Raw genomic sequence first — 461,373 nt, 5'->3', positions numbered from 1 at the left:
TAAAATACAATAGATTTAAATTTATTTTTTACTATATCAAAATTATATTTAAAAAAAGACGAGGTTTTATATCTGTATTTTTTTATTTAATTAATCAAAATTTTATTTTTCATTTTCAAAATTAATCAATTTATAAAACTGTTCTTTAGTTTTAACACTCTCTTCAAAATAAGGTTTTAAATATTTGAAAGGTATAAAATTAATACTATTTGTAGTTATAGAATTTTCTCCTAAATAGTAAAAATCATTTTCTAATTCTGGAAATTTTTCCCTGAAGTATTTTATATACTCATTTTTTTCCATATCTTTTTTTATATTTTTTAGCTCTTCCAATTCATTTTTAAGTTCTTCTATCTCTTTTTTATTCTTTTCCAATTTATACTCAAGCCCATTTAATTCGCTATACTGACGAGCCGTATCGCCACTATTCTTCCAAACTTTTTCAGCCATAGCTTCCGCTTCTTCTTTGCTTCTATAATGCAATGCGCCATATAAAACGCCGTTTTTTCTCTAATAAAATAATCTTTATACTTCCTTAAACTTTCAAGACTATCCATATTTTTAGATATTTCGGCTTCAAGTTCCGCTACTTTTTCTTCTCTTTCTTTTAATTTATTTTCATATTCTTTCAATCTTTTCTCGTATTCTTCTTTGTTGATAACATTTTTATAATTTATTTTTGATTTAGTTTCTAAATCTATAATATAATAATTAGTATATCTATTATAATCATATATGTTTGTTCCAAATATATAATCTTTACCTGAATAATCATAACCATTATATTCTCTGGAATCATCATCATCAATTTGATATTCAGAACCTAATGCCAATAACCGCCCCATATATCATATAACCCAATATTTTTAGGGTTTATAACATTTGGCAGTTTTAAGCTATTTTCATATGATTGAATGCTCCAAGAACTAAATATTTTTAAATAATCATTATTAATGTCCTTACTAGTGTAATCATAATAATTATCTTCGATTATTTCATCTCCATATCTATTAGTGCCTTTAACCGTTCTTATAGTAAATTCATAATCATTGGTTCTCTGTTTTCCATTTAAATCATAATATTTTAATACTAAATCTCTTTTCGGATTATATAAAGAACCATAATAATAACTATAATAATCTTTAAGCAAATACATTTTTTTATTCGTATAATTATAAATATATTCTTTTTCAATTAAATAATTATTTATATTTAATATATAATTAAAAATATAATAAACAGAAGGCAAATATTGATTATATCCTTTTAAATAATTAGCTTTTCCCTTATATATATATAAACTAAAATTTGCCTGTGCGAATAGATTTATACCCGAAACAAAAATAAATATTAAGATTAATCTTTTCATTTCTACTCCTTTATTTACTTCCCTTAAATTATGCGAAAACTTAAAATAATTAGTGTTAATATATTCGGGTGTAAATTTTACATCGTCTGCGGACTTCCAATGACCTTCATATGTATATAATCTATCTCCTTTTAGTTCAATGCCTAATGTACCTCCCATACCAAACACCGTGACATGGTAAATTGATTTATTTTTACCCACATTTTTTAATAATGTATAATCTACCAATAAACCAGCAAAAGCTACCAACCCATCGCCAGATATCTTTAATTTATTGGAAGAAAAAGTAATCGAAACTAATACATCATCAATATAATTTGTATAAACTTTTCCATCCAATTTTGAAGAAAGTTCTCCTCCATCGCAAGCGTAAATTCCTATCATAGAGATAGTAGTTAAAGTTAGTAAAATTTTAATTGTTGTTTTCATTTTATTTTCTCCTATGTATAAAAATTTAATTAAAATTATTTGTCTTTTTTTATTATGAATAAATATACTCTTACCATAAATATTCCTACCAATAAAAAACCGTTTAATATAAAAGTTTTAAGTATGGTAAAAACGAGAGTGTTTCCTTCCCAAAGCTTCGACACAATCGTCTCGGGATTAGAATTAAAGAATAAGTATATTCCTTGTAATATAAGCAAAATTAAAAGAGCGAAAAATATTACATCAATTTTCTTATTCTCTTTAATCCAAGTTTTTAATGTTTCCAAATCAAATTTCATTTTATTTTCTCCTTGTTTTAAATTAATTAAATATTATTTTTTGATTTTAATTTAGAGCAATTTTCCTCTATGCATTTTACTAATTCAAATAATTTTTCTTTATTCAAATTTGCCATCAATTCATCGTATTCGCCTTTACTTAATTCAAAATTTTTATAAAAATTAGCCGTTATATCTTTCATGAATTTATCTAATTTTTCATCAAATTTTAAAACTTTGCTATTTTTCCTAAAATATATAAATACTTCATAACTATCATTAACCCCAATATAAATTTCTATAACAAATTCACATTCATTATAAAAATATTTAGATAATTCAATACATATATTTATAGTCCAATTAGGCTTAATTATTCTTGAAGATTTAAAAATTTTAGGATTTGCATTTAATTCGTTTTTCAATTCTCTTGCATTCCTTTCTAATTCTTTTCTGACTTCATATACATTAAAATATATGTCTTTTATTTTTTCCGCTTTTTCCTCGTCTTTTAAAAGCTCTATAAATTCTTTGTTCATTGTCGAACCTCCGTAAAAATTATTCATATTCTCTAAAAAATCTTTTAACAAATAAGCGTATTTATTATTATCATTAAGATTTATATTCTTTTCCAATATAGATTTTAATTCTTTATGAGTAATATTAAAAATATTTTTTCTATTTTCATCAATAGATTTTTTGCTTAAAATTACAAAAATAGGTTTCTGTCCGTTTTCTTTTATTTTTTCTATATGATTATAATAATCGTCTATATCGTTAGTGAGCGAAGCGTTTATTTTAGTTTCAATTCCTATAATGTAATTTTCACTTTTTATTAAAATATCTATAAGTTTTCCATTGTCCGTGCTTTCTTCTCTGTTTACTTCCCAAGTTTCTTCATCGTATAAATCTATTTTATCGGATTTAGATTTAAGCAATTCCAATAAACTTTTATAAACTATATTTTTAAAATTATGACTTTCCGAACTATCTAAAAAGAAAGCTAAAACATTATTAAAAACCGTTTCGTAATGTGGAAAACCCGATATTTCAAAAATATTTTTATTTACTTTAGAAAATTCAATATTTGAATATTCCGAAAGAAATTTATCTAATTTTTTATCCATAATTATATCCTTTATTATTTAGTCACAAATTTTCCTTCGGCGTCTTTGAATTTTCCTACGAGTATAACAAATAAATCTATAATTATTATGAGACAATATGCACTTATTCCTACAATTCCCAAACCCGTAACTAAAAATCCAAGCAAAGCGGAAGATAATACCGCCGTTCCCATGCCAACGAAAGCCAAGATAATAGAGACTATAAGAACCGCCCACATAATCAAAGCCTCTTTTACTCTGCCGACATAAAATTTATGCCCGTAAATCTCTCCTAAAAATATGCATAACAACAAGCATGCAATCCAGCTTTTTTCCGAACTGTCGTTATTCTTAATAATTTGTTCTTGAACATTGTTTTGTTCCATTTTTTCTCCTTCGTCTTTCGGCTAAATATTTATTTTTAATTATATTATAACATATAACTAGTATTATACAGTGATACTTGTTTTTATTTTTCCCAAAAATATTTTGTATATAAAAATGTGAATAAAAACATTTAATTGAATAAACGATTTTATTAAATATGAACTCAAAATAAATATAATAGTTTTTATAATTAATAAGTAAACATAAACTTGAAAAAAGTTTAAAGTGATACTGAGCTGAGCTGAGCTGAGCTGCTGCAGAATTTATTGTTTATATTATCACCATTTACTTTCATGATTGAAATTATAACATTTTTAAAAATAAATGTCAAGCATTAAATTAAAATTTTTTTAAGCGAAAAATTATAAAAAATCCGTAAGAGATTAAAAACTCCTACGGATTAGTTAGCGTTTATAAGTTTGTTTTATCTTTCTTTTAAGAACCTAAAACTCCGCTGATTAAGAACGCCGTAGCGAAAGAAACGATGGCGTAAAGTTCTGGGAATACGGCTACTATTATAGTATTACCGAATACATCATAACCATTGCCTATAGCTTCAACTCCGTTAGCGCAAACTTTACCTTGATATATTGCGGAAACTAAACAAGCCAAACCTACCGCAATGCCCGCTCCCAATATGGCGGCGCCTTGAAATATTGTAATATCGGCGGTTAAGTAAGGCTGCATAATGAAGAATGCCGCAAAACCGTAAAGCCCTTGCGTTCCTGGAAGAGCGCTCAATACTAGACAACTACCAAAAGCGTCTTTATTTTTCTTTAACGCTCCTACAGTTGTCATAGCTGAAATAGAAGTTCCTACCGCGCTTCCTACTCCAGACAAACCTACCATTAATCCCGCTCCTATATATCCCAATAAAAGCGCTGTGTTCATTGTAAAACCCATAATAAAATCTCCTTTTTTAGATTAATTATAATTTTCTATATTAAATATTTTTTCAAACTATTTTAAGCAACCTTTTTTAAAGGTTTATATTCTTTTCCGCCTCCTTCAAAACCTACATTATTGTAAAACTCAACAAATGTAAGCCTCAAAGGATGCACCATAGCTCCGAGTATATTCAAAGCAAATATGGCGACATGTCCTAAGACTAAAAATGCAACCATAATAACTATGCCAACTCCAGGTATCGCCTTAAAGCTTGTCCCAATTTGATTTATAACCAAAGCGAGTATTGAACCCGAAGCTCCCAAAGCGAATAAACGAATATACGATAAAGTATCGCCCATTATGCCCGTAGCCGCAAAGTAAATGCCGAGTATAGAATTCAATATATCGGGCTTTTTGCCTATATTCGACAATATTGAAAGAAGAATTACGCCGACAAGCATGAGAACATAATATATTTTATCGAACTGTTTTATAACTTCCATATTTTGCATATCGCCTAAAAACCATAAAACAAGTCCAGGAATTAATAAAAGTTTTCCTATAGCCGCTAATATATCTCCAATATCGCTTGTTTTAATTCTATCTATAACTCCGACAATCAAAGCGAAGAATATATGCAAAACTCCAACTAAAAGAGCGGTATTAAACGGAGTTAAAAACCAATTCTCTTTTGTGTCTGTAATTAGCAAATATTTATTTAAAGTGGCAAATAAAGGTATATCCGTTTTTGAAGCGATTGTCACTCCAAATACGCTTCCGCCGTTAATAATGCCCATTATAATTGTGCAAATTCCCAAAGTTAAAGCAAGTATTCCAACTCCTCTCATTTTTCCTTTCAAAACGCTAAATAAACCTATAATAGACATTATAGTTAAAACCAATCCGTATCCCGAATCTCCGAAACAGAAAGAAAAGAATAAAGGATAAAAAACCGCTATCATAGGAGTCAAATCTATCTCAAAATAATTTGGCAATTGGAATAATTTTGTGATAAGTTCGTAAGCGCTCGAATATTTATTATTCTTAAGCTCAACGGGAACATTATCAGATTTTGAAGGCTCTTCAAGTATATAAGCGATTTTTTTCTCGTCTAAAAATAATTTTGTTTCAACTTCTTTATCTTTAGGAATATAAGCTTCAACATAAAGTATTTTTCCTTCGGTAGATTCGCTTGCTATAAAACTTTCTTTAGCTTCTTCAAAATGATTATATATATTCAAATTATCAATTTCTTTGTCTATAGCGTTTATGTAAACTTGACTCTTTATTATCTCATTATCGTTATTTTCAATTTCGCTTTCTATTTTTGAAATCTCTTTAATTATATCGTCATAAGATTTTGAAGGCATATTAACAATATCAAAAGTTAAATTTTCTTCCGTATTCTTTTTCTTAAATACGATAAAATAAACTTTTCCGCTTTCTTCTTTAATAGGATAAGCGAATATATCTTTTAATGAAGAAAAATCATAATCGTTAAATTCTCTAATCGTAGAAGAATAAAATAATATATTGTATTCCGTTTTCTCTTGCAATTCTTTAATTTTATTAAAACTAAAATTGCCGAAAGGAGCTATTATTGAAAGTTCTTTTTTCAAAATTTCTCTTTCGGTTTTTAATTTATCGGTAGCTTGAGATATTGATAAAATATTTTCTATAACTTCTAAAGCTTTTTTTGAAGTATTTTCCGCTTTCAAATTTGAAGTGTCTTTTTTTAGTTTTTTAGCTTCCGATAAAGCCAAATTAATTATAGATTTAGCTCTAATCGCTTCGTTCTTTTTAGATACAATATTTTCTATATTATCGCTTGAAACTCCATTTGCAATTTCTATATGAACCAATCCTAATGAAGCCAAATCTTTTAAAGTTTTTTCTTTATCTTCGTGAAAAACAAAGAGAGAGAGTTTTTTCATCTTTCTAATCATAAAGACGCCTCCTTTGCTCTGTTTCTTTCTTTTACTATCTTTTGCGAAGATTTGCTTAAATTATCCTCGTCTTCCATATATCTTTTAATCTTTATTATAGCCATTCTGTATTCGGGAATTTGAACTTTCTCATAAAGATTAACTTTTTGAGTGGTTTTCTTTCTTGCATAAGCCAAAGCGTTTAATCTTGCTTCTGTCATTTCAATTCTTATCTGAATAGTCATTAATCTTTCAAACATGCTAATCGCTAATCTTATCCAAGAAGGCATATTAAAAAGACTAATCTGTTCTAATGCAAAATCAATTTTATTTAAGATAGCCACTCTAACTCCCGCAATATTTTTCTGCTCGGATATGATATTTCTAATCTTTACAATTTTAGGAAATTCCGTCCAAAAACCGTTATAATTTTGATTTTCTTTAACTATCATCTCATATTCTTCTTTAAGCAAATCAATTTCAGCCGTTATTTTTCTAACCTCAAGACGAAGAGCGGCTTCTTTACTTTTTAAAGTAGGCAAAGCTTTTTCTCTTATTGAAAGTTGTCTTCTAAGATTTTGCAAAGCCGTTTTATTATATTGAAATTTTAATGCCATTTTATTTACCTTTTACAATATACAAAATTAACTTGCCCATTTTCCGTATTTTTCAACCAAAGAGTCTTTAACTCCAACTTCCGCTTTACTGAAATATTTAGACATAAGCTCCCAACCTGTTTCAAGCATCTCGTCTATTTTAATATTAATATCTATGGCAAGCAATCTTTCAGAATATTCGTTTGAGAATTTTAAACATCTTTCGTCATATTCCGTTAAATCAAAACCGTTTTCTTTTTTCATTTTTGCATTAGCCGCATCCGAGTAAAGACGAACTAAAGTATTCATAACGGTTGGATGGTCTTCTCTCGTTTTCTTTCCTATAACCAACTGTTTTAAACGCGAAAGACTTCTAAATGGGTCGATAATTGTTTTACCAATATCGGAATCTCTTCTTAAATATAATTGCCCTTCCGTAATATATCCCGTATTATCGGGAACTGCATGAGTAATATCTCCCTCATTCAAAGTAGTAACGGCAATAATCGTTATTGAACCGCCATCAGGAAATTGCGCCGCTTTTTCGTATATTTTAGCAAGGTCGGAATATAAAGAGCCAGGCATAGAGTCTTTTGAAGGAATTTGGTCCATCTTATTTGAAACTATAGCCAAAGCATCCGCATAAAGAGTCATGTCGGTAAGCAAAACTAAAACTTTTTCTTTATGTTCTACAGCGAAATATTCTGCAGCCGTGCAAGCCATATCGGGTATTAAAAGTCTCTCAACCGCAGGGTCGTCCGTTGTATTTACAAAACATATAATTTTATCTAAAGCGCCCGCTTCGGTAAATGTATTTTTAAATGATAAATAATCGTCATTTGAAAGTCCCATACCGCCCAAAATAATTTTATCCGCTTCCGCTCTAATTGCAACTTGAGCCAAAACGGCGTTATAAGGTTGGTCTGGGTCTGCAAAAAACGGAATTTTTTGTCCTGTAACCAAAGTATTATTTAAGTCTATTCCTGCAATACCTGTGGCTATAAGTTCCGAAGGCTGTTTTCTTCTAACAGGATTAACCGAAGGTCCGCCTATATCGACTTCTTTACCTTCAATTTCCGCTCCTCCGTCTATTGGCTCTCCGTAAGCGTTGAAGAATCTTCCTGCAAGAAGTTCGCTAACTTTAAGTCTTGGAGGTCTTCCTAAAAAGACAACTTCCGCATTTGTAGGAATTCCTTCAGTTCCTTGAAAGACTTGAAGAGTCACTATATCTCCTATCATTTTTACAACCTGAGCTGGGCGTCCGTCTACTAAAGCCATTTCATCGTTTCCAACATTTTCGGCTCTTAAAGCTACGGTTGCTTTTGTAATTTGAACTAATTTTGTATAAACTTTTTGAAACGCTTTAGGCATGAGCTATACTCCTTTCGGCAAATATTGATTCCATTTCAGCCGTATATTTTTTATGTTCGTCTGATTGATAAACCGAATAATTCATTTGTTTAAAAGCGTTAATAAGTCTTCTAAAATAAGTTCCTACTTCGCTATAATCGTCAAATCTATAATCGGCTTCAACCACTTTCATTACTTGATTTAATAATTCTTTTTGTCTATCTATAGGGCAGTTTTTATCGACTTTATCAAAAGCGTCCTGCTGTAAGATAACGAAGTCTATTAGCTCCGCTTTCCATAATCTTTGATGATATTCCAAAGGAACTGCATCGTCTCCAAGAATGCTTATTTGGTCGCTTGCTTCCTGTCCTTTTCTTGCTATATCTTTTGCTTTAATAACTTTATCAGACCAACCTTTTTCTATATTGCTGTCTGCAAATTCCACGAATTCTGGATATTCTATATATTTAGAATAAGAATCCAAAGGGTCAACGGCTGGATATCTCTTACTATCCGCTCTTTTTTGAGATAAGGCATAGAAACATCTTGCAGCTTTTCTGGTAGATTCTGTTACAGGCTCTTTTAAGTTTCCGCCCGCAGGAGATACCGTTCCTATAAATGTAATAGAACCCGTCTCACCATTATTCAAATAAACGAATCCCGCTCTTGCATAGAAACTTGAAATAATAGCTGGCAAGTCAATAGGAAATGCATCCTGTCCTGGCAATTCTTCAAGTCTGTTTGACATTTCTCTTAAAGCCTGCGCCCAACGAGAAGTTGAATCGGCAAGAAGAAGAACTTTAAGCCCCATTGAGCGATAATATTCTGCAACCGTCATTCCCACATAAACCGAAGCCTCACGAGCCGCAACGGGCATATTTGAAGTATTACAAATAATTGTCGTTCTTTCCATCAAACTTCTTCCCGTTCTTGGGTCTATAAGCTCAGGAAATTCAGTAAATATTTCAACAACTTCATTAGCTCTCTCTCCGCAAGCCGTCATTATAATCAAATCGGCGTTTGCATTTGTTGCCAAAGCATGTTGTAAAACTGTTTTTCCCGCTCCAAAAGGTCCTGGAATAAAGCCCGTTCCTCCTTCGGTAATAGGGTTAAATGTGTCTATCGTTCTAACTCCCGTTTCTAACAATTTGAAAGGTCTTGGTTTTTCTCTAAAAGATTTAATTGCAAGTTTTACGGGCCAAGTTTGAACCATAGTCACTTCCGTTTTATCTCCATTATGAGATTTAACAACGGCAAGAACATCGGATAAACCGTAAGAACCAGCGGAAACCACACTTTCTACAGTTCCCTTTCCTTCAAATTTAAAAGGAACCATTATTTTATGGTCAATCCATCCTTCCTTAATAGCTCCTATCCAATCTCCAGCTTGAACTTCGTCTCCAACTTTAGCTATAGGAGTAAAATCGTATCTTGCTTCTTTGTTTTCGGCGAGATTATTATACTTTCCTCTTTCTAAAAATACGCCTTGCAATTTATCAAGGTCGTTTTGTAATCCGTCAAAGTTTTTACCTAAAAGTCCAGGTCCTAATTCAATTTCAAGCATTGAACCCGTAAACTCTACGGAATTGCCTAATTTTACGCCTCTTGTCGACTCGAAAACCTGAGCGCTTGCGCTTGTCCCAGCGATTTTAATAACTTCCGCCATAAGTCTTGCTTCGCCGCATGACACATAGCATATTTCATTTTGAGAAACAGGTCCGTCAACCTCTATCGAAATTAGGTTTGATATTATAGCAGTTACTTTACCTTTAGTCATTTCAATCTCCTAATTAAATATACAAACTACATAGCAGACGCTTCGCTTTTTAAAGAATTTACAAGCGTCTGTAAATGTTTCTTACCTTCTTCTTCATTCCTTCCGTTAATACTAACGGCATAGGTTAAATTTATATAATAAGCAAAAAGATTATCCGTAGTAAATGATTTTATAGAAGTCAATCTATCTAAAAATCCATTAACTAAAGAACATTCTACATTTTCTAAATTATAAGGGTCGGCTTTATCGGAAGAATTAAAAGTATCTATTATATTATTTATATACGGAATTTCTCTACCCAATCCAAAATCCGCAGCGCTTGATTTAGTCAACGCGGATATTAAAGGATAATCTCCTATTAATTCTTTTGAAATTTCATCTCCGCTAAATCCTAAAGCCTTTCCATTTAATGCCGCCAATATATTTTTCAAATTTCGCATGAATAAAGCATATTCTCTTATAAAAGCGTTTCCTGTTTGTATCATTTCTTCATAATATAAACTTAAAAGACTATTTTCTATATGCCTTATATTTTCCCATTCGGTATTTTTATTATCTTCTAAAAATTTAACCATATAATTAGGCAAATTTGAAAGATTAGCATACTTTTGAATTTCTTCTTTAGAAAATATCGAAGGCTCTAAATGAACAGAATAAGGACTAAATAATCCTTTAGACAAAGCTATAGCGTTTACCAAATTTTTATTGTCATTTTGATAGATAAAATAATTAAATAATTTTATATCTTTATCGCTCAAATTAGACAATATATTTTGAGTAATTTCATTAATATCATATTTAGCCTTTGAATCTGAAAGTTTAACTTCAGGCAAGCCAGATATAAGATAATAATATGAACCCATGCTTTTTAATCCTCTTACTTACTAAAAACTACTTCTTCCGTTTTTGCTTTTATGAAATCGCTGAAAAATTCAACGAAATCTTCATCTGTAAATTGCATTTGATAATTTCCGCCATCTGGCACGATTCTAAATCCGTTAGAAAGTTTTTTATCAAAATTAATCGTTGCATTTTTAATAGCGCTTTTTATGGATTTTTCAAATGCGGAATCTATATCGCCTTTTTTAGATTCTGGAAAGTAAACGGCAACATCTCCCGAAGAAACATCCCATTTTTTTACAACTTCAAGAATTAAATCTTTCAAAAAATTAGTGTCGGCAAAAGCGCCTTTTAAACCGTCTTCCAATACGGAAGCGCTAACCAATTCTTTAATTTTTTGCTTTAATACGCTTATTGATTGCTCGCCCGCCATACGAACATCTGTTATAGTGTTTTTTTTCAATTCTTCAGCTTTTCTTTCGGCTTCTTTAATAATTTCTTCCGATTTAGCTTCAGCGTCTTTTAATATTTTGTCGGCTTCGCTTTTAGCGTTTGAAATAATTTCTTCCGCTTTCTTATTAGACTTCTCAACGCCATCTTGATATACGCGTTCAAGAAGAGAATCAAGTTTTTTATCTTCAGCCATAATAACCCCTTAACTTATAATTAATTTTATGAAATAAAGATTTATTATTTAATAACAATAACAACAATTTTAACAATGATAAAAAAAAATGTCAAGCGTTATTTTTAAATTTTTTTAATAAAACTTTAAAATAACTCTATTTTAAGTTATAATTTAAAAGATTTTTTAAATATTTATATTTTGGGGCTTATAAATGAATAAAGAAAAAGGAATATCTAAAATTTTAATTGATGAAAAGCAAATAAACGAAAAAGTTAAAGAATTGGCAAAAAGAATATCGGACGATTATAGAAAAAAAGAAAATGCTCCTTGTTTGGTAGGTTTGCTTAAAGGCTCTTTTATTTTTATAGCCGATTTATCAAGATATATAGACATTCCAATAGAAATAGATTTTATGATAGTTTCAAGCTACGGAAATAATAAAATAGGTTCTGAAATAAAAATTTTGAAAGATATTGATGTTCAATTATCGGGTAGAGATGTTATCATTGTTGAAGATATTATTGACACAGGTTATACATTAGAAAAAATTTGCGAAGTTTTACAAATTAGAAATATCGCTTCTTTAAAAATATGCGCGTTATTAAATAAACCTTCAAGAAGAAAAGTAAATATAAATATAGATTATAACGGATTTAATATAGAAGATGAATTTGTCGTAGGATACGGAATAGATTACGCTCAAAAATATAGAAACCTCAATTATATTGGAGTAGTTGAATAATAAACGGAATAAATAAAATCTATGATTAAAAATATTATTATTATAGGAGCGGGCGATGCGGGAAAAATGCTTGCTAAAGAAATATTGTATTCTAAAAAAAATAAAGATTATAATATTCTATGCTTTTTGGACGATGACGAAAATAAAAAAGAAATTTGTTCTATAAAAGTAAAAGGAAAAATAAACGATATCGAAAAAATTGCAAAAGAATATAAATCTAAAAATATAAATATAGACGAAATAATAATTGCCATTCCCACATTGAAACAAAAAGAACTTGAAAAAATATTAAATTCAATATCAAGCGTGGGAATAAAACATAAAATAGTTCCTGGAATTTTTGAAATTATAAGAGGAAATTTTTCATTAAAAGATATTAGACGACTCGAACCTTCTGATTTGCTCGGAAGAGAAGAAATCGGTTTTGACGAAAAAGAAATATACGATTATTATAAAAACAAAGTCGTATTAGTTACAGGCGGAGGCGGTTCTATAGGAAGCGAACTTGTCAGACAATTAATAACTTTGCCCGTTAAAAAAGCAATCGCTCTTGAAATTTCCGAAAACGCGATTCATTCTTTGATAATGTCGATAAACTTGTCAGAAAATAAAGATAAATTTAAATATATAATTTCAAATGTTAGAGATTATATTAAAATCGACAAAACATTGAAAGAATACAACCCCGATATAATATTTCATGCGGCGGCTTATAAACATTTGCCATTTATGGAAGAATATCCCGAAGAAGCGATAAAGAATAATATACTCGCTACGGAAAATATAGCGACTTTATCTATAAAAAATAATATAAAAAATTTTGTATTCATATCAACCGATAAGGCAATTCGTCCAACTTCTTTAATGGGAGCGAGCAAAAGAATTTGCGAAAGGATGATAATATCTTTTTCGCATGAACAAAATAATACAATATTCAAAATAACGAGATTCGGAAATGTATTGGGAAGTAGCGGAAGCGTTATTCCTGTTTTTGAAAGTCAAATAAAAGAAGGAAAAGCGATAACCGTAACTCATCCCGAAATGGTTAGATTTTTTATGTCAATTAGAGAAGCGGCAAGATTGGTTATAAAAGCATGCGCTTTAAATAATGGAACAATATTTACTTTAGATATGGGAAAGCCTGTTAAAATACTTGACTTGGCTAAAAATATGCTGAAAGTTTACGGATTAAACGAAAATGATATTCCTATAGTTTTTACGGGAATAAGAGAAGGCGAAAAATTGTTTGAAGAGATTTTAACTGACGATGAAACTTTGATTCCGTCTCAATATAAAAAATTATTTATAGCAAAAGATACTGTTAAATGCTTGACTCCCGAAGAAAGAAAAATTATGATAGAAGAATTTGATTTTGCTTCTTTGTATGCTGATAAAGAAAAGATAAAAAATCTTATGCGAAAGTATATTGAAGAATACAGCGGATAAATTTTTTATAAAATTCAATTATAAAGAAAATAAAAAAGAGACTTACAAAATTGCAAATCTCTTCTATAAATAATTTAATTAATCAAATCTTTTTTTATTTTTTCGGATTTTCAAATAAATGTTTAATATCCGTTTTCTCCCAAGTAAAGTCGGCGTCCTCTCTGCCGAAATGTCCATAAGCCGTAGTTTTTTCGTATATTGGTCTTCTCAAATCAAGATGCTTTATTATTCCCGCTGGAGTTAAATCAATCTGTTTTGAGATTATAGCCGCTAAAACCTCGTCATGCACTTTGCAAGTTCCAAAAGTGTTTACATAAACCGAAAGCGGTTCTGGAACTCCGATAGCGTAAGCAAATTGCACTAAAGCTCTGTCCGCTATACCGCTTGCAACAATATTTTTTGCAACATATCTCGCCATATAGCAAGCGCTTCTGTCCACTTTTGTCGGGTCTTTTCCGCTGAAAGCTCCTCCTCCATGCGCTCCATGTCCGCCGTAGCTATCGACTATTATTTTTCTGCCTGTAAGTCCGCAGTCGCCCATTGGTCCGCCTACTACAAATAAACCCGTAGGATTGATATAATATTTTGTATTTTCATCGAGCATATTTTTAGGGCATATTTCGTTTATAACATGCTTTTTTATATCTTCCTCTATTTGTTTATGCTCTATTCCTTTGGCATGTTGAGTGGATATTACAACCGCTTCTATTCTTGCGGCTTTTCCGTCTTTATATTCGATTGTAACCTGACTCTTTCCGTCTGGTCTTAAATAATCTAATATATTTTCTTTTCTCACTTTTGCCAATCTTTCGGCGAGTCTATGAGCCAAATGAATCGTTAAAGGCATAAAAGTTTCCGTTTCGTTTATAGCGTATCCAAACATTATACCTTGGTCGCCCGCTCCTTCGCTTTTATTGCCTTCGTCTTTGTTAAATAAGCCTTTTCCTACGCTTACTCCCATATCGATATCGGGAGATTGTTCATGTATAGATTCCATAACGGCGCAAGTATCGGCATCAAATCCCATATCGCTGCTTGTGTAACCTATTCGTCTAACCACTCCTCTTGCGATTTTTTGATAATCCAATTTCGCTTTTGTAGTGATTTCGCCCGCCAAAATAAGCATGCCCGTTTTAGCCAAAGTTTCGCATGCGACTCTCGAATGCGGGTCTTGTTTTAAACATTCGTCTAAGACTGCATCGCTTACGGCATCGCAAATCTTATCAGGATGGCCTTCCGTTACAGACTCGGAAGAGAAATAATAATTTTTAATTTCTGCCATAGTTTTACCTCTTTTTTTAAAAATATAATTCCGATTATTATATAATACGATATATAATTAGTCAAATTATTTATAATAACGATAAAAATATAAAAAATCTGTTTAAAACTATTATTAGGTTTTAAAACTTTAATATATGTTATTATTTAAGTATTTTATAATTAAATAAATTTTAGTTTAAATAATAATTTTTATACTTGACAAAATATTAAATATAATGTAAATTAACTTATAGTAAATTTTGATTATAATAAAAATGATTTAATAATTATATTTTGATTTTTAATTTAGTTTTTTAAGAAAGGAGAGAAAATGAAACGAACTTATCAGCCAAGTAAGTTACGCCGAGCTAGAAAATTTGGTTTTTTTAAGAGAATGGCAACAAAACATGGAAGAGATATTCTAAAGCGTAGAAGAAGAAAAGGCAGATATAGATTAACTGCCGCTGACGAATAATATTAAACGAATAGGTAAGTGAATAGGAATAATAAATTATTAACAAATGATTTTGGAAATTTTGTTAATAAAGTTTCATCTAAAATATACTATAAAGAAAGATTGAAAAAGAGAAACGATATAGTTGTTTTCTTTGAAAATAAAGCCGATTTAAGAAAATCAGTTAATTACTTCTATACGATTTTAGGATTAAAAAATAATCGTTCCTATTCAAGATTTGCGGTTGCCGTTAAAAAAAATAAATTAAATTCGGTAAAGAGGAATAGAGCAAAGAGAATTGTTAGGGAAATATACAGAACGGAAAAGAGTAAAATTCCAGCGGGATATGATTATTTTATTATAGTAAAGAAAATTAATTTATATTCGCTTGAGGATTGCAAAACTAATTTATTGAAGTTATTTCAGAGGTTTAAATAATGTTGAAAAAAGTAATTTTATTTTTAATTTTTTTATATCAAAAAGCGATATCGCCTTATTTAAAACCTTCATGCCGATATATTCCATCTTGTTCGGAGTATGCTAAACAATCGGTTATGAAATACGGAGCTATAAAGGGGAGTTTTCTGGCAATGTTGAGAGTAATAAGATGTAATCCTTTGGCAAAAAAGATATATGACCCCGTTCCGTAATGTTTTATTACGAAGGGGCTTTTTTTATTTTAGGTTTAACGGAGATTTTAAGGAGCTTAATAAAGATTTATGGATAATGGAAAAAGAATGGCTATAGCGATTGGACTTTCCGCTATAATATTATTTTTATATATGTTTTATCAATCAAAAACTATTAAAACGGTTTCTACTTATCAAAATATAAATACAAATATCGCTTTAAATCAAACTAACGATAATGAAGAAAATATAAATACGCTTTTAAATACTTCGAGTATGCAAAAAATAGATTATACAAACAGTTTAACAAACGAATTAAATGAACAAATTAAAACTTTAGAAAACGAATATGTTATAGCAAAATTTAAAAACGGCGCTTTATTTTCTTACGAATTAAAAAATTATTATAAACAAGATATTCCTAAAGAAGCCACAAACGAAATAGTAGATATGGTTGGACAAGTTTATCAAAATATTTATCCTTTTACTTTAACTTTTCAAAATCTCTCAAATTCAATAGCCGTCCAAGAAAATTTAAATTATAATATAATTGAAACAAATAACGAAACTATAAATTATATTGCCGAAGCGGTTATAGAAAATGTTCCCGTTAGAATAAAGAAAAGTTTTGCATTCGGAGAAGACCCTTATCAATTAAAAAATACTGTTATTATAGAAAATACGAGCGATAAAGATTTGTCTATTTATTATTCATATTTTTTAGGAACGGGAATCGGACCTTATAGAACGGATAAAAATTCCGTGAGAGAAGACGCTACGAAAGCTCAATATTTAATAAAAGGAAATGGAAAATCAAAAATTCTTTTAACGGGCGATATAGTAAAAGAAAATATAATTTCAAGATTATTTGGTTCAAGAGGCTCAAAAACTAATTCAATGCGATATAATATATACGAAGGCGAAGACAAATGGGTTGCGTTAAATAATAGATATTTTGCGGTTATATCAAGTCCGCCTCAATCTAACACAACTTTTGAAACAATGACATTTTCTCGTCCTACAACTAACGAATACAGAAACGATTTTCATTTGGCAAATTTAGTTTCAAAGCATATTATTAAAGCGGGAAATTCTATTACAGATAATTATTCGGTTTATATGGGACCTAAAATGCGAAGATTATTTGCAAAATATTATCTTGAAGAATCCTACGAATCTATATTTCAAGAGTCTTTTTTGGGACTTAATTTAAGACCTTTAACATATATTTTGGATATTATGCTAAACTATTTATACAACATTACTAAAAATTACGCTTGGGCAATAATATTATTTACTCTTTTATTTAAAATTGTAACCTATCCTTTAAATCATGCTTCTTATAAATCAATGAGAAGGATGCAACTTGTTAATCCGAAAATAGAGAGAATAAGAGAACAATATAAAGATAATCCAGAAAAATTGAATGTGGAAATAATGGCAATTTATAAGAAAGAAAAAATTAATCCTTTGGGCGGATGTTTGCCTATGCTTTTGCCTTTTCCTCTTCTTATAGCTTTTTTCTATTTGATGCAGTCAATGGTAGAATTAAGAAATACGCCTTTTTTATGGATAACGGATTTGTCCTCTCCCGATAAATTATTTGTATTTCCTTCGGGAGTTCCGATATTAGGAGGACTTAATTTTAATTTCTTTCCTATACTTATGGCAATAACGAGCTACTTAAGTATGAAACTTCAGCCGTCTTCAAACGCGGGAGCTTCGGGTTCTGCGGCGACTCAAATGAAAATGATGACGACTATATTTCCGCTTATGATGCTTTTATTGTTTTATAATTTTGCAAGCGGATTAGCGTTATATTGGACGGCTCAAAATATATTTGCCGTAGCTCAACAATTTATTACGGCAAAGTTATTGAATAAAAATGAAAATAATATTATTGAAGGAGAAAAAGAAAAGAAATCAAGCAAAACAAAAAATAAGAAAAAAATAAAAAAATAAAAAATTATAATTATTTAAGGAGGTAATTATGTTAGTAAAAGAATTTAGCGGTAAGTCGGAAAAAGACGCCGTAAACAAAGCGCTTGAAGAGTTAAATCTTACGGAAGAACAAATTAGAATCGAGGTTGTCGAAAAAGGAAAGCGCAATCTATTTGGAATAGGCGAAGAATTGCCTACCGTAATAAGAGTTTATTATGAAGAAATATCTGAAAATCTTGGAGAGTTCAAATCTATTATAGCTGACATATTAAAATATATGGGAATCAACGGCGAGATAAACGCTAAAGAAGAAAGCGGAAATAAAATATATATAAATATCTCTACTGAAGATTCGGGAGTGCTTATAGGAAAAAAAGGCGCTACTTTAGAGGCTTTACAATTTTTAATTTCGTTAATTGTCTCTAAAAATTTTAATGACGGCAATGAAAGACATGTTATATTAGATGTGGACGGATACAGAGAAAGGCGAGAAGAAACCTTAAAACATATGGCGCGTCAAGCGGCTCAACAAGCTAAAAAAACAAGAAGAGCGGTTATATTAGAGCCTATGTCTCCTTATGAAAGAAGAATCATACATGTTGAATTGCAAAAAGACCAGGATGTTGAAACTAAAAGCGATGGAGAACCGCCATACAGAAGAGTAAAAGTTTTTTCTAAAAATGCCAACTTCAATAATAGAAGATATAATAACAATAATAATAGAAACAGAAACTCTTATAAACCGCATTACAAGAATAAATAATTTGACTTAAAAATCCGTAATAAATTTTGATTTTAAAATTTTAATCTTAATTTATTACGGATTAAATTTTATCTATTAAAAGCCTTAAATCTTTTTCGTTTATTATTATATTTGCTTCTTTTTTTAAAATTTCTTTAGAGCAGAAAGCGACTCTATTTTTCGCATGCTTAAACATACTCAAATCGTTCGCTCCGTCTCCTATAACAAGAGTATCGTTATAAGGAATATTAAGCAATTTTTGTAAAGCCAAAAGCATATTTCCTTTACTGTCTGAAAACATCATCTCGCCTCCGACTTTTCCCGTTAGAATATTATTCTTTGTATGGAATATATTTGAAAATTCTCCGTCTAATTTTAATTTTTCGACAAATATTGAAGTAGCGTTTTTAAATCCACCAGAAAAACAAACGCATTTATAATTTTTATTTTTTAATTCTTTTATAGTTTCTTCTGCTCCGTTCATAATTGGAAGAGATTCGCATATTTCATTTACTTTTTTTAATTTCATTCCTTCAAGCAAAGCGACTCTTGAAATTAAACTTTCAAAAAAATCAATCTCTCCTTTCATTCCTTTTTCTGTAATTTCTTTTATTTCTTTATAATATTCGGTTTCTTTGGATATTATGTCTAAAGTCTCTCCGTCCATTAGAGTGGAGTCAAAATCGAAAACGGCTAATTTCATTTTAAAATAATTCCTTAAAATTATTATACATTTAATTTAATGCACTTCGGATTATGAACTCCTTCTATTTTAGATATTTTATTTAACATCTCTTCGCTTAAAGCCGTGTCGATATCTATAACCATTATTGACATATCGCTTCCTTTAATATTTTGCGAAACATTCATTGAGCCTATATTAATATTCTCTTCGCATAAAGTATTTGCAACTTTCGCAACCATAGCGACTTGATTTATATGCGGAACTATAAGAATATGCTCGTTTGGTTTTATTATAACATCGTAATCGTTTAATTTTACTATTCTTGCAATATTTTTCGCTATTAAAGAAACGGATACGCTATTAGTTTCAATATCGGTTGTCATTTTAACTTTTAATAAACTTGTAAAACTTGAAGGCGCTTCAGATTTTATAATTTTTATTTCAATTCCTCTTTGCTTTGCTAAAAAAGGAGCGTTTACATAATTTACATCATGAAATATAGAAGATAAAGCGCCTTTCAATATAGCGACTTCCAAAGGCTCGATATCTAATTTTATAAGCTCTCCATACGCCGTTATTTCAAACGATTTTATTTTTCCTTTTGATATCTGCCCTATAATCTCGCCTGCATTTTCAGAAATATTCATATAATCTTTAACAGGCTCTAATTTTTCAGGATTAAGAGAAGGAATATTAACTGCAGAATCTGTATAACCTCCCGATAAAACTTTTTTAATTTGAGAAGCGACATCTAAAGCTACATTAATTTGGGCTTCTTTAGTGCTTGCGCCAAGGTGAGGAGTTAGAATTATATTATTACCGTTATAATGAATCAAAGGACAAGTTTCAATTTTTGGCTCATTTTCATAAACATCAATCGCCGCCGCCGAAATTTGTCCGTTTTCCAAAGCTTCTTTTAAGTCGTTTTCATTAACCAAACCGCCTCTCGAACAGTTGATTATTATAGCGCCTTTTTTCATTTTATTTATATTTTCTTTATTTATTATGTTAATCGTGTCGGAAGTTTTCGGTATATGAATAGAAAGATAATCAAGAGTCTTCAAAAAATTATCTAAAGATGTTTCGTATAAAGCTCCTTTTTTATTAACCATTTCCTCATTTGCAAAAGGGTCGTAAACTATAACTTTCATTCCAATTGACAAAGCGATATTTACGACTTTTCTTCCTATTCTTCCAAATCCCATCACTCCTAAAGTTTTTCCAAAAAGTTCAGTTCCCGTGAAAGCGTCTCTATTCCATTTTCCTTCTTTAGTGGATTGAGAAGCTGGGACAATATTTCTTGAAATTGCAAGCATTAAAGCGATAGTATGCTCCGATGCGGCTATCGTGTTTCCGTCAGGCGAGTTTACTACAATTATTCCTTTTTCGGTTGCAGAATTAACATCGATATTATCTACTCCGACTCCCGCTCTTCCTATTATTTTTAATTTTTTTCCCGCTTCGATTATATTTCGGTTTACTTTAGTTTGGCTTCTAACCATTAAAGCGTCATATTCGCCGATTATTTTTATTATCTCCTCTTCGCTCATAGTCGGAAGAAAAACCGCTTCGGCAGTTTCGGATATTATATCCTTTACGCATTTGTTTATATTATCTGTTATCAATACTTTCATTTAATAATTCTCCGTTTTAATTATTTATTCAATTCTTCAATTAATTTTTTAACTCCGCTTCCAACATTAAATTTATAACCTAATTTTATAAGGCTCGCTTCCAAAGAACCTACAGCCATAATTAAATCTCTTTCCGATACAAAGCCCAAAGTTCCAATTCTGAATATTTTATTTTCCAAATTTCCTTGTCCGTTTGCAACTATTATATCATAATCGTCTTTAAGAGTTTTTCTAATATCTCGAACGGTTATATTTTCTGGCGGAAGTATAGATGTTATTGAATGGCTTGCATTTTTATCGTCTTCAACTAAAAGTTTTAAACCAATCTCTCTTATTGCGTTTCTTAAAGCTAAAGTAAGTTTTTTATGTCTTTTATTAATATTTTCAATTCCTTCTTCTCTAATCATTTTTAAAGAAGTATGGAGAGAGCAAATTAAATTAACCGCTGGAGTAAAAGGTGTAGTATCTTTAGACAAAGATTTTTTATGTTCGCTCCAATTAAAATAAAAACTTGGAAATTTGCAATTTTCATGCATCTTAAAAGCTTTTTCGCTTGCAGTTAAAAATGAAAGTCCTGGCGCAATCATAAATCCTTTTTGCGAACCCGAAACCGCGACATCAATATTCCATTCGTCAGTTTTAAACTCCATCGCGCATAAACTCGTTATGCCATCGACTACAGATAAAGCTCCATGATTTTTTATTATTGAGCATAAAGTTTTAATATCGTTAGCCGCTCCCGTAGAAGTTTCGCTATGAGTGAGAGTGACGATTTTTATATCTTTATTTTTATTTAATTCTTCTTCCAAAATTTCTGGCTTTATTATATCTCCCGCTTTCGCTTCTATTTTTATAACTTCAGCTCCGCGCGATTTTGCAATTTTTTCCCATCTTGCTCCGAAATTTCCGATTGACAAACATAAAACTTTATCGCCTTCGTTTATTAGATTTTCCAAAGCTCCGCACATTGCTCCTGTTCCGCTCGCCGTAAATAAAAAGACATCGTTTTTAGTTTGAAATACATATTTTAAATTTTCAAAAACTTCTTTTAAAATATTTGAAAATTCTTTACTTCTATGAGCCATAGGATGTTTTGCCATTTCCATTAAAGCGGATTCTGGCACGGGAGTAGGTCCTGGTATCATTAAAAAAGTTTTATCTTTCATTTTAGCCTCTCATTAAAAAATTAAAATTTTAGAATTTAAAATTATAAATATATAATAATATAGAAAAAAATATTTTTGTCAATACTATATATAGAATTCGATAATAAAATATTTTATAAAATTTTTGTTTGTTAAAATAAGTATGAAATGTATTAAAATAAATAATTTCTTATAAATTTTTATAATTTTTATAGTTTTGCCTCTTGTTTATTTTTTGTATATAATATATTATATAAATATAGAAATCAAAGGATATATCTTATGAAAAAATATATAATATTAATAATATTTTTATTATACTCTATCAATATATTTGCGGTTAATTTTGAAACGGGTTTATACGCTTCGGTAGGTTTAAATATAAATATTTTTGAAAGAGAAGAATCTGGAATTATTAAATATGGTTCTAAAACTAAAGGTTTTATAGGCGGAGAATATGGAATTCTTGGAAATATTGGAGCAAATTTCGATATTCCAAATGCCACTTTAAAAAGTATTAGCGCTTTAATTGATTTCGGATATTATAAAACTATACTTTCAAAAATAATTGAACCCGATAAACCTTATTTTACATTTTTTGATGTGTTTAATTTAGGTTTTTTAGGCAAACTTAATTTTAATAATAACTTTTCTTTTGGTATTGGAGCTGGGGTTATGTTTCCGTTTTCAGGTTTTACTCTCGATAGCAATGACAATACGAAAAGATTTAATTATGGCTATATAAAAGACAACTATACTAAAACCACGATGCCGTATATAAAATTAGTTTTTGAAGGAATACATTATTTAAAAGAAAAATTATTGTTTATATACGGAGCGAGTTTATCTTATAATTTTGGTATGGAATATAAAAACCCTACTATGAGTTGGTATAATGAAAACGGCTCTTTAATAACTTCTTATGATAAAGAACAATATTCTTATATAAATATTTCTATATTTGCTGGAATATCTTTTGGACGCTCTAAATAAAATTTTGGTTTTAAACTATAATGTTTTACCTCCTAAATAAAATACCCCGTAAAAATGCGGGGTTATTTTTTGTGTATTGTTATTGTGAGGTAATTAATATTTGAAAAAGTTATTTTAAATATTTGGGTTTATTAAATAAGTGAATTTTATTAAAAGTGGATTGCTTCGGACTTCGTCCTCGCAATGACATAGCAAAAAATAGTAGATTGCCACGCTATCGCTCGCAATGACTGTTTAAATAAAAAACATAAACAATATAAATTAAAACATTATTAGACTATTTTTTTATTTATTATAGTATATAATATAAATAGACTTTAATTTATAGGCAGTTTATGAGAATATTAATTGCAATAACAAGCTCAATATCGGCATACAAAATTCCCGTTCTTGTAAGTATGTTGAAAAAGCAAGGGCATGAAATAATTTGCGCCGTGACTAAAAACGCGGAAAATATGCTTGGAGTTAAAGCTTTGGAAACTATGAGCGGAAATCATGTTATAAGAAATATTTGGAAAGAAGAAGACCCGCTTATTCATATAAATATTAATAAAAAAACGGACGCTTTATTAATCGCTCCGATAGACGCTAATATGATTGGAAAAATTGCAAACGGAATTTATGACGATAGCATAAGCACAATTGCATGCGCGTATACGGGAAGAAAATTATTCGCTCCCGCGATGAATCCTTATATGTGGCTTAATAAAACCGTTCAGAAAAATGTTAAATATATGATAGAAGAATTAAATTTTGAAATGATAGAACCCGAAAGAGGAACTATGGCTTGCGAAGAGGACGGAATCGGAAGGCTTGCATCTTTTGAAACTATAATAAATAAACTGACTAATAATAAATACGGCGATATAAGATTTACGATAACGGCTGGAGCTACTAAAGAATGGATAGACCCGATAAGATATATAACAAATAGCTCAAGCGGAAAAATGGGCGAGGCTTTATATAATCAAATAAATTCTAAAAACGGAAATATTATTTACATAGAAGGAAGCGTTTCAAATCCTTTAATTACTAATTCTAAAAATAGAAAAGTAAAAGTTGAAACTACAGAAGAATTAAAAGAAACGGTTTTAAGCGAATTAAAAAATACGGATATATTATTTATGGCTGCAGCGCCTTTAGATTTTAAGCCTGCAAAAACATTTGATAAAAAAGTAAAAAAGCAAAATATAAATAATATAGAACTTATACAAAACGAAGATATACTCGCTCTTACTAAAGATGAAAAATCGGAAAAAACTTTAATCGTATCTTTTGCCGCCGAAACTGCCGAAACCGAAGAAGAATTAAAAAAATATGCCATAGATAAAATGGAAAGAAAAAACGCCGATATGATTGTAGCTAATAATATTAAAGACGCTATAGGAAAAGATACGAATAAGATAACGATATTTTTTAAAGACGGAAGAGTTGAATATTTTCCAATTTTAAGCAAAAAAGAATGCGCAAAAGAAATTGTAGATATAGCGGTAGAAGAATGGCGAAATAAAAATAATAATTAGGAATTTTTTATGAGTAATAATTTATACGAAATAAAAAATATAAGCAAGATTTACGGGCATGGCAGAGGAGCTACTCAAGCGCTTAATTCTATAAATCTAACTATAGAAGAAGGAAAATTAACGGCAATACTTGGACCTAGCGGTTCGGGTAAAAGCACTTTGCTTAATATATTGGGCGCTTTGGACAAACCTACAAGCGGACATGTTTTATTTTTAGGCGAAGATATTTCAAATTATAGCAATAAAGAATTGTCGAAATTTAGAAGGGAAAATATTGGTTTTGTTTTTCAAAGTTATAATTTGCTTCCAAATTTAACCGCTTTAGAAAATGTTGAATTCTCTACAGAAATAACGGGACTTCCGAGAGAAAACGCCGAAAACGCTTTAAAATTATTAGGACTTGAAAACAGAATAAAACATTATCCAACTGAACTATCGGGAGGCGAACAACAGAGAGTAAGCATTGCAAGAGCGATTGCCAAAAAACCTAAAGTAGTTTTATGCGACGAGCCTACGGGAGCTTTAGACAATAAAACGGGAATAATGGCTTTAAAAACATTGAGAGATTTAAATAGAGATTTTGGAACGAGCATAGTTTTAATTACGCATAGTAAAGAAATATCTAAAATGGCGGATACGGTTATAAAGATTTTAAACGGAGAGGTTGTAGAAAGGTTTGATATAGAAAATCCTTTAAATCCAGAATATATAGAATGGTAATTAATTTAATAAAAATGGAAAGTATAAATAATGTTTGATATAAAAACTAAACTTTTATTAAGAAAAATAAACAAACAACTTGCAATATTTATATCCGCGGTATTTATAACGGCGCTTGCAGTTTTATTTTTTGTAGCCGTAAAAACTCTTTATAGAGATTTTAAATTATCGGCGGAAAATTATTTTGAAAATAATTTATTAGACGATTTGGTTTTATTTGGAATTTTTACCGAAGAAGATATAAAAACTATAAAAGATATTAACGGAGTTGAAAGAGCGGAAGGCAGGCATAGATTTCAAGGAAAAATAGAAAAAATAAAAACAGAAAACAAAACGGAAAACAAAGAAAGCATAGACGCCATTATTTACGGAACGGACGATAAATATACGAGAATAAATAAGCCTTATGTTTATAAAGGAAAATATATACTTGATACAAATGAAATTGCGATTAATAAAAATTTTGCGGACGCTCATTCTTTGAAAATTGGCGATAAAATAGAGCTTAATTTTAGTATTAATAACGAAAGCAAAACAGAATCTTTTATTATAGCTTCTTTGGTTTCTTATCCGAATTATGTTTTTTTATTTAAAGACGGTGCAAGCACTGTTTCAGAGCCTGAAGATTTTGCGGTAGTAGAAATTAACGAAGAGCATTTTAAATTTAATCCGCCCGCTAATCCTTATTTTACTATAAAACCTATAATGCTTCCTTATAATTCTATTTATATAAAATATAAAGATAATGTTAATAAAGTAAATATAGAAAATCTTATAAGAATAAAATTAAAAGAGAAAATATTTTATTTTACCGATAGAGAGCAATCGGTTAATTATGTGAATTATGAACAAACTTTACTTCAAATTGATTCTTTTTCTTATATATGTCCTTCGATATTATTGTTAATGGCTATATTATTGCTTTATATAATACAGAGAAGAAATGTAGCCGTTGAAAGAAAGCAAATCGGAATAATGAAAGCGATTGGTTTAACGGACGCTTCAATAATGTATATGTATATAAAATATTCTTTTTTAGTTTCGTTTTTCGGAATATTATTAGCCTTTATATCTACAAAAATAATTTTGCCTTCAATATTTGAAGTTCTTTCAAAAATATTCGATATGCCGAATTTTACTTATAATACTTATTTTGATTTATGGATTATAGCGGGAGCGATTATATTATTTGTTTGCATTTTATCAAACTTGCTTGCCGCAATTTCAATTTTAAAACTTAATCCCGCTCAATCAATGAGAGGAGAGCCACCGAAAGGCGGAGGAAAAAGTTTTATAGAAAATTTAAAAATTTGGAATAGATTTTCATTTAATACGAGATACGCGATTAAAAACGCATCGAGGAGCAAGACGAGATATTTTGCTTCTTTATGGGGAATGTTTGCAGCTATTAGTATGACAATATTCGCTCAAGGCTTTAATAATTCTTTCGATTATTTTTTATCTACTCTATATCAAAAATTTGCGCTTTACGATATTAGAGCTACGATTAATTCTACAAAATGGGAAGAAGACTCTGAGATAATTACGAATAATATAATTAACTCTTATGATAAAGCTGCTATTTATCAATCTAAAATTTATCCCGCTTTCAAAATCGACAGCGAAAATTTATATATACCGACTTTAATATACGACAAAGATTTTTATTCTTTAGATATTCCTAAAAATGAAAATCCCGAAGATACGATAATGATTCCAAAATATTTAGCCGATAAATTAAAAATTAAAGAAAACGATTATATTGGAATAGAATTATACACTTTGGGAAATACCGTTTCAAGAATAGTAAAATGCGGTAAATTTGTAGAACAACAAGGAATGTTTTTTATTTATATGGACAAAAAATTTGCAGAAAAAGAATTCGATATTTCTAACGATTATAATACGATATTTTTTACTAAAAAAGAAAATATTTCAGACGAAGAGATAAAAGAAATTTTAGACGAAAGCGAAGATATTTCTTATTATAGTTTTGTAAACGATGAATATACGGCTTATAAAAATCAAATCGCTACAATTTATCTTTTAGTTCAAATACTTATATTTATAGCTTTTTTACTTGGAGCGACTTCTCTTTATGGAGTAGGCGTTATTACTTTAGCTACAAGAAGATACGAGTTTACTCTTCTTAAAGTTATGGGTTATACGACTAAAGAAATAATGATAGCGTCTTTAAAAGAAACTATAACTCAAATTATTTTGGCAATTCCTACGGGAATAGCGGCGGGATATGGAATTTTATATTTGGTTAAAAAGCCTTTTTCGAGTAAATTATTTTCTTTCGTTCCGCATATTTACGATGAAAGTTATATGCATGCTATAATATTATTAATAGTCGCTATATTTTTAGTTTCTATTATGAGCGCGCATTATGTCGATAAATTGGATATGGTTGAAGGTTTAAAAGATAGGGAAGAATAAAATTATTCCGATAATATGATTAATTAATAATAAAAAAATTAATAAAAAGTATTAAAATTTTTTTAAAATATATTATAATTAAGATAATTAAATAATTTGTTAAGGTTGCCGTAGTGAAAAAGATTATATTTTTATTTTTCATTTTGTTTATATTTAATTCTTGTTCAAACGAGCTTATTACAGTTGTTGACGAATATAATCCTCTCTATCAAGTGAGAGCGATTCCAGGCAATGCTTCAATTAGTATAAATTTTTGGTCGGGAATTTTGGCTTCTGATTTTGCAGGATTTAATTTATATATAAGCACTACTCAAACCTTTACTAACGCTTTATTAAACAGTAGCGGAGGATATCCGACTATTTCATTTTCTACTCATGCAAGAAGTAATATTACATTAACTTTCCCGAAAACAGGCGGATTAACTTATAATAACGGCACTTTATATTATGTAAGCGTTACGGCTTATGGCACAAACGACTTGGCGGAAGGCGGAAAGATAGAAACTAGAATCGATTCAGTAATTCCCGTTGTTCCAAGAGCAGAATCACCAGGTAATGGAAGTTTTACAATAACACCAGGCGCTTTAGTGTCTGTTGCCGCTGGAGTAATACAATCTTGCGGAGTTCAAAGTAATTTTAATGCAATTACGGTATTTACAAACGCTTCCTCACAAAGCCAATCTTATGCTGCAGGAGGACTTTATATTGCTTCAAATGGCAATACTTTGTCTAAACTCTGGATAAATCCTAGCGGTGGTGGTAATACTACCGCCACTCATAGTGAAGCAAGCCGATGCAATACAATTTAATTTTCTTTATCGCGATTTTATTTTATGCTTGTAAATATAGTAAAAAATATCATTATTAAACATCAATTTTATATTCTATAATTTATATGTTATAAAATAATACTACTTTAAAAAAATCGATTATATTATGTATCGTATCTATACTTTTTTACAGTTTTATTTTTATACAGTTTAAAAAGTAAAATTATAAATTAAATTAGAATTGGAGATATAATTATGGATTATAATAAATATACTATAAAAGCCCAAGAGGTTATAAACGAAGCGGCGAATATTGCAAATGGAGAAGACCATTCTGAAATAGGAAGCGAGCATTTGCTTTTAGCTTTATTAAAACAAGAAGACGGTTTAATCAAGCCTCTTTTAGAGAGAATAGGAATTCCCGTTAATTCTTTAATAGAAAAAACTCAAAAATTGGTTAATGAAAATGTTAAAGTATTGGGAGAAAATGTTCAACTTCATTTATCTACAAATGCGGGAAAAGTTTTGGCAAAAGCTGAAAAAGAAGCTACGGCTTTAAAAGATAAATATGTTTCAACGGAGCATATATTTTTGGCTTTAGTCGATGCGGAAAATAGAGCGGGCAGAATGCTTAGAGATAATAAAATAAATAAAAAAGAAGTTTTGTCGGCTATAAAATCTTTAAGAGGAAATCAAAATATTAACAGTCAAGACCCTGAAGCGAAAATGCAATCTTTAGAAAAATATTGCAGAAATTTAACGGCTTTAGCTGACGCTGAAAAAATCGACCCTGTTATCGGACGAGATGAAGAGATAAGAAGAGTTATGCAAGTTTTATCAAGAAGAACAAAAAATAATCCCGTTCTTATAGGAGAGCCTGGAGTTGGAAAAACGGCTATAGTCGAAGGACTTGCAAGAAGAATTGTATCTCAAGATGTTCCCGATGGTTTGAAAAATAAAAAGTTACTCGCTTTAGATTTGGGAGCTTTGGTTGCGGGAGCGAAATTTAGAGGAGAATTTGAAGAGAGATTAAAAGCGGTAATTAGCGAGATAGAAAAATCGGACGGAGATATTATATTATTTATTGACGAACTTCATACTTTAGTAGGAGCTGGAGCTAGCGAAGGTTCGATGGACGCTTCAAATCTTTTAAAACCTGCATTAGCGAGAGGAGAATTGAGAGCGATTGGAGCTACAACTTTAGACGAATACAGAAAATATATAGAAAAAGACAAGGCGCTTGAAAGAAGATTTCAACAAGTTTATTGTAAAGAGCCAACCGTTGAAGATACGATAGCGATATTAAGAGGACTTAAAGATAAATACGAAGTGCATCATGGCGTTAGAATAAAAGACGAGGCTTTGGTTGCTGCTGCAGTTCTTTCAAATAGATATATAACGAATAGATTTTTGCCCGATAAAGCAATAGATTTGGTTGATGAAGCTGCAAGTCAATTAAAAATAGAAATAGAAAGTCAACCTACGGAATTAGACCAACTTGAAAGAAAAATTTTACAGCTTAATATTGAAAAACAAGCGCTTTCAAACGAAAATGACGCGGCGTCAAAAGATAGACTTAAAAAATTAGAAAAAGAATTATCGGAAATCATAGAAGAGCGAAACGGAATGAAACTTCAATGGGATAACGAAAAAAAGAGAATAGAAGAGATAAGAAAATTAAAAGAAGAATTGGAAGAATTAAATATAAAAGAAACTCAATACACGAGAGAAGGAAATTTAGCAAAAGCCGCCGAAATTAAATACGGAAAAATTCCCGAACTTACAAAAAAATTAGAAGAAGCGAATCTTGAAAATTCAAAAGACAATGAAGATAAAAGATTATTGAGAGAAGAAATTTCGGAAGACGATATAGCTCAAGTAATTTCAGTTTGGACAGGAATTCCCGTAAGCAAAATGCTTGCAAGCGAAAAACAAAAATATTTGAACCTTGAAAATGTTTTGCATAAAAGAGTTATTGGGCAAGATGAAGCTATAAATTCAGTAGCCGATGCGATAAGAAGAAATAGAGCGGGACTTTCGGATGAAAATAAACCGCTTGGAAGTTTTTTATTTATAGGACCTACGGGAGTTGGAAAAACGGAACTTGCAAAAACTTTAGCGGATTTTCTTTTTAACGATGAAAAATCATTAACAAGAATCGATATGAGCGAATATATGGAAAAATTTTCTGTAAGCAGATTAATCGGAGCGCCTCCAGGATATGTAGGTTATGACGAAGGCGGACAATTAACGGAAGCGGTTAGAAGAAGACCTTATAGCGTTATTTTATTTGACGAAATTGAAAAAGCGCATCCCGATGTTTTTAATGTTTTACTTCAAGTTTTGGACGATGGCAGATTGACAGACGGACAAGGAAGAGTTATAGATTTCAAAAATTCTATAATTATAATGACTAGTAATTTAGGTTCGGATTTGATACTTGAAACTAAAGATATGAGTAGCATAAAAGAAAAAATTAACGAGCTTTTAAAAATTTCTTTTCGTCCTGAATTTTTAAATAGAATAGACGAAATAATAACATTTACTAGACTAGATAAAAAATATATTAACGCCATAGTGAAAAATCAAATTGAAAAATTAGCGGAAAGACTCAAAGACAGAAGAATAAATTTGGAAGTTTCAAACGAAGCGATAGAGTTTATTTCCGATGTAGGTTATGACGCTCAATTTGGAGCAAGACCTTTGAAAAGAGCGATACAAAATTATATTGAAAATCCTCTTGCAAAAGAAATTCTCGCGGGAAAATATTTTGAAGGCGACAGTATAAAGATTGTAAAAGGTAAAGATGGTTTGGTTTTTGAAAAGTAGAAAATAATATAAATTAATAAAACAACGGATGAAGTTTTAACCTCGCCCGTTCAAGTGTTTAATAAATAATAAATTTTTAATTTTCAAAAAAAGTTTGATATAACGACTTTATAGCTTTATTTAAATCTTTTTCTTTTACGCCTATCATAATACTCGCTTCGCTTATGCTTTGGTTAAGCATCTCTATATTAACATTCGCTTTTTCCATAGAGTTCATAGCTTTAGCCGAAGTTCCTATTGTCTCTTGCATTCCTTCGCCTACAAGCATAATTAAAGCAAGTTCATGGTCAAAAAAAGCGCTATCAACTTTAAGCTCGTCTCTAACTTTTCTGTATATTCTTTGTTCTTTTTCGGGAGTTATAGCCGAATTTCTAACTATTACAGAAATATTATCTATTCCCGAAGGAGCATGCTGATAAGGTATATTTTCATTTTCTATTATCTCTAAAAGTTTTCTTCCAAAACCGACTTCTCTATTCATTAAATATTTGCTTACATACAAACATGAAAAATCCGACTCGCCCGAAACTCCAACGACAGGATTTTTACTTTTATTTCTACTCGCCAATATTTTAGTGCCTTTAGATTCCGTATTATTAGTATTTAAAATATGAACGGGAATATTCGCTTCATAAACGGGTTGTAAAGCTTCGGCATGCAAAACATTAAATCCGCCATAGCTTAACTCTCGCATCTCTCTATAAGTAAATTCGTCTATAAGTTTTGGATTATCTATTATTAAAGGAGATGCTGCAAAAACTCCGTCAACATCAGTAAAATTTTCGTAAATATCCGCATTAACCGCTTTAGCTAAAATCGAACCCGTTATATCGCTTCCGCCTCTTGGAAAAGTTACCACATCGCCTTTTTCAGTATAGCCGAAAAATCCTGGAAATATTATTAAAGCGTTTTCATTTTTTAATTTCGATAAATTTTTATAAGATTTATCCAAAACCGTAGCGTTTCCAAATTCTTCAGAAAGCAAAAGCCCCGCGTCTTTCGGACTAATATATTTTGCCTTTATTCCCAAAGAATTAATATAAGCCGCCACAATTTTTGCGCTTATATCTTCGCCCAAAGCTTTTACTCCGTCTTTAAATTTTATAGCTAAAGATTTATCTTCCGATATTCTTATTTTTATGTCTTTATTAATTTCGTCTAAAAGTTCTTTTGATAAAGAAAGTTCTTCAATTATGCTTTTAAATCTTTCCATTATTATTTTGAGTTCATGATTTCCGTCATTACCCAAAAGAATAGAATCTGCAAGAATTATAAGCAAGTCGGTTACTTTTGTATCTTCTTTAAGTCTCTTTCCTGGAGCGGATACTACTATTATTCTTCTTTCGCTATCAGAAAGTATAATATCCACAACCTTTTTTATTTGATTCGCATTCGCTAAAGACGAGCCTCCGAATTTTGCAACTTTCATTGTTATTCTCCAAAATAAAAATCAATATATGATATTATAAAAATTATTTTTATTCAACCTTTATTAAAACATACTTGTTAGTAAATTTGTTGAAAATTATTTTTTAATATTTGTAAAAAAAGAAATAAGGCTAAAGCCCGCTTTCAGTGAAAACATTAACACATTAAATTTAAAGTCCAATGATTAGTGGTTATATTTCTTTTTTAAATTTTATTTAACTAAACAATGGGAATTTTATTCTTTTAATACCGAATTTAATAACTTTATTTAAATTCATTATTAAATCTGTAAATGTCATAATTTCTCCATAAATTTAAAATCATAAAAATTCTAATAAATTTTAATGTTTATATGATACAATAAAAAAATATTATATCAAGTATATTTTATTTTACCATATTTAATTTAATAGAATTAATTTGAAAGATTTTGTTTAGTTAATAAATAAATTTTATTAAAAGCGGATTGATTTACTTCGTTTACAATAATATATTAAAAAATAAAACTCCTATGCTCTTTTTGAACATAGAGGTTGTTTTTTTATCTCTATTTTATTAGCATATATAATTTTATAAATTTAATTTAAATTAATTATAATTTAAATTTTGACAAATAAAAAATATTTTGTTATAATATTCTTATGAAAAGAAATAGAGAAATTGACAAGTTAAATGATTTATTTGTCCGATATTTACTCGGCAAAAACGGAAATGAAAATATGCTTGAAGATATGGTTAACGCCGCTTTAAGCGATTTCAATTTTGAAGAAGTTAAAGATTTGGAAATAATCGACCCTTATAATTTGTCCGAAAATATTGATTTAAAAGAGTCAATAATCGATATAAAAGCGAAAACAAAAGATAATCAAACTGTAATTATTGAAATTCAACTTTGCGGAAATATGGATTTTGTCAAAAGAGTTTTTTATTATATTTCAAAAAATATTGTAAACGAATTAAAGGAAGGCGAAGATTATAAAAAGCTCCCGAGAATTATTAGTATAAATTTACTTAACTTTAATTTAGATTTTGGAGACGAGGGAAAACCTCACCGTTGCTTTAAATTAATTGATACGAAAAATCATAATATAGATTTAGATTTTATTCAAATGCATATTATAGAGGCAAAACGATTTATTGAAATAATTGAAAAATCAACTTTAGACGAATTAAAGAAAAATAGATTATTAACTTGGATGAAATTTTTCACAAGCAAAAATTTAAAAGCTATAGAAAAAGAATTAATGGAGGCAAACCCGATTATGACAAAAGTAATTGAAGAATATAAAAGATTTACTTCTGACGATAAACTTATGAGAGCTTATGACGCCCGAGATGCATTTTTATTAGGGCAAAAAATGATGTTATCAAGAGAAAGAGAAGAAGGTTTTGAAGCGGGCAGGCATGCCGAACAAATCTCAATGGCAACTGCAATGAAAAAAGAAAACATCGATATAGAAACTATTAAACGAATAACAGGCTTAACCATAAAAGAAATTGAAAAATTATAAATCCCACTTCTTTTTTAATTTTAATACAAATAAAAAACAACGGACGAAGTTTTAACCTCGCCCGTTTAACTTGAAAGTTTAAAATTATATTTATATTATTAATGGCAATTTTAAACTAAAATAAATATTATTCGGATATTTTAGTTCCTTTAAATAAGCAGTCGTCTACACTACTACTTTTACTTTTAAAAGTTATTTCTAAAGTTGAAGAATCGTAATAATAAACTATACTAATATCTGTAAAATTATAACCTGTTTCGACTACTATATCGACTGCCTCATATTTAGATTCTTTTCCATCTTTGATTGTTTTCTTCCATTTTGAAATATCAAAACCAAATGCTTGCCCACCGCCATTGCCACTTGTTATTTTAGACCTTCCTGTTATCCTAGTAGTATTTTCATCGAGTTTAGAAACTTTAGTATCGTCACTAGTATCATGCCATGTATTCCAAACATTATCGTCTCTATATGTTCCCGCAGGTGGAGGAAAATTTCCAGTTTCGGTAGTTTCAGTTCCGCCGCCCGTTCCAGAGCCTTCACCTGTTCCAGCGCTTCCACCCGTTCCAGAATTTCCACTTTTTCCGCCGCCTGTAATTTCAGTTCCATCGGCATTGTCCTTTTCTTTTACTCCGCTTTTATCTTCGGCGCTACAGCTTACGAAAGCTATCAAAGACAAAAAGCATAATAAGATTGTAATTTTTTTTAGTAGTTTCATACTACACTCCTTAATTTTTATTAAAAACATTTAAATAAATGTTTCTTGCGAAATTAAAATTTTGATTGAATTGAGATAATTCAAATATTAGTTTTTTATTTGATAAAAATTTTTGCAATAAAATTGAAGCGCTTAAAAATTTAAACGCTTTTGAAATTTGTAATATATAGAAATTTAAATTATTGTTTAGAAGATAATAATAGCGTTCTGTTCTGTTCTGTTCTGTTCTGTTCTAGATTATTCAAGTTAAACATCCTTAAACCGAAATTCTTTCCTTCGGCTATTTATTAAATTGTATGCAAATTATAACATTTTAAAAAAATTTGTCAAGCATTTATTTTAAAAAAATCTAAAAAATTCGGCTAAAATAAGCAGAAACTAAAAAATCCATTTCCCCGACATTGCGAGCCGAACGAAGCGAAGGAGTGGCAATCCAGATTAAAGAAAATTAATTTTAAAAATTTAATTTAATTAATAAAGTTAAATTTTAAAATCAACCGCCCAATTTGCCATAAGTTCAGAGGGCATATTTAATTTGCTTTCATTGACTTCAAATTTATTATTATGATTCGGAATATTCTTTTCCGTAATCGTAGAAAATAAAGCGAAACATCCCGCGACTTTTTTAAGATAATAAGAAAAATCTTCGCCTCCCATAGAAGGATTAAAATATTTATCCCAAATCGCTTCTTTTGAAAATAATTTTTCCGCTGTTTTTCTTACGCTTTCCGTAATATTTTTATCGTTATTCGTAACGCATGCATATTCGACTAATTCTATTTCGCATTCTCCAAGCATAGATTCTGCAATGAGTTTTGATTTTTCTTTTATTCTCTTAATAAAATAATCTCTCAATTCGTTATTAAAAGTTCTTATAGTTCCTTCTATTTCTACCATATCGGGAATTATATTAAAAGCGCTTCCTCCGTTTATTCTGCATAAAGAAAGTAAAACATTTTCGGAAGATTTTATTTCTCTCGTTATTATCGATTGAAGTCCGTTGATTATCTCCGCCGATATTATTATCGGGTCCACTCCAAAATGCGGATAAGCTCCATGCGTACCTTTTCCTTTAACTCTTATAATCAATTGGTCTGCAGAAGCCATAATCGGTCCTTCTTGAATAATAAAAGTTCCATTTGGAGTATCTGGAGCGAAACTTCCAATATGAACTCCAAATATTGCAGAAACATTTTCAAGCGCGTTTTCTTCTATCATTATTTTTGCGCCCGTTCCCGTTTCTTCTCCCGTTTGAAATAAAAGTTTAACCGTTCCGTTAATTTTATCTTTATTTTCAGAAAGTATTTTTGCAGCTCCTAATAAAATAGCCGTATGAACATCATGCCCGCAAGCATGCATATTATTATTGCAGGATTTATATTCAAAGTCTGTTTCTTCTTTAATCGGCAAAGCGTCCATATCCGCTCTTAACGCGACTGTTTTATTATTTTTATCATTGCCTTTTATATATGCAATAATTCCCGAATCTTTTTTATTTTTCGTATATTCTATATTAAGCTCTTCCAATTTTTTTATAACAAATTCTCTCGTTTTTGGAAGATTTCCGCCAAGCTCGGGAATTGAATGCAAATATCTTCTGTTTTTTATTATATAATCAAGTATTTCATTGGAATTATATTTAAGCATATTTTCTCCTCAAAAAAATTATTTTTATTAATTAAATAAATTAAATAAAAGCTATCGATTGATTATAATATTTTTATTTAAAATTACAAAATAAATTTTAATTAAAAAATAACTATAAATTAAAAATATTATATAATTTAGATATTTGCAGCTATTAATATTAGTTAATTATAATTATTGACAATTTTTATTAATATTGTAAATTTTAATTAAGAAAATAGCGATAAAATAAAAATGCAAGCGATTATAATTTTTAAGCGAGCAATTTTTATAAAAAATAATGGAGGCAATATGGCTAATAAAGGCAGAGTAACAATCGATAAAGAACAATGTAAGGGCTGTTCAAATTGCGTTTCAGTTTGCCCTACTAAAATATTATATTTAGATAAAGATAATATGAATTCTTGGGGATATTATCCAGCTTCGGTTACGGATATGGAAAAATGTATAGGATGCACCAACTGCGCTATTATGTGTCCAGATTTATGCATAGTCGTAGAGAGATTGGATAATAAAAATAAAGCAAATGAAAAATAAGGAGAATATAATATGGCTAAAAAATTAATGAAAGGAAACGAGGCTATGGCAAGCGCTGCAATAGCTGCGGGATGCAAATGTTTTTTCGGTTATCCGATAACGCCTCAAAACGAGATTCCAGAGTTTATGTCTAAAGCAATGTTTGAATCGGGAGGTTCTTTCGTTCAAGCGGAAAGCGAAATTGCTGCGATTAATATGGTTTATGGAGCGGGCGGAGCGGGAGCGAGAGCTATGACTTCATCGTCTTCGCCAGGAATAGCTTTAAAGCAAGAAGGAATATCATATCTTGCCGCTGCAGAAATTCCAGCGGTTATACTTAATGTTATGCGCGGCGGACCTGGACTTGGAGGAATACAGCCTTCACAAAGCGATTATAATATGATGACTAAAGGCGGCGGAGACGGAGATTATAATTGCCCCGTTCTTGCGCCTTCTAATTTGCAGGAAGCGAGCGATATGATAATGGAAGCGTTTGATTTAGCGGATTATTATAGAACGCCCGTTTATGTTGCGGCGGACGGTTTTATTGGGCAGATGATGGAACCTGTTGAAATTATTTATAAACCAAAATACGAAATAAAAGAAAAAACTTGGGCTACAAACGGAATGAGAGGAAAGAGAGAAAAAAATATAGTTAATTCTTTATATTTAGAGGCTGATTTATTATATAAACATAATCTTAATTTGCAAGAAAAATATAAATTAATTAAAGAGAAAGAAGCGAGAGCTGAAAAATATTTTACCGAAGACGCCGATATCATATTGGTTTCTTACGGCACTATGTCGAGAGTTTGCAGAGAAGTAGTCGATACTTTTAGAGGCGAAAATAAAAAAATAGGAATGATAAGACCTATAACTTTATGGCCATTCCCTGAAAAAGAATTTAAGAATAATAATAACTGTAAAATGTATATTAGTATTGAAATGAGTATGGGACAAATGATAGACGATATAAAATTGGCATGCGAATGCAAAGTTCCCGTTAAATTTTTTGGGAAAGCGGGAGGCATTGTGCCGACTTCACATGAAATAATAGAACATATAAAAGAATTTGCAGGAGGAATTTTATGATAGTTTTTGAAAAATCTAAAGGCTTAACGGATGTAAGAACGCATTATTGTCCTGGTTGTATGCATGGAACTTCTCAGAGAATAATTGCAGAATGTTTGGAAGAGCTTAATGTTTTAGATAGAGCGGTTGGAATAGCTTCGGTTGGATGCAGCGTTTTGGCTTATAAATATTTTAATTGCGATATGCAACAAGCAGCGCATGGCAGAGCGCCAGCCGTTGCAACGGGAATAAAAAGAGCGGTTTCAGATAGCGTGGTTTTTACTCTTCAAGGAGACGGAGATTTAGCCGCTATAGGAACTGCCGAAATAATTCATGCCGCGGCAAGAGGAGAGAATATAACCGTAATATTTTTGAATAATGCAATTTATGGAATGACGGGCGGACAGATGGCGCCTACGACTCTTGAAGGACAGAGAACTACAACTACTCAAGCGGGAAGAGATTTTGCAAGAGCGGGAAAACCTATAAGAGTATGCGAAATGCTTGCTACAATAGAAGGAGCTACATTTGTAGAAAGAGTCTCTTTGGATACGCCAGCAAATATAAGAAAGGCAAAAATGGCGACTAAAAAAGCTTTTGAAAATCAAATTGCAGGAAAAGGTTTTTCAATAGTTGAGATGCTTACAAGTTGCACTACAAATTGGGGAATATCTCCAACAGAATCGCATCAATGGATAAGAGATTATTTGATTCCTCATTATCCTATGGGAAATTTTAGAAACGATTAATAGGAGGCGTTTATGAAAACTGAAAGAATTATTTTTGCAGGTTTCGGAGGACAAGGCGTTATGTCTATGGGACAAATGCTCGCTTATGCAGGAATGATAGAAAATAAGCATGTCACTTGGTGTCCTTCATACGGTCCCGAAATGAGAGGAGGAACGGCAAACTGTTCTGTTGTTGTAAGCGATGAATTAGTAGGTTCGCCTTTAATATCGCATGACGCTACGGCTGCGGTTATAATGAATCTTCCTTCTTTGACGAAATTTGAAAAAGATATTTTGCCTGGCGGAGTGCTTTTAATAAATTCTTCTCTTATTGAAAAAAAATCCGAAAGAGACGATATAAAAGTCGCTTATGTGGAAGCTAATAAAATAGCGGGCGATTTGGGAAATTCAAGAGCGGCAAATATGGTTATGCTTGGCGCTTTGCTTTCTTTGGATAATATAGTTTCGTTTGAGAGCATTCAACAGGCTTTTATAAAAGTTTTTGGAGAGAGGAAAAAAGAATTTCTGCCTGGCAATGAGAAGGCTTTGAATGCGGGAGCGGAGTCTGTGAAAGGTTTGATTTCTTAAAGTTAAATTATTTAATTACAATTTTAATATATTATTTATTTTTAAGATAATCCTCAAAATATTCTATAGTTTTTTTAAGTCCGTCCTCAAGATTATATTTTGGCTGCCAATTAAGTTTTTCTTTAGCAAGGCTTATATCGGGTTGTCTTTTAACGGGGTCGTCTTTTGGAAGTTCTTTAAATATTATTTCAGATTTTGAATTAGTCGCCTTAATTATAATTTTAGCAAAATCTATAACGGGCATTTCTATAGGATTTCCTAAATTAACGGGACCAATAAAATTTTCGCTATTCATCATTTTTACAGCTCCGTCAATCAAATCATCGCAGTAGCAAAAACTTCTCGTTTGACTTCCGTCTCCGTAAACCGTAATAGGAATATTTTTAAGAGCTTGAATAATAAAATTTGAAACGACTCTTCCATCATTTTCGTTCATTCTCGGTCCATAAGTATTAAATATTCTAATTATTTTTATATCGGTTTTATATTGTCTATTATAATCCATCATTAAAGTTTCCGCTCCTCGTTTTCCTTCGTCATAACAACTTCTTATTCCATCAGGATTTACATGTCCCCAATAGGTTTCTTTTTGCGGATGCTCCAAAGGGTCGCCATAAACTTCGCTCGTTGACGCTTGAAGCAATCTCGCGTTGCATTCTCTCGCCAAATTAAGCATATTTAAAATTCCCAAAACGCTTGTCTTAAAAGTATGAACAGGATTTCTTTGATAATGAATAGGAGAGGCTGGACAGGCAAAATTATATATTTCATCGCATTCTATATGAATTGGCGCAATTATATCATGCCTTATAATTTCAAAATTTTTATTATTCTTTAAATGTTTAATATTCTCATAAGAGCCTGTAAAAAAATTATCAACGCATATTATATGATTTCCTTCGTTTAATAATCTTTCGCATAAATGAGAGCCTAAAAAACCTGCTCCGCCCGTAATTATAATTCTTTTCATTATATAAAGCCTTTTTTAATTTAATATTAAGCTATATTATATAAAATATTTGTCAATTTGTCAAAAAAATTGCGTTAATTATAATTTAGTCGGGAACTTTTTTTAAAATTATTCGTCTAACTATACGATAAATAAGTAATTTTTTTTCATATGAGACTCCTCAATATTTAGAAGGGGACGGATTATTTAATATAGTCCGTCCTTTATTTTAAAATTTCTAAATAATTTTTAAAATTTTTTTAAATAAAAGGAAATTACTCGGGAACTTTTTTGAGATTTATTCGTCTAAATATGTGATAGATAAAAGTTTTTTCATATTAGACTCATTAAATAGTAAAAGGGACGGTTGATTGCTCTTCCGTCTCTTTTATGTTTAACTAAAATAAGAAATTATTAAATATTATAAAAAGCTTAACAAATATTATTAATAAATACTTATTTTGCTTTTGATTTTTTATTTTTAATTAAGTTTAATATATTTGCCTTCGCCGTATTTAAAATTGCTGTTTCTATCTTTATTATTGTTATGTTGTCTGTCAGCTTTATAGTCTAGTATTGGCATCAAAAAAAGAACAAGAAATTTTGACTTTATTTAAAACATTCAGTCATAACAATTAATTTAAATCAAATTATGGCAAAGGCTCAAAATTATTCTTTTTAGCGTATTCTATCAAGCTTTCTATTCTATTTACGCATCCGCCGCAGCCCGTAGAAGCGGTTGTTTTTTCGGCAATGCTTTCGACTGTAATTAATTTATTTTCTACTATTTCTTTATAAATAGTTCTGTAAGAGACTTTTTTACAAACGCATAATTCTTTATCGTAATTTAAAGCCGTTTGGCATTTCAAATCTTCTATAGTCAAATCCATAATTCATATCCTCATTATTACTTTAATATTTTAACATTTAATAAATAAAATTCAATATTTATTTAAGCTATATTAATAAAAAATCAATAATTTTTATTTGTAATTTATACTACTATAAGTTAAAATTATTATGTTTATTATTAATAATAGGAAAAATTATGCCATCCTTTAGAAAAGAGTTAGAAAAAAAAGATTTAGAAATTTTAGATTTATTTACAATATCTTTTTCTATATTTAGGTATAATTTTTTTAACTTCTTTTTAATCGCTATGATATGCGGAATTCCTATAATATTAACTACCGCTTATTTTCCGCCGACTATTCTTGACCCTTTAAAAATTCAAACTTTTGAGGATTTTATAAATTGGTTTAAAAACGAAGTCAATGAAGGATTTTATATTAATACTTTTTTATCTTGGTTTTTAGATATAATTTCAGTTTTATCAATATCTTTTTTAGTAGAGGTTATGATAAATAAAAAAATAAGAACGGCATTTTGGGCGATAAAAAAAAGCGTTAAAGTTATTCTTCCCGCAATAATAACTTCTTTTATATATATGATAATAGTTTTTTTCGGATTGGCTTTCTTTATAATTCCTGGTTTGATTTTCGTAGTTTTGTTTATGTTTACAAATAATATTTGCGCTTTAAGGCATACTTGGGGAATAGACGCTATAAAATATTCTGCAAGTTTAATAAAACCGAAATTTTTTAAAGCTTTATTTATGCTTTCTTTTATAGTTTTTTTTGAAAATGTTTTTATAATATCGTTTCCTTCCGCTCCTGCAGATACGAGAGAAGGTTTATTATATTATTTTTTATCGAGAATATTATTATATTTATTCGACACATATTTTAAAATTATAATTGCTTTATTTTTCTTAAATAGAGATTTCGTTTCAAATTCGCAAAAATTAGATTTCGATTAATTAAAATAAAAAAATAAAAGCCTTTAGAAAAATATATTCTCTAAAAGGCTTTTATTAATATTTGTAATAAGTCGCTTGATTAACCTATTATTCTCATTATTGATTGATTTTTAGCGTTTGCATTTGCTAACATAGCGGCGCCTGTTTGTTGAAGAATTTGTTCGCGAGTGTAGGCTACCATTTCTTGAGCCATATCGGCGTCTCTTATAACGCTTTCGCTTGCGATTGTATTTTCTGTAGCTATCATTAAGCTTTTTACCATAGATTCCATTCTATTTTGAACGGCGCCTAATTCTGCTCTTTGAGCTACAACCATTTGTATTCCTTCGTCAATTCTTCCAAGTGATTGGTTTGCAGTTTCAACTGAAGAAATTGAAATAGGAGTTTCGCCTCCAACTTGAAGATTAGCGGCAGTCATAGCGCCTATATTTACAGACACTCTTTGGTCCATATTAGCGCCTATGTGAAAAGTAATAGGAGTTTGTCCGTCTGAAGCGAATCTTCCCGTTAACATGTTCATTTTGTTAAACTCTGCTTGAGAAGCGATTCTATCAACTTCTTGAACCAACTGATTTACTTCAACTTGAATTAAAGCTCTGTCGCTGTCGGAATATATGCCGTTAGCGGATTGTATTGCCAACTCTCTCATTCTTTGCATAATATTGGTTGTTTCATTTAAATAACCTTCCGTTGTTTGAATGAAAGAAATTCCGCTTTGAGCGTTTCTTGTAGCCTGTTGAAGACCGCGATATTGAGAACGCATTTTTTCAGAAACGGCTAATCCAGAAGCATCGTCTCCAGCTCTGTTAATTCTTTGTCCGCTTGAAAGCGCTTCAATAGTTTTTGTCATTGAACTTCCGTTTAAGTTCAATTGTCTGTTTGCATTTAATGCAGAAACATTATTGTTGATAATCATAATTACTACCCTCCATGAATAGTGTTTAAAAATTAGTTTTTTAATCCGTTTATATTATGCCTTAAGTCGTTTAATCATCCCATAAAAAACGACAGCATAATATAACTTTATTATATTTATACGAATTATATTATAATATTTTTGAAAAAAAGTAAATACCTAAAATAAAAAAATTTAATTTTTATTATAAAAAATAACTTAAAATTGATTGATTTTAAGAGTTTTTATGATATTTCAATATATTATCGATATAATGAAAATATAAAATAATCAACAATATAAAATCAATCTATAAGTTATTTAACTTTTCTAATCATTTTTAGTTTTATAATATCAATAATTTCCTGTTCTGTAGCTTTAATTGTATTTTCCATATATTCACAATCGGGGTTACCATTTTTGTAAATCGGCAAGAAAATTTTATGTTTTTCTAAACTATTTTGTCTATATTGTTTACCATATCCCCATTTTTCTTTATCTTGATCAATTATTGCGTTAATAAATTGCATAGTATATCTACTTATATTTTGTTTTGAATTTAAAACGATGACATTATCATCACAACAAAAATTATCAATATGGACAAAGCTATTGCAAAACATATCAATCGTTATAGCATTATTAAATATTTTTTGATTTTCATTATTTATATATTCTTTTATACCTTTATTATATTCTCCAGCTGTCACGAGCGGATATTTACCTTTGGATCTGTTATTTTTTGTAAGCCTTGTCCCTCTCTCATATGTAAATAAATCCACCAACTTAAACTCTTTCCAGCCCGAAGTATCTATTTTCATTTTTCGTCCTCTTCGTCTTTCAAAGTAATTTTAATTGTTTTATCTTCTACAATAATATCGCTTTCGTATAAAACTTTTTCTAAAATAGTTTTTTCAAATTCTTTTTTATCAATTCCTCTTTCAAAAAGCATATAATCAAGCACGACTTTTCTAAAATCATTTTCGCTAATTTCAAAAGGAGTTTCGGGCATTTTATAACTTAAATTTTCGCTCGGTTTAAGCCATTGACAAGTTTCATTTCCGCTTTGTTTATAAATAATATTATACCAATAATCCTCAAGTTCATTTTTCCACTTTCCTTTTATATCTTGCCTACCTTTATTTTTTACCGTTTCAAGTCCGTCTTCTTTTATCCAGCATGCAAAAATTTCTTTTTCTTTTTGAGGTTCATGAGCTTTAAAAATGAATATTGACACATTAACCGATGCCTTTCCCGTAAAAGTATTGTCGGGAAGTTTTATTATTTTAAGTAAAGAGTGTTTTTTAAGCCATCTTTCTACGGCTTTTCTTGATATTTCAAGTTTATTATCAGGAAGTAAAAACGCGCACATTGCCCCTTCGCTAACATTATTTAAAACATTTTCCACAATTCCCATAACTCCGTATTTCTTTTCATAAGGAGGATTCATTAAAACTTTTGTAATATTTTTAGATTTTATCCATTTGCAAACTTCTTCGTCTCTCGAATCCGCCTGTATTAAATTTGTTTTCCCGTCTTTATGAATAAGCATATTTGCGCATGCTAAAGTAAATAAATCTTTTGATATTTCAACGCCAAATAGTTTTTCGTTTTGTATTTTCTTAACTTCTTTATCGTTGGTTATTCCGCCGACTTCTCTCGTCATATTTCCCATTGCTTTTACTAAAAAAGCTCCGCTTCCGCATGCGGCGTCTAAAATCTTATCTTTATAATTTGCTTCTATTAATCTATACATTAAAGATACGACATTATCGGGTGTAAAAACCTGCCCATAATCGGGTTTTTTAGGCAAATATCGATTAAATTCATTAAAAAATATTGCCATAACATCTTCGCCTTGCCAATCATTGCTTTGTATATATTTTGAAATTTGAATTACATTATCTATAAAATCGCCAATAGCGTTTATATCGTTTTCTTTATCGCAAGTAATTTTTTGATATTGTTCTTTTATAATTTTTAGTTTTTCATTGCTTCGCATCTCTTCGCTGTAAGATTTTTCCAAAATTTCTATAATTTGAGATTTTAACATTGAAAAACTTAAATTTTTTAAATTCTCTAAATTAGCCCCTTTTCTATCAGCGACTAAAGCGCATGCCGTAAATATCATTCTTTGAGTAAGATTTTGCATTACAAATTTATGATGCAATATTTCATTAATATTTATTGTGCAACTTTGTATTTTGTCAATATCGATTTGAATATTATTAAATAGTTTTAAATAATAATTTTTATCAAATAGTTGATTGGTAGCCGAATAAACTACATCGTTTTTATATACTATAGCTTCATTGCTATTATAAAGAATTCCTACGACTTTTTTATATTTTCTTTGAGTAATTTTTATATATTCTTTAATTTGATTTTCATTTTTTTCGTCTAATAATTCGTTTGAGGCTTTAGTTTCTAAAATAATAGCTGTTTTCTGTATGTCGTTAGGAAAATACCATCCGTCAGGTCTTTTAGAAATTCCTTTGAAATAATAATTATCAAGACTGCTAAAACTCGTTAATTGTCCGACTCCAGATTTTGTTTTATCCTCGTTATTAGTCAAATTTAAAAGAATTCTTGCCTCGTCTCTAACTTCGTCTTCGGTTTTATAAGTCAGCATTAAATATAAAATCCCATAAAAATATTAAAGTTTAATTATATAGAAATTTATTTTAAATTTCAATAAAATATTTTAATTTTATGCATATTATTTAAAATGATAATTTAAATAATTAATTGACATTAACAATTTATATAGTATCATTAACTAATTAATTTAAATTAAAATAAAGGTTTGAATTATGATTTTTGATTATAAAGGTATTACAAATAAAAATAAAGATTTAATATTTATAGCGGGTCCTTGCGTTATAGAAAGCGAGGAAATGACTATAAATATAGCTAAAAAATTAAAAGAAATTAAAGAAAAATTAAATATACAATTAATATTTAAAGGAAGTTATGATAAGGCAAACAGAACATCTCTAAATTCTTTTAGAGGTTTGGGAATGAAAAACGGGCTTGAAATATTAAAAACAGTTTCAAAAGAATTTAATCTTCCGACTATAACCGATATACATATTCCTGCAGAAGCCGAAGAAGCTGCAAAATATGTAGACTTTTTGCAAATTCCCGCATTCTTATGCAGACAAACGGATATGTTAAGAGCGGCTTGCGAAACGGGGAAAGCGATTAATGTTAAAAAAGGACAATTCATAAGCGGATATGATTGCAAATATATAGCCGATAAATGTTCTGATGCAATAAACGAAAAGAGGTTTTTTTTATGCGAAAGAGGAACTATGTTCGGATATGGAAATTTAATAGTCGATATGAAAAATATTGAAATAATGAAAAATTATGCTCCCGTAATTTATGACGCGACTCATTCTCTTCAAATGCCTTCCGCCTCAAATGGAATTTCAGGAGGAGCGAGAGAGTTTATTCCCGCTCTTTTAAAATCCGCAGTCGCTTTAGGAATAGACGGAATATTTATGGAAGTTCATCCTAATCCTGAAAAAAGTCCTTCCGATTCAAATACGATTTTTGAACTTGATAAAGTTGAAGATTTATGGAAAGACGCTATAAAGATAAATAATTTAGTTAAAAATTTGTAATAGAATAAATAAAAAATTTTAATTATATATAAAACTTTTTAAAATAATATTATCATAGGTTTTACGATTATCATTAATTTTTATTAAATTAAACTTTATATAAAACGATAATATATAATAACGATTTATTTTATATAAAAATATTATATAATAATATTTTATAAGAATTTAGATTTTATCAAGGTTTTGTATGGAAGATATTTTTATATATTTAGCCGTTTCGGTTTTTTTAATTATTTCTTCTTCAATAATATTAAAAAATATTTTTTATAGAGACGGAAAAAAAAATTCAAAAGACATTAAAAAAACTATAGAAGAACTTTACAAAAAAATAGAAGAAAATCCAGAAGATTATAGAGCAATTTACGATTTGGCAAAATGCGAAGAAGAAATAGGCAAAATAGAATTGGCTTTAGAAAAATACGAATTGCTTGCAAATAACGGAATATTGGAAAAAAGAGAAGAATTAAATATTTGCAAAAAACTTGAAAGTAAATATAGCGAATTGGGTAAAAAAGAAGAAGCTTTTAAATACGCGATAAAAATAATAAAAATTGAGCCGAGCAATAATTTGTATATTATAAAAGTCGCAAATACTTTGGCGAAAGAAGGAAATTTTAAATTATCAAATCATTATTTTGGAAAGGCTATAGTTTCAAAAGCCGAGTTTATGACGGAAGACCTTAAATGCGCCGCTTTCGTTTCGTATAAAATGAAAGATTATAAAAAATGTATAGCTTTTTTGGAGGAATTAAGAAAGAGACTAATTAAAGAAGCGATTGCAAATAAATCGAAAGATATAAAAAAAGATATTTTAGAATTGGAAAAAGATTTAATATCTACATATATTTTATCCGAAGAATTAAATATCGCAAAATCTTTTATAGAAGATATTTTATCAAATAAATTTATAGATAAAAATCATGAATTCGATATTAATAAATTATATTTGTTCGTGTTGTATAAACTTGAAGAATCCGAGAGATTTAAAAGTCTTTATAATAAATTATACTCTTTATATAAAATTAACGAATCGAATAAAAATTACGCTCATTTAAAATTTGATTATTCTTTTTATTCGTATTTTCTTGGCGATATAGAGATGTCTAAAAATTATTTTGAATTAATTAAATCTTTTGATATGCCCGAATTTAATATTTATAATTTAGACGAAATATTAAATTATTTAAATGCGGTAATTAAAGCGACAACAGTTTTGAATAAATTAAAAGAAGAAAATAAATTAGGCGAAGAAAAATATAAAAACGATAATTATGAGAATTATGTCGGAAAAGAAAATATTGAAAATTGGGAAAAAACCGTAAACTCTTGGGAGATTTCTTTTATAAATTTTGATTATATTATGAATTTAATAGAAGTTCAAAAAACTATGGATATAGACAATATTTTAGAAAGCTTAAAAATTGCAGAAAAAGGAAATCCAAACAATAATATAACTATAGCTTATAAAGTAGATAAAATATTTTCTTTAGATAGAATGTCATTTAAAAAATTATGCGGTAATATAATGAAATCAAAATTTTCAGATTATGTTATAGTTCAAGAATATACGGACGCCACTCATCCTGCAAATAGCGGAGAAGAGATAAATTATTTAACTTATAATATAAAAGGAAGCAAGAAAGAGCTTATATTAATTTCTTTTAAGAGATGGCAAAAAAGCGAAATCGGGGAATTAATGGTTCGAGATTTTTTAATGATGGTTAGCGAATCGGGAGCAAAAAGCGGAGTATTAATAGCGCCTGTAGAATTGAGCAATAGCGCAAAAAGTTATGTTTCGCATAATGAAAAAATTAGAGTTTATACAAGAAGTCAATTTAATAATTTGCTTAAAGATGAAAAGATTTAATAATTATTTCTTTTTATCTGTAGAAAAAATTTAAATTTTACTTTCTCTTTCAAATTAATAATAAGTCATATTCCTAATTTAGAATTTTTAAGATTTTCCTAAATACCACCAACTCCATTTTGGAGAATAAAACATATATTCTATTGAAAAATTAAAAGTCGCAGTGTTTGGAATATTTCCGCTTCCCCAAACTACTTTTTCGTATGATGCAGTCATATAAAGAAAATCAGATATTGTGGCTTTAACTTTAACGAAAGGCTCTACATAAGTATAATCAAACTCTAAACCTTTTTTATAAGGAAACATATAACTTACGCCCGTGTATATGGTTATAAAAGGAGAAGTTATAATTTCTAAAGCGCCGACTATCTCGCCGTAATTTAATATATCGGTAAGTAAATTATCTCTCGTATCAAAAATATAACAAAATAAAATATTAACGGGAATAACTTTAGGAACTCCCGCAACCATAATATTTGCATAAAAATTAAAATTGTCTTTAATTCGTCTTTGCGTATATAAAAAAGAATCTTTTTGAAAACTAAAACTCGCTCCAATTTTTGTTCCAAGCGATAAATACCAATCAAGCATAGTTATTTTTATATTTGCATCAATATCTTTAAATCCAAAACTATCGGTTTTATTCGTAAGTCTTGTTGAATCATTTCTAGAATCCTGTCTTCGATATGCAAAACTTGCCGCAAATCCAAGCTCTATAAATCTAATCGGACGAATATTAAAAAAAGGAGCTATAGTAAAATAAATATCTCTTCTGCTTATATTCGCGTTATAAGGGTCTAAAATATTTAACAAACCGTTTTGATACCAAGAATTATATTCTTCAAATATTCCGCCAAGCCCTATTGAGAACATTTTTTCTTTTTGTATTAAAGGCGAAACATCAAAATAATAATCGTTTCTTATGGCAAATAAATAATTAGAAAATAATCCTAATATACAAAATAAATATATAAAAATTTTTTTCATAATTATTGCTTAATATTCTTAACTAAAGAAAGATTTTTTTCTATATTATATCTATATCTTAAATCGGTTATTAGTAATTGATATTTTTGCTGCGTCTTTGCTTCTATAACCAATGTTTCAAGCGCTTTTTGAGCTTCCGCATAAGGTAAGGAATCTATTTTATATAATTTTCCATATTGTTCGTAAACTTGATTTATCTCTTCTTTAGTTGGTTTTTCAATTGTAGCTCTTATAGTTTTGTCTATATAATGAGAAACTATGGCGCTTCTTGTAATATAATTTTCAACCGTCTTTGCTTCAGGTTCATTATAAAAACCAACTTTATTAGCTTCGTATATCATTATCTCTCTAGCGACAAAAGCGGTAAACATATTATCTCTTGCTTGAACTCTCAAAGCTGGCGGTATATTTTCTCCAGATTGTCTTAAAGCCTGATTAAACATTTCATTAAAATTTGACAAAGGAATTTTTTTATCGTCAATAATAATGCAAGGGTCTTTAGTTGGCGAATATTCCAATTTATAATTTGTTTTAGCTTCGTTTATCATTTTTTCATATTCGTTTCGCATACGCTCTTGCAAAATCGTATATTCTATATCCATAGCCACTTGCTCGTATCTTACATTATTTCCTCTTGCAGCTTGAAGTCTTTCTCTATTATTATTAAAAAAATTTCTTTTCTCTTCTTCAGAAACTACAGAAAAATCGTCTCTCACTTTTTTTTGCATATATAATTGAGCTATTTGATTATCTCTTTCTTGCGAAATTGCTAATGTCAACTCTTCGTCTTTATCAAAACCTTCTTCAACCGCTTTAATATAGATTAATTCCTGTTCTATAAGAGTCGAAACAAATTGCCATAATTGTAAATCGTTCGTAAGGAGCATATTTAAATTTTCTGCAGGAAGTCCTCTTAAATTTGCAATATTTGAAACTTCTTGCATAAAATCATTAACAGTGAAAAGTTTTTTTAATTCTCCTTGAGAGTCTCTTATTCTTATAACCCAATTATTATCTTGAGAATATAAACTTAAAGATAATGAAAAAATTAAAACTATAAAAATAAAAAATTTATTAATCTTAAAAATCGTCATCGGATTCCTGCCTGCCTCTAAACAAATTAATTATAGACTTTATTATATTCGCTATGCTTAAATTTTCCGTCCAACCTCTCGCGGCGGAAGTAAAATTATATATGCTATTTGATATATTATCGAAAGCGTCATGCATATCCTCTAAAGTTCTTTTTGTTCTTTCCGTTTCCGAATCTACAAAAGAAGCTATATTATTAACTTTATCGCTAATAGATTCTATATTGTCAAGTATTTTATCGAATTTATTTGTAAATCTAAAATAGCTTGCAAGCAAAATAAAAAATATAGCCAATGATAAAATTAATATAGCTATAGCGATAAACGCCAAAGATATAGCTATAACATTTATTTGAAATACAATATCTTCCATTTTATTTAAAATTAATCTTCCGCAGCGGATTTTTTTCTTCTCTTATCAAGAAAGTCGCTTGTTTTTTCTTTGCCTTTTTCGTATAGCTCGGTAGTTTTTAAAACGCCTTTATGATATAAATCGTCCACTTTATATTTTAAATTATCAATAGTTTCTTTAATATCTTCTCTCGTTTCTTCGCCCGATTTTGGAGCGAACAAAATGCCAAGCGCAACTCCAGCGGTTACGCCCAATATAAAAGAAAATAATCCTGATACTTCTTTAGACATGTATGTCCTCCTATTTTTTATCTTTTTATTTGAATAAATATTAAATTTAATTTAATTTTTTGTCAACTAAAAAAATCAACTTTTTCAAATGTTAATTGCTTTGGACTTCGTTATTGCAATGAATATATTTTTATGAATTAAAAAATATAAATAAAAAATATTTCACATAAAACATAAAGCTTTAAATTTAAACTGTTAATGTTTCACCGAAAGTGGGCAATAGTTTGTTTTATTAATTTTTATTTTTTATTATGCTAATTATAATCCTATCTTCTTTTCCTTATAAAAAAATTTCATTATTTCATTAACATAATCGCTTGAAGTGTCGAGTAATATTTTTTCTATAGAATTTTTTTTGAGAAAATTTAATTTATATTCCATAATTTTATTTTGTTCCGACAAATATTTATTTCTTATCGATTTATTTGACATATCAAAATATACAAAATCTCCGTTTTCAGAATCGGACATAACTAAAGTTCCGCCAAGATTAGGAAGTTCATATTCCAACATATCGTTTACCAAACATACTATAAAATCATGTCTTTTTTTAGTTATTTCAATTTCTTTTTTAGGAAGTTCGGAGCATATATCGGTTATTAAAAAAGTTATGCTTTCTCTTAATTGAATTCTGTTAAAATATTCCAAAGTATTCGCTATATTTGTTTTTATATTTTTAGGTTCAAATTCTATAAGCTCTCTTATTATTCTTAAAACATGATTTCTGCCTTTACCCAAAGGAATAAATTTTTCAACCGTATCGGTAAAAATTAAAAGTCCTACTTTATCATTATTTTTTAAAGCGGAAAATGTAAGCAAAGCCGAAACTTCGACTATTAGATTATGTTTTGTTTTTGTAAATCCGAAATTTGTTGAAGCTGAAAAATCTGCAAGTATTATAACATTTAATTCTCTCTCTTCTCTAAATCTTTTTATAAAAGGCTCGTTATATCTTGCGCTAACTTTCCAATCCATCGCTCTAACATCGTCTCCTATAGAATATTTTCTAACTTCGTCAAATTCTATTCCATGTCCTTTGAAAGCGGAATGATATTGCCCCGAAAAATAAGAATTTACTATTCTTGAAGTTTTTATTTCTATTTGACGAACAGATTTTAAAAGTTCTTTAGTCGTTATATTTTTATTTCCAAACATTTATTTTCCGTTTATTATTTTTTAAGGTAGAATTTTAATTTATATGTTATATTAAATGAAATAAAATACAATACTATATATGATAACTATTTTATTGACTTTTTAATATTATATGATATTCTAAAAACACTATATAAATTAGGATATATATGATACAAAATCTAACCTTCAATTTAATAGGCGGATTCGGGCTTTTTATGTTCGGGCTGAAACTATTTTCGGACGGTTTGCAAGAAAGCACCGAAAGTAGATTAAAAGAGATATTGCATAAAGTTACAAATAATAAAATACTTGGAATATCTTTAGGTTTTTTAATAACGGCTATAGTTCAATCAAGCAGTGCCGTTACGGTTATGACGGTTAGCTTCGTTAATGCAGGAATATTAAATTTAACTCAAGCGATTAATATAATACTTGGCGCAAATATCGGAACTACGATTACGGGATGGATAATTTCTTTAGATATTGATGTTTTGGCTTTGCCTTCTTTAGGAATAGGCTCAATAATCGTAATATTTTGCAGCGAAAATAGAAGATTAAAATTCTTTGGCGAAATATTAATGGGTTTTGGAATGATATTCTACGGACTCATTTTAATGAAAAACGCATTTGAAAGCGTGCGCGGTTCTGAAGAATTTGAAAAAATATTTTTGATAGCAAACGCCGACACATTTAAAGGCAGATTTTTATGCGTAATGATAGGAATGATAGTGACGGCAATAATACAGTCGAGTAGCGCAGCGCTTGGAGTTACAATCTCTCTTGCAATTGTCGGTTTAATAGATTTTCCAACTTCGGTAGCGTTAATACTTGGGCAGAATATCGGAACTACAATAACGGCGGTTTTGGCGACTTTAAACGCTTCGACTAACGCAAAAAGAGCGGCTTTGGTTCATAGTCTTTTTAATATATTCGGCGTGGTTTATATGTTTTTCTTATTTAATCCGTATATAAAATTGGTTAATTTTTTGGCGGGTTTTATAGTTTCGGGCGGAGTTTATAAAGTCGTTAATAATAATTATGTTAATATATCTTTTTATATAGCGGCGGCTCATACGGTTTTTAATATAGCTAATGTTATAGTATTTTATTTTCTAACCGATAAACTTGAAAAAATAGTTTGCATTCTAATAAAAGAGAAAGACGATGAAAAACATGCAAGTTTGCTTTTAGATAAACTTTTAAATATGCCAATATCGGCGGAAATAGAAGTTAGAAAAGAAGTGACTTATATGGGAGAGATTGCAAAAAAAATGTTAATTAGAATAAAAGAATTATTTGATAATCCGAGCGAAAGATTATTAAATAAAATAAGAGATAACGAAAAACTTTTAGATAATACCGATAACGAAATTCACACTTTCTTGCTTAAACTTTTAGGAAAAAATACTTTAAACTCTTCAAATATAGCTTCTTTAATAAATATAAGCACTTATTACGAAAATTTGGGAGATAATTTAAAAGATTTGGCAAAAGCGATTATTAAAGGAAACGAAAAGCGAACTTTATTTAACGAAATTCAAAAAAAAGATATACTTAAAATGATTAATAATAATGTTGAGTTTATAGATTATTTATCGACTTTAATTCCTCAATATTATTATATAAATAAAGAAAAAACTTACGAAGAAGCGATTGAAAAATATCATCAAGTGAAAGATTTTTATTATCAAGCGAGACAGAGACATTATGATAATGTGGATAAATCTTTAATTCCTCCACTCAACGCTCATTTATACGGCGATGTTTTGGTTTATTTCAATAGGTCAATTTCAAATCTTGTAAATATAGTCGAAGAGATAACGGGAAAAGATAAATAAAATTAAAAATAAATAAAAAACAAAAAGGAGTTTAATTTTGAAAAAAGTATATATAGCGGGACATAAAGGATTAGTCGGAAGCGCAATAGAGAGAGTTTTTACAAATAAAGGTTATAAAGATATTATTAAAAAAACTCATAGCGAGCTTGATTTGAGAGAAAGAGATAAAGTATTTGAATTTTTTAAAAAAGAAAAGCCCGAATGGGTAATATTATCAGCGGCAAAAGTCGGAGGAATTTATGCAAACGACACTTATCCCGTTGATTTTTTACTTTATAATCTTCAAATACAAAATAATATTATCGAAGCGTCTTTTGAAAATGGAGTAGAAAAATTATTATTTTTAGGCTCAAGTTGTATTTATCCTAAAGAATGCCCGCAGCCAATTAAAGAAGAATATTTACTTTCGGGATATTTGGAAAGCACGAATAGAGCTTACGCTTTGGCAAAAATATCGGGAATAGAATTATGCGCCGCTTATAATAAACAATATAAAACAAATTATATAGCGGTTATGCCATGCAATCTTTACGGAATTAACGATAATTATCATAAAGAAAACGCTCATGTAATTCCAATGCTTATTAGAAGATTTCATGAAGCGAAAATAAATAAAGATAAAGAAACAATTATTTGGGGAAGCGGAACGCCTTTAAGAGAGTTTATGAATTCTGACGATTTAGCCGAAGCATGTTTATATTTAATGGAAAATAAAGACGCAAAAGAAATAGGGAAATTTATAAATATCGGAAGCGGAAAAGAAATAACTATAAAAGATTTGGCTAATTTGATAAAAAAAGTAGTCGGTTTCGAAGGAAATATAATTTTAGATTCTTCAAAACCTGACGGCACAATGAGAAAATTATTGGATGTTTCTAAAATAAATAATTTAGGTTGGCATTATAAAACCGAACTTGAAGAAGGTTTAAAAATTGCTTATAATGATTTTTTGAAAAATTATAAAGATTAACTATTTATAATAATTAAAAACAATTAAAATAAAAACGGAGATTTAATTAAAATGAGTAAAACTAAAAAAGCGCTTATTACGGGAATAACGGGACAGGACGGTTCATATTTAGCGGAGCTTTTGCTTGAAAAAGGTTATGAAGTTCATGGAATTATTAGAAGAAGTTCGTCTTTCAATACGGGAAGAATAGAGCATTTATATCAGGATTTTCATGTAAACGATGCGAGAGTTTTTCTTCATTACGGAGATTTAGCGGATAGTTCGGCTTTATCGAGATTGCTTGAGAAAATTCAGCCCGATGAGATTTATAATTTAGCCGCTCAAAGTCATGTTAGAGTAAGTTTTGATATACCCGAATATACGGCGGATGTAGTCGCTTTGGGAACTATAAGAATTTTAGACGCGATTAAAGAGACGGAAATAAAAACAAAATTTTATCAAGCTTCTACAAGCGAATTATACGGTAAAGTGGTTGAAACTCCGCAAACTGAAAAGACGCCGTTTTATCCAAGAAGTCCTTACGCTTGCGCAAAATTATATTCTTATTGGATTACTGTAAATTATAGAGAAAGCTACGATATGTATGCTTGCAATGGAATATTATTTAATCATGAAAGTCCAAGAAGAGGCGAGACTTTTGTAACTAAAAAAATTACTCATGCGATTGCAAGAATATTAAAGAAAGAACAAGATAAATTATATTTGGGAAATTTGGATGCAAAGAGAGATTGGGGATATGCAAAAGATTATGTAGAGGCAATGTGGCTTATGCTTCAACAAGATAAAGCGGAAGATTATGTTATAGCTACGGGCGAGACGCATTCGGTTAGAGAATTTTTAGACGAAGCTTTTGGTTTAGTCGGATTAGATTGGAAAAAATATGTAGAAATAGACCCGAGATATTATAGACCTGCAGAAGTCGATTTACTTCTTGGAAATCCCGCGAAAGCAAAAGAAAAATTAGGATGGAAACCTAAAACGACTTTTAAAGAGCTTGTAAAAATAATGTTAGAATACGATTTAAATAATTGCGGATTAAGTTTAGATAAAATAAATAAAAATTAAAATGTATTTGAAAAAGAATTTAATAGAATATTTGGTTTGGATAATTCCAATTTATAGATTGAGAAATAGAATAAGAAATAATTCTATCTTTCTTAAAGATTTGGGTTATAGAATAAATTATGCAAGTTATAAAGATAAAATTAAAGATAAGAAAACTTTTTTCGTGCGAAACGATTGGGCGATAAACGAAATAGAATTTAAATATAACTATTTTTATAATTTTATAAAAGATAATTATATTCCCGATTTGGAAATAAGCTATAATCCCGATATTGAATTTTTCGGACCAAACGGCAGAAGATATTTTTTAAATAAATCGAAAGCTAAAATTAAAATTTTTTATACGGGCGAATGCGTTTCTAAAAATGCAATAGAAAAAATTTGGAGTAGATTTTCTGATAATTGCGTCAATTATATCGATTTGTCTTTAGGCTATGATAGATTGGACGAAAATAAATTTAATAATTATGTGAGATTTCCTATTTGGATAAACTATAATTTTGGCAATATATTAGAAAGAAATTATACGAAAGATAAAATTAAAGAAACGATAGACAATATTAATAATGCAAAATCTAAAAAGAATAAATTTGCTTCGTTAGTTGCAAGTCATGACATTCCGAAAATTAGAACAGAAATTTTTAATAAAATTAGTAAAATTGGCGAAGTGAAATGCGCGGGAAAATTATTACACAATGACGATGATTTGAAAAATGAATTTAATAATAACAAAATAGAATATTTAAGAGATTTCAAATTTAATATTTGTCCCGAAAATACAATTAGCGATGGATACATTACGGAAAAATTATTTGATTCTTTCAAAGCGGGATGCATTCCGATTTATTCGGGAGATGAAAATATTGAGCTTGACTTGATAAATAAAAATGCATTGTTGTTTTATATAAAAGACGAAGACAATTCGGAACTTTTAAAAGAAGTTGAAAGATTAAATAAAGACGATAAATTATTTGACGCTTTTCAAAATCAAATAAAAATTAACGATTCTATGGTTGATTATCTTTGGGAGCGAAGAGAGAAAATTTTAAATAGATTAGAAGAGCTTATAAACGAAAGATTGAAATAAATTTAAAATAATAAATAAAATAATTTTTTAGGAAATAAAAATGGTTTTTCTGTATAAAAGATTTGGAGACAAAAGCAATAGGCTTCTTCAAAATATGCATTTTGAGGCTTATTGTAAAGATAATAATATAGAATATCATAATCTTGAATTTTACGACATGGAAGATTTTTACGGAATAAAAGATAAATACAGTTTTAAGAAAATTCCTAAAATATTTTTGCCGAATTTAAATACTCGTTATAGCATAATTGAAAATCTTTCTAAATTTGCAATAAAATTAAATATCAAAAATTTTTTAATATTTGATTATATGAATATTGAAGATAGAAATAATATCGCACTTTACGATAAACAAATATTAGAGAATAGAGATAAAACGATTTTTGTGTCGGGTTGGGAATTTAGAGTTCCCGAGCTTGCTATTAAATACAGAGATTATTTTAAAAAAAAATATACTCCAAAATTAGAAATGTCTTCATATATATATATATATATATATGAAAGAATTTGAAAAATATGATATAAAAGTCGGAGTTCATATAAGAAGAGGCGATTATAAATATTGGAATAACGGAAAATATTATTACGAGGATGAAGTTTATAACGATAAGATAGAGCAATTTTCTAATTTATTTAAAGACAAAAAAATATTATTTATTTTATTTTCAAACGAAGAGATAACTTTGAAACCAAAACAAAATTATATTATTTCAAAATGCGATTGGTATGAGGACCATTATTTGCTGAGTTTATGCGATTATATAATAGGCGCGCCTTCCACTTTTACGATTTGGGCAAGTTTTATAGGCAATGTTCCTTTGATGCATATTTTAAGTAGAGACGATAAAGTAGATTTAAATAGTTTTAATGTAAATGTGGATATGACGCCGATTTAATTAAAATTATATTATTAATAGTATATAGCTTGACTTTTTTATTTTAAAATTTATAATGTTATATAAGTTTATAAATTTGATGGATAATATATGGCAAACAAAAAATCTAAAGATGAATTGCGGTATAATTTTTTTATAAAAAAGACTTTAATTGTTTATTCAGCAAGAGTAATTATTACCGTATCTTTTTTACTTTTAATTTATGGAACATTTTATTTAATGGTAAAATCTGGAGATAAAGAAATAGTAAAATATATATCAAAAACAATTATAAGTTTATTTGAAAGCGATAGAAAATTTGCCATTTCATTTGCTTTTAATTTATTGCTTCTTATATTATTAATCATTAATAGAATTAATTATAATAAATTAAAAATATATAGGAACAAATAATTATGATTACAAAAGTATTTGTATATATGATATTTATTTTATTTATAATATATATGTTTTCTATAGTGTGGAAAAATATATTTATACAGATTGGCATAAGATATTTAATTTCTAAAAGGGAATATATTAGCAATGATACGCTTATAAATAAAAGAGATAAAAAGAGATACATAAAAAATATAGACATATTAATAGATATATCTGATAATTTTTCTATATTAGAACATATAATAGGTTTTTTTATGGCTAAAAAAAACGGACTAATTAATAATAACAACGATACAACAGATGATAAACTATTAGATAATATTATATCTAATTATATTAAATTCATGGCTTGTAGTTCGTTAATGCTTTTTGTATTCTTAATATTATTTTATATTATTTTATCCGTATTAAATTTTATATTAAATATGTTTAATAAGTCAATAAATATTATAAAAAATTTACATATATATGGGTATCAATATATAAATCTAAATATTAATAATCATATGATGTAAATTATAATAATTTTTTATTAAAATTGTATATTAAGAAAATATTTATCAAGCTTTACTTTTAAATAAATCCCCAATCTGTCTAATAATTCTCTTAATCTCTCTGCTTAAATTATGTTTTAACGAAAAAGGAATTAAACCGAATCTTTTAATCGCTATTTCAAAATCGGCTTCTCTATCGCATTCTATTTTTGAAGGATGAATAATATTTTCAGTATCCATTGGATAAGTTTTTCTGTTAGCGTTTTCATCTTCGGAGTTTGAGGTATGCGTGGAATCCGCTCCAAAACCTATATTTGAAACCATATTTAAATTTGGATTTATGCATATTCCGTCTTTTGAAATTATGCAGTAAGTCCATTGATAATCCCAAGTGTTTATATCGCCCGTTCTATAAAACCAATTTTTCCAATAATCTCTTATATTAAAATCTTTATATCGTCTCTTCAAAGTTTTCTTCGTATCTTTAAAACTTATAGTTTTCATTGTAGAATCGTAATATTTCCAAGCTCGTCTCCAACTCGCCCAACCCCAACAATGCTGAATTGTCGCAAAATAATAACTCGCTTCGCCGACTTTTCTGTCTAAAGGAGAATCGCCCGTAATATGCATTATTCTTTCGTTGTCTTTATAATAATTTAAAAGTTTTTCACAGTAATCAAAAAATGAAATTTCCGCTAAACAATCGTCCTCTAAAATTATTCCTTGTTCGACATTTTCAAAAAACCATTGTATAGCTCCCGCTACTCCATCGCAACAACCTAAATTTTTATCTCTAAATAATGTTTTAATTTTACATTCAAAATTTATAGCTTTTAAAACCGCTTCTCTCGTTTCCAAACATTTTATTTTTTCATTTTCGTCTCTCCAACCGTCCGCCGCTATATACAAATATTTAGGTTTAACTTGTTTTATAATTTCTAAAACTTTTAACGCGGTTTCTTTTCTTTTGAAAATTATAAAAAGTATAGCCGTTTCAAACATAATTATCTCCCCGTTAATCCGATTTTCTTTAATAAATATCTTCTTACTTTATCTCGCAATTTGAAAGTTGGAATAAACCAAACTATTTTATCTATTTGTTTTCGCTTTTTAGCGTTTTCTTCGTAAGTGATATTTCCGCCCGCTTCTATCCATATTTTATTATTTTCTTCCCATTCTTTATTGTAAGTTCCTCTCCAAAATTTCGCAGGTCCGATTGCATGAATTATATGAGAATTAGAAGCATTTTTAGAATTTGGAAAACAACAAAATGTTTCTCCAGCGTCTAATATCTTAATACTAAATTCTTGAACTAACAGATTTAAAACTACCAAATCGTTAGTTTTATATTCTTCTGATTTATCATATAGCCATTTTGTCATACCTTGATAATTTATTTTATCAGATATTATTATATTCCCGTCATAAAAAGATAATATATTTATATTATAATTATTATTTTTCTTTATTAATTTTATACTCTCTTTATTTTGAGTAGTTTGACAAATTGGAGTTTGCGATAAAGTTGCATATAATTCAAAATCTAAATCAAAAATATAAGACATATCTTTTTGTATAACAATATCCGTGTCGACATAAAATACTTTTTCGTATTTTTCGAGCAAATTGAAAGCCTCAAAACGAGCGTAAGTAAAACTGCTAAAATGATTTAATTCTCTCAAGTTTAACATTTCTTTTGAAAAAGGCGATTTATATATTTTAATTATTATTCTTGGAAAAATATTTTTAAGAGCGTTTTCGTCTTTGCCTTCAAGTTTGTCTGTTAAAAATATTATATCGTAATCTTCGGCGCTCAAATTTTGAAATAAATATTTTTTCGCGCCGATAATAACATTTCCAACTGCAAAGGCTTCGTTTCCTGTCGAGCATAATAGTAAGGCAATTTTCTTTTTCATAAATTATGCTCCTTCGCAAAAAATGCAATAGCAAAATGCCCTGAAAAGAATGCAGGGAAATGAAAAATTTTAAAGTTATCGCTTGGCTTGGCTTGGCTTGGCTTGCGAATTCTCAAGTTTAATTTATTAATAATACAATTAAATATTGTCATTTGCAAATTATTTTATATTATTTTAAAAATTTTATCAAGCATTTTAAATTAAAAAGGCCCCTTATAATAGGCAAACTGGCGCCCAATTCGATTGACTTACCGTTGCTTCCTTCCGAACCTGGCGGATTCATCAGGAATTGCCGCAGAAGCCCATTATAAGAGATATAAAATATTTATTATTGTTTATCGCTTAACGGAGAGAGTGGGATTCGAACCCACGATACTGTTACATATACGCGACTTCCAATCGCGCTCCTTCAACCGCTCGGACATCTCTCCAACCGTGCCTAAGAAGACTTGAACTTCCAACCTCCAGAACCGCAATCTGACGCTCTATCCAATTGAGCTATAGGCACATAAACATTTTATACAATATAACATAATTACTCTTTTTTTGCAAATATTAATAAATATTTAATAAAAAACATATTTCATTAAAGCGTTTAGATTAAAAATATATGCAATATAATATATAATAACATATATTTATTTTATAAACTATAAGGAGATTTTAATGATTGATAAATTAATTATAGCTACGGCAAATAAACATAAATTAATTGAAATTGAAGCAATTTTTAAAGAAACGAAAATATCGGCTATGCCTAAAGAAATTCCCGAAATACTTGAAGACGGAAAAACTTTTATACAGAATTCTTTGATAAAGGCGAAAGCTGTTTATAACTTTACAAAAATTCCTTCTTTAGCGGACGATTCGGGACTTTGTATTAATTCGCTTGGAGGAAATCCAGGAATATATTCGGCAAGATACGGAGGAGAAAATTTAAGCTATAAAGAAAAAATGCAAATTATTTTAGACGAACTTAAAGACAAAAAAGATAGAAGCGCTTATTTTATAACTTCCGCCGCATGCGTATTAAACGAAAAATATTATATAGTAGCGGAAGGAAAAGTTGAAGGAAAAATAATTGAAAGCCCAAGAGGATTTGAAGGTTTTGGATACGACCCAATATTTATGCCAAACGGATTTGATATAACTTTTGCCGAAATGCCTTTAGATAAAAAAAATTCTATAAGCCATAGATTTATTGCAATGTCGAAAATGAAAGAAATATTATCTTGCATTTATAATTATTAATTTATATAATCAACATAATAATTAAAAAATAGAATAATAAAAAATATGAGCGATTTATTAAAAGTAGAAAATTTAAAAATGTATTATCATACTTCAAGCGGAGAAGTTAAGGCTATAAACGATATAAGTTTTAATATAAAGACAAGCGAAACTTTAGGAATAGTCGGAGAATCGGGATGCGGTAAAACTAGTCTCGGAACTTCTTTACTCGGCATGCCTTCAATTCCTGGAAAATACGAAAGCGGAAAAATTATAATTGACGGCGAAAATATTATTGACTTAAAAGAAGAATATATAAGAAAAAATATAAGATGGGTAAAAATATCTATGGTTTTTCAAGGCGCTATGAATTCTCTAACTCCCGTTTATACAATCGGAAAACAGATGCTTGAAACTTTAAACAGACATATCGAAATGGATAAAACGGAAGCGTTAAAATTAATTGAAGAATATTTAGGTTATGTCGGACTTCATTCAAACATTGCAAATAGATATCCTCATGAACTTTCAGGCGGCATGAAACAGAGAGCGGTTATTGCCGCCGCGTTATTTCTTAAGCCTAAACTTGTGATTTTGGACGAACCTACTACGGCTTTAGATGTAATCGTTCAAGCTCAAATAATAAATTTATTAAAAAAATTAAAAAAAGAATTTGATTTATCTTTTATATTTATAACTCATGATTTGTCTTTGGAGGCGGAAATTGCGGATAGAGTTTGCGTAATGTATGGCGGTAAAATTATGGAATTAGCGGACAATAAAGATATATATCAAAAACCTTTGCATCCTTATACTAAAAGACTGCTTGCGGCTACTCCAAGATTAAATAAATCTGTAGGAAAATTGGACTTTATAGAAGGAGTTCCTCCCGATTTATTAAATCCGCCTACGGGATGTTTATTTTACGAAAGATGCAAAGAAAGAATAGAAAAATGCAAAGACGAAGAACCTGAAATTAAAGAAATTTCAAAAGGGCATTATTGCGCTTGTCATTTGGTTAATTAATTTTTATTTTAGATTTATTAAAATATAAGTATTATTTTCATTTATTGACAAATCAAAAATTCTGTTATAAAGTAAATTATTCTAAATTAACGGACGCTTTTATGACAAACAGAATTTTATCATTTACAAAAATGCATGGAATAGGAAACGATTATATTTATATAGATTGTTTCAAAGAAAATTTTACCGTTGAAGATGCAAAAAAGTTTTCTCCAATTTTAAGCGATAGACATTTTTCAATAGGAGCTGACGGAATAATTTTAATAATGCCGAGCGATAAAGCGGATGTTAAAATGCGAATGTTTAACTATGACGGTTCTGAAAGCGAAATGTGCGGAAACGGAATAAGATGCGTTGCAAAATATACTTACGATAAAAATATAAGTAAAAATAATCCTTTAAAAATAGAAACTTTAAGAGGAATACTTGAAGCAAAATTATTTATAAAAGACGAAGAAGTCGATACGGTTGAAATAAATATGGACAGTCCTATTTTGGAAGGATTAAAAATTCCAACTACAATAAATAAAAATCCAATAATTGACGAAGCGATAAAAATAAACGGAAAAGAATATTTATTTACTGCAGTTTCTATGGGAAATCCTCATGCCGTGATATTCGTAAAAGATTTAGAAAATATTGATATAAGCACAATCGGAAAATTAATTGAAAATAATTCAATTTTTCCAAATAGAACAAATGTAGAATTTGTGGAAATAATAAATAGAGGCGAAGTGAAACAGAGAACTTGGGAGAGAGGAAGCGGAGAGACTTTGGCTTGTGGAACGGGAGCGTCCGCCGTTTGCGTTGCGGGATTTATAAGTAAAAGAACTGAAAGCAAAATTTTAAATCATCTTTTAGGAGGCGATTTAATACTTGAATATAGAGATGGAAAAGTTTTTATGCGAGGAGAGGCTAGATATTCTTTTGAGGGAAAAGTAAAATTATAATAAAAGTTATAAATAAAAAATTAAATATAAAAAAGCCATGATTGGATAATTTTTTACTATGACTTAAAGATTAAAATTATTTTATCATAAATCGATTGATGATGAATGAACAAAGGAAGCTGCTTTTAATTTAAGTCGCTTCTTTTTTATTTACAATCATAATAGATTTTATTTTAATTCTTTAACAAAATTATCAATAGATTTTAAATCTGATAATTGCAAAGTTAATTTGTAGTCAACATAACTCAAAATGGCAAAAATTAAATAAAATTTTTATATTCTATATTTAATGGAGTGAAACTCCTATTGCAAAGTAAAAAAATTTAAAATAAATATACAATCACATAAATATTAAGCTATAAAATACTAATCAAATTTGTTTTTGCTTCTTTTTGACATTTAAATAAATAAGAAAATAATTATCTCTTTCTTATGAATTTCGCTATCGATATAAAATCTACAGGATTTAAAGCTATGCCGTTTCTTCTAACTTCAAAATGCAAATGGCATCCCGTTGAATTTCCCGTGCTTCCCATCTTTCCTATCATAGTTCCCTGTCCGACTTTAGCTCCGACTCTTGTAGTTATTTTATTTAAATGTCCATAATAAGTCGTATAACCTTTATCATGACGAACTATAACCAAATTTCCATATCCTCCGCTATATCCTGCAAATATTACCTTTCCGCTTCTTGATGCGTAAATCGGAGTATCTAAACTTCCAGGAATATCGACTCCCATATGTTTTGTTCTTGCTTTCGTTATCGGATGAACTCTATAACCGAATAAACTGCTTATTCTCGTTACTTTAGTAGGCAAGCTAAACATCTGTCCGAATTTATCTATTCGCTCTTCCAAAGTATATTTTGCGCCAGGTAAAAATATTTCATCTCCGACATTTATATTATTTATATCGCTTATTTTATTGAAAGTTAAAACTTTGTCTAATTGCATTTCGTATTTATCAATAATTCCTTCCAAACTATCGCCTTTATTTATCGTGTATAATAAACCGTTTCTATTTGGTATAATAATTTTTTCTCCTGGACGCAATTTATTCGCGTTGCTTATTTTATTAACGCTTACTAAAGTATCCAAATTAACGCCGATTTTTTTAGATATTACGGTTAAATTATCTCCGTTTTCAATAGTATATTCTTCATATTTCATGCCTATTATTCCATCGCTGCCTAAACTTTCGTCTGAAATTAAATAATCGTAGAAAATGCCCGAAGATTTTTCGATTGCATTCGCATCGGATGTCACAGTCGGAATATTATTATATAAATTATCTTCTAATAAATTATTTGTTTCGGGATTCATTTCAGATAAACGATTTTCTATAGAATCGGTTTCTTCTAATTCCATACTTGAAGATATATGAACTCCAAGTATTATAAAATTTGCAAGAAAAATAAAAATTGCAAAAGAGATTATTCCTATTGAAAAATTTCCTATAAGACTAAATGTTAAACCGTTTGAAAATATTCTTTTTTTTCTACGAATCTTTGTATATTTTATTTTTCTTTTCTCCATATATAAATCAACTTTAACTGAAATCTTATAATTGAATATTGTTATTTTTATATATCGGAATTTATAGATTAAATAATTAGTTTTTTAATTATCGTCTTTTATAGCAAGTTGTCCGCATCCTGCGAGTATATCTTGTCCTTGTTTAAATCTTTCTATAACTTCCACGCCATTATCTTTTAATATCGATTTAAATCTTAAAATAATATCTTTATTAGGTTTTTTAAGTTCGGGAGCATGCTCTACGGGATTCATTGGTATTATATTAACTTTAAAAGGAAATTCTTTTTTTAAGTTGACTATTCTATAAGCGTCATTTACCGAATCGTTAATATCTTTCATAAGCACCCATTCAAAAGTTATCATTCTTTTTCCGTTTTTGCTATATCTTTTTAAGATTGAAATTAAATTTTCTATAGGATATTTTTTATTGATTGGCATTATTTTATCTCTAACTTCATTTTTTAAAGAATGCAAAGAAACCGCAAGCCTGCAATCTAAATCTTTTTCTATTAATTGTTTTATTCCGACAATCTCGCCCGAAGTCGATATTGTAATATGTCTTATTCCTAAATTAAATCCTTTATAAGAGTTTATAGTTTCTATAGCCTTGAATAAATTTTTCGTATTTGCCAAAGGCTCTCCCATTCCCATAAAAACAATAGAATTAACTTTTTTCGTTATCGCTCTCATTAATATAAATTCCGCCAATATTTCATCCGCCGTCAAATTTCTTGAAAGTCCCATAGCTCCCGTAGAACAAAAAGCGCAACCGTATCCGCAGCCGACTTGAGAGGATAAACAAAATGTGATTCTGTCGTTTTTACCTAAAATTACGGATTCTATTTTTTTTTTGTCATATAGAGATATTAATAATTTTTTAGTTCCGTATTCGTCTTCCGTCATAGTTTCGACTTTTGAATTATGAATAAAATAATTTTCTTCAAGCGAGACTCTTAAACTTTTTGGAATATCGCTCATCTCTTCAAAAGTTATGGCGTATTTTTTATATATCCAATTTAATATTTGAGACGAATGAAATTTTGGAAAATTATTTTCTTCGCAGAATTTTGATAAATCGTCTTCCGAAAGATTCATTATAGATATTTTTTTAGCCATAATTATTTAGTTTTTGCAGCGGGACATTTTGAATCTGCGCAAGTTTCAGATTTTGAGCAACTTTTAATTTCTTTATTATTGGAATTTTTATTATTCTTATAATCGGTTACATAAAAACCTTTGCCTTTAAAAATTATTCCGCTATTTAACGAAATCATTCTTTTTGCTTTTCCGCCGCATTTCGGACATTTTGCTTTTGCTTCGGCTGTTATTGATTGAAATTCTTCAAATTCGTTTGAGCATTTTTGACATTTATATTCATAAGTCGGCATAATTTAATCCTCATCTCCTATAAAATTTATTTACCATTATCCATTAAACTTTTTACATGCTTAACTATATCAAATCCCGCATTTAAGGCTTTTGCAATCGAACCGCCAGATTTATATAATATATCTCCCGCTATATATAAATTATCAACGGAGCTTTCATGAATATTTCTCACTATAGGAACTCCGCTTTCATCCAAATCTATAGAGCATTTTTTTAAGAAATCTATCGGAGCGACTCCGCCAAGAGCGTAAATAACTCTATCAAATTTATCATTCGTTCCGTCTGAGAAATTAACTAAAATTTTTCCGCCTTCGTCTGCAATCGAACTTATATCGACTCCCAATTTAGCTTTTACTTTTCCGTTTGAAATATCTTCTTTTATAGTTTCTAAATTCTTTTCGTTAGGACGAGTAAATTCGCTTTTTCTATAACTTATTGTAACTTCGTTATCTTTTCCTAAAAGATAAGCGTATTCTACCGCGGAATTTCCTCCTCCAACAACCAAAACTTTTTCATTTTCTTTGCATTTATAAATATTAAAATTTACAACCGCATTTAAACTTGGCGGAATAGGATAATCGGGTTTATTCGGTCTGCCCATTTTTCCTATTGAAATTATCACATATTTTGAAATATATTTATCGTTATTTACGGTTAACACTTCAAAATATTCTCCGTTTTTATTTATCGATTCAACTTCCGTATTAAAAAAAGCGTCTATATAATGCCCAAATACGCATTCGCTGAATAAATCTAAAACATCACCTTTTGTCGCCGTTTCAAATTTTATATTTCCGCTCAAATCGATTCTCTCGCCTTTATAATCTTTGTCAACTCTCTTATCGTCTTTATAGAATTTTCTAATCGTTGTAGAATGATTATCGCCTTTTTCAAGCAGAAGAACTTTTTTCATTTGAAGTATTGCAGCTTCAACGGACGCCGCTATTCCCGCAGGTCCCGCTCCGACTATAATTAAATCATATTCGTTTTCTAATTTATTTTCCATTTTTAATTATCTCCTTAAAAAATTTAAAATAATAACATTTATAATTAAAATTTTTTTTATATGTAAAAATTAAACATCCAAATTTTTTACATATTTTGCATTAGCTTCTATAAAATCTCTTCTTGGTTTAACCTCATCTCCCATAAGCATTGTAAATAATTGGTCCGCTTTTTCGGCGTCTTCGGTTAAAACTTGATACATTAGTCTCGTTTCAGGATTCATTGTCGTATCCCATAATTGGTCGGCATTCATCTCTCCCAAACCTTTATATCTCTGTATATCAGAATTTTTGCCTTTATTTTCTTCAAGTATTTTATCTCTCTGTTCATCCGAATAAGCGTAGGTAAAATTCTTTTTATCAAAACTTATTTTATAAAGAGGAGGAACGGCAATAAATATATGTCCCAAATCTATCAAAGGACGCATATATCTAAAAAAGAAAGTTAAAAGTAAAGTTCTTATATGCGAACCGTCAATATCCGCATCAGCCATTATAATTACTCTTCCGTATCTTATTCTTGATATATCGAATGAAGAACCGACTCCGCAACCAAGCGCCGCTATTATAGGTTTTAAACTTTCATTATCTATAATTTTATCGAGTCGCGCTTTTTCAACATTTAATACTTTTCCTCTTAAAGGCAGAATTGCTTGAAAATGTCTATCGCGTCCGCCTTTAGCCGTGCCTCCAGCGGAATCTCCTTCAACTAAATAAACTTCGCATTTATCGACTTCCTGCTCGGAACAATCGGCAAGTTTTCCAGGTAAAGAATCGCTTTCCAATGCGTTTTTTCTTCTTGCTAAATCTCGCGCCTTTCTTGCAGCTTCTCTAGCTTGAGCGGCGGATATTATTTTTTCAAGTATAACTTTAATTACTTTCGGATTTTGCGAAAAATAATCGTTTAATCCTTCAAATACCAATTTTTCCGTAATCGCTCTTACTTCCGTATTTCCTAATTTCGTTTTTGTCTGTCCTTCAAATTGAGGATTTGGAATTTTTACAGAAACTACGGCAACGAGTCCTTCACGCGTATCTTCGCCCATAAATGTCACTTTATTTTTTTTATCAAGTTCAAGTTTTTTTGCAAAATCTGTATAGATTCTAGTTAAAGCGGTTCTAAAACCGACTAAATGAGTTCCGCCTTCCGTTGTATTTATATTATTACAATATGTAAAAATATTTTCGTTATAAGCGTCAACATATTGCATAGAAACTTCAATATCAGTTTTATCTTCCGTTTTATGCAAATAAATAGGTTTATCATGCAATAATTTTTTATTTTCATTTAAATGAGCGATAAACATCTCAATTCCGCCTTCGTAATAAAATTCATTGCTTACGGTTTTTGATTCTCTTTTATCGATAAGCGTTATTCTTATTCCTCTGTTTAGAAAAGCAAGCTCTCTTAATCTATTTGCAAGAATTTTATAATCGTATTCTGTCGTTTCAAAAATTTCATCGTCCGCTTTAAATGTCACTTTAGTTCCGTTTTTTGAACTTTTGCCAACTTCTTTAACGGGCGCTTCGGGAACTCCTTTATGATATATCTGTTTATATAATTTTCCGTCTTTACTAACTTCGGCTATCAATTCGGAGCTTAAAGCGTTGACTACGGAAACTCCCACTCCATGCAAACCGCCCGACACTTTATAAGTTTCATTGTCGAATTTACCGCCAGCATGCAATTTTGTCATAACTACTTCTAAAGCGGAAACTTTTAATTTTGGATGCAAGTCAACGGGAATTCCTCTTCCATCGTCTTGCACTTCGATTATATTATCTTTTTTTATTGTAACAGTTATATTTTTACAGTATCCAGCCATAGCTTCGTCAATACTATTATCAACAACTTCGTAAACTAAATGATGCAAACCAGCCGAACCAGTAGAACCTATATACATACCAGGGCGAGTTCTAACGGGTTCTAATCCTTCCAAGACTTGAATATTTTTTGAACTATAATTTTTTTCTGCAGTAGCCATATTTATTTCTCTCTGTATTTTTATAATTTATAAATTTTAATTTGATATATTATATAACTATTTTAATAATATTTCAAATATAAACGATATAAATATTATAAAATAAATTATGTTAATATAAAATCATTGCGAATATAATAAATTTTTTATTTAATTTTAGAATAGGTTTTAAAATATAAACGCTATAAAAATATGTTTTTTTAATTTTTTAAAATTGTAAATTCTCTTAAATATGTATGAAATGTAGTATTTACCCCCCCCCCCCCGAATATGAAATTATTAAAAATTACTAATATTAACTAATAAATCGCCCTATAAGTAGTTGACATTTTATAATTAATTGTTATTCTAAAAATTAAATAACAAAAAAATAAACAAAAAGGAGAATAATATGTTTAAGAGAATCATATTATCTATTTCTGTAGCGGTAGTATTAATAATAGCTGCCCCTACAAAAGCTCAAGCGGCTTTTCCAGATGGAGACGCTGTTGGAGCAATGCTCATGGGAGGTTGGCCAGTTGGAGGAGCTATAGGAGTGACTGGACAATCTAGTAAAGTGCCAGTAATGTTCGGAGGAACGGTTCGATTCGGAGTTGGTTATTTCGGAGTAGGTTTCACTGCCGATTGGTGGGGCTTCAAACATAATTTTGGACCCGCTGGAGATTCTGACGCTTGGGTATATCTTGGACCTGGAGGAGCTTTTACAGTGGACTTCGGTAGCGGCGGATATTGGTTTTTAACCGCAGGTTTAAGGATGCCTGTAGGTTTCTCGTTTATCGTTAAGAAAAATTGGGAAATATTTATAGAAATTGCTCCGACTGTAAATGTTGTAGCCGTTGGAAATTCTGGATTTTATGTCTTTGGCGCGCATATCGGAAAAGGCGGAGGATTCTGGTTGCCTGGATTATTAGGCTTTGGAGGAGAATTCGGATTTAGATATTGGTTCTAATTTTCATTTTTTTCTACTTGTTAATTAGAAAACTATAAAGAGTCTCGTTTTATAACGGGGCTTTTTTTATAATAGTTGATAATATATAATATAAAAAATAATTTTAGAAATAAAAAATTAAAAAGGAATTAAAAATTGAAAAAAATAATCATATTCGTTTTTATTATTATAATTTCAATATCTACTAATAAACTTTTAGCAGATTATCCATCGGGAAGCGCCGCTGGTTTTTTTATTAGATTTAGTTTTCCGAGTCAGGCTTCATTAGGTTTTACGGGAAAATTTGAAGGAATACCTTTTATGTTTGGCGGTTTTTTTAATATAGGAATAGCATCGCAAGGCTGGGCATGGTTTGGTTTAAGCGTAAGCGCCGATTGGTGGGGATTTACCACAAGATTAGGAGATTTAGGCAAATCGGATATTAGATTATATTTAGGACCTGGACTCGAAGCAATAACTGAGTTTGGAAAAAAATATTGGAATATAGGAATTGCATTTAGAATGCCTGTCGGAGTTTCTTTTATAGTCGATAGAGATTGGGAAATTTTTCTTCAAATAGCTCCTGGTTTAAGCCTCATATCGATAGGAAGCAGAGGATTTGGAACTTTCGGTTGGTATCCAAGTTATACGGGTTGGACATTTGCATCTTTCTTTAGATTTTCGGGCGATTTTGGTTTTAGATATTGGTTTTAATATTATAAGTATAATTTATTTGAAATAATATAATTATAAACTTTATCTTTTAAAAAATATCTAAAAGCTTTATTTTCTTTTATTCTCTCCCTTATTAAAGTTGAAGAGATATCAATTCTTGGAGCGATTATGATTTTGATATTATATTTTTCTATATTTTCTTTATATAAATTATTATCTTCTCTATTAACGGCAATTATATTTGCAAGTTTTGAAAGTTTTTCAGGTTCTCGCCATTTGTGAAAATCTTTTATTAAATCTGCGCCTATAATCAATGCGATTTTTTCGTCAATATTATAATTTTGATATAAATAATTTAAAGTTTTTATAGAATAAGAAATTCCTTCGCTTTTTAATTCGTAATCGTCAATTAAAAATCTTTTGTCTTCCTCTATAGATAATTTTACCATATTTAATCTATCTTCGTTTGAAGCCTCGCCGCTTATATTTTTATGAGGAGGAATTTTACTTGGAATAAATAAAACTTTATTATAATTTAATTCTTTAATAACTGTATCGGCTAAAATTAAATGTCCTAAATGCGGAGGGTCAAAAGCTCCTCCTAACATCGCTATTTTCATTATAAAAATCCATCTTAATTTATACATATTTTAGAGTTTTATAATTTATTTTTCAATAAGTAATTAAGAAATTTTTATCGTTGACAAATATTAAAAAATTTATTATAATAAAAATATGAATTGTAGCTCATTTAAAATTGATTATGTCATAAAAGAAAATTCCGTTGTCATTTTATATTTTTATGATAACGCTTATTTTGAATTTATTCCTAAAATAAAAGATTTAATTTCAGAATTAAAATATCAAGGCTTTAATAAAATTATATTAAATTTGTCCGATTGTTATTTTATAGAAAAAGATATTTGGGAATATTTTATAAAATTAAAAGGCGAGCTTGTAAAATTAAACGGCGATATTATTATTTCAAATATATGCGGCGCGGTAAAAAACGATTATAATTTAATGGAATTGTCAAACTCTATAGCGGTTTTTAAAGATATTGACGATGCGCTTTATAATTTCGGAATAATTGTAAGAAGTAAATACGCTTAATAAATCTTAAAAAATTTCTGCATTTTATGTATAATCTCTTTCTATTAAATCTTTAGAATTTTCTAATATTTCAACAGTTTTTCCGCTTTCTATAATTTTTCCGTCTCGCATAAATATAGTATTGTCTGATATTTTTTTAGCTTGATTTATATTATGCGTAACTATGATTATAGTATAATTTTCTTTAAGTTTTATTAAAGTATTTTCTATTTTTTCGGAATTGACAATATCTAAAGAAGAGCAAGGTTCGTCTAATAATAAAATATTAGGCTCAACGGTTAAACTTCTTGCTAAACAAAGTCTCTGTTTCTGTCCTCCGCTCAATTTTAATGCGGAAGTATTTAATTTATCTTTTACTTCGTCATATAAATTAACGGATTTTAAAATATCTATTATTTTATTTTCCAAATGCTTTTTATTATATCCGTAATATTTTAAAGCGTAGCTTATATTTTTATAAATAGACATAGGAAAAGGAGTTGGATTTTGAAAAACTATGCCTATATTTTTTCTTAAAATTTCTATAGGAATATTATTTGAGTTTATTCCGTCAAATTCCATATCTCCCGTTATTTGCGCGTTGTTTTCTTCTAAAATTATTTTATTTATAGTTTTTAACAATGTTGTTTTTCCGCAACCGCTAGGTCCTATTATAGAAGTTATTTTATTTCTTTCAAATTCTATATTGATATTATTGAGGATTTTTTTATCGCCGTAAAAAACATTTATATTTTTAAGTTTTAAAATATTATTCATTATCGCTATCCGTTTTATATTTTTTATTATTTATTAATTTTAAAAATAATGAAATTAAATTAAGCGTCAATACTATAGATAATAAAATAAAAGCCGTAGCGTAAGCGTTATTTTCGGATATTCCTTGAGTAAGCAAAATATATAAATGATAAGGAAGAACCATAGAAGGTTTAAATATAGAATTAGGAACGGGCGAATTGATAACCGCTCCAGTAAATATTAACGGCGCTGTAGCTCCTATAGAAAGCGAATTTGCAAGAGTTATTATAGATATAATATCAGTAAGCGCTTCTTTTAAAACTATTTTTCTTATAGTATATGATTTTCTTATGCCTAAAGAATAAGAACTATAAATTATATTAAAATCAAATTCATTTAAAGCTTTTTTTACTCTTATTGAAATAAACGGAAGAATCATTATAGATTGTGTTATTGACATTGATAATATAGATTTTCCAAAACCCATATATAATACCAATAGGGAATAACCAAAAAGTCCTAAAACTATTGATGGAATTCCCGCGATACATTGAAAAATTATATCGAAAATATTATTTATAAATTTATTTTTATTATAAAAAACCAAATATATTGCGGATGATATTCCAAAGATAGAAGATATTATACAAGATATGAATGATGTGTATATGCTTCCGACTATAGCGGGAAATATTCCGCCTTCTTTTCCTAATATAATTCCCGCGGGATTAGAAAAAATAAAATTCATGTTTATTGAATGAGAGCCTTTGAAAAATATAAAAGCAAATATAAATATTATAGCAAAAATTATAATAATAAAACTTATTATAGCCCATATTTTTACAATATACTTCATAACATGCCCATTTATAAAATTATTTTAATTTTCTAATTTAAGTAAATATTTTCGCAAGAAATAAACCGCTATATTTATAATAGATAGAGATAACATTAATATAGCTCCGCTTGCAAATAAAGCGCTATAATGCAAACTTTTAACTTCTGCAGTTCCTATTTCTAAAGCTATAAGAGACGCTATAGTTTCGGCTTTTCCAAGTAATTTAGGAAATACTAAAGAATTGCCTATAACCATCATAACCGCCATAGTCTCTCCCATAGCTCTCGATACGGATAAAATAAAACCTACCAAAATAGCGTTTTTAGAACTTGGTAAAATTAAATTTAATATCATATACCATTTATCTACTCCAAGCGTAAGCGATATATCTTTATATTTTTTATTAATAAGAATCATACTTTCGCTAACTGTAGACGCTATAAACGGAACAATCATAAAAGATAATAATAAACTTGCAGTTAAAACCGACTCTCCCGCGGGCATAGATAATTTTTCAAAAAATTTAACTATAATAACTAAACCTATAAAACCGTATATAACCGAAGGAATAGCTACTATTAAATCCATAATTGGCATAATAAAAAATCTAATAGACTTATTTGCCATAAAAACTATAAAAATGCTAAAGCCTATTCCTATAAATAAACTTATAAAAGTAGATAAAAAAGCCGTGTATAAAGTAGCTATAATTATATTAAATATTCCGTAACTTTCGTTTAAATTATTACTTATAGCAAAAGTTAAAGGACGCCATACTTTTCCTAATACAAAATTTAATATTCCTACTTTATTAAATAACGGAACGCTCTCTTTTATTATAAAGAATATTATAAAAGCAAGTAAAATTATACATACAAAAGAAAATAATTTTATTAATAATGAAAAAATTATTTCCCCGATTTTATTTATAAAATTCTTTTTATATATTGAAGATAAAAATTCCATTTCAATTTATATTGATTAATTAATTTATTCTACGGCTATATAACCGTTTTCATTAACTATTTGTTTACCTAAATCTGAAAAAATATAATTTACAAATTCTTTTTCATTCTCCGATAACTCAGAATTTTTTATAAACATTAAAGGTCTTTGTATTTTATAACTTCCGTTTAATATATTTTCTTTAGTAGGCTCTATCCCGTCTACTTTTAACGCGAATAATTTATCTTTATTTTGATTATAAACTCCATAAGAAGCATAACCTATAGCGTTTTCATTTTCCGCTATCTTTGTTCCTAAAGCTCCCATAGAAGGAGATTGAATAGCGTTAGCCGATATTTGAGTATCGCCCATAATAGATTCTTGAAAAACTTCGTAAGCTCCTCCGCTTAAATCTCTTATTATTACGACAATTTCTTTTTTAGGCAAAGAAACATCTACATCGCTCCAAAATTTATATTCTCCAGAAAAAATATTTCTTATAGTTTTAGTATCCAAATTATCTTTTATTTTTACAATAGGATTTTTTGAATTAACCGAAACCGTCAAAGCGTCATACGCCACCATAAACTCTTTATAATTTTTCATTTTCTCTTTTTCGCTATCTCTTATTTTTCTTGCAAGCATTCCAAAATTTGCAGTGTTGTCTAAAATGCTTTTTACTCCAGCTCCCGAACCAGCGGACGCTACGAATATTGAAATTTTTTTGTTTGGTAAATTGGAATTAACTTTATCCCAAGTTCCGTATTCTTCCATAAACTTATTTCCTATAGAAGCGATTATAGGAGCTAAAGAAGAAGAGCCGTCAAATGAAATTTCCGATTTAAAATCTGAAGAAGATTTTTTATTGTCTCCGCAACCGTAAAGACATATTATTGATAAAAATAAAATAATTAAATTTTTCATTGCTTAATCTCCATATTATATTTTATTATTTTCTAATTTTATTATTAAACTAAATAAATATCAACAATAAATATAGAATAATAATTAAAAATAATATAAAATATAAAAAACTATTCAAAATTATTTTACGGGAGATTTTTAATGCCAACTTTAAAAACAAGCATATCGGGAATAAGAGGAATAATTGGAGACGGATTGGATATAAGAACCGTTGTAGATTATACTTCTGCATTTGCGGGACTTTTTCCTAAAAAAGCAAAAATATTGGTTGCAAGAGATACGAGATTAACGGGCGAATCGATAGTTAACGCCGTAATATCAACATTAACGGCTTCGGGAATAAATGTTATAGATATTGGAATAACTCCAACTCCAACGACTTTGTATATGGTTGAAAAATTAAAACTGCATGGCGGAATAATGGTTTCTGCAAGTCATAATCCGATTGAATGGAACGCTTTAAAACTCATAGGAAAAGGCGGAAAATTTTTGGACGAAAAATCTGTTGTTGAATTGAATAAACTTTACGATAAAAAATCTTCAAGATTCGTAAAAGCTTTAGAAACGGGAACTTATCAGAAAATAGACGATGCGATAGAACAGCATATTAAAAGAATAGTTAGATTTATTGATATAGATAAAATAAAAAAGCGTAATTTTAAAGTGGCATGCGATTATGTGAACGGAACTGGATTATTTGCCACACCGAAATTATTAAAAGCTTTAGGCGTAAAAGAGATTTCAATAAATAAAGAATGGACGGGAAAATTTTCGCATATAGCCGAACCTTCCGCAAACAGCATGAAAAGTCTTTCCGAGTTGGTAAAGAAAAATAAAGTCGATATAGGTTTTACTCAAGACCCTGATGCCGACAGACTTGCAATAGTTTTAAATGACGGAACGATTGTAAGCGAAGAATATACTTTAGCGTTATGCTCGAAATATTTATGGAGCGTAGGAAAAGGAAACGCCGCGGTTAATTTATCCACTTCAAGAATGATTGACGATTTGGCAAAAGAAAAAGGTTATTCGGTTGACAGAACAAAAATAGGCGAAATAAATGTTTCTTCTCATGTGGTTAAAAATCGTTTATATTTCGGAGGCGAAGGAAACGGAGGAATAATAGTTCCTGCGGTAAGTCCTGGGCGAGATTCTCTTTTGGGAATAGCTTTAATATTGGAATTAATGGCTAAAGAAAATAAAACGATTAAAGAGATTATAGAAGAAATTCCAAAATACGAAATAGTAAAAGAAAAATTGGAAGTCGCTAAAATAGACGAAAATTCATTTTTAAAAAATATAAAATTAAAATATCCAAAATCAAAAATAACTTCTATAGACGGAATAAAAATCGATTTGGAAAACGGATGGCTTCATGTAAGGAGTTCAAATACAGAGCCTATAGTTAGAATTATAGCGGAAGCAAAGAGCAAGAAAGAAGCTAAAGAATTTATAAAAAATGCGATTGATATTATAAAGAATAAAAAATAATTATAAGTTTATTAATATATTATAATAAACGCAATTTTTATAATTAATTTTAGATAAAATATTTTTTTAATTTTAAGCTATTTACAATTATATTTATTTATGTTATAATTCGTATTCAAAATTATATTTTATAAGAAAGGTTATAAGTGTCAGGTTCATACAAAATAATTACTATTGACGGTCCATCAGGAGCTGGAAAAAGCACTGTAGCTAAATTGATAGCGGATAAATTGGGCTTTAAATATTTAGATACTGGGGCTATGTATAGAGCCGTAACATTATATATGATTGAAAATCAAGTAGATATAAAAAACGAAGAAGAGGTTATAAACGCTTTAAATAAATTAAATATCGGTTTCGATAGCAATTATAGAATATATTTAGATTCGCAAGATATTACCGAAGATATAAGAAAAGAAAAAGTAGTTAAATTTGTTTCGGAAGTGTCGGCTATAAGTTCGGTTAGACGAAAAATGGTAGATTTGCAAAGAGATATAGCGAAAGAAGGTAATTATATTTTAGACGGAAGAGATGCAGGAAGCGTGGTTTTTCCAAATGCAGATTATAAATTTTATTTAGAGGCATCGCTTGAAGAGAGAGCAAAACGAAGATATAAAGAAGAGTTATCGAAAGAAGTCGATATAAGTTTTGAATCGGTTAAAGAGAGTATAAAAAAAAGAGATAAATACGACTCTAATAGAAAAGATAGTCCTTTGGTAGTGCCTGAAAACGCTATTATAATTGACACTACAAATATGACTATAGATGAAGTTGCAGAAGAAATTACCGATATATTTTTAAATAAAAAAACAATTAGTATTTTTGATATAAATTCCGATAATTTAAGGAATAGAGAGGGAATAATGGAAGATAATAATTTATCAAACGAACAAGAAAGAAATGAATTTCTTAAAGCCGTAGAGGAATTCGGCGAAGGAGATAATAATAATTCCTACAAAGTCGGCAATATCGTTAAAGGAAAAATTGAAAAATTTGACGATTCCGATGTTTTTATAAACCTTAATTATAAAGTAGAAGGTAAAATAAACAGAAGCGAATTTGAAAGAGAACCTTATATAGGCGAAGAATTAGAAGCCTTAATAGATTCGGTTGATAATGATAACGGATACTTTATATTATCGAAAGCGAAATTAGACAAAAGAAGAGCGCAATTTGTAATAGAAGATGCTATTAAAAATAATAAGTCGGTTAAAGGAATAGTAAAAGAGGTTATAAAAGGCGGTTTTAATATATCTATAATGGGTTATCAAGCTTTTTGTCCTTTCTCTCAAATAGAAATAAATAAAGGAATTAAAGACGAAGAGCATATAGGCAAAGAATACGATTTTAGAATAATAAAGAAAAAAGGAAAAGATATAGTAGTTTCAAGAAGAGCGTATCAAGAAGAAAAACAAAATTCAAATATAGAAACTTTCTTAAATAATTTGAAAGAAGGCGATATAATCAACGGAAAAGTTAAAAATATAGAAAGATACGGAGCTTTTATTGGAATTACAGAAGGTTTGGACGGTTTTCTTTATAGAGAAAATATGTCTTGGGCTAAAATAATAAATCCTAAAGATATAATAACGAGAGGAGAGGAAAGAGCTTTTAAGGTTCTTTCTATTGACAGAGAAAAACATAGAGTAGATTTAGGATTAAAGCAACTTGAAAATGATAGTTGGGTTCAATTTATAGAAGAATATCATGTAGGCGATATTATAAAAGGCGAGGTTACTAATATTAAAAAATTTGGCGCTTTCGTTAAAGTTTACGATGATGTCGAAGGTTTAATTCATATATCCGATTTAAGTTGGAATTCTCATGTAAACAGTCCGAGCGATTTTGTTAAAAAAGGCGCTTATTTGGAATGTAAAATATTAGCTATAGATGTTCCCGAAAGAAAATTAACTTTAGGATTAAAGCAGGCTCAAGAAAATCCTTGGGATACAGTAAGTAGAGATTTTCCCGTAAAAAGTATAGTAAAATGCAAACCAAAAAGAATATTAAAGAATTTTGCCGTATTTGAACTTCCTAACGGTTTAGAAGGAATATGCGATATTGGAGATTTCGATTGGATAAATAGCATAGTTAATATAAAAGACTATATTAAAGAAAACGAAGATATCGATATGGTTATATTATCTATAGATAGAGATAAACAGAGAATTAGATTAAGCCATAAACATCTTAAAGAAAGTCCTTGGAGAGTATTTGAAAAAGAGCATCCTGTTGGTTCAGTTGTCGATGGAATTGTAAAAGCTATAGTAGAATCTGGAGCTGTAGTTTCTTTGGAAAATAATTTAGAAGGCTTTATGCATATCTCTCAAATTGATTTGCCTAAAGGAGCTAATTTGGAAGAAGCTTTAAAAGTCGGAGAAACTTATCCTTTTGTAGTTAGAGAGGTTAATCAAGGCAAACATAGAATATCTTTATCGAGAAAAGATTATATGGAAGCTCAAACAAAGAAAGAAACTCAAAATTATATTTCTAAAGAAGAGCCTACTTCTTTGACTTATAATCCTTTTGATAATATTAATAATTAGAATAAAAAATGATTATAAAAGTAAAATTTATTTTTATCTATTTTATTAATTTATATTTTCTGACTATAATGTTAATAAATTTATCAATAAAAATATAGAAATACCGAAAATTAAATTACAAATTTAATCGGTAGAAAATAATGAAAATATTTATAAACGGCAAGGAATTATCCGCCACTTTAGAAAATGAAAAAAACGCTTACGAAGTATTAAAACCCGTTGAAGAATGGTGCAATTCAAATTCTTTTTTAATAAATAGAATTATTATAGACGAAAAAGAAATGTCTCCTTATATAGACGAAGAATATAAAACCATAGCGATTGAAAATGTAAAAAAAATAGATATAGAAGCTTTAAGCCATAGCGAATATTATTTATCTTCAATGATTTCGATAATAGAATATATAGAAAAAATTTCTAAAGTAGATTCTATAACTTTAAGCGAAAAAGATATAGAAGACTTAAAAGACGGAATATTTTGGATTTTAGATTCTGTTCCAAGAGCGATATTTTTATGCAATATGAATCTTGAAACTCATGGAGTTATTCATATTTTAAAAATGCTTGAAGTAAAATTAGAAAGATTAAATACTCTAACCGATAACGAAGAATATAATAATTATTCCGATAAAGTTAAAGAATTTTTTCAAGATGATTTTAAACCTTTTCTAAACGATAAAGTTTTACCCTCAATGGATATGGTTTTGCAAGACGCTAAAATAAACGCTATAATCATATTTGCAAACAATATAAACGAAAATAACGCTTTATATAAAATAGGAACTTTACCTAAATTTCAGCCTTTTATAATAGAAATATTAGACGAAGTTGTAGACAAACTTCAAACGGGAAAAGATAAAGAAGCTTTTATATATGCAGAAAAATTTTCTCATATAGTCGGACTTTCATTTAGCGTTCTTTCAAAGGTAGCCGAAATATGCTCTATAGATTATTCAAATATAAAAATTGATAATATAAGTTTACTCGATTCTATTAACGATTTTAATTCAATGATGAATAATTTATTAGACGCTTTTTCAAATGAAGATTATATATCTATAGCCGATTTGCTCGAATACGAAATAAAAGAAAAAATAGAAAATATAATGGATTATACTCCGCTTTTAGAGGAATATATTGAAAGACTCAATGTTTGATTTTATTGAAAACGATAATTCTTTTTTGCCTATGGCTGAAAGAATGCGCCCGACTTCAATAGACGAAGTTTACGGACAGAAACATATTTTGTCGGAAAATAAAACTTTAAGAAAAATGATTGATAAAGATAAAATAACTTCAATGGTTTTTTTCGGACCTCCTGGAGTTGGAAAATCTACCGTAGCGTCAATAATCGCAAAAAAAACAAAAAGCGAATATATAAAATTAAACGCCGTTCTTTCAAATGTTTCAGAGATTAGAGAAGCTATAAAAAAAGCCGAAAAGAATTTAGCAAACTCAAAAAAGACAATTTTATTTATAGACGAAATTCACAGATTCAATAAAAGCCAACAGGACGCTTTGCTTCCTGCAGTCGAAAATGGAACGATTATATTAATCGGAAGCACGACTCAAAATCCTTATTTTTATTTAACAAACGCCTTACTTTCTCGAATAATGCTTTTTGAATTTAGAAATCTTGAAGATAGCGACATTAAAGAAGCGATTCTTAAAGCTATTGAAGACAAAAGAGGACTTGGCGAAAACGACATTGCAATAGAAGATTTAGCGGTAGATTTGATAGTAAAATATTCGCATGGCGATGTGAGAAAAGCTTTAACTTATCTTGAAGCGGCGTTTTTTGTCACTCAAATAGACGAAACTAAAGAAAAACTTACAATAACTGAAGAAATCGTAAAAGATGTTACAAGCAAACAAATTTTAAATTTTGACGAAGACGAACATTATAATACTATAAGCGCGTTTATAAAAAGCGTGAGAGGAAGCGACACAAATGCGGCGATTTATTATTTGGCAAGAATGCTTGAATCGGGAGAAGACCCTCGATATATAGCGAGAAGATTATGCATATTAGCGTCTGAAGATATAGGTTTAGCCGAACCTGAAGCTATAAATATTGCTTCTTCTTTAATTAATATTATAGAGTTTATAGGAATGCCCGAAGGAAGAATTCCATTAGCCGAAGTGACGATTTATTTGTCTTTATGTCCAAAATCAAACTCCGCTTATAAGGCTATAGATTCGGCAATTAGAGATATAAGAAACGGAGAATTATATTCTATTCCAAATTATTTGAAAGATAATAATTCCGCAAGTTTTAATAAAAAATCGGAAGAAGAATATAAATATCCGCATGATTTTCCTTATCATATAGTTAAGCAGGATTATTTAGAAAAAGGAATTAAAAAAAATTATTATAATCCCGTAGATATAGGCGAAGAGAGAGAATTAAAAAAAGTTTACGAATGGATAATGAAGCATATTGATTGAAGATATTATTAAAAATGTATTGCTTCGTTTGTTTCTAACTGCGGACTTTAGTATCACTCACTCGAAATAACGAATAAATAAAGATTTCAATTACTATTAAAAATATTGTCGAATTAATAGGCAGTTATTTATTTTCTTTATTGAAAATATTAGTATTATTTTGCAAATTAATTTAATGTCGATAATTTTTTATAAAATAAATTAAATAAAACATGCTTATTGACTTTACATAATTTTATGCTATATTGTAAAAATGAAAAGAGAACTTGGACAATATTTTACTACATATAATCCTTTTCAAAATAGCGGATTTCTTAATTGGGCTTATGAATGTGATTTAATCAAGACTACTATTTTAGAGCCTTTTGCGGGTTCTAATAATTTAATAAATATGCTTCAAGATATGGGTTTATGCGCAGATTTTAAAAGTTTTGATATAGAGCCTAAAAATAAATTTGTCAAAAGAAGAGACACTTTAAAAAACTTTCCGAAAGGTTTTAAAGTATGCATTACAAATCCTCCGTATTTGGCTCAAAATTCTGCTAAAAGACGAAATTTAGAATTTCCAAATATTATTTATGACGATTTATATAAATACTCTTTAGAAAAATGTTTAGAATATTGCGATTATGTCGGCGCTATAATTCCCGCTTCTTTTTTTAACGCTAATATTTTTAGAGAAAGATTAAGCCATTATATTTTATTAAATTCAAAAATGTTTAACGATACCGAGCATCCCGTTTGTTTGGCATTATTTAAAAAATCTTCCGAAGATGTGGATTTATACAACGATAATAAATATTTAGGTAAATTAAGCGATTTAAAGAAAAAACTTCCAAAATCAAATATCAATATGGATATTCGCTTTAATGTTCCAAATGGAAATTTGGGATTAATAGCGATTGATAATACAATAGAACCTTCAATAAAATTTGTAAATGGCGAAGAAATATCGCCCGACAGAATAAGAGTTTCTTCAAGAAGCATAACAAGAATAATGATTCCAACAAAATATAAAATTAATAATATAATAGAGAAATTAAACTATAATCTTAATATATTTAGAAAAGAAACTTACGATTTATTTTTAACTCCTTTTAAGGGCTTGAGAAAAGATAATTATTACAGAAGAAGATTAGATTATAAACTTGCTAAAAAACTTATAGAGGAAACTTTATATGGACTATAACTATAAAGAATTATACAAAAAGCAAATTCAAATAAATGTAAAAGAAGTATTAAAAGATATAGATACAAATGAAATGAGATTAAAAATTAGTAATTGGGCTAATAAATTTGGTTATAATTTTGAAGAGATAAAAGATAAAGTAATTAATGACGAGATATTTAGATGCGTATTTGCAAAAGAACCTTCGAGGCAGAATATATATCAAAATATAGCGGCTAAAATAATAGAATCGGTAAACGGCATTAAAAATTTTAAAGTGCTTCCTTCTGGCGGAAAGAATGCATATTTTATAATAAACGGAAATATTTTTAAAGGTGAAAATTTAATTAGCAAAAATCAAGATGCAAAATCGATTGATTTTTATTTTGAATATGGTAATTTTCAATTTTATGTTTCTCATAAATATACTAAAGACAAAGGTGGAGCGCAAGATAATCAATATAAAGATATTCAAGAATTCTTAAAAAATGCAAGAGATACTTCTTTAAAAAACACAATATTTTTGGCTATATGCGATGGAGATTATTATAAGCGTAAAGATTCAAAAACAGGCGATATAACTAAAATAGAGCGTCTAAAGAAATTAACCAATAACAAAACAGTATTTGTTATCACTATAGACGAATTAAAAACTTTCTTAAGAAAATTTGATTAATAAATTAAATAAATCTATTTTAATATCTTTAAAAGTTAAAATTTTTATGTAATGCAATGCATGAATATAAATATTTTTATTATAAAAAATCGAGATGAAAAGCGATAGGATTGTAAAATATAAATAGTATTATATAATTGTATCATTACATTTTTTATTTAATGCGTTTTGTTATTTGGAGTATATAATGGAATCTATCATAATTTTTTTGATTTTATTCGCTATGGTTGTTTATTTTCTACCAATTATTGTAGCTTTTATTAGAAAGAATAATAATTGTTTGGCTATTTTTATATTAAATTTATTTTTGGGTTGGACTTTTGTCGGTTGGGTTATAGCTTTAGTATGGGCTTGCACAAATACTCAAATTAATCGATAGCAAATAAAGAATAATAATTTTATTCAAAAGATTTATATTTAGTTATATTAAATTTAACCGTCCTCTGAAATCCTTTTGCGATTCTAATTATTCCGTAAAAAAATCCGAGTCCGTAAAAAAAATGCGTTAAAAAAAACATATAAGGATAAACGAAAAAGCCTTTAATTTTATTGAAAAACCCTCTTTCTTTTAAGGCTGTAATTATTCCCGCTAGTAAAGTTATTATTAAATAAATAATTAATGGAATAAAATAAAATGCGATATAATTTATTTTGCTAATCTGAAAAATAATAAAAACTGTAGGCAAAATAATTATATACAAACTGAAAAACGCTGGAAGAGTAAATATCAAATTTTTTTTATTAAAATCTCTATAAAGTTGTTCTAATCTTCCTCTTCCATAATTTAAAAGCATCTTTATATATAATCTTAAATTTTTTCTTGGCGGTCTTTTAACTATTATTTGCGGGTCATACATTAATTTATAACCAAGCGAAAGAATTTTATCTATCAAAGCGTTTTCTTCGTTAGGATATAAACTCTCGTTAAAAAGTCCCGCCTCGAATAAAACATTAAGCCTTATAAATAAATTGCAAAGTATAACATCTCTGTCCGTTCCTTCTCTATACGATGATTTATTTATGCTGTATCTATTCGCTATAGGTCCTACCGCGTAATAAGATTGCATGCATCTGTCTATATATCTTTCTTTTGAAGAGTTCGCTTTATGAATTGCAGGACCTCCGACTATAGCCACATTTTCGTTTTTCTCAAATATTTCAACCGCTTTTTTTATATTATTAGGATTTGCCATAGAATCATTATCTATAAAATAAACTATATCTCCAGAAGCTTGTTTTATGCATTCGTTTCTTTGAACGGTTGGATGAGTTCCTTCGGCTTGAAAAATCTCTATTTTATTTTTATCGTAATCGGACATATATATGCCCGCAAGAGTATTTTCTATTTTTTCTCCGATTCTATGAGGAATTATAACGCTTACTTTTAACGACATTATAAACCCATATATCTAAAATATGCCGTTCTCAAACTTGCAGCCATTGCCTCTGGACTTGTCGGATTGCATGAAGCCCAAGCGCCCGTTTCGGAAGAAGCGTTAAATTTTTGTTTTTCTTTGCTTCTCATCGGAGGAAAAAATTCTATATGATAACGCCAAATATCCTTATAATTAAAACCGTCATTAACGGGAGCGCTATACATACACATCATATAAGGAAATTTTATATCAAAAAGCAAATCTAAAGTAGTTGTGGCTTTTTTTAAAGCGTCCGCTAAAGAAACCGTTTCTTTTTTATTAAATTTATTAATAGCGATAACATTTTTTTTAGGCATAATCATTATTCCGTAAGGATATTCGCTTGCAAAAGGCAAAAAGCATACAAAATGTTCGTTTTCAAAAATTATTCTTCTTCCGTCTTCAATTTCTTGATTAAGCATATCTTCAAATAAAGATTTTTGATTAATATTATAATAAGATAAAGCCATTTCTATTTTTCTTTTTATTCTTAAAGGAATCCAACTATAACCGTAAATTTGTCCATGCGGATGAGGCATAGTCACTCCGACAACTTCGCCCTTATTTTCAAAAGGCATAATATATTTTATCTTTTTATTTTTAGCGATTTCAACCATTCTCTCCTGCCATAATTTGACTAGTTTCGTTATATGTTCTACTGAAAGTTCGGGCAATGTAGTATTATGGTTTGAAGAATATAAAATTACTTCGCATTTTCCAATCGAAGGTTTTGCTATAAATAATTTTCCATTATCGACATTATCAGGCAAAGGCGGCTCGAAAGATAAAGCGGGGAAATCGTTATCGTATTTATAAACATCGTAACTATCTGGAACTTTTCCGCTTCCTGGACAAAAAGGACAATAATCTTTAGGCATTTGCGGACGGTCCTGCCTATGACTCGCTATCATAACATAATCTCCAAGCAATTGATTATAACGCAATTCTGCCATATTAATCTCCTAAAATATATTATGATTATATGATATAATAAATTATAAATAAATCAAACCGCTTGTATTTTTTTCTGACTTTTTATCGTTATTGTATTTTGTTCTTTGTATTTATTTATTAAATTTTTTAGCTTATCGGAAGATTGTTCATTTTCTTCCATTAATTCTATTTCTTGATTTTCCATTATTACTTCCTCCGTGAGTAAATTTTAAAAATTGCCTTCTCGCCAAACTTTGAAATTAGGATAATTCAATTTTTTTGATTTATCCTCATACCATTTACAAACGGCGGCTGACATATTTATAACATAAAAATTAAATTCTGTTTTCCATCCTTCGTTTTTAAACTTTCCAAAAGAAGGAATATATTTATTGTTAATCGTATCGTATATATTTTCTTGTATTTCTTTAGTCGGAATATTATTGTCTTTAATCGCTATTCTTAAAATCAAATGAATCGACATTGAAGATAAAGTTGAAGTTAAAACGCTATATTTGTCGTATAATTCTTCTTTCGTAAAATTTTTATTTATAGCGTCAGTCCATAATCTTATTATATTTCCCAAAGCTTCAAGCTGTTCGGGTTTGGCTTTTTTATCGGTTATAATGTTCGCATAATATTCCGCCAATTCGTTAAATGTCATTGTAGATTCTTCGTCTGCAATAGAAATTGTTTCAAGTTCGTCTAATTGCATCGATTTTATCATACTTTCTTTTTCGTTGGCGTAAATATTATTTGCTGTAATCGTAATTGATAAGAATAAAAAAGTTATTATTTTTTTCATAATTTTAATTCCGTTTTTAATTTATTTACTATCGATTATCGGAAAATTAGATTTATAATGTAGTTTATTTAATAGTGTATTAACGCTTTTATTCTTCGGTATAACTGTTTTCAGAAAAATTTTTTTATTAGGCTAAAGCCAGCTTTTAACGAAAATATTTCTTTATATTATAAATAAGGATATTGCTTTCGGACTTTGTCATCGCAATGACGATTATTTATCGCCATTACTATGAATATAATAAAAAAGACACCGCATTAAAATACGATGCCTTTTAATTATCTTAACTATTATTAACCTTAACTATTTTTTAGTAATATCTACAATTGCTGAATCTGTTCCTGTTTCCATTGTTAACTTTCCCTGTATATCGCTACTAAAAATAAGAGTCAATGTTACATCTATATTAACACTAGAATCATTATATATAGTAGTATAATTTGTATCGCTAACTCTTGTTATAGAATCCGAAGGAATTTTTACATCATCACTAATCTTTAAAATAATAGAACCGTCAGTATTTATGGTAAGTATATTCTTTTCGGTAGCTTTCTTTTCTGGTTTTTCATACCAATCACCAGCATAATAAGATAATTTTCTTTCTTTTTTGACTTCCTCTTTTTATGTTTTATCCTTATTGATTTCTTCTGCCCCCGTTTTATCCTTATTATTATTGTCATTATTGCAACTTATTGAAAATAGCGCAATTAGAGATAAGATAATTAATAATAGATAAAATTTTTTTTGTCCTTCCATTTTTAGAGCCCTCCTTAATAATATTTTTTAATGATTAAATTATGCAATATTTAAAAAAAATTGTCAAGTATTTATTTTAAAAAATTCGGCTAAAATAAGCAGAAACTAAAAAATCTTGAAATAAAATTATATATTATAAGAACAATGAATAGATATATATTCCTGCGTCATATCCGTAAAATAATAATAATCTTCGTATTTCGTATTATAACCGCAATCTAAAACTATAAAATGCTCTTTTCTTTCTCTATTGAAACCGTCTTTTAATTTGTTAATATCCGACTTATTTTTATTTAACTCTCCATTTTTATATATATTTATTCCGTTTATAGAAAGCGAAAGATTTTTTATATTAATATTCGTATTTCCTATAGCTGAAAGAATTTTCTCATAATTAGGATTTAACGATATAAATAATATTTTTATCAAATTTGAAGTCGCTATTGACTTGGCTATATCGAATGCGTCTTTTTGAGTTTTTGCTCTTTCAACCGAAACTATAATAGCTTTAGTCATTCCTTCTCCGTCCAAAACTATCATTTTTGAAAGATTGGCGCAAATATCGTCTAATTTATCTTTTAATAACTTAAATGATTTTTTATTTTTTATCGTTATTATTTTATTATTAATAGCGCCGTTAGCCATTATAATCGCCGTATCGTTTGTTGAAGTTTCTCCGTCTATCGATATTCTATTTAAAGTTTTATCTATCGATTCTCTGAAAGCTTTATTTAAAGCTTCTTTATCTACATTTAAATCCGTAAAAATAAATAATAAAATCGTAGCCATATTTGGATGAACTATCGAAGTTCCTTTGGCTATAGCGTAAAAATGAGCGGTTTTATTTTCTATATTTAATTTCGCCGTATATACTTTATCGAATTTATCTCGCATTCGTATCGCTCTCGCTATATTTTCAAAACCTTCATTTAACGAAGATTTTTTAATAGCGTTTTTAATTTTTTCCGTATCTAAATGAACTCCGATTATTCCCGTAGAAGCGATTAAAATATTATCTCTCTTGCATTTAAAAAATTTACTTGCAAAATCCGTAATATTCAAAACATTATCATATCCTTTCTTTCCCGTTAAAGAATTTGCTATTTTGCTGTTTACTATAAGCAAATCTATTTTATTTTTATCGTTCTTTTTTGAAAATAAAACGGGAGCGGCTTGAAATTTATTTTGAGTATATAAAGCCGATACAACGCTTGAAGGCTCGCTTTTTATTATGGCTAAATCGTAATCGTTATTTTTTAATCCCGACTTTAAAGCGGCGGAATAAAATCCAATTGGAATATTATCCGAATCTATCATACATTAAATAACTCCTCTTCTTCCGGGTCCACGTCATTATCGATTTTTTTAACTTTTCTATTTTCGTAATTTATTCTCTTTCGCACAAAGAGTTTGGAGTTTTTGCCGCTATTTCTTTCTTGTATTATTCCGAAAGTTCCCGAACCTAAATAAACTAATTTATCGTTTTCTTCAATATCGTTTATATTATTCTGTTTTATTTCGTTTAATACGCATTCAAAATGAGCGAGATTTCCCGTAGCGTTATGATTTATTCCTTCTTCCGTTATATATATCGGATTATTACAAATCGGGCATATAGGCTTTTCAGAATTATCGTTCATTCTTCTATTAAGATAAATTCGCTCATATTCTTCTATCGTTTTTTTATTATTTTTATGTTGCTTATTATGATTATTTTTCTTTTTATAAAACTGTTCTTTGTTTTTCTTTTTATAAAATTTATTATAATTATCTTTAGAGAATTTATTATTATTTTTTTCAGCCATTAAATCACCCGCTTTAAAAACCGTTTGTATTATTCGTCATCGTCAAAGTCGTCATCGAAATCATCGTCAAAATCATCTTCTTCAAAATCGTCTAAATCGTCCATGTATTCGTTATCATCATCGAAATCGTCATCATCGTCAAAGTCTTCGTCATCGAAATCGTCATCATCGTCAAAGTCTTCGTCATCGAAATCGTCATCATCGTCAAAGTCTTCGTCATCGAAATCGTCATCATCGTCAAAGTCTTCGTCATCATAATCGTAATCATCAAAATCATCGTCAAACTTTGCAAAATAACCGTTTAAGATTTTTATTTCGTCTAAAAAATTTAGAGATTGTATTTTTTCCATTAGTCTACTCCGTAAATATATCTGATTTTATGGTTATAATAATATAATAGTTTTTTTTGTCAAGTGTAAATATAAAAAAATTCTATAAAAATTTTTTAAGATTATAGATATTGATTTTTATATTTTATAGAATAGAATATATCGCATATTTTTAAAAAAGCAAGTTTTATTAAAAACGGAGAGATAATTATGAGTTTCAGAGAAAATAGTTCTTTAAGAAGCGATAGAGTTTTGAAAGGAGACGAAAGAGCGCCAAATAGGTCATTATTCTATTCTATGGGTTATACGGATGAAGAGCTTAAAAGACCTTTAATCGGAGTTATTTCTGCATATAGCGAAATTGTTCCTGGACATATTCATTTAGATAAACTTTCTCAAGCCGTAAAAACGGGAGTGCTAATCGGAGGAGGAACGCCGATTCTTATTCCTTCTATAGGAGTTTGCGATGGAATTGCTATGGGACATTTGGGAATGAAATATTCTCTGCCTTCGAGAGAGCTTATAGCCGATTCGGTTGAAAGTATGGTTATAGCACATGGACTTGACGGAGTAGTTTTGATTCCAAATTGCGATAAAATAGTCCCTGGAATGATAATGGGACTTTTAAGAATGAATATTCCTGGAATTGTAATAAGCGGAGGCGCTATGCTTCCAGGCGAGCATAACGAAGATAAAATAAGTTTATCGAGCATATTTGAAGCGGTTGGAGCTAAAAAAGCGAATTTAATAAACGATGAAGAGCTTGAAGATTTCGCTCAAAATACATGTCCAAGTTGCGGTTCATGCGCGGGAATGTATACGGCTAATAGTATGAATTGTCTTTCCGAAGCTTTAGGAATTGCATTGCCTGGAAACGGAACTATTCCAGCGGTTTATTCTGCAAGAACTTCGCTTGCAAAAAAAGCGGGAATTCAAGTAATGGAATTATTAAGAAAAAATATAAAACCTTTAGATATAATAACTCCCGAATCTTTTAAAAACGCTTTAGCGGTTGACATGGCTTTAGGTTGCTCGACAAATAGCGTTTTGCATTTGCTTGCCATAGCCAACGAAGCGGGAATTCCGATAGATTTAAAAACTATAAACGAAGTGAGCGATAGAACTCCTAATTTATGCCATTTAGCGCCAGCAGGTCCAAATTATATAGAAGATTTATATAAAGCGGGCGGAATTTCAGCGGTAATGAAAGAGCTTGAAAAAGGCGGATTTTTAAATACCTCGCTTATAACGGTTACGGGAAAAACGATTTCGGAAAATATAAAAAACTCTATTAATAAAAATAATAAGGTTTTAAGAAATATAGAAAATCCTTATAGCAAAACGGGAGGCATAGCGATTCTTTGGGGAAATATAGCAAAAGACGGTTGCGTTGTAAAGCGTTCTGCAGTCGCCGATGAAATGCTCGTTCATAAAGGTCCAGCAAGAGTATTTGAATCTGAAGAGGATGCGATAACTTCTATATACGCGGGAAAAATAAATAAAGGCGATGTTGTAGTTATAAGATACGAAGGTCCCAAAGGCGGTCCTGGAATGCGCGAAATGTTAAATCCAACTTCGGCTTTAGCGGGAATGAAATTAGATAAAGATGTCGCGTTAATAACGGACGGAAGATTTTCGGGAGCTTCAAGAGGAGCTTCTATAGGGCATGTTTCTCCAGAAGCTGCAAGCGGAGGCGAGATAGCTTTTATAAAAGAAAACGATATTATAAGCATAGATATTCCAAATAATTCAATAAACCTTGAAATATCTGACGAAGAAATGAAAAAACGAAAAAAAGAAATTTCAATTAAACCTTTGGAAGAAATTAAAGGATGGCTTGGAAGATATAGGAAACTCGTTCAATCGGCAAATACGGGAGCTATATTAAAATAGTTTTTTATACAAAATAATAATTTAATGAATTAAGGACAAAAAATGAAAATATTAAAAAATATAAGTAATTTCTTTGGAAAAAATATGGCTATAATAGTATTGATAGTGGCTACATTATCTTTATTTTTTCCTAAATCGGTAAGTTTTATAAAAACGAGTTATGTCAATTATCTTTTAATGATAGTAATGTTTGGAATGGGACTTACTCTAAAATTTGAAGATTTTAAAGTCGTATTTACAAGACCGAAAGATATAATAATAGGAGCGATAGCTCAATTTAGCATAATGCCTCTTTTAGCATTTTTGCTTTCTATAATTTTTAAATTGCCTACAGAATTAGCGGTAGGAGTTATATTAGTAGGAACTTGTCCTGGCGGAACTTCCTCAAATGTTATGACTTATCTTGCAAAAGGAGATGTAGCTTTATCTGTTGGAATGACTTCGGTATCTACTATTTTAGCTCCAATCGTCACTCCTCTTTTAACTTTATTATACGCTGGGCAAAGAGTTAATGTAAATGCAGTTAATATGTTTATATCTATAGTTCAAGTCGTTATAATACCAATAGGATTGGGATTTATAATAAATAGATTTTTCCATAAATTTACAAACCATATAAAAGAAATACTGCCTCTTATATCCGTTCTTGCAATAGTTTCGATAGTAGCCGCAGTAGTTTCCGCTAATTCTTCAAGATTGATGCAGGTAGGGTATTTAATTATTATAGTAGTTATGCTTCATAACTGTTTAGGCTATCTATTAGGTTTTATGATTGGTAAATTGCTTCGTTTAGATAATTCAAAATGTAAGGCTATATCAATAGAAGTAGGAATGCAAAACTCTGGGCTTGCTACATCTTTAGCCTCTACTCATTTTGCTTTTATACCTTTGGCTACGGTTCCTGGCGCAATATTCAGCGTATGGCATAATATATCGGGTTCTATAGTTGCAAATATAATGGCTTCAAAAATGAAATAAAATAAAAACTATTTATATATATTATTATTCGCTTCAAACTAAAAATAAAATACAAATATTTAAAAAATGATTTATAGAATTTTAGAATATTTTAATAATTAAAAAAAGCTTTTCTAAAATATAATCCATGCGCGGGAGCGGTAACCAAAGCTTTAGTTCTATCCTCTTCTTTTATTATCTCTTCTATAAAATTTAAAGGCTTATTTTTTCTCTGTCCTTCTACTAAAGTGCCTACAATAATTCTAACCATATTATGCAAAAAAGCGTTTCCTCTTATTATAAAATAAATATTATCTTTTTTTCTTATTGCGAAAACTCTTTCTATATATCGAAATTTTGAATCGTTTTCATCTTCCGTTGAGCAGAAAGAAGTAAAATTATGTTCGCCTATTAAATATTTTGTATATTCGTTAATTAATTTTTCGTTTATAATATTTTTTCTATAAAACCAAGCGTATCTTTCATAAAACGGAAAAGAAATATCTCCGTTATAAACAATATATAAATATTCTCTAAAATTAGCCGAAGCTCTCGCGTTAAAATTTTCGGGCATAATCTCCGCCGATATTATTCTTATATCTTTTGGCAAACATGAATTTAAAGCTATATGAACTTTTTCTATAGGGATAAGCATTTTTGGAATTCTAAAATTTGCAACTTGTCCTAAAGCATGAACTCCAGCATCCGTTCTTCCGCATCCGTAAATTGTTATTTTTTTTGAATAAATTTTTTGAACGGCTTTATATATTTCGCCTTGAATTGTTCTTAAATTCGGTTGTATCTGCCATCCGCAAAAATCCGTGCCGTCATATTGGACGATTATTTTTATATTAAACATTTATTTTTAACTTATATTTATAAAATAAAAAAGCCCATATTATAAATTAATACAGGCTTTTATTATTTAAAATTGTTTTTACAAATCGTTAGGTATCGTTATATTTAATTTTTGAGCCGCTTCTATATTTACTTTTAAAGTTAGATTTTCTAAATATTCTATCGGCATATCTGCAGGTTTAGATTCTCCTTTTAATATTTTTACGGCTTGTTTTGAAGTTAATTTTCCAAGCTCATAATAATTTATTCCGTAAGTAGCCAAACCTCCCGCTTTAAGCATTCCTTCTTCTCCGCATATAACGGGTATTTTTGCTGGTTCGGTTATCGATATTACGGTTGGCATTCCCGCAGAAACCATATTATCGGTTGGCACATATATAGCATCAACTTTTCCGACAAGATTTTGAACAATTTGTTGTATTTCGTTAGGGTTTGTTATAGTCGCATCTCTCGTTGTTAATCCGATTTCTTCCGCTTTTTTTCTTGCAATGTCTACTTGAAATTTAGAATTCTGTTCGCTTGAATTATATAAAAAAGCGACTCTTTTTGCATTCGGAATTAATCTTTTTAATAAATCCATCTGTTCTTTAACTGGAGTCAAATCGGAAGTTCCCGTAACATTTCCGCCTGGCAAATTATTATCGGCTACAAGTTTTGCATCCGCAGGGTCGGTAACCGCTGTAATAAGTATTGGAATATCTTTTGTAAGATTTGCAACCGCTTGAGCCGCTGGAGTCGCTACCGCTAAAATTAAATCGCTTCTGTCATTAATAAATTTTTGAGCGATTGTTATGCAATTTGCTTGTTCTCCTTGAGCGTTTTGATAATCGATAATCAAGTTTTTTCCGTCTTCGTATCCCGCTTCTTTTAGTCCGTCAATAAAACCTTGACTCGCTTCGTCTAAAGCTGCATGTTCTACTAATTGCAAAATTCCAATTTTAAATTTTGAATCGGAAGATTTACTTTTTGAACATGAAACGCTAAAACTTAATAAAATAATAGATAATATGATTATTATGTTTTTCATATTTACTCCTTATATTTATGATATTATTGAAATTATATAAAATTTTAATTATAAAGTCAAATATTTTTTAACGAATAAATATAACAATAAATTCAAATATATGATATAATTTTAAAATTAAAAAATCAGAGGAAATTTTATTATGATTGATTTAAATAAAATTATTAACGAAAAATATATCGCTAAAGAAGAAAATCCTATAAGCCAAAGCGAAATTTATAATTTGGCGTCTTCGATTAATATAAAAAATAATAATAAAAACGAAGCCCTGCTTATAATTGACGCTCAAAGAGATTTTGTAGATATTGAAAAAGGCGCTTTGCCAGTTAAAGGAGCTTCTGAAGATATAAAAAGAATAATAAAATTTATTTACGAAAATATTGAATCTTTATCTTCAATTTATGCCACTATGGATACGCATAATTACGATTCTATTTTTCATCCTTTTTTATGGAAAAAACCAAATGGAGAATATGCTGAGCCTTTTACGGAAATTACTTTAGAGAAAATAGAAAACGGCGAGATTATTCCCGTTTATAAAGATATTCAAATCGATTATGTTAAAAAATTGAAAGAACAAGGAAGCAAAAATTTAATTATTTGGCAGTATCATTGCATTTACGGAACTGACGGTTGGCTTATTGAAAAACAACTTTCAAATATGCTTACATTTTTTGAAGTGTCAAAAAAAACATCAATAAAAAAAATAATAAAAGGATTGGATAAATTTACCGAAATGTATGGCGCTATAAAACCCGAAGTTATAACGAATAGCAAAAATCAATATGACGACAGTTGGGCAAAAGAGATTAAAAATTACGATAAAATATTTGTTTGCGGAGAAGCTAAAGATTATTGCGTTTATGAAACCGTTAAACAATTTTGCGAAATGTATAAATCGGAAAGAAATATAACCGAAAAAATTTATTTTATGCAAAATTGCTGTAGCTCTATCGGAGATAAAGATATTTGCGATAAAAAATATAAAGAACTTGAAGATATTTACGGGATTAAATTGATAACGGTGTAAAAATTAAATTCTCAAACAAAGCTATTTATTAAGAAGGGCTTACTTCTTAATTGAAGCAAGCCCTCACTCAACGCAACTTTTTATTTTCTAATTCATAGATTTATTTTCTTGTTACCTCTCTGTTTCCTTTAACGAATAAGAAATTACCTATATCTGACAAGAACCAATATCCTATTTTTTCCATGAAAGATTCAGGTCTTTGTCCTAAAAATCTCGTTTCGTCTTTTATCCAAGGAGATATATTAGGATTTCCAGAGTGTCTGGCTTCTGCAAAATATAAGTTAACTCCAAATTCTCTTTTCCATTTATGATGTCCAGTATTTAGAACTATCAACTCTAACTGGTCTTTATCTTTCAAAGCCATGAATTCATTAATTCCGTCATCGTTCAATGCATTGTAAGAGGCTTTACTTACAGCCGTTCTATAAAGTCCGCCTATAGTGTAAGTTCCTACAAAGTCTCCTCCCTTATACCAAGTAATAACCGCTCCAAGATATTTCTTAAGAATATATTTAGAGTTTGCGCGGTATTCATGAGCTTTCATAAGGATATCGAAATTTTCATCGAAGTAAAAATAATCGTTACCAGCTTTGAATGCTTCTTCTGGGCGATGATTAGCGCGGTTTCTAATAAAGAATTCTTTTCCGTCATTCATTCCCGCTCTCGTTATATGAGCTTTCCAGAGTTTATCTAAAGTATTTGTATCTTGGTAGCTTACAACCGCGTAGTTTTCGTCATTTCCCAAAGCGTAAGGAACATAAATGGTATATAATTTGTCTTTAGTATACCATTCAGGTTTAGCTATACCAGTAGGAAGTCCGCTTCCGCCAGAATTATTTCCACCAGTAGTGCCTCCCGTAGTTCCGCCAGTAGCTCCGTCTGGAATTTGAGTTTCATTTGTTACGATTGGAGCATCTGGAACTGTAATTCCGCCGCCGCCTGTTCCTTGGTCTGGAACTTCGCTTTGAGATAAATTCGATACTTGAGTAGGTTTCTTACAAGAAGTAAATCCTGCAATAAAAAAAACTGCTATTAATATAATAATAGCTATGCGTTGAGTTGAGTTGAGTTGAGTTGAGTTGTTTGTAGCGTTTCATAAACTACTCCTTAAATATAAATTATAGGATTTTAAACCCTACATACTTAAGATAAGAAATTTTTTAAAATAGTCAAGAACTTTTTTTTAATTTTTTTCCTAATTTTTATTAAGATTTTTTTATAATATTTTTAGTATATTTTATAGTATTTTTCATAAAAAAGTAAAATTTTAACCCAAAAAATTACATTTTTTATACATTTCATACATTTTAGAATATTTAATAATTTTATTTATAATCAAAATATATTTAATTAAAAAAATTTAATCATTAAATCGTCATTGCAAGCATTAGCGAAGCAATACAGATTGTAAGAAAGTTAATTTTAAAAATTTAATTTATTTAATTAAATGAATTTTATTAAAAGTAGATTGCTCGCCAAAGGCGGACTTTAGTCTCATAGTAGCTTTGTAATGACGATTGAGTAAGTCGCTATGACAATACTATTATGAAATAAAAAATTTAAATTAAATATTTTTATACATAATCTCTATATTCTTTTTCCATTCGCAAACTAATTCGTCTGGCTCTAAAGGAATTGCATTGCAACCTTGTGATAAAACAAATCTTAAAACCTCGTAAATTTGTCCGCTTGAAAAAGTTATTATAATAGAACCGTCTTCTCTTTTTTCGATTACCTGGTCGTTTGAAAATTTACGCTCTGAAACATATACTACAGACTCGTTAAAAAATCTTATTTTGCATTTCTTTATATCTTTGTTTATAAATACTCCGAAAGAATCATAATCTTCGTTCGTATATTTAAAATTTTTAGGAGGCTTAAAAGTTTCATCTGTAAGTTTAATAGAGGTTATTCTATGAAGACAATATAAACTAATCGCATTCTGCCTTTTTGAATATCCTGCAAAATACCAAATTCCAGCTTTTGAAACGATTTGATAAGGAGCGATATAATAACCATGTCCTTCGCTTTTTCGCCAAGCGCCTTTATAAGAAAATTCTATATAACGATTTTCTTTTATAGCTTTAATTAAAATATTCCAAATCTTTTCGGAAAAATCGGGAGAATATTCTTCGATAAAAATTATTCTTTTTTCAAAACTATTTTTATCTATCCTTATTACTATATTATTAAAATAATCAAAAATATTTTTTACATGTCTATATATAGGAGTTCCCTTATATTGAGAAAGCAGTTTCATAGCGACATAACCTGAAAAAACTTCTTCTTCGTTTATAAACAAAAGAGGAAGCCTAAAAATTTTATCCAAATAAAAATAACCTTTCTTTGTTTTGTCGTATTCAATCGGAGCTTGAAGCATATTCCTCATATAATCTATATCTCTTTTTATTGTTATTAAACTCACGCCGCCGTATTTCTTTGCAAGAAAAGGAGCGGAAGGATAATCGCCTTTTGCAATTTCTTTATCTATAAAAAGCATTCTTGCAAACGGAAGATTTCTTGAGGCTTTTGATGATTTTTTATTTTTCTTTTTATTTTTCATTATTTTTTAGCGCCTTTGTATAAATTATTATTTAACAATAATTCAAAAAAATTAACGACTTATAACCCATTTGCCGTCTTCATATTCCATAATAAAAGTTTGTCTCGCTTTAGAATGAGAATCATTAACTCTATCATACACAGAAGAATCAACTTCTATATAAACTTTTTTCCCTTCCAATTTCACAGAATAAACTTTATCTATTGTAGTTTCAAATTCAAAATCTAAAGAAGGTTCGGATAAAACATAATCGTCCGCATTTTTAATATTTCTAGATTTATTAAGAATCTCTTTATATGCAGAAGAATAAAATTTTTCATAGGCTTTCCATACTCCTTCGGCGCTATAAGGCAAAGATAAAAATTCTTTCAAAGAATTAACAGCCAATTCTTTTATAACATTTTCATCATATTTTTTTATTTCCATATTATCTTTATTGCTTAAAATTATTTCGACTTTATTATTAGAATTATCTTTATTTTTAGAATTAGAACATGATAATATTAAAATAAAAAATATTATAAATAAAAATTTATGCATTATAATCCTTCCAATATGTCTTTTCTTTCGTTTTGAGTCGGAGCGGATTCTTTTTCTTTTATTCTCGTATCTGAAGTCGTAGTTATATTATTCATATTGATATATTTTACTATACTAGGTCTTTCAAGTATCATTCGCATATTTCCATTTTGCCAAGCCACAGTGTTTGCATCTAAAAAAGCTCCTTTGCTATATTTAGAGTTTAAAGCCGAAAGAAGCTCTAAAAAATCTACTTGATTTGGCTGAAAATGTATAGTTATAGAATAAAGAGAATCGTTCTTAAAAATAAAATAACCGCTTTTATAAAATTTATTTTCTTCCAAAGCTAAAAAAGTCGCGCTTTCTTCAGCGGCTATATCTACCGAACCCGTCATATATTTTTTTGGCAGTATCATCGTATTATCGCTTAATATGGCGTTTATAACATCGTCTCTCGTAGAACCTAATTGAATATCTTTAAATCCCGTAATTGCCGTTTGAGTTATAGCTGGTTTTCTTCCCATAATCGCATCGTTTGTAATAGAAGAATTTTCTCCCGCGTTTGTATTTGCTGCAGTTTGATTAGGATTATATGCATCATTGGTTGCATAATTTTGAGAAAATAAAGAATAAGCAAATAAAAACATAAAAATAAATATATATTTTTTCATAATATTATATTCCTAAATAAAATTCTATATAGTATAATATCGACTATATTTTTATTTTCAAGTATAAAATTATTTTTTTAATAAATAGAATTTGAAAATATTTTAAAATATATTATTATTATAAGTATGAAAAGTAAAAGAATTACTATAATATGCGGACATTACGGTTCGGGGAAAACCACATTTTCCATAAATTATGCTCTTTATTTGAGAAATCAAACGAGTAAAGATATTTATATTGCAGATTTGGATGTTGTAAATCCTTATTTTCGTTCAAGAGAACATTTTGATTATTTGAAAGATAAAAATATAAAAGTTATTGGAAGTTATTTGCCTCAATCGGGAGCGGATTTGCCCGCGGTTTCTGCAGAAGTATATACTCTATTTGATAACAAAAATATTATAGGAATTGTAGATATGGGCGGAAATTCTGCGGGAAGTTTATCGTTTGCAACTTTTAGAGATAATGTCGATATTGAAGAAACGGATATTATATTTATTCTAAATGCCAATAGAGAAGAGAATTCTACTTTAGAATTTGCTTTAGGACATTTTAATAGTATAGAATCTACATTAGGATTAAAGATTACGGGAATTGTAAATAATACGCATTTAATGAACGATACTACTATTGAAGATATTAATAAAGGAGAATTGATATCAAGCGAATTATCGAAAGAAAAAAATATTCCCGTAAAATTCACATGCGTAAATATGGATTTTTTCGATAATAATCCTAATATTAAAACTAAATACGATTTATTTTTAATAGGTTATGATATAAAAACTGTGACAAATATTATATAATAGTTTTGAATATGGACTATAAAATAAAAAAGTTATATGAGATAGCGCCCATGTTATCGCCAAGCATATACGAAACGATATTTTATAATCAATATCAAGGAAGAGCGGATAAAGAATCTCTTATTTTAGACAACGAAGTTTTTGAAAAATATTATATAGACGAAAATATATACAGAAATTTTTTATTTGCAAATTCCGAAAAATTAGGAAAAGCTCTTAATTATATAGGCTTAAATCAAATGCATAGTTCGATAATAAAAAGTATAGAATTAAAAGAAAATAAATTAAAAATAAAATTATTAGATGTCGGAATAGACAATTTGGCAAATACTTTAATAGAATTAAAATCGCTTAAAGATATAAAGCTAGAACCTTTCTATATAGATATATTATTTGAAAAAGTCGATTATTGCTCGAATCATTATTTGGATAAAGACGAAATATTAATTCCAATTGAAGAAGATATTATAAACGGAATTTACACTCAAGACCAAATAACTTATATAAGCCCAAACGAAATAGAGTTGGTTATTTCTATGGAAACGGAAAAAGCAAAATCTCAAAATGATAATAATAAATTAAGATACTATATGTTAAAATGCGGAAGTATAAATATAATTGACGAAGCGAAAGAAATTTGGACAAAATTATTTGGCGATACAAATTTTAATATGTTATACGATTATTATATTAATTTGAGAAAATCAAATAAAATAATTTTAGACGAACGCGTTTGCATGAATATAATACAAAAATATAAGCAATTTATATTGGACTTGGACTTTTTTTAAAACTAATGAACAAAATAAAAAATCTACTCATACATTCTCCAACTTGGCTCGGCGATATTGTAATGTCTATGCCCGCGATTTATTTGATTAAAGAAAGATACAAAGATATTAAAATTACCGTTATGACAAAAAAATCAATGTTTGGAATATTTGAAGTAAGCGATTTTGTTGACGATATTATAGAATTAAAAAATTTTCCAAGTTTAAGAAAATATAATTTCGACACTGCAATTTTATTTCCAAATTCTTTTGAAAGCGCTTTTAGAATTTTTGGGCATGGAATAAAAAGAAGAATCGGATATAAAGCCGATTACAGAAACTTTTTACTTACTGACGCTATTGATAGAGAGGAAGTTCGTTGGATTCACACTGCCGATTATTATATAAATTTGCTTAAAGCGATTGATATAAACGATTCTCGTCCTAAAATTAAATTAAAAATTAAAGAAGAAATTCTAATTAAAGCGAAAGAATATTTGAAAGAATTTAATCCCGAAAATAAAAAAATATTTGCTTACGGAATCGGCGCTACAAACAGTTATGGTAAAATTTGGAAAGAAGAATATTTTGCAGAAACCGCAAATTATCTCTCAAAAAAATATAACGCCTTAACTTTATTCATAACGACTCCCGCAGAAAAAAAAATACAAGAAAAAATTTCTTCTATGTTAAACGAAAAGCCAATAATTCCATATTTCAATTTAGATATGATAGCCGCAATTTTAAGTTTATGTTCGGGATTTATCGGAAACGATTCGGGTGCAATGCATGTCGCTTCGATTGTAGGAATTCCGACTCTCGCTTTATATTTTGCAACACCTTCTTATCAAAATTCGCCAATTGGAATAAATAGCCATTTAATAGAAAAAAAAATAGAATGCGCTTTTTGCGGAGGCAGAAAATGTAAAATTGAAACTTTTGAATGCAGAGAAGTTATAAAGCCCGAAGAGGTTATAAATAAATTTGAAAGTATAATTAATTAGAAAAAAATGTATTATAATTATCTTTATAAAATAAACTTAAAAATTATATGATTTATTTGTCAATTATTTGCAAGAAACTAAAACAAGATTTATAAATAATTAATTTAAAATATATCGAATTTAAATTTGCGTAAATATTAATTTTGTTTAAAGAATTTCAAGCTTCGTTTTAAATATATTATTTTTTATAAATTTAAATATTAAATAAAAATAATTATTCTAATTTTCTCATTTGCGGAAATAATATAGTGTCCCTTATGCTCGGAACATTCAAAAATAATATAGCCATTCTGTCTATTCCAATTCCAAGTCCGCCTGTCGGAGGAAGTCCGTATTCTAAAGCGTTAATAAAATCGTAATCCATATCCATAGTTTCATCTTCGCCTCTCTCTTTCGCCTTTACCTGCGCTTCAAATCTTTCTTTTTGGTCTATCGGGTCGTTAAGTTCGCTGAAACCGTTTGACATTTCCATTCCGCCAATAAATAATTCGTATCTTTCCGTTATATCGGGATTATCGGGATAAGATTTTGACAAAGGCGAAACCGCTTTAGGATAATTTATTACAAAAGTCGGTTGAATTAATTTTTCTTCCACTTTTTCCTCGAATACATTAACCATAATCTCCCATTTTGAAGGTTTTGATTTGCTTGTGTCAATCTCTATTCCTATAGATTTTGCTTTTTCCAAAGCTTCATCATTTGAAGAAATTTTTTCAAAGTCTAATCCTGCATATTTTTTTACAAGTTCAATCATTGGAATTCTTTCAAAAGGAGGTTTAAAATTTATTTCATAATTTTTATACTTTGAAACATAACTTCCGTTTAATTTCAAACAAACTTTAGAAAATATATCTTCTACTAATTCCATAACTTTATTAAAATCGGCAAAAGACATATATGCTTCCATCATAGTAAATTCTGGATTATGTCTTGTAGAAATTCCTTCGTTTCTAAAATTTCTGTTAAGCTCAAATACTCTATCAAATCCGCCGACAATCAATCTTTTTAAGTAAAGTTCTGGAGCAATTCTTAAATAAAGCGTCATATCCAAAGTATTATGATGAGTTATAAAAGGTTTTGCTTTAGCTCCGCCGATTAAAGGATGCATCATTGGAGTTTCAACTTCTAAAAAATTATGCTCAATCATTATCTCTCTTATCGCGGAAATCATTTTTGAACGCTTAATAAAAACTTCTTTAACTTCATCGTTCATTATCAAATCGACATATCTTTGTCTGTAGCGAAGTTCCATGTCTGTTAAACCATGAAATTTTTCAGGCAAAGGATTAATTGATTTTGTAAGAAGTTTTATTTCGTTTGCGTAAATAGTTATCTCGCCCGTTTTTGTTTTGAATATAGTTCCTTTTATGCCGACTATATCGCCAATATCAATAAGTTTTTTGAATACATTATTATAAAAATCGTCTCCGACTTTATCTCTTTGAATATAAGCTTGAATATTTCCCGTAGAATCTTTAACAGTCAAAAAAGAAGATTTGCCCATTATTCTATAAAGCATTATTCTTCCCGCTATTGAAACTTCTGTTTGATTTTTTTCAAGTTCGTCAAATTTTTCTATTATATCTTTTGATTTATAAGTAACTTCATAACTATTTGGAAAAGGATTTATTCCCATATTCCTTAATATATTTATTTTTTCTTTTCTATTCTCTTTTTCTAAATTAGGATTTTGAGAGATTTGTTGATTATTTTCTGACATTTCAAAATATCCTTTATTAAATTTAATTTATAAATAATATATTAATTTTCAAAAAAACTCTATATTAAAAATATATTATCAATAAATATTTTATTAAATCTGTATTAAAATACAATATTTATTTATATTATGATTTATTTAAATTTTTTATAATTTAGCGCTTGATTTTTTTAAGTATTATTATATAATTAATTCAATTTATATTAAAAATGGAATAAAAATGAATAATGTATTTTTAACATATAAAGATATTTTTTATTTGTTTAGTCTTGAGAATTTAGAATTCTTGAAGGGAATGCAAACGATTATTAATTGTTTTCATTCCCTTTTTTTATGTCTAAACTCTCAAAATTTCATTTTTTAAAATTATTTTTTAATAAAACATAAGGAGACAAAAATGAAGAATTTTATAGGCATAAAAGAAATGTCTAAAGAAGATATTATCGAGGTTTTAGATATCGCTAAAAAATTAGATAATATGCCAACGGCTGAAAGAGAAAGATTATTAAGTAATAAAATAGTAACAAGCATATTTTTCGAGCCTTCAACGAGGACGAGATTATCTTTTACATCCGCAGCTTATAAACTTGGTTGTCATGTATTAGGTTTCGATAATCCAAATATGAGTTCTGTCGTAAAAGGGGAGTCGTTAAGAGATACGATTATTATGGTTTCGGCTTATTCGGATGTAATAGTTATGAGGCATTATATAGACGGGGCCGCTAAATTTGCAGAAGAGATAACGGATATTCCTATAATAAATGCAGGCGATGGTTCAAACGAGCATCCGAGTCAAACTTTACTTGATTTATATACAATAAGAGAAGAGATTGGAAGCCTTGAAAATAAAAAAATAGCTTTTGTAGGAGATTTGAAATATGGTAGAACGGTTCATTCTCTTGCTAAAGCATTAAAAATGTTTAATGGCGAGTTTTACTTCATAGCCCCAGACTCTATACAAATACCTGATTATATATTAAAAGAATTAGATATATCTAAAATTAAATATCATATTCATAATGATTATAAAGATATTCTAAAAGAAATTGATTGTTTATATATGACAAGAATACAGAGAGAAAGATTTGAAGATATAGAAGAATACGAAAAAGTAAAAAATGTTTTTAGTATTTCAAAAAAAGATATTGAAGGAAAATGTAAAGAGGATATGATAATAATGCATCCGCTTCCGAGAGTTGATGAAATAAATATTGATTTAGATGAAACGAAATATGCAAAATATTTTAAGCAAGCGAGAAATGGAATTCCTATAAGAATGGCAATGTTATGTCTTGCTACGAGAATTATAAAGTCGTCATTTAATTCAAAAAAAATAGATTATAAGATATTTGAAAATAATAAGGTAGTTTGTCAAAATAAAAAATGTATAACGCATTTTGAAGAAACTAAAAATAAAGTCGCCAAAAGAGATTACGGCGATTTTTGTTATTATTGTAATAGAGAGATAAAATAAATTATGATAATAAAAAACGCTAAAATTATAAATTCTGAAAAACCCGTTTCTATAATTATTGAAAATGAAAAAATAAAAAAAATAGAAACAAATAACGATTTTGAAAATTATAAAGACAATAATATAATTGACGCAAATTATAATTATGTTTTAATGGGAATAATCGACCCGCATACGCATATGCGAGAGCCTGGACTTACTCATAAAGAAGATTTTAATTCGGGAAGCAAAGCGGCGGCAAGAGGAGGAATTACAACTTTTTTAGATATGCCGAATACTATTCCAAATACTATAACAAAAGAAAATCTTATTCAAAAAAAATTAATGATGACTAAAAAATCTTATGTCGATTATGGTTTTCATTTTGGAGGAAGCAAAACTGACAATAGCCAAGATATAGAATCGATTAAAGATAAAGCGGCGTCAACAAAAATATTTTTAAACGCTTCTACGGGAAATATGCTCATAGAAGATAACAAAATTTTAGAAAAATTATTTGAAAGCTCAAAAATCGTATCCGTTCATGCGGAAGATAAAATGGTTGATAAGGCAATTGAAATTGCAAAAAGAACGAAAACGATTTTATATTTATGTCATTTGTCTTTATCAAGCGAAATAGATTCTCTAAAAAAAGCTAAAGATAGCGGAATGAAAATTTACGGCGAAGCGACTTTGCATCATTTATTTTTGAATACTTCCGATATTAATGAAAAAAATAAAACGCTTTTAAGAATGAAACCCGAATTAAAAGAAAAAAGCGATAACGAAGCATTATGGAAAGCTATAAAAGATAAAACTATTGACACGATAGGAACAGACCATGCGCCGCATTTATTAACAGAAAAATTGGAAAAACTTACTTTTGGAATTCCATCGATAGAACATTCTTTAGAATTAATGCTAAAAAAAGTAAAAGATTCTACGATAGATTTTAAATTATTAACAAAAATTATGAGCGAAAATTCTTCAAAAATATTTGGCATAAAGAATAAAGGAATTTTAAAAGAAGGATATGACGCAGATTTTGTAATAATAGATTTAAATGACGAATCAGAAATAATAGAAAAAGAAATAATAACAAAATCCGCTTGGAGTCCGTATATTGGATTTAAAAGAGGCGGAAGAGTTTTAATGACAATTTTGAGAGGAAATATTGTTTATAAAAAAGATAATTCTAAAGATATTTTTTATAGCGGTTTCGGAAAAGAAATTTCTTATTATTAAAAAATTAATGAATATAATCTATTTGCATTACTTTATTATACAAAGTTTAAGCGATTAATTTAATAATTTTTCAATCTTTCGGCTTACAAAAAAGAATAGTTTCCAATCCTGCAGGATGAAAAGTTCTTATATAATATTCGTAATCTTCGTTAATAACATTTTTTATAAATATTGGAATATTGTAAAAATCTTCCATAAAAAGTTTTCCGCCATGATAAATTGCAATCGCTAAAGAGGGTTTGAATTTTTGTAAATTTATTATATAATATAATCATATTATTTGAGGATTTAATTATGAATGTTATAGATTTTAAAATTTATGATAAATATAAAACGGAATTAATATTAGAGTTAAAAAATCGTATCGTAGAATTAAATTCTATAATAGAAAATTTAGATGTTCTAAATAAAGAATTATACGAAGAAAATAAAAAATTAAAAGATTTATTAAAATTTTCAATTTGCAAATATCCTCCTTATATGATAGTAGATATAATAAAAAAAGAAAATAAAATAAATATAAATTCTTCCAAAATAACTAAAATAGCGGAAGAAAATAAATTATTTGACAGCGAATTTTTAGCTTTAAGAATACCAAGAAAAAGAAATTCTAACGAAAAATTTGCATCCACAGTAATATTTTCTATATTAGGAGTAGTGAAAATATTTGATATAATAGAAAATTCCTCTTCAAAAGAATATGATTTTGATTCAAAAAGCGATTTAGATATCTCTATAAGGCAATTAGAAAAAGGCGATATTGTAAAATATTCTATAAAAGAACTCAGAGATATGGAAAATGAATAATTCCAATATTATTTTTACTAGAAAAGCCGAAGAACATTTAATATTTTTTAGAAATAACGATAAAAAAACTTTATCAAAAATTAACGACTTGATAGAAGCTATATTAAAAAATCCTTATGAAGGAATAGGAAAACCAGAAGAATTAAAGCATGAATATAAAGGTTGTTATTCAAGAAGAATAAATAAAAAAGATAGATTAATTTATAAAATAATAATTTAATAATATTATCTTGCAAATTCCATTATAAAGATAAATAATTTTTTTAAATTTAAAATTATCAATCGCTCCTAATCAAAAATATAGTTATAATTCCTACAACGCTCCCCGTTATTAAAGAAACTATAAATACGGGAACTATTAAAAATTTTATATCGGGCAAATGAAATAAATATTTTGATAAAAAAGCCTGCGATAAATTGCTTGTAAGCGCGCCAGCTAAACTTATTCCTAAAAACGAAAAAACATTTTTGAAATTTCTCATAAACTTCATCACAATCGCCGAAACCATTCCTCCGCATAATCCCAAATAAAACGGAGGCGTAAATATATAAGCGAATGCTATTGCAACGGACAAATTTTTTATAAGAATAAGCAAAATCATCTCTCTTAATTTAAAAGAATCCAAAACTATTATTATAATTATAAAAGAAAAACCAATTCTAAAATAAGGAATCGGACGAGGAAACATATTTTCAAGCGCCGCTATAAAAGACGATATAAAAGCAAAAAATATTATATCGTAAATTCTTCTTTTACCTTTATGAAATTTAATATCTTCAAAAAAAGTCATAGTCAAACCGCCAAATTTTTTAATAACTAATTTTACTGAACTATAGAATCTATTTCAATACCGTCTTCAAAATTATTTTCAAATCTTATTATTATTCCGTTTGGCATGCATATCAACGGAGCGTTTTTTAAAATTCCCGCTTTAACGCATAATTTATCGCGACATGGAGATTCTAAAAATCTTACATTATTATTTTTTATCAATATTTTCGATTCGCCCAATAATCCTTCTACAATAATCTCTCTTTCGTTATTCAAATCGAATCTTAAAGATTTATTTGAATATTCTATTATTATTTTTGAGTCGCTATTATTTTCTATAAGTTTTTTAGTGTAAAAAAAAGAAAAAACGATTATAAAAATAAAAATAATTATATCTCCAAATCTTATAAATTTTATCATTTTATTTAACTTTAATTTTTATCTGCTTTCGGTTTCTATATCAAAGAAAGAAGGCTCTATATTTAGTAATTTTGCATAAGTCGGAATATTGACTTCCACCGATATATTTGAATAGATTCCCGCGTTTGTTATATTTTTCAAATTCAAATATAAAGACAAATCGCTTTCGGAAATATTTGTAACAAAATTTTTATTAACTTCCAATACCAATTTTTGCGCTATTAAAGGACTGTCTAATTTTATATTAAAACGACTATCTAAATTATTTATATTAACTACAATATCGTTAAACTCTATTTTTTCCATATCTTTATTAAATATAACATTAATATCTACAAGCGAAGTGTCCGATTTAATATTTTTAGGCATATTTAATTTTAATCTTGTAGAATAATCTAAATATCTATCGGTTAAATCTAAAGGAATAGTATTAATTTTATTTATCGAAGAGATTAAAGTTTTAGGTCCCGATATTATAACATTAGAAGGATTAACTATAATATCGTCAATATTCAAACCTAAAGACGCTGTTCCTATCGTGACTACATTTACAGGAACGGTTTTATATACCAATTCGTCTAAAACTATAGGAATTCTATTCGGAGTTATAATAATATTCATATTCTTATAATCTATCTCTTCCGACAAATTAACTTTATACATATTGCTTCCAAGTTGCGCGTTAGTCAAATCTATATAAGTTGAAAATTCCATCGGATATTCATGCTTGCTATCTCTAAATCCTCTAACCGTTATAGTAATATTTTCGTTTATATTATTTGCTATTAAAAGTTTTGAAGGAACATTTAATATTTGCAATTTTGCAATATAATCTTTAGAAAATTCCTGCTGATATCTAACATATAAAAATAATATAAAAGCCATCGATAAACATAAAAGTTTTATATGGAATCTTTTTGTTATAAGATTGTAAACTTTTTTATAATCAAATTTTTTGATTTTTGATTTTATTTTTATTTTTTTATCTTTCTTAACGCTCATTTTATTTTTAATCATTTCTATTTTTTAATTTTATTTTATTTCTAAAAGCTCTCCAAGTCTTGCATATAATTCGTCTCTATTTAAATCGTATTCCAATATTCCGTTATGAACTATAGAAATACTCTGCGTCTCTTCCGAAACTACCAAAATAACCGCGTCCGTCTGCTCTGAAATTCCAAGCGCCGCTCTATGTCTTGTTCCTAATCTTCTATTTTTTATTTTAGGCTCCATTTCTGTTAATGGCAAATATGCGCTTGCAGCTGCAATTCTATTTTCCATTATTATAGCCGCTCCGTCATGAATCGGATTATTCTTAAAAAATATAGATTCAATAAGTTCAATCGAAATATCGGCGTTTAATCTTATCGCTCTGTCTATCAATGAATGAAGCGAAATATTTCTTTGAAAAACTATTAAAGCTCCATGTCCTTTATAAGACAAATTAAAAGAGGCGCTCAATATTTTTTGAATATTATTTTCGTCATAACCAAAAGATTTTTTGAAGAAAGCTCTTCCTCCAAGTATTCTTAAACCATGCCTTATCTCCGCTTGAAATAAAACTACAATAGCAATAAGTCCGACTTGAAAAAATTTATCAAATATCCAAGATAATGTAGTTAATCCGAATACTCTCGCTATAAGAGTAATGAAAAATAATATTATAAAACCAGCGACTACATTATAGGCTCTTGTATTGTAAACAAATATATACAAAATATAAAATAATATCGTAACTAAAATTATATCGATACCGTAAAAAAGATATTTCCATCCTGAATTTGATATAAAATTATTTATATTATAAAGCATACGATTATTATATCATATATTATGCATAGTTGCAAATTATTATATATAATTCGTCAAAATAAATTTTATTTAAGAAAATCTATCTCAATACAAAACTTCTCGTCTCTATACTTGGGCTTTCATCCGCTATAAAAGATTCAAATACTATAATATATTCTCCCGCAGACAAATTGCTTAAATCTTTTTTAGGAATCGTGAGTTTAAAAACCTCTCCTTCCAAATTAGCGTTATATTCAATTTCGCCGCCTTTTTGTAATTGAAGCAAAACTTTAACTTTAGTATTTGCATCGGGAAGTTCTAAATTATTGTTTGGATAATCATAAGAAGAAACATATATATTAATATTCATATCTTCGTTTTTATTTACTATAGAAGGATATTCTATATCTTCAATTCTGCTCATTTTTGTAGAAAGTTTTTCAATCCAATATTTTGCCGATTCAGAATAATCCTTAAAAGCCGAAAGTTCTATATAATTTGCTTTAGAATCTATTTTCGATATAAAAAACGGTCCGTTAGAAATATAAGCATGTCCGTAATTGTCGATAAAATCTATAGCCGCTTGATATCTCTTTATGGCTTCTTCTTCGTTTATCCATTGTTCTATTCCAACGGGAATATATTTTGAATCTCTCATTTCAATTAATTTTTCTTTTATATCCGAAACGCAGGTTGGATTTTTTACATCAATCGCCGTAAGAGATTGGTCTTGAGAGATTGTATAAACATTTCCAGATTTTGAGCCTTCTAAAACTAATTTCATTATCGCTTCGTTTATTTCAAAAGGAACTACCGTATTTCTGTTTGGATTTCCTATTTTCGGACTAACCGCAACAGTCGCAATTTGTCTGTCAATATCCATAGGAAAATAATAATTTCCGTAAAGAGTAAAACTTCCATCTTCATTTAGCACGCTTCCAACCGCTCCGTCCATCGCAGGAGCATATCTTCCCGCCAAAGCCGAATCGTAATATTTATCGTTGTCGTTAGTTTTTGTTACGACATTTGCTATAAATACGTTTCCATACATTAAATCTACTAAAGAAGATTCTATTCCATGATGCCATTTAAAATATTTTGGTTTAAAATCGCATTTTATATAAGCTTTCAAATTATCGGATTTTTTATATTCTATATTTCCGTCTTTGCTTACAATCGTTAAACCTTCTTCCCATTTTTGAGTATATGGATTAAACATCATAGCATTTTTAGGAACTTCAATAGTGCCTACGGGTATTCCGTTATTTCCCGCAACGACTCCAATCTCTAAAGTATTTGTGTCGGCTTCTCCTAGTCTGAATATATCTTTTGCAGTAGAAGGAGATTCAAAAGTAGCTCCAGAATCGCTGCAAGGACTTATTATTATTCCAGAATACGCATCTGAAAATCCGCCAACGCCTACTGGGTCCCAAGGACTCATAAATAAAGAGCCTTGAGCCGAATGTTGCAATACTCTTAAAATTTTCTCTCCTCTTTTATTTGGTTTTACATCGGCGCTTCTTATAGACCAGTCATTTATTCCGTCTCCGACTCCGTAAAGCATTCTTCCATTAAATCTTTCTTTATTTGCCACAAAAAATTGAGTTTGAGAGTTTAAATATATTCTAACCGCTTCTTGTAATCCAATTTCTTGCAATCGCATATTTCCATCCCAATATTCCTCTGAAGTTAAAAACCATCCGTTTGAATTTTTATCGCTTATTTTTGACGCTTCTTTATTATCGTAATTCCAAAATTCCGCGACATTTCCGCCTGGCATATAATTTCCTTCTCTAACATACATTTGTCTTAAAATAACATCCCACCAAGCTCTCGTTGCTCCCGCTCCCCAAGCTTCTGTTAATATATTCCATTCATAATCTTTAGGGTCGGTTAAATATACCACTTGAGTAGATTTGTTTCTATCGTATAAAAGTTTTTCTACTTTAATTCCCGTCTTTTCTATTAAATCTGCAATCGAATTTCCCGCTGGCAATCTTCCGCTCGGGTCATCAACTCTTATAACAAATTTTATACTCACTATTTCGTTATTATATTTCCACCAACCGTTTTCTTTTTTTAATTTTCCTCTATTTTCGGGCAGATTGGCAGCGGTTTGCATAGCTTTTTCAATATCGTTAATCGCTTTTTCTTCGTTTCCGTTTTCAGTCATTCCCATTCTTAAAGGAATTAAATTATATCTATAAGTTCCAGGTTGTCCTGGAGTCGCTTGAGTAAAGGAAGGCATTCCCGCGCCTTTCAAAATTTCATCAATAAGTTTTTTTCGATTTATTAAAAAATTCATTGCAAATCTTACTTCTCTTATGGCGAGAGGATTAAAATAAGTTTTTCCGTCTTTAGTTATCGTATAAGGAGCTTTATTAGGAAAGGGATTGAATAATAAACTCCAAGTGCCTGAAGGAACTTCATAAGTATCGAGTTTTTCTAAATCTTTTTTCTCTAACGATAAATAAACTCCTCCGTCTATTCCGCTTGCCATTAAATCGGCTTTGCCTTCTGCAACATCTTTAATTGCGATAGTCATATCCGTTCTTATATTAAATATTATTTTATCTATCAAAGCTCCGCCTCTATCCGTTTGAGAAATATTATTTTTATCTTTTGAACAAGTTAAAAATAATATTGCAATTATAAATAAAAATAATAATTTAAAATAATTTAAAAATTTGAATTTCATAATACGCCCTCTTTAGTATAATATTGAATTATTATATATAATAACCTCATATTTAATATATGTCAATTAAATTATTTATTGACAAATATTTTTGTATAATTATACTTTAATTAAATAATAAATTGAGGAAGGTTTAAAAATGAAAAAAATTATTATAATAGGCGGAGTCGCCGCTGGAATGAGCGCAGCGGCAAAGGCAAGAAGATTGGATAAAGAAGCGAAAATAACCGTATATGAGAAAACGGAATTCGTATCTTGGGGAGCTTGCGGAATGCCTTATTATGTAGGAGGATTTTTTGACGATTCAAATGTTATGATAGCAAGGACTGCAGAAGCGACTATAAAATCGGGAATAGATTTGAAAGTAAAAAACGAAGTTATAAAAATAGATTCTAAAAATAAAAAAGTTTTGGTTAGAGATTTAGAAACTAATAAAGAATTTGAAGACGAATACGACAAACTTTTAATAACTACGGGAGCAAAAGCAATTATTCCAAATATAGAAAATATCAATATAGGAAATGTATCGACTTTAAAAGATTTTAAAGACGCTTTAAACATGAAAGAAAAAATGAAAGATACTAATATAAAAAATGTCGCTATATTGGGAGCTGGTTTTATAGCCATTGAAATTGCGCATGCGTTAAAACATTTGGGTAAAACCGTTTCTATAATTCAACGTTCTGACAGAATATTTGGCAATAAATTCGATAAAGAATTTTCCGATTTAACGATAGAACATATAAAAGAAAAAGTTGATTTGCATTTAAATGAAAAAGTTTTATCTCTCGAAGCGGACGATAAAAATAATGTAAAATCTTTGATAACCGATAAAGGCAAATATAATGTAGATTATGTCGTTATTGCAATAGGCGTAATTCCAAATAGCGATTTGGCTAAAGAAACAGGAATAAAATTATCGGACAACGGAGCTATAATCGTAGATAGAGAAGGAAAAACAAATATCGATTCAATTTACGCCGCTGGAGATTGCGCCACTATTTACGATAAAGTTTTAGACGAACAAAATTATATTCCGCTTGCTACGGGAGCGAATAAATTAGGACGAATGGTTGCTAATAATTTAACGGGCGGAGAAGAAAAGTTTTTAGGAAGTTTGGGAAGCGCATGCATACTCGCTTTTGAAATGGAATTGGCAAGAACGGGAATAACCGAAGAAGAAGCTAAAAAAAGAAATATATCTTATAAAACCGTAACGATTAAAGATTTGGACCATGCTCATTATTATCCTAATTATGAAGACTTGCATATAAAATTAGTATATTCTGCAGAAAACAGAAAAATTTTGGGCGGACAAATAGCGGGAAAAAGAGGAGCGGTTTTAAGAGCGGATGTTATAGCTACGGCAATATATTCTGGGCTTACTGTTGACGAACTTGGAATGCTCGATTTATGTTATGCGCCTCCTTTTGCAAGAACTTGGGATGCATTAAATGTTGCGGGAAATGCGGCAAAATAATAAAAATTAAAAATAGCTTGATATTCTTAAATTTTTAATGTATAATGCATATTCAAAATAATTCTAATCAGAGAGATTTTTAAATATGGATATAGCATTACTTACGGCTGCGATAATAATAATAATATGCATAATGGCAAATAATATTTCTTCAAAAATAGGCGTTCCTTCGTTATTATTGTTTTTAGTATTAGGAATGATTTTCAATAAAATGTATAATTTCAATGATTATGTAATTTCAAGTAATATTTGCACGGTGACTTTAATATTTATAATGTTTTATGGAGGTTTCGGAACTAATTGGCAAGTCGCGAAACCTGTAGCAGTAAAATCGTTTTTGCTTTCTTTTATCGGCACTTTTTTAACTTCTATGATTACGGGATTATTATGTTATTTAATATTAAAAATAGATTTATTTGAAAGTTTTCTTATAGGTTCGGTTATAGGTTCTACTGACGCGGCTTCCGTGTTTTCTATACTTCGTTCAAAAAATTTGAATTTAAAAGACGGTTTGGCTTCTTTGCTTGAGCTTGAAAGCGGAAGTAATGACCCTATGTCTTATATGCTTACGGTTATATTTTTAGGATTAATCGGAAAAACTATAGGAAGTCCTTTATCAATAATTTTAATGCTTTTCAAACAAATAGTTTTTGCTTTAATTGTAGCCGCTTTAGTTTCATATTTATCTTATTTTATTCTTAAAAAAATTAAATTCACAATAAACGGACTAGACACAATATTTGTTTTTGCAACCGCTTTGCTTTCTTATTCTCTATCCGCTGCATTTGGAGGAAACGGATTTTTAAGCGCTTATATAGTAGGAATAGTTTTGGGTAATTGTAGTATTAAAAATAAAGTAATTTTAGTTAATTTCTTTGACGGAATTACGGGACTTATGCAAATGATATTATTCTTTTTATTGGGTTTATTATCGACTCCTCAAAATATATTGCCTGCATCTTCTACCGCTATTCCCGTAGTTTTATTTATAACTTTTATAGCAAGACCAATTGCGGTAGCTTCTTTGCTTACTCCTTTTAAGGTTGGATTAAAAAAGCAACTTTTAATTATGTGGGCGGGATTAAGAGGAGCCGCTTCAATCGCTTTTGCAATAATGGTTATGGGAAGTAATGTAGAAGGAATACATTACGATATCTTTCATATAGTATTTTTTCTTGCAATAATTTCAATATTATTTCAAGGAACTTTTTTGCCTCTAATAGCGCGAAAATTAAGTTTGGTAGATTCAAATGAAAATGTATTAAAAACTTTCAACGATTATGTTGACGATTCCGATATGCAATTAATTCAAATAACGATTCCTCAATCTCATCATTGGGTTGGAAGACAAATTAAAGATATAGAATTTCCCGAAAACTCGATTGTCGTTACAATAGAAAGAGGCGAAAGCACGGTTATTCCAAACGGAAACACTACTATTGAAAAAGGAGATATTGTTATTTTGAATGCGAAACGAACTAAATATTACGATATGAATTTAAAAGAGATAACGATAAATAATAATCATAGTTGGAAAGATAAAGAATTAAAAGATTTGCATTTGGCTAAAAATAATTTAGTCGTTATGATAAAGAGAGACGGCGGAACGATTATTCCGAGAGGAAATACCGTTATAAAACAAAACGATATAGTTTTATTAAGAGAAATTTAATTTATTTTAATATTCTACTTTATTTAATTCTAAAATCGTATTTAATATAATTTTTCTTAAATTCTCTATATTGATATTATTCTTTGCGCTTATAAATATTGGATTGTTATATAATATTTTTATTTTATCTTTTTGAATTTCGTCTATGCAGTCAATTTTATTAAATACCGATAAGGATTTTATTTCTGAAGCTCCAATTTCTTTTATAGTGTTTTCAACTTTAATTATTTTCTCTTCTATATTTTTATCTGAAGAATCTATTAAATGAATTAATAAATCGGCTTCTACAACCTCCGATAAAGTCGACTTAAAAGAAGCGATTAAAGTATGCGGAAGTCTATCAATAAAACCAACCGTATCGCTTATTATAACCTGAACTGGCGCATCGTTAGATAAATATAATTTTCTTGTATGAGTATCCAAAGTTGCAAATAATTTATCTTCAACATATATATTTTCTTTGCATAATAAATTAAACAAGGAACTTTTGCCCGCATTCGTATAGCCGACTATCGCAATTCTAAAAGTATTTTCTCTCGACTTTCTGCCTACTTTTGACACTCTTTCAACTTTATTTAATTGAGTTTTTAATTTATGTATTCTCTCTCTTGCTCTCCTTCTGTCGTATTCAAGTTGCTTTTCTCCCGCTCCGCCTCTTAATCCAATTATTCCTTTTACCTGACTTAAATTTGTTCTCTTTCCTTTTAATCTTGGATATTCAAATTCTAAAAAAGCCAATTCTACTTGCATTTTTGCAGTCAATGTTTTAGCTCTCATTGCAAATATTTCAAGTATTATTTCCGTTCGAGTAAGCGCCTTTATATCCGAATTTTCTTCTATAGAATTAACCTGAGAACCGCTTAACTCGTTATCGAATATAATATATTTAACTTTATCTATAATAGCTTTTTCTTTTATAGATTCTAATTTTCCTTTTCCTATATAAGTTCTTGAATCTATTTTTTGTTGAATAAAAGAATATCTTTCAATCACTTTATAATTTGCAGTGTCGCATAACATAGAAAGTTCATTTAAAATATTTTCTATATTAAATTTATTTATTCTATTTTGTTTATTATCTGCAATGAATATTATATAAGCTCTTTTACACTTCATTTTAATTCTCTTTAATTTTTAATAATTAATGAATTATAAAGTTCTATCGTTTTGCCTGCTAAATATTGTTTTTTACTTAAAACAAAATTTATAGATTCTAAAACTACTTCTAAAAAAGCAGAATCAAAATCTATAAAAATTTTCTCTCTTATTTTATTTGCTATTTCAATTTTTCTTGTCGGCTCAAGATAATCGGCGGCGTAAATTATTTTTTCAAGCATGCTCATATTTCCATATCCAACGGTATGACTTTCGATTGCGCTTAAAATTTCTTTATCGTTTATATTAAATTCATTTTGAGCAATAATCGAACTTACTCTTGCATGAAGCAAAGCGCCCGTTATATAATTTGGATATTTTTTATTGTCGCATTCAAATATTATTTTTTTCATTTCTTCGTCTTTATATCTCTTTCCTAAATCATGACATAAAGCGGCGATTGAAGTTTTGCAAATGTCGATATTATATTTTTCTGCAATTTTAACTGCAAGCTCTCTTGTTGAAATTATATGCTCTTCTCTAAAAGGAAGATATTTTTTTATATATTCGATTATTTTATTTTCTATTTCGCTAAATTCTATTTTTTTTAATTTATTCATTTTAATTCTTTTAATCAAAATTATAAATTTACAATATTAAGTTTTTATTAAATATTTTCCGATAATAAATAAACATTTTATGCCGTTTTTCGATAAGCATATTCAAATATTACTGCTCTGCTCTGCTCTGCTCTGCTCTGCTCTGCTCTGCTCTGCTCTGCTCTGCTCTGCTCTGCTCTGTCTATTTCGTAAATTTTTCCAGCAAAATTATTATTTAATAAGTCGTTTCTTATCTGTTCCGAAAACAGAGAAGATGTTATAATAATATTAGCGTCTTTATAGTTTTCCAATATTTCGGGAGTAAAAATTTCTAATTCTTCATTTTTATAGTTTTTAATTTTTAAACCGCTTAAAGATTTATTTTTATCTATAATTCCTGCTATATTAATACCATTAAAATATCTATCGTCAAGAAGTAATCTTCTTAAATTTGAACCAAATCCCCATAAAAAATATGTCCCTATTTTATAATTTTCTTTTTCTTTGCTAATATTTATATATTCATTAATGTTTTTAATGTTGGAATAATCTTTATTTATCTGTTTATTATTAATAGATTTTCTAAAAATAGAATATAATACAGGATATTTGTTATTACCTACAAATTGTTCGTTAGAACAACCATTATGCAACATTTGACATTTGATAAATAAATTACTTATGCTATTAATGTCAAAATGATTTATATGCTCAATATCAAAGTAATGAAAAGGTTTTATAAAATGAGAACTATATTCGCTAGAATTAGGAACATCTATATAAATTATTCCATTATCATTTAAAATATTATATATGTTATTCACTAAAGATTTTAAATCATAAATATGTTCTATTACTTGACTTGAGATTATACAGTCAAATTTTTTATCAATTTTATGCATATCAACAAATGAGGAACTGATATAATCGATATTGTTTTCTATTAAAACATTTTTCTGAAAACTTGAAACATCCAAACCGCATAAATTATTAAATCCTCTTTTCTTTAAATTCATTAATAATCCGCCTTTGTCACATCCTATGTCCAATATATTAGCATCTTTACTTATATATTTTTCAATTATATCTATTAGCTCATTATATTTTTTTACTTCTTGCTCGTTTACTCCTCCATATCCGCCATAATACATATATAAATATTTTTGTGTTGTAGAATAATATTTATCATAATCTTTTTGCGTCCATTTCGTATCGTTAAAAATAAATCCACAATTAGAACAATAGACAATATCATAATGTTCAGGTATGAACTCGCTTTTTGATTTCGCAAAATCTATACCATATAATTTATTTCCATCTTCACAATCGCATATAGGACATGTTCTTTTTAATTTCATCTTTAATATCTCCTTAAAATAGATAATATAAAACAAATTTTTACTATAAAATTTATAATACATTAAAATACAAAAAAATGCAATCATTTTTCATTATTGATAAAATTCTTTTTATATATATAATCTATATAATCAATTTATAATATTAATTGAGGATTAAATATGCAGAATTATTTGGATTTACTAAAAAAAGTTTTGGAAGAAGGCGAAGAAACTTTAGACAGAACGGGAGTCGGCACGAAAAGAATATTCGCTCCGCAATTAAGATTTAAATTTGACGGAAATAAAATACCTATAATAACGACTAAAAAAGTTTTTATGAAAGGCGTTATTGTAGAATTGCTTTGGTTTTTGCAAGGTTCTACTAATATAAAATATTTGCTTGAAAATAATGTTCATATTTGGGATGAATGGGCTGACGATATGGGCGAGCTTGGTCCCGTTTACGGCAAACAATGGCGAGCTTGGGAGACAAAAGAAGGAAATAAAATAGACCAAATTTCAAATATTATAAACTCTTTAAGAAATAATCCTACAAGCAGAAGAATAATTTTAAACGCTTGGAATGTCGGCGAAATTGATAAAATGCATCTTCCTCCTTGTCACATGATGTGTCAATTTTCGGTTAATTCAAAAGGCGGAATAATAACTCATTTATATCAACGCTCTGCCGATTTATTTTTGGGAGTTCCTTTTAATATTAGCTCTTACGCTATACTTACAAAACTTCTTGCTATGCATAGCGGACTTTATCCTTCCGAATTAATTATGACTTTCGGGGACGCGCATATTTATAATAATCATATAGAGCAGGTTAAAACTCAACTTACAAGAGAACCTTATCCGCAAGAGACGGAACTGTTTATAAACGAAGCGCCAAATATTTTTAGTCATATTTACGAAGATTTTAAACTTGAAAATTATAAATTTTATCCCGCGATTAAAGGAGAAGTTGCAGTTTGATAATTTATAATATTGTATATTTGTTATGAATAAATCGGATTTAATAACCTTAAACGAAGCTAGTCAATGGGCTTCAAATTATATGAATAAATCGGTTTCGCCGTCAAATATTAATTATCTTTTGCAGTATTCTATAATAAATAAAATTATTAACGAAGGAATAATTTATATTTCAAAATCGGAATTAAAAAAATATTACGATAAAAATAAAATAGAAAAAAATTGGAAAGAAAAACTTGGGAACGATTTAAATTGGCATTTGTCATTTGACAATTTAAGAGAAATTGACACGACTAAACATGTTCATAGACTTCATCCTTATAAAGGGAAATTTATTCCGCAGCTTGTAGATTATTTTCTTAATTCTAAAACTGACAATTTTAAAAAAGAAATTTATTTTAATAAAAACGATATTATACTTGACCCTTTTTGCGGAAGCGGAACTACTTTAGTGCAAGCTAACGAATTAAATATAAACGCTATTGGAATTGATATTTCGCATTTTAATACAATGATTGCAAATTGCAAAATAGAAAATGTAGATTTAGAAAAATTAGAATTGATTTTAAAAGATATTACTTCAAAATTAAAAAAATATATTTTATCGTATAAAATTTTTGAATTTGAAAACGAGCTTAACGATAGATTAAATATTTTTAACGAAATTAATTTTCCAAATATAGAATATAAAAAAAATGTAAGAGATAAAAAATTAAATCATAATATTTACGGCAAAGAAAGAGAGAAAGAATTTTTAAGCGTTTATAACGATTTAATAAAAAAATATAAAATAAATTTGCATAATAAAAAAAATGGCACTTTTCTTTATAAATGGTATATTCCAAATATTATAAGCGAACTTGAATTTGTATCCGATTTAATAAACGATATAAAAGACGAAAAAATTAAAAATATTGTTAGAATAATTTTAAGCAGAACAATGCGTTCTTGCAGAGCGACTACGCATTCGGATTTGGGAACTTTATTAAAACCTATAAATTCAACATATTATTGCAGAAAACATTATAAAATATGCAAGCCATTATTTTCTATAAACAAATGGTTAAAAGTTTATTCGAGCGACACGATTAAAAGATTAAAGAAATTTAAAGAATTAAGAACCGACACTTATCAAATATGCATTACGGGAGATGCAAGAAACATGAATATTTTTGATAATATAAAAAGTTTATCCGAAAATAAAAATTTTTATAAATTACTAAAAAAACAAAAAATAAGCGGTATATTTACAAGCCCGCCTTATATAGGACTTATCGATTATCATGAGCAACATGCTTACGCTTACGATTTATTTAAAATTAATAGAAATGATAATTTGGAAATTGGCTCTTTATCTAAAGGGCAAAGTTCTATCGCTAAACAATCTTATATTGAAGATATTGCAAAAGTTTTAAATAATTCTAAAAAATATATGAAAGATAATTATAATATTTTTATTGTGGCAAATGATAAATACGATTTGTATCCTAAAATAGCCGAATTATCGGGAATGAAAATAGTAAATAGATTTAAGCGTCCTGTTTTAAATAGAGTCGAAAAAGATAAATCCGCATATTCGGAAATAATATTTCACTTAAAGGAATTATAAAATGTCATTAAACAAAATTCAAAAAAATAATATAAAAGAGAAATTATTTAATACTTTGAGAGATAAATTTAAAAATTATAAACCAGAAACTAATTCTATGCCTTTTCATACAAGACTGCTCGGGAAAGATAGAATGGCTTTATTTTCTTTTATTCATTCCCTTAATACAAATTTTGGAACTGCTATATTTGAGAATTTAGTAATTGAAATTGGAAAAAAAAGATTTAAAAAAGTAGACAAACAAGTTAAACCTGAAAATATAATAACTTCCGAAGCTCAAAGAGTTATAACCGATATAATGAGTAATTTAGTGTCGGCAAAAGCAAAACCAGATAAAAATAAAGAAATAAATACGATTAAAAAAGTTTGTAGGGAAGGCGAAACAAAAGAGATAAAACCTACAAGAGTAGATATTTATTTGGAAGATTTTGATAACAATATATACTTAATAGATTTAAAAACTGCAAAACCGAATAAAGGCGAATTTCAAAATTATAAAAGAACTTTATTGGAATGGACGGCGGTTACTCTTTATAAAAATTATAACTCAAAAGTATATTCTTTGATAGCTATACCTTATAATCCTTACGCTCCACAACCTTACGAAAGATGGACGCTTGCAGGAATGCTTGATTTAGATAAAGAATTAAAAGTTGCCGAAGAGTTTTGGGATTTTATCGGCGGAGAAAATTCTTAATAACGATATACTTTTATGTTTTGAAGAAGTTGGAATAGAAATGAGAGAAGAAATAGACGAATATTTTTCTAAATTTAAGGACATGTAAATTATGATTGTCTCACTAATTGCGGCGGTTGATTCAAAAAATGGAATAGGCTTAAACGGAATAATGCCTTGGGGACATATTAAAGAAGATATGGAATTTTTTAAAAAAACGACACTCGGCTTTCCCGTTATTATGGGAAGAATTACTTTTGAATCTCTTAAAAATAAAACTTTGCCAAATAGAAAAAATATAGTTATATCTTCAAAAATAAACGAAGAATATTTAAACAAATATAATAATCTTTCTTATGAATCTTCTTTTGAAAATACTTTATCAAAATTATTATTTGAAAAACAAAAACAAATTTTTATTATTGGCGGCGAGTCGATTTATAAAAAAGCGATTGATTATGCGGATATAATTTATTTAACGCATATAAACAAAAATTATAATTGCGATAGATTTTTCCCAAATGTAGATAAAAATATTTTTGCAAAAGAAGAATTAAAAAATTTTGAATATAATTCTATAAATATAAGTATTTGCAAATATACAAGAATTATATAATTTATACCGCGGATTGTGAAGCTATATTTGCATTCTTTTTCCATTTATTAGAAAAATAATAAGTCAAACTTAAACTCATACTAATAAAATTAACTATTCCCATAGATGTCCATATTCCTACAATGCCGATTTTAGAAGATAAAAAATAAGCCAAAGGAACTCTTATAATAATAAGAGATATAAAACTGAAAAGCATAAGAGTAAAAGTTTTTCCCGCTCCGTTAATCACTCCGTTTGTAGCGAACATAACCGAAAGAAAAATAATCGATGGCATAACGATATATATATAATCTCTCGTATATTCAAAAATACTCATATCGCTTGTAAACATTCTAACTATTAATTTTGGAAACATAACGGAAAATAAAGCCATAAAAGACGAAATGCATATTCCAATTATGCATCCCGATTTATATATAGATTTTATTCTATCCATTCTATCCGCTCCGATATTTTGAGCCACCATTGTAGCGATTGCAGCAGATAAAGCCATTAAAGGCAAAAAAGATAAAGAATCTACTCGCATAGAAACTGCAATAGAAGCGGATGCGGATTCTCCATAAGAGTTTATTAATCTATTTAAGAAAAGCCAACTTATCGAAACGATTAATTGCATAGCCGCAAAAGGCATTCCTATTTTTAACATTAATTTAGTTATTTTCAAATTAAAAACTATTCTTAAAGGATTCGCTCTCACTATGCTATTTTTCATTTTTAAATATATCATGCTAATTATTACGGAAATAAATTGAGAAAATACAGTCGCATAAGCTGCGCCGTCTAATCCCATTTTTGGAAAAGGTCCTATTCCAGCTATCATTAAAGGGTCCAATATTATATTCAATATTGAAGCTATAGCCAAAAATATTAAAGGACGAATCGTGTCTCCTATTCCTCTTAATAAAGCCGCTACTAAAAAATAATAAAACATAAAAGGAAAACCAATCATACTAATTCTAAAATAACTAACCGAATATTCCATTATGCTTTCGGACGCGTTTAAAAATTTCATTAAAGGCGGCGCAAATATATAACCGATTAAAGACAAAGCTATTGCCGATATTACGCTTATAGTTGTCGCTACTCTTGAAATATACAAAACCGAATCGTTATCGTTAGCTCCGAAATATTGTCCGATTAAAATATTTCCCGCAACCGTAATGCCCGAAGCTATGGCAAGCAATATTAATATTATAGGAAAACTAACGGCTATCGCTCCAAGTCCGCTCTTTCCAACCATTTGTCCAATCCAAATAGTGTCTACTATATTATAGGCTATATTCAAAAGATTTGCCAAAATCATAGGAATTACTAATTTTATTAATCCTTTATTAACATTTCCGCTTGTAAGTTCCATCATTTTAGAATTATTATCCATTTTTAAGAAGTCCTTATAAAATCAAAAAGTGAAAAATATTTTATATCTTTTATAAAAAAATGCAATCATTGAGATTTAATTATTTGACAAAAATTTAATTAATGTTATAATAATACCATTATGAATAACGATTTATACTATATTTTTGACGCTTGCCTTGCCTTGCCTTGCCTTGCCTTGCCTTGCCTTGCCTTGCCTTGCCTTGCCTTGCCTTGCCTTGCCTTGCCTTGCCTTGCCTTGCCTTGCCTTGCCTTGCCTTGCCTTGCCTTGCCTTGCCTTGCGAATAATTTAAACTTTTTATTCAATTTATCAAAAAATCAATATTATATTAAATCATTTTCTTATGATTTTTTAAATTCATATTTAATAATGCATTTATTAAATATGAAAATATTTAGGCAGCAATTTAAATTTAGTCTTAATTTTAATTTAATCATAAATAAAAAAAATTTATAAAAGGAGTTCAATAATGAATTCAAATATTATAGACAGAATAGTTTGGTGGATACCGTTTAGACAATTAAGAAACAATATTAGAAAGTTATTAAAATCTAAAGAAAAAAACTCATTATTATTAAATTTGCAAATAATGTCTAATACTTACGGTTTAGATTTTAAAGGACAATTCGGACAAGATATTATAGCATATTTATGTTTGAAAAATAAAAAGAACGGTTTTTATATAGATATTGGCGCTTATGACGGAATAAATTTAAGCAATACATATATATTTGAAAAATTAGGCTGGGACGGTTTTTGCGTTGAAGCAAGTCCAAAAACTTTTGAAGCGCTTAAGAAAAATAGAAAATGCGATTTGTATAATTGCGCCGTGAGTTCTAAAAATATTGGAAAAGCAAAATTTTTAACTTCCACAGTCGGAGTATTGGATGTTTTGGATACTCATAATACTTCAGGACATAAAGAAAGAATTGAAAGAGAAAGCGATAATAATATGGAATATATCGAAGTTGATACTATAACATTTGAAGAGCTTATGTCAAATTATAAAAATATTAATCATATAGATTTTATGTCTTTAGATATAGAAGGCGGCGAGTTGGATGTATTAAGAAGTATCGATTTTGATAAATATTCTTTCGGTTTAATAACGGTAGAATATAATGAAAATTATAATGAAATTTTAGAATTAATGAATTCAAAAGGTTATAAAAAACTTATGGATAATAATTGCGATTTAATTTTTATAAAAAATCATAATATTGATTTATAATTTCAAAAAATATATTATATAATCGGTTGCATATAAATTATTTTAATGTTATTCTTTATAAACGGTTTTAATAATTAATAATATTTTAAGGAATTGAAATTTAATGAAAAGAATTTTGATATTATCATTTTTTATATTTAATAATATTTTATTCGGCGATGTTGTTAATAGTATAGTCGGAATTGTCGGTTCTATGCCTATTACTTACGAAGATTTTATAAGCAGAAGAACTTTTTTAACTTTGCAAGCAAAATCGATTGGACAAAATATTAATGACGATTTGGTTTATAAAGATTTGGTTGAAGAGAGAATAATGTATTTGAAACTTCAAGAATATAATTATACGATAGAAGAAAACGATGTAAGCAGAAGATTAGACAGCATTGCAAAACAATATAATATGACATTAGAACAATTTTCAAAACAATTAAGAGCGGAAGGAATTTCCTACGAAGAATATAGAAACTCAATAAAAAAGCAAATCGCTATGGAAAATTTAAGCGGGCTTGTAGTTAATAATTCCGATATAAGCGATAGCGAAGCGGACGAATTTTATAATAATAGTAAAGACAAATCTATATTTGAAGTCGACACTTTAGTAAAACTTTCTTGGATATTTTTTAAAGCTACGACTTTTACGGAAAAAGGCGAAAAACAACAAATTGCAAATACGGTTAGAGGTTTGGCTGCAAGAGGAGGCGATTTTTCCGAACTTGCAAAAAAATATAGCGAAGATAACGCCACAAAAAATAGCGGCGGAGATTTAGGTTATAATCTTTTATATGACGAAGGGAAAAAATCTTTGCCCGCTCAAATTAACGCTGGACTTAATTTAGTAAAGCGCGGCTATCAAGTTGGAACGGTTAGCACGGTTAGAGAATTAGTCGGAAAAGGTTTCTATATCATAAAAATAATTTCTATAGAAAAAGATATGGACAGCATAAGAACGAGAGTTAAAAATTATCTTGGCGAAATTCGTATGAGAGAATCTTTTGTTAAATGGCTTGAAGATGAAACTAAAAGAGTTTCGGTAAAATTGTATAAATAAAAGTAATTAAAATTAGGTTATTGAAGATTATATAATTAAACAGCGTTAAAGTTTATCAATTCATTATAAGCCTTAAAACCATAAGCGGATTTTGTATTTACTATAGCCGAGTTTATAGCTTTTCCCATAACGATTGCTGATATACTTCCGACCGCGTCCAAATTTGCATTTACATTTCCAACCGACATTGCATAAATACTATCTCCGTCTAAAGTCGTATGAACGGGTTTTATTGTCCTTGCAAATCCGTTATGCGACATCGATGCAATTTTTCCCATTTGAGATTTTGTAAATTTAGCGTTTGTTATAATCGCTCCTATAGTAGTGTTTGTTATAGAATTATTTTTTTCTATATCAAAAGAAAGATTTTTATCTTCGGCTATTTTTATTAGCTCTTCTTCGGAATTTCTAAATCTTTTTTTATCAATATCAAGAAGCCCCGCTATCATTTTTCCGCTTTCATAATCAAAAATATCGCCAAAAGCATTAACCGAAACTATAGCGCCGACTTTTAAATTTCCCATTTGCAAAGCGTAAAAACCGAGTCCCGATTTCATTGCATAATCTAATCCTAATATTTTGCCTACTGTCGCTCCCGCTCCCGCTCCAAAATTTCCCATTTGAGGATTATTTTTTTCTGCGTTAATGCAAGCTTTATAAGACATTTTAGCATCGGGACGAATTTTATAATCTCCCACTCTTAAATCGAATATACAAGAAGCGCAAACCAAAGGAACTTTTGTGACGCCGACATCGAAACCAATATTCCTCTCTTCTAAATATTTCATTACTCCGCCCGCCGCATCAAGTCCGAACGCGCTTCCTCCGCTTAATAAAACTGCATGAATAACTTCTGCAGAAGCAAAAGGTTTTGTAAGTTCGCTTTCTCTTGAAGCCGGTCCTCCGCCTCTAATGTCTAATCCCGTTATAGCTCCATTTTCGCAAATTATAACAGTGCAACCCGTTCCCGCTTTTTCGTTTTCGGCGTTTCCAATTTTTATATTTTCTATATCCGTTATTTTTATTTCTTTAATTAAATCTTTATTCATAATTTAGCCTCTAAATAATTTTTTATTAATTATATATTATTTATTAAAAATTTATAATCGATAAAAATATTTGAAAAAATTATTATATAAATAAGCGATTTATTAATCTAATATATCGATTAAATAAAAAAGCGTATCAATCATTTTTGCCTGACGGATACGCTTTATAATTTTCTTCGTTATTTTACTTTATTTTTATTTTGTATATTTTTCCGCTTTCTTATATTCGGTATGCAAATAATGATGCGGTTTTTCTCCTAAAGGTTCTCCCAAGAAGTCTTTATAAAGTATTTTTATATGCTCGTTATCATGCGAACATCTATGTTTAACGACTTTTTTATCTTCCGTGTATAATCCTTTAGCTCTATCTACTCTTACCTCGTTGGTAGTTCCGTAAGGTTGTCCGCCTCCACCAACGCATCCGCCTGGACAAGCCATAACCTCTACAAAATTATAAGGAGGATTTTCGCCTTTTTCTTTTGCCTTTCTTATCTCTTGCATAACAGGGTCGACATTATGAAGTCCGTTTACTACGGCTATTTTAACATCCTTATCTAAAATCTTTACTGTAGCTTTTTTAACATTTTTTAATCCTCTCACATCGTTAAATTCTACATTTTCAAGATTAGAACCCGCTATAACATTATAAGCCGTTCTTAAAGCCGCCTCCATAACTCCGCCTGTAGCTCCGAAAATCGTTCCCGCTCCGCTATATTCTCCAAGTATGCTGTCCGCTTTTTCCTCTTGTATTCCCGCTAAATCTATTCCGTATCGTTTTATCATTCTCGCAAACTCTCTTGTAGTTATAACGACATCTACATCGTTATATCCGCTTGATTTCATTGTATCGTTTTTTCTGATTTCATTCTTTTTAGCGGTGCAAGGCATTATTGAAACATTATATATTTTTGCAGGATTTAATTTCATTTTTTCCGCATAATATGTTTTAACCATAGGCGCTAGCATCATATGAGGAGATTTTGAAGTTGAAACATTATCAAGCAAATCGGGATAATATTCTTCTATATATTTTACCCAAGCGGGACAGCATGAAGTAGTCATTACAGCCGTGCCGTTGCTTTCGGTAAATCTTTTAACAAACTCGTTAGCTTCTTCTACTATAGTCATATCCGCTCCAAAATTTGTATCGAATATTGCATCGAATCCTAATAAACGCATAGCGGCGTATATTTTTCCCGTAATATTATCTCCCGCTTTAAGTCCGAAATATTCTCCCAAAGCCACTCTAACCGAAGGCGCCATTTGAACCGTAACATAAATATCGGGATTATCCAAAGCGTCCATAACTTCTTTAGTGTCGACTTTTTCGTATATTGCGGCTACAGGGCAGTGAGTGGCGCATTGTCCACAATCAACGCAAGTAGAATCTTTAAGCGAAACTCCAACGGGCGCAAAATAAGTGTCAAATCCTCTATTTACAAAACCTAATGCATGAACTTTTTGCATTTCTTGACAAACGACTACACATCTTCCGCATTTTATACATTTTTCAGGATTAAGCACTATGCTTCCTGCTGTTTCGTCTCTCGGATGATTCTGTTTTATATTGTCGAATTTTGAATTTCTAACTCCAAAATCGGCGGCTGCGGTTTGAAGTTCGCAGTTTCCGTTTCTTATGCAATTTAAACAATCGTTAGGATGAGCGGATAAAACAAGTTCCAAAACTCCTTTTCTAACCATATTTATTTCGGCGTCATGAGTTATAATATCCATTCCTTCTTCAACAAGCATAGAACATGCTCTAACATATTTATTGCCCATATTTGCAAGTTTAACCATACAAATACCGCAAGCCGAAGTTGGATGAATATCGGGATGATAACATAGAGTTGGAATTTTTATTCCCACTTTTTTAGCCGCTTTTAATATCGTAATATTATCTTCAACTTCTAAATTTTTTCCGTTTATTTTTATTTTAATCATAATTTTATCCTTAAATTTAAATTTTATTTTAATTAGTGTTTCTAACAAATATTCCCGCTTTATATTCGTTTTCAAAATGTTTTAAAGTCGATAAAACGGGATTTGCAGCCGTAGTTCCAAGTGCGCAAAGCGAAGCCTTTTTCATAGTTAAAGCTATTTCTTTTAACTTTTCTATATCGTCTTCTTTCGCTCTTCTTTTTGTGAATTTTTCAAGTAATTTTAGCATTTGCATGCCGCCTATTCTACAAGGAACACATTTACCGCAACTTTCATCAACGCAAAAACCTAAATAGAATTTGGCAAAATCAACCATATTCCTATCTTCGTCTATAACTATCATACCGCCCGAACCCATCATTGAGCCTAATTGAACCAAATTATCAAAATCTATATGCGTTCCAAATAATTCTTCAGGCAATATCCCGCCAGAAGGTCCGCCCGTTTGAACTCCTTTAGCAAATTTATCGTTAGGAACTCCGCCTCCTATATCGTAAATTATCTCTCTAATAGTAGTTCCCATAGGCACTTCAACCAAACCAGATACATTTACATTACCCGTTAATGCAAATACTTTTGTTCCTTTTGAATTTTCAGTCCCTATTGAGGCAAACCATTCGCCGCCATTATTTATTATAGATGTAATATTTGCAAAAGTTTCGACATTATTTATTACCGTAGGAGAATCGAATAATCCTTTATTTACAGGAAAAGGCGGACGCGGTCTTGGAGTTCCTCTGCTTCCTTCTATTGATGCTAAAAGCGCCGTTTCCTCGCCGCATACGAAAGCGCCAGCTCCGAGTCTTATATCCAAATCGAAAGAGAAATTAGCTCCTAAAATATTTTTTCCAAGTAGTCCGTAATCATAAGCCTGTTTTAAAGCTATTTTTACTCTTTCAACTGCAAGTCCGTATTCCGCTCTTATATACATATATCCTTTGCTAGCTCCTATAGCGTATCCGCCTATAATCATAGCTTCTATAACCGCATGAGGGTCGCCTTCAAGAATGCTCCTATCCATATAAGCGCCTGGGTCTCCTTCATCGGCATTGCATACTATATATTTTTGTTTGGCTTCAACTTCGCTTGCAAAACTCCATTTTTTCCAAGTTGGAAATCCAGCGCCTCCTCTTCCTCTCAAACCCGATATTTCTAATTGTTTAATAACATCTTTAGGTTGCATCTCGAATAAAACTTTTGAAAGCGCTTTATAGCCGTCATTTCCTATATATTCGTCAATATTTTCAGGGTCTATCATTCCGCAATTTTTTAAGACTATTCTTTTTTGTTTTTCATAGAAATTAATCTCTTTAGTAAAATCTCTATGTTCTCTCTGCTCTTTATATAATATTCTTAATACAAGTTTTTTCTGTATTACATGCTGCTCTATTATATCTTTTGCATCTTCGGGTTGAACATGCGTATAAAATACTCTTCCAGGAATTATTTTAACTACGGGACCTTGACTACAAAAACCGAAACATCCCGTTTTTATAACCAAAACTTTATCGCCGATTCCATTTTTTTCTGCATGCTCTTTTAACAATTTTACAATCTCTTCGCTTTTATTCGATTCGCAAGCCGTTCCTCCGCATACCAATATATGATATCTGTCGTCTTCGGATGTTTCTATTCCTTTTCTTATCTCTATTTCTTTTTCAGTGCTTATTCTATGTTCTTCTAATTTTTTTCTATCTAATTTTTCTATCATAATTTACTCCCATTATTTATTATTATTATCTTCTATAAGTTTTGAAATTTCTTCAGGCTTTACCCTTCCCTTAACTTCGCCGTTAAAAGTAATAACGGGAGATAAACCGCAACAACCTATGCATCTAACTTCTTCCAATTTATATTTTCTGTCTTCGGAATATTGCTGTTCGCCTTTTAAAGAAAGTTTTGATTTTACTTCGTCAATCAAATCTTTTGCTCCATTTAAATAGCAAGCAGTTCCCATACAAACCGATATGTGATTTTCAGCAGGCGGTTCCATTGTAAAATAGTTATAGAAAGTTAATATTTCATATATTCTTGTAAGCGGAACATCTATAGCTTCCGATACATATTTAGCTACATTTCTAGGAACATATCCGTAATGCTTTTGAATGCCATGAAAAATCATTATAAGATTACCTTCAATGTTTTCCCATTCTTCGACTAATTTTTTGATACAATCGCTAATTGGCTCTTCGGTTAAAAAAGCGGCGTTTTCGCTCATTCTATACCTCCATAAATTTTAATTAAACTATATATAGTATAGTATAAAATAATTACGAAATCAAGCGCTTTTTAAAAAAAAATTAATAAACTATTTACAAAATAAAAGATTTATTATATAATTTATAATACCTAAATGAACAACTATTAAGTTTATCATAAAGGATTTTATAACTATTATATAATATTTAGTTTGATTTATGGAAAATAGAATTGCCGTTATAGGAATAATCATTGAAAATAAAAATATAGTTTCAAAGGTTAATGAAATCTTGCATGAAAATGGCGATTTTATAATAGGAAGGATGGGAATTCCTTACAGAGAAAAAAATATAAATATAATAAGTGTCGTTTTAAATGCTCCTTCGGATAAAATTAATAGTTTAACGGGTAAGCTTGGTATGTTGGAAGGAGTTTCTGCAAAAGCTCTCTACTCCAATAAATAAGCAAAAATTTTTTTAAACAGTTTTTTATTTGAGAGGTTATTATGTATAAATTTAATTCAAAATCTAAAAATGCAAACGAATTTATTAATGACGAAAAAATTTTAGAAACAATATTTGAAGTTGAAAACGGAAATTACGATATTCAAAAAATATTGAATAAATCAAAAGAAATGAAAGGACTTGAGCCTGACGAAGCTTTAGCGTTATTATTATGTTCTGATAAAAATGTAGAAAATGAAATATACGAAATTGCCAAAAAAATAAAACTTGAAATATACGGAAGAAGAATAGTTTTATTCGCTCCTTTATATTTGTCAAATTATTGTATTAACGGTTGCGTATATTGTCCTTATCATTCAAAAAATAAAAATATAGCGAGAAAAAAATTAACTCAAGAAGAAATAAAAGCGGAAGTTATGGCATTGCAAGATATGGGACATAAAAGGCTTGCTTTAGAAACGGGAGAAGACCCAGAATATGCGAGCATGGATTATTTATTAGAATCTATAAAAACAATTTACGGAATAAAACATAAAAACGGAGCGATACGAAGAGTAAATGTAAATATTGCGGCTACAACCGTAGAAAATTATACGAAATTAAAAGACGCGGGAATTGGCACTTATGTATTATTTCAAGAAACTTATCATAAACCTACTTATCAAAAACTTCATCCGAGCGGACCTAAAAGCGATTACGAATATCATACCGAAGCGATGGATAGAGCTATGGAAGGCGGAATTGACGATGTTGGAATTGGAGTTTTATTTGGACTCTATAATTATAAATACGATTTCACGGCGATGCTTTATCATGCGAAACATTTGGAAGATACTTTCGGTTGCGGACCTCATACTATAAGCGTTCCAAGAATAAGACCAGCGGACGATGTGGATGTTAATTCTTTTCCTAACGCTATAAAAGACGATTTATTTAAAAAAATAGTCGCGGTTTTAAGAATAGCCGTGCCTTATACGGGAATAATAGTTTCTACAAGAGAGAGTCAAAAATCTCGTGAGGAAGTTTTGGAAGTCGGAGTTTCGCAAATAAGCGGAGGCTCAAGGACAAGCGTTGGCGGATATGTAGAGGAAGAAGAGGAAAACTCAAAACAGTTTGAAGTTAACGACACGCGCTCGCTTGACGATATAATAAAATGGTTATGCAAAATAGATTATCTGCCAAGTTTCTGCACTGCATGTTATAGAGAAGGAAGAACGGGAGATAGATTTATGAGTTTTGCAAAAAGCGGGCAGATAAAAAATTTTTGTCAGGCTAATGCTATAATAACATTAAAAGAATATTCAAACGATTATGCGTCAAACAATACCGAAAAAGAAATTGACAGAGTAATGATTAATGAAATAGATAAAATTCCAAATGAAAAAGTAAAAAATAAACTCGTGAGCGCGTTAGACGAAATAAAAGAAGGAAAGAGAGATTTTAAATTTTAATTTAAGAATAAAAAATTAAAAATTGAGGATAAAATGAACGATACTCCAAATTCAAATAGAACTCATATAGCGATTTTTGGACGAACAAACGCGGGAAAATCTAGCATAATAAACGCTATTGCAAATCAAAATGTCGCTATAGTTTCAGATAAAGCGGGAACTACAACGGACCCTGTGAAAAAAGCTATTGAAATAAATAAAATTGGAGCATGCGTTATAGTAGACACGGCGGGATTTGACGACAATGGAGATTTAGGTTTATTAAGAATTGAAAAAACAAAAAAAATTGCAGAAAAAACCGATATCGCTCTACTTGTTTTTGATTGTAATATTAAAAATAACGATTATATTTTAGAATTAAAATGGAAAAATCAATTATCCGAATTTGGAATTCCGATTATTGCCGTTATAAATAAAATTGATTTAAATCAAAATTATAAAATAGTAGAACAAAATATAAAAGAAATTTTCGATATTGATTGCGTTTCCATAAGCGTAAATAAAAAAATAAATATAGACATTCTAATTGAAACTATAAAAAATAATATCTCAAAAGAAGATGAAATAAGCATAGTCGGACATATAATTAAAGAAGACGATATAGTTTTACTTGTAATGCCTCAAGATATACAAGCGCCAAAAGGAAGATTAATTTTGCCTCAAGTTCAAACTATAAGAGATATACTTGACAATAAAGCTATAGTTATTGGAGCTACTTTTGATAAATTTGAAAATGCATTAAAAAGTTTAAATAAGCCTCCGAAAGTTATAATAACGGATTCTCAAGTTTTTAAAGAAGTTGAAAAATTAAAACCTAAAGAAAGCGCTTTAACATCTTTTTCGGTTTTATTCGCTAGATATAAAGGAGATGAAAAAATATACAAAAAAGGAGCGGATTTTATAGATAATCTTAATAAAGAAAGTAAAATACTTATTGCAGAAAGTTGCGCTCATATTCCTTTAGAAGGCGATATAGGAAGAGTAAAAATTCCAAATATGCTTAAAAATAAATTCGGTTTCGCGTTTGATATTGATTATACTACGGGAGAAGATTTTCCAAGCGATTTGTCAAAATACGATTTAATTATTCATTGCGGCGGATGTATGGGAACGAGAAAGCATATATTAAACAGAATAAGATTATGCGAAAGACAGAATAAACCTATAACAAATTACGGAATGGCAATAGCTAAAATAAACGGAGTTAATTATATTTAATGAATAATATTATTGACATTAACAAAGCAAAAAAAATAATAGATAAAATCGAGAAAAAAGAAAAAATTTCTTATAAAGACGCTTTAACTCTTTTATCTTCTTTTGAATACGATAACGATTTAAATAAAAAGAAACTTGGTAAAAAAGAAAAATTGGAAATAAAAGAATTAAAAAAATATTTGAGAATTAAAGCGAGAGATAAAGCGGATAAAATTTTTGGAAAATATATTTTTATGCGCGGGCTTGTAGAGTTTACAAATTATTGCAAAAACGATTGTATTTATTGCGGAATAAGAAAGAGCAATAAAAACGCCGAAAGATATCGATTAAATAAAAAAGAAATTTTAGAATGTTGTAAAATCGGATACGATATTGGTTTTAGAACTTTTGTTTTGCAAGGAGGCGAGGATAATTTTTTTAATATAGAGAGAATGTCGAATATTGTCAGAGCGATAAAAAAAGAATTTCCCGATTGCGCTTTAACTTTATCAATAGGCGAAAAAAATGAAGAATATTATAAAGAATTAAAAAATAACGGAGCGAATAGATTTCTTTTAAGGCATGAAACTTCAGAAAACGAACATTATTCAAAATTGCATCCTAAATATATGAGTTTAGATAATAGAAAAGAATGTTTAAGATTTTTAAAAAATCTCGGATTCCAAACGGGAACGGGAATTATGGTAGGAAGCCCTTTTCAAAAATTAGAAAATATTGCAAGCGATTTGATATTTATGCAAGAAATAAAACCTGAAATGATAGGAATCGGTCCTTTTTTACCGCATAAAGACACGCCTTTTGCAAACGAAAAAATAGGAGAGATGGAATTAACTTTAATTCTTATAAGTATTCTTCGTTTAATATTTCCATTGTCATTAATTCCCGCGACAACGGCGCTTGGCACTATAAAAGAAGGCGGACGCGAACTTGGAATATTGCATGGCGCTAATGTTGTTATGCCGAATCTCTCTCCAATGAATGTGAGAAAAAAATATTTGCTTTATAATAATAAAATTTCTACGGGAACGGAATCGGCTGAAGGCGTGGAACTTCTAAAAAAAAGCATTGATAAAATAGGTTATATCCTCACGGGAGCGAGAGGCGATTACGATACAAACAGAAAATTAAAATAATAAAAAAGCCTGCCGTCCAAAAGAACGACAGGCTCAAATCTTATTATCTACTTTATACTTTTACTTTCTTTTATTTGCTATTTAAAGCGTATTTAACCGTAGAACCGTCTTTTATTACATACATATAACCGTCTGCTGAAAATTTAACATCTGCCTTTACTCCTTCACGGAATGCGTAGCTATTTCCTCTACATCCATCTCCTTGTCCTTGAATTAATTTAGAACCGTCAGGCAATTCTATACGCCAATTTATTTTATTAATGCTATGTTTATTATTAATGACATAATATATAGTGTCGTATTTTATTGTCGCTATTTCGCCGTTTTCGTTTATGAAAGTATAATTTTCAAATTGAGATAAATTTTCATTTGCATTTATCGTTATTCCAGAAATTGGTTTTAATCCTTCTTCAGGAGTCGGCGTAGGAACAACTACTATAGTTGAATCTTCAACTTCTGAAAAAGAGACAGCTTGCGTAGGTTTGTTTTTACATGCTATTGACATTATCGCAACCATAAGGGCAACTGCTAATAGATATAAAATGCTTTTGTTTTGTCTTGTTTTAATCATAATAACTCTCCTCATTGGATTTAATCCAAACATTTTTATTTATTTTCTATATTTAAGATAGGAATTATTTTTAAAAAGTCAACTATTTTTTTTAATTTTTATTATATAAAATAATAAAGCCCGCCGCTTAAAGAACGACAGGCTTAAATCTTATTATCTATTTTTTATACTTTTACTTTCTTATTTTATTTGCTTTGTAAAGCATATTGAACCGTTTTACCGTTTATAGTTACATTTACATAACCGTTTGCGAATAATTTAACATCGGCTCTATTTTTGTCAGCAAACAATACATAGCTTCCGCCTTTACAAGCAGGACCTGCGCCTTGATAGAATCTTGCGCCGCCTTCAAATTCCATATAATATTGAACTTTTGGTTCATATCCTACTTTAGCGATTCCGCCGTCTTTATTTACGAAAGTAAAGCCGTAGAATTGTCTTAAATCTCCTTTAGGGTCGATTGTCAAGCCAGAAATTGGTTTTAATCCTTCGTCAGGAGTTGGCGTAGGGTCAACTATTTCATTTTCAGCTTCTGAAAAAGACGCAGCTTGCGTAGGTTTATTTTTACAAGCCACTGACATTATTGCTACCATAAGGGCAATTGCTAATAGATATAAGATACTTTTGTTTTGTTTTGCTTTAGTCATAATAACTCTCCTTGTCGGATTTACATCCAAACATTTTTTTATTTATTTTCTATACTTAAGATAACAAATTTTTTTAAAAAGTCAACTATTTTTTTTATTAAATTTTTATTTATTTTAATTTAATTTTTGATTTAATATATAAATTTTTCATTTTTTTATATTGAAATAATTATTATTCAAATGATAACGGATTTTACTTCATTATTATTTTACTTCTTATAGCGCCTAATAAAACGCTAATTAGACTTATTAAAACTATCGTAGCTCCTGGCTTTAATCCAAAATAATAAGAAAAAAATATTCCTACAATCGTCCATAATAAATTAAATATTACCGAAAATATTATTGTTTGTTTATAACTTCCAGCTATTTGTAAAGAGAAGGCTACGGGAAGAACAATCATTGAAGAGACAATTAAAGCGCCGACAGTTCGAGCGGATATTGAAATTGTAATCGCCGTTAAAATAGTAAAAATAAAATTTATTCTTCTTACGGGAACGCCCGATAATCTTGCAAGCTTTTCATTAAATGTTATATAAAAAATTTCTTTGTATAATAAAATAAAAATCAGAATTGAAATTAAACCGATTATAATAATTAATTTTAATTCAAAATCGCTTATAGCCACAATACTTCCAAATAAAAAACTATTAAAATTGGCGTTATTTGAAACAAAGCCCGATAATAAACCCGCCACAGACACGCTTAAAGACATTATTATCGCTATTGACATCTCTCCGTATTTTGAAATTTTTTTTCTTATGTATTCTATCGATAAGGCGGCTATAATACAAAAAATTACAGAAGCTAAAATTGGATTTATATTAAAGACAAGCCCGAAAGTTATTCCTGCAAGAGAAGTATGCGATATTGCATCTCCAATCATTGAAAGCCTTTTTAAAACTATAATAACTCCTATGCATGGAATTATTATAGCTAAAATTATTCCGACTAAAAAAGCTCTTCTCATAAAATCAAATTGAAATATTTCCATTTTAAATTCCTTATAAATGCGGATGTTTATGTTTATGAGATAATTCAATCTCAAGTTCTTCTTTATTAAGTTCCATTAAATTTCCTTCTTCAAAACAGAATATTCTATTTGATATTTTTGAAACTCTTTCAATATCATGCGTCACCATTATTATTGAAATATTTTTATTTTGATTTAAATCTCTTAAAATATTATATATTATATCTATAGTTTCAGAATCGACTCCGTTCGTAGGTTCGTCTAAAATAAGAATTTTCGGATTGGCTACTAAAGTTCTAGCTAAAAATACTCTTTGAATTTGTCCTCCCGAAAGTTTTGAAATCATTCTATTTGAATATTTTTCCATGTCAAAAAGTTTAAGCGTTTCAATAACTTTAGCGCGATGATTTTTATTTGGAAATTTAAAAAGTCCAATATCAAAAAATAAATTCGACATAATTACTTCGTAAACCGTTGCGGGAAAGTTTAAAATTTTATAATATGCATTTTGCTCTAAATATCCGATATAATGCCAATTGTTAAATTTTTTTATATCTTCTTTGTATATTTTTATATTTCCTTTAGATTGATTTATCTCTCCAATCATAAGTTTTAATATTGTGCTTTTGCCCGCTCCATTTGAGCCGATTATTGAAACAAAATCGCCTTCGTTTACAAAAAAACTTATATTTTTTAAAATATGTTCAGAATTATAACCGAAATAAACTTTATCAAATTCTATAACTTTATTCATTTAATTAAGTCCGTCAAGTAAAGCAATAAGATTTTTTTCCATAATAGAAAAATAATCTTCGCCCGCTTCAATATTTTCTTTGCTTAAAGATTCTATAGGATTTAAAGTTAATATTTTTGCTTTCGTTTCTTTCGCTATAGAATCTACTAATTTAGAACTTGAAAATTCTTCGTAAAATATTGCTTTCACATTATTATTTTTTATAAATGTTATAATATCCGCCATAGCTTTAGGGTCGGCTTCGTCTCTTGCAATTGCAATTTGATTTAAAGAATATTCTTTACAAAAATGTCCAAATGCTGGATGCGTTATAATCAAATTTCTATTTTTTATATTTGACAAAGAAATTTTAATTTTATTATCAAGTTCGTCCAAACGATTTGCATATAAATTATAATTTGATTGATAATAATTTTTATTGTCAGAGTCGATTTCAATTAAACCGTTTTTTATATTTTCAATTTGAATTTTTGCATTTTTCGGCGATAACCAAAAATGAGGGTCCAAATTATTTTGATTATCAATATTGCTTGAAGAGTCAATATATTTTAAATCTTTCAAAGCGTCTTTAATAGCGTCAATCCAATGTTCCATTCCGCCGCCATTGTAAATAAATAAATCGGCTTTTGAAAGATTAGCCATATCTTTTGAAGTTATTTCAAAATCATGAGGCTCTGCTCCCGCCGAAGTCATATTATAAACTTCTATTTTTTCGCCGCCTATTTTTTTAACGAAATCGTAAATCGGATATATGCTCGCATAAACTTGCAATTTATCTGAAGAATTTTTATTTTCATTGCATCCAAATATTGAAAATAAAATAATTATAAAAAATATTTTTTTCATTTAATAAAAACCTTTTTGTTTATGTTTTATTCGTAATATTATAATTTATAATAATTAAAAAAACAAATAAGTATAAAGTCTGTTATTGCATAAAAATTTAATTTTTAAGATATGAGTTTTGGCAATCGCTTAATTAAAATTAATTCTTTTTGATATTAAAAGAGAATAAAATTTTTGTCGTAGGCGTTCGATTAATAGAATAAGAATAGACGCAATTTTTACGCCTATTCTTTTTACTTTACTTAAATTCTATTTAAATTTATTCAATGATTTTTGCATTCGCAATCGCAATTTGTTATCTTTATATCGCAACCTTCTTTTAATTCAGGCAAATCTTCCGCTTTTTCGCCTAAAGGATATAAGAGTCTTAAAGCGTTAAGAACGACTATAACAGTAACTCCCGTGTCGGCAAAAATCGCAAGCCACATTGAAGTAAGTCCCAAAGCTCCTAAAGTTATAGCGGCAAATTTTATAATCAAAGCAAGCGCAATATTTTGAATTACAACCAAATGATTCTTTTTAGCAAGTTTAATTACTGTGGCGACTTTTGAAGGCTTATCGTCCATTATAACGACATCGGCGTTTTCAATGGCGGCGTCAGAACCGAGTCCGCCCATCGCTATTCCAATATCGGCTCTTGCCAAAGAAGGAGCGTCATTTATTCCGTCTCCTACAAATATTGAAGCTTTTGAGCCTTTCATCATCTCTTCCAAAGAATTAACTTTATCGTCAGGCAAACATCCGCCTTTATAAACCGATATATTCATTTCTTTAGCAAAATTTTCAACTCTGTCGATATTATCTCCGCTTATTAAACCAGTTTTTATATTCATTTTATTTAACGATATTATAGCTTCTTTAGAATCTTCTTTTACGCTATCGTCAATAAAAAATCCGCCCGCATATTTTCCGTCTATCGCTATATGAACATTAATATTTTTATTATAATTTTCAGGAATATCTATATCATTTTGTTTTAATAATTCTTTTCCGCCGATTATAATATTTTTATTTTCAACGGTAGCCATCGCTCCTTTTCCGCTAATATCTTTATGACTCGAAATTAAATTATCTTCTATGATTCCTCCGTTCTTTTTATAATATTCTACTATCGATATCGCTATTGGATGCGAAGAACCCGACTCGGCATAAGCTGAATATTTTAAAAGCGTCTCGTTATCGTTAAGTCCGCTATTAAAAATTTCTTTTATAGAAAATTCGCCTTTCGTAAGAGTTCCCGTTTTATCGAAAACTACAGTTTGAACTTTTGAAAGTAAATCTAAAAATATTCCGCCTTTTACCATTATTCCTAATTTTGAAGCTCTGCCAATCGAAGAAAAATAAGTTAATGGAATTCCAACCATAAACGCGCAAGGACAAGAAACTACCAAAAGCGTAAGCGAACGATTAAACCAATTATTGAAAGTGTCTACTCCGTAAATTAAAGTCGGAATAATAGTTAATGCTATTGCGCCGAATACTACAATCGGAGTATAAACTCCCGAAAATCTGCTTATTAACTGTTCAATATTTGCCTTTCTATTTTGCGAATCTTGAACTAATTTTAATATTTTAGCTATGGAAGATTCTGCATATTCTCTTATAACTTTTGCTTTTATAGAAGCGTCTCCGTTTATAGTTCCCGCCAAAACTTCATCTCCTATTTTAACCGCTTTCGGCATGCTTTCGCCCGTTAATGCTTTTGTATCAATCCAACTTTCGCCTTCGTAAATTATGGAATCCAAAGGCACTTTTTCAAATGGATTGATTATTATATTGTCGTTAATGCGAATCTGAGATATATCTACTTTTTCTATATTTCCGTTCTCTCTTATTATATTTGCAGAATCGGGACGAATCGACATTAAAGCGGATATTGTTCTTTTCGATTTATTAACCGCCATATCTTCAAAATAATCTCCGACTCTATAAAACATTAAAACGGCTAAAGCTTCGGGAAATTCATGAAGTATAATAGCTCCGATTGTGGCAACGCTCATAAGAAAACTTTCGCGCATAAATTTTCCTTTAATAAAATCAATAGCGGCGTTTTTAAATACTTCTCTTCCTAAAATTAAATATGGAATAAAAAATATTATATATTCCGTAATTCCATGAATCTTGTCATGTATAGAGTATATCAAAAACAATACTATAGCTCCAAGTATCATTTCCAATATAAATAAAAATTTTTCTTTATTCTTTAACATGCTCATACCCCCAAGTATAAATTTTTTCTATATGTTCGTCATCGAGTCTGTAAAATACATGAAGCCCGACTTTTCTTTTTTTAACGACTTTAGCCTGCCATAAAGTTTTTAAATGTTGAGATATGGAAGGCTGTTTCATTTTTAGCAAAGAAGATAATTCATGCACGCATAATTCTTTTTCGCTTAAGGCAGATATTATTTTTAGTCTTGTAGAATCCGAAAACACGGAGAAAAAATCCGCAAGAATTGTAAATTCTTCGTCATTTGGAAGTTTTGGAATTAGAGAAGCTATATTTCCGTTATTAATATTAACTTCGCAATCGTCTTCGATTAACGCATTTTTATTTTTAGAATTAATAACTTCTTTTTTTTCTACAATATTTTTTTTCATAATATCAACCTTTTATTTTTTATATATAACTATATTATAATATAATTATATACGAATATATAAAACAAATCAATATAGTTAAAGTAAAATAAACTATTGACAGAAATAAAAAGGTATGCTAAAATATAATTATGATTGAAAATATTCACTGTAAGTTGACATACTATAATTTTGTTAAGCAAAGCAAAGCAAAGCAAAGCAAAGCAAAGCAAAGCAAAGCAAAGCAAAGTGTGAATTGTATTTTTTTAATAACTATTCCAAATTTTATTTATCGCAGTTTTTTAATATGGTTAATTCTTTAGTCGCATTTTGTAATTGCATAAATATAAATATTTTTTATTTAAGTTTATCAATAATTTTAAAAAATATTTTATATAAATTATATCGTTTAATATAAAAAATAAATTAAGGAAATTAAAATGAATAATAAAATAGACAATAGATTTTTAAGTTCAAAACAAAAAATAATTAAACTAACAATAACGATTTTAATTTTATTATTAGCGATTAATATAAATTGTTTTGGAGATGAAGCTTTAAATTTTAAAGAAGCTCAATTTTTATATTCTACTCAAAAAGAAGAGAGTTTAAATATAATATGGGAAAATAATCGAATTACATATTTGCCAAAAATGGTTTTTGCATTTATATACACAACGGATACTCCGCATGGAAAAATATTTATATCGGTTGAACTTAAAGGCATAAGTTATTTTAATACGAGTAAAGATAATCCAAAAATATTGTTGCAAACAAGATTTTACTCTCAAGATAGAGTTGGAGTAGAAGATTTATATTTATATAAGGTTTCGGGTTTAAGACAAAATATTTTTTATAACGATACAAGAGAGTCGGGAAAGTTGCCCGATTATTATGGAGAGCCTAAAAAAATTATTTTAAGAAATGAATCTTCTACTTTTAATAATCTTAAAACATTTAAAACCTATTTTGATTCTAGCGCATGCAATTATAAATGTTTAAGGGATGATTCTATAAATATATTTTATAAAGGCTACGAATATGTTATTTTTGTAGACGATAAAGCTATAAAATCTGTTATCGATGTATTCTTATCCGCTGTGGATAAAAATTATAACGATTGGTATAGTTTATCGCAATAATTACAAAAATATTAAAGGACGACAAAAATTAAATTAATGCCGTCCTTAAAATATTAATTAAAAATTAAATAAGAAAATATATTTATGAGAATTTATTTATATAATTTACAATAAATATTGCAAATAAAATTAAAGGCAAAATATAAGTCACATATATTCTTGATGATTTTGGAAATTTTATTCCCTCACCTGAATCGACTTCGTTAATAAAATTATCCCATCCCCAACCATATTTTGAAACGCAGAATATAATTATATAGATTCCGCCTAATTCTACCAAATTATAACTCACTATAAAATCGTATAAATCTAAAAAACTTGTTCCTTCTCCCATAGGTTGAATAAAAGATAAAACATTAAAACCTAAAGCTGTAGTTAATGCCAACATAAACGCTACTATTCCAACTATAACGGAAGCGTAAGTTCTTTTTATTTTAAACTCCGACATAGTGAAAGCGATTAAATTTTCAAAAACCGCGACTACAGTAGTCAACGCCGCTGCTGATAAAAATATAAAAAATAAAGTTCCCCATAATCTTGGCAAAGGCATTAAGTTAAAAATATTAGGTAAAGTAACGAACGCTAAACCCGCTCCTTCGCCTGGATTTACTCCGAAAGCAAAACAAGCGGGAAATATTATTAAGCCCGCCGATAATGCGACTAAAGTGTCTAATATAACTATTATTATAGATTCGTTTGTAATCGATTTTTCTTTTCCGATATAGCTTCCGAAAATAGTCATACTTCCAACTCCTATTCCTAAAGTAAAAAAAGATTGTCCCATAGCCGCATAAACTACTTCCAAAAAATTTTTTATTCCGCCTTCGTTAAATATTTTTCCCAAATCGGGAAGCAAATAAAATTTTATTCCTTCAACGGCGCCAGGCAAAGTTATAGCTCTTATTATCAATATAAGCATCATTATAAATAGAGACGACATCATTATTTTTGTAGTTTTTTCAACGCCTTTTTGAAGTCCCTTAAAACAAATTAAACTTCCTAAAAAAACGGCTATAAATAAACTTAAAACCATAATTTTAGGATTTGAAAGCATAGAACCAAAAAATTGCCCTATCTCTTCAGGCTTAAGTCCTTCAGTAGCTCCCGTAAGCATATAATAAGCGTAGGTTATGCTCCAACCTGTAACGCTTGTGTAAAACATCATTAAAATTAAACAACCTAACATTTGAATATAACCGATTATATGCCATTTATGTCCTTCTTTTTCCAAAACCTTATAAGAGCCTGCAATATCGCTTTGTCCTCCTCTACCGATGCTAAACTCCATTATTAATATTGGAAGCCCTAATATAAGTAAAGATATTAAATAAATTATAACGAAAGCAGCGCCTCCATATTTTCCCGTTATATAAGGAAATCGCCATATATTGCCAAGTCCTATAGCGCATCCCGCCGAGACTAATAAAAAACCTAACCTGCTTGAAAGTTTTTCTCTTTTTTGATTATCATTTTTGTTATGCATATAGCAACTCCTTAAATTTAATTTTTAATCTTTTAATTATACATTATAATTAAAATTACTTCAAGTAGTAATTAATAAAAATTATAATAAAAAATTTTTATTTTATTTCAATTATTATGATTTATTTTAATTCCGATAAAATAAAAATGTTTATGCAAACTTTTAAAGATATAATTTATTTTATAGCGATTATTTTCTCAAAAACTTTTATAGATTTATTTAGATTATTTGGAAATATAATAATTTTCGGTTTTATTTTATATGTTCTCTCTTCAATGACAAGAAGAATATTTGCAAAAACTTTAGGCGCAAAAACCGAACTTTATATAACAGGCTGGATTGGAACTCCGATTCATGAATTATCGCATGCATTATTTTGTATTATATTTAATCATAAAATAAACGATATAAAATTATTTACCACGAAATCGGAAACTATAGGTTATGTTCTTCATAGCTACGATTCAAGAAGCTGGTATCAACAAATAGGAAATTTTTTTATTGGCGTTGGACCTATTATAATTGGCGCTTTAATAGTTTATTTTCTTTTTTTATTATTAGCGCCCGAACTTAAAGAAAATATTTTTTCGATTAATATCGATTATGACAAATCGGCGGGAATATTAAATATGATTTATAGCGGAATTTCAAATATATTTATTTCAATAGCGAATATATTTAAAAATATTATTAAAAATATTCTATCAAATCAATCTTTTAAGAATATCGGATTTTGGATTTTTATTTATCTTTCAATTTCTATTGCCTCGCATATGGAATTAAGCCCCGCCGACATTTCGCATGCTTGGAAAGGAATGCTTTTTATATTTGCTTTATCTTTAATATTTAATACTTTACTTTTAATTATAAAAATATTATTTAATATTAAAATACCAGAATATATATTATTATTTATAAATCAGAATTTAAATATTTATTCTTCGCTTTTAATATTTTCATGTATTATTTCTTTATTCAATTTTTTAATTTCTTATATAATTTTAACTCCGATTAATTTTATTAAAAATAAGAATTTGATTAATCCTTTTTAGAGTTTTTTATATTTTTTATTTTATCAAAAATTAGTCATTACAATAGCTTTAACCAAAACTAAAAACCGCCTTTGCCGAATAATACACTTTTAATAAATTACTTTATTAAATAAAAAAAACGGTTTATACAATTAAGTATAAACCGCAAATCAAGTGTTTTAGAATTTATATGAAAAATTTTGAAAAAGATTTTTAAGCTTTCGGACCAAATCTAAATCCTAATTGAAGCCCGATGTCAAAAGAGTCGTTTATCTTAACCTTTGTATCTTTAAGCTTCGGACCAAAATCTCCAGCCAAATATAAACCGAAATTCATGCCGATATTATCCGTGAAGAACAAATAATAATCGAAAGTCACTTTCATGTATCCGATAACTGAAGGCGAGAACATATCGGTTATGTCTTTTCTTTTAAGGGCAATATCGGTTTGTGTTTTAGCGTCTTCGCTTGTTGCATGATTATTGCCTGCTGTCGTAACAGTAAGCGACTGTTTTCCAGCAAGAGGGATTTTAACTCCTCCGCCAATTCCTATAGCAAGTCCATGTCTTCCTCCTAAACCAATATTGAATTTAGGCAATAATCCAATTTTGAAGCTATGATAGTATTGAATAAAATCAACCCCGTCTTTAGCGATATAGCTACCACTAACACCTGATACCGTTGTATCGCCATAGCCCATACTGTAAATATCCCAGCTATAACCTAATTCACCCAAAACGCTTATTCCGAAGCCTTCTTTGACTTGGAACATATAACCGATTTGCGCGCTGACATCCGCATCGGCGCTTAACCCCCCTTTCTGATACACATCTTTAGCATCTTTGCTTAAGCTTTGCTTTGCTTTGCTTTGCTTAACAAATTTACAGTATTGTTATTTATCGTAATTTTCATATCAAACTTTCCTCACCGATTTCTCGGCAAATACTTTTACAATTAAATTATACAACATTTAAAAAAATTAGTCAATAGTTTATTTTAAATTTTTTTCAATATTGATTAATTTAATTTAATAATATTTTATAATTTTAAAAAAATTTGTCAACTATTTATTTTAATTAATTAAATAATATTTTACAACATTTAAAATTTTTGTCAACAAAATAATTTAAATGTTTATTAATTATAATACAATCTTTTAAAATAAAGTCAATATAATTAATTTAAATATTTTTTAATTTATGGAATAATTTTAACATTAATTAAAAAATATGTTAGAAGTTAAAACAAAATTTTTAATTGCAAAAAATACCGTCATTGCGAGCCTTCGTAAGAAGGCATGGCAATCCAGATTAAAGAAAGTTAATTTTAAAAATTTACTTTAATTAATAAATGAATTCTATATTAATTATAAAAAATTAAGCGATAGAAAATAAATCTCTACCGCTTTTTTATTTATCAAAAAAATTTTATTATACAATGCCGAGTGTTCCTAATATTATAGCGAGTATAGTAGCCGATATAGGAATTACCGTGCAACACATAAATATATCAATATAAGAATCTTTATGCGTTAATTTTGTTACGGCAAGAACCGTCAACACGGCGCCGCATTGAGGGAGAGTATCCAAACCGCCAGCCGATATTGAAGCCACTCTTGAGAAAACCTCTAAAGCTATTCCGCTTTGTTTAGCCAATTCTATAAATTGCGGACCTAAAGCTTCCAAAACTATTGAAACTCCGCCAGAAGAAGAACCTGTAGCTCCCGCCAAAACATTAATCGCTATAGCTTCCGATATTAAAGGCGAAGCGTCTATTCCCGTTACCAAAGTTTTTAATTGTTCAAAACCAGGAACCGCTTTTATTACTCCTCCAAAACCTACTCCAGCAGCCGTATTAAGAATCGCAAGCATAGAGCCAGACGCGCCGTCATTTAATGTTTTTATTACATTGCCGAAAGTTTTTAATCTTCTTATAAATATTATTATGCCAGCTAAAACTCCGACAAGCAAAGCGACAACTATATTTAATTTTACCGCATTGAATAAAATTATAATTAGTAGCGGCGGTATTATGGCAAGATACCATTTTGGCAAATCTTCAGGATTTGAAACTCCCGCCGTAGTCTCGCCTTCGGGTTCGTCAAAAACTTCTCCCGCAGCTTGCAATTTTTTAGTTCTATATTGAAGCCATAATATTCCTAATATAAACATTAAGATACCGCATATTATACCGATTACGGGAGCGCTCATAGGACCTGTTCCGAAATAAGTCGCGGGTATAACATTTGTAAGTTGAGGAGTTCCAGGAAACGCCGTCATTGTAAAAGCGAAAGCGCCTAAAGCTATTGAGCCAGGAAGCATTTTTCTTGGAAGATTAGCCTCTCTAAATAAAGCGAGTCCCATAGGATACATAACGAATACTACAACGAATAAAGACACTCCGCCATAAGTTAAAACTCCGCATATAACGACAACCGCTATTATTGCTCTTTTATAACCTATTTTTTTAGCGAGAAAATGCGCTATACTTTCCGCAGCTCCCGTAACCTCCATAACTTTTCCGAATATTGCTCCAAGCATAAACATAGGAAACCAACTTGTAGCGTATCCGCCAAAAGCTTTCATAAAATCTCCCGTAAACGCGTCAAGCAAATTCATTCCGCCAAACGCCGCCACTACTAAAGCCGAAACGGGCGCAACCCATAGAATAGACATTCCTTTATATGTAAGAAACGCTAGACATATTAAACCGAGTAAAATACCTAACATTATTTACCTCCTTTACATTTAACACATTCCCCAGCCATGACTTACCAATAATGATTGTCCAGTCATAACTCCAGCTTCATCATGTGCGAAGAAAGAAACCAAATTAGCGACTTCTTCTAAAGTCGTAAATTTTTTATCAACCGTATCTTTTAACATGATTGTGCTTATAACTTCTTCTTCGGTAATTCCCTTTATTTTAGCTTGTTCGGGTATTTGTTTTTCAACTAAAGGAGTTCTAACAAATCCAGGACATATTACATAAGTGTGAATATTAAATTCGCCGCCCTCTTTTGCCAAAACTCTTGCAAGTCCCAAAAGCCCATGTTTTGCAAAACAATAAGGCGATTTGAAAGGCGAAGCTAAATGAGAATGAGCCGAACCCATAAATAAAATTTGTCCGCCTTTGCCTGACTTTTTCATTTCAGTAAACGCCGCTTTTGCCGTTAAAAAAGCTCCGTCCGCATGAATAGCCATCATTTTTTTCCATTCTGCAAAAGGGAATTCTTCTATAGGATGAACTATTTGAATACCAGCATTTGAAAAAACTATATCGATTCCGCCTAAATCGGTTATAGTCTTTTTGAAACCGTTATTTACATCCTCTTCGCTCGTAACATCCATTGAAATGGCAATTGCCTTTCCTCCGCTTGAATTAATCTCTTCGGCTACTTGTTTAGCGCCTTCAAGATTCAAGTCTGCTACGACTACCGCCGCTCCGTCTTTAGATAATCTTTGCACGGAAGCTTTTCCTAAACCGCTTGCCGAACCTGTTACTAAAGCAACTTTTCCTTTTAAACTCATAATTGTTCCTCCAAAAATTTAAATTTTTATAAAAAATATAATGATATTTTTTGAATAAATTAATATTATAAAAGACGCGTAATTGAGAGCGTGAAAAAATAATTTTAAATAAATTTTCGCTAATGCGTTGCGTTGCGTTGCGTTGCGTTGCGTTGCGTTGCGTTGCGTTCATGATAGTATAAATTAGATTAATCATATTATTAGTATAATACAAAAAATATTATTTGTCAAATAAAATATAATAAAAATCACAAAAAAATTAAATATATTTTCAGAATTTTATAAATAAGAGTTATAATTTCATAATAAAATATAAAATTATCAAAAATATTATTAAATAATTTATAATAAATATTTGAATTTTTTTAATATAAACACTTGAATTTGATAAAAAAATGTATTATACTATAGATAATCATATCGTAAATACGATGTGAAAAATTACAATTCTTGGAGATTTCAATATGTCAAAAAAAATAGTATTAGCAGGAGCTTGTCGCACTGCAATAGGAAGTATGGGCGGTTCATTAAGCACCGTTCCAGCCGCCGAATTAGGAGCGGTAGTTATTAAAGAAGCTTTGAAAAGAGCAAATGTCCCAGCCGATAAAGTTGATATGGTTTATATGGGTTGCGTTATACAAGCATCTCAAGGGCAAAATGTCGCTCGTCAATGCTCAATAAAAGCTGGTTTGCCAGAAAGCGTGCCAGCTATGACAATCAATGTAGTTTGCGGTTCTGGTTTGGATGCAATTAATCTTGCAGCAAATATGATAGCCTCAGGAAACGCCGATATAGTAGTCGCTGGAGGAACTGAAAATATGTCTTTAGCGCCTTACGCTTTGAAAAACGGAAGATATGGTTATAGATTAGGAAACGGTTCTTTAATAGACACTATGGTTCATGACGCTCTTACGGATGCATTTGATAATTATCATATGGGTATAACGGCAGAAAATATTTGCGATGATTGGAAATTAACTAGAGAAGAGTTAGACGAATTCGCTGCAAACTCTCAACAAAAAGCCGTAAAAGCCATAGAATCGGGAGCGTTCAAAAAAGAGATAGTTCCCGTAACTATAAAAAATAAAAAAGGCGATACAGTATTCGATAAAGATGAAGGACCAAGAGCGGGAGTAACTGCGGAATCTTTATCTAAATTAAAACCAGCTTTCAAACCAGACGGAGGAAAAGTAACCGCTGGAAATTCTTCAAGTATAAACGATGGAGCTGCGGCTATGGTTGTTATGAGCGAAGAGAAAGCAAAAGAATTAGGCGTTAAACCTATGGCTACTTATATTGCTGGCGGTTTGGGAGGAGTTGCGCCAAGAATTATGGGAATTGGACCTGTCGCTTCAACTAAAAAAGTTATGGCTAAAACGGGATTAACGATTAAAGATTTTGATATTATAGAAGCTAACGAAGCTTTTGCAGCTCAATCGGTTGCGGTTGGTAAAGATTTGGGTATAGATGTTGAAAAACAACTTAATCCTAACGGCGGCGCTATAGCTTTAGGACACCCTGTTGGAGCTTCTGGATGCAGAATACTCGTAACTTTACTTCATGAATTGGAAGCTAAAGGCTTAAAGAGAGGACTTGCCACTTTATGTATAGGCGGAGGTATGGGTTGTTCTGTTATCGTAGAAAGAGAATAGAATCAGAATATAAAACAGGTTTAGATTATAAAATTTAAGCCTATTTATAATTTATTAAAAAACGGAGGAGAGATGGAATTCGTTAAATATGAAGAAAAGGACATGATTGGCTATATTACAATTAATAGAGAGAAAGCTCTAAACGCTTTAAACTCTCAAGTATTAGACGAATTGAATAGAACATTCGATACCGTAGATATTAAAACTATAAGATGTTTAATATTGACGGGAGCGGGCGATAAATCATTCGTTGCTGGAGCCGATATATCCGAAATGAGTAAATTAAGCAAGCTTGAAGGCGAAGATTTTGGAACAAGAGGAAATAAAGTATTTCGTAAAATAGAAACTTTTCCTATTCCTGTGATAGCCGCTATAAACGGTTTCGCTTTGGGCGGAGGATGTGAAATTGCTATGAGTTGCGATATTCGTATTTGTTCCGATAATGCGGTATTTGGACAACCTGAAGTCGGACTTGGAATAACGCCAGGATTTGGAGGCACTCAAAGACTTCCTAGAATAGTAGGAATAGGCATGGCAAAACAGCTTATATATTCTGGTAAAAATATAAAATCTGACGAAGCTTTAAGAATAGGACTCGTTAATGCGGTTTATCCTCAAGCCGAACTTATGGCTAATGCGGAAAAATTGGCAAAATCTATAGCAAGCGCGGCGCCTATAGCGGTTCGTAATTGCAAAAAAGCCATTAACGAAGGCTTGCAAGTTAATATGGATAAGGCTATAGAAATAGAAGAGAGATTATTTGGCAACTGTTTTGAAACGGATGACCAAATTGAAGGTATGACGGCTTTTTTAGAAAAAAGAAAAGTTGAAAAATTTGTAAATAAATAAAAAATATTAATCAAGGAGTAAAAAAATGAAAGTAGGAGTAATTGGAGCGGGAGCTATGGGTTCTGGAATAGCTCAAGCTTTTGCAACAACCGAAGGCTATGAAGTTTGCTTATGCGATATTAAAGAAGAATTCGCAGCTAACGGAAAGGCAAGAATAGTTAAAAGTTTTGACGGTAGAGTGGCAAAAGGAAAAATGGAGAAAAGCGAAGCGGATAAAATCGTTTCAAAAATCTCTATAGGATTAAAAGAAATCTGTAAAGATTGCGATTTAATAGTAGAAGCGGCTTTTGAAAGTATGGAAGTAAAGAAAACTACATTTAAAGAATTGCATGAAATTTGCAAACCCGATTGCGTATTTTCTTCAAACACTTCTTCTCTATCTATCACGGAAATTGGAGCGGGAATAGGCAGACCCGTTATAGGAATGCATTTCTTTAATCCAGCGCCCGTTATGAAATTAGTTGAAGTTATTTCAGGCATCAACACTCCAAGAGAGATTGCCGAAAAAATAATAACTATTTCTAAAGAGATAGGAAAAACTCCCGTTGAAGTTAATGAAACGGCGGGATTTGTAGTAAATAGAATTCTCGTTCCTATGATTAACGAAGCTATAGATTTATATTCTATGGGCGTAGCTTCAGTTGAAGGAATCGATAACGCTATGAAACTTGGAGCTAATCATCCTATGGGACCTTTGGCTTTAGGCGACTTAATCGGACTCGATATTGTTTTGGCTATTATGGAAGTTCTTCAAAGAGAGACAGGCGACCCAAAATATCGTCCAAGCGCATTGCTTAGAAAAATGGTTAGAGGCGGAATGCTCGGACAAAAAACGGGAAAAGGATTTTACGATTATTCAAAATAATTATTGCGGGTAATTAAAATTTAAGCGGAGAGGTTGTAAATCTCTTCGCTTTTTTTATATCTTATTTTATTAAAATTATTATTTTTTTTATTTATAATTTTTATTTCTTATATAATTTTTATTTCTTATTTTTATTTATTAAAAATAAAAAAGCATACCTCTAATTGAGATATGCTTAAATTTTCTTAATAATTCTAAAATTATAAAAGAGCTTTAGCGGCTTTTAAAGCGGCTTCATAATCAGGCTCGTTTGTAATTTCAGGAACATATTGAACATATCGGACAACATTATCTTTATCCAATACGAATACGGCTCTTGTTAAAAGTTTTAATTCTTGTATAAGAGTTCCGTATTTTTTGCCAAAATCTCTCTCTGCATAATCGGATAAAACTATATGAGAATTGGCATTTGCAGCAGCGCACCATCTCGCTTGAGCAAAAGGCAAATCTAAAGAAACTGTTACAACAGTTACGCCGTCTAAATTAGCGGCTTCTTTATTAAATCTTTTAGTTTGAATATCGCATACGGGCGTGTCTAAAGAAGGCACTGACGATATTATTTTTACGGTAGAACCTGCATCCGAAAGAGACCAGGCGCTTAAATCTGTTTTTGCTCCCGAAAAATTAGGGGCTTTTGCGCCTTCGGTTAATGCCGCTCCTTCTAAATGAACTTCTCCGCCTTGAAATGTTATTTTCATTTTGTTTCCTCCAACAATTAAAAATTAATTTATAATATTATTTAATGATAATAATTATTAATAATATATTTTTTATAAAATAAAGTCAATAAATTAAATTTGCTTTTTATATAAAAAGGTTTATAATATGCAAACAATTTTATAGTTTTTTATTCTATAAGAATATTAGGAATATAAAAAATATATTTCTTTTTCCGAAAATAATAAACAATAAGATTGGTAATAATTAATAATTTACGGAAATTTTAAAATGATACACAAACTTCAAAGTTTAAAAGTAAGAATGCCTTTAATAATAATCGGACTGTTTGTTTTGGCAATAGCGGTTTTGGTTGTAGTAACTCAAGTAATGGTAACGAATACTATTAATAAAGTTACTTATACGGGTTTTGACAATACGGTAATGGGATATGCATCCTTAATGGATACTTGGTTTGAGGACCAATTAGATATCGCTAAAGTATATGTTAAATCGGACCCTGTTAGAAATTATTTAACTATGAGAACGGAAGAAACTAGAGACGCCGCATTGACAAGGTTGAGAGTTTTTAATGGAGACAATCAATATACAATAAATATGGGCATAACCGATATCAACGGAAATGTTTTAATCGATGCAAGCAACGCGTCTTTAATAGGACAAAATGTATTTAGTATTCATCCCGATTTGAGACAAAAAGTGCAAGGCAATAGAGACGCCGCTTTTGGCGATAATATAACGCGTTCTTTAACTACGGGAGGTTGGAGTTTAGTATTAATATCTAAAGTTCATGATAGAGTAAATAATAGAGTTATCGGTTATTTATATTATATGCTCGATTGGAGTTATTTAATAAAAGAGCGCGTAGAACAACTCGTTATAGGAGAAACAGGAGCTTTATTCTGCGCAGATGATACTCTTACGATAAAAATTCATAGTAAAATAGAAAGTATAAATTCGACTCTTCCGCAAGATTTTTCAAAAGCCTTTGAAGACAAAAAAGGGATAATAAATTATGTGTTTAATGGAGAAGATAGAGTAGCCGCATATACTACTTTGACTTATCGTCCTTGGGTTTTGGGAATATCTATGACTAAACAAGAGATAGAAAAAGATAATGTAAGAGTAGTGAGAGCTATAATAATTATATCTTTAGTTTCTATAATAATAATGGCTATTTTAGTTTCTTTATTTATAAAATCTATTACTACTCCTTTAGGATTGATAACGGGATTATCTAAAGAGATAGCGGATGGAGATTTAAGAACAACTAAACAAAAAATACATCGTAAAGACGAACTTGGAGAGCTTTCAAACGCTTTTGTAGCTATGAGAAAAAAATTGGTAACTACTATACATAAAGTTGAAGATTCTGCAAATCAAATAAGCGCAGCCGCTAAAGAATTAGCCGAACAAAATACGGATTTGTCTCGTAGAACGGAAAGTCAGGCTGCAAGCATTGAAGAAACTTCGGCGTCTATGAATGAAATTTCTAATAATATAAGACAATCTTCAAACGATTCTGTAAACGGAAATAAAATGATAATGGATTCAAAAGATTCTATTGAAAATGCAGGAAATATAATATCCGAAACTACTAAAAATATAGAAGAAGTTCATGAAGCAAGTTCAAAAATTAAAGATATAACTAAAATAATTGAAGATATAGCCTTTCAAACCAACATACTCGCCCTTAACGCTTCGGTAGAGGCTGCAAGAGCGGGAGAACAGGGAAAAGGTTTTGCCGTTGTAGCTTCTGAAGTTAGAAATTTGGCTCAAACGACTCAAACTTCGGTAAAAAGCATAACCGATTTGATTGAAAATGTTTATAATAAAATAGACAAAGCCACCGAAACTGCAAGAGAATCTCAAACTATATTTGTTGAAATTCAAAATAAGATTGACGAAGCTTCAACAATGATGCAAAATATAAGTCATAGCGCGGTTGAACAACAGAGCGGAATCGACCAAATAAAAATTGCCATTGAAGAAATGGATACTACAACTCAAAGAAACGCCGCTTTGGTTGAAGAGGCTACGGCGTCTGCGGATGTTTTATTTTCTCAATCTAAAGAATTAATGGACGCGATTCATATATTCCAACTTCCAGAAAATAACAGCGATAGGTAAGAAGATAAATATTAATTAATAAAAAATAAAACAAGGGAGACAATATCTCTCTTGTTTTTTTTATTATATAGTATTATATAGTATTGACTTTAAATTTAATTAAATATACTATATGTAGTAATTAATAAAATAAAAAGAGGTAAAATTATGAGAAGATTAACAATTATTTACATTTCATTATTTATTTTATTTTTAATTGGATGTGGCAAAAGCGCGAATAAAAATTATATATTTGCAACGGGAGGAACGAGCGGAACTTATTATTCTTTTGGAGGAGTTATTGCAAATCTATGGAATAATAATATTGAAGGCGTTAATGTTACCGCGCAATCTACGGGAGCTTCAGCCGAAAATTTAAGATTGATAAATAGAGGCGAAGCGGATTTTGCATTTGTTCAAAACGATGTTATGGATTATGCATATAACGGAACGGATATGTTTGAGGGAGAAGTTTTAAGCAATTTTTCAGCTATACTTACTTTATATCCCGAAGTCGTTCAAATAGCCGCCACAAAATCGAGCGGAATTAAAAGCATAGCGGATTTTAAGGGAAAGAGAATTTCTGTTGGAGATGCGGGAAGCGGAACGGAATTTAACGCTAAACAAATATTAGAATCTTACGGTTTAACTTTTAACGATATTAGAAAATCAAATCTTTCATTTAAAGAATCGAGCGATGGACTTCAAAACGGCACTTTGGACGCTTGCTTTATAGTCGCGGGAATTCCTAACGCGGCTTTGCAAGAATTATCTTTATCTACCGATATAGTTTTAGTTCCTATAGGAGATATGCAAATAAGAGAAATAACATCTCAATATAAATATTATACAGAAGTAAATATTCCGTCAAATACTTATAATGGAGTAAATGTAGACACTAAAGCCGTAGCGGTTAAAGCGACTATAGCGGTTAATAATAATATTCCTAAAGAAGATGTTTATAATATGATAAAAACATTATTCGATAAACAAGCCAATTTATCCGCAGCTCATGCGAAAGGAAAAGAACTTAATATAAATGACGCTCCAAAAGGAATCTCCATTCCATTTCATTCGGGAGCTGTGAAATATTATGAAGAATTAGGAATTTATGTTAAATAAGAATAATTTATATATAATTAGGTTAATGATATAGTTATGAAAAAAATTATTGTATTATTAGCCTTAATTATAATATTATTTATTCCAATATTTCCTAAATTATTGATAAATAATAAAATATTTGATATAGAAAAGAAAGAGTTTATAATTTCATATACTCATTCCGTGAATAGAGGACGAGTTAGAGATTATTATATTATTAAAAGTAAATATATTATTCTTTCAAAAACAAGATTTATGTCTTATGGAGCGGGAATTCCCGAACCTGAAAAAAGACAAAAATTTAGAGAAACAGAAGATTATATTGAAATAAGCGATATTAATAGAAAAATTGATAATTTATATTTATTTGTAGGAACTATCGCCAATCATAAAATAGAAATTGACGAAAAGAAAATAGAATTAAAAGAAATATTTAAACCGCAAGAGAATATAAAGATAGAATATAAAATTTTATCTATATTTGAATATATAAAATTATTAATATTAAATAAATTGGAGGACAAATGAGTAAAGAAAATCATCATATTCATATTTTAAGCGCGGAAGAAATAGATAATTATATGAGCAAATATGATAGCGAATCGAGATATAGAAGATATAAAGATTGGAAAAAATATTTAATTATAATAATATCCGCTATATTTTGTTTATTTCAATTATATTCTATACTTTCGGGCAGAATAACGGCGCAAGTTTTGAGAGCTACGCATTTGGCTTTTGTAATGCTTCTTGCTTATTTATTATTTCCAATGAAAAAAGATATGCCAAAAGATAAACTTCCATTTTATGATATTATACTTGCTATAGTCGGAGCGGCTGCATGGAGTTATATCGTTTTTAATTTTGAATCTTTAGTTAGAAGAGCGGGAATATATACGACTTTAGATATTTTTGTGGGAATAGTCGGAATATTAATATTATTTGAAGCTTGCAGAAGAATAGTCGGACTTCCAATTTTAATAATTTCTTTAATATTTATAATTTACGCTTTATTTGGGGCTTATGCGCCGGGATTTTTAAATCATAGAGGTTATTCTTATCAAAGACTCGTATCTCATTTATTTTATAATACCGAAGGAATAATGGGAACGCCAATAGGAGCTTCGGCGACATTTATATTTTTATTTATATTTTTTGGAGCTTTGCTTGATAAAACGGGAATAGGACAATTTTTTATAGATATTTGTAACGCTATCGCGGGCGGTTTTGACGGAGGTCCCGCGAAAGTTGCCGTTTTAACGAGCGCAATGTTTGGAACGGTTTCGGGAAGTTCGGTTTCAAATACGGTTGGCACGGGAAGTTTTACAATACCAATGATGAAATCTCTTGGCTATCGTTCGGAGTTTGCAGGCGCAGTCGAGGCTTCGGCTTCTACGGGCGGACAGATTATGCCTCCTATAATGGGAGCTGCAAGTTTTTTAATGGCGGATAGTTTAGGAATTCCTTATATGGAAGTTGCAAAAGCGGCGATTATTCCCGCGATTTTATATTTTACGGGAATTTTTATAATGGTTCATCTTGAAGCAAAAAAGACGGGACTTAAAGGTTTGTCGAAAGAATCTCTTCCAAAATTCGGAGAACTTCTTCTTAAAAGAGGTTATTTAATAATTCCTTTATTAACTATAATAATATTTTTTATTCTTGGAAAAACGGCAATATACGCGGGATTGATGGGAATAATATCCGCGGTTTTTGTCGCTATAATAAACAATATTATTGATATTTTACAAAAAAGAAAAATCAGCTTCGGATTTAACGATATTGTAGATGTTGTTTGTAATGCTGCAAGAAATATAATAAGCGTTGCTATTGCCTGCGCTATGGCGGGAATAGTAATAGGCGTTATAACTCTTACGGGATTAGGCTTAAAAGTCGGCGCGGGATTAGTTTCAATATCGGGAGGAATTTCTATTTTATTATTAATATTAACTATGATTAGCTCAATAATACTTGGCATGGGAGTTCCTACGACTGCAAATTATTTGATAACTTCAACTATTGCCGCTGGAGCTATAATAAGTTTAGGATTTAAACCTTTAGCGGCGCATATGTTTGTATTTTATTTTGGTATAATCGCAGATGTAACGCCTCCCGTTGCTTTGGCTGCTATGGCGGGAGCTGCTATAGCTAAATCGGACCCTTTTAAAACGGGACTTGAAGCGAGCAAATTGGCTATTGGAGCTTTTATAATTCCTTATATATTTATATTTAATCCTGCTATGCTTATGTTAGATACAAATTTAGTTGAAGTTATACAAATAATAATAACCTCTATTATAGGAATGTTCGGAGTAGCTTCTTGTTTGGAAGGATATGTATTTAGAAAATGTTTTTGGATTGAAAGAGTATTATTCATAACCGCTGGATTACTACTAATATATCCTGGTTCAATTACCGATATAATCGGTTTAGCTACGATAATAATTTTAGTTTTGATTCAAATATTTACGAGAAAGAAAAATAAAACCGCTATAGTTAATTAAAATATTTATTAAAAAATTATTTTTAAAAATAAAATTAGAAATAAAAAAGGAACGGCAAATATGCCATTCCTATGCATAAAAATTTATTTTAAGAAGTTTATCTATAGTATCTTATTCTATTTATTTGCTCTTTTTGTTCCGCCGTTAATACATTAAATATTGAAACTTCTTTTTCTATTCTTAAATAGTCAATTTCTTTTTCAATATCTTTTCTTTGATTAATTAAATCTTTTATTATTTTTAAATCTATATCCGCTTTTTCTCTTTCAAACTCAAATTTATAATCGACTCCTCTCTTTCTGTATTCGGCTTCTCTTATTTTGCTTTCATAATAGTAATTAGTTTCATTTATATCGTTTATTTGCTGTTCGCTTAAATATATTCCCGCCATTCTGCATAATCCGTAAATATCGCCGCGAGGCATTTTTCTATGTCTATGAGGCGGAGGCATTGGCGCATAACCGTTTTCCGATGGAGGAGTTGGCGGTTGAGCAAATACGCTTGATACTACTAACATACTTAAAATAATTGTGGTTAAAAATTTTTTAAACATTTTTATCTCCTTAATTTTTATTTTTGTTATATAATATTAGACGAATAATATTTAAAAAAGTTCCCGCTAATTATTAATTTTAATTTTTATATTTGTTATAATATATATTTACTTGCCTCTCTTATACTCAAATTATTCATAGAATTTTTATGTCTTTTGATAAAATCTCTAACCCATTTTGGATTTGTTTTGCTATAATCTCTCAAACTCCATCCAATCGCTTTATTTATAAAAAATTCTTTTTGATTGAAATTATTTATTATTATTTGCTCAAGCAGTTCAATATTAGTTTTTTCTTTTCTTAAAATCTGATGATTGATTGCTACTCGCCTAATCCAAATATTTTCATCCAAACTCCAATTCAATAATATTTTGTTTACTTTTTTATCTCTCAACGCAATATCTCCGACTATTTTATCCAAATGGTCGATAGTATCCCACCAAGATTTTGTAAGTATATAATTTTTCAAAATTTCAATATGCGATATATTCAAATATTCTTTTTTGAAATTAAGATAATCGATAGCCGTATATTGAAATTCTCTATATTTATTTTTATAACATTTGTCTGTAAATTTAAAATCTAAATCTTCTTTAGAAACGGATTTAAAAATTTTATTTTCAATTTCCTTTCTTGGGCTTGCGGAAATTCCTAAAAATGCAAATTGATTTTTCATGTAAGCGGACATTTCAATCGCTTTTTTATCGTTTTTTAATTTTTTAAATTCGGCAAATATATCGTTTAAAGTCATTTGTATTCCTTAAATAATTTTAATATTATAAATTTACAATATATTTAAAAAATATAAAGCAAATTATTTTAATAAGTTTATTTTAATTGACTTTAATTTTTATATTTGTTATAATTATATTTAACGATTAATAATAATTTAATAATAATTTTAAGAAAAAATTTTTAAGGAGGAAAATATGAGTTTGAAAATTGAAGACAAAGGCAAAGCTAAAGTAGTTAGTTTATCGGGCAAAATGGATGTAGGTTTATCTATGACTGTAGAATCCGAGCTTGAGGAATTGGTAGATTCTGGAGGAATTAATTTGATTTTAGAAATCTCTAATGTAGAATATTTAAGTTCTAGCGGAATTAGAGTTTTTATAGCCATTATGCGAAAAATAAAGGATAAACAAGGTAAAATAGTTCTTGCCGATGTCCCAGAAACCATTAAAAAAATATTAAGAACTGTGGATTTGGAAGATTTATTTGAAGTTTACGATTCTGTTGATAAAGCTTTAGAATCGTTTTAATATTGATTTTATTTAATAATTTAAATTTGTTTTATGAAATTAAAATTTATATTATTTTCTTTAAGTTTATTTTTTGTTTTTTCTTGCGCGACTAAACAAAGAAGCGCCGATTATATATTTGACAGTCGTCCGTTTTTAAGAGAGTATAAAAAATATTCGCTCACTTCGGGAGAAAATAATCCCGCTTTGGATTCGGTAATCGACAGAGAAGGAACTTGGATTTACTATTCGAGGGAAAACGCTGGAAATACCGATATATTCGCCGTAGATTCTTATAATTTGGAAAGATTTAGACTTACTCGAAGTCCGGGAATCGACTCTTCCGTTTCGGTAGATTCAAAATCTAAATATTTGGTTTTTTCTTCAACGAGAGACGATGCCTTTGGAGATATTTATTTATACAAACTTGTAAATATTTTTAAAGTCAGAAAAAGTAGAAAAAAATTGGAAGATTTGGAGCAGTCGATAGTTAGGCTTACCGATTATAAAGGATACGATACCGAACCCGTGATATCGCATAATGGAAATATGATAGCCTTTATATCCGACAGAGACGGCAAAACTAAAAAATTATTTACAATGAAACCTAATGGAAAAGATATAAATAAAATTTCCGATTTGGAAGCGAACTCTCCCGCTTTTTCATTTGACGATAGATATATAGCTTTTATAACTTCAAAAATTGGAGAGCCTTATTCTCAATTAGCGGTTTTTGATTTGCAATCTAAAACTAATATAACGATTTTAACCGACAGTAAAACTTTAAAATTTAATCCTTCTTTTTACAATAACGATACGATTATATATTTTGAAATAGAAAATGATTCTGACGGTGACGGAAATTTAACTTATTACGATAAAAGACGATTAATGTCGTATTCTTTAAGCTCAAAACAATATTATTTGCTTTCGGAAGACACTCAATTAATAGATTTTAATGTCGCTTATCCTTCCGCTTTGGTTGGCGCTTATGTGGTTAATACGGATGGAACGAGCATAGTCGCTATGGGTTCTACAAAAGAATATTTTATAAAAGACGATAACGCTAACACTATGTATGATACTTTTACAAAATTGCCTTATAATAAAAAAGAAGAGGTTATTGAAAGATTTTCCGAATATTTTCCGTTAAAAGAAGATGAAAATAATGTCGCAAAAGCTTATTTCGATATAATGATTCAATCTTATACAAACGAAAAAAACGATATTTATTTAAACTCAAAAAATACTCTTATAAACTATTATAAAGAAACTCTTTTTGGTTTTTTAGCCGATAAAATTGACGGAGCTTTTAATACTAATTGGCTTGATATAAAAAATTATACAAATGAATATTTTTTATCGAATAATACTCAAACTATTGAAAATAATATAGCTTGGGCTGGATTTATTTCGGCTAATGAAAAATTTAAAAATCAAACGGACAATAAAACTTCTTTAAATATTCTTACAAATATAATTAATTTGAATACCGATAAAGATTTATATATTTTAATTTCAAAATTATATAGTCGTTCGCTTGAAAATAATAATTATGAATATACAAACGATTTGTATAAAATTCCTTATGTAAGAAAAGATTTAATATTTTCCGATAGATTGGAAATAGCGAAAGATTTTTTGAAAGATTCAAAATTTTCTTACGAATATATAATTGAAAATTCTCATCCTTATTTTCCTTTGTCGGTTGCGGCAAGATTAATGTATTTGGACGGACTTATTCTTTCAAGAAATTATGACGATGCCACGAATTTATTTCAGCCTTATTTAGAATCGAATAACGATATAATGAAGGCTTTGGGTTATTACGCTAACGCTAAAATTTTGATTGCAAAAAACGATGACGGCGCTTATCTTTTGCTTAAAAACGCTTTGAATTCTGGAGGCAAAAATTTTGATTCCACTTACGAGGCGAAAGATTGTAAAAATTTGCTTGCCAATTATTATAAAACTTTAGCGGATAAATATTATAATGAAGGACGATATTCTGTCTCCTACGATAACTATAAAGAAGTTTTAATTTATAATCCGAACGATACTACATCTTCGTCAAGATTAATTGAAAGCGGATTAAGAGCATACGATAATATAGATTCTCTTGAGCTAACTATAACCGAAAGAGAAAAAAATCTATTGTCTACAAGATATTCTGACCATGAAGCTCATGCGGAACTTGCAAACGCTTATTATTATTTGTCTAATAGATATTACGGAATAGCTATGTCAAAACAATATAGCAAAGAAAGATATGTTTTAAGCGAAAAGCAGAGAGAGGACGGATTTTATTTATATTTGAATAAATCTTTTAATACGATAGTAGATAAAGCGGTTTCGTATATGGATTTTGCAATATTTCTTTATCCCAATGATGCGGATTATTATATTAAAAAAGCCGAAATGTTAACTTTCGCTCAAGCGTTGCAAATTCAAGTTTATCAAGAAGATAAAACTTATAAAAGCATTATAGAGCTTGTGCCGAGTTATAGAGATAATAATGTTAATAACGATAGATATGTAGGATATAATAAATTATCTTTTCAAAGCGTTAATTTAGAAAGCGAGATTATTGATTCTCTTATAATGGCAAAAAGTAAAGTTAAAACAAAGCCAAATATGGTTTCTATAATGCTTGCCAACTCTTATTTAATGAACGGCAGATATTCTGATGCGGCTTTAGAATATAAAGAAGCCGAAATATTATTAAACACTGTCGGAAGCGATAAGAGTAAAGCTTGGTATCATTTCTTTTACGGATATTCTTTATGGATGAATAACGATATAGAAAACGCTTATAAAGAATACGAAACGGCGCGAAATTTATTTGAAAAATTGGGCGATAAAGAAGCGATTTATAAAATAGTCGGTTATACTTCGGTAGCGGCTATAGAACGGAAAGATTATAAAAAAGCTATAGAATCTTTGCTTGAAAGAGATAAACTCACTAAAGAAAATATAAATCAAAACGAATTAAACGAACTTTTGCTTGCGGCATGTTATTTGCAACTTGAAGATTATAATAACGCTTTGATATATTGCGATAATGTTAAAGAAAAAATAGACAGTTTAGACTCTTCGGTTTATACTCCGAATTATTTAAGCGCCACAATTTACGGAACGGATATTAATATAATAAATTTTGGTTTAGCCGCTTTTGGAGGTTATATACCAGGCGAGCCTCTTAATGTCGATAAACAGCAAATGTTATATTCTATTTATCAAGAATTATACGAAAAAATGGGAAGATATTCCGATTCGAGAGAAGCTTTATCTTCTTATAAAAATTATATTTTGAAAGATACTCCAAAAAAATCTATAAAACCTTTAATGCTTGCAACTTATTATAATAACGAAGGATATTTATATTATAGGCAGGGTTCTATTTCAAATTCTATAAATTCTTTCAGAGCTTCCATAGACGAATACAAAAAAACTTTAGATTCTAAAGCTTTGGCAAATAATCCTAATTTGGCTTATGAAAACGCTCAAAATGACGCTAAAAATTATTTAAGTTTATCTTCGCTTTATTTAAGATATTTATCTCAAAACGATTTGACTTCTATAAAGAAAGAATTTTTTAAAGAATTATTCGACACGACTAAAAATTTGCAAGTATTGTCGACTAATAATTCCGTTAGCTCAAAAGACAGATTATTATTATATTCGCATATAGCGGCTTTTAGATATATAATGGCTTTAAAATTAACCGCCGAAGCGGACAATTCGAGATTCAAAAAAAAGAAAGACGACCCTTTGGATATGAGCGGACATGATATTAATGTTCAAAGATTATATATGCTTAAAGACGCGATTGACAGATATAAATATATTCTTTCTTCCAATTCCAATTTTCCCGTAGATTTAAAAACTGAAATAATTATAAGATATAATTTGGCTAAAGCTTATGAGCTTGCAGGCTATATAGAAGAAGCTTCAAGAGAATATATGTCGGCTTATTCAAAGGCTCAAGTTTCGGCTTTCGCGGTTGAAGAGATAGCGATATTAACTACTTTAATTGATTTTAGTTCAAAATATAGAGAAATTTATCCCGATAGTTTAGATTATCCTATTCAGTATGTTTTTAGAATTCTTAAAAGATTAAGAGAAAGCGTATTTATGATAACTTTCGTTGAAGATAATAATTTTATTTTAGAACAGGCAAAATATAAGGTTATAGAATTTTTAGAAGATAAGCGTCCCGATGCGAGCTTTAATATACTTGCAATGTTTGACGCGATAGAAATGCGAAGAAAATTTTTAAACGGAAGACTCTATACTTTAGGAGAGAATAATTATTTATTAAGAGATTATTATAAACTTTATGACGATGTTCTTTATTCTTATAGAAGATATTTAGATTCTGTCTCTACTCCTTATAATAGCAAAGCGGAAGCTGCTACTTTAAAAGAAATTATGGAATACGAAAAACAAGCTATAGAAAAATTTGATAATACGCCTATAGAACATATCGTTATATGCGATGTTCAACCTAAAGATATAGATAAAGCTATGCGAGAAGATGAAACTTTTATTTGGGATACTTATTTTGGATATAGATTTGTTAGAGAAAATAATAAAAGTTATTTCTATATGCAAACTAACGATAATCTTAAAACAAAAAATTATGTCTCTCATATTGGAAATAGTCCGCTTAAAATAAGCGATACGAATATTTTTATTAGAGAATTATACGATTCTACGGAATATATGCTTCCTCCAAAAACCGCGTATATAGATAGCGGGCTTCTTTCATTTCTTAAAATAAATAGAAACGCTGAAAAAAATATAAATAGCATCTCAAGCGCTACTAATAATATAATTTCTACAAACGCCGATTTTAGTTATTCAAACGAATTCAAAGTTTATAATGTCGCTTATAAAACTAACGATTATACGAATAATTTGCAATATTCTACAAATACAAACAGAAGAAGAATATTTAAATTTATAGAATTAAAAGATATTATTACCAATTCTTATGTCCCTTTGATTGTCGATATAACGGGAGCTAATAATTCGGATATTTCAAATATAATGAAAAAAAATCTTTATATAGTTTATTCCGATAAAGAAACTTTTGATAAAAATAAAAATCTCTTAAAAGAAATTAATAATATGGCTTTGGTAGTCGGAAATTCAAATAGAGAATCGAGAATAATATTTTATACAAATTATTTAAGAAATATAGTTACAAATTCTTTAGAAAATAGCATGAAAGGTTTTGACGGAAATTTATTTACTGTTTACGGAAAACCCGACAACGATATGACTTTATTATCAAATGTCGCTTATCAATTTAAAATGAGATTATATAATTCTTATTCAAATTCAAAAAATCCTTCAACGACTATTATTTCAAATGTTATAAGTTATTCTCAAAGCGATAATGAAAGAATTCTTAATTATGCAAAAATAATAGAAGATAGATATTCTGCAAAAGATACGAATACGGCTTATACTCTATCTGAAGAAGGCTATAAATTTTTAGCGCAGTCTTATAGCAATATTGGAGATTCTAACGCTTATAGGTTTATGAAAGCTATGCTTCCCGTTTATAGAAGATTGGGAGAGGAAGGAGCTATTAAAGGCGCAAATAGAGCTTTGCATTTTATGTATTTATACACAAACGATACTTACGATTTGATAGACGAATATTTTACTCCGAGAACTTTAACAAGATTTATTAAAGCTCAAAAAACTTTAAAAAATAATTCGAGCGATTCGGTTAGATATTTAAATTATATTGCAAGCAGAGTTGACGGAGAATATAAAAATAAAATATTAGAGATTGCCGTTTTATACGATTTGCTATACGCTAAAATGTCTACAAACGATATAACGAATTTTTTAAATACTATGACTAACGCTAACGATATTATAAATATTGCAAATACTATTTCGGATAATAAGGCTACAAATCAAAACGATATTTTTAACGCGATGAATTATATTTACGCTAATCAATATATTTTTGAAACCGAAACAGTATCGGCTTTTGCGGAAAAATTTTATTCTTTATACAAAACAAACGCGAGTTATATTTACGGACTTTTAAATAAAATAAGAGTTCCTGAAAGCGATTTTGAAAATAATATAAAAACTGCCAATGAAATATTTTCAAACGAAAATACAAATACGATGTTTATATTTTATTCTTACGAAAACTCAAAATATATAGCTTATAGTTATATAGTAGGCGACAGAGAAGTAAAAAAATCGGCGCTTATAGACAGAGAAAAATTAAACGGATTTTTAGAATCTTTTGCGAATATAAATAAAGCTCAAGATAGAATAAAAGCTTTAAAATCTATTGAAAACGGAATGCTATCTTCCGCTATTATTAAAGACGCTTCTAAAGTAGGCACGGTTTATATTACGGGTTCTTACGCTAATTTATTTACCGTTCCTTTTGCATATTTGGAAGCTTTTAAAAATGCGGATGTTATAAAAATCAGAGAGTTAAAATATTCTTCCGAAGATATTATAAATATTGGAAATATAGATATTAAAATAGAAACGGATTCAAAAAATAATTTTTATAATTCTTTAGAATCTTTAGCCGTTCAATCTGCAAAAATAAATTCTGCAAATTCAAAAAGAGAAATTTTGGCGAGTCATTATATAGGAATATCGACAAATAGCAAACCTTTTGACGAAAAAGATATTTTCTTGTCTCCCGCCACGAATATCGATATATTTAGATATTTGAGAGGAAGAAACGATACAAAATTAATGTTTACATATTCCGCTAATTCTTCAGGCGATTATTATACGATAATGAAATATTTGTATGGCAATTTTGACAAAGGAATAATAAACGCTTATAGATATATAAAAAATAATAAAATTGATTTTAGTCCAATAAATCCTTCGGACGAAAACGCTTTATATATGGCAAGTTATACTTTATTTGATTATATATTGCCTGGAATTCCTAAAAAATATAGAAAGGTGATATATAATTAAATATAAAATGAAATTTAATGCAAGAATTAAAATAACAATTAAAAAAGTTAACTTTAAAAATTTGTTTTAATTAACAAATGAATTTTATTAAAAGTAGATTACTTCGGCTATAAATAACCTCATAATGACAATAGATTAAATTTTAGAATTTTTTAAATTTGTCATTATTTAAAATATTTTAATTTGAGATTTCATTATAATTTTGAATTTTAGGAATTTACTTTATTTAGAATTATAATAATTAGTTTTTTAGAATTTTCTTAAATATAAGAATTTTATTTTAAATTATAATCTTATATTTCTATTTAAAAGAATTTTTTCATTGGTAAATTGCATTAATTATAACATAAACTAAATTTTATTTCAAATTTTATACTATGATTTTTTGATAATTTTAGGTAAAAAGTAATATAAAAAAATGATAGAAAAAATTAAAAAAATTTCTAAAATTCAAAAAAAAGTTCTTGACTTTTTATAAAAATTTACTATCTTATTAGTAGATAGATAAAATTATTTTTATAGCTTTATCCATCAGTAAATAAAAATTTCATTAAAAATGGAGGATATGCAAATGAAAAAATCGGTTTATTTACTTTTATTTTTAATTGTAGTTTTAGCTACGGCAATAGCTTGTAAGTCAAACACAATGAGCAATTTTAGCGGAGAGACGGGTTTGATTGACGAAGCTACTGGAAAGGTATGGACTAATGGCTTTGTAAAAACCGACACGGTAACTGCAACGGAAGAAACCATCAGAGGTTATACAAATGCTGCCCCTGTAAAAGAGATTATTACTCAGTATGTTCAGGGAGAGAAAGAATACATAATTAAATATGTTACAAATGAGACGGTAGCTCAACTTCCAGACAAACCAGGCGCAAAGTATAGAATTTCTGTTCTTTGGACTGAAGGAGGAGCTTGGGAATTTGATGTAGATTATAGAGATACTGCAAAATTAAATAAATTATGGCTCGGACAAATTAATAGAGAGGGCGCAAAAGACGGTAAAGTTTTCGCAATTAGAAATGGTAGAAATCCTTATGGAATAGAAGATTTCCAAAAAAGTTTACCAGCAAAAGACGAAAATGGAAATTTACAAGATTATTACTATTTTGATTCTAAAGGCGATATTTACTACAAACCAGATAACAGATTAATCAAAAAATTTGTAGGCGCGATTATAGTTCCTCGCATATATGTTACTAAAAAGAATTATGGATTTAACGATAGCGTAACGCATGAATATGGAGTTTCTAAAGAATATACAGTTGGAGCGCTTTATAAAATGGCTATAAGCGGACATGAAGCTAACTCAATATATGGTAGAGGCGGTAGCGCTAGAAACGCAGTTCATACATTCATAGAAGCGGATATAACTTTGTCTAAATTCTGGAATGGAGCTTATTATGAAAATATATTCTTCCAGAGACAGTTCCCAGCAGGAGCTTTAGAAGTTTTGGTTATGAATCCAGGCGGTAATGAAGGAATCAAAGGAGCTGCAGGAATCGATTCATACTATGTTTGGTGGGAAGGACCTGACAGAAACGAAGATAAGTATAATAAAATGCTAAATGAAAAATTGTATTTAGGCGAAAGACCTGAGTTTACATTCCCACAATTTACGAGATATGTAGTATTTTCAGATAGCGGAAATACTCCTTGGTGGTGCTACATGTTCATGCCAGGACATAAGAATTAAGGAAGCAGATAAGCTATAAAAAATTAGTTCCGTATATACCTATTAAAAGGCATTCTCTCAAATCGAGGGAGTGCCTTTGTTTTATTGCAGAAGACAAATTTATTCATTCTTTATTTTTTTTCTAACGAGAATAAAGAAGAAATGAAAATTTTTACTTACCTTTATAAAAAACTTTATTTTTTTATTTTTATCTTTCTTTATAAATTAAATATTCTTTAATAAAAAAGGATAGGCATTTTTTATGCCCATCCCAAAACTATGAGTTTAATTATTATATTGAATATTTATTTTTCTATTCTAACGACAGGTTTGATTAAATCCGCAGGTTTATCTCTCATCATAAATAAAGCTTTTTCCAAATTATCCCAACCGTCAAATACATGAGAAACCAAATGATGAACATTTAATTTTCCTGAAGAAACCAAAGAGCCTAATTTTTCCATTCTCAATCTTCCGCCTGGCATAAGTCCGCCCAATATGGCTTTATGTCCCATGCCAACGCCCCATTCAACTCTCGGGATTTGAACATAATCGCCTTTTCCCAAATAGTTTACATTTCCGATTTTTCCGCCTGGTTTTAAAGCTCTAACGGCTTCGGCAAAAGTGTCGACTTCGCCTCCAGCTATAATAACTTTATCGACTCCTTTTCCGTTTGTCATATCCAAAACTTGTTTGTCGATAGGTCCGTTTTTATAGCTTATAAACTCTTCCGCTCCGTATTTTTTAGCGGCTTCTATACAATTTTTTCTTGTTCCAACGGCGAGTATTCTTGAAGCTCCTCTTAAACTTGCGCCCGCAACTCCCATTAAACCTACAGGTCCTATGCCGATAACTAAAACCGTATCTCCGTATTGAACATCCGCAAGCTCAGCTCCATGAAATCCCGTAGGAACCATATCGGAAAGCATACAAGCGTCAACAGGGTCAATATTTTTAGGAAGCAAAGCCAAGTTTCCGTTTGCATCATTAACATGGAAAAATTCTCCAAATACTCCGTCTTTGAAGTTTGAGAATTTCCATCCTGCAAGCATACCTCCAGAATGCATAGAATATCCCGCTTGAGCTTCAACGGAATCCCAATCTGGAGTAATAGCTGGAATCAATACTTTATCTCCTTTTTTGAAGTCCGTCACCAAACTTCCAACTTCAACAACTTCTCCGCAAGCTTCATGTCCTAATATCATATTATGTCTTTCGCCTATAGCTCCTTCCCATAATGTGTGAACATCCGAAGTGCATATTGCAACGGCTAAAGGTTTTACAATAGCGTCTTTAGGTCCGCAGGCAGGTTTTTCCTTTTCAATCCAACCTGATTCTCCTATTTTTAACATAGCATAACCTTTCATATATTTCTCCTTTTTAGAATAATTTTTTAACATTATATAACATTTATTTAATTATGTCAAAATATTTTGTTCTTTTTTAATAACAAAAAATAATAAGAATTTGGCGTCTTTCCGTTGTAAAAATCTATAATCGTAAATAGCTTAAAAATAGCTTGATAAATTGCCTTAATTTTTTAGTAAAAATTATTTACTTATACTTGACATTTTATTTACAATATTGTAAAATATTCTCATAAGATATTAATTATATTTTTTATTTAAGGAGGATTTAATTTATGAAAAAAATATTAAGCATATCTTTTTTAATCTTTTTGATTAGTTTATCAAATTTATTTTCTTCAGACTTTGAGCCTGGAATAGGTTTTGTTCTGCCTTTGGGAGCTTCGATTTCTCAAAAAAGCCAAATCCATAATGCAAACGCCGATAAAAATAACGGAACTTTATCTGGCAAATCCGCTTTTGAATTCGGTTTTTCTATAACTCCAGGCATGTATAAAGGTTTTGACGATTATATGGGTTTTTCAATAGCTTTAGATTTAGGCTATCATAGAGATGTTTATTCCTATAAAGAGAATAAACTTGGAGGCTCTCAATATAAAGAGGTTTCGACAAAATATTCTTTTGATACGATAAATATAGGTTTATTGCCAAAATTCAATATCGCCCGATTCTTTATAGGAATAGGCGGAGGAATAAAACTATTAGTATCGGGAAGCGAAAAAACTCAAAATTATAACGAGGAGAAAAGTCAATTTTTCGATTCTGAAACGGCATATAATTTTAACGCCATAAAAAATAAATTTAAAAATCCTTTCGTTCCTTATATTAAAGGGACTTTCGATTATTTATTTTTCTTTAGCGATGAAACCGCTTTAGGAATTGGTTTATATGCTGGATACGATTTTGGTCCTCAAATTAAAGACGAAAGATTTAGCAAAAATAATTTAGGCTCTTTCGATATAGGTGGACAAATAAGTTTTTATTTTGTCAACGATTAATTAGACTAATCAATAATTATAAAGCGATGGTTATAATTTTAGCTGTCGCTTTTTTTATGCAATTTATAAGTAATATTACGGGCTTGAGTTTATATATAATTTAGTTTATATAATTATATGAAATATTAAGTAAAAATTCAAATTGGATTTCTTCGATTTCTACAAAAGCTCTCAATTACGGTTTCATTTTGACAATATAGAATTATTTTGTTATAATATTCTTGAAATGAATTTTGGAATTATAAAATATTTTTAGAATGAATTTTAATAAATTTAGAAATTATAAATTGCGGGGAGAAAATGAGATTTGATAAAGAATATAGCAGGGAAGAATGGACTAAATATTTAGGAGATAATTTTAAGTATGAATACGGTTCTATTCCTAATCAAAATAGCATAATTGAAAAATATATTGATTGTTTGGATGATTCAAATAATAAAGCGATTGTTTGGCTTGGCAATTTAAATGTCGATGAAGATATCGGAGTTTATGAGATTAGAATAAAAAATACTAAAACGGGAAGCAGAGTTAAAATTTCTAAAATATGCATGGATATTATAAAAAGCGGAGGTAAAAATTCTTTTGGGAAAGGAATATTTTTTATTTTATATTCTAATGAAAATGAAAAAGCTTATAGAATTTCTTATGTGAAATATGATAAAAAGGTAAATGAAAATTATGAAGTGAAAAAAGATTTGAGCGACCCGAAAAGATTTACTTATTTACTTGGAGAAGGCGCGAAAGTAAAAACGGCGCAAAGTAGATTAAATAAAGAAGCGTTTTCAAGCGTTAAGAAAATTGAAGAAGCTTTTAGCGTAGAACCCGTTAATAAAGAATTTTATAAAGGAATTAAAATTTCTTTTGACAAGATTTATAAAGATGTTTTGAAAAATTTTGAAAATGAAGAAAATGCATCTAGCGACCGCTTGCTTTCAGCAAAAGAATTTAGTTTAAGATTTTTAGGAAGGGCGCTTTTTTGTTGGTTTTTGAGAGAGAAAGATTTGATACCGAAAGAAATTTTTGATTTTATAAATATTGGCGAAATGAAAACGAAAGATAATTATTATAAAGAAGTTTTGGAAGAATTATTTTTTAATATATTAAATGTAAAAATGGAAGAGAGAAAAATTGAAAGTAAAATAATTAATAAATACGAAAAACAAATTCCATTTTTAAACGGCGGATTATTTTTAAAGAAAGAAGAAGATTATAAAGTAAAAACTATCGATAATGAAATAATAAAAGAATTGTTTGAATTTTTTGAAAAATATAATTTCACTGTAGATGAAAGCGCGCCATTTGATATTGAAATTTCTATTGACCCTGAAATGCTTGGGAGAATATTTGAAAACTTGCTTGCGGAGATTAATCCCGAGAGTTCCGCGAGCGCGAGAAAAGAAACGGGAAGTTTTTATACGCCGAGAGAGATTGTCGATTATATGGTTTGCGAATCGATAAAACTTTATTTATACAAAAAAACTCAAAATGTTAAAGCGGATAAGATAGATAATATTTTTAGCGTAAATGAAGAGGCGGATTTTTCAAACGAAGAGAGAAACGAAATATTAAACGCCATACATGAAATGAAAATATTAGATATAGCCTGCGGGAGCGGAGCTTTTCCTATGGGAATATTGAATAGAGTTTTTAATATAATCGATAAACTTGATTCTAATCATGAATTTTATAAAGAGTTTTTGTTAAAGAATATTAAAGGGCAAGCGAGAGAAGAGTTTAAAAAACTTTATCAAGCGAATAAATTTAATTACGCTTATAAATTAGATATGCTTCAGAGAATGATACATGGAGTAGATATACAACCGATAGCGATAGAGATTAGCAGGCTTCGGGCTTTTTTATCTTTGATTGTTGATGAGGAGAAAGAGAGCGGGCATGAGAATTTGGGAATTAAGGCTTTGCCGAATTTGGAATTTAATTTTATTTCTGCGAATAGTTTAATTTCTTTAGAGCATAAAGAAAAAGAACAAAAAGAATTGAAAGACGAAACTATGGACGGATTTATTAAAAGTATGCGGAATATTGCGGAGGAATATTTTAACGCCGATAGTTTGGATAAGAAGAAAAAAATAAAATATAAATTTGATAGCCTTCAATCGAGAATAATAAACGAGAGTGATTTTTTGACTTCGGATGACAAGAAAAAATTTTTATCTTGGAATCCTTTTGAAAATAAATCGACAGATTTTTTTGATAGCGAGATTCAATTTGGGACAAAGTTTTTTGATATTGTTATTGGCAATCCGCCTTATATACAAATACAAACAATGAGTAAAAGTATAAAAGATAATTATAAAAATGCAGGCTTTAAATCTTTCGCTTCTACGGGAGATATTTATCAATTATTTTATGAGAAGAGTTTGAATTTACTTGATAAAAACGGAGTAGCAAGTTTGATAACTTCTAATAAATGGATGCGTGCAGGATACGGAGCAAGCACAAGAGAATATTTTTATAATAATGCAAATGTTTTTAAGATTATAGATTTGGGAGCTGGTAGATTTTCAAGCGCAACGGTTGATGTAAATATAATTTTTTACGGTAGGATTTTACAAGATAAAATTGAAGGCGAAAGATTATTTGACGCCGTAAATTATAAAGACGATTTGGAATATTTGAATTTAATTAGAATTAGGACACAAGAGGTTTACAACAGGGACGCAGAAGAGAAAACCGCTTTGTTATCTGAAGTGGTGACGGCTAATTTGGGTAAAGAATGGGTTATTATGAATAAAGTCGAGCGTTCGATATTTGAGAAAATTAATAAACATAAGGTTTTAAAAGATTGGAATATAAATATTTATAGAGGAATTTCTACGGGTTTAAACGAAGCATTTATTATTGACGAGAAAACTAAAAATAGACTGATTAAAGAGGATAAAAAATCGGCAGAAATTATAAAACCTATTTTAAGAGGAAAAGATATTAAAAGGTATGGTTATGATTTTCAAAATAAATATTTACTATTCATAGCTTGGCATTTCCCATTACATAATGACAAAAATATAGTCGGAGCGTCTCAAAAAGCAGAGAAAGAATTTAAAAAGAAATATACAGCCATTTATAATCATTTATTAAATTATAAAGAAAAACTTTTAAATAGAAATAAAGATGAAACGGGCATTAGATACGAATGGTATGCTTTACAAAGATGTGCTGCTACTTATTATAAAGAATTTGATAAAAATAAAAGTAATAATGGAAAAGTTGAATATTATGGTAAAATTATGTGGAATAGAATTTCAAGCGAATTATATTTCAGTTATGACGATAAAGGCTATTTTGTTTTAGATAGTATGTTTATGATAAATTGTAAAAATAAAAATACAATAAAATACTTAATAGGAATTTTGAATTCTAAATTATCAAGGTTATATATAAAATTAACTTCTGCAACTTTGGGTAGTGGAACTTATGGCGGTAAAATATATATTGAAAAAATACCTATTCCAAAAATAGATAATACAAATAAAAAATTGGTTGATAAAATTATAAATAATGTTAATGAGATTTTGAAGGTTAGAAGTAAAAATTCAAATGAGGATGTGTCTAAAATTGAGGGAGAAATTGATAAAATAGTTTATTGGTTGTATGGTTTGAGTGAGGAGGAGAAAAATATTATTGAAAATGGGAATTAATACTAAAGTTTAGATTTGACTTTTTTAAACTAATATGATAATTTTTATATTAGCTTACAGATAGATTTTTCCTGTTGATTTCGCAGGAGATGATTTATTATAGGGTTAGTGTTTAAGTAAAAATGCTGCTTTTTCTTTATTCCATATACTGTGCACAGTATATGTCTTACATAAGAGTATCTGTAAGCTTTTATTTTTATGGATACATTAGATAAATTAAAAAATTGTAAAAGTAAATTTGGACTTTCAAAAATTATAGGGATTAAATTAAAAAAAATAACATATATTTTATTTGTAAAAAAATATAATTTATATACAGAATTTCAAATACCTAAAAATAATGGTAAATTTAGAAATATATCAGCACCAAATAAATATTTAAAAATAATTCAAAAGAAATTAAAAAAAGTTTTAGAAGAATGCTATAACGAAATACAACTAAATAAAAACGCTTCTCATGGATTTTTAAAAAAGAAATCTATATATACAAATTCAAACTTTCACAAGAATAAAAGATATGTTTTAAATATAGATTTAAAAGATTTTTTCCCAAGTATAAATTTTGGCAGAGTGAGAGGATTTTTTATAAAAAATAAAAATTTTCAATTAAACGAAGAGGTTGCAACTTTAATTGCTCAAATATCTTGCTATAATAATCAATTGCCTCAAGGTAGCCCAAGCTCTCCTATAATATCAAATTTAATTGCCATTAGTTTAGATAAAGGTTTATCTATATTATCAAAAAAATATAAATTTAATTATACAAGATATGCTGACGATATTACAATATCCACAAATTTAAAAAATTTTCCAATAGCTATAGCGTATAAAGATGATGATGGGAATTGGAAATTAGGAAGCGAGATAATTAAAATGATAAATAATAATCATTTTGATATTAATTTTGATAAAGTTCGCATGCAATATAAATCTTCAAGGCAAGAAGTTACTGGTCTAATAGTAAATAAAAAAGTAAATGTAAAGAGAAATTATATAAGAAAAACAAGACTTATGTTATATAATTTAATTAAAAATCCAAATTCTGATGATTATCAATCAATAAGGAATTGTATTGAAGGAAGAATTGCTTTTATATATCAAATAAGAAAAATGAATTTTGAAAATAATAAAAGAGATATAGCTAAAAAAATGAAAGATATGTTTTTTTATTTTGATAAAATTATTAATAATCAAAAAATAACTATTATAACTGAAGGTAAAACGGATAAAGTTTATTTAAGCTCGGCATATAGCCATTTTAAAGAATATTATAAATTAAATTTTCAAATAATAACAAAAATACCTTATACTAAACATGATAGTAATAATATTAATAATACGGGAGACCAAACTTTAATGAATTTTGTAAAAGAACTTAAAGAAAAAAATAATATAAAACCATATAAATATTTATTAGAAAAGTCTAAAATAAAAAATCCTAAAAACCCCGTTATAGTTATTTTTGATAGAGACAGGATAAATATAATAAAAGAATTTGAGAAAAATATTAAAAATGAAAATTGTAAATTTGTATTTTTTGAACCAAATATATATTATTTTGTTTTGCCAAAATTAATAGGTAAAGAATATTTATCTATAGAATATTATTTTCCAAATAAAATATTAAATAAAAAAATAAAAGGTAAGAATTTGTCATTATGCCAAGAAAAACATAAAAAACATATAATTTATAAAATAGACGAAAATAATGACGGTTTAAGTAAAAATGAATTTTCTAAATATATAAAAAAATTAAGATACAATACAAAAAGAGATAATATTTTAAATGAAAAGAATAAAAAATATTTTGATAATTTTAAATCTATTTTTGATATTATTAACGATATAAGAAAGGATTATAAAAATAAATTGCAGAATATAAATAAGTAAATTAACAAATTGCTTCGTTAAATTTGTATTGCCACGCCTTTGTTAAGGTTCGCAATGACTAATTTTTTTATATAAAAAAGATATATTAAATATTTTATTTTTCAATTATTATAATAAATTTCATTGCAAGATATATCTAAATAATCGTTCCAATAAATGCCATAACCTTGAATATCGATTTTTACCAATTTAAATAAATTTTTATCTCGTTTCAATATTTCAAAATCTTTATTTACTTCTATAAGTTTATTTAAATCGTAAAATCGTTTTTCTCCGCTTTCAAATAAAACTTGTAAAGTAAAATTGTCTAAAGCTTCTACATTTTTTATTTTATGAAACGACATAGCTACTCCAAAGGTTCTAATTGTTTAAAATTTTGCGTTTGCCATATATTTAATAATTCTGCTTGATTATTTTTCGCCCATTCCAAAACCATAGAAGACGCTTTGCTTGGTAAATCGCCTTCTATAATTTTTAATTCGTTAATATCCACTACGCCGACATATTCTCCATATATTGCATGAAAATGCGGCGGATTATGTTCTTTCTGCTGAAAATACATTTTTATTATAATTCCATAAAATCTTGATATAACGAGCATTTTGCTATCCTCTAAATTGATAAATATATTTTAACATATTAAAAAAAATTATAAATAGTTTAAAATGGAATAGTTTATAAATATTAAATTATTATGTCGGTTGATTTGTCCGCTTTATGGTTTGACGGAGGAGGAGATGGAGTTTATCATTGGTTATGAGTTGGAGTTTAGGGTTTAGTAGGAGTTCTTTTTTGATAATAAAATAAAAAATTGGTTGATAAAATTATAAATAATGTTAATGAGATTTTGAAGGTTAGAAGTAAAAATTCAAATGAGGATGTGTCTAAAATTGAGGGAGAAATTGATAAAATAGTTTACGAATTATATGATTTAAGTGAAGAAGAAATAAATATAATTGAAAATGGGAAGTAAAATATAAATTTATAATATTTTAATTGAGGTTATATATGGAATACAAAGTAAGACAATTTATTAATAACGAAGAATTTCAAAAAGATACATACCCGCATATTAAATGTTATTTAGAAGCTTATAATTTAAATAAAGGATACTTTAACAAAAAAGAACAAACAGAATTATTTGATTATTTTTTAGCGCAAAGAAAAGAGCTTATATTACCTTATTTTACTTCATATGTAAATGATATACTTATTAAATCCAATGCTTTTTTATATATAAAAAAAGAAATTAAAGAAAAGTTAGAAAAAGAAATAGAACTAATTTTTAATAAAAGAAGCATAACAGAACAAGATATTTTTGATTTATTTGACTATATAGTATCTATTTATACCGAGTTAGGCGTAGATAAAACTATTGATTATATTAAAAAATCATTTGAAAAAATTGAAATATTAAATAAATCAAAAAAGAATATTGATAAGAAAAAAATAATTCAATCAATTAAAGTAATTAATATTATAGAATTTATAAAAGTGGGAGATATTATTAATCATATAAATTTTATAATATCCATTTTATCAGATAAATTGGATAAAAAAGATATTTGCTATACTATATATTATTTATTAATGAGAGAAGATATTATAAAAATAGATTATAAGGATTTAGTTTATTTATTTATAGAAAATGAACTTTCCAATTCTGAAGGATATGATTATATATATTATAACGGTATATTAACAATAATAGAAAAAATACAAGATGAAGATTTTTTAAAAAGTATATTTTATGATTTTTTCCCAAATAATTCTAAAATATATACTATTACTAAATATTTTGCTTTGCAATTTATTATAATAGATAGAGTTAATAATCTAAAAATAAATATAGATAGATTTTTAGATACGGATGATAGAAAATATTTATTTATAAAACATATTGGTTATTTATATAATAATTATTTAGATGAAAATTTAATAATAAATCTAAATCATGATATAAAATTAGAATGTAAATATTTATTAAATATATTAAAGAAATATATATGTAAAGTAAGTAAAACAAATGAATTTACTTATGAAAAAAATTATTTATGGGCTTCAAAGATATTTAGAGAATATATTAATACGGAAGAAATTTATAATTCCTGTTCTGAAGAAGCTCAAAAATTTAGACTAAAATTAATAATAAATGAAAATGACCCACTTTATACTATAGCTCCTAAAGAAATAAAAAAAGAATTAAAAGAATTAAAGAACATTGAAGAAAAAAGAATCAAAATAAAAACATTAAATGAAGAAGAGAAAATTAATTGTATAAAATATTTTTTTAATAAAGAAAAAATATTAAAAGATTTAAAAAAGATAAAAGAATATTTTAACGATAACTCTAAAATTAAAAGTATCGATTTTTATAAAGGAATTAGTAATATTAATAGATTTTCTTATGAAGATAGAGATAATTTTGTTAATAGCGATATTGTAATATTAAATCCTTTTTTAATAAGTTATATTATGGATTATTTATCAATTTTTAAAAATGAAGTAGATTTGATAAAATTTATAGCGAAATAGACAATAATTGGAATAAATGTTATGTATTTCATCTTTATAATTATTTAATATCTATAAAAAAATATGATTATAATTTTTCTAATAATGAAAAAAATAAAATAAAAAGTTATTTTAAAAGTTTAAAAATATATTATCCTAAATTTATACTATGGAATGTTAATAAGGTTTTTGGCTTTGACCTAAAATTAAATTATTTGATAAATGATAATATTGTTTTAGAATTGTTAAAAACTAATTATATGTTTTTAGTAGACGATAACCCTAAAAAAGTTTTTATATTTAATGGAGTTCGAAAGCTATATGAAAGTGGAATTATAAATACAAATTTGGAATTTGAATCAAAAGATTTTTCACTATTTTTTAAAAGATATAATATTAACAATATAGAAAATATTTTTAATATATGTTTGGAAAAAATAGATATTTCTAAATCCATATATTTAATCCAATATGATTATTATTTTTTTCTATCTATTATAAATATTTATAATATACTGCCAAATAAAGAAAAATATACAAATAAAATAAAAGAATTAATTATTTTATATTTTAAAAATACGCTTGATAATGCTGGTAAAGTCGGACATATATCTCAACTTGTAATAAAAACTACTGAAAAATTAAATATTTTAGAAGATATATTAAAAATTTTATCTGAAAGCAGCCAAATTGAATATGAGCATTTTAATCAAATTTCTATTTGGCAAGATACTATAATAAAAAATGAATATAATGAAACTATTTTAAATATTATATTTGATATAAGAAATAATATAAGAAAAGATAAAATTAAAGTAATAAAATATATTAACACAGATACAGATAGAGTTAATAATTTTAAAAACGAATTATTGAAATTAAGGGATAAAATAAATATTACAAGTAATATAGACGATAAATATATTGACGAATTTTTAAATTATATTTTAGAATTAAATGAAAAATTTAAAATAGATAATTATACCTATAGTGATGCTAACATAAAAGAAAATAATATTATTGAACTTTTAATTTTTATAAATAAAGATATTAGTATATTCGAAGATTTTTGTTTAAAAAAATGGAATGGTTATCATTATCATAGAAAGGCTATTGAAAATTTATTATATGTATTTAATAATATTATTATAGATAATGAAAAAGCAACCGTATTAACTTATACAATATCTAAAATATATCCTAATCTTCCTTCAAAAATAAATTATCCTGTAAATACTTTATATACTCCACAATTTGAATTAAGAATTATAATTGATGAAATTATTAATATGTTTATAAATATAGAAAAAATATATGACGAAAAAGTATATGACAATTTAATTAATATAAACAATTTAGATTCAGATATTAAAAAAAGGCTTCAATATAAAAGAAATAAATTATTTGCACCAATAAAGATAATAAAAAAGAACAATAAATATTTAATTATTGATAAATATGATAATAAAAAAGATTATAATAAAAAATACAATAAAAAAGAATTAAAGGAAAAAATATTTTCAAAAATAAATAAAAAAGATGGCATTATTTCAAGAATAGTAGAATTTTCACATTTAATTGAAGACATAAAAAATAAGCAAATAACTATGTCACACCCTTATTTATTTGAGGATGAATTTGAAAATCAATATCCTATAGATAAAAATTTATATATTTCATGTTTTAGCTATACAGTCGGTAAAGAAAACGCTTATGCATGGTGGAAATTATATGGTAATAAGACAAAATTTAGGTTAACAGTAAAAATAGAATATTTTATAGATAGTATAATTTCAATATTAGATAAAAATTCTAATGAAGATATTGAACTCTATATAGGTTCTTTAGATTACAAAGATGATATATCAAATAATGAAAATGAATGTGATTTTTTTGATAAAAGAAAAGATTTTAATTTTGAAACGGAATTAAGAATAATGGTTAAAGTTAATACTCCATCTGATGAAAAAATAAAATATGTTAATGGGCTTCCTGTTTTATACAAATTAAATATCGGAAATATGTCTATTTATAAAAATATGTCAGTTAATCATAATGATATAATTTTTCATCCATATGATAAGACTTTATTATGTAAAGATAAAGAAGCGATGTTAAAAATTATAAAACAAAATTTAAATAAAAAATAAAATTAAAAATCAGCATACATGCCCACTTTGTGGTTTGACGGAGGAGGAGATAGAGTTTATTATTGGTTATGAGTTGGAGTTTAGTGTTTAGTGGGAGTTCTTTTTTTTGATAATAAAAGAAAAAATTGGTTGATAAAATTATAAATAATGTTAATGAGATTTTGAAGGTTAGAAGTAAAAATTCAAATGAGGATGTATCTAAAATTGAGGGAGAAATTGATAAAATAGTTTATTGGTTGTATAATTTGGAGGATAAAGAGATTAGAATAATTGAAGGGGAAACTAATGATTAAATCTATAAATTTTATTAATTATAAAAGTTTTGACAACTTGGATATAAGCGATATAAATTTTGAAAATATAAACCTTATATTTGGTTATAATGGTCATGGTAAAAGCTCTTTTGCTGATTTTTTATATCAAAGTATTAATAATAATATATTAGACAACTTTAATTGCTCACAACAAAAATATAAAATTTATATTTACAATGAAAGATATAAAAGAAATGTTTTATATATTGACAATGATGAAAAATACGATTTTAATAGTTTTTATGCTGGCGAAAATATTAAAGATATTATAAAACAAAAAAAGTAAAATAGAAGAAAAAATAGCTAAACTGAAAATATTTGAAGATAGAAATGAAAAAGATAGAAATAATGTTAATATTCAAATTGATAATCTTAAAATAATCATAGCAAAAAGAACCAGAGAAGTTTTAGAAAAAATTAATCCTCAAGCTTATAAAACACCGCAAAGTTATACAAAAGCTTCTATTCAAAATGTACAATTTTATAATGCTCAATTATTAGATAGTAATGAATTTGATGAAATTAAAAAGCTCACTATTAATAATAAACCTAATGAAATAAATATATATAATTTTAATTTAATTGATAAAGTTTCTTTCAATATTTCAGAACTAAATAAAATATTGAAAGAAACCCCAGAAAACTATGCTATTGAAAAATTTAAAAATGATATTGAATTAGAAAATTTTGCAAGAACGGCATTAAAAATTAAAAATAACTCTCCTCAAGAGTATAATGATAAATGCCCTTTATGTGGTCAAAGCATAATACAAGTGAAACTTTGGGAAACTTTAGAAAAACATTTTAATAAAGAATATGATAATTTTGTAAAAAAATTAGAAGAATACGCAGATTTTTTTGAATCTGTCAAAAATGAAGTTAATAACTTTAAAAAATGGTTAAATGAAAATTTAATTAATTCAAAATTAATGCTTGAAAAAGGAATTAATATTGACGAATTAAGACAAGAATATATTAATTTAACAGAAACATTTAATATTTATTTAGATAATACTATTATAAATACTATACAAGAAAAAATTAAATCTCCAAATAGAGATGATATTGATATTGAATTGAATCATGATTTTAATCGTTCTATAGAAATACTACAATCAAATAAAATTAAAGATATTATAGATTACCATAATAAGCAACAATCAGAATATAAATCTATTATTGAAGAAAATATTATAAAAATTATAAATCATTTTATAGCTGAAAAAAAAGATAGTTTTTTAGGGCTTCAAGAAAAAAATAAAACAATAGATTATTTTAGCGAAAAAATATCAATATGTAAGGAAAAAAGGGAAAAACAAATAAATTGCATTGAAAATGAATTAAAAGAAGTTGACGAAAGTTTCAAGAATTTAAATGAAGATTTAAATAGTTGGTTTTTTAGCGATATTAAATTTGTAAAAATTTCAGATACTCATTATAAAACACAAAGACAAGATAGTAATGGCTGTTGGTTTGATTGTAAAAGTGAATTAAGCGAGGGCGAGAAAACAATTATATCTTTAATTTATTTTATAAATTCTTATTTAGCTACCTCGCAAGATTTAGAGGAATACCCTATACTAATTATAGACGACCCAATTACAAGTTTAGATAATACAAATAAAGATAAAATTATAAATTATATTTTAGATAAAATTGTTAAAAATAAAAATATAAGAAGTCAAATTTTTATTTTATCACATGAAAAATATATATTGCATAAAATAGATAAAGAATTAAATAGAATAAATTTTTCAAAAAAGAAAATATTAAATGTGAGCAAACATAAATTTACTTCTAAAATAGATACTTTAAATAAAATTTCACTTGATAATGAAGTAAGAGAAATTTATAATAAACTAAAAAAATATGTAGATAACCCAAAATTAAATATTGAAAGTGATATAATGGAATTTCCAAGAAGACTTTTGGAAAAAATATTCTCAATAGTTTTTGAAGATAACAATGATTTTACAAAATGTTATGACAAATTTCTTGAACGATATAAAATTGACAAATTATATACTTCTGCAGATATACAAAAGTTAAATCATAATAAAAGTGATGAAGATTTATCACCTGAAGTATTAGAAAAATGTAAATTTGTAATAAAAATATTTGAAAAGTTTACAAATCCATATAAAGATATTTAATAATTCTAAATTAAAATAAAGTTATATTATAATATATTGCTTTCTTTTGTTCAGTTTGATGCAATGCCTAAGAAGTTTAACTCGCCCACTCGGCGACTGCACGCTTTAGTTTACATAATTTTTTACTACTCTTTTTTTATTATTATCCGAAAAATTATATAGCGGGGTAGTTTAAATGATAAAACCGATAATTTTAGGATTGATACAAGCGATAACGGAATTTTTACCCGTTTCAAGTTCGGGGCATTTGAGAGTAGCGGAATATTTTCTTAACTTTAACGCTAATAATATTCTATCTTTTGAAATAGCGCTTCATTTTGGAACTTTTTTGGCAACATGTTTAATTTTTAGAAAAGACATTATAAATACTATTAAAGGATTTTTTTTAGGATTAAATAATTTCAAATATTCAAGCGAGCATAACGAATATTTTAGAATAGCGATTATGATTATAATAGCGTCTATTCCAATAGCTATAGTCGGACTTTTTTTAGAAAAATATTTAAGCAATTTGCCATTAAACAGAATAGGATTAAATCTTATAATAACGGGTTCTATACTTTTATTAACAAGAAAGACGGATTCTATAACCGAAAAAAAAGACGCTTTTACAACTACTTATTATAATGTTTTTATGATAGGAATAGCTCAAGCTTTGGCGGTTTTTCCTGGAATTTCAAGGTCGGGAATGACTATAAGCGTAGCGTTATTTTTAGGATTAAATAGAGATTTTGCAGGGAGATTTTCTTTTTTAATATCTTTGCCTGCAATATTCGGAGCTTTGCTTTTGTCGTTAAAAGATTTGAAAGATTTTAATATCGTTTATGCAATTGCTGGACTAATAACTTCTTTCGTATTTGGAATTATAGCTTTAAAGTTTTTATTATTATTTTTGAAACGAGGGAAACTTTTTCATTTCGGTTTTTACTGCATTATAGTAGGGTTTGCCGTATATTTATATTTTACAAATGTTGCCGTTAATTAGATTAATGGAGTTTTATTTATGATTAAATTTAATAAAAATAATTATAACGATAGAAATTCAATATTCGATGTTGTTGGTTTTTTATGCTTGCTTTTTGCAGGAATTTTATTATTGTCGTATTTCAGTATAAATAAAGAAAGTATAACTTTAAATGATAATATATCGCAGAATTTACTTGGAATATTCGGAGCTTATATTTCGGTTTATTCGTTTTTAGCTTTCGGTTATTCTTCTTTTATTTTTCCCGCATTTTTTATATATGTCGGAATTAGCGTTATACTTAAAAATTCTTCAAATAAAATTTCTCTGTCGGCTTTAGGCTCTTTTATTTTAATGATATTATTGAGCGTTCTTTTCGATATAACTTTGGGAGAGAGTATTTTTTATAAGAAAGGCGGAATGATGGGAAAGGTTATAGGAGAAAGTTTAATTTCTTTATTTGGAAAAACGGGCGCTTTTGTAATGGTAATTTCGGGATTGATTATTTTAACTATTATATTTGCTAAAGTTTCAATAATCGATTCTTTAAATTCTCTTAAAAATATTTTAGGAAAAATTGACTTAAAAAAAATAAAAGATTTTGAAAGTAAAATAATAAATGAAAATATAAATAAAACTAATTCAGATAATAATAAGAATGAAAAACTTAAAACTAAAGATTATTTGCCGATTTTTTATAAAAAAGAAATTTCAGAAATGAGTTTTAGCTCTATTCCGTTTATAGAAAAAGTAAAACAATCTAATAATTATTTTAATTCTTTTTCTTTTAATGAAGATGATTTTAGAGAAAAATTAAAAAGAAAAAATAATTCTTTTGAAAGTTTTTTTAGCGGTTTAAAAAAATCTTCAGATTATAATAATGACGATAAAAAAATAGACAGTATTGTAAACGGTTTGAAGAATAATAATTTTAATGTAAATACTATGGAAAGCGAGGAAGAAGATTTAGGAACTTCTTTGGCAAAAGCGGTATTCGGTAACGATTATAAAAACAATATAGAAAGAAAAAATAACGATTTTTTATCTAACTATTCTTTAAATAATAAAAACGATAGTTTAAATAATTTTAAAGACGAAGAAGAATTAGAATTAGACTTTAATATCAACAGAGCGAGAGTATCGGAATTTAAAAGAGCGATTTATGAAGATTCTATTTATTCAAAATATGCAAGATACGACAAAACAAATAATTTTATTAAAGCCAATAGAACCATATCGGACGATTATAGCGAATATTTATTAAGAAAAAAATATAAAGAAAATAATTCAAATAATTTCTTAAATAAAAAAGAAGAAGATAATTTGCAAAGTTATAATTTAGAAGAACATAATTTTGAAAATAAAATTGATAAAAAAGAAGAACTTAATCGCAAGAAAGAGGATATTCTTTCAAAATTAAGAAATATGGTTAATAAAAATAAAGAGCCAAATTATAATAAAGAATATGTTTCCGCATCCGATTTGGATAGACCTTTTGAATTTAATATGGGATATGCTTCAAAGCGAGAATATAATAGAGCGGACCATATACCTACAAATTATAATAATTATAATGCAGATGATAAACTTGAAGATTTTGATTTGGATGAAGAAGAATTATACAATACGGATAATAATTATATAGAAGATGTAAAGATAAAAGAAATTGATAATCATTTTATAGACGAAAATAAAAATGCATTTAATAATTTTAATAATGCGGAAAATACTAATTTTAAAGAGATAAAAGAAAATAATAACGAATTAGCGACTTTTATAAATATAGAATCCGATAAAAAAGTTAATATTATAAACGATAATCATAAAGCGATAATTAGAAAACATAGCGATGATTTAGATTTAATTCAATCTAATTTTGACGCTAAATATGTAGATAAACATTATAAACATCCGCCATTTGATTTATTAAATAGAGCGATTCCAATTAACGATAACGCTATGATGGAATCGATAAAACAAACCGCATTGCAACTTGAAAATACTTTGCTTGATTTTAATATCGAGGCTAAAGTTACGGGAGTTTCGCGGGGACCAGTTATTACGAGATACGAACTTGAACTTGCAGCTGGAACGAGAGTTTCAAAAATATCAAATCTTACGGATAATATAGCTTTGGCTTTGGCTTCAGAGAGCGTTAGAATAATTGCGCCGATTCCCGGTCGTTCGGTTATTGGAATTGAAATACCGAATAAAGTGAGAAACGCCGTTTATTTGAGAGAAGTTTTGGAAAGCGTGGATTTTAGGAATTCTAAATTAGATATTCCATTCGTTTTGGGAAAAGGAATTTACGGAAATAATGTAGTTTCGGATATGTCGGAAGCGCCTCATCTTTTGGTTGCAGGAACTACAGGAAGCGGAAAGAGCGTTTGTTTGTCTACAATAATTCTTTCGCTTTTGTATAAATTCCGTCCCGATGAACTTAAATTTATATTTGTAGATAAAAAGAGAGTAGAACTTTCAATTTATAATGGAATTCCGCATTTAATGTCGCCTGTAGTTTCTGACGAAAAAAAGGCTACAATCGTTTTGAGATATATTGTAGATATAATGGAAAAACGATACGAAAGAATGGAGAGATTTTTTGTTAGAAATGTTAAAACTTATAACGAAAAAGTAAAACAACTTATAAAAGAAGGCGAAACGGAATTTAACGGCGAGCCTTTAGAATTATTTCCTTATATAGTTTTAGTTATAGACGAACTTCACAATTTGATGGTTGTCGCTTCAAAAGAAGTGGAAGATTTAATTTCGCGTTTGGCGGGAATGAGTAGAGCGGTTGGAATACATTTGATAATTGCCACTCAAAGACCTTCGGCGGATGTTGTGACGGGAGTTATTAAGGCTAATTTGCCTACAAGAGTCGCTTTTCAAGTGCCGAATAAAACTAATTCAAGAATCATAATAGATATGTCTGGAGCGGAACAACTTTTAGGAAAAGGAGACGCTTTATTTTGCGCATCGGGAAGCCAAATGCCCGAGAGAATTCAAGGCGCTTTTGTTTCCGATAACGAGGTTAAAAAAGTTGTCGATTATTTATCGGGAGAAATGTCGCCTATGTTTGACGAGAGTTTAATAGCCGCTTTGGAAGGAAGCGATGGAGACGATAGAAATTCTGACGAAGAAAATATACTTGACGAAGAGTTATGGGAAGATGCAGTTAAACTTGTGACAAGAACAGGAAAAGCGAGCGCGTCTTTTTTACAACGCAGATTAAAAATTGGATATAATCGAGCCGCAAGAATAATTGAAATAATGGAAAGGCAGGGAATAGTAGGTCCTGAAAACGGAAGCAAACCGAGAGAAGTTTTAATTTCGTTGGAAGAATAAAAAATAATAAAAAGCTAATATCAATATCAAGGACTTTAAGCGAACTTATTTATTGACGAATAAAATATTTTCATTTATAATAAAATCAAAAAGGAAATATAATTATTATGCTTGAACTTGAGGCTTTAGAAAATTCTATTTCTGCTTTAGATAATTCCATAGAAGTTTACAAAAAAATATCTGATAATAATAACGATTTTAGCGAACATTTAGCAAACGATAAAAAATTAATCGATACTTTGCGTTCTGGAGTTATTCAAAATTTTGAAGTTGCTTTTGAACAAAGTTGGAAATTTATTGTTAGATGGCTCAATGAAAATGTAAGTTATGGCATAGCTCAAGGAATTACAAAAAAAGAATTATTTAGACTTGCAGCCGAACATTTGCTTATAGATAATGTTTCAAAATGGATAGAGTTTAAAAATTATAGAAATAGCACTTCTCATATTTATTCTGAATTAACAGCGGAAAATGTTTTTAAGTCGGCTTTGGAATTTCCTTCTTATGTAAAATATTTGCTTAAAAGATTAAAGGAGCATAATCAATGATTTCAGTATCTGCAGAAGAATACGATATTATAATAAATATTTTAAAGACTTATATTAAGAAAGGAAAAGTTTACGCTTTCGGCTCTCGATTCAAACATAATAATAGAAAATTTTCCGACTTTGATATAGCCATAGATATTGGCGAAAAATTATCTTTTGAATTTTTAAATATTTTAAAAGACGCTTTTGAAGAAAGCGATTTGCCTTATAGAGTGGATATTATAGATTATAATAATATAAGCGATAAGTTTAAAAATATCGTAGACAATGAAAATGAAATTATTTATAACGGCGAAATTTATCAATATTAATAAGGAATAATTATGAATAAATTACCTGCAGGTTGGGAAATAAAAAAATTAAAAGATGTATGCACAATTCAAGACGGAATACATAAAACGCCAAAATATACAAGTAAAGGTATAAAGTTTGTAAGCGTAGAAAATATTAATGATTTATATAATAATAATAAATTTATATCTGAAGAAGATTATAATAAAATGTATAAAATAAAAGCAAAGAAAAACGATATATTTATGACTAGAATAGGAGATATAGGGACGCCTGCCATTTTAAATAAAGATGAAAAATTAGCTTATTATGTTACATTATGCTTATTTACAAACATAGACGAAGAAGTTTTTAATAAATATTTATATTATGCTATACAATCGAATTACTTTAAAAAGGAGTTATATTATAGAACTTTACATGTAGCATTTCCTAAAAAAATAAATTTAGGCGATATAGGAGATTGTAAATTTATATTGCCTCCATTAGACGAGCAAAAACGCATTGCATCCGCACTTTCAAAAATTGACGCATATTTAGAAAATACAATTAAATTGATAGAAGAAAAAGAAAGATTTAAAAGAGGGATTGCTAAAAAATTATTGACTTGTAAAGAAGGCGAAAATATTCCCGAAGCGAGATTTAAAGGTTTTGAGGATGAATGGGAAGAAACTCAAATATTAGAATTTGTAAATAATAATATTATAAAAATAGAAAAAGGCAAATCGATTACTAAAAGTAAAATTGAAGAAGGCGATATTCCCGTTATTGCTGGAGGTAAAACGCCTCCGTATTACCATAATAAATATGATTATAATTTCCCTTGTATAACTATTAGCGCTTCTGGTTCTGCTGGCTATGTTTGGTTTCATGATTATAAAATATGGGCTTCCGATTGTCATGTTATATATACAGACAATAAAAGATATAATATAAAATTTTTATATCATTATTTAAAAAATATACAAGATTTAATATATTATTTACAAGTTGGCGGAGTTCAAAAACATGTTTATGCTAAAGATTTAATTAAATTAAATATACCGAATATAACTATTGAAGAGCAAGAAAAGATAGGCGGATATTTAAGTTTGCTTGATGAAGAAATTGATAATTTGAAAAAGCAAAAAGAATTGATTAAGGAAATGAAGAGAGGAGCTATGCAAAAATTATTGTCTGGCGAGGTTAGGTTGTTGGAGTAATATTCTAATAAAGAAAATGAATAAATTTTACATTTCAGTAATAAGGGAATAAAATTTCCTTTGTAAAATAGAATTTATAAAGTATTCTAATACAAACAAATTTTATTTTAAGAAGCATTATATTACGCGTTTATTAATTATATAAAAACTTAAATATAAGATTTAAATCTATTTTAAATATAACTATTTTGACATTTTTTACAATTTATTTATAATTATTTTGTATTATTAAATTTGGAGTATTAATTATGGCAGTTTTAATTTGCGGAGGAGCGGGTTATATAGGCTCGCATGTTTTTAACGAACTTTTAAATCAAAATATTGAAGCGGTTATAATAGATTCGCTTGAATACGGGCATAAAGAAGCTATAAAAGAATGCAAGAATTTTTATAAAGGAAATATTGGCGATTCTGATTTATTGAACGATATTTTTAAAAATCATGATATAGATTCCGTTATGCATCTATGCGCGTATATTGAGGTTGGCGAAAGCGTTCAAAATCCCGCGAAATATTATTTAAATAATCTTTGTAATTCGATTAATTTAATAAACTCTATGCTTAAAGCTAAAGTTAAGAATTTTATTTTCTCTTCAACCGCCGCCGTTTATGGCGAACCTGAAAGCATTCCTTTAAAAGAAGATTGCCGAAAAGAACCTACAAATCCTTATGGAGATAGCAAACTTGCTTTAGAAAAAATTTTATCCTGGTATTCAAAGGCTTACAATTTTAATTTTGTAGCTTTGAGATATTTTAACGCTTCGGGCGCTCATCCAGACGGACATATAGGCGAAGACCATAATCCAGAATCTCATTTAATTCCTTTAATACTTCAAGTGCCTTTGGGGAAAAGAGAATCAATAAAAATATTTGGAGACGATTATCCTACTCCAGATGGAACTTGTTTGAGAGATTATATACATGTATGCGATTTGGCTTTAGCTCATATAGACGCTATGAATTATCTTAAAAAAGGTGGAAAAAGCTTATCTTGTAATTTGGGAAACGGAAACGGATTTAGCGTAAAGGAAGTTATAGAGATTGCAAGAAAGATTACGGGACATTCTATACCTGCGGAAGTTTGCCCAAGAAGAGCGGGAGATTCTTCAGAGCTTATAGCGAGCAGCGAAAGAGCTAAAGAAATATTAGGATGGACGCCAAAAATAACTTCTTTAGAGACTATAGTAGAAACGGCTTGGAATTGGCATAAGAATCATCCAAACGGTTATAACGATAAATAATATTTTTATTAGTTAACTACAGTGTCGTAATAATTTACAATATACCAATATTCGCCCATTTGCCTTAAAACAAATATTCTTTTCACCACAGGGTCGTATATATGAGAGTTCTCCATATTAAAAAATCTATTAAATAATCTCGTTTCGACTTCCGCTCTTGGCAAACCATAATCTTCAGTTATCGTAATTTTATCTATTTTATAATCTAATAAAGTATATACTGTCGTGGAATTATATTCCTGTTGAATCATATTTAAAATAGTTCTATAATGATTTCTTTTTTGAATATCTTCCGTAGCGATTATATCTCTTTGAAGTTCCGCTATAAAGAGATTTCTAACCTGTCTATCATAAGCAGACACAAGATATTTTTTAAACTCTTCAAATAAAACTTTTCTATCTTCAGGCAAAGAAGTTCTGTATAAAATATCGAATCTTATTGCAAGCTCTTTTATATTGCTCGATTTATAAGCGTCTTCCAAATTATTTAAAAAGTTATTTCCAAAATTCGTTCTTATCATATCGGCGCTTATATTATCCGAAAATTGATTTCTTAAAAAAGCTTGAAAACTTAAATTTCTTGCTTTTTGTCTTACTCCAAAATCTGTAAAATCTTCCAAATAAGTATTGCTAAAATTATTTCTGTAAGTTTCGCTATATCTTTGGCTTATGCTTATAATCGAAGGCAAATGCATATAATTAAAATAATTGCTCCAACTTTTACTCTTCATAGAAAATAAAGTATTTGAAACAACTTGAGACGGATGATAAAATGGCAAATTATTATTATTCGTAATAGCGTCTATCGAGCGAGGATTTTGTTCGTTATATTGTCTTGGATAATCGACTAAAAAATAAGAAGTGTCCGCTATCATAGAAAAATTATCGCTTATATCGGGCATCGGATTAAAACTTCCTTCAATTCTATATCTTCCGATTTTATCAAATTGAAACCAATTATTTAAATCTATAAAATAAGAATAACTTTCTCCTTCTCTTAAAGTTATAACTCTATTTTGATTTATTCCCGCGCTTTTTTCGTTTTTATATTTCCATAGAGTATAATTATCCGAATTTACAATTTCGTTATTATAATTATCGTAGACCTTAAATTTATAATTATTAAAAGGATTATCAGAATTTGTAAAACTTACAGAGCCTTTTTTAGCGTATATTTTAATTTCCATAGTGATTGGTTCGTTTAATCTATATCTATTTAAATCAAAATGCATACTTATAATATAAGAAGACGGTTTAACAATATTATCGTTCGGATATAATCTCTCTATTTGGTCAAGCATAATTGTATCAAAAAAATTATCCTGCAAATTATTTTGAGCAAATAAAACCGAAAAAGTTAATATAAAAATGACTATATATTTCATAATCTAATTACCTTAAAAATACTATTATAATAATTTATCGGAAAAATGCCTAAATAATATAATATAAAATTATTTCAATTCTTTATATATTTTTATTAAAGCTCTTTTTATTATATAACGATTAAAATCAATACTTTCTTTCATAGCTTCGTAAAGTTTGTAAGAATTAACGATTGATTTGTCGTATTTTTCATCTTCAAAAATAAATCCTTCCGTTATCGCTTTAATAGTTTTTTGCATCGTTATTCCCAAAAATTCATTAACTTTGCTTATATTCAAAATCTTTATATCGAACTCGTTTAAATTTTCTAAAAGTTTATCGACTTTTCTATGTCTTTTTAATTCAGAATTTATTTTTTCGCATAATTCTAAAGCATTTAAAACATAAGGTTTAATTTTAGATATTTCGCCATCAATTTTTATTAAACCGTTTTTTATATTATTTAATATTTCGTTTTTTCTTTCAATATTTTTATTGTCTTTATCAATATTTATTTCAATGTCGTTAAATTTTTTTATAAGCTCTTCCAATTTTATATTTTCCATTCCGTTTATTATAATTCCGCCTTCCGTTGCGTTATAGAATTTAATTTTATTATTTTTTTCGCATTGCTCTTCATACCAATTTTTATACATATCGAATCTTGAATCCGTCCAAACTTTTTCATTATATATATTTTTTTCTTCTCTCAAATTTCCCGCTATTAAAACTTTATATATTCTGCTGTCATAAGAATCGAGTTTATATATTTCGGTAAAAAAATTTTCTTCATGATAACTTCCCTTTATATGCGTTTGATAATTTGGAAAAGATAAATCGAGTCCAACCATTATAATTGGATTTGCGCCTATTCTTATTGCGAAATCATAAGCGGCTGTAGAAACGCTTCCTCCCGTTGTAATATTTCCTCTGTCTCCCAACTCTTCCATAAAATATTTTGCCAAAGGAAATATTGAATTAATAAAATAAATCGCTCCGTTAAAAGAATCAATCGCTTCTTTATCAACCGAAGATTCTGCTATTAAAACCGATTCTTTAAAATTAACATTTCTAAAATATTTTGAATTTTTCTTTTGCGGGTCAATCGTTATAATGAAATGCGGCGATATATTATGAGAAAATAAAGGTTTTATTGCAGTGTCAACAGCTATAATTAAAGCTTTATTTTTCATCTCTTTTAATTTTCTTATATTTTTTTCTAAAGAAGGTCCAGCCGAAACTATAATAGCGGGAATATTTTTATATTTATCAAAAAATTTATTAACTCCATAATGAGTTGAAATTTTTGCCACATTTGAAGCGATATTATAAGCCCATAATTTATCGAATCTTGAAATTGTATTTATATTAATAATTTTTTTATCGACTATAGACAAAACTTTTGATTGATAAAATAAAGCTTCTTCGTTAAATAAAGTCGCATAAGAACGAGTTATAAAGAATTTTACTTTTTTAGTATTAGTAAGCGAAATAAATTTTTCTATATCTTCTATATCGTCTCCGCCTATAAAAAAAGTTATATTATCTTCAAGTATTTTATCTAACTTAAAATTATCAATAAGCAAATTAAAAAATTTTATCGAAGGTTCTATAACGGCTATATTAATATTTAATTTTTTAAATGCGTTAATCAAATAGCCAGCTCCGATTCCGAATATAAATACTAAATCTAAATCTTTTTCAGTTTCTTTTTTTATTTCATTTATTAAAGCGTTCGCTTCTTTTTCGGGGTTATAAGCGCTATGAAGAAAAATAGATTTTCCATTTTTAAAAACTTTAGCGGAATATTTTTTAGATTTTGTTTCGATTAATTCTAATGAAATATCTAAATTATCGTTTTTGTTTTTTAATAAATTCAAAAAATCAATCGGATAAGCTTTTATATTTTTTTTTATAGCGTCTAAATTTTTTATTCTAATATCGTTACCGCTCACGACTTTCTCTCAATTATATATTTTGCAAGTTCGATTAATAATAATTTGGCTTCATTATCTTTATATACGCTTAAATATTCTATTGCATTATTTATAGTTTCTTTAGCTTTTTCTTTAGCTCCTTCGATTCCAAATTGTTTGACATAAGTTAATTTTCCTTCTTTAGCGTCTTTTCCTGCAGTTTTTCCTAATGTTTCATTGTCTGAAATAACATCCAAAATATCGTCCCAAATTTGAAATGCAAGCCCAATGGCTTCTCCATATTTCGTTATATTTTCAATATCAATATTTTTTTTCTCTGAAGAAATAGCGCCGACTCTCGCAGCTCCTCTAATCATAGCGCCTGTTTTTTTTGCATGAAGAATTTTAAGCGTTTCAAAATCAATATTTTTTTCTTCAAAATATAAATCGATAAATTGTCCCATAACCATTCCTTGATAACCAGCGGCAAAACTTATTTCAAAAAGTAAACTTCTTAAAGTTTCGTTTGACACTTCGGATTTTGAAAGTATTTGAAATGCATGAGTTAATAAACCATCTCCAATAAGTATTGCGTTCGCCTCTCCAAATTTTACATGAGCGGTTGGTTTTCCTCTTCTCAAATTATCGTTATCCATAGAAGGCAAATCGTCATGCACCAAAGAATATGTATGAATTAATTCAAGAGATATTGCGGGAATTATTGTCTTTTTATAATCTCCTTCAAATAATTCGCAAGAGAGACAAGCAAGAATCGGTCTTAATCTTTTGCCTCCAGCTTCAAGAGGGTATTTAAGCGCTTCTATAAAAAAATTTTCTATATCAATATCGCTTTTCTCAAAAATTTCGTCTATATTTTTATTAATTTCTTTTAATCTTATATCTATATATTCTTTTAAGTTCATAGAAAATCCCACTATAATTTTATTTTTAATTATTATATAGAAAGACTTAAAAATGTAAAGTTTTTATTTTTTAGTAGAATATTATTTTTTTCTCAAATCGCTTATTTGGGTAGAAAAAATTAATTCTTTTATTAAAAGAAAGTCAAAATTTCTACTTATTTTTTTATGCCAAAAGTAAGCGAGGCTAAATCACGTTTTTTGTGAGTTAGTTATGTCAATCCACACAAGGAAATTATTATTCATTAAATATTGTCATTTGAACTTATATCGTATATAATATTTCAATACTATTAAATTAATATTCTTATGGAAAAAGTATGATTAAAAGATATACAAGAAAAGAAATGGGCGAACTTTGGAGTTTGCAAAACGAATTTCAAACAATGCTTAATGTCGAAATAGCGGCTTGCGAGGCGATGGCAGAATTAGGCGAAATTCCAAAAGAGGCTTTGAAAAACATAAAAGAAAAATCTTCGTTTACCGTTGAAAGAATAGCCGAAATAGAAAAAGAAACGAACCATGATATAATCGCTTTTGTCACGGCGGTTCAGGAAAATGTCGGAGAAGGCGGACAGTATATACATAAAGGACTTACTTCAAGCGATGTGAAAGATACGGCGCTTGCTCTTATGATGAAAAAATCCGCAGAAATAATTTTAGAAGATTTGAAAAAACTTTCGGAAGTTTTATTAAAAAAAGCTAAAGAACATAAATATACTTTATGCATCGGAAGAACTCATGGAATTCATGCAGAACCTATGACTTTGGGATTAAAATTTATTTTATGGTTTGACGAAACCGAAAGAAATATTAAAAGAATAGAAAGAGCAAAAGAAACTATATCGGTTGGAAAATTATCGGGAGCTGTCGGAACTTATAGCAATATAAATCCTAAAATCGAAGAATTGGTTTGCAAAAAATTAGGACTTAAAGCGGATAAAATTTCAACTCAAATAATTCAAAGAGATAGACACGCGGAATATTTAACAAGTTTGTCAATAGTGGCAAGTTCTTTAGAAAAATTTGCAACCGAAATTAGAAATTTGCAGAGAACCGATTTAAGAGAAGTCGAAGAATATTTTAGCGAAAAACAAAAAGGCTCTTCGGCAATGCCTCATAAAAGAAACCCGATTACTTGCGAAAGAATTTCAGGTTTGGCAAGACTCGTTCGCGCAAACGCTCTCGCTTCTTTAGAAAATATCACTCTTTGGCATGAAAGAGATATAAGTCATTCTTCGGTCGAGAGAGTAATTCTTCCCGATTCTACGATTACAGTCGATTATTGTTTAAATAAATTTACGGAAATAGTCGATAAACTTTTAATTTATCCGCAAAACATGAAAAATAATTTGGAAAAAACAGGCGGTTTAATTTTCAGTCAGAGAATTTTAATTAGCCTTGTAAGTAAAGGAATTTCAAGAAATGACGCATATTTATGGGTTCAAAGAAACGCGATGAAACGCTGGCTTAACAATGAAGATTTTAAAGATAATATTCATAAAGACGAAGATATAAAAAAATATTTGTCGGATAAAGAGATTAACGATTGTTTTGATTATGAATATTATTTAAGAAATATAGATTTAATAATGAAACGATTTGGAATATAAAATCATGCAAAAAGAATTAGACAAAATAAAATTAGGATTTTCAAGCGTTGTAATATTTAGAAATATTTTAAAAACTAAAGTTATAAAAAAATTATTAAAATTTTTAAATTGTGAAACTAAAGAAAATATTGATAATATAAAACAAATTGATTTATATTGCGAATTTTTATCGGAGTTATTTAAAAGCGATAATAATTTAGCAGATTTTATTTTATCTCAAATATTTTTAGACGATAATATTTATATAAGCAAATACATTTTAAAACAAGAAATAAATAATAATCTTAAAAAAACTTTTAAAAACGAATTAAACTTTTTTAAATATATTTCTTCTTTTGATTTTTCTTCGATTTTCAATAAAGAATATTCAAAAAATATAGCAGAACTTGAAATTAAAGAAATTGATTTTTATAAAATATATTTTGAGCATATAAAAAATATAGACAAAAAAGGATATGGAATATTTTATAATAACAATATGTTTGTATTAGACGATAAAAAAAATATTATCGCTGTAAAAAATAAAGATAATCAAGATATAAAAAAATTATACGGATACGAAATTGAAAGAAATAAAGTTTTATCAAATACAAAAATATTAATCGAAAGCAAAAAGGCGAATAATATTCTTCTTTACGGAGATGCGGGAACGGGAAAAAGCAGCACGGTAAAAGCGGTTGCAAATTTTTTCAAAGACGAAGGATTAAGACTTATAGAAATTAAAAAAAATCAACTTCATTTTATAACCGACATAATAGAAAAATTAAGTTGTAGCCCTTTGAAGTTTATAATATTTATTGACGATTTAACTTTTTCTTCAAATGACGACACTTTTTCTTACTTGAAAGCAATTTTGGAAGGCGGAGTAAATTCTTTTCCAAATAATATAGCGGTTTATGTTACGAGCAATTATAGACATTTGATAAAAGAAAATTTTACAGACAGAACGGGAGACGATATTCATATAGAAGATACGATTCAACAAATAATGAGTTTAACAAATAGATTTGGGATGATAATAACATTTCAAAGACCAGGAAAAGATTTATTTAAAGAAATAGTTTTATCTTACGCGAAAGAAAATAATATGAAAATGGATAAAGAGGAATTAATAAATCAAGCAGAAGCCTATGCGATTAGAAGCGCGGGAAGAAGTCCGAGAGTTGCAAAGCAGTTTATAGAATTACTTAAACAATAAATATTTAATTTTTAATCGTATCAAATTTAATAAAATAAATTATTCTAATCTATATAAAACTATGGCTTTAATAAAAGTAAAATTAAATTTGTTTTATTTTTGAAATAAGTTTTTAAGTTATTTGTCATGCTTATCCGTCCTTTTAATTAATTTTCTATGTATCTATAAACTTTTAATTTATCGTTTCCTGTCAATAAAACCGTATTATTCGGCAAATTATTCATTATTTCATCGTAATTTTTTGATTTTCCCGTATTTTTTAATCTTATATTCTCTATTTCATAATATATAAAATAAGTTAATTTAGAATTATCGTCTCTATTCCATTGTAAATTTGGAAAATAAGCGAGCCTCATATTATCAAAATATAATTCGTCATAAGGAACTATTTTAAATTTATCTCCGTTTGCATCTTCTACAATAGCCTCTAATATATTTCTAAATTCTTTTTCGGTATAAGGCGCTTCAAACAAATCGTAATATCGTTTCATATGCAAAAATCCCATATTAACGCTATTTAAAGTTATTAATATTAAAAAAGCGATTAACAATTTATTTTTATTTTTAAGAAAATTATTAAAAAATATTATTATAGTTATAAAAGAAAATGCAAATATTCCGTATAAATATCTAAAAGTCCCTGGTTTTGAATTAAATATAAAAAACGCTAAACAAGTCGCTGGTATAAATATCAAATAAAATATAAAAGCTTCTTTTTGCATAATGTCGGTATATTTCATGGTATCATTTTTTCTTTTTTTTATTAAAAATATTATAGAATAAATAAAAGCCGTTAAAGATATAATGCATGTAATTATTAAAAATATCATTCCTATAAAAAATATATTTTCATTAAACCAAAAATATTTTGTCGGGGTAGAATTTGTTCCATATAATACGGAAATCTCATTTGTCGGAAATATTAAAATTGAATAAACTTGAGGCAAACCTTGAAAATTAGAGGAGCTTTGCATATTTAACATTAATTTTGTATTAAAAAAACCGTTTCTTATTTCTGATATTAAATATGGAAGATAAAATAAAAATGAAATAAAAACTCCAAGCGCATGAGCTTTTATATATTTTAAAGTTCTTTTGTATCTAAAAATTAAATAAATTATTGTAGTCGGAATTATAGAAAAGAAAACCGCTATATGTCCTTGAGCCATTATCGCCTCTATAGGAAAAATTAAAGTCGAGCATATAAAAACATATTTGTCGTTTTTATTTGAAACATATTCGCAGAAAACCATAAAAAGTAAAAATGAAAATATAAGCGGTATATTAGGATTCCAAAAATCGTTTGTTGAAAAAATAATATATCCGTTTGTTAGTATTAAAGCCGACATTATAGAAGCGATTAATAAAGAAAATCTTTTATAAATCCAATATAGAAATATTAAAAGTATTATAGAGCAAATTATAATATAAATTATTCTTGCTTTCGCTAATCCTCCGCCAATTATATAGCAAAATAAATAAAGCGTATAATAAAAACCTCCTGGAATTCTTGCATAAGTTTCATTGTCTCTAATATCCAAACTATTCATGAGCCTGTTTCCAACCGTTGGCAAAGTTTTGCTTTCATAATATTGTTTTATATCATAATAATGGTAAATAGTGTCTATGTATATTGTCGTTCTATTAAATGCGTAGAAATGTATAAAGACTGCGGAAGCCAATGAGATTATAATAACTAAAAGCAAAATTATATTAAATTTATTTTTGCAATAAAAATTAACGCTTAATAAATTATTAGCGTTGAGTTGAGTTGAGTTGAGTTGAGTTGAGTTGAGTTGAGTTGAGTTGTTTAACATGATTCTCACACCTTTTTAATTAAATTATATACTAAATATAATAATATTGCAACTATTATTTGTAGATTTTTAAATTATTAGTTTCATATTTTAATATTATTTATTCTTTGGCATTTCCAAAGGTTCTTTTCCATGATATTTATAAACGAATAAAGTCCCATTATCACCGAGCAAAGTTGCATTTTTATTTAAATATTCCATATAACTTGAAATCGTATATTTTGGTCTCGATAAAGTTCCTATTCTGTCTAAAATTAAATATAAATTTGTGGAATTATTATTTTGATTCCAAACCATATCTGGAAAATAAGCTATTGCAATATCCATATACATATAATTATCGTCCGCATACAATCCTATAATGCTTATCTCTTCGCCTTTTGAATGTTCTATTAAAGTTTTTGCAACGGTTTTCATGCCCTCGACATTTCTTTGGACTTCATAATTTTTAGTATAAGTCGTAAGTTGTAATATCATAATAAAAATATTTACAAATATACAAGCGGAAAATATATAGAAAAATTTTTTATTCAAAATAAATTTATCTTTTTTCTGAAATAAAAATAATATAATTGGTAAATATGAAATAGAAAAAGCTGAATATAAATAATGGAAAGTTCCATGTTTTGAGCGAGCGAGTATATTAATAATTATAGTTGTAGGTATAAAAATTAAAAATATTTTTAACATTTCTATTAAAGTTTTTTCAATATTTGATTTAGCTTCATATTTCTTATTAAAAACAAAATAAAAAACTCTTATTATACAGTAAAAAGAAAATATAATGCTTGAAAATAAAAATAATAATCCTAATATCATAAGAGGATATTGAAGCCAAAAATTAATAGAACCGTATATGCTATTTCCATAAAATACAGACATCTCGTTTGTTGGAAATAAAAATATCGCATGCATTTGAGGAAAAGGCAAAGTAGAAAGCCCAGAACTAACCGAAAAAATCATATTCGTATTATTAAATCCGTTTCTTAACTCCGAAATTATATAAGGCAAATATTCCAAAAACGAAATAAAAACTCCAAATATCCAAAACAAAATATATTTTATCGAACGTTTAAACTTAATAATCAAATAGACAATAACCGTAGGAATCATAGAAAAAAAAGTTACAAAATGCCCTTGCTCCATTATTGCAAGTATTGGAAAAATCATAACGGCGGAAAGTTTTATAATATTTTCGTTTTCAGAACCTATATACTCAAATAAAAATATAAAAAAGAGAAAGCTAAAAATCAAAGTTAAGTTAGGATTCCAAAAATCCGTAGTCGCCATAACAAAATAGCCGTTGCATAAAATTAAAGGAGCGATAATCGAGGTTATTAATAATCCAAATTTTTTATAAAACCAAAAAAGAAAGATTGATATAATTATTAAATTGAAAATAAGATTAATAATTTTTGCTCCTAATAAACTTTCTTTTGCCATTTTATAAAATAAAGTATAAAATATATAGTCCCCCCATGAACTCTTGGAGTAGTAAATTCTTCATTAATCACTTGACTAGCGATAAATCTCGCTCCCGTTGTCGGCAATTTTCCGCTTTCAAGCCATTTTTTCATGTCGTAAAAATGTTGAACTTGGTCTATAAGTATAGCTCTTTTATTAAAAGCGTAATTTTGAATATAAATCGAACAAATTATAGAAAAAATTATTAAAGCTATTGATATTATATTTAAATGTTTATTCATTTTAGTTTAAGCTTTAACTTATTTTTGATAATTTAATTCATGAGCATAAGCCATTTTGAACATAGAAACTTCGTCAAATTGTTTAGCTATAAATTGTATTCCAATCGGCATATTATTTTTATCGACTCCGCAAGGAACACTCATAGCGGGAAGCCCGACTAAATTTATATTTGAAGTATAACTATCCGCCAAAAAACTTAAAGCGCTGTCGGTTTTATCTCTTGAGCCTAAAAGTCCCGCCGTTACGGGAGAGGATGGAGATATTATTATATCGACTTTCTTAAAAGCGTTGTCAAAATCTATTTGCATAAGTTTTCTAACTTTCAAAGCATGTTGATAATGAGTATAGAAAAATCTTTTTCCCGTTATTAAAGTGCCGAATAATATTCTCGCTCTCGTTTCAAATGCAAGTCCCACGCTTCTTGAAGTGTAATAGTATTCGTCTAAATTAAAATCGCCTTTAGGATGATATCCGTATCTTATTCCGTCATATCTTCCCATATTGCTTGCAACTTCAACCGCCATAACTGCAGTATAAACTCTTGAACCGTATTTTGCATTTGGCAAAGATATATCTATAACTTCAGCTCCTTTAGATTTTAAATTTTCTATCGCTTTCATTATATTTTCTCTGACATCGGCGTTGATTAAATCTGTTTCATAATATTCTTTTGCAAGTCCGATTTTCATTCCTTTAATATTTCCGTCCAAAAAAGAAGGATAATCATAAACGGGAATATTAAGAGTAGTCGATTCTTTTGAATCGAATCCCGCTATAATTTTTGTCATTAAAGCGGCGTCTTTCACATCTTTAGTTAATGGTCCAACTTGGTCTAAACTACTCGCCATAGCTATGCATCCTAATCTTGGCACTCTTCCGTAAGTCGGTTTTACTCCCACGATTCCGCAAAATGAAGCGGGTTGTCTTATTGAGCCTCCCGTATCGCTGCCAAGCGCTCCAAAAGAAAAATTCACGGCAACCGCAGAAGCCGAACCGCCCGAAGAACCGCCAGGAACATATTTTCTATTTCTTGGATTTCTCGTTATTCCGTAATTTGAGGTTTCTGTAGTGCCACCCATAGCGAATTCGTCCATATTAGTTCTGCCTAATATTATAGCTCCATTGTCTATCAATCTTTGAACTGTTGGCGCTGTATAAGGCGCTTTATAACCTTCAAGCATTTTTGATGCAGCCGTCATTGTATGATTTTTATAACATAAATTATCTTTTATGCATAAAGGAACGCCCAAAAGAGGCAAATCTTCTCCCTTATCTATTCTTTCTTGAGATTTTTTAGCCTGTTCTAAAGCGTCTTCTTTAAAAATTTCTAAATAAGCGTTAATTTTATCTTCTCTTTTATCGTCTTCTTCTATTTTTTGTATAATCGAAGAAGTCAAATCAACGGCGTTTACTTCTTTATTTTTTAATTTTTCTCTGATTTGTATTATAGTTAATTCGCTTAAATCCATAATGAAACCTCTATTTAAAACATAATTTTATTTTATAATTTCTGATTTTTATTAAAATAATTATATAATAAATAAAGATTTTTTGCAAAATAAAAGGAGACTGCATAAAACAATCTCCTTAAAATATTTTATTATTAAATATTATTGAGAATCTTCTTCTTCCTCTTCCGTTTTATTAATTTCAATATTAGATTGTATTTCTACGGGAATATCGGCTACATCAAAATAATTTTCGTAAGTTCTATTTTGAAATCTATAATATAAAGGCGTAATTCTAAAATTATCCACATAAGAAGCTAAAAAGTTAATTTTCCTTCCGTTATAGCTTGCATAATAAACCGATAAAGAAGTATTAGCCGCTTTATTTCCATAATTTCCATAATTCATAGAAGCAAAATTATCAAGAGTTATAATTCTCTTATTATGAAATCCGCCAAATTTTGATTGAAAACCTTCTAAAGTTCTTTGAAATAATCCGCTTGACATTATATAACCAGGGTGAGCGTATTGATTTTGAGGATTTCTATTTTTATATTCTTCAACTTTATAATCGCCTTCATAACGAGAGCTAACTGCAAATAATTTGTCGTTATGGAAAAAGAATTTATAAGACCATTTTGTTTCAGCTCCCACAGGACTTGCATCTTCGCTTATATTGTCAGAATTAACAACTATGCATTTAAATTCGTCTTCGGTTTGATAACTAAAATATAAAAGATTTGAATCTCTTTTAAATAAGTCGGAAACCTCATTAGTGGTAAACTTTATATTTACCCATTTTACAGTTTGCGGATTATACCATACCAAATCTGGGTCTGGACTCGTAGACACATAAAAACTTCCGCTTACAACTTCGCCTTCAGAAGAAGCAAAATTAGATTCTACAAGTATTTGATTTACTTCGTCTGGCGATATTCCATAAGGAATTAAATTGTTAAACATATAAGGAATCGCCTCATAACCGTAAACTGAAATTGCAGTTAATAAAAATAACATTAGTAATTTTTTCATTTTAATTGTTCTCCATTTTTTCTCTAAGATTTTTATTGTTATATTATACAATATTAAAAAATTAAATCAAATTAATTATGTTTACTTAATAAAAAAAATTACAAATTTTAATTGTCAATATTGTCGTCTATAATATATTCGTTATAAGTATCTTTTACATAACATAAAACTTTATTTTCTCTCATAAGTTTAGCTAATTTTCTACCGTCTATAAAAGTAATATTTTTATGTTCGGATGATTTTGTAAATTTGCTTGTTGTTATAAATACGCCTTTTTGATAACCTAATTTGCTTAAAGAACCAGCAAAAACGTCTATATCTTTTGAAGTCACATGATTTCCGTCAAGAAAAAATTTGCATTGAAAAGCCACTCTCTCCAAACCGAATTTATCAATTGCAAAATCTCCGTCAATTCCTCCGTCTCCCGTTCCGCCTCTTTTTTTGACATCGTAATATCCCATTTTTGAAAATAATTTTACTGATATATTTTCAAGAATATCTCCTTTTTCTTTCGTGGTGCTATCTTGAGCCATTTCAAATAATTTATTTAGTATTAAATCTTCAATTAATTCGTAGTAATCGTCAACTTTAGAATATAATTCGTTTGTAACTTCTTCAATTTCCGTAATATCGTCTTCGTCAGAAACATCGGAAGCACTATCTTTTTTATTAGGAGTTTGAAATTCTTTAAATTCAGGATAATTATTTTTTAAATAAGTGATTGTTATTTCTATTTTATCGTCTATAATCCTTTTACCTTCTTCGGTTATTTGAATAAATCCTCTTTCGGGTCTTTCCAATAATCCAGCCTTGCATAAGTGCGTTATACTCCAAGCTATTCGAGAACCAAACTTTGTATGTCCACTTCTAATTTTTAATTCCGTTTCTTCTTTTGTAAGATTAAATTTATTTATTAAAGAATTTCTTAATTCCTCATTATTAATATGTTTTACCATTTCCTTTTGATTATAAAAATATTCTAAAATAGGATTATAAAAATCGTTAAGTTTAGGAAAAGCCATAGCGTTCCCCCCGCATGTAATTTTATTTATTTTAATTATTAGATTTTTTATAATTTTATTCGCCTAAAATCTTTCTTAAAACTTCATTAACAAGTTTCGGATTTCCTTGTCCTTTAGTCGCTTTCATTGTTTGTCCGACTAAAAAACCAAATGATTTTTCTTTTCCCGCTTTGAAGTCGGCAACCGATTTTGGATTATCTTCAAGCACTTTTCTTATTATGCTTTCAAGCTCTCCCGTATCGCTCATTTGTTTTAAACCTTTTTTATCGATTATTGCGGAAGGCGATTCTCCCGTTTCACACATATCTTCAAAAATTTCTTTCGCTATTTTTCCGCTTATAGTTCCTTCGTCTATTAATTTAAAAATTTCGGCTATATGTTCTGGTTTAGGTTTAAAATCTTTTATCGTTTGAAGTTTTTTATTTAAATACGCGTTTACTTCAACCATTATCCAATTGCTTATTTTTTTAGGTTGTTTAGGATAAGATTTAACCGCAGCCTCGTAATAATCGGCAAGTTCTGGCTCTTCGGTTAAAACGATTATATCTTGGTCTGGCAAATCATAATCTTTTTTTAATCTATCTCTTTTTTTCTGCGGAAGTTCTGGAAGTTCTTTTCTTGCGCTTTCAATTTCTTCTTCTTTAAGAATTAAAACGGGAATATCTGGGTCTGGAAAATATCTATAATCCGCAGCGCCTTCTTTTGAACGCATGCCTTTAGTGTTATTTTCTTTTGCATCATAAAGTCTCGTCTCTTGTAAAATTTTCTCTCCGTTATTTAAAGCCTTTATCTGTCTTTTAATTTCATAATCTATTGCAAGGCGAACATTTCTAAAACTATTCATATTTTTTACTTCTGTTTTAACGCCCAACTCTTTACTTCCTTTCGGTCTTATAGAAACATTAGCGTCGCAACGAAGAGAACCTTCTTCCATATTGCAATCCGAAACATTTATATATTTAAGAATCTTTTTTAATTCTGTTAAATATTGATAAGCTTCTTCTCCCGTAGAAATATCGGGTTCGCTTACGCATTCTATCAAACAACAACCCGCGCGATTCAAATCGACATAACTTAAAGGTCTGCCCGTATCGTCATGAACTAATTTTCCCGCGTCTTCTTCCATATGAATTCTATTTATTCTAACGCTTTTATTATACGAAGAACCGTCTTCATTTAAAACGGTTATATCAATATGTCCTTCTTTACAAATTGGCTCGTCCATTTGAGTGATTTGATAATACGAAGGCAAATCTGGATAAAAATAATGCTTTCTTGCAAATCGACTTACTTTTTGAATAGCGCAATTTGTGGCAATTCCCGCTTTTATAGTTTTATGAACCATCTCTTTATTTACTATAGGCAAAGTTCCTGGATGCGCTTGACATCTTGGGCAAGTTAAAGTATTTGCAGGCGCTCCGAAAGTATTTGGGCATGAACAAAAAGCCTTTGTTTTTGTATTAAGTTGAACATGCACTTCTAATCCTATGACTGCTTCATATTCCATATTAATATCCTAATTAAAATTTATTTTCGTATATTTTATATCTTTTAAAATATATTTTCAAGTTTTAAGTTTGTAAAAAGCTATTGGGTTTAACACTATAGATTTTTTATTTAAATATTTTGTTTATTTTGTATTGCTTCGGTTATAAATAGCCTCGCAAAGATAAGAAAATTAAATAAAATTAACAAATTCAAAATTATACTAAAAACAATATTTTTATTAAAGCTCATAGATAATAATATCTTTATATTCCGACATAAAATCTCTTGTAAAAGTATCCTTCGTAAAAATCACTACGGGAATATTATAATTTTTAGAATATTCTTTTATAAAAGATAAAGCCTCTTTCGTTCTGTTATTGTCGAAAGTTATAAAAGGGTCGTCTAATAAAATTAATCTTCCCGCTTGATGTATTTTAGTTAATATAGAAAGTCGCATAGCTATATAAACTGCGTCTCTTGTTGCGGAAGATAAAAACTCTACATTTCTAATTTTATTTTGTTTATCCGCAACCATAATTTTATCTTTATCGAATCCCGACATTATTATTCCTTCGTCAGATAAATTTTTTCCCGTAATATGATTATATAAAATTCTCGCTTCTTTTGAGAGAGATTGAAATATATCGTCATTTTTTTTATTTATGCTAAAAAGCATTTCTTCCAAAAGTTTTAAAGCCTTTCTTCTTTTATTTAAATTAATTATATTCTCTTTTATTTGAGATAATTTGCTTTCAAAGTTGATTAAATCGGCATGAATATTTTTAGAATTATTAAGCTCGCCTTCAATATACGAAATATTATTTTTTATTTTATTTATCTCTTCTTTGAGAATATTTATTTCGCTTTCTAAATCTTTTAAATTATTTTCAATTTTTTTTATTTCCATTTCGTTATAATCATTTGGATTAACTCCTTTCTCGTCAAGCTCTTTAAGTATTCTTATGCAATCAATTTCAAGCGTCTCTATATTTTTAAGTCCCAATTTTTTAACTTCAATCATTAACTTTTTATAATTTTCTTCGTTTTGTTTTAATAATAAATCATAATTATTTTTTATATTATAATATTCTTCTTTATCTTTTACTTTTAATTTTTCAAAAATTTGATTTAATAAATTATTTTCATTTTTTAATTCTTTTAGGCTTTTCTCCAAATCTGCATTATAATTTTCAATTTCTTCATTATCGTTATTTGTCATTATAATTTCTATTTTAGCAAGTTCTTTATTGAGCAAATCTTTAAAAATAAAAATATCGGTTTCTTTAATATCTAATTCGGGCAAACTTTCCAATATATCTTTTATAATTTTAGAATTTTTATTTTCTTTTATAAACATAAAAGGAATCGCGGGAATTATAATAGTAAGAAATAAAGGATTTTTAAAATATAAAGCAAGAAAAGAAGATATAAAAGCTACGGCGATAAAAAATATTATTTTTGGCGCTTTATTATTTTTTTTAGTTAAATCTTCAATTTTATTTATTCCGTTTTCTATTCTTTTTTTTACGCTATCATAATCTGTTTTATTTTTTTCTTCTACAAAAGATTTTTTCAAAGCTTCAATTTTTCCTTTTAAAAAAGTTATATTCATTTTTATATCTTCAATTTTTTTTGTTCTTCCGTTTATTTCTTTGGAATAATCATCTTTATAAATTATATTCTTGCTTAAAAATTCGTCCGCTTTATTAAAATCGTTTATTTGTTTTAATAGATTAAGTTTTATACTTTTTGTTTCCGCTTCTTTTTTTGATTTCATTAAAGAATATAATTTTTCTCTCTCTTCAATTTTTTCTTTTAAGATATTTTCATGCAAAAATATATTTTCTTTAAACTCTTTTAAATTGTCTTTCTTATTTGTAGAATTATTGATTTTATCATACAAATTATTTAATATTTTATCGATTTCAATTTTCTCGTTTTCTAAAATATTTATTTTATATAAAATAGAATTTTGAGCTTTGCTTGAATATTCCGCTTTTATTTCAGAAACCATTTTTCCAATATCGATATCCGAAGAGAATAATTTTTTCTTAATTTCGCTTTCCCAATCTTTAGAATCTTTTTTGCTGTCCGACATTTCAAATATTATTTCGCTTTGCCTTATTGCGTATAAATTATTATAAGATTGAGGATGCATTTTCAAATGTTCGGGAATTTTAGGCTCAAAATCTATATCTATATCGTTTCCGTATCTTGATTTCATTTGTTTAAAAAATACGCTCACTCTTTTGCTTTCTGAAAATAAAATCATAAGAGAATCAAATATTGTAGTTTTTCCCGATTCGTTTTCTCCGTAAAATAAAGTAATTCCGTTAGATATTTCAAAAGATTTATTTTTAAATTTTCCGAAGTTATTTAATTTTAAAATCATATATTCCCGCTTAATTTTTATTTTTTATTTTGTAAAGCTAAAGAAATTTTTTCTATACCAATATATTTTGCAAGTTCAACTATTTCCAAATATTCATCGTCTACGCTTTTATTTTCAAATTCTTCCGCAACATTTAAAAATTCTTTTATTATATTTTCGTTATAAGCGTTTTCAAGAAAAAATAAATTTGCGCTTTTTATATTTATTTCTCTAGCATATTTTGAATATTTATTTATAATTTCTTTATTTTTATTTTCAAGCAAAATTTCGTCTTCTATTATTCCGTAAATGTTAATATCAATTATATCTTTATAATTCCAATTTTTATATATATTTTCAATTTTCAAATCAATATCGTTAATATTCAAATTATAAACTCTATATTCTCCTGCAGATTTTAAATCGATATAATTTTTAGTTATAGAATCGTAATCTATATTTAAAGCCAAACATTTTCTTGCTCCCATTTCGGATTTGCTTTTTCGCCAAACTCTCGCCGAACCAGAATATATTATATTTATATTTTCTATATTTATTTCCATTTGCTTGTGAATATGTCCTACGATAGCGAGATTTGGTTTTACTCTTTTTATTATTTCAATCGGTATAAAAGCGGATTCTTCATTTTCTTCGATAGTCCATAAAGTTCCTTCCACTATTCCATGTCCTAAAAATATTCTGTTTTTTTCTTTTAAGTTTTCTACTCTTTTTAAAAAATCATTGTCTATATTATAATTTTCGCTAAATGCAACGGCTAATATATCTAAATTATCTAAATTAATAAAATCGATATTTTCTATTATTTTTATGTTATCTGCGAATTTTAATTTGCTTAAATTTATTCCTCCCGATTTTAAATATTCATGATTTCCTTTAAGCAAATAAATATTTTTATTATAGATTTCAGATTTTTTTGAAAATTCTTCTTTAAGTTTTTCGGCGTCTTCAAAAGTATTAAAAGTATCTCCGAGCAAAAATAAAGCGTCATAATTTTTAGCGTTTTCAAGTATTTCGTCAAACACAGAAAAAGAATAAGATTTTTCCGATATGCTTAAATGCAAATCCGCAGCTATCAATATTTTTGTCATAATAAAATTTCTTTATAATAAAATTTATATACAGAATTTTTTAATAATTTTATCGACTGTATTTTTATATTATAAATTGAATATTGTAATTAATCAATAGATTTTAATTATAATATAGTTTATAATTCCTTTAGTTAATTTTTAGGCGGTTTATTAAATGAAAGATATTATAAAAAACTATATTGAATATGCAAAAGAAAAATCAAATGTTGACGAAGTTCTAAATAAAAAATTAATCTTTCAAAACGAAAATTTTTTAAAATTAAAAGAATATTCAAAAGAAAATCATGATAAAGAATTTGAAATTTGCAAAGCGCTTTCTTTAGAATTAGAAAATATGGATATTTTAAAATCCTATAGCGCCGCTAATTTTATAGCTCACGCGTTTTATCATACTGATAAAATTGACGAAGAGATTGGAAAAAGAATTATAGATTTATTTTATAAGAATATAGATTATGCAAGCAGATTTATAGAAAATATTTCTCAATTTTATAATGTTGATGAAGACGAGATAACAGAAAACGATATTGGCAATTTAAATTTGGAAATAATGTATAGATTAGATTATAAACCTTTAGAGGCTTTTTTGGGAATCGATATGATGGTTGCTCCGATAATGACTATAGCATGCTCAAATAGAAATTTGCGCGCTTATTTTAGAAGTTTAGAGCCTGTCGAATATATAGAATATTTGGAAAATTATATTAAAGGTTTAGGTTATTTGCATGTCGCAGCCGAAGCTTGCAATATAACAAAAATATTAATTTTATCGCCTAAAGTCGAGAGAGGATTTTTTATTGAAACTGCCGATATAAGCAACTGTTATCATCTTATAACTTTAATGGAAGCCGAATTATATAAAAAAGATTTACTTAAAAGATACGGAATAGACGGATACGAATTTAACGAAAAGATTTATAATATCGCTACGGGAAAAGAATATCCTAAAGAGCTTATTGAAACTCAAGCGCATCAACAATATTATACAATATACGCTTTATGTCAAGACGGAAAATATAAAATAGAAAATGAAAACGGAGAACTTGAATTATATAATATAATATACGGAGATATGGGACCTGAAGAAATTCCAAACGATATTGAAAACACTCATATAATTATTATGGATAGCGATGGAATGTGGAATAAAGCTATAAAATGGGATATGAATTATTTTACAAAACTTTATCCTAAATTAAATCCTTATGTTAAAATTTTAGAAGAAATTTCTGATAAAGAATATAAAAGTTGGATTGAAAAAATAAAAGCTTATAATCAAAAAGGTTTATAAATGATAATAAATGCAAAAACTATTTTAACGGGACTTTTCGCTTCGCCTTCGACTCATAGCATCTCTCCTATAATGCATAATAACGCTTTTGAAAAATTAGGATTAAATTTTGCATATCTATCCTTTGAAGTCAATAAAGATAATTTGAGAGACGCGGTTAAGTCAATAAAAACTCTTAATATGCGAGGAGTTAATCTCTCTATGCCTAATAAAAAAGAGGTTATTCAATATTTGGATGAAATTTCAGAAACCGCAAAACTCTCTCAAAGCGTAAATACTATAGTAAACGATAATGGAATTTTAAAAGGTTACAGCACGGATGGAAAAGGTTTTTTTAAATCTTTGGAAGAAGAAAATATTAATATAAAAAATAAAAATATAACTATTTTGGGAACGGGCGGAGCTTCAATATCAATAATATCTCAAGCGGTATTTGAAGGAATTAATAATATATTTGTATTTAAAAGAGATAAAAATTGGGACGAGCAAAAAAAAATACTGGATAATATAGCGAGTAAAACTAATTGCAAAATAGAATTATATTCTTTGGAAGATAAAAATATTTTAAAAAATAAAATTGAAGAAAGCAATTTATTAATAAACGCGACAAGCGTTGGAATGAAAGAAAATATTTCATTAATAGAAGATAAAAGTTTTTTCAGAAAAGATTTGATAGTAAGCGACTGTATATACAATCCTTCAAAAACTAAATTTCTTCAAATAGCAGAAAAAGAAGGATGCAAAATTATAAACGGAATGGGAATGCTTTTATATCAAGGCGCTTTAGCTTTCGAGCTTTGGACTAATAAACAAATGCCCGTTGATTATATTAAAGAAATTATATTTAAATAAATTTTATATAATGAAGGAGCGTAAAATGGAAAATATTATAAAGATAAAAAATATTAAACTTGGAGAAGACGCTCCAAAAATATGCGTTCCCGTGATTGAAAAAAACGAAAAAGAAATTATTAAATATATTAAATATATAAATAAATTGCCAATAGATATTATAGAATGGCGAGCGGATTTTTATTTAGAAGATATTATTTACAATGAAGAAAGCGAAATAAATATAATAGAAATATCTAAAAGCATAAAAAAAATAACAAATAAACCAATAATTTTTACAATGAGAAGCTATAAAGAAGGCGGAAAACTAAAAAGCGATTTTTATAATAATATAATCGATATTTATAAAACGGTTATAAAAAATAAATGTTTCGATTTAATTGATTTAGAAATTTTAACCTTAAAAGAAAGAGATATAAAAAATATTATAAAACTTGCGAAAGAAAATAATATTAAAACTATAATCTCAAATCATGATTTTAATAAAACGCCGTCAAAAAAACATATAGTTTATATAATAAATAAAATGATAAAATTAAAATGCGATATATCGAAAGTCGCTTATATGCCTAAAAATAAAAAAGATGTGACTAATTTATTAGAAGCCGTTTCCGAGATAAAAGATTTTCCTATAATAGCAATCTCTATGGGAAAATTAGGAATTATTACGAGAATATTTGGCTCTGTAATTACATTTGCATCCGCTAAATCTTCTTCCGCTCCAGGACAAATTGAAGCTATGAAATTGAAATACATATTGGATAATTTATATAATTAATTTTATTTAAATTTATTTAATTATTGTATTGATAAAAAATTATTTTACGAATATAATTATTATATGTTTGTTATTAAACAAGAATAAATATTATGAGAGGATAAAAAATGAAAAAGATAGCTTTAATTTTATCAATTATTTTTGCTTTGGTTGTAGCATGCGAAACTACTCCAAAAAAGACTCCGCCTGAACAAAGCGTAAGATTAAAACTTCCAAACGGCGTAAGCGTTAGAGAAACTCCAAGAGGAAGCGTATTAAAATTGTCGGACGGAAACGAAGTTAAATTCCGATTTGATAGAACTATAGAAATAGGCAGTTATGATGAAGCTTATAATCTTGTTCATCAAGTAATTAAAGATAATCCAAGCATTAAAATAATTGTTGAAGGCAATTCAAGTAAAGAAGGACGCGCTCAATATAATTATAATTTATCTCAAAGAAGGTCGGACAAAAGTTATAATTATTTAATTAAATTAGGCGTTCAAAATAGCAAATTATTAAAACATGCTTTTGGCGAGGCTTTGCCCGAATATCCGACATTAGAAGACAATAGAAGAAGCGAGTTTATAATTATAATGAATGAAAATGATTTAAAAAAGTATAATGATTTTGCTAAAACTGTCGATGTTAATAAAGAAACAGAATAAAAATACATTAAAAGGTTTTGGTAAGATTTTATGAAAAAATTTTTATTGATTTTAGTTTTATTGATTTTTGCGATTTCATGCAAAAGTGCTCCGATTGTAGAAGAAGAACAAGTTCAAACTCCTCCGACTCCTCCTCCTGTGGAAGAATTAGAGAAAGTAGTCGAAGAACCTATGATTAACACGGTAGTAGACGAAATAGTCGAAGAACCTATGACTAATACGGTAGTAGACGAAATGGTCGAAGAGCCGATAACCAATTCAAACGAATTAATTTTTCCAACGGGAATTTATACAAGAGAAACCGAAAGAGGAAAAATACTCGTAGTTGAGCCTAAAATTATATACGACTTTGCATCTACAAATATGACTACAATGACTCATGTATCGCTTAGGCAAGTTGTAGAGTTTATGAATCTTAACGCAAATGTAAGCGTTATAATAGAAGGACATACAAGCAATATCGGTATAGCATATCCTTATAATTATAAACTTTCGGCTGAAAGAGTAAGAAACGCAAAAATATATTTGGTTAATAGCGGTATAAATGAAAACAGACTTATAGAATGTCCTTTGGGAGAATCTTTGCCCGAATATCCTAATCAAGCAGATTTGAGAAGGCATGAGTTCGTGGTTATAACAAGCGAGAGCGATTTGCAAGTTTATAACAGTTTTATATCTCGATTGGATGTTAGAAAAGAAACGACATATATGGGAAATTAATTTATATATAGCTTAAAACCTTCTTTAATTTCAGCTATTGAAAATTAGAGGAGGTTTTTTATTTATTATATAGAAAAATAAATATGATTTTAGAAATTATTAAAGATTTAGAAATTGAATTATCTAATTTAACTTTTTCTGGAATAGATAATATAGACTTTGATTTTATAGAAAATTTGACTTCGATTAGAGATAGATTTGATAAATTGAAAATGAATAACGCTAAAAATTTAACTAATGATTTAATCGATTCTATAAAAGAACATAATACAAATAAAGATATAAAAAAAGTTTCTGAAAATATTTCTAAATTAGAATTTTATTTAAGCTATGCGTTATTTGATTTTTCTGAATAATCAAAAATTATTGTTATTTTTAGAAAATAAAAAATATTCTTTATTTTTTTGATAATAAAAAAATAAGCACGATAAATTTGGTCAGAATATAAAAAATCATTTTTTGTAAAATCTCATGCAAAAGCATTGTTTATTTATTTCTATTAAAATAATTAAAAATATGTTAAAATATATTCCATGTTAAATAAAAAAAATAGATATGCAAATAAAAATATTATTCATACTATAAACGAACTTGTAAGCAGATTCTCGAATCTTTTGGCTATAGCTGGCTCGATTTTTGCTATATTCGTTTTGCTTATGCAAATAAGAAGTATTAACGCTTATAATTTTTATATAGCAAATTACGGGAAAATAATAAATATTATAACGATTTGTTTTATATTTATACTTTTAGAGCAGATAAGAATCGCTCCAAGAAAATTATATATAATAGTTCCGATTATTCAAATTATAGGTTTGATTCTAATTAATTTTTTGAGCAAAAAATATTATAATATATATTCTTATAGAATTGCATGGACTATAGCGGGTTCGATTTTATTCTTTTTAATTATAGTTATAAATTGGTTAAGGCTTTCGTATTCAAAATTTACTCTATATCAATTAATTATCGCTTCTTTTGTATTCGTAATAACTTTAGGAAGTTTGCTTTTATATTTGCCTTTAAGCACAGTTAAAGGAAATATGCATTTTATAGACGCTTTATTTACTGCAACAAGTGCGGTTTGCGTTACGGGACTTACGGTTATTGACATTTCAAAAGAACTTACTCTTTTTGGCAGAATCGTTCTTATTACATTAATACAAATAGGAGGATTAGGCATTATGTCTATTTCGGCAATAGTTCTTTTATTTTCGGTTAGTAAAGGAAGCGTGCGAGATAGGATAAGAACTTTGGAAATGTTTAACACTCAAAATAAAGATATTATACAATCTACGATTAAAGTAATTTTTTTAGCTACTTTTTTAATAGAATTGGCTGGAGCAATTTCGCTTTTTACGGTTATTAAAAACCATGCGGGCGGAGTAGGTGAGAAAATATTTTCTTCTTTATTTCATTCAATAAGCGCTTTTTGTAACGCAGGTTTTTCATTATACGAAAATAGTTTGCATAGATTTTCAAATAATATTACGGTAAGCGTAACCATAGGTTTGCTTATAATACTTGGAGGAATCGGCTATCCCGTTCTTTTAACCGTTTTTTTTGCGATTAAAAATAAAATAATGGGAAAAAGATATATAATAGACACTCAAACTACTATAGTTTTATTTACCACAATAATTTTACTTTTATTCGGATTTTTATTTATATTTTTCAACGAATATAACGGAGTTTTAAAAGATTTATCTTTAAGAGAAAAAATTTTAATATCGGCATTTCAAAGCATAAGTCCGAGAACGGCAGGATACGAAACTATTTCTTATAATTCTATGAATAGCGTCACGATAGGAATAATAGTATTTCTTATGTTTGTCGGCGCTTCTCCGAGCGGAACGGGAGGCGGCGTAAAAACTACGACTCTATTCGTATTTGTTTCTTCGATTATAACGGCGATAAGCAATAGACCTTTTATTGTCGTTAGAGGAAGAAAAATAAAAGAATCGGCGGTTAATAAATCTGTCGCCATATTTACTCTTGCAATTGCAATTTCAGCTTTTGCCGCGCTTTTGATATTTTATATAGACGGATACAAAACTATGACTCCTGTGCTTTTTGAGTCCGTTTCAGCTCTATCTACTACGGGACTTTCTTTAGGAATAACTCCTTCGCTTTCAATATGGAGTAAAATAATAGTTATGATTTTAATGTTTATCGGTAGAGTAGGATATTTAACTTTATTTATGAGCGTTGGCTCTATAGATAAAGGAAGGTATGGTTTAATAGATTTGCCTACAAGCGATGTTACTATAGGATAAAATTTTTATTATAATGTTTTATCTCGATATTAATTATCTTATATTTACCATCTTCGGATATTAAAAAAATAAAATCACATATATTTGTTTTTATAGTCTTATTTGGTGAATGATTTTTATTAACTAAATTATTATTTAAATAACTTTGCCAATATTACCGCTTCAGATAAATCTAGACATTTATTGTCATCTATAAGCTTATCATCATTTGGACCATTATGTATTTCGGCATGATATTTATTTTTCTTAGTAGGCTTATCGATAGGATATAATTTAATATCCAAACATTTTTTAACACTAATTTTTACTATAGCTTTTTTCTTATCTCTATGAAATCTAACATTTAAATTTTTAATTATTTCGTTTTCATTTCTATTTGCCAACTTTTCCACAGATAAACCACTTTCTATTTTATCAAAATCATTTATATTAGCTTTGTGTATTCAAATATTCATCAATATCATTAGTTGAAGTCTTTCAAACCTTATCATATTTTCCATTTTTTATATAGTAATATTTACAAAAAATGTATTGGATTTAATAAAAATTAAATCACCTTTTGATAATCTCTTGCTTTATGTATGTCTATATAATCATTAACGCTTATGTGAATATTATTAAAGAATTTATTAAAATGTTTTATATTTGCTGGTTAGCGGCATATATCTAGTTTTTCTTCCAATATAGAATAAATTATTTCTAATTACATATGGAGCTATTTAATAAATTGAAGTATATATACGAAAATCTATTATAATTTCATCTAATTCATTGTCATCGGTATTCATTGATTTAATATAATCTTGCAGTTTTATATAACATAATATATTAGCTTTATAATTATAACCATCTTAAATTTCAATACAATAAATTTTATCATTACCATCACAATCAACACAATAGTCTTTAATAAAACATTCTTCTTTATAAAATAAATTTGAACAACTTGATAATCTTGGTTGGAAGAATTTTAAAATATTGATATAATAAATATGCTGGTTCAAAAATTAATCCTTAAAATATTTTTGTATAAGGCTATCCCGAAGAATTTTAGAATCTTTATCTAAATCTTCATTATATAAAGGGAGTTCTCCATACCTATTATTTCTTATATTATCTTTCCACGCTTCTAATGGAAAATCTTTATTATCTTTATGTGTTATATTGATTAATTCTTCCGTTTCCATTTTAGCAAAAAAATCTTTTATACAAATAGATATTTCTTCTTCTGAAAGGTGATTAAGTAATTTTTAATTTTATCTAAATTTATTAATTTCTCATCTATATCTAATTGTTTTATATCAATAGCTGGAGCATAGCAAAGGCAATAATAGTTTGCATTAGTTATTGACTCTTTTTTAATAAAGTATTCTATGCATTAACTCAGCAAAATAAATAACTTTATTCGTTTTTTATTTTTGTATCTTTACGGTCTTCTCTACTTATCAACTTATTATTTAACAATAATTTATAAACATAAGCAAAAACATATTTAGCTTCTATAATCATAACCTTTATCTAAAAGTAAATAATATATATTTTATATGATAACAGATTATAATTAATTTGTCAACAGTTTTTATTTTTTTAAAGTTATCTTTATACCAAAAATAGTAATTATTTTGTATCTTGTATATTCGGATATTAAAAAAATAAAATCCCATATATTTCTTTTTGTAGTCCTATTATTTATTTGATAAATAATATTCTCTAAATATCTTAATCTATTTTCATTTTCAAGTTCTTTACTCTCACATATTGCAATCGAATAAGGAGAATCTATAACTTTTGAATAATAATCTCTTATAGTTGGTATCAAATCTTTATTCTCTTATCTTTGAGTAAAAAAGAATAAATGAACTAAAGGAAGGCTTAAAACCGATATAATTTTTTTATCGTTATTATAGCAATACATTAAACAATTATGCTCGTCATCTTCGTTGAGCTTATCGTATTTGTCATATATGTTTTTCAAAATTCTTTTTTGAGTAGAATGCAATTAATAGAATACCTTTTACTATTATCTATTTCTTCATAGCCTTTATCTGCGGTATTTTTTATATATTCTAAATGGTTTGAAGTTGTTTTTTATGTATCCATCGAGATATATAAGCATTTCTCAAAATTGTGCCCCAGCGGAATCTGATATTTTAGTATTATCCAAAAGTTCTAACTCATTGCCTTTTCCATAACAATAATTTTACATTCCTGTATAATGAATTCTTGAATATTTGTCAAAATATTCGTTTTCTATATCCATAATTTTTATTAGTTTTTTGAAACCCCAAAATTATTATTTACTAAACCAGTTATATAACCTAAATTATCTCCGTATTTTGAGTAAGATTCTTCATAGCATTTGCATAAATTATTTAGCCCATTATCCGTTAAAGGAAAAGTATCATCGTCAACTTTGCAAATATATTCGTATTTATTCATTATTTTACTGTTTAATAATTCTCTAATAGAATAATAAGGTTTTTGAGGTTTTATCCAATCTACAACTTTAATTTGTTTTGGGTATAGATTTTCGTATATTTTTGCGACTCTATAAGTTCTTTCGCGGTTGTAAGTTCCTCTTTCGTTTTGAAATATAAATATATCCGCATTATGATTATTATACTTTGCATGCAAGCTTAGAGATATCTCAAGCGACTTAAAATCAGAATAAGCTTGAATTACAATAGCGATTTTATTAATTATATTCATTTTTAATCCTTAATGTTGTTTATTTTTCAAAGTTATTTTTAATCCGAAGAAATATATAATAAAATATTTCTCACTTCTCTTAATTCCTAAAAAATATTTTCTTTTATTATGTCCGCTTTATCTTCGTTAATGCTTACAACTATTTTCACTACTCCTAGTTATTTATATTTAATAGCTTTTTCATCAGTTAATTTTCTCATATAACAGTCAAATAAAACTTCTACTAAATATGCTAATATTCTTTTTCCGTTAATTGAATAATTTGAAGTGTCCGTTATTTTATACAATTCCAAAATGATATCCATATAAATACTTTTTCATATTGACTTTTAATTAAAATTTTCCATACTATGTAATATAGAAATTTTAAATATAGGAGTAGTTTATGCCAGAAGCTACATATTCAAAATTTGAAACTAAAGATTTAGTAGATATTATAAAAAATGAAAATATTTCGCATGGTGAATATAGTTGTTAAATGGCATCGGGTGTTATAAATAAAATATTATTACAAATATATAGTGAAATTAAATCATTAATAAAAAAATTTTATAAAGAAAAATTAAATTTATTATTAGATTTGTATTCTAGTGTTTTATACGATATGCAAGAAGTATATAGAGGGAGTAATAGAATAGAAAAAATGAAAAATTATTAGAAGAACGTGAGAGAATGAATACATGTATTTTGTCAATTAAAAGATTAATAATTGATAATATTAAAATCAATGATATAAATGATAAAGATATAGATTTCCTTATAAAAAAATCAAAGCATTATATTATTTTGAAAAGTTATTTTGATATAATAGATACAATAATAAAGTGTAAAGATTATATGCCACAAGATATATGCGATTATATAAAACTAACTATAGAAAAAGATTTTTCATTGAAGATATATTAAGAATTTATTATTAATCTTCTAAATGTCTTAAAATATAAACCAAATAAAATTGTAAAACTTGATTTAATTCAGTATATTTTCAACGAATTTCTTTTGTTCTCTGTCAAAATACAAATATTTAAAATATTTATCTTTTTTTATATCTTCAAAAATCTCTTTCAATAACTTAATATATCTTTTTTTATATTTTAATATAATCCTTTTATATATGCCAAAACAAGTATTAGAAGCATGAAAATAAAAAATGTAAAATCCTGATAATATCCTTTTTCTATAAATTTTATTTGCTTTATAAACGAGCTTTTATAAATCGCAGCCTAAACGGAAGCATGCTTATATAATAATTGCGGATATTGTTTTAAATCAAAAGCTCATTTTTGGTACATTTGTATATAAATAAACTTTATAATATTTTATCTCATATTTATGTCTTACGAAAGAATTATAAAAATAAATTTGCATTTTCTCATATCGGTATCGTTTATTTTCGATTCATTATATAATAATTCGTAAGTGTTTGGCTCAATCTAATCGTCCGTTTCAAGTATCGCTATATATTCTCCCGTAGCTTTTTCTATTCCCAGATTAACCGCCGAACCGTAGCCTCCGTTTTCTTTAGAATAGGTTTTATTCTTTTATCTTTTTCAGCATATTCGTCCATTATCTTTCCGCAATTATCGGGGTTTCCTCGTCAACGGGAATTATTTCAATCTCTTTCAAAGTTTGATTAATAACGCTTTCAATACATTGTATGCTGGCATAACTATTGATACTTTTGTTTTTCCATTGTTAATCCTAATTTTATTATTTTCTATATAATAAATTTATTAGTAAATCTGCAGTTTGTTCAAATGTAAATAGATGTCTATTATTATAAATATTTTCTCTATATTCGAGTATTTCATAATCTGATATATTTAAAGTGTTTTCAATATCATCTTCAGTTTTTATCAAAATAGCCATTTTTTTATCTATAAACTCTTTATAAACATTATGTAGATTATGTGAAATAAGTGTAATAATTCCATTCATTAGATATGTAACATCTTTTGAAGGATTATTTAGAAATGCATAATACATTTCTTTTGGAGATAAAATATTACTGCATATATTTTGACCGTCTAATGAAAAATAAAAATCTTTATTTCTTAAGAAATTTTCAATTGAGTTATTAAAAATATCGTAAAAGTGAGATAAACCGAAAGTCGTAAAGTTATATTCGTTAAAAAATATTTCTCTATCGTTATATATATTATTAATATCTTCGCAGCCTTCAGCTAGATTAAAATGCAATAATCTTCTTTTCTTTTTATAAGAAATTTTAATGCCAAACAATGAAATTACAAAATAATCTAAATTATTTTGACATCGGTATTGTTTTTTATAAATATTTCTAAAGGAGTCTCCATCCATCCCAAATACATTTTTATATTATTAGCGTTTGGTATATTTTTTAATACAAATTCTTCAAGTAAGCTGTTATCAAATATTAATGCATCTAAATATTTTATTTTTTCATTAAACATATTTATAGCATCAATTGAACAAAAACCCGTATCTCCGTTAAAACCTCTTACAACTATAGCTCTGTAATTATTATCTTTGTTATATTTTGAAATTTTATATGCTATATCTAAAACCTCTTCCGAATATAGTTTAAAAACAGATTTAGATTTTATATCTCCAGCAAAATTATAGTCGGATATTATTAAAGTATTTTCATCTAACCATAATTTATCTATTTGTAAATCTTTAATATCAACAATAGAAAAACCTATTTTATTAAATATAGAATAATTAGGAAAAAAACATTTGGTATTATGGTTGCATTTTATAACAGTTCCTTTAAATCCTTTTTCTATAAAATAAATAAAACTGTCTGCAAACCAACATTGACTGCCAATTAAAATAATTTTTTTATAACAACTATTCTCCAATTTTTATTTTATTTATTTGTAAAAATAGAATTCTCTAATTTTTTAAATAATTCAAAAACTCTTTCCGCCGCCAAATCCATATTATAATATTTATAATCACCAAGCCTGCCGAAGAAATAAACATTATTAAGCTTTTTACTCTCGCGTAAATATTTATTATAAAGTTTGTCGTTTTTATCGTTATTTATTGGGTAATATCTTTCATTCTTACCAAGCGAAAAAACCTGCGGATATTCTACCGATATTATTGTCTTATTTGATTTCTCATCCAAAAAATATTTATGTTCAGTTATTCTTGTAAAATCATAATCGTTAGGATAATTAGTCACAACCGATTTTTGATAATATTTTTTATCTATTGTCATAATATCGAATTTTAAACTTCTATAAGGCAACTCGCCATATTGATAATCAAAATATTCGTCTATCGCCCCAGTGTAGAAAATAGCTTTAAATTCTTTAATTTCATTTTGAGATAAAGTTTTATAATCCGTATTTAACTGAACCGTAATATTTTTATGATTTAAAATATTCTCTATTAATTTAGTATAGCCTTTAATTGGAATTGCTTGATATTTATCTTGAAAATATCTGCTGTCATTTGAAATATAAATTGGAACTCTTGCCGTTACGCTTGCGTCTATCTCTTCGGGCTTTAATCCCCATTGTTTAATTGTATAATTCTTAAATACATTCTCATAAACAAACTTGCCGATAAAATTTAAATCTTTATCTTTACTCTTTTGAAAATCCAAAATAGGAACTTTAACGCCATAGCCGTATTTTGCAATAAGTTTATTCCCTATTCTCTCCGACATAGAAAACGAAAATAATTCCCTCAAAGTCTTTAAGGTAAAAGGCAAAGAAACTCTATTTCCTTCAATCATAACATTAGGCTTTAGATAAAAATAATGCCATTTTGTAAAATTAGATAAATAATCCCAAACTTCTTTATTATTCGTATGAAATATATGCAGTCCGTATTTATGAATCGTAATATTTTCGTTTGTAGATAAATAATCAAAACAATTTCCCGCTATATACTCTCTTCTGTCTATTATTAAAACTTTTTGATTTAATCTCTCGGCTATCAAATTAGCCAATACGCTTCCCGATATTCCAGCTCCAACTATTAAATACATTAAACCGCTCCTTTTAATTTAATCATTAATTTGAAAAACAAAATACGAATATATGCTCTTTTGTTTTTGTAATGCTGATTTTAAATATATTTTGCGGATAATTCCTTATTCTTATTATTGCCGTCCATATTTTATAAAATAAAGTTATTAAAGAATATTTAAATAATTTTCTTTCCCGAAATCCGCTCGCATCCGAAAGATTTGAATAAATAAAATTTAATATTTATATTTAAGATTTTAAATAAAATTTACAATATTATAATTAAAATAGATTAAATATTTAGAATTAAGTTATTCAGCTACGCCTAAAGAAATATATTTTATTCCTCTTTCGTTCATTCTCTTTTTATCGTATTGATTTCTTCCGTCAAATATAATCGGCTCTTTAAGTTTGCTTTTTATTTTATCAAAACTTGGTCTTTTAAACTCGTTCCATTCCGTTATCAAAATTAGGGCGTCAGCATTTTCTAAAGCCTCGTAAGAATTTGAAGAATAAACTATTTTATCGCCAAAAATAATTTTTGCAGTTTCCATAGCTTTAGGGTCATAAGCTTTTATTTTAGCGCCTTTATCCAAAAGCATATTTATAATTGTTATTGCGGGCGATTCTCTCATATCGTTTGTTCTTGGTTTGAAAGAAAGTCCCCACACGGCGAAAGTTTTATTTTTTATATCGTTATTATAATGTTTCAAAATTTTATTCACAAAATTTTTTCTTTGATTTACATTAACTTTATGAGTCGCTTTTAATAAATCCGAATCGATTCCAAAATCCGAAGCGGTTTTAATCAAAGCCTGAACATCTTTAGGAAAACAACTTCCGCCATAACCCAAACCATGAAATAAAAATTGATTTCCGATTCTTTTATCGCTTGACATTCCTATTCTAACCAAATCCGCATTTGCTCCAACTTTTTCGCTTATATTTGCCATTTCATTCGCAAAAGATATTTTTGTGGCAAGAAAAGCGTTCGCCGCATATTTAGTCATTTCGGCAGATTTTATATCCATAATAATTATAGGATTTCCCGTTCTTGTAAAAGGATTATAAATTTCTCTCATTATATCTATAGCCTTTTCCGATTCTGAACCTATAACGACTCTATCGGGTTTAAGAAAATCATCAACGGCGGCTCCTTGTTTTAAGAATTCGGGATTTGAAACGACATCGAATTCTCCTTTATAATTCTTTTTAATTTCTTCTTCGACTAATTTATGAGTGCCAACGGGAACTGTGGATTTGTCGACTATAATTTTATATTCATTGCATTCGCTCATAGCTTTTCCAATATCGTTTGCAACCGATAAAACAAAACTTAAATCGCAACTTCCATCGTCTCCCGAAGGCGTTCCAACCGCGATAAAACAAGCGATAGATTTTTTAACCGCATAATTTAAATCGTTTGTAAATTCTAATCTTCCTTCGGAAACATTTGCAAGTATTAATTCTTCAAGTCCAGGTTCGTATAAAGGCGTAATTCCGTTTTTTAATTTTTTTAATTTTTCTTCGTCATTATCAACGCATATAACATAATTCCCCATTTCCGATAAACAAGCGCCCGTAATTAATCCTACATAGCCCGTTCCTATTATACATAATTGCATATTTAATTACCTTTTATTTAATATAGACATTTAATATTTTCTGCATTATACTATAAAGTATTATTATTGCAAGCAAATGTATTTTATATAAATGTAGATTTTTTTATTATTTTTTCCGAAAATAAATAAATAGGATTATATAAAAGGGATTAAAATGGATGATTATATAAAGAGTCTTCTTAAAGATTTTTTTGAAGAAGCGTTTGACATGCTCGACAGACTCGAACAGAATATTCTTATTTTGGATAAAGACAGAAATAACACGGATGCGATACAAGAAATTTTTAGAGCCGTTCACACTTTGAAAGGAAGCGCTGGAGCGGTTGAACTTTTTGACACTCAAAAATACGCGCATAGATTTGAAGATTTGCTCGATTTAATAAGAAATAACCAAATAAAAGTTGATGATAAAACTATCGATATTTTATTAAAAGGCATAGACATATTAAAAGAACTTATAAACGGCGCAAGCGAAGAAAAAGAATATTCGGGAAATATCGAAGAAGAAATAAAGAATTTGGAGAATTTTAAAAATTTAAAATTAAGCGGCGCGATTTCAGAAAGCGTAAATACTAAAAGCGATAAAAATTCTATTTCAGTTTCTGTAGGCGGCAAATACGATAATTTAAATTTTGATAACGATATTTTAGATTCTATAAGAGAAGGAATAGAAAACGGACTTAAAACAAAATTAGTTTTTGTAAAATTTAACGCCGAAAGTCCAATGAAAACTGTAGGCGGAGTGCAAGTTTATGTTGAACTTAAAGATAGCGGAGATATTATAGCGAGCGTTCCTTCTTTACAAAATTTGGAAGGAGACGAATTTTATCAAAATGTAATTTATGTTATAGAAACTGCGGAAGAAGACGAAAGCATAATAAAAAATATAACTTTGCCCGAAATAACCGAAGAGATAAAAATCGAAGAATTTATATTAGAAGAATATGAGAAATTCTTGATAGATAAAAAGAATAAAGCTTTAGAAAAAGCCCAAGCTCAAGCAAAAATCGAAAAAGACGCAAAACATGAAAGACAGAGTTCTTTTTTAAGAGTTGAAAGCGACAGAATTGACGATATGATGAATCAAGTCGGAGAGCTTGTAACAAATAAAAGTTCTTACAAGCAATACGATGACGATTTAACCTCTTATACAAAAATTATAGAATACGGAATAAACGATATAAGAAAATATTATAAAGACAGCGTAATTCAAATATTGAGAAAACTTGAATATTATGTGAATAAAAAAGAAATTAAAGATTTAAGAAATTCTTATTTAGACGGCTTCAATAATAAACTTATCGATATGGTAAAAATGGAAGAAGATTTAAAAGAAACTTTGGATAAATTCAGAAATTCTTATCAGCTTCTTACAAGAGTTACAAACGATTTGCAAGAAACCGTAATGAAAATAAGAATGCTTCCAATCGCTCAAACCTTTAATAGATTTCCGCGTTTAATAAGAGATTTATCTCGAGATTTGGGAAAAGAAGTTAAATTAGAAATGTCGGGAGAGGAAACGGAACTTGACAAATCTGTTATTGAAGTTTTGGTTGACCCTTTGATTCATATTGTTAGAAACGCTATGGACCATGGAATAGAAATGCCCGAAGAGAGAGAAAAAGCGGGAAAGCCGAGAGTTGGAACTATATCTTTAAACGCATCGCATAACGGAAACTTAATCGTAATAAAAATATCAGACGATGGAAAGGGAATGTCGCCTCAAAAAATATTTGAAAATGCGGTTAAAAAAGGACTTGTATCCGCCGATGCAAAATTAACCGAAAAACAAATGCTTGAATATATATTCGCTCCGGGATTTTCTACCGCGACAAAAGTGACTAATCTTTCGGGAAGAGGAGTCGGAATGGATGTGGTTAAAAAAAGTTTGGATAAAATAAACGGAACTGTCGGAATAGAAACGGAATTAGGAAAAGGCTCTACTTTCTTTTTGAGAATTCCTTTAACTGTTGCGATTATTCAGGCTTTAATAGTCGATGCCGAAAAAGAATATTATGCAATTCCTATAAATAGCATTTCGGAAACTTTAAAAATCGGAGTAGAAGATATTCAGAATTTGGAAGGAACGGAGGTTATAAAAATAAGAGAAGATGTTATAAATGTTTTAAGCGTTAAAGAATTATTTAAACTTCCTACAAGATACGAAAGTCATATAAAATCATATTATGCCGTAATTTTAGCGTCCGAAGATAAAAAAGTCGCTTTGCTTGTAAATAATTTAATTGGCGAGCAGGATATAGTTATTAAAACTCTTAAAGATAAAGTAACGAGAGTGGAAGGAATATCGGGAGCTACAATTTTAGGAGACGGAACTGTTAGCTTTATATTAGATATTCAAACTATTGTAGGACTTGGAACTAAAAGAATAATAGAGAGAGGAAAAATCGGCAAAAAATCGACTTCAAAAAACGAATTAAGAAATTTTATAGACAAATTAAAAAATAATCAAATTCCTGAAGCTAATATTTAATATTGAAGTTTTTTATATTTCTAATATACTTTAAAAATGAATAGAGCAAATCAATTTTTCGATAAATTTTTAAAGAGTTTCGATAAAGTTTCGGATAATGAAAAAAAAAGAATATTTGAAAGGTTATCCGATTTATGTTATTCTCAAAATACTATTATAGAAAATTTGGAAGAAGGAATTATTTCAATCGACATAAACGGAATAATTCAAGGAATAAATAAAAAAGCATGTTTTTTGTTTTCAATTCCAAGAAACTCTGAAAACGAACCGCTTTCAAAATATTTATCTGAAACGGAAACGGGAAAAATAATTTTGGAACTTATTAAAGAAAATGATTCAAATACAAAATTATTAAAAGACGAAGATAATAAAAGAATACTACAAATAAATATTTTTCCTTTGGGAGAGAGCGGAAGAATAATAGGAACTTTAATAAAAGCTTTCGATATAACTCAAACTTATGAAAACTCTCAAAAACTTAAAAGAGCCGAGCAGTTGGCTTCTCTCACCACTTTGGCTGCGGGTGTCGCGCATGAAATAAAAAATCCTTTAGGTTCTATTTCGATATATATTCAGCTTATTGAAAAAATTATTAAAAAAAATATCGACAATTCTTCTCAATGTTTTTTAGAGCTAAAAGATTATTGCGCTATTATTAAAGAAGAGATTGGAAGACTCGAAGATACTATTAATTCTTTTTTATTTTCGGTTAGAAAGTTGGAGCTTAATTTGGAAGAGATAAATATTAACTCTTTAATTTTATCGACAGTAGATTTTTTGAAATACGAAATTGAAAATAATAATATAAATATTGAAATTAAATTTGATAAAGACAATTTAATATTGCGAATTGACGAAAGATATATAAAACAATCTTTAATAAATATTATACAAAATGCGATTGATTCACTTTTAGAAAAAGCGGAAATTAAAAATAAAAAAGATTATAAAAAAGAAATTCAAATAAAATTAAAAACTATCGATAATTATGCGCTTATAATCGTAAAAGATAACGGAATCGGAATAAAAGAAGATATGCTTCCAAAAATTTTTGAGCCTTATTTTACGACAAAAAGACACGGCACGGGACTCGGACTTACAAATGTCGCTAGAATAATCGAAGCTCATAACGGAAATATTAATATAGAAAGCGAATATAATAAAGGAGCCGAAGTTATAATAAAATTGCCTTTATTACAAGAAAATCAAAAATTTTTAAAAACGGATTTATTAAATGGCTAAAATACTAATAATTGACGATGAAAAAAATATAAGAGACGGAATAAAAAAATCTTTGGAATACGAAGGTTATGAGGTTGCAACCGCGGAAAATGGAGATAAGGGAATCGATATAGTTTATAAAGGCGGAATCGATTTGGTTATTACCGACTTGAAAATGCCCGAAAAAACGGGAGAAGAATTTTTAAAAGATGTTTTAGATTTTGACAAACATATTCCCGTAATAATTTTAACGGGACATGGAAATATTGAAACCGCTGTCGATATGATGAGATTAGGCGCTTACGATTTTATGACAAAACCTTTTAATTTGGATAAAATGCTTTTAATAATAGCGCGAGCTTTGGAAAGTAAAAATATAAAGAAAACTAACGAAAGCCTTGAGAGAAGAGTCGATTATCATGAAAGTTTTTACGGAATGATTGGACATAGTTCAAAAATGCTTAAAGTTTACGAAGCGATAAAACAGGTTGCAAGAACAAAGGCTACGGTTTTAATAGAAGGCGAAAGCGGAACGGGTAAAGAACTTGTAGCAAACGCTATTCATCAAATTTCAGACAGAGCGAAGCAACCTTATATAACGGTAAACTGCGCCGCTTTATCGGAAGGCGTTTTGGAAAGCGAATTATTTGGACATGAAAAAGGCGCTTTTACGGGAGCGATTGATAAAAAAATCGGAAGATTTGAAGCGGCTAATAAAGGCACAATTTTTTTGGATGAAATAGGAGAGATTAATCAAACCGTTCAAGTTAAACTTTTAAGAGTTTTAGAAGAGAGAGTAATCGAGCATGTCGGTTCAAATATTCCAATAAATGTAGATATAAGAGTTATAGCCGCAACAAATAAAAAATTATCGGAAGAGATTAAAGAAGGAAAATTTAGAGAAGATTTATATTATAGATTAAATGTTATAAAAATAGAAATGCCTCCTTTGAGAGAGAGAAGGGAAGATATTCCGCTTCTTATAGATAATTTTATTAAAGAATTTTCAGCCGTTCATTCTATAGAAATTAAATCCGTTGATAAAAAAGTATATAAAATATTATCGTCTCTTCAATGGGAAGGAAATGTAAGAGAATTAAGAAATATGATAGAGACAATGGTTGTAATGTCCATAGATGGAAAAATAGAAGAAAGCAATATTCCCGATTGGGCGTTGAAATCGAATGAAGAAATTTTTTCTATAGATAAAGATTTAACTTTAGAAGAGCTTGAAAAAAAATATATTAATTATTTATTAAGTCGAAATAATTTTAATAAAGCTCAAGTTTCAAAAATTTTAGGAATTGAAAGAGCTACGCTTTACAGAAAATTGAAGGATTATAACGAATAATTATTTTATAAATAATTCTATAGTAATAGAATTTATTTATTTTTTTGGCATACGATTATATATTCTTTATTAATTGTATTTGAAAGAATGCCAATTTTATTTGTAGGCGAATTTCTTATAGGCATAGCTTTATTTGAAATTTTTCTTTCTATTGTCGTTATATGCTTAAAATTATTTTCTTCAAATAATTGAGCGATAAATTTATCCGTTGGAAGTTCGATATTTTTTACTCTGCGATTTCCTACAACGAAAAAAGACAACCCTTTTATATTTATAGAATTTATCAAAGATTTTATACTCTTTTCCAAATCAAAATAAAAACTTGAAACTTCAAAAGCTCTTTTTTTATCTATTTTTTCAATTTCAAATATATATTTTTTAATTATTCCTTTAGTATAAAGATTTTTAACTTTTTTGCCTCCCATAAGAATAGAATCTAATTTTCTTGCATTTGCAAATCCAAGCCATTCGTTAATGAAAGTTGAAAACTGTCCGTAAGCTACGGTGGTTTTAGAATCTCCATAAGGCGGACTTGTTAGAATATTATCAAACATTATATTTGAAGGAATAAAACTCGAATTATATAAATGAAAACTAATATTTTTTAATTTTGGCTTATAAATATTTAAATAATTTTCTACGATAGAATCTAATTTTTGAGCAAATATAGAAAAAGCGTCTGGTTTATAATTTTGATAATTTTGCATTCTAAAAAGTTTAAACTCGTTATTTCTTGTATAGCTCGCCTCTCTTAAAGTTTCGCTAAATGCAAGCAAAAAAATATTTTTAATATTTGGTTTATTTTTTATACTTTCAATAACGCTATATATAAAAATTAAATCTTCTTGAGTTTTCTTTTCTATCCAAAAATCTATATTTTTAATATTATTTAGAATTTTTGATTTTAAAATCTCATAATTTGAATTATAATTTTTTTTAATAATTTTATTTTTTATTTTATTTTTTTCTTTATTTAAAATATCGGTTTCTATATAATTTAATTTTGCTTTTGAAATAAGAATCGCTAAAGGATTTAAATCGAATCCTACAAATTCTTTAATTCCATATTCCAATCCGCTACTAAAACTACTTCCGCTTCCGCAATAAGGGTCTAATAAATTTGTCTTTTTCGCTTTAAACTCTTTTAATAATTCTAATCCGATTTGCGGCAGCATTGTCGCGGGATATTTATGCAAATTAGGATATAAAGAATTATAACATTCTCCCTTAAAATCATATTTTGAATTATAATTTATATTGTCAATATTATCGTTAGAATAATAATTTAAAACGGAATTATTTGACTTTACCGTATTCATGAAAGTTCCTTATTAACATATTCGATAATGTAGCTTAACGGTTTAATAAAGTCTTTTGTTTCAATATTCTTACCAATAAAAGCGCAATCGAAAAATTTAAACATTCCTCTATTTTGCGGATTATTAATTTCATTATAAAAATTAACCGTAGCAAAACAAACCAACGGTAAAACGGGAGGATTATAAGATATATCGTATTTATCTTTTAATTTAGATTCTTCTTTTGCAATTTCCATTAATAATTTCCATTTATAAGTTTGTCCAGCTCTTTCTCTTAAAGAAGTTTTAAGCGATAAAATAAGACATTTATTTAAATCATTATTTGAGTTTAAACTATATATAACCAAATCAACATCTGGTTTTTGAGTTTCTTCTCCGACTTTAATTAAAAATAATTTTTGCCATTCTTTTATTCTTCTAATATTTGAAGTAATAAAAATATTCTCTTTTATATAATTATTTTCTTTGTTTTTTAAGAATACCCAAATAATGAGATTACTAAAAGCTCCGCCCGCTATACTTTTTATAGCTTGCTCTGAATTTTTAATTTTTCCTTCTTTAACTCTTTTTTGAGTAAGTTCTTTTACCGTATCTTTATTGTTTTCTAAATAATTATAAAGTCTGTCAAAAACCTCATGCCATTTTAAATTATTTTTTGATATATCTAAATTAATAGCGTCTATTATAGGTTTCATATAATATTTTGATTCTATATTTTGAATATCGTTTAGTTCGATAATATTTAACATTATTACTCTTTAATTATTTAAATTATTATTTTATTACCGTCATAATTAAATCGCCAACATTAACTTCTCTCGGTTCGGTTTTAATGCATTCTTTTAATTCGGTAAAATTAGAAATAATTATAGGCGATGTTATATCGTATTCTTTTTCAATTTCTTCTTTATCGAATTCTATTAAAAGAGTTCCAGCCTTTATTTTATAACCTTCTTTAACATTCGACTTAAAATGTTTTCCTTCAAGTTTAACCGTATCCATTCCAATATGAATTAAAATTTCTACGCCTTTAGTTTCCAAACCTATTGCATGATTTGTATCAATCATAGTTACAACTTCGCCATCTATAGGAGAGCAAACTTTTCCGTCTGCGGGAATTATTGCCATTCCATCTCCCAAAGCTTTGCTTGAAAACGCTTCGTCTTTTACATCCGTTATGTCGATTAATTTGCCTTTTATAGGGCTTTTTATTTCAATTTTTTTAGTGAAAAATCCCATGAATTACTCCAATAATTTTATTTTGGTAATTTTAACATATATAATATTAAAGTAAATATGCTTTATTAAACCTTTATTATATGCTTGACAAAAATATTTTTTTAGAGTATAATTAACAAACTTAAAAATTAAATTAAGTCAATTGCTGGGGTGTCGTCAAGCGGTAAGACAATTGGTTTTGGTCCAATTATTCGGGGGTTCGAATCCTCCCACCCCAATATTTCCGCTTAAATTTAGGATTGTAGAAATGAGCATGGAAAATGAAATACTTGTTTTAAGTGGCACGGCGAATCCTAAACTTGCCGAAGATGTCGTTAAAAATATGAATCTCAAATTGGGAGATATGGAGATTCGTAGATTTGCAGATGGAGAAGTTTTTGTTCAAGTTGGAGAGTCCGTTAGAAATAAGGATGTATATGTAATACAACCTACGGGCAGACCTTCAAGCAATGAAAATTGGATGGAACTTTATTGTATTATAGACGCTTTGAAAAGAGCGAGCGCTAAAAGAATAACGGCAGTAATTCCTTATTATGGTTATTCTAGGCAGGATAGAAAAAACGAGCCGAGAGTTCCTATAACCGCTAAATTAGTTGCGAATCTATTAACCGAATCTGGAGTAGGCAGAGTTTTATCTTTAGATTTGCATGCGGCTCAAATACAAGGTTTTTTTGATATACCAGTCGACCATATGCAATCTAAAAATATATTTTTAGAGAAAATAAGAAAAGATTTGGATATATCGAATTCTATAATAGTTTCTCCCGATATTGGAGGAATAGGAAGGGCAAGATTGATAGCTAAAGCCTTGAAACTTGATATAGCTATTATAGATAAGAGAAGAGACAGAGCCAACGAATGCGAGGTAATGAATATTATAGGAGATGTTAAAGGAAAAGACGCTATTATTATTGACGATATAATAGATACGGGAGGCACTCTTATAAAAAGTATTAACGCTTTAAAACAATCTGGTATGAGAAAAATATTCGTATTTATAACGCATGCAGTTTGTTCGGGCGATGTTTACGAGAGAATTAACGCAAGCGAGATAGAAAAACTTTATATAACGGATAGTTTAAAAGTTATAAATGAAAGATTAGGAAATAAAATAGAAGTTATTTCCGTAGCTCCTGCAATTGCAGACGCCATTAGACATATACATACGGAAATGTCTATAAGCGTTTTATTTGATAAATAAAAAATTATTTTTAAAATTATAAGGAAGTAAAAAATGAGCGAAAATTATACTATTAAAGCTTTACAAAGAGACACTAAAACAAAAAGTGTCGGAAAAAAATTAAGAAACGAAGGTTACGCTTTGGCTTCTCTTTACGGAAGAGGAAAAGAATATTCTATAGCCGTAGAATTAAAAGAATTTTATAAAGTGTTTTCTTTAGCGGGACAGCATTCGATTATAACTTTGGATATAGAAAACGATAAAGCGCGAGAAGTTTTGGTAAAAGATTATCAAATAGACGGAATTAAAAGAATTATTACTCATATAGATTTTTATGAGATAGACAGAAATAAAAAAATTAAAACTTTTGTTCCTATTCATATCGAAGGAATTCCCGAAGGCGTTCGTTTGGGTGGAGGAACTTTAGAGCAAGTTGAATACGAACTTCCGATAAAAGCGTTTCCCGATTCTATTCCGAGAGAACTAATAGTCGATGTTAGCGATTTAAAAGTTGGAAGCAGTTTGCATATTAGCGATATTAAATTTCCAGAAGGCGTTGACCCTGTGGGCGATTCTTCAAAAGCGGTAGTTACGGTTGTCACTACTCAAGAAGAAGAAAATGTAAATAAGAAAGAAGAAACTCCAGCGTCATAATTTAGTAATTTATTAGGTATATTTTAATGATGAAATTAGTTATGGGACTTGGAAATCCCGGCGAAGAATATAAAAATAATAGACATAATGTCGGCTATATGATGTTAGATAGAATGGCTAAAAAGCTTAATGTCGATTTGGAAATAAGAAAAAAGAAAACGATATTTGGAAGAGGCAAGCATGGAAAAATGGAATATCTTCTATTAAAGCCTCTTACTTTCATGAATCTTTCGGGAGAAGCCGCTTTATATATGGCAAGTTTTATGAAAATAGCCGTTGACGATATTATCGTAATTTATGACGACATGAATATACCCGTAGGAAAATTTAAAGTTATTCCCGCAGTAGAAGAAAACGATATTTATAATAGCAAAGAAGCAAGAGAAGGACCGCTTAAACATAACGGCATTAAAAGTATAGAAGATTCTTTAAAGAGCGATAATTTTACAAGAATAGGCGTAGGAATAGGAAAGCCCGATAAAAACGAAGAGCCTGCCGATTTTTTATTAGCTCCTTTTACAAAAGAAGAGAGAAAAAATATAAAAAGCATATCGGAAGAAATAGTTGACGCCGCTTGTATAGCTTTATTTGAATCTCCGAAAGCGGCTAAAAATAAATATCATGACTAAACTCGTTATAGGACTCGGAAATCCCGGCGAAGAATATAAAAATAATAGACATAATATAGGCTTTATTATTCTTGATAAAATAGCGGAAAGTTTGTCGGTTGATTTTGATAATCATAAAAAAAAATCTTTATGCGCAAGAGGAAAAAAAGGCGACATTCAATATATACTTCTTAAGCCTCAAACATTCATGAATCTTTCGGGAGAATCTGCTATTTATATTTCTAAATTTTTTAATGTTTCTGTTGAAGATATTTTTGTTATATATGACGATATGGATTTACCTTTTGGAACTTTTAAGATAAAGAAAGGAGGAAGTTCGGGCGGACATAACGGAATTAAAAGTTTGATAGCTCAATTACAAAGCGAAGATTTTTTTAGAATAAGAATTGGAATCGGCAGACCTAGTTTTGGCAAGAAAGTCAACGATTATGTTTTATCTTCTTTTAGCAAAAGCGAAAGAGAGATTATAGACAATGATATTTCAAATAAAGTTATCGAAGCCGTGAAAGTGGCTTTATTTGAATCGCCAATAATCGCTCAAAATAGATTTAATAAGAGAGTGAATAAGGAATAGGTTAGGTTAGTTGTTCTTAAAATTTATTTTTATAATTTTAAAAATTAGCTTTCTTAAATCTGTATTGTTTTGTTCGCTTGCAATAACGATTACATAAATATTAAAAACATTGTGAAATACTAAAAAGACTATATGAAAAATAAATAAATTAATATTATATAAAGTAATATTTTATATAAATATGAAATAAAATTTAATAAAAAACTAAAAAAATACTTGACTTTTTTTTTTTTTTTTTATATCTTATGTATGTAAGATAAATAAATTCTTACAAAATAAATTTTTTTAATGTCGAGGCTGTAAACCTTGACGAGGAGTGTTTTATGCTTAAAGCAAAATTATTATGGAAAGTGGCTATCATTGTTTTAATAGCTACTTTAAGTATCGCGGGATTAACTTCTTGCGGAGGCGCTGCAACTGAACCGACATCATTTTCTTCTTCAGGCGGCGAAAATAATGGAGGCGAAACTCCAGCACCAGAGCCAACTCCAGAGCCAGAACCCGAAGTATATCCAGAATATACTTATTATACGGTTAGAGTTCCTTTTGCTAATTCAGGCGGATATAATGCGACAGCTAGAGTTTCTTATCAAGACCAAGAAGGCTTAAATAAACTTTGGAAAGCTATGATGAGAAGACAAGGAATGGGGGATGGACAAATATTCTATATTGGAAATAGAGGCGGACATAATGGCGGTAGAAGCGGAATAAATAAAACTCATTATTTATTCAACGGCGACATGTATTTCTACCTTTTAGACAATATGGATATCTGTTATCAAGGCGTAGTTTTGAAAAAGTTCTTGGGCGCGGTTATAATTCCTTACGCTAACCAACAAAATACTTATACGATTGGCGCAGTTTATAGACATGTTCCATCTGGTATGAGCTATACTTATCTTAATAGCGATGGCGTAAATATATTTATGGGTTGCTATGACGGTAGACAACAAAACGATATAGATATTGTTTTAATGAACCCTACTAAAAACGGTAGAGAGTTTAACGGTTATGGCGTTGATGTTTATTACAAAGAAAGAGGCAAAGGCGTAGCTTGGGGACAAGACGCTGCTAATTTCTTGGGTAAAGACCCTAAAGAGTTAATGTCTAGCTTACCTAAAATTGAACATTTTGGTTATATAGGCGGTAATTGGTGGCATGTAATAACTTTTGAAGCTGGTAGAGACCCGTCTGGTTGGGGCAGAGGACCTAGAGGATAATAAATATAGAGATATACTAAAGACTAAACATATGATATTTCTGTTGGTAAGGGGTTTATCCGAAAGGGTAAGCCCCTGCGCTTTTTTAAACTTTTTTAATTTTCAATAGTAATTTCGTTCTATATATATAATTCCATTTTAATTCATAGATTAAAACAAATTCAATACTATCGTTAACATCAATCTAAAAATTTTCCCTTAAAAAAATTCTCATTTCCCGTTTTATTTGCCATAAGCCTAAAAATAACGCAACCGTCAGGGCATACTATATCTTTGCTATATTTTCCATCTCCGCCGATATTCTCCAAATCTCCTCCGCTTCGCACGGCTTCCATAGCAGGAAACATAATCATCATTACTTTTGAGCAAATTCCTTGTCCTTCAGAATTAACAGGACAACCATAAGAGCATTTATATTTATCGCCTATCTCCTCTCCGTTTCTGCAATATCCTTCGGTTTTATCTCCTCGTAAAAATCCCTTAACTTCAATCTCAAATTCGTATTCTTCGTTATACCATTTTTTCATTTTTACTCCTTGAATTTAAATTTTTAAATTTTATGCGCGGTTATAATATTATAACTATTATAATTTATATTTATTATATCAAAAATAAATTTTTTATTTTATTAACTTTTCTTATTTCTCATATTTTTTCTATTAATTTTTTAGCATACGAACAAGTTGCCTCTAATTTCTTATTCCGTATATTAGCGTTTTGTATAACACTCTCTACAAGTTTTTTAGCAATCCCCTGTCCTCCATAAGCGCTATCGACTTCCGTATGCGTTATGTTCCAAGTATCGTTTGTTTCTTCAAAATCGCATTCTCCAATTTGCTTATCCAAATCGTAAGCTATAGATTTTTTTTCTTTTTCTCTAAACTCTATTTTAATCATAATCTTTTTCCTCTCCCAATTTTTATTATTTCATAAAGTAACCCTGAAAACAATTTTATAGCAGGACGGTAAATTGTCAATAAATTTTAATATATTATTAATTTTTTTATTCATTATTTTTTCCTCTTTATTGAATTTATTAATTTAGTATATTCTATCGTTAAATACAAACATACAAAATAACAAACGGCTTATATAATAAATTATTTTCTCTACAAATTATTATTTTTCTAATAAACTACCAAATTATAATTTATTGAATGTTCCATTTGCTATTTCCTTAATTGATTTATCAATTTGGTATATTTCTTCAGAATTGCTTTTGGTAATAACTCCTTTATTTAAAAATTTTCCACAATACGATTTTTGTTGTAATGCAAGCTTTTCGGTTAAAATCATATTTCCGTCATTATCTTTTATTAGTTTAAGTCCAAATAAATCTTCATAAAACTTTTTTGATTTTTCAATATATTCAACTACAACTAAAAAATTTTTAAATTTCATTTTAATTCCCATTAAATATATTTTTCAGTATTTAATTTATCCTTATATTTTTTCTTTGATTTTGAAGGGAAATAATTTATCAAATTCTTACAATTCTTTTTGTCCGCTTTATAACATTTAAAAATAACCTTTTTCTTTTTCCAATCTTATAATCATATTTTTTCCTCAAAATTTTTATTTCATTTCTTTTTCAAATCTAAAAAAATAATCCTGTCCAATTGTATTATTTTCTTGCATATTATCAATGTTATCGTCTTTATGATAAGGATTAAAAAATTCAACGATTTTAAATCCGCATCTATTGACATAAAAATGAATGTTTCTTTTTTCAAAATACGGAGTAACCGTTTCCCAAACTTTTGTATTGGGATATTTTTTCTCAACCGCTTTCCAAACTGACAAACCTATTCCTTTACTCTGATAATTTTCTTTAATAAAAAATAACTCCAAAGAATTATGCAGTGTCTTTTCGTTTATAGCGATTGCCACTCCTCCGACTATTTCGTTATTAAGCGATATATTAAATGTTTCGACTCCTTTTGCATTAATCGAATCTTCAATATCTTTTCTTGGAATAGCCTCTTCGTCTTGTTTGCCATATTCTTTTATGACGGCAACCTCAAAAGCGGATTGCAAATCTTTAATAAATTTTTCTTTTTCCGTTTCTTTGATAGGAATTAATCTTATAATCATATTTTTTCCTTAAATAATTTTTCAGCCATATTTTTATTTAAAAGCAAATTTGAAATATATTCTCCGTTATAAAAAACAGCCCAATTATTGAAAACGCATGGAAGATTTTTCGCTTTTTCTATTGTGTCTACTTTTTCTAGATTTAATTTAATCTTATTTTCTTTTGCAAATTCTTTTACTTCGTTTATGCAATTTTCTATAAAAGGACATTCATAACTATAATAAATCGTCAAATCTTTATTTTTTATTTTCATTTGTTTTGCAGTTTCGTTAAAATGCGGAATTTCTTTTTTGAAGTTTAAAGATAATAATTGATATTCTCCAATATTGTCTACGGTTTTAAATCCGAATTTTTCAAAAAATTTCTTTTCGGATAAATAAGGTTTTTTCTTTTTAGAACTTATAACGCATAAGCCATTTTTATTTTGTTTTTTAGCGTCCTCTATCGCGTATTGTAAAAGTTCTTTTCCGTATCCTTTTCCTTTGAAAGAGCCAGCAACCCAAAGACAATATATATAAATAAAATTATTTCCGATAACGGGACAAAATGATTTTTCAAGCGGCGCATATTCTATAAAAACTTTTCCTCTACCTTTTAATTTTCTAAATATATGTCCTTCTTTTATTCTCTCTTTAAGCCATTCTTTTTTTAAGCGAACTCCTTCCTGATGTTTCTTATCCGAAATGGCGCAACAAATATGCTCGCTTTCAATATTTTCTAAATTCAAATTAATATATTCATTCATAAAATTTTCTCCATTCCAATTTTTTGAATTTTAAGTCCAATATTTTTATAGAATTGCATCGCTCTATCGTTTCCTTCCCAAACATTTAAAGTGAGATTATAACAACCCAATTTTTTAGCGTATTCCAAAACATAATCGAACAATTTTTTTCCAATTCCTTTGCCTCTGCAATTTTTATCAACGCATAAATCGTCTATATATATGCTTTTATAATCGCATAAAGAATTTTCATTATTATGATTGATTAAAATACAAAAAGCGTAGCCTTCAATTTTTTCGTCAATCTCATAAACAAATATCGGTTTTTCTTTATCTTTTTTTATAATTTCTTTCAATTCTTCGTCCGTGTATTTTTTGCTTCCCGCTTTGAATAAATCGGGGCGAGCATCCGAATGCACTTTATGAACTTGAAATAATAAATTATTAATTTGTTCTATATCTTTTTCATTTGCCAATCTTATCATAAAAATTTTTTCTCCTTAAATTAAAATTTATTTATTGCTTATATTATAACTTTCGTCTATAAAATTGTATATTTCTTTTATTGTAATACTATCGTCAAGTTTAATAGTAAACCAATTTCTTTTATTCATATGATAGCCTGCAAAATATTTTTCATTGTCTATTAAATTTATAATATTTTCTCGCTTGTTTTTCAAAACTATAATATCTACTATTTTATCGCCTACAATTCCTAATTTATTTTCTTCCAAAGCGACTAAAAGAGCATACCATTTTTTATTTTCTTTATGACGAAAGATTGCATATTTTGGAAATTTTATCCATAAAAATTCCAATTCATCGTTATATTTTTCTTTCACATATTTAATAATTTGCTTTGATTGTTTGCTTTTAAATATATAAAAATTTTTATTCATTTTAAAATTACTCCATTATTTTTATTTAAACTCTATTTTTACAATTTTAGAGTTTCAATTATATATTAATAAATAAAAAAGTTATAATTTTAATTTCTATTTTTGTATAAAATCGCTTGACAAAATAAAATGATATTATATAATTTCAATTATGATTATGATAAATAAAAAAATTATAAATAATAAATTCTGCAGCTCAGCTCAAGCATCACTTTAAACTTTTTAAAATTTTATGTTTACTTACTTATAAAAGATACAATCATTTGCTATCTAAAGAATTATTTTTTAAGAAATTTACTCAATTTTTTATAAATTATTTAAAATATAAAAGAAAGGAGAATATATTATGTCCGTAGAATTAGTAAAGAAAAACGCATTAACCGTAATAGAGGAGGCTTCAAATATCAATACAAAATATAGTTTTGAAAATTTGTCAAAAAGCCTTTTGGAAATGCAAAATACAGTAAAAAATTTTAAGATTAACGCCTCGCTTATAGGTTTATTCAGCGCGGGCAAAAGCAGTATTCTAAATAAATATTTGAATATTGATTTGCCTGTTGGAATTGAAGCGAAAACTTCGGTAGCTTGCGAATTTGTTTACGACACTGACGAATATTTGGAAGTTGTGTCGGATAAAAACGAATCAAGCAGAAAAAGTATAGCCGAATTAAAAGATTTGACTATTGAAAATTGTTCTTTTGTTCGCATGCATTTAAATAGCGATAAATTGGCAAATTTGAAAGATATTACAATTGTAGATATGCCGGGACTCGATTCGGGATACGAACAGCATAATAAGGCTATAAAAAATTATATAAGTTCGGCTTCTTACTTCATAATAATAATGGATATTGAAAACGGAACGATTAAAAAATCTCTTTTAGATTTTTTGAAAGAGCTTGATTTATATAAATTAAAATTCGGTTTTATACTTTCAAAATACGAGCAGAAAGAAGAAAGCGATATTGAAGATATAATTAAAAATACGGAAGAGACAATTTTAAATCATATAGGCGAAAAAGTATTTGTAGGCAAAGTTTCGCCTCATAATTCGGATATTGAAGATTTTGAAAATATTTTATCAAATATGCAAACTGTCGATATAGCTAAAAATAATTTGTATTCAAGTTTAAAATTAATACTTGAAGATTTATTAAAAGAATTAAACCGCAAATTAAAATACAATAGATTTGATATTGACGAAATTAATAAAAATATTAGAGAGCTTGAAAAGAAATCGCAAGATATAGAAAAAAGCATTGAAAAAGAAGCGTATTTTATAAAAAATAAGGCGAATAATCAACTTACGGATGCAATACTTTCGGATATATCAAACACATTAAGCGAAAATGTAGATATGCTCGTTATGAAGGCAAAAGAAAATTCAGAATCTTTTGGAAATACTATAAATCAGCTTGTTCGCCCCGTTATAATTTCAAGTTCCGACAGACATTTGAAAGAATTATTTACGGAAATATACGGAAGGCTTCAAGTTAATTTTGACTCGATAGTCGGCAACCTTCAAATATCGCCCGTTAGTTTTAGCAATCTTGACGCTGAAAATAAATTAATAGACACTGGAGTTAATGTCGTTATGGAAATGTTAAAAAAATATTTGCCAACGGCTGGAGTTACCGCAGCTGGAACTTTATTAACTACCGCCGCTGTCACTTCTCTTACAATGGCTTCGGTAGCTCTTCCTATAGTCGGAACTTTAGTTGCGGCTATTATTCCATTTTTGGGAAATTTATTTAAATCGGGTAGAGAAGCAAGTCAAAACGAAAATATAAAAAGTCAAATATTGGGAAGCGTTATTCCAAATGTTCTTTCGCAAATTAGAAGCAAACTTGAAAGTTGCATATACGAACAAACGGACGCTTTTATTAAAGCCGTGAGAGAAAAATTTGAAATAGAACAGAATAATATAAAAGAAGCTTTAGAAAAGGCAAAAAAAGAAAAAGAAGATTCGGAAAAAGAGTTTAACGAAAAGCAAGAGATATTGAAAGCGGATATTGAGAAAACTGAAAAATTAATTTTGGAGATTAAAGAATGATAAATGAAAATATATTAATTATAATTTCAATAGCGTTAATTTTTATAATGGCGCTAATATTAATAATTAATATTGGCAAATATAAAAATAAAATAAATAATTTAAATAAAAATATTTTTGATAAAGAAGAGAACATTAAAAATATAAACTCTGAATTAACTAAATATAAAAACGAACTTTCTGAAAAAGAAAGCGATTATAATAAAGTTAAAACGGAGTTGGAAGAAACTAATATTAAACTTGAAGAAAAAGAAGAGACTATAAATAATCATAAAAAAGCTATAGATAAACATAAAAAAGTTTTGGATATATTATCCGACAGAGCCGAAAAAAACGAGCAAACCGAAGCGTTTGATAAAATGCGAATAGTTTATAACGATTTGATTAATAAATGCATAGAATATGATTTGCCGAGCGGAAAATTATTTAAAAATTTTGACGAGCTTTTGGAAAAAATCGAAGATGCGATTAATTTTCCGTTATTCTATCATAAAAATATAATCGCTTTATGCGGGCAGTTTAGTTCGGGTAAAACGAGTATGATTAATTCTTTTTTAGAAGAAGATATATTACCAACGGATATAGCGAGGACTACGGCAATAAACACTTTTGTTATATATGACGAAGAAGAAGGATTATATATAAGAAACTGCTTCGGAGCGCAAAGCAAAATTGAAAAAGAATTCTATAAAGAATACAATGATTTTGTCACGCATACATTTACCAAAGAATATGATAAAGATGTTCATAATATGGTTGAATATGTTTCGCTTCATACTCAAAAATTAAAATATGAAAATATAGCTTTACTTGATACGCCGGGCTATACGGGGCAAGGGCAAGACGCTACGGAAGACGACAGTAATATAGCTATGAAAGGTATCGCTCAAGCTGATAATATTATTTGGGTTGTGAGTATGGAAAACGGCACTATAAGATTAAACGATTTAGATTTTCTTGAAAAAGAAGAATTAAACGGAAAAGATATTTTAATAGTTTTCAATAAGGCTGATACTAAAATCGAAGAAGATATAGATAGAATCCTCGAAGAAAGCAAAATACAACTCGACAGCAGAGGGATAGATTATAAAGATATAGTAGTTTATTCCTCAAAATATCCCGAAGACTATAAAGAAGGCGAGAGTAAATTATTTAATTTCTTTGAAAGCGAAAATAACAGCATAGAAAGAAATTACTTGGAAGATTTAAATAAAATCTTTAACGAATTTCAAAAATATTATGAAGATATGGACGAAGACTTGGCTACTTATACTGAAGCCTTAAATGTGGTTAAAATTAAGTCCGCTTTTGATAATATAAAAACTGAATATAGTAATATATCAATTAGTAATGCTGTAAATAAAGTAAAAAATAGTAGAGATAATATAAAAAACTTTATAATAGAGTTAGAAAATTCCAAAAATAAATGTTTAGATTTGTTAGGCGAATCTTTATACAATAGAAAGAGAGAAGAATATAATAAACATATAAGAAATTTATCAAAATAAAGGAGAATTAAATAAATGGAAAATAATAAAAAAATTGAAGAATTAATAAACAAATTAAAAAATTCAAATTATGTCGAGCTTTTAGATAAAGTAATATTGGGCGATATTGAAAACAGCTTTAATAATTATTTAGAAAATTATAAAAGACTTGAAAGCGAAGATAAAATTCTAACAATAGGAATTGTCGGACAGGTTAAAGCGGGGAAATCGTCTTTTTTGAACGCTTTATTTTTTAATAGTTCGGATATTTTGCCAAAAGCCGCTACTCCAATGACTGCGGCGCTTACAAAAATAAGATATTCTGAAAATATTTCGGCAAAAGTTCATTTTTTTAGCAAAAGCGACTTTGAAACTATAGAAAATGGAGCTAAAGAATGCGAAAGAGCGATAGAAAATAAAAGGGAAAAAGAAAAATTAGAAAATGAAGAGCGTAGAAAAAAGGGAAAACCTGAAATAAAATCAATGGACGCTCAATTATTAGGAATGGTAGAATTAAGCGACAGCGTTAAATCGTTTTATGAAATTTTTGAGAATTTTAAGAAAAACGAAGGCGAGTTAAGAAATAAATTGTCAAACTCTGAAGATGGCGATAATTTTGAAGTTTTGGAAGGAATTGATTCTATAGACGCTCTTAAAAATAGACTTGAAGATTATGTCGGCGTAAACGGAAAATATATGCCTATAGTTAAATATATTGAAATATTTTTAAATATAGAAGCGATAAAAGATTTTGATATAGTTGACACGCCAGGATTAAACGACCCTGTTTTAAGCAGAGGACAACTTACAAGAAATTTTTTGGGGAAATGCGATGTAGTATTTTTATTAAGCTATGCAAATCAGTTTTTAGATTCGCAAGATATAAGTTTATTTTCAGAACAACTTCCTAAAGAGGGAATAAAAGAGGTTAAAATTATAGGAAGCAAATTTGACCTGTGTTTAAACGCCGATAGCCAAAAATATAACGGAGATATAAAAGTCGCTCAAGAAGGAATTAAGTTTAAATTAAATAACGAATTTAAAGATAAAATAAAAAAAGATATTGAAAGAGAATATATAAAAGAAATATTTGAAAAAGCTTTTCCGCCTATTTATATAAGTTCCGCCTGCTATGATATTTATAAACATTACGGCAATTTATCAAAAAATGAAGAACATATAAAAAATAATATTATAAGAGCGTTTCCTCGTTTTTTAGACGATGCTGAAAAATTTAAAGAATTAAGCGGAATAGAAATATTTAATTCTACAATTATACCAGAAATAATATATAAAAAAGACAATATATTAAAAGAGCGTTTAAACGATATATACTACGGTTTTATTGATAAATTAACAAAATATATAGACGAATTATACGAAGAAGTAAAGCGAAAACAAAAAGAATTGGAAAATGAAGATATTAAATCTATAGAGAATAAACTTGAAAATATAAACGATACTTTAAAAAAATTAGGAAATAATATAAAAAATTGTTTTAATGAAGTAAAAAATCAAAATGTGAGGAATGAATTTAACGGTTTAAAAATGAATTTTGAATATATGATAGAGCAAATTAAAGCAAACAAATATCAAAGTCATACAGACAGAATAGGAGGAGATAAAAGATTTGACGGAATAGCCCGATTTTTTGGAGATTTATTTGGTAAGAATTGGGGATATAAAAAAATTGATTTAATTTATATTCATGATATTATAGATAAAATAAGAGAAACAATAAGAAATTGTCAAAAAGAATTAAACGAGACTTGTAAAAACATTTTTAATATAGATTATTTTAGCAGTAAATTATCTGATGAAATTAAAAATGCGCTTTCTAAAAAATTAGGCGAAAATGATTTTGATGTTGAGAATATTATTTCGCCATTAAATAGAGTGTTGCGAGATATGTCATATTCGCCAGTGGAATTAAAAACGGATTATACAAATTTTATCTTAAAAGAAGTTTATAATAAAGAAAAAATTCCTCTTGAAGAAATGAAGAATTTAATTTCTACTAAAATTATTCCAGAGATATTAGGAAATATAAAAGAAGATTTAACAAGACAAACTGATGAAATAATTAAAAAATTGGACGAACAAGAGAATAATCTTATAAGCGATATTTCAAGCTCGATAGAAAGCGATGCGGAAGAGCTTAAAAAACAGCTTGAAAATAAAAAAGAATATGAAGAATTATATAAACAAGCAGTTTTGGGAATTGAGGAGACAAAGAATAATATTTAATTAAGGAGTATAAAAATGAGTAATGTAGTTCAATGACCTACGAAATATACATGTAATTCCTGCAGTAATATTTTTGAAGAAAAGTGGGATGCGGGAGTTTTAGATATTTTTGAGGCGCTCAAAATTTTTGATATACTCAAAGGAAAAAGGCGCATGCAAATATATCGAAGGTAAGAGGCGTAAAATGTCCGAAATGTAAAAGTAAAGATATTAGCGTTTTGCCAATAATATATTAAATCTTCGGCTATAAATAAAATAATAAATAAAAATAATCTATAGGTAGGCAAAATGATTAATATAATCTTTTTTAGAGTATATTCTTTATATCCAACATAACTTTTAAGAATTACTTTAAAAATCAAAAATTAAAATTAAAAAAGAAAATTAAAAATTAAGGAGAAATAAAATGATTAAAATGGGATTTTTTGATTTTATAGTAGACGCATTTAAAGATTTAGATTTAGAAAAGTTATTAAAGCCATCTACATCAATATTTTTAAAAGAAAAAATAGACGAAAATATTTTAACCAATACTTTAATAAAAATAGGGTTGGTTTCAAAAAAAATTGAAAAAAGATATTTTAAAGACAATAATATTATTTTAGATATTGAAAATTATTTTTGTTTTTCATACTCTGGAGATAACGATACGGCTAAAATAACGATAGATAAGGAAAATTCATACATAGGAATAAATTACAAAGAATTATTTGCGTTTGATAATGAAGATAAAGATAATGAAAATAAATTTATTCTTGAAATAAAAGAAATACTTTTTAAAGAAAAAATATTAAATGAAGAATTGGATAAAACGAAAGAATACGAAAATAATTATCAACAATACGAAGCGAATACGGACAATATTATAGAAAAAATTGAATGTAGAGAAAATATCGAACCGTATAATTTGTTTATTATAAAACATTTTATAAAATTTGTTATGGATAAATATAAAGAAGAAAATATTTCGTCTGAAGATAATTCTGCAAATGAAAATAACGAAGATAATAAAAATATAACTAGTAATCCGTTTATTACGAATGGAGAATAAAATTAAAAATAAAACTGCTTGATTAATCGATTTGAGATTTTGAAAGCGGTTTTATAATAAAGAAAAAGCATATATATTTTATAAAAAATAATTTTGAGAATGTTTTTTTATTTATAACTTTTTTATTAAATCGTTATATTCTTCTATGTCTAATTGAATTTCATTTAATATTTTTCTTAATAAAAGTTAATTTCTTCAAGGCATAAATCTAAAACTTCTTTTAATTTTTCGTTAAGTTCTTCTAATGTATCGGCTTGAGTATGCGCTCCGTTTACTGAAGGAATATAACCTACATATACTTCGCTTTCTTTATCGTATTCTATATAAGCAAAAAATTTTTTATTCATATAAACCTCTGATTTTTATAAAAATTATTATATCAAAATATTATTATTATGTCAAAATAGTTTTTTATTTAATATATTTCATTTATTTACGATATAAAAACAAATGATTAATTTAGAAATAAAAATAACCGCTGGAGCAAAATCAAACAGCTTCAAAAAAGAAAATGGAAATTATTATATTCGCATAATGGCAAAAGCTATTGACGGCAAAGCGAATAAATCGATAATAGAATTTTTATCTAAAGAACTTAATTTAAAGAAAAAAGATATTGAAATAATAAGAGGAGAAAAGAGCAGTAAAAAAATAATTTCTATAAATATTGAAGATAATATTTTGGAAGAATATTTTAAAAATACTTTATAAAACTTTCGTCATTGCAAGCCAACTTGTTGGCGTGGCAATCCAAATTAATAAAATTTTATTTGTATCCCGCTTTCCTTAATACTTCTTTTATTTCTTCAGTAGCTGCCCAATCTAAAGCCGTATTGCCATCTTCATTTTTAATATTAATATCCGCCCCATTTTTAACTAAATATTTAACTATTTCTAGATGCCCTTCAAGTGAAGCCCACATTAAAGAACTACAACCTTCATAATCTTTTGCGTCAATGTCGGCTCCATTCTCTACTAATAGTTTAACCATTTCTAAATTTCCTCCGCTTGAAGCCCACATTAAAATAGTAAATCCAAAACTGTCTTCGGCGTTAACATCGGCTCCATTTCTTATTGAAAATGTAGCCAATTCATAGTTGCCAGAATATGAGGCAAACATTAAAGGCGTGAATTCATATATCTCATCAGTTATTTCCACTTTAATAAATTCATCGTTAATATTGTCAGCGCTTATTATATATTCGTTACCGTTTTCTTCTATTTTGAATGTTTCTTTTTTTGAATTTGCAGAACATGTTATTGCTGCTAAAATTATAATAGTAATTAGAATTATTGTTTTTAGAATTGTCATTTTTTATCTCCTAATTTTTAAGATTAAAATTGAATATAAAAATATTATATGTTTAATTATAAATTAAAACAAATTCTTATAAAAGATTAAATTATTATTTAGCTCCCGTTTTTCTCAATATTTCTTTTATCTCTTCACTATCCGCTAAATCTAAAGCGGTTTTTCCATTATTGTTTTTAATATTAATATCCGCTCCATTTTTAACTAAATGTTTAACTATTTCCGAATAACCCCTCCATGAAGCTCTCATTAAAGCAGTCCAACCATTATCATCTTTAGAGTTAACATTAACCTTTCCGTTCTCTATCAAATATTTTATTACTTTTAAATGTCCTTCGTATGAAGCCTCCATCAAGACGCTCCAACCCTCTTTATCTTTAGCATTAACATCCGCTCCGCTCTCTACTAAAAATTTGACTATTTCTAAATCTCCTTTGCATGAAGCCCACATTAAAGCAGTCCAGCCATCCTTATCTTTATCTTTGGCTTTAACATCCGCTCCATTTTCTACTAATAGTTTAACCATTTCTAAATGCCCTTCGCTTGAAGCTATCATTAATGCGGTTTTACCATAATAATTATTTGTAGTATTAATATCCGCTCCATTATCTATTAAATATTGGACTATTTCTAAAGATTTTTCTTTTTTTGTTGAATCTTCTAATGCATGTATTAAAGCGCTTTCTCCATCATCATCTTTAATATTAATATCCGCTCCTTTTTCCACTAAATATTTAACTATATCTAATTGCCCATATTCCGAAGCGAACATTAAAGCGGTATTTCCAATGTCGCTTTTAATATTAACGTCCGCTCCATTATCAACAAGAAGTTTAACTATTTCTAAATTTCCTTTGCATGAAGCTATCATTAAAGCAGTTTCACAATATTTATCTTTAGAGTTAATATCCGCCTTTCCGCTTTTTAATATAGAATTGATTTTATTAATATCGTTATTTTTCACAGCTTCGATTAGATTATATCTATTAAACCGCATAAATATTAATTCCTTAATTATAAATTTTCAGAATCTACGGGAGTCGCTTGCAATCTATTTTTAAGTTTATCCGTTATATCGCCTTCTAAAGATTTTTGAAATTGAATCGCCACTTCTTTATTTTTTGTAAATTTTGGAATTGCATTCGCTATTAAATTGGGAATTCTTTTATCCGATTGAATCGTCTCGTATATAGTATCTGGAAGCGAAACTATTAAAGTAGCTCCTCTACTTTCAATAGGATTTCCTTGAGAGAGTAGAGAATATATGCTTGGGCTTTCTCTTTCAATATAAGAAAGTATTTTATTATAGAATATTCTTCTTTTGTCGTCTGGATTTAATGCAGAATCGTATTGAGTTTTATTTTCAATTCTATTATTAAAATTATTTAAATTTCTCTCTTCGTTAATATTTTCAAAATTAATATTATTATCTTCGCTTATTGAAATATTTGAAGAGGAAACTATATCAAGCGGGCTTATTAAATTATCCGTATTCAAAAGCATAATTCCGCGCATTTCAAATATTGTTTTTGGATTTGCAGCGTTTCTTATTCTCTCTTCAATAGAAAGTATATAATCAAGTATTTTTTCAATTTCATTGTCGCTATAATGATTTGCAAAAATTTTCAAATCGTCTCTTTCGTTTTCCGTTATTTCAAGAAGTTTTATATCGTTAATTCCGCTTTTAATCATAAGGACGATTCGCATATATTCGATTAAATTATTTATAAAAGTTCTTGCATCAACCGTTTCTTCAAATAATTTTTTTATAAATAGAAAATAATTTTTTTTATCTCCCGAAATCATAATATCGAAAAACTCTTTAACAAAACTAAAATTATTTCCGCCTATAACCGCAATTACATCTGACGCGCTTATAAGTTTTTTATCCGTTGTATAGGCAATCATTTTTTCTAAAATAGTTTCGCTATCTCTAACCGAACCTCTAGCCTGTTTTGAAATTAAAAAAATCGCTTCGTCTTCATAAGCTATATTTTCTTTATCGAGTATTACTTTAAGAATTTTTTCTAAATCGTTTATTCCCAAAGACTTAAAAGTATATTGTTGACATCGACTTCTTATAGTCGGTAAAACTCTTTCGGCTTCGGTTGTCGCTAATATAAAAACCACATGAGACGGAGGCTCTTCTAAAGTTTTTAATAAAGCGTTAAAAGCTTCGTTGGTTATTTGATGAACTTCGTCAATAATATATATTTTATATTTTCCAGAAACTGGTGATATTCTCACATTTTCAATTATCGTCCTTATATTTTCAATTCCTCTATTGCTTGCGCCGTCAATTTCAATAACATCGAGAGGATTTCCATTTTCTATTTGCGAACATGAAGGACATACTCCGCAAGGTTTATCTGTAGGACCATTAACGCAATTTAAAGCCTTTGCAATTATTCTTGCAAGAGAAGTTTTGCCTACTCCATGCGGACCTGAAAATAAATAAGCATGCGCTATTTTTTTTTGAGCTATGCTTTTTGAAATTGTTTTTGTTATATGTTCTTGTCCAATAACCTCCTCAAAAGTTTGAGGGCGATATTTTCTTGCTATTACTTTATAATTTTTTTCCATATAATATTTTCCGTTTAATATAATTTATATTCTATCAAAATAGAGAGTATTTGTCAATTTTAGATTTAAAACCAAGCTAAAATATTTTATTTGTCAAAAAATGTTAACATAATCCTAAAAAATGACGATAATGTTATTAACAAAATATTTTATGCGATTAATAATAATTAATAATTTAGGGGCAATCAGAAGAATATCCTAATATTACTTTTCAAAACGGCACTATTTCAGGCGCTATAACTTTTTCAGGTAAAAGTATCAGGTGCTCCTAACATTAAAGCGGTGCAATTATTTAATAAAATCATTGATAATAATAAAACAAAAGAATATATTACAATTTTCAATTTCATTTTATCATTTCTTTGTACATATTTTAATAAATATTTTTAATATAACTTTTTTATCGGAATTAAATTACATAATAATCATTGAATTTTTTTTAGTTTTCTGTATAATCTATCCAAATGAAATATTATATTTTTTTAATTTTAATTATATTTGCAAATATTCTATATCCTTTAGTCATAGTCGAAGGAAAAATAAATAAAAAAAATATATATAAATGGCAAACAATAAAATATTCTTTGGAGTTTATAGGCGATGCGGAAACATTTAAAGCGGAAGGATTAAACGAAAACGCGATAAGCGATTTTAAGGTTATAAAAAAAGAAATTGAATCGGAATTATCGGCTAAAGAAAATAACGAAGCGATTTCAAAATATAAAATAATATATACTCTTAAACCAATACGAAAAGGAAAATTAAAAATTCCCGAACTTGAAGCGCAATATTATGAGATAAGAAACGGAAATAATTTAATTCCTAAAGAAGAACCTTTAAGAGGATATAAAATAAGAGTTTTTGGAAATTATTTTTTAATCATTACGATAATAGAATATTTAATATTAATATTAATCGTATTTTTAACTTATAAACATATAAAATCTAAAAAATTATCTAAAATAAAAAACGGAGAAAAATAAAATATGAGCGAAGCAAAAGAGTTAAAAGCTATTTCAGAAGCTGCAAACGCGGCTTTGGATGTTATAAACGCTATTAAAGATGAAATTAAAAAAGTTATAATCGGACAAGTAAATATGATTGATAAACTTCTTTTAGGAATTATATGCGATGGACATGTTTTACTTGAAGGAGTTCCTGGACTTGCAAAAACTCTAACCGTAAAATCTTTAGCGGGAACTATTGACGCTTCTTATAAAAGAATTCAATTCACTCCCGATTTGCTTCCCGCCGATATAATAGGAACGGAAATTTACGATATTAAGAATTCTGTATTTTTGCCAAAACAAGGACCGATTTTTGCAAATATAATATTAGCGGATGAAATAAATCGCTCGCCTGCAAAAGTGCAATCCGCATTATTAGAAGCGATGGAAGAGCATCAAGTGACTATTGGCGATAAAACTTATAAACTTCCCGATGTATTTTTAGTTCTTGCAACTCAAAACCCTATAGAACAAGAAGGCACTTATCCTCTGCCCGAAGCTCAAGTAGATAGATTTATGTTAAAAGTTATAGTGAAATATCCGCGCAAAAGCGAAGAGAAAACAATAATAAAAAATATGTCTTCTTCAAAACCTTTAGCTACAAATTCAATAACTACAATAGAAACTATAGAAAAATTAAGAAAACTTGCAAATCAAATTCACATTGAAGAAAGATTATTAGACTATATTATAAATATAATTGATAGCACAAGAAACCCAAGCGATTATAACCTTAAAAGCGAATATATTGATTATGGCGCATCGCCAAGAGCGGGAATATATTTAACAAAAGCGGCAAAAGCAAACGCAATGATGCATGGAAGAGCTTTCGTTATGCCCGAAGATATAAGAAATGTCGCTTACGAAGTTTTAAGGCATAGAATTAGTATAAGTTATGAAGCGCAAGCGGAAAATATAAATAGCGATATGATTATAGAAGAATTGCTTTCAAATATAAATGTTCCTTAAATAAAAAAGCAAGTTTTAATTGATTAAATTTTAAATTATTTTTCTTTAATTTTATTAACATAATAATGCAAATTTATGGCATTCATAACCGATAATAATTTTAAGAGGTATAACAATGAGACAGTTAAAATATTCTTTTATTCTTTTGTATTTAGTATTTGCAAATTTATATGCTCAAAATTTTGATATTATAAATCAGAATAATATTGAAGTAAATAAATTAGAAATGGGCTATCATATATATATACAGAAAAATAGCGAAACCGCGGGATTAAAATTAAAATATAAACTTGAGGACGGTTCTTATTCTTATTTGTATGCAAATAATTCTTTAATAAATATTAATAATACTTCAGTTCATGATAATTTAGGATATGTCTTTGAAACCTATTTACCCGAAACTTTACATTTATACAATAATACTCAAATTAAATTAAGAAATAATATAAATTTAATTTTTGAATCCTACGATATTAACGGAAATATTTTATCAGAAAGCGAAATTGCATTAAAAATAAATAACGATAGAACAAATCCAATAATATCTTTAAGAAATGTCGAAAGAGAAGGAGATTTATACGCTTTTTATTTATATTATTCGGGAGCAAATAACGGAAGATACGCTTTTTATGTGAGAGATGGAAAAACAAACGAAGCGTATAAATTAATAAAAACTACTTACGGAAATACTATTAATGTTGACGGAAGCGCCATAATTTTAGAAGATACTTATAATAGAGAGATAGGAAAAAAACTTTATATAAAAGCTTATTTTAAAGAAATGCCTAACGATAGATATTTATCTTTTAATGTATTTAATAATAATCGGGAAACTTTTACCTATCCAATCGATTATATTATAGAATCTACAAATAAAAAGATAATAGATAATACAAAAATAATAGAGCCTATGCCAAAAATAGAGGAAACGCCAAAAAAAGAAGAGAATATTATTGAATTAAATACAAATGAAATGATAGTTCATAGAAATATAAACAATAGTATTGAAAGAGAGATTGAAAAAAAAAACTCTTATAACGAAGAGATAGATAATACTTTAAAATCTATTAATAATGTCGAGAGAATAAAAAATACTTCCGTTCAAGACGACAACGATTTAAAAGCTAATATTCATAAAATAATTGACAAATATAATAACGGGAATCCTGTCGATTTAACTATGGTTATAGATACTACGGGAAGTATGAAGCCGTATTTAAGAGCGATAAAAAGCGAGATAAAAACAATTTCAAAAAATATAATTTCAAAAAATGAAAATTCAAGAATCGGTTTTATTCTTTATAGAGATACTAAAGATAAATATTTAACTAAAAAAATAGAGTTTAATAATAATATAGAAGAGATAGAAAGAGAGTCAAAATATTTTTACGCAGACGGCGGAGGCGATAAAGCCGAGCCAATGTATGAAGCGATTCAGCAGGCTTTGGAAAAATTTGAATTTCAAAACGAAAACAGAGTTATTGTTGTCATAACGGATGCAAAACCAAAAGTTATAGGAAGAGCGAATTTAGAATTGAACACGATAACGGCTAAAAGAAAAAATGTTAATGTTGAAATAATTTCCGCTAAAGAGATGAAAGAGGAAGATTCTGACGATTATTTATATTTTTTGGATTTTTAAAATTTAATGAAATATAAGGGAGACATTAAATTTTTATCGTTTTTAGTTTATTATAAATTGACAGCGCTTTATTTTTGTAAGTTTATTTTATTGTATATTTTTTAATAATTCTTATTACAATAGATAATATTTAATTATATTTGCAAATACTTTTATTATATTTTATAATCTATATTGTCGAAAATTTTTAAAAATATAAAAAATCTAATATAAATTTGGAAAATAAAAATGGTAAAAAGATTAACATTAAAAAACGGAATAAGATTAATACTTGAATATATGCCGATTTTAGATACGGTTTCAACGGGATTTTTCTTTACTACGGGAAGCGCAAACGAAAATAAAGAAACTAACGGCTATACTCATTTTATAGAACATATGCTATTTAAAGGAACGGATAAAACAAGCGCAAAAGAAATTGTCCGAAAGATTGAAGGAGTCGGCGGAGTATTTAACGCTTTTACTTCGAGACATTTAACTTCTTTTTATATAAATATTATTTCTAAATATTTTGAAAGAGCTATTGACACTTTGGAAGATATAATTTTAAACTCTGCTTTTAGAGAAGAAGATATTTCAAAAGAAAAAAAAGTCGTTATAGAAGAATTGAAAATGGTAAACGATACTCCCGAAGAAACTGTTTCAAGTCAGTTTTTTGCGCATGCATATAAGGGAACTTCTATGGCTTTGCCTATAGGCGGACATATAAATAATATAAAAAGCATAAGCAGAGAAAAAGTATATAAATATTTTAAGAAACATTTTAACGCCAATAATTTAGTTATTTCAATAGCTGGAAATTTCGATATGGATTTAGCTATAAAAAAATTATCTGCCATTAAATTAAAGAAAGATATAAAAACCGTTAATAAGAAAGCGCCTTTTTATTATGAAACGATAGCGAAAGAAAAAGAAGAATTAAATCATGTATATTTTTCTTTATTTACTCCTTCTTATGACGCAAACGATAACAAAAAATATAGCATGAATATTCTAAACGATATTTTTGGAGTAAGTTCTTATTCGAGATTATATCAAAGCGTTAGAGAAAATAAAGGACTCTGTTATAATATTTATAGTTCGGCTACAAGTTTTATAAACGGAGGAATATTTGAAATTGCAGGCTCTACAAGTTTAAAAAATTATGAAGAAACTATAGAAACCGTATATAAAGAATTAAATAAACTTATAGACGAAAGAATAACCAAAGAAGAATTGGAAGAATCTAAAGAAAGTTATAAAAGCTCAATGGCATTCAGCAAATTAAACGCCAATTATATAATGAATAAAAATGCGAGAAACGAAATTTACGCTTCAAAATATATGTCGTTTAAGGATATTTATAAATCTATAGATAAAGTTAATTTAAAATCGGTTAATGAAGTTATAGACGAAAAATTATTAAATAGAAAATTCTTTTTAACTTCCGTAGGACCGAAAGGCTCTAAAATTATAAGCAAAAATATGAGTAAGAAATTTAATCTTAATTGATTTATTTTTTATATATATTTAAATATTTTTCTTTTTATTATATTTTTTATTTAGAACTCTTGAAAAACAATCCAAATTATAATCGGCATATTCTTGTTTATCTTTCATATAATACGCTAATCCGCCAACCATTGCCGCATTATCTGTCGTATATTTTAATTCGGGTAAATAGCATTCAAAATCTTTTGAGTTTGAAAATCTCTCTCTCAAATAACTATTGCATGCCACTCCTCCCGAAATCGTCACTCTTTTAATTCCGCTTATCTCAACATATTTTAAAGTTTTTATATACAAAGGTTCTATTGCGCTTATTTGAAATGCGGCGGCTATATTTTCGTTTGTCGCTTCGTATCCTTCTTTTAAATATTTTTTTGTGGAATAAACGCATGCCGTTTTTAATCCGCTATAAGAAAAATTAAATTCATCCGCTCCGCTTAAAAGTATTAAAGGATATTTAATCGCGTTTTTATCTCCTTTTTGAGCGAGTTTATCTATTATCGGTCCGCCAGGATAACCTAAATTTAAAAATTTTGAAACTTTATCATAAGCCTCTCCAACCGCATCGTCTAAAGTCGTTCCAATAATTTTATATTCTCCATGCGAATGAACTTCCGTTATTATAGTATGTCCGCCAGAAACAACCAAAGCTATATAAGGAAAATCTATTTCGTTAGTAAGATGAGGCGAATAAATGTGAGCTGCTATATGGTCCAAAGCTATTAAAGGTTTTTGCATAGCGAATACCAAACCTTTAGCTGCGCCAACTCCGACTAAAAGCGAACCTAAAAGTCCAGGTCTATTCGTCACTGCAAATAAATCTATATCTTCTAATTTAAGATTAGCGTCTTTTAAAGCCTTATCGATAACATAAATAATAGCTTCTATATGTTTTCTTGCCGCTATTTCGGGAACAACTCCTTGAAATTCTTTATATTCTTCTATTGAAAAACTTAAAACCGAAGACAAAACTTTATTTCCGTTTTCGACTATAGCGACAGAAGTATCATCGCAAGAAGTATCTATTGCTAATATTTTCATTTTTTATTTATTCTTTATTTACTCAATTTATTAAATCATATAATAAATAATATTTTTTATCAATTAATCTTAACAAAAATCTTTATTATTTTTATAACTAAAAGAACAAAATTTTTTTAAATCTATTACATTATAGAATTTATATCTACTTTTTCTATAATAGGTTTTCCGATATCTTCCAGAAATACAAAATTAATTTTTTCATTATTTCTCTTTTTATCAAGTTTTATAGCTTCTTTTAAGTTTATATTTTCGGTAATATTAATCGGAAGTCCTATATTCGATAAAATATTTTTAACTCTCTCTAAAATATTTTTATTTTTAGTTATTCCTAATTTTATTCCGTATTCTATTGCAAAAATCATTCCTATTGCTACAGCTTCGCCATGTAATAAAACGCCATAGCCCGAAGCATTTTCCACGCTATGCCCGATAGTATGCCCAAAATTAAGAAACATTCTCTCTTTTTTTTCTTTATAATCGATTTGAACTATACGAGATTTTAATTCGCAATTTCTTTTAAGTATATAATCAATATCTAATTTTTCATTTTTATTATAATGATTTTCTATAGTTTCAAGCAATTTTTCGTCAAAAAGTAAAGCATGTTTTACGATTTCAGACATTCCCGCATTAAACTCTCTTTTTGGAAGCGATTCTAATGTTTCGCTGTCGATTATAACAAGTTTAGGACTGTGAAAAGCGCCTACAAGATTTTTGCCTTCCGCTATATTAATTCCCGTTTTTCCGCCAACAGAAGAATCAACGCATGCCAAAAGCGTAGTCGGAATTTGTATGAAATCTACTCCTCGCATCCAAGTCGCAGCCGCATAACCCGACATATCGCCTACAACTCCGCCGCCAAGCGCTATTATCATATCCTTTCTGCTTAATTCGTTTTTAGCTAAAGTAGAATAAATATTTGAAATTCCTTCTATATTTTTATTCGCTTCTCCATTTTCTAAAATGCATACGGAAGTTATTATATTTTCTTTTTCCAAACTTTTTTTAATTTTATCAACATATAAATTAGCGACTATATTATCAGTTACTATTAAAACTCTCTCTCCAATTAATAATTTTTTTACTAATTTTCCCGTATTTTTTAATATTCCGTTTTTTATAAGAATATTATATTTAATTTCGTTTTTAGATTTAATTTTTACTTTTACTTTTTTCATTTAATTTGCCTATTTTAATATTTTTATAAATTATATAATTATTGAAAATAAATACAAATTTTATTTAAAAATATATTATTATGTAAACTAATTTTTAACCCACAAAATTTATGTAAATTTTTTATTTACTATCTTTGATAGCAATGCCTTACTTAAAACGCTGTGAATTTTATGTAAACTAGTATAAGTAAGAGCTATATTAAAAGTAATTGAGCAAATAAAATTAATCGAATATAAATAATATTAAAAAATATACAAATAATATATACTATGGATTACGACTATATTTATTAATAATATTATTAAGTAGACTTTAATTTAATATATTTATTTGCAAAATAACATATTATTATATATAATATTTCGCATGGACAAATCATTAGAACTATTGAATAATATAATAGCTTTATTATCAAAGAGTAAAAATGCAAAAATTATAGAAAGATATAAAGGAGATATTAAGTGGTTAGAAGATAGGAAAATAAAATGGGATAAAAATAAGATAAGAGTTGGGATTATAGGTATAACAAGCGGCTTTGTTTGACTTTATTTATTGAAAGATTATCTTATTTAAGTAAAAAATAAAGATAATAATACTTGCAAAATATTAAAACAATTATATAATTAATATAGTAAACAACAAAAGCGGGGGAGCTCGTATATCGGGCTGAGAGGAAGTAATTAACTTCGACCCTTTTACCTGATGCGGATAATGCCGCCGTAGGAAGTCGTCTTTATTGTGATTTTTACGGAATGTCCGCGAAGGTTATCCCATTTTTATCGCGTAAAAGTTTTATAAAATTGTTATAAAAAATAAAAATTACAATAAGGATAAAAATATGTTTAAGTCAATTTTTGAAAATGTTAAAATCAAACATCCCCTCGTTCAAAATATTACAAATTATGTAACTATAAACGACTGCGCCAATATTATTCTTGCCTGCGGAGGGTCGCCGATTATGGCTGAAGACGAAAACGAAGTTTCTGAAATAGCTTCTATTTGCAACGGACTAAATATTAACGCGGGAAATTTGGACGATTCAACGGTTCGAGCGATGATAATTTCTGGCAAAAAAGCGAACGAAATTAATAATCCTATTGTTCTCGACCCTGTGGGAGCGGGGGCGTCAAAACTACGCGCGCAAACCAATTTAAAACTTTTAAACGAAATAAAATTTTCTGTAATTAGAGCAAACGCTTCCGAAATAAAATCTCTCGCTTCTGGCAATATGTCGACAAAAGGAGTTGACGCAAGCGAATCGGATAAAATTACCGAATATAATTTGGACGAAACGATAAAATTTGTAAAATCGTTTGCCGAAAAAACAAACTCCGTAATCGCTATGACGGGAGCTATAGATATTGTAAGCGACAATCAAAAAACCTATATAATTCGCAACGGGCATTCAATGATGGCTACGGTTACGGGAACTGGTTGCCAGCTTTCCGCAATGACGGCGGCTTTTATCTCCGCCAATCCAAATCGGATTTTAGAATCCGCCGCGGCTTCGGTATGCGCGATGGGACTTGCAGGCGAAATCGCTTATAATCGTTTGACAAAACTTGACGGAAATTCCTCGTATAGAAATTATATAATTGACGCTATTTATAATCTCACTCCAGAAGAATTGGATAAAGGAGCGAAATATGAGATTCGATAAAAAATACGCTATACTTTACGCAGTCACGGACAGAGCTTGGATAGGCAAACAAAATCTATACGAGCAGGTTGAATCGGCTTTGAAAGGCGGAGCTACATGCGTTCAGCTTAGAGAAAAAAATCTTGACGAAGAATTATTTTTAGAAGAAGCGATTAAAATAAAAAGTTTATGCAAAAAATATGGCATTCCGTTTTTAGTAAACGATAATGTCGATATAGCCATAAAATGCGAAGCGGACGGAGTCCATGTCGGGCAGGAAGATACGGCTGTTTCTAAAGTTCGCAAATTAGTCGGCGACAAAATGATAATCGGAGTTTCAGTTCAGAACATAAACAAGGCTTTAGAGTCGATAAAAAACGGGGCGGATTATCTCGGAGTAGGCGCTATGTTTTCAACTTCAACTAAACTTGACGCTAATGTTATTCCGTTTGAAAATCTTAAAAGTATTTGCAATGCGGTAAATATTCCCGTAGTCGCTATTGGCGGAATTGGAAAAAATAATATTATGAAACTTGCTGGAAGCGGAGCTGACGGAGTGGCTTTAGTAAGCGCGATTTTCGGAGCTAAAAATATCGAAGAAGAATGCAGAGAACTTCGCAGACTATCGGAGCAAATGATTAAATTATGAAATTAAAAGGCGCTATTTTTGATTTTGACGGAACATTATTCGATTCGATGTCCATTTGGCAAACGGCAGGCTCGGATTATATTCGTTCCATAGGATTTGAAGCCGAAGAAAACTTTAACGAAATTATATCTTCAATGAGTTTGAGTCAGTCGGCAAATTATATAAAAAATAAATATAAACTCGATTTGACGGAAAAAGAAATTATAAACGGAATAAATAAAACGATAGAAAATTTTTATTTTTACGAAGCCAAACCAAAACTAAACATAAAATCGTTTTTAGAGATTCTACAAAAACGAGGAGTTAAAATGTGCATCGCCACCGCGACTGACGATTATTTAATCGAAGCGGCTTTGAAGCGAAATAAAATGGAAAAGTTTTTTTCTAAAATTTTTACTTGTTCCTCCGTCGGATACGGAAAAGACAAACCGAATATTTTTGAGGAATCGTTAAAATTTCTTGGGACTAAAAAAAGGGAAACTCTTATATTTGAAGACGCTTATTATCCAATCAAAACGGCTAAAATGTCTTCGTTTTTAGTCGCAGCCGTATATGATAAATACGAAAATAGACAAAAAGAAATTAAAAATATCGCGGATTTTTTTATAGCGGATTTTATAAATACAGATTTATTTTTTGAATCTTTATTATTTTAAAAATTTTAAAATAATAAAAAATAAATAATTAATTTTAAGGAGAAACAAAATGAAAACTTCATTATCGATAGCGGGAAGCGACTGCAGCGGAGGAGCGGGAATTCAAGCGGACATAAAAACTATGACTATGAACGGAGTCTACGCTATGACGGCGATTACGGCTCTTACCGCTCAAAACACAACGGGAGTGAAAGACATATTGGAAATTAGCCCCGATTTTCTAAAAAGGCAAATTGATATGATTTTTACCGATATTTATCCAGATGCCGTAAAAATTGGGATGGTTTCAAATTCCGAGCTTATCGAGGTTATAGCGGAAAGACTTAACTTTTATAAGGCTAAAAATATTGTCGTCGACCCAGTTATGGCGGCGACTTCAGGCTCTAAATTAATAGAATCTGACGCCGTGATTACTCTTAAAGAATCGCTCATTCCGATGGCGACTATTATAACTCCGAATATTCCAGAAGCGGAAATTCTTTCGGGAATTAAAATCGCATGCAAGGAAGATATGATTCTATCGGCAAAGTCAATCGGAGAAAAATACGGATGTCCCATTTTGCTTAAAGGCGGACATAATTTAAACGACGCGAACGATTTATTATATTCAAACGGAGAATTAAAATGGTTTTACGGTAGACGAATCGACACCCCAAACACGCATGGAACGGGTTGCTCTCTTTCAAGCGCCATAGCTTCCAATTTGGCAAAAGGCTACGATATTGAAAATGCGATAAAAAAAGCTAAAGATTATATCTCGGGAGCTTTAGAATCTATGCTAAATTTAGGAAAAGGCAGAGGACCTATAAATCATTCTTTTAATTTAAATACGGAATTTTCAAAATAATTTTTTATAAAAAAGGGAGAAAAAATAATGAAAACGGTTAAATATTTGCTTGAAATGTCAAAAGAAATATGGGATAAATATAATAAACATCCTTTCGTTATGGGAATCGAAGACGGAACTTTAGATAAAGAAAAATTCCGTTATTATATTATTCAAGATTATCTTTATCTTCAAGAATACGCCAAAACTTTTGCAATAGGAATAGCCAAAGCAAAAAGTTTAGAAACTATAAAATTATAATAGGCGGAATATATGCAAGAATGGAATCGTTTTTTAAAAATATAGTTTTATCCGTAATTAAAGAGGAAGCCTTAAAATACAGCGCTAATTTTTGCAGTATAGAGGCTTCGTTTTTCAAAGAAGAAATAGGCGATTATTCTACTTTGGCGGTTGCAATGAATAAATTATAATTAAAAGGAGATTTAATGGCTGATATAGTTTTTAGAGCTAAAAATATTTCAAAATCTTTTTTCGGAATTCCCGTTTTGAAAAATATTAATCTTGATATGAATAAAGGCGAAGTTCATGCAATTTTGGGAGAAAACGGAGCGGGAAAATCTACTCTTATAAAAATTATAGGAGGAATATACGAATGCGATAGCGGAGAATTATTTTTAGAAGGCAAAAGAGTTATTTTTAATAAAGCCGCAGACGCTATAAATAACGGCATTATTACAATACATCAAGAATTAAATATGTGCGCTCATTTAACCGTAATGGAAAATCTTTTTCTTGCAAGAGAATATAGAAAAAATTTATTGTTTTTTATTTTATTTATCTATATAATTAATCTTAATTTAAAATTAATTCTAAATAAAAAACTTTTAAGGAAAAAATATGGCTTTATCTATAGGAATTGTCGGACTTCCAAATGTTGGAAAATCAACGCTTTTTAACGCTCTTACAAACGCTCATGCAGAAGCGGCTAATTATCCGTTTTGCACTATAGATAAAAACGAAGCTACGGCAATAATTTACGATGAAAGAGTAGACAAACTTGCAAATCTTTTTAAGTCGAAAAAGAAAGTTTATAATGCCGTTAATTTTGTAGATATTGCAGGATTAGTAAAAGGAGCTTCAAAAGGCGAAGGACTTGGAAATAAATTTTTATCTCATATAAGAGAGGTTAACGCGGTTTTGCAAGTAGTTAGAGTTTTTGAAGACGGAAATATTACGCATATTGGAGAGGTTAATCCTTTAAGAGATTTAGATATTATATTAACCGAATTAATTCTTGCCGATATCGAAACGATTAATATGAGAATTGAAAGACAAAAAAAAGCTTTGAAAGGCGGAAAAGCAAAAGTTATAGAAGAAGAACTTGAGCTTTTAAATAAATTACTTCCCGAATTAAATAATTCAAATCCTATATTTGGATTAAATTTAAGCGATACGGAAAAAGAAATTATTAAACCTTTATTTTTACTCACTTCAAAAAGTATGATGATTGGAGCGAATCTTTCAGAAAACGAACTTTCAAATCCCGAAAAAAATCCTAATTACGCTATATTGCAAAAATATTCTAAAGAAAAAAATATTGAATTAATTCCGTTTAGCGCAAAGATAGAAGCGGATTTACAAGATTTGGACGAAGAAGAGAGATTAAGTTATTTAGAAGATTTTGGAGTAAAAGAATCGGGAGTTTCAAGATTATCGAAAGCTGGACATAAACTCTTAAAATTAATCACTTTCTTAACATCGGGCGAGGATGAAACGAGAGCTTGGACTGTTAGAGAAGGAGCTTTTGCGCCCGAAGCGGCTGGAGTTATTCATAGCGATTTTGAAAGAGGTTTTATAAGCGCCGAAGTTATAAATTGCGACAAATTGCTTGAGCTTGGAAGTTTCGTTAAAGCAAAAGAGGCTGGAGCGATAAGACTCGAAGGAAAACAATATATTATGCAAGAAGGCGATGTTGTCACTTTTAGGTTTAATGTTTGATTTAATTTTTTATTTTTATCCTGCAATATCTCCGTATTCTATATTTTCATCTCCGTCTAAATAAACGATTAAAGAATGACTCTTAAAATAATCGGGTTCGAATAATATATGCATTGTCGTGTCGGGTTTGCTTTCATCTTCTTCAAAATCTATTAAAACGCTGTCTAAATACATAGCGTTATAAAAATCTTCGTCAGTTATTGGAATATTTATTATATCGCCAATATCGTTTTTATAACAATTTTCTTCAATCTCTTCGTTATTTTTAGAAATCCATTCTTCCGCTAAAGTTATGCATTGATGCGAAATTAAAAAATCGGATATAGTTTTTTTATTAGAATCAATCCAATTTAATATTTTGTTAATTTTGCTTTTATATTTTTTTAACATTCTTGATTTATTCGCATCCTCTCCGAAATCTATAATTAAAGATATATGTCTATTTTTCCATAATCTGCATTTGCTTTCGTAAGAAAAATAATCGCTTTCTCTAAAATCATTTAAATCTTTTACAAGTTTCTTCATAATAAATGTCCGTTAATTAATTTAATCTTTAATCTCTTCAATAGATTTTATCATTATATTGCTAATTTGTTCATCGTCATAATATCCGCTGTCTATAGTTAAATTATAATTAACCATATTTCCCCATTCCTCTCCCGTATAATATTTACAATAATTATATCTATATAAATCGGTATTTTTTAATTGAGTTTCGGCGTTTTCTATTTTTATTCCATATTGATTTGTTATTCTCTCTATTCTTTTTTTAATCGGCGCATGAATAAAAACATTAAAACATTTATGCGAATCTTTTAATATAAAACTTGCGCATCTTCCTATAATCACGCATGAACCTTTATTTGCTATATCTTTTATTATATCGCTTTGAATATCAAATATTTTGTCTAAAGTAGAATAAGTCATAGCGTTATTAAAAGGACTTAAAAAATGTTTCTTATTAAAAGCGTTGAAAAATATATTATCGTTTGTAAATTTTTCGTCTTTTGATTCTATAGTCGCTCTGCTTATTCCCGTTTTTTCAACTACAATATCTATAAATTCTTTATCGTAAAATCCTATATTTAATTTTTTTGCGACTCTCTCTCCTATAAATCTGCCGCCGCTTCCGTATTGTCTGCTTATCGTTATTATAATATTGTTCATATATTAATATTCATTTATATAAGATAATAAAGTTTCGTATTGCGATTTCATATCTTTTGGAATTTTTGAGTCATTAAGCAATTTTTCCAAATATTTTTTAGGCTTATCTTTTTCTCCCGCAAGCACCATAATAACCGCTTTATAATAATGCGATATATAAATTTCTTCCGATTTAGGATATTCTTTTATTATTTTGTCGAAATATATATTCGCTTTTTCGTAATCTTTTTTTTGAGCTTTTATTAAACCAAAACCAAGCAAATATTTAGGCATAGATTCTTCAGGAATCGATTTTTTGCTTAATAAATTATTAAATAATTTAGTCGCTTCTTCCTCGTTTCCCGATTCCATATATAAATCTAATTTTTCTAAACTCGGCTCTTTGCTTGATAATAGAGCGTTAATTTTGCTTAATTTTTCAATCGCATTTTTCATATAAGGAACAAATTTTTCTCCTTCCACATATCCTCCGACATTTTCTAAAACGAATCCGTCAGCGTTAATAAAAAGAATAGTAGGATAACCTTTAACTCCGTATTTTTTTGCAATCTCTTCTCCTTCTTCTGAAGTTTCGGGATTCAATTTTACCGACACTATTTTTTTAGCCGTTTCAATTACTTTTTCGTTTGCGTAAGTATTTTTATCTAATTCTTTACACCAACTGCACCAATCGGTATATATGTCTATCATAATCGGTAGATTTTTACTTTTAGCTTTTTTAATTGCGGTTGCCAAATCTTTTTCCCATTTTATTTCAGCGTAAGAATTTTTGCATGATATAAAAGTCAATAAACTTATTATAAAAATAATTATGTTTTTATTTTTCATTTTTAATTCCTCATTAAAATTAATTAAAGTTAAATATTGAAATTTAAATTAATTATAAATTCGTTTGTTAATAAAAACAATATAAAAAAGAGGATTTTTGTTCTTTTTTGCTAACACGCTAGGCTAAAAGCTAATTCCCATAGAGACGCCTATGGCAAGAGTGAAGCAAGTAGTTACAAAAAAGTTAATAGAAAAACCATTTCTTTTTGTCAAAACATTAATAATTTAAATACCAATAGTTATTGCTTATTTATATTTATTATTATTTCCAGCGTTATCTCAACACTTATCCGCCTCGCTCTGCAGAATTTAGTCTTGGCAACTGTAATAACATTCTTCACATAACATATTTATATCTGAACAAATTCATTAATTTCAACCAAATCCAATTTTTTTATTTTTTTTATAACAATATTATTTTTAAGAAGATAATTTTTTATATCTCTAACTCGAATCAATTTTTCGTTTCCGTCAAGCAAAGTAATCAATATTTTATTTGAGGACATTATAATTAAATAATCTCCTCTTCTCTCTTCGCTTTCTTTTAATTCTTCTTTATTTTTAAGCAAATCAAAAGCCTCTTTATCGTTATTAGTTTCAATTTCGTATAAAATATTTTTTGGCAAAGTATTAATTTTTTTTAGATTAATCGGAATAAACTCTATTTTTAAAATATTTATTCCAATATGAGCGAGCAAATTATTTATTTTATTTTTAATCAAATCGATATCAATATTTTCGATTAAACTAACTTCCATAAATTCCGCTTCGCTTTCGCAGGCAAAAGGAGTCGGCGGCGTAAACGAAACTTTTTCAAGCGGATGAAAACCTTTGCTTAAAGATATTTTCGCTCCCGCTATTTTAAACGCTGAAATCATAATACGCGATAAATCATGCATTCCGAGTAAAGACGAAATTCCTTCTTTTTTGAATTTCGCAAATATTTTATAATTAACGGAAAAAATATCTCTCTTTTTTAAAGTTTTCAATTCTTCTTTCATTTCTTCAAAATTTTTATTTAATATTTCTTTTTTATATTTATGGCAGTAAGTTTTATAATCAATTCCGCAGTTCTGACAATTTCCCGTAAAACAATATTCGGTAAATTTCCCATTTTGAAATCTCTCATATTCTCTATCAAAAAATTTTTGACTTATAAGAGTGTCCACGCATTTCCATGGAGTTTCTTTCTTTTTTGAAATTAATTCTTTTATCGTAAGTCCTTTATCTTCGATGACTTTTTTCCAAATATCGTATTTAAAATATTCTACCCAAGAATCGAATCTCGCTCCGTTTTTATAAGCTTCGTAAATTATATCTCCGACAATTTCGTCTCCTCTAGATATTATTCCTTCAATTTCCGCCATTCTTGGAGGATGATATTTGACAGAAACTTTTGTTCCTCTAAATCTATTTTTTACTTTATCTATGCAAATAATCGCTTCTTCGTCCGTAAGTTGATTTAAATTTTCAAGCGGAGTATGAGGCTTTGGAACAAAAACATTTATTGCGGCGTTTATTTTTACTTTATTTTTTGACGCCTTTATCATTTTCTCCAAAGTTTCTATAATTTCATCCGCTTCCTTGTCGGGATTTTCGGTAAAGCCAATCATAAAATAAATTTTTACCGTTTTCCATCCAATAGTTTGAATGTCTGAAAGAATATTAAATATTGCATCTTCGTCCATCGATTTATTAATTCTCTCTCTCAATTCATGACTTCCAACTTCAAGCGCAAAAGTTAAGCCCGTTTTTTTGAATTGAGCGATTCTGTTAGCGGTTTCTTTATCGAAAGAATCTATTCTCAAAGATGGCAAAGACAAAGAAAATCCCTTATGCTCTCCCAAAGTTTGAAGATAATCAATCAAATCAAATATATTCGGATAATCGTCCGCCGAAAGCGAAAATAAATTCAAAGTTCCAAAACCTGTAGCTTCCAAAGATTCCATAGCTATTTCAATTATTTTTTCAACTTTTCTATTTCTAACAGGACGATAAGTGATTCCCGCTAAACAGAATCTGCAACTATGGGAGCAACCTCTCGCTATCTCGACTGAAATTCTATTTTGTATTCCTTCCAAAATCGGCACTAAAGGTTTTTTGACATAAGGCATGTCGTTAATATTTTCAACAAAAATTCTTTTCACGGAATTTTTAGGGTATTTCGGAATATAAGCGTATTCTAATTTTGATAATTCTTTTAATATATCGTCTTTTTTTGCTTTATTTTTTTTAAGATTATAAATTATATCGACAAAATTTTTTATTTCAAAATCGAACTCTCCCATTAAAAAAATATCTATAAAATTTGAAAGCGGAAAAGGATTGTAAACGCTCGGACCTCCAGCCACTATAATTGGAAAATCTTCTCCTCTCTCTTCTCTGAAAATTGGAATTTGACTTAATTCTAAAATTTGCAATATATTCGTATAAATTAATTCGTATTGAAGAGTAAAACCCAAAACATCGGCGTCTTTCACCTTGCTAAAAGTTTCTAAAGTATATAGAGGAATATTTTTTTCTTTTAATAATTTTTCAAAATCGTAAGCTACAGCGTAAACTCTCTCGCAGGACGCGTATTCTATTGAATTAATAACTTCGTAAAGTATAGAAAGTCCTAAATTGCTTATCGCCACTTCATACAAATCTGCAAAAGACATTATAAATTTAAAATCAGCATTCGGCTTTATTATAGCGTTTATCTCTCCGCCTAAATATCTCGCTGGCTTTACAATATCGGCGCTTTTTACAAGTTCCAATATTTCATTTTTTAAATTATCTTTCATTATTTATTGAATATCTTTAACTTTAACCATTAAACCCGCCGCTTCTAATAAAGACACAATATATACTTTATCGTTATCTTCAATATCGATAGCCATATTGCATACTCCAAATACAGGCTCTGGCGCTGGACGAACAACGACTTCTATTCCCGCATCCATTAAAATTTTTTCAGCTTTAATTAAATCTCTCGGCGTTTGTAAATAACAAAAACTTTTTACCATAATTTCTTCCCTAATATATTTATTAAATATTTTAAATCTTCTTTTTTAGTGTATGGAGAAAACGAAAATCTTATAGCGCCTTCTTTATTTCCGTAAAAATTATGAGATAAAAAAGAGCAATGAAATCCGTATCTGCATTCTATATTATAATCATTATATAGCTTATAAGTTAAATTAGCCATATTTATATCGTTATTTTTTAATGTTATAGAAAATAAAAATCCTTGATATTTTTTATTTTTGGACCATATAACTTTATATTTATTCATACTTTCTATTTCTTTTATAGTTTCGATTAAATCGTCTATATTTATTTTCCAATCGGGCTTATTTTTTAAAGCCGCTAAAAGTCCAATTATTCCGACAGTATTTGGCGTGCCTGATTCGTATATTTCGGGGATGCTATAAGGAGTTTCATAATAGTCGCCAAATCCTCCGCCAAAATAAGCTGGTTTTAATTTTTTGCTATTTTTTACATAAAAACCGCCCGTTCCTGTAGGACCGAGTAATCCTTTATGTCCCGTAAAAGCTAAAAAATCTATATTCCATTTTTCCGCTTCAATTTTTTTTATTCCGATTGATTGAGTCGCATCGACAAGCAAAGGAATATTGCCTATAGTTTCTTTAATTTTTTTTATCGGCTGAATTACTCCGCTTATATTACTTTCCATATTTACTATAATCAACGATATTTTATTTTTATCTTTTTTTATTATATTAGAAAGTTTATCAATATCTATTAATCCGTTTTCGCTATTATTTTTAATTGAAGGAATTAATTGATATTCGACATTTTTATTTTTGCTTAATTTATAAATCGGTCTTAAAACCGCATTATGCTCCAAAGAAGAAATTAAAACTTTTGTGTCATGCAAATCAAGTCCTATTAATATATCGTTTATAGACCTTGTCGCTCCCGAAGTAAATATAACATTTGAGATATTTTTTACTCCTAAAATATTTGCAAGCGATTCTCGGCATTCTTCAATTTTTTTTGTAGTTTCCTTTCCTCTTTCTGTATTAACTCTTCCGTAAGTTCCTCCGATATTCATAATAAAATTAGACATCTCTTCGGCTACTTCTTTAGGTTTAGGAAAACTTGTAGTTGAATTATCGAAATAATAATTTTTCTTTTTCATTATTAATTTAAAATTAAAATATTATATTCTTATAACGGCGGAAGCGTTAGCCATAGCTTCTATTATTCCAAGCATATTCGTTTGCTCTTCAACTTTTATATCGTTAAGTTCGTAGAATTTTACGCAAGTTCCGCAGAAAAACACTTTTATTCCCGCATCTCTCAATTCTTGAAGTAAAGTTTTATAAGGCTCTTCGACTCCCAAAAAAACTCCGCTATTATAACAATATAAAGCTTCGGGCTTCGGATTAGCGTCTTTCAAAGCTCCTAAACATGCTTTTAATAATAATTCGCCCAATTCTTCATTTCCATGTCCCATAAATTTTTTATCAGCTACGGCAATTATTGGTCCTGAAGATTTTTCAGAGTTTTCATTTGAAGATAAATCTTTATTCTTTTTAATTTTGAAATTCATTCCTTCATTTGTATAAGTTATTCCGTTATTTTTAAGAAAATCCGTTATATTATGAAACGCGACTTCATCGTCTATAAGAACTTCTATCTCGTCTCCAATATTTGCATTCATTAATGCGGTTTTAGTTAAAATTAAAGGTTTAGGACATGGAATTCCTTTAGCGTCTATAGTTTTCATAAAAAAATCCTTAATTAATTAAATATTTAAATATAATATAACAAAGTAATTCTATGTCAACTATTTATATTAAAAATTTTTTAAATAATTATTAAGTAAATATATAGTTTTTTAAATATTAAAAAATTATCTATTTTTTTATAATTATAATTATTGACAAAAAATTAAATATTTGTTAAAATAGTCCGAAATAATACTAACCGAATTCGGATAAATATAAAAAATTAATTTAAATAAAAGGAGATTTTATGAAACAAGTAAAACAAACAAGAACGGTTGAAGAGATGCAAAAATCATTCTTCAAGTATATCATTCCCGCTATGATAGGAACTCTTTTAGGCGGACTTTACACGGTCGTTGACGGATATTTCGTTGGCAATACTTTAGGAGATAAGGGACTTGCGGCTATTAATATAATTTACCCAATAGGAAGCATATTATTCGCTATAGGTTCTATGATTGGTATGGGAGGCTCGGTTATAATGTCTATTCATCTTGGAGCGGGAGAGATAGAAAAATCAAATCAAGCTAAAGTAAATACTTTCTTAAATTTGATTATAGCAAGCGTTTTATTAACGACAATATTATTTATATTGAAAAATCCAATAATACATTTGCTTGGAGCGAGAGGAGAAATATTTAAAGAAGCAAACTCTTATATAACCGTAATTATTTTAGGCGGATGCTTTCAAATAATATCAATGGGATGCATGCCAATAATAAGAAATCAAGGTAAAACAATTCATGCTATGGCTTTTGTAAGCTCTGGACTTATAACGAATATAATATTAGATTATTTATTTATGATGGTTTTTAATTTGGGAATGTTCGGAGCGGCTCTAGCCACGATAATAGCCGAAGGAATAGTTGCAATTTGCGGAATATATTATCTCTTTATAAGAAAGAAAAGCAGAACGAAAATTAGCTTGAAACAGTTTAATCTAAAAATGAGCAGGAAAACTTTATTTATAGGATTATCGCCTTTCGGTATGATAATGTCGCCTTCTCTTATAGTTATACTAAATAATTTGCAATGTTTAAAATACGGAGGAGAGATTGCAGTATCCGCATATTCGGTTGCAAATTATATATATAATTCGACTTTGCTCTTCTTTGAAGGAATAGCGGAAGGCTGTCAGCCAATGATTAGTTTTTTTAAAGGAGCTGGAGAATACAAATTAATGAAAAGAGTTTTTAAGAAGGGAATTATTGCCTCTTTGATTTTAAGCGCTTTATTTATTTCGGCGGTTTTAATTTTTAAAAATAATTTTGGTTTTATTTTCGGAGCGTCAGAGGAAGCGAATAATATAATATCGTTCGCATTGCCAATAATAGCGTTTACATTTTTGATGCAGTCGATAGTTAGATTAGGAACTTCTTATTTTTATTCTTCGGGAAACGGAGTTTATTCTACGCTTTTGACTTATATCGAACCTTTATGTATAGGTCCTTTATGCATATTGATTTTGCCTATATTCTTCAAATTAAATGGAGTATGGTTTGCAATTCCAACCGTCCAAATTATATTATTGATTTTATTTTTATTATTATTCTTTAAAACGAATAACGATAAAATTTTAAATAAAGCGATTTATAAAAATATTTAATATACAAGTTTTAAAATGATGGCGAAAGTATAAAAACTTTTGCCGTCAATTAGCTTGTTTTATTTTAAATTTATTATTTAATAGAATAAGCGTAAAATTAAATTATGGATTAAAAATGAAAAATGAAGAAATCAAAAAATATATAGAAACTTTGTATAATCTTTTTTATGCATCAAATAGATTTTATTATAAATTCGCAAAACAATACGGCATAAGCGGTATTGCTTTATTTACTTTGGATATAATTTATAATAGTAAAGAATGCATACAAAATAATTTGGCTGAAAAACTTGCTTTGCCAAAACAAACCGTATGCTCGATACTTGATAATTTTGAAAAAAAAGGTTATGTAAAAAGAGAAATTAATCCGAAAGACAAAAGAAACAGACTTATAAGTTTAACTAAAAAAGGAATTGAATTTGCAAAACCAATTATAGAAGGATTAGAAAATTTGGATATAAATATGTTAAAATGCTTATCTGACGAAGATATTAAGAATTATGTAAATTATCAAAAAGAACTTATAAGATTTATGGAAAATTATATTAAGAATTAGTTGATTTATGGCTATGCTTGACTTAGCTCTGTGTCTCTTTAGGATTGTCGCTAGTTAAAGCCATTGCAATGACAAAAAAATGGCGAAAATAACAAAAAATAAAATTTTTATTTAAATTTTTTATTAAAAACGCTTGACAAAATTAAATTATTTTATTATAATTAATATATGAGAAATGTTATAAATAAAAATAGAAGTACCACCAACCGATACACTACACTACACTACACTACACTACACTACACTACACTACACTACACTACACTACACTACACTTTAATTTTTAAAATATATTATGTTTATTTTTTAAGCATTTCTATATTTTTATTTGATAAGTTAGTTTGCTCTTATTCTTTAAGAGTTAATTATAAATACTTTAACAAGGAGTTTATATGAAAAAGATATTATTACTATTTGTATCAATTTCATGTTGCGTTTTTGCAAGAGGAAAGGTTGAAGAAAAAACAATGTATTCTCAAACGCTTGGCAGAGATATAAAATATAAAATCTATCTTCCCAAAGATTATAATAATAATAAGAATAAAAATTTTAATGTATTTTTTCTTCTACATGGATTGTATGGGAATGAAAAAGATTGGACTGACCCTCAGCAGGGAAGCGCATCCGTTATTTTTGACGAACTTATTTATGAAACGGAAGCTATAGAGCCTATGGTAGTTATTATGCCTGACGGAGGAAATACATGGTATATAGACAGTAAAGAAAAAATTCAAACTGCTTACGAAAAAGATTTGTTTCCGTTTATATTTAAAAATTATAAAGTTTCAAATGAAAGAGATAGGGTTATAATAGGCGGGCTTTCAATGGGAGGAAGCGGTTCTTTAAACTTCTTTTTAAGAAATCCCGAACTTTTTGGGAGATTAATTTTATTAAGTCCTGCCGTTTATGACAAACTTACGGATGAATTTTTAGAAGTTTCTCCTGTCACTCAAGAAGATATACGAAATTCATATTGGACGAATTATCTTGAATCGTATAAGAAAAAAGTTTCCTCTAAACTTAAATCTGAAATTTATATTGTTATAGGAGACGATGATAATTTAGTAAATTCTGAAGGAAAAGAAGATTTTCAAGAAAGAGCCGTATCGATATATAGAGAATTAAAAAATTTAGGAAACAATGTTGAATTAAGAATTGTAAACGGAGGACATATTTGGAAAGTATGGCGAGACGGTTTGAGGCAGGGATTAATTTCTACGGATAAAACATCAAAAGTAAGAAACGGATTTTCTACCGTAGAATAATTAATTAAGGTTTTGGTATGAAAGAAATTTTTAATCAAATAAAAGGAAAACTCATAGTGTCATGTCAGGCATTAGAAGACGAACCTTTATATAGTTCTTTTATAATGGGAAAAATGGCTTTAGCAGCCACTCAAGCTGGCGCTGGAGGAATAAGAGCAAATACTATATCCGATATAAAAGAGATTAAAAAGAATACTAATCTGCCTATCATAGGAATAATAAAAAGAAATTATGGAAATTGTAATGTATATATTACTCCGACTATAAAGGAAGTTGATGAATTAGTGGAAGAAGGCGTAGATATTATAGCCATAGATTCTACAAGAAGACAGCGTCCCGATAATGTAGAATTAGAGTATTTTGTAAAAAATATAAAAGAAAAATACCCAAATCAAATTGTAATGGGCGATATATCTAATGTAGATGAAGCGGTTTATTCTGAAAAAATAGGAATAGATATAGTCGGCACTACATTATGCGGATATACCGATTATACAAAAGGAGATAATCCTTTAAATACATTACAAGAGGTTTTGAAAGCGGTAAAGATACCCGTAATTGCAGAAGGAAATTTAGACACTCCCGAAAAAGCTAAAAAGTCGATTCAAATGGGAGCTTTAGCCGTAGTAGTTGGAGGAGCTATAACTAGACCTAAACAAATAGCGGAAAAATTTATTAAGGCGATAGAATCTATATAGATTAAACGCATAAAAATTATTAATTTAAGGAGGGCAAAATGAAAAATGCATTTGCCGTATTACAAAAAATAGGAAGGTCCTTTATGCTTCCGATAGCTATATTGCCAATGGCTGGTATATTGCTTGGAGTAGGAGGAGCTTTCACAAGTCCAGTATTAATAGAAACTTATAATTTAACTTTCTTAAAAAGCGGAACGGCGTTAAATTATATTTTGATTCTATTTTTTAACGCTGGTAATTTCGTATTTGCAAATTTACCGCTTTTATTTGCAGTCGGTATAGCCATAGGAATGGCGGATAAAAGCAAAGAGACGGCGGCTCTTTCTGCTGTTGTAGGATTCTTATTATTCCATACCGTTATAGGAGTAATATTAAATTTTCAAGGCTATAATCCTGAAAATACTACGGTAGACGCTTTAATAGCTTCGGGATTAAGTTCGGGAGAAGCGGCTGGAACAGCGGCTTTATATGCGAGAGAGCTTGGAATATTTACTTTACAGACGGGAGTTTTCGGCGGAATTATATGCGGTTTATTATCCGCTTTTATAACAAATAAATTTGCAAATCAAACTTTGCCCGATTATTTAGCGTTTTTTAGCGGGAATAGATTTGTTGCCGTTTTAACTATGATATTTTTTATACCTTTAGCGGCTATATTTCCTTTTATCTGGCCAAGCATATTTAAAGCGATAGTTCATGGAGGCGAATTATTTGCGGCTACGGGATATATAGGAACTTTCTTTTACGGAGCTTGTATGAGAATGTTAAATGTATTTGGACTTCATCATGCAATTTATCCTTTATTCTGGTATACAGAATTAGGCGGAGTAATGGAGGTGAGCGGACAAATGATTGCTGGAGGACAGAGAATATTTTTTGCGCAATTATCCGACCCGACAGTAGCGCATTTTAGTTCGGCAGCGACAAGAACTATGCAAGGCGGCTATCTGCCTATGATGTTCGGACTTCCCGCAGCCGCATTGGCTATGTATAATGTAGCGGATGATGAAAATAAGCAGAAAGTAAAAGGCATATTATTATCAGCGGCTTTAACTTCGTTTCTAACGGGAATTACAGAACCTATAGAATTTACTTTTTTATTTGTAGCTCCATTGCTTTATGTTATTCATGCGATTTTAGAAGGATTATCATATATGCTTTTGTATATGTTAAATGTTGCCGTAGGCGTTACTTTTTCAAGAGGCTTAATAGATTTTACTTTTTTCGGTTTATTGCAAGGAATGTCTAAAACTTCGTATCAATGGATTTTAATATTAGGACCTATATATTCTATAGTTTATTATTTCCTATTCAAATTTTTGATAATTAAATTTAATTTTATAACGCCAGGACGAGCGGGCGGAGAGGCAAAATTATATAGAAGAGCGGATTATAACGAAAGAGAAAAATCAAATATTGACGATGACAAAATAATAGATTCTATAGTAGAGGCTTTAGGCGGAGTAGATAATATAGAAAATATAGATTCATGCATCACAAGATTAAGAGTGACAGTTAAAGACCCTAATAAAGTAGCGGACGATAAAGTTTGGAATTCTCTTAATTCTAAAAAAGTATTAAGGATAGGCAACGGAATACAAGCAATTTACGGAACTCAAGCCGAAGTATATAAAAATAAAATAATACAAAAATATAATATAAAATAATTAAACTTTTATAAAAGCGCATATTGGTATTTTATCGATATACGCTTTTATTATTTAATAAAATCCTTCTTACTCTCAAAATCTTTTTTATCATAATCTTTCAAAGGAATTTTATTTCTTATAGCGCCGTAAATTGTAGGAACTATAATTAAAGTAAATATTGTCGATATTGAAAGTCCGCCGAGCAAAGCTATTGATAAAGGTTTATACATTTCGTTTCCGCTCTGCGAACCCAAAGCCATTGGAAGTATTCCAAGTATTGTAGTTAATGTAGTCATAAGAATAGGTCTTAATCTTCTATTGCCAGATTCTAAAGCCGCTTCATCTCCGTTTATATTTTTTTCTCTCATAAGTTGATTCATATAATCGATTAAAACGATTCCGTTATTTACTACTATTCCTACTAAAACTACGCATCCAATCGCGCTATATGCGCTTAAAGTAGTTTTCGATATAAATAAAGCAATTAACGAACCAGCAAGTCCAAAAGGAACGGCTAAAGCTATAATTAAAGGCGCTATAAAAGATTCAAATTGACTCGCCATAATCGAATAAACCAAAACTAAAGCTAAAATTAAAGCTAAAATAAGTTGATTAAAAGCCTCTTTCATATCCTCAAAATCTCCCGCGTAATTTATAGATATTCCAGCGGGAATAAATATTTGATTATTCATTTTATATTTAATTTCCGCCATAACTTCGTTTAAAGGTTTTTCTGAAATATTTGCATAAACCGTTGTCACTCTCTTTCTGTCTTTTCTGTATATCATATTTGGACCGTAGCTCTTCACTATATCGGCTATAGAAGATAATGGAATTAAAACTTCTTTTACGGGAACGCTTATTTTTTTAATATCTTCAATCGTCACTTTATCCGAATTCTCAAGTTGAACTGTTACATCAATATCATTCCAATCGGAATTTTTTGGCGTTATAGTAGTAGCCTTGTATCCTGCGAAACTCGTATTTATTATTTTTGCAATATCGTTTACTTTAAGCCCCATTTTTGCGGCAATATCTCTATTAACAAAAATTTGCAATTCTCTATTTGATTCGTCTTCTTGAAGCCAAACATATTGTATTCCGCTTATATTTGAAATCGCGTTTACTACTCTATTTCCAAGCTCTTTAGCTTTAATCAAATCGTCCGTCAATAATTCTATTCTTAAAAATTCTCCTCTGTTTCTATCTCCACGCATAGAATCTAAAGACCATATATTTATCGTGCATGGATATACGCGAAGTTTATCTCTTATAATTTCTATATATTCGTTTATATTTTTTATTTTTCTATTTTTCTTGCTTTTAAGTTCAACTCTTATATTTGCCCAACTCGATTCGCTTCCCGTTCTTATTCTCGATTGAAATCTTTTTAAATCGTTTTTAATTATTTCTTTAATATCTTTTTCCATAAGAGAAACAAAAGACGCCGTTTGTTCGCTTTTCGTTCCAATAGGCATTGTAACCATAATCATAAATTGTCCTTCGTCAGTTCTTGGAAATCCTTCTTTGCCTATAAATTTTAATCCTAAAGCTAAAATTATTATTGAAAATATAATTGAAGGAATCAATATTGTTTTTTTATTTTTTATCGAAAACATTAATATTTTATTATAAATACCGCTTATATTTGAATGAATATATTTATTAGTTATAATTTCAAATTTAGAAAATATTTTTGATTTTTTAGCGCTTACCAATCTCGCCCCAAACATTGGAACTATAGTTAATGCGACAAGTAAAGAAGCTATCATTGATATTGCAACCGTAATGCATAAATCTCTAAACATTTGACTTGTCATTCCTTCAATATATAAAAACGGCATAAATACGGCTATTGTAGTAAAAGTTGACGCGCTTATTGCAAGAGATACTTTATAAGCTCCGTTTATCGCGCTTGAATATTTTCCATAACCTTCGTTCCTGTAATAAAATATATTTTCCAAAACGACAATAGAATTATCTACCATCATTCCAATTCCCAAAACAAGCCCCGAAAGAGAGATAACATTTAAAGTGATATTCATAAAATACATTAAAGTAAAAGTTATTATTATAGACAGAGGAATAGAAATAGCAATTACCGAAACGCTTCTTAAATTCCACATATAAATCATAAGAATTATAATCGCAAATAATCCGCCTTGCCAAGCCGTTGTTAAAACTCCTTTAATGGCATCGTTTATTCCGTCTGCGTTATTAAACATTATCTCGTAATTGACGCCTTCGGGAAAATTATATTCTTCTAATTTTCTTTTAACATTTTTTGCAACTTCAACCGTATTCGCTCCCGATTCTTTATTTACCGCTATTGAAACCGATTCTTCTCCGTTTATTTTTACTATATGAACTTCGTTGTCGTATCCTTCGTAAACTTCAGCTAAATCTTTTATTTTTACTATCGCTTTAGCTCCATAAGTATTCGTTTTTAAGTCGACTGCAATATTCTTTATATCGTCTATGCTTTCTATCTCGCCCATAGTTCTTATTGTATATTTATAAAAACCATGATTTGCCTGTCCGCCTACTAAATTATTATTATCTCTTGAAAGAGCTTCGGATATTTGATTTATATTTATATTATAGGCTTTTAATCTATTCAAATTAACATCTATTTTAATTTGTCTTTTCAATCCTCCTCTCGTTTCGGCTTGAGCTACGCCTTTAGCTTGTTTTATTTTAGGAGCGATTTGATTTTCGGCGATTGTATATAAAGTAGCTTTATCTTCCAAACCGTAAATTGCAACCTCCATTAATGAAGTGTCGTCAGTTGCAAATTTTCTTATATTCGGTTTATCTGCATTATCGGGAAGCAAATCGTATATTCTCTCCAAAGCCTCTCTTATATCTTCGCTTGCTTCTCTTAAATTAACTCCCCAATTAAATTCAACCATTACATCGGAAGAATTTTCTCTCGAGTATGATGTTATATTTTTTATATTATTAACGGTTGCAATAGCTCCTTCAACAATTTTTGTAATCGATTTTTCTATCTCTTCTGGTCCCGCGTTTCTATATCTCGTGTGAACGCTTATATAAGGCATTTGCATATTCGGCATAGAATCAATCGAAAGACGCGACAAACTTATCAATCCTAATATCAAAACGGATATTATTATCATAATCACGGTTATTGGTCTTTTTACAACCAAACCTATAAAAGATTTCATTTAATTTAAACCTCGTTATATTTTAGACGAATAAATATAAATTAAGTTTTAAATATATTATGTTAATTAATTTGAATTGTCAAAATATTTTTAAGCTTAATTTTTTAATTTAACAAAATAGTAGTTTAATAAATATTTTATAATAAAGATTTTTTTATTTCAGAAAGACTATATCTTAAATCTTGTATTGCTTTAGTGTGGATTTGCGATACTCTACTTTCCGATATTTCCAATACTTTTCCTATTTCTTTTAAAGTAAGTCTTTCATAATAATATAATATTAATATTTCCTGTTCTTTTGCGGGAAGTTTTTTTATCGCTTTTACTATTTCTTTTTGAACGGCTTGTCTTTCAGCCATATATTCGGGATTTGTTCTATCGCTTGATTTTAAAGTGTCTATAATAGATAATTCATCCGAATCGTCTCCAAGATACCAAATTTCGCTTAAAGAAGTAACGGCAAAATCTATATTATATCTCATAAGCTCGTTATATTCGTCTATAGGAATTCCCATCATATTCGCTATTTCTTCAGGCTTAACATCTCCCTTTATTCTGCTTTCAAGTATCTCTCTCGCTTTATCTATTTTCTTTAATTTTTGACGAATAGAGCGCGGCAAAATATCTAAATCTCTAAGAGCGTCTATTATAGAGCCATGTATTCTCCAAAGAGCGAACGATTTAAATTTTATATTTTTACTCGGATTATATCTTTCTATAGCCTCTAAAAGTCCGATAGAACCGTATCCTTCCAAATCGCAAAATTCTATATCTCTTGTATTTTTAAAACTAATTTTTATTCTATTAGCGGCGTATCTTACCAAACCAGCATATTTTTTAACGATAGCTTCTCTTATTTGAGGCGATAAAGTTTTTTGATATTCCGCCCAATATTCTTTTTCATTTTCTTCGTTAATTTCTGGCAATTTATTTTTTTTATTCATAAAATATTTTAAAGACTATGTCTTAAATCCTTTTTAAAATAAGGTTTTCATTTTAAGAATATATTAAAAACTTATAATAGTCAATATTAATTAACTATAAACAAGTAGTTTTATATTATTAATATTTTATTTATAATACTTTATTTTTATTAAATTTAATTAATTAAAAATTAAATTATTTATTCGCTTTTATTAATTAAAAATAATAAAAAATTATTTAAAATATATGATTTTAGATAAAAATTTATATTTAATTATGCATAATTTTATAGATTAAAAATAAAAAAATTAATCATAAATTCGGTTAAAATCTATTGACTTTTATTTAAAAAAAGTTAGACTATAAGAAATTATAAAATGGGGATAACAATATGTCAGTATCACAATTAAATGCCGAAACTTTTGACTCTACAGTGTCTGAAGATAGGGCTACTTTAATAGACTTTTTTGCAGAATGGTGCGGACCTTGTAAAATGCAAACTCCTGTATTGCATAAGGTTGCTGACGAATATTCTAGCAAAATGAATTTCGGAGCGGTTAATGTAGACGAAGCCGAAGAGATTGCAGCCAAATACGGAGTTCAATCGATTCCTACATTGATAGTTTTTAAGAAAGGAGAAGTTTTGAAAAGAGCCGAAGGCATGAAAAATGAAAGCCAATTAAAAGAATGGCTAAAAGAATATCTATAAGTTTAAAGATAAAAACCTAATTCTAAAGATTAGGTTTTTATTATATCAAATCTTATTCTAAAAGTTAAGGGGTAGCGATGTTTAGCAATAATACTTTGATAGATAGATTATCAAACAGATTTAGAAAATCGGAAGAAGAAATTAACGATTCTATAAAATATATATTTTCAAGAATAGCCCAATTTATTGTCGATGGAAAAGTATTTTATATATACGACTTGGGATATATTTATTCGGATAAAAACTCCAATGTTATTTTTAGAAACGCCGATATCGCATTCGATGTTTCTTTAGAAAATATAGTCGGCAAATATTACGGACAAAAATCTTATTATGAAGCCGTATTTGAAACTATGAGACATATTATAGACAATGCGGAAATAATATATATAGAAGATTTTGGAACTTTCTATTATAAAGACGGATATATTAATTTTGAATGTTCGGATAATTTAAGCTATTTAGTCGAAGAGCAAAACGATAAATTAAATAAAATAACTTCCACCGCTTTAACAAGAAGATTATCAAGCAGATTTAAGAAAAGCAAATTTGAAGTTATATCTTTGGTAAACGAATTATTTAAAAATATTATTCTTTCAATTATAAACGACAATGTATTTTATATATATGATATAGGTTATATATTCGTTAATAATTGCAAATTAATTTTCAGAAGTCATGATATAGCTTTTGACGAATCTATAAAAGATATTTCAAATAACGATAGAAAAATACAAGTTTACGAAACTATATTAGAATCTATAAGGCATATTGTTGACAACGGAGAGAGAGTATATATAGAATATTTCGGAACTTTCTTTTATAGCGATGGACATATAAAATTTGAAGCGGACGAAGTATTATTATATTTTGTAGATAAGAGATTTAATATAGATAAAATTATAGATAATATATCTAAAGAATTAGACGAATTATATTCTAATAAAAATAGTTTGAAAAATAAAGAAGAAAAATACAAATCAATTAAAGAATATAAAGAGCAAGAATCTCAAGATATAAATCATTTTGAGAAAGAGTTTTTTGAAAATAGAAATACTCAAAGAGTCGTAAATAAAATAAGCAGTATAAATGAAGTAGAAAAAATAGATAAAAAAATAACTAACAATAAAATAACTAGAGATAGAATAACTATAAGAAAAAAGAAAAATACAAATCCTTACCCAATTTTAATCGCTGCAGCGTTTATAGTCGTTGTAGCATTTGTAGTAATATCTTTTATAAATTATCCTAATTTTAACGAAGGATTAACTTATAATATAGACGATAAAAATTTATATAATATAGTCAACGAATATTTTAGTTATATAGATTCAAAAGATTTATTTTCTTATAAATTAGCTTCAAATATGTATTATTGGGATTTATCAAAAGAATTATATAACGATGTCACATACTGGCCTTTAATATACGCTTATAATAATCAAAAATATAAAGTAGACGCCGTTATTAAAAAGGGAAGTTCTATTAGTTATAAAAAACTTCCAGAAAGTATGATATCGCCAAAAAATAATACTAATAGCATAGAAGATATTAAATATTTTTATAATACTTTATCAAAATCGTTTATAATATTATATCCGAATTTTATTAGCGCCAAAAAGAACGGGCATGCATTATGGTCTTTAAAATTATCTTATTATTACGATAAAAATGTATTTACTACTAATGCGCCTCTTATACCGAGCGGAGTTTATTCAAATATATTGGCTCAAAATGGCAGAATAGTAAATTTATATTCTCAAATTTCAAAATATAATAAATTAAACGGAAGTATAATTTCGTCTTTTATGGCGGTTGTAAAATAATAAAATATTAGGATTATATATGAAAGTCGTAACCGTAGAGGAATTAATAAATATCGATAAAAAAACAACTGAAAAAATTCCTTCGATTCTTCTTATGGAGCATGTCGCAAGCGAAATATTTTATTTTCTTATTAAAAGACATAGAAAAGCCTTGTATAATAAACGCGTTCATATATTTTCGTCAGTCGGAGGAAACGGCGGAGACGGACTTGCAATAGCGAGATATTTAATAAAAAACGGCTATAATGTAAAAGTTTATTTAACGGGAAATATTGACAGAGTAAATAAAGATACATATATTAATTTTAATATTTTAAAAAATATGGGAATTGATATTGTTTATTTGGGAAGCGAAGAGAAAGTATTTGAAATATTAGAAAATATTGAAGAAGGAGATATTGCCGTAGATTCTTTATTTGGCACGGGAGGAAATAGGGCTTTAGACGGAATAGAAAAATTATTAATAGATAAATTGAACTCTTTAAATATTATAAGAATAGCAATTGATATTCCTTCGGGATTATCTTCTAAAATAAACGATTTTGAAAATATAAATACATGCTTTAAGGCTCATGAAACTTATACTATATGTTTCGCGAAAGATATATTCTTTTTATACGAAACAAGAGAATATATTGGAAAATTATTTATTATAAAATCTATATTTCCAAAAGAAATACTCGATAACTCTGAATATAAAGCTTTATTAATAAATTATAACGATAAAAAATTAAGAGAAGAAATAAAAATAAAAAGAAACGCTTTTTTTAGCAAAAGAGAACAGGGAAATCTTGCAATAGTTGCGGGCAGTTCGGATTATATAGGCGCTGCAGTTTTATCCGTTAATGCGGCTTATAGAAGCGGAGTTGGATTTATAAGGTTATATGTTCCAAAAGGAATTGCCGAAATTGTCAAAAATATAATTATTCCTCAAATGCCCGAAGTTGTTATTATAGGAGTAGGCGAAGATAATCAAAAATATTTTACCGAAAACGATACTATTATAGCAAACGATATAAATAAAAGCGATGCTTGTGTAATAGGTTCGGGAATAGGAAGAGATATGTCTACAGAAGTTTTTATAAACTCTATATTAAAACAGATTAATATTCCTACAGTTATTGACGCGGATGCTTTATATTTAATGTTTCAAAATACTTTGGAAGAATTGCAAGAAAATTTTATACTCACGCCTCATATATACGAATTTGAAAAATTAACGGGTATAAATCATATTGAAGCTTTGAAAAATCCTTATAATTATTTATCGATATTCAGAGAAAAAACAAAAGCGTCTATTATATTAAAAGACGCCGTTAGTTTTTTTATGAAAGATAACGATATATATATAAATTATAATCCAACGGTTTCTATGGGAAAAGCGGGAATGGGAGATATTTTAGCGGGATTTATAGGCTCTTTTCTTGCAAGAAAATTAAATATTGTAGAATCTGCAAAATTATCTCTTATGATTCAGTCGAAAGCTTTTAATAAAGCTGCAAAAATATTTGGAAACGATTCTATTCAGCCAAAAGATTTAACTTTATACGCAAGCAAAATATTAAAAAGGATTTAAAATTGCCAAGAGAAGTTTACGACCCTAAAAGACCCGAATTAGAATTCTATAATAAAGATAAAAGAGAGCATAGAGTTTATAAACCTATTCCAAAAGTGAAAGTTAGCCCTTTTGCTAAAAGAAGATTTATGTTTTTATACGGAGCGTTTCTCACTTTTTTTGTAATAATATTTTTTATGATGAAATGGGGCTTATTAGATAATATTCCTTTTTTCGCTTCTTTAAGAAGAGGAAATAATCCTATAGAAATTAAAATAAATAATTTAGATTTTTATGGCAATGCTGTAGTTCCAACTATAGAATTAAAAAACATAAATTATACAAACGATAATAAGATATATAATTTAAAAGTTTTGTTTTCATTATATAAAAATAAAAAATTAGTATTTAACGGAAACAATAATTTTTATAATATTTCTTTTCCAAACGAGCAGAGAATAGGTTTTAAAATTCAATTTGATAAAAATCATTGGAATAATGCAAATAAACTTGAAATTGTTTTAAATTTGGATGACAATTTAATTTTTACGAATAATATAAATATAAGCAAATTAAAGAAATAATTTTTATTTTTACAAAACTATTTTTTTAAATATACAATACTCGAAACAATCTATTTTAATTGAAACTTAAATTTAATTTGAAGTCGTATCGTTAGTATTTTCCAAATTTTCTTCTGGAGCGGTTAAAGGCGTTGTATTAGTAGTTTTAGATACATTTTCAAAAGCCGTTTTTTGAGCGCTTATTGCCATAGATATAAATAAAGCTCCAAGTATAAAAACAGCCGCTAAAACTCTTGTAGCTTTAGTTAAAGCGTCTCCTCTTTGGCTTCCCAATACATTAGCTTGAGCGCTTGAAAATAATCCTTCAGCTTTTCCGCCTTGTATTATGATTAATAAAATAAGTAGTATGCATACTATAGAATAAATTACTATTCCCAAAGTTACCAATGCGTTCATAATTTGTATTCCTTAATTTTTATAAAATTTTTCATTAAAAAATTATGTTTTAATTAATTTATAAATTATATCATTTTATATAATATTTTTCAATACTTTATTATTCAAACTTAAAACCTCATCAACAGCTTCAGCGCATTTTTTCCCGTCCTCAATAGCCCAAACTACTAAACTTTGTCCGATTCTCGCGTCTCCGCAGGCGAATATTTTCTCTTTCGCTCTAAAATTTGAATCCTTAATATTATTTTTTTCGTCAAATTTTATTTCAAAAATTTCTTTTAAGTTGTTTTCGCTTCCTTCAAAACCCATTGCCAAAAGAATTAAATCCGCTTTATAAAATTTATCGCTTCCTTTAATTTCTTCGTTTATAAGTTTTCCGTCAACCATAACTTTTTTTAAATCTCTTGCAATAACGCCTTCGACTTTTCCGTTTTTTCCAATAAATTTTTTAGTAAGTTTTTCGTAATCTCTCGGGTCCTTTCCATATTTAAAAATCGCCTCTTCCAAACCGTAATCTGTTTTAAAAATATCCGCTTTCAAAGGCCAAGGATTATTTTTTAATCTTGTCAAAGACCTTTTTGCGCTTCTCTCAAAACGAGTTATACTTTTTGCTCCTTGACGAACGGCAACGGCGGCGCAATCGACGCTAGTATCTCCGCTTCCTATAATCAAAACATCTTTATCTTTTGCAATCTCATCTGCGCAACCTTTTTCAAATAAACTTTTTGTATTTTTAGTTAAAAAGTCAACTGCAAACATTATGCCTTTTAAGTCTCTTCCTTCGATTTTCAAATCTTTAGGTTCGCTCGCTCCTGTCGATAAAACTATAGCGTCAAATTTTTCGGCTAATTTTTGAGCTTTCGCTTTAGAGTTAATATTTTGATTAGTGTTAAATTTTATTCCGCTTTTTTCAAGATTGTCTAAAGTTCTTTTTAAAATATTTTTATCAAGCTTCATATCGGGAATTCCATAAATCAAAAGTCCTCCCGCTCTGTCGCTTCTTTCAAAAACTTCTACATCATAACCTGCGATATTCAAACTATAAGCGCATGAAAGCCCCGCAGGACCGCTTCCTATAATTGCCACTTTTTTATTTTTTTTCTTTAACGGTTTTATAGGCTCTATCAAATTTTCTTTATAAGCGTTTTCTATTATTGCAAGTTCGTTATTTTTTATCGTCACGCTTTTTCCGTTTATGGCGCAAACGCAACTATCTTCGCAAGGAGCTGGACAAACTCTTCCCGTAAATTCTGGAAACGGATTTGTTAAGCTTAATCTTCTATAGGCTTCTTCCCAAAGTCCTTTATATATTAAATCGTTCCATTCTGGGATAAGGTTTTTAAGCGGACAACCGATTTCTTTTTTCTGTTCAATTTTTCCAACTTGACAAAAAGGCACTCCGCAATTCATACATCTTCCGCCCTGCCTTTCCTGTTCTTTTTTGCTTGGCAATTCGCTAAACTCTCTATAATTTTTTATTCTCTCTTCTGGTTCGAGTTTTATTAATTCCACTCTTTGAAAATCTAAAAATCCTCTCGGGTTTCCCATTTTTCACTCCTTAATTTAAAATTTTCTTTAGTTTATCTATTAATAATTTTTTTCTTAACTCATAAAAATTATCAAAGTTTTCTAATGATAAATCAATATCTGGTATTAAATGCCGTTTCAAAAATTCTTTTCTATCACTTTCATTTTTACAATTTTCTTTTACCCATTGTTCTAATGGCTTATGTTGTTTAGCTTTATTTTCATTTGCATCAAGCATTTGTAAATTTGGTATAGTATCATATACTTCAAAATCCCAATAATCATAATTTGGGTCTTTTAATTTCTTTGCCTTACCTATTTTTTCATACTTTTCATATAAAATTTCAGCATGTAAATGGTCTTTATGAAAATTATTATTTTTATAATCTAAATCTGGATACAAAAATGAAAGGATTGCAAAAGCTTCAGAACTATTTTTACGATACCACATTTTATCCTCTAAAAATTCTTCATTAATGCTTTGGCTATATTTTCCTTCTTTTTCAATTTTTTTAAGTGGGAATATATCAATATTTTCGTCAAAATATTTTTTATTATCTTGTTTAAAATTTTTTATAAAAGCTTTTCGCATATTTGTTAGCACTGCATCTACACTAGCTTTAAAAGCTCTTAAAAGCAATGCCCTTAAAAGCCATTTTTTTATTAACTCTCTATTTTCTTTTTGAGATACAGAATCAACAATATGTTCTGTTAGATTTTTGTGGTAAATGAAATATAATATTGGTAAGATAGCATTGTGTGACGATAAAGTTTTAGTGTCTAAACCAAAATTCTTTAATAATCTAAAAGTTTCAATAAAACAATTTTTAATACTATCCCACCTTTGTTCAATATACTCTATAAAATTTTTATCAAAACTATTAATTTGAAATTTTATATTACTATGAAAAAGATATAAAAAACCTTTAAGTATTAAGTCTTTACTAATAGTAAAAGAAAATTGTTGACCAATAAAATCTATTAAATTATTGATTTCTGTCCTTGCATCAAGTTTTTTCCAATTAGCAATAGCAATACTAAATAAAACATCAGAAAAATCTAATTTAGCTCCCGTAGAATTCGTGCGTATAAAAATATGGACGGCTTTATCTGGATTTTGTTCCTCCTCTAAATAAAAATTAATAAAATGCCTATCAAATATTTTTTGATGTAGCAAATCGAGTCTTTCTTCTTCTCTCTCTTCTAAATCATATTCTTTAGATATACTTCTTACTCTACTTGATGCGTATTTATAAAAATCTCCTATTTTGAACCATTTTTGATTGTATTTATCTATGTATATAGTCTTTTCATCTGTTATATTTTTATCAAGCCATTTAAACTGATATTCTATATCTGCATCTTCTGGTAATGGTTGATTTTGTGTAAGGTTGAAGTAAAAATGACAAATTTCAAAATATTTATCGTTATCTTCCATTCTACTTCTTTGTTTACGAATCTCATACCGACTATGTAAAGCTAAATACAATGAAGTAAGTCGTTGCTGTCCATCTAAAATTGCATAAAAATCTTTATGCCCTTTTGTATCAAATAAATCATTTCGTCTATGATACCGTTCCCTAAAATAGTCTAAAAAACTATAAAATTTCCAAGCTGTTTTGCTCTCATCTTTAACTTTCCAAAAAAGCATTGAATTTATTGGATAGTCTTTCATTAAAGAATCAAAAAGCAACTCAATTTTTTCTGCTCCTTTTTTGGCATTTTCTTCGCCCCAAGCATATCCTCTTTGAAATGCTGGAAGCAAGTATTCGTTATTTTTTATGCGTTTCATTGCCTCGTCAATAGTTATTGGTGATTGAAATCCTGACATTTTTACTCCTTAAAACTTTATAATTCTATTTTTATATTTTACTTTAATTTTTTATATTTTCAATTTTTTACTTCATACTTTCGCTTAATTTCAAAAATGCAGCAAGCTCGGGATTTTCTTCTCCCTTGCAGGATTCTATCATATTAAGCATATTCTTATAATCTCTCGGCATAATCTTAAAAAAGTTTTTCGCTTTGAATTTCGCTAAAATTTCTATCGCTCTTTTTGAACCCGTAAAATCTATATGTTCTTTTATCAATGCCTTAAGTTCGTTTTCATCTTCTTTGCTTAATTCCAAAATATCGACAAGTTCCAAATTTACATTTATCTCGTTATGCCTTCCGTAAATATAAGCGACTCCTCCGCTCATTCCCGCTGCAAAATTCATGCCTATATCTCCCAAAACTGCAACCAATCCTCCCGTCATATATTCGCAGCCATGAACTCCCGTTCCCAAAACAACGGCTTTAGCTCCAGAATTACGAACGCAAAATCTCTCTCCCGCTATTCCGTCTAAATAAACCTCTCCGCTTGTAGCTCCGTATAAACATGCATTTCCCGAAATAATATTTTCTTCGGCTTTGAATTTCGCGGTTGTTGGAATTTTAGCTATTATTTTTCCGCCGCTTAAACCTTTTCCCAAATAATCGTTTGTGTCGCCTATAATTTCAAGTTTTATTCCTTTGCATAAAAAAGCGCCGAAACTGTTTCCAGCGTTTCCCGTTGCCGTAATTTGAATGCAATCTTCTTTAAGGGCATTTTTTCCGTAATCTCTCGTAATCTCGCTTGAAAGCATAGTTGCAAAAGCCCTGCTTTGATTATTAACTTCAAGACTTAATTTAATATTTTTTCCTTTTTTAAGAGCGTTTTGACAAAGAGGAATCAATATTCTATAATCCATAGTTTTTTCAAGTTTATTGTCTTTAAAATCTTTAAAATGTTCCGCCGTCTTATTATAAGTCGGAAGCGATTTTAATATCCTATCCAAATTTACTTTTGCGGCTTTTCCTTTAATATCTCTTTTTTGATAAAGTTTATCCGTTCTTCCAATCATATCGTCCAATTTTTCAAAACCAAGTTTAGCCATATATTCTCTTAATTCTTCGGCTACAAAAAGCATAAAATTTTCAACTCTTTCAGGCGAACCTTTAAATCTATCTCTTAAAGTAGTATCTTGAGTCGCTATTCCAAAAGGACAAGTATTAAGATGACAAACTCTCATCATCGTGCAACCTATTGCCATAAGAGGAGCGGTTGCAAATCCGAATTCTTCAGCTCCTAAAAGCGCCGCTATTGCCAAATCTCTTCCCGTCATAAGTTTTCCATCCGTTTCTATTCTCACTCTATCTCTTAAATTATTTAAAATTAAAGTTTGATGAGTTTCTGCAAGTCCCAATTCCCAAGGCATTCCCGCATTTGGTATTGAAGTTCTCGGACTCGCTCCCGTTCCGCCGTCATAACCCGATATTAATATACAATTTGCTCCAGCTTTAGCGACTCCCGCCGCAATAGTTCCTACTCCAACCTCGCTTACAAGTTTTACAGATATTCTCGCTTTATTATTAGCATTTTTTAAATCGTAAATTAATTGAGCCAAATCTTCAATCGAATAAATATCATGATGCGGCGGCGGCGATATAAGAGTAACTCCTGGCGTAGAATTTCTTGCCTTTGCAATCCAAGGATAAACTTTAAAACCCATAAGTTGTCCGCCTTCTCCAGGTTTAGCTCCTTGTGCTACTTTAATTTGAATTTCTTTAGCGTTTACCAAATAATTAATATCGACTCCAAATCTTCCCGATGCAACCTGTTTTATAGCCGAACATTTATTATCTCCGTTTTCGTCTATTTTAAATCTCTCTTCGTCTTCTCCGCCTTCGCCCGAATTTGATTTTGCGCCGAGTCTATTCATTGCTATTGCTATACATTCATGAGCTTCTTTAGATATTGAGCCATAACTCATAGCTCCCGTTTTGAATCTTTTTATTATATTTTCTACAGATTCTACTCTTTCAATATTTATAGCTTCGCTTGTGTCAAACTCCATTAAATCTCTTAATTTTATTATTTTACTGTCGACTAAAGAAGAATATTTTTTAAATAATTTATAATCTTTAAGTTTGCAAGCTTCCTGCAAATGAAATATTACAAGAGGGTCGATTATATGCTCTTCTCTTCCGCTTCTATATCCATGAATTCCTTTAGGCTCAAGAGCGCTTATTTGTTTTGAAAAAGTTTTTTTATGCAAATTAATAAGCTCTTCGTTAATATCTTCAATGTATATTCCTTCGATTCTAGTTATTGTGTCTGAAAAATATTTATCTACAAGTTTTTTACTCAAACCTAAACATTCAAAAATTTGTGCTCCGTTATAACTTTGCAAAGTGGAAATTCCCATTTTTGAAGCGATTTTTACTATTCCGCCTATGCTTGCTTTTATGAAATTCTGTTCTGCCTTTTTATAGTCAAGTTTTATAGCGTCTTTTCTTATTAAATCGTTAATGCTTTCGTAAACAAGATAAGGACAAATTGCAGTAGCTCCATAGCCAAGCAAACATGCAAAATGATGAATCTCTCTCGCCTCTCCCGTATTTATAACTATACTCGCATGCGTTCTTAAGTTTTTTCTAATCAAATGATTATGCAATCCTGCAACGGCGATAAAAGAAGGAATATAACATTTTTTTTCGTTTACTCCAATATCGCTTAAAATTATTATCGAAGCGCCTTTTTCAATTTCGTTTTCAACATTTTTAAAAAGCTCTTCTAAAGCCTCTTCTAAAGTTTTTTTATCGTCCTCAAAAAGAATAGAAAATTCCTTAACTTTAAAATTTTTAAGATTTCTGATTTTATATAATTCTTCATTAGATATAATCGGATAATGAAGTTCTACTCTTTTACAATTATTGGCATTTGGTTTTAATAAATTTCCTTCGCTTCCCAAATAAACTCTTGTAGAAGTTATTATCTCTTCTCTTATTGCATCGAGAGGCGGATTTGTAACTTGAGCAAAAAGTTGTTTGAAATAATTAAATAAAGGCTGATAACTTTCGCTTAAAACCGCTAAAGGCGTATCGACTCCCATAGCCGCTAAAATTTCCTTTCCGTTTGAAGCCATAGCCTCAACGCTTAATTTTAATTCGTCATAATTCCAAGCAAAAACTCTTTGAAGGCATAAAATTTCTTTTTCGTCTAAAAAATTATGTTTATAACCTTTGCTTGAAACTTCTTCCAAGTGAACCATATTTTTAAGCCATTTATCGTAAGGTTTAGCGTTGGCATAATGAAGTTTAATCTCTTCGTCTGAAATTAATTTTCCTTTTTTAGTGTCGACAAGCAAAAGTTTTCCAGGCTCCAATCTCTTTTTTGCTTTAATTCTACTTTCGTCTATTTTTAAAGCTCCCGTTTCGGAAGATAAAATTAAAAAATCATCGTTGGTAATATAATATCTTGAAGGACGAAAACCGTTTCTATCAAGACTCGCTCCCATAACTTCGCCGTCAGTAAATATTATAGCGGCGGGTCCGTCCCAAGGCTCCATTAAAGTTGAGTTATATTCGTAAAACGCTCTTTTTTTAGGATGCATATTTTTATTTCTATGCCAAGGTTCGGGTATCATCATCATAAAAGCCTCTTCAAGACTTCTGCCATTTAAAGCTAAAAATTCCAAAGTATTGTCAAACATTGCCGAATCGCTGCTTTCGTTTGCTATTACGGGAAAAATTTCTTTTAAGTCTTCAAAATAATCGCTCTTAAAAAGTCCTTCTCTTGCTATTATAGAATCAACATTTCCTCTAATCGTATTTATCTCTCCGTTATGAATCATATAGCGATTTGGATGAGCGCGTTCCCAACTTGGAAAAGTATTCGTTGAAAATCTTGAATGAACTAAAGCTATAGCCGACTTCATATTTATATCTTTAAAATCAATATAGAAATCGCTTAATTGAGTCGAAATTAACATTCCTTTATAAACTATAGTTCGAGAAGAAAAAGAACAAATATAAAACTTGCTGACATTTGAAGCTTTTTTTTCAATTATTCTTCTAGCCGAATAAATAATTCTTTCAAAATCTAATCCCGCTTTAATATTTTTAGGCTTTTTTACGAAAGCCTGCAAAAAATATGGCATAGCTTTAAGCGCGGTTTTTCCTATATCGCTTGAGTTTACGGGAACTTCTCTAAAGCCTAAAAATTCTAATCCTTTTTCTTTTAATCCTTCTAAAAATATTTTTTTTCCTTTTTCTTTAGCTTCAGAATTAGGAGATAAAAATATAAAAGCTACGGCATAATCTCCTTTTTTAGGAAGTTCAAAATCAAGCTCTTGAGTAGAAAAAAAATCATGAGGAATTTGTATAAGTATTCCCGCTCCATCGCCCGTATTTTCTTCGCTTCCCGTTCCGCCTCTATGTTCAAGTTGCATTAAAATTTCCAAAGCATCGCAAATTATTTTATGGCTTGCAATTCCTTTAATATTCGCAATCGCTCCAATTCCGCAAGCGTCATGTTCAAAACGAGGTTCATAAAGTCCTTTAGAAAATTCTTTATATTTATTAGAATTTGGAATTAATTTCATTTTATTCTCCTTAAAAAATCTTAAAAAACTATAATTTAAATAATACTATTAATAATAATTTGCTATATATTTTATCATTAAGTTTTTATAAATTCAATAATCTAATAATAAATATTTTTATTTGACAAATATTAATTAATTTACTAAAATAGTAGTATATCAATAAATAATATATTATTTAAGGAGATATTTATGTCTTATATAGTAGGATTTGGAGAGATTATGTTAAGACTTTCGTCAATCGATAACGAGAGACTTTATGAAAGATTTAAAACCATAGGAAATAAAGAAAAAGCTAAATTACTAATAATGCCTTTGGAATTGATTGACGATAACGGAGATAAATTAAAAGAGATAATTTTAAAATATATTGAACTTTGGAAATTAGATTCTGAATTTATAGATTGGATTAACAATTTTGTATGCATAGCAAATACTCTGGTTGATAGAATAGTTACGGGATATCCTAAAGACGAGATTAATAAATTTGAAGAAAAACTTGGATACGAAGATAAATTCATGACTGTAGCGGAGCCTTTTTATTTATTTGTTATAGAAGCGAAAACCGAATTTAAAAAATTTTTTCCTATAGAAAACGATAATATTATATGGACAAACGATGTAAAACCTTACAAGAAAATGAAAGTGAGAATATTAAACGGAATTCATACTTCGGTATCGTTGCCCGCTTATCTATGCGGATTTGATATTGTTTTAGATTTTATGAAAGATAATATATTTAGAGAATATGTAAAAAGATTATTGCAAGATGAAATATTATTAACTCTTGAATATAATAAAGACGCCATTAATTTTGCTAATAATGTAATTGAAAGATTTGAAAATCCTTATTTAAAACATTATTTACTTGATATATCTTTAAACTCATGTTCAAAATTTGCAGCAAGATGTTTGCCTACAATATTGGATTATATTAAAATAAAAAACGAATACCCAAAATTATTGTCTTTTTCTTTAGCGTCTTTTATAAGATTTTACAAAGGTGAATTTGTAAACGGAGATTTTATCGGAGAGCGAGAAAGCAAAGAAAAATATAAAATAAGAGATACTAAAGAAAATATTAATTTTTTCTCTTTATTAAACTTTGAATGGAATAGCGGGAATATAGAATCCTTGACTCATAAAATTTTATCAAAAAAAGAATTATGGAACAGTTTTAACCTTACAGAAATTAAATATCTCGAAGAAAATGTATTTAAAAATATTTGCAAAATTGAAAAATATAAAAAAAGTATTATCTGAAATTCTTAATTAACGGGACTAATATATGAAAGATATTTCTTTAATAACAATAAACGAAAAAGATAATGTTGCGGTTGCATTGCATGAAATAAAATCGGGAGAAACGCATAACGGCATTATAATTTTAAATGATATTCCTTTTGGGCATAAAGTAGCTTTAAAAAATATTTCAAAAGGAGAAAATATTATTAAATATGGTTTTCCTATAGGTTATGCTAAAAATGATATAAAAGAAGGCGAACATGTCCATACTCATAATTTGCATACAAATCTTAACGATATAATAGAATATCAATATAATCCGATTAATACAAAAAATAATATTAAAACTGACGACAATATATTTTTTGACGGATATAAAAGAGTCGATGGAAAAGTAGGAACAAGAAACGAAGTTTGGATTATACCAACCGTTGGATGCGTAAATAATACCGTAAAGACGCTTGAAAATATGGCTTCAAAAAAATTTGGAGACAGATGCGATGGAATATTCGCTTATACTCATAATATGGGATGCAGTCAAACTGGAGATGACCAAATTATTACCCAAAAATTATTATCGGGAATAATAAAAAATCCTAATGCTGGAGGAGTTTTAATAGTAAGTCTTGGATGCGAAAATAATAATTTGGATGTATTTAAACCTTTTCTTAAAGGAATAGACGAAAATAAAATAAGATTTTTAATAACTCAAGATGTTGAAGACGAATATGAAGAAGGCATGAAATATTTAGACGAGCTTACAAAATACGCTTCTTCTTTTAATAGAGAAAAAATCCCTATAAAATATTTGACTATAGGATTTAAATGCGGCGGAAGTGACGCTTTTTCTGGTATAACGGCAAATGTAGTATGTGGTAAATTAAATAATATTTTTATAAATAATGGTGGTAGTTCAATATTAACGGAAACTCCAGAAATGTTTGGAGCGGAAACAATACTTATGTCGAGAGCGGCAAATAAAAAAATATTTAACGAATTGGTTAGTCTTATTAACGATTATAAAAATTATTTTAAAAAATATGGAGCGACAATATACGAAAATCCGTCTCCTGGAATAAAAAAGGTGGAATATCTACGCTTGAAGAAAAATCTTTAGGTTGCGTTCAAAAAGGCGGAACTTCTACTATAGAAGATATTTTAGATTATGGAGAATATATTTCTAAAAACGGACTTAATATTTTAAAAGGCTCTGGAAACGACCAAGTTTCATGCACAAATTTAACTGCAAGCGGCACAAATATTATATTATTTACTACGGGAAGAGGAACTCCTTTCGGCTCTATAGTTCCGACATTGAAAATATCTTCAAACTCAAATATATACAAAAAGAAAAATAACTGGATAGATTTTAACGCTGGAAGAATATTGGAAAATATGCCCGTTAACGATATAGTAAACGAATTATTTGAGCTTGTAATAAATGTCGCTTCTGGTAAAATACAAACAAAAAATGAAAAAAACGGATATAGAGAAATATCAATTTTTAGAGATGGAATAATATTATAAAATAATTAATATAATGTCTAAAAAGGAGTTAAATTTATGTTCAAAAAATATATATCCACAAAAATAATTCCCGTTGCCGTAGTTGAAACGGAAGAAGAAATAAGAAATATAGCCGATTTGTCAAGCGAATATTTGCCTGCAATCGAGCTTACAATGAGAACGGAATATTCTTATAAGGCTCTTGAAATTCTTTCTAAATATTATCCTGATTTGCCAAGAGCGGCGGCTACGGTAATATCTAAAGAACAAGTAGATAAAATATTAGACTTGGGAACGAATATTATAATAAGTCCTGGATTTCAACCTAATATGCTGGAATACGCTAAAAATAAAAGTTACGATTATATACCTGGAGTCGCCACGCCTTCTGAAATAGAGCAATGCCTTTCTTACGGACATAAATATTTGAAGTTTTTTCACGCAGGAGTTTTCGGAGGAATAGAATGGCTTAAAGGAGTCGGAGCGGTTTACTCTCATACGGGAGTTAAATTTATGCCTTTAGGCGGAGTAAGTATAAATAATGTTTTAGAATATTTAAAACAGCCAAATGTATTTGCATGCGGAGGTTCATGGTTATGTTCGAGAGATATTTTGAAAGAAAAAAATTGGACTGAAATGAAAAATAGATTCAAAAAAGCGAGCGAATTAATAAAATAAATTAAATAATTTTTTTAAGATTTTCAATTAATTTATCGACATTATCTAAAATATTTTTGTTTAATTTGCTATTAATTATATTTTCAATATCGTTGTCAAAATTTTTAGGAAGCGACTTGCATAATTTATGAGCGTATTTAATTAACTTCTTTTCGCCTGGATGAAGTTCTTTATTTAATGCAAATAAAATATCGAAGTATGATGACAATATCGCCGTAATTCTATGATTAACGCTTATAATATCTTTTCTTTTAATCGCTTTTTCTAATTGCTCAAAAAATTATTATTTTTTATTTAAAATAATTGATAGGAAAATATTCATATAAAAATAACGGAAAACTGTTTAAAATTGCTATTTTATTTTTAGAAACATATTTTGATAACTGATTTTTAAAAATTTCTTGTTGGTTTATAGATATTTTTTTACTTGGTAATTCATTTAAGTCCGAACAAATATGATTTGCTTTTTTAATATTTAAATCTATTATATGTTTCCAATTTGATTGTTGATTTTTATCTTTACTTGTAATAAAGTCCAAGTTTTTATAATGCGAAAAATTATGAGCCTTTCTTTATAAACTCTTTTCCAATAAATAAATTTATAGTATAAGTATAGTAATTTTCATCTGGCAATTCTTTTTTAAAATATCTAATTGATTCAACCATAGGGTAATTTATATATAGTTTGCCATTTCCCGTTTCATCGTCAAATAATTCTAACATTTCTTTTATTTTTTCATTTTGAGTTTCCAAACTGTCTTTATTATATTTATCAGGCTTTTTTATATCATAGTCGAAGAAGAGATATATTTCCGAAAATTCATCACGATTGCATTTTTCTAATTTTTTTTCAAGTTTTGAATGTTTTTTCTTCTTTTTTTTAAAATATTCTCTTTCTTTTTCTTTTAATAATCCTACCAAATCTAAATCGTCATCTTTATTTAACTCATTAAAAAGAGATTGTATATTACTACAATACGAAATAAAAATATATTTATCATCTTTGAAATATAACTCTTTTATTATTTGCATTATATATGGTTCTATTTTTTTACCCTAAAAAATAAAGAGAATCTTCTCATTTTTATAAACCAAATGTTCCACCCCGATACAGTTTTTCAAGATTATGTCCTTGTCTAAGTTCTTTTTCTGTTGCATTGTTTACATTTACAATTTCTTTTTTAGAGCATATATAATAGCAGTCTGGACGCAAAATATCGTTTGTTAGCAAAGCGGTATTATGCGTAGTAAGTAAAACTTGGCAGTTGCATTTTTTTAATTTTTCTATAATAAAACGAGAAAGCTCAAAATGATAAAAAGCGTCAAATTCGTCAATACATATAAAAGACGGACTTTTATCATTATTCTTATTAATAAGTAAATCTTGCAACCAAAAATATACAAGCAGAAGCGAACTCATACCAGATGATTTTACTCTTCCAAATGGTAAAGTTTTATCTCCATATTTTACTAAAAGTTGTGTTTTTTCATTGATTATCTGATAGTCAAATTCATCCTCTATACCAGCTTCCTTAAAAAAAGAGTTAAAATCTTCAAAATGTACAAGTTTTATAATTTCATTAATAAGAATTTGTCTATCTGTGACATATTCTACAAAAGGCCTATATTAAAGCGACCAAAAAAGTAACATCCTATACACAAAACTAATGAATTCTTTAAAAATTTTGTTCTCTTCCGTATTTTTAAGAACGCTATTCCTATTAACCCACTTAACGGCTGAAATTTTAGATTCTTTCAAATCCTTTTGCAAATTTTCTGTTCCTTTCAAATAAACCTCAAAAGCAGTGTTCAAATCATCTTTATAATAATTAATTACAATTTTATCGTCTATTGATAATGATTCTGACAAGAATGTCTCGAAATCTGACTTTTCATATATATATATTTAACTTCTTTATCTCTAAATTTAAAATTATATTCAAATGTAACTGGCTGTTCCATATTAAATGCATTTTTATAATTTTCATCATGCGATATGCCCATAAATTTATCTGTCAAATTTGAAACTATATCAAATATTGCATACGCAATTGATGATTTACCGCCAGCGTTTTTACCATACATTATTGCTGTTTTTACAAGCCCATTTTTTATTGCTTCCGTATTAAAATCGTATTTACCAACTTCTGAAAAATCAAGCGTAACTTTTTCGCTAAAAGCTCTGAAATTACCCACCGTAATTGATTTAAGCATTATTAAAAATCTCAAAATATATTAGTTATATTATCGGCTATTATGATAAAAAAAGTCAAGCTGTTCCGTAAAAAAATTACGGCAATATCTATAAAATATCTTTTATTAAGTAAGTAAGAATGTAATAAAACACTAATCATAAAATAGCGCATATAACTCAAAGATTTTTAAAAAAATATATTTTAAGATGCCTAAACTATAAAGTTAAAGAATATTGTCAAATATATACCATCATGCATTAATAAACATGCATTTTTAACTTGGGGCGATATACCTCGATTAAAAGCTCCATACTATTATGAAATGCGAAACAGAATTCAATCTGACGAAAAAGAATGGCTTAATCCTTATATTAAAGAGATATTTTATCATAAGTTATAAAGAGGCTAATTGATTATTATTAAGATTTATTTTTGCTTGATATTCTTCATGAAATAGGTTATAATAAAAAAAATAGAAAAACTATATGGAGATTAATAAATGATAAATAAAAAATATTGTCAACATGGAAATACCGACTTAAAACAAATGATTATACATTGGTTTCCAACGGATTTTTGCAACTATAATTGTTCTTACTGCATATCCCATGCGCCTCATATTCAAAAAAGTATTGAATTTACTAAACTACCTTTATTAATTGACACTGTTGATAAAATTTTTGAAATAAGAAAAGATAAATATGTATTTATGTTTTCGGGGGGGGGGGGAGCCTACCATTCATCCTAATTTTACTCAATTAGTCGAATACATATTAAAAAATAAAGATGCATATATCTATTTATATTCTAATGGGCATAAAAATAAGGATTTCTTTTCAAAATTATTTTCTAAAAATAACTTTTATTTAAATTTTTCTATACATTTAGAATATGCAAATATAAACCATATAAAAGAGATAATACAATGTTCTAATAATTATAACAAATATACTATGTTTTCTCTAATGTTGAATCCATCTTTAAAAGATAGATGTTTAGAATTTTATGAACATTTACTTAATTTAAGAAAACAATACTATTTTGGATTAGATTTAGCACTTATTTACGATGATGAAGGTTTAGGTTTAGATAAGAGATATACGGATGAAGATATAAATTGGTTTTACAAAGCTAATAAGCATTTTGAAGAGATAGAAAAATACAATAGTTATAAAGGATATATTCCAGATTATTTGCAAGATTATAATACAAGATATGTTTTTGATGATAATGAAAGCGTATATATTCCTCATAGGATTGCGGTAGAAAAAGATATGAAAAATTTTGAAAATTTTTATTGCGTCCAGGGAGTAAATACTATTTCAATTAATGCTCAAGGATATTATCGAGGAACTGAATGTTCTATATCTCCAATTATAGGTAATATTTATAAAGAAAACTTAGATTATTTTAAATTAATACAGTATATTAAATGCTCTTTGATTAGATGCGATTGTCGAGTTAATAATTATGCCCCAAAATATCTTGATAGTTTAAAAGCTAAAAAATGTATTTCTAATTATATAGAAAAAATACTTCCTGCTTCTTATTTATATAATAAAATATGTAGTTTAAATAAAAATATGGATAAAATAATTGATTCTTTGGCATGGTGGATACCCGTTAAAAAGTTGAGAGATAATTTTAGAAGCAAATTCTTATAAATATTATTTGTTTAATATTTTATCAATAAAATAGTTTTTATATTCATCGTTCGAGACTTGAGAGTATACAATTTTATTTCTAAAGTTATCTCTTAACTTTCTAATCGGTATCCACCAAGATATTTTTTTAAGTATACCATATTTATTCAAATTTATTTTTATTATTCTAATTCCGAATATTACGATTTCAAAATAATTATTATAATTTACATTTCCAACTTCAGTAGTAATACCTATATAAAAGAGCGTATTTTTAGACAATGTATTTTCTTTCATGTAATTATAATAAATTTTAACAATATTATCGGCTATTTGCTCATTGCTCATTTCAATTGTATTATAAACTCCTTTTGCTAAAGCTTCTTTATAAATTTGACTCCATACGAATATATAATCCAATATTTGATAATTATTATATAGAAATGATTTTTTATTATATCTAAAATTATAGTCGTCAAAAAATTTAAATAAATATTCATTGCCACAAACTATATAAGGTCCTGCCCATCCACCGATAGGTAACGATAGGTTGTTCGAGGTAACACATATTATATTATTATTATTCATATTAAAGTAGGATTCATATGGCTCTTCATTACATCTTAAAAGGCATATAATATTTGCTCCTTCTTTAGCAAATATACTATGAACTATGTTTGTTCCATTTAAGCCTGCATAATATTTACAACCTTTAACTATAGCTATCTTTTCTTTTACGGATAATTTTTCAGGATAAAATATTTTATAACCGTTATTTATAAAAACATCTTGTAATGGCTTTTCATGTAAAGTTCTTTTATAATGAATATGTTTCCTTGAAAAATATACTTTTTCAAAGTTATACGGTTCGATTTTATCTTTTATTCTATCTATTATTTCTTTAAATTTAATATTAAAATAGCAATAAATTGCTATTGAATTTTGTGGAATAATAACATTTCTATATTTTGTAGGTTCTGTTATTGTTATTATATTTTCTTCTACAATTCCAAATAATAATAATAAATCTATACAATCTTTTGATGGAGGAGACAGTAAAGCTACTTTATATTTTGATGCATCCTTATCCAATAAATACCATAACCTGCTCAAAGATTCTAATATGGTATGTCCGTAGTCTCTTTGAGAAAAACCGATACCTAAAAACATTATTTCTTCATCTACATATTTTACATTTTTTAAGTTCGTATCTGGATTAGCGCCGTAGTAATTATTTGGAGACGGTTTACTAGTATAATCAACTGTAAAACTTATATGATTCCTTAAAGAATAGTCATGTATTTTTCCTTTTTCATCTACGACCCCCCCTACTCCTTTTGTACTAAACGGGTTTTCAATAGGAATTATAATGCCATTTTCAAGATAAGCTACATCTAAATCATCGCTTTTAATCGAATTGGAAAAAAATTGAATACCGTCCATAATGTATTTTTTTGTATCTTCAGAAGCGTATATTGATATATCCATTTTAAACTCTAAATTATAATTTTCTATACATTATATTTATATAAATAATAAATGTCAAGACTGCATAATATAATAAATTAAAAATCATTAGGAAAAATTACAAAAAAATAAATACAAAATTTATTAAGCGTTAGCAGAATTATTTTATCTCCGTTTGTGATACTTCTTTAACTTTATATTTCTATTAATATTTAAATAAATATTATTAAAAATTAGAATTTAAGTTATTTTCAAATTTTTGTAAATAATGTATAATATAAATCAAATAACCGAAAATATAAGTAATAATTTTTGGTAAAATTAGAAATAAGGTTTTTATATGAGTTTTAAAAATAAGATTCTTTTTTTAGTAATAATAGTAGTAATTTTGGCTTTATTGCCCGCCGTTTTTATGAATACAAAATCTAATAAAAAAATATTTTATGAAACGGCAATGGCAAAGTCTGAAAATTATTTTAACGATATAATATATAATTTTAATTCAATATTTAATTCCGCTGGAGTCGGAGCGGTAGCTTTATCGGATATAGCGAGTATGTCTTACGGTTTATATTCTGCGGGAATTATTAATAATGTTCATGGAAATTTAAGAAGCGCGATTTATAACTTTCACAAATCGCAAACATATTTGCATTATGTAACGGCAAACGGAATATATTTTGAACCAAATATTACAAACATTAATTTAAGAGGATTGCATTCTTTGTATCTATACGATTTAAATGACGGAAGACAATCTACTGAAGCTATGGGCGAAAGATTAAACGAAAATAATTATATAAATCAAGAATTTTATAGAATCGCTCTTCCTGAAAACTGGAATAGAGAAAGAAAGAGACCAAGAAATGTATATTATTCGAGTCCGTATTCAAAAGAAATATATGGAACTCAAAAAATTATTTCCGTGTCTTCGCCTATATATTCGAGTATTAACGGAGATGCTATAGGAGTGGCGGTTTCCGATATTTCGCTTGATATAGCTTATCAAATGATAGAGGAAATTATTAAAAAAGATAATAGATTTAATCCTATAATTTTTGATAATAGAAACGGAAAAATAATTTATCATAAAAATTCGGATTATATATTAAGAGACTTATCTGAAATCCCAATAGCAAAATATATTTCGGATAATATAGGTTTTTATACAAATTCAAGAATGATAGAAAATTATAAAGTTGAAAAAAATAATTATACTTTATTTACAAAACAACTTGATAGCGAGAATTATAATTTTCTTATGTTTGTTCCGCAAAATTATTTTTCAGATTCGTTTAATAATATTAATAAAATATTAATCGCAATTTTTATAATATCGATTCTTATAATAATTATTATTCTTAATATAGCGATTCCAATATCTTTAAAACCTTTAAAAAAAATATCTTCCGAACTTGAAGAGGGAGTTTTTAATCATAATATATTTATAAATACGACTAAAATAACTTCTAAAGACGCTTTTGGAGATATAAGTAATTGGATAAATATATATCAGCATATGGTTCAATATATTTTTTCAAGCGGCGCTAAAACAATAAAGCTTTCAAAAGAACAGAATAATTCTCTTAACGATAAAGTTAATGATATATCAAAAATTTCTTCCTCTATGATTGAAACATCTAAATTAATAGTAGATAACGCGCAAAAGCAGGAAAACGAAATTAAAGAAATTGAAAATAGCAGTTTGGAAATAAATAAAATTATATCCGATAGTTTGACGGATTTAAATTTAGTAGGAAATACGGCAAAAACTCTTCAAAATAAAATTGATAATCAATTAGAAAATTTTAGTAAAATTTATTCGACTTCTTCAAATATGCAATTAGATATAGATAAAGTTTCTTCGTCAATATCTAAAGTTAAAGATGAAACGGAACAAGTAATTACTTTAGCTAAAAGCAGCAAAGATAGAATATTAAAAACGGAGAATGCCGTAAAAAATCTTGTCTCTTCAATGCGCGGAATTACCGATTTTGTCAACTCTACTATCGACACATCTCAACAAACGAATATGCTCGCTATGAACGCTGCTATAGAAGCCGCTCATGCGGGAGAGCAAGGAAAAGGATTTAGTATTATTTCGGAAGAGATAAGAAAATTAGCGGTTATAACAAATACTCAATCTGAAAATGCAGGAAATATTATTAGAGGTATGGAAAAACAATTTGATTTAATAACATCAAGCATAGAAGAAAGAATTTCCGCCATAGACGATATATTTTCTAAAACTCAAAGTTTTGAAGAAAATATGAATAAATTAAAAGAAATTACCGATGAAAAATCTTCTTCAAGCAAAGAAATAATATCTTCTATAACAATTTTATACGATGCGATTAAAGATATAAGAGAACAATATACATTATTCCATAATAAATTATACGCGGATTTAACCGATTTATCAAAATTATCCGAATTATCGATTAATAACGGAGACGCCATTAGAAGAGTATCGGAGGATTCTAACGATATAGTCTTAAAAACAAAAGGCATGGACGAAAATATATCGAATATGTTTAATTTAGTAAAAGATATTGAAGAGATTTCTAAAGTCGGAGATAATTTGGAGGAAACCTCGACTTATTACGATTCTATAGATTTTGACGAAACTTTAAAAAACAAAATAAATATTGGAGAAAATGCATTCGCCACATTTAAATTTATAAAAAATATGTATAGTTATATGATAAATATCGTAGGAAAAGATAATTTCAATAATTTACTTGAAAAAATATCCGAAGAATCTAAATTAATATACATTGATATTAAAAAAGCGAAATATATTAAAAGATTTGGACTCTCTTCCGCGTTTACAATTCCAATAAATGTTATTAACGAAGATTTTTATAAAGGTTCAAAAAATGCGATTACGGATAAGGCGAAATATGATTTTAATCAATTAAGCTCATTTAAGAAATTTTCAATAAGATTTTTGAGCGGAAAATCTTTAGCGAAAGTAATTATTAATTTTAATAAAAAAATATTTAAAAACATTAATATTGAAATAGTTAAAATAGAAAAAAGAAAAGTTATTTATCATTTGCATTATTTTTCTAATTATGATTTGACAATAGAAAATTATTATTATGAAATGATTGGAAATATATTCAGACAAAAATATCCTAACAGTTCGGAAGTTGCAATTACGGAATCTATAAGCAAAGGATATATTTACACGGAATATATTGTTACTTGGTAAAGTTAAAAATTAATTATTTTCAAAATAGACTCAAATCAAATAACAATTTCTATTATAAAAACTATTAAGCAATTTTTAATTATACCGAAAATATTTTATAAGAAATATTAAAATTTTTGGAGGAATACGCCTTATGATGCGTTCATTATTTGCCGGCGTGTCTGGTTTACAAAATCATCAAACTAGAATGGATGTGGTTGGAAATAATATAGCCAATGTTAATACTTACGGATTTAAAAGAGGAAGAGTGACTTTTAAGGACATGATAAGCCAATCTATAAGCGGAGCCGCTAAACCGCAAGAAGATAGAGGCGGTATCAATCCTCAACAAGTTGGATTAGGTATGATGGTTGCCACTATAGACACGATTCACACTCAAGGAGCTTTGCAAGTGACGGGAGTCAATACCGATTTAGCGATTCAAGGAGAAGGATTCTTTATTGAAAAGAGAGGAAATAATTCTTTTTATACGAGAAACGGCGCTTTTTCTTTAGATAAAAACGGTTATTTGGTTAATCCGTCAAACGGTTATAAAGTGCAAGGTTGGAATTCTCAAATGAATGAAACGGGAGAGATGATAATTAATACGGCGGCTGGAATTGAAGATTTAATTATTCCTGTCGGCTCAAAGGACCCAGCAAGGGCTACGGAAAATACAAGATTTTTCTGTAATTTGCAAAAAAATTCAGATTATCATCAATCGGATATTACGGTTTACGATTCTACAGGAATACCAAGACAATTAAGAGCGACTTTTAATAGAACAGATATAAATAGATGGGATATGGTTATAGAAATTCCAGATGCGACTGAAGGAAGTATAAGCGTATCCGCTGGCGACCCTGTTCAAGGCGGAGGAAATAATACTTTTCAATTAGTATTTAACGATGCAGGCTCTTTAATATCCGTAAGCGATGGCGGACAAACTCAAGAAGAAGGAGTTTTAATGCCAAATGTTTCTTTTACTTATCAAGGAACTGAAGGCGAAGTTGAACAAACTATTTACTTGACTCTTGGCGAGGTTGGTTTATTTAACGGAATTACTCAATTTGAATCTCCTTCAACTACAAAAGCGATTGAGCAAGACGGTTATACGATGGGAATGCTTGAAGGATTTAGCATTGACGATAGCGGACAAATAACGGGAGTATTTACAAACGGAAATAGAAAGACATTAGGACAAGTCGCTTTAGCAAAATTTAATAATGCGGGCGGATTGGAAAAAGCGGGAGACACTTTATTTGTGGAAAGCAATAACTCGGGAGCTGCTAATATAGGACCTGCGGCTGTTGAAGGCAGAGGCTCTATTAAAGCGGGAACTTTAGAAATGTCGAATGTAGATTTGAGCGAACAGTTTACAGATATGATAGTAACTCAAAGAGGCTTTCAATCAAATGCAAGAACTATAACTACCGCGGACCAAATGCTTCAAGAAGTTATAGCGCTTAAAAGATAAATAATAGTAAATAGACATATTTATTATTTTATAGTATAATTAATCGGGAGTTTTAATGATACATATAACGAGATTTGATAAAACGATTTTATATGTTAATCCGCATCAAATAGAGTTTATGGAAGAGACTCCTGATTTAGTTATAACTATGCTTTCGGGAAGAAAGATAGTTACAAAAGACAGTTTTGAAACGGTATTAAACAGAATTATAGAATATAGAAAAAGAATTATAAACGAAGATACTATTAAAAAACCGTCTTTTTATGGAAATGAAGAATAGAATAATAGCAGTAATTTTGATATAAATATTTTTTAATTAATTTTTTAGAGAGTAAAATATGGATATAATAGTGCCTATAGGCTTTGTAGCCGTTATAGTAATTAACTTATTCGGTATTATTTCAGGAGGCGGTAATGTCGGACACATGGTCGATATAGCGTCTTTAGTTGTTACAGGACTTGGAGGAAGCACTTCGCTTTTAGTCGCTAATGACTTATCAACCGTATTGGGAGTTCCAAAAGCCATAAAAATTCTTTTAACAAAACCAAACTTTGACGAAGCCCAAATGATAATAACCTTAATAAGTTTTTCAGAGAAAGCAAGAAGAGAAGGCTTATTGGTATTGGAAGACGATATACAAGAAGTTTCAGACCCTTTCTTAAAAAAAGGCATGCAATTAGTAGTTGACGGAACGGACCCAGAACTTGTAAAAAATATATTGAATACGGAAATTGATAATATTGAGGCGAGACATGATACCGTAAGAAAAGTATTTGAAGACGCCGCTTCATTATATCCAGCTTGGGGTATGATAGGAACGCTTATAGGTTTGGTTATAATGCTTAGAAGTTTAGGCGGAGGCGGAGGAACTGAAGCAATCGGTTCTGGTATGGCTGTAGCTCTTATCACGACTTATTACGGTTCGGTTATAGCTAACGGTTTTGCATTGCCTATAGCTGGAAGACTTGCATCAAGACATTCAAGCGAAGCTTTGATAAAAGGAATTATGATAGAAGGGATATTATCTATACAGGCTGGAGATAATCCAAGAATAGTTAAAGATAAATTGGTATCTTTCCTTCCGCCTGCTCAAAGACAAAAAGTTAATGAACAAGTTGGAGATAGATAATATAATTTATTTGGGAATAGAATTAAGGATTTATAATGGCTACTACTAAATTTGGTAAAAAAGCTAAAAAAGCGGGAGATAAAGCTCAAGTTCCAGGACCTTCCGCTCCTTTATGGCTTCAAACTTACGGAGATTTCGTAACTTTGGTTTTAACATTCTTCGTTATGTTGCTTGCCTCAATGGAAGCGGCTTTATCTCAAAATTCCGCAATGCAACTTATAGCCACAGCGTTTCAAGGTTCTTTTGGCGTTTTGGACGGGGGAGCTACTTTATCTCAAAGCAGTTTAATATACGGAGGAGCGAGCGCCGAAACTTTGCCAAGCGCTGATAGAGGATATTCTATGGGCAGAAGTATAGATGAAGCCACTTCGGTTTTGGAATCGGAAATAAAAAGTAAAAAAATAAGAGTGACGGAAGATGAAAGAGGATTTGTAATAACGCTTGGAGCGGACCAATATTTTGAATCGGGAAGAACTAATTTAGTAGAAAATCAAAATAATACGGAAACTTTTATTAAACTTGCATCCGTTTTAAGCGGTTTGCCTAACGAGATAAGAATAGAAGGACATACCGATTCGGGAGCTATAATTCCAGGAAGTCAACTTGAAAGACAATTTGGAAATAATTGGGGACTCTCTGCTGCAAGAGCTATAGTTATTTTAGAAAAATTATTTGAAAATGACCAAACGGGAAAATTAGATAGAAATAAATATTCAGTCGCGGGATATGCCGACACTCGTCCTATGGCTTCAAACGATTTGCCTGACGGAAGAGCCTTAAATAGAAGAGTCGATATAGTTATAGTTAGAAGCGATGTCACTTATTATAATCAAAGATAAAAATAATAAAAAATAAAATATGCTTTTAGCGGATAAATGGAACGATTATAAAATAATAGATTGCGGAGACGGAGAAAAATTAGAAAGAATCGGAAATTTTTTAATCTCTCGTCCCGACTCTCAAGTTATTTGGGCAAAGCAAAAAAACAAATGGGAGAATTTAGACGCTATTTATCATCGTTCAAATAAAGGCGGCGGTTATTGGGAATATATAAATAAGCCGAAAGAAAATTTTATTATCAAATATCAAGATTTATCGTTTTATATAGAGTTTACCAATTTCAAACATATCGGACTTTTTCCCGAGCAAGCGGTTAATTGGCAATTCATAATTGATAAAATAAAACAATCTAAAAAAAATAATATAAAGGCTTTAAATTTATTTGCATATACGGGAGGCGCTACTATTTCTTGCGCTTATGCGGGATGCGAAGAAGTTGTGCATGTTGACGCTTCAAAAAAAATTGTAGGACAAGCGAAAAGAAATATAGAGTTAAATAAACTTGAAGATAAAAAAGTAAGGTTTATTATAGAAGATGTTATTCAATTTGTTTTAAGAGAATCGAGACGGGGACGAAAATACGATATTATTATAATGGACCCTCCAGTTTACGGCAGAGGACCTAAAGGCGAGCTTTGGCAAATAGAAACAAGCTTAACAAGATTAATGAAAGAATGCGTAAAATTATTATCTGACGAGCCTATACTTTTTTTAATTAATTGTTATACTGCAAGTTTTTCTCATATATCTTTAAAAAATATTTTAGAAACAAATATAAAAAATAAAGGATTTTTTGAAAGCGGAGAGATTGGAATACCGATAGAAAATTCAAAATTAATTCTTCCTTGCGGAATATACGCGAGGTTTTTTACATAAAAATAAACCTATTTCTTAAATTCTTTATTCAATATGTTTAATAATGAATTTTCTCAAATATTAAAAATATAGACAATATATAAAAATGTTATATAATAAAATCGTTTACAAATAATAAATTGAAAATCTATAATTATGAGATACATTTTTATTTTAACTATTATATCGATGCTTTTATATTCATGTAAAGACGCCAATGCGAGTCCTTCCAAAAATAATAAATTTTATTTTAATTCGACAAACGCGTATAATTATATAAAAAAACAAGTCGATTTTGGAGCGAGAGTTTACGGAAGCGAAGCGCATAAAAATGCAAGAATATTTTTTAAAGAAGAAATGAAATCTATGGGTTATAAAGTTTTTACGCATAATTTTGAAGCTCCTTATATTAAAGGCAGAAAAGGAGAAAATATTTACGCTTTTTTGAAAGGCGAAATTGAAGAATATATTATTATAGCGAGCCATTATGACAGTCGTTCCGTAGCGGAAAAAGATAAAAAAATTGAAAACAGAAATAAACCTATTGACGGCGCAAATGACGGAGCGAGCAGTTCTGGAGTATTGCTTGAGCTTATGAATTCTTTAAAAAACGAAAAATTGCATTATGGAATTTGTTTTATTTTATTTGATTTGGAAGACGATGGAAATTTATTTTATAATAACGGAAACGGTTTAACTGAAACGGATTGGATTCAAGGAAGCATTGCATTTGTAAATGATAAAATTTTAGAAAAGGAAAAAATAAAATTTGGAATACTTCTAGATATGGTTGGAGGTTATAACGCTAAATTTAAATACGAAAGTCTTGCTTACGCTTATTATCCGAATATATACGATAAGATTTGGGAATATGCAAAAAGTTTAGGATTTGGAAATTATTTTATTAATGAACATTACGGAATTATAACGGACGACCATATTCCATTTATAATGAATAAAATTCCTTTTATCGATATAATAGATATGGATTATAAATATCATCATACTTCAGAAGATACGATTGATAAAATCGATATTAAAACTCTCGAAGCTATTGGATTTACAATAGAATATATTTTAAAAAATGCCGACAAAATATTTTAATCTCTTATTATTTAAAATAATTAAAAAATATATTATAATAATAAAATGAAAATCAGATTAGCAAAAATTTCAGACGCTTCTTCTCTGCTTAAGATTTATTCCCAATATATAGAAACCGCTATAACTTTTGAATATATTCTTCCGACAGTTTCGGAATTTGAAAAAAGAATTGAAAATATTATTGAAAAATATCCTTATTTAGTTTGCGAAGAGAAAGGAGAGATTTTAGGATACGCTTACGCTCATAGATATATTGAGAGAGCGGCTTATCAATGGAATGTAGAGCTATCGATATATTTAGATAAATCAAGCGTTTCAAAAGGTTTTGGTAAAAAATTATGTTTAACTTTAATTGAAATTCTAAAATTTCAAGGCATAAAAACGGTTTATAGTTTGATAACATCTCCGAATATTAAAAGCGAAAAATTGCATCTTTCTTTGGGTTTTGAAAAAATCGGAGAATATCATAAAACGGGATATAAATGTGGAAATTGGCATAATGTTTCTATATTTGAAAAAGAAATTGCGGAACATGAATTAAATCCGAAGCCGTTTACTTTTATGAAAGATATTGATTTAAAAACTATAGAAAAAATTATTGAGAATTCTACAAAGTAGAAAGATATTTATTTGATTTTACAATAAATAATATTATTTTAATTTTTTATATATTGAATTATGATTTAAAATAATAAAGAATAAAATACTTGATAAAATAATTAAAAATGTTATTATATTTACAAAATATTATAATAAAATGTTATGAATGTAGAATTTTTACTTTATGCCAAATTTGATAATAAACGAGTTATTCCTATTCGAGATAGATTATTTAAAGCCATAGTGTCGTCTTTAAATGAAGTTAATATAAATCCTTTAATAATGCTTTCGGAGTATTCCGTAATAGAAAATGAAAATACTTTAATATATTCTTTTCATCCAACCGCCGACCCAATATATTTTGAATATAAAGAAAATACTTTATTTGTAACTGTAAGCACGGGAACTTTTGGAGCGGGCTACCATAAATTTATAATTAATATTTTAGACAGACTTTCAAGAAGGCTTGATATAACATTTGAAGAAAATGAAGATTATAAAGACCCAAGCGGTTATTTTAAAGAGAGAGATTTTAATAAACTCAAAAAATTTTTTATAGATTCTTTAGCCGATTATTCTAAAATGCTTTTGGAACATCATGATAAAGGTTTTGGAAATTTTATGATAGCTATGCCTTATGATTATCCAATAATAGAAAAAGAATATTTTGCGCTTTCGACTTTAGGCTATTGGGGAAAAACTTGGTTTACAGATTTAATTGCAGCGAATGAAGAAGATAAAAAAGTTTTTGCGGAAGATTTTTTTATTTGGAATGACGAAGAGATGAACGCTCAATTTTGGTTTAAAAGTTTAATTAGCATGATATGGCTTTATTTTCCTTTTAGAGAAATTATAGACGACAAAGAAAAAAAACTTTATAAAGAAATAATTTATTCTTTTGAAGAAGCTTATAAAAGAGATAAAAATTTGAGATATCCTTATAATATTTTAATAAAAGTCGCCGAATATTTGGACGATTCTAATTTGGTAAAATTTATCGAAGAAAATAAAAATAATGTCGTTTCAAATATAAATATAGGATTTAGAATGGAAAAAGCGCGATATACAATAGCGGGCGGATTTACAATGATTTTGCCAATGCGTATGAATATGAATAGAAGCGATAAAACTTTAGTGGAATTCAGAGATATTAATATTTATATAGCGATGCAAGTTTATACTTTTTCAAACGAAGAAACCGACATTATAATGGATTATGTTATTAAACAAATGGATATAGCGGACGAAGATAAGGGAAAACCTTTAAATATAAAAATAGAATCTAACGATATAAAAAATATAGCATACGAGAAAAAATTAGATAACGAAGATAATATAATAACAGTAGCCGCGATTACAAATAAATTGGCTTTGCTTATTTGGTTTACTTATAACGGAGAAGAAAACAGAGAAATTTGTTTAGACGCTATAAAGTCAATAAGAATAGACGATTAAAATAATTCTTTCAATATTTGCTTATTAAATATTATAATAAAAAATATTTAAAAAAATTATATATTAAATTTATTCGAGTTTATTATAAAAACTAAACGCTAAAATAATAACTTCTTTATTTTAAGGCTTGATATAATTTTTTTTACTATTATACTAATATATAAAAAATATTTTAAGGATTATATTTTGAAAGTTATAATTCCAGCGGCGGGAGAAGGCACAAGATTAAGACCGCATACTAATACAAAACCAAAACCGATTTTGCCAATAGCGGGTTCTACGATTATAGATTTTATAATGGACGATATTTCTTTAATACCCGATTTGGAAGAGGTTATTTTTATAGTAGGATATTTGAAAGAAAAAATGATTGAATATTTAACTTCAAAATATAAAAACATTAAACTTTCTTTTGTAGTTCAAAAAGAATATAAAGGTTTAGCTCATGCAATTTCTTTAACGAGAGAATATATTAAAGATAACGATAAAATTTTTATTATATTAGGCGATACGATTTTTAAATTAAATTTGCCTGAAATAATCTCTAAAAATGAAAACTCTTTAGGCGTATGCGAAGTCGATAATCCGAGCAGATTTGGAGTCGCTATTTTAAACGATAAAGGAATAATAAAAAAATTAGTAGAAAAACCGAAAGAGCCTATAAGCAATTTAGCTTTAACGGGTTTGTATCATATTATTAACTCAAAAGAATTATTTGAAGCGGTTGATTATATAATAAAAAACGATATCAAAACTAAAAACGAATATCAATTAACTGACGCTTTGGAATATATGATTGAAAGAGGATTAATTTTCAAAACATTTAAATTGGAAGGATGGTTTGATTGCGGCGAAAAATCTACTATGATAGAAACTAACAGACTAATAATAAAGAATAAAATATTAAGCGATAATATTAAAGATTCTGCTATAGTTCCTCCTGTGTTTATAGATAAGGATGTAAAAATAGAAAGTTCGGTAATTGGTCCTTATGTTCATATAGGAAAAAATTCTCAAATAAAAAATTCTATACTTAAAAATTGCATTATGTTTGAAGAGGTTAATATATCAAATGTTTTAATGGACGATTGCATAGTTTCCGAAAAAGCGAAATATAAAGGAAAAACAAATTCAATGGATATAGGCGCTTCTATGACAATAGAACAAAATTAAATAAACAAAATTGATTAAACAAATTAATTAAATAAAATAAAACCCATAGCCATAAATTGCAATAAGCCTATAAATAAATATATAAAAGTGTCCATTAAAAGAAGCGAAGTCGGATAATTTGTAAGCGTTATCGCAAATCGCAATTTTTCAATAATTATAAAAGTAAAATACAATAAAAAAGATATAAATATTTTTAAGAATTCGTTTAAAGAAATAAAATGACAGAAAACCATAAAATAAAAAGCGATTAATAAACTTTGAATAAAAGAAAATATTTCACAGTAATAAATCATTTTTATTCTACTATTCCAATTACGAACGCAGGGAAGCATTTCTCTCATATAGAAAAATTTTTTAATTATAGAAAATTCGAGTAAAAATCTTAAAACTAAAAAACGAATTATAAAAGAGACTATAACGAGTTGCAAATATTTAATTATTATTCTTTCCATAAATCAAATTTAATTTATAATAAATAAAAATTAAAAATTATATAAATACCATTCATCGCAATTTTTACAAAAATCTAATTTTTCAAAAACATTATCAATATAATAATTTTCAAATTGTTTCCATATATTTTTTAAATCGTTTTCGTTTATTGAAGATATTTTTTTTTCTTTGTTAATATCAAATCTGCAAATATAAATATCGCCGTAAGCGTCAATAAATAAATCTCTAGCCAAATGCCAACAACCGACTTTAATTAAAGGAGACATATCGCCTACTCTATTGTCTTCTATAATTCCTCTAAATGTATAATATTTTTGCATTATAATTTCTACTTTATACTTTTCAAAATATTTATAATATGAAGCTAAAAAATCGAAATTCGCTTTTTGTTTAGTTATTTGCAAATAAGTATTTTTAGGCTCTCTAATCAAATAATAATCTATATTCGACAAAATAGTTTTAATATCGCCGTTTTCGTAAATTTTATTATAAATATTTTCGTCTATCGCATCTAAATGAATTATTACAAAAAGATTTTCTCTTTCGTTTTGCAAATTAATTAATTTTTTAGCTTTATCGTTATCGAGCAAAAAAGCGTTTGTTTCCAAATAAATAGTCACATTTTTATTTTTAGTCGCATAATCTAAAATTTCAAAAATATCTTTATTAATTAAAGGTTCGTAAAAACTGCCTATTGATAAATGAAAATCTTCGCAAAAATTAACTAACTTATCAAATATATTTTTAAAATCGTCAAACAATATATTTTTTTCTTCTTTAGATAATTCTTTTTTTAAACTTTCGCATGAAAATAAATTTTTATTTAAAATATTTTGTCTATTATTTATATCGATTTCAATATATGCGGGCAAAGTTCTTCTTATAATAGGATTTTCTTTTATAGCTTTTACAATCTCCTCATAACTTTTATAATCGATAAGGCGAGATATTAAAATAGAATTTCTTTTGCAATCGGCAAATAAATATAATCTATAATATCTCATATCAAATTCCGAAACCAAAATTTCTATTTCAAAAAAATTCGGGTCTATAAAAACTATATCTTTTATCGCATTTTCCGAAATTTTTATATTTTTATTTTTTGAGATATTAAATAATTTTTCAAAAGCGTCTCTTCTTATTATAAAAGGAATTATTCCAATAGGATAATTTTCTCCATAACTGAAATAAGCAATATTTTCTTCATGAATTTTTGTAAGTTTTATCGTTTCTTCCGCGCTAAAAAGCGGCATATTGCATGGAATATAAATTATATTATTATAGCCTTCGCTTTCTTCGTAAATATTATTTAAATAATTTTCTATGTTTTCAATATTTTTATTTTCTATAAATTTAATATCGCAGTTTAAATTATTTTTAAGAGATTTTATTTTATTTAAAAATTGACTTTCAAATTCTTTTGAATATTTATTTGAAAAAGAATTATCGACTAATATTAAAAAATTCATTTAAAAACCTCTATTAAAATTCAATATATTTTTTAATTAAAATTAATCCGAGTAGGAAACAAGCATATCTTCCTGCTCTTTTTTAAATAAAGCTTCCGTTATTTCGTTTATCTCTCCGTCCATAAATCTGTCTAATTTATATAATGTTAAATTTATTCTATGGTCGGTTACTCTATTTTGCGGAAAATTATAAGTTCTTATTCTCTCGCTTCTATCTCCCGAGCCAATTTGTTCTCTTCTCTCTTTCGATTCTTTCGCTTTTCTTTCGGCTTCCTCTTTTTCGTATATTCTCGCTCTTAAAACTTTCAAAGCCTTTGCCTTATTTTTATGTTGACTTTTTTCATCCTGACATTGAACTACCAAACCCGTTGGCAAATGCGTAATTCTAACGGCGCTATCGGTTGTATTTACCGACTGCCCTCCAGGTCCGCTTGAACGAAATATATCGACTCTTATATCTTCGTCTTTAATAACGACATCGCTCTCCATAGCTTCGGGCATAACCGCCACAGTAGACGCCGAAGTATGAATTCTCCCTCCCGATTCTGTCGCGGGAATTCTCTGCACTCTATGAGTTCCGCTTTCAAATTTCAAACTTCTATAAGCGTCTTTTCCAGAAACTGAAAATATAACTTCTTTATAGCCGCCTAATTCCGTAGGGCTTGAGTCTATTATCTCCATTTTTAAATTTGCTCTTTCAATAAATCTAACATACATTCTAAATAAATCTCCTACAAATAAAGCCGATTCTTCTCCGCCCGTTCCAACTCTTATCTCTATTATAATATTTTTTCCTTCGTTTTTATCTTTAGGCAAAAGTAATAATCTTAAATTCGATAAAATATTTTCTTTTTTTTGATTAAGCTCTTCAATTTCGGATATAGCCATTTCTTTAAGCTCTTTATCGCTATCTGAATTTTTTATAATCTCTTCAGATTCTTCAATATGTTTTAAAACTTCTTTTAATTTTTTATATTCAAAAACTACATCCTCAATTTCTGATTTTTTTTTCATAAGCTCTTGAATCGCTCTATTATCTTTTATATTTCCATTGTTTAATTTTTCAACTATTTCATTATAATTATTTTCAACAAGCGATAATTTATCTGTAATCGACATAAAATTATTTTTATCTCCTAATAATTTTTATTATATACGATTAATTATATTTATCAACTATTTTACAAAGTAAAAAATAATAAAAGATATTTTTTAATTATTTAAGTTTTATTTTGATTATTTTAATATTATAATACTTTCGTCTCCGCATATATTTCGCACTTTCAAACGCAAAGGCTTTTTATCGCAAGCTATTTTTCCGTTCCAAAATCCTTTAGTTTTTATTCCGTCTTTAATAGTAAAAGAATTTTTATCTATTTTTATTTCGCTGTCGCTTATCCATATTCCTTTTTCGTTTGAGCAATCGAGCGATACCGATTCTATAAGTTCTAAACCGTTTTCGCTTATATTTATTGGCTTAAATTTTTTTCCGTTTTTTATAGTTTGGCTTTGTTTTTTCTGGTTATATTCGTTAATTTTTTTAATAACTCTATCGCTTAAAAAACTTATAATTTCAACTTCAAATTTTGTTCCTATTTTCTTTATATTATATTCAATCGAATCCATAGCCACAACTTCGTCAAGCAAATCTTGTAAAGGCAAAAGTTCAACTTGAGCGAGCGAATGTTTAAAATCTTTTATCATTTTATCTATATCTTTTCTATTGTCTATATCGATATAATATACTATAACTTTTTTAATCTCTTCGGGAAGTTCGCTAACGCCTTTATTTAAAATATCGTTCATTAATACCTTATCCAAAACTTTTTGAGAGCTATCGAGCAGATTCGGAACATATATGGGAACGATTCCCAATTTGCTATCGTTTAAAGCTCCTATCCAATAGTTTTTATCGAGTTCGCTTGTTTCTACAAGTCCGCTAATAAGCGTTTTTATTTTGTCCATTGTTTGAGCGGGATTGCGAAAAAGCTCTATGCCGTCTTTTATTTCTAATATATCAAAACTTGAATTTAAGGCTTTAAGTCTATCTCTTGTAGTTTGTATAGAATTTATGCCTATATCACAATGTATAAATTTTCTGCCAAGTTTATGAGCCACCGCCGCAGCCACTCCGCTTCCTCCAAAGAAATCGGCAACAAGCATATTTTCATTGCTACTTGCTTTTATGATTCTTTCTAATAATGCTTCGGGTTTTTGCGTAGAATAATCTTCTTGTTCATTAAGCAATCTATCTACAGGAGATATATCAATCCACCAATCCTCAACTATTTTACCTTCTTCACTTAAGTTATAATTTTCTTTGAATATAGTTCCTTTTTTATTAGTTCCTGTGCTTAATTTCTTATATGGAATTTTTACAAGTTCCATATTTGAAACTTTATCTTCTCCCTTTGAATACCAAAATATAGTATCATGTTTTCTTGGAAAATTGTTTTTTTGATTAGCTGGTCCCGTATAGCACCAAATAATCTCATTTACAAAATTATCCTCCCCAAAAACCTCATCCATTAAAATTTTTACATAATGCCCGATATGCCAATCCAAATGCACATAAATGCTCGCGTTTTCGCTCATTATGGATTTTATCGCCGTTAGATTTTCATACATCCAATTTAAATAATCTTCTTTATTCCAAATATCGCCATACATTTTTTCCTCAAAACTTTGAAAATCTTCGCCCATTTCGATTTGCGCTTGCTCTATGGCTTGCGCTATTTTAGGATTTTGCCTTATATACACTTTTTTCGCATAATCCGCTCCGCTTGCAAAAGGCGGGTCGATATAAACTAAATCTACCGTAATTCCTTTATCTTTTAAATACGCGCATGCCGATAAACATTCTCCTCTAATAAGCATATTTTCGTTATTATTTTTAGAATTCGATTTTACAGTTTCTAAATGTTTCATTTCATAAAGTGGCATTCCTCTTAATATTTTATCCTTTACTCTATCGTTATCGCTATATTTAAGAGTCCTTGTAAAATTATCTAAAATCGCTTGTCCCGTTATCGTATCGGGATAATATGGAATATATTTTATTGGCATTGTCTCCCCTTAATTTTTTTTAAAAATTTAACTAAAAAAATCTTTAAGTTTTTTATCTATTTCTATAATAGCTTTTTCGTTGGAATCTTCTATATAAAGAAATTCAAATCTATTATAGCCGTATTCTTTATTATTTATATTTATAAATTCTTGCATAAAATTTTTTTTATCTTCAAAATTCTTTGAAAAAACCGCGCCTTTAGTTTCTAATATTAATATTTTATCTATTTTATTTTTAATTCGTTTAATAATCAAAAAGTCTGGCGTATAATATCCTAAACTTATATTATCTTTATATGTAAAGATTCTGAAATTTGTAAGATTAGATTCTCCGTTATAATAAATTTCAAGTCCAAAATCGTTGAAATCCTGCAAAGTAAGAATTTGATTAAAAATAGATATTTCAAAATCGCTGTCGGTTCTATATGGCAAATAATGATAGGTTTTATCTCTATGAGGATGTTTTTTAGTTTTAGATTGCATAAGCGAAATTACATCTTCGTTGCCCGTTTGTTTTAACATTTCTATAGCTTGCAATTCTTTTTTTGTTAACTCTCTTCCTAATTTGCCGTTATCTTCGTCAATAATAGATTTTACTTCTTCTTGCTCGGGAATAAATCTTCTCTCTTCCTTGCTTTCCACAAATAAAGGAGATATTAATCTTTCTACAAGCAAAAGTTCGGCGCTTTGAGGCAATATTTCTTTTTTTATATTAAAGTCTCTTTTGTCGCTGAACGCTTTTCTTATTAAAGATTCTATTTCCGTTTTATTGTATTTATCGTCAAAGTATAGTTTTTCATTTTTAGCATAAGTAATATTATTAAAAATATTTTTAAGTTCGTCTTTATAGGTTTTAAGCTCTTTTAATTTTATAGTATAAAAACTATTTTTTTGAATTTTATAAAGCCATTGATTAAAATTTGCGTATTCTTCTTTTTGAATATATTCTTCGATATTTTGATTTATAATATTATCTTTAAAATCTTTTTCTATAATTAAAGTTTGTTCGTTTTCTATACAATCTAATTTTGATAAATCTTCTTTTGGATTCGATTTTCTATTAAGGACGCTTTCATATTCGAGTTTTATTTGATAAAAATCAATAAACGGAAGATTTAGCTGTTTTGTTCTATCATAACGATTGATTTGTATTTGTTCTTTTTGCGCTCCTTTTTGAAATTCTTCTATGCTTATTTGTTGTTCGGCTTTAAGTTGCATTGAAAGTTTATTAGCGTTTGTTTCGTTAAGATAAATTAAAGCTTTTTCGTCTTTATTTTTTTCTACTTGACGCAAACATCTGCAGCTTGTTTGAAGCGTCATATTTGTAGGACAATCTCCTTCCTGAGATAATATTACGGCGCTTAAACTTTTGCAATCCCAACCTTCTTTGCCGATTTGAACAAGCAATATAACTTTAATTTTAGATAAAGGGGAATCGAGATTATCAAAAATATATTGAGCGTCTTTTGGTTCTGGATAATAGCTATTTCCTTTATGAAATTTCAATACGGCTTTGTTATGGTTAATTTTATATTCTAAAAGAATTTCGCATACTTTAGGATAAATAATATTTTCAAGATTTTCAATATTCCCGCAATAAATAGCTATTTTTGAGCCTAAATTATTTTTGTATTTTGTATCGTTTTCAAGAAATTCTCTTAAGCCGCTTTCTACAATCTCTAATCTATTTGAACTATAAGATATTTTTACGGTAGGAGTTTTTAAGAAGTTGCCTATTCCTTTAATAAGCGGATAATAATATACGATATTAGAAATTTCTTTATATTCTATTATAATATCGTTTAATTGTATCTTTTCTTTATTTTTCAAGTAAGGCGTTCCTGAAAATCCCGCCGCCATATTTATAGAACCGTTTTTATTCCATTCATTAACGACTTGCCTAAGTTTAATATTATCTTTTGCCGCATGATGCACTTCGTCAATAAAAATACTGAGATTTGGTATTTTTGATATCGTATTACGCAATTCGTTTGCTTCTATCCAAGAAAGTTTTTCTTCGTTAGTCGCATCTTTATACAAGGTAGGCTCTTTATCTATTTTATCTAAAATTACTTTTTCGGCGTTTGTAATCAAAACTATTCCGAACATATTTGAATAAGGCTGATATGAAGAAATTTTTGCCACATTCGGATTTCTAATTTTATTGCTTTTTTTATCCGTTTTACTTTCGTTTAGAATTTCAAATTTTATTAATCTTTTTAGATTTGAGGCGCTCGGTTCTGGAACAATCCATGAAGGCTCAAATGTTTGTATAGTTTTGAGGCTTGGCAAGATAGAAGTTTTTAATCCTGATGGAACTAATATAATAAAATTATGAGCGAAATTTTTATTTTTTATTTCATTTTTAGCAAAATATAAATCAAGATAAATAAAGCTTGCCATTAAATAAGTTTTACCCGCTCCCATAGGTAAAGAAAATAAATAATCCGTATAATCTACTTCGTAAAAAAGTTTCATGAAAAAAGATTTGTAATCAATACCGTTATATTCTTTTTCAATGCATTGAATAAGATTTTGCTTATTGTTATATAAAGCGTATTGATAGAGAGATAATGCCTGTGGATTTGCTTTGAGGTATTTTCGTAAATTATGAGATATTTTGAGAGTATCAAGCTCTAAAGAATTAAAAGTTCCTTCATAAAAAAGTCGCCATAAAGGTTTATTATCGCATGCTATTTTGAGATATAAATAAGTTTTTATAGCTTCGATTTGAGCGTCTCTTAATTTATTTTGTTTTTGTATATAGTTTATAATTCCGTTTACGGCACAATCTTTAGATTTATACCAAATATCTCGTTTTTTAGTAATTATCGAATGAAACATTAAATATCCTTAATTAATTATATTAATTTATTGAATATATGTATAGTATAACATACAAATTTATTTTTTCAAGCTATTATTCTAATATATTATTTTGTTCATAAAATATATTAATATTTAAAAATTTAGAATTTTATTATATATAATATTTTTAGAAAAGATTTAAATATTAATTCTTTATTTTAAATCAATATCAATATTAATATAATTTGATTTTACAATCGCATTTTTTATAACGCTATTGTTATAATTGAAAATTTTAATCGGAATATTATTAAGTCCTTTCAAAGTATAAAGAGTAAGAATGTCAATATCGTCTTTTTTATAATCGATAAAAATATTTAATTTAATATTATCTTCTTTTAATTTAATCGCTCCGTATATATCTTTTTTAAAATATTGCAAAATATTAAGCAAAGCGAAATTATTTATATTTGGCAAATTAAATAAATTTTTATTAATATAAAATGAAATATCGGAATTATAAGAAATTGGAATTTGATTTAAAATATTAATTTCTTTTAATGTATTCGTTTTCGAGCTTAAAAAATAAATTATCTTTTTTAAGTTTATATAATTTTTAGTTATAATTAAAAGTCCGTTATAAAATGCAAAATATAAAAAAGGTTTATCGTTTCCTACAATAAAAAATTTCATTCCGTCATAATTAATTTTATTTATATCGTATTCTATTTTGCCAATATTTAATTTTTTTATATTTAAAAAATTATTTGCAAAAAGATTTATCAATTTTCCCGTATCTAAAAAATAAAATAATTCAGAATCTTCAAAATTATTATTATATTGCCATAACAATATAGAGAAATTTCTTTTATTTAAAATAGACGAAATTATTTTAGCGGACAAATTAGAATTATTTTTTAAATTATTAAAAGTTTGTAAAAAATCGGATATTTTTATTTCGTTTAATAAATTATTATTCAAATTTTTCGCGCTTATATAAACTATGCTATCTTTAGGCATTTTCACTTTATGCATATATTTTTTATGCAAACCGTAAGGATAAAATCCATATATAAGAATAGTAGATATTATAATTAATAATATTATAGATAATGTAATTATAAATTTTATTTGTCTGCGTCTTTTTATGCTTATCATAAATTTTATTCTCTTAATAATAAATTAAAAAATATTATTTAAAAGTTATATCAAAACAACTAATATTTGTCAATAAATTTAAAATTATAAATATTTTTACGCTTGCAAATCTTAAAAAATAATGTTAAATATAATTATCAATTCTTTAATTAAATAATTAAATAAGGTGAAAATTATTAATAAAAACAAAATAAATAAAATTATAACTTCAATTTTTCTAACGATTTTAATATTATTCGTAAATTCATGCGATACTTTCGATATGTATGTAAGAAAAGGTTTGGAAGGAGTTAATTTATACGAGCTTACCGTTTACGGCGAGGCTTTGGGTAAAGATGTAAAAGTTGTAGAACTTGCAGGCTTCGATGTAAATAATTTTAGAAATGAGAGAGTTTCTTATTATATAAATATGTATCAAGGAAATTGGAAACCTCATATGCAAAGAATAATAGACAGAGCGCAGATTTATTTGCCTTATATAAAACAAGTTTTTAAAGAAAAAAATGTTCCCGAAGATTTGATATATTTGCCAATAATTGAAAGTAGCTTTAATCCTCAAGCAATTTCGCATGCAGGAGCGGCGGGACTTTGGCAGTTTATGCCAATGACGGGAGCTATATATAATCTTAAAGTTAATTATTGGGCGGACGATAGATTTGACCCTGAACGCTCAACTAAAGCGGCGGCGGAGCATTTAATAAGACTCGATAAAAATTTTAAATCTTGGGTTATAGCTTTAGCGGCTTATAACGCGGGGGGCGGAAGAATTTCAAGAGCTATAAAAAAAGCTAAAAGCAATAATTTTGACGATTTAGTTAAAGCGGATGTTTTGCCAAAAGAAACTAGAGAATATATACCAAAATATGTGGCGGCGGTTATAATAGCTAAAAATCCCGAAAGATTCGGATTTAAAATAAACAAGCCTAATGTAATTTTTCCTCAAGGCGATTTGGTTTATATTGACGATGCGGCGGATTTATCTATAATTGCAGAAATGATTGAAGTCGACACGGCGGATTTGAAAGCTTTAAATCCTCATTTGGCAAGAAATGTAACTCCTCCTTCAATGATTAGATATCCTTTAAGAATTCCCGAAGGAAAAGAGAAAAAATTTTACGATACATTTGGCAGTATTCCTGCAGAAGAGAGAATTACTTTCAGAAAGCATGAAGTTAAAATGAATGAAACTCTTTCGCATCTATCGAGATTTTATAATGTTCCTATTCAGGCTATAGTTGAAATAAATAAATTAAAATCTAAAAATATAAATATCGGGCAGCAGGTTATGATTCCAATTCAGGGATTAGATAACGCTAAACAAGTAGATATAGCACAATACGAAGAGGAAAGAGAGAGACTTCGAGACGGAAGATTTGTTTATTTTGAATCTTTGCCTCCGCCCGATTACGAATATAAAGATATAATGTATCATATAAGAGAAGGCGATACTCTTTGGATTATAGCGAGAAAATTTAAAATTGATATTTCGGAAATAAAGGCTTGGAATAAATTAAAAAACAATGTTCTTTCTGTTGGCAGCGAAATATTTTTAAGAATTCCCGTAAATAGAGATTAATTTTTATTTTAAATTTTCAATAATAATATTGAAATTCATTCCCAAAGATGCTTTTATTAAAATTGCCGTATCTTCTTTTATAAACTCTTTTATTTTAGAAATAGAATATTCCGCTTTTTCAAAATAATATTTTTCGCAATTAACCGTTTCATAAATATATTTTGAATAATTTCCGCAAGCTATAACCACATTTATATTATTTAAAGAATTAATCAAATCGCCAATCTCTCTATGATAGAATTCGCTTTTAGGTTCAATTTCAAGCATATCTCCAATTACCGCAATTTTTTTATTCTCTTTTCTTTTCGATAAATAATTAATCATATTTTTTAAAGCGGAAGGATTTGAATTATAGCAGTCGTTTATTATAATGCATTTGTTTATATTTATTATCTGCATTCTATTTTTTGGCGATTTATAATTTATTAAAATTTTAGAGCATTCTTTTAAATCCGTATTATAAATTTCCGCTATTTTCAATGCCGATAAAATATTATTTAAATTAAAATCTCCGATTAAATTATGTTTAAAAATAATTCCTTTATATTCAAAAGTTTGATTATCAATTTTAATTATATCTTTAATGTCAATTTCAATTATATTTAGATTTTTCTTTTTAGCTTCTTTCATTAAAGTTTCTACTTGATTTGAATTTTTATTTATTATGGCTATAGCGTTTTTTTTCGCGTTATTAAATAATTCGCTTTTTGCCAAAGCTATATTTTTTATAGAGCCTAAATTAGATAAATGAACTTCTTCAATATTATTTATTAAAATTAAATCGGATTCTATAGCTTCCGATATTCTTAAAAGTTCGTTTTTATGATTCATTCCCGCTTCAATAATCGCTATTTGAAAAGTTTTATCTAAATTAAAAATTGTTTTAGGAACTCCGATTTCATTATTTAAATTTCCTTCCGTTTTAAGAACTTTGTATTTTGTCGATAAAAATAAAGCCGTTAATTCTTTAGTCGTTGTTTTTCCGCAACTTCCCGTTATAGCAATAATCGGAATATCGAATCTTCGTCTATATTCTCTTGCAAGTTTTATAAAAAAAATAATCGTATCGTCATAATAAAAAACTTTAGCATCTTCGGGCATTTTTATGTTTTCGCTTAAAATAAAATATCTGCAGCCTTTATTATAACAATCTAAAGCGAAATCGTTTCCGTTAAATTTTTCTCCTTTTATCGCTAAAAAAATTTTATCGTTATTAAAATCTTCTCTACTGTCGGTTGAAATATATAATTCTTTATTTTCTTCTTTTTCTATATTTTTTAAATAATCGGCTTTTAATTCTTTTGCAACTTTTATTATATCTTTTAAGCAAGTTTTTCCCATTTAATTTTATCTCTTTAATTAAAAAATAATTTTATAAAAATATTTATAATAAGAAATGTAATTATTGTCAATAATAATTATCATAATTTAATTATGAAATCTTTAATAAAAAAGTCAATATTTGAAAATAAATATTTAACCGTTCGCATATATTAAGGTTGATATATATTATACATTATGTTATTATTTATAAAAAATTACATAATATTATAGGCAATGGATATGGTATGAAAGTTATATCTGGGAGATTTCTCTCAAAAACGGAATTAATAAATAAAATATTGAGAGATATTATTATAGCGATATTATTCATAGCCATATTAGTTTTCATATACTTTCAAATACGAAGTCCTATTCCCGTTAAATTTATTTTTAAATCTTTATTTCAAGATGTAAAAAATAATGTAATTGAAGAATATTCTAAAATATATTATCCGACTTATTATTTTTCAATGCAAATGACGCCGATATTTGACACTATAGGACAGTCGGAAGATATATACAAAGTTTTAATTACAAATTTTTTCCCTAAACATAACTTTATTGAAAATGCGGCAATGCGATTTGGAAATAGTTATATGGCAATAACGAAAGAAGGAGAAGGCTATAAAGTTATAGGAAATATAGTTACCAATAACGAAAGTAACGCTTATCATTCAATGCCTTTTGAACAAATAAGTATCGATTCTTTTTATGTAAGAAATAATAAACCTTATATTCATTTGCTTTATATAGCGAGCGAAGATATAGCTTTTGAATATAACGCTTTGTTTAATATTAATTTGCAGGCAATAGATATAAATAATATTAAAGATATATACGCTTATTTGGTAACGGGAAACAGTAAAATAACTTTTCCAATATCCGAATCTACAACCAACGAAAGCCCTTCCGATTATATGGAAATTGCAAATATTCTAACCGAAAGATTTTTTGAATCTGAAGACGATATATTAAAAATTTCTTATAATAATAAAAATTATTGGGGATATAAAGGCATTTTTACGGTTGCAAATAATACAAATCAAATCGGAATAATAATTCCCGAAAAGGCTTTAATAAAGAGAATACAAGTTCCCGCGCTTTTAATATTTATTTTATTTGTTATTATAGTGATTTCTATTATAATAGTTCTTGCGACTCATTATGTAAAAATAATAGAAGATTTAATGACAAATCATGTAGATATAAAGAAAATTATAAACGAAGGCGAAAGCGCTGTAGTTGAATTTAAATCTACTTTAAGATACGACAGTTATAGCGAAAAAATAAATAAATCTTTGGAAGAGGTTATAATGAAGTCAATCGCAGCTTTTGCCAATGCCGAAGGCGGAAGATTATTTATAGGAATATCGGACGATGGAAAAATTTTAGGTTTGGATTATGATTATTCCACTTTAAAGCAGGGAAATAAAGATTTTTTTGAACTTCATTTAAGAACTCTTATAGAAAATTATTACGGAAATTCTTTTTCGGCGGAATGCATAAGGATTGATTTTATAGAAGAAGAAGGCAAAGATATATGCATAGTTTATATTAATAAAAGCAATAAACCAATATATACAAAAATAACTAATAAACAAGGCGCTAAAGAAGAAAAATTCTTTATAAGAGTCGGAAATTCTTCAAGAGAGATAGCGAGCGCAAGCGAAATAATCGCCTATGTAAATAAGCATTTCAAAAAGTTTTAATTGTAAAACAAATACTTGACTATTTATAATAAATTATATATAATATAATAAAAGTTTTAAGGATAAAACAAATATTTTATTGTTTGTAATTAATATTAAATAAAAGGAGTTAATTTATGTCTGAAAATATATACGATTCTATTATAGTGGGTGGAGGACCCGCTGGACTTTCAGCTATGTTATATTTGGGAAGAGCTTTAACAAATTCTTTGCTTATTGAAAAAAAAGGAATTGGCGGGCAGATGATGAATACCGATACTATTGAAAATTATTTAGGATTTCCCGAAGAGATAAGTTCTTTTGAGCTTGTCGATAGAATGCAAAAGCATGCCGAAAAATTTTCTAAAAATCCGATAGAATACGATGAAATAATAAAAGTTGAAAATATTAACGATAAAATAAAAACTTTATTAACAGCCGATGGAAAAACTTATAAAACAAAAAGCATAATACTCGCTATGGGCGGTTTTCCTAGAAAATTGGGAGCGAAAGGAGAAGAAAAATTTTCGGGAAGAGGCGTTTCATATTGCGCAACTTGTGACGGAGCATTTTACAGAAATAAAACCGTTGCCGTTGTAGGAGGAGGAAATAGCGCTTTTGACGAATCTTATTTTTTAACAAGATTTGTAAATAAAATATATTTGGTTCATAGAAGAAAAGAGTTTAGAGCGGATGCGATAAATGTTAAACATTTAACAGACACGGGAAAAGTAGAATATGTTTTAGATTCCGTTATTGAAGAGATTTGCGGAGAAGAGAAAGTTTCAAGCGTGAAAATAAAAAATGTTTTAGATAATAAAATTCATGAGCAAGCGGTTGACGGAATATTTGTATTCGTTGGACAAGAGCCAGCTACCGATTTCTTAAAAGATACGGGACTCGATATGAAAGAAACAGGACAAATAAAAGTAGATTTAGCCACAATGTCTACAAATATTAAAGGCGTATTTGCATGCGGAGATTCGGTAGTAAAACCAGTTCGTCAGGTTGCAAACGCAGTCGGAGAAGGAGCAATTGCTGCAATGATGGCTACGGAATATTTACAGCATTTATAGGATATATAAACCAATGAATTTATGGAATAATAGCGTAGAAATAGAATTTTTTAACGAATCCTTAAAAAAATTTGCTTCTAAAGAAAAACTTTTTTATAACCTAAATGGAGAATATTTTGCTTATATTCCGAAAGACAAGGATAAACAACAAAATCTTACTTTACAATCGAGAAATAGTTTAATAGGACATTTTACTGAAACTTGGGCTAAAAATATTTTATATCCTATAGCTAAAAAGTTTAATCTATACGCGTTAAATAATGTAGTATGCGAAGAAATTGGTTTAACTAAACAATCAAGCGCAGATATTGCATTTTGTAAAACGGTAGATACAAATCAAAAATCAGAAAATATAAAAATAATATTTGAAGTTAAGATGAGTATAATCTCAAATTATAAACTTGAAAATAATAAAGTAATATGCATAGGAGATTATAAAACACATTGCGGTAATCCATCACTTTTAAGAAGTGACTCTATGCTTAAAGCTATAGGAAAATCTATAAATATAAGAGTATCGAGTATTAAATCTTCTCATATTCCTATAATTGTTTTAGGCAATAGTCCTATAACCGAAAATTATATTAAAAAAGTCGATATGTTGAAAAAGACGGGAGTAATACAATCTTTTATTTCGTTAAATCCTAATCCTACAGAAACAAAATATATAAAAGAAACTCCTAATTTTGGTTTTAAAACTATAGATAAAGAAAAAGATTTATTAGATTTATTAGAAAATTTATTATCTAATGAACTTAATTATTTTTCTGCAATGCTTTCAAAACAAGAACTTGGAAATATTATTAAAATTGCAAGTAAAGAAAAAAGCAATGAAGATATTGCGTCAAAATTTTTGGAATTAATAAAGGAATAATTTATTATTAAATGAAAGGAACTAAAACAAGCTCATTTGGAACGAAAGGAAGAGTAGCTCATGATTCTTCTAAATTTTATAATTCAAAATTATATAAAGAGATAAAAAATAATAATTCTGATATTATCGTTAATGAATTTCCAAACGAATTATTAAATACAATTATTGCTAGTTCATGCGAGAATATGAAAGATATTCCTAATAATTCTCTGCATTTAATGATAACCTCTCCGCCTTATAATGTATCGAAAGAATATGATAATGATTTATCTCTAAACGAATATTTGAGTTTACTTAAAAATTGTTTTACTGAAACTTATAGAGTATTGGTTGATGGAGGACGGGCTTGTATTAATATAGCGAATATTGGCAGAAAACCTTATATACCGTTATCCGATTATGTATCAAAAATTATGATTGAAATCGGTTTTAATATGCGAGGTGAAATTATTTGGAATAAATCCGCAGGCGCTGGAATATCTACGGCTTGGGGAAGTTTTCAAAGCGCTAGTAATCCTATATTGAGAGATGTTCATGAATATATTTTAATTTTTTCTAAAGGCAATTATAAAAGAGAAAGAAATAAAGAAGAAAAAGAATTAAGAAAAGATAATATAACTAAAGAAGAGTTTATAGAATGGACTAAAAGCGTTTGGACTATGAATACTGAAAGCGCAAAGAGAATAGGGCATCCCGCTCCTTTTCCTGAAGAATTACCGAATAGATTAATAAAACTTTTTTCATTTACAAACGATATTGTAATAGACCCGTTTATGGGAAGCGGAACTACAGCTATAGCTGCGATAAAGAATAATAGAAATTTTGTAGGTTATGAAATAAATAAAGAATATATTAATCTCGCTAATAATAGAATATTAAACTTGAAAGAAAAAATTTCATAATTGTATTATAATTAAAATTATGCTTACATTTAATTAATTTGCATTATATATTATAATAAGTAAAATACGATAATATTATTTAATTAAGGAAATTTTATGTCAAAAACTATAAGATTAATTTATCCTCAATGGCAAGGCGGAGTTATCTCTAATTGTATACCCGAGCTTTCAGAAGAGGATTCTTCAAGAGGATATTATTTGGGAGCGCAATTATTAAATACGCTCGCTCCGAAAAACGACTTTCAGGAAACTTTTGAAGTTCCAATTTCTATGGATATAAGCAAAAGAGAGATAAAAAACGGAATTATGGATTATGATTTTATTCTTAATCAAAGCAAAGAAGCTCTTAAAATACTTGAAAAAAATAATCCCGATAAAATAATAGTATTCGGCGGAGAATGTTCCGTAAGCGTAATTCCTTTTACTTTTCTTAATAAAAAATATAATAACGATATCGCTATAATTTGGATTGACGCTCATCCTGATATTACTCTTCCAAACGATTCTTATGCAGGATATCATGCAATGGCTTTAACGGCTTGTATAGGTGAAGGCGATAAAAATATAATGTCCGCTCTTCCAAGCAAAATAGACGCTTCAAAAATTTTATTGGTTGGAATAAGAGATTGGGAGAGAGAAGAGATAAAATTAAGACAACAAAAATACGGAATTAAACATTTGACTCCTAAAGAAGTTTCTAAAAATAGCGACTTAATAATAAAATGGCTTAAAGAATGCGGCGCTTCAAAAGTTTTAATTCATTTTGATTTGGATGTCCTCGAACCTAAAGAATTAATAGCGGCTGTCGGAGTCGTTGAAAACGGAATGAAAATAAAAGAAGTAGTTAGAGTTATAAACGATATCGCTAAAGAAAAAGAAATTGTAGGTTTAACTATAGCGGAACATATCCCGAGAGTTGAGATTATGATAAAAAATATTCTTGATAGATTGCCTTTAATTAATTAAAAATTTATTTAATTTATTTCTATTAAACTAATTTAAGATTAATTTTTTAAGTTGATAAAATTAACCCATTTATTATATAATTCTTTAATTTTATTATCTAAATAACTTATAGCTTTCTCTTTTATATCTTCGGGAATTCCGTAGGAGGCTTCTGCAATGCTTCCCGTAATTGCAGCAAGAGTATCGCTATCGCCTCCGATTGAAATTGCATTTCTTATTGCGTCTTCAAAATTTTCGCTTTCCAAAAATGAAACTATGGCTTGAGGAACGGTTTTTTGACAACTTTCATTAAAAGCGTAAGAAGGACGAATTTCATTTAGAGTAAAATTTAAATCGTATTTATATTTATTTTGTATATAATCTTTAAGTTTATTTTTATATTCTTCAATAGCGTTTTTTGATTTTCCATGACGCATAAAAAATATTGACGATGCCGTAGCTTGCGCTCCTTTTATTCCTTCGGGATGATTATGCGTAACTTCGGCGGATTTTTTAGCCAAATCTTCCGTTAATTTTAATCCTTCTTCAAAAGGTTCGCTTAATTTTGCAACCCAGCCGCATGGAGACACTCGCATCGCAGAACCGTTTCCCCAGCTGTTATAAGGCTCGGAATTTTCGGATTTAAGCCATCTTCTAAAAGAACGCCCATAACTTTTATCAATATAATCGACTCCCCATTTTTTCATTGACAAAATAAAATTTTCGGGTTTAGCACCGTTTATAATGGCGTCCGCAATCGCTACAGTCATAACCGTATCGTCCGTAAAAAACATTTCGTTTGTAAATAGATTAAAATCTTTTGTTTTAATATTGTCGAATTCGTATATAGAACCGACAATATCTCCAATTATAGCTCCAAGCATATTTTCTCCATGTAATTTAATCGCTTTATCATATCATAAATTAAAATATTTTAAAATGATAAATTATTGAAATTCGTTTTTGATTTTTTCCTTAAAATCATTTTCCGATTTTTCAATTTCCTTTTTAAAGTCGTTAATATTTTCAAAATTTTCTTTGTTTGATTTTTTATTTGGTATTAAGAAAGCGTATTTAAAAATTGAAGGACTATAATCTTCCAAAATGTTTTTATTATATTCTCTATTTAAAATTCCTATATTGTCAAAACTAAATTCTTTATTTTCCGAAGGATAAACGAAACCTCCGATTTTAGCGCCCAAAGTATAAACATAAGAAATTATTTGATGTTTATCATTTCTATCGATATCTTTATTTTCTAATCTTTTATATTTAGTATCTAATACAATATTTTTTTCATTATTTATTTTATAAAAATCTGGAAAAACTTCCCAATCTTTTTCTAATAAATTTATTCCACCTTTTCCAGTTTTATTTTCAGGATGTTTAAAATTCAAATCTTTTAATATCGTCCAAATATATTCTTCCCAAAGATAAGCGCCGTCAAATAAAATGCCGTAAATTTTATTTTCTTCTCGTCCGTATTTTAATTCTTCATGCCTTAATATTTGAATGCATATTTTTCTTAAAGGTTCGTATTCGTAAAAATATGGATGATTTAATTTTTTTAGATTTTTATTTATTATACTTTGTCTTTTATTTTTATCGTATCTTTTAGTCGCTTCAATTATTTGAAATACTCCGCTTTTTATATCTTCGTTTATATTTAAAATTCCTCTGCTTTTCGTGTTTATATATTCTATCGTATGTCTTATTAATTGAGTTATATTATTGTCATAGCTATATTCTCTCGTATTATATGCAATCTTTCCATTGAAAGGAATATTATTTTTTATATGTCGATTTATATCAATAACGCCTCTAACATTTGCATCGTTATATTTTCTCTTTTGATAGCTTTTAAAAATTCCTTGTCTAATCGCTTTTTGAAATAAATCAAGAAACATATAAATCAAAAAATCAAAAGAATCGTCTTTATTGGTAGAATGTTGCAAATCAAATATATTTAAACATAAAACTTTTTGCAGCATATAGTGAAGAAAATAATCATTTTCGTTTGAAGCAAATCTTGAAGTAATTTTTATTTGAGTATCGTTATAGCCTATAAAACCCATTAAATTATTTGTTAATATTTTATCATTATAAATATTAAAAATAGTTTTACTTTTGTCAATATCTTTACTTTTATTTAAATCGCTTGGAAATATCAATAAATTATCGTTTTCTATTATATTTTTTATAGTTCTGTGAGATATTTTTTCTAATGAATTTATATCTTCTTCTGAAATAGTTTCTTCGGTTTCAAAATATTTTAAATCGTTAATCGCATGACTTCTATTATCTATTAATGGAATGCATTTCATTATTATACCTAATTTAATTTATTATTCTTCAATAATTTCTTTCTTCAGCTTATCAATAATATCTTTTTGGTTTGGCATTCCTCTCGTATATTCAAATAAAATAATATTTAAGTGATTTTCCCATAACTTTTTAAAAGCCTCTTTTTTATTATTATCTTTATAATAATTATTTAATTTTAAGAAATAGGAAGCTCCGATATTATAAGCGTCAGATAATTCTTGCGTATTTGATATCGCTTCGTTTAATTTATTCATTTTTTCTTTAGCGCTTTGAATTATATCGGCGTCAATTTTATTTTCCCATTTATATTCGTCAAGCATATTTTGAGTGTCTTCGGCTTTAATCTCTTTCCAAGCGAATCGTCTACGCATAGCGAAATCCATACTTTCAACGCTTCTGTCAATATCGTTCATAGTTCCGATTATATAAACATTTTCGGGAATATAAAAACCGTCTTTAAACTGGTCTCCATCCTCGATTAAATTTGCGTATTGAGTTTGGACTTTTCCTTTTTCCCCTCTATAGCCAGAATCAACCGAAAAGAATAATTCGCCAAAAATTTTTGAAATTTCGCCTCTGTTTATTTCGTCTATTATAAATACAAAATCTCTCTTTTCTACTTCTTGAACCGTTATATTATTTTTTTCTTGTTCTATTTTTTCATTATATTTATCATAAAATGATTTTAAAAAACCGTAAATATATGTATGATAGCCTTTTACATTTAGAGTATCAACAAAATCTTTGTATTTCCATTCGTTTGGTTTTTTAGAAACAAATTTTTTATAATAATCTGCTATTAAATCTAATTTATTATTAAATTTATATTCATTGCCATTTTTAGTTTTTACGGTGTAGTCTAATTCCGCTTCACTTTTATTGTAATTTATTTCTATAATAGGTGCAGCAATTCCTCCGCCTATTCCATGTATTTTATATCCTTCGCTATTATCAGCTATTTCTACACTTACATCATTATAAAAATCTTCTAAATATTTTTTTATAATTTCATCATAATTTAAAGTAGTAATATCTTTTTGACTATCTTTTAAATTTTTAAGAGCTTTTTTACAGAAAGCTTTAAAAACTCCGTCTTTTCTTTCAAAACCAATATTTCCGTTATCGTTTTTAGGGCGCAAACCTTCCACAAAATCTGTATAATCGTAGGAAGGATGGAATTGCACGAATGCGCATTGTTCTTTAAAATTAATATCATTTTCAACGCTTTCGTCATAATCTTTATTTAATATTATTTTGGAAGCTACTTGTTTAGCCAAGTAGGTTTTGCCCGTTCCCGGCGCTCCCGTTAAGATTAGGTTTTTATTTTGAATTAATAATTCTTTTATTTCTTCTTTCATTTTTTCTCCAGAATATTTTTTTATTAATTTGTCAATTTTATTTATAATATCTTCGTTACTTTTAATAGGTTTGCATCTGTCTATTGCCGCTGGATATTTAAAACAATCTTCTTCCGATAATTTAAATAATTTTACTTTTACCGCTAATACCGTTTCATCTACAGCATAGTCAAACTGTTCCAATTCCTCATCTGAAAAATTAATTCCTAAATTATTTAAAGAGTTAAAATCTTCTTCTGCAATACCTACAGCCTTTACTTCAGTCCCTTCTTTAATAGCTATTTTTGTATCTTTCTTAAATTTTTTCTTATAATTATTTACTTTGTCTAAAGAGCCTAGCCCTGCAAACGCCACTTTATGATTTAAAAATATATTAAGAAGTGGCTTTTTTTTCTCTCCCCATTTACTACCAAAATAAATATATTCGCTCAACTTAATAAATGCTCCTTTACAATGAAAACATAATTATAAATAAATTTAATTTTAATATAAGTTTGTAAAAATTTCTTGCCATATAAAAATCCTAAAATTATATAGATATATTATATATTAAAAAAATTATATTTCAATTTTACGAAGATATATTAATTATTTCTAAAAAATTATTTATAGTTATAATTGTATATAATTTTTATTTCATTAAATAATCAATAAAACTTTGCGGTAAATATACATTGTCGTATTTGTCTTTAATCGCTTCTTTGAATAAAGGCGCTATATCCGAAACTTTAAAGCCCGCTATTCCGCAACCTATTTCTGTAACCAAAAATTTTTTATCTTTATTTTCTTTCGTAAATTCTAAAAATTTATCGACATATTCTTTTATACTTTCGATTGACATTTTACCGCTCTTTGTATAATCAACCGTAGGAATTGCAAAAGTTTTTCCTTGAAGTCCGAAAGGTTTTCCGTAAATTGCGCCAAAGTTCATTGCCATTTTTGCCGCTCCTCCGCCATGCGCTCCTTGCGTATTGCTTCCAAAAACAAATATTTCATTATCTGCCAATTTGTCTATATATCTTGCCGATACTCTTTTCATGATATTTTCTCCTAAATTTTTATTTTAAAATCTTTAAAATATGTATGATATGTATTATATAACGGCATTTTTATTTATGCAATGCGAATTTTTTTAAAAAAATGGGTTAAAAAGTATTGACATTTTTTTTTTTAATGCTATAATTGATAAACAAAAGATTAAAAAGTTCTTTGAAATATGGATAGCAGAAGCAATTTAAGAAAAACAAACACAACTGGTGTAGAACTTAAATAGTTCAAAAGACCCAAAGTTACAATTTGTAACAATTTCTTGCATAAGTAAATCATTACTCGATAGAGTGATAAAATAATTTGAGTATGGAGAGTTTGATTCTGGCTCAGAGCGAACGTTGGCGATGCGTCTTAAGCATGCAAGTCGAGCGGGCTTATTCGGGCAACTGGATAAGTTAGCGGCGAACTGGTGAGTAACACGTAGGTAATCTGCCGTAGAGTGGGGGATAACCCATGGAAACATGGACTAATACCGCATATACTCTTGACGCTAAAGCGTAGTAGAGGAAAGGAGCAATCCGCTTTACGATGAGCCTGCGGCCTATTAGCCTGTTGGTGAGATAAAAGCCCACCAAAGCTACGATAGGTAGCCGACCTGAGAGGGTGACCGGCCACATTGGGACTGAGATACGGCCCAGACTCCTACGGGAGGCAGCAGCTGAGAATCTTCCACAATGGACGAAAGTCTGATGGAGCGACATCGCGTGAGGGATGAAGGCCTTCGGGTTGTAAACCTTGGAAATTATCGAAGAATGAGTGACAGTAGATAATGTAAGCCTCGGCTAACTACGTGCCAGCAGCCGCGGTAATACGTAGGAGGCAAACGTTGCTCGGATTTACTGGGCGTAAAGGGTGAGTAGGCGGAACTATAAGTCTAAGGTGAAATATCGAAGCTCAACTTCGGAAACGCCTCGGATACTGTGGTTCTTGGATATTGTAGGGGATGATGGAATTCTCGGTGTAGCGGTGGAATGTATAGATATCGAGAAGAACACCTATAGCGAAGGCAGTCATCTGGGCATTTATCGACGCTGAATCACGAAAGCTGGGGGAGCAAACAGGCTTAGATACCCTGGTAGTCCCAGCCGTAAACGTTGCACACTAGGTGCTCCTATTAAAATAGGCGTGCCGTAGCTAACGTCTTAAGTGTGCCGCCTGAGGAGTATGCCCGCAAGGGTGAAACTCAAAGAAATTGACGGGTCCCCGCACAAGTGGTGGAGCATGTGGTTTAATTCGATGATACGCGAAAAACCTTACCTGGGTTTGAATTGTTAGATGAATGATATAGAGATATGTCAGACCGCAAGGACATTTAACATAGGTGCTGCATGGCTGTCGTCAGCTCGTGTCGTGAGATGTTGGGTTAAGTCCCGCAACGAGCGCAACCCTTACCCTTTGTTGCTACCGAGTAATGTCGGGCACTCTTAGGGGACCGCCTACGTTTAAGTAGGAGGAAGGTGGGGATGATGTCAAGTCCTCATGGCCCTTATGTCCAGGGCTACACACGTGCTACAATGGCAATTACAAAGAGAAGCGAGACCGCGAGGTGGAGCAAATCTCAAAAAAGTTGCCTCAGTTCGGATTGGAGTCTGAAACTCGACTCCATGAAGTTGGAATCACTAGTAATCGTAGATCAGAACGCTACGGTGAATACGTTCCCGGGGATTGTACACACCGCCCGTCACGCCATCGGAGTTGGTTTTACCTGAAGTCGTTAGCCTAACCGCAAGGAGGGCGGCGCCGAAGGTGGGACTGATGATGAGGGTGAAGTCGTAACAAGGCAGCCGTACCGGAAGGTGTGGCTGGATCACCTCCTTTATTCGGAGATGTCCGACTTAAATCTTACTGCTATTCATATTTGAAAGCATTTTTTATATCTTAACTCATATTAACCAGCTTTATGGCTGGTTTTTATTTTTAATAATATAATTATTATGAATATCAATCAGGCTTTAAATTATTATTCAAAAAAATTAATCGAAATTACAAAAGATTATAAAATCGCTTATATTGAAACTCAAATTTTAATTTCACATTCTCTTAATTTGAGCAAAACAAAACTTATTTCAAATGCGCTTATAGAATTAAACGAAAATGAAATTAATAGAATTGAAACTCTTATAAATAGAAGACTTAATTTTGAGCCTATAGCATATATTACAAATAAAAAAGAATTTTACGGAATTGATTTTTATGTCAATAATTCCGTTCTTATTCCGAGAGTCGAAACGGAAGAGATTATTGACTTGATTAAAGAATATATTGATAAAAAAAATAAAAAATTTTCTGTTTGCGATATAGGAGCGGGATGCGGAAATATTGCTATAACTTTAAAAAAACTTTTTGAAAATGCAGATATAACCGCTATTGAAATAAGCGAAAAAGCTATGCAAGTTATAAAAAAAAATTGCGAGAATATTTTGCAAAATAAAAATTTAATAAATATAATAAATGCGGACGCTTTAAGTTTTACTCCCAAAAATAAATTTGATATAATAGTTTCAAATCCTCCTTATGTCGCTTTGAAAGATAAAGATAATTTGCAAAGAGATTTAAATTTTGAGCCTGAAAACGCTTTATATTCTGGTTATGACGGAATGGATTTTTACAGAAATTTTTTTAATATTATAGATAGATATTTAAAATATAACGGTGCTTTTTTCTTTGAAATTGGATTTAATCAAGGAAAAGAATTAATTAATATATGCGAAAGTTTTAATATAAAAAATGCAGAGATTAAGAAAGATTTGAGCGGTAAGGATAGATTTTTGATTTGTCATAATTATATTGCAAATAAAAAATTATATTAATTATTTTAAGTATTTCATTTTATAGATAATATAATCAATCGTAAAAATTAATTAAAGTTTAATACGCTTTAAAGCTTCGTAAGAAATTATAGCCGCAGAATTAGAAAGATTAATTGAACGAACTTTACCCGTCATTGGAATATAAATCGAATTATCTAAATTATTTTCCCATAAAGATTCTCTTAAACCCGAACTCTCTCTTCCAAAAAGAAATATATCTTTATTTGAATAATCAAATTTATCGAATCTTATATTTCCGAATTTTGAAACGGGAACTATTCTCAAATTATTTTTTTTAGAATATTCCAAAAAAGTATTTTCGTTTTCATGTTTTATAAGATTTAAATTTTCCCAATAATCCAATCCCGCCCGCCTTATCTCTTTTGAACTTAAAATAAAAGAAGGTTTTGAGACGATATGCAAAGTTATTCCAAGCCCAACGCATAGCCTTCCAATATTTCCCGTATTTGCGGGTATTTCAGGACGATAGAGAGCGATTGATATATTAAAATTATTAAAAATTTCTTCTTTGTATTTTTCCATAAAAAATATTATTCTATTTATTAAATAATTTTTGAATAAAAAAAGGGAATTGCAAAAATCAATCCCCTCTTATTTTTTATTTATAATAAATTAATTGTCTTTTGTATTTTTTTCACTATTGCTTTTAGATTCTTCACCTTTGGCTATAATCGCGCTTTCGTCTTTTACGGGTTCGGGTTTAGGAATTAAAGTATGCAATAAAGTATAGGCTACAGCGACATTTTCTTCTCCCGAATCGGATATTACTCTAAAAGACATTAAAGAAGAATATCTACTTCCTCCGTAAGCGTATTTAAAATTTATCTCTGCAGTTTCGCCCGCTTCTATATTTATAGTGTCGTAATCAAGAGCTATAGCCGATAACGCTTGAGATAAATCCGTTTTTATAGAAACATTTTTTTGTTGTTTTGAAGTTCTATTAACTATAGTCAAAATTCCAGTTCTGCTTTTCTCGTCAAGTTTAACGCTAACATTAAAAGGATTTTCAGAATATTTTTCTTCTATTCTTGAAACTATCGAAGCGTTTATATTAGCCCATTCTCTTATAGTATTTCCATAGCCTTTATATTTGGACCATAACATTCTTGAAATATCATGAAAGAATACTCCTCTTATTCTACTGCTTCTATTAAATTTCGCTTCCGATTCGTAAACTCTCTTCATATATTCTAATTCGGGTCTTAAACTTCCATCTTGAAGTCTATTATCAATCATATTGCCGACTAAAGTATTATATTCTCCCGATAAATATCTGGGCCAACTTGCAAGCATACCGACATGCTGCGCTCTGTTCGCTTCGTATATCATAACCGCATCATAATCTATTCCCGCATCAAAAAACATATAAGGGTCCTGTCCATGTTCTTGCCCTTGCGCCCAACCTAAAGTGAAAGCCCATAATTTTTTCTTTATTCCCGATTCTTTTATTTGTTTTATTATTAAAGATTCTTTATGCGCTCTAAACCATCGCCATTTCATTCCAATTTCTTTTTTTCCTCTGTTAACTGCAAGCCATCTCATTCTCGCTTGTTTATTCATTGTATTCCAATTAGCGGGAACATAAATGCCCGTAAGCTCTACCATTTCATCAACCATTTCATAACCGTCAACTTCTCCCGTTCTTATAAAATCCAATCCGACATAAGAAATATTTGGGTTAGAATCGTATCTTTTTAAAATATCTATTATATCTTGAACTCTTTTAGTATCGGCTAAAGATATATGTCTGCTTTCAACCAAACTTTTTGTTTCAGAATTATAACCTATTGAAACATCGTATCCTCCTTTTCTCGCTCCGCCTCCTGCGGCAAAATAACTCATAACATAAGCGCCAAGTTCAACATTTCCTTTTTTCTTGCTAGACGCTAAATTTTCAATATTTTTAATCATATCTTTTGACCAAGGCTCGTCAGAGTTAATGCCTTTTGTCCAGCCCGTAGTTTGTCCGCCTATAGCCCAAAATATATCGCATTTCATATATCTTATCCAATCGTATATAGCATCGTAAGTTGTTAACTCTCCCGTTTCAACGCTCGGCACTTTTTTTGTTGTTAAATCTATAGCATATTCTAAAGTCGCTATTTTTTTAGTTTCTTTTGCAGGCGGCGATTGTCTTCCTTTTACGGTAAAATCTTTAGTATATCCGTATATTCCTTTTGCAGTTTGAACTAAAACTACGGCTTGATATTCTCCTAAAGTTCCGCCGAAAGGATGCAAATAAGTTCCTTTATATTGAGAGTTTTGAACTTTAAATACATTTATAGCGTATCTATCGTCTCCGTTCTTTTTTACAATTTTATCCGATTTATATCTAACATATATGCTTATATTTTTTATAAAATCTCCCGTGTATATTGAAGCGTTTATTACAACGGGTTCGTATCTGAAAACAGAAATTTTAGACAAATCTATAGAAACTCTCGGCGCTTCTCTATTTCTTGAATTTCTTATAGCCGTATTAACCGCTTCGCTTAATTTATCCGCAGCGGAATCCGTATTATTTGCAGAAAATACTAAAGCGGGCAAAACATTTGGATTTGGCATATTTCCGTTTAATTCGTTTTCGCTTAATAATAATTCTTGATTCAAAAGTTCTATTTTATTGTCGGCGCTTATATTTTCTTTAAAATAAAAATCTTCCAAATCTACAGCTAAATCGTAATCGTATATAGGTTTTACTGTAGCTAAAGAAAGCGAGTCGGGATTATACATATCTATTCTACGAAATTTATTGTCTTCGTCTAATTTATATTGAGTAGATTCGTTATTATAATTTATTATGGCTATTCTTTCGCTGATTCCAAAAGTCAATAATATAAGCGAAACTGAAATTAATAATAATATAGTCGTGGCTAATATGCTTTTTTTCATTTTTAAAATTATTCCTTTATTTATATTTTAATTATATATTTTCTCTCGTATGTTTAGGATGTTTAGGATGTTTGTCAATTTGTTTTTTCAAATGTGAAGAATCAACATGAGTATATATTTCCGTTGTCGTTATATCCGAGTGTCCTAACATTCTTTGCACCGCTCTTAAATCCGCCCCATGCTGAATTAAATGCGTTGCAAAACTATGCCTAAAAGTATGAGGATGAATATTTTTTTCAACTCCGCTCTTTCTCATAGCCTCTTTTACTATTTTCCAAATTCCTACTCTTGAAATTTTATCTCCTCTAAAATTTAAAAATAATTCGTTGGTATCTTTACCTTTTACTAAAATTACTCTGCTTGTATTTATGTATCTTTTAAGTATATCTAAAGCGCTATCGTTAATTGGGACGATTCTCTCTCTCTTGCCTTTTCCAAATATTCTTAAATATTTTCCTTCAAAAGATATATCTTCAATTTTCAAAGAACAAATTTCGCTTACTCTTAAGCCCGAAGAATACATAAGCTCAAAAATAGCCTTATCTCTCAAGCCTTTATCGGTTTTTTCGTTATGAACAGAAATTAAATTTTCAACTTCAAGCGATGTAAGAGATTCGGGCAAATTTCTTTTTAATCTTATAATCTCCAAATTATCGGTTGGATTTTTTGTAATATAATTTTCCATTACCAAAAATTTATAGAGATTAACAACGCTAACTTTATTTCTTGCCACAGTTCTAGATTTTGCGCCTTGTTCTTTTCTTTCGTCTAAAAATTTTTCAATATCGCTTCTGCTAACTTTTAATACGCTTTTTTTATTTCTGCTTAAAAAATCGAGATATATCGCTAAATCTCTGCCATAGGATTCAAGAGTATTTAAAGATAAGCCCTTTTCCACTCTCTCGTAGTTTAAATACATTGATAGTATTTCTTTGTCTGAAATCTGCTTTACTGACATTGAAAATTGCCTCTTAAATTAAATATATACATAATAAAGTCAACATAAAAATTTTATAGTATTTTGTTGACTTATATATATTATCGACAATGTCCGCTATTTATTTAAACATAATATCTATTATTAAGATAATAAAAAATAAAAAAATTTGTTTAAATTTTTTAAGCAAATTAAATAAAAATTGCTCCGTAAATATAAATTATTTAAGAAGCAATTTTTTTAATTATTTTTTAATATTTTTAATTTTATTATAAATTATATTTGCACATCGGCGTCATAATTGATTCCGTTGAAACCGAAACCATGCAAATGCAAATATTCGTCTCTAAATTGATTTAAGTCGGCGTTCGCTTTTAAAGTGTCGTTATCTTTTACTTTATTCCAAGATTCCAAAACTTCTTTTTGAACATCGTCTCTTAATTCCCAATCGTCTAATCTTAATCTATGTTTTTCGTCCAATATCGCGCCTTTTCCTGAAAATAATTTTTCGTTAAACTGTCTATACATTTGCTCTATACAACCTTCATGAATTCCTTTATCTTTCATTATTTTGAATAGAATGCTTATATATAAAGGCATGGCGGGAATAACGGCGGACGCTCTCGTGACAACGGCTTTTGCCACGCTAACATAAGCATGTCCTTTGAGTTTATCTTGCATCATTTTATCAAGTTTAATTGCAGTTTCTTCCAAATCGTCTTTTGCTTTTCCGATTGTTCCGTCTCTGTATATGGCTTTAGTTATTTCAGGACCGATATAAGAATAGGCTAAAGTTAAAGCGTTTTCTGAAAGCATATCGGCTTTAATTAAATCTTCAATCCATAAACTCCAATCTTCGCCTCCCATAACTTTTACTGTAGCTTTTATATCTTCTTCGGTAGCGGGTTCTATTTCCACATTTATAAGCTCTTCTTTCATGAAATCGACTCCGATTCCTTTATACTTTTGTCCTACAGGTTTTAAAGTGGAACGATAAGTTATATTTTCTTTTTCGTCCTTTCTTATTCCCGTAGCCAAACTATAAATTAGAATGTCGATTTTTCCGTCAAAGAATTCTTTAGCTTGCTTTATAATGCTTTCTTTTGAAGATTCTAAAAAAGCATCTCCCACAATAGTTTTTTCTTTTAGTCCGTCTCTTTTTGCAAACTCGCTGAAGGCTTGATTATTATACCATCCAGGAGTCGCCGTTTTTTCTTCGGTTGCCGCCCTTTCAAAAGAAACGCCCATAGTATTTGCATTTAAACCGTAAGCTAAAACTATTCTGCTTGCTAGTCCGTATCCGCCAGAAGCTCCAAGTATCAACGCATTTTTTATATTGGCGTTAATCTTTGGTTTAGATTTAACATAATTAATTTGATTTTCAACTTCTTGCCTGCAACCTAATGGGTGAGAAGTTCTGCATACATTATTAGATATTTGAGGTTTTACTATCATTTTTATACTCCTTTTAATAGTTTTTATTCTAAAATGTCCAGATAATAATACAATATAATAACATTTTTTGCAATAGTTTAATTGGTTAAGTGAATAGTATTTATAATAATTTATTTTGATTTAAGGCTATTTTTTAAAATTTAGTTTTATTAAAAAAGGAATTTTATTAAAAGCGGATTGCTTCGGCTAAATAGCATAGCAATGATAATATTTTTAAAAAAGTAATTGACAAAAATTAAAATTTGTCGTATATTTAAAGCAACAGGACCCCCAGCGCTTTTGCGGACATGGGGGACATTTTTTTTATATGGGGAATTTATGTATCCGAAACCTCCGCTTAAATACAAAGAACAACTTGAAAAATTAAAGAAAAGAGGTTGCATTATAAATGACGATAAAAAATGCATTTCTATACTCGAATCGGTTAATTATTATCGCTTGAGCGCGTATTTTTTGCCATTTAAATTAGATAATGGAAATTATGAAGAAGGTTTATCGTTTGAGCGCGTTTTTTCTATTTACGAATTCGACAGAAAACTTCATGGAATATTGTTTAACGCATTGGAAGAAACGGAAATTTTTCTTCGTTCAAAAATCGCTTATTTTCATGCTCATAAATACGGAGCTTTGGGATATATGGATAAAGCTAATTTTTCTGTGAAAGCGGAGCTTCATGAAAATTTTATTGAAAATTTTAAAAGAGAAATAGATAAAAATAAAAATATTCTTTTTGTAAAACATCATATATACAAATACGGAGGAGAGTTTCCAATTTGGGCGGCATCGGAAATGTTTACATTTGGAATGCTTTCTAAATTTTTTGCAAATATGACTTGGCAAGATAGAGAAAATTTATCTAACGATATTTATAAAACAAACCCAAAATTTGTAGGAAGTTGGCTTCGATGTTGCACAGATTTAAGAAACATTTGCGCTCATTACGGTAGATTATATTTTAGAACTTTTTCGGCGGCGCCTTCTGGAATCGATAATTTAGAAGAGAAATCAAAAAGAAAATTATTTGGAGCTATTTTGTCTCTTAAGAAACTTTATCCTTTCAAAGATAAATGGAATAATGAAACATTAAAAAAATTAATGTCGCTTGTAGACGAACATAAAAGCGATATAGATTTGGAACATATAGGATTTTCTTATAATTGGATTGAAGAATTAAAAAATTGCAATTCAAAAATTTAAATTGCTTCGGCTAAATAGTATCGCAATGATAAACTTTTTATAAAGTAAACAATTTAAATAAAATTAATAAAATTCATTTTAATAATTTCTTCTATAAATAAAATTACGGGAATTTTTTATAATTTTTTTTTCTAAACACGATTTTATTATTAAAGGAAAATAGCGAATTTTTTATTAAAGTTAGTTTTTTGAATTAAATTAATTGTATATATTGATAAACTTGATTTTTAGAATTTTTGATTAAATTGTAATATTGATAAACGGAATTTTTTTAATTAAATATAAATTTTAGCAATTAAAAATGCTTAATAAAATTTTTAAATAAAATATTAAAGTTTTTCTATCTCTTCAATACTCAATCCTGTTGCTTTGCTTATCAAGGCTTTATCAATGTTCATTTGTTTTAAATTTTTGGCGATTAAATATTTTTCGCTTTTTATTCCTTCTTCTCTCTCTACATTCATCATATCCTTGTAAAAATATTCATTCCATTCTTTTTTTCTATACGCATTTATCAATGGGTCGCTATCGATAAAACTTTGGCATCTCTTTTCTACTTCTTCAAAAATATTATTCTCTTTTATTAAGTTTGACATATTCTCCCCCTTGAAAAATTTTATCCAACTTGATAATTTTTCTTTGTCGTTATTTAAATTAAATTTCGGAAGCTCAATATAATGCAACATGCAATGGTCGGTTAATATTTTATTATGTTTAATTTCTTTCAATAAATAGCAAGAATGAAAATCTTTAATATCGTTAAATAAAATAAAGTCCAAAACATTAATGCTAATCACAGGCGAAAGTTTTGTATAATTTTCCGATTTGTTTAAAAGTGAACTATAGCTATTTGCCCAATAATAAAGACTTCTGCGAATAAAATATTGATTTCCTTGTAATTGAATTTCTATTATAACGGTTTGATTATCTTCAGTTATACATTTCACATCAACAATAGATTCTTTGCCGTCTAAATATTTTGTAAGATTAAATGGATTAAGAATTACAACATTATTAAAAGTTTGAAAATTTAAATCAATCATTACTCCGTTAATAAAATCTAAAACAATATTTTCATTTCCTTCGTCAGAAAATAAATATCTGATAAAACAATCATTTTTTTTATTTAAACTATCAATGGTAATAATTTCGTTTTTGCTTTTTTCTAAATATTCAAATTCGTTCATAAGATATATTATAACAAAATATCTCAATTTGTCAAAAAGTTGCACGATTTTTTTGATTAAATATAGATTTTTATATGAATTTTCACTTGAAAAAAATTAAATTTTTTTAAAAAAAATTTGTTTTAAGTGTTGACATTTTTTTAACATATTGTATAATTTCATTAAAAAGTTTTTCATTTGCCTTTGTTTTTAATAATCGCAAATGATTTTGATTTTATTGTTTTAAGCGCCTCGATTATCTCGCAACGATAAACGGAGCGATTAAAACGGACGAAAAACAAATTGCCAATATTTAGAAATAAATATCCGCAACGACAATTTAGTTTTTCGATGCAAGGCGAATTGTGGATTGCTTCGTTTGTTCGGCAATGACGAAGTTGGACGCAAGGGAGCTTTGATAAAATTGAAATTTGCGAAAGTTTTAAACTTGGTAAAAATCTAAAAAAATTATAGGAGAGAAAAAATGAGAAAGATTTTTTTAACCGCTATAGCTTTATTGTCTATGGCAAGCGCTTCAGTTTTCGGTATGTATGGGGTTGATACGGATTGGATATTCTTCCTCACGCATGGCAATCAGTTCAGAGCAAGATTAGACCAACTTGGATTTACGCTCGGAAACGACACTATTAAAGGAACTTTCGGTTTCGACAATAATGCAGATTTTGGCGGAGTCTATGGAAGTTTATTAAGCGAAAACTCAGAATATCCAGCTCAAGGCAGAGGTTTTAATTATGACTTTAAGCCTTCAATCTCAATGGGACTTGGTTATACTTCTTCTTTAATCAGCGTTGGCGTTGGTTATAATGTAACCATTGGAAAAAAAGATTATAAACAGAATGGCAATGCTGATTACTTAAAACCTTATAACCCTGTGGCGCATACGCCTGTATTAGTTTTGAATGCATTAGATAACGCTTTCAGAATGGCTATTCCGATTCAAGTTTATGTTATGAACGATAAAGATGCGACTGGCACTAAAAAAAGTATAAATGCAGTGAGCGTTGATTCTCAATTTAGATATTATACGGGTTTGGATATGCTTCCTGAAATTAGATTATATTTGAGATATGGCGGCGGAAATTTCAAAGAGGGAAATGTTAGCGCAAAAATTGGCGAAAGTTTCGGCTTTGACTTTAGACTTTACTTTGGCTCTATGGTTGAAGAAGTTGCTTTAAAACCTTATGTTAGATTGGCTTATAATGGCGCTTTAGGAAAATACCACAGAACCACGAGAGTAGAAGCGGTTAAAATTATGAATGCTGATGGGTTTCCTGTTCTTAGTTCAGTTTTGGCAAAGGGCGCTTGGGATTTAAATTTAGTAGCTGGTTTGGGATTAACTGCTAATAGCGATATAGTTTCGCTTTATTTAGAACCTACATTAGGTTTGAAAGTTGAGCAACCTGGAAGCACCGATAAAAACGCTAAAGAAGTTTATAGTTTAGGCTATGGAGTTTATGCGGAAATCTACATTACGCCTTTGAAAAATCTTGAATGGTATTTTGAAGCCCAACTTGGAAATTTGGGCGGTTCAGGCACTTATGCTACTACGGATACTGCAGGCACAACAACTACTCATCAAGTTTCATTTACAAAACTTGGTTTAGGTTTCAACGCTACTACAGGTATTACTTGGTATTTACCTGCGCTTTAATAGATTTTGTTCTTTTTGAGTAAAAAGGAAGCAAAAAATATTTACGATTGGATTTTAAAAGTTTAATCGTAAGACTGAAAATTGAGCGTTTGTTTATAAAATAAAGTTGGTTAAACCGCGGGCTTTTTTAAGTCTGCGGTTTTTTTTATGATTAGTAAAAAATATGTAGTAAATGTTTTATTTTTTATATTAATTTATCAATTATTAATTAAAATTTTGAATTTTTAACTAAAAAAGACTTGACAAAATTAATTATATATGATATAATAGAAACAGGAAAAATTTTTTAAGGAGTAAATATGTTTAATATTTTTAATAAAAATAAACAATCCACCGAGAATTTAAATATTAATAATGTATCTAAAAGTGTAGATAAATTAAGGGAAATTGTAAAAGATTTTAATAATAAAAATAGTAATACAAATATAAATAATAGCAATAATACGAATAGTAATAATCGATAATCATGGATTTTTCTACTTTTATAACCTCTATAATATTTATTTTGCCTGGTTTTATTGTCATTAGTTCGATAAATTTATTTTCGTATGTAAGAAATGTAAATACTTTTTATAAAATTTTGCAATCTATTATAGCGACTATTATTTTATGGTTGTTAATTCTTTTTATTTCTAAATTTAGCTTATTTAATTTTATAGATAATATATTAAAAATAATTATTTCATTTGATAAAAACGAATTATTTGAAAATAAGATAAATATAGCTTTATTTTTATCTGCAATTTATTTTATTTCGTTTATAATAGGTATTATTATTGGAGCGTTTATGTATCGTTTTGATAAAACAAGAAATTTTATATATAAAATATATGCGAAAATTTTTGACCAGACGCCTTATAAACATATTTGGGAAGAATTATTTTACGAACTTAAAATAAATGAAAAAAGTGTAGATTCAAATATTATTGTAAAAACCGTGAATGGAGATATTTTTATGGGTTGTTCATATTTAATAAGTTATAATCCAAACGATAGAGCCATTTCATTTTTACATTTATATAAATTTAACGACAAAACAAATGAATTTGAACAAATTATAGATTATGACGAATCAAATATAAAAATCAATAAAGTTAAACATGGGGATTTATTTTATATAAAAGATAGTAGCATAGAATATCTATATATACTTTATAATGGTAAAAGCGCAAACAATTTGAAAGATAAATTAAGATAATTATTTTAAATAATTTAATACAAGTAAAAATTATTAAACGCTAAAATTTTATAATTATTTTTCTATTTATAATTTTTCAATTTCTTCAATACTTAAGCCTGTGTATTTTGAGATTAGGTTAATATCCGCTCCGTCTTTTTTCATTGATTTTGCAATGGTATAATTTTGTTTTTCAATTCCTTCTTTAATTCCTTCCGCTTTACCTTCCTCTCTTTCTCTTGATAACATCATTTTTTGCCCTAGTAAAAATGCATCTCGGGCGTCATAAGCTCTCATAAGTTTATCGTCAGAAGTAAATCTTTTGTATTCTTCAATTACTTTTGTCATAATCGGGTTTGCCTCCATTAATTCTTTTTCTATAGCTTTTAAATTTTTGCTTGTAAAAAATTTCATCCAAGTTAATAATCTATTCTTTTTAAGTTCGTTTAAAGTAGATTTTTCAATTATTTCAATAAACCTCTTCGCTTCTATAATATGCATTTGAATAAAATCTAAATCTATATTATGATTTTTCGTATCGATTAATTTAAAGCAACGGTGAGGTTTTCCTTCGTCTCCAAAATCTAAATTAAAATTAAGTAAATTTATGCTTATAATTCTTGGCAATTTTTTATAATCTTCGCCTTCCTTTAATTCGTTTACAATATTTTTTGAAATATAATAAAAAATTCTTTTGACAAAATCCATATTTCCGCAAAGTTGAATTTCAATAATTACAGTTTGATTGTCTTTTGTTTTCGCTTTTATATCTATAATTGATTCTTTCAAATCTATATTTTCCGAAAGGTTATAAGGGTCGATTATTTCCAAATCTTTAACTTCTTCAAAATTGAAATCACTTAAAGCGGCGTTAACCATATCCTCAAGCATATTTTCGTTTCCGTTTTTGCCGAGCAAGTATCGGACAAATAAATCATTTAACTTGTCAATTTCTCTATTTTTTTTCATAAGATATATTATAACAGAATAATTTTATTTGTCAAAATTTAATTTAATTAATAAATGAATTTTATTAAAAGTCGATTGCTCGTCAATGCGGATTTTAGTCTTGAATATTTAAATTATAAAATAAAAAAACTCCATTATTAAATTAATTAATAATAGAGTCTTTATTTTACAAGAACTATTTTAATTTTTAAGATATTCTTAAATATTTTTATAGTTTTACTCTTATTATTTCCAAGTTGGCAAATAAGAACCTTTAAAATTGTTAGCGTAGATTTCTTCAACCGTTTCAGATTGATAAGCTGCGACAACTTTTTTATATAATTCGTTATCTTTATCTTTAGTTCTTGCCGCGATTAAATTAACGAAAGAATTTCCGCTATAAATCGCAGGGTCGTCTTTAAATATATAATCGGAACCTGGATTTAATCCGAAGTCTATCGCATAATTTCCGTTTATAACCGCGCAAGCTACATCGGGAAGCAAGCTATATATTCCGCCCGCATCGACTGTGATTATATCCAAATTTAAAGGATTGTCGATTATATCGGAAACGCTCGGAGTATCGCCAGCTTCAGGTTTTACTTTTATCAATCCCGCAGCTTCTAAAACTTTTAATGCTCTTCCGCCGTTTGTAGGGTCGTTTGGAATTGCAACTTTATCGCCTTTTTTAACTTCGCTAACGCTTTTAATCTTTTTGGAATAAATATTCATTGCCGATATATAAGTGTTAGCTATAGCGGTTAATTTATAACCTTTATTTGAAACTTCGTCATTGAAATAGGCATAATGTTGAAACGCGTTCAAATCTATCTCGCCGTCATTTAAAGCCTGATTAGGTATCGTATAATCGGCAAAAGTAACCAATTCTACCGTTATTCCTTCTTTTGCCAAATTTGAAACTATAGGATTCCAAATTTGATAATCCGAATCTCCTGCAAATCCAACTTTTATAACTTTGTTAGAATAACTCGCGCTTGAAGAAGAATCGCTTCCTTCTTGGCATGATATGATTGCAAAAATAATAATTAATGCAATTGTCAAAATGTTTAAAACTTTTTTCATTTTAATTTCTCCTTTTTTTATTTATATAATTTTAAATTTTTGTTATTTTATTTCCAAGCTGGCAAATAAGCGCCCTTAAATTCTTCCGCGTAAACTTTTTCTACTTCGGGCGAATGATAAGCGTCAGCAATTTTTTTGTATATTTCATTATCTTTATCTTCCGTTCTTGAAGCTATTAAATTAATATACATATTGTTGTTATATATTTTTGGATTATCTTGAAATATAAAATCTTCGCCAGGATTTAATCCAAAATCTAAAGCGTAATTACAATTTATAACCGCGCAAGCGACATCGGGAAGCAATCTATATATTCCGCCCGCATCGACTTCTATTATTTCCAAGTTTAAAGGATTTTGTCCTATATCCGAAACTTCGGGATTATCGGGAGCGTTATTTTTAAGTTTTATTAAACCCGCAGCTTCTAAAACTTTTAAGGCTCTTCCTCCGTTTGAAGGGTCGTTTGGAATTGCAATTTTATCTCCTCTTTTAACTTCGTTTACATTAGAAATTTTTTGAGAATAAATATTCATTGCCGAGATAAAAGTAAGTCCTATTATAGACAAATTATAACCTTTAGTATTAGTTTCATTATAGAAATATGCATGATGCTGAAAAGCGTTCAAATCTATATCTCCGTCATTCAAAGCCTGATTTGGCATAGAATAATCGGCAAAAGAAACAAGTTCTACGGTTATTCCTTCTTTAGAAAGTTTTTCTTGAATCGGTTTCCATATAGCTCTATCCGATTCTCCGACATGTCCTATTTTTACGATTATACTACCCTTATTTTCATTGGAACATGATATAAAAAGCATAGTCATAAACGAAGACAATATAACAAATATAGACAACGAAATAAGCAATTGTTTTTTTATTTTCATTAGTTTCTCCTTCGCCGTTTATTTGGCGTTTTTTATTTTTTTAATTTTTAAAATGATTGAAATATTTTATATTATAATAATAAAAATTTCAATTCACCAAACCGCTATATAAGCTCCTTTAAAATCTTCCGCGTAAACTTTTTCTACTTCGGGCGAATGATAAGCGTCAACTATTTTTTTATATATTTCGTTATCTTTATCTTCAGTCCTCGCAGCTATTAAATTAACATACATATTATTATCATATATTTTTGGATTATCTTGAAATATAAAATCCTTTCCAGGATTAAGTCCAAAATCCAAAGCAAAATTACAATTTATAATGGCGCATGCCACATCTGGAAGAAAACCGTATATACTCGCAGCCTCAACTTCCACTATATCCAAGTCCAGAGAATTTTCAGCTATATCGGATATTTCGGGATTATCAGGGGCGTTATCTTTAAGTTTTATTAATCCTGCAGCTTGCAATACTTTTAAGGCTCTTCCTTTGTTTGAAGGATTGTTTGGAATTGCAATTTTATCTCCTCTTTTAATTTCGTTTACATTAGAGATTTTTTGAGAATAAATATTCATTGCAGAAATATAAGTATCGGCTATAGCGACTATATCGTAGCCTTTATTTGATACTTCATCATTTAAATAGGCATGATGCTGAAATGCATTCAAATCAATCTCGCCATCATTAAGCGCCTGGTTAGGAATATAGTCAGCAAATGAAATAAGCTCTAAATTTATTCCCTCTTTAGAAAGTTTTTCCTGAACGGGCTTCCATATAACCATATCGGATTCTCCAACAAATCCTATTTTTACAGTTATGCTATCCTTATTTTTGGAACATGCGGCAAAAAATATAGCCGTAAATATAACCAATATAAACAATACTCTCTTGATAGAAATCTTTTTTAATATCATTATTTTCTCCTTAAAAAATTATTTTTTTAGTTTTAAATTTTTATAAATTATAGCTTTACCAAACCGCTATTAAAGCTCCCTTAAAATCATTAGCGTAAATTTCTTTTACTTCGTCAGATTGATAAGCGTTTACTATCTTTTTTAATATTTCATTGTCTTTATCTTCCGTTCTTGCAACTATTATATTTATATAGCCATTTCCAGAATAATTTGTAGGATTATCTTGAAAAATCGCGTCTTGGCTCGGATTAAGTCCGAAACTTAAAGCAAAATTACAATTTATAACCGCGCAAGCGACATCGGGAAGCAGTCTATATATACTTCCAGCGTCTACTTCAATTATCTCTAAATTTAAAGGATTATCGATTATATCTTTAACTATTGGATTAGCTACGCTTTTATCTTTAAGTTTTATTAAACCCGCGGCTTCTAAAACTTTTAAGGCTCTTCCTCCGTTTGAAGGGTCATTTGGAATTGCAATTTTATCTCCTCTTTTAATTTCGTTTACATTAGAAATTTTTTGAGAATAAATATTCATTGCAGCCAAACAAGTATCGGCTATTGCAGTTAGATTATAACCTTTATTTTTTATTTCATTGTCGAAAAATGCATGATGCTGAAAATTATTTAAATCCAAATCTCCGTCATTCAAAGCCTGATTAGGCAAAAGATAATCTCCAAAAGTTATAAGCTCTATTTCTATTCCGTCTTTAGAAACTTTATTTATAACTTCTTGCCAAATAACTTTTTCCGAATCTCCTATAATTCCAACTTTAATTTTATTTGTTGGTTTTTCTTTGCATGATATTAATAATATTATGCATATAAAAAATATAATTATTCTTTTCATTTTAATTTTACCTCTTTTTTTATTTAGATTTTTAATTTAAAAAATTACATACCCAAAGCTAATTTATAATTTTCGCTCATAATTTTGCAAGAATTATCAAATAATTTTTTTTCTTCTTCAGTCATATTAAGCTCTATTATCTCTTCTACTCCGTCTTTTCCCAAAACCGCTGGAACGCTCGCATAAACATCTTTTTGTCCATACTCTCCATTTAAATAAACCGAAATGGGCAAAACTCTATGCTCATTGCATATTATGGCTTTTACAACTTCCGAAAGAGAAGCGCCGATTCCAAATTCGGTTGAGCCTTTTCCTCCCAATACTTCCCAACCTCCTTTTTTTCCTTTTTCGGCTATTTTATTTAAGTCAAGTTTTCCGTATTTTTCAGGTTTTTCTTTTATTAATTCAAATAAAGGTTTGCCTGCAATAGTGACGGTTGACCAAGCTACCATTTGACTTTCGCCATGCTCTCCAAGAGAATATGCATAAATTGATTTTTGGTCAATATTTATTTCTTCCGATATCGCTCTTCTTAATCTTGCAGAATCTAAAGTTGTGCTTGTCGATATTATTTTTTTATAATCGTAATTTAATTGATTTTGAATATAATGAGTAATAACATCTGCAGGATTTGATATATTTATTATTATTCCCGCGAATTTAGTTTTCTTTATATTTGAAATAATATCTTTCATAACGGCTACAGTATCACCTAAAGTATCCATTCTTGTTTGAGACATATTAGGCAAAGGTCCCGCGCAAATAACCATTATATCGGCATCGTCAATATCGCTATAATCTCCGTCTTTAACAATTATTCTATGCGGAAGATAAACTATAGAATCAAATATATCTAACGCTTGAGAGAAAGCTTTTTTCTTATCAATATCTATATAAACTATATTTTCAACTAAACCTTGAGAAGCTAAAGAATATCCTGCATGAGAGCCGACATGTCCAGCTCCGATTATCGCTATTTTTCTTGTCTTTATATTATTCATAAAATAAACTCCTTAAATTAATGCGTTGATTTTTTTACTATAAAATTTCCTATCGCTTGAATTATTCCAACCAATATTACTAAAAGTATAACGGAAACATATATAATATCCAATTTATTTCTATAATATCCCGCCGTAATAGCGTAATCTCCAAGTCCGCCAGCTCCTATTGCGCCAGCCATTGCAGTTAATCCGATTAAACTTATTGCAGTTATCGTAATAGCTCTTGCAATTGGCGCTATGCTTTCTTTTAAGTAAACTCTAAAAATTATAGCGATTGGAGAAGAACCCATAGATTGAGCCGCTTCTATTAAACCAGGATTAACTTCGGATAATGCGCTTTCCATCTGTCTTGCGAAAAAAGGCACTGTTCCAAATATTAAAGGAACTATAGCGCCCTTTACTCCGATTGCCGTTCCCATAATTAATCTTGTTAAAGGAACGAGCATTGCAAGAAGAATAATAAAAGGAATAGCTCTAAAAAAATTAATAATATTGCTTAATATATTGTATATTAATTTGTTTTCTAATATTCCGTCTTTTTTTGCAACTACCAAAAGTATTCCAAGCAAACCGCCTATAAAAAACGATATTAAGCCCGAATGAATAAGCATTATAAAGGTTTGTCCTATGCTTTTATAAAGTCTTGGCAAATCGTTCATAACATTTGGAATTAATTTAGTCAATATTTCTAGCATCTAATATTACCTCCACATCAATATTTTTTTCTTGTAAAAATAGAATCGATTTTTTTATTCCGTCTTTTTCAAGTTCATGCATTATAACAACCAAACCGCCTAAATGACTTTCGTCAACTACTTCGACATTTGCAAATATAATATTAATATCAACATTATAAACTCTCGAAATATGCGAAACCATAGGCTCTACAACATTTCCTTTTTTATATCTTAATCTAACTATGCATTCGTTTGGTTTAATTTTTGTAAGTTCGTCTTTTTCTTCGACTAAAGAATATATTTTTGAAACATTTGAAGTTGTGTCTATAAAATCTTTAGTTATTTGATTTTTAGGAGCGGAAAATACATCAAATATATTTCCTTCTTCAATTAAAACTCCTTTATTCATAACGGCTACTTTATGACATAATTCTTTAACTACATTCATTTCATGAGTTATAACTACTATAGTAAGCCCTAAAGTTTCGTTTAATTTTTTTAATAATTTTAATATAGAGCTTGTAGTTTGCGGGTCTAACGCGCTTGTAGCTTCATCGCATAAAAGTATATTTGGTTCGTTGGCAAGCGCTCTTGCAATCGCTACTCTCTGTTTTTGTCCGCCGCTTAATTGCGAAGGATAGGCGAAAGCTTTTTCTTTTATATCGACAAGCTCAAGCAAAGCCATAACTTTTTTTTCAATTTCTTTTTTAGATAAGCCTCTGTATCTTAATGGATAAGCTACATTTTTAAATACCGTTCTTGAAGCAAATAAATTGAATTGCTGAAATATCATTCCTATTTTTTTTCTTTTTTCTCTTAACTGACTATTTGATAAAGAAGTCATTTCAACATCGTCTATATAAACATGCCCAGAAGTTGGACGCTCTAAAAGATTAATGCATCTAACGAGAGTTGATTTGCCCGCTCCCGAAAAACCTATTATTCCGTATATCGAACCTGTTTCAATTTTCAAAGAAACATCGTTTACGGCGTTAAGTTTTTTATTATTTTCGGTATTAAAAGTTTTACTAACATTTTCTAATATAATCATTTTTTATCTTCTCTATGTATTTTATTAAATTTTTATTGTCCTTTTTTAAATATTCCTTGAAGCATTAAAGCTATAGCTCCGTCTCCCGTAATATTGCAAGCCGTTCCAAAGCTATCTTGCAAGGCAAAAATTGCTAAAACTAAAGCCGTTCCGTCATTATCAAATCCTAAAATCGATATGATAATTCCTAAAGAAGCGACAACGGTTCCTCCTGGAACGCCAGGCGCCCCAACGGCGAAAATTCCTAATAATATGCAAAACAATATCATAGTTCCAACGCTTGGAATAGAATCGTATAATAATTTTGATATAGTCATTACGAAAAAAGTTTCCGTTAAAACAGAACCGCATAAATGAATTGTAGCCCCCATTGGTATTGCAAAATTTACAATATCTTTATCTAAAGCGTCAGATTTATTAGCGCATTGTAAAGCTACGGGCAAAGTTGCAGCGGAAGACATTGTGCCTACAGCCGTAAGATATGCTGGTCCGTAATGCTTTAATATTCTTAAAGGATTTCTTTTAGATATTATTCCAGCTATAGAATATAATAAAGCAAGCCAAATAAAATGTCCTATAATAACTATCAATATAACTATTAAAAACACGGGAACTCTTTTTATTATAGCGCCTTCGTATGATAAAGTTGCAAATGTTGTTCCTATATAAACGGGAAGTATTGGCACTACGACTTTACTAACTAAAAATAGCATTATATCGTTAAGCTCGTTTAACAAGTTTTTAAAATATTCGGATTTAGTTTTTACTACGGCAACTCCGCCGCATATAGCCAAAAATAATGCCGTTATAACCGAAAAAACTGGGCTTATATCTAATTTAAATATTATCTCTGGTAATTTTCTTAAACCCTCTACATTTGAAGGTATATTTAAGTTAGGTATAATCGTATATCCAGCTATCGTGGAAAATAAAGCGGCACATACGGAAGAAGCATAAGCTATAATAAGTATAACTCCCAACATTTTGCTCGCTTTATCTCCCATTTTGGTAATTGCTGGAGCTATAAATCCTAAAACTATTAAAGGGACCATAAAAGATATAACTTGATTAAGAATATATTTTATAGACTGTATTACATTTATTATTCCTTCATTAGAATATATGCCTATAATTATGCCTAATGCAATACCAATAAAAAGTTTAATTAAAAAGTAATCCTTTTTAGTTTTCTGAAGTGTTAATTCATTTAAATCAGACATTTTTATCCTCTCTTAATATTTTTTAAGGCTATATTATACTATTTATAGTATTTTTTGTCAATAATAATTATTAGAATAAATTAATCTTTACCATAGAATAAACCACGACAACGACTTTGAGAAAAAAGAACCTAATAAAGTATTTGACTAATCTTCACCATAATTGCTATATCATTGAGAGTGAAACGAAGTAATACAACCTTAAAAATTGATTTTTTTACTATTGACATTTTTATTTAACATGTTAAAATTAGTCTAACAAAAATTAAAAAAGATATAAATATGGTAGTAGATTATGCTTGTGACACTTCACTTCACTTCACTTCACTTCACTTCACTTCACTTCACGCCGCATTGTCATTTCTAAAAATGTAGTAAATGTATTACCAACGCTATTAAATTATATAAAATTTATCATAAAGTTTTACTCCGTTAAAACTGAATTCATTATTGCAAAAATTAAATCTCAAAATATTTATGCTCTATTTAGCATATTAAAATTTATTTCTAAAAGGAAAGAATTATGAAAAACAAAAAATTATTTCTAATAATTTACATTTCGTTTGTAATTATCACAATTATTGCCTTGATAATTTTATCAATCTTGGGTTCTAAAAGCAGAATTGGATATTTAAGCAATTTCAAATTGAATATCGAGCGAACTTTGGATTTAAATAATTTAAGTAATATTGTAAATAATGAATTGGACGAAAAAAGTCTGAATAATTATTTACTCACCAACGAAAATATTACAGATTATGTTTATAACTTTAGAATTAGATATTATGATAAAATTTTTAGAAATAGCGATATTTATGGCGTTTATCCAAATTTATCTAATTTGCCCGATTATATGAAAAATGCCGAAATGGAATTCGATGGAAGTCCTTATGGGAATTTTATTTCAGATAAAAGATTAGATGGAATTGAAGAAGAAAATATTGATAATATTAATTATGTTTTAAAAATTAAATTTAGTATTATCGTAAGTTGTATTGTATTAATAATTTATTTATTATTATTTTTATTGATAATAAATTATAATATTGAAAAATTGATAAATATTATATTTCCCATATTAATTTCATTATCTATTTTTATCGCCACTTATTTATGCATATTGTCTAGTAAAAATATGGCGGGACATATATACACTATTACGATACTATTACTGACACTTTTATTAATTAATAAGTTTGCAGATAAAATATATTCGTTATTATTTAATTCTAAAAATGAAAAATTTATTTTAATTTTTACGGCTATATTTATTGGAGCATTATATATATTTATAATAAATTCAAGCTATCCTTTTGTTGGACATGATTTTTCTTTAATAATTCCAAGAGCCTATTCTATGTTGTTATACGCTCAAAATAACGGAATATTTAATATAGAATTTGCTTCGCCGTTATTCGGAGCGGGAACTTTATCTTATCCAAATCCTCAATACGACCAATTTTCTATATTTTATTTTTTACGATATTTAATGCCTTTTTGGAATGCTTATTTATTATCAATATTTATATTTGTTATTATAGGTTTTATATCGTTTTATTATATCGCAAAAGACATATTAAAATGCTCTTTTGAAATATCATTAACAGCTGCAATATTATTTTCATGCACGGGTTATTATATTCATCATATAATGGTTGGGCATTGGGCTTTTTTATATCATCCTTTTACAGCCGTTATAATATTGGCGTCTTTTTCCGATAGACTAAATCCTTTTATAAGGATAATTATAAGCGCTTTATCGTTTTCGATTATGATATTTGGCGGAGCTATGCAAACAATATTTTTTCTCACATGTTTTAGTTTATTGGGGGTAGCCTGTATTTTATTCAAACCTAATAAAAAATTTATTTTACAAAGCGTATCCATAATAATTTCGGCTATGCTTGGAATAATAATGGCGATTTCTAAATTTATACCTTCTTTAATTTTAGGTTCTAAAATAGATAGGGGACCTTGGGGATTATATACGAACGACCCAAAATTACTTATCGAAAATATATCCAATATAATATGGTATCCTATTTTAGATTTGGTTATAGGCAGTATTAACCTAATTGGTTTTGAACGGTTAATATGGGAAGCGGATATATCTTTGCCTTTAATAATTTTTATAATTATAATATTTTTTGCCTTCAAATATTCAAAGAAAGATTTTATTAATTTTGTAGATAAAAATAAATTTAACATAATATTAACTATAATTTTAATTTATTTATATTTTGATATATTTTTTGCAGACGGATTAATTCGTTCGTCTTTCAAAAAATTAAGAGGAGTAAATATTCATTTAAGAATGGCGAGCGTATGGATTTCGCCTATAATATTTATATTTATTCTTTTGCTTAAAAATATAAAAAATAAATATGCGTTTATTTATAAAAAAATAATTTTAATCTCAATTTTTATTACGATAATATTGTTTTCATTTAAATTTATATTAATAAGAAATTATAATACTAGTTATAAAAATTTAAATATATCGTTTGATAAAAATGTTTATAAAGAGATAAAAAATAATCATAACAAATTTAAAGTAAATAGTATTAACGATAAAAACGAATTTAATAATATGCAAGATTATCTAAATGGGACTTACAAATTAAACTCTTCAAGATTTCCTTACGAACCTATTTATGGTTATTTTCTTGAGACATTTAAGGCAAAGGAATTGGGATGTCCATTTAAAATAGTCGATAATAAGTTTAATTTTACCGACCCAAGAAGCTTAATATTTTTTAACGAAAATTATCCGCAATTTAGCGGTTTCGATAAAAACGATTTTGAAAATTTAAACAAATTTTTATCTTTTCAAAAAGTTGATTGGGGAACGGCTAAATATTTTAATATAGCAAATTACATAAGCGTAATATTGCATATTATAGTTTTATCAATATTAATTATTTATGCAATATATTGCTTTATTAAAAAATTTAAATTAAAGAATATCCGTTAAATTTATTTTATATAGATTACCTACATCTCCAAAGAAATAAATTAATAAAAAACTCAAATTCAAGCGATTTTATAAAATAACAATTAATAATTTTTAAAAATATGTATTAAATGTATGATTATTGGGAATAAATTAGTAAAAAATTTAAAAAAAATTAAAAAAATTGAAAATTTAGGTTAAAAAACTATTGCTATTTTTTTTAAATATGGTATTATTCAATAACCTCAATTAAAAATAAAAAATATTGAGGTATAAGTTCTTTGACAGATATATAAGAGCGTAGATTTTTTAGAAAGTATTTTTCCAATAAAACGGAAATCGGCATTTAAAAAATCTTCACTAAATAATTAAAATACACAATTAGATTGTGTGTCTTAGAGTAGAAACAATAAGCGGAAAGTTACTAAAGAATTAGAAGAAACAGCTTTTTAGCTAAAGTCTCATTCAAGAGCATATTTGATTTTTAAATTTTTAATTTATCTTTAGTTAAAGAAGGAAAGGATAATATGGTCAAGTAAATAAGGGCTTAAGGTGGATGCCTAGGCACTGGAAGGCGATGAAGGTCGTGACAAGCTGCGATAAGCTACGGGGAGAAGCAAATATTCTATAATCCGTAGATAACCGAATGGGAAAACCCGTAAAAGCAATCCTTTTACATCATGCATTGAATACATAGATGTATGAAGCGACACCCAGGGAACTGAAACATCTAAGTACCTGGAGGAAAAGTAATCAAAATTGAGATTCCCTCAGTAGTGGCGAGCGAAAGGGGAAGAGTCTAAACCGTTATAATGCCAAGTTGCAAGATTTTGTTATAGCGGTGTTGTAGGGCGATATGTGAAATACTTGCATATTTCGACTTTAATCTATATGATAGTAGAACTGTTTTGGAAAAGCAGACCATAGTGGGTGATAGTCTCGTATACGAAATCATATAGTTAAGGTTATGTCGTTCCTGAGTAGGGCGGGGCACGAGAAACCCTGTTTGAATCTGGGTAGACCACTATCCAAGACAAAATACTAGCCAGTGACCGATAGCGTATAGTACCGTGAGGGAAAGGTGAAAAGTCTCCCGTTGAGGGCTATTAAATAGAACCTGAAACCTTAAGCTTACAAGTAGTCAGAGGGTATCCTATTAGCAATAATAGCGACCTGATGGCGTGCCTTTTGTAGAATGAGCCTGCGACTTATAGTATGTAGCAAGATTAAGAGGTAATAGCCTTGTAGTCGTAGTGAAAGCGAGCCTTAATAGGGCAAAATTAGTTGCATGCTATACGACCCGAAGCCAAGTGATCTACCTATGAGCAGCGCGAAACTCGAGTAACATCGAGCGGAGGTGCGAACCAGTGGTCGTGAAAAGACTTTGGATGACTTGTGGGTAGGAGTGAAAGGCTAATCAAACTTGGAGATAGCTGGTTCTCTCCGAAATGTCTTTAGGGGCAGCGTTATGCGTTTACTTGCGGGGGTAGAGCACTAAATGGACTAGGGCTCCTAACCGAGTACCAAACCCAACTAAACTCCGAATACCGTAAGTTAAGAGCATGGCAGTTAGACAGCGGCGGATAAGCGTCATTGTCAAAAGGGAAACAGCCCAGATCCTCAGCTAAGGTCCCAAAATCTATGTTAAGTGGGAAAGGATGTGAGAATACTTAAACAGCCAGGAGGTTGGCTTAGAAGCAGCCATTCCTTTAAAGAGTGCGTAACAGCTCACTGGTCGAGTGTTTTTGCGCCGAAAATGTAACGGGGCTCAAACATAGTACCGAAGCTAGGGAATTATAGAGTTAATCTATAATTGGTAGGAGAGCGTTCTTTAAGCCGTCGAAGATGTATCGTAAGATGCGTTGGAGGTATAAGAAGCGAGGATGCAGGCATAAGTAACGAGAAAACGGGTGCGAAACCCGTTCGCCGCAAACCCAAGGTTTCCTAGGTAAAGCTAATCTGCCTAGGGTTAGTCGACCCCTAAGATAAGGCTGAAAAGCGTAGTCGATGGGAAACAGGTAAATATTCCTGTACTATAGTATGTTTCGATGGAATGACACAGATTGTTTGCGTGCGCGAGGTTTTGGTTGTCCTCGTCGAACCGTTTAGACTTGTGGCGAGTCAAATGCTTGTCGCTTTAAGGTTGAGGCGGGATAGTGACTGGGCTTTCGGGTTCAGGAAGTTGCGTGAACTAGGCTGTCGAGAAATAATTTCTAAGGTTAGGCATATTATAATCGTACCGTAAACCGACACAGGTGGGTGAGATGAATATTCTAAGGCGCTCGAGATAATCTTCCCTAAGGAACTCTGCAAATTAGTCTTGTAACTTCGGAAAAAGAGACGCCTGAATCTCGGTAGCAATATTGGGAGGAGGGTCGCAGTGAAAAGGCCTGGCCGACTGTTTAACAAAAACACAGATCTCTGCAAACATGCAAATGGATGTATAGGGATTGACACCTGCCCAGTGCTGGAAGGTTAAAAGGAGAGGTTAGCGCAAGCGAAGCTTCGAATTGAAGCCCCAGTAAACGGCGGCCGTAACTATGACGGTCCTAAGGTAGCGAAATTCCTTGTCGGGTAAGTTCCGACCTGCACGAATGGTGTAACGATCCGGGCACTGTCTCGGGGAAGAACTCGGTGAAATTGAATTATCAGTGAAGATGCTGATTACCCGCAACAGGACGGAAAGACCCCGTGAACCTTTACTATAACTTGGCATTGAGTTTTGTTTTGCGATGTGTAGAATAGATGGGAGACTTTGAAGCGAGAGCGCCAGCTTTTGTGGAGTCATCGTTGAAATACCATCCTTCGTAAAATGGGATTCTAACGATTAGCCGTTATCCGGCAGTCGGACATTGCCAGGCGGGTAGTTTGACTGGGGCGGTCGCCTCCTAAAGAGTAACGGAGGCGTGCAAAGGTCACCTCAAACCGAATAGAAATCGGTAGTAGAGTATAAAGGCATAAGGTGGCTTGACTGCGAGAGAGACATCTCGAGCAGGTGCGAAAGCAGGTCTTAGTGATCCGGTGGTCCCGAGTGGAAGGGCCATCGCTAAACGGACAAAAGGTACTCCGGGGATAACAGGCTTATCTCCCCCAAGAGTTCATATCGACGGGGAGGTTTGGCACCTCGATGTCGGCTCATCGCATCCTGGGGCTGGAGCAGGTCCCAAGGGTTTGGCTGTTCGCCAATTAAAGCGGTACGCGAGCTGGGTTCAGAACGTCGTGAGACAGTTTGGTCCCTATCCGTTGTGGGCGTTGGAAAATTGAGAAGAGTCATTTTTAGTACGAGAGGACCGAAATGAACGCACCGCTGGTGTATCTGTTGTCTTACCAAAGGCATCGCAGAGTAGCTATGTGCGGACGGGATAACCGCTGAAAGCATCTAAGTGGGAAGCCTCCTTCAAGATTAATTTTCCCTATGAGTTTCGTTGGAGACTACGACGTCGATAGACTGCAAGTGTAATTGGGGAAATCCCATTCAGCTGAGCAGCACTAATCAGACCAATGGCTTGACCATATTATCGTTTTCTTCTTTTGTTTTTCAAATTAATTAAACGATAGATAAAGAATGAGACAATCTGCGCTCTTATATATCTGACAAAGAATAAAGTTCTTTAATTTGTTAATATTATTTCGGCGACCATAGAGAAAGTGATACACCCGTTCCCATTCCGAACACGGCAGTTAAGCCTTTCATCGTCAATGGTACTATAAGGGTAGCTTTATGGGAGAGTAGAAAGTTGCCGGGTATATATTATATATTTAATCCCAATAGATTTTATCTGTTGGGATTTTTTATATAATTTATTTTTAATCAATGTTCAAAATTTTTTGTAAATTAAAAATATTTAAATTAATTATGTTGACATTATTTTAAAAGATTGTATAATTTCGATATAAATAAATTAAATTACAAATAAGTAATGGATTTTATATGATAACTAAAAATACTATAATTTCGTTAAACAAAGCCATAATTGTATTTTAAATTTTATATATCTCAATTTTTGAAGGCATTTAAATTTTTAAGTGTCTTATTTTTGTTGCATAATAAATTTGATAATATTGTACAAGGGGCTAAAGCCACTTGTTGTTTAAAAATATAATAACAAGTGGTTTTTACCCCTTGTATGCTTTTTCTGTAATAGCATACAAGGGCTTCCCCCTTGTTTTTAATTATTTACTTTCTAATTAATTAAAGCGCCCTCCGTCCGCAACAAACGAAAGACGCCAAAATTATAGGAAATACAAAGGATTTGAGAATAATCCTCTGTATAAGAAAGATGCAATTTAAATTTTTACTTTATTATTAAATTAAAATTCTTGTTTTTATCGCTCTACTAACCTTCTTTAAAGTAAATCAAATTTTTAATCTTACTTTTTTAATATCAAATAAAATAAGAAAAAAACTATTTCTTTTTATCTCTCTACTAACCTTTGGTAAAGCAAATTAAAATTCTTATTCTTTTTTGATAACAAAAATTATTTATTCTTTTTGGTATCAAAAAAATAAAAGAATTTCTTTCCAAAAGAAAAAACTTATAAATAAGGAACTCGCCAATCGACAAGTCCCTTATTATAAATTTATTTACTTTCTATTTATTAAAGCGCTGGCAAATACCAAGTTATTCCCGTAGTGCTTGCAAATGTTATAGCGCTTTGGTCTGCAGTAGTTCCGCCGTTATTTAAATCTACTTCAAAATACCATTCAAGGTTTTTCAAAGGCGTAATATAAATTTCTGCATAAGCGCCATAATATAAACTGTAAAGTTCTTTAACTTTGTTGTCTGTTGCGCTTCCTTTTTGATTAATTTGGAAACCTAATGAAGGCTCAACATACAATGAAACTATATCGCTGTTTGCAGTTATTCCCAAAGCTGGAATTATTTTCAAATCCCAAGCGCCTTTTGCCCAAGTAGGAGTATAGCCTGAACTGCCAATAGTCGTTGTAGCACTAACCAAATCGGCGGCTTGAATTCTCGTTTGATTATGTTGTTTTCCTAAAGCGCCGTTATATTGAATTTTGATTATAGGATTAATCGCAACTTCTTCAACCATTGAACCAAACCATAATCTAAAATCAAATCCAAAAGTTTCTGCAAATGTGCCTTTATCTTTCGTGCCTCCTTCAGTAGCTTCATAACCGTAATTACCATATCTTAAATATAATCTAATTTGAGGAAGGAAATCTAAACCCGTATAATATCTAAATTGAGCGTCCAAACTTACTGCGGTGAATCTGCTTTTATCTCCGTTTTCACGTTTGTCTGCTAGATTAACCACTTGAATAGGAATAGCCATTCTAAATGCATTATCCATTGCATTCAAAACTAATACAGGCGTATGAGCTACGGCTTCTGTCTTTTTGCCTTCCGCTTTACCGTTATATTTTGTCCATCTTTGCGAGCCTATGGTTGCATTATAGCCAACGCCAACGCTGATTAAAGAAGAAGTATAACCAAGTCCCATTGAAATTGTAGGATTAAAGTTATAATTTACTCCATCCGTTGTGTTTAGCATTTTGCCAAACTGTCCGCCGAAACCTTTGTTTCTGAAGCCAAAAGTTCCTTTAATAGTGTCGTTTCCAAGCGTAAAACCTAATTGGTCGGCTCTTGCTCTAAATCTGTTTCCATCGGTAAGAAAAAATATCCAATCTGAATCTGGACCATACATACCGAAAATTGTTGCGCTTGCCATAGAAAGCAAAGCTATTGTTGTTAGAAAAATCTTTTTCATTTTCTCTCTCCTTTTTAAAATTTTTTTGATTTTTCGTATTAAATAAAAAATCCTTCAAATTATCGCAAATGCAATAAATACGCCAAAAACCATAACAAGAACCATTTAAAGAATTATAATTTCCGATTTTTGACAAATTATAATTTTTGCTTTCAATGTTTATAAAATCGTAATTAAAATATTTTACGAAATTGCAATTTTCACCGAATGCAAAATTATAATTTTCATTAACCGAAGGATTATAATTTTTTAGATTATTCTCATTATGATTAAAGCCGTAATTATAGCAAAAGCCATAATCTAAAAGACTTATTATTTCAAAATTATTAAAATTAAATTTTTTAAAAGTTGATTGCCAAGCCTTAAATTTTTTAAGCCCGCAATGAATTATATTAAAAAATAACTGAACTAACTTATATAAAAATTTTGCAAAGAATAAATTTATCTCATGGTTGACGGTTGACGGTTGACGGTTGACGGTTGACGGTTGACGGTTGACGGTTGACGGTTGACGGTAACCTAAACTATAAGATAAATATTTTACTATCATAACTCTATCAATAAAATTAATATTTAATTAAATTATACAATATTTAAAAAATTAGTCAATAACAATTTAAATATTTTTTAACTAACTTTTAATTTATACAATAAGTTTAAAAATTAGTCAATAGTTTATTTTAATTTTTTTCAATATTGATTAATTTAATTTAACAATATTTTATAATATTAAAAAAATTTGTCAACTATTTATTTTAATTAATTGAATAATATTTTACAACATTTTAAATTTTTTGTCAACAAAATAATTTAAATATTTATTAATTAACTTTTATATTTATACACTTTGATTAAATTTTTGTCAATAACTCTATAGCATAAGACGGACTTTAACACAAGAAAAAATTTGAATAAAATCAATATTAATATATAATATTTTACAATGAATATTTTTAATAGTTTAAAACTTTAACATTGTTCTTGTAGAGAGGTTATAGTGTATAATTCGGTTATTGGATATGCTTTTAAGATTATAAAAGGCAATATGTTTTTTTCGGTAATAATGTTTATTATAATATCGCAGTTGATGGTTGTAAATTCAATTTTTAGTTTAGTTTGGAAATACGAAATATTAATACAACAAGAAATTAATTTTTTTAGGCAATTTTCAATTTATTCTTTGTATATATTTATTTTTATATTGTCTTTTTTATTATCTACATTATCAAGCATATATATTTTTTCAAGAAATAGAAGAATGTTCTCAACTTTAAGAATATTCGGTTCAAATAAATCGGAAGTTAGAAGATTGTATAGCGTATTAAGTTTTTTATATCCTATAATATCTCTTTTTATATGCATTATAGAAGATTTAATTTTATATATAAGATATAGAGGCGTAATTTCAAACGCTTTAGAAAATATAGAAATGTCCGATATATTCAGCGGAGCTTTTTTAATATTATGCGCGAATATAGTTTTGATTTTATTTTTTATGTTCGGGGCTTTTATTACGAATTCTATTCTTTTAAATCGAGACCCTTATGAAGATTTAAGGGGGACGCTATGAATATAAAAATTATCAATGTTTCTAAAACATTTAATTTTGGAGTTAATAAATTTAAAGCCTGCGAAAATATAAGTTTAGATATAAATCAAGGCGATTTTATAAGTCTTGTAGGACATACGGGAAGTGGGAAAAGCACTTTATTAAGCATAATCGGAGGAATATTAAAACCGAGCGAAGGCTCTATTTATTACGATTCTTATAAATTAGATAATCCTTCCGAAGAAATTTTATCAAGTTTTAGAAGAGAATATTTTTCTTATATTTTTCAATATCCCGTTATAGTTCCAACTTTAACGGTTATAGATAATATTTTAATGCCTCTTTCTTTTAAGCATAAAATAACCGAAGAGAAAATAAAACAAACTAAAAAAAATATAGAATTATTTTCGCTTAAAGAAAAAACTTATTTAAAATCTTCAAACCTTTCAGGCGGAGAGATGAAAAAAGTTTCCGTTTTAAGAGCTTTAGCTTACGGTTGCAAATGCTTAATAGCGGACGAGCCAACGAGCGATTTGGACCCTTCTACAACAAAAACTCTAATGGAAATATTTGCCGAATTAAACAGAAACGGAACTACTATAGTTATGGTTACTCATGCTCATAATATAGCGGCGCATGCGAATAATGTTTATGAAATGTCAGACGGTAAAATAGTTCGATGCCTAAAATAAAATACGAATTTTAAATTTGTTTTATAAAATATATTATGATATAATAATTAAAATAAATTTTTTAGAGAATTTTATGTCGGAAAAAATATTTTTATATATTATAATAGGTATTATTTGGGCGATTATAAGTCTTATCAATCAGGCTAATAAAAAACAAACAAAAAAACAAAAAAAATATAATAATAAAAAAACAGAAGACGAAGAAGAAATTTTTAAAAATCTAAATAATACTTTAAATAGCGAAAAAACAATTAATAATCCGAAAGTTGAGAAAGTTAAAGAAAAAGAAAATAAAATTTATGAAACATCCAATAAAGAAAAAGAAATACTTGAATTGCAAAAAAAATATAATTCTATCATAAACGACAATAAAAATATAATAGAAAGCGTTAATACAATTAATTTGGTTTCGGATAAAAAAACAAATAATATAAATAATGTTATTTCTTCTTTAAATATAAAAAACGCTATAATTTACAATGCAATACTTGAGCCTAAAAGATTAAATTACAGACGAATTAAAAAAAGTTAAGAGAGTTAAAATAATGCAATCATTTGAAGAATTAATTTCAATAGTTAAAAAATTAAGAGGCGAAAACGGATGCGCTTGGGATAAAGTTCAAACTTTTGACAGTTTAATTCCATGCTTTTTGGAAGAATCTTACGAAGTTGTAGATGGAATTTCTAAAAGAGATTACAAAAATATAAAAGAAGAGCTTGGCGATGTTCTTTTGCATATCGTATTTTTTTCGGAGCTTGCTAACGATGAAAATAAATTTAATATAGACGAAGTTATAAAAAATATAAATGAAAAACTTATAAGAAGGCATCCGCATGTTTTTGGCGAAAGCAATATTAAAGATGTTGACGGAATATTAAAACAATGGGATGAAATAAAGAAAGAAGAAAAAGCAGAAAAAGAAAATAAAAATTATAAAAGCGTTTTGGACGATATTCCGAATTCTTTACCCGTAATGGAGCGAGCTTATAAATTAATGAAAAGAGCGGCTAGCGTAGGTTTTGAATATAAAAACGCCGATGATTCTTTGAAAAAAGTTGAAGAAGAATTTTTAGAAGTTAAAGAAGCTTATAATGAAAGTAAAGAAAATAATAATAAAGAACATTTAGAAGAAGAGATAGGCGATTTGATTATGACGATTTTGGATTTTGCAAGAATGAATAAAATTAATCCCGTTAACTCTCTTATTAAGACAAATAATAAATTTATTAGAAGATTTAATTATGTGGAAGAAAAAGCAAACGAACAAAATAAAAATTTAGCAGATATGACTTTAGAAGAAATGGATTTATTATGGAACGAATGCAAAATAAACGAATATAAATTAAAAGGAGAAATTATAACAATGAAAAAAGTCAGTCCTAATAAAAAATATACTTTATTCGACTTACTTAAAATAATAATAGATAAAAGATACGAAACTAAAATAACTAGTCAAGAACATATTAACGCTTTGCTTGAAGCTATAAATAGAAGTTCTAAAGCGGATATTATTTATAAAAACGAAAATAAATTAACTTGTTTGCATTTAGCCGTTCAAATTGGAAGCGCCGATATAGTAAAAGCTTTAATAGAAAAAGGCGCTGATGTTAATGCGATAACAGACAGAGGAGTAACACCTTTGCATTTAGCTATAGTAAAAAAACAACCCGAAGAGATAATAAAAGTTCTTATAGAAAACGGAGCGGATTATAATGTGAAAGAAGCTAACTTTTCCGCAATGGAGCTTGCAAAATTAATGGATGTCGATTATATGCATTTATTTTATAAAGATAAGGAATAGAAAAACTTTAAAAAATTACTTTATTTTTAAAATTAACTTTTTTCAATATGAATTGCCACGCATCCGCCAAATTCTAGCAATAAAAATTAAATAAAATTTCTTAAATTTAATTTTACAAATAATCATTTAATTGATTTTTAATTAAGTTATTGATAAATTTAATAATTTATATTAAAATTATGTAAACTTAATTATTAGTCATTTTTTTAATTGGAGATATTGTGTTGATTAAAAATATAAAAACTGTTTTAATAATTTTATTGTTTTTCTGCTCGATAATTTATGCTAAAGAAAAAAAATATAACGAAAAAACTTATATAAGAAACGAAGAAGAAGCAAAAGCCGCTTATAGTTTGGCATTATTCTATAAAGAAAGAGCTTTAGCTTCAAAAATTCCGACTGAAGAATCTATTGAAGATTTGGAAAAAGCGAAAGTTATTTTAAAAGAAGTTTTAAAATATATTAACAATAACGAAATAAATATTACTTTAGCGGAAACTCATGAAGCTTTGGGCGAATATGACGAAAGTTCCGCGATATACGATAAATTAATTTCTGAAAATCCCGATGATGTTTATTTACTTATAAAAGCCGCAGAAAGAAATATATTTTTGATGGGCGATTACGGAAAGGCAAAATATTATCTTGATAACGCTTATGAGATTGACTCTTTTAATAACGATATCCTTATATTATTAGGATTTATTTATTATAGCGAAAGAGATTTTGAAAAAGCCGTTTTATATTTTGAAAAAGTTGAGCCGAGCAAGGGAGCTAGCAATAATTATATGCAATATTATAATTATTATTATGGAATGAGCGAATTTTATTTAAGCAGATTTAAAAAAGCTTTGAACAGATTAAAAGAAGTTAATATAAAAGGTTTAAATCCTGTAGACAGATATAATACTTTATACGGCATAATAAAAAGTTATCAGGCTTTAGAAAATTATAAAGAAGCTTATTCAAATAGTTTAGCTACTAAAGACGCTCCCAAATTGAGTTTATTTTTAAGTTTTATGGCGGATGATTATAACGAAGAATTATTTTCTGAAATAGATATGTCGGATGCGCCAAAAATTTTATCGATAATATTAACGGCTAAAAACGAAGGCTATAGCAACGCTTTAAATATTATAGAAACGGGTTTAGACAGAAGAGATATAGATTTAGATATAATTCAAACTTATTACAAACTTATTAATGAAGTCGGAGATATTGAAGATAAAATTAACGCCGAAATGGACACAATCTCTTTTTATGTCGCCCTTAAAAATATAGACGCATTGCCTAATCATATAGATAAATTAATCGAATACGATAAAACGGAAAAATTTAATAATTTATATTTGCAAGCGGCTGCGGAGTTTAGAAATCAAAACGATTTTGAATCTGCAAAAGAAATGCTTAATAAATATATTTCTTTAACAAATAAAGCCATATTAGAAAATGAATTAGTTTCTTTAGTTCTTACGGCGATTGATATAAAAGAATACGATTTAGCTTTGAATTCTATTAATAAATTTGAAAAAGAAAAATATTCTTATAGTTATTTAAGAGCTTATGTTAATTTGCATAAAAATGAAATTGAAAAAGCGAATAATTTTTTAAACGAAGATTTAATATATTTTAGAAATAATAAATCGAATACAAACGAGTATAGATTAAATATTCCTTATATAACGGCAATGTCCGTATCGAATACAAACTCCGTTATGGAATATGTTAATTTTATTTATTCAAGTAATACGAATTCGGCTAATAACATAAATAGCATGGCTTGGGTTTTGGTATATTTGGAAATTGATATTGACAGAGGAATAGAGCTTGCTAAAAATGCCATAAAAAAAGAATCTAAATCTCCTCATTATTTGGATACTTTAGGTTTTGGATATTATAAAAAGAAAAATTATGACGGCGCTTTGAAACAACTTCTTAAGGCTGCTTTATATGTTGACGATAATTCTAAAGCGGAAATATATTTGCATATTGCGGACGCTTATTATGATAAGAACGATTTGAAGAACGCTTTGAAATATTATAGAAAATCAATTTCTTCTTTGTATAAAGATTTTATTTTTATTAATTTTGAAGAGGATAGAATAAAAAAGAGAATAGAGTTTATAAATAATAAATTAAAAAATTAAAAATATTTTAGGAGAAAAAATAAAATGATAAAAAGGACATTATTATATTTATTTGCATTTGCATTTTTAATTCAAAATATATTCGCTCAAAACGAAGAAAATATTATTAAAGAAGCTTTCGATAGATTTTCAAAATCTCCTTTTACTTCAATATATTCTTCAGGCGGAGCGTTTTACAGCGGAGACGATGTGGACCAAATGCCTTTGCTTATTAATTATTATATGAATGGAACGAGCAAATATATAAGCGCGGTTGACGGACTTTTTGGAGGCGCAATAATGAACGCTCAAGTTATTAAAAATCAATTAACTTTGAATGTTCCCGAAGAAGAGCCTATAAAAGATAATTTTAATAATTTTTCTTTGGAAGCTCCGATAATGCGTTTTCCAAAAGTTTACGCCGATATATTAGATTATAAATTTATAGATTTAGATAAAAAAATATTAAGCAGTAATTTAACATTGGGAAAAAATTGGCATACTCTAAAAATAGGATATGCAGACAGAGTCGACACAATAATATTTTCGGCTTCAACTTACAGAATAAGAAATATTTCAATCGCTTTTATGAATAATTTAATCGATATAACTTTAGGTTCTTATACTACAATTAATAATATTCCTTATCCAAAAGAATTTATAATAAAAAGCAAAACTGATAAAAGAGAATTGCGTTATAATATAACAAATGTTTTAGCGGGAGATAATGCAAAAAGAGAAGCTAAAAAATTAGGTTGGTAGAAAATTTAAATTTTTATTTATATGTATGAAGAATATTTTAATTTTTTAAATATAGATTATCAAAAAAGAATAGCTTTGATAAAATACACTTCTTTGGTTATAGATTATAATAAAAATATAAATATAACGGGAGCTAAAAATATTGAAGATTTTATTAAAGAGCATATTATAGATTCTCTTCTTGCTTTTGATTTATTTAAAAATTATGACAATATTATCGATATCGGTTCAGGCGCTGGACTTCCTTCAATTCCTCTTTCTATAATTTACGATAATAAAAAATTTGTTTTATGCGAATCAAAAAATAAAAAAGCCGACTTTCTTAAATTGGCAAAAAAAGAAATTTGCTTAAATAATATAGAAGTAAAATGCGTTAATGTTTATGAAATAAAAGAAAAATACGACACAATCGTAGCGAGAGCTTTTTCTGATATAAAAACTTTGTTAAAAATATTTAACAAATTAAAAAATAAAAATTCTGTTTTGCTTGCTTATAAAGGCAAATTAAATAAAATAAACGAAGAGCTTGAAGAAATTAAAGATATAAAAAAATATAATATTGAAATAAAAAAATTAAATAATGAAGATAAAGAAAGAAATATTGTTATTATTAAAGAAAATTAAAAAGGATGCATAATGCTTTATATTGCGGCAAGAGATATTGGAAATTATAAAGACAATACGGAAAGGTTAAAAGAAATTCTTATAAAAAGCGATATAATATTAGCGGAAAGTTTCAGAGAAGCGACAACTCTTTTTAAGATTTTAAATATAAATATTGAAAGAGAAAAATTAATCGAATTTAGCGAACACACGAATAAATCAAAAGAAATATACGAGATAGTAGAAAAAATATTAAACTGTAAAATCGCGACTTTAATAAGCGATTGCGGAACTCCGATTTTGGAAGACCCTGGAAAAATATTGCTTGAATATTGTTATTCAAATAATATAAAAGTTAAGCCAATTCCTGGAGTAAGCAGTATAACCGCCGCAATAATGTGCTTGCCTTTTAATTTTAAAGAATTTTATTATGCGGGTTTGCTTTCGCGAGACGATAAAGAGAGAGAAAGAAAATTAATATATTTAAAAAAATTAAATATTCCAATTATAATTTTAGATACGCCTTATAGAATGAATAAAGTATTAAATGTTATTAAAAAAGTTTATTCAAAAAATAAAATAATCGGGCTTTGTTTGGATTTAACTACCGATAAAGAAGAAATAATAATAGACGAAATTGGAAATATATGCGAAAGATTTAATAAATCGGAAGATAAGAATAAAAGAGAATTTGTTATTGTTATAAGTTAAATTATTTTTTCTTTTATCTAAAATAATAAGACAAAATATTTTTAAAAGAATTTATATGATGCCTTATATCGTAAATATCTCTTATATCTGCGATTTTATGAAACAAATATAAAGGATTAAAAGACAAATTATAAAAGTATTCTATATATTTATATAATTTCTCTTCGTCAAAATTAAGTTTAATTACGGATTTACGCATATCAAAATCGAACCAATTTTTAGTTTTAAGCAAATCGTTTTCCTTACAATAATTAAATAATTGAGTATTAGGATAAGGCACAAATATTGAAACATTCATTGAATTAACATATCCGCCAAGCATTAATTTTTTTACTATTTGAAATGTTTTTATAATATCTTCTTCCGTTTCGTTTGGATAGCCTAATTTTACCATTAAGTCTATAAATAATCCCGCTTTTTTTGCTAATTTAATCGATTCAACCATTTGCTCTATATTATTTCTATCTATTCCTATTTTTTCCATCGTGTAGCTATTAATCGTTGGCAAATTAAATATTATAGTTTTGAAGCCTGCTTTTTTCATCATTTTAAAATCTTCAAAATGCAAAATATTTAAATACATATAACAATCTATATATACTTTTTTATTTAATCCTCTCTCTCGCATAGTTTCGCAAAATAAAGAAAGCCATTCGTCAGTTGGAAAACAAATAGTGCAATCTATAATCTCTTTTATTCCGTATCTTTTATTTAAATATTCTATTTCGTCAACCACATTTATCGGACTTCTTAACATCGCGTTATTGAAAAGTATGCTCGAAGAATTGCTATTAAATCTATTATATATAGAGCCTCTTCCTGACATTATAAAAGTTCCTGGATATTTTTTAAAATATTCGTTTTTCTTTGAGTAAATTTTCCAATTAGTTAAATTTCTATCTATAAAAGGCAAACTGTCTAAAGGATAATCAAGCATAAACTTTCCCGTATTTTTTATATCTCCCGCTTTGTTTCTGTAATATATTCCTTTTTCTAATTTATCGCCGTTATTTATATGTTTAACTATGCTTAAAAGAAGAATCTCATAATTTCCGCCCGTTATAATAAAATCGGCTTTTGAATTAATTAAACTCTCTTCAGGCAAACTCGTCACATGGTCGCCTGCCAAAACCACATAAACTTTGCCGTATTTATTTTTTAAAGTGTCTATCGCATCCCAAATATAATTTATAATCGGAGTTCTAGTTTCAAAAAATATTAATTGAGGTTCTATTTTGTCAAGTTCGCTAAACCATTCTATAGTATCCATATTTCTCGCTATAGTATCAAGAAAAAAAACATTATAACCGTTATTTTTAAGCAAAGTCGCCGCATAAGCGGGAAGAATAGGATAAGTATAAGACGGATTTCTTAACCATTGAAACTGTTCGTTTAAAGACATTAAAGGAAAGCCTTCGTTATTTTCAAAAGGCGGATATGTTATGCATATTCTCTCTACTTTATCTTTTTTCATTTTATTTTTAATTTTATTTCTTTTTACCCGATTTTTTAGATTTTATAATTTTATTTTTATAAACATATTTTTCAAGTTCGTATTGGTCGTCAAATATAATATTAAACCATTCTTCGTATCTTTCGCATTTTGGCGGACTATGTTTTGAGCAAATTTCGTTTCTGTTTTCGTAATTTTTGCATAAATATGTTTTTTTATCCAAATATCTGCATTCGCTTCTTATCATATGATACCAAGTATCTTCGTAAATAAATATAAATGAATGTCTAAAATGCAAATACCATTTCAAAGTGTTAAGTTCTTCCTCGTCTTTCGGAGGCGATATTTCCATTACCAAATCATGACAGCATAAAGAATTACAATCGGCGCATAATTTTTCGCTAACCGTTTTCTGCCTACTTTTTAATAATTTATCCGATGGTATAATTTTCATTAATATAAACCGTTTTTATAAAATTTAATTTATATTATATTAAAGATTAAATTAAAATTCAATGATTAAATACGAAACTTGCATCTATAAAAATGCTTTAGTCAAATATTGAAATTAATAACTTTATTAGTATTACAAAAACTAAATTTTATGAAATTAATTTTTTTAAATTTGTATTGCTACGCCTTCAACTCGTAGTGAAGGTAAAGATAATAAAAACAAAGAATTTAAATAAAGTTAATAAATTAAGAGATAGTATAAACTCATTCTATAAGTGACGCTTACCTAAACTATCTTGTTTACTTAAATAAGTTCTGAAAACTAAAAAACTTCCATCCGATTTTATTTCAAATTCGTCATCCAAAGCTTCGTTTAAAGTTCCTTGCCACCAATATTTATAAGCATGAGTTTTCCATTTTGTCCCTTTCGATTCAAATTCGGAGCAGTCGATATTAAAAAAACTAACTTGTTGTCCTTTGAATGAAGAAAATCTACAATTTCCTTGAGCCGATACAAAATAGCCATAGTCTGTGAGCATTACCGATTTAATATTAAATTCTTTTCTGTAGTTTGTAAGATGTCCGATATTTCCTAATGTATGGTCTTCTCTCTTTCCTGTAGCGCCTAAATATGCAATATTTTTAAAGCCTTTATTTATGCAAAATCTCGTAGCTTTAGTTTGGTCGTTAGTGTCTTGTTCGGTTTCAATATGAATTATATCTTTATATTTTCGCTTAAAATTTTTTGAGAGAGAATCGCCATCTCCGACTATAGCGTTGGGAATTTTTCCTCTACGAATATATTTATTTCCCGCTCCATCGCAACAACAAATAAAATTAGCGTTTCTTAAAATATACAAAGGAATTTCTTCAGAAGGATAATCGCCATCGCATAATATCACGGCGTCAAATTCGCTATTTTTATTAATTAAAGGATAATATTTTGACATTTCTATTGATTCATTTTTTCTAAAATATTTTCTATATGTTTAAGTTGTCTATCGGCGGTTTTATTATAATCTATTTCGCCGAGCGCGATTTTATAAGCCTTATCGATTAAATTATCCATTTCCAATTTTGATTTATTAAGCATAACTTTTTGAGCTAAATCTTTTGTAATAATCCATCTTTCTTTTGCCAAATTATAAAAATAAATCGCGTATTCAAAACTTTTTTTTATATCTTCGTCAAATTGAGAATTATAAAAATAATAATTTTCTTTATCGTAAAGTCCCGCAATATAAATATAATTTTGAGTTATAAGATAATTAAATTGCATATGCATTAAATCTTTATATCGAGTATATGATTCTTCGCTTTCTATTATCGTTAATGCTCTATTTACGAAATCGAAAGGAGATTTTAAGGCTCTTTCTAAATAATCTACATTTTTAAGCATATCATATTCGGAGTAATAGGAAGGCAAAGAATATAATCTATAATAATCTTCCGCATAAACTATATAACCGTAATCTTTTTTTTCAATTATAGTAGATTCTTTAAATCCTACTCTTGAATAGAGATTTAAACTAAAAATTACAAATATTATAAATATTATTTTTTTCATTATTATTTTAATTAAAATTTAATTATTATTAATATTAACGGTAAAAATATATAATTCTTTATTTATTATTAATTTTTACTTCAAGAATTTTCCTTTCATTTCAACGCATAAATCTAATAATGCAATCGATAAAGCCGCTTCCAATACGGGAACTGCCCTAACAGCAATACAAGGGTCATGCCTTCCTTTAATTATAAGTTTATCTTCTTTTTTAGTTTTTAAGTTTAAAGTTAATTGTTCTTTTGCGATTGAAGGAGTCGGTTTTATTGCTACATTTACAATTATTGGCATTCCGTTTGAAATTCCGCCTAAAATTCCGCCGTTATTATTCGTTTTAGTTTTTATTTTATTATTTTTAATTATATAAGCGTCATTACATTCGCTTCCTTTATAATTTACAAAATCAAATCCGAGTCCGAATTCTATTCCTTTAACTGCGGGAACTCCAAACATAGATTCTGCAATTCTGCTTTCAATCGAAGAATAAAAAGGCTCTCCAAATCCAACGGGAATATTAAAAGCGACTACGGTTATAATTCCGCCTAAAGAATCCATATTTATTTTAGCTTCTTTAATTGTTTTTATCATTTCGTTCATTGCTTCATTATCGAATACGGATAATTCTTTTTTATAATTTTTAATAAATTCTTTATAGCTTGGCAATTTATTATTTGGATATTTATCTTTTATATTATATATCTGTTTTATATGAGCGGCTATATTTATATTAAATTTTTCTTTCAAAGCCAATTTACATAAAGCGCCTGCAAATACTAAAGGTGCGGTAAGTCGTCCCGAAAAATGTCCGCCTCCTCTTATATCGTTATAATTTTCGTATCGAATCATTGCCGTAAAATCGCTATGCGAAGGACGAGGCATAATTTTTAAATTAGAATAATCTCCGCTTCTTTTATTTTCGTTTCTTATAATTGCAGCTATCGGCATTCCCGTAGTTTTATTTTCAAGCAATCCCGAAAGAATTTCAACTTTATCTTTTTCGTTTCTTGTGGTAGAGATGTTCGGATTTTTCGCTCTTCTTCTTTCAATTTCAGATTCTATAAAATCATTGTCAATTTTAATGCCATGCGGAAAACCGTCAATAACGCATCCTATAGCCTCGCCGTGAGATTCGCCAAATAAACTTAATTTAATATTTTTTCCAAATACGCTTCCCATGTTTAGTTATCTGCATCTATTCCATTTTTATATCCAAAACCGTATCCGCCAATAATTCCTTTTAATAATTCGGTATTATCTGTAAATATGGATAGAATTGATAATATTATAAGTCCGAAAAATATTAAAAGTGTTATAATAAAAATTCTTTTCTCTTTAAATTTTCTTTCGTCACGTTTGTCGTTATTTTCTAACAATTTATTTATATTATTACCATACATAAAAATTCCTTAAACTAAATATATATTATGAACTTCGGAATTTGAAACCGAACAATTTAATTATAGTAAAATTATTCTATTTTGTCAAACTAATTTAATATTAAAGCAATATAGAAATAATTGCAAGTAGTAAAGCGTTTTCATTAGCATACGCTATAGCTCAAACTACATTATTTAAAACATATTTTTGAAAGTTCTGTTTTAGCGATATGGATTATGAATCCACTCCTCCTTCAATTAGCAGTAAAAATTGCACTTTCACTATAAAATTTAAAAAATTGCAAAGCGGTTATGCATTATCAAGCGAGGTTTCTCGTTTAATGACTTCAGGTTTAACTATTAAATTAACTTTAGACAGTAAAGCAGATTGGAAATAAAGATTAATTTATATTAATAAGATAGTGATAGTTAAAAGGCATCGTATTTATTACGGTGTCTTTTTTTATTTTTGATTGTTTGGCTTTTACCCGACTTTGTCCTCGTAATTACAATTTATTTTTTCGTCATTACAAAAATATTTATACCCGAAGCAATCCACTATTAATATAATCTATTTCGTTATTACAAATTAAAGTTTCAATAAATATTAAAAATTTTATTTAGTATAAACTCTACCGTTATGTTTAGCTTTTATCTTTAACACAGTTTCACTAATCATATTAACAGCCTCCATTATATCAGCAAATACTTCAGGCTTGATAGATTGCGCCCCATCGCATAATGCATGCTCAGGGTCGTTATGAACCTCTATTATCATTCCGTCAGCTCCAGCAGATAACGCGGCTAATGTCAAAGGTAATGCCATCCAAGATTTTCCGCTCGCATGCGAAGGGTCGCCTATCACAGGCAAATGACTTACTCGCTTTATCATTGGAATCGCGCTAACATCAAAAGTATTACGCGTATAATTTTCAAATGTCCTTATTCCTCGCTCGCATAAAACTACATCGCTATTGCCTTTGTCTAAAATATATTCGGCGCTCATTAACCATTCTTCTATAGTATTTGCAAGCCCTCTTTTTAATAAAATCGGTTTTTTTAATTTTCCGACTTCTTTTAATAATTCAAAGTTTTGCATATTTCTCGCTCCAATTTGAATCATATCTACAGTATTATCGAATTCTTCCAAATGCCTAATTGAAACGATTTCGCTTACGATTGGAATTCCAACTTCTTCTTTAGCAAGCTTTAAAATTTTAAGTCCGTCTAAAGCCAAACCTTGAAAAGCGTAAGGTGAAGTTCTAGGCTTAAAAGCTCCTCCTCTTAAAATTGAAGCTCCAGCGGATTTAACGCTTTTAGCAATATTAATAACTTGTTCTTCGCTTTCAACGGAACAAGGTCCCGCTATAATAACGGGTTTATTTTCTCCGATTTTAACTCCCGAAACATTAACAATAGTGTCTTCTTTTTTGAAGGCTCTATTCGCTCTTTTAAATGGCTCTTGAACTTTTAAAATTTTTGAAACGCCAGGAAGAGACGAAATTAATTCTCTATCGATTTTACCCGTATCGCCGACTACTCCTATTACAGTATAATCGACTCCTACGCTCTTATCGATTTTCAAGCCAGCATTTTCGATTCTTTTTATAATGCTATTTATATGCTCTTCTTTAGTATTTGGTTTCATTACTATTATCATAATTATCTCCTTAAAATAATTTTTATAATATTTTTAAATTAATATAATCTACGGTTAAAGTTTGATTACTATCTTCGTTAGTCGATTTAGTAATTACAAATTTATAATTATCTTTTTTAAAATAAAATATTTCCGCTAAAATATTTCCGTCAATATTGTCTATAATTTCTTTATTAAATCTAATATCGTTTGAGTTCAAATTATTTAATATATTATCTAATGAAGAATCTATATTATTTGTTACGCTAACGGTTATCTGCTCTATTGTATTATCTCCGACAAATATTATAATCTCGCCTTCGCTTTCTTTTACTTTTATGTTTTTTCTTAAAATATTATTTCTAATTAAATTTTTATCTATTTCAAAAATTTTTGATAAATTATCGAATGAAGTTATAAAAGATATTGAAGCTAAAGATTTTATATCGTTATTATTTACTGAAATAAAATCAGAATATATAAAACTGTCTGAAATATTTGCTTTTCTATTAATAGCCGTATTTTTATGAATCAAATTAGCGACAACTATGCATGAAATAAACAAACATGAAAATAGTATAAATCTTATAACTTTCATTTAATAATCAAATAATTAATTTTCCATAAGTAATATATCGTCAACTTCTTCTATAGAGAATAAAGGCATATCGTTTGCATTATAAAAAGAAGGACTAATTTCAAAATTCAAAACGCTTTTATATTGTTTATAATTTTCCGCTTCTATAACTATATCTAAATCTATATTTATACTTTCGTTTGAATCTATTTTTTTAGGCATAAAGCAAAACATAAATTTTCCAGGAACATTTTTTGAAACAACGGCGGGATTAGGAAAATTAGCTCCGTAACCTTCGATAAGTTTATTTTTATAATACATATATACTAAAGCGCTTTCGACTCTTTCGGAATTTTTAGCCGAACATATATTTCCCATAATGCTCGGATAGGTTAAATAATAACCGTTTTCTTCTATAAGAGGAATCGATTCTAAAGGAGTATTTTCTTTTCTTCTTCTTATAACTTCGCATGCTTTTTCTATAGTAGTTAATATTTCTATATTTTCTTCAGTATCGCCCTTATCATAACTGTGTAAAACTCCTCTCGCGCTTGTAACATATTGAGGTTGAACTCTATTCAAAGTATAGGCTATTATATCCATACGCATATTTGTATTTGCGGGTATATTTTTTTCTTTAAAATAGGAATCCGCTAATTTTGAAACTTTCTGTTCCATAAGGTTTACTAAATACATAATATTCTCCCTAACAAAGTTTATGATATATTATACAAAATAATATATTATTTGTCAAAAAACTATTTAAATTTTTTTAATATCATAATATAATAAATACGATAAAAAAAGCGATTTAGCTTAATTTATTTTAGAGGTAATTTGTCTTAATGAAAAGTCGTAGCAATAAAAATGATTTAAGAGTAAAAGAAACAAAAAAATTACTTGAAGATTCTTTAGGCTCTTTATTAGAAGAAAAATCTTTTGAAGAGATTAGAGTAATGGATATATGTTCTAAAGCTAAAATACATAGAAGCACTTTCTACACTTATTATAACGATAAATACGAGCTTTTAAAATCGAAATTAGACCAATACGAGGCTAAATTTTTAGATTTTTTAAGAAGATATAAAATAGAAGAAAAATTAGTAGATTCTCATGTCGATATAATGATTGAAATATTAAAGTATTTTTATTTCAATAAAAAATATTTAAAAGTAATATTTCAAAACAATAGAGAAGGAAGTATAATAAAAATATTGCAAAAGTATCTTGAGGCTTATATTATAGAAGGCGTTAAAGATATGAAGCAGATTCGCCATGACAGACCGCATATGGTTGGAATAATGGGAAGTTTTTATTCGGGCGCTTTTATTTCGGTTATAGGAGAGTGGATATTAAAAGATTGTTATATAACTCCCGAAGAATTATCTCAATATATTTCAGATATAATAATGCAAAAAGTTTTTATATAAACTAATTTAACATTTTAATTTAACTTTTTATTAAGAATTATAATTAATATTTATTTAGTAATATTAAAAAGCATAAGTTCAAATCTTGCCTTAAAAATATTATTAGGAACGCTTACGCTTAAAGTATTCAAATAAGATATTTTAGATATTATACTTACTATTTCGGAAAGCGAAAATAATTTTAAAGCGTTCTTTTTTTTCGTCAAAATAAATGTTGGAATTTTTGTTATTTTGCTTATATCGTTTAACGCCGTTTGCGGAGGAAAAATTTTCATATAATATAAAGCGATAAAATTATTCATCATAAGAGTTAGAGAGCTTGAAGCGTCTTGGTCTAATCTATTCATCAAACTAAAGCATTTATTTCTGTTTCTTTCAAAAACAGCATCCAAAAAGTCGAATATATTTTTATTTTTAGACACATAAGTAAAATCAATAATATCTTCAATATTCAAATATTCTTTATCGTTATAATCGCAAATTTTATCAAGTTCGGAATATAAAGAATTATAATCTAAATTTATATTATTAATTAAATATTCTATCGCATCGCTTGAAATCTTTTTTTCTTTTTTATTCATATAGGCGTTTATTAATCCCTTAAAATCTTTTTCTTCAGGCAAAGGAAAATTAATAAAATGCAAATAATTTATATTCTGCTTTTTTGAAAAATATTTATATATGGCGTCTTCTTTTAATTCGTTTTCAGTTTCAAGTATAACTATAGAAGACTTTGAAGGATTAGAACAATAATCTAAAAAATCATCTTGAAAATTATTATATTTATAAATAACTATAACTCTAATTTTAGAACCTAATGGCGGAGTGTCGGCAATTTCTAAAGGAGAATAACCTATAGCGTCATTTTTATCGTAGAATATATTATAATTCATTTCGCTTTCGCCTTCGTCTTTGAAAATTGCAGAATGCATAGCGGCTATAAAAGATTTTTTAAATAATCTTTCTTTTCCCGTTAAAATATATATTCCGTATTTGAAAGGCTCTTTTATATAATTGTCTTTTAATTTTTTGAAATCCAATTCTGTTTTTATAGAAATCGCGTTTATCATAAATCAACTAAACTTTTTTACTTTATCTACAAAAACCCTTATCTCTATTTTGCATTCATCATGAGCGTTTAATTTTATTTTTTTAATAATAGCGTTAACTTTTTTATTTTTATCGTCTAATTTATGAGAAATTAAAGGAGATATAATATCAGGCACATAACCTAATTGTATAGGGTCCGAGGACCATACCGATATTGCAAATTGGTCGTAAGGATAACTTGTATCTTGTATAAGTTCTATAGGCTCGTTTTCCGATAGATGTTCTATTATTTCTTTTCCATCGCTATCTTTATAATCCGCCACAAAAAAATCTATATAATTTCTTTTCGTTTTATAATCTGTATTAATTATTATTCTTCTATAACTGTCTTCTTGACTTCTTATATTAATAGTATGTTTAGTAATGTTTTTACTCTTGGTATACAAAATTAGCCCCGCAATATTTATTTTATAATAAAGAATTTTACTTTAAATCAAATTTTCTGTCAAGCGATTATGAATAAAAAAATAGCCGACTTCAAAAAATGAAATCGACTATCTTAAAAAATATTGTTTCTAATTATTGAATTAGACGCAATATGCCTTGTCCCATAGTATTTGCTTGGGCAAGCATAGCTAAGTTAGACTGCTGTAATATGCTGTCTTTTGCCAACTGAACTGAAGATTCAGCCATATCCGTATCTCTTATTCTGCTTTCGGAGGCTATAGTGTTTTCATGAGCTATCATTAAACCTTTAGCCGTTAATTCCAATCTGTTTTGATAAGCGCCAAGATTAGACCTTTGTTTTGAAACTTTTGTTAAAGCTTCGTCAACTAAACCAATCGTAGTATTCGCCTTATCAACGGAAGATATGGATATAGCGGTTCCGTCTTGAGGATTTTGTATTCCCAAAGCTGCAGCCGTCATAGTGCCAATATAAACTCTTCTTCTTTCGTCCATATTCGCTCCAATATGAAACCACATACTTGCAACAGGATTTCCGCCTTCGTTAGGATTTGCAAATCTTCCCGTAAGCATATTGAGAGTATTAAATTGAGCTTGACTAGCTATTCGATTAACTTCGTCAACCAATTGAGACACTTCAACTTGAATAAGCATTCTGTCCGCATCCGTATATATTCCGTTTGCAGATTGAACGGCTAACTCTCTTATTCTTTGAAGAATATCTTGACTTTCTTGAAGATAACCTTCGGTAGTCTGAATAAAAGAAACTCCGTCTTCGGTATTTCTTTCCGCTTGACGCAAACCTCTAATTTGAGTTCGCATTTTTTCGGATACCGCTAAACCAGAAGCATCGTCTCCAGCTCTGTTAATTCTGAGACCAGAAGATAGTTCTCTCATATCTTTTCCCAAATCCCAGTTCTTAAATTTTAGTGTGCGCTGTGAATTAATAGCGCTAATATTATTATTGATGATCATCGTCATCCTCCATGATATTTATTCAAAAAGGCATCCTTGCCTAATTGGCTAAAAAAATATTAAAGAGAATTTAAGGTATTCCGACAATCAAAAGCGAAGACTTTAGTTGAAAGAATACCTATAAATTCTTGGAATATACTTAAAGGACTAAATATATTCCGCATATGGTATAACAACTCTACAAATTGAAAGCTCGAGACCGCCAAATCTATGGGCTTTCATTTGTTATATAATAATTTTCGGCATTATCGTCATAAAATTAAATTTCATTTAGAATTTTTTTCGCTAAAAACGGGCAAAAACCAAATTTTTTTAATTTTTTTCTAAAAAATCTTTTATTATAATACATTTCATACATTTTTATCAATATTTTTATTAAAAAAATTCTACGAATGAATAATGAAGCATATCGATTGATAAAATTTTTTTGCATAAACTCTTGACTAATAATAAAAAATTTATTATAATTATAAGTAGATTAATTAAATTTTTAAGGAGATAAAAAATGAAATACTGTATAAACATTAAGCAAAGCAAAGCAAAGCAAAGCAAAGCCTAAAATTGTATCTTTAATCAATAATTCTTTCAAAATCGTATTACTCATATTATTATTTTCAATTAGCTGCAAATCTAAACAGAAACCTGAAGAAAAATATAATGGTATAATACCTCAAGGATTTTCTGGAAAATATATATATGATAATAATAATAGAGATAATTATTTTGAAACTACATCTTCAAATGCTATTATTGGTTCACCTAAAGCAATAAGACAAGGAGTTCTACCTCTTATATTAGTGGGTACAAATGATTATCGGGACTCCATTAATGGTAAGGCTATTACTTATCGTGAAGATTTAGATAATGGGTATCGTTATAGATTTTATACAAATAAGGATGATTTAAAAAGAACATTATTCTTGGCGCACACTGCTAGTGGGGGTTGGGGGATGGTATATATTCATGCAGACGATTAAATAAATAATTTTTTTAAGTTTAAATTTTGTTAGTTTATTTATTTCGTAATTGCGAGGCTATATCGAAAATAATTTAATAATATCTTTAATCATAAAAGTCTAAAGCTATTTATATTTTAAACGAAAATAATAAAGATATAGTATAAATTAAACGGGATTATCTTTAAATATATGCGTTTTAATAAAATATTTTTAATAGCGATTTTTATATTATCTATAAATTTTAATCTTTTTCCAAATAATTTTAAAATAATTTCAAGGCAAGGCGAAACTTCAATAATAGTTAATGAAGAAAATTCAAATATGGATTTTAAAAAAAGTTTTCCAAATGATTATTTTTCTGTTTTAACTAAAGAATCTTCTTATTTAGTTTTAGATAATTCTCAAAAATCTATTATATTAATGCCGAGCGCAAAATTAACTTTTGAAAATAATAGATTTACTTTAAATTACGGTTATATGTATATAAAAACAAAACATAATGACGATATACAAATAATTTTATCTAAAGACGGAAAAGCTTATAATCTCAAAGGAAAATCTTTTGCCGTTGTTTCTTATGACGAAAATATTTCTATTATAAGTTATGATAACGCTACAAAAATAGCACCCGAAAATTCTTTGGGATTAAGTTATTATTTAGAACCTTATAATAAAACTTCTATTATTCCGATTCTTGACGGTCCTTATAGAATAACTGAAAACGAAAGAACTTTAATAGATAATGTTTCAAGACAGTTGGATACTGAAATTAATAGTCATTTAAATGAAGATATAGAGAGATACAATTTTAAAATAATGGAAGGAACTAAAAACGAAAATATTATTCACAGAGTTGTTCATCCTAAAGAAGGTCCTAATATATTTTTGATAGTTCCGCATGGAAGCGAGAGAGTTGGAACGGATGTCGCAATTGAAAGAATTAATATGCCAATAAAAAAGGGAAGTTTAACTATAGTGCCGATAGCAGTCCCTGAAGCTTACGAAAAAAATGTTCGAGCTATAGAAGGATTAGATATTAACAATAGATTTTTTAACAGAAAAATAAATAGAAGTATTACCGATAAACTTGCAAAAAAATATATGGATATGCTTGACGAATATAAAATTGATGTCGTTCTTACATTGCATGAAGGAAACGGATTTAAAGAATTTTTTGGCGATTCTATTATTTACGACAGCAGAAAATTAGACGATAAAGTCTCTAAAGTTTTGGCAAATATAAATTCAAGAATAGAGCCAATGAGTTTTAAGTTTAAGCAAATGTATTATCCTATGCCTACGACTATAACCTATTATGCCAATAAAAAAAATATAGAAGCTTTCGGAATAGAACTTACTAAAAATTTAGATTATGATAAAAAAAGAATTATAATGCATACTATATTAAGCGAATTTTTTAAAATATACGGATTAGAATGATTTATTATTTATAGTGGTTATGTATAAAGCTTGGTAAAATATAATAAATGAAGTTAAAATTATTATTTTTTAGTTAGCAAAAATAAAGAATAACATTATAAAAAATTATAAATTATTTACTCATATACTTATTTACAATCTCATCGTCTTCTAAAGCGGTTAGAATTTCAACTCCGTCATTTGTAATTGCAATCGTATGTTCGTAATGCGAAGATAAAGAACCGTCCTTTGTTATCACAGTCCAATTATCTTCTTCAATTAAAATAGAATGATGTCCCATATTAACCATAGGCTCTATTGCTATAACCATATTCTTTTTTAATATCGGACCCGTTCCTTGTTTTCCTCTATTTGGAACGGAAGGCTCTTCATGTAAATTTGAACCGACTCCATGTCCTTGAAATTCTCGCACAAGAGAATAGCCCGCATCTTCGGCGGTTTTTTGAATAGCATAAGAAACATTTCCTAAATGAACTCCGTCTCTTATAATTTTAATTCCGTTAAAAAAAGATTCCATTGTTGTGTCTACTAATTTAGAAGCTTCTTCTGAAACATTTCCAACTTTAAATGTAAAAGCTCTATCGGAATGATAACCTTTATAATAAACTCCAATATCTAAACCGATTATATCGCCGTCTTTTAAAATTCTTTTCTTGCTTGGAATTCCATGAATTACTTCGTTATTTATTGAAGCGCAAATTGAAGCGGGAAAAGGCGGATTTCCATAACCTTTAAACGAGGGTTTAGCGTTGTTTTTTCTTATATAATTATAAACGAATTTGTCTAATTCTTTAGTAGATATTCCAGCCTGCACGATTTTTCCGACTTCTTTAAATACATTTGCAAGAATATGTCCGCTCTCTCTCATTAAATTAATTTCGGATTGAGTTTTTATTTTTATAGACATTTTAATCCTTTATATTATTTACCGTTATCTATATCGGAGTTTTCAGAAGGCTTATTAACCGTAAAAGATTCTTCGACAACTTTAGTAATATTCTTTTTTTGTCCGCCCGTAATTGTCATCTCGCCTTGAATAATCGCTCCTTCGCCAACATCTATTTTAGGCGCTTCTATATTTCCCAAAACTCTTCCCGTTTCTATTACAATAACTTCTTTTTTTGCGTCAATATTTCCGATTAAAGTTCCCGCTATCGTTATACTTTCTGTAAGAATTGTGCTTGTTTTTACTCTTCCGTTTGTTCCTATTATTAAATGTCCGTCTATTTTTAAGTCGCCTTCAAATTTTCCGTCTATTTGAAAAGAACCTTTTACTATAAAAGTTCCTTTAAATGAAGAACCGTCTCCAATTACGCTGTTTATAATATCTTTTCTTGCCATAAAATCAACTCCGTAAATATATTAATTTAATTTTATAATCATAATATTAAAAAGTCAATATTTATTTTTTATTTTAAAAATTTAATTATTATAAATTTAATTATTCAAAATAGAATTTATTTCGTCTTTAGTTAAATATTCAAATTTTCCTTCTTGCAAATCATTTAAATATATATTTGAAATTCTCAATCTCTTTAATAAAATAACCTCAAAACCAACCTTTTCGCACATTCTTCTTATTTGTCTATTTCTGCCTTCTTTAAGAATTATATTAAAAGAATTTTTTGAAACTCTTTTAACTATAGCGGGTTTTAATTTTTTCCCGTCAAGCGAAATTCCAAATTCTAATTTTTTTAAAGCGCTGTCTGAAATATTACCTTCTAATTTTACATAATATTCTTTTTCGCATTCGCTTTCTTCTCCGATTATTTTTCTGCTAAAAACTCCGTCATTTGTAAAAAGTATTAATCCTTTGCTATCTTTATCTAATCTTCCAACGGGATATAATTTTTTTAAATTTTCGTCTAATAATTTATAAATCGGTTTTCCTTCTTTTTTGTTATTTGAAACGACATAACCGACTGGTTTATTTAATTTTATATATATTTTTTCGTTTTTATAATTTTCTATATCGCAAATAATTTTATCGTTTTCTCCAACTTGAATAGCGGGATTAATTATAATCTCTCCGTTAACTTTTACTTTTCCGTCTTTAATTAATTTATCGGCTTCTCTTCTGCTTGCAATATTTAAATAGGCTATATATTTATTTAATCTCATATTTCAACTTTTTATTTTTTGATTATATTATCATAGTTTTATTAATAATAAAATAACCTAAAAAAGATAAAGTTTTTATTCCATCATTAGAGCATTGTCGAAGGCGCACAGAGTGAGCGAAGCAATCCATTTTTCATAAAATTCAATTATTAATGAAATAAAATTTTGACAAATAAAAATATTCTGTTATAATATTCTTATGAAAAGAAATAGAGAAATTGATAAACTAAATGATTTATTCGTCCGATATTTGCTCGGCAAAAATGGAAATGAAAATATGCTTGAGGATATGGTTAACGCTGCTTTAAGCGATTTCAATTTTGAAGAAGTTAAAGATTTAGAAATAATCGACCCTTATAATTTATCTGAAAACATTGATTTAAAAGAATCAATTATAGACATTAAAGCGAAAACAAAAGATAATCAAACTGTAATTATTGAAATTCAACTTTGCGGGAATATTGATTTTGTCAAAAGAATTTTTTATTATATTTCAAAAAATATTGTTAATGAACTAAAGGAAGGCGAAGATTATAAAAAGCTCCCGAGAATTATTAGCATAAATTTACTTAACTTTAATTTAGATTTTGGAGACGAGGGAAAACCTCACCGCTGCTTTAAATTAATCGACACAAAAAATCATGATATAGATTTAGATTTTATTCAAATGCATATTATAGAAGCGAAGAGGTTTATTGAAATAATTGAAAAATCGACTTTAGATGAATTAAAGAAAAATAGATTATTAACTTGGATGAAATTTTTCACAAGCAATAATTTAGAATTAATCGAAAAAGAATTAATGGAGGCAAACCCGATTATGACAAAAGTAATTGAAGAATACAAAAGATTTACTTCTGACGATAAATTAATGAGAGCTTATGATGCCCGAGACGCATTTTTATTGGGGCAAAAAATGATGTTATCAAGAGAAAGAGAGGAAGGCAAAGCAGAAGGAATTAAAGAAGGCAAAGCGGAAGGAATTAAAGAAGGAATTGAAAAACGAAATTATACTATTGCAAAATCAATGAAAAAAGAAAATATCGATATAGAAACTATTAAACGAATAACAGGCTTAACCATAAAAGAAATTGAAAAATTATAAATCCCACTTCTTTTTTAATTTTAATATAAATAAAAAACAACGGACGAAGTTTTAACCTCGCCCGTTTAACTTGAAAGTTTAAAATTATATTATATTATTCAAGGTTGTTTAGTTCCTTTAAATAAAAAGTCGGTTCCAGAATTACTTTTAAAAGTTATTTCTAAAGTTGAAGAATCGTAATAATAAACTATACTAATATTTCGATGCCCCCAACCCCATGCGTCTGTTGCGTCTACCGATTCAAGTTTAATATCTTTTCCGTCTTTTGTTGTTTTCTTCCATTCTGTAATATTAAAACCAAAACGGCTATCTCTGCCTTCACTATTTTTAGCCTTCCCCTCTATTTCAGTCTCTTCATCTCTTCTAGTGACTTCTCTTCTAGTGACTTCTCTTCCATCTTTATCTTTATATGTTCCCGCAGGTGGAGGAAAATTTCCAATTTCAGTAGTTTCAGTTCCGCCTGTCCCAGAGCCTCCGCCTGTTTCAGAAGTTCCACCCGTTCCAGAGCCTTCGCCTGTTCCAGCTCTTCCGCCTGTTCCAGAAGTTCCGCTTTTTCCGCCGCCTGTAATTTCAGTTCCATCGGCATTGTCTTTTTCTTTTACTCCGCTTTTATCTTCGGCGCTACAACTTACGAAAGCTATCAAAGACAAAAAGCATAATAAGATTGTAATTTTTTTTAGTAGTTTCATACTACACTCCTTAATTTTTATTAAAAACATTTAAATAAATGTTTCTTGCGAAATTAAAATTTTGATTGAATTGAAATAATTCAAATATTAGTTTTTTATTTGATAAAAATTTTTGCAATAAAATTGAAGCGCTTAAAAATTTAAACGCTTTTGAAATTTGTAATATATAGAAATTTAAATTATTGTTTAGAAGATAATAATAGCGTTCTGTTCTGTTCTAGATTATTCAAGTTAAACATCCTTAAACCGAAATTCTTTCCTTCGGTTATTTATTTATTAATTGTATGCAAATTATAACATTTTAAAAAAATTTGTCAAGCATTTATTTTAAAAAAATTCTTAAATTTCAAAAAAATTTAAGCAATCCACATTTGAAAAAAGTTAAATTTTTAGAATAGAATTTTATTAATTTTATATTAAATCGTTTCACTATAAATATATTTTAATCAAATACAAATAATTTTAATCAAACCATTTTTATTTGCTATTTACTTTTTTATCATAATATTTTATAATTCTATAAAAATAATAGCGTTAAGGTTAGTTTTAAAGTGTTTGAAAATTTAACTAAATCTATATCGGGCGCATTTTCTAAAATACGCGGTAAAAAAGTTTTATCGGATAAAGATATTGAAGAAAGTCTTTTAACGATAAAAGAAGCTTTATTATCTGCCGATGTTTCTTTGGAAGCTGCAAATAAATTTTTGGAAGAAGCTAAAAGCAGAGCGCTTGGAAAAAATAAATTGGAAGGAGTCGACCCTTCAAATCAATTCATAGCCGATGTTAACGATACTTTAATCTCTATGATTGGCGAAGGAGAAAGCGGTTTAAAATTAGAGCCTATCGAAAAAACTACAATAACTTTACTTTTCGGTTTGCAAGGTTCGGGTAAAACTACAACATCCGCAAAATTGGCAAAATATTATAAAGAAAAAAGAAGAGTTTTATTAGTCGGTTTGGATGTTCACAGACCTGCCGCAATGGAGCAACTTTCCGTATTGGCTAAAGAGATTAATATTTCTTGCCATATAGACACAAAAGAAAAAAAGCCTTATAAAATATTAAAAAAAGCTTTGGCAATCGCTAAAAAAGAACAGTATAACTTAATTTTAGTCGACACTGCAGGACGACTTGAAATTGACGAAGAGATGATGCTTGAATTAAGAAGAGTCGTAAATACTACAAATGTTACGGAAAAACTTTTAGTAGTAGATTCTACTGCGGGACAGAGCGTTTACGATGTGGCGAAAAGTTTTCAAAGCAATATAGGAATAGACGGAGTTATTTTAACAAAATTCGATTCGGGAGTTAGAGGAGGAGCGGCGCTTTCTTTAAAATATGCAACGGGTTCTTCGGTTAGATTTGTCGGAACGGGCGAGCATTTGGAAGATATAGATGTATTTGACGCTAAAAGAGTAGCAGGACAAATACTTGGAATGGGCGATATTGTAAAACTTGTCGAAAAGGCTAAAGCGGCGATAAGCGAAAAAGAAGCCGAAGAAATGTTAAAAAAAGTTATAGAAAATAATTTTGATTATAACGATTTTCTAAAGCAAATTGAAGCTACAGCTAAAATGGGCGGAATAAGTAAAATGAGTTCTATGATTCCAGGAATGGGAAATATTGACAGCGATTTAATAAGTAGAGAAGAAGCTAAATTTAGTAAATATAAAGCTATTATTCAATCTATGACTAAAAAAGAAAGATTGGCATTATTTCCTTTAAATAATTCGAGGAAAATGAGAATTGCTAAAGGAAGCGGACAGAGTTTATTTGAAGTAAATCAACTTATAAAACAATTTTCTATGATGAAAAATATGATGGGAAGTTCAAAGAAAATGGATAAATTGGCAAAATCATTGGAAAATATGGGAATGTCGATAGATGATTTAAATAAATTAATGTGATAAAATAAAATATTAAATAGTAAAGAATAAAATTGATTGGAGGAAAAAAAGTGGTTAAATTAAGATTAAAGCGTATGGGACGCAAGCATGAACCTCATTATCGTATAGTCGCTACGGATTCTCGCTCTCCGCGTGACGGACGCTTTATTGAAGAGTTGGGTTGGTTCAATCCAAAGGCAAAAGAAGTTCTATATAAATTAAATATAGAAGGGATAAAAAAGTGGCTTTCTAACGGAGCGCAACCGAGTTATGCGGTAAAAAGTATTCTTATTAAAGAGGGCATAGTAGAAAGAGATAAAAAGGATATAATAGAAAGGAAAGGGAAAAGACCTTTGAAAAATCCTGAAAAAAGAAGAAAAAATCGCAAACAGGCTAAAGCGGAATCCTCTGAACCCGTTAAAGTAGAGGAAAAAAGCGAAGCTTGAATATAAAAAAAGGAGTTTCTATATGGCAGAAGAAAAAGAACTTATAGAGTATTTGGCTAAAAAATTAGTTGATAATCCTGATGGAGTGAGCGTAAAAGTTATTGAAGGAGAAAAAAGCACTATTCTCGAACTAAAAGTAGACCAAAGCGATATAGGTAAAATCATCGGCAAAAGAGGTCGTATAGCGAGCGCATTACGAACGATTCTTTTCGCTACTTCCATGAAAAGTGGAAAAAGAATGATTCTTGAGATTATTGATAATTGATTATCTTTTATTCAAAAATCACGGGAATACATGGGATAAATGGAGAGGTTGAAACGGCTTTTAAAGATAAAAGTCATTTTGCCTCCATCCCAATTTTAAGTAAAAATATTCCCATTATAATAAACGATAAAGAATATATAATTCTTAAAGTAAAGAAAAAAAATAAATCTTTCGTCTTTCAATTAAAAGATATCGAAAATATTGATTCGGCAAAAAAATTGATTGGATGCGACATTTATATAGATTCTAAATATTTGCCCGAACTTGATAACGACACTTTTTACGAAGCGGAATTAATAGGCTATAAAATAATAGACGAAAATAAAAATATTTACGGGGAGATTTTAAGTATTTATAGTTTGCCTTCAAATTATGTATTTAATATTTTACTTTCAGAAAATAATCAAAATAATAAAATTGTTTCAATTCCTTTCGTAAAAGCCTACTTTGGAAAAACCGACAAAATAAATAAAACTATTGAAATAATTCAAAAACCAATTTTAGAAGATTAAATTAAAATTTTAAAATCTTAATGTAATTTGTCCGCCAATATCTAAAGCAGAGAATTTGGCAATTTTTGTTTGCGATAAAGTGTCGACTATTTTATAATTCATTAGCGGAATATCATAAGAAATATATACTCCAAGTGCGATATTAGGCAATAAAATAAAATCAACTGCAGCCTTTATATATGGAATAAATAAATTTTTTCCGTATCGTCCTTGCATTTCTTTATAATCGTATTTTTCTAATCTTCTTCCGCCATAAGTATCTACAAAAGAATAATTTCCTCCAAGCGGGAATTTAATTCCTCCGCCAAAACCTATTGATAAAAATAAAACATCTATTTTAGGAAAAAAGCCCAAAGCTATACTATCGAAAGAATAATTGCCTTTGCTTTTATAGTATTTGTAGGCAAAAATATCTCTTTGATAGCCTACTTCTAAAGATAAACCTAAAGATAGAACTGCAAATTCAAAATAATAATTTGGTTTTAAATATACTCCGAATTCAAAACTGCCATCGGGATATTTATTCGTATCTCCATGAAAGAAGCCGACTCCAGCTCCAAGCGTCACAGTTAAGTCTCCTCCAAAGCCTTTTTTAGCGAAAAGATTTGAATTAACTATTATAATTAAAATAGCTGATATTAAAATAATTTTTTTCATTAAAAAGTTTCTCCCGAAGTTCGATTTATATATTATGTTAATAATACAATAATAAAAATTAAAAATCAAATTTATTTTATAAAAAACCTCTATACTTTAACGCATAGAGGCTTAATTATTATAGAGTTTTTTTAACCAAATTAGAATATAGCTGTATATAAACGCGCTCCGCTTCCTCCGTTTGCTGGCTCATCCGTATAATTGTCAGGATTTGCATGAATAACGAAAGACCTTCCTTTTACATCGCCGTATTTTATCTTTGCGCTTATAACGACTTGATTTATACTGCCATCGTCATTAATATTTAAAGCGTCTAAATCTCCTCTATGTCCGTCTCCATCTGGACCTGCATGTTTTTGAGTGTTATCTGGGTCCCAATGTCCGCCTAATCCTCCGCCTACTACTAAATTACCGTTAGCGTCCGTAGTAGGTTCGGGAGAATTTTTTTCATGCAAGTGAAAACCTACTTGTCCAGGTTTCGATTTTAATCCAGAAGCTTTAACTTCTATAGATATTCCATCCGCAGTTTCCGTAACCGTTATAGTTCCGAATTTTTCTCCAGCGCCTTTTTCGTTTAATTCTACAATATCACTAGTAGTAGAATTAAATTTTTTCTCTCCATCTACGGTATCTTTAATAGTAGAATCCGTTTTTTCTTGAGAGCAACTTATTAAAGCTATAAAGCTTAAAATTAATAAGACTTTTAAAATTTTTGTCATAGTTTACTCCTCCTCTGAAGTAATTTATTTTAAATTTTTGTAGTATAAATTATATATTATAATTAATATTTTGCAACCTTATTTATTTTATTAACAAATTATTTTTGTATTTTGTAAAAATAAAAAAGCCTATGCTATTTTAAGCATAGACTTTTTAGTTATCCTTTATCGATTAGAATATGGCGACATATAAAGGTTCTTCGCCTTTAGTTTGCGTATTATCCGCATAACTATTTACATCGTCCGTAATAACGAGAGATTTTCCTTATTATAAATTTAAATTATTTATTTTAATACTTTTTTCAAAGCGTCTATAACCATATCCTGTTCTTCTTTAAGAATATCGTTGTCTATAGGAAGGGCTATATTATGTTTTGATGCATATTCCGATTTTGGCATATCGCCTTCTTTATATCCTAACTTTTCAATTAAAACGGGCGCTAAATGAATAGGATGCGGATAATAAAGAGCGGTTGGAATTTCAAGTTCGCTTAATTTTTTTCTAATTTCATCTCTATTTTCTTTAACTTGAATAACATATTGAGCATGAACAGATTTTGTATATTCTGCGACTTCAGGGACTTTAACAATATCTTTTAATTTTTCATTATAATATTTTGCAGCTTCTCTTCTATGATTCATATCTTCTTCAAAGCATTTGAATTTTTCTAAAAGTATTCCAGCTTGCAAATTATCTAATCTTCCCGTAGTTCCTAATTTAACATGAATCATTCCGCCTTCATCTCCATGATGTCGAAGTTGTTTAAGGTTTTTATAATATTCTTCATTATTTGTAAAAACCATTCCGCCATCTCCAAAACAACCTAAAGGTTTAGCGGGAAAAAATGAAGTGACTGAAATATCTCCTAATTTGCCCGAACAAGATTTTATATTTTTATAACTTGCTCCAAAAGATTGACAAGCGTCTTCTATAACGAAAATATTATTTTTTTTTGCAATATCTAATATAATATCGTAATTTGCGCATTGCCCGAATAAATTAACGGGAATAATAGCCGCCGTATTTTTATTTATTAAAGATTCTAATTTTTTTACATCGATATTAAAATATTCGTCTATATCGCAAACGACTACTTTCATTCCTAAAAAAGACGGAGCTTCCGCAGTCGAAAAAAATGTCATTGCGGGAACTATAACTTCTTTATTAGAATGATTTTCTCCCGCGTCAAAACCCAAAGCCAAAAGCGAAAGAACGAGTCCGACATGCCCCGAAGAAACTCCAACCGAATATTTTGCGCCTGTGTATTTTGCAAGTTCGCTTTCCAACTCTTCCAATTCTTCGCCAAAAATAAATTGACTTCTTTCTATAATAGAGAAAATCCTTTTATCAATCGCTTCTTTTCTTTTTTCGTAGCCTCTGTATAAATTCATATATTTCATAATTCAAATTCCTATTAACATAATATAGAATATTTTATTAATAATTATGATAATTGTCAATATTTTTAAAATAAATTATAGTAGATTATTGAAAGATAAAATTAAGCGTTTATATTAATTAAAAATTATTGTAATATAAATTTTTTATTATATAATATATTGCAAAGATATTATTAAAAATATATAATAGTAAAATCAAAATTTGGAGGCATATATTATGTTTAAGAAACTATATATTTTATTAATTTCAGTTTTATTAATTTCTTGCGGAACGGGAGTAAGCAAAAAGAATCCCGAAGGCTGGATTAATAAAGACACTTTTAGAGTTATGGGAATGGGTTCGCCAAGCGATACTATAGATGCAAACGATAAATTCAGAAGAGAAGTGACTTCAAAACAAGCTGCAGAGTTGGATGCAAAAAATAAAATTGTCGCTAAAATTGCGGGTTCTTATATAGAATCTTTAAGTTCAACCGAAAAAGGTATGATAGACGAATATGTTATTCAAGAGAGAGTCGCTGGAAGAATAAGAGGGCTTTCTATAGTTGAAACTAAATGGGATTCAAAACAGAATTGCACGGTTGTAGCGGAATTGTATTCAAAGGGATTAAAAAATCAAATGGATAGTTTAATTTCAAAATACTTAAAAGAAGTTGGAATGCAATATACGGCTCAAGATGTTGCGGGAAAAGTTCAAACCTACGAATAATTTAATAAAAAGGCAACTTAATGTATAAAGAAAATATTAGCGGAAGACTCGCCTTTATTTCTGGAGCAAGCGCTGGAATAGGAGAAGCTGTGGCTAAAATGCTTGCTTCAAACGGAGTTAATCTTATTTTAACGGCAAGAAGAATTGATAGATTAGAAAATCTTAAAAATAGTTTGGAAAAAGAATATAAAATAAAAGTAAAAACTATAAAAATAGATTTTTCTAAAAGCGAAGATATAGTTAAAGCTTTAAATTCTTTAGAAGACGAATGGAAAAATATTGACATTCTTATAAATAACGCTGGACTTGCATTAAATAAAGATGTTTATTCTAATAATTTGCTTGAAGACGCTTTGCAAATGATAAGGGTAAATTGCGAAGGCTTGATAGCGGCTACAAGAGTTTTGCTTCCGTCTATATTAAAAAGCAAATGCGGACATATAATTAATATTGCTTCAACGGCGGCGGATGAGGCATATTCTGGCGGAGCTATTTATTGCGCTACAAAATCTTTCGTTGAAATGTTTGGGGACGCTATAAGAATAGAATTGATTGATAAGCCCGTAAAAGTTACTACTATAAAACCAGGTTTAGTCGATACTGAATTTTCTACGGTTAGATTTAAAGGCGATAAAGAAAAAGCTGATAATGTATATAAAGGATTAAATCCTCTATATGCGGAAGATATAGCCGATAATATAGAATATGTTATAACGAGAAAAAGTCATGTTCAAATATCGAGTATGACTATTATGGCTGAAAGTCAAGGAACCGCGACAATAGCGTATAGAAAAAATATTTAAGAATAAAAATAAATTGGAGTTATCTTTCTATGGGAGATATTGATAAAACCAGAGATAGATTAAAATTAGACGATATTGAAGAAGACGACAGAAGAGATTTATTCAATAAATTTGTAGATGCTGGAGGCGAGGTTGTTTACGATAGTAGAAAAAAAATAAATTCTACGACTACAAATATAAACTCAAATACAAATAGCCATATTAAAAAAAATAATTCTATAAATACTAACTCGCAAAGTCGTTTTGAACATTCGGATATTAAACCAAAAAAAGAATCGCATCCGACAAATAAACAAACTAATTATGAAGCTATTGAAAAAATTAAAACTAACGAAGTATTTAAGCCTGCAAATAAAAGCAAACCTTTATTTTTTAATTTTAAGTTATGGTTAAGCGCTTTCAGTTCGGGAGTTATAACATTTTTTGGCGGTAAAGTTAATCCTAAATTTTTAAATTTTATAGACAAAAATGTAATTTCTTCTCTTTTGGAAATGGATACTTTAATGTTTAACGCTTTAAATCCTATGGGAATAAACGATACCGATTCAAAAAATAAGAGAGAGAAAATTATAAGCAGATTTGCCACAGAATTGGAAGATGTTGAACTTTTAGAGAGAATAAAAGACCAATATGACGAAAAAGTTTATAAGAATCTATTGCGTCCTTATAAAGAATTGGATTCGCCCGTAGTCGCAGTAAACTATGTTAATGAATTAAAAGGCATGTTTCGTCCTCTATATGTTTTGCATTTATATTCTTCAAAAATTAAATTAGTAGGCGAGAAAGCAATGTCTTCTTATGCTATAGTCGATAATATGAGCAAAGGAATAGTGAACTCAAGAATTTCAGCTTTCAAAAGAGCGGTTGAGCTTATATATTCAAAATATTATCCTAAATTATTAATTTTACTTCAATATGCGTCAAAAGAAAAATTGGAAACTTTGGAAGAATTTAATAAATTTTTAGAGATTACGGATGTCGATATACTTGGTTATTATACAAAATTAAAATTGGCAAATCAAAAACTTCATGAAAGCAAAATTGAAGCTGCAAAAGAAAATATAGGAAAAAAAGACGAAGAAGAAAAATTAAATAAAATAGAATCTATCGGAGTAAAACTTATTGAAAAATGCGTTTCTTTCAAAAAAGAAGATAATAATATAGAATACGAAACCGACCCTTTTTATACGATTGAAGAAAACGATAAAATTTATAGAATAAAAGTTTTAATAGATTTTTTAGATAGAGAATATTCAATATTGTTTGTTTCAAATAAAGTAAAATATAATTTAGTTTATGATAATTTAGTTAGAACGGATTATAAATCCGATTTTAATAATATATTTTTATCTTTGTCGGATATAAACTCAAGATTTAACGAATATAGCGAAATTTGTAAAAATATTTTGAAAGTAGAAGAAGACGAAGCTATGAGATTTGAGCAAAGAGTTTCTATGCTTTCAGAGAGAAACGGACAGAGAGCTTATATTTCAAAAAATTTAAAATCTACTGTTATGTCGATTATTAATTCTTTTAAAAAGAAACTTGATAAATTGCTTTTAGATAAAGAAGAGAGAGAAAAAATAATTGCAAATCCAAACGATATATTAACTTTATTTGCAGATATAGGAAATCATAAAAAAAGAGTTCAAGGCTATAATGTTTTAAAAGCATTAACCGAAGCCTATTATTTTATATCTGGTTTTAATTATTTGATAACAGAAGGAGAACTTTCTGGAGCTGGAATTTTAATCGATAAAGCAGAAGAGACTATAGAAGAAAATAAAGAAGAAAAAAACGACAAAGAAGATAAAAAAGAAGAAGAAATAAAAGAAAATGAAGAAACCAAAAACGAAAATAATGAAGACAATAACGAAGTAAATAATACTGAAGAAAATGAAAAAGAAATTAATAACGATAACGAAGAAAATATAGATACTCTTGTTTCCGATAATATAGACGAAGATGTCAAAGATATGTAAATAATTATTCAAATTGGAGATTATATTTTGTATAAATCAAAAAAAGTAATAATGCTTGAATATATTCCGTTGCGTATTTTAATGGAAATTATATCTTTCTCTCCGTATATATTTGTAGTTTTATTTGCAAAACTTATAGGCGCTTTAATGTATTATTTAGTTCCAAGCGCGAGAAAAGTCGCTTTAATAAACTTAAAACAAGCTTTCCCCGAAAAAACTTATAGAGAAAGAAAAAGAATAGCCAAGCGCTCTATGAAATCTATGATAATAACTTTTGCAGAATTTATAAAATCTTCGAGAATGTCGAATAATCAAATATTAAAAAGAGTAAAAATTGAAGGGCTTGAAGATTTTGATAAAGCATTGGAAGACAAAAAAGGAATAATTGCAATTACGGGACATATAGGAAATTGGGAATATATAGCTTTTTATTTTGGAATTCATAAATATAATCCAAAAGTTATATTCAGACCTTTAGATAATCCTAAATTAGATAAATATATGCGTTCTTGGAGAGAAAAAAGAGGAGAAGAATGCATATCGAGATGGGGAGATTTAAGAGATATATTTAAAGCGTTATACGATAATTCGCCCGTTGCATTTTTATGCGACCAAAATTATTTAGACGGAATTTTTGTGGACTTTTTTAATTATCCTTGCGCTACCGCCGTAGGACCTGTGGCAGTCGCTATGAAAACTAAATCGCCTATAGCTATAATTTACGATGTTCCCGATAGATACGGACATCATAAAATAGTAGTTTCGGAAATAATGTATATTGAGGAAAAAGCGAGTAAAGAAGAAACTTTATATTATAATACTCAAAAATATACTAAAAAGTTAGAGGAAATAATAAGGAAGTATCCCGAAAATTGGCTTTGGGTTCATCCAAGATGGAATACGAGACCAAAAGGAGAGCCTGAAATATTTTATAAACATAATAATTATAAGTAAATTTTATTTTACTTTGTTTTTTTATAGCTGGTTTATATAATACAATAAATTAAATAAAATTTTATAAAAAATTGTAATAATAACTATTTTGGAGGTATTTATATATGAATATGAATCAAAAAAAATCTTCATTTATGTTTTTTCTAAATTTAGGATTAACATTTACTTTAGTAGGGATTATAATTTCTTTCTTTATATTTTCATACGAGAAGAATTATAAAAAAGATAACTTCACGGTTTACGCTCAAGCCGCTCCTCAAAAAGTCGCTTTTTCAGGTTCTATAGACGGAGCTTTGCAAGTGGAAAGCGCAATTAGAGAAGTAGTTAATAAAAATATGGACGCCGTAGTTAATATATCTACTGAAATTGAAGCGAGACAAACCGAGCAAGACAGATACGCGGACGAGTTTTTTAGATTTTTCTTTGGCGACCAAGTTCCAAGACAGAGAAGAAATCAAAGGTCATTAGGAAGCGGTTTTATAGTAAACGAAGACGGTTATGTTTTGTCTAATTATCATGTTGTTAAAGGCGCTACTAAAATAATGGTTTTGCTTTACGGAGAGACTGAAGAGCTTCCTGCAAAATTAATCGGCTATGACGAAGCTTATGATTTGGCATTACTTCAAATAGAAGCGAATAGAACTTTTCCTTATGTCGCTTTGGGCGATAGCGATGCGATAGAGCCTGGCGAGTTTGCAATTGCAATAGGAAATCCTTATGGACTTAACAATACTGTTACTTTCGGCATAGTTTCTGCAAAAGGAAGAAGCGATGTCGGAGCTAATAGATATCAAAGATATATACAAACCGATGTTGCAATAAATCCAGGAAATTCGGGCGGTCCTTTATTTAATATTTACGGACAGGTTATTGGAATAAATACTTTAATATATTCTACTTCGGGCGGAAATATTGGAATAGGTTTTGCAACTCCTATTAATATAGCCACTTCCGTTATGAACGAATTAAAAGAAACGGGAAAAGTGACAAGAGGATATTTAGGAATATATTTGCAAGATATAGACGGAAATTTGGCAAGAGGGCTTAATGTTAGACAAGGAAGCGGCGTTTATGTAAGCGAAGTTATTCCCGACTCTCCTGCAAGCAGAGGCGGAATTCAAGACGGAGATATTATAATTGAATTTGACGGCGATAAAATGACAAAATCGGCTGATTTATTTAATAAAGTCGCCACTACAAAAGTAGGAAAGCAGGTGACGGTTAAATATTTAAGAGGCGGTAGAGAGAGAAGCGCAAAAGTGACTATAGAAGCTAGAATGGAAGATACCGAAGAAATTCCAAGCGGAAGAAGTTTGCCTAATAGAGGACAATCAAATAATTCTCGTTCTTGGATGGGACTTGATGTTTCGGATATAACTCCCGAAATATCTCAAAGACTTCAAATTAGAAATAATGAAAGAGGCGTAGTCGTTCTTAATATATCTCAATCTTCAAAAGCCTATCAATCGGGACTTAGAGCGGGCGATGTTATAAAGGCTATTAACGGAAGGACAATATCTAATATAAGCGATTATAATAATTTCGTTAAATCTTACGGCAATGAAAAATCTTATACGATTACCATTAAAAGAGCTAGAATGACTTATGTTATTATTGTAGAATAATATTTAAGCGTGTAAATTAAAAATATATAGCGGTTTTATTAAAAGAAAGTGAAAATTATTTTTCTTCTTTTAATTGCCGTTATATAAAATTAAAATATTGACAAATTAAATTCTTATTCTAAAATATACATTAATAATTTAGTCGGAGATATTTTAATGAAAGATATAGTTATAGCTTTAGATATTGGCGGAACTTCTATGAAAGGAGCAATTGTAGAAGAAAACGGAAATATTTTATATAAAGAAAGTTTTGATGTTGATGCTAATCATACAACCGAAGAGCATAAAAAAAGAATAAAAGAAGTTATTGAAAAATTAAAATCTCATATTCCTGCAGATTATAAAGCGATTGGTTTGGGAATAGATAGCCCTGGAGTAATGAATAAAGAAACTCTACATTTAGGCGGAGCTGAAAATATTCCTGGACTACATGGATTAAAATTTTCGGATATAGGCGATTTATTTAATCTTACCGTAAAAACCGTAAACGATGCAAGCGCCGCAGCTTTGGGAGAGGCTAAATATGGAAGCGGTAAAGAAAAAAATTATCAATCAATAATGTTTATTACTTTAGGAACGGGCGTGGGCGGAGGATTTGTCTTAAACGGAAAATTATTCACGGGAGCTTTGGGCGGAGCGGGAGAGCTTGGGCATGTATTTGTTGTTCCTGACGGAGATAGATGCAATTGCGGTTCTTCGGGATGCATTGAAAGATACGCTTCCGCTACGGGATTTATAAACATGGCAAAACAGAAGATTCATAAAAATCTTATTCCGACTACTTTAACCTACGAAAAATTAGATAAAGGAAAGGCTAAAGCTTTATTTGACGCCGCTAAAAACGGAGATATTCTTGCGAAAGAAACTATAGCGGAATGTTCTTATTATTTAGGAATGTCTATAGCTCAAGCTTTAAATATGCTCGATTTGGATTTGGTTCTTATCGGCGGAGGTTTATGCAAAGATTTCGATATGATGATAAACGATATTAAAAGAGGAGTTCAAAATTACGGTTTAAGAATGATGGTTAATAATCTTGAAATAAAACCCGCTTCTTTAGGAAACGATGCTGGAGTTTTAGGTTGCGCCGCATTATTTTTTAGAAATAATTAATTTGAAATAATCGAATAAAAATTAAATTATATATCTATAATATTTATTTTATTTCCGTTAAGTTCTATCATTTTTTCTTTTGCAAGTCTATTTAATTCTCTCGATAAAGCGCTTCTGTCGGCGGATATAAACTCGGCTAGTTTATCTCTGCTATAAGGAATATTTATTTTTTCCGATTTTTGCATATTAGACATATATTCTAAATATAAAATAATTTTGCTTCTCAAACTCTTTTGACTCAAAATATCGTTTTTCATTGAAAGAAATTTATTTTTATCAGAAATTATTTTTAATAAATTTTCTATAAATATATTTTTATTTTTTTCTAAATTATTATCGAATATATATTTTATATTTATTTTTAATATTTCGCTTTTGCTTAAAGATATTGCAGTTATTTGAGATATTTTATTTGTTGATAAAGCCATAGCTTCGGCGAATATCTCTCCGCTTTCAAGTATATTGACTATATTTTTTCTTGTGTCGTCATATTCTTTCGATATTTCAATTTTTCCGTTTAATATTAAATATATCGCTTCTACTTTATCTCCCATATCTATTATTATATTTCCTTTTTCGTATAATTTCTTTTGAGATTTAAAATTATTCAAAATATTAGGAATTTCTTTTTTGTCTATATTGTCAAATAAACGAGTTTTAATTATTGTGTTTAAGTATTCTGTCATAATAAAAACATTTTAATTTTTATTAATAAAAAATCAATATTATAATAAATTTTATTTTATACAATTAAAAATCAGCTTCTCTCCAAACCTTGTCAATCTCCTCTTGTAATAAAATCGTCCTCTCAATCACAGCTATAACTTTAATCAAATGACTAATATCTTTCAAAGTCAAAATATCTCTTGCCTTAATATATTTTTCAATCGGCTTATAACCTCCGATAGAATAATTATAAACTTCTTTTTTTACATTTTCAAAATATTGTTTTTCGTTTATATATAGTCTTTTCTCTTCTTCGTTATATTTTGAGTAAGAGATTTTATGCTCTCCTTTATTCGGATAACCTGCATTACTTTGCGGAACTTTTTTCAATAAATGCAAATCAATCAATTCGCCTCCCAACTTTTGCAATCTATCAAAAATCTTTTTATCTTTCGTAAATGGAATTCTTGGATAATCGTATTTCAAATCTTCTTTATAATTTTCTCTGTAAGTCGGACTATAAAGAATCGCGTAAATATAATTAAAAATTTCTTTCGGATTATCGCTTATATAATTTTTCAAAAACTCTTTAAAAGAATCTGTCCAATTCGGCTTGCATGAACTATCCAATTTAAATTCGCCCGCAGAATTTTCTTCGTATAGATAAAGCGGTGCAATATAAGTCCAAGAATTAGTTATCCCACCGTCTATAATAAATTTAGAAACTAAACAATGATGAAAAATATCAACACCTGAATTTTGACGAGTAAAAGCTAAACCAATATTCTCTCTATTTATAATATGTCTCATAATACTTTTTCTTGGATACGCTACAAATCCTCTTGAAATTCCTGTATAATAAGTATATCTAAAATCAAAAGGGCGATAATGTATAATTTCTACATGTCCGTTATTTTCTAATAAATCTTTTTTAGAAGTGCTTACTTTCCAATCTCTATTATCATTAGTATTATATTTATTTTTAATTTCTTCTTCAGATAAATTTCTGAAATCATTGACTACTTCTAATATTTTATTTTTTGATAATTGTATCGTTAAGTAATCTCTTTTTGTTTGTATAGCACTATTTATTTCATTAAAAATTTCTGTTAATCCGATAAACTCTTTTAAATATTTTTCATTACTTTTAACTTTAGTAAACCAATGCCATTTTTTATCGTCTTCCAATTCAACCCATTTCTCGTCCGTTATTGATTTGTCAATCAAATAATTTTTTTTATAATCTTGCGTTCCAAAAACTTCGTTAAAATAAATTCCTTTATTCTTATTATTTTTTAATCCCGTTTTTACAAATAAAGCAATACAAACGCCAACTTCCTTTATATTAAAAATATTAAAATCCATAGAACCATCGGGACATTTTTCGCCTTTATTCACATTGCCATGCAAATCCAAAATATAAATTTCGTCAAATGTTTGCATAAGTTTTCTTCTCATCTCTCTATGAGTGACGCCGCTAATAAAAGAATTATTTACTATTATTCCGATTATTCCTTTTTCCGCGTTTTCCATTTTCCAATGAGCGAATCGAATAAATTTTATATAATCGTCATCCAAATTAATTTTCTTTTCGTTCAAATTTTCTTTATAATCTTTAAGCAGATTTTCAATCCATTCTTTGCGATTAATCTTTTCCGATTTATTATTGTAAGGCGGATTTCCCATTATAACCAAAATCGGCTCTTCGTTTTTTATTTTATAAGCGTTGTCCGATTCCGCCTGCATTTGAGGAAACATTTTTACTTGTCCGCCCGTGCTATTGTCAAGCGTGTTTGTTAAATATAATTGAAGTCTATCATTTTTCTTATAATCGTAATTCAAATCTTTCAAATATTCATGAATTCTAAAATGCGCCAAAACATAAGGAACGATTAAAAACTCGAAACCGTAAAGCCTTTTTAAAATAAAATCCGAAACTATATTCTCCCAAACTCCCGCAATTCCGTTTTGCTTCGCGTTTTCAAAAGCTTTCTCAATCGCTCCAAGCATAAATGTTCCCGTTCCCGCCGCAAAATCTAAAATATGCACTTCTTCTCCGTAGATTCCGTCCGCTATATTTAATCTATCTTTCAAAATTTCGTCAATCGATTTTATAATATATCTCACAGCTTCGATTGGCGTATAAAAAACTCCGCGAGCGTTTCTTGTCTTTGCGTCAAACTCTTTCAAAAAATATTCATAAGCGTAAATAAAAGGGTCTTCTTTTTCTGTCGATGTGGAAAATTGACTATAAAACATATTTTTATTGTAAGCGTTTACCGCGTTTATTATCGAATCTATAGAATATAAAATATGCGAATTAAAATTTTCAATATCTATCTTCGATAAAAATTCTCTAAAAATTGGAATATATTCGGGCATATTTCTAAAAGAATCTTTATCGACATTTTTTCTTTCGCTTAATCTATAAAACAAAAGCGAAAAAGAAATTATTTGGGAGAAAGCGTCCGCAAAATCTTTGTCGCTCAAATCGTTAAAAATCGTATTTTCAAACAATCCTTTAATATCGTTTTTCAAATACGAATTATTATTTATAAGTTCGCCGTTTATAAAATCTCTTAAAATTTTAGTTCTTCTTGCAAGCAGTTTCAAAAAATAATCTTTTCTGTCAATCTCTTTAATCGTAGCTCCCAAAAAATCTTCAAAAATATTTTCAAAAAGTTTCTCGGCGTCCGCGCCTTTATTCAAACAAACTTCATTTTTAATTTTTATAGTTTTAGTCTGCCCTTGATTTTCTTCCAAAACCAAATGAATAAAATCAATATAATTAGTATAAATTAAATTATTGTGAATATCCAAATATTTTAAAAGCTGTTCTTTATAAATCTTAAAATTTCCTTTGCCTTCAATCGCTTTATGCAAATCAAAATCAATATCTTTGCATTCTATAAAGCCGATTAATCTTTCGTCCTCGTTTACAACCGTAAAATCGGGAAATACTTTTTTCAAATCGCTATCGTCCGAAATATTAATTGAAGTTTCTTGCTGAATAGTTATAGCGCTTCGAGGATAAAGTTTTACTTTCAAAGAGTTAAGCGCATTTTCTAAAGGCGTTCTATAAGTATGCTCGTTCGATATAGGAGATTTTAATTTTTCAATTTCTTTTAAGTAATTTTTAATCATATGTTTTTTACTCTAATTTTTTATTGTCAAAATATATTATAAATTACATAAAGATTTTTATCTATAGGTATAATTAAATCGAATATAAATATTGTTGCCATAGCAACTGACAAATATTTTAAAAATATTTAAAATACGCTTATTAATAATTAATAAAATAAAAATAATTTCTTAAGGAGGAATTAATTATTATGAAACGAAGAATAATAACAATAGACGAAGACAAATGCAATGGCTGTGGATTATGCATTCCCGATTGTCCCGAAGGCGCTTTACAAATAATAGACGGTAAGGCAAGACTTATAAGCGATTTATTTTGCGATGGACTTGGAGCTTGCATAAAAACCTGTCCTGTTGACGCTTTACATATAGAGGAAAGGGAAGCCGAAGAATATAACGAAGCTAAAGTTATGGTTAATATAGTCAAAGGAGGAGAAAATGTTATAAAAGCTCATTTAAAACACTTGAAAGAACATGGGGAAAATAAATTATTAGAGGAGGCAATAAATTATATGAAAGAAAATAATATAGAAATACCCGTTATAGAAGAAGATTTGCCATGTGGATGTCCTGGCAGTATGCAAAGAGATTTAAGAAAAAATATTCATCATAGTGAAAACAATGTAGCCGTTAATATGCAATCCGAAATAGCAAATTGGCCCATACAATTAAAATTAATGAATCCAAACGCTCCTTATTTAAATAATGCGGATTTGCTTATATCTGCCGACTGCGTTCCTTTTGCATATCCTAATTTCCATAATAAATTTTTAAAGAATAAAATTCTTATGCTATTATGTCCGAAATTAGACTCCGATATAGATTCTTATATAGAAAAACTTGCAAATATATTTGAAAATAAAAATATAAAATCTATAACTATAGCTCATATGGAAGTGCCTTGTTGCGGCGGAGTCGAGATGATAGTTAGAGAAGCTATGGAAAGAGCTAATAAAAATATAATAATAAAAGATTATACAATATCAATAGAAGGAAATCTTGTATAAAATAAACTTTTATTTATTATATAATTAAAAAAATTGATTTTAAATAATTAAGGAGAATAAAAATATTATGAATAAATATATTGATAATGTTGAAGCTAAAAAAGTTATCGCTTTAAAAGATTTAGTTTTCGTTAAAGAAAATAGTCTAAATCCTTTTTCGTTAGTTGAAAGAAATAGTTTAATTATAAAAATTCTTTCTCTTGGAAAAAATGCCGAAGTGCCTACTCATAGCGGAACGGGAGATATTTTAGTAAGCGCGATTGAAGGCGAAGGATATATTATTATAGAAAATGAATCCTTTGAAGTAAAAAGCGGAGAGTCGATTTTGATTCCTGCAAACGCTCCTCATTCTTTGAAAACAAAAGAAGCCAAAGACTCTTTTAAGGTTTTGGTTATACAGGTGAGAGCCGAATCGTAAATATTTATTTTTCGGACGGGAATAAATCTCGTCCGTTTTTAATTTATATTATTATTTGAATTATCGTCTGAAACTTCGTCTTTATCTTTTCTAAAAATTAAAGAAATAATAAATATTATAATCGCTATAATAAGAATTGAAATTATTAAAGCGGTTGAAAGCCATAACGGAGATAAAACCCAAATCCATTGCCAATTTATAGCTTTGAAAATTTTTAATAAAATAAATATTAAAGTTAAAAATCCAAAAAATGCGGAAATCGTATTTAAGATTTGGAATTTTTTATTTTCTTCTTTAGTCTTATTGTCCGTTTTGTTATTAGTTTCTTCTTTTTCTTTATTTTTAAAAAATAGAGAATTGAAAATTAAATTAAATATTATTAAAATCGCTTCGACTACGATAATTGCGATAATATATTTTGAATTTAATTCTATTATTTTAGTCGATTTGAGAATCGCCAAAGCTATTATAAGAAAAGGAACTAAACGAGAAGAAAATCCTAATAAAAATTTTATAAGTTTAAGCATTAACATTGTAAAAACATTTTTAATCGTATTCATAAAACTATCCTAAATTATTATTGCTTATATGATACATTATTTTAATTAAATTTAAAGATTGATAAAAATTAAAATATAAAATATTATTATTCTTATGCGGGTTTTTATATGAATATTGATAACTTTTTTTTAGAATTTTACTCTAAATTAGAAAAAGACGCCGTTTTGGTAGGTTTAGATTTTAATCTTAATAATGAAAATAATAATAAATTTTATTCTATTGATAACGATTACAGAATTATAAAAAACGATATAGAAAATTCTTTATCGGGCTATTCTATATTAAAAAAAATCGCTTATAAAAATAATAATAAAATAAATATTGACGAAGAGATTATTAATAAAGCTTTTGAAAAAAAATTATTATTCGGAATTCCTTTATATATTCCAAATAAAAATAAAAAAATCAATAAGGCTTTATTTTTAGACAGAGACGGAATATTAATGGAAGATTTGGGATATGTAGGAAGCGTTGATAGAGTTAAAATAAAAAAAGAATTTATAGAAATTGTAAAATATGCTAAAGAAAAAGGATTTATAACTATAGTCGCCACAAATCAAGCTGGCGTTTCTTACGGTTATTACACAGAAGAGGATGTTAAAAAAGTTCATAAATATATTTACGAAGAATATAAAAAATGCGGAGCTTTAATAGACGATTTTTATTATTGCCCTTATCATATAAAAAGCGAAAATAAAAAATATAATATAATTTCAATGATGCGAAAACCCGAATCTGGAATGCATTTGCTTGCCTCAAAAAAATATAATATTGATTTAAGCGCGTCTTTTATGATAGGCGATAGAGATACGGATATTATAAAAATTCCTTATTTGAAAACTCTTCTTATTGAAACTCCCGCTTATAAAATAATTAACAGAGAAAATATTGTCGATACAAAAGATATATATTATTATTTACAAAATGGAGATATTAATTATGACTGAAATATATAAAAATTTATTTGTCGGAAACGATAATGATTGCAGAAAATTTGAAGGAGCTATAGTTCATGCATGCCAAAGTTGTTTTGTTCGTGGCGTTTGTGGAAATGTGAGAGATAAAGTAGTTTTTGAAAATATTGACGATTTATATTTGAATTTGCTTGATATATCCACTCTTTCCTACGATTACGCTTATCCAATAATAAAAAAATCAATAGAGTTTATAGACAGAAAAATCAAAAAGAAAAAAGTATTGATTCATTGCAATTTTGGAGCGTCTCGCTCTCCTTCTATAGCTTTGATTTATATGGCAAATAAAGGTTATATTGATAATTCTTCCGTGAAAAATGCTGTAAGCGATTTCAAAAATATTTATAATAATTATTATCCAGGATTTGGAATGTATAAATATTTTGAAAGATATTGGGATGATATAATAAAATTTTAGAAAATATTATTTATTAAAAATTATAAACATATTCAAAAACAAATTATTATCTAGGCATAGAAGCCAAATATTGCATTATCTGAACTCTTCTACTTTCAACATCTTGATAAAGATTTGCTATAACCTGATTTGTCGAAGTCAAAGGCGACATTCTACTTTTAAAGTCGTTGTAAATATTTAAAGCTTCTATAACTTTATTCTGTTCAATATACATATGCCCGATTGCATATAAAGCAAAAGCTCCATCTTGAGTAAGCTCATTCGTATATTTTGAATATATATATGTAGCCTGATTATACATTTTTTGATTAAGATAAATATTTGCCAAATCAAATTCTAAAGAAGATTTATCCTCTTTTTTCAAATTAGGAATTTTTAAAGTTTCGTTTAATATATTTACCGAAGAGTCGATATCTCCCGTATTGGCGTATAATATCGCTAAATCTTTATTAACCGAAAATATTTGCTCCGTATTTTTTGCTCTATTTTTTGCCTCTTTCTTTGCCCATAAAGTTTCTTCTATATCTTGTCTATTTTGATAAACATAATTTGCATAAGCGCTATAACTTTCAAAACTATTTTCTATAGCAGCCTGTTCTTTCATAGCGTCAACCTGACTTTTTGGAGTTTTTATTTGCGATTCTATTCTTTGAATAAATTGTTTTATTTGCTGATAGGTTTGATTTTTCTCTCTTGCTGCATTGCCAATATCTCTTCCTCTGTGAAAAGTTTTTTCCGCTCTTTCTAAAACTTCTTTAGCTTTATTTAAATATTCCGCTTCTTTTTCGTAAGGCGTTTCTTTTGAGCGAGCCAAATATTCGTATGATGCCGCCAAATTAAAATAAGCAGGATAAATAAGTTTTTCAAGTCTTATAAGTTCTTCATACATAACTACCGCGCGCTCATAATTTCCGTCAATAATCGCTTGATTTCCTACAGAAAAATAAACATTCGACATATCGAAGCCTATTTTAAGCATTTTATCTTCTTCTTCTCTTTTCAATTTTTTAAGCTCTTCTATTTTTTCATTAGCTTCGTTTTTTGTTATTCCGTTTTTAGCGATATTATCATTTCCCATATATTCTAAAAGTTTATTATAGGTTTTTATTTTTCTATTATACATATCTATTTTTGCAAGAGAATAAGAACTTATAAATATCTCTCTAGTTAAAAAATCATAATTAGAAATTTCTTCCTCCGTTCCTTGCATAATATAAGTATTCCAATAATCTTCTTCGGTTTTTAATTCGGGAAAAGGAAGCTCATACATTTTTATAAATTCTATCTCTTCGTTTCCGTTATATTTATCTTTTCTTTGAGTCGATATTAAACCTTCGTCAAGCAAAGCCTTAATATCTGCGGCGATTTTTGAATCCTCATAATCTATTTTCAAATGCTCTTTCACTATATTCTTATAATCGTTAATAGTCAAAGATTTAAAAAATTCTAATTCGTCAACTAAAGCGTATTTTATAGGCTGAACTTTAAATACGAGTCCATAAGCCTTAAAATAATAATCTCCGAGTCTATGAAGTCCTTCTCTTCGCCAAGCCATATAATAAGGGCGTCCCGCTTCTATAAAATCTTTATCAACCGCATCGCTTATATCTCCAAGCCATCTTCCGTCCGTTTTCATTAGGTTTCCGTATATTCTTTCAAATACATTTCCTTTTTGGTCGTATATTTTTAAGTCGGGTCTTCTTCTTTCAACCATAGTATAATAAACGAGTCCGAATACTTGATTGTCTCCGCCTTCGGTAGCAAATATCGCGTTATCGGGAATTGAGTTCATCATATTATAAGAATAATCATGATTGCTAAAATCTTTTGAGTTATTATTTCTGCTTAAATTATTTATAAATATTGGAATTAGTATAATTAAAATAATCGCTAAAGATATAACATGTCCCGCTTTAAATGAATTTATATTTTCTTCTTTTGAAGGTTTTTTAAATACATTTTTTATATTTCCGTTAAAATATTCTATATACCATTGAATGCCGAAACCGATTATAACCATCATATATAAAGTTGCAGGAAGAAAAAATACTTCGACAAACGATAAAGTTCTAACGCTTGGAGGCGGATTTGTATAAGCCATAAGCGAAATTGAAAAACTTAAAAGTCCGAATACGGAAAATATTCCGATAAATTTATTTTTTTTAAATATTTGAAATAGCCCTGGTATTAAAAATAAAAATCCTAAACTTGTAAGTTGAGTTTTAAATATATTTATTAAAGCGCTTACCTGCTCGGGATGAAGTATAAAAATTGCAGCAATATCGTTTCCAGAAGTTCCATATTGTTTTCTATGAATCATACTAAATAAATAGCTTAAATTTTCCCAGCCAGAAGGTTCGTTTAATTGTCCCCAATTTAAAGGAGGCAAAGCTCTCGCTCTTATCGGCATATAGGCGTAAATTATAACTCCTACAGACAACATTAAAAGCATTTTATAATACTCTATAGATATTCCCGTTATAAAATCGTTATCTTTATTGAATTTATCTATTTTGCATAAGAAATATCTATATACCAAACACCAAATTAAAACTAAAAATAATGACCATAAAACTAAAAACATTCCTTTATACAAAGTAGGATAAAAAGGCGCTTTCAAATTTTGTATCATATCGGGACGCAAATAAGAACCGTTTGCCAAAGCTGTAAATATGTCGCTCATTATATTCATATCGCTAAACGGTTTAAATAAAATCGAAAATATAGAATCGTTTGAAGAGACTCCTGCAGGAAAATATAAATAAGCCTCGTAATTCATAATAAATCTATAATATCCAAAACCGCCTATAAAAAGCAAAAACAAAAATACGAATATTGAAATAAAAGAAGTTTCTATATGCTCGATATATCTGTCTTTATGAACTAAAAATAAAACTATTCCAATAAAAAGCAAAGGAGCGAAAGCGAAAGGCAAAGTCACATGGTGATTTGCAAGAGCGACTCCGTATAAAAATCCAAATGACATAAGATATTTTGAGCCGTAATAAGCTATATTATCGTTTGCATGTTTCCAAACCGCTTCATACCAATAAACTAATATCAAAAGCATCGAAGCTATTTGCAATATATTCAAACTGTAAACTTCCGCCATTGTCGCCTGCGCCCACATATTGTCGGATATGGCGAATACAATTGAAGAGAGTAAAGCGGGAATTTGAATTACGGGCGAAAATCCTCTTTCAATTCTATTTTGTCCTAAAACTTTTGCCATTATCAAATAAAAAAATATTGTTGAAATCGCAGCGCAAGTTCCTGAAAATAAATTCGTTCTCCAAGCTATATTTCCAAACGGAATATAAGTAAATAATTTCGACATTAAAGTATAAAACGGATATCCAGGCGCATGTCCTACTCCCAAAAAATATGCCGCCGTTGTAAGCTCGCCATTATCTCCCGCGGAAAGCGAAGGCGTTAAAGTAAATAAATATAAAAAGAAAGCAAATAAAAACGAAATAGAAGCGAATATAAAATCTATTTTTGAAAGTCTATAAGATTTTATAGAATATTTTTTATAAATCGGCTCTGATTTTTCTTTATCTTCAAAAAATATTTTTTTTATAGTATTAATCGCTTTATTTTCTTTTTTATCATTTTTATTATTTTTTTTAGATTGCCTATTTTGAAGTTCTTTTATATATTCTTCTACAAGTTCTTTATCTTTTTCTAATTTTTTTGAAAGTTCTTCAGCAGTTTTATTTTTATGATTAGCTTTAATATATTCTTTTTCCAAATGCGAAAGTTTAGCCATTATTATTTTCCTTATGATTTAAGTTTTATAGTTTATAAATAATAAAATTAAATATTAGAAAGTAATTATATAATAAAATCGTTTAATATTCAATATATAACTTTAAAAATTAATTTATTTTTTTAATCTTTTAGATTTTATTTTATTAGAATTAATCATAAGTTTTTTTAACTCTTTAATATTTTTATTATTTAACGCTTTCTTAAAATCGCTTAAACAATTTATATATTGAGATAGAGATTTAGATAAATATTTTGAATTATATAAAAACAATTCGCTCCACATATTGGCGTCTATAGTTCCAACTCTCGTATGGTCGCCCAAACTATTTCCTTCATAACCGAATGATTCTAAAAATTGTTTATGATTAACTATTGAGCATGCGATTATATGCATAAGTTGACTCGTGAAAGCTATCATATAATCATGTTTTTCTGCATTTGAGAAAATTATTTTTTTGCAACCGATATCTTTCGATAATTTCTCTATTTTTTTTATATCTTCTTTTTTTGCTTTATCGTTTGCCACTATTATAGCGTTTGAATTTTTAAATAAACTTTCCGTTGAATTATCGTATCCGCCTTTTTCTTTTCCCGCCATAGGATGAAGTCCGATATATTTTTTATTTGAAGTCGCTTTGAAAATATCTTTTTTTACTCCGCAGAAATCGGAAAGTATTTTTTTATCGCCAATTAAATTTTTATATTTTTTAATTATATTTAAAGCTATAGAAGGAATTGAGCAAATCATAATAATATCTGCAAATTCAAAAGCTTCTTTTATATTTGAATAATTATAAAAACCTTTTTCTATATATTTGTCTTTTAATGCTGATTTTATATTTTTTTTATTCGTATCTATAGCCCAAATTCTATAATTTTTTTTAGATTTTTTTAAAGCTTTAACGAGAGAGCCTCCCATTAAACCAAGCCCAATAACAGTTATTTTTAACATAATAATTCCTTTATTTTATTGTAAAACGGATTTTATAAAAAAACAATACGATAAAATATTTTGTTTAATTGAAATATAATTTTTTTAATATAAAATGTTATCGATTTATTTTATAAGGTTGTTAAAATTTATTATTTAATGGGAAAGGGAATATTTTTATTTATAGGAGTCGCTTCTTTATCTGCATCTGCAATATTCGTAAGGCTTGCAAACGCTCCCGCTTCAATAACGGCTTTTTACAGATTATTTTTTACTTTTATTTTAATTTTTCCTTTAACAATTTTAAAAAAATCAAATAGAGAAGAATTAAAATCATTAACTAAAAAAGATATTATTTTATGCATAATTTCTGGCTTTTCTTTAGGACTGCATTATTTTTTATGGTTTCAATCTTTAAATTTTACATCGGTTGCAAGTTCTACCGTAATAGTGACTTTACAGCCTTTATTTTCTTTAATATTCGGATATTTTATTTTTAAAGAAAAATATACAAATAAGGCAATATTAGGATTTATAATCGCTTTTGCTGGTTCTTTTATAATCGGATTAGGAGATTTTCAAATTAATCCGAAAGCTTTATTTGGAGATTTTTTGGCTTTAATTGCCGCTATTTTTATAAGCGTTAATTTTATAATAGGACAATATATTAGAAAAAGATTATCGGCGATTAATTATACGGCATTTACTTATATTCCCGCATTTATATTTTTAGGTTTTCTTTCTTTTATAATTAAAGTTAATTTTTTTGAATATTCTTTTGAAACTTGGATTTATATTTTATGTTTAACTTTAATATCGACTATGCTCGGACATTTTATATTTACTTGGCTTTTAAGATGGTTTTCTGCAACCGTAATTTCTATGACTATATTAGGAGAAGCCGTTGGCGCTTGCATTTTAGGATATTTTATATTAAACGAAAGCGTCAGTTTAAAACAATTAGTTGGAATTATAATAATATTATTCGGAATTGGATTATTTCTTAAAGAAAGCAATATAAATTAAATCATTGATAAAATTATTATTAGTTATATAATATTGAAAATTGAAAATAAATTATAAATAAATGGGAGAAAATTTTTTATGAAATTTTTTATTGATACGGCAAATGTTGAAGATATAAAAAAAGCTAACGATATGGGAGTAATATGCGGAGTTACGACAAATCCGTCTTTGATAGCTAAAGAAGGAAAAAACTTTAACGATGTTATAAAAGAAATTACTTCAATAGTTGATGGTCCTATTTCGGGCGAGGTTAAGGCTACTACTATAAAAGCTGAAGATATGATTGTAGAGGCGAGAGAGATTGCTAAAATTCATAAAAATATGGTTGTAAAAATTCCTATGACTGTAGAAGGATTGAAGGCGGTTAAAATTTTATCTAAAGAAGGAATAAAAACGAATGTCACTTTAATATTTTCCGCCAATCAAGCTTTGCTTGCAGCAAGAGCGGGTGCTACTTATGTTTCGCCATTTTTAGGAAGATTGGACGATATTTCTACAGATGGATTAGAATTAATAAGAACGATAGCCGATATTTTTGCAACGCATGGTATTGACACTGAAATAATTTCTGCAAGCGTTAGACATCCTATACATGTTACAGAATGCGCATTAGCTGGAGCGGATATTGCAACAGTTCCTTATAGTGTTATAGAGCAGATGACGAAACATCCTTTAACCGAACAAGGAATAGAAAAATTCAAAAAAGATTATGAAGCGGTATTTGGAAAATAAATTTTAAATAATAATTTTAAATTATAAATATTTTAAATAGTAAATATTATTAAAGAAAAATAAAATTGGCGATTAAAAAAAGTTTTTCATTAATTATAAATTAATTAAAGATTATTTTTTTGAAAAACTATTTTCTTCGCCTTTTAATAATCTCTTATAATTCGGTATATGTTTTATTATTATAAACAAAGCCAAAAGTATCGTTATAGGAAGTAGGAGTTTATAATCTATATTAAAAAATATTCTATACAAAAAATTAAACTTAAAATATAAAACGCTCAAAACTATCGGAAACATTATCGCTCCAACTGTGCTTCCCATTGCAACAGTTTTTTTTGAAGCGAATAAACCTATAAAGAAAAATACCATTGTAATAATCAAACTTACAGGAGCAAGCATAAACATTGTTCCCGCGCTTGTCGCAACTCCCTTTCCGCCTTTGAAACCTAAAAATATTGAAAATACATGTCCGATTATCGCGGCAACCGCGCATATAATTAAAATATTATTTTGTCCTTTCAATATAAACGAAGGAATTAAAACCGCAATCATTCCCTTTCCAATATCGCAGAAGTATGCAAGAATTCCCGCTTTTTTTCCGCATAATCTTAAAACATTGCTAGCTCCTGGATTAGCGCTTCCTTCCTTTCTCACATCATGCCCGTTTGCTTTTCCAATTATAAATGAAAAAGGAATCGCTCCTATTAAATAAGAAATTAGAACGCTTATAATTTTAACTATCATTTTTTTTACCTCTCTTTCTAAAATTAAGAATTATAGGAGTTCCTCTAAAATCAAAAATCTCTCTAAATTTATTTTCTAAATATCTTCTATAATGAGAATTTAATTTATGAGGATTATTACAAAATATTGCAAAAGCTGGCGGATTTATTCCCGTTTGAGTCGCGTAAAAAATCTTAAAAGGACTTCCGCCTGCCGATATCGTATATTCTCTTGTAGCTCTAACAAAAGTTTCTGTAAGCGAATGAGTTTCAAATTTCTGTCTTCTTGTTTTAGCGACTCTAATTGCCAAAGATAAAAGTTTTTCGGCGTCTTTTTTTTTAGTTGCCGACACTTTCGCGTAAAAAACATAATTTAAAACGGGAAAAGTTTCTTTCATATATGTTTCATAATCGTTCCAAGTTATGCCTTTCTCTCTAATATCCCATTTATTTGCAGCGATTACTATTCCTTTTTTTCTTTCAATTATTAAATTTGCTATCGTTTTATCTTGTTCTGTTAAACCTTCAAAAACATCGAGCATAAGAATACAAACATCGGAAGCTTCTATTGATTTTATCGCTCTGTTTACGCTATAATATTCTATATCGGAATTTACATTTTTCTTTTTTCTTATTCCCGCCGTATCTATTAAACAAATTTCATTTCCGTTAAAATTAAAAGTTTCATCTATTGGGTCTCTTGTCGTTCCCGCGATATTTGAAACTATGCTTCTTTCTTTTCCGATTAAAGTATTTAAAAGAGTAGATTTTCCAGCGTTTGGTTTTCCGACTATTGCTATATTTACTTTATTTTTTTCTGCAATAAATTCTTCTAAATTTTTATTATCTTCATTTTCCGAATTTTCAATTATTTTTTTCTTTTCTTTAAATTCATTTTTATTAAAGCTTTTATATATATTCAAAATTTTTTCTTTTAAGTCGTCTATTCCTTTATTATGTTCGGCGCTAACGCTTACCATTTCTTTTATGCCGAGCGAGTAGAATTCGTTTATTAATTGATTATGCGAATCTGCATCAACTTTATTAATTACGAGTATAATCGGTTTATTTGATTTTCTTATAGCGTTTATAAAATGTTTGTCGTCAGGATGGTTTTGATGAGCGTCAACTAAAAATAAAAGTATATCGGAATCTTCAGTCGCCGTTTTCAAAGCTTTCTCTCTAACTTTTTCATTTAAAATATCTTCGCTTATATCTAAAAGTCCGCCAGTATCGAATATATTAAATTCAATATTTTCTATAAAAGTTTTCGCTATTCCAATATCTCTTGTCACTCCAGCCGTAGAATCGACTATAGATTTTCTTCTTCCTACTAATCTATTGAAAAGAGTCGATTTTCCAACATTTGGTCTTCCAAGTATGGCAATATTTTTCATAATTAATTTTTCAATTCTTTATAATTTATAATTAAATTAAATATTATGATATCATAATTTTTAGTATATTTCTATAGTTTATAGTTATATAAAAATAATATTAATAAAATTTTTATTTATCCGAAAATATTAACATAATATTATTATTTATCAGGAGTATAAACTTGAAAGAACCAATAATAGCGGGCATTGATGCAGGAAGCTCATCGGTGAAGACGGTTATAGCTCGCGTAAATGATGATAAACTTGAAGTTATAGGAATAGGCGAGAGCGAAAGCGAAGGAATTATAAAAGGAATTGTAGTAAATATAGAAGCTGCCGCAAACGCTATAGAAAAATCTGTAAATCAAGCCGAACATATGGCGGGTATTCAAGCCCCCGATGTAATAGCCACGATAGGCGGAGAACATATTAAAGGAAAAAATAGCAAAGGAGTAATAGGAGTAAATAATAAAAATAAAGAAGTTACTTCTTTGGAAATAGAAAGAGTATTAGAAAGCGCAAAAAATATATTGATGCCGCAAGATAGAGAAATAATAGAAACTATAGAGCAGGAATATTCTTTAGACGAACAAGATGAAATAAAAAATCCTATAGGAATGTCAGGCACAAGATTAGAAACGAGAGTTCATATAATAACGGGACTCAAATATGTTAGCGATAATTTGAAAAGAACTTTAAATAAAATGGGATTTTCAGGAAAAGATTTTATAGTAAATGTTAGAGGAAGCGCCGAAGCCGTTCTTACGAAAGACGAAAAAGATTTAGGCGTTGTCGTTTTCGATATAGGACATTCAACAACTTCTTTAATGGTATTTTTAGAAGGGACAGTTTGGCATACGGCGGTTATTCCGATTGGAAGCTATCATATAACAAACGATATTTCAAAAGGATTAAGAATTACAATTCCAGCTGCAGAAAAATTAAAATGCGATTACGGTTATGCTTTTATAGATATGATAGGAGAGAGAGAAATTATAGAAGTTCCTACGGCAAGCGGTAAATTTAAAACTATTCCAAAAATAACTTTAACAGAAATAATACAACCGAGAGTAGAAGAGATATTGCATCTATGCGGAAAGGAACTTGCAAAAATGAAATATATAGATTCTTTATCCGCGGGAATGGTATTTACGGGAGGCGGAGCTTTATTGCCAGGACTTACAGACCTTGCTAAAGCTTATCAAACTGCGGTAAAAGGTTCGATTCCAATATCGGCAAGAATAGGAGTGCCAGACCAAATAGCGGGAATAAGAGATATTGCAAATAATCCAGCTTATTCTTCTGTTATAGGAATATTAATGATGAGTTTAGACGAAGCTACTTTAATGAATATACAAAGCGGTAAGAAATTTTCCGATAAAAAATTTAAATTCAAAAATCCTTTCAGCAAAAATCCATTCACAGAATTTTTTAAATAATTAATTAAATCAAAACGCTTATTTTTATAAATAGTTAACATAACTCCTTAAGTTTATGATTAATATAACGAAAATTATATAAATTAGGCATTAATTATATAAATTTATTTAAATTTATTTGAATTTTTTTTAATTAATCGCTTGACAAATTTATTAAACTAGTGTATAAAATTAAATAATATTATGCTATTAATTAAAACAAGGAGTGCAATAAATGAAAAGGTTATTCGCAGTATTAGCATCTATTTTTATCGCCGCATCAGCTTACGGATTGACGAATTCGACTCTGATTGATTTTAGTATATCAGGTAATGCCGACAATCTACAAAGCGAAGAAGGCGATACTAATGAATTGATTACAGCCCAACAAAGCCTATATAACGATAATTGGGTTGTATGGTTGAACGATTCCGCAAGGCTTACGGAAAATCGCAGAAATTCCTATGTTACCAATACGGATAGTAAAGGTAATAACGGAACTTGGGAAGAAGGAAAAGTTCTCGGTATAAGAGTTCATTTTCCTATAGCCGCATGGAATAGCTACGCGTTAGTTAAACCCGCTTATGAGCTTGAAATGTATGGCGGAGCTGAAGGAACAAAATATACCGAAGGCAAAGGCGTTATACATAATGTTGGCGAAATAAGGTCAATAAGTTCATGGGTATACGGACGAAATTATTTAATTAGCTATTTTGTTAATTTGCAAAACGAATTAGGCGAATTAAAATCTTATCCTATGGGTAATGTTTATTTCAGCGGTTGGAGACAATTAAAATGGGAAAATAGAGAATATTTGCCAAATGTTCGCGATAGAATATTGGTTAGAGAGCCTCTTTATCCTAAATTGATGCCTTCTGTAAAAATAGATTCTATAGGTTTTTATAGAACTAAAGATACGAGAGGCGGAGACTTTATAGCTTATGTTAAAGACATTACGGTAGAACATGATTTAGCTGTTGTAGACTTTGAAGAAGATATAGACGATGAAGGCACATGGCAATTAATAAAAACCGAAAATGAAAGAAGACAAGCTATAGAAGCAGCAAGAGTTCGCGAAGTAACCGAATTGAGAGATTTGGAACAAAGAAGAATGGGCGGACAACAACAACAACAAAATGCTGAAGAAGAACAAGCTCAATAATTTGATTGTTAACTAATTGAAAATAAAAGGGAAAGCAAAGTATTATTGTTTTCCCTTTTTTATTTTTTATGATATAATTAATAATTAAATTATATAAATAAATTAAAGAGGTAAATAATGAGATTAGAAAATAAACCTATATTAAATAAAGAAGATTCTTTATGTATATGCATAGACTTGCAAGAGAGATTATTACCAGCTATGCATAATTTGGATGAGTTAATAAAAAATGCGAATATTTTATTAAAAATGTCTGAAATATACGATATTTCCGTTTTGGCAACGGAACAGTATCCGAAAGGGCTTGGCAACACAGACTCAAGAATAGTATTGCCTAAAAATCATAAATTATTTTCTAAAGAATATTTTAGCATTTTTGGAAGCGAAGATTTTGTAAAAGAGTTTAATTCTCTTAATAAAAAAAATATAATAGTATTCGGAGCGGAGACTCATGTATGCGTTTATTATAGCGTTTTACATTTAGTTAAAAACGGATATAATGTATTTGTTATCGCTGACGCTTGCGCATCGAGAACTAAAGAAAATAAAGAAATTTCTTTAGAGCAGATGAAAAAAGTCGGAGCTAATGTAATAAGCGCGGAAATGATTTTATTTTGGCATATAGAAAGCGCTAAAGTTCCGAATTTTAAAGAATTAAGCAATTTAGTAAAATAATTAAAGAGAGGTTTAATAAAATGAGAAGAAAACTTATAGCTGGAAATTGGAAAATGAATAATACCAATAAAGAAGCTTTGGAATTAGTATCGCAATTAAAAGATATGATTAAAGATGCAAAAGATAGAGATATTATGATAGCGCCGACATTTACTTGTTTAAGCGATGTTAATAACGCTATTAAAGGAACTAATATCAAACTTGGAGCGCAAAATCTATATTTTGAAGAAAAAGGCGCTTTTACGGGACAAATTTCAGCCGATATGCTTATTTCGGTTGGTTGTGAATATGTTATTATAGGGCATTCGGAGTGCAGAGATATATTTACAGAAAAAGACGAACTTATAAATAAAAAAGTAAAAAGAGCTTTAGATAAAAATCTTATTCCCGTTTTATGCGTTGGCGAGCATTTGGAAGAAAGAGAGAAAGGAATCACCTCCGATATAGTAAGCGGACAAGTAAAAAAAGCTTTTCAAGGTTTAAGCGAAAGCGAAGCGTCTAAAGTAGTAATAGCTTATGAGCCTGTATGGGCGATTGGAACAGGAAAAACGGCGACTCCTCAAGATGCGGACGATGTTCATAAAACTATAAGAGAAACTTTAAAATCTCTATATAACGATAAAATTGCAGATAACACAATGATTTTATACGGCGGAAGCGTAAACGAAAAGAATGCGGACGATTTACTCAATATGCCGAATATAGACGGCGCTTTGGTTGGCGGAGCTTCTTTAGTTGCAGATAAATTTGCAAGAATAGTAAATTATATCGCAAAATAGATATTGTATTTATAATTTAAGGATTGTATAATAGTTGATTATTATATTTTGAGATTCATTATGAGACGAATAAATACAATAATTTATATAATACCGTTTGCGTTTTTATTTTGTTATAATATAGTTTTTAGCCAAACGCCTAGCATTTCAAAAAAAGAATTTTATTTTATGAAAGGAAATATAGGCGGTTCGGCTATAACTATGTATCTTTATATTAAAGGAAACAGAATAACGGGAAAATATTATTACGACAGCATTAAACAGTTTATAGATATTAACGGAAATATAAACGGAGATACTTTTTATATAAACGAATTTGTTAATAATAATAAGATTGCTTCTCTAAACGGAAAAGTCACGGAAAATATGTTTTTTTCGGGCGATTGGATATCTTCAGACTTTAATAATAAACATTATTTTAATTTTTCAAGATATAGTTCGTCTTCTATAAGCAAAGCGACAATTATTAACTCTTCTTTAAAAATAGATTTGGAAGGAAGCGGAAAATTTGATTCTAGCAGAGATGCCGTAGTTATAGAAAATCAAATAAAATCTAAAGTTTTGGATAAAATATCTATAGATGTTGACGGAGTAAAATCTTTAGATGAAAATGGAATTGCCGATATATTAAGCAAAGAAATTATAGCCGATTATAATAATTGGAAAAATAATTTATCTTTAGAAACGGACATTAATGTAAAAAGAGAGATTAAAATATCTTATTTGGACGATAAAATAATATCTTTTGCAATAAATAATTATTCTTTTGTCGGCGGAGTTCATGGAATAGACACTTCAGTCGCCTATATTTATTCTATAAGCACGGGAAACAGAATAGGAATAAAATTATCGGAATTAATATCTAATCCGAGCGATATGGATTTAATTAATTTAATTAGAAATAAATTATTAATTAATTATTCTGAAAAAGACTTTTTTGATTTTAACGCTATAGAATTAAGCGATACTTTTGATATAACGCCAACGGGAATAAAATTTATTTACCCCGTTTATAAAATAGCGGGATATTCTTTAGGCATTATAGAAATTGAATTTACTTTTTCGGAATTAAAGCCTTTTATAAAATCAAGCTCTCCGTTTTTTTATTTATTTGAATAGGTTATTTTTATGAACGATAAAGATATAGATAAAATAATGAAAGAACTTTTGAAAGTTACTAAAAGTATGCCAATGCCTGTAGTGACAGAAATTAAATTAGTGACAAATAGAGACGCTTATAAAATTTTAATATCTACAATGCTTTCTTTAAGAACTAAAGATTCTACTACAAGAGACGCTTCTATGAGATTATTTGAAAAAGCGGGAAATCCTAAAGATATGTTAAAATTAAGCGAAGAAGAAATAGCAAAATTAATTTATCCCGTAGGTTTTTATAGAGTTAAGGCAAAAAATATTTTAGAAGTATCTCAAACTATTATAGACGATTATAACGGAAAAGTGCCTGACGAAATAGACGAACTTTTGAAACTTCGAGGAGTTGGCAGAAAGGTTGCAAATTTGGTTATCACAGAAGCGTTTGATAAATATGGAATTTGCGTTGATACTCATGTGCATAGAATATCGAATAGATTCGGATATGTTTCGACTAAAAAGCCCGAACAAACAGAATTTGCCTTAAGAAAAAAACTTCCAAAAAAATATTGGCGAGTTTATAACGACACTTTAGTAATATACGGGCAGAATTTATGTAAGCCTATAAATCCTTTATGTAATCAATGTAGCGTTTCAAAATATTGCGATTATTTTAAGAATAAAAATTAATTCTTTTATTATTTTAATGTTATAACAAAAAAGAATATAAATTTTATATTTGCTTGTTTTTGTCCTTGTGGGAAAACGAAATTTTTTATTAAAACCGCTTGACATATCCTTAAAAATGTTATATAATTATAATAGTCAATTAATTAAATTAAAAATATTTAAATTATTTTGTTGATAAAAATTTTTAAATATTATAAAATATTGTTAAATTAAATTAATCAATATTGAAAAAAAATTTAAAATAAACTATTGACTAATTTTTAAACTTATTGTATAAATTAAAAGTTAGTTAAAAAATATTTAAATTGTTATTGACTAATTTTTTAAATGTTGTATAATTTAATTAAATATTAATTTTATTGATAGAGTTATGATAGTAAAATATTTATCTTATAGTTTGGGTTACCGTCAACCGTCAACCGTCAACCGTCAACCGTCAACCGTCAACCGTCAACCGTCAACATGAGATAAATTTATTCTTTGCATTTTTAAATATAATTTATTCTTTTTACAAAAGCACGCAAAATTATTTGTTCTTTTTTGATAGCAAAAAAGAACCAAAAAACTATTCCTTTTTTTGTAAAAAAAGGAAATAAAAAAACATTAACAATCGGAATTTAAAGCTCAATAACTATGGCTTGGGCAATTTTTTAAAATTTACTTTATTTAGCAACGGGAATTATATTCCCTTAATACAGAATATAAAATTTTATTTATATTCATTATTTAATTTTGAAATAATAAGTCGTTTATTTATGACTTTTTACATAATCGTTGTAGATTTTACGGATTATATCATTACAAATTATTTATTAAAGAATTCTTTATTAAAAGTTTTTTCTTTGAACTATTCATTTGAAAAAATTTATTTTAATTCTTCTTTTAATAATTTTTATTTGAATTATTCAAAAGAATTTTCTTTTAATTATTTGAATTCTTTTTTGAATTTTGAAGTAATGAATAATTTTGTAAAACTCAATGATTTTGTAAATTGTTATAAATGGAAGGATTTTTTATTTAATACGAAAAATCAAAAAAAATTTTAAAAAGGAGAGAGAAAATGAAAAAGATTTTTCTAACAACAATAACTTTGCTTTCTATAGTAAGCGCGTCAGTTTTTGGTATGTATGGAGTTAATTCGGGAGATTGGATTCAATTCCTTACTCACGGTAATCAGTTCAGAGCAAGAGTGCAACAATTAGGCTTCACGCTCGGAAACGACACTATTAAAGGAACTTTCGGATTCTTTAATAATGGTAGAGGAGCTTGGGGTTCTATGTTGTCTACAAATGCTAGCGATTTAGGACAAGGTTTATATTATGACTTTACTCCGACAATTTCTATGGGTTTAGCTTATACTTCTTCTTTAATAAGCGTAGGAGTTGGTTATAATGCAACTATAGGACAAAAATGGACAAAAAATAACGGTAAAAAGACAGAAGCCGTAGTTCATACGCCTGTTTTAGTTTTAAACGCTTTGGACAATGCATTTAGAATGGCTATTCCTATTCAAGTTGTTAATCTTACCGACAAAATTGATGGAGTAAAAGGAAGCATAACGGCAGTAAGTTTAGACGCTCAATTTAGATATTATACAGGTTTAGACTTCTTGCCTCAAATCAGATTGTATATTAAATACGGAAACTATGGATTTCAATTTAGCGGAGGAGGAGAGAAATTTAAAGAAACATTCGCGGAATCATTCGGATTTGACTTTAGATTGTATTTCGGTTCTATGGTTGAAGAAGTGGCTTTACAACCTTATATTAAATTGGCTTATAATGGCGCTTTAGGAAAACAACATAGTAAAACAAGCGTTACGGCGCTTGGCGCTCTTGATGATTCTGTAAAAGTTGCGAATAGTGTTTATTCAGCTGCTAGTGGTGGAGGTGTTGACGCTTTAACTTCTGCTTATGCTGGAGGTCCTAGTTCGAAAAAAGGCGCGTGGGATTTGACATTAGCTCCAGTTTTGGGATTAACTGCAAACAGCGATATAGTTTCATTATATGTTGAGCCTTCATTAGGTTTGAAAATTACTCAACCAGGAAGCGCAACAGACAACAAAGTTAAAGAACTTTACAGTTTATATTGGGGCGCTTATGCGGAAATCTACATTACGCCTTTGAAAAACCTTGAATGGTATTTTGAGGCAGATGTAAGCGGCGGAGATGCAACAAAACAACCGCCAGTGAAATTTGCAGCCTCTACGGGTATAACTTGGTATTTGCCAGCGCTTTAATTAATTAGAAAGTAAATAAATTTATAATAAGGGACTTGTCGATTGGCGAGTTCCTTATTTATAAGTTTTTCTTTTTAGAAAGAAATTCTTTTATTTTTTTGATACCAAAAAGAATAAATAATTTTTGTTATCAAAAAAGAATAAGAATTTTGATTTACTTAATAATAAAGTAAAAATTTAAATTGCATCTTTCTTATACAGAGGATTATTCTCAAATCCTTTGTATTTCCTATAATTTTGGCGTCTTTCGTTTGTTGCGGACGGAGGGCGCTTTTATTTTTTTGCAGGTTTTATTTTAATTGAATATTTTTTAAAAATTATTTTTTACGATTATAATAAATGAATTATATAAAGTTTAAAAAGTTGCAAAATCTCAGAAGACAACTTTCAATAAGAGAAAAATTATAATTAAATGAATTAATATAAAGTTTTAAAAGCGATATTAAAGTTTATTTATTTCGTCTATGGTTAAGCCCGTTATTTTTTTTATTAATTCTATGTCTATATTTTCTTTTTTCATTGATTTTGCCATTGAAAATTCTCTTTCTTTTATAGCTTCTGATAACTCTTCTTTGTAAAAATATTCATTCCATTCTTTTTTTCTATAAGCGTTTATTAATGGGTCGCTATCGATAAAACTTTGACATCTCTTCTCAACTTCTTCAAAAATATTATTTTCTTTTATTAAGTTTGACATATTCTCCCCCTTGAAAAATTTTATCCAACTTGATAATTTTTCTTTGTCATTATTTAAATTAAATTTCGGAAGCTCAATATAATGCAACATGCAATGGTCGGTTAATATTTTGTTATGTTTAATTTCTTTCAATAAATAGCAAGAATGCAAATCGTCTATATCATTGAATAAAACAAAATCTAAAACATTAATGCTAATCACGGGCGAAAGTTTTGTATAATTTTCGGATTTGTTTAAAAGTGAACTATAGCTATTCGCCCAATAATAAAGACTTCTACGAATAAAATATTGATTTCCTTGCAATTGAATTTCAATTATAACGGTTTGATTGTCTTCGGTAATGCATTTCACATCGACGATTGATTTTTTGCCGTCTAAATATTTTGTAAGATTAAACGGGTTAAGAATTACAACATTATTGAAAGTTTGAAAATTTAAATCAATCATTACTCCGTTAATGAAGTCTAAAACAATATTTTCATTTCCTTCGTCTGAAAAAAGATAACGAATAAAGCAGTCATTTTTTTTATTTAAACTATCAATGGTAATAATTTCATTTTTAGTTTTTTCTAAATATTCAAATTCTTCCATAAATATATTATAGCAGAATAATTTTATTTGTCAAAATAGAATACGATTTATATTTATTCTTAATTCGATAAAAAATAAAGAAATAAATTGAGAATTTGGTTGATTAGGATAATTGAGAGGAAGGGTTGAATTTGCAAGAGTTAATGGATTATAAATTGGACTTTTTCGCTAAATTAAATTTTTAATAATACCTACTATAATACTCGTAGCTTTTCATTACTTTTTCGACATAATATTCCGTCTCTTCAATATCTATAAATCTTCCCGTTCTATACATATTATTAGTTCCATATTCGTTTTTCCATCTGTTTCCTCTACTTGAACCAGCGTTATATTTTGCAGCAACGATAATATAATTGCTCGCGTTTTCGCTTTGAAAAAGCCAAGATAAATGCGAAATTCCCAAATATATATTTTGTTTAGAATCGTATAAATTAAGAGGATTAAATTTATATCTCGTTTTTTTATTTTCCGCTCTTGCAGTCGCGGGCATAAGTTGCATTAACCCTCGCGCTCCAGCCCAAGAAAGCGCCTTTGAGTCAAATAAACTTTCTTCGCGCATTATAGAATAAATAAATTCAGGCTCTATTTTATAATATTTCGCTTCGGGAACTACCAAATCGTCAAAGTAACGCGGATAAATATATTTTCTAAACTCTTCGGGAAGCAAATCGACATTTTGAGAATAAGGATAGCCAAAATATTTGCCAATATTATTGCATATTTGCATAAATCTTTTTGTGTTTGCAGAATCTAAAAATATTTTTTGGGCATAATAAAATAAAGGATAGGTAGTTTGAGTTTTGCTATAGATTTTATCAAATTCGTTATAAGCGTTTTGATTATCTCCGTAATAATAAAGCAAAATTGATTTATTTGATTCTTTTCTCGTTTGTAAAGAAAGCTCGTTAAATATTTCGTTTTCGGTTTTTTTAGAATAAAAATCTTTAACAAATTTATTTTGCATAAATATTTTTTTTGCAATATCTCTCGCTTCTTTTACAAGTTTATCTTCTCTTTTAGTCGCTATATAATCTATAAATTGAATCTTATTTAAAAATTCAAGCGTTTTTGAATAATTTGAATTAGCAAAAAATTTTTTAGCTTCTTCCATATTGTAAGCGTTGTTTGAATATACATTTTGCAGCATATCTTTATTTGCCAAAGTTAAAGCACCTTTAATATAATAAGGATTTTTGCTAGTTAAAAGAGTTTCCAAAACATATTCGTCTCTTTTATTGAAATCTTTAAATTCGTTTGCAATCCATATATTCCAAGATAATATAAAATCTTTTCTTAATTTTGAATGTCTCTCTTCAAGTATTTTTAATCCGTAATATGTTTCCGTTTTATTTTTTAATCTCAAAGATTTTCTCAAATAACTTTTTAAAGATGTTTCAGTCCATCTATTATTTGGAAATTTTTTTAAACTGTTTGTTAAATATCTTTTTGCCGAAATCAAATTATTTGCATTTAAACTTTCATTTAAAAATATATTATAAATTCTCGGAACATAATCGTCTTTCGGATATTCTTTTAAAAAAGTTTGATAAAGCGAAATAGATTTTTTTGTATTTTTTAATTTATAATAATTATCGGCGCTATAATAAAGTCCTAATCTTCTATAAGATTTATTATTTGTATTTGCAAGATATATGTCAAATAATTTTGCCGCCTCCTCTCTTTTATTTTCCTGTTGATTTATTCTAGCCGTATAATACAAACAATTTGCTTTATTATAATTTTGTTTTATTAAAGAATTAAAATAATTTAACGATGAGTTTCTAAATCCCGCTTCGTATAATTCTGTAGCCATTTTATATTTTATATTATTAGGCAAATTCAAAGCTTCTTTTTGAAAATTATTATTAAAATAAATTATTGCATCTTTAGTGTAAAATCTATTTATAAGTTCAAGCGCTATTTCTTTATTTTTATTATTTGTTTTTTGTAAAGCTTTTAATCCTACAAATTCTTTAATCCATTTTTGAGCTTTTCCGTTAAAAAAATTACTCACGGGATAATCGTCTCTGTAAAATTCCGCTAAAGCTTTATATTGTTCGGCATAAGGATAGAGAGAAGAGCGAGGATGTTCTTTCATAAGCAGAGAATATAAATCAATCGCTTCTTCAAACATTTCGCAATAAAAAGCGCTTTTCGCTCCATAATATATTACATAATCTCTTATTAAAGCTTCATCATTTCCGTTTATTATATTTGTAAATTGATTATAAGCGTCTAAATATTTTCCATCGTTATGCAATTTTAAGGCGGTTTTATAATTTATTTTATTTTTTGAAATTATATCGGGAATTTCGGGCATACTTTTTGCATTTAAAACCGAAGTTGCAATTATTATAATAAGTTCAAAAGACAAAGCTAATAAAAATATTCTTTTTTTCATTTTTTATACAACTTAACATAATTTTATTTACTATGTATTTTAATATTTTTTATTAATTTTTGCAAATAAAATTTATTATAAAGTTTAATAATAATTAATTGTGAATATTTATAATTGACAAATATATTAATTTAATTTAACATATAAAATATATTTATCAATAAGAAAATTTTTTTATGAAGAAAGCGATTATTTTAATAATTTTACTTATAATAGCAAATATAATTTTAGTTAGCGCGTTTATTAAATTTATTATAAGTCCTACAAGTAAATATAACGAAATCGTATATTTTGAAATTAAACAAGGCGAAGGCGCAAATTCTATAGCAAATAAACTTAAATTGCAGGGATTAATCAGAAATGCAAAATTATTTTCTTTAATATCTAAATATTTAAAATACGACAGAAAACTTTTAAGCGGATATTACGAATTAAACCGAACTATGAGTATGATTGATATAATGAAACATATAAATAGCGGAAAGCAAGTAATGAGCAAATTAACCATAGCGGAAGGAAAAAATATTTACGAAATAGCAAATTATTTGGAAGAAGAAAATTTTACTACAAAAAATGAATTCTTAAAATTATGCTATGATAAAGAAATATTGCAAAAATATAATATTCCCGCCAAAAGCGTTGAAGGTTATATTTTTCCTTCGACTTATTATATAGTAAAAGGAAATCCTCCAAAAGTATTATTAACTTTAATGATAGATTCTTTATTTAAAAAATTTCCAAGAGAAGATTTTGAAAATAGAGCTAAAAAATTAGGTTATAGTTTGCATGAAGTTTTAACTATGGCTTCGATTATAGAAAAAGAAATGGGACCTTTAGACGACCCAAAAATAATATCTTCGGTTTATTATAATAGACTTTCTATAGATATGAGACTTCAAGCCGACCCGACTACAATTTATGCTATGACTTTACAAAAAGGCGAGGCTATAGAAACTGTAAAATCTAAAGATATAGCGGATGCGATTAGATTAATGCAAAGCCCTTATAATACTTATCTTAAAAAAGGACTTCCGCCAGCTCCTATATGTTCGAGCGGAGTAAAATCTATAGAAGCGGCGCTTAATCCAGCCGATACAGATTATTTATTTTTTGTAGCGGATGGAACGGGAAAACATGCTTTTTCTACAACTTATAAAGAGCATGTTAATAATATTGATAAATATATTTTTAATAAGAGATAATAATTTTTTATTAAAAAATAAAAGTTATAAATAGAATAAATTTTTTAGGAAATAAAATTGTTAAATAGAAAAAACACACTAATTGTAACAAATAATAGCAAAGTGTTTATAAAATATAAAGAAAATTATAATATAGAATTTATAGATTCGGAAAGTATGTATAATGTTCTTATTAAGACAAGAGATTTATTGCATTCAGGATATAAACTTTTAACGCATCCTATGAGCGGTAGTTTAAAGTCGAATCAAACTCCTTATAAATCGATTCTTTTAATAAAAAATAATGAAGCAAATCTTGATGACATTTTAATGATAGAAAATGCGATTGATAATTATAATAAATTTTTAAAAAATAGAGCGCTTACCAATTGGACTGAAGCTATAAAAAACGATTTTAAAACTGTTGATTTGTCGTTAATTTCTTCATGTTTTAATAAAAATATTCCTTAAAAGTTGTTTATTGTTCGGGGGGGGGGGGGGGGGTAATATTAGTTTTTAAAATTTTTATTGTTATCTATTGACAATTTAATTCTTATTGACTATAATATATGCATAATGAATGTAGTTAGTGTGGAAAATATTAAGTCATAATAATGGCTTTTTATTAATAAATATATAAATAAAAATTAAGGAGATTAAAAATGCCTGTAAACTTAAAAGGAAGAAATTTTTTAACATTAAAACATTTTACGCCTGATGAAATTCACTATTTGCTTAATTTAGCATCCGACTTAAAAGCTAAAAAAAGAGCGGGAATAAAAGGCAATTTATTAGAAGGAAAAAATATCGTTCTTCTATTTGAAAAAACATCCACAAGAACGAGATGCGCTTTTGAAGTCGCTGCAATGGACGAAGGCGGTTGCGTAACTTTTTTAGGTTCAAACGATAGTCAAATGGGTAAAAAAGAATCTATTGAAGATACGGCTAAAGTTTTGGGAAGATTTTATGACGGAATAGAATTTAGAGGATTCAAGCAAGAAACGGTCGAAGCTTTGGCTAAATATTCGGGAGTTCCCGTATGGAATGGACTAACCGATTTATATCATCCTACTCAAATATTGGCTGACTTTTTAACCGTAAAAGAATATGTTGCAAAACCTTTTAATAAAGTTAAATTTGTGTATGTTGGAGATGCAAGAAATAATATGGGAAACTCTCTTATGATTGGAGCGGCTAAAATGGGTATGGAATTTTGGAGTATCGCTCCTAAAGAATTATTTCCTTCGGATTCGCTAGTTAAAGAAATGAAAGAGGTTGCAAAAGAAACGGGAGCTTCTATTAACTTTAGCGAAAATATAGACGATGTAAAAAATGCCGATGTTATTTATACGGATGTTTGGGTTTCAATGGGAGAAGAATCCAAATTTGAAGAGCGTATAAAATTACTTAAGCCTTATCAAGTAAATATGGAAATGATAAAAAAGACAAATAATCCTAATGTTATTTTCTTACATTGTCTGCCTTCATTTCATGATTTAAATACTACTACGGCGGTTGATATTAATGAAAAATTTGGACTTAAAGAAATGGAAGTAACGGACGAAGTATTTTTAAGCAAATATTCAAGAGTATTTGACGAAGCGGAGAATAGAATGCATACTATTAAAGCGGTTATAGTGGCTACTATTGGTAAAATGTAATTAATATATTATAAAAATAAAAAATGGAGAATATTAAAAATGGGAAAAATAGTAGTGGCGTTGGGCGGTAATGCGTTAGGCAATAATCCGAAAGAACAACTTCAAGCTGTATCGTATACCGCTAAACCTATAGTAGATTTGATTCAAGAAGGACATACCATAATAATAGCGCATGGAAACGGACCTCAAGTAGGTATGATAAATTTAGCGTTTGATAACGCATCTAAAAATTCTTCTAATATACCCGATATGCCTTTTCCAGAATGCGGTTCTATGAGCCAAGGTTATATAGGATATCATCTGCAAAATGCTATTAGAGAAGAATTAAAAGTAAGAAAAATAAATAAAGATGTGGTTACGATAATCACGCAAGTTATAGTGGATAAAAGCGATAAGGCTTTTGAAAATCCTACAAAGCCTATAGGTTCATTTTATTCTAAAGAAGAAGCTGAAGAATTATCTAAAAAAACTGGAGATATATTTAAAGAAGATGCAGGAAGAGGCTATAGAAGAGTTATAGCTTCTCCTTTACCTGTTGATGTAGTTGAAAAGAATGTAGTTCAAACATTGATAAATAACGGAACTATAGTTATTACCGTAGGCGGAGGCGGTATCCCCGTATACTCCGATGGCGATAAATTAATAGGTATTCCAGCGGTTATAGATAAAGATTTTGCATCCGCTAAAATAGCCGAAATATTGAATGCTGATTATTTGATTATATTAACCGCTGTTGAAAAAGTTGCTATTAATTTTGGTAAAAGCGATGAAAAATGGTTATCATCTATGAGTATAGATGATGCTAAAAAATACATAGAAGATGGACATTTTGCGCCAGGTTCTATGTTGCCTAAAGTTAAAGCCGCTATGATGTTTGCAGAGTCTAAGCCAGGACGAAAAGCCTTAATAACATCGTTGGAAAAAGCTGCCGATGGTATAGCTGGAAAGACTGGAACTGTAATTATTAAACGGTAAAATTTAAATTAGCATTAAATAATTGTTATCAATTATTTAAAATATAATTAATTAATTAAGGAGAGCCAGAATGAAAATAGTAAATTCTTGGAACGATTTTGATCCTCTAAAGCATGTTATAGTTGGTAGAGCGGACAATTGCTGTATCGCCCCTTCTGAACCTGCTTCAAAAGCTAAAGTACCTTTGGATAGTCCTATGCGCGGTATGACAGGACCTAGACCTTTGGACACTGTGGAGAAAGCTAATGCCCAATTAGATAATCTCTGCAAAATATTAGAACAACATGGGGTAAAAGTTGACAGACCTGAACCTATACAATGGAATCAGGCTGTTGTAACGCCTCATTTTATGACGGGAAGTATGTTTGGTTGTATGCCCCCTCGCGATGTATTGTTAACAATAGGTAGCGAAATAGTATCTGCAGCCATGTCTTTCAGGTCAAGATTCTTTGAATATTTGGCGTATTCTAAAGTATTAAGACAATATTTTGACGATGACCCAGAATTCAAATGGATTTCCGCACCTCGTCCAGAATTAGGCGATGCAAGTTATGATATGCATTATTATGACGGAAATATTACGGAAGAAATTCTTCTTGAAAGAACAGCTAAATTGCATATGGTAACCACTGAACATGAGATACTTTTTGACGCTGCCGATGTTATGAGGCTCGGCAAAGATTTATTCTGTCAGCATGGTTTAACTACTAACAGAAAAGCTATGGAATGGTTAAGGCGACAATATCCAGACCATAGGATTCATGCGGTTAACTTTCCAGGAGACCCTTATCCTATTCATATTGATGCAACATTTGTTCCTTTGAGACCTGGTTTGATTATCAATAATCCTTCAAGAAAATTGCCTAAAGAACAGAGGAAAATATTTGAAGCTAATGGTTGGGAAATAGTGGATGCAGCTATGCCTGCTCATAAGGAACCTCCTCCATTGTGTTATTCAAGCGTATGGCTTTCTATGAACTGTTTGGTATTAGACCATAAAACTGTTTTGGTAGAAGCCAGCGAAACTCATCAATTAGAACAGATGGATAAATTAGGAATGAATGTTATACCTGTTCCATTCCGTGACGCTTATCCATTTGGAGGCGGATTGCATTGTGCTACTGCCGATGTATATCGAGAAGGAAAATGTGAAGATTATTTCCCTAAACAAGTAGACGACCCTACTCTTGTTACTTATAAAAAGTGGGAAACAAAAAAATGGTAAAATAAAATTTTATCGGAGGGAGATTGGATTATTAATCTTCTAATCTCCCTTAATTTTAATTTATTATTAAGGAGTAAAATATGACAGGTTCTTGGACAATGGATTGTTTTATCTATGGATGCATAATTTTAATGGTAGTTCCAATAATAGCATGCATCGTTAGATATGTAAATAAAAATAAAGGAGGTAATAGATAATGACTAATTGGATTATATTTATAGTGTCATCGTTAATTCTTTTAAGTGTAGGCTTTTGGTCTCAATTAAGAATAAAAAAGTATAAAAGTGATTCTCAAGGTTTTTTATTGGGAGCTAAATCTATAGGCGCTTTTATTGGAGCAGGAACATTAATGGCTACAGGCTATAGTGGTTGGGGCTTCATAGGTTCACCAGGCACAACTTATGCTTACGGGACCATAGAGGTATTATCTAATTTCTTTTTTGCGCCTGCTATAACTTTTGGAACATTATTTTTTGCAGGCTTTATGAAAAGAAGAGCTGAAGAAAGCGGAGGTTTTACCGTTCCAGAGTATATATCTACGACTCACAGAGGCGATGTTATTCAAAAAAGAATAGTGCATTGTTTTGGCGGTTTAGCTACTTTCGTGTTCTTATCCGTATTTAGTATAGGGCAAGTAAGAGCAGTAGGTTTGCTTGCTTCTCAATGGTTAGGAATTTCACAAGAAATAAGTTCCATGTTAGTAATGATAGTTATAATAATATTTACTGTGCAAGGCGGTTTATTAGCCGTTGCTATAACCGATACTATGATGTGTATGGGAATGGTAATAGGAGCTCTTGTAGTTTTCTTTGCTATTATCAAGGATATTTCAATAGGTGAGCTTATTCAAAGAGTAGGAGAAATAAAGCCAGAATTTATTAACCCAGAAACTTCTACTCCTTATGGACAAGGAAAGTATAGCTGTTTCTTGGTATTTATTTACGCTTTCTTATTTACTACAACTCTTCCATATATGTCTGTTAGATTCTTGTCATTTAAAGATAATATTAATATACCTTTAACGGCTTTAATAATGGCGCCTATTGGAATAATTTTAAGTTTTATTCCTTTAGCTGGACTTTATATGTTTTATAAGCAGCCTGGTTTAGCTAATCCAGATAGCGCTATGCCAGTATTTCTAACGACTTATTTGCCTCCATTTTTAGGTGGATTTATCATACTATTTATTTTATTTGCTATGATGTCTACTATAAGTTCCGTATTACAGGCATTAGCTGCGGCTCTTTCGCATGATTTGGTTGTTTCAATTTCTGGTAAGCATAAGGCAAGCAGCTCATTGGTAAATAGAATAGGTGTTGTTGTTACAGGTATTTTATGTATTGTATTAACCTATCTTGCTCCTCAAGGTATGCTAAATCAAATAGCATATATAGGAACGGGCGGTTTAATTGCTATGTTTGTCGGACCTATTATGATGAGACCTATAGTTAAAGCCAATATAACTGCAGCTTTATCGTCTATGGTAGTAGGATTTGTTCTCAGCACAATTTTTATATTAAAATTAAAAGTTGGTTGGGTGGAAGCTCCTATTATATCAGGATTATTCGGCTCTATAGTGTATTTAGTGGTAGGATTTATTGGCAACGGTATGAAAAGATTCCCAGATGAAGAAACAAATTAAAATATTTAAATATAAAAAATAGGAGAATATATGAATAACGGTTTAAATGTTTATTCGGAAATAGGAAAATTGAAGACGGTTTTATTGCATAGACCCGATTTTGAATTGGAAAATCTTATACCAGATATATTGGAGAGACTTTTATTTGACGATATACCTTATCTTAAAATAGCTCAAGAAGAACATGACGCTTTCGCTAAAATATTGAGAGATAACGGAGTAGAAGTGTTATATCTCGCCGATTTAGCGGCTGAAAGCCTAATAAACGACGAGGTTAGAAATAATTTCATTATAGATTTTGTTAATGACCTTAAATTTGTGGGTAAAAAGAGAGATATGATACTAAAATTTCTATCCGATATTAAAGATAATAAAGAGTTAGTGTCAAAAATGATGGCGGGTATAAGAAAGGACGAAGTTAAAGGTTACAGAGGAAGTTTCTTCGATGTATTCGATTACGATTATCCTTTTGCAGTCGACCCTATGCCGAATTTATATTTTACCAGAGATTCTTTTTCTATAATAGGAAACGGCGTCTCTATAAACCATATGAGAACTGTGACTCGAAGTAGAGAGACTCTCTTCGGAAAATATATTTTTAAATATAATTTTAGATTTAAAGATAAAGCGGTTCCTATATGGTATAATAGAGACGATACCACATGTATAGAAGGAGGAGATATATTAATCCTATCTAAAGATACGGTAGCGGTAGGTATATCCGAGCGAACGGATGCGGAGTCCGTTGAAAAACTTGCAAAAAATTTATTTAGTAATAATGAATTTTTTAAGACTATTTTAGCTTTTAATATACCAAGAAAAAGAGCTTTTATGCATCTTGATACCGTATTCACTATGATAGATATAGATAAGTTTGTTATGCATCCCGAAATAGAAGGACCTTTAACTACTTACGCTATTAAGAAAAAAAATGCCAATGATTTAAGTATAGAATTAGAGAATATAGATATAGATAAGTTATTGGCAAAATATTTAAATCTGGATAAAGTTAGCGTCATTAAATGCGGAGGCGACGATTTAATAGCGTCTTCAAGGGAGCAATGGAATGACGGTTCTAATACATTAGCCATATCACCAGGAGAAGTTATATGTTATTCCAGAAATATAGTAACTAATAAAATTTTAGAAGATTCTGGAATAAAGATACATACTATGCCTTCTTCCGAACTTTCGAGAGGAAGAGGAGGACCAAGATGTATGTCTATGCCTTTTGATAGAGATGATTTATAATATATTTATTAATGCTACTTGAAATGTTATAGGAATAAAATTATAATATTTGTATAAGAAATTTTGAGGAGTAAATATTAAAATATATTTATGGAGGATTTTATTATGAAATTTACATGGGGGGGGGGGTAATAAGGTTTCAATTAATAATGTTATAATGTTTGGCGGAAGTATTATAGCGTTTCTAATCGGTTCGGGATTCGCCACAGGTCAGGAAGTATTGCAATATTTTACGGCATACGGTTTTTGGGGTATGGCGGGAACATTGGTTATGTTTATCGTATTTCTTTATGTATGCTCAAGTTTTATACTTGTAGGATACGATAATACTTTTGAAAAACCAAACGATGTATATATATATTATTGTGGAAAATACATCGGAACTTTTTTCGATTATTTTTCAACTTTGTTTATATATATGTCGTATTTTGTTATGATAGCTGGAGCGGGAGCGACTATGAAACAGCAATATGGAATTTCAGAAGTTATAGGAGCTATTGTTATGGCTATATTATCTGGAGTAACGGTTGCTTTCGGACTTAAAAATATAGTAAAAGTTTTGGGAAAATTAGGACCTATAATTTGTATTATATCTATATGTCTAGGCATATATGGAATAGTGACAAATTTTAGCGGTTTAGCCGAAGGAAATAGAATTGTTGGAGAACTTCAAAAAACTAAAGCCTCTACTAATTGGTTTTTTTCTTCGGCTTCTTATATAGGATTTTGCATGCTATGGCTTACGGCTTTTGTAGCGGCTTTAGGTAAACAAGCTAATAGTAAAAAAGAAGGAGTGCTTGGCGCCTTTTTTGGAACATTTGGATTTTCAATTGCGGTTATTATAGTGGCTTTAGGTTTATTAGCTCATATAAACGAAGTAGCAAATAGTCAAATACCTTCTTTAATTTTAGCTTCTAAAATAAGCGCGATATTCGCAACCGTTTTTTCCGTTATTGTAATTGGTGGTATATATACTACGGCTGTGCCTCTATTATGGACTGCATCCTCAAGAGTTGTTAGTGACGATAGTAGCGGTAAATTTAAAATAGTAACGATTATATTAGCGGCTGTTGGATGTTTTATAGGATTAAAAATTCCTTTTGATAAATTGGTAAATATAGTTTATGTATTAAACGGTTATGTTGGATTTTTATTATTCTTTATAATGCTTATAAAAAGTATTATAAGAATTAAAAATAAAAATAATATAAAAAATATTTAAAAATGGAGGAATAGTTGATGAAACTAGAACTTGGTAAAATTTTCATTAAGGATGTTCAGTTTGCCGATAAGATGAAAGTTGAAAACGGAGTTCTTTATATTTGTGCTAAAGAAATAGAAGAACTCGTGCTTCAAGACGATAGAATTATTTCGGCAAAAGTCGAACTTGCAAGACCAGGCGAATCCGTTCGTATAGCTCCCGTAAAGGATGTTATAGAACCTCGAGTAAAAGTGAGCGGAGGCGGAGGTATATTTCCTGGCGTAATAAATAAAGTAAAAGAAGTCGGTAGCGGAAGAACTCATGCTTTAGTAGGAGCATGTGTCGTTACTTGCGGGCGTATTGTAGGATTTCAAGAAGGCATTATAGACATGTCTGGACCTACGGCTAAATATACTCCTTTTTCCGAAACAAATAATGTATGCGTAGTTATCGAACCTAAAGAGGGATTAGAAACGCATAGTTATGAAGAAGCGGGAAGATTAGCTGGGCTTAAAGTTGCGGCTTTAATAGGCGAGACTGCAAAAGAATTAAAGCCAGATGAAATAGTAACCTATGAAACAAAACCTTTGGCGGAACAAATAGCGCAATATCCTAATTTACCTAAAGTTGGATATGTTCATATGTTGCAATCGCAAGGTTTACTACATGATACTTATTATTATGGAGTTGATGCTAAACAGATTGTTCCTACTTTTATGTATCCTACCGAAATTATGGACGGCGCTATAGTAAGCGGAAACTGTGTGGCTCCTTGCGATAAAGTTACTACATATCACCATTTTCATAATCCCGTAATAGAAGATTTATACAAGAGACATGGAAAAGACTTGAATTTTATAGGCGTTATACTTACAAATGAAAATGTATTTTTAGCCGATAAAGAAAGGTCTTCTGATATGGTAGCTAAATTGGCAGAATTCTTATGCTTGGATGGTATAATAATTACGGAAGAGGGTTACGGTAATCCAGATACGGATTTAATGATGAATTGCAAGAAAGTAGCTCAAAAAGGAATTAAAGTAGTTCTTATTACGGACGAATTTCCTGGAAGAGATGGCAAATCTCAATCGCTTGCCGATATAACTTCTGAAGCCGATACTTTAGTTTCCTGCGGTAATGGTAATGTTATTATAGACTTTCCAAAAATGGATAAGGTTATAGGAACATTAGATTTTGTTGAAACTATGATTGGTGGATATGAAGGCAGTTTAAAACCAGACGGAACTATAGAAGCCGAATTGCAAATAATAATAGCTTCTACTATTGCTAACGGTTTTAATAAGCTTGCGGCAAGAGGTTATTAATTAGAGTTAATAAACAATTTTAAGGAGAGTATTTAATATGAGCAAGAAAAAAGTTATTCACTATATGAATCAGTTTTTTGCTGGGATAGGCGGAGAAGAAAAAGCGGGCATTCCGCCTGAAATTAGAAAAGAAAAAATAGGACCAGGAGCCGCTTTAGAAAAAAGTCTTGGAGATGATTACGAAATAGTAGCAACCGTTATATGCGGAGATAATTATTTTGGAGAACATCTTGAAGAAGCTAAAACCACTATAATAAAAATGATGGAAGAATTTAAACCAGATTTATTTATAGCTGGTCCAGCTTTCAATGCGGGGCGCTATGGTGTCGCTTGCGGAGGAATTTGCGTAGCAGTTGAGGAACATTTTAAAATTCCCGTTGTTACGGCTATGTATAAGGAAAATCCAGGCGTTGATATGTATCGTAAGGATTTATACATAATAGAAACGAAAGATTCCGCTGCAGATATGCGAAATGCAATTCCTAAAGTAGCTTCTCTATCTAAAAAGTTAGTTAATGGCGAAGAGATTTTAGCTCCTTCAGTTGAAGGATATTTTGAAAGAGGAATAAGGGTTAATTACTTCAATGAAGTTAGAGGTTCTACGAGAGCCGTTGATTTATTAGTAAGAAAAATAAAAGGCGAAAAAGTTGAAACCGAATACCCTATGCCTTATTTTGATAAAGTCCCTCCTGCAAAAGCTATAAAAGATATTACAAAAACAAAAGTAGCTTTCGTTACTTCTGGCGGTATAGTTCCCGTAGGTAATCCCGATAGAATAGAAAGTTCGAGCGCCACTAAATATGGAGTTTATAGCATCAAAGGTAAAAAAGCTATGGACTCTAAAGAGTTTATGACTGTTCATGGAGGATATGACAGAGCTTTTGTTTTGAAAAATCCTAATTTGGTTATACCTTTAGATGTTATGAGAGAAATAGAGGCTGAAGGCGGTATAGGAGAGTTAGCCGATTATTTTATAACTACCACTGGAACGGGAACATCAACGGGTAATGCTAAACATTTCGGAGAAGATTTTGTTCCAAAATTATTGGCTGATGGAGTTCAAGCCGTTATATTGACTTCAACATGAGGAACTTGCACTCGTTGCGGTGCAACGATGGTAAAAGAAATTGAACGAGCTGGAATTCCTGTAGTTCATATTGCAACCGTAGTTCCTATATCATTGACTATCGGAGCTAATAGAATTATTCCTGGCGTTGGTATTCCTTATCCTTTAGGTAATCCTCCTTTAGGCGAAGAAGCCAGCAAAAAAATTAGACGAAAAATGGTTGAAAGAGCTTTGAAAGCTTTACAAACTGAAGTTGAAGAACAAACAGTATTCGAATAATTTTTTAATAATTAAAAATATAATAACAAACCTTCCTCTATTATATAAATACTATAGAGGAAGGTTTGTTATTATACGAGGTTTAAATTGAAATATTAACTTATATTTATCTTTCTTTCATACTTCACTTCTTCTTTTTTAGGAAGAGTTAAAGTGAGTATTCCGTTTTCCAAATTAGCTTGAATATTGTCTATATCTATGCCTTTTGCACTTATATTAAAGCTTTGTTCGTATTTTGAAACTACAACGGATTCTTTATTTTCCGTTTTGTCTTCTTTCTTTCGTTCGGCGTATATTGAAAGTATATTTTCTTTAATGCCGATTTCCAAATCTTCTTTTTTCACGCCTGGCATATCCATTTCTATAGTATAGTTTTTTTCGTCTTCTTCTATTTTATAATCTGAAGCCTTATTATAGAAATTGATAAGACTATTATCAAAACCTCTAAAATCGTCCAACATTGAATGTAAAGCTGGTAAAAATATTCTTCTTGACATAGTTAAATCTCCTTTTAATTTATAATTTTTATTTTGTTTTATAACAATGAATTAAAATTATCATTTGTTATACAATATATTAAGCAAGAATTATGCCAATTTGATTATAATTTATGTATAGTTTTTGAACGATTTTTATTAAATAAAAGATTATATTTATATTAAGAATTACTAAATTGTATTATTATAAAACATTAAAATTTTAAATTTTGTATATTATAGCTATACTTTTTTATAAATTAAAAAATTATAGTTTTATATTTATTCAATTATAATTAATAAAATATTGCAATAGAAAATAATATTTAATAAATAGACTTTTAGAAAATCTATTTATTAAATAAAGCTAAACTTTTAAAATTAAATTATTATTTGTCTTCTTTGGCTACAATTTTACGAACTTTAATCGTCCATTTTTTGTCCAATAAATTGTCCGCTTGAAGAAACAAATAATTCCATCATATTGTTTAATTTAATTTTATAATTTCCAAATTCTTTTTCAATATCCGTAATAAAAGCTTGAGGATAAGTTTGTTTTACCGTATTTTGAACCGCTTGAGGCAAAACCGTTATCGGAATAGGAGTATAATCGCTGTCTATATTTACCCATTCTCCATTTGGAAGAAATTTCATATCAACGCCGTTATTTAATTTAACTTCAAATTTTCCATCGTCTCTTTCAACTTTAAATATTTGAGCGCCAGGAAAAGTTTTTTGTATAAAGTTTTGAGCCGATTTAGGCAACTGCGAAATTGGAACAACCATATCGGCAAACATAATTGAAGCGAAAGATAATGTGATTAATAAAGCTAATGTTTTTCTCATAATGAAAACTCCTTAATATATTTTTTATTTATTATATATAATAACCAATATTTTAGCAATAGATAAAATATTTTATAATTTATAAAATTATAAAAAATTAAGATTTATGTTATCTTTGAAAAGAAGAAGTTTATATTAAAACATAAATTTTTTCAAAATCTATTATATTGAATTGCTAATTTTTTTTATTATAATTTTCGTATAAAGAAGATAAATTAAGTTTTGAAAGCGAAGAATCTAAAATATCTACAATAATATTATAATCATAATCGCTTAATCTTCCATGCGCCAATATATTTTTAACTATGCTTAATTTACCATCAAGTTTTTTATCGGTAGATTTATTATAATTGTCAATCAAGTCCTTAAAATCAATATAACCTTTTTCTTCAGATAGACTTTTAAATTGATGTTCGGTTAATGAAATAGATAATTTATATATTAAATATGTTTCCACTCCGCAGATAAAATATAATAATTCTTTTTGCGCCCATCTCAAAACTTTTACTATATCGATAATATTATTTGCATTTAAAATATTATTTTGAATAATTGAAGTCGGTTTTGGACATTTGCTTTTAAAAACATTATGATTAATTATTATATTATAATTCGATAAACAACTTTCTAAACATTTTTGCAAATCTTCTTTTCCGTTTATCTTTCCGTCTTCTTTTATTCTTTTAATATCAAATATAAAGTCTAAAGATTGTTTTGTATCTCTTTTAATATAATCTTTAATATTAATTTTAATTTTTGGATTTAAATCCCAAATTAAATCAAAATCTAAAATATTATTATCTTTTTTACGACTTTCAAAATAAAAATAGCTTTTGTTTTTAGTTTCAATATTTTTTATATATTCTAAATATATAAAATAAAGTATCATCTCTTCGGATATAATATTTCTTATTTCTTTTTCTTCATAATAATTAATTTTATTATTCTTAATATAATTTTGATATATTCCAACTATAGTAGGAATCGCTATATTATTTTTCTTAAAGTAATTAAATAAAATTTCAAATATATCCGCTTTGCTATTTTCTGTTAATAAATTATTTTTAATATTTTCCCAACCTAATAAAGAATAAATATTTTGATTTTTCTGATTTACGGGCAAGAAAGCAAATTTACTCCAAGTTTTAAACGAAGCTATAGATTGCTTTATTTCTTTTTTCTTTTTAATGCTTACTAAAATATCAACAGAAGCTAAAGCCATATCTTTTAAATTATTATATTTTAACAACTTTATTATTTCTTCTGAAAGATTTTCATTTGGTATTCCATATTTATTAATGATTTCGACAACATTATCGTAAATATTTGAATTTCCGCTATCGAGTTTATACAAGATTCTTATAAATTCTTTATAAAAACCTACGCTATCTTTATTATGAAGATGAATATCTTTAATAATAGATTTTCTAACGGTTTTGACGATTAAAGACGCTTTTTTATATCTATTCCAATTAGGAATTTTATTTTTTAAATCCTGCGATAAATTATTTGTATTTTCCGAATTATGATTTTTAACTTTCAAATTGCTACTCGCCGTATCTTTCAAATCTTTAAAACTCAAATCGCCGTTTATAAGTATAGAAGTAATTAAAGCTCTTAAATTATATCTATTTAAACTATATCTATTTGAATTTTTTTCGTTATAAACTATTTTATATATAGAATTCATTCCGTTTTTAGAAGGTTTAACTTTTCTTCTCACATCAAAACATATATTATCGTTAGGTTCAAGCCATATAACCGCATTGCCTGAAATTGTCCAAGTATCTTTTCCAAATTCATTGCCATATTTTGAAGATAAAAATTCTATAGCTTCTTTCATAAATATGTCTTCTTCTCTAAATACATTTTTAATAGTCGGAATAATTTTTTTATAATCGGTTTCGAGATTATTATTTTCTCTTTTTACGGCTAATTTTACAAAACCTCTTTCTATTTTATTATTATATTCTCTTGCATTTTGATTATATTCTTTAATAGAGTTCATAGTATTTATATTTGATTTTACTATTTCATTTGCCTTAAACTCTCTTATATCGCTTTCAAATTCTTTTATTTTAGGAAAACTATTTATATAATTATAAAATCTAATCACATTATCGTAAATATTATATTTTTTATCTTTATTATCATAATTAAAATAATCTAATTTCTTTATCGCTCTTTTCCCCGAGCTATAAGTTTCTTTATAAATCTGCTCTGACATTTCAAGTTGCTTAAAATATAATTTTTCTTCTTCTGAAATAATTCCCGAAATCAAAGTTTTGTAATCTCCTCTTAAAGAAAAAGACAAAACTATATCTTTTATAAATTTTTTTACTTTTATTAAATCCAATAATTCTTTAATATATTTACTTTCTGTAAACATTGCTAATATAATTAAAGCGTATATAAACGGAATATTTTTAAAATCATTTTTCATTTCAAACGAATTCATTTGCAAAACTTTATCAATATAATTTTCTTTAATGTCGGTTTTATACGAAGAAAAATTTTTATCGGTTAATAATTTCTTTTCTCTTAAATTATATTTATATTCCGACTTTAAACATATTCTTAAAAAATAAAATAATTCTCCGTCAAAATTCTTAAAATTGCATCTTGAAAAAGTATCTTCTTTTATATTTTTATGAATCATAATATTTCTAAAATCTCTTAAAAATATTATTGCATCTTCAAAAGATTTTTCTATTTTTTCGTTTAATATAATCTCTTCTTCAAATATATTCTGATTTTTAATATATTCTTCTTTAAACTCTATCGGCAATTTTCTATATTTATTTTTTATAATAACAGAAAAAGATTTTTTGATATTCAAATTATTTTTATTAAAATCTTTATCTTCAATTATAATAGTTAATAAAGGCATAAAATATTTTTTAATTTTATTTTTATTTCCGTCTTTTTTGCTATCTTTTAAGAAATATGACAAATAATATAATTCTGGAATTTTTATCGGTTGTTTTATATTTGGCTTATCGTAATTTTTATTTTTGAATTTATTGAACTTATTAAAGTTTCGATTTGCTTTCATTATAAAATTTTTCTCCAAAAGAATATATTTCATAATACTATTTATAATATAAAATGTCAAGCGATATTGACAAATTAATAAAATATTATATATTACTAAATAATGTTAATTGAAAATAGTTTGTTTTTTTGAGTCTAGCTACCCTATTAAATAGGAAAGCATGATTTTGAGTTGTTCATGTTAGAACTCTTTGTTTTGATAATCTATTTAATATAGGAAAACAAAATATTGACAAATTATGCCGATATGTTATATTGCAAATAATTTTGTTTTTTGAGTTTAGTGTCTTGATAGTCCGATAATAATTAATTGCGGAAAAACAAGATTTATTAAAATGTAAAAATATTTTCTCATTAGTTTTTATAACCTATTGCATATAGGTAAAAGAGATTCATTGCAATTGTTAGAAGAAATTTTTTAAGTTTTTATAACCTATTGTATATGGGAAAATAAAATTTTAAGAATGTTTTTTGTGTGTTTCATTTTGTTTTTATAACCTATTTAATATAGGAAAACAAAATTTCTATAGCTTACCGAGAATAACGATAATGTCTTGCTAGCCTATTTAATATGCGGAAAACAAGATTTAAAAAGCATAATAAGATTGTAATTTTTTGTCTTTGATATCTCATTTGATATGGGAAAACAAGATTAAACGATAAGAGCATTATAATAATTTGTTTTGATAGCCTATTTTATATAGGAAAACGAGATTTTTAGAATTCTTCATTTTGAAATTCTCATGTCTTGATATCCTAATTTATTTCAGGAAAACAAGATTTTAAGAGTTTTTCATTTTAAAACTCCAATCTTGCTACCCTACTTTAGCGTAGGACAGCAAGATTATTTTATGAAATTAATTTTAATTATATTACAATCTAATTATAGATAATTTTACTTTATAAAATTTACTTGATTTAATATCTCTTTAATGATATTGTTTATAAAAATAAAAAAGGGTTATTAAATGAAAACTAAACATATATTTGTAACGGGCGGAGTCGTATCTGGGCTTGGAAAAGGAATTACGGCGGCTTCTTTGGGAAGACTATTAAAATCAAGAGGATTAAGCGTAACTATTCAAAAATTCGACCCTTATATAAATATTGACCCTGGAACTATGAGCCCGTTTCAGCATGGAGAAGTTTTTGTAACGGACGATGGCACGGAAACCGATTTGGATATCGGACATTATGAAAGATTTATTGACGAAAATTTAAATAAATATAGCAATGTGACAACGGGAAAAATTTATCAGCATGTTATAAATATGGAAAGAGCGGGAAAATATTTGGGTGAGACGGTTCAAGTTATTCCTCATATTACTAACGAAATAAAAAATAGAATCTATAGAGAAAATGACCCAAAAAAAACGGATATAGTTATAACCGAAATCGGAGGCACAATCGGAGATATAGAATCTTTGCCATATATTGAAGCGATAAGACAGATAAAAGCCGAATTAGGACAAGAAAATGTTTTATATATTCATGTCACTTTAATTCCTTTTATAAGTTCATCCGAAGAGATTAAAACTAAACCGACTCAACATAGCGTAAAACAACTTATGCAAAGCGGAATTATTCCCGACATTATAGTTTGCAGAACGAATAAACATTTGGAAGATTCGCATAAGGCTAAAATCGCTTTATTTTGCAATTTGCCTAAACAAAATGTATTTGAAAATTTTGACGAACCTAATATTTATAATGTTCCTTTAATGTTAGAAAGTCAAGGGCTTTCAAATGTCGTTTGCAAACATTTTAAACTTGAAACCGAAAAAATAGATTTGTCAAATTGGAATGATTTAATAATAAAACAAAAAAATATAGCTATAAAAAACGAAAGAGTAAAAATAGCGATAGTCGGAAAATATATTTCAATGAAAGACGCTTATATCTCTTTAATCGAAGCGCTCAATCATGGCGGAATTTATAACGATATTAATGTAGATATTAAATGGATTTCGGCTGAAACTTTAGAAAACGATAAAGATATAGAAAATTATTTTAAAGACATAAACGGGCTTATTATACCAGGCGGATTCGGAGAGAGAGGAATTGGAGGAAAAATTGAAGCTATAAAGTATGCAAGAGAAAATAAAATTCCTTATTTGGGAATTTGCTTGGGAATGCAATTAATGTGCGTTGAGTTTGCAAGAAGTATTTTAGGTTATAAAGAAGCGAATACTATTGAAGTAAATGAAAATGCAAAATATCCAATAATAACTCTTATGGAAGAGCAGAAAAAAAATATACTAAAAGGCGGAACAATGAGACTCGGCGCTTTTCCTTGCGAAATTAAAGAAGAAAGTTTATCTTATAAATTATATAAAAATAAAATAATAAGCGAAAGACATAGACATAGATACGAATTCAATAACGAATATATAAACGATATGGAAAAAAACGGACTAATCATAACGGGAAAATTGCAAAACGGAGAATTGGTAGAAATAGTTGAAGTTAAAAATCATCCTTATATGATAGGCGTTCAATTTCATCCCGAATTAAAATCAAGAATAACAAATCCGCATCCTTTATTTGTAGGATTTATAGACGCGGCTAAAAAATTAATTTAATGATTTAATAAAATTTTTAAAAAAGAATAAATTTATTTGATTAATCTTATATATTCTTTATATCTCTTGCAAACTTTTCCGATTATCGAAGCGTCAACTACTCCCTCTCTCCATAAATCTGCAAGCATATTTTCGCCTTTATCTTTATCTACGCATATAAATAAACCGCCCGAAGTTTGAGGGTCGAATGAAAGCATTTTTAAATTATAATCGATATTATCGTCTAATAAAATATTTTCTCCGACATAACGCATATTTGTAAAAGCGGCTCCTGGAATGCATCCCATATCTATAACTTCGTAAGATTTATTAAACATAGGCAAATTTGAAGTATTTATTTCTATACAAACATCGCTCGCCAAAGCCATTTTATAAGCATGCCCGATTAATCCAAATCCCGTTATATCAGTAGCCGATTTAACATTATATTTATTCATTATTTTACATGCTTTTTTATTTAAAGTTTTCATAGCTTCAAAAACATCTTCAATATCGTTTTCTTTAATAAGTCCGTTTCTCATAGCCGCAAGACAACAACCCGTTCCCAATGGTTTTGTAAGAATTATAATATCTCCGTCTTTAGCGTTTGAATTAGTCGTTATTTGATTAGGATTTGCAAAACCTATAACCGCCATTCCGTATTTAATCGTAGTGTCCGTTATCGTATGTCCGCCGACAACTAATACTCCCGCTTCGGTCGCTTTATCTTGTCCGCCTTTTAAGATATTTGCAAGTATATTTAACGAATCTTCTTTTGGAAACATCGTTATATTTAAAGCTAATTTAGGCTCTCCGCCCATCGCGTAAATATCGCTTATAGAATTGCAAGCCGCTATTTGTCCGAAAGAATAAGGATTGGCTACAACGGGAGGAAAAAAATCAACCGTAAATATTATAGCGCTATCTTCTGAAATTTTATAAACTCCCGCATCGTCTCCTATATCTACATCCGATAAAAGATTAGAATCGGTTTTTAATTTTAATATTGGAGCTAAAGTTTTTTCAAGCAAATCGGGAGGAATTTTAGCTGAACATCCGCCTTCCAAAGCGCATGATAATAATTCTATATTATCTTCCATAAACAAAATATAATAAAAATATTATTCTGCAATTACGCTTATTGCCTTTTTGCCAAATTTATTCGTATAGAATTTTACAGTTCCAGAAGCGGTTGCAAATATTGTATGGTCTCTTCCTATATCGACATTTTTACCGACATGAAATTGAGTTCCTCTCTGTCTTACAATTATATTGCCAGATATAACTTTTTGTCCGCCATAAACTTTTACGCCTAATCTTTTGGATTGACTATCTCGTCCATTTTTTGAACTTCCGCCGCCTTTTTTATGAGCCATGTTTTTCTCCTATTTTATATTATTTCTTCTTTATATTTTATATAATCGGGATATTCTTTAATTAATTCTTTTATTCCTATTAAATATCCGTTGCTTACAATTTTATATTCTTGTTTTTTGCTTTCTTCAAGTTTATCAAAATCTTTTAATTTTAAACTCAAATTAGCGTCTTCTATTTTATAAATTAAATGCCTCGTTCCAATTATGCTAATTAAAGCTCTACACATTGCCTGCATAATGGAACTTAAAGCTATACAAACTTCGTAACCTTCGCCGATTTTTTTTATTCCCGCATGTCCATTAACCGAAATATATTCTATAATTCCATAAACATTATAACGAACATTTACCAACGAAGCCATAAAATCAAACTATTATATCTTCTATAGTTATTTTATGATATTTATGTCTATGTCCCGTTTTTCTTCTATAGTCTTTTCTTCTTTTATGCTTTCCAATTATCACTTTATCGCCTTTCAAACTTTCTACTATTTTTGAATTAACTTTTACATTTTCAATATAAGGAGTTCCAACGATAACGCTCTCATCGTCTTTTTTTAATAAAAGAGTTTTAATTTCAGGCGACTCTTTTGCATCTTCTCCTAAATATTCTATTAATATATTTTGTCCTTTTTCGACTTTATATTGTTTTCCTTTAACTTCTACTATTGCATACATTATCGTTTATCTCCGTTTTATTATTTTTTATATTAATTGTTTACATGGTTGTTAAATATACAATATTAATATAATTTTGTCAAGTATATATAATAATTTTGTTTTTATAAATTATATAAAATTTAAGCTTTAATAGATAATATTTTAACAATAATATTTTAATTTATAAAAATAATTATTTATGAAAATGCTTATATATATTATCCGCTACTTTATAACTTATTCCTGGAATATTTCTTATATTTTCTAAAGAAGCGCTTTTTATATTTTCTATATTTATAAAATGAGTATATAATTTTTCAATACCGCTTTTACCAAGTCCCGAAATACTTTCAAGTTCGCTTTTAATCATCTCTCTACTTCTCTTCTTTCCATGACTCGTATTTACAAATCTATGCGTTTCATCTCTCACTTGTTGTAAAAATAATCTTGCAGGCTCATTATCGCTCAATAAAATTGGCTTTTCTCTGTTTGGCAAATATATCTCTTCAAATTTTTTAGCAAGCGCCATTATTGGCTGTCCTTTAATATCAAGTTCTTTCAAAGATTCTATTGCTGCATTAAGTTGTCCTCTGCCTCCGTCTATAAGAATTAAATCGGGGAATTTTAAATTTTCTTCTTTAAGTCTTTTATATCTTCTATAAACCGCCTCTTTTATTGAAGCGAAATCGTCTATTCCTTTAACGGTTTTTATATTGAATAATCTATAATTTTTATTATCAGAAATTCCATTAACGAATCTAACCATTCCCGCCATAGTATAACTTCCATGAATATGCGCGATATCGAAAGATTCTATTATATTTGGAGCTTTGCTTAATTTAAATATTTCTTTTAATCTATTAATTCCAATCGGAATTTCTTTAGCTAAAGTTTTTTCTTCAAAAAGATGTTTAGCGTTATTGTTTGCTATATTTATTAAGCCTTTCTTTGTTTTGTCAAATTTTATTTTTACAGTTTTGCCCGATATTTTTTTTAAATAATCTTTAATAACCTTTATATCGTTTACTTTTATTTCGGTTAATATTATTTTAGGAATTAAGTTGCCGTAAATATAATATTGAGTAAAAAAAGCCGAAACTATATCGGAATATTTTGCAAGTCCTTTTAATTCTTCTAATTTTTTAAGTTTATTAATAGAAGGAGCTTTTATAAAAAAATCTTTTCTGTCGGCAAGCTTTCCGTCCTTAACCGACAAAATTACTATAATATAATTTCCATTCTCTCCGTAAATTCCCAAAATATCCATGTCGTCATTTTCATTAATATATATATTTTGTTCTACATTAATCGATTTAAGAATATCTATTTTATCTCTAATTTCTTTAGCCTTTTCAAATTCCATTTTTTTTGCATAAGATTTCATTTCTCTTTTTAAGTTTGAAACAAGTTTATCAATATTTCCATCCAAAATCATTGAAGCTTGTTCTACAGTTTTATCATAATCTTTTTCATTTATTAAATTTGCGCAAGGAGCGGTGCATTTTTTTATATGATAATACAAACAAGGTCTTATAGGTTTTTTTAGCGGAAAATCATATTTGCATCTTCTCAATTTAAAATTATCTATCACAAATTTTATTATTTCATCCGCTTTTCCAAATTCAACATAAGGTCCGAAATAACTTTTATATTTATTAGCGTTATTTTTATCTATAACATTTCTCGCCTTTATAACTCTTGGAAAATGCTCGTTTGTTATAGCCACAAAAGGAAAAGATTTTTGGTCTTTAAGAAGTATATTATAATGAGGCTTATGCTTTCTTATCATTTCCGCTTCAAGTATCAAAGCTTCGACTTCATTTTCGGTTAAAATATAATCAAAATCCGCTATATGTTCCACAAGAGCGGTTGTTTTAGTGTCTTTAATCGATTTATTGAAATAAGAAAGAACTCTTTTTTTTAGAGATTTTGCTTTTCCTATATATATTATATTTTCTTTTTCGTCTTTCATAAAATATATTCCAGGATTATCGGGAATATATTTAAATTTTTCATTTATATGTTCTTTAAATTTTTCTTTCATATATTTGTTATTAATTATTAAGCATACAATTTTATTTTTTTATTTTTTATTTTTAATAGATTATACTAAACAAATTAGAATTGTCAATTTTATTAAGAATTAGGAATAAATTGATTTCTATGTCCTGCGCGTTTATAATGATAATTATATTTATTCGTATAAAAAAATAAGTTGATTAAAAATAGTTGACTTTTTAAAATAATTTATTATATTTAAGGGTGTAAGATAAATAATAAACCTAATAATAAAACAAAAATCTAAATAATTATTATGGTTTTTTATTTATAAAAAAAATTATTTCATTGTAAGAGGAGGAATAGAACAATGAAAAAATATTTTAACATTTTATTAGTTTTAGTTGCGGTTTTAGCCGTGTCGATGGCAGGATGTAAAAAGAAGCCTACGGCAGCCAATTTTTCAACTTCAGATGAAGTGAAAAACGAAATAGTAAAACCAGAAGACACTATAGCTACTTTTAATGGCAGAGTGTATAATTCGGGCGGACAGAAATTTAATGTTAGCGGTGAAACTCGCTACTATACGGCGTCTATAAAAGACGGCAAGGTAATCATTGAAACATATAATGATTCAACTTTTAATGACAAAAATAATAGCGAAAAAGACATAATATTTGATGTAAGCGGTAGCGGAACATCATACAACTTAACGCCTGAAAGCAAAAATTATAATATAGTAATCGGTGGCGATGTGGTTAGCGTAGGAGATGCAAAAGCTACTTTTAAAGACGGCGGTTATTTGACGATTGTATTTAAATGGGGCGGTTCTTCTGCTGAAATTACATTTCAAATAAGATAATAGTTAATTAAAAAAAGATTGAGTTATAACATGAGGAGAAGATTTCTTTTCCTCATGTTTTTTTATTGTTATTGTTTTTGTCAATTAAAAAAGATTAACTTTATTTAAATGTGTATTGCATAATAACGATTTATTTCTATAAAAAATAAATATAATTAAAAAAGGTTTATTTCGGTATTTGTTATTGTTTCAATTATTCTTATTTTAATAAAAGCTTTGATTTTATATAAAAATATGAATAAAGTTATTTTTAAATTTAAAAAAAGTAGAAAAAAATTAAAAAAAGTTCTTGACTTTTTAAAAATATTTATTATCTTATAGATGTAAGGTTAATAAAATCTTATAAAATAATATTTAAAGTCAAGGATGGAAACCTTGACGAGGAGTTTCATATGTTTAAATCAAAATTATTGTGGAGAATGGCTGTTATAATTTTAGTAGTTGCATTCTCTGCGGCAACGATTGTCTCTTGTGGTGGCGATACCCCAACTCAATCGACTTCTTTATCTACTTCTAGTGGTGGCGGAACTACTGGCGGTGGAACGGGTTCTGGTGACGGAACTACTGGCGGCGAAACTAATAGCGATGGAACAGGTTCAATTACTCTTCCAGAAGAAGCTGGCTCAGTATATACAGTTACTGTTCCTTTTGCAAGTTCTCAAAAAGTCGCAGTAGACTACAGAGATAGCGCAAAACTAAATCAATTATGGCTCGACCAAATTAACAGAAAAGCCGCTAATGACGGTAAAGTTTTCGCAATTAGAAATGGTAGAAATTATCATGCACCTAGTGAATTCCAAAAAAGCAAGCCAGCAACTGGTGAAAAATCAAATCTACAAGATTACTACTATTTTGATTCTAAAGGCGATATTTACTACAAACAAGATAACAGATTAATCAAACAATTTGTAGGAGCGGTTATAGTAGATTATGTAAATTGCACCGCAAAAAAATATGGAAATGAAGATAGCGTAACGCATGAATATGCTCATACGGGAAACTGGACAGTTGGAGCTATTTATAAAATGGCTATAGGCGGAAGTGAAGCTGAAAGAATATATGGTTCTGGAGGAAGCGCTAAAAACGCAGTTCATACATTTATAGAGGCTAATATAACTTTGTCTAAATTCTGGAATGGCGTTCATGGTGAAAATATATACTTTAAGAGAAATTTCCAAAAAGATTATATAGAAGTTTTGGTTATGAATCCACAGGCTAATGAAGGCTTAAGCGGTTGCGCAGGCGTTGATTCTTACTATTGGTGGTGGGAAGTAAATGAAAGAAACCTCGATAACAGATTTGGAAAAATGCAAGATGCTAGTTTATATATAGGTAAAAAACCTCAAGAACTAGTTAAAACATTTACGAGATATGTAAAATTCACAGATTCTTGGAATACGCCTTGGTGGAATTACATGTTCATACCAGGAAGTCCTAATTAATTTGGGAATATAATTTTAAGGGGTTTATCCGAAAGGGTAAGCCTCTTTTTTTTAACTTTATTTTTAAAAATTAACTTTCTTAAAAAATATCAAATTAAATAATCCTTTTTAATATTTGATTTTTTTTAATTTATATATCATAATAATAAAAAATATAAAATTATAAATACTAAAGGATTTGCAAATGACTGAAAAATTTATTCCTAATAAAAAAGTATTCGTTTTTGACACAAATGTTATACTGCATGATTTTAAATCTATATTTTCTTTTGAAGAAACAAATATAGTAATACCGATTACAGTTTTGGAAGAAGTAGATAAATTCAAAAAAGGAAGCGACACAATTAATTTTAACGCAAGAGAGTTTA

The 461,373-nt window shown here is 28.4% G+C and carries 421 protein-coding genes, 3 tRNA genes, 3 rRNA genes, 1 other RNA gene, 4 pseudogenes and 1 riboswitch (1 of these 433 only partly in view); of the genes and pseudogenes, 220 read left to right on the top strand and 212 right to left on the bottom strand.

The genetic code is table 11. The features are described from left to right. Window positions 1–102 precede the first annotated feature (102 nt). The 13 genes from EPJ79_RS07540 to EPJ79_RS07480 form a co-directional block, all read right to left on the bottom strand. Complete coding sequence (locus EPJ79_RS07540) at window positions 103–450, bottom strand: hypothetical protein (protein WP_147739025.1); 348 nt, start codon at window positions 448–450, stop codon at window positions 103–105. Further along, window positions 393–845: a hypothetical protein gene (locus EPJ79_RS07535; protein WP_147739024.1), complete on the bottom strand. Its 453-nt coding sequence runs from the start codon at window positions 843–845 to the stop codon at window positions 393–395. Before EPJ79_RS07535 ends, EPJ79_RS07540 begins: the two co-directional genes overlap by 58 nt. Further along, complete coding sequence (locus tag EPJ79_RS07530) at window positions 824–1,798, bottom strand: hypothetical protein (protein ID WP_147739023.1); 975 nt, start codon at window positions 1,796–1,798, stop codon at window positions 824–826. Before EPJ79_RS07530 ends, EPJ79_RS07535 begins: the two co-directional genes overlap by 22 nt. Before the next feature lie 35 nt (window positions 1,799–1,833). After that, a complete protein-coding gene (locus tag EPJ79_RS07525) occupies window positions 1,834–2,097 on the bottom strand; it encodes a hypothetical protein (RefSeq protein WP_147547494.1) in 264 nt (87 codons plus the stop codon). Between the two features lie 26 nt (window positions 2,098–2,123). Continuing rightward, on the bottom strand, window positions 2,124–3,203 hold the full coding sequence (locus EPJ79_RS07520) for a PD-(D/E)XK nuclease family protein (RefSeq protein ID WP_147739022.1): 1,080 nt from the start codon (window positions 3,201–3,203) through the stop codon (window positions 2,124–2,126). Between the two features lie 14 nt (window positions 3,204–3,217). Next, the gene (locus EPJ79_RS07515) at window positions 3,218–3,568 is read right to left on the bottom strand and encodes an NINE protein (RefSeq protein WP_147739021.1); all 351 of its coding nucleotides are present in this window, start codon (window positions 3,566–3,568) and stop codon (window positions 3,218–3,220) included. Between the two features lie 436 nt (window positions 3,569–4,004). Then, window positions 4,005–4,472: an ATPase gene (locus EPJ79_RS07510; RefSeq protein WP_147527609.1), complete on the bottom strand. Its 468-nt coding sequence runs from the start codon at window positions 4,470–4,472 to the stop codon at window positions 4,005–4,007. A 62-nt stretch (window positions 4,473–4,534) separates the two neighbouring features. Continuing rightward, the gene (locus EPJ79_RS07505; protein ID WP_147739020.1) at window positions 4,535–6,403 is read right to left on the bottom strand and encodes a V-type ATP synthase subunit I; all 1,869 of its coding nucleotides are present in this window, start codon (window positions 6,401–6,403) and stop codon (window positions 4,535–4,537) included. Next, window positions 6,400–6,999, bottom strand: a complete 600-nt coding sequence (locus tag EPJ79_RS07500; RefSeq protein ID WP_021957692.1) for a V-type ATP synthase subunit D — start codon at window positions 6,997–6,999, stop codon at window positions 6,400–6,402. Before EPJ79_RS07500 ends, EPJ79_RS07505 begins: the two co-directional genes overlap by 4 nt. A 27-nt stretch (window positions 7,000–7,026) precedes the next feature. Then, window positions 7,027–8,349, bottom strand: a complete 1,323-nt coding sequence (locus EPJ79_RS07495) for a V-type ATP synthase subunit B (protein WP_147739019.1) — start codon at window positions 8,347–8,349, stop codon at window positions 7,027–7,029. Further along, the gene (locus EPJ79_RS07490) at window positions 8,342–10,105 is read right to left on the bottom strand and encodes a V-type ATP synthase subunit A (RefSeq protein ID WP_147739018.1); all 1,764 of its coding nucleotides are present in this window, start codon (window positions 10,103–10,105) and stop codon (window positions 8,342–8,344) included. The genes EPJ79_RS07495 and EPJ79_RS07490 overlap by 8 nt, the downstream gene beginning before the upstream one ends. 26 nt (window positions 10,106–10,131) lie before the next feature. Then, complete coding sequence (locus EPJ79_RS07485; protein WP_147739017.1) at window positions 10,132–10,968, bottom strand: DUF2764 family protein; 837 nt, start codon at window positions 10,966–10,968, stop codon at window positions 10,132–10,134. A 14-nt stretch (window positions 10,969–10,982) separates the two neighbouring features. After that, complete coding sequence (locus tag EPJ79_RS07480) at window positions 10,983–11,591, bottom strand: V-type ATP synthase subunit E (RefSeq protein ID WP_147561461.1); 609 nt, start codon at window positions 11,589–11,591, stop codon at window positions 10,983–10,985. A gap of 193 nt (window positions 11,592–11,784) precedes the next feature. Here EPJ79_RS07480 and hpt point away from each other — a divergent pair, with 193 nt between their 5' ends. Both hpt and EPJ79_RS07470 read left to right on the top strand, forming a co-directional pair. Beyond that, a complete protein-coding gene (hpt, locus tag EPJ79_RS07475; RefSeq protein WP_147739016.1) occupies window positions 11,785–12,315 on the top strand; it encodes a hypoxanthine phosphoribosyltransferase in 531 nt (176 codons plus the stop codon). Between the two features lie 21 nt (window positions 12,316–12,336). After that, window positions 12,337–13,761 carry a nucleoside-diphosphate sugar epimerase/dehydratase gene (locus EPJ79_RS07470; RefSeq protein WP_147739015.1) on the top strand — a complete coding sequence of 475 codons (1,425 nt, stop codon included), beginning with the start codon at window positions 12,337–12,339 and terminating at the stop codon, window positions 13,759–13,761. A gap of 94 nt (window positions 13,762–13,855) precedes the next feature. On the opposite strand, the gene metK is transcribed toward EPJ79_RS07470, so the two are convergent. Further along, entirely contained in the window at window positions 13,856–15,043 is a 1,188-nt protein-coding gene (gene metK / locus EPJ79_RS07465) for a methionine adenosyltransferase (RefSeq protein ID WP_147561493.1), read from the bottom strand. A gap of 312 nt (window positions 15,044–15,355) precedes the next feature. On the opposite strand from metK, the gene rpmH reads away from it, so the two are divergent. The 5 genes from rpmH to jag all read left to right on the top strand — a co-directional run bounded on the left by rpmH (window position 15,356) and on the right by jag (window position 18,811). After that, window positions 15,356–15,499 carry a 50S ribosomal protein L34 gene (rpmH, locus tag EPJ79_RS07460; RefSeq protein WP_021958902.1) on the top strand — a complete coding sequence of 48 codons (144 nt, stop codon included), beginning with the start codon at window positions 15,356–15,358 and terminating at the stop codon, window positions 15,497–15,499. An 18-nt stretch (window positions 15,500–15,517) separates the two neighbouring features. Next, on the top strand, window positions 15,518–15,916 hold the full coding sequence (rnpA, locus tag EPJ79_RS07455; RefSeq protein ID WP_147739014.1) for a ribonuclease P protein component: 399 nt from the start codon (window positions 15,518–15,520) through the stop codon (window positions 15,914–15,916). After that, window positions 15,916–16,128 (top strand): membrane protein insertion efficiency factor YidD, encoded by a 213-nt coding sequence (gene yidD / locus EPJ79_RS07450; RefSeq protein WP_021958904.1) that lies wholly within the window; start codon window positions 15,916–15,918, stop codon window positions 16,126–16,128. The genes rnpA and yidD overlap by 1 nt, the downstream gene beginning before the upstream one ends. 69 nt (window positions 16,129–16,197) lie before the next feature. Beyond that, on the top strand, window positions 16,198–18,069 hold the full coding sequence (gene yidC, locus EPJ79_RS07445; RefSeq protein ID WP_147739013.1) for a membrane protein insertase YidC: 1,872 nt from the start codon (window positions 16,198–16,200) through the stop codon (window positions 18,067–18,069). A gap of 28 nt (window positions 18,070–18,097) precedes the next feature. Then, window positions 18,098–18,811 carry an RNA-binding cell elongation regulator Jag/EloR gene (jag, locus tag EPJ79_RS07440; RefSeq protein ID WP_021958907.1) on the top strand — a complete coding sequence of 238 codons (714 nt, stop codon included), beginning with the start codon at window positions 18,098–18,100 and terminating at the stop codon, window positions 18,809–18,811. 61 nt (window positions 18,812–18,872) lie between these two features. Here the strand turns inward: jag and serB are convergent, their stop codons facing one another. The 3 genes from serB to EPJ79_RS07425 are packed head-to-tail and all read right to left on the bottom strand — an operon-like array spanning window position 18,873 to window position 22,275. Then, entirely contained in the window at window positions 18,873–19,493 is a 621-nt protein-coding gene (gene serB / locus EPJ79_RS07435) for a phosphoserine phosphatase SerB (RefSeq protein WP_147739012.1), read from the bottom strand. Between the two features lie 23 nt (window positions 19,494–19,516). Further along, window positions 19,517–21,109, bottom strand: a complete 1,593-nt coding sequence (gene serA / locus EPJ79_RS07430; RefSeq protein ID WP_147739011.1) for a phosphoglycerate dehydrogenase — start codon at window positions 21,107–21,109, stop codon at window positions 19,517–19,519. A gap of 20 nt (window positions 21,110–21,129) precedes the next feature. Further along, window positions 21,130–22,275 carry a pyridoxal-phosphate-dependent aminotransferase family protein gene (locus tag EPJ79_RS07425; protein WP_147739010.1) on the bottom strand — a complete coding sequence of 382 codons (1,146 nt, stop codon included), beginning with the start codon at window positions 22,273–22,275 and terminating at the stop codon, window positions 21,130–21,132. Between the two features lie 261 nt (window positions 22,276–22,536). On the opposite strand from EPJ79_RS07425, the gene EPJ79_RS07420 reads away from it, so the two are divergent. The 6 genes from EPJ79_RS07420 (at window position 22,537) to clpB (ending at window position 31,531) form a co-directional block, all read left to right on the top strand. Then, the gene (locus tag EPJ79_RS07420) at window positions 22,537–23,247 is read left to right on the top strand and encodes a hypothetical protein (RefSeq protein WP_147739009.1); all 711 of its coding nucleotides are present in this window, start codon (window positions 22,537–22,539) and stop codon (window positions 23,245–23,247) included. Window positions 23,248–23,582: 335 nt separating this feature from the next. Beyond that, entirely contained in the window at window positions 23,583–24,770 is a 1,188-nt protein-coding gene (gene coaBC, locus EPJ79_RS07415; protein WP_147739008.1) for a bifunctional phosphopantothenoylcysteine decarboxylase/phosphopantothenate--cysteine ligase CoaBC, read from the top strand. Window positions 24,771–24,779: 9 nt separating this feature from the next. Further along, window positions 24,780–25,490 (top strand): ABC transporter ATP-binding protein, encoded by a 711-nt coding sequence (locus tag EPJ79_RS07410; protein ID WP_147526167.1) that lies wholly within the window; start codon window positions 24,780–24,782, stop codon window positions 25,488–25,490. Window positions 25,491–25,520: 30 nt separating this feature from the next. After that, on the top strand, window positions 25,521–27,932 hold the full coding sequence (locus EPJ79_RS07405) for an ABC transporter permease (protein WP_147739007.1): 2,412 nt from the start codon (window positions 25,521–25,523) through the stop codon (window positions 27,930–27,932). A 113-nt stretch (window positions 27,933–28,045) separates the two neighbouring features. Then, window positions 28,046–28,741: a hypothetical protein gene (locus EPJ79_RS07400; RefSeq protein WP_147739006.1), complete on the top strand. Its 696-nt coding sequence runs from the start codon at window positions 28,046–28,048 to the stop codon at window positions 28,739–28,741. A gap of 216 nt (window positions 28,742–28,957) precedes the next feature. Further along, window positions 28,958–31,531: an ATP-dependent chaperone ClpB gene (gene clpB, locus EPJ79_RS07395; RefSeq protein WP_147739005.1), complete on the top strand. Its 2,574-nt coding sequence runs from the start codon at window positions 28,958–28,960 to the stop codon at window positions 31,529–31,531. A 76-nt stretch (window positions 31,532–31,607) separates the two neighbouring features. Here the strand turns inward: clpB and EPJ79_RS07390 are convergent, their stop codons facing one another. Further along, window positions 31,608–32,960, bottom strand: coding sequence for an aspartate kinase (locus tag EPJ79_RS07390; protein WP_147525566.1), 1,353 nt, complete (start codon window positions 32,958–32,960; stop codon window positions 31,608–31,610). Window positions 32,961–33,600: 640 nt separating this feature from the next. Here EPJ79_RS07390 and EPJ79_RS07385 point away from each other — a divergent pair. Next, window positions 33,601–34,470, top strand: a complete 870-nt coding sequence (locus tag EPJ79_RS07385; protein WP_147739004.1) for an Rpn family recombination-promoting nuclease/putative transposase — start codon at window positions 33,601–33,603, stop codon at window positions 34,468–34,470. A 127-nt stretch (window positions 34,471–34,597) separates the two neighbouring features. Here EPJ79_RS07385 and EPJ79_RS07380 read toward each other — a convergent pair whose 3' ends face one another. Then, window positions 34,598–35,188, bottom strand: coding sequence for a hypothetical protein (locus EPJ79_RS07380; RefSeq protein WP_147739003.1), 591 nt, complete (start codon window positions 35,186–35,188; stop codon window positions 34,598–34,600). Window positions 35,189–35,668: 480 nt separating this feature from the next. Continuing rightward, window positions 35,669–36,835 (bottom strand): M20 metallopeptidase family protein, encoded by a 1,167-nt coding sequence (locus EPJ79_RS07375; protein WP_147739002.1) that lies wholly within the window; start codon window positions 36,833–36,835, stop codon window positions 35,669–35,671. A 291-nt stretch (window positions 36,836–37,126) separates the two neighbouring features. On the opposite strand from EPJ79_RS07375, the gene EPJ79_RS07370 reads away from it, so the two are divergent. From EPJ79_RS07370 to EPJ79_RS07355, 4 genes are read left to right on the top strand one after another with little or no spacing between them, the layout of a single operon-like run. Beyond that, window positions 37,127–37,372, top strand: a complete 246-nt coding sequence (locus EPJ79_RS07370; protein ID WP_147739001.1) for a 4Fe-4S dicluster domain-containing protein — start codon at window positions 37,127–37,129, stop codon at window positions 37,370–37,372. Between the two features lie 12 nt (window positions 37,373–37,384). Then, a complete protein-coding gene (gene vorB / locus EPJ79_RS07365; RefSeq protein WP_147739000.1) occupies window positions 37,385–38,443 on the top strand; it encodes a 3-methyl-2-oxobutanoate dehydrogenase subunit VorB in 1,059 nt (352 codons plus the stop codon). Then, the gene (locus EPJ79_RS07360) at window positions 38,440–39,171 is read left to right on the top strand and encodes a thiamine pyrophosphate-dependent enzyme (RefSeq protein WP_021958324.1); all 732 of its coding nucleotides are present in this window, start codon (window positions 38,440–38,442) and stop codon (window positions 39,169–39,171) included. Before vorB ends, EPJ79_RS07360 begins: the two co-directional genes overlap by 4 nt. A gap of 12 nt (window positions 39,172–39,183) precedes the next feature. Next, window positions 39,184–39,738 (top strand): 2-oxoacid:acceptor oxidoreductase family protein, encoded by a 555-nt coding sequence (locus EPJ79_RS07355; protein WP_147736704.1) that lies wholly within the window; start codon window positions 39,184–39,186, stop codon window positions 39,736–39,738. Between the two features lie 31 nt (window positions 39,739–39,769). On the opposite strand, the gene EPJ79_RS07350 is transcribed toward EPJ79_RS07355, so the two are convergent. Together EPJ79_RS07350 and EPJ79_RS07345 are read right to left on the bottom strand one after the other, a co-directional pair. After that, complete coding sequence (locus tag EPJ79_RS07350; RefSeq protein ID WP_147738999.1) at window positions 39,770–40,708, bottom strand: UDP-glucuronic acid decarboxylase family protein; 939 nt, start codon at window positions 40,706–40,708, stop codon at window positions 39,770–39,772. Window positions 40,709–41,337: 629 nt separating this feature from the next. Further along, entirely contained in the window at window positions 41,338–41,577 is a 240-nt protein-coding gene (locus EPJ79_RS07345) for a (2Fe-2S)-binding protein (RefSeq protein ID WP_021958327.1), read from the bottom strand. A gap of 158 nt (window positions 41,578–41,735) precedes the next feature. On the opposite strand from EPJ79_RS07345, the gene EPJ79_RS07340 reads away from it, so the two are divergent. Continuing rightward, window positions 41,736–42,506, top strand: coding sequence for a hypothetical protein (locus EPJ79_RS07340; RefSeq protein ID WP_147738998.1), 771 nt, complete (start codon window positions 41,736–41,738; stop codon window positions 42,504–42,506). 79 nt (window positions 42,507–42,585) lie between these two features. Here the strand turns inward: EPJ79_RS07340 and EPJ79_RS07335 are convergent, their stop codons facing one another. The 3 genes from EPJ79_RS07335 to EPJ79_RS07325 all read right to left on the bottom strand — a co-directional run bounded on the left by EPJ79_RS07335 (window position 42,586) and on the right by EPJ79_RS07325 (window position 46,033). After that, complete coding sequence (locus EPJ79_RS07335) at window positions 42,586–43,422, bottom strand: flagellin N-terminal helical domain-containing protein (RefSeq protein ID WP_021959027.1); 837 nt, start codon at window positions 43,420–43,422, stop codon at window positions 42,586–42,588. Window positions 43,423–43,718: 296 nt separating this feature from the next. Further along, complete coding sequence (locus EPJ79_RS07330; RefSeq protein WP_147738997.1) at window positions 43,719–44,222, bottom strand: restriction endonuclease subunit S; 504 nt, start codon at window positions 44,220–44,222, stop codon at window positions 43,719–43,721. Further along, window positions 44,219–46,033, bottom strand: coding sequence for an HsdM family class I SAM-dependent methyltransferase (locus tag EPJ79_RS07325; RefSeq protein ID WP_147738996.1), 1,815 nt, complete (start codon window positions 46,031–46,033; stop codon window positions 44,219–44,221). Before EPJ79_RS07325 ends, EPJ79_RS07330 begins: the two co-directional genes overlap by 4 nt. 181 nt (window positions 46,034–46,214) lie before the next feature. Between EPJ79_RS07325 and kdsA the strand changes: the two genes are divergently transcribed. Then, the gene (gene kdsA, locus EPJ79_RS07320) at window positions 46,215–47,030 is read left to right on the top strand and encodes a 3-deoxy-8-phosphooctulonate synthase (protein ID WP_147738995.1); all 816 of its coding nucleotides are present in this window, start codon (window positions 46,215–46,217) and stop codon (window positions 47,028–47,030) included. 190 nt (window positions 47,031–47,220) lie between these two features. After that, window positions 47,221–48,900, top strand: coding sequence for a restriction endonuclease (locus EPJ79_RS07315; RefSeq protein WP_147527895.1), 1,680 nt, complete (start codon window positions 47,221–47,223; stop codon window positions 48,898–48,900). An 87-nt stretch (window positions 48,901–48,987) separates the two neighbouring features. Here the strand turns inward: EPJ79_RS07315 and EPJ79_RS07310 are convergent, their stop codons facing one another. From EPJ79_RS07310 to EPJ79_RS07290, 5 genes are all read right to left on the bottom strand, one after another. Continuing rightward, window positions 48,988–49,887 carry a hypothetical protein gene (locus EPJ79_RS07310; protein WP_147738994.1) on the bottom strand — a complete coding sequence of 300 codons (900 nt, stop codon included), beginning with the start codon at window positions 49,885–49,887 and terminating at the stop codon, window positions 48,988–48,990. Window positions 49,888–49,889: 2 nt separating this feature from the next. Further along, window positions 49,890–50,981: a peptidylprolyl isomerase gene (locus EPJ79_RS07305; RefSeq protein ID WP_244289088.1), complete on the bottom strand. Its 1,092-nt coding sequence runs from the start codon at window positions 50,979–50,981 to the stop codon at window positions 49,890–49,892. Continuing rightward, window positions 50,968–51,351, bottom strand: a complete 384-nt coding sequence (locus tag EPJ79_RS07300; protein ID WP_147738993.1) for a DUF948 domain-containing protein — start codon at window positions 51,349–51,351, stop codon at window positions 50,968–50,970. The genes EPJ79_RS07305 and EPJ79_RS07300 overlap by 14 nt, the downstream gene beginning before the upstream one ends. A gap of 11 nt (window positions 51,352–51,362) precedes the next feature. Then, the gene (locus tag EPJ79_RS07295; protein WP_021959534.1) at window positions 51,363–51,620 is read right to left on the bottom strand and encodes a YtxH domain-containing protein; all 258 of its coding nucleotides are present in this window, start codon (window positions 51,618–51,620) and stop codon (window positions 51,363–51,365) included. Window positions 51,621–51,878: 258 nt separating this feature from the next. Next, complete coding sequence (locus EPJ79_RS07290) at window positions 51,879–52,775, bottom strand: DUF58 domain-containing protein (RefSeq protein WP_147738992.1); 897 nt, start codon at window positions 52,773–52,775, stop codon at window positions 51,879–51,881. Window positions 52,776–52,924: 149 nt separating this feature from the next. On the opposite strand from EPJ79_RS07290, the gene EPJ79_RS07285 reads away from it, so the two are divergent. From EPJ79_RS07285 to EPJ79_RS07250, 8 genes are all read left to right on the top strand, one after another. Then, complete coding sequence (locus EPJ79_RS07285; RefSeq protein WP_147736691.1) at window positions 52,925–54,595, top strand: Na/Pi cotransporter family protein; 1,671 nt, start codon at window positions 52,925–52,927, stop codon at window positions 54,593–54,595. Between the two features lie 37 nt (window positions 54,596–54,632). Continuing rightward, window positions 54,633–55,565: a GDP-L-fucose synthase family protein gene (locus EPJ79_RS07280; RefSeq protein WP_147738991.1), complete on the top strand. Its 933-nt coding sequence runs from the start codon at window positions 54,633–54,635 to the stop codon at window positions 55,563–55,565. A 51-nt stretch (window positions 55,566–55,616) separates the two neighbouring features. Continuing rightward, window positions 55,617–56,630 (top strand): GDP-mannose 4,6-dehydratase, encoded by a 1,014-nt coding sequence (gene gmd, locus EPJ79_RS07275; RefSeq protein ID WP_147528723.1) that lies wholly within the window; start codon window positions 55,617–55,619, stop codon window positions 56,628–56,630. Window position 56,631: 1 nt separating this feature from the next. Then, entirely contained in the window at window positions 56,632–57,717 is a 1,086-nt protein-coding gene (locus tag EPJ79_RS07270) for a glycosyltransferase family 10 domain-containing protein (RefSeq protein ID WP_244289087.1), read from the top strand. Window positions 57,718–57,757: 40 nt separating this feature from the next. After that, a complete protein-coding gene (locus EPJ79_RS07265) occupies window positions 57,758–58,228 on the top strand; it encodes a hypothetical protein (protein WP_147738989.1) in 471 nt (156 codons plus the stop codon). Further along, on the top strand, window positions 58,215–58,613 hold the full coding sequence (locus tag EPJ79_RS07260) for an alpha-1,2-fucosyltransferase (RefSeq protein ID WP_147738988.1): 399 nt from the start codon (window positions 58,215–58,217) through the stop codon (window positions 58,611–58,613). Before EPJ79_RS07265 ends, EPJ79_RS07260 begins: the two co-directional genes overlap by 14 nt. Before the next feature lie 90 nt (window positions 58,614–58,703). Continuing rightward, on the top strand, window positions 58,704–59,006 hold the full coding sequence (locus EPJ79_RS07255; RefSeq protein ID WP_147738987.1) for a hypothetical protein: 303 nt from the start codon (window positions 58,704–58,706) through the stop codon (window positions 59,004–59,006). Window positions 59,007–59,008: 2 nt separating this feature from the next. Then, window positions 59,009–59,509, top strand: coding sequence for a hypothetical protein (locus EPJ79_RS07250; protein ID WP_147738986.1), 501 nt, complete (start codon window positions 59,009–59,011; stop codon window positions 59,507–59,509). Window positions 59,510–59,554: 45 nt separating this feature from the next. Here EPJ79_RS07250 and EPJ79_RS07245 read toward each other — a convergent pair whose 3' ends face one another. The 5 genes from EPJ79_RS07245 to EPJ79_RS07225 all read right to left on the bottom strand — a co-directional run bounded on the left by EPJ79_RS07245 (window position 59,555) and on the right by EPJ79_RS07225 (window position 61,912). Next, entirely contained in the window at window positions 59,555–60,490 is a 936-nt protein-coding gene (locus EPJ79_RS07245; protein WP_147738985.1) for a nucleotide-diphospho-sugar transferase, read from the bottom strand. Window positions 60,491–60,492: 2 nt separating this feature from the next. Further along, on the bottom strand, window positions 60,493–61,404 hold the full coding sequence (locus tag EPJ79_RS07240) for a glycosyltransferase (RefSeq protein WP_147738984.1): 912 nt from the start codon (window positions 61,402–61,404) through the stop codon (window positions 60,493–60,495). A gap of 213 nt (window positions 61,405–61,617) precedes the next feature. Next, window positions 61,618–61,712: signal recognition particle sRNA small type (gene ffs / locus EPJ79_RS07235), an RNA gene on the bottom strand. Between the two features lie 38 nt (window positions 61,713–61,750). Then, window positions 61,751–61,835, bottom strand: a tRNA-Ser gene (locus EPJ79_RS07230). Window positions 61,836–61,838: 3 nt separating this feature from the next. Then, window positions 61,839–61,912 (bottom strand) — tRNA-Arg (locus EPJ79_RS07225). Window positions 61,913–62,070: 158 nt separating this feature from the next. Here EPJ79_RS07225 and rdgB point away from each other — a divergent pair. The 3 genes from rdgB to dapF all read left to right on the top strand — a co-directional run bounded on the left by rdgB (window position 62,071) and on the right by dapF (window position 64,610). Next, window positions 62,071–62,655, top strand: coding sequence for an RdgB/HAM1 family non-canonical purine NTP pyrophosphatase (rdgB, locus tag EPJ79_RS07220; protein WP_147738983.1), 585 nt, complete (start codon window positions 62,071–62,073; stop codon window positions 62,653–62,655). A gap of 45 nt (window positions 62,656–62,700) precedes the next feature. Continuing rightward, window positions 62,701–63,660 (top strand): ABC transporter ATP-binding protein, encoded by a 960-nt coding sequence (locus EPJ79_RS07215; RefSeq protein WP_147530834.1) that lies wholly within the window; start codon window positions 62,701–62,703, stop codon window positions 63,658–63,660. A gap of 101 nt (window positions 63,661–63,761) precedes the next feature. Continuing rightward, window positions 63,762–64,610, top strand: coding sequence for a diaminopimelate epimerase (gene dapF, locus EPJ79_RS07210; RefSeq protein ID WP_147738982.1), 849 nt, complete (start codon window positions 63,762–63,764; stop codon window positions 64,608–64,610). Window positions 64,611–65,029: 419 nt separating this feature from the next. On the opposite strand, the gene EPJ79_RS07205 is transcribed toward dapF, so the two are convergent. From EPJ79_RS07205 to gyrB, 5 genes are all read right to left on the bottom strand, one after another. Then, window positions 65,030–66,145, bottom strand: a complete 1,116-nt coding sequence (locus tag EPJ79_RS07205) for a M23 family metallopeptidase (protein WP_147738981.1) — start codon at window positions 66,143–66,145, stop codon at window positions 65,030–65,032. Between the two features lie 84 nt (window positions 66,146–66,229). Then, the gene (gene rlmN / locus EPJ79_RS07200) at window positions 66,230–67,261 is read right to left on the bottom strand and encodes a dual-specificity RNA methyltransferase RlmN (protein WP_147531588.1); all 1,032 of its coding nucleotides are present in this window, start codon (window positions 67,259–67,261) and stop codon (window positions 66,230–66,232) included. Window positions 67,262–67,263: 2 nt separating this feature from the next. Beyond that, entirely contained in the window at window positions 67,264–67,533 is a 270-nt protein-coding gene (locus tag EPJ79_RS07195; RefSeq protein WP_147738980.1) for an FmdB family zinc ribbon protein, read from the bottom strand. 26 nt (window positions 67,534–67,559) lie between these two features. Further along, window positions 67,560–68,540 (bottom strand): NAD(P)-binding domain-containing protein, encoded by a 981-nt coding sequence (locus EPJ79_RS07190; protein WP_147738979.1) that lies wholly within the window; start codon window positions 68,538–68,540, stop codon window positions 67,560–67,562. Window positions 68,541–68,609: 69 nt separating this feature from the next. After that, window positions 68,610–70,523 (bottom strand): DNA topoisomerase (ATP-hydrolyzing) subunit B, encoded by a 1,914-nt coding sequence (gyrB, locus tag EPJ79_RS07185; RefSeq protein ID WP_147738978.1) that lies wholly within the window; start codon window positions 70,521–70,523, stop codon window positions 68,610–68,612. A 391-nt stretch (window positions 70,524–70,914) separates the two neighbouring features. On the opposite strand from gyrB, the gene EPJ79_RS07180 reads away from it, so the two are divergent. Next, the gene (locus EPJ79_RS07180) at window positions 70,915–71,472 is read left to right on the top strand and encodes a hypothetical protein (RefSeq protein ID WP_147738977.1); all 558 of its coding nucleotides are present in this window, start codon (window positions 70,915–70,917) and stop codon (window positions 71,470–71,472) included. Between the two features lie 135 nt (window positions 71,473–71,607). Continuing rightward, window positions 71,608–72,165, top strand: a complete 558-nt coding sequence (locus EPJ79_RS07175; RefSeq protein ID WP_147738976.1) for a hypothetical protein — start codon at window positions 71,608–71,610, stop codon at window positions 72,163–72,165. A 2-nt stretch (window positions 72,166–72,167) separates the two neighbouring features. Here the strand turns inward: EPJ79_RS07175 and nadD are convergent, their stop codons facing one another. Beyond that, window positions 72,168–72,746, bottom strand: coding sequence for a nicotinate (nicotinamide) nucleotide adenylyltransferase (gene nadD / locus EPJ79_RS07170; protein WP_147525998.1), 579 nt, complete (start codon window positions 72,744–72,746; stop codon window positions 72,168–72,170). Between the two features lie 115 nt (window positions 72,747–72,861). On the opposite strand from nadD, the gene EPJ79_RS07165 reads away from it, so the two are divergent. Next, window positions 72,862–73,239, top strand: a complete 378-nt coding sequence (locus tag EPJ79_RS07165; protein ID WP_147738975.1) for an STAS domain-containing protein — start codon at window positions 72,862–72,864, stop codon at window positions 73,237–73,239. A gap of 24 nt (window positions 73,240–73,263) precedes the next feature. Here EPJ79_RS07165 and EPJ79_RS07160 read toward each other — a convergent pair whose 3' ends face one another. The 4 genes from EPJ79_RS07160 to EPJ79_RS07145 are packed head-to-tail and all read right to left on the bottom strand — an operon-like array spanning window position 73,264 to window position 76,681. Then, a complete protein-coding gene (locus EPJ79_RS07160) occupies window positions 73,264–73,995 on the bottom strand; it encodes a phosphate ABC transporter ATP-binding protein (protein ID WP_147738974.1) in 732 nt (243 codons plus the stop codon). Further along, window positions 73,988–74,830, bottom strand: a complete 843-nt coding sequence (locus EPJ79_RS07155; RefSeq protein WP_147738973.1) for a PstA family ABC transporter permease — start codon at window positions 74,828–74,830, stop codon at window positions 73,988–73,990. The genes EPJ79_RS07160 and EPJ79_RS07155 overlap by 8 nt, the downstream gene beginning before the upstream one ends. A 24-nt stretch (window positions 74,831–74,854) precedes the next feature. Next, the gene (gene pstC, locus EPJ79_RS07150) at window positions 74,855–75,778 is read right to left on the bottom strand and encodes a phosphate ABC transporter permease subunit PstC (RefSeq protein WP_208745260.1); all 924 of its coding nucleotides are present in this window, start codon (window positions 75,776–75,778) and stop codon (window positions 74,855–74,857) included. A 24-nt stretch (window positions 75,779–75,802) separates the two neighbouring features. Continuing rightward, window positions 75,803–76,681, bottom strand: coding sequence for a phosphate ABC transporter substrate-binding protein (locus EPJ79_RS07145; protein WP_147738972.1), 879 nt, complete (start codon window positions 76,679–76,681; stop codon window positions 75,803–75,805). Window positions 76,682–76,822: 141 nt separating this feature from the next. On the opposite strand from EPJ79_RS07145, the gene glmM reads away from it, so the two are divergent. The 7 genes from glmM (at window position 76,823) to EPJ79_RS07110 (ending at window position 85,389) form a co-directional block, all read left to right on the top strand. Further along, the gene (gene glmM / locus EPJ79_RS07140; protein ID WP_147738971.1) at window positions 76,823–78,172 is read left to right on the top strand and encodes a phosphoglucosamine mutase; all 1,350 of its coding nucleotides are present in this window, start codon (window positions 76,823–76,825) and stop codon (window positions 78,170–78,172) included. 146 nt (window positions 78,173–78,318) lie between these two features. Beyond that, entirely contained in the window at window positions 78,319–80,718 is a 2,400-nt protein-coding gene (gene cmk, locus EPJ79_RS07135; protein ID WP_147738970.1) for a (d)CMP kinase, read from the top strand. Between the two features lie 140 nt (window positions 80,719–80,858). Continuing rightward, window positions 80,859–81,875 carry a hypothetical protein gene (locus EPJ79_RS07130; RefSeq protein ID WP_147738969.1) on the top strand — a complete coding sequence of 339 codons (1,017 nt, stop codon included), beginning with the start codon at window positions 80,859–80,861 and terminating at the stop codon, window positions 81,873–81,875. Next, window positions 81,868–83,166 carry a replication-associated recombination protein A gene (locus EPJ79_RS07125; protein WP_147738968.1) on the top strand — a complete coding sequence of 433 codons (1,299 nt, stop codon included), beginning with the start codon at window positions 81,868–81,870 and terminating at the stop codon, window positions 83,164–83,166. Before EPJ79_RS07130 ends, EPJ79_RS07125 begins: the two co-directional genes overlap by 8 nt. A 253-nt stretch (window positions 83,167–83,419) precedes the next feature. Beyond that, window positions 83,420–84,355: an Eco57I restriction-modification methylase domain-containing protein gene (locus EPJ79_RS07120; RefSeq protein ID WP_147738967.1), complete on the top strand. Its 936-nt coding sequence runs from the start codon at window positions 83,420–83,422 to the stop codon at window positions 84,353–84,355. After that, window positions 84,345–85,010, top strand: coding sequence for a hypothetical protein (locus EPJ79_RS07115; protein ID WP_147738966.1), 666 nt, complete (start codon window positions 84,345–84,347; stop codon window positions 85,008–85,010). The genes EPJ79_RS07120 and EPJ79_RS07115 overlap by 11 nt, the downstream gene beginning before the upstream one ends. Before the next feature lie 187 nt (window positions 85,011–85,197). Continuing rightward, window positions 85,198–85,389 carry a superinfection immunity protein gene (locus tag EPJ79_RS07110; protein ID WP_147526970.1) on the top strand — a complete coding sequence of 64 codons (192 nt, stop codon included), beginning with the start codon at window positions 85,198–85,200 and terminating at the stop codon, window positions 85,387–85,389. A 19-nt stretch (window positions 85,390–85,408) separates the two neighbouring features. On the opposite strand, the gene EPJ79_RS07105 is transcribed toward EPJ79_RS07110, so the two are convergent. The 8 genes from EPJ79_RS07105 to EPJ79_RS11750 all read right to left on the bottom strand — a co-directional run bounded on the left by EPJ79_RS07105 (window position 85,409) and on the right by EPJ79_RS11750 (window position 91,074). Further along, complete coding sequence (locus EPJ79_RS07105) at window positions 85,409–86,404, bottom strand: glycosyltransferase (RefSeq protein ID WP_147738965.1); 996 nt, start codon at window positions 86,402–86,404, stop codon at window positions 85,409–85,411. Beyond that, window positions 86,404–87,378 carry a galactose-1-phosphate uridylyltransferase gene (gene galT / locus EPJ79_RS07100; RefSeq protein ID WP_147529351.1) on the bottom strand — a complete coding sequence of 325 codons (975 nt, stop codon included), beginning with the start codon at window positions 87,376–87,378 and terminating at the stop codon, window positions 86,404–86,406. The genes EPJ79_RS07105 and galT overlap by 1 nt, the downstream gene beginning before the upstream one ends. 53 nt (window positions 87,379–87,431) lie before the next feature. After that, window positions 87,432–87,563, bottom strand: coding sequence for a hypothetical protein (locus EPJ79_RS11915; RefSeq protein ID WP_274595999.1), 132 nt, complete (start codon window positions 87,561–87,563; stop codon window positions 87,432–87,434). A gap of 24 nt (window positions 87,564–87,587) precedes the next feature. Continuing rightward, window positions 87,588–88,163, bottom strand: a complete 576-nt coding sequence (locus EPJ79_RS07095) for a hypothetical protein (RefSeq protein ID WP_147738964.1) — start codon at window positions 88,161–88,163, stop codon at window positions 87,588–87,590. A gap of 621 nt (window positions 88,164–88,784) precedes the next feature. Further along, window positions 88,785–88,919 (bottom strand): hypothetical protein, encoded by a 135-nt coding sequence (locus EPJ79_RS11910; protein WP_274595998.1) that lies wholly within the window; start codon window positions 88,917–88,919, stop codon window positions 88,785–88,787. A gap of 126 nt (window positions 88,920–89,045) precedes the next feature. Continuing rightward, entirely contained in the window at window positions 89,046–90,236 is a 1,191-nt protein-coding gene (gene argJ / locus EPJ79_RS07090) for a bifunctional ornithine acetyltransferase/N-acetylglutamate synthase (protein ID WP_147737557.1), read from the bottom strand. Then, complete coding sequence (locus tag EPJ79_RS07085; RefSeq protein ID WP_147738963.1) at window positions 90,233–90,724, bottom strand: hypothetical protein; 492 nt, start codon at window positions 90,722–90,724, stop codon at window positions 90,233–90,235. Before EPJ79_RS07085 ends, argJ begins: the two co-directional genes overlap by 4 nt. A gap of 29 nt (window positions 90,725–90,753) precedes the next feature. Beyond that, window positions 90,754–91,074, bottom strand: a complete 321-nt coding sequence (locus tag EPJ79_RS11750; RefSeq protein WP_208745259.1) for a DNA primase — start codon at window positions 91,072–91,074, stop codon at window positions 90,754–90,756. Between the two features lie 189 nt (window positions 91,075–91,263). On the opposite strand from EPJ79_RS11750, the gene ilvD reads away from it, so the two are divergent. Beyond that, the gene (gene ilvD, locus EPJ79_RS07075) at window positions 91,264–92,946 is read left to right on the top strand and encodes a dihydroxy-acid dehydratase (protein ID WP_147738962.1); all 1,683 of its coding nucleotides are present in this window, start codon (window positions 91,264–91,266) and stop codon (window positions 92,944–92,946) included. Between the two features lie 42 nt (window positions 92,947–92,988). After that, entirely contained in the window at window positions 92,989–93,924 is a 936-nt protein-coding gene (locus tag EPJ79_RS07070; RefSeq protein ID WP_147738961.1) for a bile acid:sodium symporter family protein, read from the top strand. Between the two features lie 91 nt (window positions 93,925–94,015). Here EPJ79_RS07070 and truA read toward each other — a convergent pair whose 3' ends face one another. Both truA and EPJ79_RS07060 read right to left on the bottom strand, forming a co-directional pair. Beyond that, on the bottom strand, window positions 94,016–94,762 hold the full coding sequence (gene truA / locus EPJ79_RS07065; RefSeq protein WP_147738960.1) for a tRNA pseudouridine(38-40) synthase TruA: 747 nt from the start codon (window positions 94,760–94,762) through the stop codon (window positions 94,016–94,018). Between the two features lie 78 nt (window positions 94,763–94,840). Then, complete coding sequence (locus EPJ79_RS07060) at window positions 94,841–95,788, bottom strand: ABC transporter substrate-binding protein (RefSeq protein WP_147526257.1); 948 nt, start codon at window positions 95,786–95,788, stop codon at window positions 94,841–94,843. Between the two features lie 142 nt (window positions 95,789–95,930). On the opposite strand from EPJ79_RS07060, the gene EPJ79_RS07055 reads away from it, so the two are divergent. Beyond that, window positions 95,931–96,818 (top strand): cysteine hydrolase family protein, encoded by an 888-nt coding sequence (locus EPJ79_RS07055; protein WP_147738959.1) that lies wholly within the window; start codon window positions 95,931–95,933, stop codon window positions 96,816–96,818. 100 nt (window positions 96,819–96,918) lie between these two features. Here the strand turns inward: EPJ79_RS07055 and EPJ79_RS07050 are convergent, their stop codons facing one another. After that, window positions 96,919–97,563 (bottom strand): hypothetical protein, encoded by a 645-nt coding sequence (locus EPJ79_RS07050; RefSeq protein WP_147738958.1) that lies wholly within the window; start codon window positions 97,561–97,563, stop codon window positions 96,919–96,921. Window positions 97,564–97,579: 16 nt separating this feature from the next. Between EPJ79_RS07050 and EPJ79_RS11905 the strand changes: the two genes are divergently transcribed. Further along, entirely contained in the window at window positions 97,580–97,708 is a 129-nt protein-coding gene (locus EPJ79_RS11905; RefSeq protein ID WP_274595997.1) for a hypothetical protein, read from the top strand. Window positions 97,709–98,382: 674 nt separating this feature from the next. Here the strand turns inward: EPJ79_RS11905 and EPJ79_RS07045 are convergent. The 3 genes from EPJ79_RS07045 to EPJ79_RS07035 are packed head-to-tail and all read right to left on the bottom strand — an operon-like array spanning window position 98,383 to window position 100,571. Continuing rightward, on the bottom strand, window positions 98,383–99,381 hold the full coding sequence (locus tag EPJ79_RS07045; RefSeq protein ID WP_147738957.1) for a helix-turn-helix transcriptional regulator: 999 nt from the start codon (window positions 99,379–99,381) through the stop codon (window positions 98,383–98,385). 51 nt (window positions 99,382–99,432) lie between these two features. Further along, a complete protein-coding gene (locus EPJ79_RS07040) occupies window positions 99,433–99,921 on the bottom strand; it encodes a hypothetical protein (protein ID WP_147717946.1) in 489 nt (162 codons plus the stop codon). Next, the gene (locus tag EPJ79_RS07035) at window positions 99,921–100,571 is read right to left on the bottom strand and encodes a hypothetical protein (protein ID WP_021958839.1); all 651 of its coding nucleotides are present in this window, start codon (window positions 100,569–100,571) and stop codon (window positions 99,921–99,923) included. The genes EPJ79_RS07040 and EPJ79_RS07035 overlap by 1 nt, the downstream gene beginning before the upstream one ends. Before the next feature lie 126 nt (window positions 100,572–100,697). Between EPJ79_RS07035 and EPJ79_RS07030 the strand changes: the two genes are divergently transcribed. From EPJ79_RS07030 to waaF, 3 genes are read left to right on the top strand one after another with little or no spacing between them, the layout of a single operon-like run. Next, the gene (locus EPJ79_RS07030; protein ID WP_147546161.1) at window positions 100,698–101,378 is read left to right on the top strand and encodes an ATP-binding protein; all 681 of its coding nucleotides are present in this window, start codon (window positions 100,698–100,700) and stop codon (window positions 101,376–101,378) included. Between the two features lie 11 nt (window positions 101,379–101,389). Beyond that, window positions 101,390–102,169 carry a hypothetical protein gene (locus tag EPJ79_RS07025; RefSeq protein ID WP_147738956.1) on the top strand — a complete coding sequence of 260 codons (780 nt, stop codon included), beginning with the start codon at window positions 101,390–101,392 and terminating at the stop codon, window positions 102,167–102,169. 5 nt (window positions 102,170–102,174) lie between these two features. Next, a complete protein-coding gene (waaF, locus tag EPJ79_RS07020) occupies window positions 102,175–103,152 on the top strand; it encodes a lipopolysaccharide heptosyltransferase II (protein ID WP_147738955.1) in 978 nt (325 codons plus the stop codon). 214 nt (window positions 103,153–103,366) lie between these two features. On the opposite strand, the gene lysS is transcribed toward waaF, so the two are convergent. After that, entirely contained in the window at window positions 103,367–104,872 is a 1,506-nt protein-coding gene (gene lysS / locus EPJ79_RS07015; protein ID WP_147738954.1) for a lysine--tRNA ligase, read from the bottom strand. 397 nt (window positions 104,873–105,269) lie between these two features. Between lysS and pyrB the strand changes: the two genes are divergently transcribed. Both pyrB and EPJ79_RS07005 read left to right on the top strand, forming a co-directional pair. Then, entirely contained in the window at window positions 105,270–106,346 is a 1,077-nt protein-coding gene (gene pyrB, locus EPJ79_RS07010; RefSeq protein WP_147738953.1) for an aspartate carbamoyltransferase, read from the top strand. A gap of 3 nt (window positions 106,347–106,349) precedes the next feature. After that, on the top strand, window positions 106,350–107,570 hold the full coding sequence (locus tag EPJ79_RS07005; RefSeq protein ID WP_147738952.1) for a dihydroorotase: 1,221 nt from the start codon (window positions 106,350–106,352) through the stop codon (window positions 107,568–107,570). Window positions 107,571–107,640: 70 nt separating this feature from the next. On the opposite strand, the pseudogene EPJ79_RS07000 reads toward EPJ79_RS07005, so the two are convergent. Then, window positions 107,641–107,823 (bottom strand): annotated as a pseudogene (locus EPJ79_RS07000) (FkbM family methyltransferase); the annotation flags it as partial. 41 nt (window positions 107,824–107,864) lie between these two features. Between EPJ79_RS07000 and EPJ79_RS06995 the strand changes: the two are divergent. Then, a complete protein-coding gene (locus EPJ79_RS06995) occupies window positions 107,865–108,377 on the top strand; it encodes a hypothetical protein (RefSeq protein ID WP_147738951.1) in 513 nt (170 codons plus the stop codon). Further along, window positions 108,370–108,597, top strand: a complete 228-nt coding sequence (locus EPJ79_RS06990) for a Txe/YoeB family addiction module toxin (protein WP_244289086.1) — start codon at window positions 108,370–108,372, stop codon at window positions 108,595–108,597. The genes EPJ79_RS06995 and EPJ79_RS06990 overlap by 8 nt, the downstream gene beginning before the upstream one ends. Window positions 108,598–108,655: 58 nt before the next feature. On the opposite strand, the gene EPJ79_RS06985 is transcribed toward EPJ79_RS06990, so the two are convergent. The 5 genes from EPJ79_RS06985 to EPJ79_RS06965 form a co-directional block, all read right to left on the bottom strand. After that, entirely contained in the window at window positions 108,656–109,168 is a 513-nt protein-coding gene (locus EPJ79_RS06985; protein WP_147738950.1) for a Gx transporter family protein, read from the bottom strand. 32 nt (window positions 109,169–109,200) lie between these two features. Continuing rightward, window positions 109,201–109,569, bottom strand: a complete 369-nt coding sequence (locus EPJ79_RS06980) for a NusG domain II-containing protein (protein WP_244289085.1) — start codon at window positions 109,567–109,569, stop codon at window positions 109,201–109,203. 18 nt (window positions 109,570–109,587) lie between these two features. Beyond that, window positions 109,588–110,586: a CdaR family protein gene (locus EPJ79_RS06975; protein ID WP_244289084.1), complete on the bottom strand. Its 999-nt coding sequence runs from the start codon at window positions 110,584–110,586 to the stop codon at window positions 109,588–109,590. A 15-nt stretch (window positions 110,587–110,601) separates the two neighbouring features. Continuing rightward, entirely contained in the window at window positions 110,602–111,381 is a 780-nt protein-coding gene (gene cdaA, locus EPJ79_RS06970) for a diadenylate cyclase CdaA (RefSeq protein ID WP_147738949.1), read from the bottom strand. Window positions 111,382–111,460: 79 nt separating this feature from the next. Next, window positions 111,461–114,058, bottom strand: coding sequence for an ABC transporter substrate-binding protein (locus EPJ79_RS06965; RefSeq protein WP_147738948.1), 2,598 nt, complete (start codon window positions 114,056–114,058; stop codon window positions 111,461–111,463). 139 nt (window positions 114,059–114,197) lie between these two features. On the opposite strand from EPJ79_RS06965, the gene EPJ79_RS06960 reads away from it, so the two are divergent. Beyond that, window positions 114,198–115,538: a CoA-disulfide reductase gene (locus EPJ79_RS06960; RefSeq protein WP_147738947.1), complete on the top strand. Its 1,341-nt coding sequence runs from the start codon at window positions 114,198–114,200 to the stop codon at window positions 115,536–115,538. Between the two features lie 85 nt (window positions 115,539–115,623). After that, on the top strand, window positions 115,624–117,210 hold the full coding sequence (locus tag EPJ79_RS06955) for a potassium/proton antiporter (protein ID WP_147738946.1): 1,587 nt from the start codon (window positions 115,624–115,626) through the stop codon (window positions 117,208–117,210). Window positions 117,211–117,216: 6 nt separating this feature from the next. On the opposite strand, the gene hflX is transcribed toward EPJ79_RS06955, so the two are convergent. From hflX to EPJ79_RS06940, 3 genes are all read right to left on the bottom strand, one after another. Beyond that, window positions 117,217–118,326: a GTPase HflX gene (hflX, locus tag EPJ79_RS06950; RefSeq protein WP_147738945.1), complete on the bottom strand. Its 1,110-nt coding sequence runs from the start codon at window positions 118,324–118,326 to the stop codon at window positions 117,217–117,219. 11 nt (window positions 118,327–118,337) lie between these two features. Continuing rightward, window positions 118,338–118,925, bottom strand: coding sequence for a bis(5'-nucleosyl)-tetraphosphatase (symmetrical) YqeK (yqeK, locus tag EPJ79_RS06945; RefSeq protein WP_147738944.1), 588 nt, complete (start codon window positions 118,923–118,925; stop codon window positions 118,338–118,340). Window positions 118,926–119,002: 77 nt separating this feature from the next. Further along, the gene (locus tag EPJ79_RS06940; RefSeq protein WP_158634363.1) at window positions 119,003–120,262 is read right to left on the bottom strand and encodes a class I SAM-dependent methyltransferase; all 1,260 of its coding nucleotides are present in this window, start codon (window positions 120,260–120,262) and stop codon (window positions 119,003–119,005) included. Window positions 120,263–120,424: 162 nt separating this feature from the next. Between EPJ79_RS06940 and EPJ79_RS06935 the strand changes: the two genes are divergently transcribed. The 5 genes from EPJ79_RS06935 to EPJ79_RS06920 are packed head-to-tail and all read left to right on the top strand — an operon-like array spanning window position 120,425 to window position 124,126. Then, a complete protein-coding gene (locus EPJ79_RS06935) occupies window positions 120,425–121,225 on the top strand; it encodes a thymidylate synthase (protein ID WP_147738942.1) in 801 nt (266 codons plus the stop codon). Window positions 121,226–121,250: 25 nt separating this feature from the next. Then, on the top strand, window positions 121,251–122,834 hold the full coding sequence (locus EPJ79_RS06930; protein WP_147738941.1) for a DNA methyltransferase: 1,584 nt from the start codon (window positions 121,251–121,253) through the stop codon (window positions 122,832–122,834). A gap of 1 nt (window position 122,835) precedes the next feature. Then, entirely contained in the window at window positions 122,836–123,531 is a 696-nt protein-coding gene (locus EPJ79_RS06925; RefSeq protein ID WP_244289083.1) for a TdeIII family type II restriction endonuclease, read from the top strand. Continuing rightward, window positions 123,488–123,619: a hypothetical protein gene (locus EPJ79_RS11900; RefSeq protein WP_274595996.1), complete on the top strand. Its 132-nt coding sequence runs from the start codon at window positions 123,488–123,490 to the stop codon at window positions 123,617–123,619. The genes EPJ79_RS06925 and EPJ79_RS11900 overlap by 44 nt, the downstream gene beginning before the upstream one ends. Window positions 123,620–123,622: 3 nt before the next feature. Beyond that, window positions 123,623–124,126 carry a dihydrofolate reductase gene (locus tag EPJ79_RS06920; RefSeq protein WP_147738940.1) on the top strand — a complete coding sequence of 168 codons (504 nt, stop codon included), beginning with the start codon at window positions 123,623–123,625 and terminating at the stop codon, window positions 124,124–124,126. A gap of 1 nt (window position 124,127) precedes the next feature. Here the strand turns inward: EPJ79_RS06920 and EPJ79_RS06915 are convergent, their stop codons facing one another. Both EPJ79_RS06915 and EPJ79_RS11570 read right to left on the bottom strand, forming a co-directional pair. Next, entirely contained in the window at window positions 124,128–125,504 is a 1,377-nt protein-coding gene (locus EPJ79_RS06915) for an MATE family efflux transporter (protein ID WP_147738939.1), read from the bottom strand. A 137-nt stretch (window positions 125,505–125,641) separates the two neighbouring features. Beyond that, window positions 125,642–125,809, bottom strand: a complete 168-nt coding sequence (locus EPJ79_RS11570; protein WP_158634362.1) for a hypothetical protein — start codon at window positions 125,807–125,809, stop codon at window positions 125,642–125,644. Window positions 125,810–125,973: 164 nt separating this feature from the next. Here EPJ79_RS11570 and EPJ79_RS06905 point away from each other — a divergent pair, with 164 nt between their 5' ends. Next, window positions 125,974–126,735 carry an FkbM family methyltransferase gene (locus EPJ79_RS06905; RefSeq protein ID WP_147738937.1) on the top strand — a complete coding sequence of 254 codons (762 nt, stop codon included), beginning with the start codon at window positions 125,974–125,976 and terminating at the stop codon, window positions 126,733–126,735. Window positions 126,736–126,838: 103 nt separating this feature from the next. Beyond that, window positions 126,839–127,783 carry a peptidylprolyl isomerase gene (locus EPJ79_RS06900; protein WP_147717925.1) on the top strand — a complete coding sequence of 315 codons (945 nt, stop codon included), beginning with the start codon at window positions 126,839–126,841 and terminating at the stop codon, window positions 127,781–127,783. Between the two features lie 35 nt (window positions 127,784–127,818). Here the strand turns inward: EPJ79_RS06900 and EPJ79_RS06895 are convergent, their stop codons facing one another. The 4 genes from EPJ79_RS06895 to EPJ79_RS06880 form a co-directional block, all read right to left on the bottom strand. Next, entirely contained in the window at window positions 127,819–128,817 is a 999-nt protein-coding gene (locus EPJ79_RS06895; protein WP_147739615.1) for a P1 family peptidase, read from the bottom strand. 210 nt (window positions 128,818–129,027) lie between these two features. Next, window positions 129,028–130,776 carry an NADH-dependent [FeFe] hydrogenase, group A6 gene (locus EPJ79_RS06890; RefSeq protein ID WP_147738936.1) on the bottom strand — a complete coding sequence of 583 codons (1,749 nt, stop codon included), beginning with the start codon at window positions 130,774–130,776 and terminating at the stop codon, window positions 129,028–129,030. Between the two features lie 28 nt (window positions 130,777–130,804). Beyond that, complete coding sequence (locus tag EPJ79_RS06885) at window positions 130,805–132,484, bottom strand: NuoF family protein (RefSeq protein WP_147738935.1); 1,680 nt, start codon at window positions 132,482–132,484, stop codon at window positions 130,805–130,807. 12 nt (window positions 132,485–132,496) lie between these two features. After that, a complete protein-coding gene (locus EPJ79_RS06880; RefSeq protein ID WP_147561034.1) occupies window positions 132,497–132,991 on the bottom strand; it encodes an NADH-quinone oxidoreductase subunit NuoE family protein in 495 nt (164 codons plus the stop codon). A 199-nt stretch (window positions 132,992–133,190) separates the two neighbouring features. On the opposite strand from EPJ79_RS06880, the gene EPJ79_RS06875 reads away from it, so the two are divergent. The 4 genes from EPJ79_RS06875 to hydE are packed head-to-tail and all read left to right on the top strand — an operon-like array spanning window position 133,191 to window position 137,238. After that, window positions 133,191–133,436: a TM1266 family iron-only hydrogenase system putative regulator gene (locus EPJ79_RS06875; RefSeq protein ID WP_021958360.1), complete on the top strand. Its 246-nt coding sequence runs from the start codon at window positions 133,191–133,193 to the stop codon at window positions 133,434–133,436. A gap of 41 nt (window positions 133,437–133,477) precedes the next feature. Next, complete coding sequence (hydG, locus tag EPJ79_RS06870) at window positions 133,478–134,887, top strand: [FeFe] hydrogenase H-cluster radical SAM maturase HydG (protein ID WP_147738934.1); 1,410 nt, start codon at window positions 133,478–133,480, stop codon at window positions 134,885–134,887. Between the two features lie 33 nt (window positions 134,888–134,920). Beyond that, a complete protein-coding gene (gene hydF / locus EPJ79_RS06865) occupies window positions 134,921–136,105 on the top strand; it encodes a [FeFe] hydrogenase H-cluster maturation GTPase HydF (RefSeq protein ID WP_147738933.1) in 1,185 nt (394 codons plus the stop codon). A gap of 8 nt (window positions 136,106–136,113) precedes the next feature. Beyond that, entirely contained in the window at window positions 136,114–137,238 is a 1,125-nt protein-coding gene (gene hydE, locus EPJ79_RS06860) for a [FeFe] hydrogenase H-cluster radical SAM maturase HydE (RefSeq protein ID WP_147739614.1), read from the top strand. 70 nt (window positions 137,239–137,308) lie between these two features. Here hydE and EPJ79_RS06855 read toward each other — a convergent pair whose 3' ends face one another. From EPJ79_RS06855 to EPJ79_RS06825, 7 genes are all read right to left on the bottom strand, one after another. Continuing rightward, window positions 137,309–137,809 carry a hypothetical protein gene (locus EPJ79_RS06855; protein WP_147738932.1) on the bottom strand — a complete coding sequence of 167 codons (501 nt, stop codon included), beginning with the start codon at window positions 137,807–137,809 and terminating at the stop codon, window positions 137,309–137,311. 185 nt (window positions 137,810–137,994) lie between these two features. After that, the gene (locus EPJ79_RS06850) at window positions 137,995–138,456 is read right to left on the bottom strand and encodes a hypothetical protein (protein WP_147738931.1); all 462 of its coding nucleotides are present in this window, start codon (window positions 138,454–138,456) and stop codon (window positions 137,995–137,997) included. Window positions 138,457–138,649: 193 nt separating this feature from the next. Next, complete coding sequence (locus EPJ79_RS06845) at window positions 138,650–139,450, bottom strand: metal ABC transporter permease (RefSeq protein WP_147525517.1); 801 nt, start codon at window positions 139,448–139,450, stop codon at window positions 138,650–138,652. A gap of 10 nt (window positions 139,451–139,460) precedes the next feature. Next, entirely contained in the window at window positions 139,461–140,183 is a 723-nt protein-coding gene (locus tag EPJ79_RS06840) for a metal ABC transporter ATP-binding protein (protein WP_147738930.1), read from the bottom strand. Then, the gene (locus tag EPJ79_RS06835; RefSeq protein WP_147738929.1) at window positions 140,184–141,029 is read right to left on the bottom strand and encodes a metal ABC transporter substrate-binding protein; all 846 of its coding nucleotides are present in this window, start codon (window positions 141,027–141,029) and stop codon (window positions 140,184–140,186) included. It abuts the gene before it with no gap. 263 nt (window positions 141,030–141,292) lie between these two features. Continuing rightward, on the bottom strand, window positions 141,293–143,239 hold the full coding sequence (locus tag EPJ79_RS06830; RefSeq protein WP_147738928.1) for a heavy metal translocating P-type ATPase: 1,947 nt from the start codon (window positions 143,237–143,239) through the stop codon (window positions 141,293–141,295). After that, the gene (locus tag EPJ79_RS06825; RefSeq protein WP_021958217.1) at window positions 143,226–143,630 is read right to left on the bottom strand and encodes an ArsR/SmtB family transcription factor; all 405 of its coding nucleotides are present in this window, start codon (window positions 143,628–143,630) and stop codon (window positions 143,226–143,228) included. The genes EPJ79_RS06830 and EPJ79_RS06825 overlap by 14 nt, the downstream gene beginning before the upstream one ends. 419 nt (window positions 143,631–144,049) lie before the next feature. Here EPJ79_RS06825 and EPJ79_RS06820 point away from each other — a divergent pair, with 419 nt between their 5' ends. Next, window positions 144,050–144,751: a hypothetical protein gene (locus tag EPJ79_RS06820; protein ID WP_147738927.1), complete on the top strand. Its 702-nt coding sequence runs from the start codon at window positions 144,050–144,052 to the stop codon at window positions 144,749–144,751. Window positions 144,752–144,833: 82 nt separating this feature from the next. Here EPJ79_RS06820 and EPJ79_RS06815 read toward each other — a convergent pair whose 3' ends face one another. Next, window positions 144,834–146,234: a sodium-dependent transporter gene (locus EPJ79_RS06815; RefSeq protein ID WP_147738926.1), complete on the bottom strand. Its 1,401-nt coding sequence runs from the start codon at window positions 146,232–146,234 to the stop codon at window positions 144,834–144,836. Window positions 146,235–146,380: 146 nt separating this feature from the next. On the opposite strand from EPJ79_RS06815, the gene EPJ79_RS06810 reads away from it, so the two are divergent. Beyond that, the gene (locus EPJ79_RS06810; protein WP_244289082.1) at window positions 146,381–147,286 is read left to right on the top strand and encodes a hypothetical protein; all 906 of its coding nucleotides are present in this window, start codon (window positions 146,381–146,383) and stop codon (window positions 147,284–147,286) included. A gap of 192 nt (window positions 147,287–147,478) precedes the next feature. Here the strand turns inward: EPJ79_RS06810 and EPJ79_RS06805 are convergent, their stop codons facing one another. From EPJ79_RS06805 to EPJ79_RS06795, 3 genes are all read right to left on the bottom strand, one after another. Beyond that, the gene (locus EPJ79_RS06805) at window positions 147,479–147,862 is read right to left on the bottom strand and encodes a hypothetical protein (protein WP_147738925.1); all 384 of its coding nucleotides are present in this window, start codon (window positions 147,860–147,862) and stop codon (window positions 147,479–147,481) included. Between the two features lie 832 nt (window positions 147,863–148,694). Beyond that, on the bottom strand, window positions 148,695–149,993 hold the full coding sequence (locus tag EPJ79_RS06800) for a GntP family permease (RefSeq protein WP_147738924.1): 1,299 nt from the start codon (window positions 149,991–149,993) through the stop codon (window positions 148,695–148,697). 18 nt (window positions 149,994–150,011) lie between these two features. After that, the gene (locus EPJ79_RS06795; RefSeq protein ID WP_147529125.1) at window positions 150,012–150,794 is read right to left on the bottom strand and encodes a 3-hydroxybutyrate dehydrogenase; all 783 of its coding nucleotides are present in this window, start codon (window positions 150,792–150,794) and stop codon (window positions 150,012–150,014) included. Window positions 150,795–151,258: 464 nt separating this feature from the next. Here EPJ79_RS06795 and EPJ79_RS06790 point away from each other — a divergent pair, with 464 nt between their 5' ends. The 3 genes from EPJ79_RS06790 to EPJ79_RS06780 all read left to right on the top strand — a co-directional run bounded on the left by EPJ79_RS06790 (window position 151,259) and on the right by EPJ79_RS06780 (window position 154,160). Beyond that, window positions 151,259–152,446, top strand: a complete 1,188-nt coding sequence (locus EPJ79_RS06790) for a thiolase family protein (RefSeq protein WP_147738923.1) — start codon at window positions 151,259–151,261, stop codon at window positions 152,444–152,446. Between the two features lie 72 nt (window positions 152,447–152,518). Then, window positions 152,519–153,295: an enoyl-CoA hydratase-related protein gene (locus tag EPJ79_RS06785; protein ID WP_147531070.1), complete on the top strand. Its 777-nt coding sequence runs from the start codon at window positions 152,519–152,521 to the stop codon at window positions 153,293–153,295. A 25-nt stretch (window positions 153,296–153,320) separates the two neighbouring features. Further along, window positions 153,321–154,160: a 3-hydroxyacyl-CoA dehydrogenase family protein gene (locus EPJ79_RS06780; protein ID WP_021957936.1), complete on the top strand. Its 840-nt coding sequence runs from the start codon at window positions 153,321–153,323 to the stop codon at window positions 154,158–154,160. 200 nt (window positions 154,161–154,360) lie between these two features. Here the strand turns inward: EPJ79_RS06780 and tpx are convergent, their stop codons facing one another. Then, window positions 154,361–154,858 (bottom strand): thiol peroxidase, encoded by a 498-nt coding sequence (gene tpx, locus EPJ79_RS06775; RefSeq protein WP_021958538.1) that lies wholly within the window; start codon window positions 154,856–154,858, stop codon window positions 154,361–154,363. Window positions 154,859–155,108: 250 nt separating this feature from the next. On the opposite strand from tpx, the gene EPJ79_RS06770 reads away from it, so the two are divergent. From EPJ79_RS06770 to EPJ79_RS06755, 4 genes are all read left to right on the top strand, one after another. Further along, entirely contained in the window at window positions 155,109–156,968 is a 1,860-nt protein-coding gene (locus tag EPJ79_RS06770) for a methyl-accepting chemotaxis protein (RefSeq protein ID WP_244289081.1), read from the top strand. Between the two features lie 147 nt (window positions 156,969–157,115). Further along, entirely contained in the window at window positions 157,116–158,069 is a 954-nt protein-coding gene (locus EPJ79_RS06765) for a TAXI family TRAP transporter solute-binding subunit (protein WP_147738922.1), read from the top strand. 36 nt (window positions 158,070–158,105) lie between these two features. Next, on the top strand, window positions 158,106–158,579 hold the full coding sequence (locus EPJ79_RS06760) for a DUF1850 domain-containing protein (protein ID WP_147738921.1): 474 nt from the start codon (window positions 158,106–158,108) through the stop codon (window positions 158,577–158,579). Next, on the top strand, window positions 158,576–160,555 hold the full coding sequence (locus tag EPJ79_RS06755) for a TRAP transporter permease (RefSeq protein ID WP_147738920.1): 1,980 nt from the start codon (window positions 158,576–158,578) through the stop codon (window positions 160,553–160,555). The genes EPJ79_RS06760 and EPJ79_RS06755 overlap by 4 nt, the downstream gene beginning before the upstream one ends. 97 nt (window positions 160,556–160,652) lie before the next feature. On the opposite strand, the gene EPJ79_RS06750 is transcribed toward EPJ79_RS06755, so the two are convergent. Both EPJ79_RS06750 and EPJ79_RS06745 read right to left on the bottom strand, forming a co-directional pair. Continuing rightward, a complete protein-coding gene (locus EPJ79_RS06750) occupies window positions 160,653–161,108 on the bottom strand; it encodes a Spy/CpxP family protein refolding chaperone (protein ID WP_147738919.1) in 456 nt (151 codons plus the stop codon). Window positions 161,109–161,203: 95 nt separating this feature from the next. Beyond that, window positions 161,204–161,860, bottom strand: coding sequence for a DNA alkylation repair protein (locus EPJ79_RS06745; RefSeq protein WP_147738918.1), 657 nt, complete (start codon window positions 161,858–161,860; stop codon window positions 161,204–161,206). Between the two features lie 178 nt (window positions 161,861–162,038). On the opposite strand from EPJ79_RS06745, the gene EPJ79_RS06740 reads away from it, so the two are divergent. The 3 genes from EPJ79_RS06740 (at window position 162,039) to EPJ79_RS06730 (ending at window position 171,033) form a co-directional block, all read left to right on the top strand. Next, a complete protein-coding gene (locus EPJ79_RS06740; protein WP_021958646.1) occupies window positions 162,039–162,371 on the top strand; it encodes an STAS domain-containing protein in 333 nt (110 codons plus the stop codon). A gap of 33 nt (window positions 162,372–162,404) precedes the next feature. After that, window positions 162,405–169,334: a TolB-like translocation protein gene (locus EPJ79_RS06735; protein ID WP_147738917.1), complete on the top strand. Its 6,930-nt coding sequence runs from the start codon at window positions 162,405–162,407 to the stop codon at window positions 169,332–169,334. 571 nt (window positions 169,335–169,905) lie between these two features. Then, window positions 169,906–171,033, top strand: coding sequence for a hypothetical protein (locus EPJ79_RS06730; RefSeq protein ID WP_147738916.1), 1,128 nt, complete (start codon window positions 169,906–169,908; stop codon window positions 171,031–171,033). Between the two features lie 284 nt (window positions 171,034–171,317). Here the strand turns inward: EPJ79_RS06730 and EPJ79_RS06725 are convergent, their stop codons facing one another. Continuing rightward, window positions 171,318–172,379: an NAD(P)-dependent alcohol dehydrogenase gene (locus EPJ79_RS06725; RefSeq protein ID WP_147529052.1), complete on the bottom strand. Its 1,062-nt coding sequence runs from the start codon at window positions 172,377–172,379 to the stop codon at window positions 171,318–171,320. Window positions 172,380–172,654: 275 nt separating this feature from the next. On the opposite strand from EPJ79_RS06725, the gene EPJ79_RS06720 reads away from it, so the two are divergent. The 3 genes from EPJ79_RS06720 (at window position 172,655) to EPJ79_RS06710 (ending at window position 178,924) form a co-directional block, all read left to right on the top strand. Beyond that, the gene (locus EPJ79_RS06720) at window positions 172,655–173,377 is read left to right on the top strand and encodes an outer membrane beta-barrel protein (protein WP_147717498.1); all 723 of its coding nucleotides are present in this window, start codon (window positions 172,655–172,657) and stop codon (window positions 173,375–173,377) included. 300 nt (window positions 173,378–173,677) lie between these two features. Beyond that, on the top strand, window positions 173,678–177,034 hold the full coding sequence (locus tag EPJ79_RS06715; RefSeq protein ID WP_147738915.1) for an Eco57I restriction-modification methylase domain-containing protein: 3,357 nt from the start codon (window positions 173,678–173,680) through the stop codon (window positions 177,032–177,034). A 198-nt stretch (window positions 177,035–177,232) separates the two neighbouring features. Beyond that, entirely contained in the window at window positions 177,233–178,924 is a 1,692-nt protein-coding gene (locus EPJ79_RS06710) for a retron Ec67 family RNA-directed DNA polymerase/endonuclease (protein WP_147738914.1), read from the top strand. Window positions 178,925–179,025: 101 nt separating this feature from the next. Here the strand turns inward: EPJ79_RS06710 and EPJ79_RS06705 are convergent, their stop codons facing one another. After that, window positions 179,026–179,268 (bottom strand): DUF2442 domain-containing protein, encoded by a 243-nt coding sequence (locus tag EPJ79_RS06705; RefSeq protein ID WP_147528997.1) that lies wholly within the window; start codon window positions 179,266–179,268, stop codon window positions 179,026–179,028. A gap of 2 nt (window positions 179,269–179,270) precedes the next feature. Continuing rightward, entirely contained in the window at window positions 179,271–179,525 is a 255-nt protein-coding gene (locus tag EPJ79_RS06700) for a DUF4160 domain-containing protein (protein WP_147738913.1), read from the bottom strand. Window positions 179,526–179,735: 210 nt separating this feature from the next. Here EPJ79_RS06700 and EPJ79_RS11565 point away from each other — a divergent pair, with 210 nt between their 5' ends. From EPJ79_RS11565 to galE, 12 genes are all read left to right on the top strand, one after another. Continuing rightward, window positions 179,736–179,897 (top strand): hypothetical protein, encoded by a 162-nt coding sequence (locus EPJ79_RS11565; RefSeq protein ID WP_158634361.1) that lies wholly within the window; start codon window positions 179,736–179,738, stop codon window positions 179,895–179,897. 35 nt (window positions 179,898–179,932) lie between these two features. Beyond that, window positions 179,933–181,459 carry a hypothetical protein gene (locus EPJ79_RS06695; RefSeq protein WP_147738912.1) on the top strand — a complete coding sequence of 509 codons (1,527 nt, stop codon included), beginning with the start codon at window positions 179,933–179,935 and terminating at the stop codon, window positions 181,457–181,459. 194 nt (window positions 181,460–181,653) lie between these two features. Then, window positions 181,654–183,588: a hypothetical protein gene (locus EPJ79_RS06690; RefSeq protein ID WP_147738911.1), complete on the top strand. Its 1,935-nt coding sequence runs from the start codon at window positions 181,654–181,656 to the stop codon at window positions 183,586–183,588. A gap of 125 nt (window positions 183,589–183,713) precedes the next feature. Further along, window positions 183,714–183,881 carry a hypothetical protein gene (locus EPJ79_RS11560; RefSeq protein WP_158634360.1) on the top strand — a complete coding sequence of 56 codons (168 nt, stop codon included), beginning with the start codon at window positions 183,714–183,716 and terminating at the stop codon, window positions 183,879–183,881. Continuing rightward, window positions 183,874–184,188: a hypothetical protein gene (locus tag EPJ79_RS06685; RefSeq protein WP_147738910.1), complete on the top strand. Its 315-nt coding sequence runs from the start codon at window positions 183,874–183,876 to the stop codon at window positions 184,186–184,188. The genes EPJ79_RS11560 and EPJ79_RS06685 overlap by 8 nt, the downstream gene beginning before the upstream one ends. Window position 184,189: 1 nt before the next feature. Then, window positions 184,190–186,055 carry an AAA family ATPase gene (locus EPJ79_RS06680; protein WP_147738909.1) on the top strand — a complete coding sequence of 622 codons (1,866 nt, stop codon included), beginning with the start codon at window positions 184,190–184,192 and terminating at the stop codon, window positions 186,053–186,055. A gap of 175 nt (window positions 186,056–186,230) precedes the next feature. Further along, entirely contained in the window at window positions 186,231–187,040 is an 810-nt protein-coding gene (locus EPJ79_RS06675; RefSeq protein ID WP_147738908.1) for an undecaprenyl-diphosphate phosphatase, read from the top strand. Between the two features lie 18 nt (window positions 187,041–187,058). Beyond that, window positions 187,059–190,367, top strand: a complete 3,309-nt coding sequence (locus tag EPJ79_RS06670; protein WP_147738907.1) for a DNA translocase FtsK — start codon at window positions 187,059–187,061, stop codon at window positions 190,365–190,367. A 107-nt stretch (window positions 190,368–190,474) separates the two neighbouring features. After that, complete coding sequence (locus tag EPJ79_RS06665) at window positions 190,475–190,915, top strand: HI0074 family nucleotidyltransferase substrate-binding subunit (protein ID WP_147738906.1); 441 nt, start codon at window positions 190,475–190,477, stop codon at window positions 190,913–190,915. After that, window positions 190,912–191,226: a nucleotidyltransferase domain-containing protein gene (locus EPJ79_RS06660; protein ID WP_147737636.1), complete on the top strand. Its 315-nt coding sequence runs from the start codon at window positions 190,912–190,914 to the stop codon at window positions 191,224–191,226. The genes EPJ79_RS06665 and EPJ79_RS06660 overlap by 4 nt, the downstream gene beginning before the upstream one ends. A 12-nt stretch (window positions 191,227–191,238) precedes the next feature. Next, entirely contained in the window at window positions 191,239–192,408 is a 1,170-nt protein-coding gene (locus EPJ79_RS06655) for a restriction endonuclease subunit S (RefSeq protein ID WP_147738905.1), read from the top strand. A gap of 248 nt (window positions 192,409–192,656) precedes the next feature. After that, window positions 192,657–193,649: a UDP-glucose 4-epimerase GalE gene (gene galE / locus EPJ79_RS06650; RefSeq protein WP_147738904.1), complete on the top strand. Its 993-nt coding sequence runs from the start codon at window positions 192,657–192,659 to the stop codon at window positions 193,647–193,649. Between the two features lie 8 nt (window positions 193,650–193,657). Here galE and EPJ79_RS06645 read toward each other — a convergent pair whose 3' ends face one another. From EPJ79_RS06645 to EPJ79_RS06635, 3 genes are all read right to left on the bottom strand, one after another. Beyond that, window positions 193,658–195,034, bottom strand: a complete 1,377-nt coding sequence (locus tag EPJ79_RS06645) for a hypothetical protein (RefSeq protein ID WP_147738903.1) — start codon at window positions 195,032–195,034, stop codon at window positions 193,658–193,660. A gap of 69 nt (window positions 195,035–195,103) precedes the next feature. Then, window positions 195,104–196,969 (bottom strand): motility associated factor glycosyltransferase family protein, encoded by a 1,866-nt coding sequence (locus EPJ79_RS06640; RefSeq protein ID WP_147738902.1) that lies wholly within the window; start codon window positions 196,967–196,969, stop codon window positions 195,104–195,106. After that, on the bottom strand, window positions 196,966–197,853 hold the full coding sequence (locus tag EPJ79_RS06635; RefSeq protein ID WP_147738901.1) for a polyprenyl synthetase family protein: 888 nt from the start codon (window positions 197,851–197,853) through the stop codon (window positions 196,966–196,968). Before EPJ79_RS06635 ends, EPJ79_RS06640 begins: the two co-directional genes overlap by 4 nt. A 317-nt stretch (window positions 197,854–198,170) precedes the next feature. Here EPJ79_RS06635 and purB point away from each other — a divergent pair, with 317 nt between their 5' ends. Both purB and EPJ79_RS06625 read left to right on the top strand, forming a co-directional pair. Then, complete coding sequence (gene purB, locus EPJ79_RS06630) at window positions 198,171–199,463, top strand: adenylosuccinate lyase (protein ID WP_147738900.1); 1,293 nt, start codon at window positions 198,171–198,173, stop codon at window positions 199,461–199,463. Between the two features lie 4 nt (window positions 199,464–199,467). Then, window positions 199,468–200,661 carry an ATP-binding protein gene (locus EPJ79_RS06625; protein WP_147738899.1) on the top strand — a complete coding sequence of 398 codons (1,194 nt, stop codon included), beginning with the start codon at window positions 199,468–199,470 and terminating at the stop codon, window positions 200,659–200,661. A gap of 146 nt (window positions 200,662–200,807) precedes the next feature. On the opposite strand, the gene EPJ79_RS06620 is transcribed toward EPJ79_RS06625, so the two are convergent. The 9 genes from EPJ79_RS06620 to EPJ79_RS06585 all read right to left on the bottom strand — a co-directional run bounded on the left by EPJ79_RS06620 (window position 200,808) and on the right by EPJ79_RS06585 (window position 212,655). After that, complete coding sequence (locus tag EPJ79_RS06620) at window positions 200,808–202,478, bottom strand: hypothetical protein (protein WP_244289080.1); 1,671 nt, start codon at window positions 202,476–202,478, stop codon at window positions 200,808–200,810. A 96-nt stretch (window positions 202,479–202,574) separates the two neighbouring features. Further along, a complete protein-coding gene (locus tag EPJ79_RS06615) occupies window positions 202,575–203,921 on the bottom strand; it encodes a hypothetical protein (RefSeq protein ID WP_244289079.1) in 1,347 nt (448 codons plus the stop codon). Continuing rightward, a complete protein-coding gene (locus EPJ79_RS11840) occupies window positions 203,900–204,184 on the bottom strand; it encodes a hypothetical protein (RefSeq protein WP_244289078.1) in 285 nt (94 codons plus the stop codon). The genes EPJ79_RS06615 and EPJ79_RS11840 overlap by 22 nt, the downstream gene beginning before the upstream one ends. A gap of 18 nt (window positions 204,185–204,202) precedes the next feature. Next, a complete protein-coding gene (gatA, locus tag EPJ79_RS06610) occupies window positions 204,203–205,654 on the bottom strand; it encodes an Asp-tRNA(Asn)/Glu-tRNA(Gln) amidotransferase subunit GatA (RefSeq protein WP_147738898.1) in 1,452 nt (483 codons plus the stop codon). 141 nt (window positions 205,655–205,795) lie between these two features. Then, window positions 205,796–206,665, bottom strand: coding sequence for a hypothetical protein (locus EPJ79_RS06605; protein WP_147738897.1), 870 nt, complete (start codon window positions 206,663–206,665; stop codon window positions 205,796–205,798). A gap of 107 nt (window positions 206,666–206,772) precedes the next feature. Further along, complete coding sequence (locus tag EPJ79_RS06600) at window positions 206,773–207,687, bottom strand: restriction endonuclease (protein ID WP_147738896.1); 915 nt, start codon at window positions 207,685–207,687, stop codon at window positions 206,773–206,775. A 55-nt stretch (window positions 207,688–207,742) separates the two neighbouring features. Continuing rightward, entirely contained in the window at window positions 207,743–209,194 is a 1,452-nt protein-coding gene (gatB, locus tag EPJ79_RS06595) for an Asp-tRNA(Asn)/Glu-tRNA(Gln) amidotransferase subunit GatB (protein ID WP_147738895.1), read from the bottom strand. Between the two features lie 219 nt (window positions 209,195–209,413). Beyond that, a complete protein-coding gene (locus EPJ79_RS06590) occupies window positions 209,414–211,567 on the bottom strand; it encodes an ATP-binding protein (protein ID WP_147738894.1) in 2,154 nt (717 codons plus the stop codon). A gap of 17 nt (window positions 211,568–211,584) precedes the next feature. Then, on the bottom strand, window positions 211,585–212,655 hold the full coding sequence (locus EPJ79_RS06585) for a metallophosphoesterase family protein (RefSeq protein WP_147738893.1): 1,071 nt from the start codon (window positions 212,653–212,655) through the stop codon (window positions 211,585–211,587). A gap of 157 nt (window positions 212,656–212,812) precedes the next feature. On the opposite strand from EPJ79_RS06585, the gene EPJ79_RS06580 reads away from it, so the two are divergent. The 7 genes from EPJ79_RS06580 to EPJ79_RS06550 all read left to right on the top strand — a co-directional run bounded on the left by EPJ79_RS06580 (window position 212,813) and on the right by EPJ79_RS06550 (window position 219,222). Then, window positions 212,813–213,949, top strand: coding sequence for a hypothetical protein (locus EPJ79_RS06580; protein ID WP_147738892.1), 1,137 nt, complete (start codon window positions 212,813–212,815; stop codon window positions 213,947–213,949). After that, on the top strand, window positions 213,950–214,801 hold the full coding sequence (gene aroE, locus EPJ79_RS06575; RefSeq protein WP_147738891.1) for a shikimate dehydrogenase: 852 nt from the start codon (window positions 213,950–213,952) through the stop codon (window positions 214,799–214,801). A 25-nt stretch (window positions 214,802–214,826) separates the two neighbouring features. Beyond that, window positions 214,827–215,579: a type I 3-dehydroquinate dehydratase gene (aroD, locus tag EPJ79_RS06570; protein ID WP_147738890.1), complete on the top strand. Its 753-nt coding sequence runs from the start codon at window positions 214,827–214,829 to the stop codon at window positions 215,577–215,579. Window positions 215,580–215,686: 107 nt separating this feature from the next. After that, the gene (locus tag EPJ79_RS06565) at window positions 215,687–216,226 is read left to right on the top strand and encodes an OmpA family protein (protein ID WP_147738889.1); all 540 of its coding nucleotides are present in this window, start codon (window positions 215,687–215,689) and stop codon (window positions 216,224–216,226) included. A gap of 30 nt (window positions 216,227–216,256) precedes the next feature. After that, complete coding sequence (locus EPJ79_RS06560) at window positions 216,257–216,946, top strand: OmpA family protein (protein WP_147738888.1); 690 nt, start codon at window positions 216,257–216,259, stop codon at window positions 216,944–216,946. Window positions 216,947–217,029: 83 nt separating this feature from the next. Continuing rightward, complete coding sequence (locus EPJ79_RS06555; protein WP_147738887.1) at window positions 217,030–217,302, top strand: hypothetical protein; 273 nt, start codon at window positions 217,030–217,032, stop codon at window positions 217,300–217,302. Window positions 217,303–217,479: 177 nt separating this feature from the next. Beyond that, window positions 217,480–219,222, top strand: coding sequence for a TrkH family potassium uptake protein (locus EPJ79_RS06550; RefSeq protein WP_147738886.1), 1,743 nt, complete (start codon window positions 217,480–217,482; stop codon window positions 219,220–219,222). A gap of 131 nt (window positions 219,223–219,353) precedes the next feature. On the opposite strand, the gene EPJ79_RS06545 is transcribed toward EPJ79_RS06550, so the two are convergent. The 6 genes from EPJ79_RS06545 to EPJ79_RS11895 all read right to left on the bottom strand — a co-directional run bounded on the left by EPJ79_RS06545 (window position 219,354) and on the right by EPJ79_RS11895 (window position 222,224). Next, the gene (locus EPJ79_RS06545; protein ID WP_147738885.1) at window positions 219,354–219,614 is read right to left on the bottom strand and encodes a hypothetical protein; all 261 of its coding nucleotides are present in this window, start codon (window positions 219,612–219,614) and stop codon (window positions 219,354–219,356) included. Between the two features lie 615 nt (window positions 219,615–220,229). Continuing rightward, window positions 220,230–220,409, bottom strand: coding sequence for a hypothetical protein (locus EPJ79_RS06540; protein WP_147738884.1), 180 nt, complete (start codon window positions 220,407–220,409; stop codon window positions 220,230–220,232). Window positions 220,410–220,801: 392 nt separating this feature from the next. Continuing rightward, the gene (locus EPJ79_RS06535) at window positions 220,802–221,041 is read right to left on the bottom strand and encodes a hypothetical protein (protein WP_147738883.1); all 240 of its coding nucleotides are present in this window, start codon (window positions 221,039–221,041) and stop codon (window positions 220,802–220,804) included. Between the two features lie 12 nt (window positions 221,042–221,053). Continuing rightward, the gene (locus tag EPJ79_RS11555; protein ID WP_158634359.1) at window positions 221,054–221,221 is read right to left on the bottom strand and encodes a hypothetical protein; all 168 of its coding nucleotides are present in this window, start codon (window positions 221,219–221,221) and stop codon (window positions 221,054–221,056) included. 269 nt (window positions 221,222–221,490) lie between these two features. Beyond that, window positions 221,491–221,931, bottom strand: coding sequence for a hypothetical protein (locus EPJ79_RS06530; protein WP_147738882.1), 441 nt, complete (start codon window positions 221,929–221,931; stop codon window positions 221,491–221,493). Between the two features lie 158 nt (window positions 221,932–222,089). Continuing rightward, complete coding sequence (locus EPJ79_RS11895) at window positions 222,090–222,224, bottom strand: hypothetical protein (RefSeq protein ID WP_158634358.1); 135 nt, start codon at window positions 222,222–222,224, stop codon at window positions 222,090–222,092. A 379-nt stretch (window positions 222,225–222,603) separates the two neighbouring features. On the opposite strand from EPJ79_RS11895, the gene EPJ79_RS06520 reads away from it, so the two are divergent. Further along, the gene (locus EPJ79_RS06520) at window positions 222,604–222,837 is read left to right on the top strand and encodes a hypothetical protein (RefSeq protein WP_147738880.1); all 234 of its coding nucleotides are present in this window, start codon (window positions 222,604–222,606) and stop codon (window positions 222,835–222,837) included. A gap of 527 nt (window positions 222,838–223,364) precedes the next feature. Here the strand turns inward: EPJ79_RS06520 and EPJ79_RS11990 are convergent. The 5 genes and pseudogenes from EPJ79_RS11990 to EPJ79_RS06495 form a co-directional block, all read right to left on the bottom strand. Continuing rightward, window positions 223,365–223,445: pseudogene (locus EPJ79_RS11990) on the bottom strand (glycosyltransferase); the annotation flags it as partial. Between the two features lie 196 nt (window positions 223,446–223,641). Beyond that, on the bottom strand, window positions 223,642–224,250 hold the full coding sequence (locus EPJ79_RS06510) for a hypothetical protein (RefSeq protein WP_147738879.1): 609 nt from the start codon (window positions 224,248–224,250) through the stop codon (window positions 223,642–223,644). Next, window positions 224,190–224,774, bottom strand: a complete 585-nt coding sequence (locus EPJ79_RS06505) for a hypothetical protein (protein WP_147738878.1) — start codon at window positions 224,772–224,774, stop codon at window positions 224,190–224,192. Before EPJ79_RS06505 ends, EPJ79_RS06510 begins: the two co-directional genes overlap by 61 nt. Before the next feature lie 8 nt (window positions 224,775–224,782). Next, a complete protein-coding gene (glf, locus tag EPJ79_RS06500; protein ID WP_147738877.1) occupies window positions 224,783–225,916 on the bottom strand; it encodes a UDP-galactopyranose mutase in 1,134 nt (377 codons plus the stop codon). Between the two features lie 291 nt (window positions 225,917–226,207). After that, window positions 226,208–227,521 (bottom strand): UDP-glucose dehydrogenase family protein, encoded by a 1,314-nt coding sequence (locus EPJ79_RS06495; protein WP_147738876.1) that lies wholly within the window; start codon window positions 227,519–227,521, stop codon window positions 226,208–226,210. A 154-nt stretch (window positions 227,522–227,675) separates the two neighbouring features. Here EPJ79_RS06495 and EPJ79_RS06490 point away from each other — a divergent pair, with 154 nt between their 5' ends. The 3 genes from EPJ79_RS06490 to EPJ79_RS06480 are packed head-to-tail and all read left to right on the top strand — an operon-like array spanning window position 227,676 to window position 232,584. Beyond that, a complete protein-coding gene (locus EPJ79_RS06490) occupies window positions 227,676–230,012 on the top strand; it encodes a chemotaxis protein CheA (RefSeq protein ID WP_147738875.1) in 2,337 nt (778 codons plus the stop codon). A 36-nt stretch (window positions 230,013–230,048) separates the two neighbouring features. Then, window positions 230,049–231,254, top strand: coding sequence for a sensor histidine kinase (locus tag EPJ79_RS06485; protein ID WP_147738874.1), 1,206 nt, complete (start codon window positions 230,049–230,051; stop codon window positions 231,252–231,254). Then, the gene (locus tag EPJ79_RS06480; protein WP_147738873.1) at window positions 231,247–232,584 is read left to right on the top strand and encodes a sigma-54-dependent transcriptional regulator; all 1,338 of its coding nucleotides are present in this window, start codon (window positions 231,247–231,249) and stop codon (window positions 232,582–232,584) included. Before EPJ79_RS06485 ends, EPJ79_RS06480 begins: the two co-directional genes overlap by 8 nt. A gap of 32 nt (window positions 232,585–232,616) precedes the next feature. Here the strand turns inward: EPJ79_RS06480 and EPJ79_RS06475 are convergent, their stop codons facing one another. The 3 genes from EPJ79_RS06475 to EPJ79_RS06465 are packed head-to-tail and all read right to left on the bottom strand — an operon-like array spanning window position 232,617 to window position 235,142. Further along, window positions 232,617–233,903 carry a modification methylase gene (locus EPJ79_RS06475; protein WP_147738872.1) on the bottom strand — a complete coding sequence of 429 codons (1,287 nt, stop codon included), beginning with the start codon at window positions 233,901–233,903 and terminating at the stop codon, window positions 232,617–232,619. Then, window positions 233,900–234,652 carry a BsaWI family type II restriction enzyme gene (locus EPJ79_RS06470; protein ID WP_147738871.1) on the bottom strand — a complete coding sequence of 251 codons (753 nt, stop codon included), beginning with the start codon at window positions 234,650–234,652 and terminating at the stop codon, window positions 233,900–233,902. Before EPJ79_RS06470 ends, EPJ79_RS06475 begins: the two co-directional genes overlap by 4 nt. 25 nt (window positions 234,653–234,677) lie before the next feature. Further along, window positions 234,678–235,142, bottom strand: coding sequence for a PTS sugar transporter subunit IIA (locus EPJ79_RS06465; protein ID WP_021958119.1), 465 nt, complete (start codon window positions 235,140–235,142; stop codon window positions 234,678–234,680). 146 nt (window positions 235,143–235,288) lie between these two features. Here EPJ79_RS06465 and EPJ79_RS06460 point away from each other — a divergent pair. From EPJ79_RS06460 to EPJ79_RS06435, 6 genes are all read left to right on the top strand, one after another. Further along, window positions 235,289–235,360, top strand: a tRNA-Gln gene (locus EPJ79_RS06460). Window positions 235,361–235,389: 29 nt separating this feature from the next. After that, entirely contained in the window at window positions 235,390–236,343 is a 954-nt protein-coding gene (locus EPJ79_RS06455) for a ribose-phosphate diphosphokinase (RefSeq protein WP_147527041.1), read from the top strand. Between the two features lie 33 nt (window positions 236,344–236,376). Then, a complete protein-coding gene (locus EPJ79_RS06450) occupies window positions 236,377–236,976 on the top strand; it encodes a 50S ribosomal protein L25 (RefSeq protein ID WP_021958867.1) in 600 nt (199 codons plus the stop codon). A 26-nt stretch (window positions 236,977–237,002) separates the two neighbouring features. After that, entirely contained in the window at window positions 237,003–237,605 is a 603-nt protein-coding gene (gene pth, locus EPJ79_RS06445; protein ID WP_147527042.1) for an aminoacyl-tRNA hydrolase, read from the top strand. Beyond that, on the top strand, window positions 237,598–238,179 hold the full coding sequence (gene pth, locus EPJ79_RS06440) for an aminoacyl-tRNA hydrolase (RefSeq protein ID WP_147738870.1): 582 nt from the start codon (window positions 237,598–237,600) through the stop codon (window positions 238,177–238,179). The genes pth (EPJ79_RS06445) and pth (EPJ79_RS06440) overlap by 8 nt, the downstream gene beginning before the upstream one ends. Window positions 238,180–238,502: 323 nt before the next feature. Further along, window positions 238,503–239,399 carry a hypothetical protein gene (locus EPJ79_RS06435; protein ID WP_147738869.1) on the top strand — a complete coding sequence of 299 codons (897 nt, stop codon included), beginning with the start codon at window positions 238,503–238,505 and terminating at the stop codon, window positions 239,397–239,399. A gap of 179 nt (window positions 239,400–239,578) precedes the next feature. Here the strand turns inward: EPJ79_RS06435 and EPJ79_RS06430 are convergent, their stop codons facing one another. The 7 genes from EPJ79_RS06430 to EPJ79_RS06400 form a co-directional block, all read right to left on the bottom strand. Continuing rightward, window positions 239,579–239,926, bottom strand: coding sequence for a TIGR04076 family protein (locus EPJ79_RS06430; protein ID WP_147738868.1), 348 nt, complete (start codon window positions 239,924–239,926; stop codon window positions 239,579–239,581). Window positions 239,927–240,044: 118 nt separating this feature from the next. Next, a complete protein-coding gene (locus EPJ79_RS06425; RefSeq protein WP_147718856.1) occupies window positions 240,045–240,296 on the bottom strand; it encodes a GNAT family N-acetyltransferase in 252 nt (83 codons plus the stop codon). Window positions 240,297–240,542: 246 nt separating this feature from the next. After that, window positions 240,543–240,800, bottom strand: a complete 258-nt coding sequence (locus EPJ79_RS06420) for a VOC family protein (protein WP_158634357.1) — start codon at window positions 240,798–240,800, stop codon at window positions 240,543–240,545. A 174-nt stretch (window positions 240,801–240,974) separates the two neighbouring features. After that, complete coding sequence (locus tag EPJ79_RS06415; RefSeq protein ID WP_147545719.1) at window positions 240,975–241,493, bottom strand: GNAT family N-acetyltransferase; 519 nt, start codon at window positions 241,491–241,493, stop codon at window positions 240,975–240,977. Then, complete coding sequence (locus EPJ79_RS06410; RefSeq protein WP_147738866.1) at window positions 241,490–242,239, bottom strand: GNAT family N-acetyltransferase; 750 nt, start codon at window positions 242,237–242,239, stop codon at window positions 241,490–241,492. The genes EPJ79_RS06415 and EPJ79_RS06410 overlap by 4 nt, the downstream gene beginning before the upstream one ends. Continuing rightward, on the bottom strand, window positions 242,236–242,703 hold the full coding sequence (locus EPJ79_RS06405) for a GNAT family N-acetyltransferase (protein ID WP_147738865.1): 468 nt from the start codon (window positions 242,701–242,703) through the stop codon (window positions 242,236–242,238). Before EPJ79_RS06405 ends, EPJ79_RS06410 begins: the two co-directional genes overlap by 4 nt. Window positions 242,704–242,730: 27 nt before the next feature. Then, on the bottom strand, window positions 242,731–243,117 hold the full coding sequence (locus EPJ79_RS06400) for an MmcQ/YjbR family DNA-binding protein (RefSeq protein WP_147738864.1): 387 nt from the start codon (window positions 243,115–243,117) through the stop codon (window positions 242,731–242,733). 346 nt (window positions 243,118–243,463) lie between these two features. Here EPJ79_RS06400 and EPJ79_RS06395 point away from each other — a divergent pair, with 346 nt between their 5' ends. The 4 genes from EPJ79_RS06395 to EPJ79_RS06380 all read left to right on the top strand — a co-directional run bounded on the left by EPJ79_RS06395 (window position 243,464) and on the right by EPJ79_RS06380 (window position 249,955). Continuing rightward, entirely contained in the window at window positions 243,464–245,170 is a 1,707-nt protein-coding gene (locus tag EPJ79_RS06395; protein ID WP_147738863.1) for a dynamin family protein, read from the top strand. Then, the gene (locus EPJ79_RS06390) at window positions 245,167–246,678 is read left to right on the top strand and encodes a dynamin family protein (RefSeq protein ID WP_147738862.1); all 1,512 of its coding nucleotides are present in this window, start codon (window positions 245,167–245,169) and stop codon (window positions 246,676–246,678) included. Before EPJ79_RS06395 ends, EPJ79_RS06390 begins: the two co-directional genes overlap by 4 nt. A 15-nt stretch (window positions 246,679–246,693) precedes the next feature. After that, window positions 246,694–248,904: a dynamin family protein gene (locus EPJ79_RS06385; protein ID WP_147738861.1), complete on the top strand. Its 2,211-nt coding sequence runs from the start codon at window positions 246,694–246,696 to the stop codon at window positions 248,902–248,904. Window positions 248,905–249,310: 406 nt separating this feature from the next. Further along, the gene (locus EPJ79_RS06380; protein ID WP_147738860.1) at window positions 249,311–249,955 is read left to right on the top strand and encodes a hypothetical protein; all 645 of its coding nucleotides are present in this window, start codon (window positions 249,311–249,313) and stop codon (window positions 249,953–249,955) included. Window positions 249,956–250,131: 176 nt separating this feature from the next. On the opposite strand, the gene EPJ79_RS06375 is transcribed toward EPJ79_RS06380, so the two are convergent. Continuing rightward, on the bottom strand, window positions 250,132–250,302 hold the full coding sequence (locus EPJ79_RS06375; RefSeq protein WP_147738859.1) for a type II toxin-antitoxin system HicB family antitoxin: 171 nt from the start codon (window positions 250,300–250,302) through the stop codon (window positions 250,132–250,134). Window positions 250,303–250,405: 103 nt separating this feature from the next. Here EPJ79_RS06375 and EPJ79_RS06370 point away from each other — a divergent pair, with 103 nt between their 5' ends. Beyond that, window positions 250,406–250,666 carry a DUF167 domain-containing protein gene (locus tag EPJ79_RS06370; protein ID WP_147738858.1) on the top strand — a complete coding sequence of 87 codons (261 nt, stop codon included), beginning with the start codon at window positions 250,406–250,408 and terminating at the stop codon, window positions 250,664–250,666. 55 nt (window positions 250,667–250,721) lie between these two features. On the opposite strand, the gene EPJ79_RS06365 is transcribed toward EPJ79_RS06370, so the two are convergent. The 3 genes from EPJ79_RS06365 to dnaX form a co-directional block, all read right to left on the bottom strand. Continuing rightward, window positions 250,722–251,267 carry an ankyrin repeat domain-containing protein gene (locus tag EPJ79_RS06365; RefSeq protein WP_147738857.1) on the bottom strand — a complete coding sequence of 182 codons (546 nt, stop codon included), beginning with the start codon at window positions 251,265–251,267 and terminating at the stop codon, window positions 250,722–250,724. 94 nt (window positions 251,268–251,361) lie between these two features. Next, complete coding sequence (locus EPJ79_RS06360; RefSeq protein ID WP_147738856.1) at window positions 251,362–252,264, bottom strand: ankyrin repeat domain-containing protein; 903 nt, start codon at window positions 252,262–252,264, stop codon at window positions 251,362–251,364. Window positions 252,265–252,281: 17 nt separating this feature from the next. Continuing rightward, a complete protein-coding gene (gene dnaX / locus EPJ79_RS06355; protein WP_147738855.1) occupies window positions 252,282–253,850 on the bottom strand; it encodes a DNA polymerase III subunit gamma/tau in 1,569 nt (522 codons plus the stop codon). A gap of 464 nt (window positions 253,851–254,314) precedes the next feature. Between dnaX and EPJ79_RS06350 the strand changes: the two genes are divergently transcribed. From EPJ79_RS06350 to EPJ79_RS06335, 4 genes are all read left to right on the top strand, one after another. Continuing rightward, on the top strand, window positions 254,315–254,833 hold the full coding sequence (locus EPJ79_RS06350; protein ID WP_147738854.1) for a BatD family protein: 519 nt from the start codon (window positions 254,315–254,317) through the stop codon (window positions 254,831–254,833). A gap of 3 nt (window positions 254,834–254,836) precedes the next feature. Then, entirely contained in the window at window positions 254,837–255,826 is a 990-nt protein-coding gene (locus EPJ79_RS06345; protein WP_021958113.1) for an AAA family ATPase, read from the top strand. 115 nt (window positions 255,827–255,941) lie between these two features. Next, on the top strand, window positions 255,942–257,468 hold the full coding sequence (locus EPJ79_RS06340) for a vWA domain-containing protein (protein ID WP_147738853.1): 1,527 nt from the start codon (window positions 255,942–255,944) through the stop codon (window positions 257,466–257,468). Window positions 257,469–257,696: 228 nt separating this feature from the next. Then, window positions 257,697–258,959 carry a M16 family metallopeptidase gene (locus EPJ79_RS06335; RefSeq protein ID WP_147738852.1) on the top strand — a complete coding sequence of 421 codons (1,263 nt, stop codon included), beginning with the start codon at window positions 257,697–257,699 and terminating at the stop codon, window positions 258,957–258,959. Window positions 258,960–258,977: 18 nt separating this feature from the next. Here EPJ79_RS06335 and tsaD read toward each other — a convergent pair whose 3' ends face one another. Both tsaD and aroB read right to left on the bottom strand, forming a co-directional pair. Further along, window positions 258,978–259,997 carry a tRNA (adenosine(37)-N6)-threonylcarbamoyltransferase complex transferase subunit TsaD gene (tsaD, locus tag EPJ79_RS06330; protein WP_147738851.1) on the bottom strand — a complete coding sequence of 340 codons (1,020 nt, stop codon included), beginning with the start codon at window positions 259,995–259,997 and terminating at the stop codon, window positions 258,978–258,980. A 125-nt stretch (window positions 259,998–260,122) separates the two neighbouring features. After that, the gene (gene aroB / locus EPJ79_RS06325) at window positions 260,123–261,178 is read right to left on the bottom strand and encodes a 3-dehydroquinate synthase (RefSeq protein ID WP_147738850.1); all 1,056 of its coding nucleotides are present in this window, start codon (window positions 261,176–261,178) and stop codon (window positions 260,123–260,125) included. A gap of 367 nt (window positions 261,179–261,545) precedes the next feature. Between aroB and EPJ79_RS11550 the strand changes: the two genes are divergently transcribed. The 9 genes from EPJ79_RS11550 (at window position 261,546) to ychF (ending at window position 266,908) form a co-directional block, all read left to right on the top strand. Then, window positions 261,546–261,722 (top strand): hypothetical protein, encoded by a 177-nt coding sequence (locus EPJ79_RS11550; protein ID WP_158634356.1) that lies wholly within the window; start codon window positions 261,546–261,548, stop codon window positions 261,720–261,722. 93 nt (window positions 261,723–261,815) lie between these two features. Further along, window positions 261,816–261,922, top strand: a riboswitch (TPP riboswitch). A 95-nt stretch (window positions 261,923–262,017) separates the two neighbouring features. After that, window positions 262,018–262,839: a hydroxyethylthiazole kinase gene (gene thiM / locus EPJ79_RS06320; protein WP_147526691.1), complete on the top strand. Its 822-nt coding sequence runs from the start codon at window positions 262,018–262,020 to the stop codon at window positions 262,837–262,839. Further along, complete coding sequence (thiE, locus tag EPJ79_RS06315) at window positions 262,826–263,467, top strand: thiamine phosphate synthase (RefSeq protein WP_147738849.1); 642 nt, start codon at window positions 262,826–262,828, stop codon at window positions 263,465–263,467. The genes thiM and thiE overlap by 14 nt, the downstream gene beginning before the upstream one ends. Then, window positions 263,464–264,123, top strand: a complete 660-nt coding sequence (locus EPJ79_RS06310; RefSeq protein WP_147526693.1) for an HAD family hydrolase — start codon at window positions 263,464–263,466, stop codon at window positions 264,121–264,123. The genes thiE and EPJ79_RS06310 overlap by 4 nt, the downstream gene beginning before the upstream one ends. Window positions 264,124–264,172: 49 nt before the next feature. Continuing rightward, on the top strand, window positions 264,173–264,970 hold the full coding sequence (gene thiD, locus EPJ79_RS06305; protein ID WP_147531518.1) for a bifunctional hydroxymethylpyrimidine kinase/phosphomethylpyrimidine kinase: 798 nt from the start codon (window positions 264,173–264,175) through the stop codon (window positions 264,968–264,970). A 27-nt stretch (window positions 264,971–264,997) separates the two neighbouring features. Further along, entirely contained in the window at window positions 264,998–265,210 is a 213-nt protein-coding gene (locus tag EPJ79_RS06300) for a thiaminase II/PqqC family protein (RefSeq protein WP_147526695.1), read from the top strand. 20 nt (window positions 265,211–265,230) lie between these two features. Continuing rightward, window positions 265,231–265,380 (top strand): hypothetical protein, encoded by a 150-nt coding sequence (locus EPJ79_RS11545; protein WP_158634355.1) that lies wholly within the window; start codon window positions 265,231–265,233, stop codon window positions 265,378–265,380. A gap of 15 nt (window positions 265,381–265,395) precedes the next feature. Beyond that, window positions 265,396–265,866, top strand: a complete 471-nt coding sequence (locus EPJ79_RS06295; RefSeq protein ID WP_147738848.1) for an ATP-binding cassette domain-containing protein — start codon at window positions 265,396–265,398, stop codon at window positions 265,864–265,866. Continuing rightward, window positions 265,808–266,908 (top strand): redox-regulated ATPase YchF, encoded by a 1,101-nt coding sequence (gene ychF, locus EPJ79_RS06290; RefSeq protein WP_147738847.1) that lies wholly within the window; start codon window positions 265,808–265,810, stop codon window positions 266,906–266,908. Before EPJ79_RS06295 ends, ychF begins: the two co-directional genes overlap by 59 nt. A 15-nt stretch (window positions 266,909–266,923) precedes the next feature. On the opposite strand, the gene EPJ79_RS06285 is transcribed toward ychF, so the two are convergent. From EPJ79_RS06285 to yedF, 7 genes are all read right to left on the bottom strand, one after another. After that, on the bottom strand, window positions 266,924–267,433 hold the full coding sequence (locus EPJ79_RS06285) for a DUF2262 domain-containing protein (RefSeq protein WP_147718505.1): 510 nt from the start codon (window positions 267,431–267,433) through the stop codon (window positions 266,924–266,926). 21 nt (window positions 267,434–267,454) lie between these two features. Then, entirely contained in the window at window positions 267,455–268,075 is a 621-nt protein-coding gene (locus EPJ79_RS06280; protein ID WP_147738846.1) for a cytidylate kinase-like family protein, read from the bottom strand. Window positions 268,076–268,078: 3 nt separating this feature from the next. After that, a complete protein-coding gene (locus EPJ79_RS06275; protein ID WP_147738845.1) occupies window positions 268,079–268,903 on the bottom strand; it encodes a thioredoxin family protein in 825 nt (274 codons plus the stop codon). 350 nt (window positions 268,904–269,253) lie between these two features. Next, on the bottom strand, window positions 269,254–271,689 hold the full coding sequence (locus EPJ79_RS06270) for a TIGR03960 family B12-binding radical SAM protein (RefSeq protein ID WP_147738844.1): 2,436 nt from the start codon (window positions 271,687–271,689) through the stop codon (window positions 269,254–269,256). A 3-nt stretch (window positions 271,690–271,692) separates the two neighbouring features. Next, window positions 271,693–271,911, bottom strand: coding sequence for a putative Se/S carrier-like protein (locus tag EPJ79_RS06265; protein WP_021959806.1), 219 nt, complete (start codon window positions 271,909–271,911; stop codon window positions 271,693–271,695). Next, a complete protein-coding gene (locus EPJ79_RS06260; protein WP_147738843.1) occupies window positions 271,905–273,050 on the bottom strand; it encodes an aminotransferase class V-fold PLP-dependent enzyme in 1,146 nt (381 codons plus the stop codon). The genes EPJ79_RS06265 and EPJ79_RS06260 overlap by 7 nt, the downstream gene beginning before the upstream one ends. Before the next feature lie 21 nt (window positions 273,051–273,071). Then, entirely contained in the window at window positions 273,072–273,641 is a 570-nt protein-coding gene (yedF, locus tag EPJ79_RS06255; RefSeq protein WP_147738842.1) for a sulfurtransferase-like selenium metabolism protein YedF, read from the bottom strand. A gap of 248 nt (window positions 273,642–273,889) precedes the next feature. Here yedF and EPJ79_RS06250 point away from each other — a divergent pair, with 248 nt between their 5' ends. From EPJ79_RS06250 to EPJ79_RS06230, 5 genes are all read left to right on the top strand, one after another. Further along, window positions 273,890–275,248: an MATE family efflux transporter gene (locus tag EPJ79_RS06250; RefSeq protein WP_147738841.1), complete on the top strand. Its 1,359-nt coding sequence runs from the start codon at window positions 273,890–273,892 to the stop codon at window positions 275,246–275,248. Between the two features lie 115 nt (window positions 275,249–275,363). Continuing rightward, window positions 275,364–275,804, top strand: a complete 441-nt coding sequence (locus tag EPJ79_RS06245) for a MarR family winged helix-turn-helix transcriptional regulator (protein WP_147738840.1) — start codon at window positions 275,364–275,366, stop codon at window positions 275,802–275,804. Between the two features lie 392 nt (window positions 275,805–276,196). Then, entirely contained in the window at window positions 276,197–277,069 is an 873-nt protein-coding gene (locus tag EPJ79_RS06240; protein WP_147738839.1) for an alpha/beta hydrolase, read from the top strand. Between the two features lie 17 nt (window positions 277,070–277,086). Beyond that, a complete protein-coding gene (locus EPJ79_RS06235) occupies window positions 277,087–277,767 on the top strand; it encodes an N-acetylmannosamine-6-phosphate 2-epimerase (RefSeq protein ID WP_147738838.1) in 681 nt (226 codons plus the stop codon). A 38-nt stretch (window positions 277,768–277,805) separates the two neighbouring features. Continuing rightward, entirely contained in the window at window positions 277,806–279,434 is a 1,629-nt protein-coding gene (locus EPJ79_RS06230) for a PTS transporter subunit EIIC (protein WP_147738837.1), read from the top strand. 50 nt (window positions 279,435–279,484) lie between these two features. Here the strand turns inward: EPJ79_RS06230 and EPJ79_RS06225 are convergent, their stop codons facing one another. Beyond that, complete coding sequence (locus EPJ79_RS06225) at window positions 279,485–282,604, bottom strand: efflux RND transporter permease subunit (protein WP_147738836.1); 3,120 nt, start codon at window positions 282,602–282,604, stop codon at window positions 279,485–279,487. 137 nt (window positions 282,605–282,741) lie between these two features. Next, on the bottom strand, window positions 282,742–283,548 hold the full coding sequence (locus tag EPJ79_RS06220; RefSeq protein ID WP_147559909.1) for a FliA/WhiG family RNA polymerase sigma factor: 807 nt from the start codon (window positions 283,546–283,548) through the stop codon (window positions 282,742–282,744). Window positions 283,549–283,919: 371 nt separating this feature from the next. Here EPJ79_RS06220 and trxA point away from each other — a divergent pair, with 371 nt between their 5' ends. The 4 genes from trxA (at window position 283,920) to EPJ79_RS06200 (ending at window position 288,202) form a co-directional block, all read left to right on the top strand. Then, the gene (gene trxA, locus EPJ79_RS06215; protein WP_147525944.1) at window positions 283,920–284,237 is read left to right on the top strand and encodes a thioredoxin; all 318 of its coding nucleotides are present in this window, start codon (window positions 283,920–283,922) and stop codon (window positions 284,235–284,237) included. A 77-nt stretch (window positions 284,238–284,314) separates the two neighbouring features. Beyond that, window positions 284,315–286,063, top strand: a complete 1,749-nt coding sequence (locus EPJ79_RS06210; protein WP_147738835.1) for a hypothetical protein — start codon at window positions 284,315–284,317, stop codon at window positions 286,061–286,063. 19 nt (window positions 286,064–286,082) lie between these two features. Next, entirely contained in the window at window positions 286,083–287,639 is a 1,557-nt protein-coding gene (locus tag EPJ79_RS06205) for an NAD(P)H-hydrate dehydratase (protein WP_147738834.1), read from the top strand. Window positions 287,640–287,641: 2 nt separating this feature from the next. Beyond that, the gene (locus tag EPJ79_RS06200) at window positions 287,642–288,202 is read left to right on the top strand and encodes a hypothetical protein (RefSeq protein WP_147738833.1); all 561 of its coding nucleotides are present in this window, start codon (window positions 287,642–287,644) and stop codon (window positions 288,200–288,202) included. Between the two features lie 72 nt (window positions 288,203–288,274). Here the strand turns inward: EPJ79_RS06200 and secG are convergent, their stop codons facing one another. The 4 genes from secG to gltB all read right to left on the bottom strand — a co-directional run bounded on the left by secG (window position 288,275) and on the right by gltB (window position 296,532). Continuing rightward, a complete protein-coding gene (secG, locus tag EPJ79_RS06195; protein ID WP_147736658.1) occupies window positions 288,275–288,598 on the bottom strand; it encodes a preprotein translocase subunit SecG in 324 nt (107 codons plus the stop codon). A 75-nt stretch (window positions 288,599–288,673) separates the two neighbouring features. Beyond that, a complete protein-coding gene (locus EPJ79_RS06190) occupies window positions 288,674–290,146 on the bottom strand; it encodes a glutamate synthase subunit beta (RefSeq protein ID WP_147738832.1) in 1,473 nt (490 codons plus the stop codon). A gap of 10 nt (window positions 290,147–290,156) precedes the next feature. Continuing rightward, window positions 290,157–291,956: a DUF262 domain-containing protein gene (locus tag EPJ79_RS06185; protein ID WP_147738831.1), complete on the bottom strand. Its 1,800-nt coding sequence runs from the start codon at window positions 291,954–291,956 to the stop codon at window positions 290,157–290,159. A gap of 67 nt (window positions 291,957–292,023) precedes the next feature. Then, complete coding sequence (gltB, locus tag EPJ79_RS06180) at window positions 292,024–296,532, bottom strand: glutamate synthase large subunit (RefSeq protein ID WP_147738830.1); 4,509 nt, start codon at window positions 296,530–296,532, stop codon at window positions 292,024–292,026. Window positions 296,533–296,724: 192 nt separating this feature from the next. On the opposite strand from gltB, the gene EPJ79_RS06175 reads away from it, so the two are divergent. The 3 genes and pseudogenes from EPJ79_RS06175 (at window position 296,725) to eda (ending at window position 299,961) form a co-directional block, all read left to right on the top strand. Then, window positions 296,725–297,795 carry a mannitol dehydrogenase family protein gene (locus tag EPJ79_RS06175; protein ID WP_147738829.1) on the top strand — a complete coding sequence of 357 codons (1,071 nt, stop codon included), beginning with the start codon at window positions 296,725–296,727 and terminating at the stop codon, window positions 297,793–297,795. A 25-nt stretch (window positions 297,796–297,820) separates the two neighbouring features. Continuing rightward, window positions 297,821–299,304: pseudogene (locus EPJ79_RS06170) on the top strand (UxaA family hydrolase). Window positions 299,305–299,340: 36 nt separating this feature from the next. Further along, entirely contained in the window at window positions 299,341–299,961 is a 621-nt protein-coding gene (gene eda / locus EPJ79_RS06165) for a bifunctional 4-hydroxy-2-oxoglutarate aldolase/2-dehydro-3-deoxy-phosphogluconate aldolase (RefSeq protein WP_147738828.1), read from the top strand. Between the two features lies 1 nt (window position 299,962). Here the strand turns inward: eda and EPJ79_RS06160 are convergent, their stop codons facing one another. The 4 genes from EPJ79_RS06160 to EPJ79_RS11725 all read right to left on the bottom strand — a co-directional run bounded on the left by EPJ79_RS06160 (window position 299,963) and on the right by EPJ79_RS11725 (window position 302,175). Beyond that, window positions 299,963–300,169: a hypothetical protein gene (locus EPJ79_RS06160; RefSeq protein ID WP_244289077.1), complete on the bottom strand. Its 207-nt coding sequence runs from the start codon at window positions 300,167–300,169 to the stop codon at window positions 299,963–299,965. 350 nt (window positions 300,170–300,519) lie between these two features. Continuing rightward, window positions 300,520–300,993, bottom strand: coding sequence for a hypothetical protein (locus tag EPJ79_RS11735; protein ID WP_208745257.1), 474 nt, complete (start codon window positions 300,991–300,993; stop codon window positions 300,520–300,522). 52 nt (window positions 300,994–301,045) lie between these two features. Further along, window positions 301,046–301,534 carry an AAA family ATPase gene (locus tag EPJ79_RS11730; RefSeq protein WP_338134185.1) on the bottom strand — a complete coding sequence of 163 codons (489 nt, stop codon included), beginning with the start codon at window positions 301,532–301,534 and terminating at the stop codon, window positions 301,046–301,048. 275 nt (window positions 301,535–301,809) lie between these two features. After that, window positions 301,810–302,175 carry an AAA family ATPase gene (locus EPJ79_RS11725; protein WP_208745256.1) on the bottom strand — a complete coding sequence of 122 codons (366 nt, stop codon included), beginning with the start codon at window positions 302,173–302,175 and terminating at the stop codon, window positions 301,810–301,812. 480 nt (window positions 302,176–302,655) lie between these two features. Here EPJ79_RS11725 and EPJ79_RS06145 point away from each other — a divergent pair, with 480 nt between their 5' ends. Beyond that, on the top strand, window positions 302,656–302,904 hold the full coding sequence (locus EPJ79_RS06145; protein WP_147738826.1) for a radical SAM family protein: 249 nt from the start codon (window positions 302,656–302,658) through the stop codon (window positions 302,902–302,904). Beyond that, complete coding sequence (locus tag EPJ79_RS06140; RefSeq protein WP_147738825.1) at window positions 302,858–303,820, top strand: hypothetical protein; 963 nt, start codon at window positions 302,858–302,860, stop codon at window positions 303,818–303,820. Before EPJ79_RS06145 ends, EPJ79_RS06140 begins: the two co-directional genes overlap by 47 nt. Before the next feature lie 3 nt (window positions 303,821–303,823). On the opposite strand, the gene EPJ79_RS06135 is transcribed toward EPJ79_RS06140, so the two are convergent. Beyond that, window positions 303,824–305,287 (bottom strand): glycosyltransferase 61 family protein, encoded by a 1,464-nt coding sequence (locus EPJ79_RS06135; protein ID WP_147738824.1) that lies wholly within the window; start codon window positions 305,285–305,287, stop codon window positions 303,824–303,826. A 319-nt stretch (window positions 305,288–305,606) separates the two neighbouring features. Here EPJ79_RS06135 and EPJ79_RS06130 point away from each other — a divergent pair, with 319 nt between their 5' ends. From EPJ79_RS06130 to EPJ79_RS06085, 10 genes are all read left to right on the top strand, one after another. Further along, the gene (locus EPJ79_RS06130; RefSeq protein WP_147738823.1) at window positions 305,607–308,483 is read left to right on the top strand and encodes a methyl-accepting chemotaxis protein; all 2,877 of its coding nucleotides are present in this window, start codon (window positions 305,607–305,609) and stop codon (window positions 308,481–308,483) included. 133 nt (window positions 308,484–308,616) lie between these two features. After that, the gene (gene flgE / locus EPJ79_RS06125) at window positions 308,617–309,939 is read left to right on the top strand and encodes a flagellar hook protein FlgE (protein WP_147547820.1); all 1,323 of its coding nucleotides are present in this window, start codon (window positions 308,617–308,619) and stop codon (window positions 309,937–309,939) included. Window positions 309,940–309,994: 55 nt separating this feature from the next. Further along, window positions 309,995–310,219 (top strand): flagellar FlbD family protein, encoded by a 225-nt coding sequence (locus EPJ79_RS06120; protein ID WP_021957990.1) that lies wholly within the window; start codon window positions 309,995–309,997, stop codon window positions 310,217–310,219. A gap of 58 nt (window positions 310,220–310,277) precedes the next feature. Then, entirely contained in the window at window positions 310,278–311,069 is a 792-nt protein-coding gene (locus EPJ79_RS06115) for a motility protein A (RefSeq protein ID WP_147738822.1), read from the top strand. A 35-nt stretch (window positions 311,070–311,104) separates the two neighbouring features. Further along, a complete protein-coding gene (locus tag EPJ79_RS06110) occupies window positions 311,105–311,908 on the top strand; it encodes an OmpA family protein (RefSeq protein WP_021957988.1) in 804 nt (267 codons plus the stop codon). A gap of 19 nt (window positions 311,909–311,927) precedes the next feature. Beyond that, a complete protein-coding gene (locus tag EPJ79_RS06105; protein ID WP_021957987.1) occupies window positions 311,928–312,785 on the top strand; it encodes an RsmD family RNA methyltransferase in 858 nt (285 codons plus the stop codon). 135 nt (window positions 312,786–312,920) lie between these two features. After that, window positions 312,921–313,868: a M28 family peptidase gene (locus EPJ79_RS06100; protein ID WP_147738821.1), complete on the top strand. Its 948-nt coding sequence runs from the start codon at window positions 312,921–312,923 to the stop codon at window positions 313,866–313,868. Between the two features lie 45 nt (window positions 313,869–313,913). Next, window positions 313,914–314,486, top strand: coding sequence for a GNAT family N-acetyltransferase (locus EPJ79_RS06095; protein WP_147738820.1), 573 nt, complete (start codon window positions 313,914–313,916; stop codon window positions 314,484–314,486). 144 nt (window positions 314,487–314,630) lie between these two features. Then, window positions 314,631–315,923 (top strand): hypothetical protein, encoded by a 1,293-nt coding sequence (locus EPJ79_RS06090; RefSeq protein ID WP_147738819.1) that lies wholly within the window; start codon window positions 314,631–314,633, stop codon window positions 315,921–315,923. A 186-nt stretch (window positions 315,924–316,109) separates the two neighbouring features. Further along, entirely contained in the window at window positions 316,110–317,096 is a 987-nt protein-coding gene (locus tag EPJ79_RS06085) for a sugar phosphate nucleotidyltransferase (protein ID WP_147530812.1), read from the top strand. 23 nt (window positions 317,097–317,119) lie between these two features. Here EPJ79_RS06085 and EPJ79_RS06080 read toward each other — a convergent pair whose 3' ends face one another. From EPJ79_RS06080 to EPJ79_RS11720, 6 genes are all read right to left on the bottom strand, one after another. Beyond that, complete coding sequence (locus EPJ79_RS06080) at window positions 317,120–317,548, bottom strand: hypothetical protein (protein WP_147529648.1); 429 nt, start codon at window positions 317,546–317,548, stop codon at window positions 317,120–317,122. A gap of 30 nt (window positions 317,549–317,578) precedes the next feature. Continuing rightward, window positions 317,579–319,018 (bottom strand): spiro-SPASM protein, encoded by a 1,440-nt coding sequence (locus EPJ79_RS06075; RefSeq protein ID WP_147738818.1) that lies wholly within the window; start codon window positions 319,016–319,018, stop codon window positions 317,579–317,581. Between the two features lie 42 nt (window positions 319,019–319,060). Next, entirely contained in the window at window positions 319,061–320,137 is a 1,077-nt protein-coding gene (gene prfA, locus EPJ79_RS06070; protein ID WP_147738817.1) for a peptide chain release factor 1, read from the bottom strand. A gap of 117 nt (window positions 320,138–320,254) precedes the next feature. Beyond that, complete coding sequence (locus EPJ79_RS06065) at window positions 320,255–322,084, bottom strand: DNA-methyltransferase (RefSeq protein ID WP_147738816.1); 1,830 nt, start codon at window positions 322,082–322,084, stop codon at window positions 320,255–320,257. A 27-nt stretch (window positions 322,085–322,111) separates the two neighbouring features. Next, window positions 322,112–324,928: a DEAD/DEAH box helicase family protein gene (locus EPJ79_RS06060; protein WP_147738815.1), complete on the bottom strand. Its 2,817-nt coding sequence runs from the start codon at window positions 324,926–324,928 to the stop codon at window positions 322,112–322,114. Between the two features lie 177 nt (window positions 324,929–325,105). Next, entirely contained in the window at window positions 325,106–326,050 is a 945-nt protein-coding gene (locus tag EPJ79_RS11720) for a hypothetical protein (RefSeq protein WP_208745255.1), read from the bottom strand. 229 nt (window positions 326,051–326,279) lie between these two features. On the opposite strand from EPJ79_RS11720, the gene EPJ79_RS06050 reads away from it, so the two are divergent. Next, a complete protein-coding gene (locus EPJ79_RS06050; RefSeq protein ID WP_147560155.1) occupies window positions 326,280–327,626 on the top strand; it encodes a transglycosylase SLT domain-containing protein in 1,347 nt (448 codons plus the stop codon). Between the two features lie 3 nt (window positions 327,627–327,629). On the opposite strand, the gene EPJ79_RS06045 is transcribed toward EPJ79_RS06050, so the two are convergent. After that, window positions 327,630–328,967 (bottom strand): UDP-N-acetylmuramoyl-tripeptide--D-alanyl-D-alanine ligase, encoded by a 1,338-nt coding sequence (locus tag EPJ79_RS06045; RefSeq protein WP_147738814.1) that lies wholly within the window; start codon window positions 328,965–328,967, stop codon window positions 327,630–327,632. A 227-nt stretch (window positions 328,968–329,194) separates the two neighbouring features. On the opposite strand from EPJ79_RS06045, the gene EPJ79_RS06040 reads away from it, so the two are divergent. From EPJ79_RS06040 to EPJ79_RS06020, 5 genes are all read left to right on the top strand, one after another. Beyond that, entirely contained in the window at window positions 329,195–330,658 is a 1,464-nt protein-coding gene (locus EPJ79_RS06040; protein ID WP_147738813.1) for an AlbA family DNA-binding domain-containing protein, read from the top strand. Window positions 330,659–330,774: 116 nt separating this feature from the next. Next, window positions 330,775–331,713, top strand: coding sequence for a thioredoxin-disulfide reductase (trxB, locus tag EPJ79_RS06035; RefSeq protein WP_147559941.1), 939 nt, complete (start codon window positions 330,775–330,777; stop codon window positions 331,711–331,713). Window positions 331,714–331,726: 13 nt separating this feature from the next. Further along, complete coding sequence (locus EPJ79_RS06030; protein ID WP_147738812.1) at window positions 331,727–332,587, top strand: hypothetical protein; 861 nt, start codon at window positions 331,727–331,729, stop codon at window positions 332,585–332,587. Between the two features lie 11 nt (window positions 332,588–332,598). Beyond that, on the top strand, window positions 332,599–333,489 hold the full coding sequence (locus tag EPJ79_RS06025; RefSeq protein WP_147738811.1) for a DNA-methyltransferase: 891 nt from the start codon (window positions 332,599–332,601) through the stop codon (window positions 333,487–333,489). 96 nt (window positions 333,490–333,585) lie between these two features. After that, window positions 333,586–334,455, top strand: coding sequence for an arginase family protein (locus EPJ79_RS06020; RefSeq protein ID WP_147738810.1), 870 nt, complete (start codon window positions 333,586–333,588; stop codon window positions 334,453–334,455). A 38-nt stretch (window positions 334,456–334,493) separates the two neighbouring features. Here EPJ79_RS06020 and EPJ79_RS06015 read toward each other — a convergent pair whose 3' ends face one another. The 4 genes from EPJ79_RS06015 to EPJ79_RS06000 form a co-directional block, all read right to left on the bottom strand. Then, the gene (locus EPJ79_RS06015; protein ID WP_147738809.1) at window positions 334,494–335,318 is read right to left on the bottom strand and encodes an ADP-ribosylglycohydrolase family protein; all 825 of its coding nucleotides are present in this window, start codon (window positions 335,316–335,318) and stop codon (window positions 334,494–334,496) included. 63 nt (window positions 335,319–335,381) lie between these two features. Beyond that, complete coding sequence (locus EPJ79_RS06010) at window positions 335,382–336,758, bottom strand: McrC family protein (RefSeq protein WP_147738808.1); 1,377 nt, start codon at window positions 336,756–336,758, stop codon at window positions 335,382–335,384. A 21-nt stretch (window positions 336,759–336,779) separates the two neighbouring features. Then, window positions 336,780–338,549, bottom strand: coding sequence for an AAA family ATPase (locus tag EPJ79_RS11835; protein ID WP_244289076.1), 1,770 nt, complete (start codon window positions 338,547–338,549; stop codon window positions 336,780–336,782). A 199-nt stretch (window positions 338,550–338,748) separates the two neighbouring features. After that, window positions 338,749–339,156, bottom strand: coding sequence for an A1S_2505 family phage non-structural protein (locus EPJ79_RS06000; protein ID WP_147738807.1), 408 nt, complete (start codon window positions 339,154–339,156; stop codon window positions 338,749–338,751). A gap of 314 nt (window positions 339,157–339,470) precedes the next feature. Between EPJ79_RS06000 and EPJ79_RS05995 the strand changes: the two genes are divergently transcribed. Further along, window positions 339,471–340,985: ribosomal RNA gene (locus tag EPJ79_RS05995) — 16S ribosomal RNA — on the top strand. A 116-nt stretch (window positions 340,986–341,101) separates the two neighbouring features. Further along, window positions 341,102–341,977 carry a peptide chain release factor N(5)-glutamine methyltransferase gene (prmC, locus tag EPJ79_RS05990; protein WP_147738806.1) on the top strand — a complete coding sequence of 292 codons (876 nt, stop codon included), beginning with the start codon at window positions 341,102–341,104 and terminating at the stop codon, window positions 341,975–341,977. A gap of 51 nt (window positions 341,978–342,028) precedes the next feature. Here prmC and EPJ79_RS05985 read toward each other — a convergent pair whose 3' ends face one another. From EPJ79_RS05985 to fabV, 4 genes are all read right to left on the bottom strand, one after another. Continuing rightward, the gene (locus EPJ79_RS05985; protein ID WP_147738805.1) at window positions 342,029–342,520 is read right to left on the bottom strand and encodes a tRNA (cytidine(34)-2'-O)-methyltransferase; all 492 of its coding nucleotides are present in this window, start codon (window positions 342,518–342,520) and stop codon (window positions 342,029–342,031) included. 90 nt (window positions 342,521–342,610) lie between these two features. Further along, the gene (locus tag EPJ79_RS05980) at window positions 342,611–344,890 is read right to left on the bottom strand and encodes a hypothetical protein (protein ID WP_147529414.1); all 2,280 of its coding nucleotides are present in this window, start codon (window positions 344,888–344,890) and stop codon (window positions 342,611–342,613) included. A gap of 31 nt (window positions 344,891–344,921) precedes the next feature. Next, complete coding sequence (gene xerD / locus EPJ79_RS05975) at window positions 344,922–345,848, bottom strand: site-specific tyrosine recombinase XerD (protein ID WP_147738804.1); 927 nt, start codon at window positions 345,846–345,848, stop codon at window positions 344,922–344,924. A 255-nt stretch (window positions 345,849–346,103) separates the two neighbouring features. Beyond that, window positions 346,104–347,282 carry an enoyl-ACP reductase FabV gene (gene fabV, locus EPJ79_RS05970; protein ID WP_147738803.1) on the bottom strand — a complete coding sequence of 393 codons (1,179 nt, stop codon included), beginning with the start codon at window positions 347,280–347,282 and terminating at the stop codon, window positions 346,104–346,106. Window positions 347,283–347,600: 318 nt separating this feature from the next. Here fabV and EPJ79_RS05965 point away from each other — a divergent pair, with 318 nt between their 5' ends. Continuing rightward, window positions 347,601–348,479: an Abi family protein gene (locus EPJ79_RS05965; protein ID WP_147736615.1), complete on the top strand. Its 879-nt coding sequence runs from the start codon at window positions 347,601–347,603 to the stop codon at window positions 348,477–348,479. Window positions 348,480–348,808: 329 nt separating this feature from the next. Here EPJ79_RS05965 and EPJ79_RS05960 read toward each other — a convergent pair whose 3' ends face one another. After that, entirely contained in the window at window positions 348,809–349,666 is an 858-nt protein-coding gene (locus EPJ79_RS05960; RefSeq protein WP_147738802.1) for an Rpn family recombination-promoting nuclease/putative transposase, read from the bottom strand. Window positions 349,667–350,129: 463 nt separating this feature from the next. On the opposite strand from EPJ79_RS05960, the gene EPJ79_RS05955 reads away from it, so the two are divergent. From EPJ79_RS05955 to EPJ79_RS05950, 3 genes are all read left to right on the top strand, one after another. Further along, on the top strand, window positions 350,130–351,317 hold the full coding sequence (locus tag EPJ79_RS05955) for a cell surface protein (protein WP_147738801.1): 1,188 nt from the start codon (window positions 350,130–350,132) through the stop codon (window positions 351,315–351,317). 299 nt (window positions 351,318–351,616) lie between these two features. Then, entirely contained in the window at window positions 351,617–351,781 is a 165-nt protein-coding gene (locus EPJ79_RS11540; protein ID WP_158634354.1) for a hypothetical protein, read from the top strand. Between the two features lie 2 nt (window positions 351,782–351,783). Continuing rightward, the gene (locus EPJ79_RS05950; RefSeq protein ID WP_147738800.1) at window positions 351,784–352,515 is read left to right on the top strand and encodes a hypothetical protein; all 732 of its coding nucleotides are present in this window, start codon (window positions 351,784–351,786) and stop codon (window positions 352,513–352,515) included. A 66-nt stretch (window positions 352,516–352,581) separates the two neighbouring features. Here the strand turns inward: EPJ79_RS05950 and EPJ79_RS05945 are convergent, their stop codons facing one another. From EPJ79_RS05945 to EPJ79_RS05905, 9 genes are all read right to left on the bottom strand, one after another. Next, complete coding sequence (locus EPJ79_RS05945; RefSeq protein WP_147738799.1) at window positions 352,582–353,463, bottom strand: Rpn family recombination-promoting nuclease/putative transposase; 882 nt, start codon at window positions 353,461–353,463, stop codon at window positions 352,582–352,584. Between the two features lie 225 nt (window positions 353,464–353,688). After that, a complete protein-coding gene (locus tag EPJ79_RS05940; protein WP_147560028.1) occupies window positions 353,689–354,525 on the bottom strand; it encodes a MetQ/NlpA family ABC transporter substrate-binding protein in 837 nt (278 codons plus the stop codon). A 47-nt stretch (window positions 354,526–354,572) separates the two neighbouring features. Beyond that, a complete protein-coding gene (locus EPJ79_RS05935) occupies window positions 354,573–355,349 on the bottom strand; it encodes a MetQ/NlpA family ABC transporter substrate-binding protein (RefSeq protein WP_420913209.1) in 777 nt (258 codons plus the stop codon). A 153-nt stretch (window positions 355,350–355,502) separates the two neighbouring features. Further along, window positions 355,503–356,324 (bottom strand): MetQ/NlpA family ABC transporter substrate-binding protein, encoded by an 822-nt coding sequence (locus EPJ79_RS05930; RefSeq protein ID WP_147738797.1) that lies wholly within the window; start codon window positions 356,322–356,324, stop codon window positions 355,503–355,505. A 55-nt stretch (window positions 356,325–356,379) separates the two neighbouring features. After that, on the bottom strand, window positions 356,380–357,174 hold the full coding sequence (locus tag EPJ79_RS05925; protein ID WP_147738796.1) for a MetQ/NlpA family ABC transporter substrate-binding protein: 795 nt from the start codon (window positions 357,172–357,174) through the stop codon (window positions 356,380–356,382). A gap of 44 nt (window positions 357,175–357,218) precedes the next feature. Continuing rightward, window positions 357,219–358,175: an L-lactate dehydrogenase gene (locus tag EPJ79_RS05920; RefSeq protein WP_147738795.1), complete on the bottom strand. Its 957-nt coding sequence runs from the start codon at window positions 358,173–358,175 to the stop codon at window positions 357,219–357,221. A 17-nt stretch (window positions 358,176–358,192) separates the two neighbouring features. Continuing rightward, window positions 358,193–358,873, bottom strand: coding sequence for a methionine ABC transporter permease (locus EPJ79_RS05915; RefSeq protein WP_147738794.1), 681 nt, complete (start codon window positions 358,871–358,873; stop codon window positions 358,193–358,195). After that, complete coding sequence (locus EPJ79_RS05910; protein ID WP_147527213.1) at window positions 358,854–359,906, bottom strand: methionine ABC transporter ATP-binding protein; 1,053 nt, start codon at window positions 359,904–359,906, stop codon at window positions 358,854–358,856. The genes EPJ79_RS05915 and EPJ79_RS05910 overlap by 20 nt, the downstream gene beginning before the upstream one ends. A gap of 32 nt (window positions 359,907–359,938) precedes the next feature. Then, window positions 359,939–361,126, bottom strand: a complete 1,188-nt coding sequence (locus EPJ79_RS05905; RefSeq protein WP_147738793.1) for a dicarboxylate/amino acid:cation symporter — start codon at window positions 361,124–361,126, stop codon at window positions 359,939–359,941. 523 nt (window positions 361,127–361,649) lie between these two features. On the opposite strand from EPJ79_RS05905, the gene EPJ79_RS05900 reads away from it, so the two are divergent. From EPJ79_RS05900 to rrf, 3 genes are all read left to right on the top strand, one after another. Then, entirely contained in the window at window positions 361,650–364,100 is a 2,451-nt protein-coding gene (locus EPJ79_RS05900) for a hypothetical protein (RefSeq protein ID WP_208745254.1), read from the top strand. Between the two features lie 508 nt (window positions 364,101–364,608). Next, a 23S ribosomal RNA gene (locus tag EPJ79_RS05895) occupies window positions 364,609–367,593 on the top strand. A 115-nt stretch (window positions 367,594–367,708) separates the two neighbouring features. Continuing rightward, window positions 367,709–367,825: ribosomal RNA gene (gene rrf / locus EPJ79_RS05890) — 5S ribosomal RNA — on the top strand. Window positions 367,826–368,678: 853 nt separating this feature from the next. Here rrf and EPJ79_RS05885 read toward each other — a convergent pair. Together EPJ79_RS05885 and EPJ79_RS05880 are read right to left on the bottom strand one after the other, a co-directional pair. Beyond that, window positions 368,679–369,812 carry a cell surface protein gene (locus EPJ79_RS05885; protein ID WP_147738792.1) on the bottom strand — a complete coding sequence of 378 codons (1,134 nt, stop codon included), beginning with the start codon at window positions 369,810–369,812 and terminating at the stop codon, window positions 368,679–368,681. After that, the gene (locus EPJ79_RS05880; protein ID WP_147738791.1) at window positions 369,694–370,362 is read right to left on the bottom strand and encodes a hypothetical protein; all 669 of its coding nucleotides are present in this window, start codon (window positions 370,360–370,362) and stop codon (window positions 369,694–369,696) included. Before EPJ79_RS05880 ends, EPJ79_RS05885 begins: the two co-directional genes overlap by 119 nt. A gap of 447 nt (window positions 370,363–370,809) precedes the next feature. Here EPJ79_RS05880 and EPJ79_RS05875 point away from each other — a divergent pair, with 447 nt between their 5' ends. From EPJ79_RS05875 to EPJ79_RS05840, 9 genes and pseudogenes are all read left to right on the top strand, one after another. After that, window positions 370,810–371,382 (top strand): hypothetical protein, encoded by a 573-nt coding sequence (locus tag EPJ79_RS05875; RefSeq protein WP_147738790.1) that lies wholly within the window; start codon window positions 370,810–370,812, stop codon window positions 371,380–371,382. Beyond that, the gene (locus EPJ79_RS05870; RefSeq protein ID WP_021959411.1) at window positions 371,379–372,053 is read left to right on the top strand and encodes an ABC transporter ATP-binding protein; all 675 of its coding nucleotides are present in this window, start codon (window positions 371,379–371,381) and stop codon (window positions 372,051–372,053) included. The genes EPJ79_RS05875 and EPJ79_RS05870 overlap by 4 nt, the downstream gene beginning before the upstream one ends. Window positions 372,054–372,126: 73 nt before the next feature. Further along, on the top strand, window positions 372,127–372,585 hold the full coding sequence (locus EPJ79_RS05865; protein WP_147738789.1) for a hypothetical protein: 459 nt from the start codon (window positions 372,127–372,129) through the stop codon (window positions 372,583–372,585). A gap of 13 nt (window positions 372,586–372,598) precedes the next feature. Further along, window positions 372,599–373,396: pseudogene (mazG, locus tag EPJ79_RS11960) on the top strand (nucleoside triphosphate pyrophosphohydrolase); the annotation flags it as partial. A gap of 21 nt (window positions 373,397–373,417) precedes the next feature. Next, the gene (locus EPJ79_RS11955; RefSeq protein ID WP_167497322.1) at window positions 373,418–373,855 is read left to right on the top strand and encodes an ankyrin repeat domain-containing protein; all 438 of its coding nucleotides are present in this window, start codon (window positions 373,418–373,420) and stop codon (window positions 373,853–373,855) included. A 221-nt stretch (window positions 373,856–374,076) separates the two neighbouring features. Further along, entirely contained in the window at window positions 374,077–376,002 is a 1,926-nt protein-coding gene (locus EPJ79_RS05855) for a tetratricopeptide repeat protein (RefSeq protein WP_147738787.1), read from the top strand. 24 nt (window positions 376,003–376,026) lie between these two features. Continuing rightward, a complete protein-coding gene (locus tag EPJ79_RS05850; protein WP_147738786.1) occupies window positions 376,027–376,743 on the top strand; it encodes a hypothetical protein in 717 nt (238 codons plus the stop codon). Window positions 376,744–376,764: 21 nt separating this feature from the next. Next, complete coding sequence (rsmG, locus tag EPJ79_RS05845; protein ID WP_147738785.1) at window positions 376,765–377,367, top strand: 16S rRNA (guanine(527)-N(7))-methyltransferase RsmG; 603 nt, start codon at window positions 376,765–376,767, stop codon at window positions 377,365–377,367. Between the two features lie 12 nt (window positions 377,368–377,379). Further along, complete coding sequence (locus EPJ79_RS05840; RefSeq protein WP_147738784.1) at window positions 377,380–378,057, top strand: SAM-dependent methyltransferase; 678 nt, start codon at window positions 377,380–377,382, stop codon at window positions 378,055–378,057. Window positions 378,058–378,070: 13 nt separating this feature from the next. On the opposite strand, the gene EPJ79_RS05835 is transcribed toward EPJ79_RS05840, so the two are convergent. The 6 genes from EPJ79_RS05835 to EPJ79_RS05810 all read right to left on the bottom strand — a co-directional run bounded on the left by EPJ79_RS05835 (window position 378,071) and on the right by EPJ79_RS05810 (window position 382,927). Beyond that, window positions 378,071–379,531, bottom strand: coding sequence for a B12-binding domain-containing radical SAM protein (locus EPJ79_RS05835; RefSeq protein ID WP_147738783.1), 1,461 nt, complete (start codon window positions 379,529–379,531; stop codon window positions 378,071–378,073). A gap of 13 nt (window positions 379,532–379,544) precedes the next feature. Beyond that, on the bottom strand, window positions 379,545–379,964 hold the full coding sequence (locus EPJ79_RS05830; protein ID WP_021957741.1) for a zinc/iron-chelating domain-containing protein: 420 nt from the start codon (window positions 379,962–379,964) through the stop codon (window positions 379,545–379,547). A 268-nt stretch (window positions 379,965–380,232) separates the two neighbouring features. After that, window positions 380,233–380,913 (bottom strand): thiamine diphosphokinase, encoded by a 681-nt coding sequence (locus tag EPJ79_RS05825; protein WP_147738782.1) that lies wholly within the window; start codon window positions 380,911–380,913, stop codon window positions 380,233–380,235. A 2-nt stretch (window positions 380,914–380,915) separates the two neighbouring features. Continuing rightward, window positions 380,916–381,530: a hypothetical protein gene (locus EPJ79_RS05820; RefSeq protein WP_147527389.1), complete on the bottom strand. Its 615-nt coding sequence runs from the start codon at window positions 381,528–381,530 to the stop codon at window positions 380,916–380,918. Window positions 381,531–381,605: 75 nt separating this feature from the next. Continuing rightward, complete coding sequence (gene aroC / locus EPJ79_RS05815; RefSeq protein ID WP_147738781.1) at window positions 381,606–382,706, bottom strand: chorismate synthase; 1,101 nt, start codon at window positions 382,704–382,706, stop codon at window positions 381,606–381,608. Window positions 382,707–382,708: 2 nt separating this feature from the next. After that, window positions 382,709–382,927 carry a hypothetical protein gene (locus tag EPJ79_RS05810; RefSeq protein WP_147738780.1) on the bottom strand — a complete coding sequence of 73 codons (219 nt, stop codon included), beginning with the start codon at window positions 382,925–382,927 and terminating at the stop codon, window positions 382,709–382,711. Between the two features lie 209 nt (window positions 382,928–383,136). Here EPJ79_RS05810 and EPJ79_RS11535 point away from each other — a divergent pair, with 209 nt between their 5' ends. Continuing rightward, a complete protein-coding gene (locus EPJ79_RS11535; protein ID WP_158634353.1) occupies window positions 383,137–383,304 on the top strand; it encodes a hypothetical protein in 168 nt (55 codons plus the stop codon). 218 nt (window positions 383,305–383,522) lie between these two features. Here the strand turns inward: EPJ79_RS11535 and aroF are convergent, their stop codons facing one another. Genes aroF through EPJ79_RS05795 form a run of 3 tightly spaced genes read right to left on the bottom strand, consistent with a single transcriptional unit; the run spans window position 383,523 to window position 385,818 of the window. Further along, complete coding sequence (aroF, locus tag EPJ79_RS05805) at window positions 383,523–384,566, bottom strand: 3-deoxy-7-phosphoheptulonate synthase (protein WP_147738779.1); 1,044 nt, start codon at window positions 384,564–384,566, stop codon at window positions 383,523–383,525. Between the two features lie 22 nt (window positions 384,567–384,588). Beyond that, window positions 384,589–385,143 carry a hypothetical protein gene (locus EPJ79_RS05800; protein WP_147738778.1) on the bottom strand — a complete coding sequence of 185 codons (555 nt, stop codon included), beginning with the start codon at window positions 385,141–385,143 and terminating at the stop codon, window positions 384,589–384,591. Between the two features lie 15 nt (window positions 385,144–385,158). Further along, the gene (locus tag EPJ79_RS05795) at window positions 385,159–385,818 is read right to left on the bottom strand and encodes a late competence development ComFB family protein (protein ID WP_021957619.1); all 660 of its coding nucleotides are present in this window, start codon (window positions 385,816–385,818) and stop codon (window positions 385,159–385,161) included. A gap of 149 nt (window positions 385,819–385,967) precedes the next feature. Between EPJ79_RS05795 and EPJ79_RS05790 the strand changes: the two genes are divergently transcribed. Further along, window positions 385,968–386,552, top strand: a complete 585-nt coding sequence (locus EPJ79_RS05790) for a TetR/AcrR family transcriptional regulator C-terminal domain-containing protein (protein WP_021959744.1) — start codon at window positions 385,968–385,970, stop codon at window positions 386,550–386,552. Between the two features lie 50 nt (window positions 386,553–386,602). On the opposite strand, the gene holA is transcribed toward EPJ79_RS05790, so the two are convergent. The 3 genes from holA to EPJ79_RS05775 all read right to left on the bottom strand — a co-directional run bounded on the left by holA (window position 386,603) and on the right by EPJ79_RS05775 (window position 389,042). Further along, window positions 386,603–387,619 carry a DNA polymerase III subunit delta gene (holA, locus tag EPJ79_RS05785; protein WP_420913208.1) on the bottom strand — a complete coding sequence of 339 codons (1,017 nt, stop codon included), beginning with the start codon at window positions 387,617–387,619 and terminating at the stop codon, window positions 386,603–386,605. Between the two features lie 6 nt (window positions 387,620–387,625). Further along, entirely contained in the window at window positions 387,626–388,048 is a 423-nt protein-coding gene (locus EPJ79_RS05780; RefSeq protein WP_147529710.1) for an HIRAN domain-containing protein, read from the bottom strand. Between the two features lie 133 nt (window positions 388,049–388,181). Then, window positions 388,182–389,042: a flagellin N-terminal helical domain-containing protein gene (locus EPJ79_RS05775; protein WP_021959098.1), complete on the bottom strand. Its 861-nt coding sequence runs from the start codon at window positions 389,040–389,042 to the stop codon at window positions 388,182–388,184. Window positions 389,043–390,190: 1,148 nt separating this feature from the next. Between EPJ79_RS05775 and EPJ79_RS05770 the strand changes: the two genes are divergently transcribed. Then, on the top strand, window positions 390,191–391,441 hold the full coding sequence (locus tag EPJ79_RS05770; protein ID WP_147738776.1) for a M14 family metallopeptidase: 1,251 nt from the start codon (window positions 390,191–390,193) through the stop codon (window positions 391,439–391,441). Between the two features lie 112 nt (window positions 391,442–391,553). On the opposite strand, the gene map is transcribed toward EPJ79_RS05770, so the two are convergent. The 3 genes from map to EPJ79_RS05755 all read right to left on the bottom strand — a co-directional run bounded on the left by map (window position 391,554) and on the right by EPJ79_RS05755 (window position 393,562). Further along, window positions 391,554–392,348 carry a type I methionyl aminopeptidase gene (gene map, locus EPJ79_RS05765; protein WP_147561984.1) on the bottom strand — a complete coding sequence of 265 codons (795 nt, stop codon included), beginning with the start codon at window positions 392,346–392,348 and terminating at the stop codon, window positions 391,554–391,556. A 14-nt stretch (window positions 392,349–392,362) separates the two neighbouring features. Further along, the gene (locus EPJ79_RS05760) at window positions 392,363–392,782 is read right to left on the bottom strand and encodes a bactofilin family protein (RefSeq protein ID WP_147558319.1); all 420 of its coding nucleotides are present in this window, start codon (window positions 392,780–392,782) and stop codon (window positions 392,363–392,365) included. Window positions 392,783–392,878: 96 nt separating this feature from the next. Next, the gene (locus EPJ79_RS05755; RefSeq protein ID WP_147738775.1) at window positions 392,879–393,562 is read right to left on the bottom strand and encodes a pseudouridine synthase; all 684 of its coding nucleotides are present in this window, start codon (window positions 393,560–393,562) and stop codon (window positions 392,879–392,881) included. 199 nt (window positions 393,563–393,761) lie between these two features. On the opposite strand from EPJ79_RS05755, the gene EPJ79_RS05750 reads away from it, so the two are divergent. After that, window positions 393,762–394,667 carry an Rpn family recombination-promoting nuclease/putative transposase gene (locus tag EPJ79_RS05750; RefSeq protein ID WP_147738774.1) on the top strand — a complete coding sequence of 302 codons (906 nt, stop codon included), beginning with the start codon at window positions 393,762–393,764 and terminating at the stop codon, window positions 394,665–394,667. A 98-nt stretch (window positions 394,668–394,765) separates the two neighbouring features. On the opposite strand, the gene EPJ79_RS11530 is transcribed toward EPJ79_RS05750, so the two are convergent. Then, complete coding sequence (locus EPJ79_RS11530; protein WP_158634352.1) at window positions 394,766–395,356, bottom strand: hypothetical protein; 591 nt, start codon at window positions 395,354–395,356, stop codon at window positions 394,766–394,768. A gap of 551 nt (window positions 395,357–395,907) precedes the next feature. On the opposite strand from EPJ79_RS11530, the gene EPJ79_RS05740 reads away from it, so the two are divergent. The 4 genes from EPJ79_RS05740 to rimM are packed head-to-tail and all read left to right on the top strand — an operon-like array spanning window position 395,908 to window position 398,465. Further along, window positions 395,908–397,263: a signal recognition particle protein gene (locus EPJ79_RS05740; protein ID WP_147738773.1), complete on the top strand. Its 1,356-nt coding sequence runs from the start codon at window positions 395,908–395,910 to the stop codon at window positions 397,261–397,263. 50 nt (window positions 397,264–397,313) lie between these two features. Further along, the gene (gene rpsP, locus EPJ79_RS11950) at window positions 397,314–397,688 is read left to right on the top strand and encodes a 30S ribosomal protein S16 (protein WP_021958284.1); all 375 of its coding nucleotides are present in this window, start codon (window positions 397,314–397,316) and stop codon (window positions 397,686–397,688) included. A gap of 22 nt (window positions 397,689–397,710) precedes the next feature. Continuing rightward, window positions 397,711–397,953, top strand: coding sequence for a KH domain-containing protein (locus EPJ79_RS05730; protein WP_021958285.1), 243 nt, complete (start codon window positions 397,711–397,713; stop codon window positions 397,951–397,953). Next, on the top strand, window positions 397,950–398,465 hold the full coding sequence (gene rimM, locus EPJ79_RS05725) for a ribosome maturation factor RimM (protein ID WP_147738772.1): 516 nt from the start codon (window positions 397,950–397,952) through the stop codon (window positions 398,463–398,465). Before EPJ79_RS05730 ends, rimM begins: the two co-directional genes overlap by 4 nt. A gap of 9 nt (window positions 398,466–398,474) precedes the next feature. On the opposite strand, the gene EPJ79_RS05720 is transcribed toward rimM, so the two are convergent. The 3 genes from EPJ79_RS05720 to EPJ79_RS05710 form a co-directional block, all read right to left on the bottom strand. Then, the gene (locus EPJ79_RS05720) at window positions 398,475–399,122 is read right to left on the bottom strand and encodes a hypothetical protein (RefSeq protein WP_021958287.1); all 648 of its coding nucleotides are present in this window, start codon (window positions 399,120–399,122) and stop codon (window positions 398,475–398,477) included. Window positions 399,123–399,262: 140 nt separating this feature from the next. Next, window positions 399,263–399,841, bottom strand: coding sequence for a superoxide dismutase family protein (locus EPJ79_RS05715; protein ID WP_147738771.1), 579 nt, complete (start codon window positions 399,839–399,841; stop codon window positions 399,263–399,265). 285 nt (window positions 399,842–400,126) lie between these two features. Next, complete coding sequence (locus EPJ79_RS05710) at window positions 400,127–401,242, bottom strand: DegT/DnrJ/EryC1/StrS family aminotransferase (RefSeq protein ID WP_147738770.1); 1,116 nt, start codon at window positions 401,240–401,242, stop codon at window positions 400,127–400,129. A gap of 217 nt (window positions 401,243–401,459) precedes the next feature. On the opposite strand from EPJ79_RS05710, the gene EPJ79_RS05705 reads away from it, so the two are divergent. From EPJ79_RS05705 to EPJ79_RS05680, 6 genes are all read left to right on the top strand, one after another. After that, on the top strand, window positions 401,460–401,951 hold the full coding sequence (locus EPJ79_RS05705) for a hypothetical protein (protein WP_147528957.1): 492 nt from the start codon (window positions 401,460–401,462) through the stop codon (window positions 401,949–401,951). Window positions 401,952–401,971: 20 nt separating this feature from the next. Continuing rightward, entirely contained in the window at window positions 401,972–402,754 is a 783-nt protein-coding gene (locus EPJ79_RS05700; protein ID WP_147738769.1) for an SDR family NAD(P)-dependent oxidoreductase, read from the top strand. 29 nt (window positions 402,755–402,783) lie between these two features. After that, the gene (locus EPJ79_RS05695) at window positions 402,784–404,736 is read left to right on the top strand and encodes a hypothetical protein (protein WP_147738768.1); all 1,953 of its coding nucleotides are present in this window, start codon (window positions 402,784–402,786) and stop codon (window positions 404,734–404,736) included. Window positions 404,737–404,760: 24 nt separating this feature from the next. Then, window positions 404,761–405,690, top strand: coding sequence for a lysophospholipid acyltransferase family protein (locus EPJ79_RS05690; protein WP_147546615.1), 930 nt, complete (start codon window positions 404,761–404,763; stop codon window positions 405,688–405,690). Between the two features lie 110 nt (window positions 405,691–405,800). Beyond that, window positions 405,801–407,315, top strand: coding sequence for a Do family serine endopeptidase (locus tag EPJ79_RS05685; protein ID WP_147739610.1), 1,515 nt, complete (start codon window positions 405,801–405,803; stop codon window positions 407,313–407,315). A gap of 156 nt (window positions 407,316–407,471) precedes the next feature. After that, window positions 407,472–408,428 (top strand): ROK family protein, encoded by a 957-nt coding sequence (locus EPJ79_RS05680; RefSeq protein WP_147738767.1) that lies wholly within the window; start codon window positions 407,472–407,474, stop codon window positions 408,426–408,428. A gap of 26 nt (window positions 408,429–408,454) precedes the next feature. Here EPJ79_RS05680 and EPJ79_RS05675 read toward each other — a convergent pair whose 3' ends face one another. Both EPJ79_RS05675 and EPJ79_RS05670 read right to left on the bottom strand, forming a co-directional pair. After that, complete coding sequence (locus EPJ79_RS05675; protein ID WP_147738766.1) at window positions 408,455–409,114, bottom strand: Crp/Fnr family transcriptional regulator; 660 nt, start codon at window positions 409,112–409,114, stop codon at window positions 408,455–408,457. A 64-nt stretch (window positions 409,115–409,178) separates the two neighbouring features. Further along, window positions 409,179–412,238: a type ISP restriction/modification enzyme gene (locus tag EPJ79_RS05670; RefSeq protein WP_147738765.1), complete on the bottom strand. Its 3,060-nt coding sequence runs from the start codon at window positions 412,236–412,238 to the stop codon at window positions 409,179–409,181. 191 nt (window positions 412,239–412,429) lie between these two features. Between EPJ79_RS05670 and EPJ79_RS05665 the strand changes: the two genes are divergently transcribed. Beyond that, window positions 412,430–413,245 carry a 4Fe-4S binding protein gene (locus EPJ79_RS05665; protein WP_147738764.1) on the top strand — a complete coding sequence of 272 codons (816 nt, stop codon included), beginning with the start codon at window positions 412,430–412,432 and terminating at the stop codon, window positions 413,243–413,245. A gap of 67 nt (window positions 413,246–413,312) precedes the next feature. After that, complete coding sequence (locus tag EPJ79_RS05660; RefSeq protein WP_147738763.1) at window positions 413,313–413,663, top strand: cupin domain-containing protein; 351 nt, start codon at window positions 413,313–413,315, stop codon at window positions 413,661–413,663. Between the two features lie 38 nt (window positions 413,664–413,701). On the opposite strand, the gene EPJ79_RS05655 is transcribed toward EPJ79_RS05660, so the two are convergent. After that, on the bottom strand, window positions 413,702–414,223 hold the full coding sequence (locus EPJ79_RS05655) for a hypothetical protein (protein ID WP_147738762.1): 522 nt from the start codon (window positions 414,221–414,223) through the stop codon (window positions 413,702–413,704). Window positions 414,224–414,331: 108 nt separating this feature from the next. Between EPJ79_RS05655 and EPJ79_RS05650 the strand changes: the two genes are divergently transcribed. Both EPJ79_RS05650 and EPJ79_RS05645 read left to right on the top strand, forming a co-directional pair. Then, on the top strand, window positions 414,332–415,171 hold the full coding sequence (locus EPJ79_RS05650) for a D-glycero-alpha-D-manno-heptose-1,7-bisphosphate 7-phosphatase (protein ID WP_147738761.1): 840 nt from the start codon (window positions 414,332–414,334) through the stop codon (window positions 415,169–415,171). Then, on the top strand, window positions 415,164–415,616 hold the full coding sequence (locus EPJ79_RS05645) for a dual specificity protein phosphatase family protein (RefSeq protein ID WP_147738760.1): 453 nt from the start codon (window positions 415,164–415,166) through the stop codon (window positions 415,614–415,616). Before EPJ79_RS05650 ends, EPJ79_RS05645 begins: the two co-directional genes overlap by 8 nt. 46 nt (window positions 415,617–415,662) lie before the next feature. Here EPJ79_RS05645 and EPJ79_RS05640 read toward each other — a convergent pair whose 3' ends face one another. Together EPJ79_RS05640 and EPJ79_RS05635 are read right to left on the bottom strand one after the other, a co-directional pair. Continuing rightward, window positions 415,663–419,385 carry a protein O-mannosyl-transferase family gene (locus tag EPJ79_RS05640; protein WP_147738759.1) on the bottom strand — a complete coding sequence of 1,241 codons (3,723 nt, stop codon included), beginning with the start codon at window positions 419,383–419,385 and terminating at the stop codon, window positions 415,663–415,665. Between the two features lie 114 nt (window positions 419,386–419,499). Further along, window positions 419,500–420,339: a prephenate dehydrogenase gene (locus tag EPJ79_RS05635; RefSeq protein WP_147738758.1), complete on the bottom strand. Its 840-nt coding sequence runs from the start codon at window positions 420,337–420,339 to the stop codon at window positions 419,500–419,502. 138 nt (window positions 420,340–420,477) lie between these two features. Between EPJ79_RS05635 and EPJ79_RS05630 the strand changes: the two genes are divergently transcribed. Both EPJ79_RS05630 and fsa read left to right on the top strand, forming a co-directional pair. After that, window positions 420,478–421,344 (top strand): DMT family transporter, encoded by an 867-nt coding sequence (locus tag EPJ79_RS05630; protein WP_147560854.1) that lies wholly within the window; start codon window positions 420,478–420,480, stop codon window positions 421,342–421,344. Between the two features lie 78 nt (window positions 421,345–421,422). Further along, on the top strand, window positions 421,423–422,076 hold the full coding sequence (gene fsa, locus EPJ79_RS05625; RefSeq protein ID WP_147738757.1) for a fructose-6-phosphate aldolase: 654 nt from the start codon (window positions 421,423–421,425) through the stop codon (window positions 422,074–422,076). A gap of 111 nt (window positions 422,077–422,187) precedes the next feature. Here fsa and plsY read toward each other — a convergent pair whose 3' ends face one another. Together plsY and der are read right to left on the bottom strand one after the other, a co-directional pair. Further along, window positions 422,188–422,820: a glycerol-3-phosphate 1-O-acyltransferase PlsY gene (gene plsY / locus EPJ79_RS05620; protein ID WP_147738756.1), complete on the bottom strand. Its 633-nt coding sequence runs from the start codon at window positions 422,818–422,820 to the stop codon at window positions 422,188–422,190. Next, complete coding sequence (der, locus tag EPJ79_RS05615) at window positions 422,810–424,195, bottom strand: ribosome biogenesis GTPase Der (protein WP_147738755.1); 1,386 nt, start codon at window positions 424,193–424,195, stop codon at window positions 422,810–422,812. The genes plsY and der overlap by 11 nt, the downstream gene beginning before the upstream one ends. Before the next feature lie 164 nt (window positions 424,196–424,359). Between der and ftsA the strand changes: the two genes are divergently transcribed. The 8 genes from ftsA (at window position 424,360) to EPJ79_RS05575 (ending at window position 432,232) form a co-directional block, all read left to right on the top strand. Then, window positions 424,360–425,616: a cell division protein FtsA gene (ftsA, locus tag EPJ79_RS05610; RefSeq protein WP_021958837.1), complete on the top strand. Its 1,257-nt coding sequence runs from the start codon at window positions 424,360–424,362 to the stop codon at window positions 425,614–425,616. A gap of 214 nt (window positions 425,617–425,830) precedes the next feature. Next, window positions 425,831–426,757: a flagellar filament outer layer protein FlaA gene (locus tag EPJ79_RS05605; RefSeq protein WP_147738754.1), complete on the top strand. Its 927-nt coding sequence runs from the start codon at window positions 425,831–425,833 to the stop codon at window positions 426,755–426,757. A 117-nt stretch (window positions 426,758–426,874) separates the two neighbouring features. After that, on the top strand, window positions 426,875–427,432 hold the full coding sequence (locus tag EPJ79_RS05600) for an isochorismatase family protein (RefSeq protein WP_147738753.1): 558 nt from the start codon (window positions 426,875–426,877) through the stop codon (window positions 427,430–427,432). A gap of 20 nt (window positions 427,433–427,452) precedes the next feature. Then, window positions 427,453–428,211 (top strand): triose-phosphate isomerase, encoded by a 759-nt coding sequence (gene tpiA, locus EPJ79_RS05595; RefSeq protein WP_147738752.1) that lies wholly within the window; start codon window positions 427,453–427,455, stop codon window positions 428,209–428,211. A gap of 168 nt (window positions 428,212–428,379) precedes the next feature. Then, window positions 428,380–429,330, top strand: coding sequence for an RsiV family protein (locus tag EPJ79_RS05590; protein ID WP_244289074.1), 951 nt, complete (start codon window positions 428,380–428,382; stop codon window positions 429,328–429,330). Between the two features lie 9 nt (window positions 429,331–429,339). Beyond that, window positions 429,340–429,993, top strand: coding sequence for an endonuclease III domain-containing protein (locus tag EPJ79_RS05585; RefSeq protein ID WP_147738750.1), 654 nt, complete (start codon window positions 429,340–429,342; stop codon window positions 429,991–429,993). 755 nt (window positions 429,994–430,748) lie between these two features. Beyond that, window positions 430,749–431,039 (top strand): hypothetical protein, encoded by a 291-nt coding sequence (locus EPJ79_RS05580; protein ID WP_147736508.1) that lies wholly within the window; start codon window positions 430,749–430,751, stop codon window positions 431,037–431,039. 14 nt (window positions 431,040–431,053) lie between these two features. Next, window positions 431,054–432,232 carry a cell surface protein gene (locus EPJ79_RS05575; RefSeq protein ID WP_147738749.1) on the top strand — a complete coding sequence of 393 codons (1,179 nt, stop codon included), beginning with the start codon at window positions 431,054–431,056 and terminating at the stop codon, window positions 432,230–432,232. A gap of 442 nt (window positions 432,233–432,674) precedes the next feature. Here the strand turns inward: EPJ79_RS05575 and EPJ79_RS05570 are convergent, their stop codons facing one another. Continuing rightward, window positions 432,675–433,520: an Rpn family recombination-promoting nuclease/putative transposase gene (locus EPJ79_RS05570; RefSeq protein ID WP_147738748.1), complete on the bottom strand. Its 846-nt coding sequence runs from the start codon at window positions 433,518–433,520 to the stop codon at window positions 432,675–432,677. Between the two features lie 181 nt (window positions 433,521–433,701). Beyond that, complete coding sequence (locus tag EPJ79_RS05565) at window positions 433,702–435,924, bottom strand: lytic transglycosylase domain-containing protein (protein ID WP_147738747.1); 2,223 nt, start codon at window positions 435,922–435,924, stop codon at window positions 433,702–433,704. A gap of 176 nt (window positions 435,925–436,100) precedes the next feature. On the opposite strand from EPJ79_RS05565, the gene mltG reads away from it, so the two are divergent. From mltG to grdF, 10 genes are all read left to right on the top strand, one after another. Beyond that, window positions 436,101–437,126, top strand: a complete 1,026-nt coding sequence (mltG, locus tag EPJ79_RS05560; RefSeq protein ID WP_147738746.1) for an endolytic transglycosylase MltG — start codon at window positions 436,101–436,103, stop codon at window positions 437,124–437,126. Between the two features lie 57 nt (window positions 437,127–437,183). Then, window positions 437,184–437,576 (top strand): GrdX family protein, encoded by a 393-nt coding sequence (locus EPJ79_RS05555; RefSeq protein ID WP_147738745.1) that lies wholly within the window; start codon window positions 437,184–437,186, stop codon window positions 437,574–437,576. A gap of 191 nt (window positions 437,577–437,767) precedes the next feature. Further along, the gene (gene argF / locus EPJ79_RS05550; protein ID WP_147738744.1) at window positions 437,768–438,766 is read left to right on the top strand and encodes an ornithine carbamoyltransferase; all 999 of its coding nucleotides are present in this window, start codon (window positions 437,768–437,770) and stop codon (window positions 438,764–438,766) included. A gap of 39 nt (window positions 438,767–438,805) precedes the next feature. Beyond that, the gene (arcC, locus tag EPJ79_RS05545; protein ID WP_147738743.1) at window positions 438,806–439,741 is read left to right on the top strand and encodes a carbamate kinase; all 936 of its coding nucleotides are present in this window, start codon (window positions 438,806–438,808) and stop codon (window positions 439,739–439,741) included. A 373-nt stretch (window positions 439,742–440,114) separates the two neighbouring features. Then, a complete protein-coding gene (locus EPJ79_RS05540; protein WP_274595995.1) occupies window positions 440,115–440,966 on the top strand; it encodes a serine/threonine protein kinase in 852 nt (283 codons plus the stop codon). Between the two features lie 196 nt (window positions 440,967–441,162). Continuing rightward, window positions 441,163–442,608, top strand: a complete 1,446-nt coding sequence (locus tag EPJ79_RS05535) for a sodium:solute symporter family protein (RefSeq protein WP_147738741.1) — start codon at window positions 441,163–441,165, stop codon at window positions 442,606–442,608. A 30-nt stretch (window positions 442,609–442,638) separates the two neighbouring features. After that, window positions 442,639–443,859, top strand: a complete 1,221-nt coding sequence (arcA, locus tag EPJ79_RS05530; RefSeq protein WP_147738740.1) for an arginine deiminase — start codon at window positions 442,639–442,641, stop codon at window positions 443,857–443,859. A gap of 157 nt (window positions 443,860–444,016) precedes the next feature. Beyond that, entirely contained in the window at window positions 444,017–445,081 is a 1,065-nt protein-coding gene (locus tag EPJ79_RS05525) for a YkvI family membrane protein (RefSeq protein WP_147738739.1), read from the top strand. A gap of 17 nt (window positions 445,082–445,098) precedes the next feature. Beyond that, a complete protein-coding gene (gene grdG, locus EPJ79_RS05520; protein ID WP_147738738.1) occupies window positions 445,099–446,385 on the top strand; it encodes a sarcosine reductase complex component B subunit alpha in 1,287 nt (428 codons plus the stop codon). A gap of 37 nt (window positions 446,386–446,422) precedes the next feature. Continuing rightward, window positions 446,423–447,730 (top strand): sarcosine reductase complex component B subunit beta, encoded by a 1,308-nt coding sequence (grdF, locus tag EPJ79_RS05515; protein ID WP_147738737.1) that lies wholly within the window; start codon window positions 446,423–446,425, stop codon window positions 447,728–447,730. A 95-nt stretch (window positions 447,731–447,825) separates the two neighbouring features. Here the strand turns inward: grdF and EPJ79_RS05510 are convergent, their stop codons facing one another. The 3 genes from EPJ79_RS05510 to EPJ79_RS05500 form a co-directional block, all read right to left on the bottom strand. After that, window positions 447,826–448,227, bottom strand: coding sequence for an Hsp20/alpha crystallin family protein (locus EPJ79_RS05510; protein ID WP_147529144.1), 402 nt, complete (start codon window positions 448,225–448,227; stop codon window positions 447,826–447,828). 402 nt (window positions 448,228–448,629) lie between these two features. Continuing rightward, window positions 448,630–449,052, bottom strand: a complete 423-nt coding sequence (locus EPJ79_RS05505) for a PepSY-like domain-containing protein (protein WP_208745253.1) — start codon at window positions 449,050–449,052, stop codon at window positions 448,630–448,632. Window positions 449,053–449,227: 175 nt separating this feature from the next. After that, entirely contained in the window at window positions 449,228–452,140 is a 2,913-nt protein-coding gene (locus tag EPJ79_RS05500; RefSeq protein WP_158634351.1) for a hypothetical protein, read from the bottom strand. A 934-nt stretch (window positions 452,141–453,074) separates the two neighbouring features. Between EPJ79_RS05500 and EPJ79_RS05495 the strand changes: the two genes are divergently transcribed. Continuing rightward, on the top strand, window positions 453,075–454,688 hold the full coding sequence (locus EPJ79_RS05495) for a CTP synthase (RefSeq protein WP_147738734.1): 1,614 nt from the start codon (window positions 453,075–453,077) through the stop codon (window positions 454,686–454,688). A 32-nt stretch (window positions 454,689–454,720) separates the two neighbouring features. Here EPJ79_RS05495 and selD read toward each other — a convergent pair whose 3' ends face one another. From selD to uvrC, 5 genes are all read right to left on the bottom strand, one after another. Continuing rightward, the gene (gene selD, locus EPJ79_RS05490; RefSeq protein WP_147738733.1) at window positions 454,721–455,767 is read right to left on the bottom strand and encodes a selenide, water dikinase SelD; all 1,047 of its coding nucleotides are present in this window, start codon (window positions 455,765–455,767) and stop codon (window positions 454,721–454,723) included. A gap of 21 nt (window positions 455,768–455,788) precedes the next feature. After that, window positions 455,789–456,043 (bottom strand): 50S ribosomal protein L27, encoded by a 255-nt coding sequence (rpmA, locus tag EPJ79_RS05485; protein ID WP_021959592.1) that lies wholly within the window; start codon window positions 456,041–456,043, stop codon window positions 455,789–455,791. 14 nt (window positions 456,044–456,057) lie between these two features. Then, window positions 456,058–456,405 (bottom strand): ribosomal-processing cysteine protease Prp, encoded by a 348-nt coding sequence (locus EPJ79_RS05480; RefSeq protein ID WP_147738732.1) that lies wholly within the window; start codon window positions 456,403–456,405, stop codon window positions 456,058–456,060. Window positions 456,406–456,409: 4 nt separating this feature from the next. Continuing rightward, window positions 456,410–456,721 carry a 50S ribosomal protein L21 gene (gene rplU, locus EPJ79_RS05475; RefSeq protein WP_021959590.1) on the bottom strand — a complete coding sequence of 104 codons (312 nt, stop codon included), beginning with the start codon at window positions 456,719–456,721 and terminating at the stop codon, window positions 456,410–456,412. Between the two features lie 175 nt (window positions 456,722–456,896). Further along, window positions 456,897–458,747 (bottom strand): excinuclease ABC subunit UvrC, encoded by a 1,851-nt coding sequence (uvrC, locus tag EPJ79_RS05470; protein ID WP_147738731.1) that lies wholly within the window; start codon window positions 458,745–458,747, stop codon window positions 456,897–456,899. 324 nt (window positions 458,748–459,071) lie between these two features. Between uvrC and EPJ79_RS05465 the strand changes: the two genes are divergently transcribed. From EPJ79_RS05465 to EPJ79_RS05455, 3 genes are all read left to right on the top strand, one after another. After that, window positions 459,072–459,563 carry a hypothetical protein gene (locus EPJ79_RS05465; protein ID WP_147738730.1) on the top strand — a complete coding sequence of 164 codons (492 nt, stop codon included), beginning with the start codon at window positions 459,072–459,074 and terminating at the stop codon, window positions 459,561–459,563. A gap of 392 nt (window positions 459,564–459,955) precedes the next feature. After that, complete coding sequence (locus tag EPJ79_RS05460; RefSeq protein ID WP_147738729.1) at window positions 459,956–461,005, top strand: hypothetical protein; 1,050 nt, start codon at window positions 459,956–459,958, stop codon at window positions 461,003–461,005. Between the two features lie 184 nt (window positions 461,006–461,189). Then, a protein-coding gene (locus tag EPJ79_RS05455; protein WP_147738728.1) for a PhoH family protein crosses the window boundary here: on the top strand, window positions 461,190–461,373 show its 5' end (the start). Its footprint extends 1,160 nt past the window's final position; the window shows 184 of its 1,344 coding nt (coding positions 1–184); its start codon is at window positions 461,190–461,192; the stop codon falls past the right edge of the window.

It is taken from the genome of Brachyspira aalborgi (genome assembly GCF_008016455.1).
Lineage (GTDB): Bacteria > Spirochaetota > Brachyspiria > Brachyspirales > Brachyspiraceae > Brachyspira > Brachyspira aalborgi.
Note: the sequence above shows the minus strand (reverse complement) of the source record. Positions and strands in the feature narration are given on the sequence as shown.

What these genes read in the sequence shown, in the direction of transcription:
- EPJ79_RS07540 (WP_147739025.1), bottom strand. Translation starts at nt 450, where the DNA reads ATGGCTGAAAAAGTTTGGAAGAATAGTGGCGATACGGCTCGTCAGTAT.
- EPJ79_RS07535 (WP_147739024.1), bottom strand. Translation starts at nt 845, where the DNA reads ATGGGGCGGTTATTGGCATTAGGTTCTGAATATCAAATTGATGATGAT.
- EPJ79_RS07530 (WP_147739023.1), bottom strand. Translation starts at nt 1,798, where the DNA reads ATGAAAACAACAATTAAAATTTTACTAACTTTAACTACTATCTCTATG.
- EPJ79_RS07525 (WP_147547494.1), bottom strand. Translation starts at nt 2,097, where the DNA reads ATGAAATTTGATTTGGAAACATTAAAAACTTGGATTAAAGAGAATAAG.
- EPJ79_RS07520 (WP_147739022.1), bottom strand. Translation starts at nt 3,203, where the DNA reads ATGGATAAAAAATTAGATAAATTTCTTTCGGAATATTCAAATATTGAA.
- EPJ79_RS07515 (WP_147739021.1), bottom strand. Translation starts at nt 3,568, where the DNA reads ATGGAACAAAACAATGTTCAAGAACAAATTATTAAGAATAACGACAGT.
- EPJ79_RS07510 (WP_147527609.1), bottom strand. Translation starts at nt 4,472, where the DNA reads ATGGGTTTTACAATGAACACAGCGCTTTTATTGGGATATATAGGAGCG.
- EPJ79_RS07505 (WP_147739020.1), bottom strand. Translation starts at nt 6,403, where the DNA reads ATGATTAGAAAGATGAAAAAACTCTCTCTCTTTGTTTTTCACGAAGAT.
- EPJ79_RS07500 (WP_021957692.1), bottom strand. Translation starts at nt 6,999, where the DNA reads ATGGCATTAAAATTTCAATATAATAAAACGGCTTTGCAAAATCTTAGA.
- EPJ79_RS07495 (WP_147739019.1), bottom strand. Translation starts at nt 8,349, where the DNA reads ATGCCTAAAGCGTTTCAAAAAGTTTATACAAAATTAGTTCAAATTACA.
- EPJ79_RS07490 (WP_147739018.1), bottom strand. Translation starts at nt 10,105, where the DNA reads ATGACTAAAGGTAAAGTAACTGCTATAATATCAAACCTAATTTCGATA.
- EPJ79_RS07485 (WP_147739017.1), bottom strand. Translation starts at nt 10,968, where the DNA reads ATGGGTTCATATTATTATCTTATATCTGGCTTGCCTGAAGTTAAACTT.
- EPJ79_RS07480 (WP_147561461.1), bottom strand. Translation starts at nt 11,591, where the DNA reads ATGGCTGAAGATAAAAAACTTGATTCTCTTCTTGAACGCGTATATCAA.
- hpt (WP_147739016.1), top strand. Translation starts at nt 11,785, where the DNA reads ATGAATAAAGAAAAAGGAATATCTAAAATTTTAATTGATGAAAAGCAA.
- EPJ79_RS07470 (WP_147739015.1), top strand. Translation starts at nt 12,337, where the DNA reads ATGATTAAAAATATTATTATTATAGGAGCGGGCGATGCGGGAAAAATG.
- metK (WP_147561493.1), bottom strand. Translation starts at nt 15,043, where the DNA reads ATGGCAGAAATTAAAAATTATTATTTCTCTTCCGAGTCTGTAACGGAA.
- rpmH (WP_021958902.1), top strand. Translation starts at nt 15,356, where the DNA reads ATGAAACGAACTTATCAGCCAAGTAAGTTACGCCGAGCTAGAAAATTT.
- yidD (WP_021958904.1), top strand. Translation starts at nt 15,916, where the DNA reads ATGTTGAAAAAAGTAATTTTATTTTTAATTTTTTTATATCAAAAAGCG.
- yidC (WP_147739013.1), top strand. Translation starts at nt 16,198, where the DNA reads ATGGATAATGGAAAAAGAATGGCTATAGCGATTGGACTTTCCGCTATA.
- jag (WP_021958907.1), top strand. Translation starts at nt 18,098, where the DNA reads ATGTTAGTAAAAGAATTTAGCGGTAAGTCGGAAAAAGACGCCGTAAAC.
- serB (WP_147739012.1), bottom strand. Translation starts at nt 19,493, where the DNA reads ATGAAATTAGCCGTTTTCGATTTTGACTCCACTCTAATGGACGGAGAG.
- serA (WP_147739011.1), bottom strand. Translation starts at nt 21,109, where the DNA reads ATGAAAGTATTGATAACAGATAATATAAACAAATGCGTAAAGGATATA.
- EPJ79_RS07425 (WP_147739010.1), bottom strand. Translation starts at nt 22,275, where the DNA reads ATGAAAGATAAAACTTTTTTAATGATACCAGGACCTACTCCCGTGCCA.
- EPJ79_RS07420 (WP_147739009.1), top strand. Translation starts at nt 22,537, where the DNA reads ATGAAAAAATATATAATATTAATAATATTTTTATTATACTCTATCAAT.
- coaBC (WP_147739008.1), top strand. Translation starts at nt 23,583, where the DNA reads ATGAGAATATTAATTGCAATAACAAGCTCAATATCGGCATACAAAATT.
- EPJ79_RS07410 (WP_147526167.1), top strand. Translation starts at nt 24,780, where the DNA reads ATGAGTAATAATTTATACGAAATAAAAAATATAAGCAAGATTTACGGG.
- EPJ79_RS07405 (WP_147739007.1), top strand. Translation starts at nt 25,521, where the DNA reads ATGTTTGATATAAAAACTAAACTTTTATTAAGAAAAATAAACAAACAA.
- clpB (WP_147739005.1), top strand. Translation starts at nt 28,958, where the DNA reads ATGGATTATAATAAATATACTATAAAAGCCCAAGAGGTTATAAACGAA.
- EPJ79_RS07390 (WP_147525566.1), bottom strand. Translation starts at nt 32,960, where the DNA reads ATGAAAGTTGCAAAATTCGGAGGCTCGTCTTTAGCGAATGCGAATCAA.
- EPJ79_RS07385 (WP_147739004.1), top strand. Translation starts at nt 33,601, where the DNA reads ATGAAAAGAAATAGAGAAATTGACAAGTTAAATGATTTATTTGTCCGA.
- EPJ79_RS07380 (WP_147739003.1), bottom strand. Translation starts at nt 35,188, where the DNA reads ATGAAACTACTAAAAAAAATTACAATCTTATTATGCTTTTTGTCTTTG.
- EPJ79_RS07375 (WP_147739002.1), bottom strand. Translation starts at nt 36,835, where the DNA reads ATGCTTAAATATAATTCCAATGAAATACTTGATTATATAATAAAAAAC.
- EPJ79_RS07370 (WP_147739001.1), top strand. Translation starts at nt 37,127, where the DNA reads ATGGCTAATAAAGGCAGAGTAACAATCGATAAAGAACAATGTAAGGGC.
- vorB (WP_147739000.1), top strand. Translation starts at nt 37,385, where the DNA reads ATGGCTAAAAAATTAATGAAAGGAAACGAGGCTATGGCAAGCGCTGCA.
- EPJ79_RS07360 (WP_021958324.1), top strand. Translation starts at nt 38,440, where the DNA reads ATGATAGTTTTTGAAAAATCTAAAGGCTTAACGGATGTAAGAACGCAT.
- EPJ79_RS07355 (WP_147736704.1), top strand. Translation starts at nt 39,184, where the DNA reads ATGAAAACTGAAAGAATTATTTTTGCAGGTTTCGGAGGACAAGGCGTT.
- EPJ79_RS07350 (WP_147738999.1), bottom strand. Translation starts at nt 40,708, where the DNA reads ATGAAAAGAATTATAATTACGGGCGGAGCAGGTTTTTTAGGCTCTCAT.
- EPJ79_RS07345 (WP_021958327.1), bottom strand. Translation starts at nt 41,577, where the DNA reads ATGGATTTGACTATAGAAGATTTGAAATGCCAAACGGCTTTAAATTAC.
- EPJ79_RS07340 (WP_147738998.1), top strand. Translation starts at nt 41,736, where the DNA reads ATGCCATCCTTTAGAAAAGAGTTAGAAAAAAAAGATTTAGAAATTTTA.
- EPJ79_RS07335 (WP_021959027.1), bottom strand. Translation starts at nt 43,422, where the DNA reads ATGATTATCAACAATAATGTTTCTGCATTAAATGCAAACAGACAATTG.
- EPJ79_RS07330 (WP_147738997.1), bottom strand. Translation starts at nt 44,222, where the DNA reads ATGAAAATAGATACTTCGGGCTGGAAAGAGTTTAAGTTGGTGGATTTA.
- EPJ79_RS07325 (WP_147738996.1), bottom strand. Translation starts at nt 46,033, where the DNA reads ATGCTGACTTATAAAACCGAAGACGAAGTTAGAGACGAGGCAAGAATT.
- kdsA (WP_147738995.1), top strand. Translation starts at nt 46,215, where the DNA reads ATGATTTTTGATTATAAAGGTATTACAAATAAAAATAAAGATTTAATA.
- EPJ79_RS07315 (WP_147527895.1), top strand. Translation starts at nt 47,221, where the DNA reads ATGGAAGATATTTTTATATATTTAGCCGTTTCGGTTTTTTTAATTATT.
- EPJ79_RS07310 (WP_147738994.1), bottom strand. Translation starts at nt 49,887, where the DNA reads ATGAAAAAAATTTTTATATATTTATTTTGTATATTAGGATTATTTTCT.
- EPJ79_RS07305 (WP_244289088.1), bottom strand. Translation starts at nt 50,981, where the DNA reads ATGACGATTTTTAAGATTAATAAATTTTTTATTTTTATAGTTTTAATT.
- EPJ79_RS07300 (WP_147738993.1), bottom strand. Translation starts at nt 51,351, where the DNA reads ATGGAAGATATTGTATTTCAAATAAATGTTATAGCTATATCTTTGGCG.
- EPJ79_RS07295 (WP_021959534.1), bottom strand. Translation starts at nt 51,620, where the DNA reads ATGTCTAAAGAAGTATCAGGATTATTTTCTTTTATATTGGGCGTAACC.
- EPJ79_RS07290 (WP_147738992.1), bottom strand. Translation starts at nt 52,775, where the DNA reads ATGTTTGGAAATAAAAATATAACGACTAAAGAACTTTTAAAATCTGTT.
- EPJ79_RS07285 (WP_147736691.1), top strand. Translation starts at nt 52,925, where the DNA reads ATGATACAAAATCTAACCTTCAATTTAATAGGCGGATTCGGGCTTTTT.
- gmd (WP_147528723.1), top strand. Translation starts at nt 55,617, where the DNA reads ATGAGTAAAACTAAAAAAGCGCTTATTACGGGAATAACGGGACAGGAC.
- EPJ79_RS07270 (WP_244289087.1), top strand. Translation starts at nt 56,632, where the DNA reads ATGTATTTGAAAAAGAATTTAATAGAATATTTGGTTTGGATAATTCCA.
- EPJ79_RS07265 (WP_147738989.1), top strand. Translation starts at nt 57,758, where the DNA reads ATGGTTTTTCTGTATAAAAGATTTGGAGACAAAAGCAATAGGCTTCTT.
- EPJ79_RS07260 (WP_147738988.1), top strand. Translation starts at nt 58,215, where the DNA reads ATGAAAGAATTTGAAAAATATGATATAAAAGTCGGAGTTCATATAAGA.
- EPJ79_RS07255 (WP_147738987.1), top strand. Translation starts at nt 58,704, where the DNA reads ATGGCAAACAAAAAATCTAAAGATGAATTGCGGTATAATTTTTTTATA.
- EPJ79_RS07250 (WP_147738986.1), top strand. Translation starts at nt 59,009, where the DNA reads ATGATTACAAAAGTATTTGTATATATGATATTTATTTTATTTATAATA.
- EPJ79_RS07245 (WP_147738985.1), bottom strand. Translation starts at nt 60,490, where the DNA reads ATGTTTGAAACGGCTATACTTTTTATAATTTTCAAAAGAAAAGAAACC.
- EPJ79_RS07240 (WP_147738984.1), bottom strand. Translation starts at nt 61,404, where the DNA reads ATGAAAAAGAAAATTGCCTTACTATTATGCTCGACAGGAAACGAAGCC.
- rdgB (WP_147738983.1), top strand. Translation starts at nt 62,071, where the DNA reads ATGATTGATAAATTAATTATAGCTACGGCAAATAAACATAAATTAATT.
- EPJ79_RS07215 (WP_147530834.1), top strand. Translation starts at nt 62,701, where the DNA reads ATGAGCGATTTATTAAAAGTAGAAAATTTAAAAATGTATTATCATACT.
- dapF (WP_147738982.1), top strand. Translation starts at nt 63,762, where the DNA reads ATGACAAACAGAATTTTATCATTTACAAAAATGCATGGAATAGGAAAC.
- EPJ79_RS07205 (WP_147738981.1), bottom strand. Translation starts at nt 66,145, where the DNA reads ATGGAGAAAAGAAAAATAAAATATACAAAGATTCGTAGAAAAAAAAGA.
- rlmN (WP_147531588.1), bottom strand. Translation starts at nt 67,261, where the DNA reads ATGGCTAAAAAAATATCTATAATGAATCTTTCGGAAGACGATTTATCA.
- EPJ79_RS07195 (WP_147738980.1), bottom strand. Translation starts at nt 67,533, where the DNA reads ATGCCGACTTATGAATATAAATGTCAAAAATGCTCAAACGAATTTGAA.
- EPJ79_RS07190 (WP_147738979.1), bottom strand. Translation starts at nt 68,540, where the DNA reads ATGGAAAATAAATTAGAAAACGAATATGATTTAATTATAGTCGGAGCG.
- gyrB (WP_147738978.1), bottom strand. Translation starts at nt 70,523, where the DNA reads ATGGCTACTGCAGAAAAAAATTATAGTTCAAAAAATATTCAAGTCTTG.
- EPJ79_RS07180 (WP_147738977.1), top strand. Translation starts at nt 70,915, where the DNA reads ATGTTTAAGAGAATCATATTATCTATTTCTGTAGCGGTAGTATTAATA.
- nadD (WP_147525998.1), bottom strand. Translation starts at nt 72,746, where the DNA reads ATGAAAATAGCGATGTTAGGAGGAGCTTTTGACCCTCCGCATTTAGGA.
- EPJ79_RS07165 (WP_147738975.1), top strand. Translation starts at nt 72,862, where the DNA reads ATGAATTGTAGCTCATTTAAAATTGATTATGTCATAAAAGAAAATTCC.
- EPJ79_RS07160 (WP_147738974.1), bottom strand. Translation starts at nt 73,995, where the DNA reads ATGAATAATATTTTAAAACTTAAAAATATAAATGTTTTTTACGGCGAT.
- EPJ79_RS07155 (WP_147738973.1), bottom strand. Translation starts at nt 74,830, where the DNA reads ATGAAGTATATTGTAAAAATATGGGCTATAATAAGTTTTATTATTATA.
- pstC (WP_208745260.1), bottom strand. Translation starts at nt 75,778, where the DNA reads ATGGAATTTTTATCTTCAATATATAAAAAGAATTTTATAAATAAAATC.
- EPJ79_RS07145 (WP_147738972.1), bottom strand. Translation starts at nt 76,681, where the DNA reads ATGAAAAATTTAATTATTTTATTTTTATCAATAATATGTCTTTACGGT.
- glmM (WP_147738971.1), top strand. Translation starts at nt 76,823, where the DNA reads ATGCCAACTTTAAAAACAAGCATATCGGGAATAAGAGGAATAATTGGA.
- EPJ79_RS07130 (WP_147738969.1), top strand. Translation starts at nt 80,859, where the DNA reads ATGAAAATATTTATAAACGGCAAGGAATTATCCGCCACTTTAGAAAAT.
- EPJ79_RS07125 (WP_147738968.1), top strand. Translation starts at nt 81,868, where the DNA reads ATGTTTGATTTTATTGAAAACGATAATTCTTTTTTGCCTATGGCTGAA.
- EPJ79_RS07120 (WP_147738967.1), top strand. Translation starts at nt 83,420, where the DNA reads ATGAAAAGAGAACTTGGACAATATTTTACTACATATAATCCTTTTCAA.
- EPJ79_RS07115 (WP_147738966.1), top strand. Translation starts at nt 84,345, where the DNA reads ATGGACTATAACTATAAAGAATTATACAAAAAGCAAATTCAAATAAAT.
- EPJ79_RS07110 (WP_147526970.1), top strand. Translation starts at nt 85,198, where the DNA reads ATGGAATCTATCATAATTTTTTTGATTTTATTCGCTATGGTTGTTTAT.
- EPJ79_RS07105 (WP_147738965.1), bottom strand. Translation starts at nt 86,404, where the DNA reads ATGTCGTTAAAAGTAAGCGTTATAATTCCTCATAGAATCGGAGAAAAA.
- galT (WP_147529351.1), bottom strand. Translation starts at nt 87,378, where the DNA reads ATGGCAGAATTGCGTTATAATCAATTGCTTGGAGATTATGTTATGATA.
- EPJ79_RS11915 (WP_274595999.1), bottom strand. Translation starts at nt 87,563, where the DNA reads ATGGAAAATCAAGAAATAGAATTAATGGAAGAAAATGAACAATCTTCC.
- EPJ79_RS07095 (WP_147738964.1), bottom strand. Translation starts at nt 88,163, where the DNA reads ATGAAAAAAATAATAACTTTTTTATTCTTATCAATTACGATTACAGCA.
- EPJ79_RS11910 (WP_274595998.1), bottom strand. Translation starts at nt 88,919, where the DNA reads ATGGAAGGACAAAAAAAATTTTATCTATTATTAATTATCTTATCTCTA.
- argJ (WP_147737557.1), bottom strand. Translation starts at nt 90,236, where the DNA reads ATGATAGATTCGGATAATATTCCAATTGGATTTTATTCCGCCGCTTTA.
- EPJ79_RS07085 (WP_147738963.1), bottom strand. Translation starts at nt 90,724, where the DNA reads ATGGCTGAAAAAAATAATAATAAATTCTCTAAAGATAATTATAATAAA.
- EPJ79_RS11750 (WP_208745259.1), bottom strand. Translation starts at nt 91,074, where the DNA reads ATGGAAAAAATACAATCTCTAAATTTTTTAGACGAAATAAAAATCTTA.
- ilvD (WP_147738962.1), top strand. Translation starts at nt 91,264, where the DNA reads ATGAGTTTCAGAGAAAATAGTTCTTTAAGAAGCGATAGAGTTTTGAAA.
- EPJ79_RS07070 (WP_147738961.1), top strand. Translation starts at nt 92,989, where the DNA reads ATGAAAATATTAAAAAATATAAGTAATTTCTTTGGAAAAAATATGGCT.
- truA (WP_147738960.1), bottom strand. Translation starts at nt 94,762, where the DNA reads ATGTTTAATATAAAAATAATCGTCCAATATGACGGCACGGATTTTTGC.
- EPJ79_RS07060 (WP_147526257.1), bottom strand. Translation starts at nt 95,788, where the DNA reads ATGAAAAACATAATAATCATATTATCTATTATTTTATTAAGTTTTAGC.
- EPJ79_RS07055 (WP_147738959.1), top strand. Translation starts at nt 95,931, where the DNA reads ATGATTGATTTAAATAAAATTATTAACGAAAAATATATCGCTAAAGAA.
- EPJ79_RS11905 (WP_274595997.1), top strand. Translation starts at nt 97,580, where the DNA reads ATGGTATATAATTTGTCTTTAGTATACCATTCAGGTTTAGCTATACCA.
- EPJ79_RS07045 (WP_147738957.1), bottom strand. Translation starts at nt 99,381, where the DNA reads ATGAAAAATAAAAAGAAAAATAAAAAATCATCAAAAGCCTCAAGAAAT.
- EPJ79_RS07040 (WP_147717946.1), bottom strand. Translation starts at nt 99,921, where the DNA reads ATGCATAAATTTTTATTTATAATATTTTTTATTTTAATATTATCATGT.
- EPJ79_RS07035 (WP_021958839.1), bottom strand. Translation starts at nt 100,571, where the DNA reads ATGAAAAAATATATATTTATTTTTATGTTTTTATTTGCTTATTCTTTA.
- EPJ79_RS07030 (WP_147546161.1), top strand. Translation starts at nt 100,698, where the DNA reads ATGAAAAGTAAAAGAATTACTATAATATGCGGACATTACGGTTCGGGG.
- EPJ79_RS07025 (WP_147738956.1), top strand. Translation starts at nt 101,390, where the DNA reads ATGGACTATAAAATAAAAAAGTTATATGAGATAGCGCCCATGTTATCG.
- waaF (WP_147738955.1), top strand. Translation starts at nt 102,175, where the DNA reads ATGAACAAAATAAAAAATCTACTCATACATTCTCCAACTTGGCTCGGC.
- lysS (WP_147738954.1), bottom strand. Translation starts at nt 104,872, where the DNA reads ATGTCAGAAAATAATCAACAAATCTCTCAAAATCCTAATTTAGAAAAA.
- pyrB (WP_147738953.1), top strand. Translation starts at nt 105,270, where the DNA reads ATGAAGAATTTTATAGGCATAAAAGAAATGTCTAAAGAAGATATTATC.
- EPJ79_RS07005 (WP_147738952.1), top strand. Translation starts at nt 106,350, where the DNA reads ATGATAATAAAAAACGCTAAAATTATAAATTCTGAAAAACCCGTTTCT.
- EPJ79_RS06995 (WP_147738951.1), top strand. Translation starts at nt 107,865, where the DNA reads ATGAATGTTATAGATTTTAAAATTTATGATAAATATAAAACGGAATTA.
- EPJ79_RS06990 (WP_244289086.1), top strand. Translation starts at nt 108,370, where the DNA reads ATGAATAATTCCAATATTATTTTTACTAGAAAAGCCGAAGAACATTTA.
- EPJ79_RS06985 (WP_147738950.1), bottom strand. Translation starts at nt 109,168, where the DNA reads ATGACTTTTTTTGAAGATATTAAATTTCATAAAGGTAAAAGAAGAATT.
- EPJ79_RS06980 (WP_244289085.1), bottom strand. Translation starts at nt 109,569, where the DNA reads ATGATAAAATTTATAAGATTTGGAGATATAATTATTTTTATTTTTATA.
- EPJ79_RS06975 (WP_244289084.1), bottom strand. Translation starts at nt 110,586, where the DNA reads ATGATTAAAAATAAAATGAGCGTTAAGAAAGATAAAAAAATAAAAATA.
- cdaA (WP_147738949.1), bottom strand. Translation starts at nt 111,381, where the DNA reads ATGCTTTATAATATAAATAATTTTATATCAAATTCAGGATGGAAATAT.
- EPJ79_RS06965 (WP_147738948.1), bottom strand. Translation starts at nt 114,058, where the DNA reads ATGAAATTCAAATTTTTAAATTATTTTAAATTATTATTTTTATTTATA.
- EPJ79_RS06960 (WP_147738947.1), top strand. Translation starts at nt 114,198, where the DNA reads ATGAAAAAAATTATTATAATAGGCGGAGTCGCCGCTGGAATGAGCGCA.
- EPJ79_RS06955 (WP_147738946.1), top strand. Translation starts at nt 115,624, where the DNA reads ATGGATATAGCATTACTTACGGCTGCGATAATAATAATAATATGCATA.
- hflX (WP_147738945.1), bottom strand. Translation starts at nt 118,326, where the DNA reads ATGAAGTGTAAAAGAGCTTATATAATATTCATTGCAGATAATAAACAA.
- yqeK (WP_147738944.1), bottom strand. Translation starts at nt 118,925, where the DNA reads ATGAATAAATTAAAAAAAATAGAATTTAGCGAAATAGAAAATAAAATA.
- EPJ79_RS06940 (WP_158634363.1), bottom strand. Translation starts at nt 120,262, where the DNA reads ATGAAATTAAAAAGAACATGTCCTATATGCGATTGTGAAGATGGAAAT.
- EPJ79_RS06935 (WP_147738942.1), top strand. Translation starts at nt 120,425, where the DNA reads ATGCAGAATTATTTGGATTTACTAAAAAAAGTTTTGGAAGAAGGCGAA.
- EPJ79_RS06930 (WP_147738941.1), top strand. Translation starts at nt 121,251, where the DNA reads ATGAATAAATCGGATTTAATAACCTTAAACGAAGCTAGTCAATGGGCT.
- EPJ79_RS06925 (WP_244289083.1), top strand. Translation starts at nt 122,836, where the DNA reads ATGTCATTAAACAAAATTCAAAAAAATAATATAAAAGAGAAATTATTT.
- EPJ79_RS06920 (WP_147738940.1), top strand. Translation starts at nt 123,623, where the DNA reads ATGATTGTCTCACTAATTGCGGCGGTTGATTCAAAAAATGGAATAGGC.
- EPJ79_RS06915 (WP_147738939.1), bottom strand. Translation starts at nt 125,504, where the DNA reads ATGGATAATAATTCTAAAATGATGGAACTTACAAGCGGAAATGTTAAT.
- EPJ79_RS06905 (WP_147738937.1), top strand. Translation starts at nt 125,974, where the DNA reads ATGAATTCAAATATTATAGACAGAATAGTTTGGTGGATACCGTTTAGA.
- EPJ79_RS06900 (WP_147717925.1), top strand. Translation starts at nt 126,839, where the DNA reads ATGAAAAGAATTTTGATATTATCATTTTTTATATTTAATAATATTTTA.
- EPJ79_RS06890 (WP_147738936.1), bottom strand. Translation starts at nt 130,776, where the DNA reads ATGATTAAAATAAAAATAAACGGAAAAAATTTAGAAGTTGAAGATAAT.
- EPJ79_RS06885 (WP_147738935.1), bottom strand. Translation starts at nt 132,484, where the DNA reads ATGATAGAAAAATTAGATAGAAAAAAATTAGAAGAACATAGAATAAGC.
- EPJ79_RS06880 (WP_147561034.1), bottom strand. Translation starts at nt 132,991, where the DNA reads ATGAGCGAAAACGCCGCTTTTTTAACCGAAGAGCCAATTAGCGATTGT.
- EPJ79_RS06875 (WP_021958360.1), top strand. Translation starts at nt 133,191, where the DNA reads ATGGAAAATAGAATTGCCGTTATAGGAATAATCATTGAAAATAAAAAT.
- hydG (WP_147738934.1), top strand. Translation starts at nt 133,478, where the DNA reads ATGTATAAATTTAATTCAAAATCTAAAAATGCAAACGAATTTATTAAT.
- hydF (WP_147738933.1), top strand. Translation starts at nt 134,921, where the DNA reads ATGAACGATACTCCAAATTCAAATAGAACTCATATAGCGATTTTTGGA.
- EPJ79_RS06855 (WP_147738932.1), bottom strand. Translation starts at nt 137,809, where the DNA reads ATGATTAAAACAAGACAAAACAAAAGCATTTTATATCTATTAGCAGTT.
- EPJ79_RS06850 (WP_147738931.1), bottom strand. Translation starts at nt 138,456, where the DNA reads ATGACTAAAGCAAAACAAAACAAAAGTATCTTATATCTATTAGCAATT.
- EPJ79_RS06845 (WP_147525517.1), bottom strand. Translation starts at nt 139,450, where the DNA reads ATGGAAATATTTCAATTTGATTTTATGAGAAGAGCTTTTTTAGTCGGA.
- EPJ79_RS06840 (WP_147738930.1), bottom strand. Translation starts at nt 140,183, where the DNA reads ATGAATAAAGTTATAGAATTTGATAAAGTTTATTTCGGTTATAATTCT.
- EPJ79_RS06835 (WP_147738929.1), bottom strand. Translation starts at nt 141,029, where the DNA reads ATGAAAAAAATATTTTTTATAATTATTTTATTTTCAATATTTGGATGC.
- EPJ79_RS06830 (WP_147738928.1), bottom strand. Translation starts at nt 143,239, where the DNA reads ATGTTAAAGAATAAAGAAAAATTTTTATTTATATTGGAAATGATACTT.
- EPJ79_RS06825 (WP_021958217.1), bottom strand. Translation starts at nt 143,630, where the DNA reads ATGAAAAAAAATATTGTAGAAAAAAAAGAAGTTATTAATTCTAAAAAT.
- EPJ79_RS06820 (WP_147738927.1), top strand. Translation starts at nt 144,050, where the DNA reads ATGAATAATAAAATAGACAATAGATTTTTAAGTTCAAAACAAAAAATA.
- EPJ79_RS06815 (WP_147738926.1), bottom strand. Translation starts at nt 146,234, where the DNA reads ATGCATAACAAAAATGATAATCAAAAAAGAGAAAAACTTTCAAGCAGG.
- EPJ79_RS06810 (WP_244289082.1), top strand. Translation starts at nt 146,381, where the DNA reads ATGTTTATGCAAACTTTTAAAGATATAATTTATTTTATAGCGATTATT.
- EPJ79_RS06800 (WP_147738924.1), bottom strand. Translation starts at nt 149,993, where the DNA reads ATGTTAGGTATTTTACTCGGTTTAATATGTCTAGCGTTTCTTACATAT.
- EPJ79_RS06795 (WP_147529125.1), bottom strand. Translation starts at nt 150,794, where the DNA reads ATGAGTTTAAAAGGAAAAGTTGCTTTAGTAACAGGTTCGGCAAGCGGT.
- EPJ79_RS06790 (WP_147738923.1), top strand. Translation starts at nt 151,259, where the DNA reads ATGTCAAAAAAAATAGTATTAGCAGGAGCTTGTCGCACTGCAATAGGA.
- EPJ79_RS06785 (WP_147531070.1), top strand. Translation starts at nt 152,519, where the DNA reads ATGGAATTCGTTAAATATGAAGAAAAGGACATGATTGGCTATATTACA.
- EPJ79_RS06780 (WP_021957936.1), top strand. Translation starts at nt 153,321, where the DNA reads ATGAAAGTAGGAGTAATTGGAGCGGGAGCTATGGGTTCTGGAATAGCT.
- tpx (WP_021958538.1), bottom strand. Translation starts at nt 154,858, where the DNA reads ATGAAAATAACATTTCAAGGCGGAGAAGTTCATTTAGAAGGAGCGGCA.
- EPJ79_RS06770 (WP_244289081.1), top strand. Translation starts at nt 155,109, where the DNA reads ATGATACACAAACTTCAAAGTTTAAAAGTAAGAATGCCTTTAATAATA.
- EPJ79_RS06765 (WP_147738922.1), top strand. Translation starts at nt 157,116, where the DNA reads ATGAGAAGATTAACAATTATTTACATTTCATTATTTATTTTATTTTTA.
- EPJ79_RS06760 (WP_147738921.1), top strand. Translation starts at nt 158,106, where the DNA reads ATGAAAAAAATTATTGTATTATTAGCCTTAATTATAATATTATTTATT.
- EPJ79_RS06755 (WP_147738920.1), top strand. Translation starts at nt 158,576, where the DNA reads ATGAGTAAAGAAAATCATCATATTCATATTTTAAGCGCGGAAGAAATA.
- EPJ79_RS06750 (WP_147738919.1), bottom strand. Translation starts at nt 161,108, where the DNA reads ATGTTTAAAAAATTTTTAACCACAATTATTTTAAGTATGTTAGTAGTA.
- EPJ79_RS06745 (WP_147738918.1), bottom strand. Translation starts at nt 161,860, where the DNA reads ATGACTTTAAACGATATATTTGCCGAATTTAAAAAATTAAAAAACGAT.
- EPJ79_RS06740 (WP_021958646.1), top strand. Translation starts at nt 162,039, where the DNA reads ATGAGTTTGAAAATTGAAGACAAAGGCAAAGCTAAAGTAGTTAGTTTA.
- EPJ79_RS06735 (WP_147738917.1), top strand. Translation starts at nt 162,405, where the DNA reads ATGAAATTAAAATTTATATTATTTTCTTTAAGTTTATTTTTTGTTTTT.
- EPJ79_RS06730 (WP_147738916.1), top strand. Translation starts at nt 169,906, where the DNA reads ATGAAAAAATCGGTTTATTTACTTTTATTTTTAATTGTAGTTTTAGCT.
- EPJ79_RS06725 (WP_147529052.1), bottom strand. Translation starts at nt 172,379, where the DNA reads ATGAAAGGTTATGCTATGTTAAAAATAGGAGAATCAGGTTGGATTGAA.
- EPJ79_RS06720 (WP_147717498.1), top strand. Translation starts at nt 172,655, where the DNA reads ATGAAAAAAATATTAAGCATATCTTTTTTAATCTTTTTGATTAGTTTA.
- EPJ79_RS06715 (WP_147738915.1), top strand. Translation starts at nt 173,678, where the DNA reads ATGAGATTTGATAAAGAATATAGCAGGGAAGAATGGACTAAATATTTA.
- EPJ79_RS06710 (WP_147738914.1), top strand. Translation starts at nt 177,233, where the DNA reads ATGGATACATTAGATAAATTAAAAAATTGTAAAAGTAAATTTGGACTT.
- EPJ79_RS06705 (WP_147528997.1), bottom strand. Translation starts at nt 179,268, where the DNA reads ATGTCGTTTCATAAAATAAAAAATGTAGAAGCTTTAGACAATTTTACT.
- EPJ79_RS06700 (WP_147738913.1), bottom strand. Translation starts at nt 179,525, where the DNA reads ATGCTCGTTATATCAAGATTTTATGGAATTATAATAAAAATGTATTTT.
- EPJ79_RS06695 (WP_147738912.1), top strand. Translation starts at nt 179,933, where the DNA reads ATGGAATACAAAGTAAGACAATTTATTAATAACGAAGAATTTCAAAAA.
- EPJ79_RS06685 (WP_147738910.1), top strand. Translation starts at nt 183,874, where the DNA reads ATGATTAAATCTATAAATTTTATTAATTATAAAAGTTTTGACAACTTG.
- EPJ79_RS06675 (WP_147738908.1), top strand. Translation starts at nt 186,231, where the DNA reads ATGATAAAACCGATAATTTTAGGATTGATACAAGCGATAACGGAATTT.
- EPJ79_RS06670 (WP_147738907.1), top strand. Translation starts at nt 187,059, where the DNA reads ATGATTAAATTTAATAAAAATAATTATAACGATAGAAATTCAATATTC.
- EPJ79_RS06665 (WP_147738906.1), top strand. Translation starts at nt 190,475, where the DNA reads ATGCTTGAACTTGAGGCTTTAGAAAATTCTATTTCTGCTTTAGATAAT.
- EPJ79_RS06660 (WP_147737636.1), top strand. Translation starts at nt 190,912, where the DNA reads ATGATTTCAGTATCTGCAGAAGAATACGATATTATAATAAATATTTTA.
- EPJ79_RS06655 (WP_147738905.1), top strand. Translation starts at nt 191,239, where the DNA reads ATGAATAAATTACCTGCAGGTTGGGAAATAAAAAAATTAAAAGATGTA.
- galE (WP_147738904.1), top strand. Translation starts at nt 192,657, where the DNA reads ATGGCAGTTTTAATTTGCGGAGGAGCGGGTTATATAGGCTCGCATGTT.
- EPJ79_RS06645 (WP_147738903.1), bottom strand. Translation starts at nt 195,034, where the DNA reads ATGAAATATATAGTCATTTTTATATTAACTTTTTCGGTTTTATTTGCT.
- EPJ79_RS06635 (WP_147738901.1), bottom strand. Translation starts at nt 197,853, where the DNA reads ATGAACTTAAAAGAATATATAGATATAAGATTAAAAGAAATTAATAAA.
- purB (WP_147738900.1), top strand. Translation starts at nt 198,171, where the DNA reads ATGATTAAAAGATATACAAGAAAAGAAATGGGCGAACTTTGGAGTTTG.
- EPJ79_RS06625 (WP_147738899.1), top strand. Translation starts at nt 199,468, where the DNA reads ATGCAAAAAGAATTAGACAAAATAAAATTAGGATTTTCAAGCGTTGTA.
- EPJ79_RS06620 (WP_244289080.1), bottom strand. Translation starts at nt 202,478, where the DNA reads ATGTTAAACAACTCAACTCAACTCAACTCAACTCAACTCAACTCAACT.
- EPJ79_RS06615 (WP_244289079.1), bottom strand. Translation starts at nt 203,921, where the DNA reads ATGGCAAAAGAAAGTTTATTAGGAGCAAAAATTATTAATCTTATTTTC.
- EPJ79_RS11840 (WP_244289078.1), bottom strand. Translation starts at nt 204,184, where the DNA reads ATGAATAAACATTTAAATATAATATCAATAGCTTTAATAATTTTTTCT.
- gatA (WP_147738898.1), bottom strand. Translation starts at nt 205,654, where the DNA reads ATGGATTTAAGCGAATTAACTATAATACAAATCAGAGAAAAATTAAAA.
- EPJ79_RS06605 (WP_147738897.1), bottom strand. Translation starts at nt 206,665, where the DNA reads ATGAAAAAATTACTAATGTTATTTTTATTAACTGCAATTTCAGTTTAC.
- EPJ79_RS06600 (WP_147738896.1), bottom strand. Translation starts at nt 207,687, where the DNA reads ATGGCTTTTCCTAAACTTAACGATTTTTATAATCCTATTTTAGAATAT.
- gatB (WP_147738895.1), bottom strand. Translation starts at nt 209,194, where the DNA reads ATGGAATATGAAGCAGTCATAGGATTAGAAGTGCATGTTCAACTTAAT.
- EPJ79_RS06590 (WP_147738894.1), bottom strand. Translation starts at nt 211,567, where the DNA reads ATGATTTTAAAATTAAATAACTTCGGAAAATTTAAAAATAAATCTTTT.
- EPJ79_RS06585 (WP_147738893.1), bottom strand. Translation starts at nt 212,655, where the DNA reads ATGACAAAAATATTGATAGCTGCGGATTTGCATTTAAGCATATCGGAA.
- EPJ79_RS06580 (WP_147738892.1), top strand. Translation starts at nt 212,813, where the DNA reads ATGAAAGATATTATAAAAAACTATATTGAATATGCAAAAGAAAAATCA.
- aroE (WP_147738891.1), top strand. Translation starts at nt 213,950, where the DNA reads ATGATAATAAATGCAAAAACTATTTTAACGGGACTTTTCGCTTCGCCT.
- aroD (WP_147738890.1), top strand. Translation starts at nt 214,827, where the DNA reads ATGGAAAATATTATAAAGATAAAAAATATTAAACTTGGAGAAGACGCT.
- EPJ79_RS06565 (WP_147738889.1), top strand. Translation starts at nt 215,687, where the DNA reads ATGAAAAAGATAGCTTTAATTTTATCAATTATTTTTGCTTTGGTTGTA.
- EPJ79_RS06560 (WP_147738888.1), top strand. Translation starts at nt 216,257, where the DNA reads ATGAAAAAATTTTTATTGATTTTAGTTTTATTGATTTTTGCGATTTCA.
- EPJ79_RS06555 (WP_147738887.1), top strand. Translation starts at nt 217,030, where the DNA reads ATGATTTTAGAAATTATTAAAGATTTAGAAATTGAATTATCTAATTTA.
- EPJ79_RS06550 (WP_147738886.1), top strand. Translation starts at nt 217,480, where the DNA reads ATGTTAAATAAAAAAAATAGATATGCAAATAAAAATATTATTCATACT.
- EPJ79_RS06540 (WP_147738884.1), bottom strand. Translation starts at nt 220,409, where the DNA reads ATGGAAACGGAAGAATTAATCAATATAACACATAAAGATAATAAAGAT.
- EPJ79_RS06530 (WP_147738882.1), bottom strand. Translation starts at nt 221,931, where the DNA reads ATGAATATAATTAATAAAATCGCTATTGTAATTCAAGCTTATTCTGAT.
- EPJ79_RS06520 (WP_147738880.1), top strand. Translation starts at nt 222,604, where the DNA reads ATGAATACATGTATTTTGTCAATTAAAAGATTAATAATTGATAATATT.
- EPJ79_RS06510 (WP_147738879.1), bottom strand. Translation starts at nt 224,250, where the DNA reads ATGGATGGAGACTCCTTTAGAAATATTTATAAAAAACAATACCGATGT.
- glf (WP_147738877.1), bottom strand. Translation starts at nt 225,916, where the DNA reads ATGTATTTAATAGTTGGAGCTGGAATATCGGGAAGCGTATTGGCTAAT.
- EPJ79_RS06495 (WP_147738876.1), bottom strand. Translation starts at nt 227,521, where the DNA reads ATGCAATTATGTATAATAGGAACGGGCTATGTAGGATTAATTACGGGC.
- EPJ79_RS06490 (WP_147738875.1), top strand. Translation starts at nt 227,676, where the DNA reads ATGGATGATTATATAAAGAGTCTTCTTAAAGATTTTTTTGAAGAAGCG.
- EPJ79_RS06485 (WP_147738874.1), top strand. Translation starts at nt 230,049, where the DNA reads ATGAATAGAGCAAATCAATTTTTCGATAAATTTTTAAAGAGTTTCGAT.
- EPJ79_RS06480 (WP_147738873.1), top strand. Translation starts at nt 231,247, where the DNA reads ATGGCTAAAATACTAATAATTGACGATGAAAAAAATATAAGAGACGGA.
- EPJ79_RS06475 (WP_147738872.1), bottom strand. Translation starts at nt 233,903, where the DNA reads ATGAATACGGTAAAGTCAAATAATTCCGTTTTAAATTATTATTCTAAC.
- EPJ79_RS06470 (WP_147738871.1), bottom strand. Translation starts at nt 234,652, where the DNA reads ATGTTAAATATTATCGAACTAAACGATATTCAAAATATAGAATCAAAA.
- EPJ79_RS06465 (WP_021958119.1), bottom strand. Translation starts at nt 235,142, where the DNA reads ATGGGATTTTTCACTAAAAAAATTGAAATAAAAAGCCCTATAAAAGGC.
- EPJ79_RS06455 (WP_147527041.1), top strand. Translation starts at nt 235,390, where the DNA reads ATGAGCATGGAAAATGAAATACTTGTTTTAAGTGGCACGGCGAATCCT.
- EPJ79_RS06450 (WP_021958867.1), top strand. Translation starts at nt 236,377, where the DNA reads ATGAGCGAAAATTATACTATTAAAGCTTTACAAAGAGACACTAAAACA.
- pth (WP_147527042.1), top strand. Translation starts at nt 237,003, where the DNA reads ATGATGAAATTAGTTATGGGACTTGGAAATCCCGGCGAAGAATATAAA.
- pth (WP_147738870.1), top strand. Translation starts at nt 237,598, where the DNA reads ATGACTAAACTCGTTATAGGACTCGGAAATCCCGGCGAAGAATATAAA.
- EPJ79_RS06435 (WP_147738869.1), top strand. Translation starts at nt 238,503, where the DNA reads ATGCTTAAAGCAAAATTATTATGGAAAGTGGCTATCATTGTTTTAATA.
- EPJ79_RS06430 (WP_147738868.1), bottom strand. Translation starts at nt 239,926, where the DNA reads ATGAAAAAATGGTATAACGAAGAATACGAATTTGAGATTGAAGTTAAG.
- EPJ79_RS06425 (WP_147718856.1), bottom strand. Translation starts at nt 240,296, where the DNA reads ATGATTAAAATAGAGTTTAGAGAAAAAGAAAAAAAATCTATAGCTTAC.
- EPJ79_RS06420 (WP_158634357.1), bottom strand. Translation starts at nt 240,800, where the DNA reads ATGAAATTTAAAAATTTTTTAGTTGTAGTTGAATATATTGAAAAATCA.
- EPJ79_RS06415 (WP_147545719.1), bottom strand. Translation starts at nt 241,493, where the DNA reads ATGATTATAAGATTAATTCCTATCAAAGAAACGGAAAAAGAAAAATTT.
- EPJ79_RS06410 (WP_147738866.1), bottom strand. Translation starts at nt 242,239, where the DNA reads ATGAATGAATATATTAATTTGAATTTAGAAAATATTGAAAGCGAGCAT.
- EPJ79_RS06405 (WP_147738865.1), bottom strand. Translation starts at nt 242,703, where the DNA reads ATGATAAGATTGGCAAATGAAAAAGATATAGAACAAATTAATAATTTA.
- EPJ79_RS06400 (WP_147738864.1), bottom strand. Translation starts at nt 243,117, where the DNA reads ATGAATAAAAATTTTTATATATTTAAAAGCAAACAATCAAAGCAAATT.
- EPJ79_RS06395 (WP_147738863.1), top strand. Translation starts at nt 243,464, where the DNA reads ATGTCCGTAGAATTAGTAAAGAAAAACGCATTAACCGTAATAGAGGAG.
- EPJ79_RS06390 (WP_147738862.1), top strand. Translation starts at nt 245,167, where the DNA reads ATGATAAATGAAAATATATTAATTATAATTTCAATAGCGTTAATTTTT.
- EPJ79_RS06385 (WP_147738861.1), top strand. Translation starts at nt 246,694, where the DNA reads ATGGAAAATAATAAAAAAATTGAAGAATTAATAAACAAATTAAAAAAT.
- EPJ79_RS06380 (WP_147738860.1), top strand. Translation starts at nt 249,311, where the DNA reads ATGATTAAAATGGGATTTTTTGATTTTATAGTAGACGCATTTAAAGAT.
- EPJ79_RS06375 (WP_147738859.1), bottom strand. Translation starts at nt 250,302, where the DNA reads ATGAATAAAAAATTTTTTGCTTATATAGAATACGATAAAGAAAGCGAA.
- EPJ79_RS06370 (WP_147738858.1), top strand. Translation starts at nt 250,406, where the DNA reads ATGATTAATTTAGAAATAAAAATAACCGCTGGAGCAAAATCAAACAGC.
- EPJ79_RS06365 (WP_147738857.1), bottom strand. Translation starts at nt 251,267, where the DNA reads ATGACAATTCTAAAAACAATAATTCTAATTACTATTATAATTTTAGCA.
- EPJ79_RS06360 (WP_147738856.1), bottom strand. Translation starts at nt 252,264, where the DNA reads ATGCGGTTTAATAGATATAATCTAATCGAAGCTGTGAAAAATAACGAT.
- dnaX (WP_147738855.1), bottom strand. Translation starts at nt 253,850, where the DNA reads ATGGAAAAAAATTATAAAGTAATAGCAAGAAAATATCGCCCTCAAACT.
- EPJ79_RS06350 (WP_147738854.1), top strand. Translation starts at nt 254,315, where the DNA reads ATGAAATATTATATTTTTTTAATTTTAATTATATTTGCAAATATTCTA.
- EPJ79_RS06345 (WP_021958113.1), top strand. Translation starts at nt 254,837, where the DNA reads ATGAGCGAAGCAAAAGAGTTAAAAGCTATTTCAGAAGCTGCAAACGCG.
- EPJ79_RS06340 (WP_147738853.1), top strand. Translation starts at nt 255,942, where the DNA reads ATGAGACAGTTAAAATATTCTTTTATTCTTTTGTATTTAGTATTTGCA.
- EPJ79_RS06335 (WP_147738852.1), top strand. Translation starts at nt 257,697, where the DNA reads ATGGTAAAAAGATTAACATTAAAAAACGGAATAAGATTAATACTTGAA.
- tsaD (WP_147738851.1), bottom strand. Translation starts at nt 259,997, where the DNA reads ATGAAAATATTAGCAATAGATACTTCTTGCGATGATACTTCTGTCGCT.
- aroB (WP_147738850.1), bottom strand. Translation starts at nt 261,178, where the DNA reads ATGAAAAAAGTAAAAGTAAAAATTAAATCTAAAAACGAAATTAAATAT.
- EPJ79_RS11550 (WP_158634356.1), top strand. Translation starts at nt 261,546, where the DNA reads ATGGACAAATCATTAGAACTATTGAATAATATAATAGCTTTATTATCA.
- thiM (WP_147526691.1), top strand. Translation starts at nt 262,018, where the DNA reads ATGTTTAAGTCAATTTTTGAAAATGTTAAAATCAAACATCCCCTCGTT.
- thiE (WP_147738849.1), top strand. Translation starts at nt 262,826, where the DNA reads ATGAGATTCGATAAAAAATACGCTATACTTTACGCAGTCACGGACAGA.
- EPJ79_RS06310 (WP_147526693.1), top strand. Translation starts at nt 263,464, where the DNA reads ATGAAATTAAAAGGCGCTATTTTTGATTTTGACGGAACATTATTCGAT.
- thiD (WP_147531518.1), top strand. Translation starts at nt 264,173, where the DNA reads ATGAAAACTTCATTATCGATAGCGGGAAGCGACTGCAGCGGAGGAGCG.
- EPJ79_RS06300 (WP_147526695.1), top strand. Translation starts at nt 264,998, where the DNA reads ATGAAAACGGTTAAATATTTGCTTGAAATGTCAAAAGAAATATGGGAT.
- EPJ79_RS11545 (WP_158634355.1), top strand. Translation starts at nt 265,231, where the DNA reads ATGGAATCGTTTTTTAAAAATATAGTTTTATCCGTAATTAAAGAGGAA.
- EPJ79_RS06295 (WP_147738848.1), top strand. Translation starts at nt 265,396, where the DNA reads ATGGCTGATATAGTTTTTAGAGCTAAAAATATTTCAAAATCTTTTTTC.
- ychF (WP_147738847.1), top strand. Translation starts at nt 265,808, where the DNA reads ATGGCTTTATCTATAGGAATTGTCGGACTTCCAAATGTTGGAAAATCA.
- EPJ79_RS06285 (WP_147718505.1), bottom strand. Translation starts at nt 267,433, where the DNA reads ATGAAGAAACTTGTAAAAGATTTAAATGATTTTAGAGAAAGCGATTAT.
- EPJ79_RS06280 (WP_147738846.1), bottom strand. Translation starts at nt 268,075, where the DNA reads ATGAACAATATTATAATAACGATAAGCAGACAATACGGAAGCGGCGGC.
- EPJ79_RS06275 (WP_147738845.1), bottom strand. Translation starts at nt 268,903, where the DNA reads ATGAAAAATAAAAACATAATTATTTTTATAATAAGTTTATTGACTTTT.
- EPJ79_RS06270 (WP_147738844.1), bottom strand. Translation starts at nt 271,689, where the DNA reads ATGAAAGATAATTTAAAAAATGAAATATTGGAACTTGTAAAAAGCGCC.
- EPJ79_RS06265 (WP_021959806.1), bottom strand. Translation starts at nt 271,911, where the DNA reads ATGGTAAAAAGTTTTTGTTATTTACAAACGCCGAGAGATTTAATTAAA.
- EPJ79_RS06260 (WP_147738843.1), bottom strand. Translation starts at nt 273,050, where the DNA reads ATGAAAAAGAAAAATTATTATTTCGATAATTCAACTACAAGTTTTCCT.
- yedF (WP_147738842.1), bottom strand. Translation starts at nt 273,641, where the DNA reads ATGAAAACTATAGACGCTAAAGGAATTCCATGTCCTAAACCTTTAATT.
- EPJ79_RS06250 (WP_147738841.1), top strand. Translation starts at nt 273,890, where the DNA reads ATGAAACAAGTAAAACAAACAAGAACGGTTGAAGAGATGCAAAAATCA.
- EPJ79_RS06245 (WP_147738840.1), top strand. Translation starts at nt 275,364, where the DNA reads ATGAAAAATGAAGAAATCAAAAAATATATAGAAACTTTGTATAATCTT.
- EPJ79_RS06240 (WP_147738839.1), top strand. Translation starts at nt 276,197, where the DNA reads ATGAAAAAGATATTATTACTATTTGTATCAATTTCATGTTGCGTTTTT.
- EPJ79_RS06235 (WP_147738838.1), top strand. Translation starts at nt 277,087, where the DNA reads ATGAAAGAAATTTTTAATCAAATAAAAGGAAAACTCATAGTGTCATGT.
- EPJ79_RS06230 (WP_147738837.1), top strand. Translation starts at nt 277,806, where the DNA reads ATGAAAAATGCATTTGCCGTATTACAAAAAATAGGAAGGTCCTTTATG.
- EPJ79_RS06225 (WP_147738836.1), bottom strand. Translation starts at nt 282,604, where the DNA reads ATGAAATCTTTTATAGGTTTGGTTGTAAAAAGACCAATAACCGTGATT.
- EPJ79_RS06220 (WP_147559909.1), bottom strand. Translation starts at nt 283,548, where the DNA reads ATGAATAAAAAAAATAAATTGCCAGAAATTAACGAAGAAAATGAAAAA.
- trxA (WP_147525944.1), top strand. Translation starts at nt 283,920, where the DNA reads ATGTCAGTATCACAATTAAATGCCGAAACTTTTGACTCTACAGTGTCT.
- EPJ79_RS06210 (WP_147738835.1), top strand. Translation starts at nt 284,315, where the DNA reads ATGTTTAGCAATAATACTTTGATAGATAGATTATCAAACAGATTTAGA.
- EPJ79_RS06205 (WP_147738834.1), top strand. Translation starts at nt 286,083, where the DNA reads ATGAAAGTCGTAACCGTAGAGGAATTAATAAATATCGATAAAAAAACA.
- secG (WP_147736658.1), bottom strand. Translation starts at nt 288,598, where the DNA reads ATGAACGCATTGGTAACTTTGGGAATAGTAATTTATTCTATAGTATGC.
- EPJ79_RS06190 (WP_147738832.1), bottom strand. Translation starts at nt 290,146, where the DNA reads ATGGGAAACCCGAGAGGATTTTTAGATTTTCAAAGAGTGGAATTAATA.
- EPJ79_RS06185 (WP_147738831.1), bottom strand. Translation starts at nt 291,956, where the DNA reads ATGTCAGGATTTCAATCACCAATAACTATTGACGAGGCAATGAAACGC.
- gltB (WP_147738830.1), bottom strand. Translation starts at nt 296,532, where the DNA reads ATGAAATTAATTCCAAATTCTAATAAATATAAAGAATTTTCTAAAGGA.
- EPJ79_RS06175 (WP_147738829.1), top strand. Translation starts at nt 296,725, where the DNA reads ATGTCTTATATAGTAGGATTTGGAGAGATTATGTTAAGACTTTCGTCA.
- eda (WP_147738828.1), top strand. Translation starts at nt 299,341, where the DNA reads ATGTTCAAAAAATATATATCCACAAAAATAATTCCCGTTGCCGTAGTT.
- EPJ79_RS11735 (WP_208745257.1), bottom strand. Translation starts at nt 300,993, where the DNA reads ATGCAAATAATAAAAGAGTTATATTTCAAAGATGATAAATATATTTTT.
- EPJ79_RS11725 (WP_208745256.1), bottom strand. Translation starts at nt 302,175, where the DNA reads ATGCTTAAATCAATTACGGTGGGTAATTTCAGAGCTTTTAGCGAAAAA.
- EPJ79_RS06145 (WP_147738826.1), top strand. Translation starts at nt 302,656, where the DNA reads ATGATAAATAAAAAATATTGTCAACATGGAAATACCGACTTAAAACAA.
- EPJ79_RS06140 (WP_147738825.1), top strand. Translation starts at nt 302,858, where the DNA reads ATGTATTTATGTTTTCGGGGGGGGGGGGAGCCTACCATTCATCCTAAT.
- EPJ79_RS06135 (WP_147738824.1), bottom strand. Translation starts at nt 305,287, where the DNA reads ATGGATATATCAATATACGCTTCTGAAGATACAAAAAAATACATTATG.
- EPJ79_RS06130 (WP_147738823.1), top strand. Translation starts at nt 305,607, where the DNA reads ATGAGTTTTAAAAATAAGATTCTTTTTTTAGTAATAATAGTAGTAATT.
- flgE (WP_147547820.1), top strand. Translation starts at nt 308,617, where the DNA reads ATGATGCGTTCATTATTTGCCGGCGTGTCTGGTTTACAAAATCATCAA.
- EPJ79_RS06120 (WP_021957990.1), top strand. Translation starts at nt 309,995, where the DNA reads ATGATACATATAACGAGATTTGATAAAACGATTTTATATGTTAATCCG.
- EPJ79_RS06115 (WP_147738822.1), top strand. Translation starts at nt 310,278, where the DNA reads ATGGATATAATAGTGCCTATAGGCTTTGTAGCCGTTATAGTAATTAAC.
- EPJ79_RS06110 (WP_021957988.1), top strand. Translation starts at nt 311,105, where the DNA reads ATGGCTACTACTAAATTTGGTAAAAAAGCTAAAAAAGCGGGAGATAAA.
- EPJ79_RS06105 (WP_021957987.1), top strand. Translation starts at nt 311,928, where the DNA reads ATGCTTTTAGCGGATAAATGGAACGATTATAAAATAATAGATTGCGGA.
- EPJ79_RS06100 (WP_147738821.1), top strand. Translation starts at nt 312,921, where the DNA reads ATGAGATACATTTTTATTTTAACTATTATATCGATGCTTTTATATTCA.
- EPJ79_RS06095 (WP_147738820.1), top strand. Translation starts at nt 313,914, where the DNA reads ATGAAAATCAGATTAGCAAAAATTTCAGACGCTTCTTCTCTGCTTAAG.
- EPJ79_RS06090 (WP_147738819.1), top strand. Translation starts at nt 314,631, where the DNA reads ATGAATGTAGAATTTTTACTTTATGCCAAATTTGATAATAAACGAGTT.
- EPJ79_RS06080 (WP_147529648.1), bottom strand. Translation starts at nt 317,548, where the DNA reads ATGGAAAGAATAATAATTAAATATTTGCAACTCGTTATAGTCTCTTTT.
- EPJ79_RS06075 (WP_147738818.1), bottom strand. Translation starts at nt 319,018, where the DNA reads ATGAATTTTTTAATATTAGTCGATAATTCTTTTTCAAATAAATATTCA.
- prfA (WP_147738817.1), bottom strand. Translation starts at nt 320,137, where the DNA reads ATGTCGATTACAGATAAATTATCGCTTGTTGAAAATAATTATAATGAA.
- EPJ79_RS06065 (WP_147738816.1), bottom strand. Translation starts at nt 322,084, where the DNA reads ATGCCAATAAAATATATTCCATATTATCCCGATACGATAACGGGACAA.
- EPJ79_RS06060 (WP_147738815.1), bottom strand. Translation starts at nt 324,928, where the DNA reads ATGTTTCATTCGATAATTACTAAAAAACGAGATATTTGGTATAAATCT.
- EPJ79_RS11720 (WP_208745255.1), bottom strand. Translation starts at nt 326,050, where the DNA reads ATGATAAGCATAAAAAGACGCAGACAAATAAAATTTATAATTACATTA.
- EPJ79_RS06045 (WP_147738814.1), bottom strand. Translation starts at nt 328,967, where the DNA reads ATGGGAAAAACTTGCTTAAAAGATATAATAAAAGTTGCAAAAGAATTA.
- EPJ79_RS06040 (WP_147738813.1), top strand. Translation starts at nt 329,195, where the DNA reads ATGAAAGTTATATCTGGGAGATTTCTCTCAAAAACGGAATTAATAAAT.
- trxB (WP_147559941.1), top strand. Translation starts at nt 330,775, where the DNA reads ATGTCTGAAAATATATACGATTCTATTATAGTGGGTGGAGGACCCGCT.
- EPJ79_RS06030 (WP_147738812.1), top strand. Translation starts at nt 331,727, where the DNA reads ATGAATTTATGGAATAATAGCGTAGAAATAGAATTTTTTAACGAATCC.
- EPJ79_RS06025 (WP_147738811.1), top strand. Translation starts at nt 332,599, where the DNA reads ATGAAAGGAACTAAAACAAGCTCATTTGGAACGAAAGGAAGAGTAGCT.
- EPJ79_RS06020 (WP_147738810.1), top strand. Translation starts at nt 333,586, where the DNA reads ATGTCAAAAACTATAAGATTAATTTATCCTCAATGGCAAGGCGGAGTT.
- EPJ79_RS06015 (WP_147738809.1), bottom strand. Translation starts at nt 335,318, where the DNA reads ATGCTTGGAGCTATAATTGGAGATATTGTCGGTTCTATATACGAATTC.
- EPJ79_RS06010 (WP_147738808.1), bottom strand. Translation starts at nt 336,758, where the DNA reads ATGAAATGCATTCCATTAATAGATAATAGAAGTCATGCGATTAACGAT.
- EPJ79_RS06000 (WP_147738807.1), bottom strand. Translation starts at nt 339,156, where the DNA reads ATGAAAAGAGTATCGGCAAGATATATAGACAAATTGGCAGATAATGAA.
- prmC (WP_147738806.1), top strand. Translation starts at nt 341,102, where the DNA reads ATGAATATCAATCAGGCTTTAAATTATTATTCAAAAAAATTAATCGAA.
- EPJ79_RS05985 (WP_147738805.1), bottom strand. Translation starts at nt 342,520, where the DNA reads ATGGAAAAATACAAAGAAGAAATTTTTAATAATTTTAATATATCAATC.
- EPJ79_RS05980 (WP_147529414.1), bottom strand. Translation starts at nt 344,890, where the DNA reads ATGAAAAAAAGCATATTAGCCACGACTATATTATTATTAATTTCAGTT.
- xerD (WP_147738804.1), bottom strand. Translation starts at nt 345,848, where the DNA reads ATGTCAGTAAAGCAGATTTCAGACAAAGAAATACTATCAATGTATTTA.
- fabV (WP_147738803.1), bottom strand. Translation starts at nt 347,282, where the DNA reads ATGATAGTAAAACCTCAAATATCTAATAATGTATGCAGAACTTCTCAC.
- EPJ79_RS05965 (WP_147736615.1), top strand. Translation starts at nt 347,601, where the DNA reads ATGTATCCGAAACCTCCGCTTAAATACAAAGAACAACTTGAAAAATTA.
- EPJ79_RS05960 (WP_147738802.1), bottom strand. Translation starts at nt 349,666, where the DNA reads ATGAACGAATTTGAATATTTAGAAAAAAGCAAAAACGAAATTATTACC.
- EPJ79_RS05955 (WP_147738801.1), top strand. Translation starts at nt 350,130, where the DNA reads ATGAGAAAGATTTTTTTAACCGCTATAGCTTTATTGTCTATGGCAAGC.
- EPJ79_RS11540 (WP_158634354.1), top strand. Translation starts at nt 351,617, where the DNA reads ATGTTTAATATTTTTAATAAAAATAAACAATCCACCGAGAATTTAAAT.
- EPJ79_RS05950 (WP_147738800.1), top strand. Translation starts at nt 351,784, where the DNA reads ATGGATTTTTCTACTTTTATAACCTCTATAATATTTATTTTGCCTGGT.
- EPJ79_RS05945 (WP_147738799.1), bottom strand. Translation starts at nt 353,463, where the DNA reads ATGAAAAAAAATAGAGAAATTGACAAGTTAAATGATTTATTTGTCCGA.
- EPJ79_RS05940 (WP_147560028.1), bottom strand. Translation starts at nt 354,525, where the DNA reads ATGAAAAAAGTTTTAAACATTTTGACAATTGCATTAATTATTATTTTT.
- EPJ79_RS05935 (WP_420913209.1), bottom strand. Translation starts at nt 355,349, where the DNA reads ATGACTATGCTTTTTATATCATGTTCCAATGAAAATAAGGGTAGTATA.
- EPJ79_RS05930 (WP_147738797.1), bottom strand. Translation starts at nt 356,324, where the DNA reads ATGATATTAAAAAAGATTTCTATCAAGAGAGTATTGTTTATATTGGTT.
- EPJ79_RS05925 (WP_147738796.1), bottom strand. Translation starts at nt 357,174, where the DNA reads ATGAAAAGAATAATTATATTTTTTATATGCATAATATTATTAATATCA.
- EPJ79_RS05920 (WP_147738795.1), bottom strand. Translation starts at nt 358,175, where the DNA reads ATGAATAATATAAAGACAAGAAAAATAGCGATAATCGGAGCTGGACAT.
- EPJ79_RS05915 (WP_147738794.1), bottom strand. Translation starts at nt 358,873, where the DNA reads ATGCTAGAAATATTGACTAAATTAATTCCAAATGTTATGAACGATTTG.
- EPJ79_RS05910 (WP_147527213.1), bottom strand. Translation starts at nt 359,906, where the DNA reads ATGATTATATTAGAAAATGTTAGTAAAACTTTTAATACCGAAAATAAT.
- EPJ79_RS05905 (WP_147738793.1), bottom strand. Translation starts at nt 361,126, where the DNA reads ATGTCTGATTTAAATGAATTAACACTTCAGAAAACTAAAAAGGATTAC.
- EPJ79_RS05900 (WP_208745254.1), top strand. Translation starts at nt 361,650, where the DNA reads ATGAAAAACAAAAAATTATTTCTAATAATTTACATTTCGTTTGTAATT.
- EPJ79_RS05885 (WP_147738792.1), bottom strand. Translation starts at nt 369,812, where the DNA reads ATGAAAAAGATTTTTCTAACAACAATAGCTTTGCTTTCTATGGCAAGC.
- EPJ79_RS05880 (WP_147738791.1), bottom strand. Translation starts at nt 370,362, where the DNA reads ATGATAGTAAAATATTTATCTTATAGTTTAGGTTACCGTCAACCGTCA.
- EPJ79_RS05870 (WP_021959411.1), top strand. Translation starts at nt 371,379, where the DNA reads ATGAATATAAAAATTATCAATGTTTCTAAAACATTTAATTTTGGAGTT.
- EPJ79_RS05865 (WP_147738789.1), top strand. Translation starts at nt 372,127, where the DNA reads ATGTCGGAAAAAATATTTTTATATATTATAATAGGTATTATTTGGGCG.
- EPJ79_RS11955 (WP_167497322.1), top strand. Translation starts at nt 373,418, where the DNA reads ATGAAAAAAGTCAGTCCTAATAAAAAATATACTTTATTCGACTTACTT.
- EPJ79_RS05850 (WP_147738786.1), top strand. Translation starts at nt 376,027, where the DNA reads ATGATAAAAAGGACATTATTATATTTATTTGCATTTGCATTTTTAATT.
- rsmG (WP_147738785.1), top strand. Translation starts at nt 376,765, where the DNA reads ATGTATGAAGAATATTTTAATTTTTTAAATATAGATTATCAAAAAAGA.
- EPJ79_RS05840 (WP_147738784.1), top strand. Translation starts at nt 377,380, where the DNA reads ATGCTTTATATTGCGGCAAGAGATATTGGAAATTATAAAGACAATACG.
- EPJ79_RS05835 (WP_147738783.1), bottom strand. Translation starts at nt 379,531, where the DNA reads ATGAAAAAAGATAAAGTAGAGAGAATATGCATAACATATCCGCCTTTT.
- EPJ79_RS05830 (WP_021957741.1), bottom strand. Translation starts at nt 379,964, where the DNA reads ATGAAAATTATACCATCGGATAAATTATTAAAAAGTAGGCAGAAAACG.
- EPJ79_RS05825 (WP_147738782.1), bottom strand. Translation starts at nt 380,913, where the DNA reads ATGTCAAAATATTATCCTTTAATTAATAAAAATAGCGAATTTGACGCC.
- EPJ79_RS05820 (WP_147527389.1), bottom strand. Translation starts at nt 381,530, where the DNA reads ATGAAAAAAATAATATTTATAATATTTGTAATTTTTAGTTTAAATCTC.
- aroC (WP_147738781.1), bottom strand. Translation starts at nt 382,706, where the DNA reads ATGGGAAGCGTATTTGGAAAAAATATTAAATTAAGTTTATTTGGCGAA.
- EPJ79_RS05810 (WP_147738780.1), bottom strand. Translation starts at nt 382,927, where the DNA reads ATGTATGGTAATAATATAAATAAATTGTTAGAAAATAACGACAAACGT.
- EPJ79_RS11535 (WP_158634353.1), top strand. Translation starts at nt 383,137, where the DNA reads ATGGATTATGAATCCACTCCTCCTTCAATTAGCAGTAAAAATTGCACT.
- aroF (WP_147738779.1), bottom strand. Translation starts at nt 384,566, where the DNA reads ATGATAATAGTAATGAAACCAAATACTAAAGAAGAGCATATAAATAGC.
- EPJ79_RS05800 (WP_147738778.1), bottom strand. Translation starts at nt 385,143, where the DNA reads ATGAAAGTTATAAGATTTATACTATTTTCATGTTTGTTTATTTCATGC.
- EPJ79_RS05795 (WP_021957619.1), bottom strand. Translation starts at nt 385,818, where the DNA reads ATGTATTTAGTAAACCTTATGGAACAGAAAGTTTCAAAATTAGCGGAT.
- EPJ79_RS05790 (WP_021959744.1), top strand. Translation starts at nt 385,968, where the DNA reads ATGAAAAGTCGTAGCAATAAAAATGATTTAAGAGTAAAAGAAACAAAA.
- EPJ79_RS05775 (WP_021959098.1), bottom strand. Translation starts at nt 389,042, where the DNA reads ATGATCATCAATAATAATATTAGCGCTATTAATTCACAGCGCACACTA.
- EPJ79_RS05770 (WP_147738776.1), top strand. Translation starts at nt 390,191, where the DNA reads ATGCGTTTTAATAAAATATTTTTAATAGCGATTTTTATATTATCTATA.
- map (WP_147561984.1), bottom strand. Translation starts at nt 392,348, where the DNA reads ATGTCTATAAAAATAAAAACTCAATCCGAAATTAATTTAATGAGAGAG.
- EPJ79_RS05760 (WP_147558319.1), bottom strand. Translation starts at nt 392,782, where the DNA reads ATGGCAAGAAAAGATATTATAAACAGCGTAATTGGAGACGGTTCTTCA.
- EPJ79_RS05755 (WP_147738775.1), bottom strand. Translation starts at nt 393,562, where the DNA reads ATGAGATTAAATAAATATATAGCCTATTTAAATATTGCAAGCAGAAGA.
- EPJ79_RS05750 (WP_147738774.1), top strand. Translation starts at nt 393,762, where the DNA reads ATGAAAAGAAATAGAGAAATTGATAAACTAAATGATTTATTCGTCCGA.
- EPJ79_RS11530 (WP_158634352.1), bottom strand. Translation starts at nt 395,356, where the DNA reads ATGAAACTACTAAAAAAAATTACAATCTTATTATGCTTTTTGTCTTTG.
- EPJ79_RS05730 (WP_021958285.1), top strand. Translation starts at nt 397,711, where the DNA reads ATGGCAGAAGAAAAAGAACTTATAGAGTATTTGGCTAAAAAATTAGTT.
- EPJ79_RS05720 (WP_021958287.1), bottom strand. Translation starts at nt 399,122, where the DNA reads ATGAAAAAAATTATTTTAATATCAGCTATTTTAATTATAATAGTTAAT.
- EPJ79_RS05715 (WP_147738771.1), bottom strand. Translation starts at nt 399,841, where the DNA reads ATGACAAAAATTTTAAAAGTCTTATTAATTTTAAGCTTTATAGCTTTA.
- EPJ79_RS05710 (WP_147738770.1), bottom strand. Translation starts at nt 401,242, where the DNA reads ATGAAATATATGAATTTATACAGAGGCTACGAAAAAAGAAAAGAAGCG.
- EPJ79_RS05705 (WP_147528957.1), top strand. Translation starts at nt 401,460, where the DNA reads ATGTTTAAGAAACTATATATTTTATTAATTTCAGTTTTATTAATTTCT.
- EPJ79_RS05700 (WP_147738769.1), top strand. Translation starts at nt 401,972, where the DNA reads ATGTATAAAGAAAATATTAGCGGAAGACTCGCCTTTATTTCTGGAGCA.
- EPJ79_RS05695 (WP_147738768.1), top strand. Translation starts at nt 402,784, where the DNA reads ATGGGAGATATTGATAAAACCAGAGATAGATTAAAATTAGACGATATT.
- EPJ79_RS05685 (WP_147739610.1), top strand. Translation starts at nt 405,801, where the DNA reads ATGAATCAAAAAAAATCTTCATTTATGTTTTTTCTAAATTTAGGATTA.
- EPJ79_RS05680 (WP_147738767.1), top strand. Translation starts at nt 407,472, where the DNA reads ATGAAAGATATAGTTATAGCTTTAGATATTGGCGGAACTTCTATGAAA.
- EPJ79_RS05675 (WP_147738766.1), bottom strand. Translation starts at nt 409,114, where the DNA reads ATGACAGAATACTTAAACACAATAATTAAAACTCGTTTATTTGACAAT.
- EPJ79_RS05670 (WP_147738765.1), bottom strand. Translation starts at nt 412,238, where the DNA reads ATGATTAAAAATTACTTAAAAGAAATTGAAAAATTAAAATCTCCTATA.
- EPJ79_RS05665 (WP_147738764.1), top strand. Translation starts at nt 412,430, where the DNA reads ATGAAACGAAGAATAATAACAATAGACGAAGACAAATGCAATGGCTGT.
- EPJ79_RS05660 (WP_147738763.1), top strand. Translation starts at nt 413,313, where the DNA reads ATGAATAAATATATTGATAATGTTGAAGCTAAAAAAGTTATCGCTTTA.
- EPJ79_RS05655 (WP_147738762.1), bottom strand. Translation starts at nt 414,223, where the DNA reads ATGAATACGATTAAAAATGTTTTTACAATGTTAATGCTTAAACTTATA.
- EPJ79_RS05650 (WP_147738761.1), top strand. Translation starts at nt 414,332, where the DNA reads ATGAATATTGATAACTTTTTTTTAGAATTTTACTCTAAATTAGAAAAA.
- EPJ79_RS05645 (WP_147738760.1), top strand. Translation starts at nt 415,164, where the DNA reads ATGACTGAAATATATAAAAATTTATTTGTCGGAAACGATAATGATTGC.
- EPJ79_RS05640 (WP_147738759.1), bottom strand. Translation starts at nt 419,385, where the DNA reads ATGGCTAAACTTTCGCATTTGGAAAAAGAATATATTAAAGCTAATCAT.
- EPJ79_RS05635 (WP_147738758.1), bottom strand. Translation starts at nt 420,339, where the DNA reads ATGTTAAAAATAACTGTTATTGGGCTTGGTTTAATGGGAGGCTCTCTC.
- EPJ79_RS05630 (WP_147560854.1), top strand. Translation starts at nt 420,478, where the DNA reads ATGGGAAAGGGAATATTTTTATTTATAGGAGTCGCTTCTTTATCTGCA.
- fsa (WP_147738757.1), top strand. Translation starts at nt 421,423, where the DNA reads ATGAAATTTTTTATTGATACGGCAAATGTTGAAGATATAAAAAAAGCT.
- plsY (WP_147738756.1), bottom strand. Translation starts at nt 422,820, where the DNA reads ATGATAGTTAAAATTATAAGCGTTCTAATTTCTTATTTAATAGGAGCG.
- der (WP_147738755.1), bottom strand. Translation starts at nt 424,195, where the DNA reads ATGAAAAATATTGCCATACTTGGAAGACCAAATGTTGGAAAATCGACT.
- EPJ79_RS05605 (WP_147738754.1), top strand. Translation starts at nt 425,831, where the DNA reads ATGAAAAGGTTATTCGCAGTATTAGCATCTATTTTTATCGCCGCATCA.
- EPJ79_RS05600 (WP_147738753.1), top strand. Translation starts at nt 426,875, where the DNA reads ATGAGATTAGAAAATAAACCTATATTAAATAAAGAAGATTCTTTATGT.
- tpiA (WP_147738752.1), top strand. Translation starts at nt 427,453, where the DNA reads ATGAGAAGAAAACTTATAGCTGGAAATTGGAAAATGAATAATACCAAT.
- EPJ79_RS05590 (WP_244289074.1), top strand. Translation starts at nt 428,380, where the DNA reads ATGAAAGGAAATATAGGCGGTTCGGCTATAACTATGTATCTTTATATT.
- EPJ79_RS05585 (WP_147738750.1), top strand. Translation starts at nt 429,340, where the DNA reads ATGAACGATAAAGATATAGATAAAATAATGAAAGAACTTTTGAAAGTT.
- EPJ79_RS05580 (WP_147736508.1), top strand. Translation starts at nt 430,749, where the DNA reads ATGACTTTTTACATAATCGTTGTAGATTTTACGGATTATATCATTACA.
- EPJ79_RS05575 (WP_147738749.1), top strand. Translation starts at nt 431,054, where the DNA reads ATGAAAAAGATTTTTCTAACAACAATAACTTTGCTTTCTATAGTAAGC.
- EPJ79_RS05570 (WP_147738748.1), bottom strand. Translation starts at nt 433,520, where the DNA reads ATGGAAGAATTTGAATATTTAGAAAAAACTAAAAATGAAATTATTACC.
- EPJ79_RS05565 (WP_147738747.1), bottom strand. Translation starts at nt 435,924, where the DNA reads ATGAAAAAAAGAATATTTTTATTAGCTTTGTCTTTTGAACTTATTATA.
- mltG (WP_147738746.1), top strand. Translation starts at nt 436,101, where the DNA reads ATGAAGAAAGCGATTATTTTAATAATTTTACTTATAATAGCAAATATA.
- argF (WP_147738744.1), top strand. Translation starts at nt 437,768, where the DNA reads ATGCCTGTAAACTTAAAAGGAAGAAATTTTTTAACATTAAAACATTTT.
- arcC (WP_147738743.1), top strand. Translation starts at nt 438,806, where the DNA reads ATGGGAAAAATAGTAGTGGCGTTGGGCGGTAATGCGTTAGGCAATAAT.
- EPJ79_RS05540 (WP_274595995.1), top strand. Translation starts at nt 440,115, where the DNA reads ATGCCCCCTCGCGATGTATTGTTAACAATAGGTAGCGAAATAGTATCT.
- EPJ79_RS05535 (WP_147738741.1), top strand. Translation starts at nt 441,163, where the DNA reads ATGACTAATTGGATTATATTTATAGTGTCATCGTTAATTCTTTTAAGT.
- arcA (WP_147738740.1), top strand. Translation starts at nt 442,639, where the DNA reads ATGAATAACGGTTTAAATGTTTATTCGGAAATAGGAAAATTGAAGACG.
- EPJ79_RS05525 (WP_147738739.1), top strand. Translation starts at nt 444,017, where the DNA reads ATGTTTGGCGGAAGTATTATAGCGTTTCTAATCGGTTCGGGATTCGCC.
- grdG (WP_147738738.1), top strand. Translation starts at nt 445,099, where the DNA reads ATGAAACTAGAACTTGGTAAAATTTTCATTAAGGATGTTCAGTTTGCC.
- EPJ79_RS05510 (WP_147529144.1), bottom strand. Translation starts at nt 448,227, where the DNA reads ATGTCAAGAAGAATATTTTTACCAGCTTTACATTCAATGTTGGACGAT.
- EPJ79_RS05505 (WP_208745253.1), bottom strand. Translation starts at nt 449,052, where the DNA reads ATGAGAAAAACATTAGCTTTATTAATCACATTATCTTTCGCTTCAATT.
- EPJ79_RS05500 (WP_158634351.1), bottom strand. Translation starts at nt 452,140, where the DNA reads ATGAAATATATTCTTTTGGAGAAAAATTTTATAATGAAAGCAAATCGA.
- EPJ79_RS05495 (WP_147738734.1), top strand. Translation starts at nt 453,075, where the DNA reads ATGAAAACTAAACATATATTTGTAACGGGCGGAGTCGTATCTGGGCTT.
- selD (WP_147738733.1), bottom strand. Translation starts at nt 455,767, where the DNA reads ATGGAAGATAATATAGAATTATTATCATGCGCTTTGGAAGGCGGATGT.
- rpmA (WP_021959592.1), bottom strand. Translation starts at nt 456,043, where the DNA reads ATGGCTCATAAAAAAGGCGGCGGAAGTTCAAAAAATGGACGAGATAGT.
- EPJ79_RS05480 (WP_147738732.1), bottom strand. Translation starts at nt 456,405, where the DNA reads ATGGCTTCGTTGGTAAATGTTCGTTATAATGTTTATGGAATTATAGAA.
- rplU (WP_021959590.1), bottom strand. Translation starts at nt 456,721, where the DNA reads ATGTATGCAATAGTAGAAGTTAAAGGAAAACAATATAAAGTCGAAAAA.
- uvrC (WP_147738731.1), bottom strand. Translation starts at nt 458,747, where the DNA reads ATGAAAGAAAAATTTAAAGAACATATAAATGAAAAATTTAAATATATT.
- EPJ79_RS05465 (WP_147738730.1), top strand. Translation starts at nt 459,072, where the DNA reads ATGAAAAAATATTTTAACATTTTATTAGTTTTAGTTGCGGTTTTAGCC.
- EPJ79_RS05460 (WP_147738729.1), top strand. Translation starts at nt 459,956, where the DNA reads ATGTTTAAATCAAAATTATTGTGGAGAATGGCTGTTATAATTTTAGTA.